The organism is Enterococcus sp. MSG3290 (assembly GCF_050555565.1).
In the GTDB taxonomy this organism is placed as follows: domain Bacteria; phylum Bacillota; class Bacilli; order Lactobacillales; family Enterococcaceae; genus Enterococcus_B; species Enterococcus_B faecium.
In genome coordinates this window covers 1,360,247-1,797,500 of sequence record NZ_CP187862.1, presented here as the reverse complement: position 1 = coordinate 1,797,500, position 437,254 = coordinate 1,360,247, and the positions used below count along the sequence as shown (strand labels likewise).

Annotated in this window: 405 protein-coding genes, 17 tRNA genes, 1 other RNA gene, 4 pseudogenes, 3 riboswitches and 1 other annotated feature (2 of these 431 cut by a window edge); of the genes and pseudogenes, 326 read left to right on the top strand and 101 right to left on the bottom strand. The window is 37.7% G+C overall.

Annotated elements, in window-relative coordinates; all coding sequences use genetic code 11:
* The 21 genes from IGL31_RS08635 to IGL31_RS08535 all read left to right on the top strand — a co-directional run.
* A tRNA-Ser gene (locus tag IGL31_RS08635) sits at window positions 1-31 on the top strand; it begins 58 nt to the left of the window's first position.
* Between the two features lie 14 nt (window positions 32-45).
* A tRNA-Glu gene (locus IGL31_RS08630) sits at window positions 46-117 on the top strand.
* Between the two features lie 15 nt (window positions 118-132).
* A tRNA-Val gene (locus tag IGL31_RS08625) sits at window positions 133-205 on the top strand.
* A gap of 9 nt (window positions 206-214) precedes the next feature.
* Window positions 215-287, top strand: a tRNA-Asp gene (locus tag IGL31_RS08620).
* Between the two features lie 35 nt (window positions 288-322).
* Window positions 323-398 (top strand) — tRNA-Phe (locus tag IGL31_RS08615).
* 1 nt (window position 399) lies between these two features.
* Window positions 400-480: transfer RNA gene (locus tag IGL31_RS08610), tRNA-Tyr, on the top strand.
* Window positions 481-486: 6 nt separating this feature from the next.
* Window positions 487-560: transfer RNA gene (locus tag IGL31_RS08605), tRNA-Trp, on the top strand.
* A 2-nt stretch (window positions 561-562) separates the two neighbouring features.
* Window positions 563-635: transfer RNA gene (locus IGL31_RS08600), tRNA-His, on the top strand.
* Between the two features lie 11 nt (window positions 636-646).
* Window positions 647-718, top strand: a tRNA-Gln gene (locus IGL31_RS08595).
* 45 nt (window positions 719-763) lie between these two features.
* Window positions 764-834 (top strand) — tRNA-Cys (locus tag IGL31_RS08590).
* A 20-nt stretch (window positions 835-854) separates the two neighbouring features.
* A tRNA-Leu gene (locus IGL31_RS08585) sits at window positions 855-939 on the top strand.
* Window positions 940-1,000: 61 nt separating this feature from the next.
* A tRNA-His gene (locus IGL31_RS08580) sits at window positions 1,001-1,073 on the top strand.
* A gap of 9 nt (window positions 1,074-1,082) precedes the next feature.
* Window positions 1,083-1,154 (top strand) — tRNA-Gln (locus tag IGL31_RS08575).
* A gap of 17 nt (window positions 1,155-1,171) precedes the next feature.
* A tRNA-Leu gene (locus tag IGL31_RS08570) sits at window positions 1,172-1,256 on the top strand.
* A gap of 254 nt (window positions 1,257-1,510) precedes the next feature.
* Window positions 1,511-2,386: a PRD domain-containing protein gene (locus tag IGL31_RS08565; RefSeq protein WP_002288809.1), complete on the top strand. Its 876-nt coding sequence runs from the start codon at window positions 1,511-1,513 to the stop codon at window positions 2,384-2,386.
* 103 nt (window positions 2,387-2,489) lie between these two features.
* The gene (locus tag IGL31_RS08560) at window positions 2,490-3,254 is read left to right on the top strand and encodes a carbohydrate deacetylase (RefSeq protein WP_010829712.1); all 765 of its coding nucleotides are present in this window, start codon (window positions 2,490-2,492) and stop codon (window positions 3,252-3,254) included.
* Window positions 3,241-4,683: a PTS transporter subunit EIIC gene (locus IGL31_RS08555; RefSeq protein WP_179189391.1), complete on the top strand. Its 1,443-nt coding sequence runs from the start codon at window positions 3,241-3,243 to the stop codon at window positions 4,681-4,683. Before IGL31_RS08560 ends, IGL31_RS08555 begins: the two co-directional genes overlap by 14 nt.
* A gap of 10 nt (window positions 4,684-4,693) precedes the next feature.
* On the top strand, window positions 4,694-6,025 hold the full coding sequence (locus IGL31_RS08550; RefSeq protein WP_016627925.1) for a putative maltose-6'-phosphate glucosidase: 1,332 nt from the start codon (window positions 4,694-4,696) through the stop codon (window positions 6,023-6,025).
* Between the two features lie 12 nt (window positions 6,026-6,037).
* On the top strand, window positions 6,038-6,496 hold the full coding sequence (locus tag IGL31_RS08545) for a PTS glucose transporter subunit IIA (RefSeq protein ID WP_010829710.1): 459 nt from the start codon (window positions 6,038-6,040) through the stop codon (window positions 6,494-6,496).
* A gap of 291 nt (window positions 6,497-6,787) precedes the next feature.
* Window positions 6,788-8,089 (top strand): PTS sugar transporter subunit IIC, encoded by a 1,302-nt coding sequence (locus tag IGL31_RS08540; RefSeq protein WP_002318967.1) that lies wholly within the window; start codon window positions 6,788-6,790, stop codon window positions 8,087-8,089.
* Between the two features lie 26 nt (window positions 8,090-8,115).
* Window positions 8,116-8,376 carry a diacylglycerol kinase gene (locus IGL31_RS08535; protein ID WP_002295336.1) on the top strand — a complete coding sequence of 87 codons (261 nt, stop codon included), beginning with the start codon at window positions 8,116-8,118 and terminating at the stop codon, window positions 8,374-8,376.
* Between the two features lie 998 nt (window positions 8,377-9,374).
* Here IGL31_RS08535 and IGL31_RS08530 read toward each other — a convergent pair.
* Window positions 9,375-10,610 (bottom strand): annotated as a pseudogene (locus tag IGL31_RS08530) (glycosyltransferase).
* 574 nt (window positions 10,611-11,184) lie between these two features.
* Between IGL31_RS08530 and IGL31_RS08525 the strand changes: the two are divergent.
* Window positions 11,185-12,012 (top strand): helix-turn-helix domain-containing protein, encoded by an 828-nt coding sequence (locus IGL31_RS08525; protein WP_002288821.1) that lies wholly within the window; start codon window positions 11,185-11,187, stop codon window positions 12,010-12,012.
* Window positions 12,013-12,284: 272 nt separating this feature from the next.
* On the opposite strand, the gene IGL31_RS08520 is transcribed toward IGL31_RS08525, so the two are convergent.
* Window positions 12,285-13,055: a DeoR/GlpR family DNA-binding transcription regulator gene (locus IGL31_RS08520; RefSeq protein WP_002299661.1), complete on the bottom strand. Its 771-nt coding sequence runs from the start codon at window positions 13,053-13,055 to the stop codon at window positions 12,285-12,287.
* 217 nt (window positions 13,056-13,272) lie between these two features.
* On the opposite strand from IGL31_RS08520, the gene ulaG reads away from it, so the two are divergent.
* From ulaG to IGL31_RS08480, 8 genes and pseudogenes are all read left to right on the top strand, one after another.
* Window positions 13,273-14,340, top strand: coding sequence for an L-ascorbate 6-phosphate lactonase (gene ulaG, locus IGL31_RS08515; RefSeq protein ID WP_002288825.1), 1,068 nt, complete (start codon window positions 13,273-13,275; stop codon window positions 14,338-14,340).
* A 17-nt stretch (window positions 14,341-14,357) separates the two neighbouring features.
* The gene (locus IGL31_RS08510) at window positions 14,358-14,819 is read left to right on the top strand and encodes a PTS sugar transporter subunit IIA (protein ID WP_002295331.1); all 462 of its coding nucleotides are present in this window, start codon (window positions 14,358-14,360) and stop codon (window positions 14,817-14,819) included.
* Between the two features lie 19 nt (window positions 14,820-14,838).
* The gene (locus IGL31_RS08505; protein WP_002288827.1) at window positions 14,839-16,323 is read left to right on the top strand and encodes a PTS ascorbate transporter subunit IIC; all 1,485 of its coding nucleotides are present in this window, start codon (window positions 14,839-14,841) and stop codon (window positions 16,321-16,323) included.
* A 42-nt stretch (window positions 16,324-16,365) separates the two neighbouring features.
* Window positions 16,366-16,665, top strand: a complete 300-nt coding sequence (locus IGL31_RS08500; RefSeq protein ID WP_002299656.1) for a PTS sugar transporter subunit IIB — start codon at window positions 16,366-16,368, stop codon at window positions 16,663-16,665.
* A gap of 14 nt (window positions 16,666-16,679) precedes the next feature.
* The gene (locus IGL31_RS08495) at window positions 16,680-17,318 is read left to right on the top strand and encodes a 3-keto-L-gulonate-6-phosphate decarboxylase UlaD (RefSeq protein WP_002288832.1); all 639 of its coding nucleotides are present in this window, start codon (window positions 16,680-16,682) and stop codon (window positions 17,316-17,318) included.
* 4 nt (window positions 17,319-17,322) lie between these two features.
* The gene (locus IGL31_RS08490; RefSeq protein ID WP_002289048.1) at window positions 17,323-18,183 is read left to right on the top strand and encodes an L-ribulose-5-phosphate 3-epimerase; all 861 of its coding nucleotides are present in this window, start codon (window positions 17,323-17,325) and stop codon (window positions 18,181-18,183) included.
* Window positions 18,173-18,883: an L-ribulose-5-phosphate 4-epimerase gene (locus IGL31_RS08485; protein WP_086300168.1), complete on the top strand. Its 711-nt coding sequence runs from the start codon at window positions 18,173-18,175 to the stop codon at window positions 18,881-18,883. Before IGL31_RS08490 ends, IGL31_RS08485 begins: the two co-directional genes overlap by 11 nt.
* Window positions 18,884-19,082: 199 nt before the next feature.
* A pseudogene (locus IGL31_RS08480) lies at window positions 19,083-19,190 on the top strand (GNAT family N-acetyltransferase); the annotation flags it as partial.
* A 96-nt stretch (window positions 19,191-19,286) separates the two neighbouring features.
* On the opposite strand, the gene IGL31_RS08475 reads toward IGL31_RS08480, so the two are convergent.
* From IGL31_RS08475 to IGL31_RS08460, 4 genes are all read right to left on the bottom strand, one after another.
* Window positions 19,287-19,586 carry a hypothetical protein gene (locus IGL31_RS08475; protein ID WP_086300160.1) on the bottom strand — a complete coding sequence of 100 codons (300 nt, stop codon included), beginning with the start codon at window positions 19,584-19,586 and terminating at the stop codon, window positions 19,287-19,289.
* Between the two features lie 55 nt (window positions 19,587-19,641).
* Complete coding sequence (locus IGL31_RS08470) at window positions 19,642-19,827, bottom strand: hypothetical protein (RefSeq protein WP_002318953.1); 186 nt, start codon at window positions 19,825-19,827, stop codon at window positions 19,642-19,644.
* A gap of 28 nt (window positions 19,828-19,855) precedes the next feature.
* Complete coding sequence (locus IGL31_RS08465; protein WP_002289063.1) at window positions 19,856-20,050, bottom strand: hypothetical protein; 195 nt, start codon at window positions 20,048-20,050, stop codon at window positions 19,856-19,858.
* 227 nt (window positions 20,051-20,277) lie between these two features.
* Window positions 20,278-21,039: a formate/nitrite transporter family protein gene (locus IGL31_RS08460; RefSeq protein WP_002295324.1), complete on the bottom strand. Its 762-nt coding sequence runs from the start codon at window positions 21,037-21,039 to the stop codon at window positions 20,278-20,280.
* Window positions 21,040-21,359: 320 nt separating this feature from the next.
* Here IGL31_RS08460 and IGL31_RS08455 point away from each other — a divergent pair, with 320 nt between their 5' ends.
* Window positions 21,360-21,605: a hypothetical protein gene (locus IGL31_RS08455; RefSeq protein ID WP_086300159.1), complete on the top strand. Its 246-nt coding sequence runs from the start codon at window positions 21,360-21,362 to the stop codon at window positions 21,603-21,605.
* Between the two features lie 183 nt (window positions 21,606-21,788).
* Here the strand turns inward: IGL31_RS08455 and IGL31_RS08450 are convergent, their stop codons facing one another.
* A complete protein-coding gene (locus tag IGL31_RS08450) occupies window positions 21,789-22,538 on the bottom strand; it encodes a DeoR/GlpR family DNA-binding transcription regulator (protein ID WP_002307017.1) in 750 nt (249 codons plus the stop codon).
* Between the two features lie 185 nt (window positions 22,539-22,723).
* Here IGL31_RS08450 and IGL31_RS08445 point away from each other — a divergent pair, with 185 nt between their 5' ends.
* The 15 genes from IGL31_RS08445 (at window position 22,724) to IGL31_RS08375 (ending at window position 40,395) form a co-directional block, all read left to right on the top strand.
* Complete coding sequence (locus IGL31_RS08445) at window positions 22,724-23,422, top strand: ribulose-phosphate 3-epimerase (protein WP_002330246.1); 699 nt, start codon at window positions 22,724-22,726, stop codon at window positions 23,420-23,422.
* A 39-nt stretch (window positions 23,423-23,461) separates the two neighbouring features.
* The gene (hxlB, locus tag IGL31_RS08440) at window positions 23,462-24,019 is read left to right on the top strand and encodes a 6-phospho-3-hexuloisomerase (protein ID WP_002307014.1); all 558 of its coding nucleotides are present in this window, start codon (window positions 23,462-23,464) and stop codon (window positions 24,017-24,019) included.
* 7 nt (window positions 24,020-24,026) lie between these two features.
* Complete coding sequence (locus IGL31_RS08435) at window positions 24,027-25,166, top strand: mannitol-1-phosphate 5-dehydrogenase (RefSeq protein ID WP_002330245.1); 1,140 nt, start codon at window positions 24,027-24,029, stop codon at window positions 25,164-25,166.
* Window positions 25,167-25,177: 11 nt separating this feature from the next.
* Window positions 25,178-25,609 (top strand): PTS sugar transporter subunit IIA, encoded by a 432-nt coding sequence (locus IGL31_RS08430; RefSeq protein WP_002307011.1) that lies wholly within the window; start codon window positions 25,178-25,180, stop codon window positions 25,607-25,609.
* A gap of 13 nt (window positions 25,610-25,622) precedes the next feature.
* A complete protein-coding gene (locus IGL31_RS08425; RefSeq protein ID WP_086300158.1) occupies window positions 25,623-27,068 on the top strand; it encodes a PTS mannitol transporter subunit IICB in 1,446 nt (481 codons plus the stop codon).
* A 285-nt stretch (window positions 27,069-27,353) separates the two neighbouring features.
* On the top strand, window positions 27,354-28,979 hold the full coding sequence (locus IGL31_RS08420; RefSeq protein ID WP_086300157.1) for an acyltransferase family protein: 1,626 nt from the start codon (window positions 27,354-27,356) through the stop codon (window positions 28,977-28,979).
* Between the two features lie 632 nt (window positions 28,980-29,611).
* Window positions 29,612-29,965, top strand: coding sequence for a DUF7006 family protein (locus IGL31_RS08415; protein ID WP_002307007.1), 354 nt, complete (start codon window positions 29,612-29,614; stop codon window positions 29,963-29,965).
* A gap of 780 nt (window positions 29,966-30,745) precedes the next feature.
* Window positions 30,746-32,242, top strand: a complete 1,497-nt coding sequence (locus IGL31_RS08410) for a helix-turn-helix domain-containing protein (protein WP_086300156.1) — start codon at window positions 30,746-30,748, stop codon at window positions 32,240-32,242.
* Window positions 32,243-32,745: 503 nt separating this feature from the next.
* Window positions 32,746-33,405 (top strand): WxL domain-containing protein, encoded by a 660-nt coding sequence (locus IGL31_RS08405; RefSeq protein ID WP_086300155.1) that lies wholly within the window; start codon window positions 32,746-32,748, stop codon window positions 33,403-33,405.
* Window positions 33,392-34,426, top strand: a complete 1,035-nt coding sequence (locus tag IGL31_RS08400) for a DUF916 and DUF3324 domain-containing protein (protein WP_086300154.1) — start codon at window positions 33,392-33,394, stop codon at window positions 34,424-34,426. The genes IGL31_RS08405 and IGL31_RS08400 overlap by 14 nt, the downstream gene beginning before the upstream one ends.
* Window positions 34,427-34,565: 139 nt before the next feature.
* Window positions 34,566-34,889, top strand: a complete 324-nt coding sequence (locus tag IGL31_RS08395; protein ID WP_086300153.1) for an LPXTG cell wall anchor domain-containing protein — start codon at window positions 34,566-34,568, stop codon at window positions 34,887-34,889.
* A complete protein-coding gene (locus IGL31_RS08390; protein WP_086300152.1) occupies window positions 34,879-36,972 on the top strand; it encodes a hypothetical protein in 2,094 nt (697 codons plus the stop codon). The genes IGL31_RS08395 and IGL31_RS08390 overlap by 11 nt, the downstream gene beginning before the upstream one ends.
* Window positions 36,973-37,011: 39 nt before the next feature.
* The gene (locus IGL31_RS08385; protein ID WP_086300151.1) at window positions 37,012-39,078 is read left to right on the top strand and encodes a pectate lyase-like adhesive domain-containing protein; all 2,067 of its coding nucleotides are present in this window, start codon (window positions 37,012-37,014) and stop codon (window positions 39,076-39,078) included.
* Window positions 39,079-39,220: 142 nt separating this feature from the next.
* Window positions 39,221-39,454 carry a hypothetical protein gene (locus IGL31_RS08380; RefSeq protein ID WP_081156300.1) on the top strand — a complete coding sequence of 78 codons (234 nt, stop codon included), beginning with the start codon at window positions 39,221-39,223 and terminating at the stop codon, window positions 39,452-39,454.
* Window positions 39,442-40,395, top strand: coding sequence for an SPFH domain-containing protein (locus IGL31_RS08375; RefSeq protein WP_002299849.1), 954 nt, complete (start codon window positions 39,442-39,444; stop codon window positions 40,393-40,395). The genes IGL31_RS08380 and IGL31_RS08375 overlap by 13 nt, the downstream gene beginning before the upstream one ends.
* Window positions 40,396-40,637: 242 nt before the next feature.
* Here IGL31_RS08375 and IGL31_RS08370 read toward each other — a convergent pair whose 3' ends face one another.
* The 5 genes from IGL31_RS08370 to IGL31_RS08350 form a co-directional block, all read right to left on the bottom strand.
* Window positions 40,638-41,366: a GntR family transcriptional regulator gene (locus tag IGL31_RS08370; RefSeq protein WP_002299848.1), complete on the bottom strand. Its 729-nt coding sequence runs from the start codon at window positions 41,364-41,366 to the stop codon at window positions 40,638-40,640.
* 55 nt (window positions 41,367-41,421) lie between these two features.
* A complete protein-coding gene (locus tag IGL31_RS08365) occupies window positions 41,422-41,892 on the bottom strand; it encodes a GNAT family N-acetyltransferase (protein ID WP_086300150.1) in 471 nt (156 codons plus the stop codon).
* A 4-nt stretch (window positions 41,893-41,896) separates the two neighbouring features.
* Window positions 41,897-43,303 carry a C4-dicarboxylate transporter DcuC gene (gene dcuC, locus IGL31_RS08360; protein ID WP_086300149.1) on the bottom strand — a complete coding sequence of 469 codons (1,407 nt, stop codon included), beginning with the start codon at window positions 43,301-43,303 and terminating at the stop codon, window positions 41,897-41,899.
* Window positions 43,304-43,325: 22 nt separating this feature from the next.
* Window positions 43,326-44,246 (bottom strand): nucleoside hydrolase, encoded by a 921-nt coding sequence (locus IGL31_RS08355; RefSeq protein ID WP_002299844.1) that lies wholly within the window; start codon window positions 44,244-44,246, stop codon window positions 43,326-43,328.
* Between the two features lie 295 nt (window positions 44,247-44,541).
* Window positions 44,542-45,381 (bottom strand): CPBP family intramembrane glutamic endopeptidase, encoded by an 840-nt coding sequence (locus IGL31_RS08350; protein WP_002337777.1) that lies wholly within the window; start codon window positions 45,379-45,381, stop codon window positions 44,542-44,544.
* A 1,138-nt stretch (window positions 45,382-46,519) separates the two neighbouring features.
* On the opposite strand from IGL31_RS08350, the gene IGL31_RS08345 reads away from it, so the two are divergent.
* The 17 genes from IGL31_RS08345 to IGL31_RS08265 all read left to right on the top strand — a co-directional run bounded on the left by IGL31_RS08345 (window position 46,520) and on the right by IGL31_RS08265 (window position 64,639).
* The gene (locus tag IGL31_RS08345; protein WP_002306992.1) at window positions 46,520-46,936 is read left to right on the top strand and encodes a PTS mannose transporter subunit IIA; all 417 of its coding nucleotides are present in this window, start codon (window positions 46,520-46,522) and stop codon (window positions 46,934-46,936) included.
* Window positions 46,937-46,996: 60 nt separating this feature from the next.
* Window positions 46,997-47,488, top strand: coding sequence for a PTS system mannose/fructose/N-acetylgalactosamine-transporter subunit IIB (locus IGL31_RS08340; protein WP_002306991.1), 492 nt, complete (start codon window positions 46,997-46,999; stop codon window positions 47,486-47,488).
* A 13-nt stretch (window positions 47,489-47,501) separates the two neighbouring features.
* Complete coding sequence (locus IGL31_RS08335) at window positions 47,502-48,311, top strand: PTS mannose/fructose/sorbose/N-acetylgalactosamine transporter subunit IIC (RefSeq protein WP_002331056.1); 810 nt, start codon at window positions 47,502-47,504, stop codon at window positions 48,309-48,311.
* The gene (locus tag IGL31_RS08330) at window positions 48,308-49,135 is read left to right on the top strand and encodes a PTS system mannose/fructose/sorbose family transporter subunit IID (RefSeq protein ID WP_002306989.1); all 828 of its coding nucleotides are present in this window, start codon (window positions 48,308-48,310) and stop codon (window positions 49,133-49,135) included. The genes IGL31_RS08335 and IGL31_RS08330 overlap by 4 nt, the downstream gene beginning before the upstream one ends.
* A complete protein-coding gene (locus tag IGL31_RS08325) occupies window positions 49,129-49,839 on the top strand; it encodes an HAD family hydrolase (RefSeq protein ID WP_002337773.1) in 711 nt (236 codons plus the stop codon). Before IGL31_RS08330 ends, IGL31_RS08325 begins: the two co-directional genes overlap by 7 nt.
* Window positions 49,840-50,009: 170 nt before the next feature.
* Window positions 50,010-52,523: a sigma 54-interacting transcriptional regulator gene (locus IGL31_RS08320; protein ID WP_086300148.1), complete on the top strand. Its 2,514-nt coding sequence runs from the start codon at window positions 50,010-50,012 to the stop codon at window positions 52,521-52,523.
* A gap of 487 nt (window positions 52,524-53,010) precedes the next feature.
* Complete coding sequence (locus IGL31_RS08315; RefSeq protein ID WP_086300147.1) at window positions 53,011-54,873, top strand: BglG family transcription antiterminator; 1,863 nt, start codon at window positions 53,011-53,013, stop codon at window positions 54,871-54,873.
* A complete protein-coding gene (locus IGL31_RS08310; protein ID WP_010728417.1) occupies window positions 54,873-55,205 on the top strand; it encodes a PRD domain-containing protein in 333 nt (110 codons plus the stop codon). The genes IGL31_RS08315 and IGL31_RS08310 overlap by 1 nt, the downstream gene beginning before the upstream one ends.
* Window positions 55,206-55,224: 19 nt before the next feature.
* The gene (locus IGL31_RS08305; RefSeq protein ID WP_002291791.1) at window positions 55,225-55,581 is read left to right on the top strand and encodes a glycine-rich SFCGS family protein; all 357 of its coding nucleotides are present in this window, start codon (window positions 55,225-55,227) and stop codon (window positions 55,579-55,581) included.
* Between the two features lie 15 nt (window positions 55,582-55,596).
* Window positions 55,597-55,947 (top strand): DUF4312 family protein, encoded by a 351-nt coding sequence (locus tag IGL31_RS08300; RefSeq protein WP_010728416.1) that lies wholly within the window; start codon window positions 55,597-55,599, stop codon window positions 55,945-55,947.
* Between the two features lie 28 nt (window positions 55,948-55,975).
* Window positions 55,976-56,755 carry a DUF4311 domain-containing protein gene (locus IGL31_RS08295; protein ID WP_002288309.1) on the top strand — a complete coding sequence of 260 codons (780 nt, stop codon included), beginning with the start codon at window positions 55,976-55,978 and terminating at the stop codon, window positions 56,753-56,755.
* A gap of 10 nt (window positions 56,756-56,765) precedes the next feature.
* Window positions 56,766-57,443 (top strand): DUF4310 family protein, encoded by a 678-nt coding sequence (locus IGL31_RS08290; protein WP_002296962.1) that lies wholly within the window; start codon window positions 56,766-56,768, stop codon window positions 57,441-57,443.
* Window positions 57,444-57,461: 18 nt separating this feature from the next.
* Entirely contained in the window at window positions 57,462-58,568 is a 1,107-nt protein-coding gene (locus IGL31_RS08285; protein WP_086300146.1) for an amidohydrolase/deacetylase family metallohydrolase, read from the top strand.
* Window positions 58,558-59,649, top strand: a complete 1,092-nt coding sequence (locus IGL31_RS08280) for a DgaE family pyridoxal phosphate-dependent ammonia lyase (protein WP_002288304.1) — start codon at window positions 58,558-58,560, stop codon at window positions 59,647-59,649. Before IGL31_RS08285 ends, IGL31_RS08280 begins: the two co-directional genes overlap by 11 nt.
* A gap of 12 nt (window positions 59,650-59,661) precedes the next feature.
* Window positions 59,662-60,402 (top strand): 2-dehydro-3-deoxy-phosphogluconate aldolase, encoded by a 741-nt coding sequence (dagF, locus tag IGL31_RS08275; protein ID WP_002288301.1) that lies wholly within the window; start codon window positions 59,662-59,664, stop codon window positions 60,400-60,402.
* A 287-nt stretch (window positions 60,403-60,689) separates the two neighbouring features.
* A complete protein-coding gene (locus IGL31_RS08270) occupies window positions 60,690-62,630 on the top strand; it encodes a PTS fructose transporter subunit IIABC (RefSeq protein ID WP_010727849.1) in 1,941 nt (646 codons plus the stop codon).
* Window positions 62,631-62,716: 86 nt separating this feature from the next.
* On the top strand, window positions 62,717-64,639 hold the full coding sequence (locus IGL31_RS08265; RefSeq protein WP_086300145.1) for a BglG family transcription antiterminator: 1,923 nt from the start codon (window positions 62,717-62,719) through the stop codon (window positions 64,637-64,639).
* Window positions 64,640-64,918: 279 nt separating this feature from the next.
* Here the strand turns inward: IGL31_RS08265 and arsC are convergent, their stop codons facing one another.
* Window positions 64,919-65,341 (bottom strand): arsenate reductase (thioredoxin), encoded by a 423-nt coding sequence (gene arsC, locus IGL31_RS08260; RefSeq protein ID WP_086300144.1) that lies wholly within the window; start codon window positions 65,339-65,341, stop codon window positions 64,919-64,921.
* 392 nt (window positions 65,342-65,733) lie between these two features.
* On the opposite strand from arsC, the gene IGL31_RS08255 reads away from it, so the two are divergent.
* Window positions 65,734-66,756: an LLM class flavin-dependent oxidoreductase gene (locus IGL31_RS08255; protein ID WP_002299744.1), complete on the top strand. Its 1,023-nt coding sequence runs from the start codon at window positions 65,734-65,736 to the stop codon at window positions 66,754-66,756.
* A gap of 124 nt (window positions 66,757-66,880) precedes the next feature.
* On the opposite strand, the gene IGL31_RS08250 is transcribed toward IGL31_RS08255, so the two are convergent.
* On the bottom strand, window positions 66,881-67,315 hold the full coding sequence (locus IGL31_RS08250) for a MerR family transcriptional regulator (protein WP_002337766.1): 435 nt from the start codon (window positions 67,313-67,315) through the stop codon (window positions 66,881-66,883).
* A gap of 114 nt (window positions 67,316-67,429) precedes the next feature.
* Between IGL31_RS08250 and IGL31_RS08245 the strand changes: the two genes are divergently transcribed.
* Entirely contained in the window at window positions 67,430-68,404 is a 975-nt protein-coding gene (locus tag IGL31_RS08245) for an alpha/beta hydrolase (RefSeq protein ID WP_086300143.1), read from the top strand.
* Between the two features lie 519 nt (window positions 68,405-68,923).
* Here IGL31_RS08245 and IGL31_RS08240 read toward each other — a convergent pair.
* Both IGL31_RS08240 and IGL31_RS08235 read right to left on the bottom strand, forming a co-directional pair.
* The gene (locus IGL31_RS08240; RefSeq protein ID WP_086300141.1) at window positions 68,924-69,877 is read right to left on the bottom strand and encodes a 1-phosphofructokinase family hexose kinase; all 954 of its coding nucleotides are present in this window, start codon (window positions 69,875-69,877) and stop codon (window positions 68,924-68,926) included.
* Complete coding sequence (locus IGL31_RS08235; protein ID WP_002306971.1) at window positions 69,843-70,634, bottom strand: DeoR/GlpR family DNA-binding transcription regulator; 792 nt, start codon at window positions 70,632-70,634, stop codon at window positions 69,843-69,845. Before IGL31_RS08235 ends, IGL31_RS08240 begins: the two co-directional genes overlap by 35 nt.
* Before the next feature lie 223 nt (window positions 70,635-70,857).
* Between IGL31_RS08235 and IGL31_RS08230 the strand changes: the two genes are divergently transcribed.
* The 5 genes from IGL31_RS08230 (at window position 70,858) to IGL31_RS08210 (ending at window position 74,110) form a co-directional block, all read left to right on the top strand.
* A complete protein-coding gene (locus tag IGL31_RS08230; protein WP_086300140.1) occupies window positions 70,858-71,316 on the top strand; it encodes a PTS sugar transporter subunit IIA in 459 nt (152 codons plus the stop codon).
* A gap of 12 nt (window positions 71,317-71,328) precedes the next feature.
* A complete protein-coding gene (locus IGL31_RS08225; protein WP_002288285.1) occupies window positions 71,329-71,628 on the top strand; it encodes a PTS sugar transporter subunit IIB in 300 nt (99 codons plus the stop codon).
* Window positions 71,629-71,700: 72 nt separating this feature from the next.
* Complete coding sequence (locus IGL31_RS08220) at window positions 71,701-73,062, top strand: PTS galactitol transporter subunit IIC (protein ID WP_002294360.1); 1,362 nt, start codon at window positions 71,701-71,703, stop codon at window positions 73,060-73,062.
* Between the two features lie 21 nt (window positions 73,063-73,083).
* Entirely contained in the window at window positions 73,084-73,344 is a 261-nt protein-coding gene (locus tag IGL31_RS08215) for a hypothetical protein (RefSeq protein WP_002291816.1), read from the top strand.
* A 13-nt stretch (window positions 73,345-73,357) separates the two neighbouring features.
* Window positions 73,358-74,110, top strand: coding sequence for a class II aldolase/adducin family protein (locus tag IGL31_RS08210; RefSeq protein ID WP_002288278.1), 753 nt, complete (start codon window positions 73,358-73,360; stop codon window positions 74,108-74,110).
* A gap of 93 nt (window positions 74,111-74,203) precedes the next feature.
* Here the strand turns inward: IGL31_RS08210 and IGL31_RS08205 are convergent, their stop codons facing one another.
* From IGL31_RS08205 to celB, 4 genes are all read right to left on the bottom strand, one after another.
* A complete protein-coding gene (locus tag IGL31_RS08205) occupies window positions 74,204-74,809 on the bottom strand; it encodes an alpha/beta hydrolase (RefSeq protein ID WP_002338196.1) in 606 nt (201 codons plus the stop codon).
* Between the two features lie 55 nt (window positions 74,810-74,864).
* Entirely contained in the window at window positions 74,865-75,839 is a 975-nt protein-coding gene (locus tag IGL31_RS08200; protein ID WP_002288275.1) for a ring-cleaving dioxygenase, read from the bottom strand.
* Window positions 75,840-76,216: 377 nt separating this feature from the next.
* Entirely contained in the window at window positions 76,217-76,936 is a 720-nt protein-coding gene (locus IGL31_RS08195; RefSeq protein ID WP_002294363.1) for a GntR family transcriptional regulator, read from the bottom strand.
* A gap of 126 nt (window positions 76,937-77,062) precedes the next feature.
* The gene (gene celB, locus IGL31_RS08190) at window positions 77,063-78,334 is read right to left on the bottom strand and encodes a PTS cellobiose transporter subunit IIC (RefSeq protein WP_002294365.1); all 1,272 of its coding nucleotides are present in this window, start codon (window positions 78,332-78,334) and stop codon (window positions 77,063-77,065) included.
* A 152-nt stretch (window positions 78,335-78,486) separates the two neighbouring features.
* Here celB and IGL31_RS08185 point away from each other — a divergent pair, with 152 nt between their 5' ends.
* The 4 genes from IGL31_RS08185 (at window position 78,487) to IGL31_RS08170 (ending at window position 81,629) form a co-directional block, all read left to right on the top strand.
* Window positions 78,487-79,884 (top strand): glycoside hydrolase family 1 protein, encoded by a 1,398-nt coding sequence (locus IGL31_RS08185; RefSeq protein WP_086300139.1) that lies wholly within the window; start codon window positions 78,487-78,489, stop codon window positions 79,882-79,884.
* An 80-nt stretch (window positions 79,885-79,964) separates the two neighbouring features.
* Window positions 79,965-80,405 (top strand): universal stress protein, encoded by a 441-nt coding sequence (locus IGL31_RS08180; protein WP_002289467.1) that lies wholly within the window; start codon window positions 79,965-79,967, stop codon window positions 80,403-80,405.
* A 147-nt stretch (window positions 80,406-80,552) separates the two neighbouring features.
* Window positions 80,553-80,879: a PadR family transcriptional regulator gene (locus IGL31_RS08175; RefSeq protein WP_002289468.1), complete on the top strand. Its 327-nt coding sequence runs from the start codon at window positions 80,553-80,555 to the stop codon at window positions 80,877-80,879.
* Entirely contained in the window at window positions 80,880-81,629 is a 750-nt protein-coding gene (locus IGL31_RS08170; RefSeq protein ID WP_086300138.1) for a permease prefix domain 1-containing protein, read from the top strand. It begins immediately after the preceding gene.
* Between the two features lie 79 nt (window positions 81,630-81,708).
* Here IGL31_RS08170 and IGL31_RS08165 read toward each other — a convergent pair whose 3' ends face one another.
* Window positions 81,709-82,164: a Spx/MgsR family RNA polymerase-binding regulatory protein gene (locus IGL31_RS08165; protein WP_002289471.1), complete on the bottom strand. Its 456-nt coding sequence runs from the start codon at window positions 82,162-82,164 to the stop codon at window positions 81,709-81,711.
* A gap of 426 nt (window positions 82,165-82,590) precedes the next feature.
* The gene (locus IGL31_RS08160; protein ID WP_002289474.1) at window positions 82,591-82,866 is read right to left on the bottom strand and encodes a hypothetical protein; all 276 of its coding nucleotides are present in this window, start codon (window positions 82,864-82,866) and stop codon (window positions 82,591-82,593) included.
* 293 nt (window positions 82,867-83,159) lie between these two features.
* On the opposite strand from IGL31_RS08160, the gene thiD reads away from it, so the two are divergent.
* Window positions 83,160-83,975: a bifunctional hydroxymethylpyrimidine kinase/phosphomethylpyrimidine kinase gene (gene thiD, locus IGL31_RS08155; RefSeq protein ID WP_002294369.1), complete on the top strand. Its 816-nt coding sequence runs from the start codon at window positions 83,160-83,162 to the stop codon at window positions 83,973-83,975.
* Window positions 83,976-84,300: 325 nt separating this feature from the next.
* Here thiD and cls read toward each other — a convergent pair whose 3' ends face one another.
* Window positions 84,301-85,752: a cardiolipin synthase gene (cls, locus tag IGL31_RS08150; RefSeq protein ID WP_002294371.1), complete on the bottom strand. Its 1,452-nt coding sequence runs from the start codon at window positions 85,750-85,752 to the stop codon at window positions 84,301-84,303.
* A 340-nt stretch (window positions 85,753-86,092) separates the two neighbouring features.
* On the opposite strand from cls, the gene IGL31_RS08145 reads away from it, so the two are divergent.
* Together IGL31_RS08145 and IGL31_RS08140 are read left to right on the top strand one after the other, a co-directional pair.
* Complete coding sequence (locus IGL31_RS08145; RefSeq protein WP_002294372.1) at window positions 86,093-88,759, top strand: cation-translocating P-type ATPase; 2,667 nt, start codon at window positions 86,093-86,095, stop codon at window positions 88,757-88,759.
* A 363-nt stretch (window positions 88,760-89,122) separates the two neighbouring features.
* The gene (locus IGL31_RS08140; RefSeq protein WP_002289269.1) at window positions 89,123-89,875 is read left to right on the top strand and encodes a class I SAM-dependent methyltransferase; all 753 of its coding nucleotides are present in this window, start codon (window positions 89,123-89,125) and stop codon (window positions 89,873-89,875) included.
* A 21-nt stretch (window positions 89,876-89,896) separates the two neighbouring features.
* Here the strand turns inward: IGL31_RS08140 and IGL31_RS08135 are convergent, their stop codons facing one another.
* On the bottom strand, window positions 89,897-91,051 hold the full coding sequence (locus IGL31_RS08135; RefSeq protein WP_002289270.1) for a hydroxymethylglutaryl-CoA synthase: 1,155 nt from the start codon (window positions 91,049-91,051) through the stop codon (window positions 89,897-89,899).
* A 184-nt stretch (window positions 91,052-91,235) separates the two neighbouring features.
* Here IGL31_RS08135 and IGL31_RS08130 point away from each other — a divergent pair, with 184 nt between their 5' ends.
* Window positions 91,236-93,677, top strand: a complete 2,442-nt coding sequence (locus IGL31_RS08130; protein WP_002289271.1) for a hydroxymethylglutaryl-CoA reductase, degradative — start codon at window positions 91,236-91,238, stop codon at window positions 93,675-93,677.
* 329 nt (window positions 93,678-94,006) lie between these two features.
* Here IGL31_RS08130 and IGL31_RS08125 read toward each other — a convergent pair whose 3' ends face one another.
* The 3 genes from IGL31_RS08125 to IGL31_RS08115 form a co-directional block, all read right to left on the bottom strand.
* The gene (locus IGL31_RS08125) at window positions 94,007-94,711 is read right to left on the bottom strand and encodes a hypothetical protein (RefSeq protein ID WP_002289272.1); all 705 of its coding nucleotides are present in this window, start codon (window positions 94,709-94,711) and stop codon (window positions 94,007-94,009) included.
* A gap of 186 nt (window positions 94,712-94,897) precedes the next feature.
* Window positions 94,898-95,143, bottom strand: coding sequence for a hypothetical protein (locus tag IGL31_RS08120; protein ID WP_002289275.1), 246 nt, complete (start codon window positions 95,141-95,143; stop codon window positions 94,898-94,900).
* Window positions 95,144-95,159: 16 nt separating this feature from the next.
* Window positions 95,160-96,011, bottom strand: coding sequence for an aldo/keto reductase (locus tag IGL31_RS08115; protein WP_002319269.1), 852 nt, complete (start codon window positions 96,009-96,011; stop codon window positions 95,160-95,162).
* Window positions 96,012-96,176: 165 nt separating this feature from the next.
* On the opposite strand from IGL31_RS08115, the gene IGL31_RS08110 reads away from it, so the two are divergent.
* Window positions 96,177-97,181 (top strand): nucleoid-associated protein, encoded by a 1,005-nt coding sequence (locus tag IGL31_RS08110; protein WP_002294378.1) that lies wholly within the window; start codon window positions 96,177-96,179, stop codon window positions 97,179-97,181.
* A gap of 240 nt (window positions 97,182-97,421) precedes the next feature.
* Here IGL31_RS08110 and IGL31_RS08105 read toward each other — a convergent pair whose 3' ends face one another.
* Complete coding sequence (locus tag IGL31_RS08105) at window positions 97,422-97,778, bottom strand: YxeA family protein (protein WP_002323408.1); 357 nt, start codon at window positions 97,776-97,778, stop codon at window positions 97,422-97,424.
* 367 nt (window positions 97,779-98,145) lie between these two features.
* Between IGL31_RS08105 and tuf the strand changes: the two genes are divergently transcribed.
* Window positions 98,146-99,333, top strand: coding sequence for an elongation factor Tu (gene tuf / locus IGL31_RS08100; RefSeq protein WP_002289463.1), 1,188 nt, complete (start codon window positions 98,146-98,148; stop codon window positions 99,331-99,333).
* A 187-nt stretch (window positions 99,334-99,520) separates the two neighbouring features.
* On the opposite strand, the gene mprF is transcribed toward tuf, so the two are convergent.
* Window positions 99,521-102,112 (bottom strand): bifunctional lysylphosphatidylglycerol flippase/synthetase MprF, encoded by a 2,592-nt coding sequence (gene mprF / locus IGL31_RS08095; RefSeq protein ID WP_086300137.1) that lies wholly within the window; start codon window positions 102,110-102,112, stop codon window positions 99,521-99,523.
* A 25-nt stretch (window positions 102,113-102,137) separates the two neighbouring features.
* Window positions 102,138-102,899 (bottom strand): alpha/beta fold hydrolase, encoded by a 762-nt coding sequence (locus tag IGL31_RS08090; protein ID WP_002289461.1) that lies wholly within the window; start codon window positions 102,897-102,899, stop codon window positions 102,138-102,140.
* Between the two features lie 166 nt (window positions 102,900-103,065).
* Between IGL31_RS08090 and IGL31_RS08085 the strand changes: the two genes are divergently transcribed.
* The 17 genes from IGL31_RS08085 to IGL31_RS08005 all read left to right on the top strand — a co-directional run bounded on the left by IGL31_RS08085 (window position 103,066) and on the right by IGL31_RS08005 (window position 122,959).
* Window positions 103,066-103,698 carry a lysozyme family protein gene (locus IGL31_RS08085; protein WP_002289460.1) on the top strand — a complete coding sequence of 211 codons (633 nt, stop codon included), beginning with the start codon at window positions 103,066-103,068 and terminating at the stop codon, window positions 103,696-103,698.
* Window positions 103,699-103,756: 58 nt separating this feature from the next.
* Complete coding sequence (locus IGL31_RS08080; protein ID WP_002298152.1) at window positions 103,757-104,617, top strand: DUF368 domain-containing protein; 861 nt, start codon at window positions 103,757-103,759, stop codon at window positions 104,615-104,617.
* A gap of 184 nt (window positions 104,618-104,801) precedes the next feature.
* A complete protein-coding gene (locus tag IGL31_RS08075; RefSeq protein WP_002303731.1) occupies window positions 104,802-107,117 on the top strand; it encodes a cation-translocating P-type ATPase in 2,316 nt (771 codons plus the stop codon).
* Window positions 107,118-107,298: 181 nt separating this feature from the next.
* Window positions 107,299-109,140 (top strand): DNA primase, encoded by a 1,842-nt coding sequence (gene dnaG, locus IGL31_RS08070; RefSeq protein ID WP_002289497.1) that lies wholly within the window; start codon window positions 107,299-107,301, stop codon window positions 109,138-109,140.
* A 23-nt stretch (window positions 109,141-109,163) separates the two neighbouring features.
* Complete coding sequence (rpoD, locus tag IGL31_RS08065) at window positions 109,164-110,273, top strand: RNA polymerase sigma factor RpoD (RefSeq protein ID WP_002289498.1); 1,110 nt, start codon at window positions 109,164-109,166, stop codon at window positions 110,271-110,273.
* A 219-nt stretch (window positions 110,274-110,492) separates the two neighbouring features.
* On the top strand, window positions 110,493-112,598 hold the full coding sequence (locus IGL31_RS08060) for a cell division site-positioning protein MapZ family protein (protein ID WP_086300167.1): 2,106 nt from the start codon (window positions 110,493-110,495) through the stop codon (window positions 112,596-112,598).
* 195 nt (window positions 112,599-112,793) lie between these two features.
* Window positions 112,794-113,657 carry a virulence factor B family protein gene (locus IGL31_RS08055; protein WP_002290060.1) on the top strand — a complete coding sequence of 288 codons (864 nt, stop codon included), beginning with the start codon at window positions 112,794-112,796 and terminating at the stop codon, window positions 113,655-113,657.
* A gap of 104 nt (window positions 113,658-113,761) precedes the next feature.
* Window positions 113,762-114,235 carry a Fur family transcriptional regulator gene (locus IGL31_RS08050; RefSeq protein ID WP_002294385.1) on the top strand — a complete coding sequence of 158 codons (474 nt, stop codon included), beginning with the start codon at window positions 113,762-113,764 and terminating at the stop codon, window positions 114,233-114,235.
* A gap of 95 nt (window positions 114,236-114,330) precedes the next feature.
* The gene (gene xerD / locus IGL31_RS08045) at window positions 114,331-115,218 is read left to right on the top strand and encodes a site-specific tyrosine recombinase XerD (RefSeq protein WP_002294386.1); all 888 of its coding nucleotides are present in this window, start codon (window positions 114,331-114,333) and stop codon (window positions 115,216-115,218) included.
* Between the two features lie 18 nt (window positions 115,219-115,236).
* Window positions 115,237-115,608, top strand: a complete 372-nt coding sequence (locus tag IGL31_RS08040; protein WP_002298147.1) for a GNAT family N-acetyltransferase — start codon at window positions 115,237-115,239, stop codon at window positions 115,606-115,608.
* A complete protein-coding gene (locus IGL31_RS08035) occupies window positions 115,605-116,375 on the top strand; it encodes a segregation/condensation protein A (protein ID WP_002298145.1) in 771 nt (256 codons plus the stop codon). Before IGL31_RS08040 ends, IGL31_RS08035 begins: the two co-directional genes overlap by 4 nt.
* Window positions 116,359-116,928 (top strand): SMC-Scp complex subunit ScpB, encoded by a 570-nt coding sequence (gene scpB / locus IGL31_RS08030; RefSeq protein WP_002296975.1) that lies wholly within the window; start codon window positions 116,359-116,361, stop codon window positions 116,926-116,928. Before IGL31_RS08035 ends, scpB begins: the two co-directional genes overlap by 17 nt.
* Before the next feature lie 5 nt (window positions 116,929-116,933).
* Window positions 116,934-117,650 carry a pseudouridine synthase gene (locus IGL31_RS08025; RefSeq protein WP_002294391.1) on the top strand — a complete coding sequence of 239 codons (717 nt, stop codon included), beginning with the start codon at window positions 116,934-116,936 and terminating at the stop codon, window positions 117,648-117,650.
* Window positions 117,651-117,731: 81 nt separating this feature from the next.
* Window positions 117,732-117,856, top strand: a riboswitch (FMN riboswitch).
* A 122-nt stretch (window positions 117,857-117,978) separates the two neighbouring features.
* Window positions 117,979-118,590, top strand: coding sequence for an ECF transporter S component (locus IGL31_RS08020; protein ID WP_002294393.1), 612 nt, complete (start codon window positions 117,979-117,981; stop codon window positions 118,588-118,590).
* Between the two features lie 377 nt (window positions 118,591-118,967).
* Window positions 118,968-120,491 (top strand): YfcC family protein, encoded by a 1,524-nt coding sequence (locus IGL31_RS08015; RefSeq protein ID WP_002290168.1) that lies wholly within the window; start codon window positions 118,968-118,970, stop codon window positions 120,489-120,491.
* Window positions 120,492-120,727: 236 nt separating this feature from the next.
* Window positions 120,728-122,068, top strand: a complete 1,341-nt coding sequence (locus IGL31_RS08010; RefSeq protein ID WP_002294399.1) for a M20 family metallopeptidase — start codon at window positions 120,728-120,730, stop codon at window positions 122,066-122,068.
* Between the two features lie 153 nt (window positions 122,069-122,221).
* A complete protein-coding gene (locus IGL31_RS08005; protein ID WP_002294400.1) occupies window positions 122,222-122,959 on the top strand; it encodes a thioesterase in 738 nt (245 codons plus the stop codon).
* Between the two features lie 164 nt (window positions 122,960-123,123).
* On the opposite strand, the gene IGL31_RS08000 is transcribed toward IGL31_RS08005, so the two are convergent.
* Window positions 123,124-123,345, bottom strand: coding sequence for a ferredoxin (locus IGL31_RS08000; protein ID WP_002294401.1), 222 nt, complete (start codon window positions 123,343-123,345; stop codon window positions 123,124-123,126).
* A 30-nt stretch (window positions 123,346-123,375) separates the two neighbouring features.
* Here IGL31_RS08000 and IGL31_RS07995 point away from each other — a divergent pair, with 30 nt between their 5' ends.
* The 10 genes from IGL31_RS07995 to IGL31_RS07950 all read left to right on the top strand — a co-directional run bounded on the left by IGL31_RS07995 (window position 123,376) and on the right by IGL31_RS07950 (window position 133,730).
* Complete coding sequence (locus IGL31_RS07995; protein WP_081156395.1) at window positions 123,376-124,407, top strand: helix-turn-helix domain-containing protein; 1,032 nt, start codon at window positions 123,376-123,378, stop codon at window positions 124,405-124,407.
* On the top strand, window positions 124,394-125,797 hold the full coding sequence (locus tag IGL31_RS07990; protein ID WP_002311164.1) for a RecQ family ATP-dependent DNA helicase: 1,404 nt from the start codon (window positions 124,394-124,396) through the stop codon (window positions 125,795-125,797). Before IGL31_RS07995 ends, IGL31_RS07990 begins: the two co-directional genes overlap by 14 nt.
* A gap of 65 nt (window positions 125,798-125,862) precedes the next feature.
* Entirely contained in the window at window positions 125,863-126,498 is a 636-nt protein-coding gene (locus IGL31_RS07985) for an SAG1386/EF1546 family surface-associated protein (protein WP_002294404.1), read from the top strand.
* Between the two features lie 48 nt (window positions 126,499-126,546).
* Window positions 126,547-127,227: a (d)CMP kinase gene (gene cmk / locus IGL31_RS07980; protein WP_002294405.1), complete on the top strand. Its 681-nt coding sequence runs from the start codon at window positions 126,547-126,549 to the stop codon at window positions 127,225-127,227.
* A gap of 134 nt (window positions 127,228-127,361) precedes the next feature.
* A complete protein-coding gene (gene rpsA / locus IGL31_RS07975) occupies window positions 127,362-128,591 on the top strand; it encodes a 30S ribosomal protein S1 (RefSeq protein ID WP_002294406.1) in 1,230 nt (409 codons plus the stop codon).
* Window positions 128,592-128,772: 181 nt separating this feature from the next.
* Window positions 128,773-130,083, top strand: coding sequence for a ribosome biogenesis GTPase Der (gene der / locus IGL31_RS07970; protein ID WP_002296982.1), 1,311 nt, complete (start codon window positions 128,773-128,775; stop codon window positions 130,081-130,083).
* Window positions 130,084-130,325: 242 nt separating this feature from the next.
* A complete protein-coding gene (locus tag IGL31_RS07965; protein ID WP_002290178.1) occupies window positions 130,326-130,601 on the top strand; it encodes an HU family DNA-binding protein in 276 nt (91 codons plus the stop codon).
* 234 nt (window positions 130,602-130,835) lie between these two features.
* Window positions 130,836-131,882, top strand: coding sequence for a hypothetical protein (locus IGL31_RS07960; RefSeq protein ID WP_086300135.1), 1,047 nt, complete (start codon window positions 130,836-130,838; stop codon window positions 131,880-131,882).
* 1 nt (window position 131,883) lies between these two features.
* The gene (locus tag IGL31_RS07955) at window positions 131,884-133,143 is read left to right on the top strand and encodes a tetratricopeptide repeat protein (protein ID WP_002298134.1); all 1,260 of its coding nucleotides are present in this window, start codon (window positions 131,884-131,886) and stop codon (window positions 133,141-133,143) included.
* 5 nt (window positions 133,144-133,148) lie between these two features.
* A complete protein-coding gene (locus IGL31_RS07950) occupies window positions 133,149-133,730 on the top strand; it encodes a ReoY family proteolytic degradation factor (protein WP_002289878.1) in 582 nt (193 codons plus the stop codon).
* An 81-nt stretch (window positions 133,731-133,811) separates the two neighbouring features.
* Here the strand turns inward: IGL31_RS07950 and IGL31_RS07945 are convergent, their stop codons facing one another.
* A complete protein-coding gene (locus tag IGL31_RS07945) occupies window positions 133,812-134,687 on the bottom strand; it encodes a YitT family protein (protein ID WP_002294412.1) in 876 nt (291 codons plus the stop codon).
* 147 nt (window positions 134,688-134,834) lie between these two features.
* Between IGL31_RS07945 and IGL31_RS07940 the strand changes: the two genes are divergently transcribed.
* The 8 genes from IGL31_RS07940 (at window position 134,835) to IGL31_RS07905 (ending at window position 143,374) form a co-directional block, all read left to right on the top strand.
* Window positions 134,835-135,167 carry a nucleotide pyrophosphohydrolase gene (locus IGL31_RS07940; RefSeq protein WP_002290045.1) on the top strand — a complete coding sequence of 111 codons (333 nt, stop codon included), beginning with the start codon at window positions 134,835-134,837 and terminating at the stop codon, window positions 135,165-135,167.
* 111 nt (window positions 135,168-135,278) lie between these two features.
* Window positions 135,279-136,487, top strand: coding sequence for a CCA tRNA nucleotidyltransferase (locus tag IGL31_RS07935; RefSeq protein ID WP_002324657.1), 1,209 nt, complete (start codon window positions 135,279-135,281; stop codon window positions 136,485-136,487).
* A 153-nt stretch (window positions 136,488-136,640) separates the two neighbouring features.
* A complete protein-coding gene (locus tag IGL31_RS07930; protein ID WP_002290187.1) occupies window positions 136,641-137,096 on the top strand; it encodes a hypothetical protein in 456 nt (151 codons plus the stop codon).
* 361 nt (window positions 137,097-137,457) lie between these two features.
* Window positions 137,458-137,733, top strand: a complete 276-nt coding sequence (locus IGL31_RS07925; protein ID WP_002290188.1) for a hypothetical protein — start codon at window positions 137,458-137,460, stop codon at window positions 137,731-137,733.
* Window positions 137,734-137,745: 12 nt separating this feature from the next.
* The gene (locus tag IGL31_RS07920) at window positions 137,746-139,818 is read left to right on the top strand and encodes a cation:proton antiporter (RefSeq protein WP_002331861.1); all 2,073 of its coding nucleotides are present in this window, start codon (window positions 137,746-137,748) and stop codon (window positions 139,816-139,818) included.
* 166 nt (window positions 139,819-139,984) lie between these two features.
* Window positions 139,985-141,868 (top strand): ABC-F family ATP-binding cassette domain-containing protein, encoded by a 1,884-nt coding sequence (locus IGL31_RS07915; RefSeq protein WP_033581979.1) that lies wholly within the window; start codon window positions 139,985-139,987, stop codon window positions 141,866-141,868.
* Between the two features lie 11 nt (window positions 141,869-141,879).
* A complete protein-coding gene (locus IGL31_RS07910; protein ID WP_002298126.1) occupies window positions 141,880-142,827 on the top strand; it encodes a thymidylate synthase in 948 nt (315 codons plus the stop codon).
* A gap of 19 nt (window positions 142,828-142,846) precedes the next feature.
* Window positions 142,847-143,374, top strand: a complete 528-nt coding sequence (locus IGL31_RS07905; protein WP_002288392.1) for a dihydrofolate reductase — start codon at window positions 142,847-142,849, stop codon at window positions 143,372-143,374.
* A 62-nt stretch (window positions 143,375-143,436) separates the two neighbouring features.
* On the opposite strand, the gene trhA is transcribed toward IGL31_RS07905, so the two are convergent.
* Complete coding sequence (gene trhA / locus IGL31_RS07900) at window positions 143,437-144,090, bottom strand: PAQR family membrane homeostasis protein TrhA (protein ID WP_002288393.1); 654 nt, start codon at window positions 144,088-144,090, stop codon at window positions 143,437-143,439.
* Window positions 144,091-144,221: 131 nt separating this feature from the next.
* Here trhA and IGL31_RS07895 point away from each other — a divergent pair, with 131 nt between their 5' ends.
* From IGL31_RS07895 to lepB, 6 genes are all read left to right on the top strand, one after another.
* The gene (locus IGL31_RS07895; RefSeq protein WP_002298122.1) at window positions 144,222-145,064 is read left to right on the top strand and encodes a DegV family protein; all 843 of its coding nucleotides are present in this window, start codon (window positions 144,222-144,224) and stop codon (window positions 145,062-145,064) included.
* 157 nt (window positions 145,065-145,221) lie between these two features.
* Window positions 145,222-146,118, top strand: coding sequence for an SGNH/GDSL hydrolase family protein (locus tag IGL31_RS07890; protein WP_081156315.1), 897 nt, complete (start codon window positions 145,222-145,224; stop codon window positions 146,116-146,118).
* 2 nt (window positions 146,119-146,120) lie between these two features.
* Window positions 146,121-146,834 carry a YpmS family protein gene (locus tag IGL31_RS07885; RefSeq protein ID WP_086300134.1) on the top strand — a complete coding sequence of 238 codons (714 nt, stop codon included), beginning with the start codon at window positions 146,121-146,123 and terminating at the stop codon, window positions 146,832-146,834.
* Between the two features lie 19 nt (window positions 146,835-146,853).
* The gene (gene msrA, locus IGL31_RS07880) at window positions 146,854-147,372 is read left to right on the top strand and encodes a peptide-methionine (S)-S-oxide reductase MsrA (RefSeq protein ID WP_002288397.1); all 519 of its coding nucleotides are present in this window, start codon (window positions 146,854-146,856) and stop codon (window positions 147,370-147,372) included.
* On the top strand, window positions 147,369-147,596 hold the full coding sequence (locus tag IGL31_RS07875) for a YozE family protein (RefSeq protein WP_002288398.1): 228 nt from the start codon (window positions 147,369-147,371) through the stop codon (window positions 147,594-147,596). The genes msrA and IGL31_RS07875 overlap by 4 nt, the downstream gene beginning before the upstream one ends.
* Before the next feature lie 151 nt (window positions 147,597-147,747).
* Window positions 147,748-148,299, top strand: coding sequence for a signal peptidase I (gene lepB / locus IGL31_RS07870; RefSeq protein ID WP_002294418.1), 552 nt, complete (start codon window positions 147,748-147,750; stop codon window positions 148,297-148,299).
* 83 nt (window positions 148,300-148,382) lie between these two features.
* Here lepB and IGL31_RS07865 read toward each other — a convergent pair whose 3' ends face one another.
* Window positions 148,383-148,925 (bottom strand): folate family ECF transporter S component, encoded by a 543-nt coding sequence (locus IGL31_RS07865; RefSeq protein WP_081156317.1) that lies wholly within the window; start codon window positions 148,923-148,925, stop codon window positions 148,383-148,385.
* A 236-nt stretch (window positions 148,926-149,161) separates the two neighbouring features.
* Entirely contained in the window at window positions 149,162-149,560 is a 399-nt protein-coding gene (locus IGL31_RS07860; RefSeq protein WP_002298119.1) for a VOC family protein, read from the bottom strand.
* 259 nt (window positions 149,561-149,819) lie between these two features.
* Between IGL31_RS07860 and ylqF the strand changes: the two genes are divergently transcribed.
* The 10 genes from ylqF (at window position 149,820) to IGL31_RS07810 (ending at window position 160,766) form a co-directional block, all read left to right on the top strand.
* Window positions 149,820-150,680: a ribosome biogenesis GTPase YlqF gene (gene ylqF, locus IGL31_RS07855; RefSeq protein ID WP_002296988.1), complete on the top strand. Its 861-nt coding sequence runs from the start codon at window positions 149,820-149,822 to the stop codon at window positions 150,678-150,680.
* Window positions 150,673-151,440 (top strand): ribonuclease HII, encoded by a 768-nt coding sequence (locus IGL31_RS07850; protein WP_086300133.1) that lies wholly within the window; start codon window positions 150,673-150,675, stop codon window positions 151,438-151,440. The genes ylqF and IGL31_RS07850 overlap by 8 nt, the downstream gene beginning before the upstream one ends.
* A 55-nt stretch (window positions 151,441-151,495) precedes the next feature.
* Window positions 151,496-152,353 (top strand): DNA-processing protein DprA, encoded by an 858-nt coding sequence (gene dprA / locus IGL31_RS07845; RefSeq protein WP_086300132.1) that lies wholly within the window; start codon window positions 151,496-151,498, stop codon window positions 152,351-152,353.
* 121 nt (window positions 152,354-152,474) lie between these two features.
* Window positions 152,475-154,553 (top strand): type I DNA topoisomerase, encoded by a 2,079-nt coding sequence (gene topA / locus IGL31_RS07840; protein WP_002288411.1) that lies wholly within the window; start codon window positions 152,475-152,477, stop codon window positions 154,551-154,553.
* Window positions 154,522-155,898, top strand: coding sequence for an FADH(2)-oxidizing methylenetetrahydrofolate--tRNA-(uracil(54)-C(5))-methyltransferase TrmFO (gene trmFO / locus IGL31_RS07835; RefSeq protein WP_002320953.1), 1,377 nt, complete (start codon window positions 154,522-154,524; stop codon window positions 155,896-155,898). The genes topA and trmFO overlap by 32 nt, the downstream gene beginning before the upstream one ends.
* A gap of 197 nt (window positions 155,899-156,095) precedes the next feature.
* Window positions 156,096-157,001 carry a tyrosine recombinase XerC gene (xerC, locus tag IGL31_RS07830; RefSeq protein WP_002288415.1) on the top strand — a complete coding sequence of 302 codons (906 nt, stop codon included), beginning with the start codon at window positions 156,096-156,098 and terminating at the stop codon, window positions 156,999-157,001.
* Window positions 157,002-157,037: 36 nt separating this feature from the next.
* Complete coding sequence (gene hslV / locus IGL31_RS07825; RefSeq protein WP_002288419.1) at window positions 157,038-157,586, top strand: HslVU peptidase proteolytic subunit; 549 nt, start codon at window positions 157,038-157,040, stop codon at window positions 157,584-157,586.
* 13 nt (window positions 157,587-157,599) lie between these two features.
* Window positions 157,600-159,000, top strand: a complete 1,401-nt coding sequence (hslU, locus tag IGL31_RS07820) for an ATP-dependent protease ATPase subunit HslU (protein ID WP_002298110.1) — start codon at window positions 157,600-157,602, stop codon at window positions 158,998-159,000.
* A gap of 17 nt (window positions 159,001-159,017) precedes the next feature.
* Window positions 159,018-159,809 (top strand): GTP-sensing pleiotropic transcriptional regulator CodY, encoded by a 792-nt coding sequence (codY, locus tag IGL31_RS07815; protein ID WP_002290223.1) that lies wholly within the window; start codon window positions 159,018-159,020, stop codon window positions 159,807-159,809.
* Window positions 159,810-159,890: 81 nt separating this feature from the next.
* Entirely contained in the window at window positions 159,891-160,766 is an 876-nt protein-coding gene (locus IGL31_RS07810; protein WP_086300131.1) for an aldose 1-epimerase family protein, read from the top strand.
* 131 nt (window positions 160,767-160,897) lie between these two features.
* Here the strand turns inward: IGL31_RS07810 and plsY are convergent, their stop codons facing one another.
* Window positions 160,898-161,536: a glycerol-3-phosphate 1-O-acyltransferase PlsY gene (gene plsY, locus IGL31_RS07805; protein ID WP_002296995.1), complete on the bottom strand. Its 639-nt coding sequence runs from the start codon at window positions 161,534-161,536 to the stop codon at window positions 160,898-160,900.
* A 126-nt stretch (window positions 161,537-161,662) separates the two neighbouring features.
* Here plsY and IGL31_RS07800 point away from each other — a divergent pair, with 126 nt between their 5' ends.
* The 8 genes from IGL31_RS07800 (at window position 161,663) to IGL31_RS07765 (ending at window position 172,631) form a co-directional block, all read left to right on the top strand.
* Entirely contained in the window at window positions 161,663-162,097 is a 435-nt protein-coding gene (locus IGL31_RS07800) for a CoA-binding protein (RefSeq protein ID WP_002298106.1), read from the top strand.
* 165 nt (window positions 162,098-162,262) lie between these two features.
* Window positions 162,263-164,308: a DNA topoisomerase IV subunit B gene (parE, locus tag IGL31_RS07795; protein ID WP_002324664.1), complete on the top strand. Its 2,046-nt coding sequence runs from the start codon at window positions 162,263-162,265 to the stop codon at window positions 164,306-164,308.
* Between the two features lie 11 nt (window positions 164,309-164,319).
* Window positions 164,320-166,770, top strand: a complete 2,451-nt coding sequence (parC, locus tag IGL31_RS07790) for a DNA topoisomerase IV subunit A (protein ID WP_002296998.1) — start codon at window positions 164,320-164,322, stop codon at window positions 166,768-166,770.
* Window positions 166,771-167,046: 276 nt separating this feature from the next.
* Window positions 167,047-169,278: a formate C-acetyltransferase gene (gene pflB, locus IGL31_RS07785; protein ID WP_002289265.1), complete on the top strand. Its 2,232-nt coding sequence runs from the start codon at window positions 167,047-167,049 to the stop codon at window positions 169,276-169,278.
* A 243-nt stretch (window positions 169,279-169,521) separates the two neighbouring features.
* Entirely contained in the window at window positions 169,522-170,283 is a 762-nt protein-coding gene (gene pflA / locus IGL31_RS07780) for a pyruvate formate-lyase-activating protein (protein ID WP_002289264.1), read from the top strand.
* An 84-nt stretch (window positions 170,284-170,367) separates the two neighbouring features.
* Window positions 170,368-171,294 (top strand): manganese-dependent inorganic pyrophosphatase, encoded by a 927-nt coding sequence (locus tag IGL31_RS07775; protein ID WP_002289263.1) that lies wholly within the window; start codon window positions 170,368-170,370, stop codon window positions 171,292-171,294.
* Between the two features lie 181 nt (window positions 171,295-171,475).
* A complete protein-coding gene (locus tag IGL31_RS07770) occupies window positions 171,476-172,372 on the top strand; it encodes a DUF1803 domain-containing protein (protein ID WP_010727823.1) in 897 nt (298 codons plus the stop codon).
* A gap of 133 nt (window positions 172,373-172,505) precedes the next feature.
* Window positions 172,506-172,631 (top strand): GNAT family protein, encoded by a 126-nt coding sequence (locus tag IGL31_RS07765; RefSeq protein WP_002296999.1) that lies wholly within the window; start codon window positions 172,506-172,508, stop codon window positions 172,629-172,631.
* 133 nt (window positions 172,632-172,764) lie between these two features.
* On the opposite strand, the gene IGL31_RS07760 is transcribed toward IGL31_RS07765, so the two are convergent.
* Window positions 172,765-173,397 (bottom strand): hypothetical protein, encoded by a 633-nt coding sequence (locus IGL31_RS07760; protein ID WP_002289266.1) that lies wholly within the window; start codon window positions 173,395-173,397, stop codon window positions 172,765-172,767.
* 147 nt (window positions 173,398-173,544) lie between these two features.
* Window positions 173,545-174,087 carry a DUF2179 domain-containing protein gene (locus tag IGL31_RS07755; RefSeq protein ID WP_002289260.1) on the bottom strand — a complete coding sequence of 181 codons (543 nt, stop codon included), beginning with the start codon at window positions 174,085-174,087 and terminating at the stop codon, window positions 173,545-173,547.
* 134 nt (window positions 174,088-174,221) lie between these two features.
* Here IGL31_RS07755 and IGL31_RS07750 point away from each other — a divergent pair, with 134 nt between their 5' ends.
* The 4 genes from IGL31_RS07750 to IGL31_RS07735 all read left to right on the top strand — a co-directional run bounded on the left by IGL31_RS07750 (window position 174,222) and on the right by IGL31_RS07735 (window position 177,325).
* Window positions 174,222-174,611 (top strand): hypothetical protein, encoded by a 390-nt coding sequence (locus IGL31_RS07750; protein ID WP_002297001.1) that lies wholly within the window; start codon window positions 174,222-174,224, stop codon window positions 174,609-174,611.
* Between the two features lie 3 nt (window positions 174,612-174,614).
* Window positions 174,615-175,379 carry an alpha/beta fold hydrolase gene (locus IGL31_RS07745; protein ID WP_002289259.1) on the top strand — a complete coding sequence of 255 codons (765 nt, stop codon included), beginning with the start codon at window positions 174,615-174,617 and terminating at the stop codon, window positions 175,377-175,379.
* A gap of 128 nt (window positions 175,380-175,507) precedes the next feature.
* Window positions 175,508-176,455 (top strand): LacI family DNA-binding transcriptional regulator, encoded by a 948-nt coding sequence (locus IGL31_RS07740; protein WP_002289258.1) that lies wholly within the window; start codon window positions 175,508-175,510, stop codon window positions 176,453-176,455.
* A gap of 129 nt (window positions 176,456-176,584) precedes the next feature.
* Window positions 176,585-177,325: a hypothetical protein gene (locus tag IGL31_RS07735; protein WP_086300130.1), complete on the top strand. Its 741-nt coding sequence runs from the start codon at window positions 176,585-176,587 to the stop codon at window positions 177,323-177,325.
* 297 nt (window positions 177,326-177,622) lie between these two features.
* Here IGL31_RS07735 and IGL31_RS07730 read toward each other — a convergent pair whose 3' ends face one another.
* The gene (locus IGL31_RS07730; RefSeq protein WP_086300129.1) at window positions 177,623-178,291 is read right to left on the bottom strand and encodes a YitT family protein; all 669 of its coding nucleotides are present in this window, start codon (window positions 178,289-178,291) and stop codon (window positions 177,623-177,625) included.
* Between the two features lie 133 nt (window positions 178,292-178,424).
* Between IGL31_RS07730 and IGL31_RS07725 the strand changes: the two genes are divergently transcribed.
* From IGL31_RS07725 to IGL31_RS07690, 8 genes and pseudogenes are all read left to right on the top strand, one after another.
* Window positions 178,425-178,712, top strand: a complete 288-nt coding sequence (locus IGL31_RS07725; RefSeq protein WP_002324669.1) for a hypothetical protein — start codon at window positions 178,425-178,427, stop codon at window positions 178,710-178,712.
* A 416-nt stretch (window positions 178,713-179,128) separates the two neighbouring features.
* Entirely contained in the window at window positions 179,129-180,667 is a 1,539-nt protein-coding gene (locus tag IGL31_RS07720) for an ABC transporter permease/substrate-binding protein (RefSeq protein ID WP_002289765.1), read from the top strand.
* The gene (locus IGL31_RS07715) at window positions 180,664-181,629 is read left to right on the top strand and encodes an ABC transporter ATP-binding protein (RefSeq protein WP_002338210.1); all 966 of its coding nucleotides are present in this window, start codon (window positions 180,664-180,666) and stop codon (window positions 181,627-181,629) included. Before IGL31_RS07720 ends, IGL31_RS07715 begins: the two co-directional genes overlap by 4 nt.
* Complete coding sequence (locus tag IGL31_RS07710) at window positions 181,616-182,938, top strand: dihydrolipoyl dehydrogenase family protein (protein WP_086300128.1); 1,323 nt, start codon at window positions 181,616-181,618, stop codon at window positions 182,936-182,938. The genes IGL31_RS07715 and IGL31_RS07710 overlap by 14 nt, the downstream gene beginning before the upstream one ends.
* Before the next feature lie 62 nt (window positions 182,939-183,000).
* Window positions 183,001-183,105: riboswitch (TPP riboswitch) on the top strand.
* Window positions 183,106-183,178: 73 nt separating this feature from the next.
* On the top strand, window positions 183,179-183,922 hold the full coding sequence (locus tag IGL31_RS07705) for an ABC transporter permease (protein WP_002297003.1): 744 nt from the start codon (window positions 183,179-183,181) through the stop codon (window positions 183,920-183,922).
* Between the two features lie 14 nt (window positions 183,923-183,936).
* A complete protein-coding gene (locus tag IGL31_RS07700; protein ID WP_002339393.1) occupies window positions 183,937-184,929 on the top strand; it encodes an ABC transporter substrate-binding protein in 993 nt (330 codons plus the stop codon).
* An 11-nt stretch (window positions 184,930-184,940) separates the two neighbouring features.
* A complete protein-coding gene (locus IGL31_RS07695) occupies window positions 184,941-185,678 on the top strand; it encodes an ABC transporter ATP-binding protein (protein ID WP_002297010.1) in 738 nt (245 codons plus the stop codon).
* Window positions 185,668-186,391: pseudogene (locus IGL31_RS07690) on the top strand (TatD family hydrolase). The gene IGL31_RS07695 and the pseudogene IGL31_RS07690 overlap by 11 nt, the downstream one beginning before the upstream one ends.
* A gap of 83 nt (window positions 186,392-186,474) precedes the next feature.
* Here the strand turns inward: IGL31_RS07690 and IGL31_RS07685 are convergent.
* Window positions 186,475-187,098 carry a LysM peptidoglycan-binding domain-containing protein gene (locus tag IGL31_RS07685; RefSeq protein ID WP_086300127.1) on the bottom strand — a complete coding sequence of 208 codons (624 nt, stop codon included), beginning with the start codon at window positions 187,096-187,098 and terminating at the stop codon, window positions 186,475-186,477.
* Window positions 187,099-187,492: 394 nt separating this feature from the next.
* Between IGL31_RS07685 and IGL31_RS07680 the strand changes: the two genes are divergently transcribed.
* Both IGL31_RS07680 and IGL31_RS07675 read left to right on the top strand, forming a co-directional pair.
* Complete coding sequence (locus tag IGL31_RS07680) at window positions 187,493-188,185, top strand: DNA-directed RNA polymerase subunit omega (RefSeq protein ID WP_086300126.1); 693 nt, start codon at window positions 187,493-187,495, stop codon at window positions 188,183-188,185.
* A gap of 207 nt (window positions 188,186-188,392) precedes the next feature.
* The gene (locus IGL31_RS07675) at window positions 188,393-188,683 is read left to right on the top strand and encodes a hypothetical protein (protein ID WP_002295437.1); all 291 of its coding nucleotides are present in this window, start codon (window positions 188,393-188,395) and stop codon (window positions 188,681-188,683) included.
* A gap of 271 nt (window positions 188,684-188,954) precedes the next feature.
* On the opposite strand, the pseudogene IGL31_RS07670 reads toward IGL31_RS07675, so the two are convergent.
* Window positions 188,955-189,143, bottom strand: a pseudogene (locus tag IGL31_RS07670) (FosX/FosE/FosI family fosfomycin resistance thiol transferase); the annotation flags it as partial.
* A 1,074-nt stretch (window positions 189,144-190,217) separates the two neighbouring features.
* Here IGL31_RS07670 and IGL31_RS07665 point away from each other — a divergent pair.
* Window positions 190,218-191,588: a DUF6056 family protein gene (locus IGL31_RS07665; RefSeq protein ID WP_086300124.1), complete on the top strand. Its 1,371-nt coding sequence runs from the start codon at window positions 190,218-190,220 to the stop codon at window positions 191,586-191,588.
* Window positions 191,589-191,827: 239 nt separating this feature from the next.
* Here the strand turns inward: IGL31_RS07665 and IGL31_RS07660 are convergent.
* Window positions 191,828-191,911, bottom strand: a tRNA-Leu gene (locus IGL31_RS07660).
* A 54-nt stretch (window positions 191,912-191,965) separates the two neighbouring features.
* Between IGL31_RS07660 and IGL31_RS07655 the strand changes: the two genes are divergently transcribed.
* The 6 genes from IGL31_RS07655 to IGL31_RS07630 all read left to right on the top strand — a co-directional run bounded on the left by IGL31_RS07655 (window position 191,966) and on the right by IGL31_RS07630 (window position 198,072).
* Window positions 191,966-192,145, top strand: a complete 180-nt coding sequence (locus tag IGL31_RS07655; RefSeq protein WP_002303756.1) for a hypothetical protein — start codon at window positions 191,966-191,968, stop codon at window positions 192,143-192,145.
* A 148-nt stretch (window positions 192,146-192,293) separates the two neighbouring features.
* Window positions 192,294-193,511 (top strand): pyridoxal phosphate-dependent aminotransferase, encoded by a 1,218-nt coding sequence (locus IGL31_RS07650; protein ID WP_002303757.1) that lies wholly within the window; start codon window positions 192,294-192,296, stop codon window positions 193,509-193,511.
* Between the two features lie 183 nt (window positions 193,512-193,694).
* On the top strand, window positions 193,695-194,531 hold the full coding sequence (locus IGL31_RS07645) for a helix-turn-helix domain-containing protein (RefSeq protein ID WP_086300123.1): 837 nt from the start codon (window positions 193,695-193,697) through the stop codon (window positions 194,529-194,531).
* 75 nt (window positions 194,532-194,606) lie between these two features.
* Window positions 194,607-195,755 (top strand): N-acetylglucosamine-6-phosphate deacetylase, encoded by a 1,149-nt coding sequence (gene nagA / locus IGL31_RS07640; protein ID WP_002289803.1) that lies wholly within the window; start codon window positions 194,607-194,609, stop codon window positions 195,753-195,755.
* 277 nt (window positions 195,756-196,032) lie between these two features.
* On the top strand, window positions 196,033-197,034 hold the full coding sequence (locus IGL31_RS07635) for an AEC family transporter (protein ID WP_079291926.1): 1,002 nt from the start codon (window positions 196,033-196,035) through the stop codon (window positions 197,032-197,034).
* Window positions 197,035-197,052: 18 nt separating this feature from the next.
* On the top strand, window positions 197,053-198,072 hold the full coding sequence (locus IGL31_RS07630) for a 2-hydroxyacid dehydrogenase (RefSeq protein ID WP_002289800.1): 1,020 nt from the start codon (window positions 197,053-197,055) through the stop codon (window positions 198,070-198,072).
* A 101-nt stretch (window positions 198,073-198,173) separates the two neighbouring features.
* Here IGL31_RS07630 and IGL31_RS07625 read toward each other — a convergent pair whose 3' ends face one another.
* Together IGL31_RS07625 and IGL31_RS07620 are read right to left on the bottom strand one after the other, a co-directional pair.
* Window positions 198,174-198,890 carry a response regulator gene (locus IGL31_RS07625; protein WP_002324679.1) on the bottom strand — a complete coding sequence of 239 codons (717 nt, stop codon included), beginning with the start codon at window positions 198,888-198,890 and terminating at the stop codon, window positions 198,174-198,176.
* Window positions 198,859-200,508 carry an ATP-binding protein gene (locus tag IGL31_RS07620; protein ID WP_010829694.1) on the bottom strand — a complete coding sequence of 550 codons (1,650 nt, stop codon included), beginning with the start codon at window positions 200,506-200,508 and terminating at the stop codon, window positions 198,859-198,861. Before IGL31_RS07620 ends, IGL31_RS07625 begins: the two co-directional genes overlap by 32 nt.
* 174 nt (window positions 200,509-200,682) lie before the next feature.
* Here IGL31_RS07620 and IGL31_RS07615 point away from each other — a divergent pair, with 174 nt between their 5' ends.
* Window positions 200,683-201,207 (top strand): NfeD family protein, encoded by a 525-nt coding sequence (locus IGL31_RS07615; RefSeq protein ID WP_002295447.1) that lies wholly within the window; start codon window positions 200,683-200,685, stop codon window positions 201,205-201,207.
* Window positions 201,208-201,222: 15 nt separating this feature from the next.
* Complete coding sequence (locus tag IGL31_RS07610; protein WP_081156325.1) at window positions 201,223-202,722, top strand: flotillin family protein; 1,500 nt, start codon at window positions 201,223-201,225, stop codon at window positions 202,720-202,722.
* Between the two features lie 87 nt (window positions 202,723-202,809).
* On the opposite strand, the gene IGL31_RS07605 is transcribed toward IGL31_RS07610, so the two are convergent.
* Window positions 202,810-203,412, bottom strand: coding sequence for an FUSC family protein (locus IGL31_RS07605; RefSeq protein ID WP_002295450.1), 603 nt, complete (start codon window positions 203,410-203,412; stop codon window positions 202,810-202,812).
* Window positions 203,413-203,516: 104 nt separating this feature from the next.
* Between IGL31_RS07605 and IGL31_RS07600 the strand changes: the two genes are divergently transcribed.
* Window positions 203,517-204,473 carry an aromatic acid exporter family protein gene (locus IGL31_RS07600; protein WP_002295453.1) on the top strand — a complete coding sequence of 319 codons (957 nt, stop codon included), beginning with the start codon at window positions 203,517-203,519 and terminating at the stop codon, window positions 204,471-204,473.
* 427 nt (window positions 204,474-204,900) lie between these two features.
* On the opposite strand, the gene IGL31_RS07595 is transcribed toward IGL31_RS07600, so the two are convergent.
* On the bottom strand, window positions 204,901-205,857 hold the full coding sequence (locus IGL31_RS07595; protein ID WP_002297120.1) for a Gfo/Idh/MocA family protein: 957 nt from the start codon (window positions 205,855-205,857) through the stop codon (window positions 204,901-204,903).
* Window positions 205,858-206,030: 173 nt separating this feature from the next.
* Between IGL31_RS07595 and IGL31_RS07590 the strand changes: the two genes are divergently transcribed.
* The 14 genes from IGL31_RS07590 (at window position 206,031) to purB (ending at window position 220,165) form a co-directional block, all read left to right on the top strand.
* Entirely contained in the window at window positions 206,031-206,591 is a 561-nt protein-coding gene (locus IGL31_RS07590) for a hypothetical protein (protein ID WP_002295457.1), read from the top strand.
* Window positions 206,584-207,408 carry a M15 family metallopeptidase gene (locus IGL31_RS07585; protein ID WP_086300122.1) on the top strand — a complete coding sequence of 275 codons (825 nt, stop codon included), beginning with the start codon at window positions 206,584-206,586 and terminating at the stop codon, window positions 207,406-207,408. Before IGL31_RS07590 ends, IGL31_RS07585 begins: the two co-directional genes overlap by 8 nt.
* A gap of 9 nt (window positions 207,409-207,417) precedes the next feature.
* Complete coding sequence (locus IGL31_RS07580; RefSeq protein WP_002295461.1) at window positions 207,418-208,035, top strand: glycoside hydrolase family 73 protein; 618 nt, start codon at window positions 207,418-207,420, stop codon at window positions 208,033-208,035.
* 17 nt (window positions 208,036-208,052) lie between these two features.
* Window positions 208,053-208,736 (top strand): hydrolase, encoded by a 684-nt coding sequence (locus IGL31_RS07575; protein ID WP_002331840.1) that lies wholly within the window; start codon window positions 208,053-208,055, stop codon window positions 208,734-208,736.
* A 682-nt stretch (window positions 208,737-209,418) separates the two neighbouring features.
* The gene (locus IGL31_RS07570; RefSeq protein WP_002331839.1) at window positions 209,419-210,702 is read left to right on the top strand and encodes an ABC transporter substrate-binding protein; all 1,284 of its coding nucleotides are present in this window, start codon (window positions 209,419-209,421) and stop codon (window positions 210,700-210,702) included.
* 15 nt (window positions 210,703-210,717) lie between these two features.
* Window positions 210,718-211,605: a carbohydrate ABC transporter permease gene (locus IGL31_RS07565; RefSeq protein WP_002295465.1), complete on the top strand. Its 888-nt coding sequence runs from the start codon at window positions 210,718-210,720 to the stop codon at window positions 211,603-211,605.
* 16 nt (window positions 211,606-211,621) lie between these two features.
* A complete protein-coding gene (locus tag IGL31_RS07560) occupies window positions 211,622-212,458 on the top strand; it encodes a carbohydrate ABC transporter permease (protein ID WP_002300540.1) in 837 nt (278 codons plus the stop codon).
* A 2-nt stretch (window positions 212,459-212,460) separates the two neighbouring features.
* Window positions 212,461-213,084 carry a hypothetical protein gene (locus IGL31_RS07555; protein ID WP_002324684.1) on the top strand — a complete coding sequence of 208 codons (624 nt, stop codon included), beginning with the start codon at window positions 212,461-212,463 and terminating at the stop codon, window positions 213,082-213,084.
* The gene (locus tag IGL31_RS07550) at window positions 213,081-214,373 is read left to right on the top strand and encodes a Gfo/Idh/MocA family protein (protein WP_086300121.1); all 1,293 of its coding nucleotides are present in this window, start codon (window positions 213,081-213,083) and stop codon (window positions 214,371-214,373) included. The genes IGL31_RS07555 and IGL31_RS07550 overlap by 4 nt, the downstream gene beginning before the upstream one ends.
* 358 nt (window positions 214,374-214,731) lie before the next feature.
* Window positions 214,732-214,829, top strand: a riboswitch (purine riboswitch).
* A gap of 115 nt (window positions 214,830-214,944) precedes the next feature.
* On the top strand, window positions 214,945-215,526 hold the full coding sequence (locus IGL31_RS07545; RefSeq protein ID WP_002306871.1) for a xanthine phosphoribosyltransferase: 582 nt from the start codon (window positions 214,945-214,947) through the stop codon (window positions 215,524-215,526).
* 2 nt (window positions 215,527-215,528) lie between these two features.
* Window positions 215,529-216,836, top strand: a complete 1,308-nt coding sequence (locus tag IGL31_RS07540) for a nucleobase:cation symporter-2 family protein (RefSeq protein WP_086300120.1) — start codon at window positions 215,529-215,531, stop codon at window positions 216,834-216,836.
* 415 nt (window positions 216,837-217,251) lie between these two features.
* The gene (purE, locus tag IGL31_RS07535) at window positions 217,252-217,740 is read left to right on the top strand and encodes a 5-(carboxyamino)imidazole ribonucleotide mutase (RefSeq protein WP_002303771.1); all 489 of its coding nucleotides are present in this window, start codon (window positions 217,252-217,254) and stop codon (window positions 217,738-217,740) included.
* Window positions 217,733-218,857, top strand: a complete 1,125-nt coding sequence (purK, locus tag IGL31_RS07530; protein WP_002306867.1) for a 5-(carboxyamino)imidazole ribonucleotide synthase — start codon at window positions 217,733-217,735, stop codon at window positions 218,855-218,857. The genes purE and purK overlap by 8 nt, the downstream gene beginning before the upstream one ends.
* Window positions 218,858-218,869: 12 nt before the next feature.
* Window positions 218,870-220,165, top strand: coding sequence for an adenylosuccinate lyase (gene purB / locus IGL31_RS07525; RefSeq protein WP_002306865.1), 1,296 nt, complete (start codon window positions 218,870-218,872; stop codon window positions 220,163-220,165).
* Window positions 220,166-220,344: 179 nt separating this feature from the next.
* On the opposite strand, the gene IGL31_RS07520 is transcribed toward purB, so the two are convergent.
* On the bottom strand, window positions 220,345-220,722 hold the full coding sequence (locus IGL31_RS07520; RefSeq protein ID WP_002297115.1) for a hypothetical protein: 378 nt from the start codon (window positions 220,720-220,722) through the stop codon (window positions 220,345-220,347).
* Between the two features lie 255 nt (window positions 220,723-220,977).
* On the opposite strand from IGL31_RS07520, the gene purC reads away from it, so the two are divergent.
* The 10 genes from purC (at window position 220,978) to IGL31_RS07470 (ending at window position 231,788) form a co-directional block, all read left to right on the top strand.
* Window positions 220,978-221,706 (top strand): phosphoribosylaminoimidazolesuccinocarboxamide synthase, encoded by a 729-nt coding sequence (gene purC, locus IGL31_RS07515; RefSeq protein WP_002288021.1) that lies wholly within the window; start codon window positions 220,978-220,980, stop codon window positions 221,704-221,706.
* The gene (purS, locus tag IGL31_RS07510; RefSeq protein ID WP_002295474.1) at window positions 221,706-221,960 is read left to right on the top strand and encodes a phosphoribosylformylglycinamidine synthase subunit PurS; all 255 of its coding nucleotides are present in this window, start codon (window positions 221,706-221,708) and stop codon (window positions 221,958-221,960) included. The genes purC and purS overlap by 1 nt, the downstream gene beginning before the upstream one ends.
* 1 nt (window position 221,961) lies before the next feature.
* The gene (gene purQ, locus IGL31_RS07505) at window positions 221,962-222,633 is read left to right on the top strand and encodes a phosphoribosylformylglycinamidine synthase subunit PurQ (RefSeq protein WP_002288017.1); all 672 of its coding nucleotides are present in this window, start codon (window positions 221,962-221,964) and stop codon (window positions 222,631-222,633) included.
* Entirely contained in the window at window positions 222,634-224,856 is a 2,223-nt protein-coding gene (gene purL, locus IGL31_RS07500) for a phosphoribosylformylglycinamidine synthase subunit PurL (RefSeq protein WP_086300119.1), read from the top strand.
* Window positions 224,841-226,280 (top strand): amidophosphoribosyltransferase, encoded by a 1,440-nt coding sequence (gene purF / locus IGL31_RS07495; RefSeq protein WP_086300118.1) that lies wholly within the window; start codon window positions 224,841-224,843, stop codon window positions 226,278-226,280. Before purL ends, purF begins: the two co-directional genes overlap by 16 nt.
* Window positions 226,281-226,302: 22 nt before the next feature.
* On the top strand, window positions 226,303-227,355 hold the full coding sequence (gene purM, locus IGL31_RS07490; RefSeq protein ID WP_002306859.1) for a phosphoribosylformylglycinamidine cyclo-ligase: 1,053 nt from the start codon (window positions 226,303-226,305) through the stop codon (window positions 227,353-227,355).
* On the top strand, window positions 227,352-227,930 hold the full coding sequence (gene purN, locus IGL31_RS07485) for a phosphoribosylglycinamide formyltransferase (protein ID WP_002288010.1): 579 nt from the start codon (window positions 227,352-227,354) through the stop codon (window positions 227,928-227,930). Before purM ends, purN begins: the two co-directional genes overlap by 4 nt.
* The gene (purH, locus tag IGL31_RS07480; protein ID WP_002324691.1) at window positions 227,927-229,462 is read left to right on the top strand and encodes a bifunctional phosphoribosylaminoimidazolecarboxamide formyltransferase/IMP cyclohydrolase; all 1,536 of its coding nucleotides are present in this window, start codon (window positions 227,927-227,929) and stop codon (window positions 229,460-229,462) included. The genes purN and purH overlap by 4 nt, the downstream gene beginning before the upstream one ends.
* A 15-nt stretch (window positions 229,463-229,477) precedes the next feature.
* Window positions 229,478-230,752, top strand: coding sequence for a phosphoribosylamine--glycine ligase (purD, locus tag IGL31_RS07475; RefSeq protein WP_002343270.1), 1,275 nt, complete (start codon window positions 229,478-229,480; stop codon window positions 230,750-230,752).
* Window positions 230,753-230,873: 121 nt separating this feature from the next.
* On the top strand, window positions 230,874-231,788 hold the full coding sequence (locus IGL31_RS07470; RefSeq protein WP_002288005.1) for an aldo/keto reductase: 915 nt from the start codon (window positions 230,874-230,876) through the stop codon (window positions 231,786-231,788).
* A 129-nt stretch (window positions 231,789-231,917) separates the two neighbouring features.
* Here the strand turns inward: IGL31_RS07470 and IGL31_RS07465 are convergent, their stop codons facing one another.
* Genes IGL31_RS07465 through IGL31_RS07455 form a run of 3 tightly spaced genes read right to left on the bottom strand, consistent with a single transcriptional unit; the run spans window position 231,918 to window position 235,960 of the window.
* The gene (locus IGL31_RS07465) at window positions 231,918-233,486 is read right to left on the bottom strand and encodes a response regulator transcription factor (protein ID WP_002299000.1); all 1,569 of its coding nucleotides are present in this window, start codon (window positions 233,484-233,486) and stop codon (window positions 231,918-231,920) included.
* Complete coding sequence (locus IGL31_RS07460) at window positions 233,479-234,930, bottom strand: sensor histidine kinase (protein WP_002343271.1); 1,452 nt, start codon at window positions 234,928-234,930, stop codon at window positions 233,479-233,481. The genes IGL31_RS07465 and IGL31_RS07460 overlap by 8 nt, the downstream gene beginning before the upstream one ends.
* Window positions 234,931-234,943: 13 nt before the next feature.
* Window positions 234,944-235,960, bottom strand: coding sequence for an ABC transporter substrate-binding protein (locus IGL31_RS07455; protein WP_002324778.1), 1,017 nt, complete (start codon window positions 235,958-235,960; stop codon window positions 234,944-234,946).
* A 219-nt stretch (window positions 235,961-236,179) separates the two neighbouring features.
* Here IGL31_RS07455 and chvE point away from each other — a divergent pair, with 219 nt between their 5' ends.
* The 5 genes from chvE to IGL31_RS07430 all read left to right on the top strand — a co-directional run bounded on the left by chvE (window position 236,180) and on the right by IGL31_RS07430 (window position 242,977).
* The gene (chvE, locus tag IGL31_RS07450; RefSeq protein ID WP_086300117.1) at window positions 236,180-237,268 is read left to right on the top strand and encodes a multiple monosaccharide ABC transporter substrate-binding protein; all 1,089 of its coding nucleotides are present in this window, start codon (window positions 236,180-236,182) and stop codon (window positions 237,266-237,268) included.
* Between the two features lie 53 nt (window positions 237,269-237,321).
* Entirely contained in the window at window positions 237,322-238,848 is a 1,527-nt protein-coding gene (gene mmsA / locus IGL31_RS07445; RefSeq protein ID WP_002287995.1) for a multiple monosaccharide ABC transporter ATP-binding protein, read from the top strand.
* Between the two features lies 1 nt (window position 238,849).
* The gene (mmsB, locus tag IGL31_RS07440) at window positions 238,850-240,055 is read left to right on the top strand and encodes a multiple monosaccharide ABC transporter permease (RefSeq protein ID WP_086300116.1); all 1,206 of its coding nucleotides are present in this window, start codon (window positions 238,850-238,852) and stop codon (window positions 240,053-240,055) included.
* Between the two features lie 256 nt (window positions 240,056-240,311).
* Complete coding sequence (guaC, locus tag IGL31_RS07435; RefSeq protein WP_002287992.1) at window positions 240,312-241,289, top strand: GMP reductase; 978 nt, start codon at window positions 240,312-240,314, stop codon at window positions 241,287-241,289.
* 263 nt (window positions 241,290-241,552) lie between these two features.
* Window positions 241,553-242,977: a PLP-dependent aminotransferase family protein gene (locus tag IGL31_RS07430; RefSeq protein WP_002297114.1), complete on the top strand. Its 1,425-nt coding sequence runs from the start codon at window positions 241,553-241,555 to the stop codon at window positions 242,975-242,977.
* A 41-nt stretch (window positions 242,978-243,018) separates the two neighbouring features.
* Here IGL31_RS07430 and IGL31_RS07425 read toward each other — a convergent pair whose 3' ends face one another.
* A complete protein-coding gene (locus IGL31_RS07425) occupies window positions 243,019-243,276 on the bottom strand; it encodes a hypothetical protein (protein WP_016628355.1) in 258 nt (85 codons plus the stop codon).
* A 161-nt stretch (window positions 243,277-243,437) separates the two neighbouring features.
* Here IGL31_RS07425 and pdhA point away from each other — a divergent pair, with 161 nt between their 5' ends.
* The 23 genes from pdhA to holA all read left to right on the top strand — a co-directional run bounded on the left by pdhA (window position 243,438) and on the right by holA (window position 268,489).
* Entirely contained in the window at window positions 243,438-244,547 is a 1,110-nt protein-coding gene (gene pdhA / locus IGL31_RS07420) for a pyruvate dehydrogenase (acetyl-transferring) E1 component subunit alpha (RefSeq protein ID WP_002289692.1), read from the top strand.
* Window positions 244,548-244,549: 2 nt separating this feature from the next.
* Window positions 244,550-245,527 carry an alpha-ketoacid dehydrogenase subunit beta gene (locus IGL31_RS07415; RefSeq protein WP_002289688.1) on the top strand — a complete coding sequence of 326 codons (978 nt, stop codon included), beginning with the start codon at window positions 244,550-244,552 and terminating at the stop codon, window positions 245,525-245,527.
* A gap of 24 nt (window positions 245,528-245,551) precedes the next feature.
* Entirely contained in the window at window positions 245,552-247,195 is a 1,644-nt protein-coding gene (locus IGL31_RS07410) for a dihydrolipoyllysine-residue acetyltransferase (RefSeq protein WP_086300115.1), read from the top strand.
* A 7-nt stretch (window positions 247,196-247,202) separates the two neighbouring features.
* Window positions 247,203-248,609: a dihydrolipoyl dehydrogenase gene (gene lpdA, locus IGL31_RS07405; RefSeq protein ID WP_002289686.1), complete on the top strand. Its 1,407-nt coding sequence runs from the start codon at window positions 247,203-247,205 to the stop codon at window positions 248,607-248,609.
* Window positions 248,610-248,770: 161 nt separating this feature from the next.
* Complete coding sequence (locus tag IGL31_RS07400) at window positions 248,771-249,046, top strand: UPF0223 family protein (RefSeq protein WP_002292206.1); 276 nt, start codon at window positions 248,771-248,773, stop codon at window positions 249,044-249,046.
* A 5-nt stretch (window positions 249,047-249,051) separates the two neighbouring features.
* A complete protein-coding gene (locus IGL31_RS07395; RefSeq protein ID WP_002295483.1) occupies window positions 249,052-249,819 on the top strand; it encodes an inositol monophosphatase family protein in 768 nt (255 codons plus the stop codon).
* Window positions 249,820-249,985: 166 nt separating this feature from the next.
* Window positions 249,986-251,815 carry a translational GTPase TypA gene (gene typA, locus IGL31_RS07390; protein WP_002288735.1) on the top strand — a complete coding sequence of 610 codons (1,830 nt, stop codon included), beginning with the start codon at window positions 249,986-249,988 and terminating at the stop codon, window positions 251,813-251,815.
* A gap of 261 nt (window positions 251,816-252,076) precedes the next feature.
* Window positions 252,077-253,849, top strand: a complete 1,773-nt coding sequence (gene recQ, locus IGL31_RS07385) for a DNA helicase RecQ (protein ID WP_002288736.1) — start codon at window positions 252,077-252,079, stop codon at window positions 253,847-253,849.
* 113 nt (window positions 253,850-253,962) lie between these two features.
* A complete protein-coding gene (locus tag IGL31_RS07380) occupies window positions 253,963-254,265 on the top strand; it encodes a YlaN family protein (RefSeq protein WP_002298990.1) in 303 nt (100 codons plus the stop codon).
* Between the two features lie 2 nt (window positions 254,266-254,267).
* Entirely contained in the window at window positions 254,268-255,431 is a 1,164-nt protein-coding gene (locus IGL31_RS07375; RefSeq protein ID WP_002288740.1) for an FtsW/RodA/SpoVE family cell cycle protein, read from the top strand.
* A 25-nt stretch (window positions 255,432-255,456) separates the two neighbouring features.
* Window positions 255,457-258,885, top strand: a complete 3,429-nt coding sequence (locus tag IGL31_RS07370; RefSeq protein ID WP_086300114.1) for a pyruvate carboxylase — start codon at window positions 255,457-255,459, stop codon at window positions 258,883-258,885.
* Between the two features lie 20 nt (window positions 258,886-258,905).
* Window positions 258,906-260,030 carry a CAP-associated domain-containing protein gene (locus IGL31_RS07365; RefSeq protein ID WP_002298986.1) on the top strand — a complete coding sequence of 375 codons (1,125 nt, stop codon included), beginning with the start codon at window positions 258,906-258,908 and terminating at the stop codon, window positions 260,028-260,030.
* Window positions 260,011-260,457, top strand: coding sequence for a YlbF family regulator (locus IGL31_RS07360; RefSeq protein WP_002295488.1), 447 nt, complete (start codon window positions 260,011-260,013; stop codon window positions 260,455-260,457). Before IGL31_RS07365 ends, IGL31_RS07360 begins: the two co-directional genes overlap by 20 nt.
* Window positions 260,441-260,779 carry a YlbG family protein gene (locus IGL31_RS07355; RefSeq protein WP_002295490.1) on the top strand — a complete coding sequence of 113 codons (339 nt, stop codon included), beginning with the start codon at window positions 260,441-260,443 and terminating at the stop codon, window positions 260,777-260,779. The genes IGL31_RS07360 and IGL31_RS07355 overlap by 17 nt, the downstream gene beginning before the upstream one ends.
* 129 nt (window positions 260,780-260,908) lie before the next feature.
* A complete protein-coding gene (rsmD, locus tag IGL31_RS07350) occupies window positions 260,909-261,469 on the top strand; it encodes a 16S rRNA (guanine(966)-N(2))-methyltransferase RsmD (protein WP_002295491.1) in 561 nt (186 codons plus the stop codon).
* Window positions 261,466-261,957: a pantetheine-phosphate adenylyltransferase gene (gene coaD, locus IGL31_RS07345; RefSeq protein ID WP_002295492.1), complete on the top strand. Its 492-nt coding sequence runs from the start codon at window positions 261,466-261,468 to the stop codon at window positions 261,955-261,957. The genes rsmD and coaD overlap by 4 nt, the downstream gene beginning before the upstream one ends.
* Complete coding sequence (locus IGL31_RS07340) at window positions 261,947-262,990, top strand: SepM family pheromone-processing serine protease (protein WP_002295493.1); 1,044 nt, start codon at window positions 261,947-261,949, stop codon at window positions 262,988-262,990. The genes coaD and IGL31_RS07340 overlap by 11 nt, the downstream gene beginning before the upstream one ends.
* 158 nt (window positions 262,991-263,148) lie before the next feature.
* Window positions 263,149-263,877: a helix-hairpin-helix domain-containing protein gene (locus IGL31_RS07335; RefSeq protein ID WP_016925838.1), complete on the top strand. Its 729-nt coding sequence runs from the start codon at window positions 263,149-263,151 to the stop codon at window positions 263,875-263,877.
* 126 nt (window positions 263,878-264,003) lie between these two features.
* Window positions 264,004-264,249, top strand: coding sequence for an SGNH/GDSL hydrolase family protein (locus IGL31_RS07330; RefSeq protein ID WP_025477609.1), 246 nt, complete (start codon window positions 264,004-264,006; stop codon window positions 264,247-264,249).
* Entirely contained in the window at window positions 264,246-264,464 is a 219-nt protein-coding gene (locus IGL31_RS07325) for an esterase (protein WP_002295502.1), read from the top strand. The genes IGL31_RS07330 and IGL31_RS07325 overlap by 4 nt, the downstream gene beginning before the upstream one ends.
* Before the next feature lie 135 nt (window positions 264,465-264,599).
* Window positions 264,600-265,139 carry a ComE operon protein 2 gene (locus tag IGL31_RS07320; RefSeq protein ID WP_002295503.1) on the top strand — a complete coding sequence of 180 codons (540 nt, stop codon included), beginning with the start codon at window positions 264,600-264,602 and terminating at the stop codon, window positions 265,137-265,139.
* The gene (locus IGL31_RS07315) at window positions 265,132-267,405 is read left to right on the top strand and encodes a DNA internalization-related competence protein ComEC/Rec2 (protein WP_002324787.1); all 2,274 of its coding nucleotides are present in this window, start codon (window positions 265,132-265,134) and stop codon (window positions 267,403-267,405) included. Before IGL31_RS07320 ends, IGL31_RS07315 begins: the two co-directional genes overlap by 8 nt.
* 37 nt (window positions 267,406-267,442) lie before the next feature.
* Window positions 267,443-268,489: a DNA polymerase III subunit delta gene (gene holA / locus IGL31_RS07310; RefSeq protein WP_002320835.1), complete on the top strand. Its 1,047-nt coding sequence runs from the start codon at window positions 267,443-267,445 to the stop codon at window positions 268,487-268,489.
* Between the two features lie 88 nt (window positions 268,490-268,577).
* Here the strand turns inward: holA and rpsT are convergent, their stop codons facing one another.
* From rpsT to IGL31_RS07270, 8 genes are all read right to left on the bottom strand, one after another.
* Window positions 268,578-268,832: a 30S ribosomal protein S20 gene (gene rpsT, locus IGL31_RS07305; protein ID WP_002292188.1), complete on the bottom strand. Its 255-nt coding sequence runs from the start codon at window positions 268,830-268,832 to the stop codon at window positions 268,578-268,580.
* A gap of 399 nt (window positions 268,833-269,231) precedes the next feature.
* Window positions 269,232-269,501: a hypothetical protein gene (locus IGL31_RS07300; RefSeq protein ID WP_002289125.1), complete on the bottom strand. Its 270-nt coding sequence runs from the start codon at window positions 269,499-269,501 to the stop codon at window positions 269,232-269,234.
* Between the two features lie 261 nt (window positions 269,502-269,762).
* Window positions 269,763-269,891, bottom strand: a complete 129-nt coding sequence (locus IGL31_RS07295; protein WP_002295511.1) for a hypothetical protein — start codon at window positions 269,889-269,891, stop codon at window positions 269,763-269,765.
* Window positions 269,892-269,970: 79 nt separating this feature from the next.
* The gene (locus IGL31_RS07290) at window positions 269,971-270,426 is read right to left on the bottom strand and encodes a DUF441 domain-containing protein (protein WP_002289123.1); all 456 of its coding nucleotides are present in this window, start codon (window positions 270,424-270,426) and stop codon (window positions 269,971-269,973) included.
* 137 nt (window positions 270,427-270,563) lie between these two features.
* Window positions 270,564-272,492 (bottom strand): heavy metal translocating P-type ATPase, encoded by a 1,929-nt coding sequence (locus tag IGL31_RS07285; RefSeq protein WP_002289122.1) that lies wholly within the window; start codon window positions 272,490-272,492, stop codon window positions 270,564-270,566.
* Window positions 272,493-272,688: 196 nt separating this feature from the next.
* Entirely contained in the window at window positions 272,689-273,522 is an 834-nt protein-coding gene (locus IGL31_RS07280) for an undecaprenyl-diphosphate phosphatase (protein ID WP_002298973.1), read from the bottom strand.
* A gap of 191 nt (window positions 273,523-273,713) precedes the next feature.
* Window positions 273,714-274,418, bottom strand: coding sequence for a histidine phosphatase family protein (locus IGL31_RS07275; protein WP_002289120.1), 705 nt, complete (start codon window positions 274,416-274,418; stop codon window positions 273,714-273,716).
* 22 nt (window positions 274,419-274,440) lie between these two features.
* Window positions 274,441-275,067 carry an MBL fold metallo-hydrolase gene (locus IGL31_RS07270; protein ID WP_002289118.1) on the bottom strand — a complete coding sequence of 209 codons (627 nt, stop codon included), beginning with the start codon at window positions 275,065-275,067 and terminating at the stop codon, window positions 274,441-274,443.
* Between the two features lie 323 nt (window positions 275,068-275,390).
* Between IGL31_RS07270 and IGL31_RS07265 the strand changes: the two genes are divergently transcribed.
* The gene (locus tag IGL31_RS07265) at window positions 275,391-277,766 is read left to right on the top strand and encodes an ATP-dependent DNA helicase (protein WP_002323574.1); all 2,376 of its coding nucleotides are present in this window, start codon (window positions 275,391-275,393) and stop codon (window positions 277,764-277,766) included.
* Between the two features lie 23 nt (window positions 277,767-277,789).
* Here IGL31_RS07265 and IGL31_RS07260 read toward each other — a convergent pair whose 3' ends face one another.
* Entirely contained in the window at window positions 277,790-278,281 is a 492-nt protein-coding gene (locus tag IGL31_RS07260) for a YajQ family cyclic di-GMP-binding protein (RefSeq protein ID WP_002289115.1), read from the bottom strand.
* Window positions 278,282-278,467: 186 nt separating this feature from the next.
* Between IGL31_RS07260 and IGL31_RS07255 the strand changes: the two genes are divergently transcribed.
* Complete coding sequence (locus tag IGL31_RS07255; RefSeq protein ID WP_002289114.1) at window positions 278,468-279,388, top strand: YitT family protein; 921 nt, start codon at window positions 278,468-278,470, stop codon at window positions 279,386-279,388.
* 153 nt (window positions 279,389-279,541) lie between these two features.
* Window positions 279,542-279,886, top strand: coding sequence for a metal-sulfur cluster assembly factor (locus IGL31_RS07250; RefSeq protein ID WP_002289113.1), 345 nt, complete (start codon window positions 279,542-279,544; stop codon window positions 279,884-279,886).
* A gap of 189 nt (window positions 279,887-280,075) precedes the next feature.
* On the opposite strand, the gene IGL31_RS07245 is transcribed toward IGL31_RS07250, so the two are convergent.
* Window positions 280,076-280,576, bottom strand: a complete 501-nt coding sequence (locus IGL31_RS07245; RefSeq protein WP_002297227.1) for a GNAT family N-acetyltransferase — start codon at window positions 280,574-280,576, stop codon at window positions 280,076-280,078.
* 527 nt (window positions 280,577-281,103) lie between these two features.
* On the opposite strand from IGL31_RS07245, the gene IGL31_RS07240 reads away from it, so the two are divergent.
* A tRNA-Leu gene (locus IGL31_RS07240) sits at window positions 281,104-281,187 on the top strand.
* Window positions 281,188-281,510: 323 nt separating this feature from the next.
* On the opposite strand, the gene IGL31_RS07235 is transcribed toward IGL31_RS07240, so the two are convergent.
* Complete coding sequence (locus IGL31_RS07235; RefSeq protein ID WP_086300113.1) at window positions 281,511-282,149, bottom strand: LysM peptidoglycan-binding domain-containing protein; 639 nt, start codon at window positions 282,147-282,149, stop codon at window positions 281,511-281,513.
* 334 nt (window positions 282,150-282,483) lie between these two features.
* On the opposite strand from IGL31_RS07235, the gene IGL31_RS07230 reads away from it, so the two are divergent.
* From IGL31_RS07230 to IGL31_RS07220, 3 genes are all read left to right on the top strand, one after another.
* Entirely contained in the window at window positions 282,484-282,918 is a 435-nt protein-coding gene (locus tag IGL31_RS07230) for a universal stress protein (protein ID WP_002292929.1), read from the top strand.
* 22 nt (window positions 282,919-282,940) lie between these two features.
* On the top strand, window positions 282,941-283,261 hold the full coding sequence (locus IGL31_RS07225; protein ID WP_002295768.1) for a hypothetical protein: 321 nt from the start codon (window positions 282,941-282,943) through the stop codon (window positions 283,259-283,261).
* 140 nt (window positions 283,262-283,401) lie between these two features.
* Window positions 283,402-283,593, top strand: a complete 192-nt coding sequence (locus tag IGL31_RS07220; protein WP_002296424.1) for a hypothetical protein — start codon at window positions 283,402-283,404, stop codon at window positions 283,591-283,593.
* A gap of 70 nt (window positions 283,594-283,663) precedes the next feature.
* Here IGL31_RS07220 and IGL31_RS07215 read toward each other — a convergent pair whose 3' ends face one another.
* Window positions 283,664-283,921 carry a glucose uptake protein gene (locus tag IGL31_RS07215; RefSeq protein ID WP_002321369.1) on the bottom strand — a complete coding sequence of 86 codons (258 nt, stop codon included), beginning with the start codon at window positions 283,919-283,921 and terminating at the stop codon, window positions 283,664-283,666.
* A gap of 157 nt (window positions 283,922-284,078) precedes the next feature.
* Here IGL31_RS07215 and IGL31_RS07210 point away from each other — a divergent pair, with 157 nt between their 5' ends.
* Together IGL31_RS07210 and IGL31_RS07205 are read left to right on the top strand one after the other, a co-directional pair.
* A complete protein-coding gene (locus tag IGL31_RS07210) occupies window positions 284,079-284,342 on the top strand; it encodes a hypothetical protein (RefSeq protein ID WP_002292935.1) in 264 nt (87 codons plus the stop codon).
* Window positions 284,343-284,372: 30 nt separating this feature from the next.
* A complete protein-coding gene (locus IGL31_RS07205; protein WP_086300112.1) occupies window positions 284,373-284,561 on the top strand; it encodes a hypothetical protein in 189 nt (62 codons plus the stop codon).
* Between the two features lie 83 nt (window positions 284,562-284,644).
* Here the strand turns inward: IGL31_RS07205 and IGL31_RS07200 are convergent, their stop codons facing one another.
* Window positions 284,645-284,830 (bottom strand): hypothetical protein, encoded by a 186-nt coding sequence (locus tag IGL31_RS07200; protein ID WP_002288064.1) that lies wholly within the window; start codon window positions 284,828-284,830, stop codon window positions 284,645-284,647.
* Window positions 284,831-285,044: 214 nt separating this feature from the next.
* Between IGL31_RS07200 and IGL31_RS07195 the strand changes: the two genes are divergently transcribed.
* On the top strand, window positions 285,045-285,416 hold the full coding sequence (locus IGL31_RS07195; RefSeq protein WP_002288062.1) for a YxeA family protein: 372 nt from the start codon (window positions 285,045-285,047) through the stop codon (window positions 285,414-285,416).
* A gap of 149 nt (window positions 285,417-285,565) precedes the next feature.
* Here IGL31_RS07195 and IGL31_RS07190 read toward each other — a convergent pair.
* The 3 genes from IGL31_RS07190 to IGL31_RS07180 form a co-directional block, all read right to left on the bottom strand.
* Window positions 285,566-285,638 (bottom strand) — tRNA-Gln (locus tag IGL31_RS07190).
* A 45-nt stretch (window positions 285,639-285,683) separates the two neighbouring features.
* On the bottom strand, window positions 285,684-286,112 hold the full coding sequence (locus IGL31_RS07185; protein WP_002295776.1) for a hypothetical protein: 429 nt from the start codon (window positions 286,110-286,112) through the stop codon (window positions 285,684-285,686).
* Window positions 286,113-286,171: 59 nt separating this feature from the next.
* Window positions 286,172-286,930, bottom strand: coding sequence for a C39 family peptidase (locus IGL31_RS07180; protein ID WP_002297431.1), 759 nt, complete (start codon window positions 286,928-286,930; stop codon window positions 286,172-286,174).
* A gap of 294 nt (window positions 286,931-287,224) precedes the next feature.
* Between IGL31_RS07180 and IGL31_RS07175 the strand changes: the two genes are divergently transcribed.
* Window positions 287,225-287,422, top strand: coding sequence for a hypothetical protein (locus tag IGL31_RS07175; protein WP_002288059.1), 198 nt, complete (start codon window positions 287,225-287,227; stop codon window positions 287,420-287,422).
* Between the two features lie 105 nt (window positions 287,423-287,527).
* The gene (locus IGL31_RS07170; RefSeq protein ID WP_002288056.1) at window positions 287,528-288,010 is read left to right on the top strand and encodes a hypothetical protein; all 483 of its coding nucleotides are present in this window, start codon (window positions 287,528-287,530) and stop codon (window positions 288,008-288,010) included.
* Window positions 288,011-288,067: 57 nt separating this feature from the next.
* Here IGL31_RS07170 and IGL31_RS07165 read toward each other — a convergent pair whose 3' ends face one another.
* Entirely contained in the window at window positions 288,068-288,664 is a 597-nt protein-coding gene (locus IGL31_RS07165; protein ID WP_002288054.1) for a nitroreductase family protein, read from the bottom strand.
* A gap of 386 nt (window positions 288,665-289,050) precedes the next feature.
* On the opposite strand from IGL31_RS07165, the gene IGL31_RS07160 reads away from it, so the two are divergent.
* From IGL31_RS07160 to pheT, 6 genes are all read left to right on the top strand, one after another.
* The gene (locus tag IGL31_RS07160; RefSeq protein WP_002288052.1) at window positions 289,051-290,517 is read left to right on the top strand and encodes a peptide MFS transporter; all 1,467 of its coding nucleotides are present in this window, start codon (window positions 289,051-289,053) and stop codon (window positions 290,515-290,517) included.
* Window positions 290,518-290,695: 178 nt separating this feature from the next.
* Window positions 290,696-294,223 (top strand): PD-(D/E)XK nuclease family protein, encoded by a 3,528-nt coding sequence (locus IGL31_RS07155; RefSeq protein WP_086300111.1) that lies wholly within the window; start codon window positions 290,696-290,698, stop codon window positions 294,221-294,223.
* Window positions 294,220-297,942: a helicase-exonuclease AddAB subunit AddA gene (gene addA, locus IGL31_RS07150; protein WP_010727796.1), complete on the top strand. Its 3,723-nt coding sequence runs from the start codon at window positions 294,220-294,222 to the stop codon at window positions 297,940-297,942. The genes IGL31_RS07155 and addA overlap by 4 nt, the downstream gene beginning before the upstream one ends.
* Window positions 297,943-298,010: 68 nt before the next feature.
* Window positions 298,011-298,352, top strand: a complete 342-nt coding sequence (locus IGL31_RS07145) for a winged helix-turn-helix transcriptional regulator (RefSeq protein WP_086300110.1) — start codon at window positions 298,011-298,013, stop codon at window positions 298,350-298,352.
* 43 nt (window positions 298,353-298,395) lie between these two features.
* Window positions 298,396-298,607: a binding site (T-box leader), on the top strand.
* Between the two features lie 53 nt (window positions 298,608-298,660).
* Window positions 298,661-299,704, top strand: coding sequence for a phenylalanine--tRNA ligase subunit alpha (gene pheS, locus IGL31_RS07140; protein WP_086300109.1), 1,044 nt, complete (start codon window positions 298,661-298,663; stop codon window positions 299,702-299,704).
* A gap of 4 nt (window positions 299,705-299,708) precedes the next feature.
* The gene (gene pheT / locus IGL31_RS07135) at window positions 299,709-302,129 is read left to right on the top strand and encodes a phenylalanine--tRNA ligase subunit beta (RefSeq protein ID WP_086300108.1); all 2,421 of its coding nucleotides are present in this window, start codon (window positions 299,709-299,711) and stop codon (window positions 302,127-302,129) included.
* Between the two features lie 169 nt (window positions 302,130-302,298).
* Here the strand turns inward: pheT and trpS are convergent, their stop codons facing one another.
* On the bottom strand, window positions 302,299-303,309 hold the full coding sequence (gene trpS, locus IGL31_RS07130; protein ID WP_002288045.1) for a tryptophan--tRNA ligase: 1,011 nt from the start codon (window positions 303,307-303,309) through the stop codon (window positions 302,299-302,301).
* A 253-nt stretch (window positions 303,310-303,562) separates the two neighbouring features.
* Between trpS and IGL31_RS07125 the strand changes: the two genes are divergently transcribed.
* From IGL31_RS07125 to cbpB, 8 genes are all read left to right on the top strand, one after another.
* The gene (locus tag IGL31_RS07125) at window positions 303,563-304,300 is read left to right on the top strand and encodes an amino acid ABC transporter ATP-binding protein (RefSeq protein WP_002288042.1); all 738 of its coding nucleotides are present in this window, start codon (window positions 303,563-303,565) and stop codon (window positions 304,298-304,300) included.
* 13 nt (window positions 304,301-304,313) lie between these two features.
* The gene (locus tag IGL31_RS07120; RefSeq protein WP_002288041.1) at window positions 304,314-305,129 is read left to right on the top strand and encodes a transporter substrate-binding domain-containing protein; all 816 of its coding nucleotides are present in this window, start codon (window positions 304,314-304,316) and stop codon (window positions 305,127-305,129) included.
* Between the two features lie 12 nt (window positions 305,130-305,141).
* A complete protein-coding gene (locus tag IGL31_RS07115; protein WP_002288038.1) occupies window positions 305,142-305,789 on the top strand; it encodes an amino acid ABC transporter permease in 648 nt (215 codons plus the stop codon).
* A gap of 15 nt (window positions 305,790-305,804) precedes the next feature.
* On the top strand, window positions 305,805-306,461 hold the full coding sequence (locus IGL31_RS07110) for an amino acid ABC transporter permease (RefSeq protein WP_002295785.1): 657 nt from the start codon (window positions 305,805-305,807) through the stop codon (window positions 306,459-306,461).
* Between the two features lie 161 nt (window positions 306,462-306,622).
* Entirely contained in the window at window positions 306,623-307,444 is an 822-nt protein-coding gene (racE, locus tag IGL31_RS07105; protein WP_086300166.1) for a glutamate racemase, read from the top strand.
* A gap of 2 nt (window positions 307,445-307,446) precedes the next feature.
* On the top strand, window positions 307,447-308,802 hold the full coding sequence (gene rph / locus IGL31_RS07100) for a ribonuclease PH (RefSeq protein WP_086300107.1): 1,356 nt from the start codon (window positions 307,447-307,449) through the stop codon (window positions 308,800-308,802).
* Complete coding sequence (locus IGL31_RS07095) at window positions 308,803-309,321, top strand: metallophosphoesterase (RefSeq protein WP_002288030.1); 519 nt, start codon at window positions 308,803-308,805, stop codon at window positions 309,319-309,321. It abuts the gene before it with no gap.
* A gap of 106 nt (window positions 309,322-309,427) precedes the next feature.
* Complete coding sequence (cbpB, locus tag IGL31_RS07090) at window positions 309,428-309,928, top strand: cyclic-di-AMP-binding protein CbpB (RefSeq protein WP_002295789.1); 501 nt, start codon at window positions 309,428-309,430, stop codon at window positions 309,926-309,928.
* Window positions 309,929-310,207: 279 nt separating this feature from the next.
* Here the strand turns inward: cbpB and IGL31_RS07085 are convergent, their stop codons facing one another.
* Window positions 310,208-311,128 (bottom strand): mechanosensitive ion channel family protein, encoded by a 921-nt coding sequence (locus IGL31_RS07085; RefSeq protein ID WP_010727792.1) that lies wholly within the window; start codon window positions 311,126-311,128, stop codon window positions 310,208-310,210.
* Window positions 311,129-311,253: 125 nt separating this feature from the next.
* Here IGL31_RS07085 and IGL31_RS07080 point away from each other — a divergent pair, with 125 nt between their 5' ends.
* On the top strand, window positions 311,254-312,306 hold the full coding sequence (locus tag IGL31_RS07080; RefSeq protein ID WP_002321517.1) for a branched-chain amino acid aminotransferase: 1,053 nt from the start codon (window positions 311,254-311,256) through the stop codon (window positions 312,304-312,306).
* Window positions 312,307-312,415: 109 nt separating this feature from the next.
* Here the strand turns inward: IGL31_RS07080 and fabI are convergent, their stop codons facing one another.
* Entirely contained in the window at window positions 312,416-313,171 is a 756-nt protein-coding gene (gene fabI, locus IGL31_RS07075) for an enoyl-ACP reductase FabI (RefSeq protein ID WP_002295795.1), read from the bottom strand.
* A 219-nt stretch (window positions 313,172-313,390) separates the two neighbouring features.
* Here fabI and fabZ point away from each other — a divergent pair, with 219 nt between their 5' ends.
* A complete protein-coding gene (fabZ, locus tag IGL31_RS07070; protein WP_002295797.1) occupies window positions 313,391-313,831 on the top strand; it encodes a 3-hydroxyacyl-ACP dehydratase FabZ in 441 nt (146 codons plus the stop codon).
* 114 nt (window positions 313,832-313,945) lie between these two features.
* Here the strand turns inward: fabZ and IGL31_RS07065 are convergent, their stop codons facing one another.
* Entirely contained in the window at window positions 313,946-314,707 is a 762-nt protein-coding gene (locus tag IGL31_RS07065; RefSeq protein WP_002295798.1) for a peptidylprolyl isomerase, read from the bottom strand.
* 188 nt (window positions 314,708-314,895) lie between these two features.
* Here IGL31_RS07065 and IGL31_RS07060 point away from each other — a divergent pair, with 188 nt between their 5' ends.
* Together IGL31_RS07060 and IGL31_RS07055 are read left to right on the top strand one after the other, a co-directional pair.
* Window positions 314,896-315,990, top strand: coding sequence for a DUF871 domain-containing protein (locus tag IGL31_RS07060; protein WP_002295800.1), 1,095 nt, complete (start codon window positions 314,896-314,898; stop codon window positions 315,988-315,990).
* A gap of 162 nt (window positions 315,991-316,152) precedes the next feature.
* Entirely contained in the window at window positions 316,153-317,088 is a 936-nt protein-coding gene (locus IGL31_RS07055; RefSeq protein WP_086300106.1) for an alpha/beta hydrolase, read from the top strand.
* Between the two features lie 84 nt (window positions 317,089-317,172).
* Here the strand turns inward: IGL31_RS07055 and gap are convergent, their stop codons facing one another.
* Window positions 317,173-318,183: a type I glyceraldehyde-3-phosphate dehydrogenase gene (gap, locus tag IGL31_RS07050; RefSeq protein ID WP_002295802.1), complete on the bottom strand. Its 1,011-nt coding sequence runs from the start codon at window positions 318,181-318,183 to the stop codon at window positions 317,173-317,175.
* 287 nt (window positions 318,184-318,470) lie between these two features.
* Here gap and obgE point away from each other — a divergent pair, with 287 nt between their 5' ends.
* The 7 genes from obgE (at window position 318,471) to IGL31_RS07015 (ending at window position 325,904) form a co-directional block, all read left to right on the top strand.
* The gene (obgE, locus tag IGL31_RS07045) at window positions 318,471-319,784 is read left to right on the top strand and encodes a GTPase ObgE (protein ID WP_002295805.1); all 1,314 of its coding nucleotides are present in this window, start codon (window positions 318,471-318,473) and stop codon (window positions 319,782-319,784) included.
* A 220-nt stretch (window positions 319,785-320,004) separates the two neighbouring features.
* Window positions 320,005-320,592 (top strand): DUF1269 domain-containing protein, encoded by a 588-nt coding sequence (locus IGL31_RS07040; protein ID WP_086300105.1) that lies wholly within the window; start codon window positions 320,005-320,007, stop codon window positions 320,590-320,592.
* A 176-nt stretch (window positions 320,593-320,768) separates the two neighbouring features.
* Window positions 320,769-321,710 carry a ribonuclease Z gene (gene rnz / locus IGL31_RS07035; protein ID WP_002295809.1) on the top strand — a complete coding sequence of 314 codons (942 nt, stop codon included), beginning with the start codon at window positions 320,769-320,771 and terminating at the stop codon, window positions 321,708-321,710.
* Window positions 321,707-322,495: an SDR family NAD(P)-dependent oxidoreductase gene (locus IGL31_RS07030; RefSeq protein WP_086300104.1), complete on the top strand. Its 789-nt coding sequence runs from the start codon at window positions 321,707-321,709 to the stop codon at window positions 322,493-322,495. Before rnz ends, IGL31_RS07030 begins: the two co-directional genes overlap by 4 nt.
* On the top strand, window positions 322,496-322,939 hold the full coding sequence (locus tag IGL31_RS07025) for a LapA family protein (RefSeq protein ID WP_002303793.1): 444 nt from the start codon (window positions 322,496-322,498) through the stop codon (window positions 322,937-322,939). It abuts the gene before it with no gap.
* 141 nt (window positions 322,940-323,080) lie between these two features.
* On the top strand, window positions 323,081-325,378 hold the full coding sequence (gene recJ, locus IGL31_RS07020; protein ID WP_002338264.1) for a single-stranded-DNA-specific exonuclease RecJ: 2,298 nt from the start codon (window positions 323,081-323,083) through the stop codon (window positions 325,376-325,378).
* A 13-nt stretch (window positions 325,379-325,391) separates the two neighbouring features.
* The gene (locus tag IGL31_RS07015; RefSeq protein ID WP_002295813.1) at window positions 325,392-325,904 is read left to right on the top strand and encodes an adenine phosphoribosyltransferase; all 513 of its coding nucleotides are present in this window, start codon (window positions 325,392-325,394) and stop codon (window positions 325,902-325,904) included.
* Between the two features lie 288 nt (window positions 325,905-326,192).
* On the opposite strand, the gene IGL31_RS07010 is transcribed toward IGL31_RS07015, so the two are convergent.
* Together IGL31_RS07010 and lexA are read right to left on the bottom strand one after the other, a co-directional pair.
* On the bottom strand, window positions 326,193-326,411 hold the full coding sequence (locus tag IGL31_RS07010) for a hypothetical protein (RefSeq protein ID WP_002297436.1): 219 nt from the start codon (window positions 326,409-326,411) through the stop codon (window positions 326,193-326,195).
* A 178-nt stretch (window positions 326,412-326,589) separates the two neighbouring features.
* Window positions 326,590-327,213 (bottom strand): transcriptional repressor LexA, encoded by a 624-nt coding sequence (lexA, locus tag IGL31_RS07005; RefSeq protein ID WP_002296572.1) that lies wholly within the window; start codon window positions 327,211-327,213, stop codon window positions 326,590-326,592.
* Window positions 327,214-327,359: 146 nt separating this feature from the next.
* Here lexA and IGL31_RS07000 point away from each other — a divergent pair, with 146 nt between their 5' ends.
* From IGL31_RS07000 to IGL31_RS06965, 8 genes are all read left to right on the top strand, one after another.
* A complete protein-coding gene (locus IGL31_RS07000) occupies window positions 327,360-327,611 on the top strand; it encodes a DUF896 family protein (RefSeq protein ID WP_002295816.1) in 252 nt (83 codons plus the stop codon).
* Between the two features lie 101 nt (window positions 327,612-327,712).
* The gene (gene tkt / locus IGL31_RS06995; RefSeq protein ID WP_086300103.1) at window positions 327,713-329,710 is read left to right on the top strand and encodes a transketolase; all 1,998 of its coding nucleotides are present in this window, start codon (window positions 327,713-327,715) and stop codon (window positions 329,708-329,710) included.
* A 245-nt stretch (window positions 329,711-329,955) separates the two neighbouring features.
* Window positions 329,956-330,843: a glucosaminidase domain-containing protein gene (locus tag IGL31_RS06990; RefSeq protein WP_081156349.1), complete on the top strand. Its 888-nt coding sequence runs from the start codon at window positions 329,956-329,958 to the stop codon at window positions 330,841-330,843.
* 139 nt (window positions 330,844-330,982) lie between these two features.
* Window positions 330,983-331,909, top strand: a complete 927-nt coding sequence (cysK, locus tag IGL31_RS06985) for a cysteine synthase A (protein WP_081156350.1) — start codon at window positions 330,983-330,985, stop codon at window positions 331,907-331,909.
* A gap of 235 nt (window positions 331,910-332,144) precedes the next feature.
* Entirely contained in the window at window positions 332,145-332,591 is a 447-nt protein-coding gene (locus IGL31_RS06980; RefSeq protein WP_002289542.1) for a Fur family transcriptional regulator, read from the top strand.
* Between the two features lie 272 nt (window positions 332,592-332,863).
* Complete coding sequence (locus IGL31_RS06975) at window positions 332,864-334,216, top strand: NADH oxidase (RefSeq protein WP_002330194.1); 1,353 nt, start codon at window positions 332,864-332,866, stop codon at window positions 334,214-334,216.
* A 168-nt stretch (window positions 334,217-334,384) separates the two neighbouring features.
* Window positions 334,385-334,672: a DUF5960 family protein gene (locus tag IGL31_RS06970; RefSeq protein ID WP_002289544.1), complete on the top strand. Its 288-nt coding sequence runs from the start codon at window positions 334,385-334,387 to the stop codon at window positions 334,670-334,672.
* 225 nt (window positions 334,673-334,897) lie between these two features.
* Complete coding sequence (locus tag IGL31_RS06965) at window positions 334,898-335,341, top strand: MarR family winged helix-turn-helix transcriptional regulator (RefSeq protein ID WP_002289545.1); 444 nt, start codon at window positions 334,898-334,900, stop codon at window positions 335,339-335,341.
* Between the two features lie 5 nt (window positions 335,342-335,346).
* On the opposite strand, the gene IGL31_RS06960 is transcribed toward IGL31_RS06965, so the two are convergent.
* Window positions 335,347-336,531 carry a tetracycline resistance MFS efflux pump gene (locus tag IGL31_RS06960; protein ID WP_002297435.1) on the bottom strand — a complete coding sequence of 395 codons (1,185 nt, stop codon included), beginning with the start codon at window positions 336,529-336,531 and terminating at the stop codon, window positions 335,347-335,349.
* Window positions 336,532-336,799: 268 nt separating this feature from the next.
* Between IGL31_RS06960 and IGL31_RS06955 the strand changes: the two genes are divergently transcribed.
* Window positions 336,800-337,498 (top strand): DnaD domain-containing protein, encoded by a 699-nt coding sequence (locus IGL31_RS06955; protein ID WP_002289610.1) that lies wholly within the window; start codon window positions 336,800-336,802, stop codon window positions 337,496-337,498.
* 6 nt (window positions 337,499-337,504) lie between these two features.
* Window positions 337,505-338,182 (top strand): endonuclease III, encoded by a 678-nt coding sequence (gene nth, locus IGL31_RS06950; RefSeq protein WP_002296097.1) that lies wholly within the window; start codon window positions 337,505-337,507, stop codon window positions 338,180-338,182.
* 125 nt (window positions 338,183-338,307) lie between these two features.
* On the opposite strand, the gene IGL31_RS06945 is transcribed toward nth, so the two are convergent.
* The 3 genes from IGL31_RS06945 to recU form a co-directional block, all read right to left on the bottom strand.
* Window positions 338,308-338,841: a hypothetical protein gene (locus IGL31_RS06945; RefSeq protein WP_016629411.1), complete on the bottom strand. Its 534-nt coding sequence runs from the start codon at window positions 338,839-338,841 to the stop codon at window positions 338,308-338,310.
* Between the two features lie 296 nt (window positions 338,842-339,137).
* Window positions 339,138-341,519 (bottom strand): PBP1A family penicillin-binding protein, encoded by a 2,382-nt coding sequence (locus IGL31_RS06940; protein ID WP_002289606.1) that lies wholly within the window; start codon window positions 341,517-341,519, stop codon window positions 339,138-339,140.
* Entirely contained in the window at window positions 341,509-342,156 is a 648-nt protein-coding gene (recU, locus tag IGL31_RS06935; RefSeq protein WP_002289604.1) for a Holliday junction resolvase RecU, read from the bottom strand. Before recU ends, IGL31_RS06940 begins: the two co-directional genes overlap by 11 nt.
* A 63-nt stretch (window positions 342,157-342,219) precedes the next feature.
* Here recU and IGL31_RS06930 point away from each other — a divergent pair, with 63 nt between their 5' ends.
* From IGL31_RS06930 to IGL31_RS06890, 9 genes are all read left to right on the top strand, one after another.
* Entirely contained in the window at window positions 342,220-342,759 is a 540-nt protein-coding gene (locus IGL31_RS06930) for a DUF1273 domain-containing protein (RefSeq protein WP_002318743.1), read from the top strand.
* Window positions 342,760-342,848: 89 nt separating this feature from the next.
* A complete protein-coding gene (gene gpsB, locus IGL31_RS06925) occupies window positions 342,849-343,268 on the top strand; it encodes a cell division regulator GpsB (RefSeq protein WP_002295835.1) in 420 nt (139 codons plus the stop codon).
* 21 nt (window positions 343,269-343,289) lie between these two features.
* Window positions 343,290-343,657: RNase P RNA component class B (rnpB, locus tag IGL31_RS06920), an RNA gene on the top strand.
* A gap of 208 nt (window positions 343,658-343,865) precedes the next feature.
* Window positions 343,866-345,032 carry a THUMP domain-containing class I SAM-dependent RNA methyltransferase gene (locus IGL31_RS06915; protein ID WP_002295837.1) on the top strand — a complete coding sequence of 389 codons (1,167 nt, stop codon included), beginning with the start codon at window positions 343,866-343,868 and terminating at the stop codon, window positions 345,030-345,032.
* 45 nt (window positions 345,033-345,077) lie between these two features.
* Window positions 345,078-346,574, top strand: a complete 1,497-nt coding sequence (locus tag IGL31_RS06910; RefSeq protein WP_086300102.1) for a carboxypeptidase M32 — start codon at window positions 345,078-345,080, stop codon at window positions 346,572-346,574.
* Window positions 346,575-346,654: 80 nt separating this feature from the next.
* The gene (locus tag IGL31_RS06905; RefSeq protein WP_002289185.1) at window positions 346,655-347,338 is read left to right on the top strand and encodes an HD domain-containing protein; all 684 of its coding nucleotides are present in this window, start codon (window positions 346,655-346,657) and stop codon (window positions 347,336-347,338) included.
* A gap of 644 nt (window positions 347,339-347,982) precedes the next feature.
* Window positions 347,983-349,173 carry a glycine C-acetyltransferase gene (locus IGL31_RS06900; RefSeq protein ID WP_086300101.1) on the top strand — a complete coding sequence of 397 codons (1,191 nt, stop codon included), beginning with the start codon at window positions 347,983-347,985 and terminating at the stop codon, window positions 349,171-349,173.
* Between the two features lie 101 nt (window positions 349,174-349,274).
* On the top strand, window positions 349,275-350,228 hold the full coding sequence (locus IGL31_RS06895; protein ID WP_002299699.1) for an L-threonine 3-dehydrogenase: 954 nt from the start codon (window positions 349,275-349,277) through the stop codon (window positions 350,226-350,228).
* Between the two features lie 68 nt (window positions 350,229-350,296).
* Complete coding sequence (locus tag IGL31_RS06890) at window positions 350,297-351,646, top strand: APC family permease (RefSeq protein ID WP_002296108.1); 1,350 nt, start codon at window positions 350,297-350,299, stop codon at window positions 351,644-351,646.
* A 182-nt stretch (window positions 351,647-351,828) separates the two neighbouring features.
* On the opposite strand, the gene IGL31_RS06885 is transcribed toward IGL31_RS06890, so the two are convergent.
* On the bottom strand, window positions 351,829-352,152 hold the full coding sequence (locus tag IGL31_RS06885) for a hypothetical protein (RefSeq protein WP_002289192.1): 324 nt from the start codon (window positions 352,150-352,152) through the stop codon (window positions 351,829-351,831).
* Between the two features lie 128 nt (window positions 352,153-352,280).
* On the opposite strand from IGL31_RS06885, the gene IGL31_RS06880 reads away from it, so the two are divergent.
* Together IGL31_RS06880 and IGL31_RS06875 are read left to right on the top strand one after the other, a co-directional pair.
* The gene (locus tag IGL31_RS06880; protein WP_002300710.1) at window positions 352,281-353,444 is read left to right on the top strand and encodes a VanZ family protein; all 1,164 of its coding nucleotides are present in this window, start codon (window positions 352,281-352,283) and stop codon (window positions 353,442-353,444) included.
* A gap of 69 nt (window positions 353,445-353,513) precedes the next feature.
* On the top strand, window positions 353,514-354,863 hold the full coding sequence (locus IGL31_RS06875) for a DEAD/DEAH box helicase (protein ID WP_002289190.1): 1,350 nt from the start codon (window positions 353,514-353,516) through the stop codon (window positions 354,861-354,863).
* 44 nt (window positions 354,864-354,907) lie between these two features.
* Here IGL31_RS06875 and IGL31_RS06870 read toward each other — a convergent pair whose 3' ends face one another.
* Window positions 354,908-355,339, bottom strand: a complete 432-nt coding sequence (locus IGL31_RS06870; protein WP_002295842.1) for a GNAT family N-acetyltransferase — start codon at window positions 355,337-355,339, stop codon at window positions 354,908-354,910.
* Between the two features lie 387 nt (window positions 355,340-355,726).
* Between IGL31_RS06870 and alaS the strand changes: the two genes are divergently transcribed.
* The 3 genes from alaS to IGL31_RS06855 all read left to right on the top strand — a co-directional run bounded on the left by alaS (window position 355,727) and on the right by IGL31_RS06855 (window position 360,435).
* Window positions 355,727-358,369 (top strand): alanine--tRNA ligase, encoded by a 2,643-nt coding sequence (gene alaS / locus IGL31_RS06865; RefSeq protein WP_002299704.1) that lies wholly within the window; start codon window positions 355,727-355,729, stop codon window positions 358,367-358,369.
* A 199-nt stretch (window positions 358,370-358,568) separates the two neighbouring features.
* Window positions 358,569-359,165, top strand: coding sequence for an ECF transporter S component (locus tag IGL31_RS06860; protein ID WP_002295844.1), 597 nt, complete (start codon window positions 358,569-358,571; stop codon window positions 359,163-359,165).
* A gap of 121 nt (window positions 359,166-359,286) precedes the next feature.
* Complete coding sequence (locus IGL31_RS06855; protein WP_086300100.1) at window positions 359,287-360,435, top strand: cation diffusion facilitator family transporter; 1,149 nt, start codon at window positions 359,287-359,289, stop codon at window positions 360,433-360,435.
* 37 nt (window positions 360,436-360,472) lie between these two features.
* On the opposite strand, the gene IGL31_RS06850 is transcribed toward IGL31_RS06855, so the two are convergent.
* Window positions 360,473-360,886 (bottom strand): ribonuclease HI family protein, encoded by a 414-nt coding sequence (locus IGL31_RS06850; protein WP_002306768.1) that lies wholly within the window; start codon window positions 360,884-360,886, stop codon window positions 360,473-360,475.
* A gap of 78 nt (window positions 360,887-360,964) precedes the next feature.
* Between IGL31_RS06850 and IGL31_RS06845 the strand changes: the two genes are divergently transcribed.
* Complete coding sequence (locus IGL31_RS06845; protein ID WP_002295850.1) at window positions 360,965-361,396, top strand: EbsA family protein; 432 nt, start codon at window positions 360,965-360,967, stop codon at window positions 361,394-361,396.
* Between the two features lie 98 nt (window positions 361,397-361,494).
* Here the strand turns inward: IGL31_RS06845 and IGL31_RS06840 are convergent, their stop codons facing one another.
* Entirely contained in the window at window positions 361,495-361,728 is a 234-nt protein-coding gene (locus tag IGL31_RS06840; protein WP_002303804.1) for a cold-shock protein, read from the bottom strand.
* Between the two features lie 182 nt (window positions 361,729-361,910).
* Here IGL31_RS06840 and IGL31_RS06835 point away from each other — a divergent pair, with 182 nt between their 5' ends.
* The 27 genes from IGL31_RS06835 (at window position 361,911) to IGL31_RS06705 (ending at window position 388,638) form a co-directional block, all read left to right on the top strand.
* A complete protein-coding gene (locus tag IGL31_RS06835) occupies window positions 361,911-363,581 on the top strand; it encodes a formate--tetrahydrofolate ligase (RefSeq protein ID WP_002295854.1) in 1,671 nt (556 codons plus the stop codon).
* 171 nt (window positions 363,582-363,752) lie between these two features.
* On the top strand, window positions 363,753-364,139 hold the full coding sequence (locus IGL31_RS06830; protein ID WP_002295856.1) for a hypothetical protein: 387 nt from the start codon (window positions 363,753-363,755) through the stop codon (window positions 364,137-364,139).
* Entirely contained in the window at window positions 364,126-364,824 is a 699-nt protein-coding gene (locus IGL31_RS06825) for a CBS domain-containing protein (protein WP_002295857.1), read from the top strand. Before IGL31_RS06830 ends, IGL31_RS06825 begins: the two co-directional genes overlap by 14 nt.
* A gap of 4 nt (window positions 364,825-364,828) precedes the next feature.
* Window positions 364,829-365,293: a signal peptidase II gene (gene lspA, locus IGL31_RS06820; protein WP_002306762.1), complete on the top strand. Its 465-nt coding sequence runs from the start codon at window positions 364,829-364,831 to the stop codon at window positions 365,291-365,293.
* Window positions 365,290-366,201, top strand: coding sequence for an RluA family pseudouridine synthase (locus tag IGL31_RS06815; RefSeq protein WP_002299711.1), 912 nt, complete (start codon window positions 365,290-365,292; stop codon window positions 366,199-366,201). The genes lspA and IGL31_RS06815 overlap by 4 nt, the downstream gene beginning before the upstream one ends.
* Window positions 366,202-366,435: 234 nt before the next feature.
* Entirely contained in the window at window positions 366,436-366,975 is a 540-nt protein-coding gene (gene pyrR, locus IGL31_RS06810) for a bifunctional pyr operon transcriptional regulator/uracil phosphoribosyltransferase PyrR (RefSeq protein WP_002295862.1), read from the top strand.
* Window positions 366,976-366,988: 13 nt separating this feature from the next.
* Window positions 366,989-368,272: a solute carrier family 23 protein gene (locus tag IGL31_RS06805; protein ID WP_002315063.1), complete on the top strand. Its 1,284-nt coding sequence runs from the start codon at window positions 366,989-366,991 to the stop codon at window positions 368,270-368,272.
* A gap of 12 nt (window positions 368,273-368,284) precedes the next feature.
* Entirely contained in the window at window positions 368,285-369,211 is a 927-nt protein-coding gene (locus tag IGL31_RS06800) for an aspartate carbamoyltransferase catalytic subunit (protein ID WP_002288872.1), read from the top strand.
* An 18-nt stretch (window positions 369,212-369,229) separates the two neighbouring features.
* Complete coding sequence (locus tag IGL31_RS06795) at window positions 369,230-370,510, top strand: dihydroorotase (RefSeq protein WP_002288875.1); 1,281 nt, start codon at window positions 369,230-369,232, stop codon at window positions 370,508-370,510.
* A gap of 4 nt (window positions 370,511-370,514) precedes the next feature.
* On the top strand, window positions 370,515-371,591 hold the full coding sequence (locus tag IGL31_RS06790; RefSeq protein WP_002288877.1) for a carbamoyl phosphate synthase small subunit: 1,077 nt from the start codon (window positions 370,515-370,517) through the stop codon (window positions 371,589-371,591).
* A gap of 4 nt (window positions 371,592-371,595) precedes the next feature.
* Entirely contained in the window at window positions 371,596-374,781 is a 3,186-nt protein-coding gene (carB, locus tag IGL31_RS06785; protein WP_002306757.1) for a carbamoyl-phosphate synthase large subunit, read from the top strand.
* Between the two features lie 53 nt (window positions 374,782-374,834).
* Window positions 374,835-375,611, top strand: a complete 777-nt coding sequence (locus IGL31_RS06780) for a dihydroorotate dehydrogenase electron transfer subunit (RefSeq protein WP_002288879.1) — start codon at window positions 374,835-374,837, stop codon at window positions 375,609-375,611.
* The gene (locus tag IGL31_RS06775; protein WP_086300099.1) at window positions 375,608-376,540 is read left to right on the top strand and encodes a dihydroorotate dehydrogenase; all 933 of its coding nucleotides are present in this window, start codon (window positions 375,608-375,610) and stop codon (window positions 376,538-376,540) included. Before IGL31_RS06780 ends, IGL31_RS06775 begins: the two co-directional genes overlap by 4 nt.
* Window positions 376,537-377,253 carry an orotidine-5'-phosphate decarboxylase gene (gene pyrF / locus IGL31_RS06770; RefSeq protein ID WP_086300098.1) on the top strand — a complete coding sequence of 239 codons (717 nt, stop codon included), beginning with the start codon at window positions 376,537-376,539 and terminating at the stop codon, window positions 377,251-377,253. The genes IGL31_RS06775 and pyrF overlap by 4 nt, the downstream gene beginning before the upstream one ends.
* A gap of 6 nt (window positions 377,254-377,259) precedes the next feature.
* Complete coding sequence (gene pyrE / locus IGL31_RS06765; protein ID WP_002324821.1) at window positions 377,260-377,889, top strand: orotate phosphoribosyltransferase; 630 nt, start codon at window positions 377,260-377,262, stop codon at window positions 377,887-377,889.
* 449 nt (window positions 377,890-378,338) lie between these two features.
* On the top strand, window positions 378,339-378,755 hold the full coding sequence (locus IGL31_RS06760) for a PTS sugar transporter subunit IIA (protein WP_002324822.1): 417 nt from the start codon (window positions 378,339-378,341) through the stop codon (window positions 378,753-378,755).
* Window positions 378,752-379,222, top strand: coding sequence for a PTS sugar transporter subunit IIB (locus tag IGL31_RS06755; RefSeq protein WP_002372438.1), 471 nt, complete (start codon window positions 378,752-378,754; stop codon window positions 379,220-379,222). The genes IGL31_RS06760 and IGL31_RS06755 overlap by 4 nt, the downstream gene beginning before the upstream one ends.
* A gap of 19 nt (window positions 379,223-379,241) precedes the next feature.
* Window positions 379,242-380,021, top strand: coding sequence for a PTS mannose/fructose/sorbose/N-acetylgalactosamine transporter subunit IIC (locus IGL31_RS06750; protein ID WP_086300097.1), 780 nt, complete (start codon window positions 379,242-379,244; stop codon window positions 380,019-380,021).
* Window positions 380,022-380,035: 14 nt separating this feature from the next.
* On the top strand, window positions 380,036-380,848 hold the full coding sequence (locus tag IGL31_RS06745) for a PTS system mannose/fructose/sorbose family transporter subunit IID (RefSeq protein WP_002335700.1): 813 nt from the start codon (window positions 380,036-380,038) through the stop codon (window positions 380,846-380,848).
* Between the two features lie 52 nt (window positions 380,849-380,900).
* The gene (locus IGL31_RS06740; RefSeq protein WP_010732643.1) at window positions 380,901-381,878 is read left to right on the top strand and encodes an SIS domain-containing protein; all 978 of its coding nucleotides are present in this window, start codon (window positions 380,901-380,903) and stop codon (window positions 381,876-381,878) included.
* A 105-nt stretch (window positions 381,879-381,983) separates the two neighbouring features.
* Window positions 381,984-384,713: a sigma 54-interacting transcriptional regulator gene (locus IGL31_RS06735; RefSeq protein WP_086300096.1), complete on the top strand. Its 2,730-nt coding sequence runs from the start codon at window positions 381,984-381,986 to the stop codon at window positions 384,711-384,713.
* Window positions 384,714-384,724: 11 nt separating this feature from the next.
* Entirely contained in the window at window positions 384,725-385,357 is a 633-nt protein-coding gene (locus IGL31_RS06730) for an HAD family hydrolase (protein ID WP_002324828.1), read from the top strand.
* 105 nt (window positions 385,358-385,462) lie between these two features.
* Complete coding sequence (locus IGL31_RS06725; RefSeq protein WP_002324829.1) at window positions 385,463-386,035, top strand: dTDP-4-dehydrorhamnose 3,5-epimerase family protein; 573 nt, start codon at window positions 385,463-385,465, stop codon at window positions 386,033-386,035.
* Between the two features lie 32 nt (window positions 386,036-386,067).
* Window positions 386,068-386,325, top strand: coding sequence for a hypothetical protein (locus tag IGL31_RS06720; RefSeq protein WP_086300095.1), 258 nt, complete (start codon window positions 386,068-386,070; stop codon window positions 386,323-386,325).
* Between the two features lie 37 nt (window positions 386,326-386,362).
* Window positions 386,363-387,004, top strand: a complete 642-nt coding sequence (locus IGL31_RS06715; protein WP_002288886.1) for a YfbR-like 5'-deoxynucleotidase — start codon at window positions 386,363-386,365, stop codon at window positions 387,002-387,004.
* 42 nt (window positions 387,005-387,046) lie between these two features.
* Window positions 387,047-387,739, top strand: a complete 693-nt coding sequence (locus tag IGL31_RS06710; protein ID WP_002321477.1) for a carbonic anhydrase family protein — start codon at window positions 387,047-387,049, stop codon at window positions 387,737-387,739.
* Entirely contained in the window at window positions 387,736-388,638 is a 903-nt protein-coding gene (locus IGL31_RS06705) for a LysR family transcriptional regulator (protein ID WP_086300094.1), read from the top strand. Before IGL31_RS06710 ends, IGL31_RS06705 begins: the two co-directional genes overlap by 4 nt.
* Window positions 388,639-388,795: 157 nt before the next feature.
* Here the strand turns inward: IGL31_RS06705 and efbA are convergent, their stop codons facing one another.
* Window positions 388,796-390,502, bottom strand: a complete 1,707-nt coding sequence (gene efbA / locus IGL31_RS06700) for a fibronectin-binding protein EfbA (protein ID WP_086300093.1) — start codon at window positions 390,500-390,502, stop codon at window positions 388,796-388,798.
* A gap of 189 nt (window positions 390,503-390,691) precedes the next feature.
* Here efbA and IGL31_RS06695 point away from each other — a divergent pair, with 189 nt between their 5' ends.
* The 11 genes from IGL31_RS06695 to IGL31_RS06645 all read left to right on the top strand — a co-directional run bounded on the left by IGL31_RS06695 (window position 390,692) and on the right by IGL31_RS06645 (window position 401,121).
* Complete coding sequence (locus IGL31_RS06695) at window positions 390,692-391,315, top strand: hypothetical protein (protein WP_002295864.1); 624 nt, start codon at window positions 390,692-390,694, stop codon at window positions 391,313-391,315.
* Window positions 391,316-391,764: 449 nt separating this feature from the next.
* Entirely contained in the window at window positions 391,765-392,814 is a 1,050-nt protein-coding gene (gene trpX, locus IGL31_RS06690) for a tryptophan ABC transporter substrate-binding protein (protein ID WP_086300092.1), read from the top strand.
* Complete coding sequence (locus tag IGL31_RS06685; RefSeq protein ID WP_002289631.1) at window positions 392,811-393,692, top strand: ABC transporter permease; 882 nt, start codon at window positions 392,811-392,813, stop codon at window positions 393,690-393,692. Before trpX ends, IGL31_RS06685 begins: the two co-directional genes overlap by 4 nt.
* Window positions 393,693-393,694: 2 nt before the next feature.
* A complete protein-coding gene (locus IGL31_RS06680; RefSeq protein ID WP_086300091.1) occupies window positions 393,695-394,465 on the top strand; it encodes an ABC transporter ATP-binding protein in 771 nt (256 codons plus the stop codon).
* A gap of 278 nt (window positions 394,466-394,743) precedes the next feature.
* Window positions 394,744-395,598 carry a shikimate dehydrogenase gene (gene aroE, locus IGL31_RS06675; protein ID WP_002289627.1) on the top strand — a complete coding sequence of 285 codons (855 nt, stop codon included), beginning with the start codon at window positions 394,744-394,746 and terminating at the stop codon, window positions 395,596-395,598.
* Window positions 395,599-395,775: 177 nt separating this feature from the next.
* Entirely contained in the window at window positions 395,776-396,939 is a 1,164-nt protein-coding gene (locus tag IGL31_RS06670) for an LCP family protein (RefSeq protein ID WP_086300090.1), read from the top strand.
* Window positions 396,940-397,056: 117 nt separating this feature from the next.
* The gene (locus IGL31_RS06665; protein ID WP_002295867.1) at window positions 397,057-397,467 is read left to right on the top strand and encodes a VOC family protein; all 411 of its coding nucleotides are present in this window, start codon (window positions 397,057-397,059) and stop codon (window positions 397,465-397,467) included.
* A 173-nt stretch (window positions 397,468-397,640) separates the two neighbouring features.
* Window positions 397,641-399,869, top strand: coding sequence for a type IA DNA topoisomerase (topB, locus tag IGL31_RS06660; RefSeq protein ID WP_086300089.1), 2,229 nt, complete (start codon window positions 397,641-397,643; stop codon window positions 399,867-399,869).
* Between the two features lie 170 nt (window positions 399,870-400,039).
* A complete protein-coding gene (locus tag IGL31_RS06655) occupies window positions 400,040-400,324 on the top strand; it encodes a hypothetical protein (protein ID WP_179189392.1) in 285 nt (94 codons plus the stop codon).
* A 165-nt stretch (window positions 400,325-400,489) separates the two neighbouring features.
* Complete coding sequence (locus tag IGL31_RS06650) at window positions 400,490-400,726, top strand: AbrB/MazE/SpoVT family DNA-binding domain-containing protein (protein WP_002289715.1); 237 nt, start codon at window positions 400,490-400,492, stop codon at window positions 400,724-400,726.
* Window positions 400,723-401,121: a type II toxin-antitoxin system death-on-curing family toxin gene (locus IGL31_RS06645; protein WP_002306744.1), complete on the top strand. Its 399-nt coding sequence runs from the start codon at window positions 400,723-400,725 to the stop codon at window positions 401,119-401,121. Before IGL31_RS06650 ends, IGL31_RS06645 begins: the two co-directional genes overlap by 4 nt.
* Window positions 401,122-401,780: 659 nt before the next feature.
* Here IGL31_RS06645 and IGL31_RS06640 read toward each other — a convergent pair.
* Together IGL31_RS06640 and IGL31_RS06635 are read right to left on the bottom strand one after the other, a co-directional pair.
* A complete protein-coding gene (locus IGL31_RS06640; RefSeq protein ID WP_086300087.1) occupies window positions 401,781-402,725 on the bottom strand; it encodes an L-lactate dehydrogenase in 945 nt (314 codons plus the stop codon).
* 296 nt (window positions 402,726-403,021) lie between these two features.
* The gene (locus IGL31_RS06635; protein WP_002296705.1) at window positions 403,022-403,966 is read right to left on the bottom strand and encodes an AraC family transcriptional regulator; all 945 of its coding nucleotides are present in this window, start codon (window positions 403,964-403,966) and stop codon (window positions 403,022-403,024) included.
* 219 nt (window positions 403,967-404,185) lie between these two features.
* Here IGL31_RS06635 and IGL31_RS06630 point away from each other — a divergent pair, with 219 nt between their 5' ends.
* A complete protein-coding gene (locus IGL31_RS06630; protein WP_113808908.1) occupies window positions 404,186-405,400 on the top strand; it encodes an MFS transporter in 1,215 nt (404 codons plus the stop codon).
* A gap of 21 nt (window positions 405,401-405,421) precedes the next feature.
* Complete coding sequence (locus IGL31_RS06625) at window positions 405,422-407,437, top strand: alpha-L-rhamnosidase (RefSeq protein WP_002286037.1); 2,016 nt, start codon at window positions 405,422-405,424, stop codon at window positions 407,435-407,437.
* Window positions 407,438-407,519: 82 nt separating this feature from the next.
* Here IGL31_RS06625 and IGL31_RS06620 read toward each other — a convergent pair whose 3' ends face one another.
* The 5 genes from IGL31_RS06620 to IGL31_RS06600 form a co-directional block, all read right to left on the bottom strand.
* The gene (locus IGL31_RS06620; RefSeq protein ID WP_002286041.1) at window positions 407,520-408,893 is read right to left on the bottom strand and encodes a PTS ascorbate transporter subunit IIC; all 1,374 of its coding nucleotides are present in this window, start codon (window positions 408,891-408,893) and stop codon (window positions 407,520-407,522) included.
* Between the two features lie 25 nt (window positions 408,894-408,918).
* On the bottom strand, window positions 408,919-409,203 hold the full coding sequence (locus IGL31_RS06615; RefSeq protein WP_002286047.1) for a PTS sugar transporter subunit IIB: 285 nt from the start codon (window positions 409,201-409,203) through the stop codon (window positions 408,919-408,921).
* A 1-nt stretch (window position 409,204) separates the two neighbouring features.
* Entirely contained in the window at window positions 409,205-411,220 is a 2,016-nt protein-coding gene (locus IGL31_RS06610) for a BglG family transcription antiterminator (RefSeq protein ID WP_086300086.1), read from the bottom strand.
* A gap of 178 nt (window positions 411,221-411,398) precedes the next feature.
* Window positions 411,399-411,704 carry a hypothetical protein gene (locus tag IGL31_RS06605; protein WP_002286049.1) on the bottom strand — a complete coding sequence of 102 codons (306 nt, stop codon included), beginning with the start codon at window positions 411,702-411,704 and terminating at the stop codon, window positions 411,399-411,401.
* Window positions 411,705-411,792: 88 nt separating this feature from the next.
* Window positions 411,793-412,824: a Gfo/Idh/MocA family oxidoreductase gene (locus tag IGL31_RS06600; RefSeq protein WP_002286050.1), complete on the bottom strand. Its 1,032-nt coding sequence runs from the start codon at window positions 412,822-412,824 to the stop codon at window positions 411,793-411,795.
* Window positions 412,825-413,030: 206 nt separating this feature from the next.
* Between IGL31_RS06600 and IGL31_RS06595 the strand changes: the two genes are divergently transcribed.
* Complete coding sequence (locus IGL31_RS06595; RefSeq protein ID WP_002295882.1) at window positions 413,031-413,906, top strand: MurR/RpiR family transcriptional regulator; 876 nt, start codon at window positions 413,031-413,033, stop codon at window positions 413,904-413,906.
* Window positions 413,907-414,057: 151 nt separating this feature from the next.
* Here the strand turns inward: IGL31_RS06595 and IGL31_RS06590 are convergent, their stop codons facing one another.
* The 4 genes from IGL31_RS06590 to IGL31_RS06575 all read right to left on the bottom strand — a co-directional run bounded on the left by IGL31_RS06590 (window position 414,058) and on the right by IGL31_RS06575 (window position 421,679).
* A complete protein-coding gene (locus IGL31_RS06590; RefSeq protein WP_086300085.1) occupies window positions 414,058-414,900 on the bottom strand; it encodes a class C sortase in 843 nt (280 codons plus the stop codon).
* A 91-nt stretch (window positions 414,901-414,991) separates the two neighbouring features.
* Complete coding sequence (locus IGL31_RS06585) at window positions 414,992-416,869, bottom strand: SpaH/EbpB family LPXTG-anchored major pilin (RefSeq protein WP_086300084.1); 1,878 nt, start codon at window positions 416,867-416,869, stop codon at window positions 414,992-414,994.
* On the bottom strand, window positions 416,866-418,287 hold the full coding sequence (locus IGL31_RS06580; RefSeq protein ID WP_086300083.1) for a SpaH/EbpB family LPXTG-anchored major pilin: 1,422 nt from the start codon (window positions 418,285-418,287) through the stop codon (window positions 416,866-416,868). The genes IGL31_RS06585 and IGL31_RS06580 overlap by 4 nt, the downstream gene beginning before the upstream one ends.
* A 2-nt stretch (window positions 418,288-418,289) precedes the next feature.
* On the bottom strand, window positions 418,290-421,679 hold the full coding sequence (locus IGL31_RS06575; RefSeq protein ID WP_086300082.1) for a SpaA isopeptide-forming pilin-related protein: 3,390 nt from the start codon (window positions 421,677-421,679) through the stop codon (window positions 418,290-418,292).
* A gap of 256 nt (window positions 421,680-421,935) precedes the next feature.
* Here IGL31_RS06575 and IGL31_RS06570 point away from each other — a divergent pair, with 256 nt between their 5' ends.
* Window positions 421,936-423,327 carry a helix-turn-helix domain-containing protein gene (locus IGL31_RS06570; RefSeq protein ID WP_081156401.1) on the top strand — a complete coding sequence of 464 codons (1,392 nt, stop codon included), beginning with the start codon at window positions 421,936-421,938 and terminating at the stop codon, window positions 423,325-423,327.
* Between the two features lie 72 nt (window positions 423,328-423,399).
* Here IGL31_RS06570 and IGL31_RS06565 read toward each other — a convergent pair whose 3' ends face one another.
* Genes IGL31_RS06565 through IGL31_RS06555 form a run of 3 tightly spaced genes read right to left on the bottom strand, consistent with a single transcriptional unit; the run spans window position 423,400 to window position 425,820 of the window.
* The gene (locus IGL31_RS06565; protein WP_002286057.1) at window positions 423,400-424,047 is read right to left on the bottom strand and encodes a TetR/AcrR family transcriptional regulator; all 648 of its coding nucleotides are present in this window, start codon (window positions 424,045-424,047) and stop codon (window positions 423,400-423,402) included.
* A 7-nt stretch (window positions 424,048-424,054) separates the two neighbouring features.
* Window positions 424,055-424,741, bottom strand: coding sequence for an ABC transporter ATP-binding protein (locus IGL31_RS06560; protein ID WP_002286060.1), 687 nt, complete (start codon window positions 424,739-424,741; stop codon window positions 424,055-424,057).
* A 5-nt stretch (window positions 424,742-424,746) separates the two neighbouring features.
* Window positions 424,747-425,820: an ABC transporter permease gene (locus tag IGL31_RS06555; protein ID WP_002286061.1), complete on the bottom strand. Its 1,074-nt coding sequence runs from the start codon at window positions 425,818-425,820 to the stop codon at window positions 424,747-424,749.
* Between the two features lie 221 nt (window positions 425,821-426,041).
* On the opposite strand from IGL31_RS06555, the gene IGL31_RS06550 reads away from it, so the two are divergent.
* A complete protein-coding gene (locus IGL31_RS06550) occupies window positions 426,042-426,716 on the top strand; it encodes a response regulator transcription factor (protein ID WP_002286063.1) in 675 nt (224 codons plus the stop codon).
* A 4-nt stretch (window positions 426,717-426,720) separates the two neighbouring features.
* A complete protein-coding gene (locus IGL31_RS06545) occupies window positions 426,721-428,061 on the top strand; it encodes a sensor histidine kinase (protein ID WP_086300081.1) in 1,341 nt (446 codons plus the stop codon).
* Between the two features lie 148 nt (window positions 428,062-428,209).
* On the opposite strand, the gene IGL31_RS06540 is transcribed toward IGL31_RS06545, so the two are convergent.
* On the bottom strand, window positions 428,210-429,196 hold the full coding sequence (locus tag IGL31_RS06540; RefSeq protein ID WP_002295887.1) for a DUF2382 domain-containing protein: 987 nt from the start codon (window positions 429,194-429,196) through the stop codon (window positions 428,210-428,212).
* Between the two features lie 732 nt (window positions 429,197-429,928).
* On the opposite strand from IGL31_RS06540, the gene IGL31_RS06535 reads away from it, so the two are divergent.
* From IGL31_RS06535 to IGL31_RS06515, 5 genes are all read left to right on the top strand, one after another.
* Complete coding sequence (locus IGL31_RS06535) at window positions 429,929-430,960, top strand: tyrosine-type recombinase/integrase (protein WP_086300080.1); 1,032 nt, start codon at window positions 429,929-429,931, stop codon at window positions 430,958-430,960.
* A 108-nt stretch (window positions 430,961-431,068) separates the two neighbouring features.
* Window positions 431,069-432,601, top strand: coding sequence for an AMP-binding protein (locus IGL31_RS06530; protein ID WP_010727760.1), 1,533 nt, complete (start codon window positions 431,069-431,071; stop codon window positions 432,599-432,601).
* Window positions 432,602-432,739: 138 nt separating this feature from the next.
* Window positions 432,740-433,552, top strand: coding sequence for a hydroxymethylpyrimidine/phosphomethylpyrimidine kinase (locus IGL31_RS06525; RefSeq protein ID WP_002286068.1), 813 nt, complete (start codon window positions 432,740-432,742; stop codon window positions 433,550-433,552).
* Window positions 433,542-434,027, top strand: a complete 486-nt coding sequence (locus IGL31_RS06520) for an ECF transporter S component (protein WP_002286069.1) — start codon at window positions 433,542-433,544, stop codon at window positions 434,025-434,027. Before IGL31_RS06525 ends, IGL31_RS06520 begins: the two co-directional genes overlap by 11 nt.
* A 22-nt stretch (window positions 434,028-434,049) precedes the next feature.
* Entirely contained in the window at window positions 434,050-434,595 is a 546-nt protein-coding gene (locus IGL31_RS06515; RefSeq protein ID WP_002286070.1) for a TIGR01440 family protein, read from the top strand.
* Window positions 434,596-434,667: 72 nt separating this feature from the next.
* Here the strand turns inward: IGL31_RS06515 and IGL31_RS06510 are convergent, their stop codons facing one another.
* Window positions 434,668-436,311 (bottom strand): glycoside hydrolase family 13 protein, encoded by a 1,644-nt coding sequence (locus IGL31_RS06510; protein WP_086300079.1) that lies wholly within the window; start codon window positions 436,309-436,311, stop codon window positions 434,668-434,670.
* Window positions 436,312-436,439: 128 nt separating this feature from the next.
* A protein-coding gene (locus IGL31_RS06505; RefSeq protein ID WP_010829672.1) for an AAA family ATPase crosses the window boundary here: on the bottom strand, window positions 436,440-437,254 show its final stretch. 1,414 nt of this gene lie beyond the right edge of the window; 815 of the gene's 2,229 nt are visible here — the last part of the coding sequence; its start codon lies beyond the right edge, outside the window; it ends in the stop codon at window positions 436,440-436,442.

The following is a 437,254-nucleotide window of genomic DNA, read 5'->3' as shown; positions in this document are numbered from 1 at the left end:
TGTCTCAAGGGTTCGAATCCCTTACTCTCCGTAGCAAATTTACCTGGCCCGTTGGTCAAGCGGTTAAGACACCGCCCTTTCACGGCGGTAACACGGGTTCGAATCCCGTACGGGTCATTTTAATTGAATGTTGGAGGTTTAGCTCAGCTGGGAGAGCATCTGCCTTACAAGCAGAGGGTCAGCGGTTCGATCCCGTTAACCTCCATAATGAACTGGTTCCGTGGTGTAGGGGTTAACATGCCTGCCTGTCACGCAGGAGATCGCGGGTTCGATTCCCGTCGGAACCGTCGTTCTTGTTATTCAATTAATAATTTTAAAATATGGCGCGGTAGCTCAGTTGGTAGAGCAACGGATTGAAGCTCCGTGTGTCGGCAGTTCGATTCTGTCCCGCGCCACCATGGAGGAGTAGCGAAGTGGCTAAACGCGACGGACTGTAAATCCGTTCCTTAGGGTTCAGTGGTTCGAATCCACTCTCCTCCATTTTATAGGGGCATAGTTTAAAGGTAGAACAGCGGTCTCCAAAACCGTTAGTGTGGGTTCAATTCCTGCTGCCCCTGCCATGGCGAATGTGGCGAAGTGGTTAACGCACCGGATTGTGGCTCCGGCATTCGTGGGTTCGATTCCCATCATTCGCCCTTTTTATTCTTGGGGTATAGCCAAGCGGTAAGGCAAGGGACTTTGACTCCCTCATGCGTTGGTTCGAATCCAGCTACCCCAGTTTCTATAATTTATTCTTTATTTTATAGATTGATAATAGTATAATGGCGGTATAGCCAAGTGGTAAGGCAGAGGTCTGCAAAACCTTCATCACCGGTTCAAATCCGGTTACCGCCTTAGTACTAATAAATCAACTTGCCGGCGTGGCGGAATTGGCAGACGCGCTGGACTCAAAATCCAGTGCCCGTTGAGGGCGTGCCGGTTCGACCCCGGCCGCCGGTATTGACTAAGATGTCTTCATCTTAGTTTTTTATTGAGAAATTAAATAACATCTTTTATGATGGCGAATGTGGCGAAGTGGTTAACGCACCGGATTGTGGCTCCGGCATTCGTGGGTTCGATTCCCATCATTCGCCCTTTATTCTTGGGGTATAGCCAAGCGGTAAGGCAAGGGACTTTGACTCCCTCATGCGTTGGTTCGAATCCAGCTACCCCAGTTATTATTTTTAAATTTGCCGGCGTGGCGGAATTGGCAGACGCGCTGGACTCAAAATCCAGTGTCCGTTGAGGACGTGCCGGTTCGACCCCGGCCGCCGGTATAATTATCAATATAGCAACTTTCTTATAGAGAGTTGCTATATTTTTTTTGTTTTTATGTAATTACCTCCAAATCAATTCGATACAAGTAGTATCATAAAACGAGTAAAAAAGATATTGATAACGCTTTTATTATGTGTTAAACTATTTTTGTAAATTATGTAGGGTGCTACTATTCAATTAGGCACGACCTAAGAAAGGGTTCTTTCTTAGGTCGTTTTTTGTCTTTAAAAATTGTTTGGAGACAAAAATATGTATGAAGGAGTCTGCAAGTTGTTTTGTTTTATCATATAGAGGAGGTGAATTAACGGTGTATGTGATGAAAAAGCTGAATCATAATGCTGTATTGATCGATGACGATGGAATAGAAAAAATTGCGATGGGGAAAGGGATTGGCTTTTCTGCTAAAGTGAGTAAGCCATTTGATGTTGAGGATGCTGACAAATTATTTGTATTAGATTCTAAAGAAAAGATCAAACGATTCAGTGAGATAGTCTCGCAGATTCCAATCGAATTTATGGATTTTGCGGAAGAAGTGATTGAACTGATAACAGCTAGGATCTCCTCTCCATTAGATTCAAATATCTATATTACATTGACAGATCATATTTATTTTGCTATTCAACGAAAAAGAGAAGATAGAGATGTCACAGCAATTATGTTGCCAGAAATGAGATTCCTTTATCCAAATGAATATGATATAGCAGTAGAAGTGGTCGAGCGAATCAATCATCGATATCAAACCGAGTTAGGGTCAAATGAAGTAGGATTCATCACTATGCATATCATTAATGCTGAGCTAGGAGAGCCTAATAGTTTAAAGAGCTTAAAAATAGTAGAAATGACGACCACGATTTTGTCCCATCTAGAAAAATCCTATTCAAACGTTTATGATAAAGAATCACTGACTTATCATCGCTTAATGGTTCATATCAAATTCCTGGTTAAACGCTTGATTTATCAGGAAGAAACGCCAGTAGAAAATATTGGTTTTTTTACTGAAACATTTAAACATAGCAAAGCGTATTGTACAGCACTAAAGATTAAAGATATCATCGAACAGCAATTTCAACTTGCCATTCAAGAAAATGAAATCATCTATTTGGCAATTCATCTAGCACGAATCTATTAAAATAAGGGCGTAACTATCTATAGGCGCAACCAAATGACACATAGTAAATGGACTATGATTATTTGGTTGCGCCTATTTTAGTAGAAAAAAGAAGGAGAATGAAATGGGAAAAGTGATTTTTAATTCGGATGATTTTGGCTATAGCCATGGTGTGAATTATGGGATTATGGATGCTTATCAGCGAGGAATTTTGACATCAACTACATTGATGGCAAATATGCCGGGTTTCGAGCACGCTGTGAAATTAAGAAAGGAAATGCCTAGGCTAGGTGTAGGAGTCCATTTAACATTGACGTGTGGCAAACCACTTCTCAAAACTGTCGATACTCTTATGGAAAGCGGAGAGTTCAGATCCTTATCTTATTATCAGCATCCATTTAACATTGACAAAGATCAACTGTATCAGGAATGGAATGCTCAGATTCAAAAAATTTATCATGCGGGGATCATACCAACTCATTTAGACAGTCATCATCATACTCATACTTTGGATGAAAATCAGGAGGTAGTTGTTACATTAGCAAAAAAATATGATTTGCCGGTTCGGAGCAACTTTGAACGAAAAGATGAAGTTCGTCATGTCGATTATTTTGAGCCTTGTTTCGATGTCGTAGGAGAAACTGATGAAAAAAAACGACAAATCAATACGAGTGTGGAAGAATATTTGGCAAGTTTACTCATGATACTGAGAGAAGATAAAACGATCGAAGTCATGTGTCACGCAGCGTATTTGGATCAGGAATTGTTAAATGGTTCAAGTTTTGTGTATCCTCGTACCCACCAAGTCGAATTTTTAATTCATTCAGCATTTGCTCAAAAAGTGAAAAATGATCCTTTGATTGAGTTAGTAACATATGAGGATATTTAATAGAGGAGGAATAAAAATGAATGTTAAATCAAATGTGCAGAAGCTTGGAAGAGCGATGCTACTTCCAGTTGCAGCGATGCCATTAGCGGGATTGATCATGCGTTTATCAGCTGATGATATGCTGAACATCCCAGTAATTGGTGCAGCTGGAAATGCCGTTTTTGGAAACTTGGATATCTTATTTGCTATAGGAGTTGCAATCGGTTTTGTCAAAAATAAGGACAAAGGAATACCTGCACTTACTGGTTTTTTAGCGATTGCTACCTTGAAAAAAGGCTTAGAAATTATGGACCCAGAAGTGAATATGGGGATTTTTGGTGGAATTATTTCCGGTTTAGTAGCGGCATGGACGTATAATCGCTTTAAAGAACAAAAATTACCAGTAGTTTTTTCTTATTTTGCGGGCGAAAAATTCCCATTGACTATGGTGATGATTCTACAAACAATCGCAGCTGTTTTTTTGGGCTTTATCTGGCCGCTCATCCAAATTGGGATTGATAATTTTGCAAAACTGCTCGTTGATATGGGAGCATTAGGTGTGGGGATATTTATGTTTTTGAATCGTTTGCTGATCCCCTTTGGACTGCACCATGTGTTGAATACGTATATTTATTACGATTTAGGAAGCTATACATCTCCTAGCAAGGAAGTTTTCAGAGGAGAGATGACACGCTTTATCAACGGAGATCCTCAGGCTGGACTGTTTTTATCAGGTTTTTTTGTAGTAATGATGTTTGGTATACCAGCTATATGTCTAGCTATCTATAAAGCAGCTTATAAAGAAAATAAAGAGATGGTCAAAGGAATCATGGGAAGCGGTGCAGGAACTTCATTTATTGCAAATATCACTGAGCCTGTTGAATTTAGTTTCATGTTTCTTTCTCCTATGTTGTACGTGATCCATGCACTTTTTGCCGGTTTAGCAGGGATTGTCTGTTACTTATTCAATATACGAATTGGTTTTACATTCGGAGCATGTATTGTTGATTATCTCATCAATTTTCGAATCGCTACCAATGCTATTTTGATTCTTCCAATCGGAATTTTCTTTTTTGCCTTGTATTACGTTACTTTTTATTATTTGATCAATAAGAGAAACATTCAGACATTAGGACGTGAAGCTAAGGCAGAGTTTGGCAATGAAGTAACCTTAGAAGAAAAAGAGTTAGGGTTAGCAAGTAAAAATTATGAATATATGGCAACAAAAATGCTACAAGCGTTTGGAGGAAAAGCCAATATCCTGGATGTCTATAGTTGTAATACACGCCTACGGGTAGAGGTAGTGGATCCCACCATGGTCGAGGAACAGCGAATCAAGCAATTAGGGATAAGCGGGATCATTAAACCAACTGAAAAAAATTATCAAATTATCATCGGCTTAGAAGTGACTTATGTTATGGCAGAATTCAATAAATTATTAGAAGAATAGAAAGGAAAAGATGATGATGAAAAAACAGATTATCACTATAGCTGGAGGCGGGAGTACGTATACACCAGGAATCGTTCAAGCCATTTTGAACAATGAAAAACGGTTGCCATTATCTGAAATACGTTTATATGATATTGATGAAGAAAGAAATATGGATATGTACTTGATTGTTAAATTTATGCTGAAAAGAAAAGGTTTTTCAAATATTCGCATTCGTGCAACGGATGATCCAAAGCTTGCTTTTACAGGATGCGATTTTGTTTTCTCCCAAATTCGTGTTGGAGGATTGGAGATGCGAGAAAAGGACGAAAAGATTCCACTTAAACATGGATTAGTAGGACAAGAAACGTGTGGACTCGGAGGATTTGCTTATGGGATGCGCTCAATCAAAGGTTTATTGGAAATTGTTGATCATATACAAGACTATGCCCCCAAAGCATGGATTTTGAATTATACAAATCCAGAGTCGATCGTTTCTGAAGCTGTTCGTCGTAAATATCCGAATGTAAAAATGATTAATGCCTGTGATATGACTATTTCAATTGAAGAAACGATTGCAGTGAATTACGGTTATGATCGTAAGAATTGGATCGTTACGTATTATGGTTTAAACCACTTTGGCTGGTATACATCGATTTATGATAAAGAATTGCAACGAGAAATTATGCCAGAGATTATTGAAAAACTAATAACAAAAGAAATGCAAGTCGCCGATTTTAATATAGGAGACAAAACTTGGCAAAAAACCTTTCAAATGATGTCAGTCATCACGAAAAATTTTCCAAGTAATATCCCGAATAATTACTTAGAGTATTACTTATATCCTGATATGGTCGTTGAGCATACTGACAAAGAGTATACACGTGCTAATATGGTCATGGATGGACGAGAGAAAAATACCAAAGAAATGGCTGATAAAATACGCCGCGGTATTGTGGAAGAAGTATTGAACTTTAATTTTGGGGAGCATGGACAATATATCGTCGATATAGCTATTTCCTTGTTGAATGATGATCGTCGTCGCTTTATGCTAATCGTTCCTAATCAAGGGGCGATTCCGAATCTACGGTCAGATGCAGTTGTTGAAATACCGGCATATGTTGGTGCAACTGGTGTGGAGCCAATTACACTAAGAAAACCAATCAGTGATTTTCATAAAGGATTGATGGAGGCACAAGTTGCAGCAGAGAAGTTACTAGTAGATGCTTACTTTGAAGGTTCTTATCAAAAAGCTTTACAAGCATTTACATTGAATCAAACCGTACCAAATGCCAGAGTCGCAAAAAAAATACTAGATGAAATGATCAAAGTAAACAAAAAATATTGGCCAGCATTAAAGTAGAGGTGATAAAAAGTGCATTTCTTTAAAACAAGAAACATTCTAAAAGCTGTAGCTAGTGGTCAAATTATTCCATTAACAGCAGTAAAAGACGAGGTCTTTTCTTCAAAAATGATAGGAGTTGGATACGCTATAACGAATCATGATGGATATATCCATGCGCCAGTTAAAGGAATAATCGATAATATATTTCCTACCCGACATGCCATAACGATCGAAAGTGAATCTGGCAGAAAAATACTGATCCATATGGGTTTAGATACAGTTGAACTCGAAGGAAGTCCGTTTCATATACGGGTTGAAAGTAACCAGGAGGTAAAAGAAGGGACACTGTTAGCTATTATAGATTTGAAGAAGTTGGAGCAAGCACAAAAAGATACGGTGATCATTGTAGTTTCTCCAGGCATTTTTGAAGGAAATTTATTAAAACAAAACCAAGAAGTAAAGATTAAAGATAGTTGTTTTGAATTTTAGTGTACGATGAAAAAAGTTAAATAGGGTGATATTTATGGGTGAATTTACAAAATTTTTTTAAAATGATATGTTTCAATCACTAGATTTAATCATTTTGATTTTTGTTAATTATCGAATTTTTTTGTTGCTCCTATGATTTAGAAAACTTATTTTCAGGATTCTTAAAAATAAATTTGATTATTTAAGAGAATATATTGAAATAAAATTTCTTAATTATATAATTAGTTATGAACATTCTTTGCGTTGTCATGCAATGAATGGTTCATATTTTATTGAAAAGGAGTGGTTTTAGTGGAAAAGCTGATGAAATGGGTCGAAGAGAAACTTGTCCCACCAATGGCAAAAATTGGTACACAGCGTCATTTATTAGCAATTCGTAATGGGGTTGTTTCAACATTGTCATTGATTTTGATTGGGACATTTTTTATGGTCTTTATCAATTTACCGTTTCCTGGATGGAATGAATTTATTGCCCCTTATTCGGCAACGATTGTTTTACCCTTTAGGATGACGATGGGATTGATGGCTATTTATGCAACTTTTGTTATGGGTTCGGATCTAGCTAAATCATATGGATTAGATAGTGTGACAGGTGGTATATTATCTTTAGGAACGTTCTTTATGTTACAAGTTCCTGTAAACGTTTTAACTCCTGAAGAGGCACCTCTTGGCTGGGTCTTACCTATGAGTTCTTTGGGAGCATCTGGGATGTTTGCGGGGATCTTATCTATGATTTTTGCAGTGGAAGTATATCGTTTCTTTAAAAATCGAAATATTACTATCAAAATGCCAGAACAAGTGCCACCTGCTGTTGCCCGTAGTTTTGAGGCATTGATTCCAGGTGCAGTCATTTTAACAATTACTTGGCTGATTCGAAGCGTCGCGGGCTTTGATGTAAACGCTGCCTTATTATCGTTATTCGAGCCTTTAACCAATATTTTAGGGAATAATTTGCTTGGTGTTTTACTACCAATGTTTTTGATCCATTTGTTGTGGTCATTTGGTATCCATGGCATGAGTATTGTAGGGGCTGTTGTTCGTCCAATGTGGCTGATCATGTTGGATGAGAATGCAAAGGCATTGGCAGATGGTACAGCTGCCACCCAATTACCCTATATCGCTCCTGAACAGTTTTATCAATGGACGGTAACAATTGGTGGTGCAGGAGCAACGATCGTGGTATCTGTTTTGTTTATATTCTTCTGTAAATCAAAATTCTTGAAAGAGGTTGGTCGTTTTTCTATTATTCCTGGTATCTTCAATATCAATGAGCCCATGATTTTTGGAGCTCCTATGATGTTGAATCCTTACATGTTCATCCCGTTCAACTTAGTTCCTTTAGTTTTGACTATTATCAGTTATTTTGCAGTCAAATTAGAAATGGTCAATAGATTTACTGTTTTGCCAACATGGACATTACCAGCTCCAATCGGCGGTTATCTTTCAGCAGGAAATGACTGGCGTGTTGTTATCTTGATCATGATCAACACATTGATAGCATTTATTATCTATTATCCATTTGTAAAAGCTTATGATAAAAAGATGCTGTCAGATGAACAAAGTCGTGGAGAAAACGAAGTCCAAACTGTCTAAGTTTGGTTTTTAGAAGGTGGGAAACAATGTATTGGCTGATTTTATTTTTTGTTTTTATCTTTTTATTAACGGCTAGTCACCTTATATTGAATATGCTAGCTACATATCATATTCAAATCAATCGATGGATTTGGGCACTGGCATCATTTTTGATCGTGATTCTTCCAAAGATCATTGTACCGCATATGAATGTTTTGTTTTCATGGGGGACATATGTACTTTGTGGAATTTTTGCTATCAATTTTATGATCGAGCAGCATAGATGGTTTGTCACATCGAAGCTTTAAATGTTCTAAAAGTGGTTGTGACAGAAGTGGTTAGCTTCAAGAAATAAGAAGAAATTTACGAAAATTGCTTCTTAAATTTTTGTGAAATGTTGGCTTATTTTTCGTTTGGTTGAACTTATTACCGCAGATGCAAGCTTTTGACCACCGTTTATTCGGAATATGGGACTGTGACAAGGCTTTTGTCACAGCCCTTTTTTACATAAAGATTATTATTGTTTTAACTGTTTTGGCAGAAAGAAGGAGGCAAAAATGAAAATTTTATCAGCAATGGATTTAGAATTAGTAGATCTACTACCAAAGTGATCAAGTCAAATATAGATTTGGGAGCTTACAACCATATAGTAGGGGCTGCAGTATGGTGTATGAATGGTAATATGTATGATGAGAGTGTTTATTCAAATCATGAAACGTGTATAGAAATAATTGCGCTGGGAATAGCAATCAGTCATGGTGAACGTGACTTTTAGTGTATCGTTGCTGACGACATAGAACATTCTGACATGATCTACTCAGCATGTGGGGATTGCTGGCAGTTTATATAGGAGTATGCATCGGATTGCGAGATCATTGTCTCAACAGAAGAGGGAGGTTGATTATCAAAGATAAAGTGGTAAATCCTACATTTGATTTAGTAATTGTTGAGGGGACTAGCAGCACAAATCTCTACAAAGCGATGCTTCTAGATCTATATGACACATTTTAAGAAAATGTATTTGCCTAATTATTATGGTCTTTCTTTTGAAGAAACGTTGAGATGATCCAACCAGAGAAAGGTGTCAAAGAATTTGACTAAGAATAAATGGCAGACGCTACCTATGCTCATTTGGATAGCGTCAGATCTTTTATTTTAAGGATGATTTTGTGTTTTTTAGACACCGTAATTTAAGTAACTCTAACTTTTCAATCCACTATTTACTTTTTTTGTATTTTCACTGTCTGGGTCTCGAATAGCGAAATTACTGTTGAGTCTCTATTAAAAAAGCTTTTTCTACTTGAAACTATATTGGGTGGTTGCTCAGGAAGGTTTCGATTTCTTGAATTGCTTGTTGTGGACCATTTATTGGAAAAACGGCTTGCAGCGTGCGTGCCTGCTGACGAATCTTGGGTGAAGAAACTTCGCGCAGAGCAATCTGCAGTTTTCTTTCAGTCACTGGTTTTGTGAGGGCGATTGAGTTTCTGTATTTTACACAATAGTCAATATTACAGCTTTGCTCAAATTGCATCCCCACACCGATAAACGGTTTGCCGGATTCACAGGCAGTTTGGACGGTCCCTTCCCCGCCGTGGATAAAAGAAAAATCAATGAATTCATGCAAAAGATGACTAGACAGATATTCTGTTATTAAAAGATCTTCTGAGTCAGATTGAATGTCATCAAGCAGATAGTCAATAGGTGCAATAACCGCTAGATCCGGTTGTTTTTGTAAGAAGAACAAAATTTTGCGTAACATACGCGGATTGCCTGAACTACCCATTGCGAAATAGATAATACGTTTTCTTTCTTGTTGCTTTCGCTGTATAAAAGTTAGCACTTCTTCAGGCAAGGAAGTACTGAGCTTAGCAAAAATTGGACCAACGATTCGATAATTTTCCGGCAGCTGTTCTTCTTCCAAAAATAGTTTAGGCGTTGTGATGAGATTTAGATCAGCATCCATCATTTGTAAACTTGTTTTTGGTAAAGGAAGCATTTCTCTTTGTGCAGCGTGTTTGAAGGCATTGGGGATCCATCGGGTATTTACTATACGCTTTTTTGTCCAGTGCCAAAGGGGATTGCTTAAAGGGCCGAAGAAACGTAACTCGTGGGGCATCAGCGCATGCTCTGATTAAAAAAAAGGTTCACTCAAAGCATAGGGCTTAACATATACTAAAGGAATCTTTTTACTGCGGGCCGATAAAAAAATTGTCACATTCGAACCTGTCACAATCAGTCGAGGCTCAAACTTAGCAATCAGACTCTGTTCACTAGTGATACGAGAGGAAACCATTTCTTTGGTAAAAGGGTTTTTAAGTGTACGCAACTGGTCAAATTTTATGATTTGTTCTTCTTGTTTTTTCGTAAGGATCGGCGCTAGTAAATGATACTCAAAGCCACTTTCTGTGATCAAAGGAGCAAAAGTTTTAGAAAAGCCAAAGAATACACAGTAATAACGGTCTTTCATAGCTTTGGCAACCTCAATCATTCGTGTTGTCTCAGCTAAATTGAATACTGCAGGAGCAAAAAGAATTGTCTTCATGAAATCCTCCTTATTGGAATGAGTCTATCCCTTCGTTTCTTACTAGTATACTAAAAAACACAGCGTTCGAGTAGCCTATGTATATTTTGAATATTAAACTGTCTCTCGCTGTTTTCACAACTTCTAAATTTAAATTTTGTAATCAAGTTGAAACTCCAATTTTCAAAAAAACACGCAACAATTTTTTGATCGATTTATATGTTGTGCCAGATAAATACGAGAAGTTGTGTCATAAAAAATAAACATGATGATTGAGAACATAAAAAAATAAAATAATTATATTAATTGATAGGTGTGCTGTCGTCATTATACACACATAAGAAAGAAATAATTATGTTTAAAAATATTCTTAGACTTTCTCGCCATGACAATTTTCACTATGTGTTATAACTGTAAACGATAATTATTCAGATAACACAAAAAGAAATCAAGGAGCAGATACGCCAGTTGTTTAATTTGAATATTATTTTAAAATTAAAATTTTTATTCTGTTCTAAACATTTTTGGTTGTTTAGAACTTTTTTTTGTGTATGATATAAAGGAGAAATAATTTTTTAAAGGGAAGGAAATTGTTTTGATTAAAGTAGATGGAGCATTACTAAAAGAATACCGAAAGAAAAAGGGGTTAACACAAGTACAATTAGCAGAAGGCATTTGTGAACAAGCAACTGTCAGCAATATCGAAAACAAGAATATGTCGCCAGGCATCAATATCTTAAGTGCGCTTTGCAAAAAGCTGAATGTCGAGATCTCCGATATATTAGTAGAAACAGAAGAAGACAAAATCAGGAAAAAAATAAATGAGATTCAATCATTGAATTCTGTATCAAAATACCAAGAATCTTATAAAATTTTACAAACGATCGATCAGGAAAAAGTAAGTAATTCTGATCTTTTAAATCAAATTTTATTTTATCAAGGACTGCTTGATCATCTTTATGCGAAAAAACCAGATGCAGCATTATTTTATTTTAATCAAGTGTTGGAACAAACGACCGAAACAGATATCCATCACTTACAAGCAGCTGCAAACGTGGCAATGATCTACTTGTCAAAAGGAGAATTAGATTTTGCGAAAGTTTATGTGGAGCGTACACTTAAAATATTGAGTGAGACTGATTTTGATAATCTGATGGTCTGCATTGTATATTATGATATCGCCACCTATTACCGTAAAATCGAGGATTATGATAAAGCAATCCAATTATGTGAGAAGGGTATTGAGTATAATAAGAAACATAAATCGACTTATGCATTGGAATACTTGCTTTATGAAATTGCTTCTTGCCATAAGCAATTAGGAGAAGATGATTATTTAGAAAGATATATGGACGCAAAAAAAATAGCGCGTTTCAACGGAAATGATTACGCGGTAAAGGTGATTGAAAACGACCTGAAATAAAGTGGTTGTGAAATCAGTGTTCTGATTTGAATACCGTTTATTCGAAAAAAGGAGGTGTGACAAAAGTCACACCTCCTTTTTTCGATATTGTTTGATTCCTATTTAGGCAACATATAACGGTTATAAAAGAAGCAATAGATTATGATGGTATCGATTGGATGGATACATCTTGGGATTCCTTTATCAATTTGAGCGTAGCGTGTTTTTCATTTATCGATAAATTTGTTATTCATTTTTTTGATAATCCTATTTACATATTTACGTCCTGGTTCTTAAAATGAATCTACTTGAATGGTTTTTATCCCCGTATTTCTGATCTCCTCTAATACTTTTTCAGAACAAAATTTATCAGTGATCAAATAATCAAAGACTGAAATATCAGCAATCTTGAACTTTGATGTCAGTCCGATTTTTCGATGATCAGCGACTAAAATCTTACATTTGATTGTCTTGTTGACCATCATTTCGTTGATCGTTGATTCATTTAATATCTTTGTTGTGACCCCATGTACTACATCGACTCCGCTACAGCCAATGATACAAATGTCTGCATTGACTGAAGAAATCGTATTTAATGCGATGTCGCCCACTAGTGCTTCTTTTGGAAAGCGCATCTCTCCACCAGTTAAAATATAACTACAATTATCTTTGTGCGGAGAGTAATTGATTTTCACGTTGTTTGTAATGACTGTCAAATGGTTAGATTGAAGAAAATCCAGTGTTTTCAACGCAGTCGAGCTAGAATTGATAAACAGCGTATCATAATCGTTAATGTATTTACTAGCTTCTCTGGCAATCGCTTGTTTAATCCTTTCAGGACCAGATTGATCAAAATCAGTCTGGTTTTTGTAATTATAAGAACAATAACCGTAATTGCGTATGATCTCGTTTTTTTCTTCTAATAAATTTAAATCTCTTCGTATCGTACTAACAGATACATCAAGGGATTCAGCTAATTCGAAAGTTGATAGTTGTTCAGTCTGCTGAAGCAGTTCCAAAATTTCTTTTTGACGTTTTTCAATATTGACAAGTGAGTTTTTCATGACTTTTGCCTCCTAAGGGACATCTTGATCCATGGATTTATTTGACTAGTTGTTCATTTAAACATTCATATCTGTCTTTATTATACTGAAACAATCATTGATTACTGAAAGAAAATCATATAAAAAACAAACGGTCATATAAAAGGGTTTTCATGGATGCTGATACACATTAATATTTACTTGTAAGTTGGAACAACGATATGGGGGGAGCAAGCAAATGAGTAAAACTGTCAATGAAGTAACAAAAGAAAAGTGGTTAGTAGAAACATTTCCTGAGTGGGGCACATACTTGAATGAAGAAATCGAAACAGAAGTAGTGGATCCTGGAACTTTTGCTATGTGGTGGCTAGGCTGTACGGGAATTTGGCTGAAAAGTCATGAAGGAACGAATATTTTATGTGATCTATGGTGTGGGACGGGAAAACGTAGTCATGGGAATGGCATGATGAAAAAAGGCCATCAGATGATGCGTATGAGTGGCGTTCAAAATATGCAGCCTAATTTACGTACTCAGCCTTTCGTAATCGATCCTTTTGCGATAAAAAATGTAGACGCTTTAATCGTTACACATATCCATTCCGATCATCTAGATATCCATACAGCCGCAGCAGTTCATCAAAATTGTCCTGAAGCAACATTCATTGGGCCAAAAGAAGTGGTTCGCACGTGGCAAAAATGGGGAATTCCTGAAGAAAAAACGATTACAGTAAAGCCAGGTGATGCAGTCAAAATCAAAGACATCAATGTAGTAGCTTTAGAAGCGTTTGATCGGACAGCGTTGGTCACTTGTGAAGATCCAGAAGAGGTATTAAAAGGAAAAATGCCTCAGGAGATGGATCAAATTGCAGTAAACTATTTATTCGAAACATCAGGAGGGAATCTTTATCATGCAGGAGATTCACATTACTCCAATTTATTTGCCAAACATGGTAATGAACACAAAATCGATGTCTGTTTAGGGGCCTATGGTGAAAATCCACGCGGTATAACAGACAAAGTTACTTCTGTTGATATGCTGCGCATGGCGGAGTCATTGAATGCAAAAGTAGTGATTCCTGTCCACTACGATATTTGGTCTAATTTTATGGCTGATCCAAAAGAGATCACTGAAATTTGGAAATTCAAAAAGGATCGCCTGAAGTATGGATTTAAACCTTATATCTGGCAAGTAGGCGGGAAATTCATCTATCCGACAAATAAAGATGATCTTGAGTTTAATTTTTATCGAGGATTTGAAGATGTCTTCTCGATTGAAAATGATACACCGTTTCCGTCGTTTTTATAAGAAAGAAGGGGAGTTTCTTGCTGAAATACTTTTTTGACCATCAATTGATTCATTACCCAGATAAAGAAATCACGGATTGGCGTGAAGCTATCGCCGAAAGCTGTCTTGTATTGATCGATAAGGAAATTATTGATGAAACGTATGTGGAGGAGATCATCCATTGTGTAGAAAAATACGGTCCTTATATTGTGATTGCACCTCAAGTAGCAATGCCACATTCTTCAGAAAAAAGTGATGGTGTTTTTGGAACGGCTATTTCATTTACCAAGTTGAAACAGCCAATCCGTTTTGAAAGTGAAGGGGAGAATGAGGAGAAAACGGCTAGTTTGTTTTTTACACTCGCAGCAAAAGATCCAGAAGAACATCTAGAAAATATCCAAAAATTATCCGAATTATTAATGACAGATGGATTGGTTGAGCGTCTCATCTCTACGAACTCCATCGATGATTACCAAGTTGTGATGGCAGAATATAATTAATTGATAGAGGAGAAAAAAGATGGGGGAATTTTTGTTAAGCATTTGGACGTATTTTGCAACAAATATCTTGACGCAGCCAGCATACCTGATTGGTTTTATAGTGTTATTAGGCTATATTTTGCTGAAACGCCCGCTTCATGAATGCATCGCTGGATTCTTAAAGGCAACGGTCGGTTACTTTATTTTGACTGTTGGCTCTGGTGGTTTGGTCAATAATTTTCGGCCAATCTTGGTTGGACTAAAGGAACGGTTCAATTTGGATGCCATGGTTACAGATCCTTATTTTGGACAAAATGCTGTGGATGCTGGATTAATGGAGACATTTGGCCGTACCTTTGGAGATGTGATGATTTTATTACTGATTGCATTTGTTTTAAATATCTTATTAGTCCGTTTTCAGAAATATACGAAACTGCGTTCCGTTTTCACTACCGGAAACGTTCAGGTTCAACAAGCAGCTACCGCTTTTTGGATTTTACTGTTTTGCTTTCCTGATCTAGGTAGGATACAAGTATTGATTTTTATGGGACTGATTTTAGGTTGTTATTGGGCAGTAGCTTCTAACTTAACAGTAGGAATCACGCAGGAATTGACAGAAGGTGCCGGATTTGCAGTGGCACATCAGCAAATGTTCGGAATCTTTATATTTGCAAAATTAGCTGAGTGGATGAAAAAGCGGGATGAAAAGAAAAATAGATCAATCAAGCAAGACAAAAAAATCGAAGATATCAAATTACCAGGATTCTTGTCGATTTTCAATGAGAATATGGTTGCTACTTCGTTACTCATGCTATTTTTCTTTGGGATCATTCTGATTGTACTAGGCAAAGATTATTTGATTCAAGCGCAATTCATGCAAGAAGGGCAGAGTTTCTTATTCTACATTATGACGACTTCTTTAAATTTTGCGGTATATCTGGCGATCTTGCAATTAGGTGTTCGGACATTCGTCGATGAACTAACTCAATCTTTCCAAGGAATCTCAAACACGATTTTACCAGGAGCTGTTCCAGGAATTGACGTAGCTGCTACTTTTGGCTTTGGTTCGCCAAATGCGGTAACGATTGGGTTCTTGTTTGGTGCTTTGGGACAGTTTTTGATGATTGGTTTACTGATTTTATTGAAATCACCAACGATCGTCATAGCCGGTTTCATTCCGTTGTTCTTTGATAATGCCGTTATAGCAGTTTATGCCAATAACCGAGGTGGATTCAAAGCCGCTTGCCTGTTCCCGTTTCTTTCAGGAATCATACAAGTAGGCGGTTCAGCATTATTCGCTACATGGATTGGGATGTCAACATACGGTGGTTATATCGGGATGTTCGACTGGGCAACAGCTTGGCCATTGTTTACAGTAATCATGAAAGTCCTAGGTTATGCTGGAATTGCCGTAGTTGTCATTGGTTTATTGGCTATTCCGCAGTTACAATATCGGAAAAATCCTGATGGTTATTTTTTGATTGTAGAAGACTATGACACATATGCAGAAAAGCAGAGAGTATAAAAGAAAATCTGATTAGACAACACTCATAATGGAGGGATTAAGATGAGAATTTTAGTATCGTGTGCAAATGGATCAGGAACAAGCTTGATGATGATGAGAAGTGTGGAAAAAGCAATGAAAGAACTAAACGTACCAATTACCAAAATCCATCATTGTGCCATTTCAGAGGGAAAAAGTTCAGCTGGCCAATACGATGTAGTTTTTACGCCAGTCAATTTTTTGAATATGTTTACTCAGGCAGAGAAAAAAGGAGTTACAGTTATCGGTATCAAAAATGTGATGTCAGCCAAAGAAATCAGTGAAAAATTTGCTGAAACAAAGTGGTACCAAAAAAACAAGTAAAGGAAGGAACTAAGATGAGCAGGCCGAATTTGCAAATTGCGTTAGATCACAATGACTTAGAACATGCATTAGGAGATGTTATGAAAGTTGGTGATGTAGTAGATATTATTGAAGTGGGCACAATTCTTTGCTTACAGGAAGGACAAAAAGCGATTCGCTGTATTCGCAGTATGTTCCCAGATAAAAAACTAGTCGCTGATACGAAATGTGCAGACGCTGGAGGAACAGTGGCGAGTAATGTTGCAAAAGCAGGAGCAGACTGGATGACAGTCATTTGTTGTGCAACGATTCCAACTATGGAGGCAGCACAAAAAGAAATAGGTGAATTGCAAGTAGAACTCTACGGCAATTGGACTTTTGAACAAGCCATGGATTGGCATAACATCGGTATCCGGCAGGTAATCTACCATCAAAGCCGTGATGCGCTGTTATCTGGTGAAACTTGGGGTGAAAAAGATTTATCGAAGATCAAAAAACTGATTGAACTAGGCTTTAATGTTTCTGTAACTGGTGGATTAAATCCACACACATTACACTTATTTGAAGGGATCGATGTGTATACCTTTATCACTGGTCGTGGTATTACAGCAGCAAATGATCCGATGAAGGCCGCACAAAACTTCAAAGATGAGATCATTCGTATCTGGGGGTAAGGAAATGGCTCAAATTGGGATTTATGAAAAAGCATTACCCAAAGATATTTCATGGAAAGAACGTTTTTCCCTTGTAAAAGAAATGGACTTCGATTTTATCGAGATGTCGATTGATGAGACGGATGAGCGGTTAGCACGATTAGATTGGTCTGAAGAAAAGATAGCTGAGCTGAGAGAAGAGATGTTCAGCTCCGGTGTACGTATCCATTCGATTTGTTTAAGTGCGCATCGGCGATTTCCGTTTGGTTCTGCTGATCCAGAAAAGAAAAAAGCAGCGAAACAACTAATGAAAAAAGCAATCCATTTGGCGCATAATCTAAGCGTCAAAGTAATCCAAATAGCTGGATACGATGTTTATTATGAAGAGAAATCAATGAATTCCAGAGAAGACTTTATCGAAGGAATAAAAGAAAGCGTAAAGGAAGCTTCTAAATATGGCATCATTCTTTCCGTGGAAATCATGGATGATCCATTTATGAACTCCATTTCAAAATTTTTAGAAATCAAAGAACAGATTCATTCCCCTTTTCTACAAGTATATCCAGACCTAGGCAATTTGTCCGCATGGCCGGAAAATAATCCGGCTCGAGAACTTGAGAAAGGGATCGATTATATCACTGCTATCCACTTAAAAGATACTTACCCTGTAACAAAAGAATATTCAGGCCAGTTTCGTGATGTTCCTTTTGGTAGCGGTTGTGTTGATTTTCTTGGATTATTAAGACATTTGAAACGTCTAGATTATGATGGAACATTTCTGATTGAAATGTGGAGTGAAAAAAGCCAAGACTTTCGAAGAGAAATCCAGCAGGCAAAAGACTACTTAAGTTCTAAATTGAAGGAGGCTGGCTATGATGTCTTGTGAAGAAAAAATTGCAGCAATGAAGCAACGTGTCCTTGAAGCAAATCTGGCTTTGCCGCGATACGGATTAGTCAAATTGACTTGGGGCAATGTGAGTGAAGTGGACCGTGAGCTAGGAGTCATCGTCATTAAGCCAAGCGGTGTCAGATATGAATGCATGCAAGCAGATCAAATGGTGGTAACAGATTTGTCGGGAAATATAATAGAAGAAGATAGCTTAAAACCATCTTCAGATCTCCCCACACATGTTGTTTTGTATCAAACTTTTGAAGATATAACTGCTATTACTCATACTCATTCCACGCACTCCGTCATATGGGCGCAAGCAGGACGCGATTTGCCAGCTTATGGCACGACTCATGCTGATGCTTTTTATGGTAAGGTTCCTTGTACACGCCAATTAACGAAAGAAGAAGTAAGAGAAGCTTACGAAGTTCATACAGGGAATGTGATTGTCGAGACGTTTAAGGAAAGAAAATTAGATCCAAACGAAGTCCCTGGAGTACTTGTCTATGGACATGGACCGTTCACATGGGGGGATTCACCTATGAAAGCAGTAGAAAACAGTTTGATCTTAGATGAAATTTGTCTGATGGCCAAAGAAAACGAGCTGATCAACCCCAATATATGTGAAATCCCGCAATATTTACTAGATAAACATTATTTTCGCAAACATGGAAAGTATGCATACTACGGGCAATAGAAATCCTGGATCAAGTGTAGAAACTCCAAAATTAATACTTGTTAAAATGAATTAGAGGTTGTGAAAAAATCTTATCACAACCTTTTTTGTATATCAAAAAGCTTATATCTTAAAAGAAAAGCTGAATTCTAAGGAATCGAGTGAATTTTTACAGGAGAATTGTAAGAGATAGACTAAATAATCAAAGACTTATATTATTAAAAAATTTTATGAATCAGTAGGATTTGTTCAAGTAAAGGAAATGGGTGGTATTTCTTATGTCATAGATACTAGAAGAAAAAAGGTGCTTTTTGGTAATGACAAATAACATATAATAACGTACAAAAGAAAAAATTCTAGCTTAGTTCTTTAGAAAAACAAGAGGATAGACTTAGTATCACTCAATCTATCCTCCAATGCTCAGCTATTTTATTTTTGTACTCACCTCTTTATCAAATACAATTTTTTGCAAATTCGAACTAATATAAAAAATGAACACATGATTTTTTTTTAAAGCAAATGCTATGCGATAATTTTTTTTATTAATTTTGACTTTCATCTCGTATATTCCTTTTGCCGAACGAGTACGCACTGGCTTTATACGAAAAAAATTATGCTCCAAATACTCTGTCACTTTGTGGGAAATTGCTTCTTTATACATGAAATGTTCTTCTTGTGGAAATTGCTTAAGTAGTTCACTGTCAAATTCAACAGTATAATCCATGTTTTATTTCCTTTCTATACTGATACATTATAAAAATAAACAATTTTATAAGTCTCTATATTTCATGATGAATGACAAGTATATTTGATTCATCTTGATATAGCTCTACGAGATCTCCAATTCCAGGATACATATTGAAATAATCATATGGTATACAAACATTTATTTTTTTTTCAATTGTCAACACTGCGTCTTCTTCTTCTAATTCTATAATCTTAGCAATTTGTACGTCGCTTTTCATGTGTGATCTTCCTTTCTATACATTGGATTTACTTTTCGATGATATCTACAACAGCTTTGCCACAAGTCAGTTCTTTTTCTAGCTCGTTCTTTATTTTTATGGCACATGGTTTGGAAAAAGGAGCAGCTTCTTTCCATGAACCAAGTAAAGGATATTCGTTACTGATACCTTTCACATATTGTTTGTTTTTGACGCCTTTTGTTTTTACTTCTACATAATACATTTGATCCTCTTCTTTCTTGCTGTTTTTAGTTAATATTCAAATATATGTAAGTGAAAATGATTATGTATCTATATCTTTATGATAAATAAAAAGAATCAATTTGAAAGTTTTTTTCACTCGATATAACTAATTTGAATAATATATATAATAAAAGGCTATTGTTCTTAAAATATAAATAGTATATAAAGAGATTGAAGGTAATGCTCGAATGAACATTACCTTCAATCTTAATGATGCTTATAACTAACGTAATAAAAACCTGAAACAAAAATAGCTCCGCCGATGATATTTCCAATATAAACGGGGATAAAATTCGAGAGAAATTCTAACCAAGTCGCTTGACCTTCAAATATGGCAGCAGGTATCACAAAACAGTTGGCCACACTATGCTGGAAACCGATTGCCACAAAAATCATGACTGGAAACCAAATCGTTAGTACTTTGCCGGCCGCATCTTTTGCTCCATATGATAACCATAACGCTAAACCGACAAACCAATTACAACCTATTCCGGAGCCTAATGCTTGCCACCAAGAAACAGCGATTTTATGATCAGCAATATGAATCACTTGGTCGAGATAGACACCTGAATGAGTTAAACCAACAAAGTGTCCAAAGAAATAGGCAACGAAAATTGCACCAATAATATTTGCAAAAGTAATCACTGACCAATTCTTAACCAGCTGTGAGAATGTGACTTTTTTATCCATAAAGGCAATCGCCACAGCCATCATATTTCCGGTGATCAATTCACCACCGCCAAGAAGGATGACCAGCAGGCCGATAGGAAAAACCGAGGCACCAACTAAACTAGTCAAGCTAGCCATAGATTCTGGGATAGAAGCAGAGACTCGTACGTATGCCAAATAACCTAGAGAAATCATGGCTCCTCCGATAAAACCTAAAATCAGTTTAGCTAAGATAGGTTTATGTATTTTTTTTGTTCCAAGATGAATACTGAGTTCCATAATTTCTTCTGGTGTGTGCATAATACTTCGATTCCTACTTTCTTAATGAATTTTCATGTGATAAAATATAGTGAAAAAATTCACATTTTCTTTGTTGATTATATCATCTTATTATTTATATGTGCATATTATTGTAAAATTTTCTATTTAATCACATTTGATTCTAAAAAAGAAACAAAAATAAAAGTCATGTATATGGTGGTCAAAAAGTAAATAATATCAGTTATCAAATTTCCTGTAAATTTTCTTGAAACTACAGCATATTATTACTTCAAAACAATCTACATTTTTTATAAAAAAGGAAATGAATAACTGAAAAAAATTATTATAGGAGAGAAAAAATGTCAAAATCTAAAAAAAATATCACCATAATTGGTTTAGGCTTAACCGTATATTTATTTACAGAATTTGTTTATAGACATGTGAATTTATTTGCAGAACCTTTATTTGTATTATACGAATCAAATTCCTCAATCGTCAGTGAACTTGCTAATTTAATGATAGCATTGCTGTTTACTCCCGTGTTGAGAGTCATAACTATTTTGGTCTGTTTAGTGCTATTGTTTTTTGTTAATAAAAAGAAATAACGTAGTATTTCAAAAGACAAAGAAGTGGGATGATGATTGCTATAGTATGTTATACGTGGTGCTAGTCAAGTGATAATAAACAAAAAAAGAAACACGCAATAAAGTTTATTTCAAAACTTTATTGCGTGTTTCTTTTTTAGATTTTTTATATCTGTTGCTTTAGTAGTTACCAATAGTTTTCGCTTAATCAATCAAAACGATTTTTTGTTTATTGTATTCTTTACGAACCTTTTCAGGAATTTCTTCTGAAATAAGATAGGTAAGGTCTTCAATTGGACCGACGATATGATTACTGATGGTGCCGAATTTATCATTAGTTATCATCCCAAGTACTTCAGTAGAAATACGTATCATCTCACGTTTAATGTCGGATTCTTGCATAGTTGGCACGCTCGTTCCAACATCTAGATCTATGTTATAAATACCCATAATATAAAGGTCGGCTCGAATGTTTTGTAGTTGCTTATAAGCTTGTACCCCAATATTGATCATAGATTGTTTATAAAAAGTACCGCCAATATTGATAATTTCCAAATTAGGATGCTGTGCTAATGCTATGGCAATCGGCGGGCTATTGGTAATGATTGTTGCACGAAAATCTTGTGGGATTTCTTTTGCTAAAGCCAAGTTAGTTGTACTTCCATCAATGATGATGACAGATTCTTCTTTTAAAAAAGGGAGGGCTTTATGAGCTAATGCAGTTTTTTGTTCGCTAGCTACAGTTTCTCGGTAGTTAAAATTGGTAATTGGCGGACCAACACGTAAAGCGCCGCTGTGTACTCTTTTTAAGAGACCTTGGCTATCCAAATCTTTCAAATCTCGTCGAATCGTGTCTTCGGATACATTGAAACGTTGACTTAAATCACTAGCGATAACTTTTTGTTCTGCGTTTAATAAATCTAGAATTTTTTGATGACGTTCTAATTTCAACATGTTGCGTGCTCCTTCTTATTTATTCTTGTTTATCATGTCATTTATGCGTTTTTATGTCAATAATTTCCGTTTTTAATACACTAAAACGGCATAAACAAGCAAAAACAAAATATTTTTATGCAGTTTTATGTTGGCTAGTATTTGTTAAGCGGTTACAATGAGGGAGTAATTAAAGGAGGGAATGTATGGAGAAAAAAATTATTTTGTCGCCTTCACTTATGTGTGGGGATCTAGCAAATTTGGAAGGAAGCATCCAAGAACTAGAAAGTATTGGGATGGATTCCTTGCATATTGACGTGATTGACGGTTCTTTTAGTCCCAGTATGCCTTTAGGGATCGAAACAATCAAAAGAATTAGAGAAATCACTTCAATGAATTTTGATGTACACATCATGGCTAAGGATAACGAATTTTTTATTGGAGAAATGTTGAAAATTGGCGTAGAGAGCATTACTTTTCATTATGAAACAAGCCTCCATATTGATCGATATATCCAGCTCATCAAGAATTCTGGAACAAAAGTAGGGATAGCTTTGAATCCAGCAACTCCGTTAAATGTATTACAATATATTTTACCCGAGATTGATAGGATTTGTTTGATGCTGATTAATCCAGGTTTTGCAACAAACAAGTCAGAAAAACAAATTTCTTACGCGCTAAAAAAAATTACAGATCTTTGCCAGTTAGTAAATGAGAAAGAGTTAGCAGTAGATATCCAAGTGGATGGACGGGTATCGTTAGAAACGATCCCGGGATTATTAGATGCAGGCGCAACAAATCTGGTATTAGGAAGTACAAGTTTGTTTCTTAAAGGAAATACATTAGCAGAAAATCAAAAACTACTTTATCAAGCGATGAAGCAATCAGTTAGGAAAAATCAATAGATGTAGTGGTCCTGAATAATAGAAATGGAGGGGAAATAGTTGAGTTATAAGGCGGCGAAACAAAATATTGTAAGAGAAATTACTGAAACATTAGACCGTATTTCTTCAAAAGATGTGGAACAATTGATAAAGAAAATTGAAAAAGCGGAACGAGTTTTTTTCGTGGGGGTTGGCAGAGTACTGTTAGCGCTAGAAGGAATGGCAAAACGCTTAGGGCATCTAGGAATTCAGACAGTAGTCGTAGGACAAATCACTGAACCGGCAATTACAGATAAAGATTTATTGATTGTTGGTTCTGGTAGTGGGGAAAGTGCTTTCCCACTAACTATTGCAAAAAAAGCAAAGGAATTTGGGTCCCAAGTTGCCCATATAGGATCAAACCCAGACAGCACAATGAAAGAATATTCAGATCTTTTTATTCGTATACCCGTACAAACAAAATTAGCGTTACCAGAGGAAATTTCTTCTATACAGCCAATGACTAGCCTGTTTGAACAAAGTGTTCTTTTGTTAGGAGATAGTATTGCTTTAGTGATGATAGAAGAAAAAGCAATTGATATGTCAAAGTTGTGGCAATACCATGCTAACTTAGAGTAGGTGAAAAATGAAAGCGGTACATTTTGGAGCAGGGAACATCGGCAGAGGGCTTATTGGACAAATTCTACATCAGAATGGATTCGATCTATGTTTTATTGATACGAATCCTGAATTGATCCATCAATTAAATCAAGATAAGGGTTATACTATCGAAATTATTGATGAAATGAACAGGAGTGATTTCATTGATCATGTTGTGGCACTGAATAGTTTATCCGAGCTAGAAGAGGTGATTACAGCAACAAAAAATGCAGATATCTTAACAACATCTGTTGGCGCAATAAATTTAGTAAAAATTGCACCGATCATTGCGCAAGCCTTAAGTAAGCGATTTGAACAAAAGCATAGCATCAATATCGTAGCTAATGAAAATGTGATAAATGCAAGTGATGTGTTGAAAAAAGAAATTTATTCTTTGCTGTCAGAAAAAGAACAAGAGAATTTTGATGAATATGCATATTTTGTGAATACGGCAATCGATCGACAATCTTTAGGAAAAGTTCTTGGAGGAAAAATGATCTCTGTTGTCGAACCTTATTATGAATGGATAATGGATCGACAGCAGTTAGATCCAACTACATCTTTTGATATGAAAAATGTAAATTTGGTTGATGATATGGAGCCTTACATTGAGCGAAAGCTTTATATCGTTAATGCTGCTCATGCGGCAGTAGCTTATTTAGGCGCACTGAAAGGATATAAGACGATTCAAGAAGCAATCCAAAATATGGAGATTTTCAATCTAGTCAAGCAATTTTTAATGGAGAATATAGAGTACTTTGTACAAAAATATCATTTTTCTAGAGAAGAATTAACATCTTTTGTGGAAAAAACATTAAACCGTCATGGGAATCAGAAACTCTCCGATGAAATTACTCGTGTAGGAAGTTCCCCTATTCGAAAATTAGGCCCTAATGATCGTTTAATTGCTCCCATAGTAAAACTAGATTCATATCATTTACCTTACGATGCAGGAATAAAAGTAATTGCTGCGGGATATCATTATCGGAATCTTGCTGATCCAGAAGCTGAACAACTACGTCGAATGATTGTAAATGATGGGTTGAAAGCAACGATTAAAAAGATTTCTCGTTTGGAAGGTAAGCTGCTGAATGAAGTTGTCGCTGCTTATGAGTCCCAGATTTAGAGGAGGAGAATATGCTAAAAGAACAATTGTCAGGAAATACAATGTTTATGGATGCGATCGATTCATGGCAAGAGGCAATCCGAGTAAGTGCGCGTCCTTTGATAGGAAAGGGAATAATAGAGGAAAGCTATGTACAAGCGATGATACAAAATGTGTTGGATAACGGAAATTATATTATATTACTGCCACTAGTAGCAATGCCTCATGCGCGTCCAGAATTTGGGAGCAAAGGGGTCGGGATGAGCTTTTTATGTTTAGATAAGCCAGTCATGTTCCCAAGTGAAGAACCAGTAAAATTCTTCTTTACCTTTTCTTCTGATTCGCCAAAGGGACATTTAGACTTAATGGCCAATCTTGGAGAATTGCTGAGTGATGAAAAAATGTATCAAAAATTATTCGATGTGAAGACAGAAAAAGCATTGTTAGATTTGATAAAGAAGTAAAGGAGAGAAGAAAATGGAGGTAGCAAACAAAAAAAAACGAGTCTCCATGCGAGCTAAAGTTCAAGCGATTGGCGGTTTCTTAACAAATATGGTATTGCCAAATATAGGCGCATTTATTGCATGGGGAATTGTTACTGCATTATTCATTCCAACTGGGTGGTTCCCAAATGAATCTCTGAATGAACTCGTAAGTCCGACAGTCAGCTATCTATTGCCGTTACTACTTGCCTATACTGGTGGTCGGATGGTTGGTGGTACACGTGGAGCTGTTTTAGGTACAATCGGAACAATAGGTTTGATTATTGGTGCTGACATACCAATGTTCATGGGAGCAATGATTATGGGGCCACTTGGTGGGTGGATGATGAAAAAAACAGATAATTTTTTAGATGGGAAAGTTCCTGCTGGTTTTGAAATGGTCGTCAATAATTTTTCTATAGGAATTATTGGTTTCATACTGATGTGCCTTTCTTATCTGGTAGTTGGACCAATAATCCAATCAGCTAATCAATTTGTAACGAGTGCAATTGAAGCATTAGTTTCAACTGGTTTTTTACCGATACTGTCCTTAATCAACGAACCGGCAAAAGTCTTATTTTTAAATAATGTTATTGACCAAGGTGTTTATTATCCATTAGGTATGCAACAAACATTAGAGGCAGGCAGATCAATTTATTTCATGGTAGCATCAAATCCTGGCCCTGGCTTAGGACTATTGTTAGCTTATTCTTTATTTGGTAAAAAGGCAGCAAAACAGACAGCACCAGGTGCAATCATCATCCATTTTTTCGGCGGAATACATGAGATTTATTTTCCATATGTATTAATGAAACCACTCACTATATTATCTATGATTGCTGGTGGAATGACAGGAATCATCACTTTTGAATTATTTGATGCGGGCCTGGTAGCAGGTCCAAGTCCAGGTTCTATTTTTTCTTATTTAGCTCTAACGCCTCGGGGAAATTTTTTGGGTGTCATGGCGGGAGTGGTCACAGCAACACTGGTTTCCTTTTTTGTAACATCAGTAATTTTAAAAGCAGATAAATCAACAGATGAAGACAGAAATTTTGAACTATCAGTTCAAAAATCGAAAACGATGAAATCAGAAGGAAGAAAATTATTAAAAGAAGAAAATGCTAGAGAAATATGTACCGAGAAAAAAGAGATGAATAAAATTTCCTTTGCTTGTGATGCAGGAATGGGAAGCAGCGCAATGGGCGCAACAATATTCAAGAAAAAATTGCAAAAAGCAGGTATTACTGATGTTGAGATAAAAAATTATCGAATTGAAGAGGTACCAGAAGATAGTGATTTGGTGATCGTACATCAAGATTTGGAGGAACGGACTAGAAAAGCACATCCTAACATGAAAATTGTGACATTAAAGAATTATTTGCAAGATCCAGTAATCAATGGATTAGCAGAAGAAATCATTGGATTAAAAACAGAAGACTAATTTATGGGAATTTTTGATTAACCTTTATTAAAATTATTTTGCCTAATATAAAAAGGTTGTGACATGGCTTGTGTCGCAACCTTTTTTTGTCGCACAAATAATTAATCGGATATTTTATGTTCATATTTTTTGTGATCAACGAGAACTGATGGGGCAAAGATACATTTTAGATACTTTTAACTGTTAATTTACAAAACAAGGTGAAACGAATAGAAAAATGAAAAAATCGATACGGAAGAATATGTTTGATTAAAACATGCATGAAGAGAAGGAGGTTGATGATACATGAAAAAAATATATTCAAAGGAAATTGATTGTTTTAGAGGCATTGCTGTTTTAGCAGTGATATTTTATCATTTGCCAAATAGTTTGCTGCCAGGCGGATTGCAAGGAGTAACGATCTTTTTTGTGGTTTCTGGTTTTTTAATGGCTAAAAATACGATAAGAGATGAAAAAAACAGACAATTCAGTTTTTTACATTTTTACTATAAGCGTATCAAACGTATTTATCCATTTTTACTGTTTTCTTTGGTCGTATTCATTTTCATACTAGGGATTAGCAACATTCGATTGATTGGAAATATTCGTAGTGAGCTACCCAGTTTGATTTTTGGCTATAACAATTGGTGGCAGCTGAATCAAGGAGTATCTTATTTTGACTCTTACTTTAATGCTTCTTTATTTAAACATTATTGGTCGCTTTCAGTTGAACTACAATTCTATTTGATATGGCCATTTTTGTTTATTGTCATTAAGCGTATGAGAAGAAAACAAGTGTTTTACTTAATCTATACATTGATTTTTGTTTCTATTCTTTTTAGTTTGTTTTTACCTTCAACTAAGGCATATTATCATACGATAGCTAAACTTTTTCCATTTTTATTAGGAGTTTGGGGGTATTTTAATCGAATAACTATTGGCCGTTTCTTTGAACAAAACACTTTTAGTAAAATCTGGCTTTTATTACTAGCTAGTCTTTGTCTGATTCTGTTCCCGATTTTTCCTTATACACTAAATGAACTACTGATCAGTATTTGTTTTGCTCTATTGTTAGCCAGTGTCGATGATATGAACATTGCAAAAAAGACCAAAATCGCTAGTACAAAACTTTCTTTTGTAGGAAAAATCAGTTATGAACTTTATTTGGTGCATTTCCCAGTATTGATTGCTCTGACAAATCTATTCAAACATCATCATTGGAAATATTTGGATATCGCAGGTCTATTCACTGTGTTTTTATGTACATTACTCATGATTACTTGCTTTAGAAAAGGAGTGCAGAAGATGAGATCACCCAAAATTTGGACAGCTATGGCACTAATGATAATCGGAGTTTCTGTACTGGTATTACGTGCTCCTGCAAATCGACTGACCGCTGACCAAAATCAGTTGCAAAGTTTATTAAAAGAAAACTCTAGTAAAGCAAATGCAGGAGAAAATCTGTTGTCACAAGAGAAGAAAATATTATTTATCGGTGATTCTGTTATGCTGGGGGCGTATCAGGAACTGAAAGAGACATTTAAAAAAGAAGCATTGGTAGATGCAAAAGAATCAAGACAAATCACTGCGTTACCAGAAATCTTAAAGGAGCATAAAGATTTAGTTTCTTACCAACAAATAGTGATCGGGTTAGGAACCAATGGTGTGATAACAGATGAAGCTATAGAACAAACAATGTCTTTGCTGAAAGATAAAAAAGTATACTGGGTAAATATAAAAGCTCCAACTGGCTGGCAAGATACGATAAATGCCACATTAGCTACATTGCCAAATCAGTATTCTAATATAACGATGATCGATTGGTATAGTGAGAGCAAAAACCATCCTGAATTTTTTTATGATGATGAAACCCATTTGAATGAAAGTGGACGTACAGCTTATGCAAAGTATATTGCTTCAGTTATTCAATAAGGTAGTGATTACGTGTGTTAACCTTACTTTTTCCTAATAGGTGAATCAATTTAAATAAAAAATACTTCATATGATAAACGGTGTTTAAGAGGAGGAGCTTTTTAATATTCGTGGTAAAAAAGAGATGGGCGAGGTCGTTAACTGAGAGCTTCTTGGAAAGAAATCGCTTTGGATTTATCCTCTTTGTTATACAGAACATGAGCGAGACGACAATACTAGGATGTATGTTCTGATCGAAGTTTTATGGTTACAAGCAGCAATCAGCTTAGATAAAATTAAGGATCGTAGGAACCAAGTAAAGAAGGCTGTTAGTAAAGAAACAAACGATCAAGTATGTTTTATTCTTAAGAAGATGCAGTGAATAAATAATAGTAATATAATGCTAGAAGGGACTATGACAAAAGACGTGTCACAGCCTTTTTTGTTATTTTAATTATCGTCTAGACTTTTTTTATAAATGATAGCTTAAGCATTAAATATTAAAAAATATAGAGTTCAAAATTACTGCACAAATTAGATGAAAAATTTGAACAACAAAAAGTGTATTTTTATACTATAATAGCTTTTGAATTTAGTTACTCTATTCAAAAGTTATGCTATGGACAAGAAAAAGAATAAATAGAGGTGAGAAAATGAATAGTTTCAAGAAAAAATTTGTGAGTAGATTTTTAAATATGAAAAATTTTTTTGAAAAAAAGGGAGATTATGATGCATATAATTATGTATTAAATCTAGAAAAGCAAACATATTATACACTACGTAAAAACGATGATAATGACTTTTGGACTATGTTACCTAAAATGCTTTCGATTGACTCTAAGCTTTCCCTTTTAGAGGAATTTATTAATTTAGACATTGAAGAATTTTGCGGGGGAAAAGAGTTAATTAATATGGTAGAGAGTGATTATCATACCTATTATAAAGAAAGTTGTGGATACAAAGTGGATGAGCAATGTCCACAATCAATTATTTTTTACATTGAGTAATATGAACTATTAAGCAGGAAAGCAACTAGAAGCTACTGATTTAGTATTTACAAATATAAACTATATTGCTAACAATTATTTTCTAGAAGGAATAAAAGAACTAAGAATCAAGACGTTATCTTGATTCTTAGTTCTTTTAACATGGAAAAGATGGATAATGCACTGTTAATTCATGATGCATCATCAGAAAAGTTGGAAGGAGAAGATAGAAATCATTAAATGATTTCTACAGATGGTAAATAAAAAAACAAAATATTAGCAAAAATTTGCCTAAATAGATAGTAACACTTTCTAAATTAAATACAAGCGCATTCATAAAATGTTTATACAAATATCTATGTGATAAAAATTGGATATGTTCACAATAAATAGGAATTAAAATAACGAATTTACGTTTGTTTTTATTTACCAATCAAATTATTTTAATGCAGGAATAAAAAATTAAATTACATATTGTTAATCATTTACATCTCCATTAATAACTCAAAATGAAAAGATGTTTTTATTTTTATTCTATATTTCAGAAAAAAATTAAACTAGATTATAATAATTCTTCATGTAAAAATAAAAACAATTACAGCTATGATGTTTAAGATAAAACAATTATGAAATCGATATCCGTTTATATACTTATCATAAGCTAGAAGCAAATAACTAGCCTATGTATGTAAGTGAGATTATATTTATTAAAAGGCTTCTTTTGTTCGATCAGTTATAGTCGAACGAGAGAAGTTTATTCTTTGATTAAAATAAACAAAAGTAACTTATTGAGGTGAAATGATGCAAACTTTTTTAACTAAAACATCTTTCAAAAAAGTAGTTTTATTAGATTATTTGTTAGAAAAAGACAATTGGTGTGCAATGGAAGAACTTAGAAATTTACTTAATGTTACGGAGAAGTCAGTCTTACACTATATAGAAGAACTAGAGGATTTATTTAAGCAATATAATGGTAATATCCTTCTGAAAAATGAAGATAATAAACGCTTTTTCATAAAAAAAGAGAAAGATTTTCCTATTTATAATATTTATCTTCATTTTTATAAAGCTTCTTATAATTATCATTTGATTGATTTTATGTATAAATATCCTAGAAGTGTTCTAAAAGATTTTGCTAAAGAGCAATTTACTAGTGTATCTACTGTTTTCAGATATGCGAAGCTCTTAATTCCATATTTTAGGCGTTATCATATAACATTTCATCCATTTCAGTTAGAATTGAATGCATCAGAGGCAAACATTCGTAGCTTTTTTTATTATTTCTATTGGAATTCTACACGTGAAAGTAGTGATAAGTGGCCATTTCATATCGAACAAAAGGAAATAGAGAAGTATATAGTTGCTTTTGAGGGGATTTATGATATTACGTTAACTATTTTTCAAAAACGTGTATTTTCTTTTTGGTTAGCCATTAATATAGAAAGAAGTTCATTTAGAAAAGTACGAGTAGATAATGAATATAAATCAGTTATCTCAGATGATCCGCATTTTAATCTTTTGAAGAAGTGGTCAAAACAAATCAATCTTTCTTTTAACAGCGATGAACTGTGTTTCCTTTATCGAATAATTTATTCTTTTGGAGTAATTGATGGAAATGCAATATATGAAAATAGTCATGCATATGCACATCAGCGACAAAATACTTGTTCTTATCGAGCAGTTGAGAATTTGGAGAAAGTTTTACAAAGCATGTTCCGTTTTTCTTTAGATATAAAGGATCCAGAACTCATATTCAATTTTATTGCATTTCATGAAAGAAGTTATCTATTTTATGGTAATCCAGATCTTTTTTTTAATCGTTCGTATATCGAAGAAATGAAAGAAGAAGAACCTCGAACTTATCACATAATGGAAAAACTCAAAAAAGAATTACAAGCAAATGCGGATTTGGACGTATCAAAGAAATTAGAAAACTGGGCACAATTATTTTTGGATTATTATTATGTGTTAGATTATTATGATTTATTTTTAACAAATGTTAAACCGATTAAGATTTTAATACAAGATGATTTACACCATACGCATCGGTTATGGTTAATGAATAAAATTAATCTGTATTTTGGGCATTCTTATGTTTTTGCTTTTTATGATTACAGGACAAATATAACTGAAGTAGATTTGGTTATTTCTAATTACTACATCGACACTGGAAAAACGCCATTACTGTTAATGAAAAATATACCTACCGAAAGAAACTGGCGTTTGTTCGAGAAAACGATTTATCAATTGAAAAAAGAAAAAGAGGTTGTGAAATCAGCGTTTTGTCCTGAGTATTAGAGAAACAAACGGAAAAATAGTTTTTCATATTTTGCCGTTTTTGAGCTAACACCGAGGGACAGCTGATTGAACACCGTTTATTGAGAGATTGTGAAAAAACTGTCCTGCATCAAGTAATAAGAACAGCCAAGTAAAAATAGCTTCTTATGTTTTTAACTTGGCTGGACTTATTACCGCAGATGCAAGCTTTTGAACACCGTTTTCCAAGAGGTCGTGAGCCTCCCGTTCATCTTCGAGTCACAAGGAACAATTTCAAAAAACAGCTTCTCATGTTTGTTGAATATTGTGACTTGTGACCGAGGAGTTGGCAAGAGAACACCGTTTATTCGGAAAAAGGGACTGTGACACTACATGTCACAGTCCCTTTTTGATTGAATTATCTCATTTGTTTTCTAATTTTTTTCTTTATTTGGGAAAATAGTTGAACTGGATAAAAAGTACTGGACGTGTCAAAATTATTTTGGATCAAATTAGATCTATTATTATTTAGGAGGAATTATAAAATGAAGAAAACAATGATCACAACTGCTGCGTTAGGTTTGTTAGCAGTAACTGCTTCGGGAAGTATGGTTTCTGCAGATATGATATCAGGGACAACTAATAAGACAGACGTTACTTTGACGGAAGGATCTGGAACAGATGTCACACCAGTTGTGCCAGATGACACACACGATGATGATCCAAGTACAGGAGACGTTGGTTCTTTATCGATTCCCTTTGCATCTAATATCACATTTGGTAAACAAGAAATCCAACAGGGAGATACGGATTACTATGCATTGAATAAAAAACCGCATGTACAAGTAAACGATACTCGTGGAGGAGCAAAAGGCTGGACATTGGGAGTTACCATTTCTCCATTTATTGGAGAAAATGGAAAAAAATTAACTGGAGCGAAGATGTCTTTGACAAATGGCCGGGTAGTAACTAAAGACAATACTTCTGAAGCTCCTAAATTAGCCAATCAAACATTTGATTTAAATGAAGCTTATCAAGATGTGATGCTTGCTAAAGAAGGACAGGGAGCTGGAGCTTTTGCTGCAGTTTTTGAAGGAGAAGATGGACATAATGAAAGCGTGAAGCTTCATGTACCACGAGCTGGAGTAGAAGCACAAAGCTATACAGCTGATTTGACTTGGGTGTTGTCTGATGCTCCAGCATAATGTTCAAAAAGGGTGGGGAAGAAGCTTTCCCCTCTTTTTTGTTGGTATAGTATTCTTTGCTTTATTCTATTTGTCTACAAACATATTCGCAGATTCAAACAAGGTATCTTTTGATGCACAAGCCATTTTACCAGATAACCAGCAGTCAGAAGCAAGTTATTATGATCTAAAGGTGACACCTGGCGCCACACAAGATTTATCACTAAAATTGAAAAACACTACTGCCAAACAAATAAAAGTAGTGGTAGAGGCCAATAATGCTTGTACTAATAAAAATGGAGCAATCGATTATTCTAACCATGAGGCTAAGTTATTGGGAAAACCTGTATTCCAAGATTTAATTTCTAAATCACAGACGATCACATTGAAACCTTCTGAGGAATGTGATGTGACCTTTCAATTGAAAATCCCAGAGAAAGGTTTTGAAGGAACCATTTTAGGAGGATTTTATTGCTATGAAGATACAAAAGGAAAAGAAGAAAAAAATGAAGGTTTTAGTCTAAAGAATAAGTTTGCATATACAATCGGTGTAAAGCTGGTTTGTTCAGATAAAAAAGTGGAACCAGGATTTGCTTTAACGAAGGTTAAACCCGGATTAGAGAATGGCTATTTGACTCTTTTTGCCAATTTAGAAAATTCAGAGCCTGTGCTTAAAAGCAAAATGGATCTACATGCAGTTATCAAGAAAAAAGGGGAAAAAGAAGCGTTACATGAATTCAACCAAAAAGTGTCTTTTGCACCACGCACACAATTTCAGATTCCTTTTAATTTGAATAATGAGCCACTGAAAAAAGGAACCTATGAATTAAGTATTCAGTTAAAAGATGATTCAGGTAAAAAATGGACACTCTATAAAGAATTCGTAATCAAAGGAGAGGACGAAACGCTCAACAAAGATGCAGTGGAAGTAAATAAAGAAAATAATGATCATTCTTTATTCTATATTCTTTTAGTTCTTTGTTTGATCATTATCATCAGTTTAATTGGGTATATTACTAAGTTACGACGAAAAAATCCATAAAAGTATTCGAATAATTTTTTAAGATTATGAAGTGGGGAAACGATCTTAAAAAATGTGTGAATAATTCATATATATAATAGATGATTTGGATAACTTTCTATAAAAATGATTGTATAAAAGATGTAGAAAGGAGACAAAAATGAAAAAAATTTTAACAATTATTTGTCTGGGATTGCTGATTGGGGCAGCAATCCCAGTGTCTGCATCAGCTAATGATCAAACAACTAGTAGAGTAGGAATTACTTTTTACCAGTCTACTAATAAGGTAGTACCTATGAAAAAAATAGTTGTACCTGATAAGCTAGATCAGATTGCGCCAAAAGAATATAACCAATTGTTACCTAAAACAAATGATAAACAAAACTTTTTTAGCAGTCTAATAGGTATAAGTTTAGTATTAAGTGTTGCATTATTTTACTATTTAAAAAAACAAATGGTGATGAGGAGAAAAAATGAAAAATAGTAAAAGTTTAACATTGTTGTTACTTATTTTTAGTGGACTACTATTTTTAACATCTAAAAAGGTAGAAGCTGCGCCACGTCCTTTAACTCAGTTAGGATACTTTCACTGGGCAAATCAGGCTAAAACGCCAGCTAATAATACGTTTATCATGCATCATGGGCAACAAACTGAGGTGATACCACTCTCTGGGAACGTCCGTGGTGAAATTCTAACAGTGGATAGAAATACTAACGTAAGTAGTTGCCTAGTTAAAAATGTAGGATATTATCATGGTGAACAGATTAATTTAAAAGTTACTATAGAAAGAAATAAGGGGAATTTAGCTGGGGGGTCTATCTACTTCTCGAAAGGTTATTTTCTAGGTATTGATATTGATGGTGAAATGATGGTAACCTATGAATTTTTAAATCAGAACAATACGCCAGTAACAGTAGAAACAGCTTTTAATTATTACGGATTAAATCCTAATAAGTATATCGGTTTTCTATCTCCAAGTACTTTGATCAAGGGATTGTATGCTAATAATCCTACTCATATTTTGTACGACGTTTGGGATGGTGGAACAGACGATTATTGGGTATATTTTAAAAATATAACGAGAGGGATTCCGTGGCGTGATCCTAGACAAAATCTAGAACTAACTACCAATCCTATTAATAAAGTGAAATTTATTGTCCACAATAATGATGCCACCACTTCATCGTTAGGTTATGTCACTGACTTCTTAGCTGAACCAGAGTTTCCTGTAGCTTACGGAGTAGATTCTTCATTTGAGAAAGCAAATCAGGACATTTATTTAAGAGCACAGCAAACGATTCCTAATATAGAAAAATGGGGAAAAAATAAATCGATGGAGTTATGTTTTAATTTACAAAAAATTTATTCTACTCATCAATATTCTTTTAAGGAAGCAAAAGTAACTAATCTCAATGGTGATGATTTAACAGACTTGTTTAAAATAAGCAATGAACCAAACGGCAATGTCGCTTTAGTGATAAACAATTTAAATGACAAACGTTTATATGACACGGTACTGCTATATGATATTAAACTAAACTGGAAAGGAATGGATTATCCTGTAGACATCGGTCTGCTTAAAGATGAAAAGTTACCATTATCATTCGACATAAAGACATTGCTCAATGATCAACCACTAGGAGAACAATCAGGGAAAAGTTCTGTAAATTACAAAGGTAAAATAATCATTCCTTTTCTTGATGAGAAAGATAATATCTTACAATCGCCTTCAGTCAAAGAGGGAATTATCACAACTCCATATGATGTTTCAAAAGATTATCCTGAAATAAAAGATTATTATCCTATAAAAAATGAGAAGGAAGATGTAGGGGTTTATTTACCAGATGAACAGACGATTGTTCATAGGTATAAGAAAGGCGAGCCAATACAATTTGAATTACTAGATAAAGAAGATCCCTTATACGTATCTCGCTTCACTAAAGATAGAGAAATTACGTTTAATTTTTCACATAAAGCTAACGAAAAGATTTATTTGATGGCTAAATGTGGGAAAGAAGAAATAACTTTGGAAAAATACTCTGAAGCGGCTGAAACAGTAAAGAATCGTACTTTCCATTTTAAAGCACCAGAAAAATGGTTGGGTCAACAAGTCTCATTTTATTTAAAAGATGAAGAAGGCCGTGTTTCTCAAGAGGAAGTAAGAACGATTCAAACAGAACCAAGTCCCCAACTCACACTTCCTGAAGATATTAATTTTGGGGTGAAAGAAATACCATCCATGAATACTGTTTCTTCGCTAGAAGAAGGAAATATTTTTAAAGTAGAAGACAATAGCAAATTAGATAAGAGCTTATGGACCATTAAACTGTCTGAAGAAACCCCATTAATGAATAGCCAAGGTAACAAACTTAATGACCGATTGTCTTTTACTACGTATGAAGGAAAAGAAGTTCATCTAAATTCTACGGAACAAATTATTTGGCAAGATAGCGGGAATGCAAAAGTCGATCTATCTGATAAACTGCATTTGAAACTACAGCCTTCGGATAACGTAGGCATCTACAGTGGTATATTAAAATGGAATTTTGAAGATGCGCCAAATTAAAATAAGGGTGGGCTGGATGAGGAAAAACGGAGGGAAAACATGTGGCATTTACTAAAAAAAGAATTTTTATTAGGTATATCTATTGTTTTTATGCTGACACTTATCTGTGTTATGGAACCAATAATAGTATGTTCTGAAGATATCCAGCCCGACTCTTCTATTTCAGATTCCTCCTTTCCAACTAAGAAAGGTAAAGAACAAGTAGTAAATTCTGATAATAACCAGAATGAAATATCAGATTCCAATAATAACAAAACAATAAGCGGCTCTAAAGAGGAGACTGATCCAACTTCAGAGTCTATTAATAAAGTAGAAGGAAAACAAAACTCTGAAAAATCGGATAGTCGTGAATCTATGCCTTCAGACGATAGCGAGAGTATTAAAGATTCAAAAGAAAATTCTAGTGTGAAAGTAAGTAATTATAAAGAATTCAAAGATGCTTTGTTGAATAAAAGTATTCGTACGATTTATTTGGATAAAGATATTAAGATACTTGAGTCGTTTAACTTTTCTAGTAATAAGGACATTTGCGGAAATGGTCATATTATTGACATGAATTTTCAAAGCATTGGCATAGCTTTAAAAAATGCTAATTGTAAAATCAGCGATATTAAATTAACCAATCAACCTATTTATCCTTTATTTTGGTCAGAATATCCTGGTGTCACAGTAGATTATACTAATGTTTCTTCAACAGGTTATCAGTTTATTTATCTAAGTGCTGGAACAGCTAATTTAGAGGGAAAAATAGAGGCTAGGGCAACTGCGGAAGAAGTATTTCAGGGAAAGCACATAAACATAAACAAGCAAGCAAACGTTTATTTTAATGACACTTCTGGCGCTAATGCTATCTATACAGGAGACGGAATCAATATAGAAGAAGGTTCAAATTTAATCATGAATGCTACGGGACTAGGTTTGTACATGTATAAGCCTAATGGAGCCATCAACATTGCTGGCAATGTGCAAATAAGTTCCCAAACTAATTCTGCTATTAGAAGTGATGCTACTGGTGGAGAAATGAATTTACAAGAAGGAGCTACGCTAAAGGCATATTCAAAAGGTACAGATGAAGAAGCTATTCTGCTATGTAATGGTAGCATCGTGGTAAAAAAACAAGCTAATTTGGAAGTTACTTCTGAAGGGTATCAATCAACGGTACAAACAGGAAATAAGCTAGAGTTATTAAAGGGTTCTAATTTCTTGATTTCTAACAGGAAAGGAAACGCTTTAGGCGCTTGGACGCAAAAAACTTCAGTAAGTCTCTCTTCTTCTAAAGGAATAGATACTTGGAAGGTAGGTAGTTCTTTATCGGAAGATCCTGATAAAACCTATAAAGGCCCTTTGACGGCTTCATTTATTTTAGATACGTACGTGCCTGCTCAGCATACTACAAACATGATATCTAACAACATAGATTTTCAAAAAAGTTTTGATTCGGGGGATGTCGGGACAATAGCTGGAGGAGACTATGTAAAAAGAAAAGAGATAGCTCCAACTACTATAGAAGAACTGACAAATGAAAGTACTGAGGTTAAGGGTACGGCAGAACCGAATGCACATATAGAAGCAAAGATTAATAATCGCTTAATAACTAGTGGAAAAGTTGACGGTAATGGGATTTACCAATTATCTATCCCTAGACAAAAAGCAGGTACAGTAATAAATGTAGTGGCTAGTATAGATGGGTTCTATTCCGAAAATAGTACAGTTGTAAAATATGTGGGACCCTCTATTTCAATTCCTAATGCTATTAATTTCGGGAAACAAGAGATTCCTCCTGTCGACAAGTTGATTACTGCCAGTGACTCACAAAGTATAGATATAACAGATAACAGTTTACTTAAAGATAGTACATGGAAACTATCAGTGAAAGAGGATCAGCGATTAATAAATGAAAAAAAAGAGCAGCTTTTTAATCGTATACTCTTTAATAAGGGAAATAAAAAAATAACTATTAATGCTCAAGACCAAATAGTTGCTGAAGGAAAAGGTAATAAGGAATTTAGTTTAGATAAACACATGTATCTATCTTTACATCCTTCAGATAAAATTGGCATGTATGAAGGGGAACTAACGTGGACATTTATTGTCGCACCAAGTTAAAAAATATAAAGTAACATCTTTTTTACTTTCTTATTCATTTTAATCCTAAGCCTAATAATATAGATTTTTAAATAAAATATTTATATAAGAAAAATAAGTTTTGGGAGGTATTTGATATATAATAAAGGAAAAGGAGGAGAGTATGACATATTATTTAGAAAACAAGGTTATTGGAAAGTACTTTCGATCAGCTACTAATCAATTTTTAGGAATTGTTCGTATCTATGGTACTTATACAGAATACCGTGTAATAGAAGGGCTCCCTGAAAAAGATGCTATGCTAGAAATCATAGATGTTCAGTCCGGTGTGCTTCTTACAAGAGTGAATAATAGTTTATTTGAAAATGGAAGAGGGTATATAGAATGTTGGTTGTGAAAATAATCGTTGGAGTAATTGTTGCAGCTTTTCTTATATGGTTATTGACTAGTACGGCAGTCGTTGTACGTCAAGGGGAAGTAAAAGTAGTAGAAAGTTTTGGGAAATATGTGAAAATTCTGGAACCAGGATTACATTTTCTTATTCCAGTACTATATACTGTTCGAGAAAGAGTATCGCTAAAACAGATTCCTTTAGAAATAGAACCTCAAAGTGCTATTACAAAAGATAATGTAATGGTTGAGATTGACGAAGCTATCAAATATCATGTTACAGATGTACGAGCATTTGTTTATGATAATGAAAATTCCGTAGTATCAATGATCCAAGATGCGCAATCGAATTTGCGTGGAATTATCGGGAAAATGGAGCTAAATGAAGTATTGAATGGTACTGAAGAAATTAACGCCTCTTTGTTTGCTTCAATTAAAGATATTACTTCTGGCTATGGTTTGGCAATCGATCGAATTAATATTGGGGAAATAAAAGTATCTAAAGAAATTGTTGAATCAATGAACAAATTGATAACAGCTTCAAGAGACAAAGAATCAATGATTACTCGTGCAGAAGGTGAGAAATCATCTGCGGTACTTAATGCTGAAGCTAATGCATCTAAAATGACCATTGATGCACAAGCAAGGGCACAACAAACCCAAATTGACGCAGAAGCAAGAGCAAAGCGTATTCGTATTGACGCAGAGGCAGAAGCTGATCGTATTGAAAAAATTACTGAAGCAGAGAAAAAAAGAATAATAATCTTAAATGAAGCAATCAAAAATAGTCAACTCGATGAGATATCCTTATCTTATTTAGGAATAGAAGCATTTAAAGAGGTAGTTTCTAGTCAAACAAATACAATTATATTACCTTCTAACATGACGGAATTAGGCAATATCCCTGTAGCAAAACAGTTATGGGAGAAACAAATAAAAGAAAATTAATTATGAATTGCATTTATATTTTAAAATAGTATAAACCTTTATCTTACTTACATTGTTACTGAAAAGGTTAGTGATACGTAACCTTTGATTTCATAGTTAGAGAAAATTCACTATCCTGTTTTATATTGTCAAAAAGTAATAGATACAATTCTCCCTCTCAAAAGTTAGTTTAACTATTAACTTAGGAGGGAGAATTTTTAATTAGATATAGATTTCAATAGATGCAGATTCAAGCCTTATGTTCAATGAATGTCACGATATCTGACTAGAGATGTTCTGAAAAAACTTTCTGCAATATAATATTTATTCTGGGCCAATACCTTTCCGGTGTTTGAATACAAGTCTTCAGTCATCAAAACCAGTTTTTCGCCTTCAGCAAACCCTCTTCTAAAACTATCGGGATTTCTTGAAGAAATAGTAATAGTTAACTTTGAATTACTCACATCTTCATAAATGTCTTTTTCTAGAAATTGAATAATTTGATTTTTATCTTCTAGATTTAGGTTGAATTTTTCAATTGTCTCTGGTAATAAAATAGAAAAAATATTTGCTATATTTGAATTGCCCAGTACATACCATACATTTAAAGTGAAATAGGAAATATCTTTCACTTCAAATAATTTATCTGTAAAAATACTACTAGGATTCTTAAAATAGTAAGCATCTTTTTTTGAAATTTGTTCTATAGGAACTGTCAAACTCTCTAAAAGAGGACAACTTAATGAGCGAAGACCTTGTTTGCTTTTTTGGGCGTGTGTAAAATTAACAAAATGGCCTTGACCATGAATACTAGTAATGATTCCATCCTCTTTTAATAAAGATAATGCAGTCCTTAATGTCACTCTACTAACATTAAAATCACTAGTCAATTTTTCTTCCGATGGCAATTTTGAACCAGGAAGAAACTGAGAACGTTTGATCATTAATAAAATTTGGTTATAAACTTGGACATATTTTGGCGTACGATGCATATTTCACCATTCCTCGCATAAGTATATAATTAATTTTAACATATTACTTGTTTACTTAGTAAAGAGGATAGATAAATTCAATGAAATCACCAAAATGTTCACGTCCAGGAATTATATAAGCTCTTTTAGAATGGAATCCTAGATCCTTAACTAAATTTTGCATAGGAAAATTAGAATGATTCGTAATTAATTTAATATTATGAACAGTGGGCCTGATTTTTTCCTTTGTGATAATGTCTTTTAAAATCATACGAGCTATGCCTTTTCGTTGGTAACAGGAATGAACAACTAGACGTTGGATCAATAACGAACAATCGCTTGTTGTAAGAGTTACGCAGCCATAAATAGGATGACCGTAAATCCATAATTGTTGCTCTGTAATATCCTTCAAGACTGTCCCAGAACTAGGATAAGCATTAGTCCATTGATTGATACCATTTGTTATCATTTGTCGCTTTCCATCAGCAATAAGAGCTTTAATCTGTAAATAGTCTTTTACTGTGGCTAATCTTTTATCTAAAGTCATTGGTCTATTGAAAAAATAAGATAGATAGTATTAGTGATAAAATTACTCCGAATACCATTGGGACAGAAGTTCTGCGTACAATTTGCATGGGAGACAATTTTGTTGTTCCAGCAACAATCAAAACCACAGCAGCCACTGGAGAAACCGCTCTCAGTAAGTTGCCGGATAATTGCATTGGAATAGATAAAGCGACAGGGTCTATTCCAGCTGCTTTAGATAAAGGGATCATTAAAGGGATCATTGCAAATAGTAAAGCTGTTCCACTACCGCTAAGTAAAACAATAATAGCTGTAAAAGCAACCATTACAATCGGTAAAAGTATACCTGCACTATTAATATTTTCCATTGTTTTTTGTATAATCTCAATAATTCCAATCGAAGTAAGGCCTTGAACGAATACTTGAGCAGAAACTAATAATGCGACGATATTCATCACATTTCCCATACCCTCAAAAAAGTAACTAGTTTCTTTTAATACGGTATTTATTGAACGACGATTGAAGAACTCTATGATAACAGCAATCATAAAGCTAATTAAACTGACTACCTGGACACTTATATTTAACGTGGTATTTAAAACAATATTTCCTATAAACACAATTAGAAGCAAGATAATCGGTAGTAAAGGCAAAATACCATAGACAATTGCTTTGATACCTGAGTAAGAAACTTGGATCTCCTCATCAGAATTGCTGGAGCTATATAAGTTTAGCTCTTCTTCATAAGATAAAGTTTCTTTGCTCTTCTTATCTTCATGCTTTTGCCACCAGTAATGTACAAGAGCAATTGCTAGTAACGTCGGCACTGAAACGATAGCATGATTTTTAAACACATAGTCTGTAACATTGATATTTAGCAAAGATGCTATCGCTACATTATCTGATCCCAATGGTGTTGGTACAATTGTTGCTGAGGTACCAATAATTGCAGCTGCGCTTAATCTGGACATTCCAGCAGATCGCAAAACAGGATATAAAGTTGCTAACAGAATAATTGCTAAATTTGAAGCACTTGGAATAACTAATGACAATAGATTTCCGATTAAAAAAACGATGGGAATAAGGAAATAAATGGATCGAATCCTTGAAATAGGCTTTGTTAAAGCTTGTACAGTAACTTTATTTGCCCCAATATGATTCATATAAGCGCTGTAGCCTCCTAAAATCAATATAACGAAGCCTGGTCCTACTAACGTACTCGTGAATTGGTCAACAACAACTTGAAAAGGATCTAACAAAGAAGTGCCAGTACTTTCACTTATTTCTAAATGTCCACCTATTAAAATTGCAATATATAGCAGTAGTATACCTAATATTAGTAGAGTCATCTTTATATCATTTTTTTTAAGTAACATATAAACGAGGATTCCTACGGCCAATAATCCAATGAAGCAAGTCAATAAAACATTCATTTACAGCCCAACCTTTCTTTTATTAAAAAGTTTTAGCAATCGAAGCAACGAACCATTTTTCAAATTTATTTGGATCCACATGGGTAGCGACCTCTGCATTAGCAGGGAGATTGAGATACCCATTTAAATCAATTAACGATGCACCAGTAGTTAATTTACCAACTGTTTCAATTTCAACTCTTGTTTTAACAGTCTCAAACATATCTGGATTTAATATTAAACCTACAGCTAAACTATCATACATGTTGAGTCCTGTTTCGAAACTGCCACTGCGATATTTTGAAAATAGTTGATAAAACATATTACCTATTATTCCAAAATCCTTTATTTTTTTTGAAACCTCCGGCATGATTTTTGCCTGACGACCTACTTCCATGGGGGCAACTCTAATGGGAAGACCACTATCAAAAACAATTTTTGCAGCTTCCGGATCAGCAGCAAAATTAAACTCAGATAATACCCCATAATTTCCTCTTCCTAGGCTGCCACCCATGACAACGATTTCTTCTATTTTATCTAAATCATGAGGATATAGATGGATGTATAAAGCAATATCAGTTAGCGGCCCTATGCCTACTATTGTCGTTTTATTTTCTTCCTGAGTAATAGTTTCATGCATCGCTGATACAGCTGTTAATGATTGTTCGCAGTGAATAGTTGGTTCTGGGAATAGATAACCATCCATTCCAGTTTTTCCATGAACATTACTGGCATTGATCACATTTTTTAGGAGGGGATGTGCACTCCCTAAAACAACACGAGGATTTTTTTTGTATAGTGTTAGTAACTTTTCCACATTGAGTTTAGTGTATTCTAAGCCGACATTTCCAAAAATGGGACAAATTAACTTCACGTCTAGATTCTCACTGAATAATGCGAGTGCAAGGGCAACAGCATCATCTATGCCTGGATCGGTACTAATAATTACTGATTTTTTATTCATAATCTCTCTTCTTTCTTGATTTTTTTAGAAGCGCTTCCAAAAAAGATAATACAACATTGTATTATATAAGTCAAATTTAGATACAACGTTTTATTCTATATTGTTTCTAATATTTCCAAGACATGTGACTAGTATTTTATATTTAGAAAAAATATTAATTTGTAATAATCGTTAACTCTAAGTATAGTACTAGCTAAAAAGTTCTTAATAGGATATAACTATTTTGAAATAAAACAGCAAAACTACAAAGTTAGCTGAACAGTCTAACTTTGTAGTTTTGCTGTTTTTAAACATTTCACTCAAATTCTAGTGGCTTATTAAGAATATTTCTTTTTCGCCATACTAATATAATAAGTATTACCAACACAATAGATGAAACAATTATACTCATATAATCAACTGAGCTATGGTAGATAGTTTGAAAAAGTATGCCTTCGCTATCTTTTGGAGAGTTTGCTAAACCAAAAAAGTCCGACATAAAAAAGTTATAGGCTCCATGAGAGGCTGCGGCTACCCAGGTGTTAGAAAATAGAATTCTTAGTAAAGCCCAAACCATACCGATCAAAAAATAATCTAATAACTCTAGAGTGAATCCTCCAGTATTGCTAAGATGCATTAACATAAAAAATAAACTACTTACTATAACTCCCCATAAAAGATTAGTTTTTTTAGCAATTCCACCTAATACGAAACCTCGGCTAATTACTTCTTCTTGTGATCCTTGTGCTAGATAAAACACTATGCTTATTAGTAATTTAGACCAAGAAGATTTCGAAAAAACCTCTTGAAAATCAGCACCACCGACTAGGACATAGCCAGCTACAATAAAAGTAATTATAAAAGCTCCAGTAAGGTACCCAAAGAAAAAGTTTTTAAAAAAATTCTTTTTGGAGAAACCTAGTATACGTATATCTTTATAAATTATTTTAGTTAGAAGGATAAAAAGGAAACTAATCATCAAAAAAAAGAATACATCCATTATTAGGCTAACAAATAGATTTCCTTGTAAATTTGGAAATAACTGTTCATAAAAAATGGACTCTAAATAGCTTGAAATAAACAAACCAAAAAAAGCAATAAAAAAACTTAAAATGGGAGGTATTAAGATTACAACGGTTTTTTTTATTATTTTCATAAATCCAACTCCTTTTATTATTAAATTTTAATTAACTATACTTATTTAGTAAAGAGTAAAGTGAGTTCTCTAAAATATGATTTTTATTCTATCAGCACATCTATAGATAGAAATGCCGGATACTTCATGGTATTTAAATAGGATCATTATACTTTTTCAAAAATATATGTGTTTTCATAATATCTTTTGATTGTTAAATAAAATTTCTGGTCTACCATTGAAATTAGGCATATTGCTAATTGACAATACTGTTTTTTCTTCCTTAGTAACCTGCTGAAAGCAGTACATCCTTAAAAATTAAGTGAAAGCTGATTACTTTCAAAGCAGGAGACCAAGGCAGATAAATAAAGGCCGTTTATAAAGTAAATAAAGAAGAAAAATGATAGTACGAAATCATTATGAAAAGCTGTCTCAATAAAATATTGAGAGAGAATTTTAGCTCTTTGAAGTGTAAGTTTAGCGCTTGCTTAAGAGAGGTATTTGCCAAAAACATGTTCCATAATAACCGTTAAGAGAATATTTTTTATTTATAGATTTAAAAAAATTCTAAAAACAGTAAAATTTTCAAACTATTTTTATTTCTATTACTGTGACATAATTAAGTCACTATCACAGACCGTTGACAACTATCTTCCTTTTGAAAACTATTCTAAGAAGTATTTGTGATAGTACTCTTGTCATTATCATTATTCTGCTAGCACTAAACCATCTCCTATAAGTATGATGATAATGAGCTTCCGTTCAAAAGCCACTTAAAAAAGTGGTTTTTTTGTAATTGAAAAATTCATCTTTCGGGAGTGATAAAAAATTATTTTTTACATTTTGGGTTATTAGTAGTCTTACCTTAAAATTTTTGTGAAAAGAGGATTTTCTCTCATATATTGAATGAAAGTTAACCTTAGCGAAAACGCATATGTATAGTTAATTAGGTTCGAAGTTCGTTATAACTTAAAAGGAAAAGTACTACTGGTTTAGGCAGATTTACTAACAAGCTTTCTGTCACCTATTACCATCTGTTTAGAAGTAAATCAAACTGTTTAAACAGTTTGAAAAGTATAAGAAAGCTCAAGAAATGGGACTTTCTTATACTTTTCTTTTTTGGCATAGTATTTGCTTAATATAAAGTGAGGTGAAAAATATGAAAAAAAAATTTTTAGTTGCAACACATGGGCGACTGGCAAGCGGTTTTCAAAATTCAATGGCGATTTTAGCTGATAAAGGAGCAGAACTTGAAGTCATTAATGCATATTTAACAAATGAAGACTATACGCCCATCATTTCGAACTTTATAGATTCTATCGAAGAAGGAGAACAAGGAATTATCTTTACCGATCTGTTTGGCGGAAGTGTAAATCAAACAGTGGTAGCAGAACTGATAAAACAAAAAAAAGATCAATTGTTTGTCATTTCTAATAGTAATTTAGCAATTATATTATCTTTAGTCCTCACACCGGAAAATGAAGTCTTTACAAAAGAAAGTATAAACGAAGCAATTGAGATAAGCCAGGTTCGTTTAGTATCAACAGATTTGCCTACAGAAGAGACATTTTTTTAAATCAAAAGTGTAAGAAGAAACTATTATAGTAATTTGATACAAAATAAGGAGGAAAAAAGGATGATAACTCAAATACGTGTGGACGATCGACTAATCCATGGTCAAGTAGCTGTAGTTTGGACGAAAGAATTAAATGCGCCATTATTAGTGGTTGCTAATGATGAAGCAGCAAAAAATGAGGTCATGCAAATGACATTGAAGATGGCTGTACCAAACGGAATGAAACTATTAATTCGTTCGGTGGATGATGCTATCAATATATTCAATGATCCAAGAGGAGCCGACAAACGAATTTTTGTCATTGTAAATAGCGTATCCGATGCAAATAAAATAGCTCAAAATGTGGAAAACATAGAAACAGTCAATGTTGCTAACGCAGGTAGATTTGATAAATCTGATCCATCAACGAAAAAAATGATATTTCCTAGTGTGCAGTTGAATCCTAATGAATTAGCTGCAGCAAAGGAATTAGCTAAGTTAGATCGAGTAAATAGTTACAACCAGGTGTTGCCGTCAAATCCGCAATTAAGTTTAAAAGATGCATTAGAATAGGGAGGAATAAAATATGTTAATGCACGCAACTATGGCAGCTTTAGCAGTATTTATCTGTTTTGCGGGTAACTATTTGACTGGACAAAGTATGATGGAACGTCCATTAGTAGTAGGTCTCGTTACAGGTATTTTAATGGGGGACATGAAAACGGGTATTTTGATGGGAGCCTCTTTGGAAGCCGTATTTTTAGGAAATGTAAATATTGGCGGAGTGATAGCAGCAGAGCCAGTAACGGCCACAACTTTAGCTACAACTTTCGCCATCATTTCTAATGTAGAACAAAAAGCAGCAATGACTCTCGCTGTGCCAATTGGTATGTTAGCTGCATTTGTCGTTATGTTTTTGAAAAATGTTTTCATGAATATCTTTGCTCCAGCTTTAGATAAAGCTGCACGTGAAAATAACCAAAAAATGATCCTTACGCTGCATTTTGGTACATGGGTGATCTATTATTTAATCATTGCATCTATTTCTTTCATTGGAATTTTAGCGGGGAGTGGTCCGGTAAATTCCTTTGTTGAACATATCCCTCAGAGTCTAATGAATGGTCTTAGTGCAGCTGGAGGGTTGTTGCCTGCTGTTGGATTTGCCATGTTGATGAAGCTCTTATGGGACAATAAGTTAGCTGTTTTTTATATCCTTGGATTTGTTCTAACCGCTTACTTACAACTTCCGGCAGTGGCTGTTGCTGTGATTGGGGGTGTTATCTGTGTTGTCAGCGCTCAGCGGGATATTGAAATTAGAGAGGCTGGTAAAAATGGTAATAGGCACGATAAAGGGCTAATGACAAAAGCAGAAGAAGAGGAGGACTTTTTCGCATGAAATTCCAAGAAAACTTGACAAAAGAAGAAAAGAAAATGATGCGTTCTGTCTTTTGGCGTTCATGGACGATGAATGCCAGTCGTACTGGAGCAACGCAATACCACGCAGTAGGCGTCATCTATACGCTGCTGCCAGTTATCAATCGTTTTTATCAAACAAAAGAAGAACGTGCAGAGGCAATTGTTCGCCATACAACTTGGTTCAATGCAACGATGCATATTAATAATTTCATCATGGGATTAGTTGCTTCAATGGAAAAGCAAAATAGTGAAGATGAACATTTTGACGCCAGTTCAATCACTGCTGTTAAAGCATCATTAATGGGACCAATATCAGGTATTGGTGATTCATTTTTCTGGGGTATTTTACGGGTAATCGCAGCGGGTATCGGTATCTCTTTAGCAGCAACTGGTTCTCCGCTAGGTGCAATCATATTTTTATTGATTTATAATATTCCGGCTTTTCTCATTCACTATTATGCACTGTATAGCGGTTATTCTGTGGGTGCCAGTTTTATTCAACGAATGTATGAATCAGGTGGAATGAAAATTTTGACAAAAGCTTCAAGTATGTTGGGCTTAATGATGATGGGATCAATGACAGCATCGAATGTCAAATTCAAGACCATCTTAGAGGTGAGCGTAGAAGGCAGCAAAGAAGTGATGAAAATTCAAGATTACCTTGATCAATTATTTATAGGTATCGTACCATTAGCGGTGACGTTATTTGCATTTTGGTTATTACGGAAAAAAGTCAACGTAAATGTAGTAATGTTTGGTATTATGTTTTTAGGTATTATATTAGGTCTGTTAGGGATATGCTAGAAAACATTGCTGTTTTTTTCGATGTTGATGATACATTATTAGACAATTATAGTGCCTTCAAATGTACCATCCGAAAGTACTATCCTGACTATTTCCTCGAAGAACCTTTTTTAAAGCGTCTTTATCATGAATTTCGCTGTCATAGCGAAAAGATTTATAAGTTTTATCAAGAAGGAAAACTAGATACAAAAAAGAAAGACGAACGATGGTTACTAGTGATGGAAACATTAAATTTAAAGAAGAATACCAATTTATCGGAATTAGATGCTTACTATCATTTATGTCAAAGCAAACAGACTTTGTCAGTCGAAATGTCTTTGCTTTTAAATGTTTTGAAAAAAAGTGGAATTCTATGTGGAATTATAACAAATGGATTCACTCAGCAACAGCAAAGAAAATTAGAACAATTAGATCTTGATCGTTTTATCGAACCGAGATGGCAATTTATTTCGGAAAAGTTAGGTGATGCAAAACCAAGTGTAAGCTGTTTTCGAAAAGTTTCTAAACAATTGCCAGAAAAGATAACAAAAATTTACTATTTAGGGGATAGTTATCAAAATGATGTTATTCCATCTAGATTAGCCGGCTGGTGTCCGATCTGGTTGAATCATTTTGTTGACGATGAAGCAGCAGAGATTCTACAAGCTAAAACCGATAATGAAGCAGCCACCTTGATATTATCTGAATTACTACATTCGAAATAAATAGAGCCGTGTCCCATAGGAAAAACTACTGTAGCTAAGAGTATGATTTGATGCACTCTGACTGCAGTAGTTTTGGTTTTTTAATATTTCATCTGTTGTGAGGCTTTTTGGAAAATATGACATTTCCATTTCTTATCATATACTGTATTTTTTATGAGGGAGGTTTAAGTATGCGACAAGAAACGAGAGAACAGTTACTAAATTTATTATCTGAAGCAACTACTTTGACGACACAGGAGATTGCTGATTCTATCTCATTAAGTCGCTCAGCAACAAGCTTATATTTGAATGAGTTATTAGATCAAAATGAAATACAAAAAAGCGGAACAAAACCAGTGTATTGGTCAATTGCCGAATCAGAAAACAAAGGTGTGAAAGATGCGTTTGCTCAGTATATTGGAAGTAATGGCAGTGCTAGACGAGCAATTGAGACGTGTAAGGCAGCGGTATTGTATCCACCATTAGGATTACCACTTCTTTTGCATGGAGCAAGTGGAGTTGGAAAAAGTTTTTTAGCACACTTAATTTTTAAATATCTTAAAGAAAACAAGTGTAAAGGAACAAAAAATTTCTTTGTTTTCAATTGTGCAGATTACGCTAATAACCCTGAGTTATTATCTTCTATTCTATTCGGACACACAAAAGGTGCTTTTACAGGAGCAGAAAAAGAAAAGGTTGGTCTTTTAGCGCAAGCTGATGATAGTGTTTTATTTTTAGACGAAGTACATCGATTATCTCACGAGAATCAGGAAAAACTATTTCAATTTATGGATACAGGGAATTTTCGGCCTATCGGCGAAGAAGCAGAAATGATTTCTTCGAATGTTCGATTATTATTTGCAACGACTGAAACGCCTGAAGAAGCACTATTACCGACATTTTATCGACGTATTTCCGTTATTGTTGAATTACCAGCTTTTCATGAACGACCAATATTTGAGCGTATAGAGCTAGTCAAATATTTGTTTGAAAGAGAAGCAAAGCGAATAAAAAAGAATATAGTTATTTCAAACGAGAATTTTTTTGCCTTAACAACACAAGAACTTTCAGGTAATATTGGAAGCTTATCAAATCAGGTAAGGATGAGTTGTGCTGATGCATTAAGGCTGACACCTCATAGTCAAACATTATTTATAGGTCAAGATAAGAAAACAACAGTTAAAATAACTTACCCTTCTACATCTAGTCCATCTATTGAGGAATACCAGATTTTTGCAGAGAGACTGATGCCTATATTAGATATAAATGAATTTGCTGAATTAAAAGAAAAATTACAAAAATTTGATAGTCAATACTTAGAAAATGTAGTGACTTTGTCAAATGATAGTTTGTCTTTAAGTATGAAAACAAGCATCCAAAAGCAAAATCGTAGAATCATTGACAATGAAGCGATGACGCTAGAACCCCTTGAAATTGTTTGCAGGTTACTACAAATCTTAAAAGGAAAACTACCAGAAAAAAATTTAAAAGAAAAAATACATCTACTATCAAAACAGTATCCTAGAACTATACTTTTAACTACTAATCTCACAAGAGAGCTTCCTCTAGAAATTCGCCCCTTTGTTACTTTCTTCTTAGGTGTAATGCTGATCGGCAAGGTCTCAGAAGACATCCGTTACCAAGCATTACTAGTAGCTCATGGAAACGCGACTGCTAGTAGTATTCAAGCTGTGGCAAATAAAATGTGTGGAGATTACGTTTTTGATGCTATCAATATGCCTTTATCATCTTCTGCTAGAGATATTATCACAAAAGTTAATGATTGGCTTTCAGAAAGAGATACATCTGAAGGAGTGATCATGCTTGTGGATATGGGCTCATTAACTCATTTATATAAGAGCTTGAAGCCTCAAATTTTAGGAGAATTATTAGTTATTAATAATTTAACTACCTCTTATGCACTAGAGATTGGACAGCAACTAATCAATGGAAATCTTTTTTATGAGATTGCAAAAACGGCAGAAAGTGATTTTGTAACGAATATCCAGTATTTTGAAGGTTTTGCCGTAGAAAAAAATGTCATTATTTCCAGTATATCTGGTCGTGATATTGCTAAGAAAATAAAAATGATCTGTGAAAAATACTTTAATCCTGATATTAAGCTAATCGTATTAAATTACGGAGAATTAGTGAGCGCATTAGAACGCGCTTCTTCGGAAGAAGGATATTTGAAAGAGACGGCGTTGATCTTGACAACTTCCTATCTGGATAACACAACCCCGGTTCCCAGTATTAATCTAATTGATGTTTTGGATGAAGATGCAGAGAATAAATTGAATAGACAATTGAAAAACCTAATTCATCCTAGTAGTGTTCCATTATTAACGAACGAATTCATCCATTTCTTTTCAAAAGAAGGCTTATCTGAAAAACTCGAATTTTTAAACCCTGATGTAATTATCCGGCAAGTAGAAGATGTAGTAGAAAAGTGCGAGAAAAGATTCAGTCTTCAGTTGAATGCTAAAATGAAGTTCAATTTAATGATGCATCTAGCTTTGATGGTCGAACGAACGATACTTGGTGCAAAAGACTATCCAGTCCCAGAAGATATCAACCAGCTGAAAATCAACAACAAATTGTTTTATCAAAATACACAAACGATTTTCTATACCTTGGAACAGTTTTATAAAATCAAAATATCGACATGGGAATTATATATACTTTATGAAATTTTAGCGGGATAGAAAGTATGAATCCGTCTGTTTGAATATTTTTTATTTGAGTATGATCAATACCACTAAACGTGTATCATTGATTAGTTTTCTTTTATTCATTACTTTTAAATATTTATAGTCATAGATAAGCTTCATGTAGGAATTCGTCAGCCGCGTATTATTCTACATGGAGTTTAATTTTTGTATGGTGATCCAGTCAAACTTTATTTAGGATAGAACGTGTAAGCCATGATATTTTTAGAGAATATACGGTTTAAGATATTGAAAGCTGTTCTCAATTTTTTAATTTAAAAAATTTGAAAAAGCGTTTGATTATTTATATTACGACTTAGTGCAATAAAAAACGCTTTTTAACAGTACATGTAGTCGTCTTTATAATAGATAAACTCTGTAATATTAGTTAAAAAGCTATAAGTTGCACTTAGTTAAGTGCAAACATTTCATATTGTCGTTAGTTTAGAAAACGCTTATATTAGCAATGTAAGGAGAGATGATAATGCAGCAGCTAACAAAAAGAGAAAGGCAGCTTTTGATTTACTTGGTGGAAATGTCTGAACCGGTAACAATCAAAAAGTTGGCTGAAAAAGAAAATGTTAGTGTTCGGACGATAAAATACGATCTAGATGATATAAGAGAGTGGCTGAATGAGCGGAAGCAAGTCCTATATAGCAAACGTAGTCAGGGAATTTGGATGAATATTAGTAGCTCTGATCGAATCAAATTAAAAAGCGAATTGATGGATGTTAATCGTTTTGAAATATTTGCAGATCAAAGTCTCCGAATAAAACGTTTACTAATTATGCTTTTAGTAACAAAAGAAGCTATTACTGGAATGAAAATGGCCAACGCATTAGATGTCAGCAAAGATACGATCATGAATGATTTAGATGTGCTGGAAAATAATTTTCTTAAGGAAGGATTGACCTTGAATCGTCAGGCGCGAAAGGGTTTTTGGATCACAGGAGAAGAACGTCTAGTTCGATTAACGATTGAAGAGATTCTTCAAAAAGAGTTCACGGATTATGACATTTATAAATTAATGTCATTGTTATTGAATGGCGGTGAGACTGAATACTTTGAAATGTATTCTGCTACTGCTACACCTATCCAAGAGGTATTTAATCAAGTAATCATTCGAATGCGGCACTTACTGGAATTTGAAAATCTAGAGAAACTGAATTACGCGGAATTACTAAATATTCTGATTCGAGTGACAATTGCTACCGTTCGCTTACGCAAAGAGGCTACGATTGGTCGTTATCAATTGGTTGCTGAACAAGAATTAGACAAAAACGATCTTTCTTATCGCGTCATGCAGCAGGTCTTTGATTATTATCAGTTGCCACTGTTCGAGGATGAATATCATTATATCTATAGTGATACATTCGACACGATTCACCAGCAAGACGTCATGAAACTAGTTGAGAATGTGATTTATAAAGTAAGTAAAGCAATCAACCATTCTTTTTATCAAGATCCACAATTGTTGACGAATCTGTATGCTCATTTATCCATGCGATTATCGAGAAAGAAAAAATTTGTCAATGAATATAATCCTTTTAAAGAAGATATCAAGCAGAAATACCCGGAATTATTTGATGCGATCAAGCAAGCAGTTCGACAAGAAATAAGTGAACAAAATATTCTGATCAATGATTCTTTCGTGGCATATATTGCCTTACACTTTTTGGTTTCCTACGAAAGAGAAGAAGATCTACGAAGCGTTAGAGCCGTCTACATTTGTTCAACAGGGTTGGGTGTGACTAGTCTGATCAAGCAAAAGATCAATGAAGAATTAAATAATATCACTATCGTGGCATTTGCTTCAGTATTGAATGCGCAAGAAATGATTGCCACCAAAGATCCTGATTTGGTGATTAGTATTTTTCCAATCAATGGCATCGATCGTCCTTTCATCAAAGTCCATCCATTACCCACTGAACAGGACTTGAAAAAAATTCAACAAATAATAAAAAAAATACTTGCTTCTTCCAATCAGCAGGAAAGGCATAACTTGAATCTTAGAGAAACGTCCATCAATAAAGATACTTTAGAAGACTTTAGCAAGGAATTGATTTTGAAAGCTTATACGATTTATGAACGTTTACTTGTCATTTTAGAAGCAGAATTGATCCAAGAATATCGAGAAGCTTTTTTGCTTCATGTATTCTTAATGGTTCATCGTATCACATTTGATCAACAATATATGGCAGAAGGTCGTCAAATAGACCAGATTATTTTAGACAAAGGAACACTGGTAGGAAAAATCGAAGCAGTTTTTGCAGAAAATAATTTAGGAATCAATCAGTCAGAAATCAGTGCATTATTCTCATATATAAAAGAAGGAGCGTCAAGTTAGTGAAAATGTCAGACGAGGCTTTAAAAATTATCGAGGAAAGTCAAAATCGGGAAAAGTTAAAACAAGTGATTGATCTAATTGAAGAGCGATTAGCAGAACATGCTATTGTACCAACCGAGTTGCAGTGGACCATTCTAATTAATCACTTGAATGAGATGCTGAAACGTTCTCAAAGAAAGGAAACGATTCCCGTAGTCGATCGGGATTTGTTCAAAGAAGTATCCAAAGAAGCCATAACTATTTCTGATGAAATAGTTAGAAGTATCGGTAATTTAACCGATGATGAAATATATGTTTTGTCGATTCATTTTGAAACAGCAAAAAATAATTAATATTTAGGAGGAAACAATCATGATTACAGTAGTTATTGCAGACCGTATGGGTAAAGGACAAAATGTGGCCAAAGGGGTAGAAGCAGCTGGCGGAAAAGCAGTTGTCGTACCAGGAATGGGGGCAGATATGCGTTTGGGCGATGTGATGCAACAAGAGCATGCAGATATGGGTATCTCTTTTTGTGGTAGTGGTGGTGCAGGTGCATTAACAGCAGCAACAAAATATGGCTATCCAGAACGACATGGTATGCGTTCGATTGAAGAAGGGATCACAGCTATCAAGGATGGCAAAACTGTTCTAGGTTTCGGCTTTATGGATCAAGAGGAATTAGGGAAACGTCTGACAGAAGAATTTATCAAAAAGCATGGAAAATAGAAAGAGGGACATGAAATGAGCGTTCAAAAGACAATTCAGCAAAAAGTTATCGTCTCCGGTAAAGGGGAAACAAAGCAACATGCTTTTGCATCAGCGTTAGCAGAAATTCAAAACAAAATAATGGAACAATCAAACGTATTATTGCGAATCGAACCAGTCAATGTGGATATTTTAAAGGCGGTCGAAAACAAATACACAGAACGCTTTCTATTTTTCTTCTTCCCACGGCAATGTATTAGCTATGAAGTCGAACTCTCTGTTACTGTGGCTGTAACAGAAATAAAATTGGCAGACATATCGTTCAGCCAGCAAATGACTGAAGATCCAAATGGGATTGCCATTCCATTTGTAACTAAAAAAATCTAATTTTGAATCATAAGGGGGAAAGAATAACGTGGATTTCGTAATCATTCTAGTCAAATCGGTCATTATCGGGGGATTACTTGGTTTTGCAGCATCTGTCGGGGCAGCTCGAATGTTTCATGCACCTAATACACAAGGTTTAGGAGCTTTTAGAACATTAGGCGAAATGAATGCCTGCATGGGTGATCCAGCTTCTCATTTTTCATTTGGTTTAGGCTTTTTCTTTAATGCATGGGCTTCTTCAGTTGGTGCTGGTGCATTCACACAAGATGTGACGCATCGAATCATTCCCAATTGGGCAGCGGCAGCACTTCTAGCAAAAAACAAAGATGTCACCCAGACCATGCATGATCCGAAAAAAATGGGGATCATTGGAGCGGTTATCGGGGCAGTGGTGGTAGCCTTCTTAAACACAACAGCTGCAGCAATTCCAGAGGCGTTACAAGTGACGGCGGTTTCCGTTTTGGTACCAGCAGCGACGATTCTGATCAATACAGTAATGCCAGTTATTTTTTGGTTGGCAGCTTTAGACGCAGGGAAACGAACTGGTTTTTGGGGCACTCTTTTTGGTGGTATCGCGCAATTGATTATGGGAAATGCGGTACCTGGTGTTGTTCTAGGAATCTTGATTGGTAAAGGCGTCGATGAGAGCGGTTGGAATCGCGTCACGAAGAGCATGATGATCGCTATTGTTTTATTATTTATTTTCAGTGGATTTTTCCGTGGATTTGATATGGAAATGATCAAGAGCTTCCAGCTTCAAGTGCCTAATTGGCTTGATAACTTGCACAACATCTTTAGTGTGAAATAGGAGGAGAATCATGGAGACAACAGAAGAACAAGCAAAAGTATTAGAAGCAAAGCGGCAAAAGAGCTTTTGGTTTGCAGACTGGTCTTTTCCGCTAATCGTAGGAATTATGTCCGCTGCTGTATTTGCAGGAACACACATGTATGTGATGTATGGTGTGGGTGCATTCAATGAAGTTTCGATCGTGGCGATGTTAAAAGCCGGGCTGGATGGCGGATCCTATGGCGCAGCGGCAGCGTTTGGTGCTAGTTTCTTATTTGCCAGAATTTTAGAAGGCTCTTTAGTTGGGATCTTGGACTTAGGCGGTTCGATCCTAACTGGGATCGGAATTGGGGTACCAGCAATTCTCTTAAGTATGAAAATAGCGGCACCAATCGATAATTTTGCACTCTCTTTATTGACTGGTTTGGTTCTAGGTTTGATTGTTGGTGGCATCATTGTCTTGATTCGTAAATTTACGATCAATCAATCAAATTCCACTTTTGGTGCTGACGTCATGATGGGGGCAGGAAATTCATCTGGACGTTTTTTGGGTCCATTAATTATATTAAGCGCGTGTGCAGCATCTATTCCAATCGGCATTGGCGCTACATTAGGAGCACTAGGATTCTATGCTTGGAAAAAACCAATTGCTGGAGGTGCTATTTTAGGAGCAATGATTTTAGGAGCAATCTTCCCGGCAGTAAATTAATAGAAAGAGGGTCATTAAATGTTTGATACTTTGATTAAAAATGGAAGGTTGGTTGATGGATCTAAAGTAGAGGTCGCTATAGAAAAAGGCATGATTAAAGCAGTTGCAGCAGAAATAAATCAGCCGGCGCAAGAAGTAGTTGACTTGGAGGGAAAGTATTATTTATCCGCTGGGTGGATCGATGATCATGTCCACTGCTATGAAAAGATGAATCTTTATTATGACTATCCTGATCAGATAGGGGTCGAAAAAGGTGTGACGACGGTCATTGATGCTGGAACTACGGGAGCAGAAAACATCCGTGAATTTTATCAATTGACGAAATCGGTCAAGACAAATGTGTATGCGCTAATGAATATCTCTAAATGGGGCATTGTCAAACAAGATGAACTTGCTGATCTAACAAAGATTCAAGAAGATCTAGTAAGTACTGCGTTAGCAGAACTGCCGGAATTTATTGTCGGGATCAAAGCGAGAATGAGTAAGACAGTTGTTGGTGAAAATGGCATTAAGCCATTAGAATTAGCTAAAAAAATCCAGACAGAAAACAATGATCTGCCATTGATGGTTCATATCGGTTCTGCACCTCCTGAGTTAGAAGAAGTATTGTCAAGAATGGAAAGAGGCGATGTATTGACCCATTGTTTTAATGGAAAACCAAACGGTATTTTAGATCCAAAGACAGATCAAATTAAAAACTTTGTCTGGGATGCTTACAATAATGGTGTCGTCTTTGATATTGGACATGGGACGGATAGCTTTAATTTCCATGTGGCAGAAACCGCACTAAAAGCAGGAATGAAAGCTACCTCTATTAGTACGGATATCTACATCCGCAATCGTACAAATGGCCCAGTTTTTGATCTAGCAACTACTTTAGAAAAATTGAGGGTAGTCGGCTATTCTTGGGAAGAAATCATTGAAAAAGTTACAGCAGTTCCTGCACGGAATTTTCATTTGAAGAATAAGGGCCAGTTAGCTGTCAATTATGATGCAGATTTGACGATATTTGAGATTGTTGAAAATGAAAAGGAATTGAAAGATTCCAACGGATTTACACGTATAGCTAAAGAACAAATTTTACCGATTAAAACAATTATTGGAGGCGTCATATATGACAATTAGCTATGGAAAGTTTGATTTAAAAGAAGTCATTAATGCATCGGGAAAAATGACGATCCTAGGGGTTTCTAAGGTATCTGAAAGTGTCCTAGCAGCACAACGATTTGGAGGCGAGCATTTTTTTGAGATGAGTGATCTTGCCATCAAAACCGGCGCTTATCTTTCTCAATTACTGAAAGTGGAAGATGCGCAAATCGTTTCTTCTGCTTCAGCAGGGATTGCTCAATCTGTTGCTGCTTTAATCGGACAGGGCGACATGTACCATGTCTATCATCCCTATACAGAAAAAATCGCTAGACGGGAAATCATCATACCTAAGGGACATAATGTAGATTATGGGACACCGGTTGAAGTAATGGTTGCTCAAGGTGGAGGAAAAGTCATAGAAGCTGGCTATGCAAATATGTGTACACCGGAACATGTTTCCATGATGATTACGGAAAAAACTGCTGCGCTTCTATATATTAAAAGTCATCATGCAGTTCAGAAAAGTATGCTGACGGTGGCAGAAATGGTAGAAGTTGCCAAAGCTCATCGTTTGCCATTGATCGTTGATGCAGCTGCGGAAGAAGATTTATTCAAATATAGCGAAATGGGCGTTGACTTAGTGATTTACTCTGGTGCAAAAGCAATCGAAGGTCCGAGTGCCGGACTGGTCATAGGAAAAAAGAAGTATATTCAATGGATTCGGCTACAGTCTAAAGGTATTGGCCGAGCAATGAAAATCGGTAAAGATAATATTTTAGGCTTTACCCAGGCACTAGAAGATTATTTAAAAAATGGGAGCGAATCCGGTGACTCCATGAAGCAACGATTAGCGCCTTTTGTTAACGCAATCAATCAACTTCCTGACCTTTCAGCGAAAATAGTTCAAGATGGTGCCGGCAGAGATATTTATCGAGCAAGTGTAACGATTAATGGCGATAAAAGTGCGAAAGAAGTCATTCAGGAATTAAAAGCACGAAATCCAGCAGTCTACACCCGAGAATATCAAGCAAATAACGGAATCATTGAGTTCGACATTCGTTCCGTCAGCCAAAACGAAATGGAAAAAATTATAAAAAGATTGAGAGAAATCATGTAGGAGGCTTTTAAATTGTCAGTTATCCCAAATTATTATAAAAATCGTGTATGTTTAAATGTATTAGCTCATTCAGTTGAAAATGCAAAAGCATGCTATGAAGCAGCGGAAGGGCATGTCGTACTAGGTGTGCTATCGAAAAATTATGCTAGCGATGAAGCAGCAATCGAAGATATGAAAAGGTACCAAGACGCAACCAATAATGCGTTGTCAGTTGGATTAGGCGCTGGAGATCCAAACCAAAGTCAGATGGTTTCGCGTTTATCTGGGGTTTTACAACCACAACATGTCAATCAAGTATTTACTGGCGTGGGGACTTCTCGTGCTTTATTGGGCCAAAATGATACAGTCATCAATGGATTGGTTTCACCAACAGGTAAGATCGGCTATGTCAATATTGCTACAGGTCCGTTAAGTTCACAAGCGCCAGCAGCTGAAGTGCCTATTGAAACTGCCATTCAAATGCTGCAAGACATGGGAGGTACTTCAATCAAGTATTTCCCGATGAAAGGCTTAGCACATAGGGAAGAATTTAAAGCAGTTGCGGAAGCTTGCGCAAAATATGAATTCTATTTAGAGCCAACAGGAGGAATTGATCTTTCAAACTTTGAAGAAATTCTGAAAATTGCAATCGATGCAGGTGTAAAAAAAGTGATTCCTCATGTTTATAGTTCAATTATAGATAAAGAAACAGGAGATACGCGTATAGGAGACGTAAAGATACTATTAAGCATGGTAAAAAAAATTATTCACTAACTCATTAGAAAATAAGAAGCTTATTCCAGAATGAAATTAAATGGAATAAGCTTTTTATAATTAATTACGGAAATTGTTAATGTAGATAATAATTTAGATGTACGTAAGCAAAAGTACAGAAATGTAAGATTTTCCAATATTATTTTATTCAACATAATAAATTGTATATCAATTTTTTTAGCGAAATTTCTATTTATTCCAAGAATTTCAGTTATTACGGAATCATTTTGTGCTTAATAAAAAGAAACCGTTTTTATATACTATAAATGTAGAAAGGCGGTAGGAAAATGAAAAAAATTATTGCAATCACATCCTGTCCAGTTGGTATTGCCCATACATACATGGCAGCAGAAAACTTAGAGAAAGCGGGGAAAGCAGTTGGCGCCGAGGTAAAAGTCGAAACACATGGTTCCATCGGTATTGAAAATGAATTGACTGCAAGAGATATCGAAGAAGCAGCTGGTGTAATCATCGCAGCAGATACTAAAATAGATAAATCACGATTCGGCGGTAAACCTTTGATAACCGTAGGTGTGCAAGAAGGAATCCACCATGCAGATGAGTTGGTGAGAGATATTTTAGCAGGAAAAGCGCCAGTCTATAAAAGTACGGAGGCAATTATTTCTTCCGAAAATAAAAGTGAATCAGAAAATTTAGGTAAAAAAATCTATAAGAGTTTGATGAATGGCGTTTCGTACATGGTACCTTTCGTAGTTACAGGAGGGTTATTGATCGCGATTTCTTTAACATTAGGAGGAACAGCTACACCTGAAGGGATCAAGATACCAGAAGGAACGATTTGGGCAACGATGAATAGTATCGGAAGTATCGCTATGGGGTTGATGGTTCCAATTCTATCTGCATTTATTGCGCAAAGTATTGCAGATCGTCCAGGACTTGTTCCTGGATTTGTTGGTGGGATGTTAGCGGCAAACGGAGCATTATATGGTAGTGATGCGAATGCGGGATTCTTAGGCGGGATCATCACTGGATTTTTAGCAGGATTCATTGCTTTAGGAATCAAGAAAGTGCGAGTACCGAAAGCTTTACAATCGATCATGCCAATTATTGTTATCCCAATTTTAGGATCATTGGCAGTTGGTTTTGTGTTTATCTATGTTATTGGAGAACCAGTAGCTCTTCTATTTAGTTCATTGACTCACTTTTTAGCAGGGATGCAAGGAGGAAGTGAAATTGTTCTAGCTATGATCTTAGGAGCGATGATTGCTTTTGATATGGGGGGGCCGTTCAATAAAGTAGCCTTTTTGTTCGGATCTGGCTTGATTGCAGAAGGCAATTATTCCATTATGGGGCCAATTGCTGTAGCTATCTGTATCCCTCCATTAGCATTGGGGCTGGCATCATTGATTTTAAAAACCAAATTTACGAAAACAGAACGAGAAGCTGGTAAGGCGTCCTTAGCAATGGGACTGTTTGGGATTACAGAAGGCGCTATTCCGTTTGCTTCAACAGATCCACTACGGGTGATTCCAAGCATTGTAATCGGGGCAATGACAGGAAGTGTGATCGCGATGCTTTCAGGAGTGACAGATCATGTAGCTCATGGCGGTCCGATCGTAGCGGTTTTAGGAGCAGTGGATCACGTAGCCATGTTTTTTGTAGCAGTGATTGCTGGTATTGCTGTAACCGTGCTAATGTTAAGAATCCTTAAACCGACATTACAACAAACTGCGGTTGCTGCAGCAAATGGTGTGACAGTAGCAGATCTATCAGAGACTGAAACAAGTGATGTTTATACGAAAACTGAAACTTTTGATTCTATCACGGATATTATGTCAGATGAAGCAATCGTTTTAGGTGAAACAGCAACAACAAAAGACGGAGTAATCGAAGATTTAGTCCAACGTTTAGAAAAAACAGCGGCGATCACAGATAAAAACGGGTTTAAAGAAGTCATCTATGATAGAGAAAAGGAAAGTACGACGGGAATCGGCATGGGAATCGCTATTCCACACGGAAAATCAGCTTATGTTCTTAAACCAACAGTGGCATTTGCCAGAAGTCAATCTGGGGTAGATTGGCATTCTTTAGATGGAAAACCTGCACATATGATCTTTATGATTGCTGTACCTGAAAACAGCCAAGGTGATATGCACTTGAAAATACTGCAACGTCTATCACGTAAATTGATGGATGATGACTTCCGTCAAGCACTGATGGAAGCGCCAGATAAAACAGCAGTTCACCAATTATTAAGCGAAATGTAACATAAGATGAAAAATCGACCGTGATGAGACATAATAGATGTGTTATCATGATCGATTTTTTATTTAGAAGGGAGTTTCTGCACATTATGAATCAGCGTCAGCAATCTTTGATCTATCAATTAAGTGAGAACAATAATTATATAACAACAAAAAAGCTAGCAGAGCATTTCCATGTGTCAGAAAGAACGATTCATAGCGATTTGAATACCATTGAAACTTGGTTGAGAGACAAACATCTGCCTTTAATGTTTGAAAGAAAAAAAGGTACAGGTATCTTGTTGAATGGTCTGCCTCACGAAAGGGAACAACTGAAACGAGCGCTTAATGAAGAGACTCAAACAGAAATGGATAAAAAACAGCTTCGTCAGTTATTGATTTTCCATCTGCTAGTAGCAAAAGACGGATTTAGCCTTGAAGAACTTTCAGAAAAACTATATGTTGGAAAACGTACGATTCGTAAAGAATTGACAGAGTTGCAAAGCTTTTTTGAGTATCACCATTTACAGCTAGTATCCAAAACAAAACTAGGAACTTTTCTTAAAGGCGATGAACAAGAAAAAAGACAGTTGCTTGTTAAGACATTACGAAATATGCAGAAAGAAGATCCACAAAGTCCTTCGTTGAAAGAATTTTTTGCCAAAGATACGTTAAAAGTCATCCAACATACATTAAAAGAAGTTTTCTATGAAAATCATCTAGAACAACCAGGAGGACTGGCTAGTGTGGAGATTCATATCTATTTTATGCTTGAGCGAATGAAACAGTACCAGAAAGTGAAATTAAGTAAAGACGAAAATGAAGTCGTTGAGCACACCCAAGCACAGCAGTTAAGTAGTCAGATCTTAGCAAAATTAGCCACTATTTACCCAATTGAATTTTCTCCTGATGAAATCAATTATCTGGCTTTGCGTATCGCCAATCTTTTTACAAACTCACAAGCAGCCACACGATTTCAAAAGGAATCTAGTACACTTGCTGATCATTTGATTGTACAAGTGGAGCAGTTTTTAGGTTATTCATTGAAAGAAGATCAGTTACTGAAACAAAACTTAAGGTCTCATTTATCTTCGACCTATTTTCGACTCCATTATGGATTGCAGATTTCTAATCCATTGACGAAAAATGTGTTTAGTACGTACACACAACTTTTCTTAGTTTTACAGTTAATTTTAGAAGATTATTTTGAAAAGGAAAATTTTTATGTTCCACAAGAGGAGACAGCTTATTTAACGATCCATTTCCAAGCAGCGATCGAGCGACACAAACATCAGAAAAGTAGAAGATACCAAGCCGTTTTAGTTAGTGAATATTCAAAAGCTATGGCTACTTTTCTTGAAGCGCGGCTGAACAGAGAACTTCCGGAATTAACGATTATAGATTTAATTGAATATAAGCCAGAATTAAAGAGACAAGATTTTCCCTCTGTTGATTTTATCTTGGCTACGTTACCATTTAAACATATAAGCATTCCAGTAATCGAGATCTCACCAATGATCACAGAAACTGATCTAGCCTATTTGACAAAATATATGCTGGAGCATGTGCCTATCAAGAAGAAAAAAACATTTGATCTAGCAAGCTTTACTCATCCATTTCTGATCTTTCCTCAACTTGAACGGACAGACCCAGCCGATATTTTAAACTTTATGGGAAACGTCTTAGTGGAACATCATTATGTGGAGCCGGAATTCATCGATTCTGTCTTGGAAAGAGACAGTCACTCCAGTACTAGAGTAGCACCATTTGTAACAATCCCTCACGGTAATCCGCTGTATGTGAAGCATTCGATGATTTCTATTGCTACAATGAAAGAACCAGTCCTATGGCACGGGGAACAGATACGTATCGTACTGCTATTAGCAATAAAGAAAAATGATTTGAAACATGCAGAGTTCAAAAAAATATTTTCTGTTATTCACTATTTAGAAAAGCAGCCAGAACAAATGGCTCAGTTGATGCAATCCAATCATCCGCTAGAAATCTTAACGTTGTTATCTAGTTATGAATAAGTAGCGATTAAAAAACTGCCTTTATATTTATAATAATTCTATCTATTTATTTGGAAGTAGAAAACTAAATACAAAAAAAGAGGATGTGGCCAAAGTTGTGGCACATCCTTTTATTTTGAGTTTCTTATAATTTTTTATAGTTGCTTACGATGTCTTGACTACTGGTAAACGGTGTTCAAGAGACAATTTGTCGGCAATAAGGCACAATTTTGTAAAATATGGAAAGCTATTTTTTTAACATTGTTTCTTAGTGCTTGAAAAATCATTTTGAATATTTCTTTATACGATCGATGTACGTTGATTTAAGTCTAAAACTTTTCTTTTGATTCCTTCTCTGACTTTTCTGAATTCCGCTAATATTTCTTCTTCGCTCCCGACAGCTTGTGCAGGATCTTTTAGGTCCCAGTGAAGGTGTTCGTGATTGTTTGGAATGGCAGGGCACTTGTCTTTGGCATCACCACATAGTGTAATGATCAAGTCTGCCTGAGTAAAGTAATCTCTATCAATCAAATCAGACGTCTGTTTGGAAATATCGATGCCGTCTTCTGCCATGATTTTTACAGCTCTTGGATTCAAGCCATGTGTCTCGATCCCCGCACTTCTGATCTCAAACATTGAAGGAGACAAGTATTTACGCGCGTAGCCTTCTGCTATTTGACTGCGACATGAATTGCCCGTACATAAGAAATAGATTTTTTTCATTTGATTTCCTCCGTTATGGATTAGTAAATGTCACTGTTTATCTAAAGTAAACTCTATGTGATGGAGCGAAAAAAACAATGGGTTTCTTAGTTTATATATTTCTTTTTGTTCAGCGTATAAATCGATGTGTACAAAGAACTCATCTTGTCTTTTTTACCATAAATACATGTTAGAAACAATCATTTTGAGTCAAAAATCAACGATGTAACAGACTGTTAAAAGAGATTAAGACACGGCAGATGATGAAGAAAGTAGGGGTGTAGTAAGCCGATACATTTCTTGATTGTGAGGCGAGAACAATTATTCGTCTTTTAAGAAAAAAAGTAGTAGAATCAGTTCATATTAAAAATAAAAAACCTTCCATTTTTGTAGGTTTAAAGGAGGTCATTACCTTGAAAAAAATCGGCTTTTTAAGCTTTGGACATTGGATGGAGCAAGGATCGCTTGTGAAATCAGCTCAAGATGCTTATTTGCAATCGATTGATTTAGCGGTGGAAGCAGAAAAAATCGGAGTGGACGGAGCGTTTTTCCGCGTACATCATTTTGCCCCTCAGATTGGGTCGCCGTTTCCTTTGCTAGCGGCAATCGGCGCAAAGACAAGTAAGATTGAAATCGGTACAGGACTTATTGATATGCGATATGAAAACCCTTATTATATGGCAGAAAATGCCGGATTGACAGATATCATCACGCAAGGAAGAGTGCAACTAGGAGTGGGGCGTGGTTCACCTGAACAAGTTCTAGATGGCTGGAAATACTTTGGTTATGATTACAGTGAAGAAGAAATCAAAGAGGTAACACGGGAACGCACCCTTGAATTCTTGGAATTACTTGAAGGAAAACCATTTGCAGAACCAAATCCTCAACCAATGTTCCCGCAAGGATCAGGAAAATTACGGATAGAACCTTATTCAGAAGGATTACGACAAAGAATCTGGTGGGGAGCTGGTTCGCAGCAAACGGCAATCTGGGCAGCACAACATGGAATGAATCTGCAATCATCTACATTAGTCAATTACGAATCCCATGAGCCATTCCATATCCAACAAGCAAACCAATTACGTGCGTATAAAGAAGCGTGGAAGCAAGCAGGTCATGATTTTGAACCAAGAACATTAGTTACTCGCTCGATTCAGCCAATCACCACTGATTTGGATCGACGCTTATTTGGACAAGACGGTAGTCCGCAACAAGATGCTGTCGGCTATCTTGCTTATCACCGAAACCCAACGATTTTTGGAAAAACTTTTGCTGGTGAACCTGATCAATTAATCAAGGAGCTAGCTGAAGATGAAGCAATCAAAGAAGCAGACACAGTACTTGTCACGATTCCTAATACTTTAGGTGTTGAATACAACATGCATTTGCTTGAAACAATCGTAAAAGATATCGCTCCAGAATTAGGATGGCGATAAAAAGGATATTTCTGTAAGTGCAGGATACTTGAGTGAAAAAATAAACACTTCTAACAATCAGTTAGAGGTGTTTATTCATGTTTTCATGAAGTTCATAGAGAAGGAAAGTGAGTTATCCGTTTGTTCAGTGAGAATGTTCATAAGCTTCTTTTACATGTTGGGGTAAATCATCAGGAATCAGTTTCAATACGGCTTCTTCATTGCCGGTTTTTATTGCTTCTTCATAGTACCAGCTTTTGTAATTTAGCATAGCGAGTACTCTTTCTAATTTTGTTATTTCTTCTTCTACAACTTCTTTTTGCTTTTCGAATAGTTCTTTACGAACCGCAAACGTCTTACTGCCTTCTTTGCTCCATTCCATGAATTGCTTGATGTCTTTTATTTCTAAACCAGATTTTTTCAAACAATCAATGACTCTCAAAGCCTCTAATTCACTCTCTGAAAATTTTCTAATACCGGAAACACGCTGGATATCAGGAAATAATCCCTCTTTGTCGTAATAACGTAAAGTAGAAACAGGAAGTCCAAACATTTCAGATACTTGTCCAATGGAATACATAAAAAAATCCTCCTAAATTAAAATTTTACCCTTGACCTAAAGTCAGGTTTAAGTTTTATCATGATAATACATTCAAAAACAAATGTCAATTTTGATCAAAGGAGCGTTTAGAATATGAGTAAAGAATTAAATATCACCCAAGAATGGGACAAAGTATTTCCAAAAAGCGAGCAAGTCAATCATCGAAAGGTGAGCTTCCCGAATCGTTTTGGTATCACATTAGTCGCTGATTTATATGAACCAAAAGAAGTAAGTGAAGAGAAATTGCCAGCAATCGCTGTGAGCGGACCATTTGGCGCAGTAAAGGAACAATCGTCTGGTCTATATGCGCAGACGATGGCTGAAAGAGGCTTTCTAACGATTGCATTTGACCCATCGTTTACAGGAGAAAGCGGAGGAATACCACGATATGTTGCTTCACCTGATATCAATACGGAAGACTTTCAAGCGGCAGTAGACTTTTTATCTGTACAAAAAAATGTAAACCCTGAGAAGATCGGAATCATCGGTATTTGTGGATGGGGAGGTATGGCATTGAATGCGGCAGCAATCGATACACGGGTCAAAGCAACAGTCGTCTCAACAATGTACGATATGACTCGAGTAACAGCCAATGGCTACTTCGATGCTATGGATGAAGATGCCCGATATAAAATGCGTGAAGAATTAAATGCACAACGTATCATTGATTTCAAACAAGGGGACTACGCACGTGCTGGAGGTGTGGTTGATCCGTTGCCTGAAGATGCTCCTCAATTTGTCAAAGACTATCATGCGTATTATAAAACAGACCGCGGATATCATGTCCGTTCTTTAAACTCCAATGATGGTTGGAATAGGACATCAGGGTTGTCACTTATGAATGCAAAACTATTGCATTATATTCCAGAAATCCGTCATGCAGTCTTAGTCATTCACGGGGAAAAAGCTCATTCACGTTACTTTGGGGAGGACGCTTTCAAAGAACTAAAAGGTGACAACAAGGAACTCATGATCATTCCAGGAGCATCCCATACAGATCTATACGACCAGACAGACATCATTCCATTTGAAAAAATGGCAACATTCTTTGAAGAGAACCTTGTGTAACCAAAAGGATTTAATCTAAAAGAGATTATGAAAAAACTGCCCTGCATCAAGTAATAAGGACAGCCAAAAAAGCTCCTCATTTTTGACTTGGTTGGACTCATTAGCGCAGATGCAAGCTTTTGAGCACCGTTTAAAGAAGAGGTTGTGAAAAAGCCGCTTAGTTTCGAGTATTAAGAAAAATTTTGTGAAAATGGCTTTCCACATTTTTGCATAAATTTGGCTTAATACCGAGAAACTGGCTTTTGAACACCGTTTATACCAAGAGGTCGTGAGCCTGCCGTTTAACTCTGAGTCACAAGGAGCAATTTCAAAAAATAGCTTCTCATGTTTGTTGAATATTGTGACTTGTGACCGAGGAGTTGGCATGAGAACACCGTTTATTCGAAAAAGGACTGTGACACTGTACTGACCCCCAAAAGTTAGACCAAAAAATCTAACTTTTGGGGGTCGGTACACACGTTTTTTGTCACAGTCTCTTTGTATCTCATTTCATATAAACAATTATTTACTTTGTACTATTTATTTCATTTCTGTGATTTTAATGCTTTTTGCTAAATTTTTTACATCAGCTGGAATAACTTTCCCGACTTCTGATTGCTGTGCATTCGACATGCCGCAAGCCATTGCGTACCTTACACATTCTTTTAAAGGATAATTCTGTTCTAATGAATGAGCAAAACCTCCAACAGTGGCATCCCCAGAGCCTGTTGTATTAATGATAGGAATCTTAGGGATCTCAACATTCCAAAATTCTTCTTTTACTTTGACTACTGCACCATACGAGCCGCAAGAAATCATGATAACATCGATATCTTTAAATAGTTGATTTGTTTTTAGATGGTGTTTTATGTCGCTTTTTTGAGTAATTTTTTGATGGATGATATCTGAAAACTCATGGATATTAGGTTTGATGAACATCGGTTTATACTTACTTGCTAAGACTTCACGGAGATGTTGTCCAGATATATCCATTAATATATAGGTGGAAGGATCTATTTGTTCTTTGATATATTGTAATAATTTAGCATACAAAAAGGGATCTGGATTGTTAACAGAACCATTTATTGTAATGACTGAAAGGTAATTATTTTTACTGATTAGTTTGATATCATTCATTAATTTTTTGATAGTAGTATCTGCTATTTCAGGACCAGCTTCCACTAGCTCTGTCTGCGTTTCATCATCATGCATGATCGTGACGGCACCTCTTGATTCTTCTGCAATAGGTAAAAAATGCAAATCAAACAAATTTTCATTTTTCAGCATATCTTGAATCATACTGCCAAAATAACCGCCCAAAAACCCCGTTAAAATAACTGATGAACCTAGTAGAGCAGAAGCTCGTCCGCAATTGATTCCCTTGCCGCCTACATAGCGTACCGGAGAATCAAAGCGTGTCATCGTACCTAATTCAAAGTGTTTTGTAAAATAAATGGAATCAATGGATGGGTTCATCGTGATTGTCAGTATCATTTTTGGGCTCCTTTAATATTGTTAAGTATTTTGAATAATGATTGAAATCCTGTTCTGATAAATGATTATCGGTTATTAGATAATCAAAATCGGTTAATTTTCTAAAAGTATAGACGTCTGATTTATTTAATTTTGAATAATCTGCAACAATGCATTTGATTTTTGCTGCATTGAGCGCTGCGTTCTGAATATTTCCCTCAATAAATTGAGCGGTTGTCACATTGTTATCAAATATGCCGTTTGTTGCAGCGAAAGAGATATCGACATTCAAACTTTCAAAAGATCTTTCTGCAACTTCCCCAATGAACTCTTCTGTAATAGGAGAAAATTCGCCACCAGTAAGTAAAATCCGATAACTTGTATGATTCTTTAAATAGTTGAAAGCAATCAAACTGTTTGTAATTACAAATAGATTTTTCTTTTGAATGAAAGGAAGTGCATATAGGATCGTTGTTCCAGCACCGACATAAATAGTAGAATTATCGGGAATCATACTGTTCATGACTTGACCAATATATTTTTTTTCGGCTACATTCGTATCAATCTTTTCTTGAGTCGATAGTTCTCGATTATAAGGTTCCTTTCGTTCAACGCCACCATATAGCTTTTTTACTTTATTTTTTTTTGCTAATTCAGTGACATCTCGGCGTATGGTCATTTCTGATACGCCTAATTTGTTAGCGATTTCTGAATTAGTTAAATAAAAATCTTTCTCTAATAACGTAATGATTCGTTCTTGTCTTTCTTTTTTCAGCATATGAATTACTCCTTTAACATAAAAGTCAATTTTTGTTCGACTTTGTTCTTCTTAATTATATAGATAAACGATTTTATTTTCAAGTAGATCAAATTTAACAAAATAAATTTCTTTTGAAAGCGTTGACAAAACGAACTAACAGAAATATAATGTTCTTGTAAAACAAAGATGAACTTAGTAGAACAATAAATTAACAAACTTAATCAAAAAGGAGGAGGTTGGAATGAAATATAAAAAGATGTTCGTTCCTAGTTTGATTCAATTAGCGGTAGAAGTAAAAAATAAAGAAGAAGCTTTTTTAATCGCTGCACAACGATTAGAAAAAATGGGGTACGTCAATGAGAATTATTTGAATGGACTGATTGCAAGAGAAAGAGAATTTCCTACTGGATTGATTACTAAGTATTTAAATATCGCGCTGCCACATTCGGAATGTGAATATGTCGAAAAGCCATTTGTTTTTGTTATGCAGCTGAAGAACCCAATTTATTTTTATCAAATGGGGGATAATCAGGAAATGACTGTAGAAAATCTATTTTTTTTAGGAATCAAAGAACCAAAAGAACAAGTAGGATTACTTCAAGCGTTTATGAATTTATTCATGGATGAAACATTCGTGGAAAATTATAAGAAACAAGAAACACCGCAAAACATATACGAACTTATTACAAATTATATTTAGGAGGAAGAAAAAATGAAAAATCGGTTAATTGTCGCATGTGGAAGTGGAGTAGCAACGAGTCAGACAATCGCTAGTAAGATCCAAAGTATGTTAGAAGATGACGGCATCGCATTTCCTGTAGAAGCAGTTGATTACAAATCGATTCAAAATGAGCTTCTAACTGCTGGAATCTATGTGTATGTCGCACAACCTGATGAGGAAGTACTTGAACAAGCAAAAGATTTGGGTATTGAAGTATTTCCAGGAATTCCATTTTTAACTGGAATGGGTGTAGAACCTATTTATGACAGTATCAAAGAGTTAGTACAGTAAAGGAGGATTGTTGGATAAAAAAGTTGGTTCATAGTTTTATTTACTATATTTCGAAAGAAAGAAGGTTTATTTATGGAAGTTTTCCAAACCATTATCAATTATGTTTTGAACTTAGGATCAGCCATTTTTGTTCCCCTGATTATTTTGATACTTGGATTGTTGGCAGGGATGAAATTAAAAAAAGCATTCATGTCTGCTTTGACTTTAGGGATTGCTTTTAGCGGAATGTCTATGGTCATTGGCTATATGTCTAACGCAGTAAGTCCAGCATCAGAAGCATTGGCTAAAAATACGGGAATCAGTTTGCCTGCACTTGATCTTGGGTGGACAGGTGCAGCAAGCATCACATGGTCGTGGAGTTATGCTTTTATATTTTTTGCAGTAACGATTGGGGTCAATTTTGTACTGTTACTTTTTAATTGGACGAAGACGTTAAATGTTGATATGTGGAATGTTTGGGGGAAAGCTTTAACTGCTTATTTAGTTTATTATGTTTCCGGTAGTTTGGCTGCAGGCTTTCTTACTGCAATGGTCCAAGTTATATTGGAATTAAAGCTTGGTGATATGTTTCAAAAACATATACAAGATCTCACAGGGATTCCATTAGTAACAGTGACTCATTTTATGACATCTGCCGCTGTCTTGTTGCTGCCTTTCAATATGATCATGGATAAAATTCCTGCTTTAAATAAACGAGCGGATACGAATGCATTGAAGAAGAAAATTGGGATCTTCTCTGAAAACTCTGTAATGGGATTCATTATTGGATTGGGGCTTGGCTTTGCTGCTGCGTATGGCGTTTCAGGTTCTCTTAATCTAGCGATCCAAACAGCTACAGCATTAAGTTTGTTTCCTATGATCTCTAAAATGTTCATGCAATCTTTGTCTCCTCTAGCAGACGCTATGTCAGAATTTATGAAAAAGCGGTTTAAGGATCGTGAAGTATATATCGGATTGGACTGGCCGATATTAGCTGGTCGTTCAGAAATTTGGGTTACTGCTATTTTACTTGTTCCTGTGTTTATTGGTTATGCCATTATTTTGCCAGGAAACCAAGTATTACCATTAGCAGGGATTATCAACTATTCGATTGCGGTCGGCGGATTACTTTTAACAGGAGGAAACTTGGCTCGTATGCTGATCTTGGGAATCCTCACGATGCCTATTTATTTGTACGGGGCCACTTACCTTGCGCCAATACTCAGTGATTTAGCAGAAAAAAGCGGAGCAGTCGAGGGAATCAAGAAAGGACAGTTGATCACATGGTCATCCATAGAAGGGCCGGAGTTCAGGGTTTTATTTGCGGAGGCATTTAATAGGAATATTCTCGCTATTGTAGGATGCGTGATTTTTCTAGGACTGTTTGTTCTACTTTATAAATATATGATAAAAGCGAAAGTACCGAGTGAACGTTATGCTGAACTACAAAAATAGCATTGAAATGGTGGGAAAGTTATGAAAAGAGAAGAGACAGATAAAATAAAATGGACAGTCGCTCTTTGTGGTACACTTCTGCTATTTCTATATGGACTCTTTACTCAGAATATCATCATCAATCTATTGGTCATTTTTTTCGCACTAGTGATCTATAAATATGGAAATCACGTTTTATTCAGAGAGTACGATGAAAAAAGAAAACGGAAAATAGAAGAATCAATAAAAATAAAAGAAGCTACCAAAGAAATATTGAGAGAAAAAAGTTTTATAAAAAGATAATGGAGGGGTCATTATGTCAGATGGACGTATGTTATTTGAGAGAGAACGACAGGACATGGCACGTATCGTAAGAGTGATTTTCGAAAGGAAAAACACAAATGTCGCAGGAGGGAATTTTTCCTTTAAAACCACTGATGATCAAGGGAAAGACTACATCATCATGACGCCGACCATGATGTCAGAAGCCTATCTAGGAGAGATTTCTCCTGCACAGGTTCTAGTAGTAGAACCAAGAACGCGTAGAATCGTTGACGGAGTCGGTCATTTAACTCGGGAGATCAATATGCATGAAGCGATGTACGAGACTAATCCAGCTATCAAAGCTGTCCTCCATGCTCATGCGCCTAATGCAATGTTCTGGGCGACTACTGGGTTGCCTATGCCTAATTTGACAGAAGCCACAGCTAAAGTAAAAGAGATTCCTGTCATGGACTTTGAGCCTAATTGCTCTGAAGAACTTGCTGAATTGACAAGCGACTATGTAAAAAAACAGCATCTTGAATTACCGCATATGTTGCTGCTCAACTCTCATGGCGTATTGATCAACACAGGTGGAGAATCAGGAATCGAAGCTATCCATAAAGCACTGCAAATCCTTGATACAGTTGAATGGAATGCAGAAATTGCCTACAAGCAGACGATTTTTCAAGCATTAGGGATTACTGACGGTTTTTATTCAAAAGGTGAGAAAATCGGGGGATTGGAAGAGTTGAAACATAAAACGGCTATTTATAATAAATCTGTTATTGCAGCTGGTGGAGACTAACCTATCTGACACAAAAAACTACGACTTTCACAAAATCTGATCCAGATCGATATCTGCTTCAGGTTGTATTATGTAAGTCGTAGTTCTTTTCTTTTATTTAGTTAAGAGGTGGTCTGTCCATTCCCTCGCTTGCTCGATTTCGTCCATCGTCAACTGATGACCTGTTACAGTTAGCTGAATAGTCACATTTGCTTGGCGTATTTCGAATTGATCGGCCAATTCTTTAAAGGAAGCAGGGGAAACGATTGGATCGTTATCACCATAAGAAAGCCAGACGGTTTTATCCTCTAACGTGGAACGGCTTTGATGAACACCTAGAGACATCGGATGGAAAAACAACCCTTTATTTAGCTCGGTCTCACGCTCCAATAATAAATGAGCAGCGATGTTTGCGCCATTTGAATAGCCGACAAGCAGCCAATCACTTAACGGTATCAGTTCTTTTTCGCTGATTTCTTTGATTTTTTCATGGAGTTTATCTGTTTCTTTTTCCAAACTGTCCAGGTCGAATTGATTCAGTCCATTACGCTTGAAAAAACGATTCATCCCATCTTCTTGGACCGTGCCACGAAAAGAAAGCAATGTACTGTTTGGTGCAAGAAAGTGAGCGATATCCAGTAAAGAATGTTCATCGCCACCTGTGCCATGAAGTAAGATCAAATGCTTGCCACTTGTTCCTTTTTCAAAAATGTAGGTCATTTTGTTCCCTCTTTTCTGTTTCTATAGATGCAAAAAATGAAGTAGCATGAAGAGATTATTCACGTTTTTTATTTGCATCACTTGTATCGAAAGGACGGACATAGGCTTCAATGGCTTCACGACGTTCTTCTAAGAATGGAGGAAGAGATAGTTTTTCTCCTGCTGATTCTGCTGGTTCATCTTCAAGGAATCCAGGACCATCAGTTGCTAATTCAAACAGTACGTGATGAGCGGCTAGGAAGTACTCAGATTGGAAATAGAAACGATCGACGAAACCAGAATTTGGCAATTCAATCTTATTGATTACTTGAATCCAGTATTCCAATGCTTCTTTGTCTGCTACACGCAATGCTAAGTGATGGATATTTCCAAATCCTTCGATTGCTTTTGGCAAGTCTGTCCGATGTTCAATAATGATGCTTGCACCATTTCCCCCTTCACCGATTTCAAATAAGTAGAAATCTCCTGAATGGTCTGTTTCTTTGAATCCTAAGATTTTTTCAAGAATCAAGCGGATATGCTCTAATTGACTGACACGGACAAAGACAGGTCCAAGTCCTGTGATCGCAAACTCTGTCGGTACATTGCTGTTTTTCCAAGGAATGCCAGCTGCTACACCTTGATTGTTTTCGTCAGAGATCAATTGATAATACTGATTATCGAAATCTTCAAATTCGATATATTTTTTGCCGAAACGTTCATTGATTGCTGAATGAGTAACGTCATATTTTTCAAAACGTTCCAACCAAAAGTCTAATGCTGCGTCACTTGGCACACGGAAAGAAGCACGAGAGATCGTATCTGTTCCTTTTTTTCCTTTTGGCTGATTTGGAAAATCAAAGAAAGTCATATCTGTTCCTGGCGCACCAGTATCGTCTGTAAAGTAAAGATGGTAAGTTTCGATGTCATCTTGGTTAACTGTTTTTTTGATTAAGCGCATTCCTAAAATATCTGTAAAAAAGCGGTAGATTTTTGTAGCGCTAGATGTCATTGCTGTGACGTGGTGAATTCCTCTGATTTGTGTATCCATGATAAATTTCCTCCTGTTAACTTACAAAAAGTAAGTAGTTGATTTAGACATAGTATAGAGGGTGCATCTCTATTTTGCAATTAATTTGTCTTCTAAAGTATCAGGAAGGAATCAAGAATGGAAAAGAGGAGGGACGGATCAATAAAATAAAAAGACTTACGACTAGCTGTATCGATTTCAAAAAAACTAGCTTTAAAAAGCTAACTTTAGAATCATTACGGGTGGTCATAAGTCTTTTTATGCTGAGTTATTTTTTCATTTTTGAGCTAATGCTTAGGATAGGATAGAATGTTGATTTCACGATCTCTTCTTGTTACTTGAAACTGCTTACCACTGTCACGATCTCTTGGTAAACGGCTTTTTCACAACCTCTTTGGTTAAGTTGAACGCACATCCAGCACAGAATAGTTCCGAACATCAAATCGGTTTCGGCTGGAAGAATATTCAATCGGCTGTCCATCTTTGAGATAGACGACTTGCTGAACTTCCAGTACAGGATCGTTTTCTGCACAGTTCAAATATTGCTGATCATATTCATCACTTTTATCTGCAGAAATAGCACGATAAGCCCCTGCAAAATGGACATTCAATTCTTGATGAAGATGATCATAGATAGAGGCTAACAAATGTTCTTTTTTTAAACCCGGCACAAGATGGACTGGCATAAAGGTATGCTCTAAAACATATGGCTCGCCATCTAAGATCCTTAACCGGTGAATATTGTAGACAGGTTGCTCGGCATCGATCATCAATCGTTCTTGGATATATTGATTAGGGAATTCAACATCAAAATGAATGATTTGACTCTTCAAAGAACGATGTCTGCGTTTCATTTGGAGACTCAAACCTTCATACTCGTTAGCGGGCGATGTGTCTTTTTGCATAAATGGATGATTCAAGATTTTCGTTCCTGATCCTCGCTGCGAATAGACAAGTCCTTCCATTGCTAAGATATTGATGGCTTTTTTGATTGTCATCCGGCTCGCACCAAATTCTTTTACCAAGTCGACTTGATTAGGCAAAAAACTATCGGGAGGATACTCTTTTGAACGGATACGTTCTCTTAAAATATTTGCGATTTCTTCGTATTTTGGCACGTTATTCACCTCTTCTAGAGTATAACGAAAGATTATGCTTCCGACAACTCGAAGTAGCATCTGGAACATTGTTTATTCGAAAAAAGAGGTCATGACAAGTTTTTGTCACAACCCCTTAATGATCTATTAAGCAATATCTAAATCTGGTTGTTTATCTAGTACTTTCAGGAATGGGTACCAGATAAAGGCAACGATGACAAAGTCGATGACTTGCAGCATACCACCAAGCCATGAATTTGTTGCTAAGACACCGCTTGCAATGATTGGCACAGTCCATGGAACAGAGACGCCAGTTGGTGCAGGGACAAGTCCAGCAGCCATTACCAAATAATTGAACGTCGTTACGATTAGAGGTGCCACAACCCAAGGAATAAGGATTGTTGCATTCAATACGATCGGTAGACCGAAGATCGCTGGTTCATTTACATTGAAAATACCAGGTGCTAAAGCTAATCGTCCAACATCACGATACTGTTTCTTTTTAAGAACAAAGGCCATCAATAAAACGACAGCTAAAGTCATTCCAGAGCCACCAATACCAACAGTGAAGGTTTCCATGAATGGTTTTGTGATGATGTGTGGTAATTCTTTTCCATGTTGATAAGCTTCTAAGTTATCAAGCATCAGTGTATTCCAAATCGGGTCCATTACAGAGTTGACGATGATTTGTCCGTGAAGTCCGAAGAACCATAAGAATTGGACAAAGAACAAAGCAATCAATGTTGCAGGTAAACTACTTCCCAAACCAGTTAATGGTTTTTGGATCACTTCATAAACGACGTCATGTAAGTTAGCATTGAAAATACCAGTCATCACAGCATTGATTACTAAGAAAATAGTTAGTGTCACTACAGCAGGGATCAAAGCGGCAAATGATTTTGTTACTGCAGGCGGAACTCCATCAGGCATTTTGATCTGCCAGCCGCGTTTCGTGATTCTGCAGTAGATTTCTCCAGCCAAGAAAGCAGCAATCATTCCAATGAACATTCCTTTTGCGCCAAGACGATCAAGTGAAAGCACACCAGTCACATCTTCACCGCCAGCGGTTTTCATTGCAAAAGGCGTAAGAATCAAGAAGCTGGCAAAAGACACGGCACCACCGAAAATACCTTCAACGTCATAAGATTTTGATAAATAATAGCCGATACCAAAAGTAACAAAAACCGACATGATGCTCATTGTTGCATTTTGCCCATTACCGAATAAGTTCGATAAAGTTCCCTTTGTTGCGTCACTGAAAAAAGGCAAGTTATTGATAACGACAACGATCGAACCGAACATCGTTAAAGGGAAGGAAAGCATGAAAGCATCCCGCAGCACTGTAAGGTAACGATTTTGCCCTAATAAATTAGCTAAGGGCATGATTTTCTCAGAAAGCTTGTCCATAAAACCGTTCATTTTTATTCACCTCAAATTTATTTGCAATCGATTACATACAAAGTATAACGCCAAAAATTTTAAATGTCTAGTCATTTTTATAAAAAGTATTGATTTATTTTTTAGGGTTCGTTATGATTACGGTATCAAGAAAAAAGAGAGGAAGTAAAAAAATGAAAACCTACACATTCCCAGAAAATTTTTGGTGGGGTTCTGCTGCTAGCGGACCGCAAACAGAAGGAAGAGTAAGTGATGATGGTAAAGGAGAAAATATTTGGGATCATTGGTATGAATTAGAGCCTGAAAAATTCTTCGATCAAGTAGGACCTGAAAAAACTTCGCAAGTTTACACAAAATACAAAGAAGATGTTCAGTTAATGAAAGAAACTGGCCATAACACATTTCGTACATCTATCCAATGGAGTCGTTTGATTCCAGAAGGGACAGGTGAAATCAATCAAAAAGCTGTTTCTTTTTATCGAGATTATTTTACTGAATTGCTGGATAATGGTATTGAACCTTTTGTGAACCTTTACCATTTCGATATGCCACTACCACTGCAAGAAAAAGGCGGATGGTTATCAAGAGAAACGGTCGACGCTTATGTTTCTTATGCAGCAGCGTGCTTTGAACTGTTTGGAGATCTGGTCAAAAAATGGTTTACTCATAATGAACCAATCGTACCTGTAGAAGGAGGCTACTTGTATCAATTCCACTATCCAAATCATATCAATATGAAAGAAGCGGTCCAAGTAGGCTATCATGAGAATCTAGCAAGCGCAAAGGTAATCAAAGCCTACCATGAAGGCGGACATGATGGTGAGATCGGAATCATCTTGAATCTGACACCAAGCTATCCGAGAGATGAAACGAACCCAGAAGATGTAAAAGCGGCGAAGATCGCTGACGCATTCTTCAACCGATCATTCCTTGACCCTGCAGTGAAAGGAGAGTTTCCACAAGAGTTGATCGAAATTGTCAAAGAATTGGCTATAATGCCAGAGATCCATGAAGGAGACCTAGAACTCATCCGTGAAAACACGATTGACCTGCTAGGAATCAATTACTATCAGCCTCGTCGAATCAAAGCAAAAGAAACTCCAATCAATCACGAACATAGCCCCATGCCAGATGATTATTTTGATAATTACGACATGCCCAATAAAAAAATGAATCCATATCGTGGATGGGAAATTTACGAAAAAGGAATCTATGATATTTTAACGAATACAAGAGAAAACTATGGTAATATCAAATGCTATATTTCTGAAAATGGGATGGGGGTCGAAGGAGAAGAACGATTTGTTAACAGCGAAGGAACTATTGAAGATGATTACCGGATTGAGTTCGTTACGGATCATTTGAAATACGTCCATCAAGCAATCCAAGAAGGAACCAATTGTGTGGGTTACCACATGTGGACATGTATGGACAACTGGTCTTGGACAAATGCTTATAAGAATCGCTATGGCTTTATCGCTGTTGATTTGGCACAAGACGGTAAACGGACGATCAAAAAATCAGGTCGCTGGTTTAAAACGGTCTCTGAAAAAAACGGATTTGATGCCTGATATTTTTTGATAAAACGTTCACAAAATGTTTGTTCTAACACTGTAATCGTGCTACACTAACAGTGAAGGAGGCGTTTACAATGGTAGATACTTATCGTAATATTTTAGTAGCAATTGATGGTTCTGAAAAGGCAGAAAAAGCATTTCTTGAGGCAATCACGATTGCCAAACGAAATCAGGCAACGTTGCACATCCTGTATGTCAATGAAGTAACAGGCAATTACTTTGGTGATTTTGCATTTGTTACAACAAGCCTTCAGGAAGAATTGGATGAGGTTGCGGAAAACCAGATGAAAGAACATCGAAACTTGGCAATTGAAAAAGGCCTGACAGATATCGAGACATATGTTCTTTACGGTTATCCAAAGACACTGATTGCTAATTTCCATGAATCGAAAGAACCAATCGATCTGATTGTTATGGGGGCGACAGGTCTGAATGCGGTAGAACGTGCACTAGTAGGTTCCACTACTTCCTATGTAGTCAACCACGCATCATGTAACGTCATGGTTGTAAAATAAATAAATTAAGGGAACAGAAAGCAAAAAAGCATAACGCTTCTTTTGCTTTCTGTTCCTTTTATTTTTTTGTAAAAAATTACTTTACCTGATGAAGTAATCATGCTATTCTAATTACAACGACAGATGGAGTAATATGGAGGAAAGAAAATGATTTCAAGTGATGGAATACGCGGATACAATGATGCGATTATTTTATCGATCCTTAACAAAAACGATTCTTATGGATATGAAATTTCTAAAACGATTCGTGAGAGGACAAATGATTCCTATGTGATCAAAGAGACAACACTTTACTCCGTTTTTGCCCGTTTAGAAAAGAATCAACTGATTGTTTCGTATCCTGGAGAAGTGACTCATGGAAAAAAGCGGACATATTATAAAATCACTGAAATAGGGCGTAATCTTTTAGAAGAAAAAAAGCAAGAGTGGCTGACGACGAAAGACGTAGTCGATCAATTTTTGGAGGGAAATTAAATGGATACAATCCGTAATTATTTAGACAGTCTTTTTATCGGAGTACCTCAAAGTACCGAGATAGATAAGCTGAAAACTGATTTGTTGGCAAATATGGAAGACCATTATCATGAATTGATGGGAGAAGGAAAAAATGAACAGGAGGCCATCGGTACAGTAATTTCGACATTTGGTTCAATCGATGAATTATTAGAAGAACTAGATGTCGAAAAAAAACATCAAGCTGACGAGACGGAAACAAACACAGCTTCTATTTATTTAAGCGAAGCAGAAAACTACTGGAAAGAATACAGAGCGGCAAGTCTCCAAGTGGCATCAGGTGTTCTATTCATTAGCTTATCTTTTGCAAGTTTTCTTTTCTTTTGTTCAGCAGGATATGTGTTCATGGGTATTTCTTGTCTGATTTTCGGTATAGCATTAGCTGTCGGTTTTTTTATTGCTTCTGGTATGAAAATCACACGTTTAAATCACTTTTTGCACCATCGGAAAATACCTGAAAAAGTATTAGCAGAAGCAAAAGAAAAAGAAGAAGAGTATCAGCGAAGTTTTGGCTTCTCACTGATTGCAGGAATCGGATTATGTATTTTTTCACTTTTCCCACTTTTGGCTTCTTTAATGTGGTATATGAATGGTAGTATCGGTGCCTCTATATTTTTTGTTACGGTAGGAACGGGTGTCTTCTTGATCATTTATGGCAGTCTAGTCCGTCATTCTTATCGTCAATTCACTCAAAGCGCTTATTACTGGTGAATGTATTCAGATTTGTAAAAATATTCTATTTATCCGGCGTAGAAAAAAAGACTGTGACACGCTTTTGTCACAGTCTTTTTTATATATAATAATTTAAAAATTCATCATCTAAATCCGTAGAATTTTCTAGATTACTTACCCATGTAAAATCGTTATAGACAGATTTCAGTTGACTTCTGCGCCATTGTACAGGGATAAAAAGACGCATGCTATCTTCATTGAATCCGACTAATAATTTCTTTCCGTCAGTAATGATGGGACGTTGTAACAAAGTAAAATGCGAGACGATCAGATCGACAAGCTCTGAGGTCGTACATTGGTCGATTTGGTCTTTCAAATTTTTATAATCAATCGAGCGTTTAGCTAATAGATCGTCAAATCCGTTTTCTGTTAATGACAATAAATAAAATATCTCTTTCCTTGTTAAAGGCTGTTTAGGTGTGAAAATTCGTTCTCTGTAAGGCATTTGATGGTCTTTCAGCCAGTTTGCCATCAGATGGTAACTATGTGTGCGAGAAGAATAGATCGTAAGCATAAAAAAACTCCTTAAATAGTCCATTAATTTGTTAGATCTGTTGAGATAAATAATAGGTAAGGAGCTGTGCATAAGCATTGATCAAAACAACCCAAACATCATTAGAAATAACTTTCTAAAGTCTTAAACTTGCGACGAGAAACAACTAGACTAATAGAAAAAATGTCTTAGCCATTTGGCTTCCTGTTTGTTTTTTTGCTTATGCTGCAGCTCCTCGGGAAAGGGTTCTAACAATTTGAAGAAGGTTGATGATTGATCTAGTTTAAATTGTGTGAAATTTGAAATCTGGTGTTTTTACTAGATGAATCACCTAACAACTATGATTATAACTTATAGAACTTCTGTTTTGTATTCGGTTTTGTTATAGTTGTTATAAAGTTTTATTTTATTACAGAACATTTTTAATTAATAAAGAACAGTTAGAAGTTAAAATTGCTGATTCACATAGAGTTTATGACTTCTTGGAAATTCTTTTTCAATCAGTTTTTTCATCTGTTTATGAAATTCTTTTTTTTCAGTAAACATAAAGGTTTGGGTATCGTAACCTTCTTCATGTAGGAAATAGATTATTCCTTTTTCTGTGTTTTGCGTATAAGCTTTTATACTCCTGTCTTTTTTGAAAGAACAGATCGTATAGCCATCTATTTGGTCTGGTAGTCGTTTGATTTTCTTCAAAATGACTTTTTTATCCTCAAGTTTCATTTTTTTCACCTGACTTTATTTTTTTCATATGGAAATCATAGCGCCTTTGGTTATATGAAAACAAGAAGGATACTGAAATATATATAAATCAAATAGTGGTTATTTATTATTAGAATAGCGAATACAAATAAACGACCACTATTTTCTGATTTATTGCAAATGTTTTTTCAAATAAATTTGATTACCAAGAAAAGGTAGTGGTATATTTACTGAGGGATACTTTGAAAAACATATGATAGAAACAGTAACAGCATTATGAAAAATCTTTTTATAAAAATGGAGGAATCGACTTGATGGAAGATCAGTATGTACAAGCAATGACGATCGCAGGATCAGATAGCGATGGAAGCGCAGGGATGCAAGCAGATATGCATACATTCTTTACAAGAAATGTTTACGGTGTTTCTGTCATGACCGCATGTGTTGCAGGTAATTCTTACGGAATCGGAGCAAGTGTGACATTGCCAACAGATTTTATCGACAAAGAATTTGAACTGATTGCGAAGGACTTTCAAATACGTGCAGCTAAAACAGGTATGCTAGCAGATTCAAAGTTGATTGAGACAGTTGTAAAAAATTACCAAAAATATGATTTTGGACCATTAGTCGTGGATCCCGTAATCGTAACGAAACATGGAAATCTTTTACTAGAAGAATCTGCTTTGCAAAGCTTGAAAGAAAAGCTTGTCCCTTTGGCCGAAGTACTGACACCTAATTTTTATGAAGCAGAAAAGCTGACTGGACGGACATTAGCAGCTGAAGAAGATTTTGTGCAAGCAGCAAAAGAACTGCAAGATATGGGTGCAAAAAACGTTATGATCAAAGGACATCATGCTAAAGATGCGCAGCAAGAAACAGTCAATGACTACGTATTGCTCGAATCAGGAAAATCATTTTGGTTAAATGCACCATTTTATCCTACCGACCGGATCAACGGAACTGGCGATTCGCTATCTGCATGTATTGCAGCTGAGTTAGCGAAAGGAAAAACAGTTGAACAAGCGATCCGATTGGCAAAAGACTATGTAAACCGTGCAATTCGTGAAGAAATAAATGTAGGGCACAAATATGGACCCATCAATCATTGGGCAGCTGGTGAATTAGAGTAAAAGAAAGAAGTTGTGAGATCAGCGTCCTGTTCTGAGTATTAGAGAAACAAACGGAAAAATAGTTCTCATGTTTTGCCGTTTGTTTCTCTAATACCGAAGGTCAGCTGATTGAACACCGTTTAGTGAAGAGGTTGTGAAAAAGTTGCCCTGCATCAAGTAATAAGAACAGCCAAGTAAAAACAGCTTCTCATGTTTGTTGAATATTGTGACTTGTGACCGAGGAGTTGGCAGGAGAACACCGTTTGTTCGGAAGAAGGGACTGTGACAAGATTTTTGTCACAGTCCCTTTAATCTTAGTATATTTTTCTCTACTTGAATAAAAAAATTATAGGATTGGAGAAAATAATCGAGAAATTTGTTGCTTGAATAATAGCCAGTTAGACATTTCTTTGACTGTTTCAGTTGTCATGGATGAACAATGTGTCTCATCTTCTTTGAACTGAGTAGCAAGTTCTTCTAAAAACTCAGGATCGTAAATGACAGCACTTGTTTCAAAATTCAATCGGTAGCTACGAATATCTTGATTTGCTGAACCTACCATGCAGATTTCATCATCCATTATCAATGTTTTTGCATGGAGGAAGCCGTTCTCATAGACAAGGATTTGTACATTTTCCTTGATCAGCTGCCGAGCATAATATTGTGTTGCTCGATAAATAAAAGGATGATCCGGTTTGTTGGGAATCATGATTTTCACATCTACACCAGAGGCAGTTGCGATTTTTAAAGCAGCAATGACACTTTCATCAGGAACAAGGTAAGGTGTCTGTATCCAAACACGTTTTTTAGCAGAAGTAATCAATTTGATAAATGAAAGCTTGATTTGTTCCCTTTCGTTATTCGGTCCGCTTGAAACAAGCTGGATGGATGTATCAGCAAGCTTAGATTCATCTCGATCTGCTTTTTTAAAGAAATAATTCAAATGATAGCCGACCTTTTTTTCTTCAGGTACCGAGACGTTCCAGTCTGTTAAGAAGCGAAGCTGGAGCAAAGAAGAAGCGGCACCGAAAATCCGTATATGCGTATCGCGCCAATAGCCGAATTTTTTTGTTGTATTTACATATTGATTGGCAATATTGAAACCACCGGTATAACTAATCTTTCCATCGATCACAACGATTTTTCGGTGATCATGGTAATTCAATCGGAAACGAAGTAATGCCTTTTGTGAGGTAACAAATGTATGGACATGTCCACCATTTTTGATTAGACGATTGAAATCTTTTGCTTTTGTGCCATGAGAGCCAAATGCATCATATAATATTCGAACTTCCACGCCTTCTGCGGCTTTTTCTTCTAAAACATGTAAGACTTGCTGGCCGATATTATCTGTCACAAATGCGTAATATTCGATATGGATCGAATGTTTGGCTTTTTTTAGATCTTGAAGCAGTGAATCCAATTTCTCTTGTCCGTCTGTGAGAAGAGTGACAGAATTCATTCTTGTCAGCGGCATACGATTTAATGAAGAGAAGAAGTCGACAAATTGCTGTTTGTCTTTATCGCCCATGTCAGGATCGTAATGTTCAATGGTATCTCCTCTAAAAGACTGAAAGTTTTCTAATTCTTTCAAGTCACTTTGTCGGAGATAGAATTTTTTCTTATCCGTTAATCCACGTCCGAAAAATAAATATAATACAAAACCCACCCCAGGAAGGGCAAACAATACTAAGAGCCATGCCCAAATGGCTGCTACATCTCGGGGTTTGATCAAAATAGCCACCAAAGCAATAAGTGCATTTAATAGATAAAGGGCGGTTATAATACTAGATACCACAAAAATGTTCCTCCTTACATACAATAACATTAGTATAGCATGATAGAAGAAAGAAGCCTACCAAGGTGAATATACTTTTCACTCCTTTCATGAAAATGTAGGTAAATCGGGCTAAAGTAGTTGCTTTTTGTAGGTTAATAAGGTAGGATATTAGTACAGTTGAATATCTCCTTAGGGGAGTAACCGGCAACGTTTGTTGCGATAATATCAACAGTAAGTTAACCAAATGGTTTTCTGGTATTGTATGAAATGGTGAGACCTAAGACAAATGCGTATTTGTCTTAGGTCTCTTTTTTTTCAGACAGGACTAGGGCCAAGATCAAAAAATGGGGGATGAAATTTGGAAAACAAGGAACAAGCACAACAAGCGGTCTATAAAGAAACGATCGACTCGTTGATGCAGCAAACGCAGAGCTCAACCGATGGATTGAGCACCACGCAAGCGAAGGAAAAATTAGAAAGAGATGGCTTGAACCAGCTAAAAGAAAAGCCGAAGAAGCCAACTTGGAAATTGTTCTTAGAAACTTTCAAAGATGCAATGGTTATCGTATTGCTGATTGTCGCACTGATTCAGATGGTCATGGGTGACTACATCGAATTCTTAGTTATTTTTGCAGTATTGATGTTGAATTCTATAATCAGTGTTGTCCAAACAAAAAAAGCAGAAGGTTCTTTAGAAGCGTTGAAAAACCTTTCAGCGCCCGATGCTCGAGTGATTCGTGATGGTAAGGAAAAAACGATTCCGGCAAACGAACTTGTGGTAGGAGATATCGTGTTGTTAGACGCAGGCGATTATGTACCTGCTGATGGACGTTTACTAGATGCGGGATCATTAAAAGTAGATGAAGGTATGCTGACAGGAGAGTCGACTTCTGCAGAAAAAGAAGTAACGGATATCACAAGTACGGTACCAATCGGAGATCGTACAAATATGGTATTCAGTGGAACGATCGTAACTTACGGACGCGGTAAATTCTTAGTGACTTCAACTGGGAATAATACGGAGATCGGACAAGTTGCTGGCCTTTTGGAATCAACAACTGAGCAAGTCACTCCGTTACAACGAGGTCTGGATAAATTCAGTAAAAAACTAAGTTTGGCTATTTTGGCATTGTCTTTATTGATTTTAGGTATCCAACTGTTTCGTATTTATCTTGGAGAAGGTACAGGAGATATGACTGCAGATATCGTCAGCGCAGTGATGTTTGCCGTAGCCGTAGCCGTAGCTGCTATTCCAGAAGCATTACAGTCTATCGTAACAATCGTGTTATCTTTGGGAACGAATAAAATGGCAAAACGTCATGCCATTATCCGAAAACTTCCAGCAGTTGAAACACTTGGTTCGACAAGTATCATCTGTACAGATAAGACTGGTACATTGACACAAAACAAAATGACAGTTGTTGACTACTTTTTAGGTAATGGCGATACTGGGGATTTCACAAATGACCCTTCAAAATGGACAGCTGACGAACGTCGCTTGATCGAAATCAGTGTTTTAGCGAATGATGCATCGATCAGTGAAGACGGTACTAAATTGGGCGACCCTACGGAAGTAGCGTTTATCGACTTTAGTGAAAAATTAAACCAGCCTTATCAGGAAATCCGAAACAACTACCCAAGACAAGCAGAACTTCCTTTTGACTCAGATCGAAAATTAATGTCTACTGGACACACAATTGATAACAAAAATTACTTGTTTGTTAAAGGCGGACCAGATATCGTCTTCCAACGCAGTAAAAAAGTATTGCTAAATGGTGAAGTCGTTCCGATGACGGATGAATTGATGAAAAAATTCCAAGAGCAAAATGAAGCTTTTTCAACACGCGCATTACGTGTACTAGCTTTTGCTTACCGTCCACTTGATAATTTTGATTTATCATTTGAAGATGAAGACGATTTGATCCTTGTTGGTTTGCTTGCTATGATCGATCCTCCACGTGCTGAAGTGACTCAGGCGGTAACAGAAGCAAGAAGTGCAGGAATCAAAACAATCATGATTACTGGTGACCACAAAACAACAGCTGTTGCTATCGCAAAACAAATCGGGATTTTTGAAGAAGGAAACCTGGCTTTGACCGGGACGGAACTAGATGAATTGACAGAAGATCAACTAAACGAAGTTTTAGAAAAAGTCACTGTTTATGCACGTGTTTCACCTGAGAATAAAATTCGTATCGTTCGTGCTTGGCAAAATAAAGGTCATATCTCAGCTATGACAGGTGATGGTGTAAATGACGCACCAGCATTGAAACAAGCAGACATCGGAATTGCTATGGGAACGGGTACAGATGTGGCAAAAGATGCAGCAGCGATGGTATTGACGGATGATAACTTTGCTTCTATTGTCAGCGCAGTAGAAGTAGGACGTAATGTGTTTGATAATATCAAGAAAGCTATTTCTTATCTATTTGCAGGAAATTTAGGTGCGATCATTGCGATCATCTTTGCCTTAGTTGCTGACTGGTCCAATCCATTTACAGCATTACAACTGTTGTTCATCAATTTAGTCAATGATTCACTGCCAGCAATTGCATTAGGTACAGAAAAAGCTGAACCTGCTACGATGAACCGCCCGCCAAGAGATCCAAATTCAGGAATCTTTACGGACAAAACATTGATTTCTGTAACGTATCGTGGTGTGCTGATTGGGATTGCTGTTATCTTTGCTCAATGGCTTGGCATGCAGCATTCACCTGAATTCGGTGTAGCCATGTCATTTTCAACATTGATTTGGTGTCGGACATTGCAAACATTCCCAGCACGTTCAAACACACAAACAGCTATCCAAGCAGGGTTCTTCTCTAACAGAAGTGTCTTACTAGCTGTAGTTGTATGTAGCGCGCTTTACTGCTTAACAATGATCCCAGGACTGAAAGAAGTCTTCTCTATCCCATCAGCATTTGGATTGACAGAAGTCTTTACATGTATGGGAATCGCACTTGTGACAATTGTTTTGATGGAAATCACTAAATTGATCATTGTACGAGTACAAGGAAATAAATAAAACGAATCAACGAGGTTGTGAGCCTGCCGTTTAATTCTGAGTCACAAGGTGCAATTTCAACAAACAGCTTCTCATGTTTGTTGAATATTGTGACTTGTGACCGAAGAGTTGGCAGGAGAACACCGTTTAAGGAAGAAGTTGTAAAATCAGCATTTTGAGCTAATACTGAGGGTCATCTGATTGGACACTGTTTATTCGGAAAGAGGGACTTTGACACGACTTTGGTCACAGTCCCTTTTTTTATTTATGATAGACGGAAAGCCAATCATTTTATTATTCATCAAAAGAGATAGAATAGATAAAAGAGGAGAATGATTTATTCCGAAAAGTGAAAACATATAACAAAAAATTAGAGGAAATCAAATGAATGAAAAAGAATGGGATGAATTTGCTGAAGAATATTATGAAATCCAGCAAGAATCGCAAGTAACTATTGCTGAAGATGTAAAAAATTATCTGAAAACGGAGAAAGTCCTGCCTGCTGAAACAGCAGCAGACGTTGCTGGAGGATCTGGCAGATTTCTTTCCTTAGCAAAAGAAATTAATCGCTATGATTTGATCGATTTTTCTTCAGGAATGCTAGAAAATGCAAAAAAAGAAGCAGAAAAAAATGAGTTGCCAAATGTTTCCTTTATCAAACAGTCGTTAGAAGAATTTATCCAATCAAATGAGACATATGAAATGGTTTTTACAGCAGCAAATCCAGCATTGGTACATCTTATTCAATTAGAAAAATTGATGAAAAAGTCAAGCAAATGGTGCGTGATAATCAGAGTAGTGGAATCAATCGATGATGTTTTTTATCCTATCGAAAAGCAACTAGGAATGATAGAAGAAGATCCTAATACATCGCCAGTTGTAATGGATCAATTTGAAACATACTTAATTGATGAAGGATTCAAAGTGAAGAAAAAAGATTTTACTTATTTTACACAGGAATCAATTACTGAAGAATTGATGAAGCTATACTATGACGCGTACGCAAAAGATCCTGTTGTGACCAGGTACATTCGCAAACTATTCAGTGAAAAACGAGAAATCCTTAGTACGACTAAGCTGACCTATAGACTGCTCCTTTGGTCCGCAGATAAAAAAAGAACCTTTCACGACTCGTGAAGGGTTCTTTTTATGATTTTATTATATTTTGTAGTAACGAATATCATTTTCGATCTTTGTAATCGAAAAAGGTACATCTGAAGTATATTCTGCACATTCTCCGTGTTCAGGAAGCGTCTCACTGAAAATCGTTTCATATTCGTCAACAGTGATCCGTGTTCGAGAATCTAGCATCTCTTGATGAGATTGTGCGAAGAGATATTCTTGATAGTTTTCTTCCAGATAACCTGTAAAAAATTCACTTACTGCACCAGAACCGTAGCTGAATAGACCGATGCGATCTCCTGGCTGTAGTGATTTCGAATTTTCCAGTAGAGAAGTTAGCCCCAGGTATAATGAACCAGTGTAAAGATTACCGATTCGTCGGCTGTAACGGATGCTTTCTTCATAGCGAGCCATAAGACGTTCCTGATTTTCTTCGTCTGTTTGGTCTAATACGCTTTGCAATGCCTTTTTTCCCATCTTAGTATACGGAATATGGAAAGCAATCGCCTGATAATCTTCGAGTCCTCGACCCGACAATTCTTTATGTCGATTCCAAACTTTTTGGAATGATTCGATATACGTAGAATTAGATAAAGGACCATCAACAACAGGAAATTCGCTATAATCTGGACGCCAGAAATCATAGATATCTTCTGTCAGAAATACGCTGTCGTCTTCAATCGATAAAATACGCGGGTTTTGAGTGATCATCATCGCAACAGCACCGACACCTTGCGTCACTTCACCACCGCTTGCCAAGCCGTAACGAGCAATATCACTTGCTATGACTAGTACTTTTCGTTCTGGATGATTTTTGACATATTCTTTCGCCATGTGCAAAGCTGCGGTGCCACCGTAGCAAGCCTCTTTTACTTCAAAAGAACGAGCAAAAGATTGGATTTTCAGTAAATGGTGGATAATTACCGCACTCGCTTTTGAATGATCAATCCCGGATTCTGTTCCGACGATGACCATGTCGATTAGCTCACGGTCTTTTTCTGTTACGATTTTGCTGGCAGCATTTGCTCCTAGTGTAATGATGTCTTCATTTGCACGATTGACTGCCATTTGGTCTTGACCAATCCCTATATGGTATTTTGCAGGATCATCCCCACGGCTTTCTGCCAACTCTGTCATATCTAAATATAAATTAGGAATAAAAAAGGAAAGACGATCAATCCCTATTTTCATTTCAACACCTCTTTACTTATGATAAAAAACTTACTTTACTAAGGTATCATAAAAAGATTAAAAGAAATATAAAAAAGAGAATATTTAAGGATTGTTAAAATTTAATCTTAGAAAAAAACAACTGGAACAAGAGCTATTTGTTTTTACAGCAAAGAATGGTATATTTTTGTAGGAGGTGGCTTACTTGAAAGAAGTCGTTATGATAGATGCTGCAAGAACGCCGATAGGAAAGTATCGCGGAAGTTTAAGTCCATTTACTGCAGTTGAATTAGGCACACTTGTGACTAAAGGATTATTAGATAAAACAAAACTGAAAAAAGATAAAATCGATCAAGTAATATTTGGAAATGTCCTGCAAGCTGGTAATGGTCAAAATGTTGCCAGACAGATTGCTTTGAACAGCGGTCTCCCTGTAGATGTCCCAGCAATGACGATCAATGAAGTTTGCGGATCTGGTATGAAAGCAGTGATCTTAGCACGCCAGCTGATCCAATTAGGTGAAGCAGAACTTGTGATAGCCGGCGGAACAGAGAGTATGTCTCAAGCACCTATGCTGAAACAGTATCAGTCAGAAACAAATGAATATGGTGAACCAATTTCCAGTATGGTCAACGACGGATTGACTGACGCATTTTCAAATGCACATATGGGATTAACCGCAGAGAATGTTGCAACACAATTTTCTGTGAGCAGAGAAGAGCAGGATCGCTATGCCTTGTCGTCCCAGTTGAAAGCAGCACATGCTGTCGAAGCCGGTGTATTTTCTGAGGAGATCATCCCAGTCAAGATTTCTGATGAAGACGTGTTATCTGAGGATGAAGCAGTTCGTGGAAATAGTACATTGGAAAAACTGGGCACGTTACGTACAGTATTCTCAGAAGAAGGAACTGTAACAGCAGGAAATGCTTCCCCGTTGAATGACGGTGCCTCTGTGGTGATCCTTGCATCCAAAGAATACGCAGAAAATAATAATCTGCCTTATTTAGCAACCATCAAAGAAGTAGCGGAGGTCGGTATTGACCCAAGTATCATGGGAATCGCTCCAATCAAAGCCATTCAAAAATTGACAGATAGATCAGGAATGAATTTATCAACAATCGATCTTTTTGAGATCAATGAAGCATTTGCAGCTTCTTCTATCGTAGTTAGCCAAGAACTGCAGTTAGATGAAGAAAAGGTCAATATATATGGAGGAGCAATCGCATTAGGCCATCCAATTGGTGCAAGCGGTGCACGTATCTTGACTACATTAGCTTACGGATTGCTTCGTGAACAGAAGAGATACGGTATTGCTTCATTATGTATTGGTGGAGGTTTAGGCTTGGCAGTCTTGTTAGAAGCGAATATGGAGCAAACACATAAGGATGTGCAAAAAAAAAAGTTTTATCAGCTTACGCCATCTGAACGGCGCAGTCAATTAATAGAAAAAAATGTATTGACACAAGAAACTGCGTTGATTTTTCAGGAACAAACACTTTCTGAAGAGCTCTCCGATCACATGATCGAAAACCAAGTGAGTGAAGTGGAAATCCCAATGGGCATCGCGCAGAATTTTCAAATCAATGGCAAGAAAAAATGGATTCCGATGGCAACAGAGGAACCATCTGTCATTGCAGCTGCAAGTAATGGTGCAAAAATCTGTGGAAATATCTGCGCAGAAACACCTCAGCGGCTGATGCGAGGGCAAATCGTTCTATCAGGAAAATCGGAGTATCAAGCAGTGATCAATGCAGTTAATCATCGAAAAGAAGAGCTGATTCTTTGTGCAAATGAAAGTTATCCTTCAATCGTGAAACGCGGGGGCGGTGTTCAAGATATCTCTACTCGGGAATTCATGGGGAGTTTCCATGCATACTTATCTATTGATTTTTTAGTGGATGTAAAAGATGCAATGGGCGCTAACATGATCAACTCGATTCTTGAGAGTGTGGCAAACAAGTTACGGGAGTGGTTCCCTGAAGAAGAGATTCTATTCAGTATTTTAAGTAATTTTGCTACAGAATCATTGGCTTCTGCCTGTTGTGAAATCCCATTCGAACGCTTAGGGAGAAACAAAGAAATCGGTGAACAAATTGCCAAAAAAATCCAACAGGCAGGGGAATATGCGAAGCTTGACCCTTACCGTGCAGCAACGCACAACAAAGGGATCATGAATGGTATAGAAGCTGTAGTGGCAGCTACAGGAAATGATACACGTGCGGTTAGCGCTTCGATCCACGCCTACGCGGCAAGAAATGGATTATACCAAGGATTAACAGACTGGCAGATCAAAGGGGATAAACTAGTTGGAAAACTAACGGTGCCTTTGGCTGTTGCCACAGTAGGCGGAGCTTCCAATATCCTGCCAAAAGCAAAAGCATCTTTAGCTATGTTAGATATTGATTCAGCCAAGGAACTAGCACAAGTAATTGCTGCAGTAGGGTTAGCTCAAAACCTGGCTGCTTTGCGTGCATTAGTTACAGAAGGAATCCAAAAAGGCCACATGGGACTTCAAGCTCGTTCATTAGCGATCTCAATTGGGGCTATTGGTGAGGAAATCGAGCAAGTTGCGAAAAAATTACGTGAAGCAGAAAAGATGAACCAGCAGACAGCTATACAAATATTGGAAAAAATCCGGGAAAAATAAAAAAGCAATATCTTTAGAAGAATAAAGCAAGATTTACAGTTATTTTATTTACTGCAGATCTTGCTTTTTTCTCTATCAGAAAATATGTTTATTATTAGAATTTTTTATAGTTAAGGTTAGGCATCTTAAGAAATCAGGCAACTCCAAGATATCTTCAGGTAGAAGAGAAGTCGCCTAACATTGTAGGATCATAGGTGATTTGTTGGACAGGTCAAGCTGATATTTGAGCCTGATGTTAGAAGGAATTTCTTTTTACTTGCTGTAGAAATTATTATATGACTAAAAAGGCTGGGATTTTAAATCCCAGCCTTTTATGACAAATAGAATTTTTATCGATCAGTAATCGCTGTCGCTGCAAATTGTTCGATCAAAGGAATCAAAGTCAATTTGACTTTGTATTTCCGTTCGAGTGCTTTTTCGATAACGAACTCATTTTCAGTAGTCATAGAAATAGTTGCTAATTTACGAGGTTCATCAGCATTTTTTTCATTAATAACTACTTCATGTTCATTTTGTTCTGTGTAAAATTTAGGATACTCAGCAACGGCTTTTGAAAAATCAGCAAAACTTAAAGCGGCATTCGTATCAGTTGAGCGTGTATTTTCAGTTGTGTCCGCTTTTGGTTTTTCCGTTTTTTCTTCTGGCACACTGACTGTTTCTTCTGTAACTGGTGTCGCAACAGCTTGCGCAGTTGGTTCATCGTTTTTCAATCGTTGATCATTCCAGTAAGACACGATTTCAATAAGAAGATTGTCACGGAATCGTTCGAAAATCCCGTTTTCTCCTGAACGAATTCTCTTTAATACAGTATTGAAGTTGTCATCGATTGGCACGTTGATCCGTGTATCTTCATTTGTTTTCCCAGCTAATCCGATCGTTAAGATTTGACGGTTTTTGGGATCAAGCATGACTTGTAACGGCAAACCATAACGTCGCAAGCTCTCTTCTTCTAGAGAACGGAATAATTGTCCTCTTACACCATCCAATGAAGGACGGAATTGATTTAATAATTTTTGTTTCTGTTTTTTCTTCATATGTTCTCTCCTTCGCTCATACCCTTTCGATTATAAGAAAAAAACAGCCAAATGAAAAGGAGTAATGCAAAAAAACTTGCGTATACGCAAATTACAACAGAAAAATTTGCGTATTTTCCCGTTTTTTGAAAGAAAAATAAAAAATGGAACGGATTATGTATATATACATAATCCGTTCCATTCTTTCTATTTTTTCGGTATCAAGGCAAAAACAGGTAGTTCAGGTGAATAAATGACTTCATGTTCGTGCCAGGGTTTGACCATTAGCGAATGATCGAACCGTTTTTTCAGTTCTTCGATGATTTGATCATGTGTCCAGTTTCTTGCAGGAAAATGTTGGATTTTCTCTGCATCGATCAAAAAGACAAAATCGGAATGAAAAGTCTGGGTAACTTCTTCCGAGAGAGAATTCAAGCGTTCGATTGGATCCATAAAATCACCTTTCGACTTAAAATTGGGTAGTATCTGGGTCTTTTGCTTTGCCGACTACACCATCTAACTGATCGATTTGTTTCATTTCTTCTTCTGTTAATTCAAAATCAAATAATTCAGTATTTTCTTTGATTCTGCTTGGTGTCACTGACTTAGGAAGAGGAAGGAATTCGTGTTGCAGCGACCAACGCAAAGCAACTTGTGCAATCGTCTTGTCATGTGCTTCAGCGATTTGTTTCATTTCAGGCACATCGAAGATTTTACCAGTGCCTAATGGACTATATGCTTCGAGGATCATATCATGTTTTTTTGCATACTCAACTACAGTTGGCTGTAATTCGCCTGGTGCAAGGAAAACTTGATTGACCATCGGCATAATTTTTGCTGTTTTTGCTAGTGTATCTAGATGGTGGGGTAAGAAATTGCTCACACCGATTGCTTTGATTTTACCTGCTTCATACAGTTCTTCAAATGCTCGCCATGTATCTGCATTTGCTTGTTCCCAATTATCACGAAAAGCAACAGGGTTTGGCCAGTGGATCAAAAACAGATCTAAATAATCTGTTTGGAGCTTCTTCAATGATTCTTCAAAAGAAGACATCACAAGTTCATAGCTGTGGTTTGCATTCCATAATTTTGTTGTCAAGAATATCTCTTCTCTAGGAATTCCACTTTCCTTAATCGCTTGGCCGACACTTTCTTCATTCTTGTATCCTTGGGCAGTATCGATATGGCGATAACCTGCAGCCAGCGCTTCTTTAACAGAGGAAACAGCGACATCCCCATCAGGTGTTTGCCATGTGCCGAATCCTACTACCGGGATTTCGTAACCATTTGATAGACGATAAGTGCTTGTTAATGAATTCATACTTTCAGCTCCTTTTTTATTCGTTCAACTATAAGTGTAGCGCATTTTTCGAAAAAAAGAATCCATTTTGTTTCTACTCTTGAAATTTTTGTTTAAAAGAAAATGATTTTGATTCTGGTATTTTTGATTTTTTTTCCGTAAACTAAGACAGAAGGGAATGAGAAAATGGATATCTATTTAAAAAAAGCAATTCTGCATATTATTGACAGAGAAACTGGTTCTCCAGTCTTTTCACAAAAAGAGCTGGATCTGACAAAAGAATATATTCGTGATTTTCTTCAAAAGAAGATCCAAAAAATCTCTTCTGCTCAAACAAAAACTGGACAACTAGCAGAAGAAAGCATGATCGTTGAATCACTTAAAATCGCTCAAGAAAATTTTGTGGAAGCAAGTGAAGCAATCGTTCAGCGGTGGTTCGATATCTACCAAGAAAGTGAAGAAGCACCTAGTGCAGATGTATTTGTTGTTTTGTATGAATTAGATACAGTGATGTACTTATCTTTATTGAAAGTCAATTATCGTGAGGCTTACACTCACTTTGTTGAAGCAGACGAAGCAGGGATCGACAACCGCTTGATTTTGAATCGAGCAATTCTAGGGGCGAAAACACAAAAAGCAGATGAAGCATTCGCTGTGAATTTGACTGATTGGACCTACGAATTAATTGAAAAAAAATATGAGTTTTCTGGCAAAAAAGAGCTTTATTTTTCTGGAAGAGTGATCGAAAGTGTTCCTGCACCTTCTTTAGAAGAAAATGTAAAAGTGATCCAAAAAGTAGCCAAGCATCTTGGAAAAAAATTTGAGACAGAAGAATTTGATATCATGGCTGATTTGAAAGAAGCTGTCTATGATACGATAGAAGAAAAAGGTCGGTTGGATCATGAGATGATTGCGGAAAAAGTCTTCAAGGAAAACATCACGGCAAAAATGGCTTTTAAAGAAGAAGTACAAGAGCAAGGATTTGTCCCAGAAGCACCTCCTGTAAAAGAAGTACAAGAAATTTCTGAGAAAAAATTTGGAAAACAAAAATTCAAGCTATCAAACGGGATCGAACTGATCGTACCAGTAGATGTATATCGCAACCCAGATTTGATTGAATTTGTGAATAATCCGGATGGTACGATATCCGTGATGATCAAAAATGTGGATGAAGTATTGAATCGTTTATAAAAATGACTAGAACATTAGGTGTTCAAGTACCAGTGATCAGTTAAATGAATTGTGTCAAGAGAAGGATCGGAAAAGACGAATATAACAAAAAAAGAGCGTGAGACAAAAGTAAAGAACACTTTTGTCTCACGCTCTAAACACGTATAAACGGCGGAAGCAGAAGCAACTCCTTCTTATTTCTTGGAGTTAAACGCTTCTGTCCCAGCCTCTTTTTATCTAATAAAATTTTAAGACCATTTACTAATTATCGATTTTTTCTGCCGCATTTTTAGGCACTTCAGAAGCCTTTATTTCTTCCCAGCTTAATACACCTTTACGAGGATTGACTTTGAGTTTAAGATACGCATTCATCTTTAATGGATGTTCTCTTTCTTCGCGAAGCGTCACCTGTTTTTTTTCACCATCTTTATTATAAGCCGCTTGCTTGTAGGTATAAGTCGTGAATTTCTCTCCGCTATCTGCTTGGGTAGCTGACATTTCGCCATTCGTCGTGATTTTTGTATAATAAGCTTCGCCGCCGTAAAAATAATGATAAGCTGCAAAACTTCCACCGAGAAATATGCCTAAAACGACAAGTACGCCAATTAATTTTTTCATGTACTTCACCTCTTTCCTTATTATTAACGAAATAGAAGATTTCGTCTATTGAAAGTTGTTGGCAACAGCTGAATTTTAAACTTTTCCTCATTTTGTTCTTATTGCTTCAAAAGAAAGTTAAGGACTATCTTGAAGTTTTTCTCAAAAAACACATTTTTTTATTTATAAAAGGTACTTTTTTCGCGTATAAGACAAGCGAGTGCTCTTAGTTGACTTTGACCAATATTGACGTATAATAAGCTTAGTTCGAATCTTACAAAAAGTAAGTCGGACGTATTCTTTTTGATTTAGTCAAAAAAAGACTATAATAAAAAGGTGAGAGCTGAAATTTTTCAGTGATCTATATTATTTAGGAGGTTTGTAAATTATGGCAAAAGAACATTATGACAGAAGTAAACCACACGTTAACATTGGTACGATTGGACACGTTGACCATGGGAAAACTACTTTAACTGCTGCGATCACTACAGTATTAGGCAAAAAAGGCCTAGCAAATCCTCAAGACTATGCTAGTATTGATGCAGCTCCAGAAGAACGTGAACGTGGGATTACGATCAATACCGCACACGTAGAATATGAAACAGAAAAACGCCACTACGCGCATATTGATGCACCAGGACACGCGGACTATGTGAAAAACATGATTACAGGGGCAGCACAAATGGATGGTGCAATCTTAGTTGTTTCTGCAACTGACGGTCCGATGCCTCAAACACGTGAACACATTTTATTGTCACGCCAAGTTGGTGTAAAATACCTGATTGTTTTCTTGAACAAAGTTGATTTAGTCGATGATGAAGAATTGATCGATTTGGTAGAAATGGAAGTTCGCGAGTTATTGAGCGAATATGGTTTCCCAGGCGATGACACTCCTGTGATCAAAGGTTCCGCATTAAAAGCATTGCAAGGCGATCCAGATGCTGAAGCTGCTATTATGGAATTGATGGATACAGTAGATGAATATATCCCAACACCAGAACGTGATACAGATAAACCATTACTATTGCCAGTGGAAGACGTCTTCTCAATTACAGGTCGAGGAACTGTTGCCTCAGGTCGTATTGATCGTGGTGCTGTTCGTGTCGGTGATGAGGTAGAGATCGTAGGGATCAAACCTGAAACACAAAAAGCAGTTGTAACAGGTGTAGAAATGTTCCGTAAAACGTTAGATTACGGGGAAGCTGGGGATAACGTAGGCGTGTTGTTACGGGGGATCCAACGTGACGATATCGAACGTGGACAAGTACTTGCTAAACCAGGTTCCATTACTCCACATACAAAATTCAAAGCAGAAGTGTACGTGTTGACAAAAGAAGAAGGTGGACGTCATACTCCATTCTTCAACAACTATCGTCCACAGTTCTACTTCCGCACAACTGATGTTACAGGAACAATCACATTGCCAGAAGATACAGAAATGGTCATGCCTGGTGACAACGTGACGATTGATGTTGACTTGATCCATCCAATCGCTGTTGAAAACGGAACGACATTCTCAATTCGTGAAGGCGGACGGACAGTAGGTTCAGGTATCGTTACAGAGATCGAAGCATAAGAAACGCGACTCGAATATTTTGGTAATGAAAAATGTTTAAAATAAAAGAGCGGTCCAAACAGGATTTCTGTTTGGACCGCTCTTTGTTCTTCAATTGTATAAGAAGAGATTGTAGAAGCATGAACTTTCGTTTTACTTCAGTCTCTTTTATTCATCATGAGAGTGTTCATCTATCGGTATGCAGTTTTTAATACTTTCTTCGTATCCATTTTTTCAAACCACTTATTCTACCTTGTGTCTGCTCAACTGGCGCATTATCAATAATCAGCAAAGCAATCATAACATATGCAATCCAACTATCTCTAGAATATAGAGTATAACGTGAGACCCAGTTTGTAGCGTACTTGCTTTTATATTCTCTTAATCCATTGAAAGAATAAAAATGAGAACCAAACTCGTAAACCAAGTATGCAATCCTTTCCTGTAAAAAACTCTTTCTGGAAGTTCCGACATTTGAAAGAGGGGCCATCCCTAAATTGAACCATTGGATATGTTCTTCTTTCATATAGGCAAACAAATGCAAGAACAAGAAATCCATACTGCCAGAAGGTGCTTTTTTAGGATCATATCGCATCAGATCAATCGTTCCTACTTTATTGTTCGTGTAAGTAGGCATGATCGTTGCAAAAGCGACAATTTCTTCTTGGGTATTTTTGACAACTGCAATAGGCGCTCTTTGTAGATAATCTTCAGAGAAAAAGCCTAAAGAAAACCCTTTTTCCTTTCGTGAACCCAACCAATTATCAGAGATATTTTTGAAAGTACTCATTTGCTCAGTAGAAAATGGTGGTTGTAAGACATCAAATGTAAATCCTTCTCGTTCGATCCGATTCAAGACAGCACGAGTGCCCTTCATTTTTTTCCCTGAAGTTGTAAAACTATTCAGGTCTACATAAGCTTCTTCCCCCATCTTAATGAAATCGTAGCCGAATTCATGCAAAATCATAACAATCTCTTCGCTTGTTTCGTAGAAAACTGGTAAATAGCATAGTCGATCTGTTTCTTCGATAAAAGCTTCGATTGCTTCTGGAAAATCTTCTTTCTTACCAGAAGGATCACCCATTACAATACATTTATTATTGAAGCAAGCGAATTGGAGAAGAACAGTTGGTTCACCGTCTTTTTCATAGGCAAACATCCGCTTATCTTTTAAGAAGATCAATTGACTATCGGAGTTTCCTCCATAAGTTGTAAGGATCTTCAGGGCCTTTTCTTCATTAAAGGCTTCGCCAATCTGTTTCTTTTCTCCTTGAAGGAAATGAACAAATAGAACGATCATGAAACTAACAGCGATGATGGCCAACAATCCCGAAAACCAAATCTTTTCAGAAGGAAATAAGAAAAAGGAAATAAAATGGTGACGCCGATGAGGGAAATCCGGCAGATTGTATACCCCAATAACGATGTAAAGCAAGGACAGTGCACCAATAATGATTCCATCGATCGTACGCCACTCCCATGAATAGATCAATTGTTCCCGAAATAATTCGTTTTTAGAAGCAAGAATGATCAGAAGCAGAATAGACAAGAAAACCACCGGTGTGAAACTAAAATCACTTAATAAAACATAAAGTAAAGCTAGAACAATCAAGAAAATTGTAGGCAAATATGCTCGTTTCACACGTGCTGCGATCCCTCTGCCCATAATGATTAAAAGAAATCCCAATAGTATACTAGGAAATTGGATAATAAAATGAAATTTCAATGGGTTCAAACTATGAAGCCAGCGAAACTCTGTAAAAGCTTGCGGGATAGTGGCAGAAAGTACTAGCATGATTCCAGAAAAGTATAATAAGACAACCACGATTTTATGCGCAATTTCTGTTGCTAATTGTTTAGGGATACCAGAATAACGCTGATCAAAAGTGGAACCGATATTTTTGAAGAAAAAGACGATTCCAATCAAAAACGGAATGATGTAGTAGAACAGGCGATAGAGCAAGATCCACACAACGACTATTTCTCTTGGCACACCAATAGCGGACAACCCGATAATCATCATTACATCGAAACTCCCAATTTCTCCTGGAATCATAGACACGATTCCTATCACTGAAGCAGCAATGAATAACGGAATTGTTTGCCACAGATCAATCCGGATTTCCATTAAATAACCAACAGAAAGGAAACTAAACAGGACACCGGTCCATTCCAACAATGAAACTAGCAATAGCTGTCCTTGAGTTTTAAGTGAGGTACCACCAAGGAATCCTTTCTTTTTGAAAGTAGTAAATAAAAAGACGACAGGAAAATATAGACCGCCGCCGATCAACCATATCCAATATTGCTTCAAAAAAGGAGCAACTGGCGTGAAGACTACAAGTAAAAAAGAAAGCAGACTGTAAATAGAAAGTCCAGCCATCAAAAACAAGAAAACTTTCGATAATGCTTGGATCACGTTTCTGCTCTCTTTCTTTTGTCCATATAGTTCAGAGCGAAGCCCCACACTAACAAACCCGCCGAAACCGGCAATATTGTTGATTGTATTGATCAGCCAGCTTGTCTCAAACAAGTAACGAGGATTCTGCTTTTGTTCAAGCATCCGATTCAAAATAATATCATAACCAATCATAGGTAACACAGAGACAAGACCAATCAACAGCATAAGTCCGCTTTTCCATACAGGTATAGTGGCAAACGTTTCTCCTAATTGCTGGATAGATAGAGTTTTACCGATGGACATCAATTCACCGACAATAATGACAATGACAGAAATCAAAAAGATTGTTTTGAACAGTCCTAGGTGGTTTTTCAGCCATTGTATGGTATTTTTTAACAAATAAATCACCTTCTATTCCTAATAGTTATGTTTCAGAAAGAAATTGAAGAACTTCTCGATTGAAGCGTTCAGGATCTTTTCTAGCTAATTCATGTCCTTGTTCTTTCACAAGCACAAAGGAAGCTTTTGGTATAGTTTTAGCTATATACAAAGAATGTTTTAGCTTGATTACATCTTTTTTTCCCACGATGATCAAAGTGGGGGAGTTGATTTTTTTTAAATCATTTTCTGTAAGCCCGATGTCATGCAGCAAAAGTTTGATAACTAAAAGATTTTTGCGAAGACTTGGGCGAAATAAAGAGAGTAACCATACCCATGCATAATGAATATTACTGATGACTCTGGCAGAAAAACGAACGCCTTTAACAAGCGTGTTTCCAGAATTTAAAATCAATCGATGAACTTTTTTAGGGAAGCTGCTGGCAAATACCAGTGCTAGATTTGCTCCATCACTAAATCCAAGAAAATCTGCCTGATCGATTTTTTCCAGCAACATGATCGTATTCAGATCCTCGGCCATTAACTGAAAATTCAACATAGATGCTTCGTTTGTCGAACGACCATGTCCTCGGCTATCTACTAGATACACGGTATAGTAGCGTTCGAGTACAGGGACCTGTTCTGAAAAAAAGCGGCCGCTGCCGTCATTGCCATGCAGTAAAAAGAGAGGGAAGCCTTGACCGCTCTTTTCATAGTAAATTTCGCTCCCATCTGGCATTTTTGCATATTTCTTTTCTTTTTTCACATAATCACCTACTGTGTAAAGTATAACGATTATATCAGTCATTGGGCAATTGTTTTTACTGAAAAACAACGATCATTTTCGTAAGATGACAAAAAATACAGGAAAATTCATTTTTTCTTAAGGCGTACACAGAAATCAAGGAAGAAATAGCCAAGAAGATAAAGAAATAGTAAGATAAAAAAAGATGTCAAAATAACTAGGTGATGAAATGAAGCGAAAACGATTATCTATTATCCGTATTCTTTTTTACATGATCATTCTGACGGTTATTGGTGCGGTGTTGTTTTTAGGAGGAAGAACTTATCGTTCGGTAAAACGAGTGGAAAGCTATCAAATAGAAATAACAACAGCTGCAAAAAATTATCATATGGAAAACTACGAGAATTTGATCAAGGCGATAATATTGACCGAATCAAAAGGAAAAGGGACAGATCTCATGCAGAGCTCGGAAAGTCTGCATGGAGAAGCTGAGATCATTGATAATCCAGCTGACAGTATTGATCAAGGTGTCAAATATTTGGCGGAAATGATAGTAGAAGCAAAGAAACAAGGATGCGATTTATGGACAGCTGTCCAAGCATATAATTTTGGGAAAGATTATATTGCCTATGTAAAAAATCATGGCGGAGAAAACACAGTAGAATTAGCAGAAGCGTATTCTAAAGATGTGCTGAGCCCACTTTTAGGAAATGAGGAAGGGAAACAATACCGATATTGGCGGATCCAGTCCTTGCTTTACAATGGCGGCTATCTCTATCATAATGGAGGTAACATGTTTTATCCTGATATTGTCAAAATGAATGAAAAAATAATAGAGACCTATGAAAAAGTCTTTAAGTAAAATAGCAGGAAATGTTCAATCATGAATAAAATTAAATGAAAGAAGGAGTGCGCAAATAGTGGAAAAAAGGCAAAAAATGGAAAATCAAAAAGTGGGATACACAACCAAAGACTGGATGTTACGGTTTGTGAAGGGAATGTTTATCGGTTCAGGATTTATCTTGCCAGGAGTCAGCGGTGGTGCATTAGCAGCTGTCTTTGGCATGTATGAGCGGCTGATTTCTTTTTTAGCCCACCTTACAAAAAATTTCAAAGAAAATGTTTTGTTTTTTCTGCCTGTTGGTCTAGGCGGAGTGACAGGCATCTTTCTACTTTCTTTTTTAGTCAGTTTTTTATTAGGTGCGTATGAAACAACGATATTATGGTTTTTTGTCGGATGTATCGCTGGAACTGTTCCTGCGTTATGGAAAGAAGCAGGGAAAAAAGGAAGAGATACTTCTGATGTGATCATCATGGTTGTTACTTTTGTTCTGGCTTATTTGTTTTTATTATACGGCGCTCAATTATTTGACGGGCAAGTCGATCAGAATTTTGGAACATGGCTGATTGCCGGCGGATTGATTGGTTTGGGTATGATCGTCCCAGGATTGAGCCCTTCTAATTTTTTGGTGTATATGGGATTGTATAAAGCGATGGCTGACGGATTTAAAGAAGTACGACTTGAAGTGATTGTGCCGATCGGAATTGGTGGGATTCTTTGTGTTCTTGGATTGTCAAAAATCATGGATTACATTTTCTCAAAGGCATATAGCAAGCTATTCCATTTCATTTTAGGTGTAGTTTTTGCTTCAACGATTATGATCATTCCTACCGATTACGCGGGATTGGGAGTTGCTGGGGTACTAGCTTGTCCTGTTCTTTTTATAGCCGGTACAGCACTAGGTTGGTGGATGAGCCGTTTGGAGGAACAATATAAGTAAAGATAGATTGATAATAAAAACAGCACACGGGTGATTCAAACAAAAAGGTTGGCATCTTTTTTGTAAAATCATTCGTGTGTTTTTCTATAAATTTTATAAAAACAAGTTGTTTTTAATCTTGGAACACGCTAGACTTAAACACGTGATTATTTTTGAAAGTTGGCGGAAAATGGAGAAAAAGAAAATGAATGGACTTACACAGCAAGAGGTAGTTCAGAAAATGGCTTCTGGCCAGCAAAATGACTACCAGGAAGATGCATCAAAAAGTACAAAACAAATATTCAGCGATAATATATTGACGTTATTCAATTTTCTGAACTTTGGTATTGGGATTTGTCTGTTATTTGTAGGTGCGTATTCCAACATGGCGTATTTAGCAATTATTGTCGTCAATATCGTTATTGGAATTTATCAAGAAATACATGCAAGAAATCTTGTACGGAAATTGTCGATTGTTTCCCAATCAGAAGTACTAGTGATCCGGGACGGTAAAGAACAATCGATTTCTACTAAAGAGCTGGTATTAGGAGATTTGGTAAAAATCGGAGCAGGAGAACAGATACCAGCCGATTTACAGGTTATATCTGGACGGGCAGAAGCAAATGAAGCTCTTTTGACAGGCGAATCTGATTTGATTGTCAAAGAAACTGGAGCTGAATTGCTTTCTGGAAGCTTTTTGACAAGCGGTTCTGTCATGGCTGAAGTTATCCGAGTAGGTGCAGATAATTATGCTGTCCGCTTGACTAGCGAGGCAAAGACTCACAAAGCTATTCGTTCTGAACTTGTAGATTCGATTCGCAAAGTATCCAAATTCACTAGTTTCGTGATTATTCCTTTGGGGATCATACTATTTTTGGAAGCACTGTTCATCCGCGATGCTTCTATCAAAATTTCTGTTATTGCATCTGCAGCAGCTTTGTTAGGCATGCTTCCAAAGGGTTTGGTATTGCTAATAAGTATTGCATTAACGACAGGGGTAACCAAACTGGCAAAAAAACGAATCCTTGTTCAAGACATGTATTCAATTGAAACGCTGGCCCATGTCGATACATTATGCTTGGATAAAACAGGGACCATTACTGAAGGAAAAATGAGTATCCAGCGGGTAGAAGCACTACATCCGCTGTACGAGAAAGCCATCCCAGAAATTATGGGGACGTATCTGGCAGAAAGCAGTGATAACAACATCACTATGCGGGCTATGAGAGATTATTTTGAGCTTTCTAATCGGTATGATGTGACAAACAAAGTCGCATTTTCTTCTGATCGCAAATGGGGCGCGATGGAATTTCCAGAACTGGGAGTCGTGTACGTAGGAGCGCCTGAACGTTTGGTGGAAGAAGATCGGCTTCCGGACAGTCTAAAAACAGCCCAAGCGAATGGCTATCGCGTACTTATGTTGGGGATCGCTCCAAATCAGCAATTGAACGAAGAAAAACCAGCATTTGTTGAGCCGGTTGCTCTGTTTGAAATCGATGATCCAATCCGAAAAAACGCTCAAGAAACACTAGCTTATCTTCATGAGGAAGGTGTGGATCTGAAAGTGATTTCTGGAGACAATCCTTTTACTGTCTCCAATATCGCTAGACGTGCAGGATTACCGAATTATGATGCGTATGTCGATCTTTCTCAAATTACTGAAGAAATGGAAGTGCGAGAAGCTGCTCATCGCTATACGGTTTTTGGACGAGTGAGTCCTCAGCAAAAGAAATTGCTGGTAAATGAATTGAAAGAAAGCGGCAGAACGGTTGCAATGACAGGCGACGGTGTGAATGATGTTTTGGCGTTAAGAGAAGCAGATTGCAGCATTGCTATGGCAGAAGGTGATGGAGCAACACGTCAGATTGCGAATCTGGTATTGTTGGACTCTGATTTTACTACATTGCCAGAAGTCCTGTTTGAAGGACGCCGAGTGGTCAACAATGTGACGAAAGTCTCAGGCATCTTTTTTATCAAAACGATTTATTCATTTATTTTATCGATTATATGTGCCGTTACAGCAATTGGATTTCCGTTTATCCCTATCCAAATCACGCTGATTGATTTAGCGATTGAAGGGTATCCTTCCTTCTTTTTATCTTTTGAACAAGATAAAAGAAAAATCACTTACCGTTATTTGCCTACAGCACTTATTAATGCTTTACCAAATGCCTTGCTTGTAGTAGTGAATATCATTGCGGTGTATCTACTTGGAAAAACATTCGCATGGGGAAATGCTGAAACTACTACTTTGATGTATTACTTGCTGATTGGGATCAGTTGCATGGCAGTTGTAAAAGCTTGTTATCCCTTCAACCCATTGCGCATCTTCCTAGCAGTAACGACGATCGTAGGGATATATGTAGCTGCAATGCTGTTCCATGGAATTTTGGAAGTAAACTTAGGGTTGGGAGAGAGCGTAGGATACTTCTTTGTATTCATGCTCGTAAATATTGTTCTTCGAGTTTTGTACTGGAAGGCTGATATTCAAAATCAGTTACTGAAAAGAGTAGCAAATTGATGCTTAATGAGATAGAAATGTGTTATACTTGAAAAAGCAATGAAATATGATACAATCAAACATGTATAATTGTGTCCTTTAAAATCGCACTGATTTCAGTTAGTGCGATTTTTTACCGGTTATTCTCCTGAAATATCTTCTGTTAAACCCAAAAGATATCAATAGAGCAGGGGGTGAAAAAATGGCTCAACGGATTCCTCAAGAGGTTATCGAAACAGTACGCAGTCAAACGAATATCGTTGAGGTGATTGGACAATATGTCCAGTTGAAAAAGTCTGGTAAAAATTACTTGGGGCTGTGCCCTTTTCATGAAGAACGTACACCGTCTTTTTCTGTTGCAGAAGACAAGCAGATTTTTCATTGCTTTGGTTGTGGTAAGGGCGGAAACGTGTTTACTTTTCTTCAAGAACTAGAAGGTCTAAGTTTTCCAGAAGCAGTGGTAAAAGTGGCAGACTTCGAACAGATACCGTTAGAAGATCAATGGCGTCAGCGTACTATAGCTGTCCAAAATCCTGAATCTGCTACGGGGAAACTGATTGCTGCTCATGAAAAAGCAGCGGAAATCTATCATCACATGCTATTGCATACAAAAGCTGGACAGCCAGCTTTAGAATATTTGCAAAGTCGTGGGTTGTCTTTAGAATTAATTGAAGAATTCAACATAGGTTTTGCACCTAATGAGCGTTCTTTTCTTCAGCAAGTATTCAAGAATGAATCAATTTCAAATGAATTGTTAGAACGCTCTGGATTGTTTGTCACGCATGATGATGGCCGTATGTCTGATCGTTTTTATCAAAGAGTGATGTTTCCACTTCGTAATTCTCAAGGCCAGACGATCGGTTTTTCAGGACGCTGGCTTGCACCTGAAAAAGGGCAGGAAAAAGATCAGCCCAAATACTTGAATAGTCCAGAAACAGAACTGTTCAATAAAAGACAAGTTTTATTTAATCTTGATAAAGCAAGAAGCGATATCCGGAAAAACGGAGAAATTTTGTTGTTCGAAGGGTTTATGGATGTGATTGCTGCATGGCAGGCTGGTATCAAAACTGGATTAGCTTCTATGGGGACAAGTCTAACAGCTCAACAGATCCAACAAATGGAAAAGCTGACGAAAGAATTGGTCTTTTGCTATGACGGAGACAACGCAGGTTTTGAAGCAACCAATCGAGGGATTGAATTGCTTCGGCAAAACAGTCGCTTAGCACTTTCTGTCGTAGTCGTTCCAGAAAAGCTTGATCCTGATGAATATCTCCGTAAGTATGGAGAAGCATCTTTCCAAGAATTAGTGGCTCATGGGCGCGAAACAGTCTTTACTTTTAAATCACGTTATTTAAAACAAGGGAAAAATTTAGATAATGAAAAAGACAAGATCGAATACCTCGAAGAATTACTAGTTGAACTTAGCCGAGTTGTTTCACCAATCGAACAAGATATGTATCTATCTCAACTGTCAACAGAGTTTCAGATCGGCAGAGAGACGATACAAAAACAACTGCGCGATCTTCGAAGGACAAATCAGCAAAATCGTCAAGAACCTCAGGAAAGTCAACACACTCAGGTTACGAGACAAGAAACTGCACGGAAAAAGAGACCTTTGACGCAAGTAGAAAAGGCAGAGCAGATTCTATTATATCGTGCATTTAAAGAAGTTTCTGTCCGTAATATTTTAAAAGAACGAGAATTTCAGTTTATTCATGATGCATATGCAGAAGTTTATTTTTTATTCGATGCATATGTCTCACAACATTATGAATTCAACCTTGCAGAGTTTTTAGACTTTTTGCAAGATGAAAATTTAAGGCGGTTGGTGGTGGAAATCGAATATTTACCGGTGGCAGAAGAAAGTTCGCCACGAGAAATCCAAGACTTGCTAGATGTGATCAGCAAATCTGGCTTAGCTGATGAAATAACATTAAAAAAACAAATGCAGCAAGAAGCCAGACGAACTGGAAACAAACAGCTTGAGCTTGAATTGACGATTGAAATCATCAATTTAACGAAACAGTTAAAACAAGCCAAATAGCTACTCAAGGGGGGCCTTCTTTTATGGCAAATGGAACAGATAAAAAAACGTATGAAGCAGCAGTAGCAGCTTTCATCAAAGAAAACAAACCCAAACGACAAGTTGTATATGATGATTTATCCAATCAGCTTGCTACACCATTCACTTTGAATGCAGATGAAATGGACAAATTGATCCAAAAGATTGAAGACGCAGGTATCAGTGTGGTGGATGAAAATGGTGATCCATCAATTCACAGCTTGAAGAGTGCTGAGAAAAAAGCTGAACAAGCAAAAACAGAAGATCTATCTGCGCCAACCGGTGTAAAAATCAATGACCCGGTTCGTATGTATCTGAAAGAAATTGGCCGTGTCTCCCTTTTAACTGCGGAAGAAGAAGTAGCGTTAGCATTGAAAATCGAAGAAGGCGACCAAGAAGCGAAACAGCGTCTGGCAGAAGCAAACCTTCGTTTAGTAGTAAGTATCGCTAAACGTTATGTAGGACGAGGCATGCAGTTCCTTGACTTGATCCAAGAAGGAAACATGGGACTGATGAAGGCAGTTGAAAAATTTGACTACCGCAAAGGATTTAAGTTTTCAACCTATGCTACATGGTGGATTCGTCAAGCCATCACTCGAGCAATCGCTGACCAAGCACGTACGATCCGTATTCCAGTTCATATGGTTGAAACAATTAATAAATTGATACGTATCCAACGTCAATTGCTGCAAGACCTTGGAAGAGAACCTACGCCAGAAGAAATCGGTGCGGAAATGGATCTTCCAACAGAAAAAGTCCGAGAAATCTTGAAAATCGCGCAAGAACCTGTTTCACTTGAAACGCCAATCGGTGAAGAAGATGACTCTCACTTAGGTGATTTCATAGAAGACCAGGAAGCAACAAGTCCAGCAGAACACGCAGCTTATGAGTTACTAAAAGAACAATTGGAAGATGTACTAGATACATTGACTGACCGGGAGGAAAATGTCCTTCGTTTACGTTTTGGTTTAGATGATGGCCGGACGAGAACATTGGAAGAAGTGGGGAAAGTATTTGGTGTTACTCGGGAACGTATTCGTCAGATCGAGGCTAAAGCATTAAGAAAATTGCGCCATCCTTCTCGTTCAAAACAATTAAAAGACTTCTTAGAATAAGCATGAACTATTGACCAGAAGAGAAATCAGTAAAACTGTTTGGTTTATTTTAAAAGAAAAAAAGCTTGAGACTACGCAGTCTCAAGCTTTTTTTTCTATAGGAAGGAAATTCATTCATTATTTTTAAGTAAATCCTAAAAATAAGCTATTGGCGTGACGTATAGAATATGATAGATTAAATGGTAGCGTAAACCTAGTAAAGGAGCCGATCGCTAAGTGATGAAAAAATGTCCAAATTGCGGATCGAAAAAAATGGAGCAGAATACTATCTGTCCAGACTGCGGTCATCAACTAACTGCAGAAGATCAGCAAATAAAAGAAACAATCGAAGAAATAAATGCAGATGAAACTATGCAGGATAAATCAACTGAAGATGCAGTCTTTCCTGATACAGAATTAAACGATCCAATCGAATGGTCGGAATTGAAAGATTTACCTCTAGAATCTGTAATGGAATTATTCGAAAAAGCAGAACCAGAAGACGAAGAACCACCTGCTCACGATCAAGTAACTAATATAGAGAAAAATGAACAGAAGAAAGCAACTGTTCATGAGACTTCGGAAGAATCAGGAAAGAATCAAGAAGAAACCCTTGAATCAAAACAAAAAAGAAGAGTAGCTGAACTGAAAGAAATCGTCGATAATGAGGAAGAAAATTCGATACTATCCGCCTATATCAAAGCACATCGTGAAGATACAAAGGAAGAGCATGCGGAAGAGCTGCTCAAAATGATCAGTGAAAAAATTGCACAGGAAAACAAAGTAGAACCAGAACATGAAGCTGAAAAAGACACTGAAAAAGACATTAGTGGAGTAAACGCTGCAGGTAAAGAATCATTGAAAACGAATGATCTAAAAACGGATATCCCGGAAAAAACTGAAACATTGTCTGAAAAACAATCAGAAGACGAGAAATCGAATGGGTTGCCGGAAGCAGAGAAAAAAGAAATACTCGAAAACACAGACAAAAAGTCAACAGAGCCCGATGAAATAAATAGTGAATCCGATGCTGAAACTCAATCTGCAAGTGAAGATAGCACTGCTCTTGAAGCTAAAATAGAAAAAGAAGAGAACCAGCCTGAGCTGATTGAAGCAGAAACAGAACCAATAACAATCGTGCCAAATACTGAAAAAACGCCTCAAGAATCAAACCCAGAAAAAAAAGATTTAGATAAGACACAAAAGAAAAAATCAAAAAAAGTGCCGTATCTCGCTTTAGCAGCAGTTCTTCTACTAGGTGGGGGAGGCTGGGCTTATTATGACCATCATCAAAAAGTAGAAGCCGAAGTAGCAGCAGAAGCAAAAAGACAGCAACAAATGGAAGAACTTCATGAGAAACTTGCTGCCTTTTATACAGATGATCACCATCAATTTATTCGTGCAGATATGATTCATCAAGATTTATCAAAACTAAAAAATGATTTATCCAGTCTTAAGAATGAAAAAGGATATTCAGAGTTAGAAACAACTTACCAAGATATCCAATCTAAGATCCGAGATATCCAAAAAGTGAATGAGTGGTTCATAGCACCTGCCATCGTCGATGATCATCTAGCAGATGACATCAAGTTGAAAGCAGATAAAGAGATCCAAGCAATCGAAACGGATAACACAGATTTTGGAAAATTGATTCAACAAGCACAAACAGAAGCTAAAAATCAATATGCTGAATTGCAAACAGCTAAAGAAAAAACAGCTATAGTCTTTAAAGACGGAAAAGTAGTGGATTCAGCAACACGCGACCAATACAAGACGGCAAAAGAAGCAGTAGAAAAAGTGAAAAATACAGATCTATCTGCTCAGTTGAATGAACAATTGAAACAAGTAGATAAGATGCTCACTGATAAAGAGAAAAAAGAAGAAGAGGAAAAGAAAAAAGCAGAAGAAGCGAAAAAAGCAGCTGAAGAACAAGCAAAACAAGCCGCTCAAGCAGCAGCTGCAGCTCAAGCCGCTCAACAAGCTGCGGTCGCACAAGCAGCACAGCAAGAAGCGGCATCCTCGACCCCTTCCTCTTCAAACTCAGCGAATCAGCCAATCAAATCTGCCAGAGCAAGTGATATTGCCGATGCATCTAATCCAGCATGGACGTGGGCACCAGGTGTCCAAAGCAAAGTGATTGCTACATGTATCCAACGTGGATATATCGTTGAAGGAGGATACAGATTAGAAAAAGCCAGAATCGAAAATGGGGAAGGCTATTACAATCTATATGCCACTTCAACAAAATCTGCATTGATGAAAGGCATTGGAGAAAGTGCTTTGCCATTTTACATCGTAACCATCAACTGTAAAACTGGATGGTTCGGAGGAAATGGGAGCAATTAATTTTAGGCAAATGAAAGAGGCTGTGAGCCTGCCGTTTAACACCGTTTATTCGAAAAAGGGGAGTATGACACAACTGTTGTCATACTCCTTTTTTCACCTTTCCAAACAAAGGCTCAGCTATTCAAGTAGATAACATTATGTTATGATAGCAAAGAAATGTATTAAGAAAACCTTTCACTATAGAGGGAGAAAAAAATGAACGATTTATTAGCAACTATATTTACAGGTATTATTATTGATGAAAATGAAAAAAACTACTTTGTCCAAAAAAACGGACAAACCTTTGGCTTAAGCAAATCAGAAGGTGAACACAAAATCGGTGAAGCAGTTGAAGGATTCGGTTACCAAAATCAAAAACATGAAAATCGGATCACTACACAAATTCCTAAAAGCCGTATCGGTCATTACGCTTTTGGAATCGTTACTGCTACACGAAAAGATTTAGGTGCGTTTGTCGATATCGGTCTTCCAGATAAAGACTTTGTCGTATCTCTTGATGAATTGCCGACAATGACAGAGCTATGGCCTAAAAAAGGGGATCGCTTGATGATTTCCCTTAGAGTTGATGCAAAAGACCGTATTTGGGGCAGTTTAGCAGATGAAAAAATATTCAAATCTTTAAGCAAATATGGAACAGAAGAAATGAAAAACAAAGATGTGATAGGAACAGCATACCGCTTGAAATTAACAGGTACGTACGTTTTAACGGAAGATTTCTATCTTGGGTTTATCCATCCTTCTGAACGATATAATGAACCTCGTCTAGGCGAGCAGATAAAAGGTCGAGTGATTGGTGTCCGACCAGACGGTGTACTGAATCTTTCATTGAAGCCAAGAGCATATGAAGCTATATCAGATGATGCACAAATGATTTTAACCATTTTAGAACGTTCTGCAGATCAGCAAATCAACTTTACAGATAAATCGGATCCAGAAGAAATCATGAAAGCTTTTGGTATCAGCAAAGGAGCATTTAAGCGCGCATTAGGTAATCTTTTGAAACAAGGATTGATTACACAAGAAAACGGTGTGACAAAACTAGTCAAAAAATCTAATTGAGAATCCCTTGCATGTTTTTCTTAACTAGCTTATAATAATTTTAATTAACATAGTGTTATATCTTTTTTTATTTGTAATTATTATAAATTGTTGGGGTTGAGTAAATGGTCATGAATGCTATTTCGGCGATGAAAAAAACAAAACAGCAGCTACATGAAGCGGGGTTTAAGCTGACACCGCAAAGAGAAGCTACTCTGCTTGTGCTTTTGGAAAATGAGAAAGAGCATTTATCTGCAGAAGAAATCTTCTTTTTAGTGAAAAAAAAGAGTCCGGAAATTGGACTTGCTACTGTTTATCGAACCCTTGAAATCTTGACAGAATTGAAAATTGTCGATAAAGTAAGTTTTAATGATGGATTAGCCCGTTATGATTTGAGAAAAGAAGGCGCCAAACATTTCCATCATCATTTACTATGCTTGAACTGCGGCACGATCGAGGAAGTAGAAGAGGATCTTTTACTTGAAGTGGAGCAAGTAGTTGAAGAACGTTATCATTTTTTAGTAAAAGATCATCGGCTGACGTTCCATGGAATCTGTCAGGAATGCTATGAAAAAGAAAAAAGAAACCAGTCCGTCTGAGTGTCTAGACGGCTTTTTCTTTGCTCAGATTATGGAAAAAGACTATCAGAATGAAGCGGTATCTGATATGATAGAGAGGCATGAGGGGGATTATTATGAAAGAGCAAATCAACGATTATCTCCACTACTTGAATATTGAACGGGGATTGTCCGCCAATACACGACAAAGCTATGAACGTGATTTGGAACAGTACTTGCATTTTCTACAGGAGCAGAAAATTGCTTCATGGCAGGATGTCGATCGCTTTTTAGTCATCCGTTTTCTGGAGAAGTTGCATGAAGAAAAAAAAGCGACAGCAACTGTTACTCGGATGATCTCAAGTCTCAGAAGATTCCATCAGTTTTTACGGCAAGAGCGTATCACTGATCATGATCCGATGCAACATATCGATACGCCGAAGAAAGCACAGAAATTACCAAGTACATTGACTCTGACAGAAGTAGAAAAGCTGATTGAAGCACCTGATACGACAAAAACGTTAGGGATAAGAGATCGTGCAATCTTGGAAGTCATGTATGCTACAGGGATGCGCGTCAGTGAATTGATTGGATTGAAATTGGGAGATCTTCATCTTTCTCTTGGACTGGTACAGACAGTTGGAAAAGGAGATAAAGAGCGGATCATTCCTTTAGGTGATTATGCGATCCAATGGCTGGAACGCTACTTAGACGAAGCACGTCCATTACTTGTAAAGGACGCATCTGAAATGCATGTATTTGTCAATAATCATGGGAAAGGTCTTTCTCGGCAAGGAATCTGGAAAAATCTGAAGCAGCTAGTACGAGAGGCTGGGATTTACAAAGAAGTAACACCACATACGCTGCGGCATAGCTTTGCCACACATCTGCTAGAAAATGGAGCTGATTTGCGGACAGTACAGGAATTGTTAGGTCACGCGGATATCTCTACGACTCAGATTTATACACATATCACGAAGAAAAGAATGACGGATGTTTATAAGCAGCATTTTCCAAGGGCTTAGTCATAGGAAGGTGAGAAGATGTTAACACATTACCGGAAAGAAAACCGTAAAATTGCTATGGGACTATTGAGTTTCCATAAGAAACTGACAGGTAAAACTTCTTTGTTGAAGGAGATTGATACGTACGAATCTGAAGACGATTATGAACTTTTTTTCTTTACGCCAGAAGGTTCAACCAACATTCAAGGGATTATTGGTGTTTACTGGGCAACGAACGATCAGCTGATCATCCATGACATTTCTTTGAATCCGTCTTATCGCGGTGAGAATATGGGCTTTCAAATGTTAGATGAATTACAGGAAAAGTACCCGGATGTCTCCATCCGTGCAACTGAAATCACAGAGCCTTACATTGGAAAATGGCTAGCAAAGAAAAAGAAGAAAGAGTGAATGAGTTGACGGAGATCAATATTAAATTAGATGTATTCGAAGGTCCTCTCGATCTGCTGCTTCATCTGATTCAGCAAATGGAAATCGATATATATGATATACCGATCGCTACGATCACGGAGCAATATATGAATTATATCCATACAATGAAAACACTAGAGCTAGCTGTTGCAGGAGAATACTTAGTGATGGCTGCTACATTGATGGCAATCAAAAGCAAGACATTGCTTCCTGTCCAAGAATTCGTCACAGATGATGAAGAATTATGGGAAGAAGATCCTCGAGAAGAATTGGTCACTCAGCTTTTAGAATACCGTAAATATAAATATGCAGCTGAAAGACTGACAGAAAAAGCAGAGGAACGAAGTCTTTATTACACAAAAGAACCTATGAACATCGATGGGTTAGCGGATGCTGAAAAGCCGTTGAAGCGAGGACAAGTCAAAAAAATCGATTTGATCCGTGCCATGCAGAAAATCTTAGAACGTAAGAAATTTTCTCAAAAAGTGGAAAAAACGATCACGCCCGATGACACAACGATCGAAGAACGAATGGTATTTATCGAAGAGCGTATAAAAAGAAATGCGCATGGCTGTACTTTCGATTCTTTTTTTGAGTCACCTTCTAAAAGTGAAGTTGTCACTACTTTTATGGCTTTGCTAGAATTGATGAAAAAAGGGCAGATCATTGCGCAACAAAAAGAAAACTATGAATCAATTATGCTTTATCCAGCAGTAGGAGATACCGAACATGACGAAATTAAGTGAACTTGAAGCCCTTCTTTTTATTGTTGGCGAGGAAGGGATCAGTAATGAAGAATTAAGCGGACTGTTAAATCTCAGCGAAGCAGAAGTCACAAGTTTAGTGAAAGAATTAAAAGAATCTTACACTCAAAACTCGCACTCAGCTTTGCATATTTTTGAAACGGAAAGCCATTATGTATTAACGACTAAAAAAGAGCTGGCTCCCTTACTTAAGCGATATGCGCAAGGGACATCAAACACATTATCTCAAGCCGCTGTCGAAACCTTAGCAATCATCGCTTATAAACAGCCAATCACAAGAGCTGAAATCGAGCAGATTCGAGGAGTTCAGGTTTCAGGAGCGGTACAGCGTCTAGCTGCCCATAAACTGATTGAAGAAAAAGGTAGAGTAGAAGGGCCAGGTCGGCCGATATTATATGGAACAACTGGCTACTTCTTAGATTATTTTGGTTTGAAATCATTAGAAGAACTGCCTGATACACAAGAAATGGAAATTTCACTTGAAGAAGACGTGTCACCAGATCTATTCTTTGATGGAATGAATAAAGGAGAATAATTGTAATGGAAAGATTGCAGAAAGTAATTGCCCACGCTGGCATCACTTCTCGTCGAAAAGCAGAAGAATTCATCCTTGCAGGACGTGTAAAAGTAAACGGACAAGTTGTAAGGGAATTAGGGATAAAAGTTGGGAAACATGACACTGTGGAAGTGGATGAAGTCCCAATTTATCAAGAAGAATACGGTTATTATTTATTGTACAAACCTAAAGGAGTTATTTCTGCTGTTGCAGATGACAAAGGAAGAAAAGTTGTTACGGATCTTTTGCCGATGGTAAAAGAACGTATCTATCCTGTAGGTCGACTGGATTACGATACTTCGGGGATCTTGCTACTGACAAATGATGGAGATTTTGCTCAGCGCCTGACACATCCAAAACATGAAGTGGATAAAGTTTACGTTGCAAAGGTAAAAGGGATCGCTACAAAATCGATGCTTGCACCTTTGACAAAAGGAATAAAGATCGAAGGACGAAAAACATCTCCAGCTAAATTCCAAATTTTATCAGTGGATCCTAAGACAAACCACAGTATCGTGGAATTGACGATCCACGAAGGACGTAATCATCAAGTGAAAAATATGCTTCAAGCAGTTGGTCTTCCTGTGCAAAAACTAAAACGTGAAAAATACGGAGATCTGACTTTACAAGGCCTACGTCCTGGGGATTACCGTGAACTGAACAAAAAAGAAGTCAGCAGTTTGCTGAACCACTCAAAATGAACACTTACTTTTTATAAGTGTTAGATGTTGCGTTTTTTGAATAGATATGTATAATGAATATGTAAACAAAAATTATATAAGGTTCGTCTTCAGGGGCAGGGTGAAATTCCCGACCGGTGGTTATAGTCCACGACCTATTTTGCAAAAAATAGCTGAATCGGTGAAATTCCGATACCGACAGTATAGTCTGGATAAAGAAGATAGAGCTTATTTGACGACGCTTGATCAAATAACTCTAACTCTATTTTCCCTGGAAAATAGAGTTTTTTCATTTGGAGAGAAACGTCAAAAAGTTCGCTGAAGAGGAGTCCTAACAGGAGGATTTCAAATGAAGAACACCCGTGTACAGAAAATGGTTGCAGTAGCGATGTTTGCTGCGATCGCGTTAGTTTTACAGTATTTTGCTTTTCCGATCATGCCGGCTTTTAGTTTTTTGAAGATCGATTTTAGTGATATCCCGGTATTGATCAGCATGTTCTTATTCGGTCCAGCGGCCGGAGTTGCAACAGCGTTCTTGCGTTCAGTATTACATCTGCTGACTACAGGTTTTTCTCCGGATAATTTGGTAGGAGACACTGCTAGTTTCTTATCAACAACGATCTTTACATTCCCGATTTATTATTTCTTTAGTGTAAAGAAACAGCATAAAGGAAGAAACAAATTTTTAGGTGTCATTACAGGAACCATCGCTCTAACTATTTTTATGAGTATCGCAAATTATTTCGTTATTACGCCTCTTTACTTAATGTTTTTAGGGCTGAACGCAACACAGATGCTGGGCATGTCTTTAGCAAACTATGTACTGATTGGGATCGTTCCTTTCAACTTGATCAAAGGATTCATCGTGAGCGCTGTCTTTTTAGTGCTGCATGCGCAACTTCTTCCATGGTTAAGTCGAAAACAACATCAGTTCGAACAACGTCATACAGCAGTCAAATAAATATCAAAAAGATCAAGAAATTTCTTGGTCTTTTTTTTTGGAAAAAAATACAAGACATGCAATAATGTAAACGTTTTATTTGTTTGTTTTGAGTATTTTTTTGATTTATGCATAAAAATCAATCAATTCTTTACAAATGTGAAATTCTTCTCCTTTTAAAAGACGAAAATGTTTGTTTATAAAAAAAAGGAAACGCTACAATGAAAAAGAAGAAAGCTTTAAAAACCTGAAAAAAGAGGAGGGAATAGGGAAAAACGAACTTTTTGAACAAAAGTTTTACAAAATGCGTGTTATTATTTTTGTTCTGATACTCTTTTTGATAAAATAACATTAGAGCCAAAATTGTTGTCTCTAACGGAAAAGAAAGGAAGAAGAAGATGGAACAAACAAAAAAGAAAAAATTTCAAATGCCTTCAGCGTATACGGTCTTATTTATTATTATTGCAGTAATCGCTGTACTTACTTGGTTTATACCAGCTGGGCACTATAGTGTAGACGATGCAGGCAACATCGTCGCTGGATCATATGAACGAGTACAACAAAATCCTCAAGGGCTGTGGGATATTTTCATGGCGCCAATCAATGGGATGTTAGGTGTACCAGCGGGGGAGCTAACTAAAGAAACACCTGCTGCAATCCCAATCTCTTTCTTCATTTTGGTTGTTGGTGGATTTTTAGGTATTATCAACAAAACAGGGGCACTAGATGCCGGGATTGCTTCAGTTGTGAAGAAATTCAAAGGAAAAGAAAAAATGCTTATTCCAGTATTGATGCTGTTATTTGCATTAGGCGGCTCTACTTACGGAATGGCAGAAGAAACGATTCCATTCTATGCTTTACTGATCCCAGTTATGATGGCTGTAGGCTTTGATACAGTAGTAGCAGTAGCAATCGTATTAGTAGGGTCTCAAGTAGGCTGTCTAGCTTCAACGGTAAATCCTTTTGCAACAGGCGTAGCTTCACAAGCTGTTGGGATTTCGATGGGTGAAGGTATTGGTCTTCGATTCTTGATGTTCGTTATTTTGTTAGCTATTTCTATTGTATATGTGTATCGTTATGCATCAAAGATCGAAAAAGATCCAACAAAATCATTAGTATACAACCAACGTAAAGAAGATATGAAGCATTTCGATATTGAAGCAATCGGTCGTCAAGAAGTAATCACGAAAAAACAAAAACATGTTAATGTATTGTTCTTTATTACTTTTGGTATCATGATCATCAGTTTGATTCCTTGGACAACCTTGAATGCGAATTTCACGATTTTTGAATCATTGACAAACTGGTTAACAAACCTTCCGGTACTAGGTACGGTTCTAGGTAAAAGCATGCTTCCATTAGGTGACTGGTACTTCCCAGAAATTACTATGTTATTCTTAGTAATGTCCATCGTAGTAGCAATCACTTATGGCATGAAAGAGTCTGAATTTGTCTCTGAATTTTTAGCTGGTGCTTCTGATTTGATCGGTGTAGCAATCGTAGTAGCTGTTGCTCGTGGTATCCAAGTGGTTATGAACAATGGATTAATCACAGACACCATCTTACATTGGGGCGAACAAGGATTAAGTTCATTATCTTCAAGTGTATTCATCATTATTACATTTATTTTCTATATCCCTATGTCATTCTTGATTCCTTCAACTTCCGGCTTAGCTGCTGCAACAATGGGAATCATGGGACCTATGGGTGAATTTGCCGGCGTCGGTAAGGATTTAGTAATCACTGCTTATCAATCTGCATCTGGTTTAGTAAACTTAATTACACCAACATCTGCTATCGTAATGGGTGCTGTAGCAATTGCTCGTTTCGATGTTTCAGTGTGGTGGAAATTTACCGGTAAATTAATTGCGATATTATTTGTAGCCATCTGTGTGATCCTAGGTGTAGCAGCAATGTTCTAAACCTAGACAAATACAGGTACAAGGTCTATCATAAGAATGAAGAAACCGATAAACGGCTATCGATAAGCACGTGGACAAGTCAATAGCTCCATTCAGTGAGTGTTTTTTCTTTCATCATTTGTTAAGAACATTCTGCTTGCTGATGGAGCAGGCTTAAAACGTCATTATTTGAGAAGAAGAGGTTGTGTCGGAGGAATTTGACATGACCCTTTTTAACATATTAGGAGGATAATATCATGAAAAAATTTGTGACAGAACAACATCATGAACAAGCATTAGAATCATTGAGCGAATTGATCCGAATTCCTTCCGTACTAGATGAAGCAGATTCAGGACAAGGACATCCCTTCGGTAAAAAAGTGATTGAAGCTTTGGATAAAGTATTGGAAATCAGTGAAAAGCTAGGATTTAGAACATTTAAAGATCCAGAAGGCTATTACGGTTATTCAGAGATTGGCTCTGGAGATGAATTATTCGGTATCTTGTGTCATATGGACGTTGTTCCAGCAGGGGACGAAAATAATTGGGAAACAAAACCATTCGATCCAACTATAAAAGACGGCTGGTTAGTTGGTCGCGGATCCCAAGATGACAAAGGTCCTTCTATTGCGGCAATGTATGCCGTCAAAGCTTTGATTGATGCTGGCGTGGAATTCAAGACACGTATTCGTTTTATCTTTGGTACAGATGAAGAAAATTTATGGCGTTGTTTAGAAAAATATAACGAAAAAGAAGAAGGAATTACGCAAGGATTTGCGCCAGATGCTGAATTTCCTTTAATTTATGCAGAAAAAGGCTTATTGCAAGCTTACTTGACAGGACCAGGAACGAACGAGTTTTCTGTAAAAGCTGGAGGAGCGTTGAATGTTGTTCCTGATGCAGCTCCTTACTCTGGAGAAAAGCTTTCTGAAGTAAAAGAAGCATTGAAAAAACACGAATTCGATTTCGAAGAACAAGGTGAAGGCATCGTCGTTCTTGGTAAAAGTATCCACGCGAAAGATGCAGCGCAAGGAGTGAATGCTATTTCTCGTCTGGCAATTGCTCTTTCAGAAGTATTCGATTTTGGCCCAATCAATTTCTTAGGAAAATTAGTTCAAGAAAATGCAACTGGTGAAGCTGTCGTGGGCAAAACAGAAGATGAACAATCCGGCGAGCTAACGATGAACTTTGCAAGTTTGGAAATCACACCAGAACAAACAAAAATCGGTGTAGATATGAGAATCCCTGTTACATTCAAGAAAGATGATTTAGTAGCTAAATTAACTAAAACAGCAGAAAAATATGGGTTGACTTATGAAGAATTTGACTTCCTTGATTCATTATACGTGCCACTAGACAGTGAGTTAGTGAAAAATCTATTGGGGACATATCGCGATATTACTGGAGACATGACTGAACCGTTTGTATCAGGCGGCGCTACTTTTGCTCGTACGATGAACCAGTGTGTGGCATTCGGTGCGATGTTCCCTGATACTCCTGACTTTATGCACCAGGCGAATGAACGATGGGAATTAAGTAGTATGTATAAAGCAATGGAAATTTATGCAGAAGCTGTGTATCGTTTATGTGCTAAATAAAAATAAACATACAAAAAGGGCGGATATTCAAATGGATATTCCGTCTTTTTTTATTTGATGCTGGAAAGTTTGCATTTCTCTCTTATTTTTTTTAAGGTATAATCATACTTGATTAAGAAAAAGGGGTCACTCAGATAGAAAAGGTGGGAGAAAGTGAAAATATTTAGACGAATACTAATTGGCTTAGTCATCATTTTAGGATTACTCGGTGGAGCCGGTTATTACTATATACAGCAAAATACGTACGAACCATCGTCAGAAGCGCAAGTGTTGGTAAAAGAAGGAAAAAACAAAGAAGATTACTTATTTTTTGAAGGAGAGAAAAAGAATCATGGAAAGTCTCCATTACTTATTTTTTATCCTGGTGCTCTCGTAGAGCCAGAAAGTTATAGTATTTGGGCGCAAGATTTAGCAAAAAACGGCTTTTCAGTCGCTATTGTCAAAATGCCACTTGATCTAGCAGTGATGGGCGGAAACAAAGCGGATAAGGTCAAAGAAGATTTTCCAAATTCCGATTATGTGATCGGTGGCCATTCATTAGGTGGCGTAATGGCAAGTCGTTATGTCAATAAGAATCATTCAGACAAACATTTAAAAGGGGTATTCTTCATGGCAAGTTATCCCGACAAAAAAGGAACATTGACAGAATCAGCTGTCCCTGTTTTATCGATCACGGCGACAAAAGATAAAGTATTGAATCAGGAAGCTTATCAAGAAGCTAAGCAGTATTTACCGGAAAGAACAGAGTATGTATCAATCAATGGCGGAAATCATGGAGGTTTTGGCAGCTATGGTGAGCAAAAAGGAGATGGAGAGGCAGAAATTTCTAACGCAGACCAGCAAACTGTGATCGTCAATACATTGGAAAACTGGCTGAAAAAGTTGAAATAATATAAATGGGTCCTATAGGGTCCGTGAAAAAACTAGTCAATTAACTATAGATAGCAAATGAATCTTTCAAAATAAGTCGGGATTTCACGGAACAAGAGAAACAGATCCCGGCTTATTTTCAAGTTTAGAGAACTTAGTGTACGTTTTTAAAGTTTCGTTTATATTTATATTTTATTTTCTAATAAAATCGCTCGAACTGGACATTTTTGATACGCTTTTTTTACATATGTTTCTTCTTCCGGCATCACGAACTGTTGATGAGCCTCTGGTTCTTGGGCAAATAAAACGATTCCTTCTTCATCATAATCGAAAATATCTGGCGCTTCGATTTGACAAAGACCGCATGCAATACAGCGTTCAGGTACAAGTTTACATAGTAGTGACATTTCTAACCATCCTAACTTAAGGAGAATAATATGATTGTTTTTATTTTATCGCTATTTTCATCAGGACACAAGCTGCGGATTAGTTCTCTTTACCAACTCCTTGTGGGAAAACGAACGACTTCAGTACTTATTTATGGATTTACTCACGAACTTTTGTTTATCCATAACAGTTTTCCAGAATTGAAGCAGGATAAGTTTTATCAAATTTTGCAAAAAATTGCGCAGCAAGGTTGGATCGAAATAAATGAAAATGAAGCAAAGCTAACGCCTGCAGGGGCTGATATGTTGTCCGAACATCAAATAGAACATACTGGTTTGCGTTTTGACCGCTATGGCAGAACAGGGGAAACTAGTTGGCGGCTCATTAAATTTGCTGTTCAAGTAATTTCTAATCTGGCAACGGGTATTCAAGACTATCTTCCAGCAGAGACAAGTCCTTTTTATACTTTCCAACTAAAAAAATGGCTTAGTGAAAGCCAATTGCCACGTGAAATTTTGATTGATGCTGCGTATGAGAGTTTGGTGCAGCTGTTTTCGGAGATACCAGAAGAAGAAGCAGATTTTTTAGCTAACCAATTATCTGGAAATGAGCGAACAGGGCTGCTTCCTTATCAGCTGGCAAAAAACAATGATGAGTCAGCGGTTTATCTGCAACAAAGCAGATGTATCCACCTTTTGTTAGCACAAATCGAAAAACGGCCAGATTCGCTTTGGCACGCTTTGATCGATTCATTATTACAGCAAAATTTCAATCAAAGCATGATGATCACCAAGCAGATGTTTATGAATGGTCAGACAATTGACCAGATCATGGCAATCCGTCATTTAAAAAGAGGAACAGTAACAGATCATCTTATTGAGTGGGCCTTGTTTTTTGATGATTTTCCATACGAGCGGATTCTCTCTGCAGAAACAATCGAACGTTTGGAACCAAATAAGGATTCCGTGCGAGAGTGGCGCTTTAGCGAATGGAATGTAGATGGACAATTAGATTATGGAGAATTTCGTTTGTATCAAATCTATCTATTGAGAAAGGAAGCGATACAGAATGTTAATAAATGAATTAAAAAAATATTTTGGATTTGATTCATTTCGTCCCGGCCAAGAAGAAATCATTCAGGCGTTGCTTGATGGAGAAGATACTCTCGCTATTTTGCCTACAGGAACGGGAAAAAGCCTTTGCTATCAATTGACGGGGTATTTAATGGAAGGTCTGGTCATCATCGTGTCACCGCTGCTTTCTCTAATGGAAGATCAAGTGACGCAATTACAAAAACGAGGGGAGAAACGAGTAGCTGCTTTCAATAGTTTACTTTCGCAATCTGAAAGAAGATACGTCCTCCGTCATCTATCGCAATATAAATTTTTGTTTTTGAGTCCCGAAATGTTGACTAATCCTTCTCTTTTAGAGCATCTGAAAAAACAAAATATTGCGTTATATGTAGTAGATGAGGCTCATTGCGTGTCTCAATGGGGAGTTGATTTCCGTCCAGAATATCAACAGTTAGGAAAAATCCGAAAGCTTTTAGGAAACCCGGTCACACTGGCACTAACGGCGACAGCAACAGATTTAGTAGCAAGAGATATACGTCATGTACTATTTGATCGACCACCAAAAGAGATCAGACAATCAGTCAATCGGCAAAATATCTCGCTTTTTGTTCGGAAAACGCAGCAAAAAGAACAAGAACTTGAACACTTCATGGAAAGAGCACAAGGAGCGGCAATCATTTATTGTGCAACAAAAAAAGAAGTCGAACGATTGTATCATTTATTCAGGGAACGTTTTACAGTTGGATACTATCACGGTGGTCTTGATGCAGCTCAAAGAAGACAACTTCAACAGCAGTTTGTAAAAAATCAGCTGCAGTTTCTCATTGCTACGAATGCATTTGGTATGGGGATCGATAAATCTGATATCCGTTATGTGGTCCATTATGATTTGCCAGACAGTCTAGAAAACTATGTACAAGAAATCGGTCGAGCAGGCAGAGATCAGGAAGAAAGTGCAGCAATTCTTTTTTATCAAAGTGGGGATGAACGTATCCATTATTTCTTTAATCAACTTTCTAGAGAACAGCGACAAAGTTTTGAGCTTTATTTGGAATATGCCACAGAGCAAGCTCCCTTTGATGAGCTGCAAAAAAAATGGATGGAGCTGATCCAGCAGTCTGAAAAACCAGAAAATTGGGTGGAACGGCTCAAACGTCAGGAAAAAGAAAAAGAATTCCGCCTGCAGCAGATGCTTCGCTATATTAATGAAGAAAACTGCCGCAGAAAATTCATCTTAGCTTATTTTGGCGAAAAACTCTCCGAAAAGCCGCAGAATTGTTGTGATATTGATGGAGCAAAAGCAGAACTTCTGCCAAAGAGGAAGCTTTTTTCTAAGACTGAACAACTTCATTGGGAAACGATTTTACTAAATTTATTTAAAAAAAACATGGAACATTGATTTTTTAGGACAAGACACTTTTTCCTATGGTATAATACACACGATAGAGTTTAGGAGGTAAAACAGTGAGCAGAAAAGATAGACATCAATCTACAGAAAATAACGAAACACAAGAACCATGGGAACAACCAATCTACGATACAGATGATGAAGTTTCATCAAGAAGTTCTCAGAGACAACAAAAGAAAGGAAATACATTATTTCTTTCGCTATTTTTGATTTTACTGGTCTTATGTATCGCTATTCCAGCAGGTGCTTATTTCTGGATCAGAAATGGATCAAGCAACAATGCAACAGCAGCAACTTCTTCTGAAACTTCGACATCAGTAGTAGAAAGTTCTACAAGTACAACAAAAGAGGAGTCAACTGAGACTTCAACAGTAGAATCTAGTACAATCGCGGAAGAATCTACTGTGTCTCAAGATACAGGTGTAACGTCAGAAAGCAGTATTGCAGCAGAGACAACACCGACTTCCTCAAGTGAGGCAACTTATCAAGCAGGGGATTCAAGCAGCAATGCAGCAGAAACAACACCTTCTTCATCAGCTGCAGCCGGTTCAACAACGACTGTTCAAGCAGGCGAAGGTCCAAAACAAGTGGCTGAGCGTGCAGGGATCACCACTGATCAATTGTTTGAATTGAATGGCTTAGATCCAAACAACTTTATGCTTTACCCTGGTCAAGAATTAAGAATTAAATAATAATAGCCGCGCTTTGCGGCTTTTTTTTTGAGAAAAAGGAGTTATATCATGACACAAATCAGTATTGCAATCGACGGGCCTGCTTCATCTGGGAAAAGTACCGTTGCCAAGATATTAGCAAAAGAATTGAATTATATTTATACAGATACCGGTGCCATGTATCGCGCAGTAACTTATTTAGCTATTACGAACAATGTATCTTTTTCAGATGAAGAAGGGCTAGTTTCGCTGATCAAAAAGTATCCTATCTCTTTTTCGCAACAAGAAGATGGACAGCATGTATTCATAGCATCAAAAGATGTGACTTTAGAAATCCGTCAACCAGATGTCACAAAAGCTGTTTCTGAAGTCTCTGCACATGGAAAAGTCAGAGAAGAATTAGTTGCTATCCAACGAAAAATAGGGGAACGCGGTGGCGTTGTCATGGACGGAAGAGACATCGGGACAGCTGTATTACCGAATGCAGAAGTGAAAATCTTTTTAGTAGCAAGCGTAAGTGAGCGTGCAGAAAGACGTTTCAAAGAGAACCAAGAAAAAGGAATTCCGACTGATCTTGAAACACTGACGAAAGAGATACAGGAAAGAGACCATTATGATTCAACAAGGGACGTCTCTCCGCTGAAGCAAGCAGAGGATGCTGTTCGTATCGATACGACTGGCAAATCGATTCCAGAAGTCGTTGCAGCAATAAAAGCTGTTGTTTTGAAAAAAGGTTATCTTCTTTTTTAAATTAAGAAAAAAAATGAAAAACAATTGTTTTTTCAAGGAAAACGAACGAAATCGCTTTATTTTTTTTGAATAATCAATTAAACTAAAAACAGTACCGTACTTACGGCAGAATGTTGGTTAGGAGGACAAGTGTTATGACAGAATTTGATCAAAATCAAGAGAACAACCAGTCAATGGAAGACGCAATGAAAAGCGTACAAGAAGTAAAAGTTGGCGATGTTGTTAAGGGCGAAGTTTTAGTCATTGAAGACAAACAAGTGATTGTCGGAATCGAAGGGGCTGGAGTTGAAGGAGTCGTTCCGGCAAAAGAATTATCAACTTTGCCGGTAGAAGATATCAGCGAAGTAGTAAAAGTCGGTGATGTATTAGACTTAGTCGTTATCAGTACGATCGGCAAAGATAAAGAAAACGGCAGCTACCTACTTTCAAAACGCCGTTTAGATGCTAAAAAAGTTTGGGAAGATATCGAAAGAGATTTCCAAGAGGGCAAGGTGATCGAAGCACCTGTTACAAATGTTGTCAAAGGCGGTTTAGTCGTTGACGTCGGTGTACGTGGTTTTGTCCCTGCATCCATGGTGGAAGATCATTTTGTTGCAGACTTTTCAGACTATAAAGGCAAAACATTGAGCTTTAAAATCATCGAAATCGAACCATCAGAAAATCGTTTGATCTTATCGCATAAAGCGGTAGTGGAAAACGAAAGAGAAGAAAAGAAAAAAGAAATTCTTTCAACGATTCATGAGGGAGATGTTCTCAGTGGACGTGTTGCACGTCTTACTGATTTTGGCGCATTTGTCGACCTAGGCGGAATTGACGGTCTAGTCCATGTCTCAGAGATTTCACATAGTCATGTAGCAAAACCAAGTGATGTATTGGCTGTCAATGATGATGTAAATGTCAAAGTGTTGTCTATCAATCCTGAACAAGAACGTGTTTCCTTGTCAATCAAAGACACACAGCCTGGACCTTGGTCAGAAATCGATACAAAAGCTCCAGTTGGCACAGTATTAGACGGAACAGTTAAACGTTTGACAAGCTTCGGTGCCTTTGTTGAAGTGTTCCCTGGAGTAGAAGGGCTAGTCCATATCTCTCAAATTTCACATAAACATATTGCGACACCACATGAAGTGCTTCATGAAGGTGACGAAGTGAAAGTGAAAGTATTAGAGATCCATCCAGAAGAACATCGTATTGCATTGAGTATCAAAGCTTTAGAAGAAAAACCAGCTTCAGAAGAAGAACCAAAAAATGTTGAGTCTTATGAATTACCAGAAGAAAATACTGGATTTACTATGGGAGACATTTTAGGTGATGCGTTGAAAGAAGAAGTAGAAGAAAAAGCAACCGATGATTCTGAAAAATAATTGATTTTGTATCTGTGACTGAGATGAAAGCAGCTGCTTTTGTCTCAGTTTTTCTTTTGAAAAGCGATTAGTATTTCAATAAGGAATAAAAATACTTCGTTTAATTGACAATCTATGCTTGAAAGTTGGCAATGCATTCGTTAAACTAAGTGAGATTGGAAACTTGTGAGGAGGAAATAATATGGCAAATCCAACAATTGCAATCGTTGGCCGCCCGAACGTCGGTAAGTCTACGATTTTTAACCGCATCGCTGGTGAGCGTATCTCGATTGTCGAAGATACTCCTGGAGTAACTCGTGATCGTATTTATGCAAAAGGTGAATGGTTAGGTCGAGAATTCAGCGTGATCGACACAGGCGGAATTGATCTTGGCGATGAACCCTTTATGGATCAGATCAAGCATCAAGCAGAAATCGCGATTGAAGAAGCAGATGTAATCATTTGTGTAGTCAGCGGACGCGAAGGCGTGACAGACGCAGATGAGATGGTTGCGAAAATTTTATACAGAAGTAATAAACCAGTGATTTTAGCAGTCAATAAAGTAGATAATCCAGAAATGAGAAACGATATCTATGAATTTTATTCCTTAGGGCTAGGCGATCCTTATCCTGTTTCAGGAAGCCATGGACTAGGGATTGGTGATATTTTAGATGAAGCAGTGAAGTATTTCTCTGAAGAGACTGAAGAAGAGGACGACGACACGATTAAGTTTAGTTTGATTGGTCGCCCAAATGTTGGTAAATCCTCTTTGATCAATGCGATTTTAGGAGAAGAACGTGTAATTGTTTCGGATATTGAAGGAACGACCCGAGACGCAATCGACACCCACTTCGTTTCTGAAAGTGGTCAGAAATTCTTAATGATCGATACAGCTGGTATGCGTAAACGCGGAAAAGTATACGAAAATACTGAAAAATACAGCGTGATGCGTGCAATGCGTGCCATTGACCGTTCTGATATCGTTTTGATGGTACTGAATGCTGAAGAAGGGATTCGGGAACAAGACAAGCGAGTAGCGGGTTACGCCCATGAAGCTGGTCGTGGAATTATTATCGTCGTGAATAAATGGGATCTTGTAAAGAAAGAAACCAATACAATGCGTGATTTCGAACAAGAGATTCGTGATGAATTCCGGTATCTTGATTACGCTCCAATCGTTTTTGTTTCTGCAGTGACTAAACAACGGTTGGAACGTCTGCCTGAAATGATCGAACAAGTAAGTATGAACCAGAATCTTCGTATCTCTTCGGCTGTGTTGAATGATATCATTATGGATGCTGTAGCAATCAATCCAACACCAACAGATAAAGGAAAACGCCTGAAGATTTTTTATGCTACACAAGTCGCTGTCAAACCACCTACATTTGTCGTTTTTGTCAATGAAGAGGAATTGATGCATTTTTCTTATGAACGTTTCTTAGAAAATCAAATCAGAAAAGCATTTACTTTTGAAGGGACGTCCATCCGAATTATCCCTCGTAGGAGAAAATAGGCATTTTACCATATCGACGTTTTTTTTTCAAAAGAAAAAGACAGTTTCGTTTGTTACGTTTCTATGACTAAAAAAAGCATGTGAAAATTGGTAAAAACCTTGCTATTAAGCGGTTCATATGATATCGTGATAACAGAATATTGAAGTTAATCAATATTTCTTTTTAAACTTCTGGACCACTCAGAAAGTTTTAACTAAATGATATTTCTATCATATCTCTTGTGGAGGAGGTGAATCTATCCATGGCAAACAAAGCAGAATTAATCGAAAAAGTTGCTTCAGCTACTGATTTAACTAAAAAAGATGCAACTGCAGCAGTAGATGCTGTATTTTCAACTATTCAAGATGCTTTAGCTAACGGCGAAAAAGTTCAATTAATCGGTTTTGGTAACTTTGAAGTTCGCGAACGCGCAGCTCGCAAAGGTCGCAACCCACAAACTGGTGAAGAAATCGAAATTCCAGCTAGCAAAGTACCTGCATTCAAACCAGGTAAAGCATTAAAAGACGCTGTTAAATAAGACAGTTGAAAAAGCGCTTGTGGCTCTAGGGCTACAAGTGCTTTTCTTTTTATTTCCTAGCAGTAAAGGAATAAATAAGAGACAGAGATTCCGAATCCGTATGTCATACATAGAAAACACATGTATTTTATTTAATTTTTATTTATTTCCAAGTTATGAGGTGAGCTTTGCTCTTATCTTTTCTAGAATTTGCTTACTAATGGTAAAATAAAAATAAGAAGAGGAGGGATGCGTATGGAACTTGATTATCAAGTAGAAGATGCGTTGACGAAAGTGTTTTACGGAGAAACGCTAGTCAGCCAGCTAAGAGAACTTTCCATTGATCAGCCAATCTTATTTTTAACGAATCAGCGCTATTATGATTTGTTTGCAGATAAGATCAACCCGTTATTTGCAAATCAAGCAAACAATGACTGGTATATTTGTGCCAACACTCAATGCAATCATTTAACAGAATTAAAGAACCTGCTTGATTTCGTCAAACGCTATCCCGAAAATCAATCCATGTTTATCATCGGATTTGGAAATGAAGGGATCATGGATCTGGCAGGTTTTTTTCAAAAACATACAACCCTTGATTCATCACTATGGATGATCCCTGTATCGATCCGTTCTCTAAGCCGAGCATTAACACCGCAGCGGACGATTTTGCAGCTACCAAATCGTGTAGTGCTGCAAACCATCAATCTGCCAGAACGCATCGTTTATGATCAAACGATCAGCGAGCGGCAAGTGGACGGAAAGCAGATTGACTTTTTGACTTTTATCTGTTGCGGAATGATTTGTGATCATCGTTTTTTGCAAAATCTGTATAAAAACTATCCAAATAAAAAGCAATTAACGACTCGGCCGTTTGCCGGGATGATCGAAGAAATGATCTATTTTTATCAATTAGAGGCAGAAAACCTGTCAAATTATGGTAAACTGTTTGAACAAGCTTTTTATCTGACCGAAAATGGCCATCTACTTTCTGCTAGTATGAAAAAACTTTTAGGAATGATGTTTCATTTCGTGTGGAATCTCCAAGCATATCCTTTTGATTTCCAACTAAAAAACTTTTTTGTGTGGCTGGACTTGCTTGGCTATCCAATCCACTGGCTGGAACAGATTTCAAAGATGGAGTATTTGGAAAAAGTTCTTTTTTTGGCAGAAAAAAGCAAAAAAATACTTGTTTTAGAAAAAATAGGTATAATAGACGGATACCAACGTCCAAACGAAAAAGAATTATTGAGAACAATGACGGTATTTCAACAAATCGTCAGTGAGATAAGAGGGAATTGAAATGAATACAAATAGCGAAAAAATGTTGCAAGCTTTATCAGATGAAGACTTGTCACAAGCACAAATCTTTTTAGAAAAAGCATTAAAAGAAGACCCAGCAGATATATTAGCTGAACTAGGCGAAGAATTGCTGGCTATTGGCTTTTTGATCGAAGCAAAACAGATTTTTGAACAACTGATCAACCAATACCCAGAAAATGACGGACTGAACATCCCGTTAGCAGAAATTGCAATCGAAGATAATGAGATCGACTTAGCTTTTGAATACCTGGAAAAAGTGGATAAGCAAAGTGATTACTATCCGCAAAGCTTATTGGCGATAGCTGATTTGTACCAAGTTATCGGAATCCCTGAAGTGAGTGAAGCAAAATTGAAAGAAGCAGCTGGGTTGCTTCCTGATGAACCATTGATCCAGTTTGCGCTAGCTGAATTGTATTTTTCAGTTGATCGTTTCAAAGAGGCAGCAGTGGTTTATGAAACATTGTTGGCAAGCGGGATAAATGAAATTTCAGGAATCTCGATGCAGGAACGTTTAGGACAATCCTTAAGTATGCAAGGAGAATTCGAAGCAGCTATCGCACCTTTAGAAGAAGCACTGAAAGAAGAAAGGACAGATGATCGACTGTTCCAGCTAGCTTTTACGAATCTTCAATTGAAAGAAAATCAGCAGGCAATCAACTATCTGGAAGAACTTCGAGAAGTTAATCCGCATTATCAATCGTTATATCTATATCTAGGACAAGCTCTTCAAGAAGAAGAAATGATTGAAGAAGCACAAACAGTGTTAGAAGAAGGAATCAAAGAAAATCCTTACCAAGTCGAACTTTATCACCTGGCCTCGGAAAATGCTTTCCGTCTGCATGATAGACAGCGAGCAGAAGAACTTTTACTGAAAGCTTTAGAAGTAGGAGACAAACAAGATGAAACATTACTTACTTTAAGCAATCTTTACTTGGATGATGAAAGATATGAAGATGTGATACAAGTGATCAATCAGATGGAAGAAACTGCTAATCCTTATGCAGAATGGAACCTAGCCCATGCTTATAATGAATTAGAAGACTTTACCGTTGCAGCTGTACACTATGAACAGGCTTATCATGAACTATCACATGAACCAGATTTCTTGAAAGAGTATGCCTTTTTCTTAAGAGAAGAAGGGCAGCTGAAAAGAGCGCAAGAATTATTGACTTATTATTTAACACTTGAACCAGGAGATATGGAGGCACTGTCATTATTAGATGACCTAACAGAGAGGTGAGAAAAATGCTAATTGATGTACGGGAAAAGAAGAATTTTTTAACGTGGATGGTCAATCATGTATCTTTTAGCCGAAGAGAAGTTTTTTGGATCTTGAATTATCTTGCCAATCATGAAGCGATTTTAAGCAATGTCCACTTTGTTGAAGGGGCGAATTTTGCGGATCGAGGACTGCAGATCAGTGATCTATCTGTTGAAGGGGAACCCATGAAATTGTTTTTGCAGGGAAAAGAATTTACGGACACAGACCAGATTTTTCATGAAATCCGTTTGAATTGGAAAAAGCCTTTATATGTGGAATGTATATTCGAAAATGCTTGGCAGACAAGAGAATATCTATCTATCTTAGAAGACAATCCATTTTCTTCTTGGGATTCTTCAGTCAGTGAAGAAGATACTGAATTAATTGAACGATATTTTCAAGAAAAAGAAGAAGAGGCAAAACTAAAAATGCTTTATGCTCAAATCGATCAAGCACTAGAAGATGGAGATAGGGATGCTTTTTTGAAATTATCTGATGAAGTTAACCGAAAGATCCTTTTGCAGACACAAAAGAAAAGTAACCGGGTAAGTGAACATAACAATTAGTTAAAAATAGTATAGTACTAAAAAAGACAAAGATCAGCTGGATGTGGAATCTTTCCTCATAGCCTATCTTTGTCTTTTTTCTTATAGTTTTTTCAGTAATCTTGTCTGTGGCTTCAAATAAGTAAAGCCTTGCCCTTCCACTTCATGCACATTGATGATTGAAAGGAAAGCTTTTTCGTCAATCTCGTGGACGATCCTCTTAGCTTCAGTTAATTCACTAGAGCTAACGACCATATAGATGATTTTTTTTGAATTACCAGAGAATGCGCCTTCTCCAGAAAGAAAAGTCACACCTCTTTGCAGACCGGTCATCAGTAGTGGTGCAATCTCTTCGCTTTTGTTGGAGACGACAAGTAGACCTTTTGCAGAATATCCGCCATCTAAGATCGAATCAATCACACGACTGAAAACATACGAAACAATCAACGTATACATCATACGTTTCAAGTCGATATAGGTTAATGAAGCAAGTAAGACGATGATATCAAATGCCAATAGGGAACGCCCCATAGTGATGCCGTAATTTTGTTCTAAAATCCGAGCAATAATATCGCTGCCACCTGTTGTTCCACCCATGCGGTAGACGATCCCGCTTCCTACACCTGCAACTAAACCCGCAAGTAGAGAAACGATCAGTAGATCATGCTGTAAATTGATTTCTAGTGGAACCCTTTGCCAGATCCATAAAAAGAATGACAAAGAAAGTGTACCTAGAACTGTATAGGCCAAGGAACGTTTACCGAGGATCTTTCCTCCTAGTAAAATCAATGGGATGTTGATTAATAAAGTCGTATAAGCTGGATCAATTCCGAATAAAGCTCTTAAGATCAAGGTGATCCCTGAGACGCCCCCTTCTGCTAAATGATTAGCGATGTTCAAGTAAACAAGACCAAATGCATAAATACTTGTTCCTATAATGATAAAAAGAACTTCTTTTACTGTTTTTCGTTTGACCATATGAATTCCAGCTTTCAATTATGTATTTTCACAGAATTTCCATTTAGAAATTCCTTTCTAAATGTAGCATGGAAATTCGATTTTCTCAATTGCTCTTATCTAGGATTTGCGTTAAAGTTTTGGTAAGATAGTTTTGGAGGGAAAAAGATGGATAAAAAGCGTTCTTTATACAGTATGCAGCAGGAAGTGGATGAATATATCCAGCAATTCAAGGTGGGGTATTTCTCTCCATTAGCTCAGATGGCTCGATTAACTGAAGAAGTAGGTGAATTGGCAAGAGAAGTCAACCACACTTATGGAGAAAAAAGCAAAAAGGCTTCTGAACCAGTTAACTCGGTAGCAGAAGAACTTGGTGATGTTTTATTCGTTACGATGATCATGGCTAATTCATTGAATATCGACTTAACTGAAGTTTTTGAAAAAAACATGGAAAAATTCAATCAAAGAGACCATAATCGCTTTGAGCGTAAGGACGAGTAAACAAGATGAAGTGGTCCTGGCCTTGAAGACTCTGAAACGGACTTGTCAAACAGTCACCATGCAACTGAGTCTTTATCTCAGTACAAGAAACACGCAGGAAAGGTTGGAAAAATGAAATTAAAACAATTACCTCTGGAATACCAAAAGGCAATTCCAGTTCTGAAAAAATTAGAGAATGCAGGATATGAAGCTTATTTTGTAGGTGGAAGTGTACGTGATATCTTGCTGAACCAGCCAATCCATGATGTGGATATCGCAACAAGCGCATTTCCAGAAGAAATCAAACAGCTTTTTCCAAAAACGATAGATATTGGGATCGAACATGGAACTGTGTTGGTATTAGAAAATGATGAACAATATGAGATCACCACATTTCGGACGGAATCAACTTATCAGGACTACCGCAGACCAGATCATGTCGAATTCGTTCGTTCGTTGGCAGAAGATTTGAAAAGAAGAGATTTTACGATCAATGCGTTTGCTTTGAAAGAAGATGGAGAAATCATCGATTTGTTCGATGGTCTGCAAGATTTAGAAGAACAGATCTTGCGAGCTGTAGGCAATCCTCATGAGCGGTTCCATGAAGATGCCTTACGAATGATGCGCGGGTTGCGTTTTGTCAGTCAACTAGGGTTCAAATTAGAGGAAGAAACCTTCTACGCCATCAAAGAAAACCACGAGCTATTAGGTAAAATATCTGTAGAACGTATAAATGTGGAATTCATCAAGATGCTCTTGGGAAATGAACGGGCCGCGGGAATCCATGCATTTATTGAAACAGAGTGCTACATTTGCTGTCCCGGTTTGAAAGAAGAAGGCGAAGCACTTTTACGTTTTGCTGAATTACCATCCGTCCCATTGAAAGAAGAGAGCCAAGTATGGACATTATTGATCAGCCAACTGGGTCTAAAAGAAAATGAGATTCGTTCCTTTTTGAAATCGTGGAAGTGTTCTAACCAAATGATTAAAGACGTTCAAGCACTTGTCCAAGGACTACGACAACGAGAAACTGGAGCTTTGGAACCATTCGAATTGTACTTCTTAGGCAAAAAACATGCACTGCAAGTAGAAGAATTGATGATCTATTTTGACGAAACACCTCAGATGGATGCCGTAGGAGAATCCTATGATCGTTTACCTATCAAGTCATTAAGCGAATTAGCAGTAGATGGTAAAATCTTGCTAGAAGAAACTGGAAAAAAACCTGGTAAGTGGGTTAGTGAAGCTTTGCAATTAGCTGAAAAAGCCGTCGTAGAACAAAGAATAAAAAATGATAAAAAACAGGTTTTGGATTTTTTATCGAAAGAAAAATTGATTTAAAAAACACTAGACTGTATCTGCTCAGCTTTGTTGGCTACTTAAAGTGGGCAGATACGTCATTAGAAGAAAAAACATAAGATGTGACCACTTACATAAATTTGTGCTAAACTGAGGTAGTACAAGAATAAATTACATCATAAAGGAGTCTTTTTAATGAGTAAAGAAATGACAGCGCTAAAATTTTATTTTAGAAATGGAGAAACCTGGACGATCAACCGCCGTCATATCGGCGATCTTTGGATCAAACAAATCACAACAAGTTTTGGACGAATCAATGGCAGTGAATTTGTTGAAATCCATCCGTGTGCTGGATTTAAAATCGAAATCTTCCATGAAGGGGACGCAGTTGCGACACATGATATCAACCTAGGCGGACTGGAAATGGGCATGTTTAATCGCGCATTGAAATACGAAGATATCGAGCGAATGGAAATCCTTTACCGAAATGGCACACCTGATCTTGTATACTTCCCATATCTAGATAAAGGAACAGAAGGATTAGACAATCAATATCAATCAACAAAAATCAGCGAAAAAACAGGTAACTTGTATATCGTGATCAATCCAGATCAACGTGTAGAAGATGTATACGGGGAATTTTTCGAATAAATCGATTTTTACGCAAAAATGAGGCTGTGAAAGAGATGTGTCTTATTACTACTGATAGGCTGTCTCTTCCACACCGTTTATTCAGAATAAGGGACTGTGACAAGATTTTTGTCGCAGCCCCATTTTTTTGTTGTGATAAAAGAACAAGAAAGGCAGGAATGGGAAAGTAAACATCCTTTTGTCAGAAACTTTTATCTTTCTTAAGTTTTACTTGATATCTGATACTATTTGGAATAGAATGAGGCGTTGAAAAATTTATGGAAATTTCTAACTAGCAATAAACGATGAAACAATGAAATATTTTTCATCCAAAAAGAACTTTGCTATAATGATGGAAGTTTGTGTATAGGAGATCTGGAAAATGAGAGAGAGTTTTGAACAACAAAAAAAACTGTTGCATGATCGCTATGGCGCCCTTTCGATGGATGACCGCCGTCAAATACTTTGTAAGTTGCGTAAAAGAAATATATTGATGTATCGTCAGTTGGAACGTCTGAAACATGATCTGCTTCGTTTGGAGTCAAAACGTGTACAGTGTGAATTAGAGGGGAACCAAACACAGGTTGAAGTAGTCGAAACCAAAATTTTAAAGAAAAAAGAACAATTTTTAAAAATGCTTACACAAAATAAAAAATAAAGGGGATGGACGATGGAATTTGCTGAGTTAGTTATTGTATTTGCAGTAACGATCACCTTATCGAACATAGCTAGCCGCATTTTGCCAATGATTCCAGCTCCACTGATCCAAATTTTCCTTGGAGTGGTATTAGGTCTGACAAAGTGGGGACAATCAATCGATTTTGAACCTGAATTGTTCTTAGTTATGATTATTGCACCATTGTTATTTAGAGAAGGAGAAAAAGCAGATATTTCTTCGATTCTCAAAAATTTCGGGACAATTTTGTTCTTGGCATTTGGAGGAGTCATTTTGACCCTTGTCGGGGTAGGTGCGACGTTATCATTCCTGTTGCCAAGTGTCCCACTTGCTGCCTGCTTTGCTTTTGGAGCAGCGTTAGGTCCGACAGATGCGGTAGCAGTCAGTTCTCTTTCTGGACGAGTGAATATCCCTAAAAAGGCGATGCATATTTTGGAAGGAGAAGGTCTTTTGAATGATGCATCTGGTGTTACTGCCTTCCAGTTTGCTCTTGGTGCGCTGATCACCGGATCTTTTTCAGCAGTAAACGCGGGGATGAGTCTAGTAGTTTCTAGTATTGGGGGAGCTTTGATCGGCTTTTTGCTTGTCTGGTTCAAACAAAAAATAATTCATTTGATCGAAAAAGCATCAGCACAAGATGTCACAGGGTATCTGCTGATCGAACTTTTGCTTCCTTTTCTAGCCTATGTATTGGCAGAGGCATTTGATGTATCTGGAATCATTGCTGCAGTGGCAGCAGGTATTCTCCAAGCTTCTGGTTTTAGGAAAATCTCTGTGTTTGATGCAGAATTGTCGAGCTTGTCCCACAGTACATGGACAACTATTGCTTTTACACTGAATGCATTAGTATTTATATTTTTAGGAATCGAATTGACGCAAGTGTTCTCGCCAGTATGGGGAGACGGTTTATATCCAAACGGTCTTTTATTAGCGATTATCGTATTAATCTCTGTCATGCTTTTTGTGATCAGATTCATTTCTATCAGTCTTTTTTATGTATTCAAAGATGGCAGTAAAAAGTTCAAAAAACAGTTGAACGAGATCTTGATCTTAACATTTGGCGGTGTAAAGGGAACAGTCAGTTTGGCTACAATTTTTATTTTGCCATTTTCAATCAATAATATGATGTTTTACCAGCGGTCTTTGCTTTTGTTTCTGACGGCGGGTGTCATCTTAGTGACTTTGGTCATAGGGATCATTGTCTTGCCTATGCTGACGGAAACAGAGGAAGCGAAAAGCACGGATTTGAATGCTTTGATGATTTTAGAAGAGGTCGTTGAAGTTTTGCGAAAAGAAATAAAGGAAATTGATCGTAATACAAAAGAATTTTTAGCCACTGAAGCAGTGATAGAAAATTATCAAGAACGGATACGTGATCTTTACTTGGAAGATTTAACCGATGATGAAAAGCAAGAAGTACAAGAAATACAAGCACTGATTTTGTCGATCGAACGGGATGGATTGGATGAAAGTTATCGTTCGGGCAAGCTTTCTTCTAATGGTTATCGTTTTTACTCCCGTTTTCTTTCTCGATTCGAACATTCTATCACAAGCCAGATTTTGTCTTTTATCGGCTTTTGGTTCATTGTTGTCCGTAGGTTAATGCGAATCGTTCTCCATCCGAAAATGTTTTGGCAAAGAAGATATGCTGATCGTCAGACATTTATTAGTGATGAAGATATCCAAGAAATCAGAGAGACATATCAAAAAAATACTCAGTTGATTATTGAAAGTTTAGATAACTTGACTGATATTTATGATGAAACGATGGTTCAATTTTTTATCCAGCAACGCAAACTTGAAGGAATAAAAATGAACTCGGGGAATTTGATTTCTTCGTGGATGATCCAGCAAGATAGTCTGTTTACGAAAAAAATGCTAAGAGGTTATTATCTTGAAAGAAAAATCATTGATGAATACGAAGTTGCTGAGAAAATCACGACGTTTTCTGCGAACAGCTATCGCAGGAATATCAATTTGTTAGAATCTTATACGATGAACAAACCATCTGATAACTTTTCTTTCCGATTTGCGTTTCGAGCAAAGTCAAAAAAACGAGTCCAATAAAATAAAAAGGTAAAAATTTTCAAGTTTTATAAAAAACAAAACATATCAGAACAGGATCGAATCGGTCCTGTTCTTTTTTGAGAACACAAAAAGAACAAATACCAAAAAAATTTTTCTGAAGTTCACTATTTTTATGATACAATATCCAAGATAAGGAGGGAACATGTTGAAAGAATTAAAAGTAACTGACCTCAAAAAAACTTATGGTGAAAAAGATTTGTTTGACCAGATTTCTTTTTTGGTCCACGAAAAAGACCGTATCGGGTTGATTGGGACGAACGGGACGGGTAAAACAAGTCTCTTAAATATTATTGCCGGTATCGATAGCGGCGACGGTGATCGGCAAACAGTGTTTTATCCAACTGATTACCGTATTGGTTATCTTTCTCAAGCAGCTGAATTTTCCGATGAATTAACTGTTCTCCAAGCAGTCTTTCAAGGAAACAGCCCCTTGATCCAAACTGTTCGAGCATATGAGGAAGCATTGATCGAACTAGGGGAAAACGGAGAAGACCCGGATGTGCAAAAACGTTATGCTAAAGCAGAAGAACAAATGAATAAAGAAGATGCTTGGACTACAGATACCAACGCAAAGATTATTTTGCAAAAATTAGGAATCAGTGAATTAGATAAAAAAATCAGTACTTTATCAGGTGGTCAGAAAAAACGAGTTAGTCTGGCGCAAGTGTTGATTGATGAACCCGATTTACTATTACTAGACGAACCAACAAACCATTTAGATTATGAAGCGATCGAGTGGTTGGAAAACTATTTGAAACAATACCGTGGCGCACTATTGATGGTTACCCACGATCGTTATTTTCTAGATAGAGTAGCAAACCGAATCTTCGAACTTTCATTTGGAAAATTATACGAGTATAAAGGAAATTATGAAGCTTACGTCTTAGAAAAAGCAGAACGTGATCGTGTAGAAGTAGAACAAGAAGAAAAGCGCAAGCGGCTTTATAAACAAGAATTAGCTTGGATGAGGGCTGGCGTACAGGCACGTGGCACCAAGCAGCAAGCACGGATCAACCGTTTCGAAGATCTAAAGGAGAACTTGTACCAAGTAAACCAAGAAGATGATTTAGAGCTGAACCTAGCGACGCAACGTTTAGGGAAAAAAGTACTGGAAATCAAAGATGGCAGTTACCGTATAAATGACCAAACACTGCTAGAACATTTAGATTTACTGATTCAATCTCGGGAAAGACTAGGTATTACTGGTAAAAATGGTGCGGGAAAATCGACATTGCTTAATATTCTAGCTGGCAGAATTCCCCTGGATAGCGGTACAATGTCTATCGGTGAAACGGTTCATCTTGCGTATTATACACAAGAAAATGAAGAAATGGCACCAGATAAACGGATGATTGCTTACTTACAAGAAGCTGCTGAAGAAGCAAAAACAGCAGATGGCAGTCAAATCGGAGTAGCAGAATTACTTGAACGATTTTTATTTCCAAGATTTATGCATGGGACACTGATAGGCAAACTTTCAGGCGGAGAAAAACGCCGGTTATTTTTGTTGAAACTGCTGATCCAGCAACCTAATGTTTTATTATTGGATGAACCGACCAATGATTTGGACATAGCAACATTGACGATTTTGGAAGATTATTTTAGAAGTTTTCCAGGTGCTGTGATCACTGTTTCCCATGACCGTTATTTCTTGGACAAGGTAGCAGATAAGTTATTAGTATTCCAAGGAAACGGAAAACAAGAACTTTATTACGGAAACATGTCCAGTTATTTACTGAAGCAAAAAGAGACCCAGCAGCCTGCTGAAAAAGCGAAACCAAAAATACAGAGCAAGGAACCTGCTGAAAAGAAGAAATTATCTTACATGGAACAAAAAGAATGGGAAACGATTGAAGATGAGATTGCAGAACTTGAAGAAAAAATCTCATTGCTCCAAGAAGAGATGAATCATCAAGGAGATAATTTCACTCGATTACAAGAATTGCAAAACGACGTATCTGAAACAGAAGCACAACTTGAAGAAAAAATGGCACGGTGGGAATACTTGAGTGAATGGGTAGAAGATTAGGAGGAAAAAGGATGGAACAAGCGTATCTTGACTTAGGAAGAAAATTGTTGGAAGAAGGGCATCGTAAAGAAGACAGAACAGGCACAGGCACATTAAGCTTATTCGGATACCAAATGCGGTTTGATCTGCAAAAAGGGTTTCCTTTGTTAACAACGAAACGAGTACCTTTTGGATTGATCAAAAGCGAATTGCTTTGGTTTTTAAAAGGAGATACGAATATCCGCTATCTATTACAAAATAAAAACCATATTTGGGATGAATGGGCATTTGAACGCTACATCAAAAGTCCAGACTATAATGGACCAGATATGACTGATTTTGGCCATAGATGTTTGACAGATCCTGAATTCAATGAAGAATATAAAAAGCAGAGCAAGCTTTTTTGCGAGAAGATCCTAACCGATGATTCCTTTGCTGAAACATACGGCGATCTTGGACACATCTACGGCTATCAATGGCGTCACTGGGAAACAAAAGACGGTGGCTTTATCGATCAAATCAAAGAAGTAATCGAAGCAATCAAAAAGACTCCTGATTCTAGAAGATTGATCGTTTCTGCATGGAATCCGGAAGATGTTCCTAGCATGGCTTTGCCTCCTTGTCATACGATGTTTCAATTTTATGTTCAAGAGGGACGGCTAAGCTGCCAATTGTATCAACGCAGTGGGGATGTGTTTCTAGGCGTTCCGTTCAACATTGCAAGTTATGCGTTGCTGACTCACCTAATTGCACATGAAACAGGTTTAGCGGTTGGCGAATTTGTTCACACATTAGGAGATGCTCATCTTTATATCAATCATATCGAACAAATGAAAGAACAATTGAGCCGAGAAATACGCGCATTTCCGACTTTAGTTTTGAATCAGGAAAAGCAGTCAGTATTTGATTTTGAGATGGAAGATATCCAATTAGAAGGATATGACCCACATCCGGCGATCAAAGCTCCTATCGCTGTTTAGAATCAGAAAGGATGAGAAAATGTTAGCTGCAATTTGGGCACAGGATGAAAACGGATTGATTGGAAAAGAAGACCGTCTTCCTTGGCGTTTGCCAAATGATCTGAAATTCTTCAAACAAATGACAGAAGCAAATACACTAGTGATGGGACGAAAAACATTCGAAGGGATGGGTAGCCGTCCGTTGCCGAATCGTCAGACGATTGTTTTGACGAGAGATTCTTCCTATAAAGCAGAAGGCGTGCATGTCATGCATAGTGTGGAAGACGTGCTTGCTCTGGAAAAAGAAACAGACGGTATCTTTTTCATCGCTGGAGGGTCAGCTGTTTATCAAGAATTTCTGCCATTTTGTACGATATTATACCGTACAGTCATCCATCATGTATTCGATGGAGATGCTTATTTTCCACCTGTTGACTGGTCTGATTGGTCACTGATCAATACTAGTCAAGGAGAAATGGATGAAAAAAATCGTTATCCGCATCAATTTGAAACGTATCAGCGTAATGAGAATCCTGTAAAAAGCGGGACAGGCGAATTGACGATATAAAAAAGCTATGGATAGACTAGCTGTTATTTAGAGCTGTCCCATCCATAGCTTTATTTTTTTTATTAAGTAAAGAATAAAACAGAGAAGTACATAAAACCTGCACCTAACATAACAAACAAATGCCAAACAACATGCATATAGCGGATAGAATTCAAGCTATAAAAGAATGCGCCTATCGTGTAAGAAAGCCCGCCTGCTACCATCAAAATAACACCAGTCATTCCAAGAGAGTGATAAAGAGGAACAGCAGCCACGACACAGAGCCACCCCATAAAAATATAGATGATCGTAGATACTTTTGATACTCTCTCCCGTTTATGCAACGTCAACGCTTTATATATAATGCCAAGAATCGCAAACAACCAGATTAATACAAATAAAGTCCAACCTAGCCATCCTCGGATACTCAGCAAACAAAAAGGAGTATAACTTCCTGCAATCAAAAGAAAAATCGAACTATGATCGAATACTTGGAACACCTTTTTTGCTTTTGTAAAAATCAATGAATGAAACAAAGTAGACGTTAAAAATAAAAGAATCATCATCGATCCATAGATAGCATAAGAGACAATATGGAGGGAGGAATGCAAGTGGGCACCTTTTACTAAAAGAACCACTAGTCCCGCGATACTCAATCCAGTCCCAATTCCATGGGTGACTGCATTAAACACTTCATTTAATATTTCATACGTTCGATTAAATTTCGTTTTTTCCATGAAAACGGCTCCTTTACTAGGTGTAATTAATGAAAAATCATTATTTGTCTGTTATACTAAAAATAGAAATTGTCTTACATGTAGTTTAACATGAATAAGGCATCTTGTTAAAGAAAGAGAGAGAGAAAATAATGACAAATGTAAAAATCGTAACAGATTCTTCATGTACGATGGAAAAAAATGTACGCGATGCTTTAGGCATTCGTGTCATGCCGCTATCCATCATGATCGACGGAACAGTATATCCCGATGATGACCAACTAGACGGCGAAAGATTTATGGAAATGATGGCGAAAGCAAAAAATCTGCCCAAAACAAGCCAACCACCGATTGGAGAATTCATCTCGATGTATGATGAGCTAGGAGAAGACGGCAGTGAAGTGATTTCGATCCATATGACAAAAGGCTTGAGTGGAACAGTAGAAGCAGCAAGACAAGCCAGTAATCTAACAAAAACGAAAGTAACGGTTATCGACAGTGATACCACTGACCAAGGATTATCTTTTCAGGTAATTCGAGCAGCTGAATTAGCAAAAGAAGGTAAAACAGTAGAGGAAATCCTTGAAGAAGTCAAAAAAGTACAAGACAATACAAAATTATACATCGGAATATCCACACTAGATAACTTGGTAAAAGGTGGAAGAATCAGCCGAACAACTGGTTTGCTGTCTAGTGTTTTGAACATACGCGTGGTGATGAATTTCGCCCATTCTGAATTAATCCCTGTAACTAAGGGGCGAGGAAAGAAAACGTTCGATAAATGGTTTAATAATTTGAAAAATGAACTGAAAGAATTGCCAAATGTGCGACAAATCGGTATTTCACATGCGGATGCAAAAGAATTGGCGCAAGAATTCAAAGAGGGTTTGCAAGAATTATTCCCGGACATGCATATCCCTGTACTGCATACGAATCCGGTTATCGCTACGCATACTGGTAAAGACGCGTTTGCAATCATGTATTATGTAGATTAGTCGAAAAGAGGATAAGCCCTCAGCCTGAAAGGCTTGCAGCTTATTCTCTTTTTCTTTATAAAATTAGGAAAATAATTGTTTTCTTTTTTCATAAAGACTACCTTTTTGATAAAATTTTTGATAACATTAGAACCAATCGAATACAAGAGGTGAAAAAATGAAATTAACGAAACGACATTTGATCCTCGTTTTGTTCCCATTATTAATTGCGATCATCATCTATGCAGGTTTAGCTGCTTCTATACCGAAAGCTGGCCCACTAATGAAACCAGTAACTACTGTGAGAGAAGATCCAAATAAAAAAGAAAAACTTCACTACATAGCTATCGGAGATTCGCTGACTGAAGGAGTAGGAGATCAAACCAAGCAAGGAGGATTCGTTCCCCTTGTCGCAAATGATCTAAAAGACCGTTATAATTTGACCGCGGTTGAAACAGAAAACTATGGTGTAAATGGTGAACGAAGTGACCAGATCTTAAAGCGAGTAAAAACAAAAGAAGAAATTCGAAACAATATCAAAACAGCTGATTTTATCACACTGACTGTTGGCGGTAATGATTTGATGAAAGTTATCCAAAATAATTTATTCGGGTTAACGGTCAATTCCTTTAAAAAGCCACTGAAAAACTATCAGAAAAATGTCACAGAACTATTGGAAGAATTTCGATCCCTCAATAAAACCGCACCTATTTACATTTTAGGCATCTACAATCCATTTTATTTGAACTTTCCTGAGATCACTGACATGCAGACAATTGTTAACAATTGGAACAAAGGAACAGAAACGGTGACGAAAAAAATGCCGAACTGCTACTTTATCCCAATCAATGATTTGCTTTATCAAGGATTGAATCAGGAAGTAGGTGTCACAGAAGAAGGAACAGGTCAAACAACTAGCACGACAGAAAATCTAAATGGCATCAAAAATAATGTGCTCTATGAAGAAGATCATTTCCATCCAAATAATTTAGGTTATCAATTGATGGCAAATGCAGTGAGAGATCAGCTGATCGAGACACAAAACCAATGGCTAGAGAAGGAGGATGATCAATAAACATGAAAACAAGAACTGACGTATCTTCAAACAAAACAAAGAAAACAAATTACTGGAAATTCGCCTTCCTTATCCTTCTTGGGGTAGTACTTGGTTCGACCGTATTTTTAGGCAGCCGTATTTTTGCTAATCGGGAACCAGAACTCCCAGAAATACCAGCTCTTACGGAAAGACAAGGAGATCCTATCTTAACGATCAATTCAAATAAAGAAAAAGTCAATCAAATCATCAGCTTTTTCCTTAGTGAGTATCAAAAAGATAGTGATATTGAATATAAATTTTATTTGGAAAATGAAGCACTACTCAATGGTACTTTCGAAGTACTAGGTTTTCCTATCGATTTCTATTTATATTTTGATCCGTATGTGATGGAAAACGGAAATGTCCAACTAAAAGCTAGAAGTCTTTCTATCGGAACATTGAGTTTGCCAATCAAAGATGTGATGAATATGATCAAGAGAAACTATAAATTACCAGATTGGATCGAAGTCAATACAGATGATCTGACTATCATGCTTAGGTTGGATCAATTCCGAATGCAAAACGGGATGTATATTAAAGCAGATAAAATCGACTTAGTAAATGATGACATTCGGTTTAGTCTATATTTGCCAAAAGATACCTCTGATGCTTCAAACAACTCAAATACCAACAAAACTAGCACCAGCAGTACTGAAAGCAAGACAAAAGAAAATAAAAAATCATCGGATGAGTAGTATTAGAGGGGGAATCATAATGGAACGAGCAATATTTGCAGGAGGCTGCTTCTGGTGTATGATCCAGCCTTTCGACACGCTTCCTGGTATCCATACAGTGATGTCAGGATATACTGGAGGGCATGTACCAGATCCGACTTATGAACAAGTAAAAAGCCAAACGACTGGACATACAGAAGCAGTGGAGATTATCTATGATCCAACATTGATTTCATATGAACAATTAGTAGAACTTTACTGGCAGCAAACTGATCCAACTGACGCTTTCGGACAATTCGAGGATCGCGGTGACAATTATCGCCCGGTGATCTTTTATTTGACAGAAGAACAGCGGATCATTGCTGAAAAAAGTAAGAAACAGTTAGCTGAAAGTGGACGTTTCGAACAGCCAATCGTTACAAAAATCGAACCAGCCCAACCATTTTATCTAGCAGAAGAAGACCATCAAGAGTATTATAAAAAGCATCCTGAAAATTTTAAAAGAAACCATGCACGCCGGGCTGCCTTTATCGAAGAAAATTGGAGGAACGAAGGGTGAATCGAAGCTTTTTTCATTATTTAATGACACTGCGAGGCGGTGGCACACATGATGCTTTATCTGTTTTCGCTACAGAAGCCGGTAAAGACATCCAATTTCCTAAGCACAGCTCTAGCTACGAAGAAATTTCTAATTATCTGGAACTGAATGTCGACTATTTGCCGTCCATGGATATCTTTGACGAAGCATGGGAAAAATATTTAGAAAATAATCATGACATATAAGAGATAGTTTTGTACTTTATGATCAAAAAAGTTTTTTGTCCAATAGCCTAATTGAAAGAATTATTTTTATTTCAGCTATCTAGTCGCATTTTTTTGATATTTTTCTTATAATAAAGAAAGAATGAAAAAACGAGGGATGGATTGATAGAGATTGACAAAAAAACAACGCTATATTAATCGCTTCTGGCTTGTATTCAAATACTTACTTGTTTCTGTATTCCTTGCGTTCATGTTGCGGGGATTTTTATTCATCCCGGTACCAGTGGAAGGCAATTCAATGGAAAACGTGTTGAAGCAAGGTGATATGGTTGTGATGGAAAAATTTTCGGAGATCAGACGATTTGATATTGTTGTTTTTCAATTAGCAGATGGCACGATTTATATCAAACGAGTAATCGGTCTTCCAGGAGAAAATGTCAGCTACCAAAATGATCAATTGAAGATCAATGGGAAAGTAGTTAAGGAACCTTATCTAACTAAAAACCTGAAATCAGATCATGCAAATGCATCCTATACGACGGACTTTACACTACAAGAGCTAACGGGACAATCCAAGCTTCCGGAAGATAATTATTTTGTACTTGGAGATAATCGAAGAGTTTCAAAAGATAGTCGTTCGTTTGGCACGATCAATAAAACTGATATTCTAGGTAAAGCAAGATTTGTCTATTATCCACTTGATGAAATAAAATGGATCCAGTGAGAAACAATAAAGCGTGCAGTCTGTTGAGACTGCACGCTTTATTGTTTAATCCAAAATCAGTTTTACTACCTTAGTACGTAAAATCAAACAGCTCGTTTAAACACTTTTCTAGCCTCTAAAGTTTTGATAAATGAATAAACAACCATTATTTGAATAGGGATTTGGATCATATTCCTGATGACTCTACCTAGAAAAATCACTTTGAAATCTGCACCAAACAAAACAGACATCAGCCAAGAATTGATAAAAAGGCTGACTGGGATCATAATCAATAATTGGGCAGCGATGACGGAAGGCAGGTTTATCTTTTTATGATATAAAAATAAGCCATTAATAAATCCACCAAGGAAAGCCGTGATAAGAAAAGCAGCTTGAAACGTTCCTGAACCAAATATCGTGAAATTTAAAGTGTTCGACAACATTTCAAGCAAACCAGCCCAGATCGGTCCATATAGATAACCCATAAGCGCCATACTTAAAAATCCGAATGTGATTTGAAAATAAGTAGGACCAATCGCTATCTTGTATAAGATGACATCAAGGGCTAATAAAAGAGCAGAGGTCGACAACAATCTTGCATTCATTTCGGGCAATCTAAAAACGTCTTTTGCAATCAAAGTGTTCAAAATATTCTCTCCTTTGTCAGTTAATAATAAAAGGATACCATAAAATCACCAATGTGTCATGACACATTGGTGATTTACATACACTGGCATCTAACAATTAAAAAAAGGGTGAGAAGACTGCTTTTATAAACTGTAAAAAAGAGATTGTACGAATGAAAAAAATAGAGGCGGAGAATACTTATCGTATCATCCGCCTTTGTTTTTTTGTTATAAAAAACGTCAGATTAGTTATCTGCTTACATCTTCATCCATACGGGTTCTAATGTATTTCCGTCTAGATCTTGGACTTCTAATGAAAACATTTCTTCTTCAGGCATTCCCATATCAACTTCGTGGAAAGTACCACCATTTTCTTTTGCAATTTGAGCAAATTTTTTTACTTCATCCGCGTTTTCAACACTAAACGAAATCAAAGCACCACTTGTTTTTTTATTATCAGCTATTTCTTTATCTTTTATAAATTTTTTATAAAAATCATGAGAGAGAAGCATTACCCAAAAAGTGTCATCCCATACCATTGAACCAGCTTCTTCAGTAGAAAATTCTTCATTTTTTTTAAAACCCAGCTTTTCATAAAAAGCAACGGAACGATTGACATCAGCAACAGGAAAATTAACAAAAACCATACTATTCATTTGTTTCGTCTCCTTTCTGTTTTGTTCGTCTATCATCTCTTATTTAGGAAACGCTGTCAAAAATTTAGATTCATATATAGAAACCAAAATAAAAATTTACATCATCAAAAAAGTGAAGATGTGATAGAATGAGGACTGGTTCACTTTCACTTAACTAATAGATGGAATTTCTTTATAATAAAAAAGTGAATTTATATTGAAAAAGAAAAAAACAAGTAAAGCCGGGGAATATTCCGGTATGAAAGGAATGGAGAGAACAATGACCATCCAATGGTTTCCGGGACATATGGCAAAAGCCCGACGAGAAGTTTCTGAAAAAATGAAATATGTGGACATCGTATTTGAATTGGTAGACGCACGATTACCTCTATCTTCTCGTAATCCAATGCTAGATCAGATCATTCAGCAAAAACCTCGCCTTGTTTTATTGAATAAAGCGGATCTGGCAGATCCACAACAGACAAAGCTGTGGCAAGAATATTTTCGTAAACAAGGCCATCTTGCATTAGCTATCACGGCACAAGAAAGTAAAGGAATTAAAGGTCTAGTACCTGCGGCTAAAGAAGCATTGAAAGAAAAACGGGCAAGAGATGCTGCTCGGGGGATCAAGCCTCGCGCTATTCGGGCAATGGTCTTAGGTATTCCAAATGTTGGGAAATCTACGTTGATGAATCGACTAGTAGGCAAGAAAATTGCACAGACAGGAAATAAGCCTGGCGTAACAAAAGGTCAGCAGTGGCTTCGTTTAGGTAATGAGTTGGAATTGTTAGACACACCAGGGATTTTATGGCCCAAATTTGAAGATGAAGAAATCGGCAAAAAACTAGCGCTGACAGGCGCGATCAAAGACCAGCTTGTCCATTTAGATGATTTAGCGATTTACGGATTAGACTTTTTTGCCCGATATTATTCAGGAAGAATCAGCGATCGTTATGGTTTATCAATCGAGCAAGAAGAAAAATTGGCACCGGAATTACTGATGGATATTACAGCAAAACGTGGGTATAAAGAAGACTATGATCGCGGCAGCGAATTAGTCGTGCATGATATTCGCCAAGGAAAACTTGGACGATACACACTGGATCGTTGCGAAGAAATGGAGCAAAAAAGTGATGACTGAATCCATCCAAAGTATCAAAGAACGATTGAAAAGCATACAGAGAATAGATGATCCTACACTAGAATCATTAAGAAATGATCCACGCAAAGGCGTGCTGCAAGCACTGGCTTCTTTTGAACGACGATTGAAAAAGGAAGCATTAATTAAGGAAAAATATGAAGAAATGTTTTGCTTTGAAAAGCAAGGGTACGCACAAGGTCACCAATGGATTGCCGGCATTGATGAAGTAGGAAGAGGACCATTAGCTGGACCTGTCGTGGCAGCTGCAGTTATCTTGCCGAAAAATGAGATCATATTAGGGCTGAATGACTCCAAACAATTATCAGAGAAAAAGCGAGAACTTCTTTATCAACAAGTTCAAGAAAAAGCCCTGGCAATCGGGATCGGGATCGTTGATCAGCAGACAATCGATGATGTGAATATTTATGAAGCAAGTAAATTAGCGATGATCCAAGCAGTAGAAAAATTGTCCATTGTACCAAGCTATTTGTTGATCGATGCGATGACCTTGGATTTGCCTATCCAGCAGGAAAAAATAATCAAAGGGGATGCACGATCTGTGTCGATTGCTGCTGCAAGTATCATTGCTAAAGTATATCGAGACCAATTGATGAAAGAATATGACGTGCTTTATCCTGGATATGGTTTCTCGCATAATGCAGGTTATGGAACAAAGGAACACTTAGAAGGACTTGAACGACAAGGAATTACGCCAATCCATCGTAAAAGTTTTGCACCTGTAAAAAAATATTTACAATAAAAAACAGCCGCTTTTACGTATCTTATTAGAAAGAGAGACGAAAGGCGGTTTTATGATGTATCAAATAGAAGAGAATTTATTGAAACTTGCTTATACAAAAGGAATCAGTAGTCAAGGAAAATGGGCACTTGCTAACTGGATGATGCAGTATCCTTATAAAGAAATCGGATTTGAAGACATCATTAAGATAGGTAAAATAACCACACATCGGGAGCTGTTTCGCAAAAGTTGGCAGGAAATTCACGCTAACTGGGGCAAAATCCAATCGAAACAGTCGTTTATTACTTGCTTTGATCCCCAATATCCCCCTCAGCTACTTCACTTGACCTATCCGCCAATTGTACTGTTTTATAATGGTGATCTATCTTTACTTTCTTGTAACATGTTAAGCGTTGTTGGTGGAAGACACACTTCTGCTTTAGCCAAAAAAACAGTTTATTATTTACTAAAACCAGTGGTAGAAGCTGGATATGTGATCGTCAGTGGCTGCGCGAAAGGGATAGATACATACGGTCACCAAGCAGCAATCTCTCATGGTGGACGGACAATCGCAGTCATTGGAACAGGGATAGAGCAAGTCTATCCTGCTGAAAATCGTGACTTGCAAGAGGTGATTGCAAATGATCATCTTCTTTTGAGTGAATATCCTCCTCAATCCGACCCGAAAAAGCATCGTTTTCCAATGAGAAATCGGATTATCGCAGCTTTGTCTAAAGGAACATGTGTCTTTGAAGCCAAGAAAAAAAGCGGCTCTCTGATAACAGCACAGCAAGCATTGGATCTTGGAAGAACAGTTTTTTCTGTTCCAGGAAATATTTTAACAGAACATTCTACCGGATGTCATCATTTGATCCAAGACGGTGCAGTTTGCACGGTTTCGGGTGAAGATATCTTGGCAGAATTTAAAGAATAACACCATACTTTTCATTTGCTTTTCTTGACAAACGTTTTCTGAATGGATATGATTAGCTACGATTTGTATGAATCCTCTTTTAATAGTAGGAACACGACAATGGAAAGGAGTCCATTCAGTAATGGCGTATAAATATTTAGTGATTGTAGAATCACCTGCAAAAGCCAAGACAATTGAGAAATATCTTGGACGAAACTATAAAGTAATGGCCAGTGTTGGCCATATAAGAGATTTACCGAAAAGTAAAATGGGTATCGATTTTGAAAACAATTATGAACCCCATTATATTTCTATACGCGGAAAAGGCGATGTCATCAAAAGCCTTAAAGCCGCAGCAAAAAAAGCTCAAAAAGTTTACTTGGCAAGTGACCCGGATAGAGAAGGAGAAGCGATTGCTTGGCATTTAGCGTACCTACTTGGGTTGGATCTGAAAGAAAAAAATCGGGTGGTCTTCAATGAAATCACAAAAGACGCAGTCAAAGCAGCTTTTAAGGAACCAAGAACGATCGATGTAGATTTAGTAGATGCACAGCAAGCTCGTCGTACCTTAGACAGAATCGTTGGTTATTCGATCAGTCCTATTCTCTGGCGTAAGGTCAAGAAAGGGTTAAGTGCAGGACGTGTCCAATCTGTCGCTTTAAAAATTATTATTGACCGTGAAAAAGAGATCCGAGAATTTGTTCCAGAAGAATATTGGAGCATCGACGGTAATTTTAAAAAAGCTCGCAAGAAATTCAAAGCAAATTTCTGGGGAATCGACGGTAAGAAAAAGAAATTACCAGATGCACAAAGTGTAAAAGAAGTCACTGCTAGAATTGATGGAACAGACTTCGAAGTTAAAAAAGTAGAAAAGAAAGAGCGCAAAAGAAACCCTGCGAATCCTTTCACTACAAGTAGCTTGCAACAAGAAGCTGCCCGTAAATTAAACTTTCGAACAAGAAAAACCATGATGGTAGCACAGCAATTATATGAAGGAATCACTTTGGGTAAACAAGGAACAGTCGGCTTGATTACATACATGCGTACTGATTCTACCCGGATTGCCGATACAGCAAAAGCAGAGGCCGCAGCATTTATTGAAGATACGTATGGAAAAGAATTTTCTAGACATGATCACCGAAAGATCAAAAATGCTCAAGGCGCACAAGATGCCCATGAAGCTGTGCGTCCAACGAGTGTGCTTCGTACACCAGATGAACTCAAACAATATTTAGATAAAGATCAATTGAAACTTTATACATTGATCTGGTCACGTTTTGTGGCTAGTCAGATGACACCAGCCATTTTAGATACAATGAAAGTGACATTAGAACAAAATGGTGTCATCTTCATTGCGAACGGTTCAAAAATCAAATTCAAAGGATTCATGCAAGTGTATGTGGAAGGTAGAGATGACGGCAAAGAAGAGAAAGAAAATATTCTTCCAGAACTTGAAGAAGGCGATGTAGTCCAATCTGTTGATATTGAACCAAAACAACATTTTACTCAACCACCAGCACGTTTTAGTGAGGCTACGTTGATTCGTGCACTAGAAGAAAACGGGGTAGGGCGACCTTCCACTTATGCACCAACACTTGATACGATCCAAAGACGCTACTATGTAAAATTGACACAAAAAAGATTTGAGCCGACTGAACTAGGAGAAATTGTCAATTCACTGATCTGTGAATTCTTCCCTCAAATCGTCGATATCCATTTCACAGCAGAAATGGAAGGAGATTTGGATAAAATTGAAGAAGGCACGGAAGCGTGGGTCAAAGTGGTTGATCGTTTCTATAAACCGTTTGAAAAAGAACTGACGAATGCGGAAGAAAAAATCGAAAAAATTCAAATCAAAGATGAACCAGCAGGATTCGATTGTGATGTCTGTGGACATCCGATGGTGATAAAATTAGGGAAATATGGGAAGTTTTATGCTTGCAGTAATTTTCCTGATTGTCGGAATACGAAACCAATCGTAAAAGAAATCGGTGTGACTTGCCCAGTATGTCATGAAGGACAAGTCATTGAACGAAAATCTAAGAAAAACAGACTATTCTATGGTTGTTCCCGTTTCCCAGAATGTGAATTCACTTCTTGGGATAAACCAGTGGGCAGAAATTGTCCAAAATGTGACGGATATCTGGTCGAGAAGAAAGTCAAAGGCGGTAAACAAGTAGTCTGTGTAAATGGAGATTACGAAGAAGACATCCAAAAATAATAGAAAAGAGGTTCTTTCATTGAAAATGGTAAATGTTGTTGGAGCAGGGCTTGCCGGAAGTGAAGCTGCTTGGCAGATCGCACAAGCAGGAGTCCCTGTCCGTTTATATGAAATGCGTCCAGTCAAATCGACTGAGGCGCATCACACAAGTAATTTTGCTGAACTAGTATGTTCCAATTCATTAAGAGGAAACAGTTTGGCTAATGCAGTAGGGTTATTGAAAGAAGAAATGCGCCGATTGAATTCGGTAGTAATCACTTCGGCAGATGAAACAGCAGTGCCAGCTGGTGGTGCCTTAGCTGTTGACCGCGATTCTTTTTCTGAAACAATTACCCGAAAAGTCAAAGAGCATCCATTAGTAACAGTGATAAACGAAGAAATCACTGAAATACCGGAAGGAATCACCGTAGTAGCAACAGGACCTTTGACTTCTCATCCATTAGCAGAAAGCATCAAAGCATTCAATGGTTCAGATGGTTTTTATTTCTATGATGCAGCTGCACCAATCGTAGACAAAGCTACGATCGATATGGATAAAGTATATTTGAAGTCCCGCTATGACAAAGGAGAAGCAGCTTACTTGAACTGTCCGATGACAGAAGAGGAATTCAAAGCTTTCCATGAGGCACTAATCAATGCCGAAGTGGCAGAACTTAAATCTTTTGAGAAAGAAAAATATTTTGAAGGATGTATGCCAATTGAAGTAATGGCACAGCGAGGATTCAAAACGATGCTTTTCGGACCTATGAAACCAGTTGGATTGGAAGATCCTAAAACTGGCAAACGTCCTTATGCTGTTATCCAGCTGCGTCAAGACAATGCTGCAGCTTCTTTATACAACATCGTGGGCTTTCAGACTCACTTGAAATGGGGCGAGCAAAAACGTGTTTTCCGGATGATTCCTGGGTTAGAAAATGCTGAATTCGTTCGCTATGGTGTGATGCACCGAAACAGCTTTATGAATTCGCCAGAATTGCTGAAACCGACTTACCAATCAACGAAACGCGAAGATCTGTTCTTTGCAGGTCAGATGACTGGTGTAGAAGGCTATGTTGAAAGTGCAGCGAGCGGACTACTTGCTGGAATCAACGCCGCACGCTTAGCAAAAGAAATGGAACCAGTCGAGTTTCCACAAGAAACAGCTATTGGAAGTATGGCATACTACATTACTCATGCGGAAGGAAAACATTTCCAACCGATGAATGCCAACTATGGTCTGTTTCCTGAACTGCCAGAGCGCATTCGAGACAAAAAAGCAAGATATGAAGCAATTGCACAACGAGCTTTAAAAGCTAATGAGGCAATAAAAACAGAATTAGAAAAAACTGCAATCCCAAATGAGTAAGGAAACTCCATGAAGAGGGTGAGACGGATAGTCTCGCTCTTTTTCTTGCGTTTTTCTTAAGAATTTCTCAAACAAAATGTGAGGAATTGCGCCAATTGTGAACAAACTTAGAAATATTGGTTAAATTCTGACAATTTATTTGTCTTTTTATAAACGCTGTGCTAAATTATTCTCTGGGACAAAAGGAAGGTGAGAAAATGACAGAAGCCACGTGGGAACAAAAATTTTTGCGTTATTTGATTGTCGAAAGAGGATATTCAGAAAAAACGAAAGAAGCATATGAAGAAGACATTCTCCATTTCAAACATTTTTTGGAGGAATCTGGAGACGCTGATCTGCTGAAGGCGGAATATTTTACGGTTCGTGTCTATTTGAGTGCATTAGCTGATCATCGTCCTAGCTATAGCAGAAATTCTATCAGTCGCAAGATAGCCAGCCTACGTTCGTTTTATCAGTATCTTCTCAAAGAAGAAGTGATAAAAGAAAATCCATTTTCTTACGTTCATCTCAAAAAGAAAAATTTGAGACTGCCACGTTTTTTTTATGAAAATGAAATGCAAGCACTTTTTGACAGCGTAGCAGGAGATAGTCCTTTGGATTTGAGGAACCGCGCTTTACTGGAAGTCCTTTACGGGTCAGGCATCCGTTTAAGTGAGTGTAGCAGTTTGTCGGTATCAGACATTGATTTTGATTCAGAGGTCATGTTGATCCATGGTAAAGGGAACAAAGAGAGATATGCTCCTCTAGGTTCTTTTGCTCAAGATGCTCTGCAAGAATATTTCAGGGAAGGCCGCCAGGTATTGATGACAAAATATCACGAAGAGCATGATATCGTTTTTGTGAATCATCATGGAAAACCAATCACGCCTACTGGAATTGAATATGTCTTGAATCAAATGATCAAAAAAAGCAGTTTGGATAGTGATATCCATCCTCACATGCTGCGCCATACATTTGCTACTCATTTATTAAATAATGGGGCAGATTTGCGGACAGTCCAAGAATTGCTAGGACATGCCAATTTATCGACTACCCAGATCTATGCCCATGTAACAAAAGAAAGTTTACAAAAAAACTATCGTTCTTTCCATCCAAGAGCGTAAAAATAAGGAAAAGAACAAATTTAGGAGGAAACAAACATGGTCGAATCACCATTTCATTCAACCACTATCTGTGCCGTCGAAAAAGACGGGAAATTTGCTATGGCTGGAGATGGCCAAGTAACAATGGGTGAATCTGTTGTCATGAAAGGCACTGCAAAGAAAGTACGACGTATCTACAATGGAGAAGTTGTTGTAGGTTTCGCCGGAAGTGTTGCAGATGCGTTTACTTTAGAAGAAAAATTTGAAGGCAAACTAAACGAATATAACGGGAATCTACAACGCGCAGCTGTCGAATTAGCTCAAGAATGGCGGACACAGCAATCTATGCAAAAACTTGAAGCGATGCTGATCGTAATGAATGATAAAGAAATGCTTCTTGTTTCAGGTACAGGAGAAGTTATCACACCAGATGATGGTATCTTAGCTATCGGATCAGGAGGGAATTTTGCGTTGGCTGCAGCCCGAGCAATGAAAAACTATGCTCAAAACGACATGAGTGCGAAAGAAATTGCAGAAAATGCGTTAAATATTGCCGCAGATATCTGTATCTTTACTAATCATAATATTATCGTAGAAGAACTGTAAGAGGTGAGTAGATATGTATGAATTAAAACAAACACCAAGACAAATCGTAAGTGAATTAGATGAATATATCGTAGGACAGCACGCAGCAAAAAAATCTGTTGCCGTTGCTTTGCGTAACCGCTATCGCCGTTTGCAGTTAGATGAAAAAATGCAACAAGATATTACACCAAAAAATATGCTGATGATCGGACCTACAGGGGTCGGTAAAACAGAAATCGCACGACGTTTGGCAAAAATCGTCAATGCACCATTTGTCAAAGTCGAAGCAACAAAATTTACTGAAGTCGGTTATGTCGGAAGAGATGTAGAATCAATGGTTCGGGATTTAGTAGAAAATGCGATCCAAATCGTAGAAAAAGAGCAGTACAGCCGTGTATACACAAGTGCTAAAAAAAATGCAGAAAAACGTTTGGTAAAAATCTTGGTACCTGGTATAAAAAAAGAACAGAAACAATCCACTAATCAATTTGAACAAATGATGAATCTTTTTAATGCTAGTCAGCAAAATACCGCTGAACCGCAAGAAGAAGTGACAGAAGATATTCGAATCAATCGCCGTACAGTCTTGGAACAACTACAAAAGGGTTTACTGGATAGTCGTGAAGTAACCATTGAAGTTGAAGACCAAAAGAAACCTGCACCAATGATGAACAATGGATTGGAGCAAATGGGGATCGACCTAAATGAAACTCTAGGTGCTTTGACACCGAAGAAAAAAGTGGAACGGACGGTAACAGTCAAAGAAGCTTTAGAGTTATTGATCAAGGAAGAATCAGCAAAATTAGTCAAGGATGCTGATATCCATAGTGAGGCAATCAAATTAGCGGAAGAAAGTGGAATTATTTTTATCGATGAAATCGATAAGATCACTTCTAAATCACAGCAATCTGGAGAAGTATCCAGAGAAGGCGTTCAAAGAGACATATTGCCAATTGTCGAAGGTTCACAAGTAAATACAAAATACGGGATCATCCAAACAGATCATGTCTTATTCATTGCTTCAGGAGCGTTCCATTTATCTAAACCGAGTGATTTGATTCCAGAACTCCAAGGGCGTTTCCCAATACGGGTAGAATTAGATGATTTGACAGCTGAAGATTTTGTGAAAATTCTGACTGAACCGAATAATGCTTTAATAAAACAATATGTAGCATTGATTGGTACAGAAAATGTGTCAGTTACGTTTACAAAAGAAGCAATTGAACGGATCGCTCAAATCGCTTTCGATGTCAACCGTGACACAGATAATATCGGCGCACGCAGACTGCATACCATTTTGGAAAAACTACTAGAAGATCTATTATTTGAAGCACCAGATATGCAAATGGGAGAAATAACGATCACAGAAGCATATGTGGATGACAAACTTGGCTCAATTGCGGCAAATGAAGATTTAAGTCGCTATATTTTATAAAAAATCGGAGGACGACAATGACAGACTTGCTAACGAAAACCCGCAAGATAAACACACTTTTGCAGCAAAAGAATACTTTTGACATGCAAGCAGATTTGCCTTACGATAAAATGGCTGTCACACTAGGTGGTATTCTTGACAGCAACACCTATATCATAGGAAGTGACGGAGTATTACTAGGTTATAATGAACGTCACGATGTGAACAATGAACGAATCAAAACAATGTTTGTTGAGAAACAATTTCCTGAATCTTATACTGATACAGTGGCACAGTTGATGAAAACTGAAGCTAATATCCCAATTACTAGTGATATTACTGCATTTCCGGTAGAGTCAAGAGAGAAATATCCATTTGGTCTGACGACTGTCGTTCCGATCTTTGGAGCTGGCGAACGTTTGGGTACGATTATCTTATCTCGTATGGAACAATCGTTTGCAGATGACGATCTAGTCTTAGCAGAATATGGAGCTACGGTTGTCGGTATGCAGATCCTTTATCAGAAGTCTCGAAGCATCGAAGCAGATGTACGGAGTGCAACGGCTGTCCAAATGGCAATCAACACATTATCTTATAGCGAATTGAAGGCTGTACAAGCTATCTTTGAAGCATTGGATGGAGATGAAGGTCGTCTGACTGCTTCTAATATTGCCGATAGTATCGGCATCACTCGTTCTGTGATCGTCAATGCTTTACGAAAATTGGAATCAGCTGGAATCATTGAATCTCGTTCGTTAGGCATGAAGGGAACTTATTTAAAAGTATTGAATTCCCGTTTTAAAGACGAGTTAGCAAAACACAGTTATTAGAAGTAAGGGGACTGGGGCAGATAGAAATGTTTGTTCCAGCCTTCCCATTTTAAAAAGTAAGTCGAAGTTGGAGGAATGGCAATGACTGTTATTATTCAAAATGACCAGCTGATCGCCGAAATCGCTGAACACGGTGCGGAATTGATCAGTCTGAAATCAAAAGAACATGGTTTAGAGTATATCTGGCAAGGTGATCCAGCGTATTGGGGCAGACATGCACCGGTTTTATTCCCTTTTGTTGGACGTTTAAAAGATGATCAGTATGTTTATCAAGGGAAAACATATCAAATGGGGCAACACGGATTTGCTCGGGATATGGATTTTGAAGTCATTGAACATGGACAAGAAATGGCTAGTTTCATCTTAAGGAGTACGTCGGAGACATTAGAAAAGTATCCATTTGATTTTGAATTAGTGATCAGCTATGAATTAGGAGGAGACGGCATCACGGTTCATTATCAAGTGGCAAATACCGGTGAAAAAGAAATGTTCTTTTCTATCGGTGGACATCCTGCTTTCAATGTACCTCTTGAAGAAGGATTGTCATTTGAAGATTTCTATCTGGCATTTTCTCCATTGAAATCAAGATTACGCCTACCATTGAAAGGCCCATTCATCGATATGGATCAAAAGACGTTAGGTCAGACAAATACGAATCTGGCTTTGAATCGTGAACTTTTTGAGCAAGATGCCTTGGTTTTTGAAACAAGGGGTCTAAATGCGTACGCCATTCGAAGTGAAAAATCTTCCCATAGCGTAACTTTAAGCTATAAAGATATGCCTTATGTAGGGATCTGGTCTCCTTATCCAAAAGAAGCGCCTTTCGTTTGTATCGAACCGTGGTGCGGAATCGCTGACACGGTGAACAGTAGTGGAAACTTGATGGAAAAAGTAGGGATCAATCAACTAGGTGCCCATGAAATCTTCAAGACAAAATATTCCATCACAGTGAAGTAAGAGGTTGTGACCGAGAAGTTAGCAGGGAACACCGTTTACCAAGGTGTGTAAAAAAGCTATCCTGTAAGTAATAAGGGAGTGTGACATCGATTTGTCACACTCCCGTTTTATCTCTTTGGAATGAAAAAGTATCAGGATTTTTTCTTGCTGCTATTCAAACCAAACGGGATTCGACTTTCAGTATGGTTTCTGATACGCTTGATATTGTCTTTATGCCGATAAAAGATAAAGGAAGAAACTAAAAAGGCAATGATCGTCAGTAACCAATTGGGCTTAGCCAAAATCACAGGAGCTACATAAGGAAGGACGATCGTAGATAAAGTGATCAATACTGCACTGATCATACTGCTCAAACTCACCATACTTGTACAAAATAAACTAACGATAAAGATGATACAAGAATAAACAAAAAATACAGGATTAAATCCTAAAAGCATTCCTGCACTTGTCGCAACAGCTTTTCCTCCTTTGAACCCAGCAAAAATCGGAAATGTATGGCCAAGAATGGCGCATACCCCAAACCAAAGAGGGTTAATCCCAGAAAGATGGAAGATCATCGGCAAACAAGTAGCCAATGTACCTTTTAAAATATCCATAAGCAGGACAACAATCCCGGCTGTTTTGCCTAATACACGAAATGTATTGGTCGTTCCAGTATTACCGCTCCCGTGTTGTCGGATATCTTTTTTGAAAAACAATTTGCCAATCCAGACACCGGAAGGAATAGAACCTAAAAGATATGCTAAAATAAGTAATAAGATCAATTTCATTTTTTACCCTCTTTCAAGTTGAAAACTATCCTTTATTTTAGCATGAATAGGTAACAGGAACAATTGAAAAAATGAAAGATACAAGTATAATAGATGGAATAAAAAGAAAAGCAAGGGGTGGCAGAAATGTCTGTAAAAAATCCAACACAAGAAACGATTTTCAACTATTTGGAAGAAGCAAAAAATATTGCCGTCGTAGGCTTGAGCAATAAACCAGAACGAACAAGTTACATGGTTGCACAGGTATTGCAAGACAATGGATATAAAATCATACCAGTAAATCCATTATTGGCTGGTGAAGAAATTCTAGGCGAGAAAGTCTATGCGAATTTGACAGAAATCGATGATCCAATCGATATCGTAGATGTATTTAGACGGAGTGAATTTTTACCTGAAGTAGCAGATGATTTTTTGAAAACTGATGCTAAAGTGTTCTGGGCACAATTAGGGATTGAAAACAAAGAAGCAGCTGAGATGCTAAGAAAAGCAGGACGTACAGATATCGTGATGGATCGTTGTATTAAGATTGAACTTGGTAAGTTGAAAGAAAACCAAAAATAAAAATGACCACAAAGAAGAGATGATCGATAGAGGGGAATGTCGAAAAAGCGGTTAGGAGATAATTAAAATTGATTTCTCGTCTACCCTCTTTTTTTTCACGACCTTTTCTAGTATGATAATCGTGGTGCGGTTTTGCCGCAAAGTATTATTGAAGGAGCGTTTGCCTTGGCAAAAAAAGTAAACAACGAATACAATGACTCGTCCATCCAAGTATTGGAAGGATTAGAGGCAGTTAGAAAAAGACCAGGGATGTACATTGGATCCACTGACAGCCGAGGCTTGCATCATTTAGTCTATGAAATCGTCGATAATGCAGTTGACGAAGCATTATCAGGTTATGGCAGTGAGATTGATGTGACCATCCATGAAGACAATAGTATAACTGTTGCAGATAGCGGACGTGGGATGCCTGTAGGAATGCATGCTTCCGGAATACCAACAGTTGAAGTGATTTTTACTGTGCTGCATGCTGGCGGAAAGTTTGGTCAAGGAGGGTACAAAACTTCTGGTGGACTGCACGGTGTAGGAGCCAGTGTGGTAAATGCCTTATCGAAATGGCTAACTGTAACGATCGTTAGAGATGGCGTAGAGTATCAGCAGAAATTTAAAAACGGCGGTAAACCTGACGGTACGTTGAAAAAGATAGGAAAAACAAAAAAAGCAAACGGGACGACTGTCCATTTTTTACCAGACGATACAATATTCAGTACAACGAAATTTTCATATGAAATTTTAGCCGAACGGTTAAGAGAATCTGCCTTTCTTCTAAAAGGCGTTAAAATCTCTCTTTCTGATCTTCGTGGAGAAGAACCAGTCAAGGAAATTTTTCATTACGAAGAAGGAATCAAAGAATTTGTTGATTATCTGAATGAAGAAAAAGATACATTGACACCAGTTGTTTATTTTTCAGGAGAAAAAGAAGGTATCGAAGTAGAGGTCGCTTATCAATACAATGACGGGTATTCAGAAAATGTCTTATCTTTTGTCAATAACGTTCGGACAAAAGATGGGGGAACCCATGAAGCTGGTATGAAAGCGGCGATGACGAAATCTTATAACGAATATGCGAGAAAAGTTGGTTTGCTGAAAGAACGGGACAAGAATCTGGAAGGTAGTGATTTCAGAGAAGGGTTAGCTGCTGTACTTTCTATCCGTGTACCTGAAAATCTTCTGCAATTTGAAGGGCAAACAAAAGAAAAACTTGGTACGCCAGTTGCTCGTACCGTAGTAGATAACGTCATCAGTGAACAAATGGGCTTTTATTTGCAGGAAAATAGCGAAATGAGCCAGATGTTGGTCCGTAAAGCAATCAAAGCCAGAGAAGCGAGAGAAGCAGCACGTAAAGCCAGAGAAGAAAGCCGAAATGGGAAGAAGCGTAAAAAAGGCGAATCTCTTCTTTCAGGAAAATTGACACCCGCACAATCCCGAAACCCTAAGAAAAATGAATTGTATTTAGTCGAAGGGGATTCTGCTGGCGGATCTGCTAAACAAGGAAGAGACAGAAAGTTCCAAGCAATTCTACCTTTACGAGGAAAAGTCATCAATACCGAAAAAGCTAAAATGCAAGATATCTTGAAAAATGAAGAAATCAATACGATGATCTATACGATTGGTGCAGGAGTCGGTCCTGAGTTTTCTATCGAAGACTGTAATTACGACAAAGTAATCATCATGACCGATGCGGATACAGACGGCGCCCATATTCAAGTATTGCTGCTTACTTTCTTTTATCGCTATATGAAACCGCTGATTGAAGCTGGGAAAGTATATATCGCGTTACCGCCTTTATATAAAGTATCCAAAGGACAAGGTAAGAAACAAGTCATTGAATATGCGTGGACAGATGACGAATTGGCAGCAATGATTAAAAAAGTCGGCAAAGGATATATGCTGCAGCGGTATAAAGGACTTGGAGAAATGAATGCGGAACAATTGTGGGAAACAACGATGGATCCAACTTCCCGTACGTTGATCCGCGTCCGTATCGACGATGCTGCGCAAGCTGAGCGTCGAGTAACCACACTAATGGGTGACAAAGTAGAACCTCGAAGAAAATGGATCGAAAATCACGTACAATTTACGCTCGAAGAAGATGGCAGTATCTTAGATAAAAAAGAGGATACTGAAATCTCTCCTTCAGTTTCTAATGATTTATTAGATGAAGAACGAGCAGATAAAAATGAAAAAAATCAGTTATTTGAAGTAGAATAGGAGGTCACCTGATGGAAAATCGACAAGAAGTACAAGAATTAACTTTAGAAGAAGTGATGGGTGACCGCTTCGGACGTTATTCCAAATATATTATCCAAGAACGTGCACTGCCTGATATCCGTGATGGATTGAAGCCAGTGCAACGCCGGATATTATTTGCCATGAACAAAGATGGCAATACGTATGACAAAGGATTCCGTAAATCAGCAAAATCTGTCGGAAATATCATGGGGAATTATCATCCTCATGGTGACAGCAGTATTTATGAAGCGATGGTCCGCATGAGCCAAGACTGGAAGTTGCGGGAAGTACTGATCGAAATGCACGGGAATAACGGGAGTATGGACGGTGATCCACCTGCTGCGATGCGTTATACTGAAGCCAGATTATCCAAGTTAAGTGGAGAGATGCTAGCAGATATCGAAAAAGAAACAGTCGATCTCGTGTGGAATTTTGATGATACAGAAAAAGAACCAACAGTCCTTCCAGCTCGATACCCAAACCTTCTCGTCAATGGATCGACAGGTATATCTGCTGGATATGCAACAGAAATCCCGACTCATAACTTAGCTGAAGTGATCGATGGCACAATCTATATGATCGATCATCCACAAGCGAGCCTTGAAAAATTGATGGAATATATTCCTGGACCTGACTTTCCAACAGGAGGGATCTTGCAAGGAAAAGATGAAATCAAAAAAGCTTATGAAACAGGGCGAGGAAAAGTTATTCTTCGTTCGAAAACAAAGATAGAAGCAATGAAGGGTAATAAACAGCAAATCGTGATCACAGAAATCCCATATGAAGTAAATAAAGCGACCTTGGTGAAAAAAATGGATGAGATCCGTTTGAATAAGAAAATCGATGGAATAGCTGAAGTACGAGATGAAAGTGATAGAACAGGTCTGCAAATTGTCGTCGAATTGAAAAAAGACGCCAATGCTCAAGGAATTTTGAATTATTTGTTCAAAAACACTGAGCTACAGATCAATTACAATTTCAATATGGTCGCTATCGACCATATGACTCCGCATCAAGTTGGACTGAAAGACATTTTAAGAAGTTATATCGAGCATCGAAAGCAAGTCATAACAAAACGTAGTCAATTCGATTTAGCCAAAGCTCAAAAAAGACAGCATATCGTAGAAGGATTGATGAAAGCTTTATCGATTCTGGATGAAGTAATCGCAACGATTCGTGAAAGTAAAGACAAAAAAGACGCCAAAAAGAATTTAGTCGACGTCTTTCAATTTACAGAAGAACAAGCAGAAGCAATTGTCACATTGCAATTATACCGTTTGACGAACACGGATATCACAGAGCTTCAAAAGGAATCCGAAAGCTTGATTGCGCAAATCACAGAGTTGAATAAAATCCTTTCAAATGACAAAGAGCTTTTCTCTGTTATGAAAAAAGAATTGCGAGAAGTGAAAAAAAATTATTCTTCCGCTCGTCTAACGACAATCGAAGACGAAATCGAAGAAATCAAAATTGATACGCAAGTCTTAGTGGCACAAGAAGACGTAATTGTCAGTGTGACGCGAGAAGGCTATGTGAAGCGAACAAGCCTTCGTTCTTATAGTGCTTCCAAACCAGAAGAAATCGGGATGCGAGAAGGCGACTACTTGCTATACTCAGGTGAATTGAGTACATTGGACCATGTTCTTCTGATCACAAATAAAGCAAATGTGATCTACCGCCCTGTCCATGAACTACCCGATTTGAAATGGAAAGATGCTGGTGAGCACATTTCTCAAACAATCTCCAATCTGTCTGTAGACGAATCGATTTTAGCTGTTTTCCCATATCAAAAAATTCAAGCAGAGAAAACATTTGTATTCATCAGCAAGAATGGATTGATCAAGCAAACACGAATGACAGAGTTCGAACCATGGCGCACCTATAAGAGCCGTCCGCTCAGCTGTATGAAGCTAAAGGCGGAAGAAGATGAACTGATTGCTGTGTATCTGAAAGAAGATCAGCCAGGCTTAGATGTTTTCTTAGTAACGCATCAAGGAATGGGTTTGCGCTATCCTTTAACAGATGTTCCCGTTGTTGGAGCAAAGGCAGCTGGAGTGAAGTCTATGAATTTGAAAGATGGAGATAGGATTATCAACGGGCTGCTTGTGTTAGCAGAAGGTGATACGCCGATCGTAATCGTTACTCAGCGAGGAGCTGTTAAACGCATGCTTGCTCAAGAAATCAGCCAAACTTCACGTGCGAAGCGGGGAGTGACGGTCATGCGTGAGCTGAAAAAAAATCCGCACCGTATTATCTATATGTCGGAAGGAAGATCAAAAGAAATAACCTTGATGAATCAAAAAGGGCAGCAGTTAACGATTGACCCAACTGATTTCCCTATAGGTGATCGAACATCGAATGGATCATTTGCGATGGATGAGAAAAAAGGTGGAGAAGTCATCGAAGTTATCGATGCTCCTGAGATTTTCATCGAGTCGTAACTGTTGTAGTATTTTAATGAAGAGACGCCATCTGTATTAATACAGATGGCGTCTCTTTTTCATTCATTTTTAATAAATCCTTATACGTTTGCAAAAAAAGATGAAAGTGTTCACAATGCTTAAATGTTGGTATGTCAACGTTGATTTAAATATATGTAAATAAAATATAAAAATTGTTAAATAAAAAACAAGAAAACCCTTGCAAAGATAGGGTGCTGTGTTATACTAATCACGTAAAAACTGTTACATAAAACAGAAATTTAGGAGGTCCATACAATGGAGCAATGGAATGGATTTAAAGGTACCAAATGGAAAGAAGGCGTAGACACTAGAGACTTTATTCAAAATAACTACACTGAATATCGCGGTGATGACAGCTTTTTGGAAGGCCCAACAGAAGCAACAGAAAAATTATGGGATGAATTGCAAAAGTTAAATGATATCCAATTCGAGCGTAACGGTGTCTATGATATGGACACAGAAATCGTATCAACTATTACTTCACACGATGCAGGCTATTTGGATAAAGATTTGGAAAAAATCGTCGGTCTACAGACAGACAAACCTTTGAAACAAGCATTCATGCCGTTCGGCGGAATCAATATGGCTAACAATGCGCTAAAAAGCAATGGCTATACACCAAACGATGAATTGACACATATTTTCACTGACTGGCGCAAAACACATAATCAAGGTGTATTTGACGCTTATACTGCTGAAATGCGTGCTGCTCGTAAAAACAAAATCATTACAGGGCTTCCAGACGCTTACGGTCGCGGACGTATCATCGGTGACTATCGTCGTGTGGCATTGTATGGAATCGACTATTTGATGGAACAAAAGAAAAAAGATCATGATATGACTGGTTATCATACAATGAGTGAAGAAGTGATTCGTTTACGTGAAGAAATCACTGAACAATATCGTGCATTAGCGCAAATGAAAGAAATGGCTGCGAAATATGGCTATGATATTTCTAAACCAGCTGCAAATGCAAAAGAAGCTGTCCAATGGCTATACTTCGGATATTTAGCAGCAATCAAATCACAAAATGGTGCTGCGATGTCAATCGGACGTATCTCAGCATTCCTTGATATCTATATCCAACGTGATTTGGATAATGGAGTAATCACAGAAAAAGAAGCACAAGAATTGATCGACCACTTAGTAATGAAATTACGTATGGTCAAATTCGCGCGTACACCTGAATATAACCAATTATTCTCAGGATTCCCTATCTGGGCTACTTTATCCATTGCAGGTATGGGGTTAGATGGTCGTTCATTAGTTACAAAGAATGATTTCCGTCTGCTTCATACATTAACAAATATGGGACCTTCACCAGAACCAAACTTGACTGTTTTGTATTCTGAACACCTTCCAGAAGGATTCAGAACATATGCTAGCAGAATCGCTATCGAAAGTTCTTCGATTCAATTCGAAAATGATAATCAGCTTCGTGAACAATGGGGTTCTGATGATTGTGCGATTGCTTGCTGTGTATCAGGAACAGTTGTCGGAAAAGACATGCAATTCTTTGGTGCTCGTGCTAACTTGGCTAAAACACTATTATATGCCATCAATGGCGGAGTCGATGAAGTGACTGGCGCCCAAGTTGGACCAGAATATCGTCCAATCACATCAGAAATACTAGACTTTGAAGAAGTGAAACATAACTTCATGAATATGATGGATTGGTTAGCAGAACTATATGTCAATACGTTGAACATCATTCATTATATGCATGATAAATATTCTTATGAAGCAGCTCAGCTGGCTTTGATGGATTCTGACTTGCAACGCACATTTGCTACAGGTATTGCTGGGATCTCTCATGCGGCAGACAGCTTGTCAGCGATCAAATATGCAAAAGTAAAAGCAATCCGTAATGAAAAAGGAATAGCAGTTGATTTTGAAGTGGATGGCGACTTCCCTAAATACGGAAATGATGATGACCGTGCAGATGAATTAGTTTCATGGATCTTGGAATACTTCATGGGACAAATCAAACGTCATAAAACTTACCGCAACTCAAAACCAACAACTTCATTATTGACGATTACTTCAAATGTTGTTTACGGTAAAAATACAGGAAATACTCCTGATGGCCGTGAAGCTGGAAAACCACTTGCGCCAGGAGCAAATCCAAGTTACAATGCGGAACAAAGTGGGTTATTAGCTAGCCTGAACTCAACAGCTAAAATGAATTACGGCTGTGCATTGGATGGAATTTCAAATACCCAAACAATCAATCCTTCAGGTCTTGGAAAAGAACAAGATACAAGAATCGAAAACTTGCGTAATGTCTTAGATGGATACTTCTCAAAAGGAGCTTATCATTTGAATGTCAATGTATTCAGTAATGATTTATTGCGTGATGCAATGGAAAATCCAATGAAATATCCGAACTTGACGATCCGGGTATCTGGTTATGCAGTTAAATTCCGTGACTTGACAAGAGAACAACAATTAGATGTCTTGATGAGAACTTCACACGACAGAATGTAAAAAGTTCGTGAAAAAAGTTTTTCGACTTAGCGTCGAAAGGACGTTGAATAGCCATCGCATCAAAATCGAATAATCAGTATGCTTATTTGAAAGAAACGATTTACAGGGGCAGGACTTGTATGTTCCGTCCCTGTAAATTTTACACATAACGAAGCGGCAATTGCGAAAAATTTTGTTCAGAAAGCTTCGCTTCGACAGCTAACTTGTACTTAAAATGAAATCAAAGAAAAGATGTGAACTTAAATGGAAGAAAAAACAATCGGCTATGTTCATTCTATCGAAACTTTCGGTTCAGTAGACGGACCTGGACTGCGCTTTGTCGTGTTTATGCAAGGATGCCGCATGCGTTGCCAATTTTGTCACAATCCAGATACTTGGAATATTGGCGGAGGGAAAGAATACACAGCAGATGAACTTTTAGATAAAGCAGAACGCTTCAGACCTTACTGGGGAGATAAAGGTGGTATTACTGTTAGTGGTGGAGAACCTCTATTGCAGATCGATTTTTTGATCGAACTATTTAAAAAAGCAAAAGAGCGGAAGATGCATACTACATTGGATACATGCGGAAAACCTTTTACGTATGAAGAACCTTTCTTTTCACGTTTTCAAGAATTGATGAAGTATACAGATTTACTGTTATTTGACATCAAACACATCGATAATGAAGAGCATAAAAAACTAACGCATTGGGACAATGAAAATATTTTAGAAATGGCTCAATATTTGTCAAAAATCAACAAACCGGTTTGGATTCGCCATGTACTAGTTCCTGAGCGAAGTGATTATGATGAATATTTGATCCGACTAGACAACTTTATTCAAACCTTGTCAAATGTAGACAGAGTAGAGATTCTTCCTTATCATACGATGGGAAAATACAAGTGGGAAACACTTGGTTTGAAATATCCATTAGAAGGGATCGAACCACCTACAAAAGAACGTGTCGAAAATGCTAAACGATTGCTTCATACAGAAGAGTATACAAAATATTTAACGCGATAGGTCGCATCGGAAAGAAGATAAGTATTGCTTCTTTCCGTTTTTTTGCTATTATTAAATAGGAGAAATCACAAAGGAGCGAATGACATGTCAAAAATTTTAGTTTTTGGTCACCAAAATCCAGATACAGATGCAATCGGGGCAGCCATTGCGTTTTCACACTTGCAAAATGAATTAGGTAAAGAAACAGAAGCAGTTGCTCTAGGTACACCTAATGAAGAAACACAATACGCATTAGACCACTTTCAGCTATCTGCACCACGAGTAGTAGAGTCAGCTAAAGCAGAAAATGCAGATGTCATGCTTGTGGATCATAATGAATTCCAACAAAGTATTTCAGATATCAGCGAAGTAAATATTTTAGCTGTAGTAGACCACCATCGTATTGCAAACTTTGAAACAGCTAATCCATTGTACTATCGTGCAGAACCAGTTGGATGTACAAGTACGATTATTTTAAAACTATATAAAGAAAACCAAGTAACAATTCCTAAAGAAATCGCAGGAATCATGCTCTCAGCTATCATTTCAGATACATTGTTGTTCAAATCACCAACATGTACGCCTGAAGATGAAGCAGCTGCAAAAGAACTTGCAGCAATCGCTGAAGTCGATCTAAACACTTATGGACTTGAAATGTTGAAAGCAGGAACAAATCTAAGTGATAAATCAGCTGCGGTTCTTCTTGATTTGGATGCAAAAAGTTTCCCAATGGGCAGTTCCAACGTTCGTATCGCTCAAGTCAATACAGTGGACCTTAATGAAGTGATGGATCGACAAGCAGAGCTAGAAGCAGCAATGGAAGATGAAATGAAAGCAAATGGCTACGATCTGTTCGTATTAGTTGTCACAAACATCTTAGACAGTGATTCAGAATTACTTGTTGCTGGTAAAGGAAAAGAAAAAGTAGAAGAAGCTTTCCAAACAACTTTGACCAACAACCGTGCTTTGCTTAAAGGTGTCGTTTCACGTAAAAAACAAGTCGTACCTCAATTGACGGCTGTATTTAGCTAATCAAATGGTAGTATGAAGCATTCAAAATGAATGGATAAGCGATTGATATAAAAAGAAACATAGAACATACTAAAGGCCGAAGAAATGGAGGAGAATAACAGTCAATTATGACTCTTGTTCTTCCTCCTTTTTACGTAAAAGCCTTTTAAGTAAAATAAAACGGATAGAAAAGAGAACATATATGAACTATTATTATTCAAAAAATAAGGAAAACTTTTATCAAAAACTGACCGATGATCCGCTTTTTTCTTCATTGACCGATTATCTATATGAACATCGAGAACAAGAAACGATTCTAAGAGAATTGAAAAAAGAATTTTCGCAAAATAAATTTTCCCATTTTCTTGATCTATTGATCGATGCAGGATTAATCAAGAGGGAAGAACGAAGATATCATTTGAACTTTCCAATATTTGATCCTAAAGATTACTTGCAACAAGCCACTTCGGCTGCTGAAACCATAGCTGAACAATTGAAGAGACTCTCTGTTGATGAACAAAAATTAGCGATGGGAGAAGTTATTTGGGCGTATTGTTTCGAAGATGAACGGAAAGAAGCGTATTTTTATGGAGTAAGAAACAGCCGAGAGACAGAATTGCTGAGGACAACTGCAGGAAATGAGAAGTACCGTTTTATCACACTTTCCTCTATAGAACACTTCCCGCTTACTTTGGCTAATTACTTTTTTGTACAGAAGAATCAGCTTCCTGTAACGAAGGCATTCAAAGAATTAGCCGAACTTATTGGAGACGTAAATGAATCGTACTTTTTTGATCAAATAGAAGTTATCGTTGACAGGATACGTAAGAATAAATATAAAAATCGCCGGCCTAGTATTTTCCATCAGTCTCTACTTGTGACGAATACTATAAAGGAAGAAGAATCATTCACATTAGAATTACCTATTGTCGAAAAAAACAATTTTGAGATTGAATTACCAACATTGGATCCTTCATTGACAATGGAGGAAATGGCCTTTCTTAAACGACAAATCTTTTCTGAGCTGAGCAAGAAATTTATACCGCATGCATTTTCTTATATCAAAGAATATGGAACAGTTTTAGTGAGTAAAACCTAAGAGAGCAGTAAGCAAAAATTATACTGACTCTTGCAGGAGGAGCCTTTCTCTTCCTTTATGGTTAAAAGAATTATTTGAGTATTTTGCCTATCTACCACTTATTAGATTCACTACATGGTCTGGAAACAAAGGAATGCAAAAAAATGGTGAGAAATGTGGAATGACAAAGGAAGTAGTGATAAGAAAAGTTAGATTTTTAAATAATCAATATTATGATTCAGTCAAGTATGGCATTTTATGGGAAGAACTAGCTGATTAGATTAGGAAGTCCATTTGATGATCCAGAATCACTAAGAAACGAATGGCGAGTCATTAATAATTTATCCAATCTTGGGTTATTCTTTTAGATTGAAGTGTTTAAAACTAAAAAAGCATTTATGAAGTCGTAATAGTCAGGCTTCAAAATGCTTTTTATTTTGTTTGTTTTTTCTTTGCCACATAAATACACCTAGACTGACGATGAAGAGCATATCCAACAGATTTCCTGCGACTTGAATCGTCGAAGGGTTGGTCAGTGGCATTAAAGCAAGGACAAAAAAGGAAAACAAGCTGTAAATAAAACAGGTGACAGGAACTAATCGAAAGAAGAGCGGACATTTCAATTGGCTAAAAATGAGTGAAAAAATAAAATAAGTAAAAATGGATAAAATCACGACTAAACCATTCATGATAAAGAAGAAAAGCGTATTGTGATTAAACGAATAAAAAAGAATTGCTAAAAAAGAAAACGTTTTAAATGCAATCAATACGCTTGAAGCTTCGTTTAACGTACCAGGATGTCGATGAAAAAAATAGGCACCGAAATAAACAGAAAACAGTAAGCCGCAAAGAGAAGACAAAATCAAAAAAAACGGATTTTCTTCGGCTTCTGTGATATCAGAATGATCCAAAAGCAACCAGCCTAATGCACTAGAAGGCGCATGTGAGGTCTTAAGGTATGAATAACATAGAAAAAATAAGATCGTCAAAGTTGCAAAAAAAGAGCCTAAATGTAAAAAATTAGTGGTTCTACGTTGAATTTCCATAATATCTCCAAATTAAATTGATAAGTATATAAAGTATAATAACAAATTGATGAGTATATGTCGATGTTTTTTAATCAAAATAATAAATAAAAACTGTCTAACATTTAAAATTTAATTTAGATATTAGACAGTTTTTAAGTTTGTGAGTTATTTTCCTTGTCGTTTTCTCACTTTTTTAGTCCAGAAACCACCTGAAATATATTTTGGCTCATAAGAAATGATAAAAGCACGCTCTTCGATTTCTTTGATCAGGCGATACAGTTCACGTTCGCTTTTTCTAGGAGAAAGTATTTCGAGAACTAGCCGCTCACCTTCCAGCCCCATTGCAGAAGTCTGTGTCACACCATAACCGTGTTCTCTCAGTATACCCGGCAAACTTTTATCTTCTGCGCTATTTGCTGGCAAAATCGTTGTGACCATGATGTATCCTAATGCCAATTTGTCTTCAATCAAAATTCCGACACTGATACCTACTGCGTAACCTAACGCATAGACAAATAAATTCAGTGGATTATCTAAACGATCTAAAACAAGGGATAAGCCGACGATATAAATCGTGATCTCGACCATACTGACAAGTGGAGCAATCAGTCGATAGCCTTTCATTGTCAACATGAAACGTAACGTGTTCAGAGTGATATAAGCAAAATTAATGAGGAAGATCATCCCCAACATTTTTGGATCAATCATTTGTAAAACTCCTTTCATTTATATAACAACAATATCAAAAAAAATCGTAAGTGAAGAAAAATTGAAACTTTATACATACAAAAAAATGATAAAATGATTATAATAGAATTATAAAGATAGGTTAGGTGATTAAAATGAAAACGGTCAATCGTGTGTTTTGTGCCAGCCACGTGCTAAGTCTCCTTCTCAGTATATACTTAGGTGTCTATTCGATTCAACAGCCAATTGAGGTAGAGAACATTGTTTTTCAGATGTCGCTGACAGATGGTTTAATTTTAAGCGTTTTTTTCTTTTTGATACTGTTTATTGGTAATATTTTCGGTAGCGTTGCCAGTTTTTTGAATTTTTCTATTTATCCACTCCTTTCGCTAGCATTAGGAGTGGTGGGACTTTGTTCTCTGTGCTTATTTCCCGAGCCATTCAGTCCTGCATTTATATTATTTGGTACACTGAACCTGTTCCAGACAACTGTTGGAGCATGGTTGCTATGGCGATCAGGAAATTTAATGAAAATAGGTGAGTAACAATTGAATCCAATTATATTGAAACGTTCTGTCCATCATATTCCAGTGTTAGAAGTTGTTCTGAAAGAATTAAGAGAGGAACGTATTCCCGTTGTCATCTATTATCACGGATGGCAGACAAGTAAGGAGTTAGTTTTGACGCAAGGAAGAAAAATTGCGCAGCAGGGCATTCGTGTGATCCTGCCAGATGCGATGAATCATGGGGAGCGCAAACAGCCGGTTTCTTCTATTCCATCCTATACATTTTGGGATAGCATCTACGGAAATCTGTTTGAATTTGACACACTTATCAAGCATTTAGAAAAAAGAGGTCTTCTACATGATCAGCTTGCAGTTGGCGGGGTTTCGATGGGGGGAATGACAACATGCGCCTTGTTGGCTAAACATCCTCATATAGTAGCGGGCGTGTGTTTGATGGGTTCCCCTGCACCTTTGGAATATGGAAAAGAAATCGTAAGGCGCGCATCGGAATATAATTATGTCGTACCAAAAGACTATTTTGATTTGATTTCATGGGTTAAGAGCTATGATTTGTCATTGCAGCCGGAAAAGTTAGCTGGACGTCCTCTGTTCTTTTGGCATGGACAAGCTGACGAAAAAATTCCTTATATACAAACGGAACGATTTGTAGAAAAAAATCGGCATAAGTCTTACGGAAAAGAAATTGTTTTTCGTTCCTCAAAAACACAGCGACATATGGTACAAATACCACTAATGGAAGAAGCTTCCACTTTTTTAGCAAAAAATTTGATAAAAAAGTATAAATAATTGAAACGGAAAATCACTCATGACGATAGAGGATTTTCCGTTTTTTATTTTGGGCTATAATAAACTCTGTTAGGAAAATTTGGTATAATTGATAGTAAGAATGACAACATGTTAGAAAGGAAGAGAGCATGCCCACTTTAGCAGATGTTGCAAAACGTGCCAATGTTTCAAAAATGACGGTCTCTCGAGTCATCAATCATCCGGAACAGGTGACTGACGAATTGAAAGAGTTAGTTTTCTCAGCAATGGCTGAACTGGATTACCGTCCAAATATTGCTGCAAAAGCACTTGTCACGAATCGGTCGCAGATCATCAAATTATTTATACTGGAAGAAATCGACACAACTGAGCCCTATTACATGAATTTGCTGATGGGAATCGCTAAACGGATCGGTAAAGCGCATTATTCTCTCCAATTAGTTACAAATGATGCCTTCGACGTCGGTTCTTGTGATGGATACATCATCACAGGTGTCAGAAAAAAAGACTTCGATTGGATCGACCGTTTGGAAAAACCAGTTGTCTTGTTTGGGGAAAATTCTGAAGGATATGATTATGTAGACAGCGATAATGAATATGGTACAGCAAAAGCAACGCAATATGCCTTAGAAAGAGATTATCAAACGATTATTTATATCGGTATCGAAGTGGACGAGCCTTTTGAAATTTCAAGGGAAACTGGTTATTTATCTGTGATGAAGGAAGTTGATCTTCCTAGTAAAATCTTGCGGTTTCCAAATCATTCGACAGAAGTAGAAAGATATATGACAGAAAACTGGGCAGATTTTACAGATAAAACTTGTTTTGTATGTAGTTCAGATCGGCTAGCACTAGGAGCAGTAAGAGGGATTATAAATGCTGGAGGACACTTGCCCGAAGAATTTGGTGTGATTGGATTTGATGGGGTATTTTTAGACCAAATCAGTTCACCTAAATTGACAACGATCAAGCAAGATATTATACGTATGGGTGAAGTATGTGGAGAAATGTTGTTAAAAAAAATAGAAGAAAAAGGGGCGAGTCAAGGTTATCGTCGTTTTTTTCCTGAACTAGTTATCAGAGAGACAACGAATTAAGTCTTATTACTATATATATATTTATGAAATTCATCGCTATTTTCTTAAAATAATCAGCGCATTGCTACTGAAAACAATGAATCTGTGCTATTATTGAGAAAAGTTCCATTTTTGAGAAGGATGGTTTGAATGAAAGAAATCAGACGAAAACATTTCCGTTTTCCTGCGTACGATGATGAGTTAGGCGTAAAATTAACCAACGACAAGAAGCGAGTATTATTTGACGGACAAGAAGATCTTTTGACTGAACAGAATCAGTCCCCGTTTGAGCAGATGAAAGAATTTCATTTCACGAACACGAACACCGAGAAAATCCGTCGCAAGCGTCGTGCAACAAATGGATTGAAGTCAGCTCCGCGTAAGGAAAATTTGGAAAAGCATAAAGGAAAATTACCGGATTATACCGGCCATTACCAATCAGAAATCACATCGACAGGACGAAAAAAACTTTTTGGTGATTCCTCTCGTTCTGTCAGACAAAGTGAAACAAGGACAGAGTCCAAGCATACTACACGAAACGCATCTGTTGACACGAAGGTGCGGGAACGTTCTTATTTTGTTCCTAAATATGTACCAGCATCGATTATCCCAGACCCTAGAGAAAGCAAAATTTCTGAGGATCATTTAATCGAATCGATGAAAAAAACGGATGACTCTTATCTGTTGTTCGATACTGAACCGACGCCGTATCAAGAAAAAAGAAATGGTGAGCCGTCTGTACGAACATTCAATCGAACAAAAATGTTAGAGGAAACAAAGCAGTCAGAAGAAAAAAAATCGAAAAAAAGCCATGGTATCTTAGAACGCTCATTACAAGGATTGATCGATGATCAAGGAAACTCTTTGGGAGAAAATAGCTATTTTAAATAAGTGATATACAAATTTATATTCGGCTACAGTTGGAAAGGAAACGCTGCGGCGTTTCCTTATTTTATACTCTATCCGAAAGTTTATATCGTATCCTCAGATTTTTTTGAGTTTAAGCGAATTTTTTCTCCCAATAAGTAAGAAAATAATGGCAAAATAAAAAAACAAACTATTTTCGCAGATCGTTTGCAAAAATAGTTTATTTTTTATTTTTTTATAAAGAAGATTTTACTGAATAATATCATTTTAGTTTACATAATGATATTTCTGTAAATTAAATAAAGTAGTGAAAAATAAGAATCAGTGCTCTAACTGTTCAAGAGGATCAAGTGGTTCAAATGTTTCTGTAGTCTGTTTTGCTTCCAATTGGGGCAAAACAGATCCAATTTCCAGATACTTCACTTTATTCAATGTATAAGATAGAATAGAACAGCTAAGTATTGTATACAGAAAATGTGTGAGATCCAAATAAAGCAAGGAGACAACTAAAATACCAAAAGTAATCAAGAAAAGACTTTTGCCAATCTTAATATGAAAATATTTTTCAATGGCTTGATAAATGATATCTGTTCCGCCTGTACTTCCGCCGAATCGAAAGACGAGACCGCAACCAATGCCAGAAAGAATACCTGTCATCAAACTATTGATCAGTAGACTATCTACAGCAAAATGTATATGAAGGCTCTCCCATAAATGTAAAAAGAAAACTAGCGCAAATGTTCCGACGATCGTCCGGAGAAAAGCGTGTTTTCCAAAAAGAAACAATGAGATAAGCAATAAAGGTAAATTAAAAAGCAGTGAAGTGACAGAAGGAGCGAATCCAAAAAGATTATGCAAAAGCAAAGCAATACCAGTAACCCCACCATCTGCCAGCTTAGATGGAATATTGATTCCTGTCACAGCTAATCCGTAGATTCCTGCGCCTAAAATGATTCCGCACAATTCTGTAAATAAATTTAATTTTTTCATTTCTAGCCTCTTTTCTTTTGAAAATTTTCAGCAACTTCTTTATTATACTGACTTATACTCTTACTTCAAGAGGAAAATGAAAAAAAATTATTTTTGGCTGTTTCTTTTTATTTATCAAATAAGGAGTGGAAAAATGCGAGCAGCAGACTTATTGACAATTCTTACAAAATCACCCAAAAAAACAGAGTATAAAGGAGTTTTTTTGGCTCAAGAACAAAAACTGGTGCCTGTGACAATGGTCCAGATAAATAAAGCAAATCAATTTATCTTTTTATTTGAACACGGCAAAGCACCACTTGCTATGAAAGACATCTTTCTTTTTTTGATGAAGAACCGTGAGAAAGCTGTTTATTATCAGTCAAAAGAAGAACTCATTCCGCTTTATGGAGTGAAAGAGATAGAAAATAAAGTGGTGATATAAGTAAAAATAAGAAAACAAGACGTTTATGATGTCAAAACAACCGTTTTTTACATTTTTGGCAAAAAAGTGTCATGATACAGTATAATATTCGTTGAACAGGCCAATAAAGGTGTTCTCCCCCACGAGATTTCTACTTTATTGGCTGTTTCTTTTTATTAAAATAAAAGTTGTGTGTGTAAAAAAGATATAGCTGATTCCAAGTGACAATTTCGTATAGATTTTTATGGTATTCGTAGTGAAAAAACGAGAACCAAAAAGTTGATCCGACTTTGTTGCTTGGATTCTTTTTTTGTCAGCATATTTAGAGGTATTTTTTTCTTTTTTTTTGTTCGTGCTGTAAGGTTAAGGCAAGACAAGTTAGTTGGGAAAAAGGAAAGAAATGTTTATACTTAAAGAATAACAGAAAGGAAGGTCGCATGAATAATTTTATACAAACATTAAGTGAAAGAAAAGGCGAGTTGCTGGAAGCTGCATTTCAACATCTGTCCATTTCTCTCATTTCTTTGCTGATTGCAGCACTGATTGCTATTCCTTTAGCGATTTGGGCAGCCAATCATAAAAAAATGGCAGAAGTCTTATTGCAGATCACGGGTGTGCTCCAAACGATTCCTTCACTTGCCTTATTAGGTTTACTTATCCCATTTGTAGGGATCGGAACTGTTCCAGCATTGATTGCACTTGTTATTTACGCTTTGCTTCCGATTTTCCAAAACACGTATATTGGTCTAGCTGAAATTGACCCGTCTATTGAAGAAGCAGCGGTAGCATTTGGTATGTCCAGAATGAGACGCTTGCTGAAAGTAGAGCTTCCCATCGCATTACCTGTCATTATCTCAGGTATCCGAACTGCCTTAGTTTTAATCATCGGTACGGCTACTTTGGCAGCATTGATCGGAGCAGGTGGATTAGGGACATTTATTTTGTTAGGTATTGACCGAAATACACCTGTTTTGACATTGATTGGTGCGATCAGTTCTGCCTTGCTTGCAATTATATTCAGCGGACTGATTCGCTGGTTGCAGCATAAGAAACCTCGATATTCCATCATTACTTTAGCAGCAGTGGTGTGTTTATTTGGCGGCGTTTCTTTATATCAGTCTGCCTTGTTTAAAAATGAAACCATCACGATTGCTGGAAAATTAGGAGCGGAACCTGAAATCCTGATCCAAATGTATAAAGAATTGATTGAAGACAACACAAAAACAGAAGTTGAATTAAAACCGAATTTTGGCAAGACGAGTTTTTTGTTCAATGCACTGGATCAAGGTCAAATCGATATCTATCCTGAGTTCACAGGTACTGTCCTAGAAAGCTTGGTGAAGGTACCTGAAGCAATGAAAAGTGCTGATTTGACAAAAGAAAAAACATATGACGAAGCAGAAGAATTATTGAATAAGCAATTCGATATGACATTATTAAAACCAATGGCTTACCAAAATACGTATGCCTTGGCAGTCAAGAGATCTTTTGCGAACGAACATCAACTTAAAAAGATTTCCGATTTGGCAGCTATCTCTGATCAGATCAAAGCGGGATTCACACTGGAATTTATTGATCGTTCAGATGGATATAAAGGAATCCAAGAAGCATATGGCTTGAATTTTTCAAGTGTACAAAGCATGGAGCCAAGTTTGCGTTACCAAGCAATCAATAATGGAGATGTCAATATTGTGGATGCCTATTCCACAGATAGCCAGCTCAAGGAGTACGATCTAGTGACTCTAGAAGATGATCGAGGGTTATTCCCAGCTTATCAAGGCGCACCGCTGATGAAAAAAGATTTTGCTAAAGAACATCCTGAAATCGTTAAAGCACTGAATAAATTAAGCGGAAAAATAACAGAGGATCAAATGATTGATATGAATTACCAAGTCAATGTCGAAAAGAAAAAGCCGACAGAAGTAGCACGAATCTTCCTGAAAAATGAAGGATTAGTAAAGGAGGAAGATCAGTGACTAAATTAATCGAGTTCAAACATGTGCAAAAAAAGTATGATAGAAAGTATGTCATCGATGACCTAAATCTGGCAATCAAAAAAGGAGAAATCTTTGTTTTGGTTGGTCCTTCCGGTAGTGGAAAAACAACTACTTTGAAAATGATCAATGGATTATCTAAACCATCAGCAGGAGACATCTACTTCAAAGGAAAATCGTTAAATGAATATAATCTGCAGAAAATGCGGTGGAATATGGGATATGTGCTGCAGCAAATCGCTTTGTTCCCGACCATGACAGTCAAGCAAAATATTGAAGTCATCCCTGAAATGTTAGGTTGGGAAAAGCAGAAAAGAGCAGACCGTGTAGATGAACTTCTTCAAAAAGTTGGCTTATCTCCTGATATTTATCGAGATCGTATGCCTAGAGAGTTGTCTGGAGGAGAACAGCAACGGATCGGGATCATCCGAGCTATTGCTGCAAGCCCAGATGTGATTTTGATGGACGAGCCATTTAGCGCATTAGATCCGATTTCAAGAAACTCATTACAAGAATTGGTTTTGTCCTTACACGAAGAATTGGGCACGACCATCGTTTTCGTTACGCACAATATGGAAGAAGCAATCAAGCTAGGTGATCGTATTGCATTTATGAAGGATGGAGAAATTATCCAATGTGACACACCAGAGCAGTTATTGATGAATCCTAAAAACGACTACGTTCGGCATTTCTTTGATGAACCGAAACAGACGAAAGAGTGGCGAGTAGAAGATTTAGTCGTCAATGGATATTTCTTAAATGAAATACCAGAAAATGCTCGTCAACAAGTTTGCTTTGATACGCCTATGAAAGAAGTATATTCGCTTCTTTCGGTGTATCCAAGCATTGTGATAGTAGAAAAGCAAAGAAGTATTGGGTCGCTGACAAGTAAAGAAATCTTTGCTTTTTTAAGTCGAGAGGAGGAAGGAAATGAAAACATATGATGCAATCGTCATCGGTTCAGGTGTGAGTGGCTTAAGTGCTGCTTATGGATTGAAAGAAGCAGGTAAAACAGTACTAGTGGTCGAAGAAGATCTATGGGGCGGGACTTGTCCTAACCGTGGATGTGATCCTAAAAAAGTCTTGTTAAGTGCAGTAGAGGCACGTAATCGGGTAAAACAATTGAGTGGAAAAGGTTTTAACGAGATCCCAACTGCCAACTGGGAAGAACTTCAAAAATTCAAACGAACATTTACGGATCCAGTCCCAGAAAGCCGAAAAAAACAATTAGCAGAAGCTGAAATCGATCATCTTTCAGGAACCGCTCGTTTTTTGGATGATTCATCTATTGAAGTCAACGAAGAAGTCTTCCATGCGGATTACTTTGTTTTGGCAACCGGGCAAAGACCTGCGATCTTACCAGTGGAGGGAAAGGAATACTTGAAAACTAGTGCAGACTTTTTATCATTGCCTGTACTGCCTAAAGAAATCATTTTTATCGGTGGTGGTTATATTGCTTTTGAGCTAGCTACGATTGCCAATGCTGCAGGGAGCAAAGTAACCATTGTCCATCATAATCAACGGCCATTAAAAGAATTTGAGGCGTCTTTGGTAGAGGAAGCCGTCCATCAAATGGAAGCATCTGGCATTCAGTTTGCTTTTGATGTTGAAACCCAAAAGATCATTTCAGAAGGTACTCGCTATCGTTTAGTCGGAAAAGAGACGGAATTAGTAGCAGATATGATTTTTTGTGCGACTGGGAGACAGCCGAATACAGAATCTTTAGCACTTGAACAAGCGAATGTCGTCTTTGATAAACACGGAATTGCAGTCAATGATTATCTGCAAACGAGCAATCCAAAAATTTTTGCGTGTGGAGATATTGTTTCAAGGAAAACCCCCAAATTGACACCAGTCGCCACTTTTGAAGGAAATTATGTAGCTAAGCGGATAACAGATGCAACAAGCGAACCTATCAAATATCCGATTATACCTACGATCGTCTACGCCAGTCCTAAACTTGCTGAAGTAGGAGTTACAAAAAGTCACGCTTCTTCGTCAGATCAAGTGGTAGAGATGGATCTTACCAGTTGGTTCACCTATCATCGTGTCAATGAACCAGTTGCTAAGGCTGAATTGACCTTTGACCAGCAAAATTATTTGATTGGTGCTGCAGTGATTAGCGAGCAAGCAGACGAATTGATCGATGATTTGACACTAGTCATCAATCAAAAATTGACTAAAAAAGAGTTGGATAGCTATATCATGGGGTATCCGACATTGGCAAGTGATCTCTCCTATTTATTGAAATAATCAGCATGATAACTAAAGCGCTTGTTGCTTTTTCCTTCTTGTGCTACACTTTAAAAAATGAATACCTGTTTCTGGGGATGTCGTAGACGACATGAGAGTAAGTTGTGAACTTAGACCCATTGAACCTGTCAGTTAATACTGGTGAAGGGAGAAACATAGCAGACGCTTGAAGCGGGTTACTATGTCGTGCCCATTTCAAGCGTTTTTTGTTATTCATATTAGAAGAAAGGAGGTAACAAAATGAAGAAAAATCTTTATCCAGCAGTCAGTATGGCATTCATTTTAATTATTTGGCAGATTGTTGTCATAGTTTGGAAAATACCTGCCTTTATTTTACCCGGACCTGCTGCTGTATTTTCTGCATTAGCGGCAGATGCACAAGTATTACTTTCCCATTCTGTCACGACATTAAATGAAGCAGTGCTTGGTTTGGTAATAGCTAGCGTTCTTTCTTTTATTACTGCCTTGGCAATGGATTATTGGAAGTTTTTAGAAATGTCTTTTTATCCGTTACTAGTGATTTCACAAATGTTGCCAATCATGGTGTTAGGGCCATTACTTACCCTATGGTTTGGTTTCGGTATGCTTCCAAAAGTGATCCTTGTTGTCTTGATAAGCTATTTTCCGATCGTAGTTTCTTTTTCGGATACATTGAGGAAAGTATCAAAAGAGCAAATCATCTTTTTGAAAACGATGGGGGCAGATACAGGGAAGATTTATCGAATATATAAAATACCAGCGGGTTTATCCGGCTTCTTTTCCGGTTTAAAAGTGGCTGCTACTTATTGTGTCAGCGGAGCAGTCGTTGGAGAATGGCTAAGCGCTCAAGCAGGCTTAGGGTATTACATGATACGCGTAAAAAACAGCTACCAGATCGATAAAGTTTTTGCTGCGATCATTTGTGTCATTCTATTGAGTTTATTGCTGAATGGCGCTTGTTCATTATTGAAAAAAGGGTATTATCGTATGCTTTATATTTTTTAAGAGAAGGGGATCAAATGAAAAAATTATGGCTTTTATTACCGCTACTGTTGCTTTTATCCGCTTGTGGCACTGCAAAAGAAACAAGTAGCAAACAAGAAACAAAGGATTTGAAAAAAGTGACACTTGTTTTGGATTATGTACCGAATACTAATCATACTGGCATCTACCTAGCAAAAGAAAAAGGCTATTATAAAGAGGCTGGTTTAAATGTCCAAATCATCGAACCAGGAGATAATTCGACAAGTATTGGTCTAGTAGGTGCGGACAAAGCACAATTTGGTGTAAGTTATCAAGAAGATGTCACTTATGCTCACGCAGATGGACAGAATATACCAGTCAAAGCAATTGCTACAGTGATCAAACATAATACTTCTGGATTCGCCACCCTATCAGACAGTAACATCCATTCACCAAAAGATTTTGAAGGAAAAACATATGCAGGTTGGCAAAGTCCAAGTGAAGAAGCTGTCTTAAAAGCTGTGATGGAAAAAGACGGCGGGGACTTTTCAAAACTGACAATGGTAGGAAGCAATGGAGAAGGGCCAGAAAGCTTAGGAAAATCCTCAGATATCCAATGGTACTTTGAAGGTTGGGATATGATCAAAGCAAAAGAAGCGGGTATTGAACTAAACTATATCCCATTGAAAGAATTAGATGAACGGTTAGATTACTATACTCCGGTAATTATTACGAATGATCAACTGATCAAAAGTGATCCAGAATTGGTACAGTCTTTTATGGATGCCACGAAAAAAGGCTATCAGGAAGCTATTAAGGATCCAAATGACAGTGCTAAACTGTTGCAAAAATATGCAAAAGAAAATGATCGGACGTTTTTAGAAGAATCACAAGCATTCTTGTCAAAAAATTATACGGATGATCCTGAGAATTGGGGATTGATGGAAGAAAAAGTTTGGCGCAATTATACAGCTTTTATGCAGGAAAACGGATTGATCAAGCAAGATGTACCTTCGCAAGAACTATTCACTAATCAGTTTATAAAATAGGAGTGATAGATATGTCAATCCAAATCAGCCACTTGAATGTAGTCATTGAAAACCTGAAAATATTAGAAGACATCCATTTCACTATCCCTAAAGATACCTTTACATCGATTGTCGCGCCAAGCGGAGCCGGTAAGTCAACATTGCTGAAAACTTTAACAGGAGTCCAGCCTATGACTTCTGGAACGATCAAAGTAGACGATCAAAAAGTAACTGGTCTCCATACAGCATTTAGTTATATGCCGCAAGAAGATATGTTACTTCCTTGGCTGAGCGTCTATCAAAACGTTACGTTATATCAAAAAATCAATCATCTAACAATCAATGAAGAACAAGTAAGGGATTATCTGGATATCTTTGGGTTAAACGGCTATGAACATTTTTTGCCGGAACAATTATCTGGCGGGATGAAGCAGCGAACGGCCTTGTTACGAACAATCATGAATCCTTCTTCTTACTTGCTTCTTGATGAACCATTTGGAGCGTTAGATGCTATGACCAGAGGGCAGATGCAAGACTGGATGTTGAAGCTGCCTAAAAAAGCAAAGCGGACTACTTTACTTGTGACGCATGATATCGAAGAAGCAATTTATTTATCAGACAGGATTCTTGTGCTTTCCGCCCGTCCGGCACATGTGATTGCTGAGATTCAAGTGCCTGAAAAACGACGGTCACGTGAATGGCTACTGCAGCAATCAGAGTTGAAGCAAACGATTTATCAGTTATTGGCAGGTGAATTAGATGTTAAGTGATGCTCATTGTCATTTAGATGGGAGTCAGAGTTTAGCACTCCTTCAGCAGGAACACACGATTTTGACGATCATCAATTGTGATTCGCCAGAAGAATGGAAGGAAAACAGACAGCTTGCAGCAAGTAAGACTCAAGCCTTAAGTTACGGTATCCATCCTTGGAAAGCAGATAGCTATACGTTTGAACAAGTTGAGCCTTTTTTGAAAAAAGCAAGGATCATCGGTGAAATAGGGTTAGATAATATTTGGACGAATGTACCGATGACTACACAAAAAAAAAGTATTTGAGCGACAGCTTGCTTTTGCAGCCATAAATGAGAAACCTGTTGTACTGCATACAAAAGGATGCGAAAAAGAGATCTTAAATTATATCCAATCTTACCCTAATCACTATTTGATTCATTGGTATTCTTCTTTGGACTATCAACAAGACTATATTGATTTAGGCTGTTATTTCAGCATTGGTCTTGATTTGAAAAAGAACCCAGCAGTCTGGCAACTAGCTAAAACAGTCCCAATCGACCACTTACTTATTGAAACGGATGGACTACATGCAGCAGAGTGGGCTTTAGGGGGGATTTTTTCAGAAAAAGATTATGTCTCACTGCTTGAAGAACAGTTAAAGACAATCGCTGAGATCAAAGAGCTATCAGTTGAAGAAGTTAAGAAAAATACTTATCAAAACTTGGAACGTTTCATTAGATTAGGTAAATAAAAAGGAGGTGTGACACTAGTTGTGTCACACCTCTTTTTGGCTTTCTTTGTATAAAAGTAAACCGTTCGATTAATAAATGAATCTTAGTACCAACCGTTTGCTTCCCAGAATGCTTTCGCCGCTTCCCAAGAACCATAACGTGAAGTAACATATTGTTCTGCCACTTTTTCTTGGTTCGCAGCAGAGTAGTCACCATTTAAGTAAGAAGAATCTAGTTGGTAACGCCCGATGTAACGTCCGTTCGTTGCTGTGTAAGAACCGCTTGATTCTTTTTGTGCGATCCATTCTTTTGCAGAGCTTGTACTTGCTGGAGTAGCAGCAGTTTCTGTTACAGCAGGAGCAGGTTGTGTTTCAGCAACAGGCGCTGCTTGTGTTTCCGTTTGAACCGTTTCTTGTACAACAGGTTGTTCAGCTTGGACTGGTGCTTCTTGAACGGCTGCTTGAGGTTCAGCAACTGCTTGTGCAGAGCCTTCTGTTGGGATTGTTAATTGTTGTCCTGAGTAGATCAGGTTAATATCAGAAATTGAATTTGATTCTGCAATGGCATTGATCAAGGAGTTATCACCAACGTATTTTTGAGAAATCGTTGATAGAGTATCACCTGATTGAACGGTATAAGCTTCGTCCGCATGAGCAGTCGTTCCCATGAAGAATGCAGCGCCGGCAGCCAAAGTTGTTCCAAAAAGTAAAGTTTTAAGTGATGTCATGAAAAATCTCCTTTATTCGTTAAAAAGTTTTATTTGTTGTGTTCAACGAGGAATACTTTAACACGTGAAAATATTTCATAGGTAAAAGAAGCATGACAATTTATGACAAATCCACGTTTTTTGTAATAAATACAGTAATCTATGAAATGAAAAGGGTTACGTTTAATAAAACTTGCTTTTTTGTTTTTGTTCACCATAAATATTTATTTAAGAAAGTATTAACCTGCATTTTTCTCTATAAAAAAGATTTTTTAAATAGATAAAAAAGGAGGATTAAATGAGTATTTGATAGTATTTATATTAAAATTACATATGTAATTTAAAAACGCTTGACATTGTGTTTGAGATCACTTACTTTTAGTATGTAAAAGTATTGGATTAAGGAGCTATGCAAATGAAAAAGAAATTTATTAGTGGTGGGATTGTCGTTGCATTTCTATGTCTAATTGGCTACACAGGCACGCGGTACGCAAATGAAATTATTTTGTGGGGTGGAGAGACAGATATTGATACAATCAATGAGAATCTGACACAGCTTGATCATACATTGACGGATAAAGAGCAAGCGATTACAGATCTTACCGCTCGACTAGCACAAAAAGAACAGACATTGCAAGATTCAAAGGCAGATGTCCAAGAATACCAAACAAAAGTAAATGAATTAGAAAACCAAAAAAATCAATCGGCAACAGAAAAACAAAACTTAGAAAGTCAATTAGTCAGCAAGGATGCACAACTACAAAGCAAACAAAATGAAATCAATGTCAAACTAGATGAGATCAACCAAAAAAATGATGAAATCAATCATCTGAATGCAGATTGGACAGCAAGACTACAAGAAGCACAAGCAAAACTTTCAGAATTACAAAATACTGTAAATGGTTTGAACCAACAAATCGCAACACTTACACAAGAAAAAACAAATGTAGAAACTCAGTTAACAGATACACAAAAGAAATTAGACGAAGCAACTGCTGAAAACTCAAGCTTGAAACAATATATTCAAAAGTTAGAAAAAGCAAAAGATGAAGTGGAAGATACAGCTGATAAATCTCAGCAAATTGTTGAAGAACATTTGCGTAAATAATCTTTCTTAACAAGTAAACCTAAATTAGTAAAGAAGCAACAGTAATCTATACTGCTGCCTCTTTTTTTTAGTACATGTCCTTCATCTTCGCAGGAAGTGCCAATATGATTTTAAGAAAGGTAATAGACAAAAAGTCAAAAAGATAAAACAGAGTTTCTTCTTTACAAAGGGAATGTATGTTCGTATAATGGTATTGAGGTGAAGGTTATGGAGAAAAAATATGGAACAGTAGATAAGATCCGTACTTTGCAAGTCAGTGCCAGACCGTTGATCCGTTTCAGTTTAAATGGGGTCAATTGTTTGATTGCTTCCCATAGTTTGAACTTCCTAGCTGAAGTAGACGAAGGGATGAAGTTAGTCGTTACAGGTTATTATAATAATAGAAAGCAATTTGTTGTGAGATCCTATCATGTGTTAGGGAAACCCAAAATTGTGGTAGAATATGAGAAAAGTCTATACCCAAGAAAAAAGGTCCGACAAGATGAAAGAATAAACTAGAAAACAAGCGGCTGAGACAAAAATGTCCTAGCCGCTTGTTTTGGAAAGATGGATGCAGACGATGGGATTTGAACCCACACGAGCATACGCTCACAAGAACCTCAATCTATATATAACTACATGTATTTAAGTATTTGTGATGAATCACTAAACTTTACAAACTCATTTGAGGGATATTGCTTAAAGATTGAACAGATCAATTCGAAGTCCTATTAGTATTCGCTCAATGGGGGGATCAGAGGCCATAAAAAGAGACTAGTCATTACTAGTCTCAGGTAGTGGAATTGTAGGATTTTAAACGTTCCTGGAGAGTACCGGTATGTAACTCGAAGAGGTGATTATCATAGTCGTAAAAGTAAATTGAAGAAGCCTCGCCTTTCACACGAGAACGTCCTGGTTCGACAGTTAAACCTAACATTTGGATTTTTGAGACAAACGAATCTATATCTTGTTCGTCAATTTCTTTTGCATCAAATAAGGTATTTAACAATACAGAAGTTTTATTTAAGTCTTTAACAATTAACGTAATATGAGAAATTTCCATACCAAACCTCCTCTTTTTATCGATTCTAACATAGGGTCAATTTGATAGAAAGCTTTTAATTTTATTGTTTTAAAAGTTATTTCAAAAGAAAAATATGGAAGCAGAATGAGCGTTCAAGACAGTATTTCATCTATATGATCTAAGAGATAAATCGCTTAAAAAGTGTATTTCAAGAAGTGAAAAGAAGCCATTTCTTAATTCATAAGTGAGAAAAATATAGCATTATATCTATCCGCAACAGGCGTCAATCTTGAAATTAAACGATTAAAAAAGCAAAATAACCGACTGCAAAAAATAGAGCGTTGTGGCGAAAGGAGTGTACGTAAACTACCTGTATATAAGTTGCAGTTATATATTAGATCACTCGTTGAATGGTTTTTTATGTCGTATAAATGGCTTAATAACGTGCCTACTGACAGGGCATTATGGCTGTAATCTTACTTTGCAGTTCCTGCAGCAATCACTGCTCAAATGCAAGACTACTTTATTCACAGTTTAAAAAATACTACGATAATCCCGCATTGAAACCTGATAGCAGTACTGAAGATCAGAGCCTTGATGATAAAGTATCAGCAAGCACGCTAACGCATCAAGGGAACGTTTATGGCAAACTAGATATTTCAAAAAAGTAATAGACAAAACAGTTCGTGTGGCTGGCTGGTTCTCGACAAACCACAAGGTGTAGTTGGAACTTATGTTTACGTACTTGTGATAGAACACGGAACACCTAAAGAATTAACGTGTATTTAATCTCAAGCGACTGCTCGGCAAGACATCAAAAAGGCATACGGAATCAATGTGGCGATGCAATCAGTCAAACGATGAAGGTGTAGTGAAGGATGTGCGATTTCTGATATTCATTTGACGATATATTCAGCCCACACATGAGGGGATACATATAAGTATTTAAAAGATAACTTTTAAGTTATCTTTAAGTAATGCTTAAAGCTATGTTATACTCTATTAGGAAATATAAGAAGGAGTATAAAAATGAACAAACATAATAGAAAAATAACGAATAACAAAGAACTGATCTTGTTACTAATAGGGATTTGGGGTATCTTTTTACTCTTTAATATGTATATGCCGACTATGAGAGCGGATGACGTAGTTTATGCAAGTAGATTAGATGAACTTGGCTATTTGGGTGCTTCGATAGAACATTATAAGACATGGAGTTCAAGAATTATTATAGAACTATTCTTAATGTTCTTTTCTAAACACTTTATGCTATGGAAATTATTAAATTCTACGATTATGTTAGGAATTGTAGTATTACTTTGCAAGTATGTTTTTGAGAAAATAAATGTTAAAAATTTATTATTGGTTTGCTCTATATACTGTTTAATACCATTGACAGTAATGGGGGAAACCGGTTGGAGAGCAACCACCTTGAACTATCAGTGGCCAGTAGCATTTAGTTTACTAACTTTTTATCCGTTTTTTCAACTCTTAAGAGGAGAAGAAATAAATAGAAAAATATATTGGGTAAGTATTCCTTTATTGATATTTTTAACTAATCAAGAACAAGTCAACGCCTGTTTTTTTGTTCTAACAAGTATAGTTAGTTTATATTTGATTGTCAATGGACGATATAATTATAAGTTATCAGTATTTTCAATAATAAGCTTAGCAGAATTAATTTTCTCTTTGACAACTCCAGGGAATGCATTACGTGCTACACATGAAATTAATAAATGGTTTCCTGAATATAAAAATTTCAACTTTCTTAATAAGTTAGATTTAGGTATTTCATCATTTGGAAAGCCGTTTTTTTTAGACATGAATATCTTATTTTTATTGCTATTTTTCTTAATTTTCCTTCTAACATATAGGAAATGTCAAAACTATTATGTGCGTATATTGACTGCATTACCGTTTTTCTTAAACCTGATTATTTATTTTGGTAATACAATGGGTCAAAGCTTTACTTACGTCAATGGAAATAAAAGGGCAATGATTTGGAGTAGTAGTAACCTGAATAATCTCTTTACAGAGTTAGGAACGAAACTGTCACTTTTTTATCCAGGTACTTGGATAGCTACTTTAGTAGTCTTGGCATTATTACTATGTTTAATTGTTGGAATTTATTTAAGTTTTGACAATAAGAAAACTTCTATTTTTTTAGTTATTTTGATGATAATGGGATTTTGTTCAAGGTTAATTATGGGATTTTCTCCCACAGTATGGGCTTCAGGAATGCGGACGTACTATATACTTTATGTTGTTATCGCCATCTTAGTACTAATGGCAGTTAAAGAGCTAATGAAAAGCATGAGTGTACAAAAAAATGAATTTATGCAATTTGGATTAACCGTGCTTGGTATTTGTACCTTTATAATAACGGTGATAAACAGATAATATACAAAAAATCCCTCGCTTTAGTATTAGGTGAGGGATTTTACTCGTTTTTCGATTAATTGTTTTAACACTTGCAAGTTTCTACGAGTAGCTTGTTTCCGACCTTCATATACTCACCTCAGGCTGTTTACATGATTGTACGTTCTTTTTGTAAAGGATACAGTGATATGTATATAATGGCATAAAGAAACGTTCAAACAAAAAAACTCGTGAAGCAAAATTAACTTCACGAGTTGTAGTGCAGATGATGGGACTCGAACCCACACGAGCTAACGCTCACATGACCCTCAATCATGCTTGTCTGCCAATTCCAACACATCTGCGTAATAATAACACACTAATGATAGCGAGGTTTTACATAGTTGTCAAGCTCAAAAATGGGAGGACTTATTAAGATGGAGAAATATGACGGAGAATTTTCAGGACTGGGAATGATCTTAGGTGTATTGATTGGACTTGCATTCGGACGTTTTTTGCTTGGTTTTATGCTAGGAATCATTTGTGGAATTGCAATGGATTGGGCAGCGAATCTATGGAATGACTATCATGACAATTAAGTTCTCAACGCTTGTTTGTGTTTTTTTAATACTTACGTTTTTCCTAAATAAGTGGCAAAATTTTCTAGGATGGAGTATGATATTGAAATAGTAAATAACAAAAAATTTGGAAAGTTCTAACTTTTTGAAATGAGGGATTGGCTAAGTGATGAGAGAATTTGAAAAATCCAACAAATTAGAAGGTGTCAGTTACGATGTTCGCGGTCCCGTTCTAGAAGAAGCGGAGCGGATGCAAGAAGAGGGCATTAGTATTTTAAAATTGAACACGGGAAATCCCGCACCTTTTGGATTTGAAGCACCAAACGAAGTCATTCGTGATTTGATCATGAATGCCCGTGACTCAGAAGGCTACTCAGATTCCAAGGGGATCTTTTCTGCTAGAAAAGCAATTGAGCAATATTGCCAACTGAAACATTTTCCGAATGTGACGATCAATGATATCTACACCGGCAACGGAGTGAGCGAATTGATCACGATGTGTATGCAGGGGTTGCTGGACAATGGAGATGAAGTACTGGTTCCAATGCCGGACTATCCGTTGTGGACGGCTTCTATTGCATTAGCTGGAGGCACACCTGTTCATTATATTTGCGATGAAGAGGCAGAATGGTATCCTGATATTGATGATATCAAATCAAAAATAACGAGTCGGACAAAAGCTATTGTTATCATTAATCCTAATAATCCTACTGGGGCACTTTATCCAAAAGAATTATTAGAAGAAATCGTTGAAGTAGCTCGACAAAATAACCTGATTATTTATTCCGACGAAATCTATGATCGCTTAGTGATGGATGGTCTAGAACATATTCCGATTGCTACATTAGCGCCTGATTTGTTCGTTGTTACGCTGAACGGTCTATCCAAATCTCATCGTGTAGCAGGATTTCGAGTAGGCTGGATGGTCCTAAGTGGAGATAAGTCACACGTCAAAGGCTATATAGAAGGGCTGAATATGTTGTCCTCCATGCGTTTGTGTTCCAATGTATTGTCTCAGCAAATTATCCAAACCGCGCTAGGCGGTTATCAAAGTGTCGATGAGCTGCTCCTGCCAGGCGGAAGGATCTATGAACAAAGAGAATATATCTATAATGCAATCAATGATATTCCTGGTCTTTCAGCCGTAAAACCAAAAGCTGCTTTTTATATATTCCCAAAAATTGATACAAAGCGATTCAATATTTTGGATGATGAAAAATTCGTTTTGGACTTTTTACATGAACATCATATTCTACTTGTACATGGTGGTGGATTTAATTGGAACCAGCCAGATCATTTTCGAATCGTTTATCTTCCTAAAATGGATGATTTGAAACAAACAGCTAAGAAAATGAGAGAATTCCTAGCAACCTATCGCCAAAAATGATTTTAAAAACCAAATTTTTCAGTAGGAGGGCCACAGACAAACACACTGAGGCTCTCTTTCTAGTGGAGTTTTCTTAAATAACTAAAGTATATTATTTAGTTGCAAGTCTTTTCTTGAAGTTTGCGACTTCCTAAAGTAAAATACGAATAGAATGCGAATACGCATATTTTGGGGAGGATACTTATGGAAACGTTAATCGAGTCCTTTGGAACGATCATTAAAGAGATTCGAAAAGAACAAAAAATGACGCAAAAAATGCTTTCGCAAGATATTTGTTCACAAAGTGTATTAAGTCGGATCGAAAATAATGAGGAACTGCCGAATGTATTGGTGATGATGCAGATTTGTCAACGGCTAGGGGTAACGATTGATCATGTGATGAATCTCTCTCGAAAAACTACTCGGACAAACGATAAATTATTTGAACTGTTGGATAGTTGTTTCCAAAAACGTGATTATCGGAAGTTAGAACAAGTACTAAAATCTTCTGATATTTCTGAAAATCTGTATCAAGCAACTGACTTTCAACGCTATTATTATTATCTCGGTGTTTGCGAATTCACGTTGCGTCAAAATATCTCTCAGTCCCTTTATTATTTGAAAGAAGCATTAAGCTACTCTAGCCAAAAAGAAAGAAACCATGTTTCTGACACAGAAATACAACTGATTAGTTGTATCGGAAAAATATATGGTGTGGCAGGAAAAACGGCTGAAGCACGCTACTATTTGAGTCGAAGCATCCAACTGCTGCATCAATCAGCTGATGAACGATCAAAAAGTGAATTTTCGCAAATTTTTTATAATTATGGAAATTTCTTATTCCATCAAAATGAAATCGACGAAGCGTTAGAACAGGTGAATCAAGGAATCTATTGGGCTCAAGAGAAGAATAGCTACTATTACCTCAATGATTTATTTGTGCTTAAAAGCTTAATATACAAGCGTAAAGAAGAACCAGAAAGAGCAGCATTCTATGAAGGCTTAGCACAAGCTGTGAAACAAATTTCAAAAAATTTGTAAATGGTGTAGACCATTCTTGACTTCTTCTCTAAATAAGAGTACTTTAGAGGTAGAAAAACAAAGGGAGAGAATAGAATGAGAACTTTTATCTATGCTGACAAATTCTTTTTAGCGTCAGGTGTCAAACATGCAGGCTATCTTGAAATTACCGATGGACTTTTTGGTGAATACACCAAAGAACTACCTGAGGGAGAAGTCAACATCATTGACCAAAGCGGCAAATGGATTGCTCCTGGTTTGGTAGATACACATATTCACGGCTATATGAATCATGATGTAATGGATAATGATGCAGAAGGCATCAAAGTGATGTCTGAAGGTCTGTTATCTTGTGGAGTGACTTCATTTTTACCAACAACATTGACGTCAAGCAAAGAACGTTTAAAAGATGTAGCTGAGACAATCGGCAAAATGTATCAGGAAGCACCAGGAGCTAAAATCAAAGGAATCTATTTTGAAGGTCCTTTCTTCACGGAAGAACACAAAGGCGCACAAAACCCAAGTTACTTTGGTGATCCTGATTTGGATACTTTCCATGAATGGCAAGAAGCTTCAGGCGGTTTGATCAAAAAGATTGCTTTAGCACCAGAACGTCAAGGTGTGGAAGAGTTTGTCAAACAAGTGACTGAAGAAGGAGTAGTTGTTTCTCTAGGACACAGTAATGCTACACTAGAAGAAGCGCAAAAAGCTGTTGAAGCAGGCGCAAGTGTATTTGTCCATGCTTTCAATGGTATGCGTGGATTGAATCATCGCGAACCAGGTATGGTGGGTGCGTTATTATCTTTAGAACATGTCTTTTCTGAATTGATTTGTGATGGCCATCATGTACATCCAAATGCTGCGGGAATCCTAATGGAAAAAGCAGGACATGATCATGTCGCATTAATTACAGACTGTATGATGGCCGGTGGGATGCCTGATGGAAATTACAATTTAGGTGAATTTCCGGTAGTAGTAAAAGAAGGAACAGCACGTCTAGAATCTGGCAACTTAGCTGGAAGTATCTTGAAATTGAAAGAAGCAATTAAAAATGTTGTAGACTGGGGATTAGCAACACCAGAACAAGCAGTCATGATGGCTAGTCTGATTCCAGCAATCAGCTGTAAAATCGATGATACATGTGGAAAAATCGCTCAAGGACGCGATGCAGACTTTATCGTATTGAACCCTGATATGACATTGGAAGCAACTTATCTAGATGGCGTGGAACGTTTCCACGCATAATATAATTTAAGTTAACCTTAAAACTAAACTTCTTAAGTTTGGTTTTAAGGTTTTTTTTGTGTTCTAGTAAAAATCACTTTACATAAGTTTCAAAAGTTTCTTTAATTTCCTATTGTTCAATAAGTAACAATGTAAAGATAAAATTAAAAATGTTAATACGTATTAGCAAAATAAAAGCGTTTTTTATTGTGAATAAATGAACATAATTAGGAGGAGAAAGATGAACTTATTTGACATTTTTCGATCGACTTTGACAGATATGTCGATTGTCAGTGCAATCACTTCAACAGTTTTTATTATATTATTAGGGTTTGTTTGTAGAAAAAAGGGGATTTTTTCTGAATCTGTTGGAAAAATTCTATCGAAAGTCGTCTTAACAGTGGCTTTGCCAGCACTGGCATTTCGAGCTTTCATGCAAGATATCAATACAGAATTACTGATGCAAGGAATCAATGTCTTGATTTGGGGATTAGTTATTTATATTATTCTTATTCTAGTTTCAAAACCTTTTTTCTTAAGCTATAAAGGGGATAAGCAAACAACGTTGCGTGTCCTGACGATCTTTGGTTCTACGACCTTTTTCGGAACGCCTATCGTCAGTGCGATTTATGGTCCTGTCGGCGTGATGTATTCCTCAATTTTCAATATTGGCTACCGAATCTTTTTGTATTCTTATGGATACATAAAAATGAGTGGCTTGAAGATGGAAGCTAAAAATATCAAAGCGATGTTCGTCAATCCAATCATTATCGCTACTTTTGCCGGCCTTTTCATTTGGCTGTTCCAAGGGTATCTGCCACAAGTGTCAGTTACAGGTGCAGAAGGAGAGATAAGCCAAGTAGCGTTTTTGCGAATTGACCAGACTGCACCGTGGCTATTTCAGCCGATGGATTATTTAGCTGGTTTAAGTTCACCATTGGCGTGGCTAGCAATCGGCGCAACATTAGGTGAAGTAAGCTTCAAAAAAGCTGCATCTGAAAAAACTTCATGGTATTACAGTCTAGTCAAAGTGGTATTTGTACCTGCATTGAATATCGTGATTCTAGCAGTTTTGACGGCAACGAATATTCTACCAGTCAATTTTGAAGCACTGGCAACAATCGTTATCATGATGGCTACACCAGCTGCAACAGTGGCAGCAGCCTATGCTATCAGTTTTGATAGGGAGGCACTTTTAGCCTCCAATGCATCCTTACTGTCAACTATTTTTGCTGTGGTACTGACACCTGTATGGATCGTTGTATTACAAATGATTCATGGCATAGGTTTATTTTCATAAGAAATGGAGGAAGAAAGTATGAGAATCGCATGTTACGGTGTTCGTCCGAACGAGATAGATTTTTTTGAAAAATTGAATATTTACCATTATGATCTCAGTCTTTATGAAGAACTGTTGACACATGACAATATCGTGTCAGCAAAGGACCATGATGCTGTATTGTTGAGGGGAAATTGTATAGCAGATGAGACCAATCTTGCAAAAATGCAGGAATATGGGATTCGTTATGTTTTTACACGGACTGTGGGAGTCAATCATATCGATCTACAAGCGGCAGCTGATTTTGGTATGACAGTAGCCCGTGTACCATCGTATTCGCCAAATGCGATAGCAGAGTTATCTTTGACTTTTGCCATGATGCTTTTGAGAAATACTGCGTATACGACGATCCGAACATCTTTCAAAGATTTTCGAGTGGATGAGCAAATGTTTAGTCGTGAAATCAGAAATTGCACAGTAGGGATCATAGGAACAGGCAGGATAGGGTTGACGGAAGCTGTTTTGTTTAAGGGACTAGGAGCCAAAGTGATCGGCTACGATATTCATCAGACAGAAGCTGCTAAAAAAGTATTGACGTTCCACTCGCTTGAAGAGTTATTAGCCAAAAGCGATATTGTCAGTATTCATGTACCTCATATCCCAGGTGAAAACGATCAAATGATCAATGAAGGATTTTTAGCTCAAATGAAAAAAGGCAGCATCTTGATTAATACAGCCCGTGGAGAGCTTCAAGATAATGAAGCTATTTTAAGAGCTTTGAAAAGCAATCATTTAGCTGGTTTTGCAACCGATGTTTTTGCAAATGAAACAGAGGTTTTTTTCCGATCCTTCAAGCCATGGGAGACGATTCCAGACCCTGCTATCCAGCAATTAGTAGAAATGTACCCTAGAGTTCTTGTAACCCCGCATGTAGGTTCAAATACAGATGAGGCATTATCAAATATGATTTCGACAAGTTTCGAGAACTTTCGTGAAATAATAGAAACTGGAAAAACGAAAAATGAGGTATCTCTTCCTAAAGCCCGTCAATTAAGATAAGAAAACATGGATATTCGTCAATAAAATGTTTAAAAATAGTCCAAGTAAACAGTTGTTACTTCTGTATACTTGGACTATTTTGTATGGGATAATTCGATGACTCAACAGTAATCTGTGAGCTTTTTCCGTCCATTATTTGTCAATTCATAACAGGTTAGCGGCCGGCCGATTTCCAAATATTTGATTCTTTCGTTCAATATATCTTGTTCTACTAAAAAATTCAAATATTTCTTGACGGATATACGTGACAGTGAGCTTTTTTGAGCCAGTTCTTTTGTTGAAAAAATAGTATCTTCTTTTAGAATAAATGCACTTATTTTTTTTAAAGTCAGTTTTGACAGACCTTTAGGCAAATCGATGAATGATGGTATTTCGTGAATGGGAGTGGTGTGGTTGAATACTTGATCGATCAATTTCTGATCGGCTTTTTCAGTCGTTTGGATTGTCTGAGAGAAAGCAAGATACTTTTCGATCGCCAGCTGAAAACGTTGCAAAGTGAACGGTTTGATCAAATAATCTAAGGCACCGTAGCGGATCACATTCTTTATGGTTTCGATATCATCTGCAGCAGTGATCAAAATCACTGGGATATCATTTCCTTGCTGTCTAAGCCAAGATAAAAAATGGATACCACTTTCGCCAGGCATGTATACATCAAGCAGCAGCAGATCTGCGTTTTTTTGTCTGAAATATTTTTTTCCTTCTTCTACATTTCTGAAACTTTCGATTACGTTCATATTAGGGATACTTTCCACAAAAGTACGATTCAATTCTGCAACCATTGGATCATCTTCGATTATCAGGACATTTGTCATCATTTTGATCTTCCTTTTTTGGTAATTCTAGATAGACGATTGTACCACCATTTGTTTGTTTGGAAAATTCTAAAAATCCACCGTGGCGTTTGACGATTGAATGGATGAGATTCAATCCAAACCCACGATTGATTCCCTTCGTCGAAAAACCTAGCGTAAATATTTTTTCTGAGATTTCTTCTGATATTCCGACACCGTCATCGCAGACGGTCACGATGAATACTTCAGCTTCTGTGTCATAGTTTAAATGAATCCGGACCTGTCCGTTTCTTTCATGTTTTTGTAGCACGGCTTCTTTTGCATTATCAAGTAAGTTCCCTAACACTTGCAAAAGTGAATGGATGGAGTCATCCATCTCCATTTTAGGGATAAAAGAATCGCTTTCTAACAGCATTTCAACAGATTGTTCTTTGGCTTCGTTTATTTTGCCTAATAAAAAACCGGCAATTGCAGGTACTTTGATCAGACTTGAGACTTGGCCAATCTCTTTTTTATAATTTTGATTTAGCTGCTGGATAAAATGGGTGACTTCTTCATACTTCTTCAAATCAATCAAACCAGAAATGACATGAAGTTTATTCATGAATTCATGGGTTTGAGCTCTCATGGAGTTTATATATTGTTTCGTCCCCCCAAGCTCCTCCATTAATTTCATTACTTCCGATCGGTTCCGCAAAGTTGCGACTGCTCCTAAAAACCGGTCATTGCTAAAAAGAGGTGTAACGCTAGAAATAGTTTCTATCCCATTTAAATACATGGATTGAGTGCGAACGGTCGTTTGATGCTCAATCGTCTCTTTAAACAAAACGTCATATAGATTATCACTGATTTTTTTTCCTACTTCGAAATCCAGTAGCTGCTCTGTTTGGTAGAAAATGTTTTTTGCAGGTGTATTGATCAAGAGGATAGTTTTATCAGAAGAGATGGCTAAGATTCCTTCATCTACTTCATTTTCGATAATCGTTTTTTCACTTAACTGTTCTGCTATTTCTTGTGGTTCAAGTCCAAGCAGTACTTTTTTCATTTTTTGGGCAAGAAAAACGGCGCCTATGATGCCTACGCTAAGTCCAATAATCAATGAAAAAACAATCATTTTTTGTCCATCTTTGACTTGATTGTCAATCGTGTTGTTTGTTAAGCCAACACAAACTGCACCAATAATCTCTTGATCATAATAAATAGGGACGAAATAGCGGAAGCCGAACCCTAACATTCCTTCTTTTTCAGAGAAAAATTCTTGTCCTCCAATCACTTTTTTCACATCTTCATGACTTGAGAAAGGAAGACCGATGTAACTTGGGTCTGCGTGAGAATATCGAATGCCTTCAGGGTCCATGACAACGATAAAATCTAAATTCGATGCAATCATGATTTCATTTGTTATTCCTTGAATCGCATGTGTCGGGTCACCAGTCTGCAGCTTTTTTTGGATGAGTTTATCATTGGCAACGATTTTAGCAATGCTAGAGATTCTATCTGACACACTAGATCGGTTCATCGAAAGAATAAAATTCCTGATCAATATGGCAGAAACAATCAAAGAAACGAATGTGGAGAAACAAACGACAAGGATGATCGTGTTCTGGAGCTTTAATGGTTTTTTCTTAAAAAAAGGAAACATAGGCTACCTCGAAAGAATTTATTGTGAAAATTTTAACATGAAAACAAAAATTTAACAAATTGTCAACGATAAACACAACCTTCCTATAAAAAACACCACTGAGTCGGTAAAAGAAGCTATACAGAATTTTCAAACATTGGTATGATAGACGTAGAAATGGAAGGAGGCGTGTATATGATAGGGGGAATCGCACTTGAGACGATTTATTGGTATACATTGCTGATTTGTGCAGGATTGGCAGTCCTATTGATTATTTTTGGAGATGTATTCGATTTTGATGGCCCGCTTGATCCGATGCTTATTATCCCTTGGTTAACTTTCACAAGCTTATTTGGTTTTCTAGGTGAGCGTTTAACAGATCAATCATCTTTATTTTTATTTATTGCTAGTGGAGGCATATCGATAGTGTTGGTATTTTTGCTTAATTTCTATATATTGATGCCGATGAAACATGCCGAATCAACGATGTCGTCTTCTGAAAAAACTCTGGAAGGACAAGTAGCTGTTGTGATCACACCGATCCCTGTACGAGGTATGGGAGAAATTCAGTTGAAAAGTGTTACCGGTTCCATTAGTCGTCCAGCTTGTTTTTACAGCCCCCAAGAACAGACAGCTGAGCGGGGAACGAAAGTATTGATCATTGAGATCAAGGAAAGAATCTGTTATGTCATGCCTTATGAAAGCATGATAAAAGCTTAAAGGAGCGTGTGTTAAATGGAAATACCAGTTGTTTTTATCGCGATCGCAATTGCAGCTTTGATTTTACTGATGTTGCTGATCGTCTTTGTAGCGAAGTACCAGACAGCAAAACCGGATGAAGCGTTGATCATCAGTGGAAGTTATTTAGGAAGCAAAAATGTGCACATTGATGAAAGCAATAACAAAATCAAAATTGTGCGTGGAGGTGGCGCATTCGTCTTGCCGGTTTTTCAACGTTCGAATCGGATCAGTCTATTATCGAGTAAATTGGACGTCTCCACCCCTGAAGTGTATACGGAGCAAGGCGTACCGGTGATGTGTGATGGTACTTCGATCATCAAAATCGGTTCATCTGTAGAAGAGATTGCTACAGCAGCAGAACAGTTTTTAGGCAAGACAAGAGAAGAACTGGAAAATGAAGCAAGAGAAGTATTAGAAGGACACTTGCGCTCGATTCTTGGTTCTATGACTGTAGAAGAAATCTATCAAAATCGCGATAAGTTCAGTCAAAGCGTACAAGAAGTCGCTTCTGTAGACCTTGCAAAAATGGGGTTGATCATCGTTTCTTTCACTATCAAAGAGGTCAGAGACAAAAACGGTTATCTTGACTCTTTAGGGAAACCAAGAATCGCCCAAGTCAAAAGAGATGCAGATATAGCAGAAGCGGAAGCTCTAAAAGAAACGCGTATCAAAAAAGCTCAAGCAGAAAAAGAATCACAAGCAGCTGAATTACAGCGACAAACAGAGATCGCAGAATCATTAAAAGAAAAAGAACTGAAATTAGCAACCTACAAACAAGAACAAGATGTTGCTAAAGCAAAAGCAGACCAAGCCTACAATTTAGAAAGTGCCCGAGCACAACAACAAGTAATCGAACAGGAAATGCAGATTAAAATCGTAGAACGTCAAAAACAAATCGAACTGGAAGAAAAAGAAATCACACGTCGTGAAAAGCAATATGATTCGGAAGTGAAGAAAAAAGCAGATGCCGATCGGTACGCTAAAGAACAAGAAGCACAAGCTCAAAAAGTCAAAGAAGTGACTGAAGCCGAAGCAGAACGATTCCGTGTGGAAGCACTGGCAGAAGCGGAAGCCAATAAGACACGTTTAGCTGGACAAGCAGAAGCCGAAGCAGCACTAGCAAAAGGAAAAGCCGAAGCCGAAGCAAAACAAAAGATCGCCAATGCCTTCAAGGAATATGGCGAAGCAGCTGTCTTGAGTATGGTTATCGATATGCTACCGCGATTGATGCGCGAAGCAGCACAGCCGCTAGGAAATATCGAAAAAATCTCTGTTGTCGATACAGGAAGCAGTTCAGGAGAAACCAGTGGAGCGAACCGAGTGACAAATTATGCCACAAATTTGCTTTCTTCTACTCAAGAAACACTAAAAGCGACAACAGGACTTGACTTGAAGGAAATCGTAGAGAATTTGTCGACACGTGGGACTACTAGCCAAGTAAATATGTATGAAGCGCCAAAAGAGGCAGAACAAAACTCGATGAATGAAGAATAAAGTAGTACACTTCACCGTTCAATCAAAAATGGAGGAAGACTTTTTAAAGTTCTTCTCTCCATTTTTTTATTTTATTGCAAAAGAAAATTAGTCCTCGCTATTTTTCTTTTGTTTTTGGATCTTAGCTTCTATCTCTTGTAAATTTGTTCTTAGCAATCGTTCTTTCTTTTGGAGTTCGACCAAATCTTCTGATAGTTCTTCCTTCTTTTCTGTTTCAGGAGGACGAAGAAAGAAATTGATACCGATTGCAATGAATGTCCCTATAAAAGTATCTAGTACACGTTGGATAGCATACAAAGCGGATTCGCCTTGAGGGATGCTCAACGCAATCAGCAACAACGTAGCGATTGCGGAAATGATACCGGAATTATTGTTAATACCATCTGACACGACGATCACAATAATAACTAGAATAGGAAGCAAGATCAATTCTACCAAAAAATCATTGTGAAAATAGCTTTTGACAAAAAAATAAATGATAGCTAATGTACCACCTAATGTATTGCCGATGATCCTAGACTTTCCAAAAGAAACGGTTGTAGTCAAGTCCTGACGCAAAGAAAAAACAGCAGATAATGCAGCAATCATCGGGATTCCTCGTTGAGTCAAATGAAAAAACAAGATACATAAAAAAACAGCTAAGGCACTTTTGATCGTACGCATACCTAGTCGAAAACGGCCAAATTGCATAGAGATTCTCCTTTTTGGTCTTTTTACTATCATACCTAAACTTTTGTCTGATAGCTAGTTTTTCATTATTCAAGTATAATTAAAATAAAAAAAGGGGGAAGTAAATGCGTATAGGAATGCGAACAGTCAAAACAGTGATCAGTGTCTTCTTTTCGATGGTCACAGCGGGTAGCTTATCGCTGTTGTATTGGCCAGCTGCAGGGATCATTGCATTATTAAGTGTAGGAAATACCAAGCGCTCTACATTGCGTACGGGCATGAATCGAATCGCAGCCTTTATATTAGCTACGGCAACAGCACTGTTCAGTTTTTTTGCTGTTGGGTATACTATTTTTGGCTTCAGTCTTTTTTTATTCCTGTTCATCCCGCTTGCCTCTCGCTTCAAATTAACCGAAGGGATCGTAGTAAATTCGGTTTTGGTCACTCATTATTTAGTGGAGGAAAACATGTCTTGGCAGCTGATCGGCAATGAAGCGGGATTAATGGCGATTGGATTAGTATTTGCTTTGCTTGCAAATGTTTACATGCCTGATCGTACGAAGCAGCTGAAGGAAAACCAAATACAGATCGAAAAAGAATTTCGAAATATTTTGAGACAAATGGCAGAATTTCTTTTATCAGAAAATAAAGAAGATGTGCAGATCAAATGCGAACATTTACTGACATTCATTCGCGAAAGCCAAGAAGATGCCAGAGAACATCAAGAAAACTACTGGCTCAGACAGCCGCTATACTACGAAACTTACTTCTCTATGAGAAGAGCACAGGCCAATGTGATTAAAGACATGCTGGAAAATCTAGAGAGAATCCAGCAACCAGCTTATTATGGAAAACATATCTATGGTTTATTGATTTATACTGCAGAAACATTTTCAGAGTCAAATGATGGCAGACAAATTTTAGCACGTATTGAAGAAGTTTATGTATTGTATCGGCAAATGCCTCTGCCGACTAGTCGCCCTGAATTCGAGGATCGAGCAGAATTGTTCCAGTTTTTGCAGTCTTTTAAAAGTTTTATTGAAATCAAGGCAGAATTCTCCCAACAAAAAATCCAAAAATAGAGGTTGTGAATTCAGCTAATATTCAGGTCAAAAAGCTGATTTCACAACCTCTTCCTTAAACGGTGTTCTCCTGCCAACTCCTCGGTCACAAGTTACAATATTCAACAAACATGAGAAGCTGTTTTTTGAAATTGCTCCTTGTGACTCGGAGCTGAACGGCAGGCTCACGACCTCTTCCTTAAACGGTGTTCTCCTGCCAACTCCTCGGTCACAAGTTACAATATTCAACAAACATGAGAAGCTGTTTTTTGAAATTGCTCCTTGTGACTCGGAGCTGAACGGCAGGCTCACGACCTCTTTCTTAAACGGTGTTCAAAAGCTTGCCTCTGCGGTAATAAGTCCAGCCAAACGAAAAATAGGAGGAGCTATTTTTGTTTGGCTGTTCTTATTACTTGATGCAGAACAGCTTTTTCACAACCTTTTAAAATTACATATTTTTCCATAGAACTTGCATTTGATCCAAGATTTCGATGACATCTTTTGTCAAGAAGAGAGAGCGATTGGGCAAGTCACCTTCAATCATGTGTACCATATTCTTTATTTCGTAATTCATTGCTTCAGATGTATTCCCGCTTTCGATGAATTCCTTTGTACCATCTGTAAATAAGATCTCCGCACGATCAGCACGCGGGTAATCTGCAATCGTCACATAACCGTTCTCAAAGGCAACGATACCGACTTTTGGCATTTTTGCCTGAAAAGTCAAGCTGACAGCAGCAAGTTCATTTTCTTTGTTACGCAAGATAGTGACGGATTGTTCGTCCACGCCTGTTTCAAAAGGAACCATTGTAGAGGCAACTACTTCAGGTTGAGAGCTCAAAAAGAAACGAGCGAAAGATACAGCATACGTACCGATATCCAACAGAGCTCCTCCAGCTAATTCTGGATTGAAGAACCGGTTTTTAGGGTCTGGTTCTTTGTAACTGCCGAAAGGTGCTTGGATCATTTTTAAAGCCCCCAGTTTTCCTGTATCCATTATTGAGCGTAACTGCTGATAAAGTGGCATGTTGAAGATTGTCATCGCTTCTGCTAAGATCAAATTCTTTTCTTCTGCTAAGCGCATAGCGTCAGCCAGTTCTTTTTTATTCATCGTGATGGCTTTTTCACATAGAACGTGTTTGCCTGCTTCCAATGCTGCCAAGATATGGTCGATATGCTGTCTATTTGGTACAGCAATGTACACGATGTCGATTTCAGCATCGTCTAACATTTCTTGATAGCTTCCGTAAGCTTTTGGAATGTTGTAACGGTGAGCGAAGTTTTCCGCTTTTTCTGAAGTTCTGGAAGCAACTGCTGTTAGTTCGCTCGTCTCTTGATTGAAGCTTTCGGCAAACTCATGTGCGATGGTACCGAGACCCACGATTCCCCATTGATATTTTTTCATCTGAAAACGCTCCTTCATAGTTGGATTGAGTTTCTTGTCTGTCTATTATTATAACAAAAATCACGAAGAATAAAGGGGAGAGGACTTGAAACATTAAAAAAAATGAAAGCAGCGATTTAAGAGGTGCTTTTTGATCAAAACTTAAGTAGAATAGTTAAAAGGAGGGGATAAACGTGCATCAAGTATATATTGATCTTATTATGAGTGTATTATTAGAACAGTTTGAAACTGAAAAAAATTTTTTAGATGAATACTTGCTGATCAGTCCAGAACAATGGCAAAAATGGAAAGATGGCGAGAAAAACCTGCCATCTGAAGCGATGCAGAAAGTAAAAAATCTTTTCACTGATTATGAATGGATGCTAACGCAAAAGATTTTGCGTCAAACGATTATTTTTCCCGAAAAACGAAACGTTGCCGTTGCAGAGTACAAGCAAATCAAAACACGCATCGCGCAAAAATGGCTTAGCAGCAAAGCAGCAAAAGTCGAGCTGATCCCTTTGAAAAATAATCAGCAGGCTGGTAGATACCTTGACTTGAAAGTAAGTATTCAATATGATGAATGGGGCTATGATGATATTTTGAATTTTCGTCTGCCAGCAGATGTTCAAAAACAGATCGAAGGAGAAAAAATCGAACTTCTCGATTGGGTGAATGAAAATCTGGAAGAAACTTACGTTCATGAGGCGAATGGGGAACGTGAAGAACAACGAAAGGATTTTTCAAGTGAATAAATTTTTAGGATTTGGAGCAGTTGTGATTATGATCGCAGCAATGGGCTATGTTATTTTTAGCGATGATGATTCGCATGTTCAAGCCGGCAATCAAGCAGTCGAACGAACAAGCACCAAAACAACTGCTAGTAAAGAAAAGAACAGTCAAATAACCAGCAGCAAGGTAAAGGACAAAGAAACAAAAGATAGTACGTCCAAACAATTGCCAGATGTTAAAACAGACGATTGGAAGCTAGTTTTGGTTGGTCCAGATCACAAATTAGAAAAAGAAATCGATGAGTCTACTCAATTGGCATCATTAAGTAACGGATACTTGATCGACAAACGCATTGCTCCAGAATATGAAGCATTTGCCAAGGCTGCTGAAGCAGCTGGATTTCCATTAGTGATGGTCTCAGCTTACCGGTCTGTATCATCCCAACAACAAGTTTTCGAACAAAATGTCCAAGATGTGATGAGTCGTCAAGGTGTATCAGAAGAGGAGGCGACAAAGATTACTAAAGAAACGATTACGGAGCCAGGATACAGCGAACACCACACAGGTCTGGCAGTCGATGTCGTCGATCAAAACTGGTACAACAGTTATCCTTCTACTGTATTGGATGCAAGTTACGGAGATCAGCCTGGAGCTAAATGGATCGCAGATAATGCTGCGCAGTATGGATTTATCGTTCGTTATCCAAAAGGACACGAAGATATAACTAAGATCACATATGAACCTTGGCACTTACGTTATGTCGGTAAAGAAAATGCTGAGTATATCACCAAACACCAATTGACGCTAGAAGAATATCTGAATGAATTAAATGAAAAGTAGGAATTGATCATGGCGAAAAAAAAGTGGAAAAAGCAAAAGCGCAAGAATATCCGTTGGCCAGCAGTGGTTGCCGGTGTAGCAGTGATACTCTTAGCCTTTGTTTTTTCCTTGAAGAATCTGTCTTCTCCTTTTACTGATAATCAGCAAGAAAATGAAGCGCAATCCCATCAGCAATTTATTGAACGGCTTGTTCCGCATGCCCAAGAACTACAAGATGGTTATGGAGTGCTTCCTAGTATCATTTTAGGACAAGCTATATTAGAATCAAATTGGGGAAAAAGTACCTTGGCTAGCAAATACAATAATCTTTTCGGGATCAAGGCTTATGGGGATCAGAAGAAAGTAAGCCTGGAAACAAAGGAATTTGTTAACGAAGAATGGATAACTATCCAAGGAGACTTCAAAGTGTATGATTCATGGGAACAGTCCATGGATGACCATACACAACTGTTCGTCCAAGGAGTAGATTGGAATCCTGCGCTGTATGAAAAAGTGATTACGGCCACCAACTATCAGGAAGCCGCACAAGCATTGCAAGATGCAGGTTATGCGACAGACCCCGGTTATGCGCAAAAAATCATCCAGGTCATCGAGACGTATCAATTGAATCAGTATGACCGGAGATAGCAAAGGAGAAGTGGCTGATGGCAGAACAATTTACGCCAGAAATCATGACGGAATTGAGAAAAGATATCGTAAGAGTACCGGAAATCATTTTAGAAGCAAGCGGGATCAAGATATTTGGAAAATTGATCCGTTCGATCATCTTTACTACGGATATTGCGATCATACGTAATACAAATGCGAATGCAGTAATTGCTGTGTATCCTTTTACACCTCATCCAGCGATTACTAAAAGCATTATTGAGGCAGCTGACATTCCAGTTTTCTCCGGTGTAGGTGGTGGTTTGACACAAGGTGCTCGTTCTTCCTACATGAGCATGTTCGCAGAAGCGCAAGGTTCGTTAGGGGTCGTTTTGAACGGTCCTACGCCTTTAGAGACAGTAAAAGAAGTTTGTCGAGTAGTTGATATTCCAGTTATCAGTACGGTAACGTCGAAATATACAGAAATAGATGAAAAGTTAGCAGCTGGTATTTCGATTATCAATATCAGTGCAGGTAAAGAAACTGCAGACGCAGTACGCCATTTTCGTAAAAAATATCCTGAACTTCCTATCATTGCGACAGGTGGTCCAACGGAAGAAAGTATTGCTGAGACCATTCAAGCAGGAGCAAATGCCATCACATATACGCCACCAAGTAGCGGAGAGCTTTTTAGTCGTAAAATGGAAAAATATCGGGAAACTGAGAAAAAGAATCATGAATAACAGGTGAGAATCAAAAGACGAGGAAGAGCAGATAGTGGCTCTTCCTCGTCTTTTGTACTCCAGTACTATTTGTTCAGAATTCAAAAAAAAGAGAAATTTTTTTGTTTTTTTATCTGTAATGTACATAAGAAGAGTTAAAACCTTTTGTTATTATTAGCATTCTAACAAAAAAATGTCTTGATTTATTGAAGCGCTTTCTATAGAATGAAAAACGAATAAAAACTAAAAAAGGCACCCGACAATTTAGTAGCAGCTAAATTGTCGGGGCTTGAAAAGTCAGCGGGAACTGACCAATCAAGTTGCCATAGTCAATGCTTGTGCATCGACGTGTATATTGTACCTAATTTCATACAGAATTACTAGTTATTTTTCTGTTTTTTAGGGAAGAGCGTACACGAAGAAGCATGCTTATTTAGCTATGTCAAGGATATTGGGCAGTTGTCTGATATCCTTTTTTCTTTGCGTAATTATCCTCCCATCATTGAAGCAAGAAGTGTTTTTAGCGATGAAAGAAGAATCAGCACTATCTAATTTTCCTTGAAAGTATTGAGTTGTTCATCCTAGGCAGAACGATAAGGCAAGTCTTGGTTTTTATTCCCCTTGAAAAAGATCGTTTAATAAATATGTTCTGTATAAAAATACAGTATATTGAAAAATAACAATGGAAGTAGAGGTGCAGAGAATGAAGAAAAGAATGAGAATCATCTTAGCTTTAAGTGTTATGTTATTCTTCTTGACGGCTTGTGGGCAAGAAGATGACAAAAAAATCACGCTGAACATGGCTTGGTGGGGTTCGCAAGTCCGACACGATGCAACAGTAAAAGTAATCGAGCTTTATGAAGAAAAAAATCCCCATGTGACGATCGATTATGAATTTTATGATTATGAAGGATATTACACAAAATTAAGTACACTAGCAGCATCAGATGATATCTGGGACATTTTCCAACTGAACAATCAATTTCCTCAATACATCAATCAGATTGAACCATTAGATGAATATGTGGAGCAAGGGATAATTGATATTTCTAATGCAGATGAATCCTATTTAGCAACGACGACTTACGATGGGCAATTAGTTGGACTGTCTAACGGGGTGAATTCGTTTGCGATTGCTTACAATAAAAATATATTTGAACAATTAAATATCCCTGAACCTGCTTCAAATTGGACATGGGATGAATTTGAACAAATCAGCTATCAAATCACTGAAGAATTAGGAATCTATGCTATTTCAAGATTCGAAGATTTTATAGCTGGCTGTATTATTCAAATACCACAAGTTGAGAAAGGATTGAATTTTTATAATCGGGAAGATCTATCTAACAGCTTGGGATTTGAAAATCCAGACTATCTAACAGATTTTTTCCAGCTGCGTAAAAATCTGGTAGACAAAGGTGCCCATCCGGAACCAGGTGGTGGAGCTGCAAGTACGACGGATCTGTCTTTTCAGGCGGTTAGGGATAGAGAAGCGGCAATGGTGTTTCTATCAAGTAACCAGTTGACAGAAATATTGTCAGGAGCGCCTGAAGATATGGAGATTCAGTTGATTAATCCACCTCGCAGAAAAGCAGATGGAGAATCTGGTATCCCTTTACGTTCTTCGCAAATGCTGAGTATGGCAAAAAGCTCAGCCCATAAAGAAGAAGCTGCTAAGTTTATTGATTTCTTTCAAAACAGTGAAGAAGCCAATGAAATTTTAAAAGGAGAACGTGGTGTGCCAATCATGTCGAATATTCGAGAACAGCTCGCTCGTGCAGATGATGCAACTTTGCAAGCGACATTTGACTATTTAGAAATGATTTCCGATATGGACAACGGCGAAGTGAATGTCTTTGATAGTGCTTTGAATCCGGAAATTCAAGACCAATACAATCTTTTAGTTGAAAAAGTCATTTATGAAGAAGTAACAGCAGAAGAAGCAGCAGAGAGTCTTTATGAGTTTGCGTCAAACATTCTAGGATAGCAGCAGGAGGAAGGCATGAAAAAAGAAAAACTAAAACGGTTCTTGGATCAAGACAATGTGGTCGGTTACGTATTTGCTTCTCCATTCATCCTAGGATTTCTATTGATAACAGTGATACCGATGATCTTGTCACTTTATTATTCATTCACCGATTATCGTTTGGGAAATCCAGTCTCATGGATCGGCTTGGATAATTATATAAAGATGCTGAGTGATGCCCGTTTTTTGAACTCCATCCGAGTCACTTTTCTCTATGTATTTGCATCTGTACCTGTGAAACTGATCTTTGGTCTATTGATTGCTTATCTTTTAACGAGGAATATCAAAGGAACGACTTTCTTTCGTTCTTTGTATTATGTGCCTAGTTTGATCGGTGGCAGTATTTCTATCGCTCTAGTTTGGCGGGAGTTGTTTTCTAAAAACGGGTTAGTGAATATTTTTCTGGAACGATTAGGCGCACCTGCGCTTTCCTGGTTTAGCGATCAAAAACTGGTCATGATCCCTCTTGTTTTGATGTCTGCTTGGCAATTCGGTTCGGCAATGATCATCTTTGCTGCAGGTATCAAAGAGATCCCAGGCTCGTATTATGAAGCGGCAGAGATCGATGGAGCGAACAAATGGCAGACGTTTTACAAGATCACGTTACCTCTTCTTTCGCCGATCATTTTGTATAACTTGGTTATGCAGACAATCGCGGCGTTTATGACTTTTACGCAGGCATTTATCATTACCCAAGGTGGTCCGAATGATGCCACGAACTTTTATGCTCTTTATGTGTATAACCAAGCTTTTTCTTTTAATTCTATGGGGTATGCTAGTGCTATTTCGTGGATCATGCTGTTGATTATGGGAGCTGTCACCTTTCTGATTTTCAAATCATCAAAAAAATGGGTCGTTGTGTGAATGAGAGGAGGAAGAAATGAATAATACAGTAACGAAATGGTTTCAATACGGTTTTATTTTGCTATTAGGTCTAGTCATGATTTATCCGGTCTTATGGATGATCGCAGGTTCTTTTAAAACGGATCAAGAGATTCTGAGTGGTTCGCTGAATTTGATTCCAGAGACTTTTCAATGGGAAAATTACGCAAAAGGATGGGCGGGGTTTGCTGGAATTTCATTTTTTACTTTCTTTAGGAATTCGTTTGTCATCTCTGCAGTTTCGACGATAGGGACAGTTCTGAGCTCGACTTGTATTGCTTACGCATTATCGAGAATCGATTTCAAAGGAAAAAGATTCTGGTTCGTCGTCATGTTAGTAACGATGATGATTCCTGCACAAGTGATTTTGATTCCGCAGTTTATTATTTACAATCGGCTGAATTTGGTTGGGACGTATGTGCCGCTGATTTTACCACATTTTTTTGGACAAGCATTTTTCATTTACCAGATCATGCAATTCATGGTCAGCATCCCCAAAGAGTTAGATGAATCAGCGATTATTGACGGATGCAGCAAGTATAGTGTCTTTACCAAAATTATTTTTCCTTTGCTGAAACCTTCGATCATCACGACGATCATCATCCAGTTTTATTGGAAATGGGACGACTTCATGGGACCATTGATTTATTTAAACAAGCCGAGATCTTACACGGTATCGATTGCCATCAAATTATTTGCAGACGCTGGATCTAGTACGACTTACGCGAGTATGTTTGCGATGTCTACGTTGTCGCTGCTACCGGTTTTTCTGATTTTCTTATTCTTCAATAAATATCTTGTCCAGGGGATCAGTACAAGCGGTCTGAAGGGCTGAATATGAAAAAGCCAATAGAAGAGATGTTTCTTTACAAGCTCAACTACTATTTCTGTCGGATTTTTTTAACCAGTCTTATCAGTAATGCTCTTTTCGCTTTAGTTCTAGGGTGTTTGTTCACTTTAGGATTAGTGCTGTCTGCTCGTGTTGTCTATCTGATTTATTTTTTGATGATGTATCCTTCTTATTATCTATCTGTCCATTACTTGGCAGAAAAAAAGGTATGTTGGAGGAAAGAAAAAATCAAACGGATGTGTTTCATCATTACGTTGTTTCAGCTGTTTGTCATTATTTTTGCAGTTGATTGGTATTTATTAGTGGGAAAGATTGGAGCTTGGTATCTGATTCCTTTTCTATTGTGTCTGTTGCTTTTTGTATCCCATAGTTTTTTTAGTACGCTAATTGATATCTGCAAAGAAGATAAAGCAGATAGTCTTGTTTATTTGATCAAAAGGAATATCTGGCTGTTGTCAAAAAACGTCAAAGGGTTTCTGTGGTATTTATGCCTTTTGTATGGACTGTTCTGGTGTATACAGCATGATTTTTTACTCACTGCATTACTGTATCCAGGGCTGCCATTTGTCACAGTATTTTGCTTAAAAGAAAAGGAGAATGACTTTAAATGAAGAAAAAATATGTACAAGTCGGACTTGGTGGGAGAGCGCGTTTTTTTTATGAGGCAATTGCCTCTACGTATCATCAAACTTGTGAACTAGTCGGTTTTTGTGATGTATCTCAAACAAGGATGGATTATGCAAATCGGATACTTGTGAACAAGTATGGACAGAAAAAAGTAAAGACATGTATGCCATCACAATTTGAGCAACTACTGGATGACGTACGGCCGGCTGAAGTCATTATTACGTCAGTAGATCGAACGCATCATGATTATATCATTCGTGCAATGAAAAAAGGATATGATGTTATTTGCGAAAAACCTCTGACTATCGATGAGGAAAAAGCTCAAGAAATAATAACGGTCCAAAAACAGACGGGAAGAAGCCTGCGAGTCACTTTCAATTATCGTTATGCACCGTATCACACGAAGATAAAGGAACTGATAGAAAGTGATGTGATTGGTGATGTGTTTTCTATCCACTTCGAATGGCTGTTAAATACGCAACACGGGGCAGATTATTTCAGAAGATGGCATCGAAATAAGCACAATAGCGGCGGGCTTCTTGTTCATAAATCTACCCATCATTTTGATCTAGTGAATTTTTGGTTGAACAGCCGTCCCAAAAAGGTATTTGCATTCGGTGGATTAAACTTTTATGGGATGCATAATGCGGAGAAACGCGGAGTAGAAACATTTTACAGTCGATGCTATGGAAGCGAACTAGCTAAAACTGATCCATTTGCTATAGACCTGTCAGCCAATGAGGAATTGCGAGAAATGTATTTAGAAGCAGAAAAAGACAGTGGATATATTCGTGACCGCAGTGTATTTTCCGATGATATCTCTATTGAAGATACACTAGGCGTAACGGTCAAATATGAAACTGGTGCGATTTTGACGTATTCGCTAAACGCGTATATGCCGTGGGAAGGATTCAATGTTTCTTTCAATGGCAGCAAAGGACGGATCGAAATGAAAGTGATCGAAAAGTCTTACATCAATGCAGGTGGAGATAAAAAGGATGAAGGAGCAGCCGTTCTTCAGTCCATCCATGTCTATCCGATGTTCGGTGAGCTATATGAGGTAATCGTCGAACAAGAAGCGGGCGGACATGGCGGAGGAGATCCGCGTTTATTAGATGATCTATTTGGTGAAGAAAAAGAAGAAGATCCGTGGAATCGGGCAGCAACTCACGTAGATGGTATTTTGTCGATTTTGACAGGAATCGCAGCAAATCATTCTATTGCTTCAGGAAAAGCAGTAGTGATTGACGAGCTTGTCAGCTTAAAAGAATAAGAATAGATTTACAGAAATTACTTCCCGTAGTTTATAAAATCTTGCCTTATTGCCGATAGGCTGTCTTTTGAACACTATTTATTCGGAAAAAGGGGCTATGACATGCTTTTTGTCATGCCTTCTTTTTATGTGGGCTGCTTTTTTAGATAGGAGAAAATAAAAATAACTATTTAAACCCGAACAAAAAGGAATAATGCATTAAAAATCATTAGATTTTACAAAAAAATAAGTAAACCACGTTGTCAGTTTCAGAAAGTAGTGTTAGACTGTTTTCAATATTTGAAACAACATTTTTTATTCAAATATGGCAAACTGCCTTCACGTGCAAAACAGTTGCAAGAAAATGAATTTACACTATTATTAGTTTTACATACCTACTTATATATCGTCATAATATGGATGACAGTTTCTAGCCAGTACCGTAAATGCTGGACTATAAGTAAAAGATTGGCTATTTCACCCTTCTTTTCTTATGATAAAGTGGAGGGTGTTTTTCTTTAACAGAAACATAGTAGGTTTTTGCACAAAAGCGGTTATTTCGGTATTAATAAATGATAAAGGAGCAAATAAAGTGAAAGAATTAGTTGAACGTATTCAAAAAGACGGACGTATATTAGGCGAGGGCGTATTAAAAGTCGACAGCTTCGTCACTCACCAAGTAGACCCTGTATTGATGGAACAAATGGGAAAACGGTTTGCAGAAGTATTTAAAGAACAAGGAATCACGAAAGTTGTGACCATTGAAGCTTCTGGGATCGCACCAGCTTTATTTGCTGCAAAAGAATTAGATGTTCCAATGATCTTCGCTAGAAAAGCAAAAAGTTTGACGATGGATGAAGAATTATTGACAGCTTCTGTTTATTCTTTTACGAAACAAGTGACAAGTACGATTTCTATTTCTCGTAAATTCTTATCTTCAGAAGACAAAGTATTGATTATCGACGATTTCTTGGCAAACGGACAAGCGGCAAAAGGATTGATCGAATTATGCCAGCAAGCTGGAGCTCAAGTAGAAGGAATCGGGATCGTCATCGAAAAGTCTTTCCAAGATGGACGTCAGTTACTTGAAGAAATGGGATTGAGAGTCGTTTCTCTTGCGCGTATTGCTTCCTTGACGAATGGACAAGTTGAGTTTCTTGAGGAGGACGCATAATCGTGGAAAAAGAAACACAAAATGGAAAAGCTGCGGTTTTAGGGCTGCAGCATCTGCTAGCGATGTATGCAGGAGCAGTAGCGGTGCCTCTTTTGATCGGTACAGGACTAGGCTTTAATCAAGAACAGATGACTTATTTGATTTCAATTGATATCTTTATGTGTGGATTAGCGACATTATTGCAATTGACAGTTAACCGATTTTTCGGAATTGGCTTGCCTGTCGTTTTAGGATGTGCGATCCAAGCAGTAGCTCCACTGATCTTGATCGGAACCAATGAAGGAGTAGGAGCTATCTACGGATCTATTATCGCTTCTGGGATCTTTGTTGTGTTAGTTTCTGGTGTCTTTTCTAAAATTAAAAAACTATTCCCTCCTATAGTAACAGGAACGGTTATCACCGTTATTGGTTTGACTTTGATTCCTGTAGCAATCGAGAAAATGGGTGGAGGTAATGCAACAGCAGCTGATTTTGGTGACAAAACAAATCTGCTACTTGCATTTGTGACGATTCTCCTAATTGTAGGCGTGCAAATGCTGGCAAAAGGGTTCATTCGTTCAATCGCGGTATTGATTGGTTTAGTCGGAGGAAGCATCTTAGCTGCTTTCATGGGAATGATTGATCTGAGCGCGATTGGAGATGCGCCGTTGTTCCATGTTCCACAACCCTTTTATTTTGGTAAACCAACTTTCGACGTATGGTCGATTTTACTAATGATCATCATTTCCATGGTCAGCATGGTAGAATCAACAGGTGTATATTTTGCACTTGGTGACATTACTGGGAAAAATGTTGGAGAAGAAGAATTGAAAAAGGGATATCGTGCAGAAGGACTTGCCGTTATCTTAGGCGGTATTTTCAATACATTCCCTTATACTGGCTTTTCTCAAAATGTCGGATTGGTTCAACTTTCGGGAATCAAAACAAGAAAACCCATCTATTTCTCTGCATTCTTCTTGATTGTTTTAGGATTATTCCCTAAAATCGGTGCGTTAGCACAAATCATCCCTGAGCCGGTACTTGGTGGAGGAATGTTAGTCATGTTCGGGATGGTGGCAGTCCAAGGAATCCGTATGCTGTTGGAAGTTGATTTCAGCAATGATAAAAATCTATTGATCGTTGCTGTTTCTGTTGGATTTGGGCTGGGTTTCAATGTTACGCCGACATTATTCAGTCAAATGCCGCAAACAATGCAAATGTTCACTGGAAATGGCATCGTAATGAGTAGCATTACGGCTATCATATTGAATTTGATCTTTAATGGATTGAAAAAAGATGAAGAAATATTGGAAGAAGCCTTCAAGAAGTAATAGAGCAAAAGAAAGGTTGTGAAATCAGTATTTTGACCTGATTATTAGAGAAACAAACGGAAAAATAGTTCCTCGTATTTTGCCGTTTGTTTGAGCTAATACCGAGGGTCAGCTGATTGAACACCGTTGAAGGAAGAGGTCGTGAGCCTGCCGTTCATCTCCGAGTCACAAGGAACAATTTCAAAAAACAGCTTCTCATGTTTGTTGAATATTGTTCCTTGTGACCGAGGAGTTGGCAGGAGAACACCGTTTATCCATAAAAAGGAATGTGACCTAACTTTTGTCACATTCCTTTTTTTCATCTTTAATAAACACGAACAATAAAATGTTTTTCTTTGTTAACATTCGAAATTTCTTTGACATCAAAAAAAGTGATTGTTAAAATATGAATGTAGAAAAACTGGGAGGAAAAACAATGACAGCAAAAATCTCTGTGATTATGGGGAGTACTTCAGATTGGGAAACAATGAAAGAAGCATGTCAAATATTGGATGAATTCGGTGTGTCTTATGAAAAAAAGGTCGTTTCTGCTCATCGAACCCCAGATTTGATGTTTGAATATGCACAAAACGCTCGAAAAAAAGGAATCAAAATCATTATTGCAGGAGCAGGGGGAGCCGCGCATCTGCCGGGTATGGTCGCATCAAAAACAACTTTGCCGGTTATCGGTGTACCGGTCCAATCACGAACATTAAATGGTTTGGATTCGCTTCTTTCGATTGTCCAAATGCCTGGAGGAGTACCTGTAGCTACTACAGCAATCGGAAAAGCGGGAGCAATTAATGCTGGACTACTTGCGATACAGATGCTTTCCATGTATGATTTAGAATTGGAGGCTAAATTGGCTGAAAGACGTTCAATGTTGGCTAAAACTGTTATAGAAAGTAGTGATCAACTTGGTTAAACCTTTGTTGCCTGGTTCAACGATCGGGATCGTCGGTGGCGGTCAATTAGGTCGTATGATGGCGATTAGTGCAAAAGAAATGGGCTTTAAAGTAGGTGTGCTGGATCCTGTGAGCGATTGTCCAGCCGCACAAGTTGCAGATTGGCACATTGAAAGTGTCTATGATGACACCTTTGCGCTGAAAGAGCTTGCCAGAAGAACAGATGTCATTACCTATGAATTCGAAAATGTCAGTGTAGAGGCGTTAAATGCGATTTTACCCATGTCATTTATTCCTCAAGGGACAGACTTGCTTGCGATTACGCAAGACCGCCTGTTAGAAAAATCTTTTTTGGAAACGAACAACATCGTGATTGCTCCTTATGCAACGATCGTCAGTCCGACGGATATCCAAGATGCGATTGACGGGATCGGCTATCCTTGTGTTTTGAAAACCACTCGAGGCGGCTATGATGGCAAGGGGCAGTATGTTTTGAAAAGTCGGGCGGATCTAGCTCCTGCCATGGACCTTTTAAGAGAAGGAACCTGTGTTTTAGAAGCATGGATCCCGTTTGAAAAAGAGATTTCGATCATGGTGGCAGGAAATGGTCAAGGAGATTTCACGACTTTTCCGGTCGTGGAAAACATCCACCACAACAATATTCTTCATGAAACGATTGCTCCAGCCGCGATTGATCAGGATGTGATCGAGGAGGCTGAGCGTATTGCCCGTGTGATTGCAGAAGCAGTGAGCCTTTCAGGTGTTTTAGGGGTAGAAATGTTTTTAACAAAAACAGGCGGGCTATATGTGAATGAATTAGCTCCTCGTCCTCACAATTCTGGACATTATTCTATTGAAGCTTGTTCTATGAGTCAGTTCGATGCCCATATTCGAGGTATTTGCGGATGGCCATTAGGAGAAAAAGTGCGTCTGACAAGCAATGCAGTGATGGTCAATGTTTTGGGAGAACAACTGCTGGAAAGCTATCGTTTGATCGAGAATAAGCCAGACTGGCAATTTCATTTCTATGGAAAAAAACAAGCAAAAAAAGGTCGCAAGATGGGACATATCACTATCTTGACAGAAGATATCCAGCAAACGCTGGAAGAAATCAAACAAACGAATATTTGGGATTAGAGGAGAAAAAACATGTTAGAACGTTATACACGCCCTGAAATGGGGAATATCTGGACGGAAGAGAACAAATACCGTGCGTGGCTTGAAGTCGAGATTTTAGCAGATGAAGCTTGGGCAGAACTTGGTGAAATCCCGCAAGAAGATGTGAAAAAAATCCGTGAGCATGCATCATTTGATATCGATCGGATCTTGGAAATCGAAAAATCAACACGCCATGATGTCGTTGCGTTTACACGAGCGGTTTCTGAAACATTGGGAGAAGAAAGAAAATGGGTCCATTATGGTCTAACAAGTACGGATGTCGTAGATACTGCTTATGGCTATCTCATCAAGCAAGCAAATGATATTTTACGGGAAGACTTGAAACGTTTTACGGAAATCATTGGCGAAAAAGCAAAAGAACACAAATATACAGTGATGATGGGTCGGACACACGGTGTCCATGCTGAACCAACTACTTTTGGATTGAAACTTGCCACATGGTATTCAGAAATGAAACGGAACATCGAACGATTTGAACATGCGGCAAAAGGAGTAGAAGCAGGAAAAATCTCAGGAGCAGTGGGGACGTTCGCAAATATCCCGCCATTTATTGAAGAGTATGTATGTAAACAATTGGGGATCCGTCCACAAGAAATCTCTACTCAAGTTCTCCCTCGGGATCTACATGCTGAATATTTCTCAGCGATGGCGCTTATTGCTACAAGTATTGAACGTTTTGCAACAGAGATACGCGGATTGCAAAAATCCGAAACACGTGAAGTAGAAGAATTTTTTGCGAAAGGTCAAAAAGGTTCTTCTGCTATGCCGCACAAAAGGAATCCGATCGGTTCAGAAAATATGGCTGGTCTAGCCAGAGTGGTGCGCGGACACATGGTCACTGCCTATGAAAATGTCACATTATGGCATGAAAGAGATATTTCTCATTCTTCAGCAGAACGAATCATCTTGCCTGATACCACGATTTTATTGAATTACATGTTAAATCGTTTTGGCAATATCGTTAAAAATCTAACGGTCTTTCCTGAAAACATGAAGCGGAATATGTCTGCAACATTTGGTTTGATTTATAGCCAGCGCGTTATGCTGAAATTGATCGATAAGGGAATGACAAGAGAAGAAGCTTATGATCTTGTTCAGCCAAAAACTGCGTACGCTTGGGACAACCAAGTGCAGTTCCGCCCGCTGTTAGAAGAAGATCCAACCATCACATCGGTATTATCTAAAGAAGAAATAGACGATGCCTTTGATTATCATCATCATTTGAAAAACGTTGACGTGATATTCAAACGAGTAGGTTTGGAATAAAGAAGAGTGAGTTGCAAAATTCAATTAAAATAGAATAGCAAAAATAACCAAAAAAGAAGCAGATCCGTTAGCGGTTCTGCTTCTTTTAGTTTATTATATTTTCTTATCAATAATAGGAACCTGATTTTAAAAGCGGCTACCTCTTTACCGTGCCTCTTTACATACAAAAAATAGAGGAATTAAGCGTAAATGGCTTGGCTATTATAACTAAAATGCTGGTTATGGAGATGTTGCAGCAAGTTTTCGAGAAAAGCGTATTCCATCTCTTGTCCATTGAATAAGATCTGGATACGATAATGATTTTTGAAACGCTTCTGTTCATGAATCTGACTGATTGAAAGTTCGCCTTTGTGTTCTGTCTGATAAAGAAAAGTCCTTTTACGGCATTCAGCACAGCGCTTGGTTGCTCGGCGGATTTTTCGGAATGTATAAAAACTAGTATCTTTATTGCATAAATAAACGTCTTTGATCGACAGCAAATCATTATATAGACAGGAACGTTCTTCAGCTGTTAATTCTGATAAAAAAAGCTGACCTTGTTTTATTGCATCTTCCATCGGCAAGTGCCTCCTCGAACCCATTATCCAAATTTTTAGTTAATTCTAATATACCATCATTAAGTATAAATGTAAACGCTTGTTGATGGTATAAGATTTTCGTTTCTGATAAAACACGAACATTAAAAGAATCTAATGCCTTTAATGTACATATTTATATTGATTTCTAAAAAGATGATTGTTAAAATTCAAAGTGAAAACACGAACAAAAAACGATGTATTTGCTTTTAATGTAAACGAAAAGGAGAGACGTACATGGAGAAGAAAGAACTTCTGTATGAAGGGAAAGCCAAAAAAATATATCTTACTTCTGATGAGAACTTGATTTGGATAGAATATTTAGATCAAGCAACTGCGTTGAATGGCGCGAGGAAAGACCAGATAAGTGGAAAAGGAGAATTGAATAATCAAATCACAAGTGCAATTTTCCGTTATCTGACTCAAAGAGGAATAAAAAATCATTTTATTGAACAATTGTCTAAAACCGAACAATTAGCAAAAAAAGTACAAATTATCCCTCTGGAAGTGGTTATCCGAAATATTGCAGCAGGAAGTTTCTCAAAACGTCTAGGTGTTCCCGAAGGTAAAGAATTCATCAAACCAATCATTGAATTCTACTATAAGGATGACCAGTTGGATGATCCATTTATCAATGAAGAGCATATCTATTTCTTACAACTTGCAAAACCGGAAGAAATCAGTGAGCTGAAAGCCCAAGCGTTGGCTATTAATGAAATTTTGACCGAATTATTTGCTAAGGTCGGTTTGGTTTTAGTAGATTTCAAGCTAGAGTTTGGCCGGTCGAATGGACAAATTTTGCTTGCGGATGAAGTAACACCGGATACTTGCCGATTATGGGATGAACGTACGAATGAACATATGGACAAAGACGTTTACCGCAGAGATCTAGGTGATTTGATCCCAGTCTATCAAGAAGTATATAACCGTCTATCGGAACTAACTGAAGAAAAGGAGCGAGTTTGATGTATTTCGTAAAAGTATATGTAACCTATAAAGATTCAGTGTTAGATCCTCAAGGGGAGGCAGTAAAAAAAGCAGTCCATCGTATGGGATATGAAACAATCGAAGATATCCGTATAGGAAAATACTTTGAGATACAACTTGCTGATGCAGAAGAACCAATCGATACAGTGATTGAAACGATTTGTGACAAGCTGCTTGCAAATGTAAATATGGAAACATATCGATATGAAATCAAAAAAATGGAGGAAGTATAACATGAAATTTGCGGTCATCGTTTTTCCAGGTTCAAATTGTGACGCAGATATGTTATGGGCAGTTCGCGAGATCATGGGTGCTGATGCCGAATTCGTTCGGCATGATGAGTCCTCTTTAGAAGGATTTGATGGGGTTTTACTGCCAGGAGGATTCTCATATGGTGACTATTTGAGATGCGGTGCGATTGCCCGGTTTTCTACAATCATGGAAGAAGTGATTCGTTTTGCTGAAGAAGGGAAACCAGTATTCGGTACATGCAATGGATTCCAGATATTGACAGAAGCAGGACTTTTGCCAGGTGTACTGAGACGAAATGAGTCTTTGCATTTTATTTGCAAAACTGTACCATTGAAAGTCAACCCCAAGACGGCCTTTACTTCAGAGTATGAAGCCGACGAAATAATCTATCTTCCAGTTGCTCACGGGGAAGGAAATTATTTCTGTGACGAAGAAACACTTCAAGAACTAAAAAAAAATAATCAGATTGCCTTTACTTATAATGACAACATCAACGGCAGCGTGGAAAACATTGCAGGGATTACGAACAAAGCAGGGAATGTGTTAGGAATGATGCCTCATCCAGAACGTGCAGTAGAAGACTTGCTAGGATCAGAAGATGGGAAACGGTTCTTTGCTTCCATTTTAAAAAACTTCGGAAAGGTGACCGTATAGATGAAAACATTGAAAGAACCGACAGCTGAAGAGATCAAGAAAAAAAGAATCTATGCCGAATGGGGATTGACTGATGAAGAATATCGAATGATCGAAGAAGATATCTTAGGAAGAATGCCTAATTATACGGAAACTGGACTGTTCTCTGTTATGTGGAGCGAACATTGTTCCTATAAAAATTCTAAACCGGTTCTACGCAAATTTCCTACTAGTGGACCTCATGTGTTGCAAGGCCCTGGAGAAGGCGCAGGCATCGTCGACATCGGTGATGGACTAGCAGTTGTCTTCAAAGCAGAAAGTCACAATCATCCTTCAGCCGTGGAGCCTTATGAAGGAGCTGCGACAGGAGTTGGCGGAATCATCAGAGATATTTTCAGCATGGGGGCTCGTCCAATTGCGTTGCTAGATTCATTGAGGTTCGGCGAATTAGATAATCCAAGAACGAAATATTTACTAGAAGAAGTAGTTGCAGGCATCGGCGGATACGGCAATTGTATCGGCATACCGACTGTAGGCGGCGAAATTGCATTTGATCCTTGTTATGAAGGAAACCCATTAGTCAATGCAATGTGCGTAGGTTTGATTGAACACAAACATATCCAGAAAGGGCAAGCCACTGGCGTCGGTAATTCGATCATGTATGTAGGTGCAAAAACAGGTCGCGACGGTATCCACGGAGCAACTTTTGCCTCAGAAGAATTTAATCAAGAAGAAGAACAGCAACGTTCTGCTGTACAAGTAGGCGATCCTTTTATGGAAAAGCTGCTGCTTGAAGCGTGTTTGGAATTAATCTTGCATCATTCGGATTCTCTAATAGGTATACAGGATATGGGAGCAGCAGGACTTGTTTCATCTAGTGCGGAAATGGCTTCAAAAGCTGGCTCAGGACTTATATTGACATTAGATGAAGTCCCACAAAGAGAAACTGGGATGACACCTTATGAAATGATGTTATCGGAATCACAAGAACGGATGTTGATTTGTGTTAAATCAGGAGAGGAAGAAAAAATCCAAGAACTATTTCAGAAGTATGATCTAGATGCAGTCACTATCGGGAAAGTAACAGACGACGGGCAATATCGGCTATATCATCAAGGAGAAGAAGTAGCAAATCTGCCAGTCGATGCATTAGCTGAAGATGCACCAGTTTATCATAAAGAAATGAAAGAACCAGCTCGAATCGTAGAATTTCAGCAGTTAGCTCCTTATCAGCCAGTTATCGAAGAACCTGGACAAGTATTGCTTGATCTGCTGCAGCAACCGACGATTGCTTCAAAACGTTCAATCTATGAAACTTATGATTCACAAGTACAAACAAATACAGTTGTCCGTCCAGGAAGCGATGCTGCTGTGATGAGGGTTAGAGGGACGAATAAAGCGTTAGCTATGACCACAGACTGCAACGCGCGCTATCTGTATTTGGATCCAAAAATCGGAGGACAAATAGCAGTGGCAGAAGCTGCTAGAAATATTATTGCTAGCGGTGGTAAGCCCTTGGCGATCACCGACTGCCTGAACTATGGTTCTCCTGATAAACCAGAAGTTTTTTGGGAATTATCGACTTCAGCTGACGGAATTGCTGCTGCGTGTGAAACGTTAGGAACTCCTGTTATTTCAGGAAATGTCTCTTTATATAATGAAACGGATGGTCAAGCAATCTATCCAACACCAATGATTGGTATGGTCGGATTGATTGAGGATCATAAACATATCACTACTCAGGAATTCAAAAAATCAGGGGATCTAATCTATATATTAGGTAAGACGTTTGCAGATTTTGATGGCAGTGAATTACAAAAGATGCAGCTTGGAAGAATCGAAGGTGTGATCCGAAACTTTGATCTATCCATTGAAAAGAGAAACCAAGAGTTAGTATTGACAGCCATCCAAAACGGATTGATTGAAAGTGCTCATGACTGTTCAGAAGGTGGCTTGGCAATTGCACTGGCAGAATCAGCTTTCAAACATCAGCTAGGGATATCTGTACAGTTTGAATTGTCCTCTGCTCAATTATTTGCAGAAACTCAATCAAGATTTGTGTTGACAGTCGCACCGGAAAATAAGACACGATTCGAAGAAATGATGGGAGATGCTGCTGTTTTAGCAGGTAAGGTGACGGATGAAGCGATAATCGAAATTTCAGCAACTGACGGTCAGATCAAAATAGAAACTGCAGTAGCAAGAAAGTGCTGGGAGGATGCAATCGTATGTCTTATGAAGTGAAGAGTTTAAATGAAGAATGCGGGATCTTCGGTGTTTGGGGTCATCCAGACGCCGCTAGTGTGGCATACTTCGGGCTCCATAGTCTTCAGCATCGAGGACAAGAAGGTGCGGGTATCGTGTCCAATGATCGAGGAAAGCTTAAGGGGCATCGAGATTTGGGGCTGCTTTCTGAGGTATTCAAAGATCAAAGAAAATTGCAGCAGTTAACAGGAGAAGCTGCAATCGGACATGTACGTTATGCAACAGCAGGCAATGGAAGTGTGGACAATATTCAGCCTTTTCTATTCAAATTTCATGATCAGTCGATCGGCTTAGCGCATAATGGTAACTTGATCAATGCTCGTTCCCTTAGAAAAGAGTTAGAGGAAAATGGGGCGATCTTCCATTCTAACTCCGATACGGAGATATTGATGCATTTGATCCGACGAAGTGAAGAAACAGATTTTTTAAATAAATTAAAAAGTGCTTTGAATGAAGTCAAAGGTGGCTTTGCCTATTTATTAATGACAGAAACGGCAATGATTGCCGCTTTGGACCCAAATGGTTTTCGTCCATTAGCAATCGGACAAATGAAAAACGGAGCATACGTGATTGCCTCGGAAACTTGTGCATTAGAAGTTATTGGGGCACGTTTTATAAGAGATGTCCAGCCTGGAGAGATAGTGATTATCAATGACGAAGGAATCCAGATTGATTGCTTTACGAAGAATACGCAGCTTTCCATTTGTTCGATGGAATATATCTATTTTGCCAGACCAGATTCAAACATCGCAGGGATCAATGTGCATACTGCACGGAAAAATATGGGACGGAATTTAGCGAAAGAATCGCCAGTAAAAGCAGATATGGTCGTTGGTGTACCTAATTCTTCTTTGTCAGCCGCAAGCGGTTATGCAGAAGCTAGCGGTATCCCTTACGAAATTGGATTAGTAAAAAATCAATACATTGCCCGAACATTTATCCAGCCGACGCCAGAGCTAAGAGAGCAAGGTGTTCGAATGAAATTATCTGCTGTACGAGGAGTGGTGGAAGGTAAAAAGGTGATTATGGTCGATGATTCAATTGTTCGGGGTACGACAAGCAGACGGATCGTCCATCTTTTGAAAGAAGCAGGAGCAAAAGAAGTCCATGTGAGGATTGCTTCTCCTCCTTTGAAATATCCATGTTTTTACGGGATTGATATTCAAACGCGTAAAGAACTCATTGCGGCAAATCACACGATTGATGAAATCAAAGAATGTATCGGTGCAGATTCTTTAGGATTTTTAAGTGAAGAGGGTCTGATCGAATCGATTGGACTGAAAAAGGATGGCCCGTATTCAGGATTGTGTATGGCTTATTTCAACGGAGATTATCCAACGCCGTTATATGACTATGAAGAAAAGTATCAGGAATCGCTAAAAGAAAAAGTATCGTTCTTTTAAAAGCAGACCAAGAAGGGAGTATATGAATTCAATGGCAAATGCATACGCAAAAGCTGGCGTAGATGTCGAAGCTGGATATGAAGTAGTAGAACGGATCAAGAAGCATGTCAAAAAAACGGAACGTTTAGGTATGATGGGCGCTATAGGAGGATTCGGCGGTTGTTTTGATTTATCGGTCTTTCAATTAAAAGAGCCAGTCCTTGTCTCGGGGACCGATGGTGTGGGGACGAAATTAGCAGTGGCAATCGAAGCAGACAAACACGATACAATCGGGATCGACTGCGTAGCGATGTGTGTCAATGATATCTTAGCACAAGGCGCAGAGCCGTTATATTTCTTAGACTACTTAGCAACGGGGAAAAATGATCCGTTACGTTTGGAAAATGTAGTAAAAGGTGTAGCAGATGGATGTGTTCAAGGAAATATGGCGCTGATTGGCGGAGAAACAGCTGAAATGCCTGGTATGTACTCAGGTAATGATTATGATCTAGCCGGATTTGCTGTAGGGATAGCTGAAAAATCTCAATTATTGACAGGAGAAACGATCAACCCAGGAGATGTGTTGCTTGGAATAGCATCTAGCGGGATCCATTCAAATGGGTACTCTCTTGTTCGCAAAATTTTCTTTGAGCAGCAGCAGTTTTCTTTATCATCAAAACTGCCAGAATTGAAAAAAACACTTGGCGAAGAATTGCTTGAGCCAACGAAAATCTATGTTTCTTCCTTGCTTCCGCTGATCAAAGAAAAGAAAATAAAAGGAGCTGCACATATCACTGGTGGAGGGTTTGTAGAAAATATCCCGCGAATGTTACCAGAATCTATGGCTGCACAAATCAAACTTGGCTCATGGCCGATTCTTCCAATATTCGGCTGTTTACAAAAATATGGTGAAATTCCTGAGATGGAGATGTATGAAATCTTCAATATGGGCATCGGTATGGTCCTGGCAGTCGAAGAATCGAAAGTAAAAGAAATAGTACACGAAATTGAGCAAGCTGGCGAAAAAGTTTATGAAATCGGGAAAGTGATCGCCAAAGAAAAACATCGTGTGGTGTTTACAGGAGAAGAACGATGAGAATCGCTGTTTTTGCTTCTGGAAACGGAAGCAACTTTCAAGCGCTAGCCGATTATCTATCGAAAAAAGGATTGGAATCTTCGATTGACTGGTTGTTTTGTGATCAGCCTGAAGCATATGTTTTGAAACGTGCAACTGCGTTGAGTGTACCGGCAGATTGTTTTTCACCTAAAGAATTTGATTCAAAAAAAGAGTATGAAGAAGCAATTTTGCATAAATTGAAAGAAAAAAAGATCGATTTGATCGTATTAGCTGGATATATGCGAATCATTGGACCGGTATTGCTGAAAAATTATGATAAAAGAATCATCAATATCCATCCGTCTCTTTTACCTGCATTCCCTGGTTTGCATGGCATACGTGATGCCTTTGAAGCTGGAGTAAAAGAAACGGGTGTCACAATTCATTATATCGACCAAGGTGTAGATACTGGACCAATCATCCGGCAGGAAAAAGTGAGAATTGAACAGGAGGACACGTTCGATTCTTTAGAAGAAAAAATCCATAGAGTAGAGCATCGAATCTATCCAGAAGTGATTAGTGAAATTATTGAAAATGGAGGCTATCTGAAATGACAAGAGCATTGATCAGTGTATCAGATAAAACTGGGATTGTAGCATTTGCCCAAGGTTTGATTGAACAAGGAGTAGAAATCATTTCAACAGGAGGAACAAAGCATGCGTTGGATAAAGCTGGGATCAAAACGCTTTCGATCGAAGAAGTGACAGGGTTTCCTGAAATGATGGATGGCCGTGTCAAAACACTTCATCCTAAAATCCATGGTGGTCTTTTAGGAAGACGCGATCTCCCTAGCCATATGGAGGCAATGGAAACGGAAAATATCCAACCAATCGACTTTGTTTGTGTCAATTTATATCCTTTCAAAGAAACGATTATGAAACCAGATGTCGAAATAGCAGAAGCTATTGAAAACATTGATATCGGTGGTCCTAGTATGCTCCGTAGTGCAGCAAAAAACCATGAATTTGTCACCGCTGTTGTTGATCCATCTGACTATGAAGAAGTACTTTCAGAATTACGTCAGTATGGGCATACTTCACTTTCTTTCAGACAAAAACTAGCGGCAAAAGTCTTTCGTCATACTGCGGCATATGATGCACTGATCGCTCAATACTTAACGGATTGGGTGGAAGAAAAAGAACCGGAAAAATTGACACTTACGTATGAACGAAAACAAACGCTTCGTTACGGTGAAAACAGCCATCAAGCCGCTGCCTTTTATCAGTCCGCTCTTCTGGAAAAATATTCGATCGCAGCAGCAAAACAACTCCATGGGAAAGAACTTTCTTATAATAATATCCGAGATGCAGATGCTGCGCTACGGATCATGAAGGAATATGACGAGCCAACGGTAGTCGCCTTGAAACACATGAATCCTTGTGGTATTGGGACAGCATCTACGATTTTAGAAGCGTGGGAAGCAGCGTATGAAGCAGATCCTGTTTCAATCTTTGGTGGGATCATCGTTTTGAATCGAGAAGTAGATCTGCCAACAGCAGAACAGATGCATAAGCTGTTTCTAGAAATCATCATTGCCCCTTCTTATACACAAGAAGCTTTGGAATTACTGCAAAAAAAGAAAAACATCCGATTACTGACAGTAGACTTTGCGCAGGAAGAAAATCAAAATCGAGAAGAAATGGTCTCAGTCTTAGGTGGACTTCTTGTACAAGATCAAGATCTGGCAATAGAAAATGAAGAAGAGTGGAAAGTCGTGACAAAACGTAAGCCGACTCCAGCAGAAGCAAAAGCATTGGCGTTTGCTTGGAAAGCTGTCAAACATGTGAAATCTAATGCGATCGTGCTGGCAAATGAACATCAGACAGTAGGAATTGGAGCCGGACAGATGAATCGAGTCGGTTCAGTAAAAATTGCGATTGAACAAGCGCAAGAGAAAATGGAAGGTGCAGTTTTAGCTAGCGATGCTTATTTTCCAATGGATGATTCGGTTGAATATGCAGCCAAACATGGTATAAAATCAATCATTCAGCCAGGAGGAAGCATCAAAGACCAAGATTCTATTGATATGGCGAATAAATACGATCTAGCAATGGTCTTTACTGATGTTCGGCATTTTAGACATTAGAGAGGAGTCGGATAAATGAACATTTTGGTGATCGGTGCAGGTGGTCGTGAACATGCAATAAGTAAAAAACTTTTAGCCAGTCCGAAGGTGGATACGGTGTATTGTGCGCCAGGAAATCCGGGGATGACAAAAGATGGTATCAATTGTGTCGCTATCAGTGAGCGAGATCATTCAGCGTTAATCCATTTTGTTAAGAAAGAGGCTATTGATTGGAGTATCGTTGGTCCTGAAGTTCCTTTGTTAAATGGGATCGTCGATGATTTTATGGCGGAAGGATTGAAAATCTTCGGTCCGACAAAAGCAGCAGCTCTGATCGAAGGTTCGAAAAGTTTTGCTAAACAATTAATGGATACTTATCAAATCCCGACAGCTAAATCCAGAAGTTTTGAATGTTACGATAAAGCAGCGGCGTATATCAAAGAAAACGGTGCGCCAATCGTAGTGAAAGCAGATGGCTTAGCAGCTGGGAAAGGTGTAGTCGTGGCTACCACAGTGAAGGAAGCGCTGGATGCGGCAGAACAAATGTTGAACCAGCATCGATTTGGGGATAGCAGCAAAAAAATCGTCGTAGAAGAGTTTTTGGCAGGAGAAGAATTCTCCCTTTTGGCGTTTGTCCGTGATACCAAGGTGTATCCGATGGTCATTTCGCAAGATCATAAGCGGGCATTTGATAACGATAAAGGGCCAAATACAGGCGGAATGGGTGCTTATTCACCAGTACCGCAAATTTCAAAAAAGATGATTGAAAAAGCTGTGGAAGAAGTTTTAAAACCAGCGGCTTTGGGAATGAAAGAACTAGGACGCTCTTTCACGGGTGTTTTATATGCGGGTTTGATTGCTACGAAGGAAGGACCAAAAGTGATCGAATTCAATGCGCGTTTCGGTGATCCTGAAACGCAAGTCGTTCTTTCTCGGTTGAAGAGTGACTTTGCGCAAGTAATCGATGATTTATTAGAGAATCGTACAGTAGAGTTAAAGTGGCAGCAAGAAGGATACAATGTAGGCGTTGTGGTTGCAGCTGCCGGTTACCCCGAAGAATATGAGACAGGAATGGTTCTACCAGATTTTCCGGAAGAAGAGCTTTCTGTTTACTATGCTGGAGTTTCCTCAAATAACGGCAAACTAGTTGGAGCAGGAGGACGTCTTTATTTAGTAGAAGCATACGGTGAGACGATCAAAGAAGCACAGGAAAAAATCTACACCGCGTTAATGGATAAAACGACAGATGGAACATTTTATCGTACAGATATTGGAGAAAAAGCTGCCAATAGCGAACTGGTCGTGAAGTAAATCAGCTGCTTCCATTTATAAAAAATACAACAAACATAATCGGAAGCGCCGATTTTAGTGAAGCCTTTTCATAAAGAGTGTGGTACACTTTTGTTGTGTATATAAATAAGGAGGAGTTCAGATGAAAAAAATTCAATTAGGTACTTCTGATCAGAAAGCAGCTGCAGTGATCTTAGGCTGTATGCGTATCAACAATGCGGAAGATCCAGTAAAAGTGATTGAGACAGCTTATGAAAACGGCATTGATTTTTTTGACCATGCAGATATTTATGGAAACGGTGAATGTGAAGAAATCTTTGCAGATGCTCTAGCAAAAACATCAATCAAACGAGAAGATCTTTTTATTCAAACAAAATGTGGAATCGTTCCAGGTGTGATGTTTGATTTTTCTAAAAAACATATCATTGAATCTGTAGAAAAAAGTTTGACCCGTCTGAAAATGGATTATGTGGATGCTTTACTTCTTCATCGTCCAGATACATTGGTAGAACCAGAGGAAGTAGCTGAAGCGTTTGATGAATTGGAACGGTCAGGAAAAGTTCGTTATTTTGGCGTCAGCAATCAAAAACCAATGCAAATCGAATTGCTGAAAAAATATGTTCGTCAACCATTAGTAGCTAATCAGCTGCAATTTGGCTTGAAACATACTGGAATGATCGATCAAGGGATTCATGTCAATATGACAGATGAAGCAAGTATCGATCATGACGGTAGTGTACTTGATTATTCCCGATTGCATGATATGACGATCCAAGCATGGTCACCATACCAGTATGGATTTTTTGAAGGTGTATTTATCGGGAACGAAAAATTCCCTGAATTAAACCAAACATTAGAAGAACTAGCAGCTAAATATCAAACGACACCAACTGGCTTGGCTTCTGCTTGGATTTTGCGCCATCCAGCCAATATGCAAGTGATCGCCGGTACGATGAACGTAGGGCGAATCAAGGAAATCGCTCAAGCTTCAGAAATTAATATGTCTCGGGAAGATTGGTACGAATTGTACCGTGCTGCTGGAAACATTTTACCTTAAAGATTGTCATAAGCAGGTCAAAAGGGCTATAAATTAAAAAGACAGAATAACTTGAAAGCTGTTTTCAGCTTCGAGATATTCTGTCTTTTTTAATTGCAAATGGAAAGAGTATCATTGTACGGATTTCGTTTATTGGTTATTTTTGTTTTTAAGGAAAAGCTGTGTCCGATATTCTTTTGGAGAAATCCCTTGTTTTTTCTTAAATAAATAACTGAAATAGTTAGGGTCATTATAACCAATTTCAAAAGCAATATCTGAAATACGATAGTCTGATTGCTGCAATAATTTTTTTGCTAATTCGATTCTTTGTTCTGTCAGATAATCGATGAATGTTTGGTTAAACGATTGAGAAAAAATCGTACTGAAATGAGAGGGACTTAATGCAACTTGTTGAGCGACCCAAGTTAAGGACATATCTGGATCGGTAAAATTTTCTTTGATAAAATCCAATGCATGGTTCAAAATTGGCTGATATTTGTTCCTTGAAGGCTGTGAGGGCAGAGCAGTTAAGAAAGAAATGAACATATAAACAGTCGAACGGTAAAGCGAATCGTCGGCGCTGATTGCTAAGCGTTGACTGGTGGATGTGCAATGAACCATTTCTTGCGGGATTTTCTTTTCTTTCAGGCAGACATGCTGGAGTAGCTTAGTCAAGACAAATAAACGATATAATCGTGTTCGAGTTGGTGTGCCTTGTGGTTTCGTCAAGTGTTCGATGTACTTAGATACTTCGTTTTTCGATAATGAAGACAAATCAAGTGAGAGGTCAAAGTAAAAGACAGAATCAACTGGAAGTTTCGCTTCTTGAATCAAATCCTCATAGCTGATAATTTGTTCTTTAAGGGAACTGGCGGTTTCAAGTATCATCTGCGTGATCTCAAAAGATGCAGGTAATTCGCTGATTCTTTCTGCGACAGGACCAATGGCGACAGAAAAATTATTTTTTTGTCCCTTTTCTAATTCATGGACCAACGTTTGGGCTACCTGATAACTGGTCTCGATCACATTTTCTTCAAGAGAATCAACTATTAAAAATTTGATGAATCGAGAGGAAACAGCAGAGAAGATCACTTGTTGATTCTCCCTAAATAAAAACTTCAAATAATCACTGAGATGAGCGTAATCTTCAAAGTCTGTACTGACTTGGTTTGCTGCTAATAATACGGTCATTTTTTTCCCTGCTAAAGAGCGATTGAAAGATTCAGCAAGTTTCAATGTTTCACTGATCGTAAGTGAGCCTTTGAACAAACCGTTCAAGAAATGATTTTTTTTCAATTCGAAAACAAGATCAGAAGAAGTGTGCGTTTCTTTTTGCTGCAAATCTAAAGCAGTTACTGCTTTTTCTATTGCTTGTTTCAATTCGTTACTTTTAATCGGTTTAAGCAGATAATCATCTGCCTGTACCTGGATTGCTCCTTTCATATAATCGAAATCGTCGAATCCACTAATAAATATGAGACGAGTCCAAGGAAGTAGTTTCCTTGCTTCTTTTGAAAAAGTCAACCCGTCCATGAAAGGCATTTGGATATCAGTCAGAATGATGTCGGGCTGTAAGTCGATAATTGAAGACAGTGCCATCTCACCATCTCCAGCTTCCCCGACATAAGTGATTGGATAATAAGAACCAAGGACAGTTATTTGTTCCCGCAAGTTATTGCGAATGAGGTATTCGTCTTCGATGATAAAAACTTTATACATGTTTGTTTCCTCCAATTGTTTTGGGAGATAGAGGGATCATCAGTGTGACAGTTGTTCCTTCTCGGTATTTGCTGTCAATCGTGATAGGTTTTTGATCATTTCCGTAATAAAGAAGGAGACGCTTGTTTACGTTGTAAAGTCCGTAGCCGATACTGAAATCTGAATCGATACCTTTGGCTAACTCTTTACGTATTTCTGCCAGTTTTTCTGCAGGGATGCCAATCCCGTTGTCTGTGACTTTGAATTGGATCATCTCATCGATTTTGCATGCGGTAATACGAATAAATCCTTTGTGACGGACGTACTTCGTTCCATGGTATACAGCATTTTCAATCAATGGCTGCAAGATCATTTTTAAAATAGAAACAGGAAAAAGTGTTTCTGGTATATCGATCTTATAGTCAAGCATACGGCCGTATCTTATTTTTAAGATGACTAGATAATCATTGATATGGCTAATTTCTTTTTCAAGAGGAATCCAGTCTTGTCCTTTGCTTAAAGACGTACGAAAAAAGCCGGAAAGTGCATGGGTCATAGTCAGAGCTTCTTCAAAGCAGTCTTGTTCGATCAAAGAAATAATGGCATCCAAACTGTTATAAATAAAATGGGGAGTAATCTGAGCTTGCAATACACGAACTTCACTTTGTGCTAAATGGTATTGTTTCAAAGCGTTCTCCCGTAAAGACTGGTTTAGATCTTCCGCCATTTTATTCATGCTAGCGGTAAGTGTTTGTAATTCCAGTGTTTCCGGCAGGGTTAAACGAAAGCCAAGGTTCCCTGAAGAAAGTTGTTCTGACATCTCGATCAGCTGATTGATCGGTTCTTGGACCTTTCTCTCTAAAAAGCGACGATTCTTTTTCGCATAGAAAAAAATGGTACTAAGAACTCCAAGTTCCACTATTGTTAATAGAATGAGCGAGCGGACAAGTGTCGTATTTTTTTTGCTTGCTAAGTCGATCTCCACACGAACAAAATCTTGTAAGATATCTGACAGCAGTTGAGTGACAGAATCTACCTGATTGATGATCTCTTCATTGGTATCCATAAAATCTTTTGCCAAGATATTATTGATCAGCTCGTTTTGATAATCTTCCAGTGTATCGATCGTACGCAAAGACACATCTAACGTACTGATTTCTTTAAGCGTATTCGTATTACTTTTGATCTGTCGAATATCATTTCTAAGTTCTTCTAGGATATTTTCTTTTTTAAACTCATCCACGCTTACTTGGCCAGAAATCAAGTCCCACATACTTTCCAAAACTCTCTGGTCAACCTTTAAAGCAATTGCATCCGCTTTTTGAATATTTGCGATCGTCTGTTGATAAATCAAAAGCTGTTGTGAGTATAACAGTATGCTAAGTAATAAAGGGATAACAGCAAATAGAAGCATGGCTTTGTTTGCTTGGGCAAAAATCTGTTTAATGCTTAAACTTTTCGTCATGATACTTCTCCAGTCAATAATTTCTGGTTGGAATATTAGTCATATTCTGTTGGGAAAAGACAGTCTCGGAAATAAAAATATCTTTAGGTAATGTTTTTCCTGTTTGAAGATTTCCAAAATAACGAGTAACGGTATTGGCTACATACCAGCCGACATCAGGTTTACACTCGACTACGCAATTGACGATTCCTGACCGCAGCTTCTCGATCATATCTTCTTGTCCATCAATCGTTACAATAATCAAATCTTTTCCAGGTTTAACCGATGTTTCTTTTATCGCAGCTAAAGCACCGTGGGTCATTTCATCACTATGGCTGTATAATACATCGATTTCGGATAAATCATTTGTTTCTAAATATCGTTTCATCTGGTCTTTTCCTTTCATCCGAATAAAATCACCGACAATTCGGTGAACAATAGTCATCGGAGGTTTATGGTCGATGGTTCCATCTTTTTTTAGGGTTGGTTTACGATTGATTGATTCCAAAAATCCTTCGGAGCGTAGCTTGGTCGGTGTGGAGTTCTCTGAACCAGCAAGTTCTAGGATTCTGATTTCCTGTTTCTTTGAATTTGTGAAGTGATTGCTGACAAATAAACCCGCCCGATTTCCTTCTGCTTTGAAACTGGGGCCGATGTGGGTGACGAAAAGCTCGGGATCATTCGTTTGAATATGTCTGTCGACAAGTATGACAGGGATCCCTGCTCGCTTTGCTTCTTTTAATACAGAGTCCCACCCGGATTCTTGCAACGGAGTAAAAATGATCATATCCACTTTATAGGCAATGAACGTCCGTATATCTTGGATTTGCCGTTCCTGATTCATGTAGCCATTTCGGTAGAGAACTTGGTAATCTTCTTTTTCAAGCGCAGTGATAATTGATTCAGTATGCTTTTTCCGCCAGCTACTCTCCGTTCCTGATTGCGAAAAACCAACGACTAGTGGGTCAGGTGCTTCCTTTGTATTAGGTGTACACCCCATCATTTGGTAAGCGATTACAACAAGGGCTAAAAAAAATAAAACACGTTTCACTTTAAATCACTCCATCTGGATTTGTTAGTACTATCTTATCAGATAAAAGGGAAAATCAAAGTCAAAAGGAATCAATCGAAAAAAATCCAAGAAACTTAAAAAAATCCAAGACAAAAAAAGTACACCTAAAAAATTTAAAGTAAATCCCATAAAAAAATCAATGTTAACGCTTTCTTTATTAGCTATACTCGGTGTATCAATTGAAATGGGGGATAAAAAATGAAAAACAAATTTAGAAAGATTGTTGGGAGTATCGCTATTTTGACCGCAAGCATTCTATTAAGTGCGTGTGGCAATTCAGGATCTGCAGATGATAGTACGGGGTATGTAGGAATCGCTATGCCGACCAAATCAGCAGAAAGATGGATCGCTGATGGGAACAACATGGTCTCGGAATTAGAAAAACTAGGTTATAAAACAGATCTTCAATATGGAGAAGATAAAGTAGAAAATCAAGTAGCACAAATCGAAAATATGATTACAAAAGGGGTAGATACACTTGTGATTGCTTCTATCGATGGTTCGGCTTTAACTGATGTGTTAGCTAAAGCAAAAGAAGCAGATATCAAGGTGATCGCCTATGATCGTTTACTGATGAATTCAGAAAATGTCGATTATTACGCGACTTTTGATAATTTTGGAGTAGGTGTATCGCAAGCAGCTTATATTGAAGAGCACTTAGGATTGAAAGAAGGAAAAGGACCATTCACGATTGAATTATTTGGTGGCTCGCCTGACGACAACAATGCACTAATTAATTACAACGGAGTGATGTCTGTTTTACAACCATATATGGACAACGGTCAGTTGGTTGTGCCATCTGGACAGACGAGTTTCAGTCAAATCGCTACGCTTCGCTGGGATGGTTCTACGGCGCAAGCAAGGATGGATAATCTGTTAAGCGCAAATTATACTGACCAAACATTGGATGCTGTTTTGTCGCCATATGATCCAATAAGTTTAGGGATCATTTCGTCATTAAAAGGCGTGGGGTATGGGAGTGAAAGTAAACCTTTACCTGTGATTACTGGACAAGATGCGACAGTTGCTGGCGTTAAATCGATCATTGCCGGGGAACAAACACAAACGATCTTTAAAGACACACGTATCTTAGCAAAAAATACGATTGAAATGATCAAAGCAATCAGTGATGGAGAAGAGGTCTCGGTCAACGATACTGAAACTTATGATAATGGGGTGAAAACTGTCCCTACGTATTTAGCAAATACAGTATCTGTCGATAAAGATAATTATCAAGCAGAGCTGATCGACACAGATTATTATAAAGAATCCGATCTGAAAAATTAAGAGGAACCAAACAAGGAACTAAAGAGATCTAAGTCAGAGAGAGGATAAGAATTATGGCGGATTGTATTTTAAAAATGGCAGATATCACCAAAAAATTTTCTGGAATCCGAGCGTTAGATTGCGTGAATCTGATGATTGAACGTGGGGAAATCCATGCATTGTGCGGAGAAAACGGAGCGGGAAAATCAACATTGATGAATGTCTTGAGCGGCTTGTATCCATATGGCTCCTATGACGGGGAAATCTTTTATGATGGAAAGCTGTGTCAATTCAAAGATTTGAAAGATAGTGAAGAAAAAGGCATCGTCATCATTCATCAAGAATTAGCACTAAGTCCTTATCTTTCAATAAAAGAGAATATTTTTCTCGGAAATGAACAAGCAGAAAGAGGCGTGATTGATTGGGAACTGACAGAAAAGAAAACGTATGAACTGCTGAATAAAGTCGGTTTGTCTATCGACCCGAATCTTCTAGTATCCCAGATTGGCGTAGGGCAACAGCAATTAGTTGAAATAGCTAAAGCATTATCAAAATCCGTCCGTCTGTTGATTTTGGATGAGCCTACCGCTGCATTGAATGAAGAAGAAAGCGCGAATTTGCTGAGATTGATCCGAGAGTTGAAAGAGCAAGGTGTAACCTCCATCATTATTTCACATAAGCTGAATGAAATCGTGGATATCGCAGATCGAATCACCATTTTACGGGATGGACAGACGATTGAGACACTAGAAAATGAAATGATCAGCGAAGAGCATATTATTCGCGGGATGGTGGGCAGAGATTTAGTTGATCGTTATCCTGAAAGAAAACCGGATATTGGAGAAGTTTATTTTAAAGTAGAAGACTGGACGGTCTATCACCCTCTTGATCATGAGCGAATCATAAATGACCACATCAACTTGCATTTGAAAAAAGGAGAGATTGTAGGAATAGCTGGACTGATGGGAGCGGGCAGAACTGAATTCGCTATGAGTCTATTTGGACATTCTTATGGAAGCAAGATATCCGGACGTATATTAAAGGAAGGGGCAGAGATATCAGTTAAGACCGTTCCTTCAGCCATTGCAAACGGACTCGCTTATGTCTCGGAGGACCGAAAATCTTTAGGACTGAATCTGCTGATGGATATTCGGGAAAACGTGACGCTGAGCAGTTTGGATAAAATAAGTCAAAAAGGAGTATTAGATAAAGAAAAAGAAGTAACTGAGGCAGAAAATTTCCGGAAAAAGATGCGTATAAAAACAAACTCCATCCATCAAATTGTCAGTAGTCTTAGTGGTGGGAATCAGCAAAAAGTCGTTTTATCCAAGTGGCTGATGACACAACCCGATATTCTTTTTTTGGATGAGCCAACCCGTGGGATAGATGTTGGGGCAAAATATGAGATCTACACGATTATCGAAGAAATGGCAGCAAATGGCAAAGCTGTCTGTCTTATCTCTTCTGAACTTCCTGAAATATTAGGGATGTGTGATCGAATCTATACGATGAACGAAGGACGTATTACAGGAGAAGTCTCGCGAGAAGATGCAGATCAGGAAGTCTTGATGAAATTAATGACGAAAGAAGAGGTGGGTTAAGTTGGAACAGGCAAAAAATCTTACGGATAAAAAAGAGAAAAAACTAAATTTGAAAAGTAGAGCAGCTGATCTTTTTGGTCGCTACAGCATGGTGATCATTTTAGCGGGACTACTTATTGCGTTTCAATTGATGACGGATGGTATTTTCTGGCGTCCATTGAATATAACTAACCTTGTTCTGCAAAATAGCCATATATTAGTACTAGCTGCAGGGATGTTATTAGTTGTGCTCTTAGGTCATGTGGATTTGTCGGTAGGGTCAGTGATGGCGTTTGTTGGTGCAATTGCGGGCATGATGATGGTCAATCGCCAAATGAACCCGTGGATGACAGTTATCGCATGTCTTGCAGTAGGCGGGCTGATCGGCGCATGGCAAGGTTTTTGGGTAGCTTATGCAGGGATACCGGCGTTTATCGTGACTTTAGCAGGATTGCTGATGTTTCGTGGACTGACACAAGTTGTTCTAGGAGGCCAATCTCTAGCACCTTTTCCAGCTGTTTTCCAAAAAATGTCTACGGGTTATTTACCAGACTTAAGCGAAGGAAGCAGCCTTCACTTCTTGACATTGATTTTAGGAATGATCATCACGATCGTGTTAGTTGTTGGTCAATGGCGAACAAGAAATCGTCGGAAAAATCATTTATTTGAAGTGGAATCTCCAGCAGCTTTCTTGGTAAAGGCGGTATTTACAGCAGTCGTTGTACTAGGAATAACTTATATCTTTGCCTCTTATCAAGGGTATCCGATTATTTTGATCATTCTTGGTTTGATCGTTGCAGCATATGGGTTTTTGACAAATAAAACAGTAGCAGGTCGAGAGATTTATGCGACGGGCGGAAATCGAAAAGCGGCTGAACTATCAGGGATCAAAACAAAGCGAATCACGTTCTGGGTATTCGTCAACATGGGAGTCATGGCAGCTTTAGCTGGATTAGTTTTAGCTGCTCGATTGAATGCGGCAACACCTCAAGCAGGTACATCGATGGAACTGGATGCAATGGCGGCAGTATATTTTGGTGGTGCTTCGACTTCCGGCGGCATTGGAACAATCATGGGTGCGATTGTCGGTGGCTTGGTCATGGGTGTATTGAACAATGGCATGTCGATTTTAGGCGTCGGGGTAGACTGGCAGCAGGCAATCAAAGGATTGATCTTGCTTTTAGCCGTTGTGCTAGACTTGTATAATAAGAAAAAACGAACAACGTAGGTGAACGCCGGTTATTCAGAAAAAAGACTGTGACAAGACATTTGTCACAGTCTTTTTTTCGCTAAAAGCGAACATTCATTGTTTCGTTTGTATAGACTAAAAATAATATATGTTTTTTTACCATTCGTATAAATTCTCTTTTTGCTCTTGATTTTTTTGCTTAATTGAGTTAAATTACATAGGGCGCTAAAAAAAGCCTTGATTAAATTAATAATGTTCGTGTTTTGCTGGATGTGAACATCAGGAGGATAATGTAATGAAAGTATTTGATTACGAAGATATTCAATTAATTCCTAATAAATGTATCGTAAATAGCCGTTCTGAATGTGATACAACGGTCACATTAGGTAAACATACATTCAAAATGCCAGTAGTGCCTGCCAACATGCAGACGATTATTGATGAAACAATCGCAGAATTCTTAGCGGAAAATGGTTATTTCTATATCATGCATCGGTTTGATGAAGCAGCTCGAATTCCGTTTATCAAAAAAATGAAAAAGCGTGGATTGATTACCTCAATCAGTGTTGGCGTCAAGAAAGAGGAATATTCCTTTATAGAGAAGTTGGCAGAAGAATCGCTAAATCCTGATTATATCACTATCGACATCGCACATGGACATGCTAACTCAGTTATTGATATGATTCAGCATATTAAAAAATATTTGCCTGAAACTTTTGTGATTGCCGGTAATGTTGGTACACCGGAAGCCGTCCGTGAATTGGAAAATGCGGGCGCAGATGCAACAAAAGTAGGGATTGGTCCAGGAAAAGTATGTATTACAAAAATCAAGACAGGCTTTGGGACTGGAGGCTGGCAACTGGCAGCTCTTAGATGGTGTGCGAAAGCAGCTCGCAAGCCGATCATCGCTGACGGTGGGATCAGAACACATGGCGATATTGCAAAATCTGTCCGTTTTGGTGCGACAATGGTCATGATTGGTTCATTGTTTGCCGGTCACGAGGAATCTCCTGGCGAAACAAAAGTCGAAAATGGAATCGTGTATAAAGAATACTTTGGTTCTGCTTCAGAATTCCAAAAAGGCGAAAAACGAAATGTTGAAGGAAAGAAAATCTGGATCCAGCATAAAGGATCTTTGAAAGATACACTAGTGGAAATGCAACAAGACCTTCAATCATCTATTTCTTATGCTGGAGGAAGAGATCTGGAAGCCATTCGAAAAGTTGACTATGTCATCGTGAAAAATTCGATTTTTAATGGAGACACAATCTAAAAAATAAATAAAATATTAGGATGTTGTGAAAAAGTTGTCCTGCATTAAGTAATAAGAACAGCCAAACAAAAATAGTTCTTTATATGTTTTGTTTGGCTGGAATTATTATCGCAGATACAAGCTTTTGAACATCATTATTCAGAATAAGGGACTGTGATAAGATTTTTGTCACAGTCCCTTATGTTTTGCAAAAAAAGTTTTTCTTTTTTCTCGTAAATTCGGTAAAATCAAAAGAAAAAATAGACAATAGAAAAGAGAAGCTTATGTGGGAAAAAGTAGAGAAAAAACAAGGACCGATTTATCGTCAAATTATGGAACAGATTATGAGAGAAATCGAAAACGGAAGGATCAATCCTGGAAGTCAACTTGAATCAGAACGAAAACTAGGGCAACTTTTTGGTGTGAATCGTTCCACCGTTGTCCATGCATTGGAAGAGCTTAGGGAGCTTGGGGTACTAACGAGCAAACGTGGCAGCGGATGGTTTGTTAATCAGACTGAATGGGGGAAATTCGCTGTTCCAAGAATCGATTGGCGGCAAATGATCTCTCCTCGTTATGAGCAGACGGACTGGTATGAGCAAAAAATAAGAGAAGCAAAGCAGATCCAAAAAACATCGTTTCTTGATTTATACGCTAGCGAGATGCCAGATGAGCTTTTGCCGAATTTTGAGTTTCCTTCTTATTCTCTTGAAGAAATCTTAGCGGAAGAAAAAGAAATGGATCTTTTAGGCTATACTCCGTTACGTAACAAAATCAAACGGTATTTGGAAAGTAAATTTGAATTGGCATTTTCCCCCAACCAGCTTCTTGTGACTGGTGGCGGTCAGCAAGCAATCTTTTTGATTTTACAAACGATTCTTTCAGCTGGAGAGGGGATAGCTGTAGAGTCACCTTCTTTTTTTTACCGATTACCTCTTTTCAAAGCTTCAGGAACGCGTTTATTTGGGATACCGATGGATGAAGAAGGGATCGACTTAGAAAAACTGAAAGAATCGATCCATAAAAATAAATTGAAAGCAGTGCTTATCAACCCGAATTTTCAAAACCCTACAGGAAAAGTGATGAGTCAAAAACGACGAGAAAAGCTAGTAGAATTGTGTCGACAGTATCGGCTTCCAATTATTGAAGACGATGTATTTACGGATCTTTCATTTCTAAACCAAGAAGAAGTCCTTCCTATACGAACGATTGATCCGGATAATGTGTTATACGTCGGTTCGTTATCTAGGGTTTTAGGAAAAACAACGAAAATCGGTTGGGTGATAGGACCTGAGACTTTTATCTCGCAACTAGCTCAAGCGCAAGAAATGATGGAGTTTTCGATGAATATCCTTACACAAATCACAGTGGCTAATGTATTTAATGAAGCAATTGATTTGAAAATGCAAGATGTAAGAAAAAAGTTGAAAGAAAAAAGCCGACTGATAAGCGCTTGGGGAGATTCACAATCGTTTTTCAAGCTTCATTCAATTTTAGGTGGCTACTATGCCTGGATTACTTGGGATGGGAAAAAACTAGACCCCGAACTAGCAGAAAAAGTAGTAGATATGGGTCTTGGAATTGCACCAAGTCTACTTTTTGGGCAAGATATAAATGGAATCAGAATCAATTACAGTAGGCTGGATGAAAACCAAATACCGTTGTTTTATTCAAAGATGAAAATTCTAGAAAAGTGGTTAACAGAATAATTTCACAAAGTAAATAGATTAAAGAATATAACAGCTTGGATTTAAATTTCAAGCTGTTTCTTTTTTTTCGGAAAAAGAATACGATATAAAGAAACTAAGAAAAAACCATTATTTGTACGTCCGTTCACGATGTGTAAATAAAATAAATATTTGCAACAAAACTGTATAACACCAACGTTTCTAAATAGAAACAGATGGTTGTAAGTTTGATTAGAAAATAGAAAAAATGCAGATGAAATATAAAACGCTTTCCTTATTGTGATTTTATTCACTAATGCTGTTAATATGCGGATTGGCATAATTTCCTTTCATCGTGAAAATTTGTGCTTTTAGCTTGTATTTCTCATAAATCCATGATAATTTATTAATGAAGACGGTTAAATAGTGATACAGTTTTATTCACTGTTTCAATCGCAGAATGAAGAGATTTTCTTATAGATGAGAGAGGAATGTGTGACAAATGGCAAACAAAAAAGCACCGATCGACTTCCAAGCACTGCTAGATGAAGTCAATGCAGATTTCCCAGTATATCAAGCACTTGATCAAGATGGAAACGTAGTTAACAAAGATTTAGTACCTGATTTATCCGATGATGAACTCGTTGAATTAATGACTCATATGGTATGGTCTCGTGTATTAGACCAACGTTCAACAGCGCTGAACCGCCAAGGACGCCTAGGCTTTTTTGCACCAACTGCTGGACAAGAGGCAAGTCAGCTGGCTAGTGCTTACGCATTTGATAAAGAAGATGTTCTTCTTCCAGGTTATCGGGATGTACCTCAACTAGTAAAACATGGTTTACCTTTATCTCAAGCTTTTTTATGGTCTAGAGGACATGCTGCAGGTAATTCTTATCCGGAAGAATTGAAAGCTCTACCACCACAAATCATCATCGGTGCACAATATGTACAAGCAGCCGGTGTTGCATTAGGTTTGAAGAAACGAAACAAGAAAAATGTCGTCTTCACTTATACTGGTGATGGCGGTTCATCACAAGGTGATTTTTACGAAGCAATCAATTTCGCTGGCGCTTACCATGCAAATGCCGTATTTTATATCCAAAACAACGGGTATGCGATCTCTACACCTCGTGAAAAACAAACTGCAGCAAAAACACTTGCACAAAAAGCTGTCGCAGCTGGGATTCCTGGTATTCAAGTCGATGGAATGGATCCGCTTGCAGTATATACTGTATCTAAAATGGCACGGGAATGGGCGATCAGTGGAAATGGACCAGTCCTAATCGAAACACTGACTTATCGTTATGGACCACATACACTATCTGGTGACGATCCAACCCGCTACCGTACAAAAGACACAGATGACGATTGGCAGAAAAAAGATCCATTGATCCGCTTCCGTAAATATTTGACGGAAAAAGGACTTTGGTCTGAAGAAAAAGAAGAACAAGTCATCGAAGCAACTAAAGAAGAAATCAAAGCAGCTATTGCTGAAGCCGACAAAGTACCAAAACAAAAGGTTTCAGATTTCTTGAAAAACATGTTCGAAGTATCTCCACAATCAATCAAAGAACAAATTGCAATTTATGAAGCGAAGGAGTCGAAATAATCATGGCACAAAAAACAATGATCCAAGCAATCACAGATGCCTTAGCACTTGAACTAGAAAATGACGAGAATGTCGTTGTTTTTGGTGAAGATGTTGGGAAAAACGGAGGAGTTTTCCGGGCAACTGAAGGATTGCAGGAAAAGTTCGGAGAAGACCGAGTATTCGATACTCCTTTAGCTGAATCTGGAATCGCAGGATTGAGTTTCGGTCTTGCGTTAGAAGGATTTCGTCCAGTTCCTGAAATCCAATTCTTTGGTTTTATTTTCGAAGCAATGGACGAAGTAGTAGCTCAAATGGCTCGTACAAGATATCGAATGAGCGGCACTAGAAATCTACCCATCACAATTCGTTCGCCATTTGGTGGCGGTGTTCATACACCAGAATTGCATTCGGATAACTTAGAAGGTTTGATCGCTCAGTCTCCTGGTATTCGAGTAGTGATTCCTTCCAACCCTTATGATGCAAAAGGACTATTGATTTCTTCTATTAGAAGTAACGATCCGGTTGTTTTCCTAGAACACATGAAACTATATCGCTCATTCCGAGAAGAAGTGCCGGATGAAGCTTACGAAGTTCCTTTGGATAAAGCAGCAGTTACTCGTGAGGGAACAGATGTATCTATTATCACATACGGAGCAATGGTGCGTGAAGCAATCAAAGCAGCAGACAATCTTGCAAAAGAAAATATCTCTGTTGAAATCATTGATCTTCGTACTGTTGCGCCATTAGATGTAGAAACGATCATTCAATCCGTGGAAAAAACTGGTCGCGTAGTTGTTGTCCAAGAAGCACAACGACAAGCGGGCGTTGCCGCGCAAGTAGTTTCTGAGATCTCAGAACGCGCTATCCTTTCATTAGAAGCCCCAATCGGACGAGTTTCTGCACCTGATACAGTCTTCCCATTTGGACAAGCAGAAAATGTCTGGTTGCCAAATGCAAAAGATATCGAAGACAAAGTAAAAGAAATCGCGGAATTTTAAGAAAAGAAGGGACGAAACAAAGTCATGGCTTATCAATTTAAATTGCCGGATATCGGTGAAGGAATCGCAGAAGGTGAAATCGTCAAATGGTTCGTCAAACCAGGAGATACGATCAATGAAGATGATACATTACTAGAAGTTCAAAATGACAAATCAGTAGAAGAAATCCCGTCACCTGTTACAGGAACGGTTAAAAATGTGATTGTTCCAGAAGGTACCGTAGCAAATGTTGGGGATGTATTAGTAGAAATCGATGCACCAGGACACGAAGACAATGAAGGGGACAGTGGTGTAGCCGCAGAATCCCAAACTCCAGCTAAACCGGCTGCTGAACCCACTGCTGATACAGAATCAGCTGGATCGTCAAGCGAAGGAGTCTTCCAATTTAAGTTACCGGATATCGGTGAAGGAATCGCAGAAGGTGAAATCGTCAAATGGTTCGTCAAACCAGGAGATACGATCAATGAAGATGATACATTACTAGAAGTTCAAAATGACAAATCAGTAGAAGAAATTCCGTCACCTGTCACAGGGACAGTTAAAAACGTGATTGTTCCAGAAGGCACTGTAGCAAATGTTGGGGATGTATTAGTAGAAATCGATGCTCCTGGACACAATAGTGCACCGTCAACTAGTGCGCCATCAGCTGAAGCACCAAAAGAAAAAGTGGAAACATCAGGTTCAGCAAGTGTCGTTGAAGCTGCCGATCCAAATAAACGTGTATTGGCTATGCCATCTGTTCGTCAATTTGCCCGCGAAAAAGATGTAGATATCTCACAAGTAACTGCAACTGGAAAGGGTGGCAGAGTAACAAAAGAGGACATCGAAAACTTCTTGGCAGGAGCTCCAAGCAGCGCACCAGCGAAATCAGAAGCGCCAGAAGCGGCAACTCCGAAAGAAGCAGCTCCTGCAGCAGAAAGCAAACCCGCTGAACCAGCAAAACCATTCAAGTCCAACTTAGGAGATTTGGAAGAGCGTGTGGCAATGACACCAACACGTAAAGCTATTGCTAAAGCAATGGTCAATAGTAAGCATACAGCTCCACACGTGACATTGCATGATGAAGTAGAAGTGTCTAAACTATGGGATAATCGGAAACGATTCAAAGAAGTAGCTGCTGCAAATGGTACGAAACTTACTTTCTTGCCATATGTCGTGAAAGCTTTAACAGCGACTGTTAAGAAATACCCAGTATTAAATGCATCTATTGACGATGCAAACCAAGAAATCGTTTATAAACATTACTACAATATCGGTATTGCAACAGATACGGATCACGGGTTATATGTACCAAATGTAAAAGATGCAGACCGCAAAGGAATGTTTGCTATTGCAGACGAAATCAATGAGAAAGCAAAATTAGCTCATGACGGCAAACTATCTGCAGAAGATATGCGCAATGGAACAATTACGATCAGCAATATCGGATCTGTAGGTGGCGGTTGGTTTACACCAGTCATCAACTATCCAGAAGTAGCTATTTTAGGTGTAGGAACGATTGCGCAACAACCAATCGTAAACGCTGAAGGCGAAATCGTTGTCGGTCGTGTGATGAAACTATCACTAAGTTTTGATCACCGTATCGTAGATGGAGCAACTGCGCAACAAGCAATGAACAATATCAAACGTCTTTTAGCTGATCCAGAGCTATTAATGATGGAAGGATGATAAACAAATGGTAGTTGGAGATTTTGCTGTAGAATTAGATACAGTTGTAATCGGTGCGGGACCTGGCGGCTATGTAGCTGCCATCCGTGCTGCTGAAATGGGACAAAAAGTAGCAATCATTGAAAGAGAGTATATTGGCGGTGTTTGTTTGAACGTCGGCTGTATTCCTTCAAAAGCATTGATAGCTGCGGGACACCATTATCAAGAGTCACTAGATTCCGAAATGTTTGGAGTAACTAGCGAAAATGTCAAACTAGATTTTGCGAAAACACAAGAATGGAAAGAAAACAAAGTTGTCCATACGTTGACTTCTGGTGTTGGTTTTCTATTAAAAAAACATAAGGTTGAAACAATCGAAGGCGAAGCGTTCTTCGTAGATGATCACACACTACGCGTCATTCATCCAGATTCAGCTCAAACTTATTCGTTCAATAACGCAATCATCGCAACAGGTTCCCGTCCAATCGAGATTCCAGGATTTAAATTCGGCGGACGTGTGTTAGATTCTACTGGCGGATTAGCATTGAAAGAAGTACCTAAGAAATTTGTGATCATCGGTGGCGGTGTGATTGGTGCCGAATTGGGCGGAGCGTACGCAAACTTAGGAGCAGAAGTGACGATTCTTGAAGGCTCACCACAAATTTTACCAACTTACGAAAAAGATCTCGTAAAATTAGTAGAAGATGATTTCAAGAAAAAAGGTGTAACAGTCGTAACGAATGCGATGGCAAAAGAAGCAGTCGATAACGGTGACAGTGTGACAGTGAAATATGCAGTGGACGGGAAAGAAGAATCTGTTACTGCTGACTATGTGATGGTCACTGTAGGACGTCGTCCAAATACGGATGATATGGGCTTAGAACAAGCGGGTGTCGAAGTAGGAGAACGTGGATTGATCACAGTAGATAAACAAGGACGTACGAACGTACCTAATATCTATGCCATTGGTGATATCGTTCCAGGGGCGGCATTAGCGCATAAAGCTAGTTACGAAGCAAAAATCGCTGCTGAAGCAATCTCTGGCAAAAAAGTAGCTGTAGATTATAAAGCAATGCCAGCAGTTGCCTTTACTGATCCGGAATTGGCTTCTGTAGGTATGACAATCAAAGAAGCAAAAGACGCAGGTATCGAAGCGAAAGCATATAAATTTCCATTCTCAGGGAACGGTCGAGCATTATCGCTAGGTAAAACGGAAGGATTCATCCGTTTAGTCACGACGATCGAAGATAACGTGCTTATTGGCGCGCAAATCGGTGGAGTCGGCGCAAGTGATATGGTCTCTGAATTAGCTTTAGCAATCGAATCAGGAATGAATGCTGAAGATATCGCCTTGACGATTCATCCTCATCCATCTCTTGGCGAAATCGTCATGGATGCTTCGGAATTAGCATTAGGTTTACCAATCCATATTTGATTTGAATAATACAGGCGAAACGCAACTGAAAAATCAGTTGCGTTTTGTTTTTTAGAATTATCAATAATATTATTATGTAAACTTAAAAATATGACAACTTCTTGGTTTATTACCACTTCCTATGCTACACTGAAGAGGAATATGAAATAGGAGAGTTGAAGATGCAAGAATATCAGTATCCACTTGATTTAGATTGGACAACAGACGAAATGGTCATTGTAATGAAGATGTGGGAAGATCTGGAACGTGCGAATGAAAAAGGGATAAACAATGAAGCTTTTTTGAAGACTTATCAGCAGTTTAAAACTGTTGTCAAATCCATTGGTGAGGAAAAACGATTGGGACGGGAATTTGAAAAAGCTTCCGGTTATTCTTTATATCGTACAGTGCAGCAAGCAAAAAAAAATCCAAACAAAACTTTGAGAATGAACGGGTGAGATAAATGGAACAGATGATTGATCATATCAAGTCCTGGCTTGAAGAAGCTGGTGAGAAAATCAAATCTTCTCAACAAACATTAACAATCTCGCAAAAATCAAATCGAACGGATCTAGTAACAAATGTCGATCGAAACATCCAGAATTTTCTAATCGAAAAAATCCATTCCTTTGATCCAGAGGCGAAAATATTGGCAGAAGAAGAAGGGTGTAATCAATTATCGGATCTCGATGGAAGAGTCTTTATCATCGATCCTATTGATGGCACCTTGAATTTTGTGATTGAAGGGGAAAATTTTTGTATTATGCTCGCTGTTTATGAATCCGGCGTTGGAAAGCTTGGTTTCATTTATGACGTGATGAGAAATGAACTTTTTTGGGGTGGAAAAGGAATAGGCGTGTATAAAAATGATGAGCCATTGCCTAGACCAGCAAATAAATCCTTATCGGAAGGCTTACTTGGTGTGAATAGTTATCTTTTCGGTCATAATAAATATGGAATCCGAGAAATTGCGGAAAGCAGCATGGGGACACGTATGTACGGATGCGCTGGTCTTGAACTAGTGGCAATCTTGAAAGGAAACCACATTGCTTATATTTCAAACCTTAGCCCTTGGGATTATGCAGCGGGAAATGTCTTATTGGAAGAGTTTGGTATGGTAACAAGCGGTCTTTTTGGTACTCCTTTGACATTTGAAAAAAGGGAATACTATTTAGCAGGGACTTCTTGTGCATATGCAGAAATCGCAGACCTTTTGAAAAAAGAAGGCTGAAAAAAGGTAGAAATCATTCACAAAAATGATAAAAACGGGCAAAAGATTAATTTTCTCGAAAAAATGAAAACATTTTACTATATTTCATGAAAAAAGTCTGCTATAATTAGCAGTCGAGTAAAATTTGCCCTGTCATAAAGAACCAATAAAAAAGGAGTTAGTTACATTGAATTATAGAAACGATATCCGTAACGTCGCAATTATTGCCCACGTTGACCACGGAAAAACAACATTAGTTGATGAACTATTAAAACAATCAGATACATTAGACGCACATACGCAATTGCAAGAACGTGCGATGGACTCAAATGCGCTAGAAAAAGAACGTGGTATCACGATTTTAGCCAAAAACACAGCTGTAGACTATAAAGGAATTCGCGTAAACATCATGGATACTCCAGGACACGCGGACTTCGGTGGCGAAGTAGAACGGATCATGAAAATGGTTGACGGCGTTGTGTTGGTCGTAGATGCGTATGAAGGAACAATGCCTCAAACACGTTTTGTATTGAAAAAAGCACTGGAACAACATATCACACCAATCGTTGTCGTAAACAAGATTGACAAACCTTCTGCTCGTCCTGAGCATGTCGTAGATGAAGTTCTTGAACTATTCATCGAATTAGGAGCAGATGATGATCAGTTAGACTTTCCTGTGATTTATGCATCTGCACTAAATGGTACGTCAAGCTTGTCAGATGATCCAGCAGATCAAGAACCAACCATGGCACCTATTTTTGATACAATTATTGAAAAAATCCCTGCTCCTGTCGATAACAGCGACGAACCATTACAATTCCAAGTTTCATTACTTGACTACAACGATTATGTAGGTCGTATCGGAATCGGACGTGTATTTAGAGGAACAATCAAAGTAGGAGACCAAGTAGCATTAATTAAATTAGACGGAACAGTTAAGAAATTCCGTGTAACGAAATTATTTGGTTTCTTTGGACTAAAACGTCTAGAGATTCAAGAAGCAAAAGCTGGAGACTTGATTGCTGTCTCAGGTATGGAAGATATCTTTGTCGGTGAAACAGTTACTCCTGTGGATCATCAAGATGCGTTACCTATCCTTCACATTGACGAACCAACATTGCAAATGACTTTCTTAGTTAATAATTCACCATTTGCCGGTCGAGAAGGTAAATTCGTAACCGCTCGTAAGATTGAAGAACGTTTGATGGCAGAACTTCAAACAGATGTATCTTTACGAGTTGAACCAACAAACTCTCCAGATGCATGGACAGTTTCTGGTCGTGGAGAATTGCATTTGTCTATCTTGATTGAAAACATGCGCCGTGAGGGATACGAATTGCAAGTATCTCGTCCAGAAGTTATTGAAAAAGAAATCGACGGTGTAAAATGCGAACCGTTTGAACGCGTGCAAATCGATACACCAGAAGAATATATGGGTAGTGTTATCGAGTCCTTGAGCTTACGTAAAGGTGAAATGCAAGATATGGTCCATACAGGAAACGGACAAATCCGTTTGACATTCTTAACACCTGCCCGCGGTTTGATTGGTTATTCAACTGAATTCCTTTCAATGACACGTGGTTACGGAATCATGAACCATACTTTTGACCAATATCTGCCAATGCTTCCTGGTCAAATTGGCGGACGTCACCAAGGGGCGCTTGTTTCGATCGATACAGGAAAAGCAACGACTTATTCTATCATGAGTATCGAAGAACGCGGTACAGTCTTCGTAGAACCAGGTACAGAAGTATATGAAGGAATGATTATCGGGGAAAACAGCCGTGATAATGATTTGACTGTCAACATCACGAAAGCAAAACAAATGACAAACGTACGGTCTGCTACTAAAGACCAAACATCTGTCATCAAAAAACCAAAACAATTGACGTTGGAAGAATCTTTGGAATTCTTGAATGATGATGAATATTGCGAAGTAACACCAGAAAGCATTCGCTTGAGAAAACAAATTTTAGAGAAAAATGCTCGTGAAAAAGCATCTAAAAAGAAAAAATAATCTGTAAAAGGATGAAGAGAGAAACCAGCTTGTTATAAAAAAATAGCTGGTTTCTTTTTTTGTCCAACTCTTTTCTGTGGAGAAGTCATCTTTGTCAATGGACATAAATTCAGAAAATACGCCAAAAGACGTTTAAAAGACTTTTAAAAAACTTGTTTCTAGAGAGTTTTTGTTTCATAATAAGATAATGTTTCACGAAAGGAGATCAACTTGTCCTTCGAAGAAAATCGAAGTAAAATGGCAAGAGAAAGGAGCGGGAAGATGAACGACTTATTAAAACAATACTTTGGCTATGATGAGTTTAGACCTGGTCAAAAAGAAATTATCCAGAAAGTCATTGATCAGGAAAATGTATTAGGAATCATGCCTACCGGAAGTGGGAAATCAATCTGTTACCAGCTTCCAGCTTTACTATTAGATGGGCTTACTGTGGTTGTGTCCCCTTTAATCTCTTTGATGAAGGATCAGGTGGACGCGGCGAATCAATTAGGTATACCCGCCACTTTTATCAATAGCTCGTTAGATGGTTACGAAACAGCTAGACGCTTCCAAGAAATCGATAGACAGCAGTACCGTTTACTTTATATCGCTCCTGAACGTTTTATCATGCCAGATTTTATCCAAGCAATGAAGCGATGGAACGTCCGTATGATCGCTATTGACGAGGCACATTGTATCTCTCAGTGGGGGCATGATTTCCGCCCAAGTTATTTACAGATGGCGAACCAGCTAGATCAACTGCCAAATCGTCCTGTAATTGTTGCTTTGACAGCTACAGCGACTGTGCAAGTAGCTGCTGACATAAAAAGACTTTTAAAAATTCCAGAAAACAACCATATTCAGACTGGTTTTGAACGAGAAAATCTACGATTTCAAGTAATTAAAGATCAAAAAAAAGAACAATATCTAATCGAATATTTAAAGATCAACAAAAATCAATCTGGTATCATTTATGCAGCAACGAGAAAAGAAGTAGACCGTCTCTATCATTTGCTTAAAAAATTCGATTTTTCCGTGGGTAGATATCATGGTGGTCTAAATGAGAATGAGCGAACAGAAATGCAAGAAGCCTTTTTATACGATCGCTTGCAGCTGATTGTAGCGACAAATGCATTTGGTATGGGTATAAATAAAAGCAATGTCCGTTTTGTTATCCATTATCAAATTCCTGGCTCTCTAGAAGCATACTATCAGGAAGCTGGTCGGGCGGGAAGAGATGGTCTTTCCAGTGAAGCCATCCTGCTTTTCTCTCCTCAAGATATCCAAGTCCAAAAGTTTTTTATCCAGCAGTCCCAAAGAGAAGAAGGGCAAAAGCAAAAAGAATATGAAAAATTAAAAGCGATGACAGAATACGTGTATATTGAGTCCTGTCTTCAGCAATACATCCTAAACTATTTTGGCGAGACAAGCAGTCCGTGCAACCGTTGTGGTAACTGTTTAGATGACAGAGAAATAGTAGAAGTAACGACAGAAGCACAGATGGTTCTTTCTTGCTTAAAACGTATGGGTGAGAACTATGGTAAACAAATGCTGATGAAAGTCTTAGCAGGATCGAAAGAACAAAAGCTGCAAGCTTTAGGTTTTGGACATTTATCTACCTATGGACTGATGAAAAACCAATCGCAAAAAGAAACGATGCAGTTAATTGAATATTTGATATCGAATGGCTATCTTCTGACCATCAATGGTGAGTATCCTGTTTTGAAAGTAACAGAAAGAGGGATACAAGTATTGAAAGGACAAGAATCTGTTTATCGAAAGGAACCCAAGAAAGTCCAGCAGCTATCGGATGAAGAAACCGATACACTATTTGAAGTGCTGCGGGAACTGCGAACGGATCTAGCATCAGAAGCAGGCGTTCCCCCGTATGTCGTATTTTCAGATTCCACATTGAAAGAAATGAGCCGAATACGTCCATCAAGCAGATTGGAGATGCTTCAGATAAAAGGAGTTGGCCAAAGCAAGCTTGATAAATATGGCGAAGCCTTTTTATCTCGGATAAAAAATGCGGACTCTAACGTTCTGGATAAGTAGAAAGAACGAATACGTAAAAATGAATAAAAACAACTGGTTAAATCTGTTTTTTTTGCTCCTTATGAAAATCAAATATGTTATAATTAAGGAATTAGAATGGGAGGTAAGCACAGATGGATTCTTTGTCGAAAAAACTTGCGATCCAAGTATTAAATGATGAAGCAGAACGGATCAAACGATTAATCCGAAATCAAAACAACAGTCTCTGTATCTCACAATGCAAAGCCTTCGAAGAAGTGGTAGATACACAGATGTACGGCTTTTCCCGGCAAGTCGGTTTTGCTGTCCGTATAGGAGTAATCGGAAAGAACGAGGGCCAGCTGATGTTAAGTGAGCTAGAACGAGAATTGAATCAGTTATATAGTGAGGTTTACCAAGAAAATTATGATAAAAAAGAAGTTGGCAAGGAGGAATAGACTTGCCTAAGAAAGTGAAAAAAAGGCATCTATTAGACTATAGCATCTTGATTCCCTATTTAATTTTATGTGTATTGGGATTGATCATGGTATATAGTTCTACGTCGTATCTATTATTAGAAAACGGACAAAATCCGTCCGCATCAGTCATTAACCAGAGTATTTTTTGGGTGCTTAGCTTGATTGCTATCGCACTACTTTATAAAATGAAAACAGATGTTTTGAAAAACCAGCGTTTGATCATGGCAGCCATCGCAGTTTTGACGATTTTGCTGCTGATTGTTGTGTTTTTTGGTAAGGAGATCAATGGGGCGAAAGGTTGGCTGCAAATTGCAGGATTCTCGATCCAACCTGCCGAATACCTAAAAATCATTTCTATCTGGTACCTGTCTCTGACTTTATCTAAAAGACAAAACAGTGTACAAAAAGATTTTCTTGGGACTGTGAAACGTCCACTTGCAATGGTTATCGGACTTACTGCATTAGTCGCTATTCTTCCCGATTTTGGTAATGCGGCAGTTATCTTTTTGATTATTTTGGTTCTGCTTTTAGCCAGCGGAGTCAATTATGTGTATACTTTGATTGTAGGAGTAGGAGGCTTTTGTCTAAGTACTTTTACGATCTGGCTGATCAATATCACAAACGGAAAGATCTTACCTGGACGTTTACAGTATATCTATAATCGATTTGCTATTTACCAAAATCCTTTCTCAGACGAATTAAATAAAGGGCATCAACTAGTCAACGGCTACTATGCCATGTTCAACGGAGGACTATTTGGCAGGGGATTAGGTAACAGTATCCAGAAAAAAGGATTTTTACAAGAAGCACAAACCGATTTTATTTATGCAATCGTAGTGGAAGAACTGGGAGTGATTATGGGGATTTTGATATTAGCGTTGCTATTCTTTATGATTGTGCGCATTGTCCTTGTAGGTATCCGTTCAAAAGATCCGTTCAATTCGCTTTTGTGCATTGGGATCGGCGCAATGTTTTTGATCCAAGTATTTGTCAATCTTGGAGGAATTACTGGTGTTATTCCTTTGACAGGGATCACGTTCCCATTTTTAAGTCAAGGAGGCTCCAGTTTGCTGATGCTTTCGATTTGTGTCGGCTTTGTCCTCAACATCAGTGCGGATGAAAAACGCAAGAGCTTAGGTTTATAATAAAAAAAGATGTAGGAGTGGTTCGATGAAAAAAGTTTTAGTTGCTAACAGGGGTGAAATCGCTGTACGTGTATTTCGTGCTTGTACAGAATTAGGAATTAAAACTGTTGGAATCTATGCAGAAGAAGATGAATATTCCGTACACCGTTTCAAAGCGGATGAAGCATATTTAGTAGGACAAGGAAAAAAACCGATTGATGCGTATCTAGATATTGAAGGGATCATTTCTATCGCAAAAGAATGCGGAGCTGACGCCATTCATCCGGGTTACGGTCTTTTGTCGGAAAACTTGAATTTTGCGCAACGGTGCGAAGAAGAAGGCATCACTTTTGTTGGACCCAAACTGCATCATTTAGATATTTTTGGAGATAAAATCAAAGCAAAAGCTGCAGCTATCGAAGCAGGGATTGCTTCGATTCCAGGCACAGATGGACCAATCGCTTCTATAGACGATGCCTTGGAGTTTGCGAAACAATACGGTTATCCGATTATGATCAAGGCAGCTCTAGGCGGCGGCGGACGCGGCATGCGTGTAGCTCACGATGAAAAGAGTGCAAGAGAGGGCTACGAACGTGCGAAAAGCGAAGCAAAAGCAGCCTTTGGTAGTGATGAAGTGTATGTTGAAAAATACATCGCTAATCCTAAGCATATCGAAGTACAGATTCTCGGGGATACGCATGGAAACGTCATCCATCTTTTTGAAAGAGATTGTTCTGTTCAGCGCCGCCACCAAAAAGTAGTAGAAGTAGCGCCTTGTGTCTCTATGAATGAACAGCAACGTCAAAAAATCTGCCAGGCAGCTGTCCAATTGATGAAATATGTCGGGTATGTCAACGCAGGTACAGTAGAATTTCTTGTTGAAGGAGACGATTTTTACTTTATCGAAGTCAACCCTCGCGTCCAAGTGGAACATACGATCACAGAAATGATTACAGATATTGATATCGTAACAACGCAACTGTTGATTGCTCAAGGATTGGATCTGCATAAAGAAATCGGATTGCCTCAGCAAGAAGGAATCAAATTAAATGGTTCAGCCATTCAATGCCGAATCACTACAGAAGACCCGTTGAATAACTTTTTACCAGACACAGGGAAAATCGATACGTATCGTTCACCTGGTGGTTTTGGCGTACGTCTGGATGTCGGAAATGCTTACGCGGGCTATGTAGTGACACCGTATTTTGATTCATTGCTAGTAAAAGTATGTACGCATGGTGCTACTTTTGAAACAGCTATTCAGAAAATGGAACGTTGCTTGAAAGAATTTAGAATCCGTGGAGTGAAAACAAACATTCCATTTATGCTCAATGTCATCACACATCCTGAATTCCAATCAGGAAATGCAAAAACAACCTTCATTGATAGTACAGCAACATTATTTGAATTTCCTCGACTACGAGACCGCGGAAACAAAACGATGAAATATATCGGTGAAATTACTGTGAATGGTTTTCCAGGTATCGAAAGTGGCGAAAAACCATTTTATGAAGAACCACGTATGCCTAAAGATCTAATCACAAGAACTGATTACGTAACGGCTAAGAATGTATTAGATGCGAAGGGTGCCGATGCTTTGGTCGAATGGATCAAAGGACAGGAAAATTTGTTGTTGACGGATACGACATTTAGAGACGCCCATCAAAGTCTGCTAGCAACTCGTGTTCGGACAAAGGATTTCAAGCAGATTGCACGTTTGACTGGAGAAGGTCTTCCTGAACTCTTTTCAAGTGAGATGTGGGGGGGAGCAACATTTGATGTGGCTTACCGCTTTTTGAATGAAGATCCTTGGCAACGGTTGAGAAAAATTCGTTCTTTAATGCCTAATACGTTGCTGCAAATGCTTTTCAGAGGTTCAAATGCCGTTGGGTATTCTAATTATCCTGACAATGTATTGGTGGAATTTGTCAAAGAAGCAGCAGCGCAAGGAATCGATGTATTTCGAATCTTTGATAGTTTGAACTGGACTCCACAAATGGAAAAAAGTATCCAAGCTGTACGGGATACTGGTAAAATCGCAGAGGCAGCTATTTGCTATACTGGCGATATCAACGATCCAAGTCGGGCAAAATACAATGTTCAGTATTATAAAGACATGGCAAAGGAACTAGAACAACTGGGTGCGCATATCATTGCAATCAAAGATATGGCTGGGCTGCTTAAACCGCAGGCAGCTTATCGTTTGATTAGTGAATTGAAAGAAACGACAGATCTGCCAATCCATCTGCATACTCATGACACCAGCGGGAATGGAATCATCACTTATTCTGCTGCTTCAAAAGCAGGAGTAGACATCGTTGACGTGGCAATGAGTGCAATGAGTGGGAATACTAGTCAGCCTAGCATGAGCAGCTTGTATTATGCACTGGTCAATGGTCCACGGCTGCCAGAAATCACGATTGAAAATGCACAGAAATTAAACCATTATTGGGAAGATGTGCGCATGTATTACAAACCGTTTGAAAACGGCTTGAATGCTCCTGAAACAGAAGTATATATGCATGAAATGCCAGGAGGACAGTATTCGAATCTACAGCAACAGGCAAAAGCTGTCGGATTAGGTCATCGCTGGGATGAAATCAAACAAATGTATCATACTGTCAACTTGATGTTTGGCGATATCGTTAAAGTAACTCCATCATCTAAAGTAGTTGGAGATATGGCACTATTTATGGTCCAAAATGATCTTACAGAAGAAGATATTTATGAAAAAGGCGAAACACTAAGTTTCCCTGAATCTGTTGTGACTTTCTTCCAAGGAGAACTAGGGCAACCCGTTGGCGGATTTCCTAAAAAATTGCAAAAGATTATTCTTAAAGGCAGACCTGCATTGAATGAACGTCCAGGTCTTTTGGCTGAATCAGTCGACTTCAACGAAGTAAAAAAAGAATTGGCAGAAAAAATCGGCTATGAACCAAAACAAGACGAAGTATTAAGCTATTTGATGTATCCGCAAGTCTTTTTGGACTATCAAAAAGCATATAATCAATTTGGCGATGTTACATTACTGGACACACCAACATTTTTCCAAGGTATACGTTTGGGTGAAACAATCAATGTACAAATCGAACGCGGAAAAACGCTTATCATTCGTTTAGATGAAATCGGAGAACCCGATATCGAAGGGAATCGCGTACTGTTCTTCAATTTGAATGGACAAAGACGTGAAATCACTATCAAAGATAATTCGATCATCAGTACGGTCCAAACCCGATTGAAAGCTGAACCGACAAACCGAGAACAAATTGGAGCAACGATGTCTGGTTCTGTTTTGGATGTATTAGTGAAAAAAGGCGATAACGTTAAAAAAGGTGATACGTTGATGATTACTGAAGCGATGAAAATGGAAACGGCCATCGAAGCACGTTTTGACGGAGAAGTCGCACATGTATATGTGTCTTCAGGAGACACTATTTCGTCTGGTGACCTTTTGATTGAAGTGACTGAGAAATAATAAGCGAAAGGTGGGGAAACATGAAAAGACTGGGTTTGTTTTGGCTGATTCTGCTATTAGTTATTGTGGCATTCTACATGGAACCAGTCTTGTTTCCGCCAAAACTTGAAGTGAAGGAAAACTCTGATCAACAAATAGCAAACCAAATGACAACGTGGAAATACCAGGAGCTTAAAGCAACTGGTTTTTCTACTTATATCGGAAAACCGATCGATCAGCTGGAAAAGGATTTTGGCCAAGCCTATGATCGATTAACTAGCGGATTTGGTTTTGAAACAAGATATTATGAAAATAAAGCTAGTCATCTCACATTTGAAGCGAACATCCAAGACAGCAGAGTCACAACTGTTAAAGTACTGCAAACAGGGCCTGCTGATATCGCGCCGTTTTATTTAGGGATGACGATGCAAGATCTTACGAAAATCACTACTATCTATACTAATTTCACTTTTGAGTACCATGATACAGAAGTTGGAATCGAACTAATGGAAGAGGATATGAATTACCGTCCGCTAATTGCTTTTGATAACGACACTTTTGCTATTTTATTTTTTGATCAAACAACAAACGGCCTATTTTCAGTTGTGTATTTAGATAAAGATAGTCTTTTGAAACTATTGCCATATCAAGTGTTTGGTGAAGGCCTTCCACATTATCAAGCAGATAAATCGGCTGATTGGGAATCAATCAATCGCGTTAAAGAACGAAAAAGTACGACTTTATTAAATATGCTTAGAAGAGAAGACGAACTTCCCATATACAATCAAACACTTGCCTTTCAAAACCACAGTCAGCTGCTACTACATGATTTTTTGACAAGGCCTGAGGAAATATTGTCAGAGGAACGTATGGCTGATTGGCAAAAATCGCTAGGCAGTGCTCAAACGACAGTGAAATTCTCACTGACGAATGATGAATTGGAGAAGTTAATCAGTAAACAAAAATTAGAAAATACTAGTGGGCTCTTTATTCATCCGGCGATCGACGCTACTTTTTCGTTTTTATATTGGTACAGCGATCCTTACAACCATGACCGTTTCATGGACCCGGGAACGGATTCTGTAGGCATTGCTTTTTCTAAAGAAAATATGTTAGTCTTATTGCAAGAAGAAAACGGAGAAAGTAGTGATAGCAGTGATCGTTAACGAAGAGCTGTTTCAACTGGAGGATCAATGCCTCCAAGTCGCTGAAATGATAAAAAAGAGTAAAACGATGGCTTCTTATCTTGAACATAAACAGTCAATGGAAGAATCTGCAAAAGTTTGCCAGTTGAAAGAAGCGTTCTTGTCTAAGAAAGAAGCATTTGAAAATGTAGCGGCATATGGTGAGTATGCACCTGATTATCGTGAAAAAAAACGAGCTGTTCGAAAAGCAAAAAGACAGCTTGATATGGATGAGCATGTTGCAGCTTTCCGATATAGTGAAACACAGCTGCAAAGTCTGTTGGATCAAATTGTCCAAGTACTTGCCGAAGAAGTTTCTAATGAAATCAAAGTAGATGCAGGTAGCCCGTTTTTTGAAACGAAAAAACACTTTGGATGCGGAGGTAATTGTCATGCAATTAGACAATAGTGAATTTGAAATAACAAAACGACGCGGGCTGATCGTATGGGTCTACAGCTTAAAACAATTAAAGAATCTGAAAAAGTTCGGCTTGTTGCATTATGTCTCAAGAAGAATGAAATATGTCGTGCTTTACTTAAATGAAGAGACATTTGAAGAAACAGAAGAACGAATCCGTAAATTACATTTTGTTCGAAACGTAGAACGTTCTTACCGACCGGATATCGAAATGAATTTTGCCGAAAAAATAGGAAACAAAACAGTATTAAAAGACGAAGGTTTCGAAATCGAAGAGCTAAATACAGAAATCCGATTAGCTGAACATCTTTAAAAATCTCTTATGAGCAGTTTTTAAATAAAAAATAACTTGGATAACGATCGATTTTTGATCATTGTCCAAGTATTTTTTTGTCTTTTTTTTGGTATACTAGTACCAGTACCATTTCTAAGGAGTGAGTAGATGCGGATAATATCAGGAAATTATGGCGGGCGCCGTTTAAAAAGTTTAGCAGGGGCGAACACCAGACCAACTACAGATAAAGTAAAAGAATCCATATTCAATATGATTGGACCATATTTTGATGGAGAGACAGTATTGGATCTGTTTGCAGGAAGCGGTGGTTTAGCTATCGAAGCAGTATCTAGAGGCTGCAGTCATGCGGTATGCGTAGACAAAAATTACCAAGCGCTAAAAATCATCAAAGAAAACATCGAAATTACGAAAGAACCAGAGAAATTTACCACAATAAAACTTGATGCGGACAAAGCAATCGAACGGCTAGCAGCGGAGAAACAACAATTCGACTACTTGTTTCTTGATCCGCCATATGCAAAACAAAAAATAATCGATCAAATCCATAAAATGGAAGAACTGGGACTTTTTTCTAAAACCGCAGTTATCGTATGCGAAACGGATAAAACAGTCGAATTGCCAGAAACTGTGGCTGGATTCCATCAAATAAGAAAACAGATTTATGGCATAACGGCCGTAACTATCTATAGAAAAGAGGGAAATCAATGAAACGTGCATTATTCCCAGGAAGTTTTGATCCTTTTACAAAAGGTCACTTAGATACGGTGGAACGTGCGGCTAAATTATTCGATGAGGTAGTAATTGGTGTTTTTATCAATACTTCAAAGAAAAGTTTGTTTCCCCCAGAAGAAAGAATGACATTGATCACAAAAGCTGTTTCTCATCTTCCTAATGTAAAAGTCATGCATCAAGAAAATCAATTGACGGTAGAAACAGCAAAAGAGATTGGTGCAGATGCGTTGATCAGAGGCATACGAAGTATCAAAGACTTTGAATATGAACGAGAGATTGCTCAGATGAATCATCATCTATATGATGAATTGGAAACTGTCTTCTTATTAGCAAAACCAGAATATAGTCACGTGAGTTCCAGTATTTTAAAAGAAGTACTGCACTTTGGCGGAGATGTGAGCAGCTACTTACCGCCAGTGATCAACGAAGCTTTAGCTGGAAAGCGTGAATCAAATGAAAGCTAAACAATGGTTGAAAACAGTACTGATTATCATATTTGGAATGTTGATCATTGGATTTGTAGTAGTTCCCTTGCCGTATTATGTAGAATCACCGGGAGCCACGATCGATCTGAAAGAACTAATTACGGTCAATGATAAGGAAGATAAAGGTTCTGGTTCTTTCTCTCTTACCTCTGTTGGTATCAGGCAAGCTACAGGTTTCTTAGCTTTAAAAGCTAAAATGACCCCTTTTGAAGAATTGATCAGTGAAGAAGAATTGACTGGTGGGGCGACAAATGAAGAATATAATCAAATGCAGCAGTATTATATGGATTCTTCCCAAAATGCAGCAATCGAACAAGCGTTAAAACTTGCAGACAAGCCTTATAAAATGGAATTCAAAGGCGTATATGTCATGAGTGTAGAGAAAACATCGAATTTCTTTGGCAAGCTTTCAGTTGGAGATACAGTAACAAAAGTAGACGGGAAAAGCTTTCAAAGTACAGAAGCATTTATGGATTATGTAAAAAGCCAAAAAGTTGGACAAACAATCGAAATCAGTTATTTGCATAATGGTGAAGAAAAAACAGCTTCTGGTGATCTGATCGAGTTACCAACAGATAAAAAGGCAGGAATAGGTATCACGCTTACTGACCATACCGAGATCGAATCAGATACAGATGTTCGTATTAATTCTGGCTCTATCGGTGGGCCATCAGCGGGATTGATGTTCACTTTAGAAATCTATGAACAAGTCACTGGTAAAAACTTGCGACATGGTAAGCAAATTGCAGGAACTGGAACGATCAACAGTGAAGGAGAAGTTGGCCGAATCGGAGGAATCGATAAAAAAGTGGCAAGTGCGGATAAAGCTGGCGTAGAGATTTTCTTTGCACCAGATGATACGATTTCAGACGATGTTAAGAAAGAATATCCTGAAATAAAAACCAACTACGAAGAAGCAAAAGCTGCCGCCAAAAAATTGAATTCCTCAATGAAAATCGTACCAGTAAAAACAGTACAAGAAGCGCTTGACTATCTAGAGAAAATGAAATGAAACTAAATAATTAAAGAGGGGTTGTGACACGAGTTCTGTCACACCCCCTCTTTTTCGTCAAAAATCTTCACGATAAAAATAAAAACAAAAGAAAAAATTGACGTAATTAGATGTTGAAGGGACGATTTTGCCAGAGCTCACTGTTTCTTCAATTTTAAATGAAAGGAGTAATGAATGATTTTTACTGGTCATTCTTTGGAAAAAGAACAATGATAGAAAAAATCAGCAAGAAAATACTAGCTTCACCCAAATTGATCATTTGGATGTCTATGATAGTTCTTATCTTTTGTATCGCAAGTGGTTTTTTATTATCAAATTTGCTATTTTATAGAGAACCAGAAGAGACTGCTGCAAAAGAAATACTTTCTTCGTTTAGTTCCAGTGGAGAAGATCCATCAGCCGAAGGAAACGATGTAGAAGAGGATGCTCGTCCAAAGGTCATGTACACCGATATCAAAGGAAGTGTGAAGGAGCCTGGTATCTATTCCTTTTCTTCAGAAGAACGGGTCTATGATGTACTAAAGCGTGCAGGTGGATTATTAGAAGAAGCGGATAGCGATCGAATCAACTTTTCTGCGAAGATAGAAGATCAGCAAGTCCTATATATCCCTGCTGTAGGTGAAGAGCTGCCAGAACATCTTGATCAGTTGGCATCCTCGGAAGGAAAACAGCCTACAGCAGATTCCGAGCCTCCCAAAATAAATATCAATACAGCCACTCCATCAGAACTTCAGCAGATTCCTGGGATCGGATCAGTCAAAGCGCAAGAAATCATTCGATTTAGAGAAGAAAACGGATCCTTCCAGAAAGTGGAAGACCTGCAGGAGATTTCTGGTATCGGTGAAAAGACAGTTGAAAAACTAAAAAACTTCGTTACAATTAAATAGAATGATTCAAAATCGACTGGCACGAGCAATAAATGGACGCTAATGGATACTAAGAATAATCCAATTCTAAGAGCTTGGCAGGACGAGGAGGTAGTATTTTTGAATATCCTTCTAACAGGAAATAGCTTGATTGTTCGCAAAGAAACATTAAAAGAACCAATGCTGAATGTCTATCTCCAAAATAAAATATCTGGGATTCATATTATGAATACGGCTGTCAGCGGCAATAACAGTCAAGCTCTACGAGAACGCTTTGCCAAAGATGTACTTAGCTATACAGCAGATAAAGTATTTATTCTCATTGGGACGAATGATCTAGCAGAGCATAAACAACTTTCTAAAGAAACGTACCAAAAAATCTGCAGTGGATGATAGTTCAGCTGAAAAAAGACTATAGTTCTGATCATGCTTTCTTTATCACGCCACCAGCAGTCGATGAGACAAAACAAAAATATCGGAATAACAAGTTGATCAAAGAATATATCTCTGTTCTCACAGAAGTAGCAAAACGCCATGATTGTGAAGTATCGATTTTTATACGGAATTTCTTGAACAAATGGATTCGAAGAATTTTTATAATGGGCTAATGGATGACGGACTTCATTTCGGCAGTGAAGGGTAGGATCTTTTGTCAGACAGGATGATTCGTTATATTTAAAGAATATTTTGTTTAAGCAATGAGTACTTTTTAATCAACTTGAAAAAACGGAGGAATATAAAACATGTTAGAAAAATCTTCAAAAGCATGCGATACGAATAAAGAAAAAGTTACTGATAAGTCACATAATGAACGCATTCCTTGGGACCAGTACTTTATGGCTCAGGCAGTACTGTTATCTTTACGTAGTACGTGTACACGTTTAGAAGTAGGAGCGACACTCGTTCGAGAAAAAAGGATCATTGCTGGCGGCTATAATGGAGCAGTCAGTGGAGATGTCCACTGCATAGATGAAGGGTGTTACGTCGTGGATGGACACTGCTTGCGAACGATCCATGCAGAGATGAATGCACTCCTACAGTGTGCAAAACTTGGTATCCCGACGGAAGGTTCAGAAATCTATGTCACACATTTTCCATGTTTGGCCTGTACAAAGGCTTTGTTGCAAGCTGGTGTGAAAGGGATCAATTATCTCCATGACTATCGAAATGATCCTTATGCCCAAGCGTTGATCGAACAATTAGGTGTATCTGTACACCAAGTTGCTTTAGACTCACAGCATTTTTCAAAACTTCAAAATGAATTAACAGGAAAACATGTCTAGCGTTTTAGAAAGGCATGTTCGAAATCGGTTGATTTTTCCGGCAATTACGTCGATGATTATCTGTTTGTTGTATTACACTGACAATTGGGGTTATCGTTTGCTTCTTGCCGGAATTTTTTTATGGTTTTCGCTAAAAGAAGGACGTTTTATCGCGTACTTGTGTATTTTGTGTAGCATAACGGTATCCATTTCTTATAGGCTACAAGAGTATTCATTTTTAGAGGAAAAAACAACATCTGCGCAAATTACTGTATTTACAGATACGATTCGTGCAAATGGTAATTTTTTGACAATGGAAGGAAGGTTATCAGAGAATAAACAAAAGCTCCAGCTTTCTTATCAAGTAAACACAGAAGCAGAATTGAAAACATGGCTTAACTTCCGAGGAAAGGGAATAGAATTGACTGCTGAAGGCGAGTTCATCTCTCCAGCAAAAAAGCGGAATCTTTATAATTTTGACCAAGAAGCTTACTTCAGGAACCATAGAATTTCTGGACGGTTCCAAATTCAAAAGATTGAACAGATCACCATGCAAAATCACTGGCGAAACTGGCTTCAGAGAAAAAGAGGATCTTTTATCTCCTTTGTCCAATCTGAATTTCCGCAAAAAACAAGTGTATATATTAATTCTTTATTATGGGGCTATAAAGATGCAGGATTCAGAGAATCAGAAGAAATTTTTAGGGAGAGTGGTTTGCTGCATCTGTTCAGTCTATCGGGTCTACACATCCAATTTTATTTAGGGTGGCTGTATTATTTATTTCGACGTATCGGATGGCCACTACACGTCAGTATTATTCCGTTGAGTCTACTAACTATCTGTTATGTTTCTATTGCAGGAAGTTCTATTTCTGTTTTGCGTGCTAGTTTGCTGTTTTTATTGCGATTGCTAGTCAAATTGCTGAATAAGCATTATTCCACCATGGACTTATTTGCAGTTGTCTTTTGGCTTCTTTTACTATTTGATCCTCGATTTCTTTTTCATGCGGGTGGACAGCTTAGTTTTTTCATGAGTTTTTTGTTTATCCTGATTTCTTTTGATGGAGATTGGTTGAAAAAAACGGCCTCTCACGTCCTGTTTACTATGATCACGATGCCGTTGATTGTATGGCATTTTTATGAGTGGCCTATTTTAGGTAGTCTTTTTACATTACTGATTGCACCGGTATTCAAGTTTCTTTTTCTTCCTGGTGTGTTATTTCTCACACTCTTCAATCGCTGGCTGCCGGAAACTTTACTTTTGCTGATAGAAGAGGGATTAATCTTATTTGAGCGAATAATCGATTTTTCTTCAGGGTCGTCTCTCATTATAGGACGTTTGCCCCTTGTGCTATCTGGGATGTATATTTTCGGATTACTGATTTGTATGGATAGGTTGAAAGAACAACCTGTGAAACACTTGTTTTATGTTGGTCTTTTTTCTTTTATTTTTTTGACTTTGCCATTTTTACGCTTTTCTTCAACGATCGCTTTTATCGATGTCGGTCAAGGAGACAGTATCTTTTTGCAAAGTCCTTTTCGAAAAGAAACGATTTTGATCGATACTGGAGGTCAGTTACACTTTGAAAGAGAAAAGTGGGCGCAAGGTATGATACGTCCTCCTGCTGAAAGAAATATCGTTCCATATCTAAAAGGTCAGGGGATAAGTGTAATCGATAAACTCATCTTGACACACGACGATACGGATCATGTGGGAGAATTACCCACGTTATCTCAGCATTTTACTATCAAAAAAATTTATATCGGTTGGGGCGCTGGACGAAATGAGCCATTACAAAGGCATTTATCTGAAGCTCAAAAAAATGGTACTGAGATCATTGAAATCAAACATGGGGACAGGATCAGCGGTTATTATGATCTTTATGTATTGACTCCTTTTGAAAAGGGAGAGGGAAGAAATGAAGATTCGATTGGTCTATGGATGGAATATAACAATAGGCGCTTTTTATTTTTAGGAGATTTGAATCAAGCAATGGAAAAACAATTGCTTTTGATTTATCCTAATCTGAAAGCCGATGTAGTCAAATTAGGTCATCACGGTAGCCGTACGTCAAGTAACACAGATTTTCTTTCCCATATTGAAGCAAAACATGGGATTATATCCTGCGGCGTAAATAATCGTTATGGTCACCCGCACAGCGAAGTATTGGAGACACTAGAAGAAAATCAGATAAAAACATGGCGAACGGATCAACAAGGAATGATCACCTATCGCTGGCATCCAGTTTTTCATCCTCATGGGCTAGTGGAAACAATGATAGACTAGTAATTCTCATCTGCTCATGGTAGGATAATTTTTGAAAGTGGTGAGTAATTTGAGTATACAAGCAGAGTTACAAAAAATACGTAAAGAAAAACTTGCATCTTGTTACTTGATTTTAGGAACAGAAAAGTTTCTCCAAGATCAAGTTCGGACAGAAATTGTCAAAAAAATCCAATTAGAGGGCGAAGATGACTTAAATTTTTTAAGTTTTGACATGGAAAATGCAAGTTTAGATGAGGTAGTAGCTGAAGCAGAGACGTTGCCGTTTTTCGGAGATCAACGGTTAGTATTCGTAGAGAATCCTTATTTTTTAACAGGTGAAAAAGTAAACAATGGAATCGAACAAAATACTGATTTATTGACGGCTTATTTGAAAGAACCATTAGAATCGACTGTATTAGTATTCTTTGCGCCATATGAAAAGTTGGATGAACGGAAAAAAGTAACGAAACAATTGAAAAAAACAGCAATTATCATCAATGTCCAACAGTTGAATGAAAAAGAAGTACGTCAATATCTGATGAATACCTTAGAGAATTCCTCAATCAAAATGGAACGAAGTGCAATTGATTTATTCTTGAGGTTGACCGACTTAGATTTATCCAAAATGATGAGAGAGTTACAGAAATTGGTCCTTTATGGACAAAATCAACAGCAAATCACGGTAAGAGAAGTAGAAGAATTAGTTCCTAAAACGTTAGAACATAATATTTTTGACATGACCCAATATATTTTAAAAGGGAAGACGGAACAAGCTTTGCGTTTATACGAAGATTTAGTTATGCAAGGGGAAGAAACAATCAAAATTAATGCGATTTTGCTTTCTCAATTACGTTTATTTTTACAGACAAAATTTCTTGTAAAGATTGGTTATCAGCAGGCAAATATTGCTGAAACATTGAAAATCCATCCATATCGTGTAAAACTTGCCATGCAGGAAGTAAAAAAATTCGATGAACATTTGCTGGTACAGTTGTTTGATCAATTAGTTGAGATGGATTATCAAATCAAAACGGGACAAATCGAAAAAGAATTAAGTTTTCAACTATTCGTTTTGCGCACAGGGCAGTTGTTAAGAAATCGATAAGAAGAAAGACGAGGGCAAAGCATGCGGGAAGGTCGTTTGTTTTTGTCCTTTTTTTGACAAATAAAAAAATCGGCCGAAGCCGATTCTTTTATTTAGCGATTTTTTTGCTTAAACGAGATTTGTCGCGGTTAGCTTTGTTTTTGTGGATTAGACCTTTTGATTCAGCCATATCAATAGCTTTAACAGCTTCTTTATATAACGCATCTACGTTGTCAGCACCTGAAGCTACAGCATCTTCAAATTTTTTGATTGCAGTACGCATAGCGCTTGTTTGAGATGAATTTTTCACATTAGCGTTTTCGCTTGTACGAACACGTTTGATTGCAGATTCAATGTTTGGCATTAGTTTCACCTCCGATAACTTAAGTTCTTACGCGTGTTACCGCATAATTCAACATTCATTATTATACCTAAAGGCAGCGTGCTTTGCAATATGAACATGACAAGTTTTTTTCCTTAACAGTCTTTTATTAGGATTTTTTTTCAGTAAAAACGGATAGTACAAGCTGAAAAAAATCAAAAAGACGCTATTGTGGGAGGCAATAGCGTCAAACCAAACTAGATTTTTATTTATCTATTTAAACAAAGTTTGAATGGGAATGTTTGGTACTAAGTTATTATATAACAAAGAGAACCGTTTGCAAAGTTTTTTTTGAAAAGGGATACGATTCCCTGTTGTTCTTTGTTTTTCTATTAAGAAACTGCAGTTATTTTATAACCAGTATCCTTTGATCAGTAAAGGCTATTCTGGTGTACCGATTATTTTAATGTATTCATCGATATTTTTTATCAACATTTTTTTTATGACCAACTGGTTCCGACGGTTCCATTTGCCACTTACTTCCAGCACATATTTATTTAGGGGCAAACGTAAGATATATTTTGCCAAATAGCGATCTTTAAGCAGGCCATTGATCACACGGTCCTCAAGCTGCAAGTTGATCCCAGTCAGCATCATTGGCTGTTCTTGTAAAACGTACGTATCAATTAAAAGACCTTCAAAAGTTTCCACAAGCGTCTTCCTTTCTTTTCAAAGTAACCTGAAAACAGGCACTAATTCTTCCATTTTGATATTCGTTGAAGTGGATGCGATCATTCTTTCTTTTGTCCACTGTAATCTAGTATAACAAAAAAGAGCAGAAGAGCCAAAAAGAAAAAAGAGCATCGAATTCTATAGGAAGTCTCATTGGCACGGCCTAAATTATTACAAAACATTGATTAAAAAAAGCCCCTGCATCGCAGGAGCATCCCCTATATCGTTTTAATAGGTCAATCAAAAAGCAGTATCAAACACATTTTGTATCAAATCAGGAAATAATAGATAAGCTAAGCCCAGAATCAAAAGTACCGCTAGAAGAAACCAGCCGATTGTTCCTATGAAATACTTTAATTTTTCGAACATTGTATCACCTCGTTGTCAGTATATCACGGATCAGTAAATTGGGGGTGTTAAGAATCTCCTAAAATAGACAAAATTTGTTCTATTTTCCTAAAGCAAATACTTGTAAGATACAGTAAGTGATACCAGAAGCAATGACCGGTCCGGCGGCGATTCCTCTTAAGAAGACAACACCTAAAATCGTGCCGAAAACAAGTGCAACAGTGATTTGTGGATCAGAAGCAATCAATCCTACACCCTTGGAAGATAAGACAGCCACTAGCCCACCGCAAAAAACAGCTACCCAGCCAATAGGGGATTTAAAGGCTTCTAATAGATCACGTAGACCGATTTCTCCTGTTGCGATAGGGATTAGAATAGCCGCTGTGATGATCGTCACCCCAATATTGATTCCTTTGCCTTGAAGCCAAGGGAAAAAGGAACGGGAGGCTGGTATGAGCTTCATAATCAAAACAAAAGCTGCCGCTATCATCAGACTTTGATTTTTAGCTAAAATTGCTACAAGTAAAATAATTCCTAAAAAAAGCCAACTTTCCATGAAATATATTCCTCACTTTCTTCGAAACAATCATAACATGTTTTTAGAAAGTTGCAAAAGTAGGAATTCATCCTTCAAGACCTATTCATAAGCTGTTTTTTTCATAAAATAAACAAAATCATAAAAAAACACTTTGCTTATTTGACAGAAGACAGCCGCGCTTTGTATAGTGGACAAGACTTACATTTTTTTGAAGAATCAGAAAGATCAGGTAAAGGTCTTAGTAAACGCAAGCCATTCAGAATAACCAATATTGTGCTTCCTTCGTGTCCTACAACTCCAAGAGGTAGATTTAAAAATTGCAGGAAGTTAGAAGCAATCAACAAGAGAATAACAAGAATCGAAAAAATAATATTTTGTTTGATGATCCGCCGCATTTTTAAAGATAGCCGATGACTGTAGACAAATTTATTTAAGTCGCTTTTCATTAAGACGATGTCTGCGATATCCATAGCGGCATCTGTCCCTTGCCCCATAGCGACACCTAAAGAAGCGGCTGCTAAAGCAGGCGCATCATTGACTCCATCACCAACCATCGCATTTACTTGGTAAAGTTCATTCTCTTTTTTGACTAGTTGTGTTTTTTCTTCCGGAGTACAGCTTGCATAGTAATGTTCAATCCCTACTTGTTCAGCAATGGCCTTTGCTGTGCCAGAATGGTCGCCGGTTATCATACTTGTATGGATGTTTTGGGATTTAAAGTAGGAAATTACTTGTTGGGTATTTGCTTTTGGAATATCTAGCAGACCTAAAACAGCAATTAACTGCTGATCTTTAGAAAGATAAATCACGGTTTTGCCTTGATTTTCCAAACGTTCGATCATTTCCGCAATCTCTTTGCTGATTATCATCGTCTCAGGATCATATGCGTGCTTGCCAACTTTCCATTGCGCACCTAAATAGGTAGTTTGTAATCCAAAACCAGTAATTTCTTCTATTGGTAAGTATTGGATTTCTTCAGGTATTGTGCAATCGAAATATTGCAAAATCGCATGAGCAAGTGGATGCGTCGTTTTTTGTTCCATAGCAACAAGAAGTTGTTGTGCCAAATCCTTTTCATCAAAGAAAAAGCTGTCAGTTACAACTGGTTTTCCTTTAGTGAGCGTTCCTGTTTTATCAAAGGCAATCGCTTTTAATTCAGAAAGCTTTTCTAAATGGATACCGCCTTTGATTAAAATCCCATTTTTTGCAGAATTTGAAAGAGCAGCTAGAGAAGCTGGTGTAGCAGATGCGACAAGCGCACAAGGAGAAGCCACAACTAATAATACCATTCCTCGATAAAAGCTTTCATCCCAACTCCAACCTAGGAAAAAGTGGGGGAGAAGGATCATTAGAGGAACAGCAAGCAAAATCAATTTTACATAATTATTTTCGATTCGTTCGATAAATGAAGCTGTTTGAGTTGGCGTATTCTGCGCTTCTTCTACTAATTGGATAATCTTAGCAAAGACAGTTTCGGAACTCGTTTTTGTTACTCGAATCGTGATGGGATTTCCTTGATTCAGCGTTCCTGCATACATCTCATCGCCTAAATATTTTTCTACAGGCACAGATTCACCGCTTAATGCAGACTCATCGATCGTTGCCTGTGTGCTTTCTAAAAAGCCATCTATCGGAACAGCTGCTCCTTTAGCGACAAATACCAAGTTATCCACCTTTAGTTGAGAAACATCTACTTCTTGCATTTGTCCATTTTCTTTTAATAATTGGGCTTTTTGTGGTTGAAGATTCATCAAAGCAGTAATTTCTTTTTGACTTTTATTAGTTGTGTATTCCTCTAATGCACCGCTTAAACAAAAGATGAATGTCAACATTGCTCCTTCAAAGTAATTACCGATCAAACAGGCACCAATAGCAGCTAAAGCCATCAATAAATCCACATTCAGTGTCCGATCATTCCACAATTCTTTCAAGCCTTCCGATGTTTGTTTATATCCACCGATGATAATGGCACTGATATAAAAAAGTGGGGTGATGGTAAGAGAGAATCGGTCGAAGATAAAACCGAAGATCATAAATAAAAGGCAGCCGATTGTTGCTGCAAAAGCTTTTTTCTGATTAGTCATCGTTATTAGACCTCCTTGTCAAAACAAGGATAGCATAATAAAAATGTAATTGATAATAATAACAGCTAAATGAGAACGATAATGGTTATCATTTGGTGATTAAGCTTGATGTTGTTTTTATTATTTATAATGATTATTATTAAAGAAAATAAAAAACCAGAACATTTCTCAAATAAGAGAAGTGTTCTGGTTTTTTCTACATTGCAATAAACCAATAACCAATCAAAATGATACCAAGGATAATACGATACCAGCCAAAAGCGGTAAAGTCGTTTTTCTTCAAATAGCTTAGTAAGAATTTGATAGCTAAGACGGAAACCACAAAAGATACGAATGTTCCTACAAGAAGAACAACAGTTTCTTCCATTTTGAATGAATTCCCTTCAGCTAAATATTTGACGATCTTCAAGCCACTTGCGCCAAACATGACAGGAATCCCTAAGAAAAATGAAAACTCTGTAGCGACAAAACGCGAAGCACCAATCAAGATAGCTCCTAGGATCGTTGCGCCAGAACGGGATGTTCCGGGAACAAGTGCCAAGACTTGGAATAACCCAACAAGAAGAGCTGCTTGGTACGTAAAGTCATTCAGAGAAGTCCAACGAGGTGTTTTGTTTTTGTTGCGTTTTTCGACAATAATAAAGGCAATACCGTAAACGATCAAAACAATGGCAACTGGTAAGAACTTGTGGAAATTTGCTTCTAACCAATCATCCAAAGGCAAACCAATGATGATGGCTGGTATGCAAGCAACGATCACTTTAAACCAAAGTGTCCACGTATCTTTTTTTTCTACCGTTGATTTACTTGGAGAAAATGGGTTTAACTTGTGAAAATAAAGAACGACGACAGCCAAGATCGCCCCTAATTGGATAACGACATTGAACATCGACATAAATTGTGAACTGGCATCCAGTTTGATGAATTCATCTGCTAGGATCAAATGACCAGTACTACTGATGGGCAGCCATTCCGTTATTCCTTCAATAATACCGAGAATCACTGCTTTGATAATATTTGCAAAAAACATAAATTCCTTCCTTCCCAATTAAGATACATCTTATAGTATACCGTTATTTTTTGAGAAACCCAATCTGTTTTTTAATATTAAGAAAAACTTGAGAAATAAAGCAGATAAGTACACGAAGAGAAAAAAGAAGACAAAGCCCTCGTTCAGACTTTGCCTTTTATGATTCTCTGGTAAAAATTAAAATATCCCCATTATAGAAACGAGTCGCGACTATGTGTTTTCCCGTTATCGATATAAGACGTATCATTGATGCCGTGGATAGAAAATCGACCGTTTGCATAAGTGACCTTTGTTACGCTGCCATTTAAAAGCCCAGCACGAACAGGCTGTTTAGGATCGATCAGATTAAGCAAAAAGGCGATCGTCAAACCATGAGATACGACTAAAACATTTCCACCACCATTTTTTTCGCAGTGATGGGCGATATCTTCAAATCCTGTCCATACACGGTCTCGCAATGTTTCATAAGTTTCCGCCCACCCAGCGGTATCTAAGTTGTATACAGCATTAGCAATTTGTTCAAAAGAAACTTCTGTGGTAAACATTTCATCATATGTTTTAAAATTCAATACACGAGGGATCACACCCCACATTTCCATGTCATATCCACCTTCAAGAGACCCGAAACACCATTCTCTAATCCTTTTTTCAATAAAATAAGGAATTTCTTTTCCCTTAGAATGTTCTCCTAGAATAATACGGGCAGTTTCGATCGCACGACCACTGTCACTAGAATAAGCAAATGAAAAGTCGACATTTTTTAACCCGCGACCTAAATAATGAATGCCTTCTTGTCCTTGCTTTGTGAGGGGTGTATCACACCAGCCTTGCACTCGTTCAATTGTATTGAACATCGTTTTTCCATGTCGTACGATATAAAGTGTAGTTTCTGTCATTTTATTCTCCTCCTAAGTCGTTTTAACGATTGAAAAAAGGATTTGTCCTTTTTTCCTGTTCAATCGTCGTTGCATCGCCATGTCCTGGATAGACTGCAAATTCATCAGGTAAAACAAACAGCTGGGTCCGAATACTATGAAGTAATTGTTCTAAATTCCCTGTATACAGATCGGTTCTACCGATACTTCCTCTAAACAGGGCGTCGCCAGAAACGACAAAATCATCAAAAATAAAGCTGACGCTTCCTATTGAGTGCCCGGGGGTAGGGACGACGCGAAAAGACATGTTTCCTAAAGTATAAGTTTTCATTTCAAATTCATATTCTGCAGGCGAGACAATAACATCAGCAATATCATCATGTCTACCGAGTCCAGAAAGATTCAAAATCGGATCACCTAGCCATTTTTGCTCTAGTGGGCTGACATAAACTGGGATTTGATAATACGCGCGTAAAGGTTCCACTGCACCGATATGATCGTAGTGGGTGTGGGTAAGCAAAATCGCTACCGGCTGTTGGTTTGTTTTTTTGATTTCTTGTTTGATTCGTTCCGCATCTTCTCCAGGGTCAATGATCAAAAGTGCTTCTTCGTTGTAGACCAAATAACAGTTTTCTTCAATCATTCCTGTTTTTAATCTTTCGATATGCATGTGCATTCCTCCTTGATAGCCAAAACTTCTTTCATCCATTAGTATAACGCATTCATTGCTAGTAAACAAAAACAGGTACTTATTTCTCTTTACTTATCTGAATTATCAGACTATATGAAAAGTATTTGGATATTCTAAAGAGAAGGAAAGTAAGTTTTCATAGCATTTTAATATGTCCTTGTTACATTAGATTCATCCAAAAATCCAAATTCTATATCCTATATCCCTGCCTAATCAGCAGGGTGTTTTTTTGTTTGGAAAGAGAGCTCTTTTTGCTAAACTAGGTTTTTTCAGGTAATCTTAGAGAGAAAGAGGTGGTGGAAATGATCAAACAGTCAAAAATATCTGTGCGGCACTTAGTAGAATTTATTTTGCGACGTGGAAGTATCGACAATCGTAAAAAAAGTAACCATACTGCATTAGAAGGAGCGAGAATCCACCGCAAGCTCCAAAAAGATGCGGGAGAAAACTATGAAAAAGAAGTCTTTTTAAAAACAACAGTTCAATTAGATGAATATCACCTGATCGTTGAAGGACGTGCAGACGGTATTTTCAAAAGAGACGGTATTTATTATATAGATGAAATCAAAACCTCCGAACCACGATTTGAAGATTTAGAACCAGAACAAGTGGAACTTTTCTTTCATCAAGCAAGGGTGTATGCCTATATCTATAGTCAAGAACATGATTTACAAGAAATAAATCTGCAATTGACTTACTTCCAGACGGCAGAAGAAGTGATCACGAGAAAGGTTGAACATCAGACAAGAGAGCAGTTAGAAACTTTTTTTAAAAAGCTGACTGAAGATTATAAAGAATGGCTTGTTTTTCAAGAAAACTGGCGCACTGTACGCAATGCCTCTTTGATGGCTTTGAAATTCCCCCATGATGAGTATAGGAAAGGTCAGCGTGAACTAGCGGTAGCTGCTTATAAAACGATCCGTACGAAACAGAAATTGTTTGTAGAAGCACCTACCGGAACAGGAAAAACAATCTCTACGTTATTCCCCGCTTTGAAAGCTGTAGGGGAAGAAGAGGGAGAAAAGATCTTTTATCTAACGGCTAAAACAATAACTAGACAAGTAGCTGAAGATGCTATGACAGCATTAAAAGATACAGGAGCTGAAGTAAAAAGTGTCACTTTGACGGCGAAAGACAAGATCTGCTTTTTAGATGAGACGACCTGTAATCCAGATCAGTGCCCATATGCCAATGGTTATTACAATCGGATTAATGAAGGTTTATGGGATCTTTTGAATCATGAGAATCAGATCACTCGTGAAGTCATCGAAACTTATGCAAGAAAGCATACACTTTGTCCTTTCGAACTATCATTAGATGTCAGTATCTGGTGTGACGTAATCATTGGGGATTACAATTATTTATTTGATCCAACTGTTTATTTAAGACGTTTTTTTGAAGATGAAAAAAACGAGGACTATCTGTTTTTGATTGACGAAGCACATAATTTGGTGAATCGTTCCCGAGAGATGTATTCGGCAGAACTATCTTATGAAAAAACGAAACGAAGTAAGGAAGCTATACCAAAGGAATTCAAAAAACTTCATCGCCGTTTCAACAAACTATTAAAAGAATTTGATTCGATCCGAGAAATAGCAAAAGAAGATCATTGGGATTATCATCATCAAAAAGCACCGGCTGAATCTTTAGTAAAGGCAGGTTATCAATTAAGCGAAAAAATTAAAGAATGGCTGGCAGAATTTCCTGAGCACCCATCACAAGAACAATTGCTTCCTTATTATTTTGATTTGCTTCATTTTTTGAAGGTCAGTGAATTTTATGATGATCACTACGAAACAACAGTCGAAAAAACGTATCGCGATCTGATAGTAAAAGAGTTTTGTATTGATCCAAGCTTGTTTCTTGAGCAGTCGTTGGATAAAGGAAAAAGCAGTATTCTTTTTTCTGCTAGTTTTTCACCACTCTCTTATTATCAGGAAACACTGGGGGGACAAAAAAGTCTGGCTTACAAACTGCCGAGTCCTTTCCCAGAAGGAAACCAGCAAGTTTTCATCGCAAATTACCTAGAGACGACTTATCGAAAAAGGGAACACAGTCTGGCAAAATTAGTAGAGACGATTCATGCTTTTGCTGATGGAAAGGTCGGGAATTATTTCGTTTTCTTTCCTTCTTATCAATATTTAGATCTTGCGGTGGAAGCATTCAGACAGCAATATCCCGACAGCAATGTGCTAATCCAAGAAACGGACATGAATGAGGAAGAACGCGAACGATTTTTAACAAAATTTCAAACAAATCCCGCTGAAACATTGATTGGATTTTGCGTACTTGGCGGGATTTTTTCAGAAGGAATCGATTTGAGAGGGGACCGATTGATCGGCAGTATGATCGTAGGTGTAGGTTTGCCGCAGATGAATCATGAGCAGGAACTGATCAAATCATATTATGATGAGAAGGAACACCTTGGATTTGCTTACGCTTATCAGCTTCCTGGAATGAACAAAGTCTTGCAAGCTGGTGGTCGAGTGATTCGTGGCATGGCGGATCAAGGAATCGTTGTATTGGCAGATCAACGATTTTCTAGTTTTTCTTATCGACGTTTATTCCCACAACATTGGCAAACAGCAAGAGAAGTACGAAGTGTTGGGGAATTGGAAGAAGGAATACAGCGTTTTTGGTTATCAAAAGAAGCAGTAAATCAAAAAAACGAGGAATGACAGACGTCAGCCTCGTTTTTTGATTAACGATAGTTAGTGAATTGCAACTCGATTGGTAAGTCAAGTTTACGTAATAAAGCAATCACAGCTTGTAGATCATCACGGTTCTTACCTGTCACTCTAATCTGATCTTCTTGGATTTGTGCTTTTACTTTCAGTTTTTCATTTTTGATAGCTGTAGTGATTTTCTTCGCGTTTTCACGATCGATTCCGTTGACCAAATCGGCAGTTTGTCGAGCTTTGCCACCTAGAGCGTGTTCTGATTCGGAAAAATGGATATTTTTGATTGGCACATTTCTTTTGATCAGCTTACCAAATAATACATCTTTGATCTGTTCGATTTTGAAATCATCATCGCTCAATACAACTAGATTGCTGTTCTCTAATTTGATTTCTACTGTAGAATCCTTGAAGTCAAAGCGATTGGACAATTCTTTTGTTGTTTGCTGAATCGCATTTTTTACTTCTTCTGTATTGACTTCTGATACAATGTCGAAGCTAGCATCTTTTGCCATAGGAACCCTCCTGATATACATATAAATATTTACCATACATCTATCTTATCATAGGATTAGGGCAGATTCTTACCTGTTTGCTAAAATTCTTCTCATTTGAGTTCGAAGTATTTTATTTTAATAGATAAACTGTTATTCTTACATTTGGAATACCAAAGTAGGGGAGAGGTGCTTGTGAGTAAAATTATGACTGCGTATCATAAAAATGAAAGATTAAAGAAAATAGTGGTTATTTTGATAACCGGATTGACCGCTGCGGTCGCTTTAAATTATTTTTTGATTCCAGCCAATGTCTTTTCTGCAGGGATGAATGGGATCGCTCAAATCATTTCCTCGCTTTTATATGAATGGTTTCATATCAAGATAGACACAGGAACATTTATTTTTCTTTTGAATATCCCTGTGTTTGTATTAGGGTTTCTCAAAGTAGGAAAACGAGCAACGATCCTTAGTTTTGTGAATGTTGTATGTGTATCGGTGATGACGATGCTGCTTCCAGTCGGACAGATCACTGATAATATTTTGATGAATGCCCTAGTAGGCGGTGTTTTATTAGGTCTTGGCGTAGGATTATCTTTAAAAATGGGCTTTACAACTGGTGGGATGGATATCATCTCTCTTGTACTTTCACAAACAACTGGAAAAACAGTCGGAAACTACATGCTGATTCTAAATGGTATCATTGTAGTCATCGCAGGCTTCTTCTTTAACTGGGAAAGTGCCTTGTATACGATTATTTCCATTTATGCAATGACTCAAGTAATTGATGCCATCCACACGAGTCATCAAAAAGTAACAGCAATGATCGTTACCGTCAAGCCAGAAGAGGTAACAGAAGAACTAGCAAAACGGATGGTACGTGGAATGACATTACTGCCGTCTGTCGGTGGCTATTCAAAAAAACAAGGGAACATGATCATGATGGTCATCACCCGCTACGAAATGTATGATCTTGATCAGATCGTTCATGAAATCGACGACGATGCATTTATCAATATTTTACCAACTCATTCAGTATTTGGCCGGTTTGCAAATGAAAACGAACAAAAAATGTATCGAACAACTGGCGTATTACCAGAAATAAAAAATCGTTCACAAAAAAAATGAGGAATCAGGTTTATTTTAGAATAAATTTAATCTATTACATCTAATAAGAACATTTTTATAAATTTAAACGAGAATCTTCCTTCTAAATTCTCATTTACAAGCAGCTAAAAAAAGAGTATGATAAATAAAAATCGTGTTAAGGAGTGTCGTACGATGAGCGAAGCAAACCAAGAACGGTCTGGACAAGAAATAGAACTAATCAAAGAACGTATTCTTGCTGCCTTGGAAATGGTGATTGATCCTGAATTAGGAATCGACATCGTCAATTTAGGCTTGATTTATGATATAGAATTCAATCCTGAAAATGGAGAAACAGTCATTAAGATGACTTTAACAACTATGGGCTGTCCATTAGCAGATATTTTAACAGAATCTATCCATGACGCATTAAAAGAAGTGCCAGAAGTAACGAAAGCAGAAGTCAAACTAGTCTGGTATCCAGCATGGACGACAGATAAGATGAGCCGTTATGCACGGATTGCGTTGGGGATACGATAGAAATCTTGGCTGACTAGCTATGAGAAGCAAATAGGAAAAACAAAAAAGCCTTTTATCCTTTCTAGAAGAAAAGAGATAAAAGGTTTCTTTGTTTATAAAATTTTGTCTGCTATATTATAAGTTAATTAAATAAATGTGTTCTATTGATAAAGGACATTCAAATCCCTTTCCTTTTGGAATCCTTCTTTTTTACATCAGTTTGATTTTCGTATAGTATTCTTTCTCATCTTCACGATAAATCGCAGCCCCATTTTTTTGTTGTGCTTTAAGACTGCCAAGATTTTTTTTATTTACAGACAAAAGTGCCTCATCAATGCCGATTTTTTTTGCCTCTTGTAGTACTAATGCTAATCCTTGTGTGGCATATCCTTTTTTACGATAATTAGGGGAGATGCCGTAACCAATATGGCCAGCGCCGTTTCTTAATGTTTCGTTCAGTTTATGGCGCAAATTAAAAATTCCTACATACTCATGTTCATCACTTTCTAAAATAAAGACGGTTGCGGGAACGTAACTCTCAGGAAGATCGATTCCTAAAGACGTTTTTTCGCATTTTTTTACATAATCTAAAAATTCAGCAAATGTATAGCCATAAGCATTGTTGATAAATCCACTCTCATTTGGTCCAAAGCTAGTTTGTAGCTGATAAGCTTTCTTTAAATCTGCTTCCCATAGTTTGATCAGTTTCATCGTATTCACCTCTTTAAGTAACCTTATTCATTTGTTTTCTACTATAGCACTGTTGTTGTAAATAGCCATGCCTATTTTTATTTATTGTGTCATATCGTATTAAGAATCATCGAACAATACAAATATGAATTACAATAAAAAAATTATTTGAAGTTCGTTCATTCGTTACTTATGATCTCTAGAAGAAAGAAAACGTGAATTACTTCAGCGTCTAGAATTCCAGAAGGATAGTAACCAACAGAAGAAATAATCAATATCTAAATGAAAGAAGATAGCTGAATCGAGAAAAAGAGGAAAAAAGAAATGAAGAAAAAAATAAAATAGTTACTAATCCCAGAGCCGTTCGTTTAACATTGAAATCGATCATATGGATAAAACAGATTTTTTCACCAACCCTCAATAGATGATGGAGTTGCTCGGATGAATTATTTGTGTAGATGGCATAAGGGAGGGCGTACAGAAATGAAAAAGAACAAAAATATGTTCTTGACAAAAAACACATGTAATCCTAAACTAAAAGATGTGATGCGGCTATGGCGGAATTGGCAGACGCGCTAGCTTCAGGCGCTAGTGAGGGTGACCTCGTGGAAGTTCGAGTCTTCTTAGCCGCATAATTTGTTTTTTTATAAAGAGAAGGTACACCTGGAGCGATGAGAAAGAAAATAACATATTATTTAAAAGAATATAGGAAAAATTTTAAACAACGGAACCAGATTCAAATAAATCAAAAAAAATTTGTGTGAAGGTGGGACAGTTTAAAACCTAATAGATTGATTCAAATAGTAGATTTATAGATTCTGATACAAGAAATACTGGCAAACGTTAGTTAAGGAATCAAGACTAAACTTAAACTCAAAAAGAGGTCATGCGAAAGAATAAATCGCATGACCTCTTACTATATTTTGAATGTGTTTAAACGTTCAAATAATGAATCTTAGTACCAACCGTTTGCTTCCCAGAATGCTTTCGCCGCTTCCCAAGAACCATAACGTGAAGTAACATATTGTTCTGCTACTCTTTCTTGGTTTGCAGCAGAGTAGTCACCATTTAAGTAAGAAGAATCTAGTTGGTAACGCCCGATGTAACGTCCGTTCGTTGCTGTGTAAGAACCGCTTGATTCTTTTTGTGCGATCCATTCTTTTGCAGAGCTTGTACTTGCTGGAGTAGCAGCAGTTTCTGTTACAGCAGGAGCAGGTTGTGTTTCAGCAACAGGCGCTGCTTGTGTTTCCGTTTGAACCGTTTCTTGTACAACAGGTTGTTCAGCTTGAACAGGTTCAGTTTGGACTGGTGCTTCTTGAACGGCTGCTTGAGGTTCAGCAGCTACTTGTGCAGAGCCTTCTGTTGGGATTGTTAATTGTTGTCCTGAGTAGATCAGGTTAATATCAGAAATTGAATTTGATTCTGCAATGGCATTGATCAAGGAGTTATCACCAACGTATTTTTGAGAAATCGCTGATAGAGTATCACCTGATTGAACGGTATAAGCTTCGTCCGCATGAGCAGTCGTTCCCATGAAGAATGCAGCGCCGGCAGCCAAAGTTGTTCCAAAAAGTAAAGTTTTAAGTGATGTCATGAAAAATCTCCTTTATTCGTTAAAAAGTTTTATTTGTTGTGTTCAACGAGGAATACTTTAACACGTGAAAATATTTCATAGGTAAAAGAAGTATGACAATTTATGACAAATCCACGTTTTTTGTAACAGAATGATGTTCGCTCGATGTGAAAAATGATGAGGAATTTCACATAATGCAGAAATAATGGGATTAGAACAGGTGTTCTGATGAGAAAAGAAATGTATAAATAACTTGAAAGAAATTGCTTTTGTTCATCATTTTATTTACATATTGCGTATATTTTTTGTATTTTTGCTTGAGATGTTACAATAAAAGAAAAAGGAGGCGGTTCCAATGAGTAAAAGATACCAGAACATCATGGTAGCAGTTGACGGATCAAGACAATCGATCAAAGCGTTCGCTGAAGCCCTTGACTTAGCAAAGGACAATGAAGCCCACTTATTTATCGTGTCAATCATCAACAAAGTTGAGCTGACCCATAGTGCCTATGCCTTTTCAAAAATCTATGCAGATGAAAAACAAAGAACAGAAGTAGCCATGCTGAAAAAAATCAATGATGCCAAAGAGTTCGGTATTGCTGAGATCCACGCAATAGTTGAAACTGGAGATCCAAGAAATTTGATTGCCAATGTCATCCCTGGACAAGAAAATATTGATTTGATCGTTATGGGAGCGACAGGAAAAGGTGCTATACAACAAGCATTAGTTGGATCGACCGCTTCTTATGTCGTATCACATGCCCCTTGCAGTGTGTTGGTCGTGAAGTAATGAGATAAGGGAGGAATAGAAAATGGTTCGTCCTCAAGAAGTCCGTGCGCCAAAAGAAAAAATAGAAATTTTAGCAATTATTGAAGACGGCACACAAACAAAAAAGGGATACTCGATCGCTTTAGTAAAGTGGAAAGGAAAAAAAGGTGTCGCTCTGAGATGGGATGGAGATAATCAACAAGATAAAGGATTCCCTGTCACAGCTAACGGTTATCATCCAGCGTGGTTTGTTCTGCCTGATAAATTTATGGAATTATACAGCTATGATTATGCAAGAGCCGCAGCATCAATCAAAGCATTAGATAAATTAACAGAAGAGCAGAATGAAATGGAGGAAAAATAAAAAAGACGAACCAATCAGCCTTTAGAAAACTGATTAGTTCGAGGAGTAAAAATGAAAAAAGGTTATTTGGGATGAAACTAGAATAATGCGTATAACTTAAATAAAACTTAAAGCAATAAAATGGCAAGAGGGTGAGGCAAATGGAAGCAGGAAAAGTATTACAGGAAGTAAAAGCACTATGTGCAGATAAAAAATATGAAGAAGCGAAAAGCCTGATCGAAAAGAACAAAGAAAATTTGGAAGAAAAGTACCCGATCGCACAAGAATTTATAGAATTAAAACAAGGAACGATCCTTCACCGATTCAAACATTTTTTTGGTATAACAGAATAGAAAAAACGATTAAAGATCGGCAGAAATTTGCTGCATCTTTAATCGTTTTCTTTTTAAACATGCGAGGGATTCAATTCTGATTCTTATATAAAAAATAGATCCAAATAATAAGAAAAATTACTGAAAGCGTCAATTCGATGATGTGTGTTATTAATACAGACGTTGTTTCCCAATGCCTAAAAGAAAAAATTTGATAAGTAAAATATACAGCAGGTAAAGAGGCCAGTAAAACTGAAAACTTCTTTTTTGTCCATTTTATGTAATAGAAAAGAATGCTTATCATAATAAAAAAAGGAATATAAAAAACAAATTGACCGATCGCGATCATACTATTGCCTCCAATAAATAAAGTCCATGATACAAAATAACACTTTGTGCGAAATGGCGCAAGCAGTTTTGTGGATTTATCCGGTAAAATCTGTATCGATTTTGAAATTAGAGGAGAAACTTGCTATAATCAAAGTGAAAGAAGGAGTGGGATTTTCATGGATCATGTAGTGTTAGAAATCGATTTGCATTTAATCAATAATATTCGGGTGATTTACTATGTTGTAAGTAACAGTGTCGAACAACGTGTACTGACGAATAAAATAAATGGTATTTTAGCAAAGAAAGACGTTCACCGATTCAATAATGGTGAAGGAAGTTATTATAGTATCCCAGTAGAAAAAATTATTTATACGACAGTCAAAGTCAGAGAAGATCTAGATACCAAAAAAGCATATGAACCTATTTTTACAACTTATTGATTGACAGCAGATAGCAGATGGAGGAAAAAAATGAATCCATATGAACAACTTATTCAAGATTTGATCGATGGAAAAATCGAAAAGATTGATGTAAAAAGAGAAGAATTAATGGCTTTTCGAGAAGCGTGGCTGAAGTTGGAGAAACGTAAATATGTGGTGGGAAAAGCCTCACTGAACGGCAATGTGACTTATCATTACGATCCGACACGTTTATTTTAGTATGAAGTATTCAGAAAAGAACCAAAGGAGGACGATGCAGCAGCATTGTCCTCCTTTGATTTTACAAAAGTGAAAAGTTTTACTTATTTGAATAGATTTTTAAATTTGTTTTTGACACTGTCGATATTTACATCTTTTAAAAGATTTTGGGCTTTCTCTTTATAAGGTCCTAATTGTTCTTTATGTTCTTCGATAAATCGTTTTGCGCCATCGAAATTGCCGTTCTTAATCATTTCCTTGACTTTTTGAAATAATTCTTCTTGATTCATTTTGAACACATCCTTTGCTATCAACATGATTTTTTACATGGACAAAACGAGAAAAACTGATTTATCCACACGTCAATAATATCAAATAACGATCATTTTTACTAAAAAAACACTCGATTCTCGCTTCTAAAGTAGGAGAAAAATCTCCAACTTGGGACGGATGGAATTTCTTTAACTGACCCATATACTGAATATATAACAAGGAGGTAGAAAGATGAAAGTGATTAAATATTTGATTGGACTGGCGGCGATTAGTGGTATTTTGCTATTTGGACTGAAATATTATACTGAAGGAAGTTATGGAGAAATCCCTGGTATACTTGATCAGCTAAATCCATTAGTTGAAAAAGGAGAGGTCTATGTAAAGACACAAAAACCAGAGGAAGTAAATGAATATGGTACAGCAAGGTATGTGCAGAAAGCTGCTGATGCCAATGGGAAAGAACGAACGGTTGAATTTAATGGTCTTTCTGTGTTAAAAGAAAATCATTATTTGAAAATCAGCAATAAAGGAGCACACATAGAAACGTATGAGGAAGTTCCTAGAGAAAAAGTTCCGGAGAAAGCATTAGCAATTATTGGGTAAATCAGTTTTTGTATTAAGAATACGCCCGATTTTATTATTCATAATTTAATTATGTAAACTAAATAGAAGTAGTAAAAATAATACAATAATCCCCCTGCAAAAAGATTGTTCTTTTACAGGGGGTTCATTTTTTCAGCAAGCACATCAAATTGGGATGGCAGGGTTCGAACCTACAATTGCTTGATTCAGAGTCAAGTGCCTTACCAGTTTGGCTACATCCCATTTATTCAACAAAATAATCATAGCACTTTCCTAAAAAAACGCAAGTTATTTTTCTTGATCGGATAGTTGTTGCTTTACTCGTAAAAGGCGGCGTACTAGTTTCTTTTCTAATCCAGCAGGAAGGGCAATCAGTTCTGCTACTGACAAGACGGTGTCCAATAACTGATATTCTTTGACAGGTTCATTCATAATATGATAGATGTTTGCTAAACGTTCAATATATTCAAAGCGAGTATACTCTGTTCGAGCAATTAGAAATTTCAATAAATCGGTGGCTTTCTCGTACTCTTGATCTGCGTAATAAACAAGAGATTGACGATACAATTTGATTTCCAGTTCATTGAGGGTAGCAGGTCTGCGACGCTCGTTCCACTCATTAATAGAGACTTTACCTTGAACATTTCCCTTGCAGTCACGGACAAAAATAATCGGAATTTCATTTGGATCCATTTTTTTATGTGTGAATTTTTCCATTATCTACGCTCCCTTCAAAGGTTTGGTATCTTGAGTATAAGGGATTTTTGTTTGAATTACTAGCTTTTCTCCAAAGTTAGCATCTGTCCACCCATTGCAGTGAAAATCGCCGAAAAATCGTTGATCGGTACTGCTCGATTTTTTACACCATAGGGATCGTTGACATAAATATTTTCTTTGTCATATCCAGTGACTACACAAGCATGAACAAGAGGAGTGACTCTTACTTCTCCATTATTTGTGGTCCAAGTCATAAAATCAGTTTCATCTGGGACTTCAAAATTGATAGTCACAGAAGTCCAGACAGGATTTCCTTTAGATAGTGCTTTTTTGATATCATCGAGTTGAGCATCGGTTTTTGGAAAAGTGTGATAATCCGTTTGGACGATTTGCTGAGCAAGGGAGGCAACTGGGGGAACATAGACGCCCATAGCCCAGTCTCCGCCACTGATATCCCCAACAAATCCTTCATTAGGATCGCCATGAGTCCCATCTGCATTGAAAACAGGGACGTAATCCAATTGCTCAGCTAACTGGTTTTTAGTTGTTTCATAACCATAAAAAGATAAAAGCATAGAAAGCGAAGTGACTTCACAGCCATTTTCTAAAGAAGGAGAATCAAACTGGCTCTCTAATGGAACATCTAGTAAAACTTCTGCTTTCTCTTTTGTCTTTTTTGTTTTTTGTGTTGAACTTTTTTGTGCAGTGTTCATTGTATGTTCTGGAGAATGGATATGTAGGTAATAACTTGTACCGCTTAATAAAAGAGCAGCTGTGCCCCCTAGAAACAATAGTTTTTTGAACGTTTTTTTCTTCATTTGAAATCTCCCTTTTCAGCTGTTTATCTTTCCTATTATAAATGTATTTTTATTGGAAATGGAAGTATTATATTTTAATATGTAGGAAATAATTAGTTTTTAAGGAATATGTTTTAATTTTTTGAAAAAAATTCTTCTAAATACAACAGCTGTTTTAATTGTGAAAACGAAAACAGTACGCTATAATGCCTGTAAGGTTGATTTTTAACTGTAAATAAAAATCAATGAGTTAAATCTCCAAAGAAATAGCAGTGGTAATGTGGAGAAAAGTTCCAGCAGTTTAGGAGGATTTTGATGACGGAAGAAATGATTAATTTAGGAGAACAATATGCATGCAAACCAATTGGTTTTACAAAAACGGTCATTGGTGAAGTTGTATCAAAAATGACAAACTGCGCCGTGGTCAAAGTTGCCCAATGTGCTGCAGAGGACCAAGAATTATTAGATGAAAAAGCAAGCATGGTTGTTGCAAAATATGATACATTTGAATAAAGAAAACAATTGGACGTGCGGCGTGCTGCAAGTCCAATTTCTTTGAGAAGGTAAATCAGTATTCTTTTCCTATTTTCTGGAGAAGAAAAAGCGAGGCGAGTTGTCATGGTAACATTCTTTACGGTTCTATTGTTTTTATTCGTTGTTGTGATGTTTTTATTTCTTTGGCTGGTTCGAAAAGAAATTATTTATCGGACTGTGCGAAATCGATGGGTCTACTTGGTGATACCCTTCTTAGTGTCACTAGTCATTTGGTATACACTCATCAGTCATCCTACAGCAGATGAATTGGCAAAAGGGATCTTGTCAGCAATGATTTTTATTAGTTTTTTGTTGGACAGTAGAGGAATCACAGAAGAAGGACTTGTTTTGAATAGCTTTGACAAAAAAGGTGTTCCTTTTTCTGAGATCAATAAAATTGTATTATATCAGCCAAAAGGTTCTAAAATCGTAAAAATGAATTTTTTCCGAAACGGATGGCGAGGACCGATGCTGAAATTTTCTGCATCATTAGAAGAATTAGTTCCATTTTTGTCCCAACGCTTAAACGATGAGGCAGAGATTGATATTATGATTGATCCAGAATAAAAACAGAGGTTGCGACAAGATGTTTGTCACAACCTCTGTTTTTTATTTCAAATAAAATTATCCAAATACGCGGAAGCGATCGGCATCGTTCATGTATTCTTTTTCCCCAGCCGGTGTTTCTGGTGAACCGAATACTAATTGCGAACGTAGTTTCCAGTTTGAAGGGATATTCCATTCTTTTGCAACTGCTTCGTCAATAACTGGGTTGTAATGTTGCAAGTTTGCGCCCAATCCTTTATCAACTAATGCTACCCAAGTATTAGCTGTTGCGATTCCGTTTGATTGTTCTGACCAATCTGGGAAGTTGTCTGCATATAATTCAAATTGTTCTTGTAGACCTTTTACCACGTCAGTATCTTTGAAGAATAATACTGTACCATAACCATTTTTGAAACCAGCTAATTTGTTTTGTGTATTTGGGAAAGCTTCTGCTGGAGTCAATGGGCGAAGTGCTTCTTCAGTGATTTCCCAAAGTTTTTCATGTGCATCTCCGAAAAGGATAACTGCGCGTGTTGATTGAGCATTGAAAGCAGTTGGGCTTTCTTTAATTGCTTCTTTGATCAAAGTTGTTAATTCTTCATTAGAAAGTGAAACATTACGTCCTAGATGATAGATTGAACGGCGGTTTTTCAAAGTGTCAGTAAAAGTTGTCATAATAAAATTTCTCCTTTGATTTGCGTTTTGCATTTTTTTAATTGATTACGAAATGAAGTATAGCACCTTACAAAAAGTAAGTAAACAGATATGCTCACAAAAAATAAGCGAAGTTCAAAAAACAATTTTAATAAGAAAAATCGTTATGTAAGGATTTTCTTGGTTATCGCTTTCATTGTTGTGTTTTAGGAATTTTTGCTTATTTGAAAAAAACAGCTGATATATAATTATTAAATCTCTATCTTCTTTTTTTTATGATATTGCCATTAAAAATTACTTGTTTTTATAGAAAATTAGTTTATATTTCTTAAATAAGTTTTTTAGTTAAATTTTTCGGTAAAGATGTATAATATTTTCTGAAAATTTAAAGAATTGGGGTATAGATTATGGAAAAACAGCAAGACAAGGGCTTCTTCGGGCAGCCGAAGGGATTGTCAACTTTGTTCTTCACTGAGATGTGGGAACGATTTAGTTATTACGGTATGCGTGCATTACTTATCTATTATATGTACGATACAGTTGCCAACGGGGGACTTGGATTACCACGAGCAACAGCATTAGCTATCATGTCGATCTACGGATCTTTGATCTACATGTCTAGTATCGTCGGCGGATGGGTATCTGACCGAGTGTTAGGAGCAAAACGCACTGTATTCTTCGGTGGAGTTTTCATTATGCTTGGCCACATCGTCTTGGCTTTACCATTTGGTGTAAGTACATTGTTTGTTTCGATGGCATTGATTATTATCGGAACCGCCTTTTTGAAACCAAATGTTTCTGGCATGGTCGGACATCTTTATTCAAAGACTGACTTGCGAAGAGATGCAGGATTTTCGATTTTTTACATGGGTGTCAACTTAGGGGCATTATTAGCACCACTAATCGTTGGTACAATCGGTCAAGAATATAACTATCATTTAGGGTTCTCTTTAGCTGCTATTGGGATGTTCTTTGGATTATTACAATACATCATCCAAGGACGCAAGACATTAGACGGAGTGGGTACAACACCGCCGAATCCTTTGACAACTGAAGAACGTAAAGGATTCATCCGTAACTTGATCATCGCACTTGTTGTTATCGCTGCAGTATTCGGCGGGGCACAACTAACTGGTCATCTGACAATTGACTTTTTTGTCAATACAATCAGTGTATTGGGGATTATCTTACCGTTGTATTACTTTATCAAAATGCTGACTTCAAAAGATGTAACTGCTGAAGAAAAACCAAGAGTATGGGCTTATATCCCATTATTCCTTGCAGCAATCATTTTCTGGTCATTACAAGAACAAGGTTCATCTATCTTAGCTTTATTTGCTAGTGAACGTACACAATCTACGCTATTTGGTGTAACGATCCAAGCAAGCTGGTATCAATCATTGAATCCAATTTTCATCTTTATTCTGACACCAGTATTCGTAACGATGTGGACGAAACTTGGTGAACGTCAACCCTCTACAGTAGTGAAATTCTCTCTTGGACTTTTATTTGCAGGATTATCGTACTTGCTATTGATGTTGCCGGGTATGCTTTATGGTACAAGTGGAAAAGTAAGTCCATTGTGGTTGTTGGGAAGTTTCTTCATCGTGGTTATTGCTGAATTGTGTCTTTCACCAGTTGGTTTGTCTGTGACAACAAAATTAGCACCACGAGCATTTGAATCACAAACAATCGCTATTTGGTTCTTAGCTGATGCTTCTTCACAAGCAATCAATGCACAAATTGCACGCTTCTACACACCGGGAACAGAATCTGCCTACTTCGGTATTATCGGTGCAGTAGCAATCGTCGGTGGTATCTTGCTATTTACTGTGAAAGAACCAATCAAAAAACTAATGGGCTCTATTCATTAATCAATGAACATAAAGACAGGAATTGCTTATTTGCAGCAGTTCCTGTTTTTTGCGTATACTTAAAAAAGTAGAAATATCAGAACCTTAAAAGGATATAATTTGAAGAATATAGAACAAATGTTCAGTATTTTTTGATATAATAAAGGAGCACCGTATCATGTGTTGAAGGAGGAAAAGCATGTCTTTACAATTTATTCTTGGAAACGGGAAAAAAGATCACCGTCAAGTCTTGATCGACGAAGCATCCGCTTGGCTCGACCAGGATGCAAGTAACCAAGTATTTTTCCTTGTTCCCAACTACAGCAAATTCGAACAGGAACAAGAAATTTTAGCGGAGATGCGAAGAAGAAGCGGAAAAAAAGCTTTCAGCACAACAAACGTTCAAGTATTTAGTTTTTATCGTCTGGCTTGGTATTTGCTGCAACAGACAACTCTTCTTACAGGAAATGAATTATCAGAATCAGGATCTGCAATGATCTTGCGACAGATTTTAGAAAAAAATGAGGAAGAATTAACAATCTTTCGCGGAGAAATCAATAAAAGAGGGTTTATTCGTCAATTACAAGAACTCTACAGTGAATTGCGTACAGGAAATATTCAACCAGAAGACCTGATGCTTTTATTTGGTGATTCACCTAATGCAGAAGACCAGCAACTTAAAATGAAAGACTTGAAGCTGATTTTTTCAGCTTATGACAGCGAATTGACTCAACGTGCACTAACAAATGAAGATGCACTATCTATACTAGCAAATTATATGCAGACACAAGATTTCAACAACGTCAAATTTATTGTCAGTGGTTTTTCTCGAATCAATGGTCAAGAGTATCAATTACTGCAGGCAATGATGGAAAAGGGGCAATTGGTTGTCGATTTATTGCTGGATCGTCCTTATACAGCGGATCTTCCAGAAGTACTTACGCTCTTTCATGAGACTGGAAAGCTTTATTTCCGTCTTTTTCAAAGTGCAAGAGAACGGAAAGTCCCTATATTAGTGGACCGATTTGCACCAGAGCAGACTCGTCCGACAGAGCTTCAACTGCTGCAAACAATGTGGGAAGAGACATCTAGCCAAAAGAAAGCGGCAGTACACAAATTAGGGAGACAAGAGCATCTCCATTTGTGGGAAGCTGAAAATCCAACTGAAGAAGTCCGACAATTAGCTGTTGAAATCAGACGACTAGTCAGTGAAGAAAACTACCGTTATCGTGATATCCAAGTGCTGACAAAAAATATGTCTTTATATGGAAATATCCTTCGGCCGATCTTTCAAGAAATGGCAATTCCTTTTTATATCGATGAAGAACAAATGATGGAAAATCATCCGCTGATCGAATGGATCAACAGTCTGTTCGCTCTTGACCGCTATTCTTATCGGCTAAGTGATATTATGCGTTTTTTCAAAACTGAATTATTTCTGTCGACGGAAGCAGAAACCGAACTTGATGAATGGAAACAAGAGCGAGATGAATTCAGGAAAAAACTGGACATCACTGAAAATGTAGCACTTGCTTACAATTATCAAGGAACTTATTGGACTCGTGAAAAAGACTGGCAGTTTGTGGCGTATGATTTTGAAGCAGAACAGATTGAAGACGTACAGTATTTGGAAGAACAGTCAAATACGATTAGACGATTATTTCAGAAAGCTGTACCAGTATTTTTGAAAAAAATAAAGAAAAGCAAAACAGGACAAGAGGCCGCAAATGTTTTTTATCAATTTTTGATCCAAAGTGGCGTACAGCAACAATTATTGTTTTGGCGTAATCAGGAAGTAGACAGAGGAAACTTAGAAGCGGCAAGAAACCATGAGCAGACATGGGGAGCGCTGATTGATCTGTTGGATGAATATGTAGTAATTTATGGTGAATCGGCTTTTGACTGGTCACTGTTCCAAGAAATCATTACGAGTGGTCTAGAAAATCTAAGTTATGGTAAAATCCCTACCGCAATCGACCAAGTGCGAATCAATCGTTTGGAATTAGTTCGACCAAATCAAGCTGCCGTCACTTTTGCATTAGGGTTGAATGATCAAGTGTTTCCAGACCGCAAAGAGACAAAAGGATTGTTGTCCAGTGAAGAACGAGAAGTATTAAATCAGGCCTTGCCAGATGGACAGTTTTTATTCGACCCATCAAAGGAAAGTATCTCTTTTGAGCCTTTCCAAGCCTATCTTGTTTTTCTTTCCGGAACAGATCGATTATATCTTAGTTATGCACAAAGCTATGACACAGATGGTTCGCTGAAGATGTCTCCTTATTTGCGTAGAATCACAGAATATTTATCTGTTCCCGTCGAGAGAAAAGAGCATTTGACGATCGAAAGCGACCCTAATTGTTATGTAGGGACTTACAGAAGCGGAATCAATACAGTCAATAGGATTTATCGATTAGCTTTAGATGAAAAAAAACCTGTACCAAAGCACTGGCAAAAGCTCAAAGAATTAGTACTGAATTCGTCATGGCGAAATTTTGCTTTACAGATTTTTGAAAGTCAGGAACATTTAAATGTTCCTGTTTCGATGCCAGAAAAAATGGCGGAAGAGCTTTATGGAAAAGAAATTTATACTTCAATTTCACGTATGGAGAATTTTTATAATTGTGAATACAAATACTTCATGCAATTTGGTTTGAAATTGAAAGAACGAACTGTTTATGGTCTAACTCCAGCAGCAACTGGTGATTTTTATCATGAATCATTGGATCGTTTCTTCAAGCTACTGTTTTCAAACCAATTATCCTTAGTGAATATGTCCGATACGCAGCGTAGAGACTTTACTGAAAAAGTGCTGCAGGAAGTATTCGGAGAACTTCGGTTTGAGATATTGGATAGTTCTGCAAGAATGAACTATATCCGCTACCAGTTAGGACAGACGATTCAAAAAGTGGCATGGGCTTTGCAAAAACAGAGCAAAAATACAGGCATGCATCCTCTTCAGACAGAGATTCTATTTGGTCAGATTGCTGGAGCAAAAGGTATCACAGGTCTGGAATTACCGTTGAGTAATGGTGGAAAACTCCATGTTCGAGGGAAAATCGATCGAATCGATGTAGCTTCTGAACAAGAAGATACTTGGCTAAGCGTCGTTGATTACAAATCTAGCGGACGTTCATTCGATGTCACAGAAGCTTATTATGGCATGGCTATGCAATTATTGACGTATCTGGACGTAGCATTGATGGATGCGGTACGTTTGACTGGAAAGGCGGCTGTTAAACCAGCAGGATCATATTATTTACATGTTCATAATCCTGTATTGACGGAGACAGATGATGTAGAGAAGAATACATTGAAAAAATTTAGTTATGATGGCGTTTTTGTCGATGATCCCGCTCTTTTAGAAGTACTAGATCATTCACTGGAAGCAAAAGAACAATCACTGATCTATCCAGTGAAAAAAAATGCGAAAGATGAATACCAAAAAGGTAGTTTCAGTAAAGACAAATTTTTCACGGAAGAAGAACTGCAACTATTCATGGCGCATAATCGGGAAAATATGCGGTTAGCTGGAGATGCGATTACTTCCGGAGAAATCAAACTAAATCCAGCTTATAAAGATAAACAGCGGATTGCCTGCGAATTTTGTCCATTCAGAAGCATCTGTACGTTTGATGTGATGCTGAAAGAAAATAATTACCACCGTCTGGAGAAAATAGATAAGGAAGAAGCACTGCGTAGAATATTGAAAAGGAGTGAAGAAGAGTGAATCAAATTCCTTTAAAACCGCAAAATGAACGATTCACAGATGATCAGTGGCAAGCGATTTTTGATCAAGGAGATAATCTATTAGTCTCTGCGTCTGCCGGATCAGGTAAAACTACAGTGCTTGTTCGAAGAGTGATTGAAAAACTAAAAATGGGTTTTGATATCGATGAATTATTGATTGTGACATTTACTGAAGCTGCCGCAAGAGAAATGAAAGAAAGAATTCAAGAGGCATTACAAGAATCCGTCAATAGCGAAAGTGACCCTGTACGTAGACAGCATTTTACTAAGCAGTTAGTTTTATTGCCCACAGCGAATATCTCAACCTTACATGCTTTTTGCCTGACAGTTATTCGACGTTATTATTACTTAATTGATATTGATCCAGTCTTTCGCATGTTAACAGATGAAACAGAAACGATCTTGATGAAGGAGGATGTGTGGGACGAGCTGAGAGAAGCACTTTATGCAGAAAATGATGAACGATTTTTCCAATTAACAATGAATTTTTCTAATGATCGTTCAGATGACGGCTTGACGAATCTGGTGTTTTCTCTTTATGAGTTTGCCCGTGCCAACCCTGACCCCCAAAAATGGCTAGAACAGTTAAGCGATAATTATCGTTTGCCTGAGGGGCTAGCGAAATCTCGATTATATCAAGAACAAATCCGTCCTTTAGTTTTGGCAGATATATACCAATGTGTACAATTATATGAACAGATGACTCAGTTAGCACAAGGTGAAGGATTAGAAAAAATGCATGAGCAAGTAGCTGGAGAACAACAGCAGATCAAGAATATCTATGAAGCGTTCTCGCAAGATCGGTTAGAAGAAGCTTATGCTGGTTTGGAACAACTAACTTTTTCAACTTTTAAGAGCAGTCGGAAAGCAGAATTGAAAGAAATTTCCAATGAAGTCAAGGGCATGAGGGATAAAGCAAAAAAACTGATTCAGCAGATAAGTAAAAGTTATTTTCCTGTTTCCCCAAGCCAAATGGAAGAATTAACGGACAAAGCACTACCGTTAGTCGAAGAAATGACAAAAGTCACGCAAAGCTTCATGGACGGTTTCAGTATGCGTAAACGGGAAAAAGGTGTGCTGGATTTCAATGATCTGGAACATTTAGCGTTGCAGATTCTCACAGAAAAAACGAAAGATGTATGGCTGCCAAGTGAAGCTTCAAAACATTATCGAAAAAAATTCAAAGAAGTAATGGTAGATGAATATCAAGACGTGAACCAATTACAAGAAGCCATTTTATACTGGCTAAGAGAACCTGATGATACAAAAGGAAATATGTTCATGGTTGGGGATGTCAAACAATCCATCTATTCTTTCCGTTTAGCAGATCCTAGTTTATTTATCGGGAAATACGAGAATTTCTCAAAGAAAGAAGGCGGACGTCGAATCGTTTTGGCTGAGAACTTCCGCTCTAGAAAAGAAGTCCTTTCTTTTACGAATCTTATTTTTGAACAACTAATGGATCCAGCAGTGGGTCAAATCAATTATGACGAAGCAGCCAAACTGATCCAAGGATTTTCAGACTTTCCAGAGAATGAACAGTTTGAGCCGGAAATCATGATCTATGAAAAAGAACAGGAAGAATCAGAGATTGAGATTCCGACGGATGATATACTGGAAGACAAAACAGAAGGCGAACTTTTTATGACAGGACTAAAAATTCGTCAATTAATTGATTCCTCCTTTATGATTTATGATAAAAAATCAAAAAAAAGTCGTCCGATAGAGTACAAAGACATTGTTCTCTTGACACCTACAAAGAAGAACAACTTAACGATTTTAGAGATTTTCAAAACATTGGATATTCCATTAGAGATGAATGATGCTCAAAACTATTTTCAAGCGACAGAAATTCGCACGATGATCTCGCTGCTACAATTAATCGATAATCCCTATCAAGATATTCCGCTTGCGGCTGTATTGCGCTCACCGATCGTGGGTCTGATTGAACCAGAATTAGCCAGCATTCGATTAGCTGACCGTGCACATACTTACTATGATGCTGTGCTTGCTTATCAAGCATCAAACGAAGATGAATTAGCAGCTAAGCTGGAACATTTTGGCAAGCAACTAGAGCATTGGCGAGAACTTGCTCGCCGTTCTTCGATCACTGACTTGTTATGGGATATCTATTATGAGACGGGATATCTAGAGTATGTGGTCGGTCTGCCAGCAGGGGCACAGAGACAAGCCAATCTTTATGCATTGGTTGATCGTGCCAAAGCTTACGAGCAAAGTTCTTTCAGAGGATTATACCAGTTCGTGCGTTTCATTGAAAAAATGCAAGAAAAAGATAAAGACTTAGCAGAACCAGTCATTTCAATAGAAGATAATGCTGTTCGCGTTATGACGATCCATGCAAGTAAAGGCTTGGAATTCCCAGTTGTATTTTTGTTAGATATGACAAAGGAGTTCAACTTACAAGACTTGCGCAATCGGTATGCTTTTGAAGAAAAACTTGGAGCAGGAATTCGCTATATGGATCCTGAAACACGAGTGTTATATGATACGTTACCGTTTCAAGCCATCAAATTGGCAAAGCAAAACAAATTGTTGTCGGAAGAAATGCGTAAATTGTATGTAGGATTGACTCGGGCAGAACAAAAGCTTTTCATTGTCGGTTCCTATAAAAATAAAGAGCAAATGATCCAAACGTGGTCTGAAGCAGCTGATCATGAGGAGTTGGTTTTTGATCCTGCGCTACGTTTGAAGGGCAGAAGCAGCTTGATGAATTGGATTGGTTACGGATTGATCCGTCATCCTGAAATGCAGAAATACTTAGAGGAAGAAATTTCGACTTCTCTTCTTCAACATTCAAATGCACAGTTTTCTATTTCATGGATGAATCAGCAATCGATCATTGAACAAAGACAGTTGCTTGCTGAAAAAGAACTGGTTAACTTAGATCAGCAGATGAAAGAAGATGAAACTTTATTAGCAGATTCGTTACAAAAACGTCTGGCATATGAATATCCTTATCAAGCTTCTTCACAAACCACAAGTTATCAATCTGTATCTGAAATCAAACGATTATTCGAAGATCCAGATGATACACAAGAATCACGTTTGACTCTGGAAAGCAGTCAGAACAAAGCAGCATCCCGTCAATTTCGTTATACGCAAGAACAACTAGCAGAACCAAAATTTTTGCAAAAAGATCGGCAAGTGTCAGCAGCTGCTGTTGGAACTGCTACGCATGCTTTGTTACAATTACTGCCATTAGAGATGCCAACTACAGAGAGTATCCATCAAAAATTACAGGAATTGGTAAGGAAACGGTTAGTAGACGAAAAAGTCGCGAAAAAAGTAGATGTTTCTTCTATTATATGGTTCTTTCAAACAGAACTTGGTCAACAGCTGATTGCCAACAAAGAAAACGTAAAACGAGAACAACCTTTTTCCATGCTGCTTCCTGCTGACGAAGTATTTCAAGACTATCCAAATCAAGAAGATGAACTATTAATCCACGGAATCGTCGATGGATACCTAGAAGAAAAAGATCATCTCAATATCTATGATTTTAAAACAGATTTTATTTTACATCCGGATGATCCAGCAGAAATAGATGCAATCGTCCAAAAATATCAAGGACAGCTAAGACTTTACCAACAAGCAATGTCAGAAGCTTTGAATAAGCCAGTAGAAAATGTTTTCCTAATTTTGCTTCGAGTGAAACAAATTATAAACATTAACAAATAATTATAATTGAGCAAACTTGACTTATGTTTTGTAAGGATTATGCTATACTCTGGGAAGAGGTGAGTATGATGAAGCTAACACAGACAGAATTCGTTTTATGCCCTAAATTTGAAAAAACATTCTCTATTTTAGGAAAAAAATGGAACGGATTGATTATCGATGTACTACTCGAAAACGGTCCGCAACGCTTTGTTGAGCTTGCGGCAAAAATCCCGATGGTCAGTGATCGAGTATTAGTCGAACGCTTGAAGGAATTAGAAAAAGAAGGAATAGTCACTCGAAACTTTGCCTGTAGCGAAAAGAGCCGTTCAGAATATCTCTTGACTGAAAAAGGAGCAGACTTGCAAAAAGCGATGCGTCAAATACAAGTTTGGAGCGAAAAATGGGTCACAGAGGAAGAATGCGGTTGATTTTGTAAAAAAAATCTTGTAAACTATAGTCCATACGAATAAGTAAAGAACGATGACGAAAAAGAGTAGTTTGGCTAAACCAGTTCAGGGAGATCTGTCGCAGACTGAAAGCAGATCCTGTGTTTGAAAAATGAAGTTCACTTTCCGAGTTCGTCTGATAAAATCAGACCGGCAATTGTCGTTAACGAAGTAAGAGTGCGGTGTAAGTCATTTATCCGCAAATTAGGATGGTAACGCGAAGACCTCGTTCCTTAACAGGAATGAGGTCTTTTTGTTTTGTATTTGGAATTTAAAGGAGGAACAAGCACATGTCTCTACAAGCACAATTAGAGAGCTTGAAAGAAGCAACGCTCATCAAAATCACAGCGGCACAAGATTTAAATGAATTAAATCAAATACGTGTTGAAACGTTAGGAAAAAAAGGACCGATCACAGAAGTATTACGTGGGATGAAAGATCTAAGTCCAGAAGAGCGACCAAAAGTCGGAAGTTTCGCAAATGAGATCCGAGATCTTTTGACAGAAGAGATCGAGCGAAAAAAACAAGTATTAGAAGAAGAAGCGTTAAATGCAGCTTTGGCAAAAGAAACAATAGACGTGACACTACCTGGTAGAAAAGTAAAACATGGTACACGTCATATCGTGACACAAATCATGGAAGAAATTGAAGATATTTTTGTGGGTATGGGCTATCAGATCGTAGAAGGATATGAAGTAGAATCTGATCATTACAATTTCGAACGGATGAATCTGCCAAAAGATCATCCAGCAAGGGACATGCAAGATACTTTCTATATTTCAGACGAGATATTGATTCGGACACATACTTCACCAGTCCAAGCACGGACAATGGAAAAACATGATTTCTCTAAGGGTGCTCTACGAATGATCTCGCCAGGGAAAGTCTTCCGCAGAGATACAGATGATGCGACCCACAGTCATCAGTTCCATCAAATTGAAGGGCTAGTTGTTGATAAAAACATCACAATGGGCGACCTTAAAGGAACATTAGAAGTCGTAATGAAAAAAATGTTTGGGGAAGATCGTGAAATTCGTTTGCGTCCAAGTTATTTCCCATTTACGGAACCATCAGTAGAAGTAGATGTCAGCTGTTTCAAATGTGGTGGTGCCGGTTGTAACGTATGTAAATACACTGGATGGATCGAAATTTTAGGAGCTGGCATGGTACACCCGAATGTGTTGAAGATGTCAGGAATCGATCCAGAAGAATATTCAGGCTTTGCTTTCGGCCTTGGACCAGACCGCGTAGCTATGTTGCGGTATGGAGTGAATGATATCCGTAATTTCTATCAAAATGACTTACGTTTCTTAAGTCAGTTCAAGGGGGAGTAAGAAGATGTTAGTTTCATATAAATGGCTCAATCGTTATGTAGATTTATCGAATGTAACACCAAAAGAATTAGCGGATAAGATGTCTGTGACAGGAATCGAAGTAGAGGGAGTAACGGTTCCAGAAGAAGGCTTGAAAAAAATCGTTGTCGGTGAAGTCAAGGAATGCGTACCACATCCAGATTCTGATCACCTTTCTATTTGTCAAGTCGATATTGGCGAAGACGAACTGTCTCAAATCGTTTGTGGAGCGCCTAATGTGAAGGTTGGAATCAAAGTGATTGTTGCACTTCCTAACTCACGTATCGCTGGTAATGTAAAAATCAAAAAAGGAAAAATGCGTGGCCAAGTATCAAATGGCATGATTTGCTCATTACAAGAAATTGGCTATTCAGATAGTGTTATACCGAAAGAATACGCTGAAGGTATCTATTATATGCCACAAGAAGCTGTAAATGGCGATCCAGTTTTTCCTTATTTGGATATGGATGATTCGATTATTGAATTATCTATCACACCGAATCGTGCGGATGCATTGTCAATGCGTGGCGTAGCTTATGAAGTTGGGGCAATTTATCGTCAGACTCCTACATTCGATGACGAAAAGCTGGTAGAATCCTTACGACCTGCTAGCGATAAAATTCAAGTGGAAGTTGAAGATAAAGAAGCAGTTCCTGCTTATCAAATCAGAATCATTGAAGGAGTAAGAATCCAGCCAAGTCCTCAATGGCTGCAAAATCTTTTGATGAACGAAGGCATTCGTCCAATCAACAATGTAGTAGATGTGACGAACTATATTTTGCTTTTATTCGGACAACCACTACATGCATTTGACTACGACAAATTGAAATCAAAAGAGATCTTTGTCCGCCGTGCAAAAGAAAATGAAACATTAGTAACACTAGATGGAGAATCTCGGGAATTGACAACTGACAATCTCGTCATTACTAACGGCAAAGAACCAGTTGCTTTAGCTGGTGTCATGGGAGGGTTAGACTCAGAGATCACGAATGAAACAACAACAGTTGCACTAGAATCTGCTTTATTTGATCCAATTTCGATTCGTCGTACAGCAAAACAATTTAATTTGCGTAGTGAATCCTCTGCACGTTTTGAAAAAGGAATCAACCATGCGACTGTTGGAGAAGCCAGTGAGGTTGCTGCAGCAATGATCGTTTCTCTTGCGGGTGGGGAAGTTCTACAAGGCGCGGTCAAAGGTTCAGAGATCAAAGCAGAAGACGTATCAGTGAAGATTTCACTTGAACGCATCAATCAATATTTAGGAACATCTCTTGTCGTTAAAGAAGTAAATGAGATTTTTGAAGCACTTGGATTTAGCTATGAAGAAAAGGATCATGTTTATTCCGTAGTAGTACCACCAAGACGCTGGGATATCCAAATCGAAGCAGATATTATCGAAGAAGTTGCTCGTATTTATGGATACGACCAGTTGCCATCTACACTTCCAAGTGGAGAAACGGTTGCTGGAAGCTTGTCAAAAGAACAAGAAACTACTCGTAAAATTCGTACGATCTTTGAAGGAAGCGGATTGAGCGAAGCAATCAGTTATGCATTGACAACAGAAGAAAAATCAAGACAGTTTGTTATAAAAGAAAGCAATATTACACGTTTGGACTGGCCAATGAGTGAAGAGCGTTCTGTATTGCGAATGAATTTGATCAGCGGATTATTAGATGATATCAGTTATAACACTGCCCGAAAAAATACAGAGATTGCTTTATATGAAATTGGTCGGGTGTTCTTCCAAGAAAATGATCCACGTACACATCTGCCGCAAGAAGTAAAACATGCAGCAATCGCTATTTCTGGTATTTGGGAAGAAAAAGATTGGCAGACGAAAGCTCAAAATGTAGACTTTTTCACCATCAAGGGTCTTTTAGAAAACTTATTTGAACAACTAGGCATCACTGAAGATATCCATTATCAAACAGTGACAGAAATGAAGGAAATGCATCCTGGAAGAACTGCTGCGATTTACCTTGGCGAAAAATTTATTGGTTTTGTCGGTCAAGTGCATCCAACGATTGCAAAAATTTATGATATTCCAGAAACATATGTTGCTGAGTTTGATTTATCTGCTGTAGTGGAAGCTGCTCAAAAAGGGATCGTTTTCGAAGCAGTGACAAAATTCCCAGCAGTCAGCCGGGACATCGCTTTGCTTGTAAAAGAAACTGTGACAAATCAGGAATTAACAGAAGTTATCCGTTCTGCTGCCGGAAGATTTTTAACAGATATTCAATTATTTGATGTCTATCAAGGAGAAAACATTGAAAAAGGACATAAATCCATGGCGTATAGCCTGACATTCGTCAACCCAGAAGCAACATTGACAGATGAAGAAATCAATAAAGGAATGGAAAAAGTCGAAAAAGCGTTGGTAGAAAACCTAGAGGCAAGTATTCGCTAAGAGGGAAAATATAGTAAGTAACGATCAAGTAGCTTTTGAAGACCATACATTTGAAAAAGAGATGTGACACAACTTCGTCACATCTCTTTTTTTGATTTTAAAAAAGGAATAGCACAGAGACGAGATAAAAAAACAGGCCTTTACAGCCTGCTTTTTTAGAGTAAATGAATTAATGGAAGTAATTGATTCCCATTGCTGATTTTACTTCAGAAAGTGTTTGTGCAGCTACTTTAGCAGCTTCTTCACTACCTTTACGTAAGATTTCCATAACAGCTGAAGGATCTTTTTCCAATTCTTCTCGGCGCGCACGGATCGGTGCAAATTCAGCTTCCAATACATCAATGAGGTATCGTTTGATCTTTACATCACCAAGTCCGCCGCGGCGGTAATGAGCTTTCATTTCTTCAATTGCTTCTTTATCTGTTCCGAATACATCCAAGTAGGTGAAGACCATATTCCCTTCTACTTGTCCAGGATCTTGTACATGGATGTGGTTTGGATCAGTATACATACTCATGACTTTTTTCTGTAAGACATCGGCAGGATCGGAGATATAAATACCGTTTCCTAACGATTTACTCATTTTGCCATTTCCATCGATTCCAGGTAATCTACCCATTCCTTTTGGTGGGAATACGCCTTTTGGTTCCACCAAGACTTCACCATATGTATGATTGAAGCTTTGTACGATTTCCTGTGTCTGCTCTAGCATTGGTTTTTGATCCTCACCAACAGGTACAAGATTCGCTTTGAATGCAGTGATATCTGCTGCTTGAGAAACAGGATAGATAAAGAATCCTGTAGGCACGCTTTCACCGAATTTTTTTTGTTCGATTTCTGTTTTGACAGTCGGATTGCGCCGAACGCGTCCTACGCTGACTAAGTTCAAATAATACATGGTTAATTCAGCTAATTCCGGAATTTGTGATTGGATAAATAAAGTAGATTTTGCAGGATCTAATCCCACGGCTAAATAGTCTAAAGCAACTTGCAAGACATTTGATGAAACCTTCTCAGGATTTTTAGCATTATCTGTCAGTGCTTGCATGTCAGCAATCATGACAAACAGTTGGTTGTCTTCATCTGCCTGCATAGCCACTCGGGTTTTTAGAGAACCGACGTAATGCCCTAAATGCAGCTTCCCAGTTGGTCGATCTCCCGTTAAAATAATATTTTTCAAAAAAGACACCTCTTTACGATTTGTAAGTCTGAGCACTTAATATCTTACCGTTTTTCCTGAAAAGAAACAACAGTTCCTAATGAAAAAACAAGGAAAGAGGATAAAATAACTAATAGATTAGAAATGGAAGAAATATTTATGGGAGAATAAACGTTCTAAGAAACTTTACAAATTACTAAACTATCAGATATAATGTATTTTATTATACATCTTTAAAAGAAATCTTACTAAATAATAATGGGAGTGTAATTCTATGGCAATGATTAAATTTGATCACGTGGATAAATATTATGGCAAGTTCCACGCATTAAAAAATATCAATCTCGAATTCGAGAAAGGAGAAGTTGTCGTTGTCATTGGTCCTTCTGGTTCAGGAAAGAGCACGATGCTTCGCTGTATCAATGGATTAGAGACGATTTCTTCAGGCAAGCTACTAATTAATGATACTGACTTGCATGATAAAAAGACAAAGTTGACAGAAGTCCGAAAGAATATCGGCATGGTTTTCCAGCATTTCAATTTGTATCCTAATAAAACCGTTCTGGAAAATATTACATTAGCACCAATCAAAGTGTTAAAGCAAGACCAGGCAACTGCAGTCAAAAACGCTGAGAAATTTCTGAAAACTGTCAATATGTTAGATAAGAAAGATTCTTATCCTTCCATGTTATCCGGGGGACAACAGCAACGGGTGGCAATCGCCAGAGGTTTAGCGATGAATCCTGAGATGCTGCTGTTTGATGAACCTACTTCTGCTTTGGATCCGGAAATGATTGGTGATGTATTAGACGTTATGAAAAAATTGGCTCATGACGGTATGTCAATGATTGTCGTGACACATGAAATGGGCTTTGCCAAAGAAGTGGCGGATCGTGTTATCTTCATGGCTGATGGAGAAGTATTGGAAGACAGCAGAAATGTGAGAGACTTTTTCGAAAATCCAAATGAAGTCCGAGCTCAGCAATTTATCAGTAAAGTTATCAATCATTGATAGGAGGAAAAAGATGCGCAGGTTAAAAAAAATACGCCTGATTTTCCTTTTAGGCATTGCTTTTCTTGCACTAGCCGGATGTAAAGGAAATGGGTTGGCAAATGAAGATATTTTAGAGCGAAGCAAATCTACCAATGAAATCATCTGGGGTGTCAAGTATGATACTCGATTATTTGGAATGATGGATATTGAGAGCAGAACTGTACAAGGATTTGATGTAGATATTGCAAAAGCAATCACTAAAAAGATCCTTGGTGACAATGGAAAAACAGAATTTGTTGAAGTCACTTCTAAAACTCGGATTCCATTATTGAAAAACGGAAATATCGATGCAATTATTGCAACGATGACGATCACAGATGAACGAAAAAAACAGGTCGACTTTTCAGATGTCTATTTCGATGCTGGCCAAGCTTTGTTGGTAAAGAAAGGAAGCCAAATCAAAAGTGTAGATGATTTGAATGCTTCTACAACGGTTCTAGCAGTCAAAGGTTCTACATCGGCTGCGAATATCCGACAGCATGCACCAGATGCAAAAATTTTAGAATTAGAAAACTATGCAGAAGCATTCACTGCTTTACAATCTGGTCAGGGAGACGCGATGACCACAGATAATGCGATTTTGTTAGGGATTGCAGATGAAAATCCAGAGTATGAGTTAGTTGGTGGAACATTTACTAATGAGCCTTACGGAATTGCGATCAACAAAGGGCAAGAAAACTTCTTGAAAGCTGTTAATCAAGCGCTAGAGGAAATGCATGCAGATGGCACATACGATAAAATCTATCAAAAATGGTTTCCAAATGAAACTGAAGGAAAAGTAGAGTAAGGAGGAGAGGCAATGAGCGAATTGATACAGACTTATGGACCAATCTTTGTTGACGGGTTCAAGATCACATTGTTTTCGAGTGTCTTAGCACTTGTGTTTAGTTTGATTATCGGAACGTTAATGGCAATCTTCCAATTATCAAAGAATAAAGTAGTGAGCGCCTTAGCAAAGGCATATGTAGAATTTTTTAGAAACATTCCATTATTAATCATCGTGATGTTTTTTTATGTTGTCGTACCGATTTATTGGTTTAATCTAGATGGATTCCAAGCAGGTACGATTGGATTAACGATCTATACATCTGCTTTTATTGCTGAAACAGTACGTTCAGGGATTCAAACCGTACCAAAAGGTCAAACAGAAGCAGGACTATCTTCTGGTTTTACCTATTCAGAAATCATGCGTTATATTGTTTTACCGCAAGCATTCAAAATCGTTATTCCGCCATTAGGCAACCAATTTATCAACCTCGTAAAAAACTCATCTATTTTAGCAATCGTAGCTGGTTTAGATTTGATGTATCAAGGAGACTTGATCGCCAGTGAAACATTCAATACCTTCGATACGTATATCATCGTTGGGTTATTTTACTTAGTTATCACGCTACCGTTATCTTACTTAATGGTTTATCTTGAGAAAAAATGGGCGGTTCGTTCATAGAAGGAGGGGAAATACATGGATTTTAGCGGCGCTTTTTCATGGATGAATATCCGTTTTTTATTGGAAGGATTAAAGGTTACTGTTGAAGTTTCATTGTTTTCGATCATTTTTAGTTTCTTGATCGGTGGTCTGACAGGTGTGATTCGTTTTGCGAATATCCCTTTCTTTTCCAAAATCCTTGGTGTAGTGATTGATATTATACGGAATCTTCCATTATTATTGATCATTTTCTTCACTTACTTTGCCTTACCTCAAATCGGCATTCAGATGAACATCTTCTGGTCCGCTGTCGCAGCATTAACGATTTTTGAGTCAGCTATGTTGTCGGAAATTTTCCGAGCTGGACTCAATGCTGTTCCAAAAGGACAGATGGAAGCAGGATTATCAACGGGACTGACTTATGTAGAAACGATGCGAACGATCGTGTTACCGCAAGCATTTAAATCAATGATCCCGGCAATTGTGAGCCAATTGATTTCACTGATCAAAGATACTTCATTAGCAGTAATCATTTCTTTACCTGAACTTTCTCATCAGGCACGTATTATTTATGGACAGAACACCAATTATGTGCTTCCGATGTTCATCATCATGACACTTATGTACTTCGTGGTATGTTACGCGCTTTCTCTGCTTTCCGGTTACTTGGAAAAGAGACGGTACAGTTATTAATAGATGATTCTTTTAGCGGTTGTGGCAAACTAAAGTCACAACCGCTTTTCCTCTTTCCATTCGAAAAAAAGAGATTTCGATTGTTTTAAGCAAGTAAGAGCACTTGAAAATTCACGCTAAAAAGTACACAATAGGGAGGATAGAATTTATTGAAAAAAAGGATGATACGATTGACAGATAATCGCCCTATCGGATTTATTGATTCAGGTGTCGGCGGCTTGACTGTAGTAAAAGAAGCCCTGAAACAATTACCGAATGAAAATATTTTATTTGTAGGAGACACAGCACGCTGCCCATATGGCCCTAGACCCGCGGAACAGGTAATCCAGTATACTTGGGAAATGACGGATTATCTAGTGGATCAAGGAATCAAGATGCTGGTGATCGCCTGCAATACCGCAACTGCGGTGGCTTTAGAAGAAATCAAAGCTGCTCTTTCTATTCCAGTCATCGGTGTGATCCTTCCCGGTACTAGAGCGGCAGTAAAAAAAACACAAAATAAACAAGTTGGCATTATCGGTACGATTGGTACAGTAAAAAGTCGAGCTTATGAAAAAGCCCTGAAAGAGAAAGTACCAGAATTGACTGTGACAAGTCTTGCTTGTCCAAAATTTGTTTCAGTTGTCGAAAGTAATGAATACCATTCATCGGTGGCGAAAAAAATTGTGGCAGAAACATTAGCTCCTTTAACCACTAAAAAAATCGATACATTGATTTTGGGATGCACCCATTATCCATTATTACGCCCCATCATTCAAAATGTAGTGGGAGAAAATGTTCAACTGATCGATTCTGGAGCAGAAACAGTAGGTGAAGTATCTATGCTGTTAGATTATTTCAATCTGAGCAATTCACCGCAAAATGGTCGGACATTATGCCAGTTTTATACAACTGGCTCTGCCAAACTTTTCGAGGAAATAGCTGAAGACTGGCTTGGAATCGGACACTTAAATGTAGAACATATCGAATTGGGAGGAAAATAAGGATGCGTCATGACGGGAGAAAAGCCCAAGAGCTTCGCAAACTGGAGCTTCAAACAAATGTTTTCAAATATCCAGAAGGATCGGTAGTGATCCGTTTTGGTGATACAACAGTTATTTGTTCTGCAACAATAGAAGATTCTGTACCTCCCTTTTTGAGAGAAACAGGAACAGGGTGGGTGACAGCAGAATATAGTATGCTGCCTCGAGCAACGAGTACGAGAAATCGTAGAGAAAGCAGCAAAGGGAAACTTTCTGGTAGAACAATGGAAATCCAGCGTCTTATTGGTCGTTCCTTGCGTGCAGTAGTAGACTTGGAAAAATTAGGAGAACGTAGTATCATCATAGACTGCGATGTGATCCAAGCGGATGGCGGTACTAGAACAGCAAGTATCACTGGGGCATTCGTGGCATTGAAATTAGCCATTGAAAAACTTTTAAGAGAAAAAGAATTGTCAGAAGATCCAATCAAAGAACATCTTGCTGCAGTTAGCGTAGGAATCTTACCAGATGGGACTTGCGTCACAGATTTGGATTACCAAGAAGATTCCGCAGCACTTGTAGACATGAACCTTGTAATGACAGAATCTGGAAAATTCGTGGAGATTCAAGGAACTGGAGAAGAAGCAACGTTTGATGGTGAACAGTTGAATGAAATGCTCTTTTTTGGAAAAAACGCGATTGAAGATTTGATCAAAGAGCAAAAACATGCTTTGCTAACAGAGTTTGCTCAAAATGATGAGCGGATAGAAGAAACAAAAACAATCATCATTGCGACAAGAAATCCAGGAAAAGCAGAAGAGTTTCGAAATATGTTCAAAGAAGCGGGATATCATGTAAAAACATTACTTGACTATCCTGAATTGCCAGATGTGGAAGAAACTGGCAGCACATTTGAAGAAAATGCCCGATTAAAAGCAGAAACGATTGCACAATTGCTTGATCAGCCAGTCTTAGCAGATGATTCAGGTTTGAAAGTCGATGCTTTAGGCGGTATGCCAGGAATCTATTCTGCACGTTTTGCAGGGGAACAAAAAAGTGATGCGGGGAATAACGCCAAATTATTATATGAATTGACAGATGTGCCGGATGAAAAAAGAACAGCACAATTCCATTGTACATTAGTATTCGCGGCACCCAAAAAAGACAGCCTTGTAGTAGAAGCGGAATGGCCCGGTCGAGTAGCCCGTATACCATCTGGCGAAAATGGCTTTGGGTATGATCCTTTATTTATCCCAGAAGGTAAGAAACAAACAGCAGCAGAATTATCGAGCGAAGAAAAAAACAAGATCAGTCATCGGGCTCAAGCAATGAAAAAATTGAGTGCCGAGTGGAAACAATGGCTGGAAGGAGAGAGATAGATGCGGTATTTAGTAGTAAGTGATAATCATGGAGACAGAGATATCCTCGTTGACTTAGTAGATCGTTATCGTTCTGAAGTGGATATCTTTTTCCATTGTGGTGATTCGGAATTAGAAGCTTCTGACCCATTATGGGATACATTCCAAGTGGTTCAAGGTAATTGTGATTATGGACCAGGATTCGAACAGAAAAAAGTGATCCAAACTGGTCAGGATACAGTATTCATGACTCACGGTCATTTATCGAATGTCCGATTTGGTTTGACACAGTTAGCAATCGAAGCTCGAGCTGCAACTGCCGATATGGTGTTTTTTGGTCATACCCATCAAATAGGCTGTGAGATGGATCAGAAAATCCTGTTTTTGAATCCTGGTAGCATTTCTCAGCCTAGAGGCCCGATCCAAATCCCATCATATGCTCTTATCGAAAGTTTAGATGACCAAATTTCTGTTCAATACTATAACCGTGCCCATCAGGCAGTTGAAGAGTTGGCCTTTTCTTTTTCGAGAGAGCGCTGAATAAAAAAACTCTAATTTTTAATAAAAATAAGCTTTATTTTATGAATTTTGCATCCGGTTTCGGTAAAATAGTAGTGTTGAATGAAATAGAAATGGAGGCCATCAGATGATTGGACCTATAGTAAGAGAAATGCTGCTGGAAAATCAGGAAACGTTTTTGATTCCTGCAGAAAATGTGGCAAATGTTATGTATCATCATCCATTATCCCATGGTTTACTTGTGTTATCGAAGGTCGGTTATTCCAAAATTCCTGTATTAGGAAAAGATGATCACTTTGTAGGACTAGTAAGTTTATCAGATGTGGTCAATAAAATGATTGACTTGCAAACAATCAGCATGGACCCGTTAGAAGGACTAACGGTTGCTGATGTGACAGAAACAGATGTTCCGACAATTGATGAAAATTGGGAACTAGAAGAAGTACTCCATTTGTTAGTCGATTCGCCTTTTTTACCGGTTGTCACAGAAGATCGGATTTTCAAAGGAATCATTACAAGAAAAGAGCTGCTTAAAGCCGTAAACTTCATGGTGCATGAATTAGAACGTCGTAATATATTGTCTCCGAAAATCGAAGAATTAAAAGAACAAATCGATATCGTGAGCTAAAGAACGAGAAACTAAAAGATAATCAAAAAATAAGTAGAAAAAACAGCGTACCAGTTTTGACTTTATCTTGAAAAAGAGGCTGGGACAAAAGCGTTTAACTCCAAGAAATAAGAAGGAATTCACGAAAATTGCTTTTCAAATTTTTGTGAATTTCAGCTTATTTCCGAAGGAGTTGCTTCTGCTTCCGCCGTTTATACGTGTTTAGAGCGTGGGACAAAAGTGTTCTTTACTTTTGTCCCACGCTCTTTTTAGTGAGATTCGTTGCATCGTTTGTCCAAATTATTTTCCGACAGCAATTGGACTGTTCGGAATCGTGAAACCAGAAGCTGTCAATTCTTTGACATAGGAGCTCAAGAACTCTTCTTTTAAGGCATATTGTTTTCCGTTCAATGCGTAGCAGACCGTACGAATCGCAAAATTGCTGTTTCCAAGATCCACTAATCCAAAGATAGAAGGTTCAGTTTGGAGCTCTTCTTGGTATTTTTCAGCTAATGTACGATTTACTCGATCAATGATCTCATAGATTTTGTCATATCCTTCTTCAGGAACAATCCGAATATCTAAAAGTACTTGCATATTTGCACGAGAGAGATTGCTGATCGTGGTGATGTTTCGATTCGGGATGAAATGGACAGTACCATCCGTTGCTTTCAGCTGAAGGGTACGGATACCAACAGATACGACGGTTCCTTCAATCGTTAAGTTTGCTAGCTTGATGTAGTCCCCAACATCCATCTGTTGTTCCATGATAATAAAAAATCCGGTAATAACATCACTCATGAACCCTTGGGCACCAAGACCGATTGCCACACCTGCAATTCCGGCACCAGCCAAAAGTGATCCGATCGGCACACCAATAGCAGATAAGATTGCATAGATAAAAAAGAAACCAAGGGTATAATGAAAAATAGTATTTAAAAGACTATGTAAAGTCTTTAAGCGGCTCTCGTTTAGAATGGCTTTTTTAGAATACTGATTAAAAGACTTATCAATCAGATATTTTCCCACACGGTGAAGAATCCAAAAAAGGATGATCAAAAAAACCAGATATAAACTTTTTTGGATAAAGGCAGCCAAAATGGCGTCCCAATCAATCCCGTCCCAAAACCGCTGAAACGCATTTACTTTGCTGACAGCTTGATCTGTCAATGTCTCGCCAGAAGAGTCTGTCGTACCGGCAGTTGCTAATAATGAAAACATAAAATCCTCTTTTCTAAAATTTGATTCTTTCTGTATTGTACCAAGAAGTTTTCAAAAAAGGAAATAGCAAAAATAACTATAATGAAGGAAAAAAGCTGAAAATAAAATGACAAATAATATGGATAATGATAAAATGTGGAGAAAATAACGAAGGTGGTAAGTATATGCAAATCGATTGGAACAATCTAGGTTTTTCTTATATCAAAACTCCTTGGCGTTTTATTGCCAAATGGAAAGACGGACAATGGGAAGAAGGAGAATTGACAGAAGATAATTACCTGACGATTCATGAAGGCTCTCCAGCGCTTCATTATGGTCAGCAATGTTTTGAAGGTCTAAAAGCTTATCGTCGAAAAGACGGCAAGGTCAATCTCTTTCGACCTGAACAAAATAGTCGACGGATGAATCAAAGTGCTAGACGATTGCTGATGCCAATGGTCCCTGAAAAGATGTTCGTTGATGCTGTCAAGCAAGTGGTAAAAGCAAATGAAGATTTTGTGCCGCCCTATGGAACAGGCGCTACATTATACTTGCGCCCTTTACTGATTGGGGTCGGTGAAAACATTGGTGTCCATCCAGCTCCAGAATATTTATTTGTCGTCTTCTGTACGCCAGTAGGAGCGTATTTCAAAGGTGGACTAAAACCAACGAATTTTATTGTATCTGATTACGATCGTGCTGCTCCTAAGGGGACTGGTGCAGCAAAAGTCGGCGGAAATTACGCAGCGAGTTTACTTCCAGGAACAGAAGCAAAAGAACTGGATTACTCAGATTGTGTTTATCTTGATCCAGCCACACATACGAAAATCGAAGAAGTAGGTGCAGCAAATTTCTTTGGAATTACAAAAGACGGAAAATTCATCACTCCGCAATCGCCCTCTATCTTACCAAGTATCACGAAATATTCCTTGTTGCAGTTAGCTGAAGAACGACTAGGACTGCAAGCAATTGAAGGAGATATTTTCATTGATGATCTAGATCAATTTGCAGAAGCTGGTGCATGTGGTACAGCGGCTGTTATTTCTCCAATCGGTGGGATTTATCACAATAACAATCTTCATGTATTTTATAGTGAAACGGAAGTAGGACCAGTAACAAAACGGTTGTATGATGAATTGACAGGTATTCAATTTGGAGACATAGAAGCACCAGAAGGCTGGATTGAAGTCGTGGAATAATTTCAAAGTAATGAGTTGAAAAAAACGTAAAAAGAAAAAATCAGGAAGAGACTTTAAAAAGTTTTTTCCTGATTTTTATATGTTTTACTTTAAAGAATGCAACAAAAGTTTATGAAAGATGGACACCTTTGTCAACGTAGATAATATCACCGATGATTCCGCTGGAAAGTGGGCTGATTAAGAAAGCACAAGCATTACCGACTTCTTCGATCGTCACACCTTGCTGATCAGGCGTACGAGATTCAGATAACTGGATCAGTTTTTGATAGTCTTTAACACCTGTGACAGCTAATGTTTTGATTGCCCCAGCTGAGATTCCATTGACCCGAATTCCTTTAGGCGAGAACTCAGCTGCCAAATAACGGATAGCAGCTTCAAGAGAAGCTTTCGCAATACCCATCATGTTATAATTCGGGATTGCGCGTTCTGAACCTAGATAAGTCATGCTAACGATCCCGCTGTTTGGTGCAAGAAACGGTTGTGCGTATTTTGATACAGCAATTAAAGAGTAGCTGCTGATATCTTGAGCTAATTGATAGCCGTCTCTGGAAATATCAGACACATTTCCGGACAATTCTTCTTTGTTGGCGTAAGCAACTGCATGGACAAGGCCGTGGATCTCCCCAGCATATTCACCGATGGCATTCATTGCTTTTTCGATGCTTTCGTCGCTAGAAACATCACATTCTACAGTGAATGCTTCTTCGCCGACCAATTTGACTAATGATTTTTTCATTCGTTCATTTTGGTAAGTATAGATAATTTCTGCCCCTTGTTTCAACATTGCTTCAGCACAACCCCAAGCAATGCTTTTTTTGTTAGCGACGCCCATAATGACGATTTTTTTTCCTTCTAGAAATGACATAATGACTCTCCTTTGTTTCTGATAAAAATTTGATAGTCGTAAAAAAATAGAGAATAATAGCTAAAATAACTTCTTGATTTCTTAATTATTAGTCAAAATGTTTTGATTGTCAAACTATTTTTTCTTAAATTAAAAAAAGATTGCTAAATATTTAGGAATATGATACTTTGATAGTCAAAGTAATGAAAATGGCAATTGCCTGAAAGAAGGAGTTTAATTATGTCTTACGTATTATCTGCTACTGAAGTAATGGAATTGATTCCTAATCGTTATCCTATTTGTTATATTGATTATGTAGATACTTTAGAACCAGGAAAAAAGATCGTTGCGACAAAAAATGTAACAATCAATGAAGATTTTTTCCAAGGTCACTTTCCTGACAATCCAGTGATGCCGGGTGCGTTGATTCTAGAAACACTGGCACAAGCAGGTTCGATACTTATCCTAAAATCAGAAGAGTTTCTAGGAAAAAGAGCTTATATCGGTGGGATCAATAAGGCCAAATTCCGTCAAAAAGTTGTTCCAGGAGATGTGCTGAAATGTCATTTTGAAATCACCAAAATGAAGGGATCAGTCGGTACAGCGTTATCTGCAGCATATGTAGATGATAAAAAAGTCTGTGAGTGCGAGTTCACGTTCATCGTCAACCAAAATGCTTGACTATAAAACCTGATATAGCAAAACAAAAGGAAGCTTACTTGCTTTTTATGTAAAAAGAAGACGCCTGAATCCTAGCATACGTTGTCATCTATGCGGGATTCAGACGTTATTTTTTTATTTTTGTTTTGCTTCTTGCAGTATATTGATTTTATCGATTTTTACTTCTTCTTTTGGTTTGTCTGAACTATCTGTTTCGATATTTGCAATAGCATCCACGACATCCATTCCTTCAATCACTTGGCCGAAGACAGTATAATGGCCATCTAGTGAAGGATAACCGCCGTTTTTATAAGCGTCGATGATTGCTTGAGGATAGTCGTCTTTTAAAAGACCATCATGCATATCATCTGTATTTTGAACGATAAAGAACTGGCTGCCGTTACTGTTAGGATCTTGTGAGCGAGCCATAGATAACGCACCTCTTATATTATAAAGGTGGTTGTTGATCTCTGTTTCAAATCCTTCTCCCCAAATGCTTTCCCCTCCAGTGCCATCGCCTTTAGGATCGCCACCTTGGATCATGAAATCTTTGATGACGCGATGGAAAGTCAGTCCGTTGTAGTAACCGTCTTTTGCATGTGTCATAAAGTTTTCAACCGCTTTTGGTGCGTATTCGGGAAATAATTTGATTTTGATTGTGCCTTTATTCGTCACCATTTCGACCAGATCTTCATTTTCGGCGACATCTTTCGTCAATTGTGGTAATTCCAATGCGTTCAAATCGACGCTACTGGCAGTCGTGCTTTCCGCAGTAGATGTACTTTTTGAACTTTCTGTAGACGAACTAGAAGAAGTCGTGTTGTTTGCAGAACAACCAGCAGCAAACAGCAATGCTGCTGCTAAACTAATACTTAAAATAACTTTATTTTTCTTCATAACTGTTCCTTTCCAATTTACTATTTTGTTATCTTTAATGATAACAAAATAGAGGGAAAATACCTACTTAAATTATTGGAATTTATCATTTATTTTAAAAGAAAAAGAAAAGGTGTAGACCATTTACTTTGTGTTTGCTATAATGTAAGTGGATACAAAAACGAAAAGATGCAGGAGGAAATGGTAATATGGGAAAATTAGGAATCTCGATTTATCCAGAACGGTCAACATTTGAAAAGGACAAAGCGTACTTGGATTTAGCTCATAAGTATGGGTATAAACGGGTTTTTACCAGTTTGCTGCAGATCAATGATGATAAAGAAAAAGTTCTTTCAGAATTTAAAGAAGTAGTTGATTACGCGAATAGCCTAGGCATGGAAGTAATGGTTGATATCAATCCAGCGTTATTTGAACAGTTGGAGATTTCTTACGATGACTTATCTTTTTTCCATAAGATGGGTGCCTACGGGGTCCGCTTAGATATCGGATTCACAGGAGCAGAAGAAGCAAAAATGACGCGCAATCCTTTTGGTATCAAAATCGAGATCAATATGAGTTCGGGCACGAATTACGTTGACAACATCATGAGTTATTCGCCAAACACGGATAATTTATTAGGTTCTCATAATTTTTATCCTCATCGATACTCTGGTTTAGGATACGAACACTTTGTTTTTTGTTCAGAAAAATTCAGAAAATATAATTTGAATACGATGGCATTCGTCAATTCGCAATCTGCTGAGTTTGGCCCTTGGCCTACGCAAGATGGCTTGTGCACGCTGGAAGACCACCGAGATCTTGAAATTGCGACACAAGTGAAGCATTTAATCCTTACAGGATTGATTGATGATATTTCTATTGGAAATGCGTACGCAAGTGAAGAAGAATTGAAAGAAATGGCAGAAGCATTTAACGCGGATTATCCAACATTGAAAGTAGATACGGAAGAAGGTATTACAGAAAACGAACGAATCTGCTTGTTTGATAACCTTCATAGTTATCGAGGGGATCGCTCAGAATATATCCTTCGTTCAACGATGACTCGTGTATACTACAAAGATAAAGATTTCCCGCCTCATAATACGCGAGATATGCATCATGGGGATGTACTGATTGACAATGAAGGGTACGGTCAATACAAAGGAGAAACACAAATCGCCTTGAAGGATATGAAAAACGACGGACGTGTCAATGTTGTAGGAAGAATCTCCGATGACGAATTATTCCTCCTTGACTTTTTGAAACCATGGTCAAGCTTTAAATTAATTGAAAATAAAAAATAGATAATTAGTTATTGCAGAAATAATCCGCTAGAAATAGCCAGTTATTTCTGCTTTTTTATTTTGTTTTTTTATAGGTTATAAAAATGAACATTGCATAGTAGAGATTCTTTGATTATACTAATTCAAGGTTATATGAAAAAAGAGAAATGAGATGGATGATTTATGAAACTTTGGATGAAAATCCTTTTAGGCGTCGCTTTAGCTCTGATTGTTGCGTTAGTGTTTGCAGGGAATTATTTTTATAATTATGCTGTTGTGCCTTCTGAGAAAGACTTTTTAGACGAAGATACACCTGGTACAACACAGACATCCAAAGAAACGGATGCACATAAATGGTTTAGTTCAAAAGAAAACCGAAGCGATTGGACCATCACTTCAAAAGACGGTCTGAAATTATCAGCGATTTATCTTCCTGCTGAAACGAAAAGTGAAAAAACAGCTCTTGTGGCTCATGGCTATATGGGAAACGCTGAAACGATGACCAATTACGCAAAGATGTTTCATGATATGGGTTACAATGTCCTTGTTCCTGATGCAAGAGGACATGGAAAAAGCGAAGGGGATTACATTGGATTTGGATGGCCAGAGCGTAAAGACTATGTACAGTGGATAAACAAAGTGCTAGAAAACAATGGAAAATCGCAAGAAATCGTTCTATACGGTGTCAGCATGGGAGCAGCAACAGTTATGATGACTAGCGGAGAAAAACTACCAGATAATGTGAAAGCAATCATTGAAGATTGCGGTTATTCTTCCGTCCATGATGAGCTTGCCTATCAGCTAGACGATATGTTTAGTCTTCCAGCATTTCCGCTTATGCAAGTAACAAGTCTAGTGACAAAAGTCCGTGCTGGCTACTTTTTCGGTGAAGCAAATGCAGTGGAACAATTGAAGAAAAACCAGCGCCCAATGCTCTTTATACATGGAGACGAAGATACATTTGTACCATTTGAAATGTTAGATAAGGTCTATCGTGCAACGAAGGGACCAAAAGAAAAGTATGTTGTAAAAGGAGCCGAGCATGCGGAAGCATACAAGACAGATCCTGTAAAATATCAGCAAGTAGTCCAACAATTTTTAAGCCAATATGTTCATTGAACGAGTTTAAAAGTAGGGGATGAAAAGAAAGAAGCCTTTGACTGGATCCAGTCAAAGGCTTCTTTTATCGATTGATCTATCAAATTACAAATTAGCGAATTTTTCTAGTAAGCGAATCATTTGGCAAGTAAATCCATATTCATTGTCATACCATGCAACAGTTTTAACAAGTTGGAAATCACCAGCAGTTGTTACTTCTGTTTGCGTTGGGTCAAAGATCGAACCTTGAGTTGTTCCAATGACATCGCTAGAAACGATTTGACGGTCATCATACCCGAATGAAGGATTGTCAACTGTGTGTTTTTTGATTGCTTCGTTTACTTGATCAGCAGTTACTTTTGTTTTCAACACTGAAACCAATTCAGTTAATGAACCATCAACGACTGGAACACGTTGTGCGTGTCCTTGTAATTTTCCTTGTAGCTCAGGGATAACTAAGCCGATTGCTTTCGCAGCACCAGTAGAATGTGGGATAGTATTGTCAGCAGCTGAACGAGCAGCACGCAAATTACCGCCTTTTACAGGTCCATCTAAGAGCATTTGTGTGGAAGTGTAGGCATGAACTGTTGTCATTGTACCAACTTCGATCCCAAATTCATTATTTAAGAAATAAGCCATAGGTGCTAAACAGTTTGTTGTACATGAACCTGCTGAGATGATTTTGTCGTTTTCATCTAATGTATCATCATTGACGTTATAGACGATGGTTTTCATAGCACCAGCTGGGGCAGAAATAACTACTCGTTTGACACCAGCATCTAAATGCGCTTTTGCTTTTTCTTCAGATGTATAAAAACCAGTACATTCTAGTACGATATCTACACCGTTTTCTTTTACCCAAGGGATTTTGCTTGCGTCGGGTTCTGCATAAACACGAGTTGCTTCGCCATCCACTACGATTGAGTCTTCTGTTGCAGTAACTGTGCCAGGATAAGTACCATGAGTAGAGTCAAATTGCAATAATTGTGCTAACATAGTTGGACTTGTTAAGTCGTTGATTGCTACTACTTCAATATCATCTGAGACTTCTTTGATGCGGCGGAAAGCCAGACGGCCAATACGCCCAAATCCGTTAATACCTACTTTTACTGTCATATCAAAAGTTCCTCCTTTATTAGGGGTGCTGTGAAACGGCATCCTCAATTAATACAATTAATACACTGTTATTCTGCTACGCAAAGAATATTTTGTCAAAAAATTATACTTGGTAGCAGAAAAAAGGTTGGAAACCTTACCAAATGATAAAAAAAGAAGAAGGTAAACAATCTTTTTGCTGAAATGATAGACAAAATCAGATTTCACCGATAAAATAAGTAAGACTTTTGTTTATTGTGGAAATTCAGGCAGTCAAATAAATAAATGAATAATAGGAGGACTTAATTATGTCCATGTTTTTAGATCAAGTAACGATCGATGTGAAAGCTGGCAAGGGCGGAGACGGAATGGTTGCATTTCGTCGCGAAAAATACGTTCCTGACGGCGGACCGGCTGGCGGAGACGGTGGTCGTGGCGGCGATGTCATCTTGATCGTCGATGAAGGGTTACGTACATTGATGGATTTTCGGTTCAATCGCCATTTCAAAGCGCAGCCAGGTGAAAATGGGATGAGTAAAGGGATGCACGGTCGTGGTTCAGAAGATACCTATGTTAAAGTACCACAAGGAACCACTGTCCGAGATGCGGAGACTGGTGCTCTTTTAGGAGATTTAATTGAAAATGGTCAAACACTAGTTGTGGCAAAAGGTGGACGCGGTGGACGAGGGAATATCCGTTTTGCCTCTCCTCGGAATCCTGCACCGGAAATTGCTGAAAACGGTGAACCAGGACAAGAGCGAAAAATCGAACTAGAATTGAAAGTATTGGCAGACGTTGGACTTGTAGGTTTTCCATCTGTCGGGAAATCGACTTTACTATCCGTTATTTCATCTGCTCGTCCAAAAATCGGCGCTTATCATTTCACGACGCTCGTCCCTAATCTAGGAATGGTTACTACAAGTGATGGCAGAAGTTTTGCCGCAGCAGACTTGCCAGGCTTGATTGAAGGAGCTTCGCAAGGTGTTGGGCTGGGTACACAATTCCTTCGTCATATCGAAAGAACACGAGTAATTTTACATGTGATCGATATGAGTGGGATGGAAGGACGAGATCCTTATGAAGACTATCTTGCCATCAACAAAGAATTATCTACTTATAACTTACGCTTGCTAGAGCGTCCGCAAATCATCGTGGCAAACAAAATGGATATGCCGGATGCACAGGAAAATCTAGTGAAATTCAAAGAACAGCTGAACAAGGAAAAAGAAGATGAATTTGCTGATGACATCCCAGTATTTCCAATTTCTGGAGTGACTCGACAAGGATTGGACGCGTTATTGAATGCTACAGCAGATTTGTTAGAAGTAACGCCAGAATTCCCATTGTACGAAGAAGAACTGGAAGAAGAAACTGTACACTATGGATTCAATCCAGAAGGTCCTGAGTTCCAAATCGATCGTGATTCAGATGCAACGTGGATCTTATCTGGTGAGAAGATCGAAAAATTATTCCAAATGACAAATTTCGATCATGATGAAACAGTGATGCGTTTTGCTCGTCAATTACGTGGTATGGGTGTGGATGAAGCTCTTCGGGCACGCGGTGCGAAAGATGGCGACCTTGTACGTATCGGTGAGTTTGAATTTGAATTTGTCGAATAGGCAAGCAAATAAAAACAAATACCAAAAAATATAGATTCAGATTTAAGGGAGGTTGTGACAGAAGTGGTCAGCTTCAAGAACGCCGTTTATTCGGAAAAAGGAGCTGTGATACGACTTTTGTCACAGCCCTATTTTATTGGAAAAAAAGAGTGCTTTTCTTTTCTTATTTTACAATTAAAGGTAAAATAAATAACAAGAAGGTATGAAAGGGGCGTTTTTAATGAGCAAACGAGTAATCATTTTAAATTTTCAAGTAGAAAGCCAGGCATATCAGGCATTTTCAGAAATCAAAAAGTTACATGCTGTTCGTTCGATTAAAGGAGAACAGATGGCAGTTGTCAGCCATGATCCTAATGGGACACATCAATTCAAAATAGAAGATTTTATCGACTTTACCGGTAATAACAAATCTTCTACGGGTGGATTAATCGGAATGTTGGTTGGTGTATTAGGTGGTCCGCTAGGGATTTTATTAGGATGGTTTGCCGGAGGAATGATCGGTGCGACACAAGATGCCAAAGAAATAAAAGATGCCCAGACCGTGTTCGACTTTGTAGGAAATAAAATCGGTGAAGGAGCTACAGGACTGATCTTGATTGCTGATGAAGAGGACAATCGCCCACTGAATCAATTGGTAATGATGGAATTAGGCGGAGAAATTACCCGCTTGGATTATGAAGATGTCGAAAAAGATGTGCATGATGCGAAAGAAGCTGAAAATCAAGCGAAAGAAGCTGCACAAAAGACTTGGAAGGAAAAACATCCGCAAACTTCCAACGACAATGAAAGTTCTGGATCTTCAAATTAATAAAAAACAGCAGAGGATCTCAAACGGGTTCGCTGCTGTTTTTATAGTAATTTTCAAAGAAAACGCTATCGCTTTAGAACGTTATTTTTAATTTGAACCCATTCTCGACTTACGGTTGATTATCCCTTCTTTTTACCCTAAAATTAAAGAGGAACTTAAAGAAAGTCAGGTAGATTATGGAATTACAATTTTTAGGAACAGGTGCAGGTGTTCCTGCAAAACATAGAAATGTGACAAGTATAGCATTGAAACTTTTAGACGAGCGCAATGAAGTTTGGTTGTTCGACTGTGGCGAAGGCACGCAAATGCAGATTTTGCGAACGACTATTCGTCCGAGAAAAATCGGTAAAATTTTCATCACACATTTACACGGCGATCATATTTTTGGACTTCCCGGGCTCATCAGCAGCCGGTCATTTCAAGGTGGGGATACGCCATTAGAGATTTACGGGCCAAAAGGGATAGAGGAATACATAAAAGTCTCTTTAGGTATTTCGCAAACGCGTTTAAGTTATCCGCTAAAATTCATTGAGCTAAATGAAACAGCCCCGATTTTTACTGATCAGCAATTTTCTGTTTATACAAAAAAACTAAATCATGGGATCGACAGTTTTGGTTATCGTGTGGTTGAACATGATCATAAAGGAGAATTGCAGGTGGATCGTCTAAAAGAATTAGGTATTCCAGCTGGACCACTGTACGGCAAACTGAAGCAAGGTGAAACGATCCAACTAGAAGATGGGCGGACGATCAATGGAAAAGATTTCGTAGGTCCAGATAAAAAAGGACGAATCGTGACTATTTTAGGCGATACGAGAAAAACACATAATTCCGTTGTGCTTGCGGAAAATAGCGATATTCTGGTACATGAAAGCACATTTAATAAAGATGAAGCAAGAATGGCGCACAACTATTTCCATTCCACGACTCATCAAGCTGCTGAAGTTGCAAAAGAAGCGCAGGCAAAACGGCTGCTACTTACTCATATCAGTGCGAGATATTTAGGAAAAGCAGCTTTAGAGCTTGAAAAAGAAGCACAAGAAGTGTTTGAAAACACGACGATTATGAAAGATTTTGATAGCATTGAGATTCCATTTCGCGAGGAGGAAGAGGCATGAATTTAGAAGATAAAGTTGTTTTAGTAACAGGTAGTTCAGGCGGTCTGGGCGCACAAATCTGTTATGAAGCAGCAAAGCAAGGAGCAATCGTTATAAGTTGCGCACGAAGAATGGCATTTGTAGAAGGTGTCAGAGACGAGTGCAGACGCTTGAGCGGCAAAGAGGCTTATGCTTTCAAGGTAGACGTCAGCAATCCTGAAAGCGTGGACGAATTATATGAAAAGGTGATGGAAGAAGTCGGGCGCGTCGATATTCTGGTAAACAATGCGGGTTTTGGGATTTTCGAAGACTTCCTTACATTCGACCTTGGAAAAGCATACGATATGTTTGAAGTCAACATCTTAGGAATGATGGTTTTGACACAAAAATTTGTGATCGATATGGCAGAAAGAAGACAAGGTCATATCATTAATATCGCCTCTATGGCTGGAAAAATGGCAACTGCAAAATCAACGGTTTATTCTGCCACGAAATTTGCAGTCCTTGGCTTCTCCAATGCTTTGCGATTAGAATTGAAACCACTTGGCGTAGCTGTTACGACAGTGAATCCAGGTCCAATCGAGACAGATTTCTTCGATAAGGCTGATCCAAGCGGAAGCTATTTGGAAAAAGTCGGACAAATCGTTTTAGAACCTGCCAAGTTGGCAAAAATGATCGTCCGCAATATGAGACATCCAAAACGGGAAATCAATCAACCGTTTATTTTAGAAGTTGCATCAAAATTTTATACGCTGTTTCCAACGATTGGTGATTATTTAGCCAGCGGAATTTTTAACAAAAAGTAGGTGAAGGAATTGAAAAAGCAAAGCAATGTGATTCTTGGATTTGTTTTAGTTTTGATTATTGTTCTTTTTGCTGTATTGAACAATAAAAATGTTCCTGTAAGTTTTGGCTTCACTTCCTTTTCTGCGCCATTGATCTTAGTGATCATCGGTTCTGCGCTGATTGGTGCACTGATTGTATTTTTGACTGCTTCGGCAACACTATGGCAGCAAAAAAAGCAAATCAAACAGCTGACTCAGGAAATGTCAGAATATCAAACAGAACTTCAAAAGAAAATTGAAGAAGCAAAAGAAGAACAGCAACGCGAGTTTAGAAACGAACGTGCGGAGTTGGAAGCTGCTTATCAGGCGGAGTTACAAGCGAAAACCGCACAAATCAGTCAATTGAAAGCGCCGGAAGAACAAAAAACTCAATCGCCCAAACAAAGCTTCAATTATTTTGACTAATAGGGATATTTCATAAATGGTCGTACAAAAGATCAGGTCCTGCTGAACATCTGTCTAGCGGATCTGATCTGTTTTTATTCTTTCTTTCTGCTTTTTTTTGCTGATTTCCTTTGCTATAATAACTAAGTTAGGAGTGAGAAAGTGAGACAAGCAAATTTTGATTGGAAGTTAAGCGAGACAGAGCCTTCTGAATCCTTTCTCCAAATGATCCGTGAACTGAAATTATCTCCATTTGTCGGTAAGTTACTGTGGCAAAGAGGTTACCATGAGGAAAAGGATATCAACCGATTTTTACATCCAAAGGAACAAGAATTACATGATCCGTATCTGATGCACGATATGGATAAAGCAATCAGCCGAATCCAAGAAGCTGTAATCAGTGGAGAAAAAATCCTCGTTTACGGTGATTATGACGCAGATGGGATCACCAGTGCAACGGTAATGAAAGAAACACTGGAATTACTTGGTGCAGAAGTAGAAGTATTCCTGCCAAATCGATTTGAGCATGGGTATGGACCAAACCAATCGGTATACCAAGAAAAGATCGAAGAAGGAATCCAGTTGATCATCACTGTTGATAACGGGGTAGCAGGAAATGATGCGGTAGCATACGCTCAGCAAGCTGGTGTAGACGTGATCATTACAGATCATCACGAACTACCTGAGAATTTACCAGACGCTTATGCGATTGTTCACCCTCGTCATCCAGCGGGGCACTATCCATTTCCAGATTTGGCAGGAGTCGGAGTAGCATTCAAAGTAGCTTCTGCATTATTGGAAGAACCGCCTGTAGAATTTTTGGATTTAGTAGCGATAGGAACGATCGCCGATTTAGTTTCATTGACTGATGAGAATCGAATCCTTGTTTCATTAGGAATCGATGCCATTCATCATTCAGAACGGATAGGACTTCAAGCGCTATTTGAAGAAAGCGGCGTAAAAATGAGGGACGCAGACGAAACAACGATCGGTTTTTCGATTGCTCCCAGACTAAATGCAATCGGTCGGATGGGCGATCCACGTCCTGCCGTCTCGTTACTTGCGACGTTTGATGAAGAGGAAGCATCCGTTCAAGCAAAAAAATTGAATGAGATCAATGAAGAAAGAAAAGCAATCGTAGAGCAGATAACACAAGAAGCATTAGCGATGGTCAATAAGGAGAATCATATTCATCTATTGGTAAACCGAGGATGGCATGAGGGCGTTTTGGGCATTGTTGCTGGGAAAATAATGAATGAAACGGGTAAACCAACGCTTGTCCTTACTTTAAAAGAAGATGGATCAGCTAAAGGATCTGGACGTAGTATTGAAGCCTTGAATCTTTTTGAAATGCTTGACCAGATGCGAGATTTATTTACTTACTTCGGAGGACATCATGCAGCAGTCGGTTTAACGATGCCAAGTGAAAATGTCACTATACTACAGGAGAAGATGAACCAATATATAGTCGATCATCAAATTGACTTGATGAGAGGGCCTGAGTTGAGAATTGATGAAGTATTGCTGCCAAATGAAGTAACAGTAGAGCGAATTGATGAGCTGAAACTATTGGCGCCATTTGGTACGGATAATCCTTTGCCTCAGTTTTTATTTCGACAAGTCCAAGCAGAAAATATCAAAAGAATCGGAGCAAACCAACAGCATCTGAAATTTGTCCTTTCCGATGCATCGAGTCAGCTTGATGCGGTCGCTTTTGGTTTTGGTACTCAAGAAGAAGAACTGCTGAATAATCAGGTAGATGTGGTAGGAAAGCTTTCGATCAATGAATGGAACGGGCGTAAGAAACCGCAGCTGATGGTATCTGATTTTTCTGTGGGTGGTCTGCAAGTATTTGATTGGCGGGCAAAACGTTTCCGTGAACAGAGCCGAACGTCGGAAGGTAGCCTTTATTTAGCATTTGATTCTTCGACGTTGAAATTCGTGCCTGAGATTATCCAGGAAGCTGCGATTGTTTTCGAAGGACTAGATTCTGTAAAGGCAATAATTGAAAAAAGAAAACCGAACTCTCTAGTTATTATGGATTGTCCAGATGATTTAGCGGATCTGAAAGAAGTTTTTCGGTCTTATTCATTCAATCGTGTTTATCTGATGGGGATTTCGCCTGATGAGGCCTATTTGAATGGGGTAGGCACAAGAGAACAGTACGCAAAATTGTTTAAACTGATCCATTCTCAAGAACGAATTGATATACGTCATAAAATAAAAGCAATAGCTCAATATTTGCGTATCCCTGAAAAATTATTAATTTTTATGATACAGGTGTTTTTTGAATTGAAATTTGTTACAATAGAGAACGGTGTTTTACAAAAAGTCGCTAGCCCAGAAAGTCATCCTTTGACTGAGAGCAGATTATACCAGCGGCGGCTCAATAAAATCAAAGTTGAGGAATTTTTGCTTTTGAGCGATATTCCTACCATAAAGAAATGGTTAACAACCTAGGAGGAAACAAAGAGTGGATTTAAAAGATTATATTGCCAGTATTCCCGACTATCCGTCAAAAGGAATTGTGTTTCGAGATATTTCCCCACTGATGGCAGATGGTGACGCTTATCGGGAAGCTACGAAGCAAATCGTAAATTATGCAAAAGAAAAACGAATTGATATGGTAGTTGGGCCAGAAGCCCGTGGATTCATCGTAGGATGTCCTGTTGCTTATGAGTTAGGAGTCGGTTTTGCCCCAGTCCGCAAAAAAGGGAAGTTACCTCGAGAAACCATCGAAGTGACTTATGGATTAGAATATGGAACAGATACATTGACATTGCATAAGGATGCCATTAAACCAGGTCAACGTGTGCTGATTTGTGACGATTTGCTAGCTACTGGAGGAACAATCAAAGCGACGATCGAACTGATCGAACAATTAGGCGGTGTAGTCGTAGGCTGCGCATTTTTGATCGAATTGATGGATCTCCATGGACGCGACAAAATCAAAGGATATGACATCATTACATTAATGGAATATTAAGCAGAAAAAAGAAGCTATTCTTGATGTTATTCTTAAAGAAGCGATTTTAAAGCGACCCTCAAAAGTCAGATTCTCTATCTGACTTTTGAGGGTCGCTATTTTTTTATAAATGGAAACAAGCAAAGACCAGTAGAAGTTTAAAAAATCACTTTTTCCGCAATTTGACTTAATACCGAAAAAATGGCTTTAGAACACCGTTTATTCGAAAAAAGGATGTGACCGATTTTTTGTCACACCCCCGTAAAAGTTTAACTTCTTGTCTTTTGAATAATTAGCAGTCAATCCTTATTATGATTGCCTGGATCTGTAGTAGGGCTCATGATAGAAATGATCTTCATGAATTCTGCGCCGCTCAGATTGACGGTACTTCTTTTCATCCCACAACATGAACCACAAAGTAAATAACGGAACAAACACAAGTAAAGCTGGACGTATGCCGAAATTACCAATAATAATACCTAAAAACAAAACAGTTAATACTAAGCCAAGACGTCTCATTGATTTCATGAATTCTCACCTCGTTAATTTATGCGAACAATTGTTCGTATATTTAGTATACGAATATTTGTTCGGTTTGTAAAGAGGGAAGTGATAAAAATTTGAAAGAAGAAGAACCCGGGCGAAAAAAGAGTTTGAGACCATCGTCTCAAACTCTTTTTAAAAAGTTTTCTTTTATTAGTAGCAATTAATAGATATGACTACGATAAAGTCCTACTACTCGTCCTAATATAGATACTTGATCTAAGATGATTGGTTCGAGCAAGTCGTTTTCAGGCTGCAGACGGAAAAAGTTTTTTTCTTTATAGAATCGTTTGCAAGTCGCTTCGTCCTCGGCAGTCATTGCAATGACAATATCGCCATTTTGAGCAGTTTCTTGCTTCCGAACGATCACGTTGTCACCATCCAAGATCCCAGCATTGATCATACTATCTCCACGAATTGTCAGCATAAAGAGACTGCCTTCTTCGGAAGAAAGATTAGGAGGGATTGGAAAGAAGTCTGAAGCATCCTCTACTGCTAAAATGGGTTCTCCAGCTGTTACGACGCCAAGTACTGGAATAGTTGTTGGACGAATCCCAATCTTTTCTAAACCTTGTTTTGTCAACTCGATTGCACGAGGTTTCGTCGGATCTCTTTGGATAAACCCTTTTTTTTCAAGCCGTGCAAGATGACCGTGAACAGTAGAAGTAGAAGAAAGCTGAACAGCTTCCCCGATTTCACGGACAGTCGGCGGGTATCCTTTTTGGGTTACTTGTTCATGGATATATCGTAAGACTTCGATTTGTCTTGATTCAGTTTGTCGGGCCACAAGGTACACCTTCTTTCACTTGATAAATAAATAGTACCATATAAAAAGCGCTAAATCAAACGAATGTTCGTATTTTATTTAGTTTATCTAGTTGTTTTTTTTTCAGTTTTTATATAATATGAAGGAGAGTAAAAGGAGGGCTGAGCATGCTGTCACCTGAAAAAATAGAGCGGATCAATGAACTTGCACGTAAAAAGAAGGAAAATGGTCTCTCAAAAGCCGAAGAACAAGAACAAATCAACTTACGCAAAGAGTATTTGGAAGCTTTTCGTTCCGGTATGCGTCATCATATCGAAGGAATGAAAGTCGTCGATCCTGAGGGGAATGACGTGACCCCGGAAAAATTAAAAGAAATCCAAAAGAAAAAAGGCTTACACAACCGAAATGACAACTTTTAGTAAAAAATACTGAAAAAGATTGCTTTTTCGTGTGACATCTTATAGAATGAAAGTGTAAGAAATAAAGGTAAAAAAAACCTAAATTAATAGGAGGGGTTATTTTGTTTGACAAAATTGACCAACTTGGCGTTAACACAATTCGTACATTAAGTATTGAAGCAGTCCAAAAAGCAAACTCAGGACATCCTGGATTGCCGATGGGCGCAGCACCTATGGCATATGCGTTATGGACAAAACACCTGAAAGTAAATCCAACGACATCAAAAAACTGGGCTGACCGCGACCGTTTCGTTCTTTCGGCAGGACATGGGTCAGCAATGTTGTATAGCTTGCTTCATTTAGCTGGCTATCAAGTGACAATCGATGATTTGAAACAATTCCGTCAATGGGATTCTAAAACACCAGGACATCCTGAAGTACATCATACAGATGGTGTAGAAGCCACTACAGGGCCATTAGGACAAGGGATTGCAATGGCTGTCGGTATGGCAATGGCAGAAGCGCACCTTGCAGCAACGTATAACAAAGAAAACTTTAATGTGATGGATCACTATACGTATGCAATATGCGGTGACGGAGACTTGATGGAAGGGGTATCTCAAGAAGCAAGTTCGATGGCAGGTCATATGAAACTAGGGAAATTGATCGTTTTATACGATTCAAACGATATTTCACTAGACGGTCCAACTTCAAAAGCTTTCACAGAAAACGTTGGTGCTCGCTATGAAGCATATGGCTGGCAACATATCTTAGTGAAAGACGGAAATGACCTAGAAGCAATCTCTAAAGCGATTGAAGAAGCAAAAGCTGAAACAGACAAACCAACATTGATCGAAGTAAAAACAGTCATCGGCTATGGTGCTCCTAAAGAAGGAACATCTGCTGTTCATGGTGCTCCTCTTGGTGAAGATGGCATCAAGATGGCTAAAGAAGTTTATAGTTGGGAGTATCCAGATTTCACTGTTCCAGAAGAAGTAGCTGCCCGCTTCCATCAAACGATGATAGAAGAAGGACAAAAAGCTGAAGATGCATGGAATGAAATGTTTGCCAATTATAAAAAAGCTTATCCTGAATTAGCACAACAATTTGAAGATGCTTTTGATGGCAAACTACCAGAAAACTGGGATGCAGAATTGCCAACTTATGAAGTTGGAAGCAGTCAAGCAAGCCGTGTTTCAAGTAAAGAAGTCATCCAAGAATTATCGAAAGCTATACCAAGCTTCTGGGGTGGTTCAGCGGACTTGTCAGGTTCCAATAATACAATGGTGGCTGCAGATAAAGATTTCACTCCTGAACATTATGAAGGACGCAACATCTGGTTCGGTGTCCGCGAATTTGCAATGGCTTCGGCTATGAATGGTATCCAACTTCATGGCGGAACTCGTATCTACGGTGGAACATTCTTTGTCTTTGTCGATTATCTAAGACCAGCAGTTCGTTTAGCAGCAATCCAACATACTCCTGTTGTTTACGTCTTAACACATGACTCGGTTGCTGTCGGAGAAGACGGACCAACGCACGAACCGATTGAACAACTAGCATCTGTTCGCTGCATGCCTGGTGTTCAAGTGATTCGTCCGGCAGACGGAAATGAAACACGTGCTGCTTGGAAAGTAGCGATGGAGACAACAGATGCGCCTACTATCCTTGTATTGAGTCGTCAAAACCTTCCAGTATTGCCTTCTACAAAAGAAGTAGCAGATGAAATGGTGAAAAAAGGCGCGTATGTTCTTTCTCCATCACAAGGAGAAACACCAGAAGGTATTTTGATTGCAACAGGTTCTGAAGTTGATTTGGCTGTGAAAGCTCAAAAAGAATTGGCTGAAAAAGGCAAAGATGTTTCTGTTGTTTCTATGCCAAGCTTTGACCTCTTTGAAAAACAATCTTCTGAATATAAAGAAAGTGTACTTCCTAAATCAGTGAAGAAACGTGTGGCTATCGAAGCTGCTGCATCATTTGGATGGGAACGCTACGTAGGAACAGAGGGCGCAACGATTACAATCGATCATTTCGGTGCATCTGCCCCTGGCACTAAAATTTTAGAAGAATTTGGATTTACAGTAGAAAATGTCGTGAATACGTACAATCAACTATCATAGATCCAAGCAATTGTTTGACTGATAAGAACAGCTGTCTGCAAGATGGAGACAGCTGTTCTTTATGTGTTAGAAGAATAAATCAATATTACTTTTCGTTTTCGGCTATGTTACATTTAAATGACAAAACAAAGAATTCTTCGGATTAGTTTGTGTTTCTTGAGAATTAAAAGTATAATTTAATTAATTAAGTTTGTTTTAAGAAGAGAACTTTTTATTAAGTTTTTTTATTTTGAGGAGGAATTTGAATGCAAGAGCTGAAGACCCGCAGTGCCCGACACCATAGACCTAAAAGAAAAATGGTGATCAATAAAAAAGCGATTGCTCCTTTAATTGGAACGAGTCTTTTAGTTGGGCCGATGATGGTTACAGCGTTACCGCAACATGTTCATGCAGATGAACAAGGATCTCAAACAGTCGCTGATCCTCAAGCGTTTATCGATCAAATCGGCTGGTCTGCGTCAGAAGTTGCTGCAAGTAATGACTTGTATGCTTCAGTCATGATCGCTCAAGCGTTGTTGGAAAGTGCATATGGCACTTCCGGATTAGCTAGTGCGCCAAATTATAATCTATTCGGTGTGAAAGGAAGCTATAACGGACAGGTCGTTTATATGGCAACCAAAGAATATGTAAACGGACAATGGGTAACGATGAATGAACCATTCCGAAAATATTCTTCTTATTGGGAATCCTTCCAAGACCATGCGAATGTTCTTCGTTCAACCAGTTTTTCCACGGGCGATTATCATTATGCTGGCGTGTGGAAAAGCAATACAACAAGTTTTTATGATGCAACAGCGTACTTGACAGGTCGTTATGCTACCGATCCAAATTATGGGGCCAAATTGAACTCATTGATTAATACTTATAATTTAACCCGTTTTGATACGCCATCAACAGGTTCGGCTACAACAACCACAAGTACAACAACAACGACTACTACGACGACTTCAACGTCATCATCTTCAACAACAGATGTAAATACAAATAATGGTCAGACATATACAGTCGTGTCAGGTGATACGCTATGGGATATTGCACAAAAATTTGGCATGTCTGTTGATGATCTAATGGCGAAAAATGGCATGTCTATGTCCAGTTATTCTTTATTAGTTGGTCAAGAACTAAACGTTTGATTTAGATAAAAAGGCAAAGAAACTACCATATATGGTATATCTTTGTCTTTTTTTTGCTAGTCAAAGACGAATCACTCGCCATAAATGAACAGATTGTATTATGATAAGTAAGAAGAGCAAAGACAAGGAGGAATTGAAGATGACAGCTATCTATAACTCAGTCACCGAATTGATTGGCAAAACGCCAATCGTCAAATTAAATAAAATCGTACCAGAAGATTCAGCAGATATTTTTGTAAAGCTTGAGTTTTTTAATCCAGGAGGAAGTGTAAAAGATCGTATTGCTTTAAGTATGATAGAAAAAGCAGAACACGATGGTCTACTGAAACCAGGTGATACTATCATTGAACCTACTTCTGGAAATACAGGAATCGGATTGTCGATGGTAGGAGTTGCAAAAGGATATAAAGTAATCATCGTGATGCCTGAGACGATGAGTATCGAAAGACGTTTATTGATGAAAGGGTACGGCGCAGAGTTGATTTTGACTCCTGGTGCGGATGGTATTTCTGGATCAATCAGAGAAGCAGAACGTTTGGCAAAAGAAAACGGCTACTTTTTACCATTACAATTTGAAAATGAAGCAAATCCTCTTGTGCATGAGAAGACGACTGGTCCTGAGATACATCAAGCATTTGGAGTAAATGGCTTGGATGCGTTTGTTGCAGGTATCGGTACAGGAGGAACGATCACTGGCGCTGGCCGAGAATTAAAACGTGTGTATCCGAAAATCGAATTAATCGGGGTAGAACCAGCAGAATCTGCTATTTTAGAAGGGAAAGAAGCGGGACCTCACAAAATCCAAGGAATCGGTACAGGTTTTGTTCCTAAAACACTGGATACTTCTGTGTATGATAAAGTCCTTTCTATTAGTGGAGACGAAGCGATGGAAACAGCTAGAGAAGTTGGGCGAAAAGAAGGGATTTTAGTAGGCATCTCATCTGGCGCTGCAATTGCTGCCGCGCTAAAAGTCGCAAAAGAATTAGGAAAAGGCAAGAAGGTATTAGCTGTGGTTCCAGACAATGGTGAACGTTATTTATCTACAGCCCTTTACCAAGAGATATAAGGCACTTGGTTTTTCTCCAGATAGGTTTATGTAAAAAACTTTTAAAGATGAAAAGAACACACAAAAATTTATGATGAGAAAAATTATTTGAATAGAGACGTAGAATAGTGAACGCGACTGTTTTACGTCTTTTTTCATTAAAATACAATAAAATTGAATTTTCTTTTCATGTTAAGTGGATTTTAAAATGTAAAAATAGTATGATAAGACGAGAATAACAACGTGGGGTGTTTACATGGAAAATAAGTTAGTCGAAGAGGTTATCGAAAAGTTAAAAAAAGAGAACATTCGAATCACACCTCAACGGTACGCGGTTTTAGAATATTTGATTGAACATCATTCCCATCCAACGGCTGATGAGATTTATAAAGCACTTGAACATCGGTTTCCAAATATGAGTGTTGCGACTGTTTACAATAACCTTCGCTTATTTACTTCGATTGGATTTGTTCAAGAAATGAAGTACGGCGATGCTTCTAGCCGATTTGATTTCAGTTCAAAGCGTCATTATCATGTAATTTGTGAAAACTGCGGTAAGATTGTTGATTTTCATTACCCAGGGCTTGAAGATATAGAAATGGCTGCGAGCAGACTGACTGATTTTGAGATTAATGAACATCGGTTGGAATTGTATGGACTCTGTCCGGATTGTAAAGAGTCAGCAAAAAAGGCGCAAATGTAAAAACAGTTTCTACAAGTGTTATACCTAAAAAAAGCTAGCTGTGTAAAAAAAACGCTAGCTTTTTTATTTTTTTGTCTTTTATTCACAATCTTAGATATCAAAGTGAATATTATCACAATAGGAATCTTGTAGATATTGGGTTCTTATGCTTGAAAAGGAATGAAACTACAAACAAACCTTTGTGAATTCACAAGCATTAAACTGTTGTATCCGTTTTATTTCTGTTATAGTAGTTTTGTCGAAGGACAAAATGTTAATCGGAGGGACCATAAATGAAAGTAGTAGTAATTGGCTGTACTCATGCAGGTACTGCAGCTGTAAAAAGTATTTTAAAAAATCATCCAGAAGCAGAAGTGACAGTATATGAAAGAAATGACAATATTTCTTTCTTATCTTGCGGTATCGCACTTTATGTCGGCGGAGTAGTAAAGGACCCAGCAGGCTTGTTCTACTCAAATCCTGAAGAATTATCTTCATTAGGAGCAACAGTTAAAATGGAACACGATGTAACAGACGTCGATACAGAAAATAAAACAGTAACGGCAAAAGATCTGAAAACAGGAGAAACAGAAACGGTTTCTTATGATAAATTAGTGATGACAACTGGTTCATGGCCTATTATCCCACCGATTAGTGGAATCGATGCGAAAAATGTACTCCTATGCAAAAACTACAATCAAGCAAATGAAATTATTGCACAAGCGAAAGAAGCAAAACGTGTAGTAATTGTTGGTGGTGGATATATCGGTATTGAATTAGTAGAAGCTTTTGTCGAATCTGGAAAACAAGTGACATTGATTGATGGATTAGATCGCATCTTGAATAAATATCTAGATAAACCATTCACAGATATCTTAGAAAAAGAATTGACAGACCGCGGTGTTACTCTTGCGCTAGGCGAAAATGTTACTGAATTTATCACAGATGAAGAAGGAAAAGTGAAACAAGTAGCTACACCAACAGATACATTTGATACAGATATGGTCATTTTATGTGTGGGCTTCCGTCCAAATACAAAACTGATCGAAGGAAAAGTAGATACACTGCCAAACGGGGCAATCAAAGTGAATGAATACATGCAGACAAGTGATCCAGACATTTTTGCAGCTGGAGACTCTGCAGTAGTCAACTACAATCCAAGTGGCACGCAAAACTATATTCCTTTGGCAACAAATGCCGTGCGTCAAGGTTTGCTTGTGGGAAATAACTTGACAGATCATAAAATGGCGTATCGTGGTACTCAAGGAACTTCAGGACTTTACCTATTTGGCTGGACGATCGGTTCGACAGGTGTGACCAAAGAAAGCGCAACTTTGAACGATTTAGAAGTCCAAGCGACTGTATTTGAAGATAATTATCGTCCAGAGTTCATGCCAACTACTGAAAAAGTAATGATGGAGCTAGTCTATGAAAAAGGAACGAATCGTATCGTAGGTGCTCAGTTCATGTCCAAATACGACATTACACAATCAGCAAATACCATGTCTTTAGCTGTTCAAAATAAAATGACTGTAGAAGATCTCGCACTTTCAGATTTCTTCTTCCAACCACATTTTGACCGCCCTTGGAATTACTTGAACCTACTTGCACAAGCAGCGCTAGGCGAAATCGAAACTGCACAATAAAGAAAAGGGTTGTGACACAATTTTGTCACGACCCTCTGTCTTTTTTGTGAAAAGTACAATTAGTTGTCTTTCTTCGAATTTTTTGTCACAATAAGCAGCAAAGATAAAGCTGTTACATAAAAGAACAAGCAGCTTTATTTGATTTTGAAAAGAAAGGTGAGAAAGAAGATGAATAAAGAATATTTTGTCCAACAAGATGCATTTTTAGAAGATTATAAAAGTGCTTCGAAGAAATCAACGATCAATATTGATGAGTTGGCAGATCAAGTACTCTCTCAGTTGAATGAAACGCAAGAGGAATATTACACGATGCCAGCAAAAGACGCCAAAGATAATGTTTCTCATCGTTTTCCTTTCAGTAGACGCATCTACTCAGATGAAAATGACGGCACATTGAATACAGAGTACACATATGAAGGTCAGCCGTATGTGCTAGAAACTGATGATGATCTTTAAAGACAGTTTTTGAAAAGGCCGCTCATCCTTAAGTGATGACAAAAAATCATCACAATTACCGATGACTGTCTCTTTACTATCTTTTAATCAGAAAAAGGGGTTATGACAAGCTTTGTCAACCCCTTTTTTTCTTGGTTTCAGATTGGGTTTTCCTACAAAATATTTTTATCTTTGTTGAATAGGAAACAAAAAAACAATATAATGAAAGAAAAAGAAGGTGTAGAAATGGATAAAAGACAACTGCTAATAGAAGAATATCTGGATTTAGCTAATGAGATTATTCATCGTAATAAACCAGAAATGGAAAAAGAATTTGCAGGATTTACTCTAAATGAACTAGAAGTGATTGAACATATCGGGAAAATCCCTGATCCTAACGTGACAAAATTAGCGAATGCTAGTTACATGACTAGAGGAGCCATCAGTAAGCTAACAAAAAAACTGATAGCTAGAGGGATCATAAACACTTATCAAAGCGAAGAGAATAAAAAAGAAATCTATTTTCAATTGACGCCAATCGGACAAAAAATAAGGAATAGACACGAGCAACTCCATCAAAAATGGGTACAGCGAGATGCTACTGTATTTGAAAATATGTCAAAAGAAGAATTTGACACAGTATTTCGTTTTATCGGTCGATACAGAGAATTTATACGAAGTAGCAAATGAAGCTACTATTTTTTATTGTAGTGATAATAGGCAAAAATCATAAGCAAAAATCCGAATACCGTCGGAAGAAATGGTGCTGCAGCATAAAGCTGTCCTGCGATTAGCGGGCCGATGACGCGCGATAGAGATTGTATACTTTGGGTACCGCCCATTACAAGACCTTGCTGGTTATCTGAGACAGAATTGGATAGTTGGCCATTGAATACAGGAGTAAAAATAGAATCACCGAAACCATAACAGATAATCCCAAATAAAAACAAAATCGGCAGTAGAAGAATTCCAGATAATGTGATGAATAGATAGGCGAGGATTTCACTGAACATCCCTATTCTTGTGATCTGCTGTTCTGAAAATTTTTTGAGCAATCGAGGCATAATGAACAATTGCGAGACAGTATCCAAGATTCCAATCAAAGAGAAGCTTAAACCAACCAACCCAGCCTTCCACTGAAAGGCGTCAATCGAAAATTGAGAAAAGATAGATTGAAGAGAGCCAGCTGCCAACCAAACAGCAAAACCTGCTGTCAATAAAGGAATAACGGATGAAATCTTGAATAATTGTTGTAATTGGTGAAAAGGTCTTACATGGGAGAAACTTAAATCTACTGAACGTTTTTTTATTGGAAGGCTTTCTAGCATAAATGTGTAGCCATAAACGGCATTTAAGAAAGTAAAGAGTGCTCCAATAAATATAGGAACAGAATTCCCCAACTCAGCTAATAGACCCCCTATAATAGGACCCAGCGTTGTTCCTATACCGACTAAAGCACCCATCCATCCAAAAACTTTGGTTCTTTCATTAGGTTCCGTGATGTCGGCAAAGTAAGCATATAAGGTGGAGATTTCTCCTGCCGTCAATCCTTCAATGATACGACCAAGGAACAACATCCATATCGAATTTCCTAAACCAAAAAGCAAATATCCGATACTTGATCCTAATAAACTGATAATAAGGATCGGACGACGCCCAAAATGATCACTTAAGCTACCGAGAATGGGGGCAGATAAGAAGGCAGCTAGAGCATAAACAGACATGAGCAAAGTGATATAGAAAGCTTGCTGATGTATGGAGTGAGAATAAGGCAGCGTTAAAAACGGAAGTACAGGACTGACGATAGTAAATCCTAATCCAGTGAATAAGACAGAGACGTATCCAAAAACTTTAGAATGTTTATTTGTGAAACTGTACATGTAAAAACTCCTTTATGCAATAATGTTAACTTGGAAACAAAAATAGTGTATAGTAATTTTGTTTCCTTGTCAACATTCTAAGAAACAGCGAAATCTACTTAATTTATTTATTCCGAAAAGTGAAGATGCGCATCAAAAACATGAACAAACAAAAATCAAGTAGACTGACATTGTAAATCTGACCGATCAGTGAAGTAAATAGAAAAGAAACCTGTTCTTGCTTCCCATGTTTTTTTTACGTATACTGTGATTGAGCGGAGGAGAAATCATGTTGAATTTAGAAAATTACTTAAGCGCTGGACAAACAGTTATATCTAATCTTTTACTTAAAAATTACCATAGGATCGGTCTACAATCTGAAGAATTTTTATTTGTTCTACAGTTGCATATGGCACAGCTTGAAGGAGATACTTTCCCTGATTTGCAGATGATTGCTATGGATATGGGAATCAAGCAAGATCAGATTTTTCAAATACTGGATCGTCTCGTAACAAATGGATTTATCAAGATAGAAACGACGATTGTCAACGGTAAAAAAGCAGATCGATATAATCTTTACCCCATCTATGATCTATTAGGTGAGTATTTAAAAACACAAGAAAAAAAATACGAAGAAAAAACACAAGAAAAAGAAATCCAGTCAGTGTATCAATTATTTGAACAAGAATTTGGACGCCCGCTTTCTTCGATCGAGTTCCAGCGAATCGGTCAATGGCTAGAAGAAGACCATTATCAGCCGGAAATTTTGAAACTAGCACTGCGGGAAGCCGTATTAAATCAGGCTTATAGTTTTAATTACGTTGACCGCATTTTGCTATCGTGGGAAAGAAAAAATCTACGTACAAAACAACAAGTGGAAGAAGACCAAAAACGAAGAAAACAGCAGCTTCTTCAAAGAGAAGTAGAACAGTCAGCTCAACAAGAAGAATTGCCGAAAGTCTCACTGAAAAATTGGTTGGAGGAGTAGCGGAATATGTTAAGCAAACAAAAAACAATGGAAGCTCTAGAAACGATGTATGGAATGTTTCCCGAAGCACATGGAGAACTCAAGCACAATAATCCATTTGAGTTATTGATTGCAGTGATCTTAAGTGCCCAGGCGACAGATGTATCAGTGAATAAAGCAACGCCAGATTTGTTTGCCTCTTTTCCGACACCCGATGCGTTAGCAGAAGCTTCAATCGATGAAATCATTCTTAAAATAAAAACGATTGGTTTGTATCGAAATAAAGCAAAAAACATCAAAGCGTGTGCACAGCAGCTGATTGAACGTTTCGATGGGCAAGTACCAACGTCAAGAGAAGAATTGATGTCTCTTCCTGGTGTAGGCAGAAAGACAGCAAATGTCGTATTGGGGGATGCATTCGGGATACCAGCAATCGCAGTAGATACCCACGTGGAACGTGTCTCAAAACGCCTGAGGATCTGCAAACTAGATGCTACGGTCATGGAAGTAGAAGAAACACTGATGCGGAAAGTACCACAAGAATTATGGGTAAAGACACATCATACACTGATTTTTTTTGGTAGATATCATTGCACGGCAAGAAATCCCAAGTGCGAGGTATGTCCTTTGCTATCAATATGTCAAGATGGGAAAAATCGGATGCGTCTAAAAGAAAAGGCACTAAAAAAGAAACCACGCCTGTAGACGTGGTTTCTTTAATTGCAAATAAATGTATGAATTATCTTGTTATTATGGAGAAAAGCTGTTTCGTTTATCTTTTTTGCATGAAAAAGTAAATGTACATACTCAGTAGCTAGGATGGTAACTTATTACAATTTATTGCGATAAAAATAAATGTTGTTATTTTTCTTGGGAAAATACCCGATGTAGAAAATAATGCCTTCCAATATACCTATAAAATAAGTCCAGTATTCCAAAGGATTATATAAATAAGTGACGTATCTATCTAAAGGTGTAATAAAAATGATAAGTGATAATAAAAAAATACCATTTATAACTAAACATAAACTAATGGATTTGGGCGGTTTCAGGCTCATCAGAAAAATATAGATTCTGGTGAACAACAACCATAAAAAAGTGAGAATCATTGCATGAGAGCTTCTTTCCATAAATTTTCCTTTAAGAGTAGTGCTTAAAAGTACAGAAAAAATAATAAATGCAAGGATAGGAGCAATTAAAGTAAATTTATTTAATAATAAACTAAATTTTTCAGCTTTTTTATTCTTGGAATAACGAGGTATTGTTTTCGATAAAAAAAGATGGTGCAGACAAATTATGATAATTAAGCATACTATCAGATAACTCAAAATGAAGCCTTCTTTCAAAAAATTATTCAAAACCATATATTGTATTTTTTATTTGATAATAACAATGGGATTATTAAGAAGTGGCGCTAAATAAAAGACTAGTGTGTATTTAGCCGATTTAATTATAAACAAGTAAATGGATAAAGTATATGTAATGATAAAAGAAAAATGGATTTTCTAATTTTTAAGCTAAATGTTAGATCACACATGTATATGCTGGATAGTCTTATAAAAAATCATGTAATACAGCTTGGTACATGATTTTTATTTGTAGCTGTTTTTTACATAGACACAAAAAAGAAACCACGCTTGTAGACGTGGTTTCTTTTTTACTATCTGTTTCCAGAAGCTGAGGTGCTGCTGGATGGTGTATGGTCATTTGCAGCATCCGCTCCGCTAGTTGCTGGCTCACTGGAAGAAGCAGGAGGAGCAGATGAAGACGGTGTCGAGCTTTCTTCGGATGAAGAAGAAGGAACCGTTGTTGAAGACGCTGGCTCGCTTGTTTCTGCTGTCGTGCTTTCTTTTGAGGACTCAGCAGTTGATTCGCTTTGACTAGTAGAGCTAGAGCTTTGAGTCGTTGTCTCTGTTGTTGAGCTTCCAGGAGTCTGGACATAGCTGGAAGATGGAATAGTTGTTGATGGTGTAATTGCATTCGATCTAGCTGTATATTGATCTTTGTAGTACAGTTCACCGCCCACACGAATTAATCCGCTTGGCATCTCCCAGTCTGTATTTGTCACGTTAGCTGAAACATACTGCATAAGCTCGCGATAAACATCAGAGGCTACGTGTGACGATTCTGAAGTGACAGGTGTCATTTTTTTATTGTAACCTGTCCACACGGAAATCGAATAATTTGGCGTATAGCCCGCAAATAAGATATCTGGATACACCCCAGAAGAAATACCAAGTTTTGCATACTCGTCATCTGTGTAATTGGATGTTCCGGTCTTGCCGGCTTGATATAACCCAGCGATTTGCGCATTCGTACCAGTTCCTTCAGTGATCGTATCTTTTAAAATGTCTGTGATCATATAAGCTGTTTCTGGAGACATGGCTGTTTTTCCATCTGGCTCATAAGTTTCTTCTGTTCCGTCTTGGAAGACGATTTTATTAACATATTGAGGTTTGTAATAAGTCCCTCCATTGGCGAAAGCCGCATAGGCTGCTGCCATTTTTAAGGAAGAAGCTCCGTATTTTGTCCCATCTTGTTCTTCCGTATTACTAGAGATCGCATTCGATTGATGGATCGTACTGTATTCGATCCCAAGATTTTTTAAGAAAGAAGCCACTTTATCTGAACCGACTTCATTGAATAATTTGACTGCTGGAACATTACGGGATAAGTAAAGTGCTTGGCGTAAAGTAATGGTGCCCATATATTGATTATCCCAGTTTCCTACAGGAGTCGAAGTCCCTTCATAGTTATACGGTGCGTCAGTAATAGTTTTTCCAGTAGAATATTTCAAATATTCAAAAGCTGGTCCGTAATCTGTGACAGGTTTCATCGTAGAACCAAAATCACGGGAAGTATTCACTGCTAAGTTGTTTCCTAAAGTTACGTCTTCTGCGATGTGACGTCCGCCAATCTGGGCTTTTACTTTCCCGGTATTGGTGTCGATAAGGGTGGAGGCAACTTGCATCTCGTCGTCTGGGTAAGAGACATACTGATCCGTGTTGACGATATCATATAGTTTCTTTTGGGCGTCCAGATCCAAATTCGTATAAATCTCTAAACCGTCTGTGTAGACATTCTTATCTGTTTTTTCTTGTACTTCATTGATGACTTCTTTGACATAATTATCGACGATCTTAGTATTGTCATCGGATTGAGTTAGTTCTTGCAGACCATCCGTTACCGGTACATTAACAGCTTGATCATATTCTGTTTGAGAGATTTTTTCGTTTTGAAGCATCGTATACAAAACAGTATCTCGTCTTTTCTTCGCCTGATCTGGATAAACATAAGGATCATAGGCAGAAGGGGCTTGAGGCATCCCAGCAAGCAATGCTGTTTGCGGTAAAGAAAGTTCTGATAATTTCTTGCCAAAGTACATCTCAGAAGCTGTCTCCATCCCGTACAAGCCGTTTGACATATACACTTTATTTACGTAGTAGGTCAAGATCTCTTGTTTCGATTTTTTTTGTTCCAATCTTACAGCCATCCACGCTTCTTGGGCCTTGCGTTTCAGGGTCTGATCCTCGGCACTGGTGGAGAAAAAGGAAAGTTTGATCAATTGCTGTGTCAAAGTACTTCCGCCTTGCAGTCCGCCAGAGGTAAAGTTAGAGAGGGCAGAACCGATGATCCGAATAGGGTCAACCCCGATGTGTTTATAAAAACGGCGATCTTCTACCGACACGATCGCATCTTCTAATGTTTTCGGTAATTCATTCGCAGAAATTTTTTCACGCTTTTCTGCGCCTAAATCTTCGAATAGTTCGCCATCTTGTGTATATAGTTTGGAAGATACGGTAGCGTCTAATTTTTTATCCGTCAATTCGGGCGCATCTTTTGCGTAATACCAGAAAAGTCCTACACCTGCTAAAAAGAGGATACAGAAAAATGAGAGTATTCCTAAAAGGATCTTGATAAATAATCCTTTTTTATGTGTTCCAGAGGACTTTCCAGAACCTTTGCCAGAATTCTTCTTCACACTCTTTTTAGGAGTAGGCTGTTTCTGTCGTCTAGAGCTTCTAGTTTGTTCATTTGCCATTCTTGCTTTCTCCTTCAATAGATAATGTTGATAAATAGAAGTCAACCGCGTCCAAATAAGGAATCCGCGGAGAAATACCAGTTTTGATCTCTATTCCTAGTTCTTCGATCAAAGATAAAGGTAGTGATTTGCGTCCTTTTTCCTTTTGGGCGTCCCAGTAAGCAATCAAATGAACACTATTCAAATAAAAACAGCGCTTCAAAGACGAAAACCATAACAAGACAAAGCAGACCCCATTTTGTTCGAGGCATGCTTTCATATGTTCGATTTGATGGGCATGGAAGTTTTTAAAGGGAAAAGATGTTTTGTTCTTGGTTTCTTTTGCTTCAAAGTCCAAATAAAAGCCTCGATAGACGCCATTATAGTCTGTAGTTGAGGCTTGGGTAAAGTAGGCTTCCTTGATCACAGCAGCACTTCTCTTAGGATAGTCTACTTTCACGATTTGGATAGGGGTAGGCTTTTTATGAATAACCGCCAACCCGCGGGAAAGATAATATTTATTACTTTCATTGATTGCTTCTTCAAAGCGCATCCCCCGATTGCCGAATTCAGTTATCTGATTTCTTTTTTCTTGAATTTTTTCGACGGGAGAGGCATTCTTATAATAAGGTTGGCCATTTGGATAGCGCAATACCATCTTTAATCACACTCCTAGGCCACATTATAGCAAAAAAGCGGATAGAAAGAAAAGGAATCTGAGATGGATAAGTCAAAAGTAATCTATGTGTCTGGGTATCGAAGTTTCGAGCTCGGTGTTTTTAAAGAAAATGATCCTAAAATCCAAGTTGTTAAAAATGTTTTAAAAAAAGAACTCCATCAGTTAGCAGAAGAAGGGCTGGAATGGGTACTTGTCAGTGGGAATTTGGGCGTTGAACTATGGGCTGTGCAAATAGTAGCGGAATTGAAAGAAGAATATCCGGAACTATCCCTTGGTATTTTGTATCCTTTTGCTGATTTTGGTAATAACTGGAATGAAGGGAACCAAGAAAAAAAACAATTAGCAGAACAATTAGCAGATTATGTCGAAGCTGTTAGCCATCAACCCTATCAATCACCTAGTCAGTTAAAGAATCACACTCGTTTTATACTTGAACATACAGTGGGCTGTTTGCTGATCTATGATGAAGAATTCCCTGGAAAAACGAAGTATTTTTTTGAAGATGCACAGAATTACCAAGCAGATCATCCCTACGAAATTCGGCTGATCAGTATGGACGATCTTCAAAATTTTAGTGAATAATCGATATTGTGTTTGATTTATCAACTTTTTTCCTATACAATGAAAAAGGTAGAAATGTTATTACGTAAATGAAAACTAGAGGTGTAAATATGGCGAATTTGGTTTATAGTCCTAAAGACATTTTACAACAAGAATTCAAAACAAAAATGCGCGGCTATGATCCCGTTGAAGTTGATGAATTCTTAGACAATATCATCAAAGATTATGAAACTTACAGCAAAGAACTCCTTGCTTTACAAGAAGAAAACGATCGATTGAGTGCAAAAGTAGCTCAATTATCTAAAACTCAAGGAGCAGCTCAAACACGCGTGCAACAAACAGAGGCACCAAAGAGCGCAGCAGTGACCAATTTTGATATCTTAAAACGCTTGTCAAATCTTGAACGTGAAGTATTTGGTAAAAAGCTTGATCAACAAGCAAGTGCAGTCAAACCAGCACAACCTAATCCAAATAACTACACAAATGCAGACACAAGCTTAGATGATAATGAAAAAACACGTCAATTTTAATTTTTGATTAATGAATTTGCGGTTTTCGGGTAATCGCGGTCTGACTTGATCAGGCTGAGGAAAGTCCATGCTCGCACAGGCTGTGATGCCTGTAGTGTTCGTGCTTAGCGAAACCATAAGCTAAGGTACTCTTTGGAGTAACGGCAGGAAAACAAGCTAAGGCTTCGGCTATGCTTAAGTATCCTTGAAAGTGCCACAGTGACGAAGCGGCTGGGGAAACCCATCCGGTGGAACGCGGTAAACCCCTCGAGCGAGCAACCCAAACAATGGTAGGGGCGCTTTTTGTCTGGAAGAAGAACAGGACAAAAAGGCAGTATAACTGCAGATAGATGGTTACCGCTTTGTTTTTTCTCCCTGGAAAAGCAAAGTACAGAACATGGCTTATAGAAAACCGCAAACATCAGGGAATTAGGTCGTGACAAAAGTAATGCGTTATAAGAAACAAGAAAAACATTTGAAAGCTATTTTTCAATACTTCAGATGAGTCGTTCTTATTACAAAACAAACTTTTGTATCACCGGTTATTCGGAATTTGAGTAAAAGTGTGGGGTAGGACTGATGTCCCACCTCCTTTTTTTATAAATAAGGAGATTGTGTATGGAAAAAAACAGGAAGTTCAACCTCGTCGCAACTGCGGCAAGCGGGCTAGAAGCACTGGTTGGTAAAGAATTAAGAGATCTTGGAATCGAATGCCAAGTTGAGAACGGACGTGCACGTTTTGAAGGAACAATGGAAACGATCGCTACAGCTAATTTATGGTTACGTACAGCAGATCGAGTAAAAATCGTGGTTGGGGAATTCGATGCGTATACGTTTGATGAATTGTTTGAAAACGTAAAAGCATTGCCTTGGGAAGATTTTCTTCCACTAGATGCAGCTTTTCCTGTAGCTGGAAAATCGATCAAGTCGAAACTATATAGCACACCTGATTGCCAAGCGATCACAAAAAAAGCAATCGTTGAACGTCTCCGTACCTATTATCACCGTCCAGCTTCTGTACCACTGACGGAAACTGGCGCACATTTTCAGTTGGAAGTAGCTTTGCTGAAAGACCATGTGATGGTAACTCTGGATACGACAGGACCAAGTTTATTCAAACGTGGTTATCGCTTAGAAAAAGGTGGAGCACCATTGAAAGAAAACATGGCAGCAGCACTTGTTATGTTGACAAATTGGCGAAAAGACCGTCCATTTTATGATCCTGTATGTGGTTCAGGTACGCTTTGTATTGAAGCAGCCTTAATAGGCCATAATATCGCACCAGGATTCAATCGTGAGTTTGCTTGCGAATCTTGGGATTGGTTCAGTCAAGAAATCATGGAAAATGTTCGATCAGCAGCCGAAGAAAAAGCAGATTATGATATTGAATTAGATATTACTGGTTCAGATATCAATGGACGGATGATTGAAATTGCCAAAGCCAATGCAGAAGAAATCGGATTAGGCTCTTCGATTACCTTTAAGCAACAAGCAGTCAAAGACTTCAAAACGGATAAAGAATACGGGGTCATCGTGGCTAACCCGCCTTACGGGGAACGTCTAGGAGAAGAAGAAACCGTTCGAAAATTATATAAAGAAATGGGCGATGTATTCCGTCCATTAAAAACATGGAGTAAATATATCTTGACTAGCGACTTAGCGTTTGAGGAATTTTACGGACAAAAAGCAACCAAAAAAAGAAAATTGTATAATGGTGCTTTGCGTACGGATCTGTTCCAGTATTGGGGAACTCGTCCGCCCAGAAAAAAAGAGAAAGACGAATAATCTTACTAATTGATTCATTCAATTGGATGTTTGGAGGAATAGGGAATGAAAGAAAAAGAGTTTTTACAAGAAGTAAAAGAAATCAATCTTCTACAACAAGCTTTAGGAATCCTCGATTGGGATACACAAACAGGTATGCCAGAAAAAGCTAGTGCATACCGGAGTGAAGTAGATAGCTATCTTTACAGTATTTATTTTTCAAAAAAGATCGGTCCAAAAATTAAAGAAGCCATTCGCTATTTTTCTGAACATCCGGAAGAATTATCGGAAGTCGGAACATCCGTTTTTGACAAAGTAAAAGAAGAGTATGATTTAGAATATCGCGTACCGGAAGATCTCATGAGAAAATATACAGCTGCTGTTTCTTCCGCTCATGGTCAATGGCAAAAAGCTAGAGAAACACAACAGTTTTCTGATTTTCAAGAAGCATTGAACCAAAATATCGAATTGACAAAACAATTGATACCTTATTGGAAAAAAGAAGAAAAGACAGATTATGATGTTTTGCTGAATCAATACGAACCCGGGATGACTGTCGAAATCCTTGATAAGGTATTTGATCAGCTTAAAGAAGGAATTCTTTCGATCCGCCGTACGCTCCAAGAAAAAGGGACTGAACCTGAAACAGACTTTTTAAATCGGAGAATGACGAAAAAGCAACAGAAGAGATTTGTAGTGAAAGTAATCGAACAACTTGGTTATGATTTTAGCCGTGGTCGTTTAGATGACACTGTCCACCCATTTATGACTGGAATTAATCCGAATGATGCACGAATCACGACACGCTGGAACGAAACAGATTTCAAAATGGCTGTTTTTGGAGTGATCCACGAGGCTGGTCATGGTATGTATGAACAAGACATCGATGATAAATATGCGTATACACCGGTTTATGAAGGTACATCAATGGGTATCCATGAATCACAATCGTTGTTTAACGAGATCATTATTGGAAGTAGTCGCAGCTTCTGGAAAAAGCAATATCCTTTCTTTCAAGAATGTGCAGAAGGAACATTCGATGATATTCCTTTTGACAAATTTTATCGTTCATTGAACCATACAAAATCAAGTTTGGTTCGTATCGAGGCAGACAGTTTGACTTACCCTCTCCATATCATCATTCGTTATGAAATCGAAAAAATGATTTTCAATGAAGGGGTAGATGTTGCTGAACTACCTGAAATATGGAATCAAAAATATGAAGAGTATCTGGGAATACGACCAACAAATGATGTGGAAGGCATCCTACAAGACGTTCATTGGTCAGGTGCAAGCTTTGGTTATTTTCCCTCTTATGCATTAGGGTACATGTATGCGGCACAATTACTTCATTCTTTGCAGCAAGAAATAGATGTGGAAAATGTTCTAGCGTCAGACGATTATTCTCCAATCAAAAACTGGATGTCAGAGCATATCCATCAATATGGTGCATCTAGAAAACCAAATCAATTAATCATGGATGCAACACATGAACCGCTTAATCCGCAATACCTGATCGACTATATGAAAGATCTGTATTTTAATGTATATCAGGTAAAATAAAATACAATTTACAAAGATAGCTGAAATTCATCTAATCTATAGATGTTTTCAGCTATTTACTTAAGAAAGAAGTGGAACGAATGGATAAATTACAAGTGATCGCTGATTATAGTATGGACCAATTAGCGCATGATCAAACAGGACATGGGAGCGATCATACCAAAAGAGTTGTCAAGTTAGCTGAAAAAATTTTGGAGACGGAACCGCAGGCAGACCGCTTTGTGACGCTTGCAGCAGCTTACCTACATGATACGATTGATGATAAAGTCGTTAAAAATGAGAACGAGGCAAAGCAACAGCTTCGTGTATTCCTTCGCTCTTTGCCAATAGTAGAGGAACAGATCTCGATGATTTTTTCCATTATCGAAAATATGTCCTTTTCTAAAAATCTCTCTGAAGCGGCCGAACTATCTCTGGAAGGTAAGATCGTTCAAGACGCTGATCGTATCGAAGCATTAGGAGCAATCGGCATTTTGCGTACTGCTTATTTCGGCGGTGGACATGGGCACCCGATTTTTGATCCTGAACTGTATCCGCAAACATTCAAGGACAAAGAAAATTACCGAAAAGGCACGACAGTGATCAATCATTTTTATGAAAAACTGTTCTTGCTGTCTGATAAAATGAATACTGATTACGGATATGAAGAAGCCAAACGAAGAGAAACCTTCATGCGTGAATTCTTAGAAGAATTTTTTCTGGAATGGTCTATTGACGATGAAAATTTTACTCCAGACAATTGGATCAAAAATAACAAAAAATGATGGAGGTTGTGACAGAAGTGGTCAGCTCCAAGATATTTCGGATCATTTTCCGTAAAAGTTACTTCTGGAACACTGTTTACCAAGAGGTCGTGAGCCTGCCGTTCAGCTCCGAGTCACAAGGAACAATTTCAAAAAATAGCTTCTCATGTTTGATGAATATTGTAACTTGTGATTCGGAATTGGCAGGAGAACACCGTTTATTCGGAAGAATAGGACTGTGACAAGACTTTTGTCACAGTCCTTTTTTCGAATTCAACAAGTAAAACTTTTAAGAAATATTCAGAGAGTAAAATTAAAAATTGCTGATAAATGAAGATGGAAGTTTTATGTATTTTTATTGGTCTATGCAATAAATAAATTAAATATTCAGAATACAATTGATTTTAACGAAAGGGCTTCTATCAATGGTTGTGTTGTATTTATCTGCCCAGGTAGAGTAAAATAGATCATTATCTAAAAGGTAATTGTTCATACTATATAAGTCATTTGAAAGTAAAAAGATACTGTAAATAAAAAATGTGGTTAAATAATTCTCATAATCAGTGTAAGCGTTATCAAAAATATGGCATACTTGCTTTGTAGATGAATGACACGATATATGTTTGGTATGTTCTGCAAGACAGATGAATATGGAGGTGGAGACAATGTCTTCCAAAGAACTAACAATGTATTTAGAGAAAGAATTGGATCAACTGAAAGAAAAGGGGTTATACAATACGATCGACATACTAGAAAGTGAAAATGGTGCTTGTATCATCGTAGACGGAAAAAGGATGATCAATCTAGCATCCAACAATTATCTTGGATTTGCCAATCGCGAAGAATTGAAAAAAGCATGTATTGAAGCAACCGAAACTTATGGTGTAGGAGCAGGAGCAGTCCGAACGATCAATGGTTCGCTGAAAATCCATCAGCAATTAGAAGAAAAAATCGCAGAATTCAAAGGGACAGAAGCAGCAATCGCCTTTCAATCTGGATTCAACTGCAATATGGGCGCTATCTCTGCAGTAATGACAAAAGAAGATGCTATCTTATCGGATGAATTAAACCATGCATCTATTATTGACGGTTGCCGCTTATCCGGAGCAAAAATCATCCGAATTAAACATCAAGATATGAAAGACCTTGAGAAAAAAGCAAAGGAAGCGATAGAAAGTAAGAAATATAAAAAAATCATGTATATCACAGATGGTGTTTTCTCCATGGATGGAGACATTGCACGATTGCCGGAAATTATTCCGATTGTTGAAAAATATGGACTGATCACCTACGTTGATGATGCGCACGGCTCAGGCGTAACTGGAAAAGGTGCAGGAACCGTCAAGCATTTTGGATTAAGCGACAAAATCGATATGCAAATGGGCACGTTATCGAAAGCTATAGGTGTTGTTGGGGGTTATGTAGCTGGATCGAAAACACTAATCGACTGGTTGAAAGCTAGAAGTCGGCCATTCCTATTTTCTACTTCGCTAACTCCAGGTGCAGCTGCAGCTGCATTGGCTTCGATTACTTTGATGCAAGAACATCCGGAACTTGTCGAAAAAGTTTGGGAAAATGCTAATTATTTTAAAGAAGAATTGAAAAAAGTAGGCTATAACATCGGTATGTCTGAAACACCTATTACTCCAGTCATTTTGGGAGACGAAAAAGTGACTCAGACTTTCTCTATGAAGCTGATCGAACATGGGATTTATGCTAAACCAATCGTTTATCCAACTGTGCCTCTTGGGACAGGCAGGATCAGAAATATGCCGACTGCGGAACATACGAGGGAAATGCTTGATGAAGCAGTAGCAGTTTATCAAAAAATAGGAAAAGAAATGGAAATTATTTAACTAAATTTAGTTTTTTCGTCTATTTAAAATTAGAGAACATGTTCACGCATATATTGTTAATCATCTGAAGATAGTAGTAAAAAAGATCAGGGAGGATCATCATGAAAAAAGTATTGGTGACAGGATGTTTAGGACAAATTGGTTCAGAGTTGATCACACGGCTACGTCAAGAACTAGGCAGTGAAAATGTCATTGCGACAGATATACGCATGCCTGAAGTCATTGAGAAAAACGATATCTTTGAGATCCTAGATGTAATGGATTACGAAAAAATGCGCAGCATAGCAGAACAATATCAAGTGGACACATTGATTCATTTGGCTGCTCTTTTGTCAGCTGTTGCAGAAGCAAAACCACAATTAGCCTGGGATTTGAACGTGACTGGGCTGGTCAATGCATTGGAAGTCGCTAGAGAATTCCAGCTGAAATTTTTTACGCCAAGTTCAATCGGCGCGTTTGGTCCAAATACTCCAAAAGATCATACCCCACAAGATACTCTTCAGCGTCCTACAACCATGTATGGGGTAACGAAGGTAGCTGGAGAACTACTATGTGATTATTATTATGTGAAATATGGCGTAGATACTCGTGGTGTCCGTTTCCCTGGATTGATTTCTTATGCAACCTTGCCAGGAGGCGGTACGACAGACTACGCAGTCGATATTTATTATTCAGCAATCAAAGAAGGAAAGTACACTAGTTTCATTGATCAAGGTACATCAATGGATATGATGTATATGCCAGATGCGATCGATGCCATTATAAAACTCATGAATGCAGATCCTGATCGATTGGTTCATCGAAATGCCTTCAATATATCGGCGATGTCTTTTGACCCGGAAGAGATCAAAGCATCTATTCAAAAAATCATACCAGATTTTGAAATGGATTATGATGTGGATCCTGTACGTCAGTCAATAGCAGAATCTTGGCCAAATTCACTAGATGTTTCTTGTGCGCAAGAGGAATGGGGCTTTTCGCCGAAATACGACTTAGATGCGATGACAAAGGATATGTTGGAAAAACTGAAAGAAAAATTGGTAGAGACGGTATAAAACAAGAACCACATCCAAAAAGTTTTTTATACTTTTGGGATTGGCTATGGTATGAAAGGGGACAAGGGATGGAAGAATATCAAGCCACGCCAGTAAAAGAAGTAAAAATAGAAAATGAATTAAAACGTACGATGGGATTTTTTACTGCTTTATCGACTGTTATGGGCACAGTGATCGGTGCAGGGGTATTTTTTAAAGCCGCAAGCGTAGCAGAAGTTACAGGATCCGCCAGTTTGCATATGTTTTCTTGGTTTCTCGGTGGTATGATTTCTGTCTGTGCAGGACTAACAGGAGCTGAACTGGCAGCTGCTATTCCAGAAACAGGAGGGATGATTAAATATATCGAACGGATTTACGGAAATACAGCAGCTTTTTTATTGGGCTGGGCGCAAGTCGTGATTTATTTTCCAGCAAATGTAGCAGCCTTGTCGATCATTTTCGGTACACAGTTCGTCAATCTATTTGGTCTTTCCCAGTCAATGATTGTTCCCGTAGCTGTTACAGCTGCTGTATCGATCCTGCTGATCAATTTTTTAGGTTCTAAAGCTGGAGGGGCTTTTCAGTCGATTACGCTTGTCTGCAAGCTTATCCCTTTGTTTGTGATCGTCATTTTCGGTTTGTTCCGACAAGAAGGAGTAGACTTCCAACTGTTTCCGATCCAAGCAGGAGAAAATCTTTCATTTTTCTCAGCCTTGGGAGCGGGCTTGCTAGCAACGATGTTCGCATACGACGGTTGGATACACGTAGGAAATATTTCGGGAGAATTGAAAAAGCCGGCGAAAGATTTGCCAAAAGCAATTTCTTTAGGAATCATCGGAATCATGATCGTTTATTTATTAGTAAATGCGGTATTCTTAAGAACCGCATCTATCGACGGAGTCGCAGGAAACAGCAATGCGGCAAGTGACGTTGCAAAAATGATTTTTGGCGGCTTCGGTGGAAGACTGGTCACAGTTGGTATCTTGATTTCTGTTTATGGAACCATCAATGGCTATACCCTTACTGGAATGCGTCTCCCTTATGTTATGGCAAAAGAAAACAACCTGCCTTTTAGCAAGCTCTTTGCTAAACTTCATGATAAAACTAAAGTTCCTGTAGCCGCAGGTATCTTAGAGCTAGTCATCGCTATTGGCATGATGATGATCGGTGGTTTTGATACACTAACGGATATGCTGATCTTTGTCATTTGGATTTTTTATACGATGGTCTTTGTTGGTGTCATTCTTCTTCGTAAAAAAGAACCTGATTTGTTTCGACCATACAAAGTTCCAATGTATCCGTTTATTCCACTAGTAGCAATCATTGGAGGGACTTTTATCGTATCAAGCACGCTTATCACTCAGACCTTTTTAGCTTCGATGGGGATAGTATTGACACTTGCTGGTATCCCGATTTATCTCTATTTAAAACGTAGATAGCTAAAACATTCGAATTTTATTAGAACTGCACTTCTCTGCCAAACAAAATATTTTATTTAAATGAGGAGTACGTGGAAGAAATGTCAAAAGTACTCGTTAATTTTGATCACGTAAATGTCGTTTTGTCTACGATAAAATAGCAAAGTAAAAGACAGAAATCGGGCTCAACCGATTTCTGCCTTTTACTTTGATTTGCGTAACTGAACTATTCGGCGTACGCCGCGATAAATATTTAATAAAACCAAGCAACCAGAAATGAAAATGGGAAGCCAAATCAGATAGACAGGGTAGCCAAGCACTTTAGACAAAGCATGTGGAGTCATTTTATCCATTTCAAGAAGTGCTTGCTGCCAAGTCTGAAGATTGAAGACTAGCATGAAACCCGAAATAATCAGGAGAATAAATCCTAAATAATGAATTGTAGTTCTTTTTCTTACATAAGCGATCGTAGCATAAAGGAACAGTAAAAAAATAGGTACGCCAAAAACAAAGTACATATTCAGCATCTCGACACCCCCTTTGTGTTTATCTTACTTTACTTTGAAAGAAATGAGAAATAATAGCCTCGTTACTTGCTTGAAACAGCAAAGGACTGCTAAGATAAGAGAGATACAAAGAATCAAGGAGGAGTCATATGGCAAGTTATATCGAACCGATTCGTTTTGCGCTGATTGTTTTTCCATTTTTAGCCTTAGCGATCTCATCTGTTTTTTTTATTTATGAATATCGAAAGTATGGAACATTTCTAGTAACAAGGGCAGTTATTTTGTATTCTTTCGTTTTTTATTTATTGTGTGCGTATTTTTTGGTGATCTTACCACTTCCGGCAAAGGAGACGGTTGCCCAAATGACAGGGCCAAAGATGGAGCTGCATTTATTTGCTTCATGGCAACATTTCAGAGACAACACGGTATTGGTCTTGTCTGAACCTAGTACCTACCTGCCGGCAATGAAGCAGAGTGTATTTTTGGAACCAGCTTTTAATGTTTTATTACTCATACCATTTGGCATTTATTTAAGATATTATTTCCGGCTTTCTTTTATGAAAACGATGATTGCTAGTTTCTGCCTTTCTCTATTTTTTGAATTGACGCAGCTAAGTGGACTTTATTTTATCTACCCAAGACCATACCGCTTATTTGATGTGAATGATTTAGTGACAAATACATTGGGTGGAATCATTGGTTTTGTCGTTACGCCGTTATTTACATTTATGCTTCCTACAAGAAGACGAATGGATGAACTTTCTTATGAAAAAGGAAAGACTGTCTCATTGACTCGACGCTTGGTCGCTTATTTGATCGACTGGACATTTTTATCTCTTATTAATTTGGTAGCGGCGATTTTCTTTAAACTTGCGTTCGATTCAGGGACAGTTACTTCTCATATCTGGTGGCTTTTATTAGAAGTAGGGGTATACTTTATGATTGTACCGTTTATAACCAATGGATGGACACTTGGCAAAAAAATTGTGCGTATCCGTTTGGTGGAAGAAGACCGCGAACGAATTTCTTTAAAAGCATTGATGATCCGCTACGGGTATCTGTACTTTCTTTTTTATGGTTTAAGCTGGTTGGGGCAGTTGCTTCAGCAAATCATGAATTCGACAACGAATACGGTGTTGCAGATGAGTGCAGTATTCATTTCTCTCGGTGTCTTGTTACTGCAAGGTATTTTTATTTTAAATATCTTGCTATCATTTTTGAGAAAAAAACGGATTCTGTTTTATGAAAAAGCTAGTCACACATATACTGTTAGCACGATTGGCCAAACAAAGGATGATGATTCTCGAAATTAGCTGAGCAAAAACGCTTTGTCTGTGTTATAATGCCAAAGTCGTGATAATTTAAAGAGAAGAGGTGCACGAATGAATAATTTTGATATATTCCGCTTCAAACCGTTTATCAATGAAGCGTTAACCGCAAAGGGCTTCAAACAGCCCACAGAGGTCCAGGAACGTTTGATTCCTTTAATTGCAAAAGGAAAAAATATCATTGGGCAATCTCAAACTGGTACAGGAAAAACACATACGTTTTTGTTGCCTTTGTTTGAAAAAATCAATGCAGAAAAAGAGGAAGTACAAGTTGTTATTACAGCTCCAAGTAGGGAACTAGCTGCACAGATCTATGAAGCAGCTACACAAATCGCTAAATTTTCTACACCGGAGATCCGTGTCTCGAATTTTGTCGGCGGTACAGACAAACAGCGTCAATTAAATCGTCTGCATCACCAACAGCCACAGGTTGTAGTAGGCACGCCTGGTAGAATATTAGACATGATGAATGAACAAGCGCTGAAGATTCACACCGCATTTGCATTTGTTGTCGATGAAGCGGATATGACATTGGATATGGGTTTTTTAAATGAAGTAGACCAAATTGCAAGTCGATTACCAGAAAAGCTGCAGTTTTTAGTTTTTTCTGCTACTATTCCAGAAAAACTTCGTCCATTCTTACGAAAATACATGGAAAATCCAATCATTGAAGAAATCAAACCAAAAGCAGTTATTTCTGAAGACATTGAAAATTGGCTGATTTCAACAAAAGGTAAAGATGAGAATCAAATGATTTATCAACTGCTGACAATTGGTCATCCTTATTTAGCAATCGTATTTGCCAATACAAAACAGCATGTGGATGAAATTGCCGATTACTTGAAAAACCAAGGCTTGAAAGTAGCAAAGATTCATGGAGACATCACCCCAAGAGAGAGAAAACGAGTGATGCGACAAGTACAGAATCTGGAGTATCAATATGTTGTAGCGACTGATTTAGCTGCTAGAGGGATCGATATCGAAGGTGTCTCTCATGTTATCAATGCAGAAATTCCAGAAGATCTAGACTTCTTTATCCATCGTGTCGGACGTACTGGACGTAATGGCTTAAAAGGAACGGCCATTACGTTATATTCGCCAAATGATGAGCAAGCCATTGATGCGATAGAAAAATTGGGCGTCTCATTTGAACCAAAAGAAATCAAAAACGGGGAAATCGTCAAAACATACGATCGTAATAGACGTGCCAAACGAGAAAAATCAAAAGATGTATTAGATCCCACGCTGATTGGTCTTGTGAAGAAGAAAAAGAAAAAGATCAAGCCTGGTTATAAGAAAAAAATCGATTGGGCAATTGCAGAAAAAAATAAAAAAGAACGCAAAATCGAACGCAGACAGCAAAGCCGTACTGCTCGTAAAAATAAGAAAAATTCACATAAATAAAAAACAAGAGGTTGTGACAAAAGGCGTGTCACAATCTCTTGTTTTTAAGCTAGACTTTTTTCCATTCCGATACAAAGTACTTCATCTTCAATAAAAGGTTCTGTGCAAGTATGATACCCTTGTTTTTCATAAAAATCTACAGCCGTCATTTCAGCTACTACATAACTAGTCTGACAACCTTCTGAAACCGCCCGTTTTTCAGCAGCTTCAAGCAACTGACCGCCTAACCCTTTTCCTCGGTATTCTTTTGCTACGCAAAATCGTTCCGGCTTGAAGCAAGTAGGTGTTTTCTTTTCATAACGCAAAGTAGCTACTGGTCTTTTTTGATCAAGAAATAGATAATAGGTTTGTTGCGGGATATCTTTTCCGTCGAATTCTAGTTCTGCAGGAATCCCTTGTTCTAATACAAAAACTTGATATCTCAAAAAGCAGCTAGCTGCGCGTATCCATTCATCCGCTCCAACTATTTTTTTCATCATATTCCTCCTTGTCATGAATAGCAGAGATGTATTGATTCCTTTATTCTTATCGTACCAAAAATCGTGGAGTATGACCAAAAGGAAATGAAAATAAAAATTGAGATATTGACAGTGATCAATAGAATGCGTATACTAATTAAGTACGAAAAGGATATGATTTGTTTTTTAAGACTCACAGAAAATTCTTTCTTGGCTGAAAAAAGAATAGTCACTAATCAAATTGCTCCCTTTTTCTATTTTGGTAGAAATACCGACGCAGCTCAGCGTTATCGAGTTTAAGAGGTAATGATTACACATCATTGCAATCAAGGTGGTACCGCGAGTTTTCGTCCTTGGCTGTGATGGTGTTTTTTTGTATTTAATTTATAGAAAGCAGGTAATGACATGAAACAATTAAGTAGTGCACAAGTTCGACAAATGTTTCTTGATTTCTTCCAATCTAAAGGACATACGATTGAACCTAGTGCGTCTTTGATCCCCGTGAACGATCCAACCTTATTGTGGATCAACTCTGGTGTTGCAACATTGAAAAAATATTTTGATGGTTCAGTTGTGCCAGAAAATCCAAGAATCACAAATGCCCAAAAATCTATTCGAACAAATGATATCGAAAATGTCGGTAAAACAGCACGTCACCATACGATGTTTGAGATGCTGGGTAATTTTTCGATTGGTGACTATTTCAAAAATGAAGCCATCCACTGGGCATGGGAATTTTTGACTGATCCAAAATGGATGGCATTCGATCCAGAAAAACTTTATGTAACAGTTTATCCAAAAGATACAGAAGCAAAACGCATCTGGCATGAAGAAGTTGGCCTGCCACTAGATCACATTATTGATGTAGAAGACAACTTCTGGGATATCGGTGCAGGCCCATGTGGTCCGGATACGGAAATTTTCTATGACCGTGGAGAAGCTTATAACGATTTAGCAGAAGACGATCCTGAAAACTATCCAGGAGGAGAAAATGAACGTTATTTAGAAATCTGGAACTTAGTATTTTCAGAATTCAACCATAAGCCTGATAACACATTTGAACCACTTCCTCATAAAAACATTGATACGGGGATGGGATTGGAACGCATGGTCTCAATCGTTCAAGATGCGCCAACGAACTTTGAGACAGACTTGTTTATGCCTATTATCCACGCCGTAGAAAAGCTAAGCAAACAAGTAAAATATGGTGAAAACCCAGTAACAGATATTTCTTACAAAGTAATCGCAGATCATATTCGCGCCCTTTCATTTGCTATTGGCGACGGTGCATTGCCATCGAATGAAGGGAGAGGGTATGTCTTACGCCGTTTGCTTCGTCGTGCTGTCATGCATGGGAAAAAATTAGGTATTGAACAAGCATTCTTATATCGTTTAGTCCCTGTTGTTGGGGAAATCATGGTAAGTTATTATCCTGAAGTACTTCAACAAAAAGAATTTATTGAAAAAGTTATCCGTACAGAAGAAGAACGTTTCAATGAAACAATCAATGAAGGTTTGGAAATCTTAAATCAAGTGATCCAAGAAGTAAAAAACGAAAACGGGACGACTCTAGCAGGAAAAGACATCTTCAAACTATACGACACATATGGCTTCCCAGTAGAATTAACGGAAGAGGTGGCAGAAGATGAAGGACTGAAAGTTGATCATGCTGGTTTTGAAAAAGAAATGGATGCACAACGCGAACGTGCTCGCTCTGCCCGCAGTACTGAAAAATCAATGGGGGTACAATCTGCTTTATTGACAGATATCAAAGTAGAAAGTAAATTCATTGGATACACAGAACAAGAATCAGATAGTCAATTATTGGTCATCGTTAAAGGTGAGTCTCTTTTGAATGAAGTCGCAGAAGGTGAAGCTCAAATGATCTTTGATCAAACACCTTTCTATGCAGAAATGGGTGGGCAAGTAGCGGATCAAGGATGGATCATGAATGAAGTAGGCGAAATCGTAGCAGTTGTTACAGATGTTCAAAAAGCGCCTAATGGTCAATTTATGCATACCGTAGAAGTAAAAGCACCAATGAGCGAAGGACAAACCTATCATCTATTGATTGATCAATCGATGCGCAATCGGATCATCAAAAACCATACAGCAACCCATCTACTGCACAAGGCATTGAAAGAAGTACTTGGCGAGCATGCAAATCAAGCTGGTTCTTTAGTCGCTCCTGGACATTTACGATTCGACTTTACCCACTTTGGTCAAATCACTTCAGATGAATTAGCTGAAATGGAAAGAATCGTCAATGAAAAAATCTGGGAAGCTATCCCAGTTGAAACAATTGAAACAGATATCGATACAGCCAAAAACATGGGTGCAATGGCTTTGTTTGGTGAAAAATACGGACATGACGTTCGAGTAGTAAATATTGGCGGCTGGTCAATCGAACTGTGCGGAGGCACACATGTAGCAAATACAGAAAACATCGGAATCTTCAAAATCGTTTCTGAATCAGGAATTGGTGCAGGCGTGCGACGAATCGAGGCTGTAACAAGTAAAGAAGCGTACGAACTACTTGAAGAAGAAGAAAAACAACTAAAACAAGTAGCAACAATTGTTAAATCACCTCAATTGAAGGAAGTTGTTTCAAAAGCGGAACAATTGCAACAGCAAGTAAGAGAGCTACAAAAGGAAAATGAACAATTAGCTAGCAAGTTAGCGAATCAACAAGCTGGTGATGTATTCAAAGATCCAGAAACGATCAATGGAAAAACAATCATTGCAGCACAAGTAAAAGTGAAAGATATGAATCAGCTGCGTCAATTAGCTGACCAATGGAAACAAAAAAATATTTCAGATATTCTTGTTTTAGCAAACGAACAAGAAGGAAAAGTCAGTCTGCTAGCGGCAATGACGAAAGAATCAAATGAAGCTGGACTAAAAGCTGGCGACTTGATTAAAGCAATCGCACCGAAAGTAGGCGGTGGCGGTGGTGGACGTCCAGACATGGCACAAGCTGGCGGGAAAAATCCTGCTGGTATTCCAGATGCACTTAAAGCTGCGAAAGAATGGGTTGCGCAACAATAGGGCGTTTACGTTTGACAGAAAAACAAAAGTTCAAACATTGAACGAAACATGATTATGGGGGCGAAGACAAACAAGTCTTGCCCTCATACTTTTTTCAATTGGCTGGCGCATCTAATCAAATGGTCGGATTCGGATGGTCTTTAGTTGACGAAAGTGACAGAAATTTTTACGATTAGTATAAATAAAAAGGGGTGAAAAAATGAATAGTAGAAATAAGACCTTTCGACTAGTCTTACGTGCGATCTTGTTAGCAATCATCATCGTACAAGCGATGGTTCCTTGGCTGGGGTTTATTCCATTAGGATTCATTAGTTTAACAATTATCCATATCACAGTAATTATTGCTGCAGTAGTATTAGGCCCAAAAGATGGCATGGTGATTGGCTTGTTTTGGGGAATCGCTACAATTGTTCGTGCCTATGCCATGCCAACAACGCCATTTGATACATTAGTGTTCACGAATCCGATTATCTCGGTAGTTCCCAGAGTACTTGTTGGCTTAGTAGCAGGCTTGGTTTTCCACTGGATTTATCAAAAAAATAAATCAATAACGATCAGCTCAGCCTTTGCAGGGGTACTGGGTTCATTGGTCAATACAGTCTTAGTGTTAGGATTCATGGGATTATTTTATACAGGTGCAACGGCAGATGCCTATGGTGTAGATTCTGCTCTTTTATTTAAAACCTTAGCAGGGGTTGCAGCAATCAATGGGATACCAGAAGCAATAGGTGCGGGAATCATAACACCATTACTAGCAAAAGCGTTATTTGCAGCAACACCGTTGAAACCAGAATAATGACCATCTTTTAATAGTAATAGGACGCACGATAGATAGAAAAAGGAAGAGAGGAGAGGAAAACAATCGTCCTCTCCATCTTTTTACCTGAGCAACAAGCAAACTAGAAGGGGTAAAAAACTTGGCTAAGAAACAAGAAGAAAAAAAGAAACAAATACCGCAACAGCGGACAAAAAAAGGAGTACTAGCGGGTATCTTAGGATTGGTTACGAATCTGATCTTGTTTGTCTCTAAGCTAATGATCGGGCTTTTTTCAGGAAGTGTCTCCATTATGGCTGATGCAGTGAACAGTCTATCAGATACTGCTTCATCCATATTGACTTTGATCGGATTTAAAATTGCTGCAAAGCCAGCAGATCAGGAACATCCTTATGGACACGAACGCTTCGAATATATCAGTGGGTTATTTGTTTCGATCATCATTACTTATGTAGGATTTCAATTTTTAGAGTCTTCTGCTGAAAAAATCATCCATCCAGAAAATGTCTCTTTAACACCCATCGTCTTTTTTGTCCTAATCATTTCCATCTTTTTGAAATTTGCACAAGGCAAAATGTATCAGGTTATTGCGCAATCCATTGATTCTGAAACATTGAGAGCTACAGCAACAGATAGTTATAATGATGTCTTTACTACACTGGCTGTATTGCTTTCAGCAGCAATCGAATGGGTAACTGGATGGCGTATCGATGGATATATAGGTTTTGCTTTAGCATTATATATCCTTTATAGTGGATTGACGATGCTTCGAAATTTTGTATACGAACTATTAGGAAGTCGCCCAACGCCAGCAGAGATTGAAGAAATGGAAGAGCATTTAAATGCTTGCGATGATATACTTGGCTATCATGATTTATTGGTGCATAACTATGGACCCAATAAACGCTTTGCATCAGTCCACATCGAAGTAGATGAATCAATGAATTTGAATGTGGCTCATAAGATTATTGATCTGATAGAAAAAGACTTTAAAAAGTCTTTGGATGTGGAACTTGTCTGTCACTTGGATCCAATGCCTGTTGATAACGAAAAATACTATAATATCTTGCGGCAGTTAAAGCAAATTCTTTTTGAAACAGGTACAGGGCTTAATATTCATGATTTTAGAGTAATTCATCAAGGAAAAACGCTGCAATTTGATGTAGTGGTCCCTGAGAAATTCCAGTTTGATGATACAGAACTAGAAAGAATCTTACGTAGTCAAATAGAAGAAAAAATTGGAGATTACCAATTGGAAATTACGTTTGATCACAATTATCTTTTATATTAAATGAGAAACTATAAAAAGACTCCTTAAAGTTTTTAATTTAAAGAGTCTTTTTTTCTTTTAATTGTTTATAGAGAGCCTGACGTGCAAGATTATCTGCTCCTTTATTTTTGTTTTCGGGCAACCATTGCAGGATCAATAAAGAAAATTCGGATAGAAGTTCTTGGATTCTTTGAAGGTAGGGAAGGAAGAGCTCGTTCTTCGTTGCGTTTTTGTCGACCGTAGAAACTAGTGTTTTGCTGTCTGAAAAACAGAAAATCGTTTCATTCTGTAAGTCGTTTTTCTTTAGAAATTCTAAAGTTTTTAAAAAGACTTCGAACTCTGCTTGATGGTTTGTCCCTATAGAAAGCGGGATAGATAGCTGTTCTTGTTTACCTTGATAGACAATCAAGATTCCGCCTCCACTAGGACCAGGGTTGCCTTTTGTAGAGGCATCAATGTATACTTTTAACATAAAAAGAGATTCTCCTTTTTGTTCAAACTAATGTTATGGTAAGATTATATCATTACTGAATCGGTGAGAGGTTAGAGAATGAAAAAAAATATTCGATGGCAGCCTGAACTGGCACATACGATCATCTATTGGTCATTGACCTTGATCATTCTGTTTTTTAGTCTGATTCTTTCTTTAGAAAACACAGGTCCTTATTGGAAAAGCAATTTTGTTTTAGGTATTTTTCTTGTTTTTCTATTTCTAGGTTTGCGGCGTTCTTTTATTTTAAAATCAAACTCTGTGATCATACGTTATGCTGCTTTTTGGAAAGACCGAGAAATATCTGTCGGACAGATTCGATCTTTGACGCCAACTAATACTGGGGTGCAAATGATGTTGCAAGATGAGAAAGCCCCATCTGTTTTCATGATGCGAAAAAAAGATCAAGTAGTCCTTTTTGATCATTTTGAAAAAAACGGACCCAAATCAGAATCAATTCCTTATCCTTATACGAAAAAAAGAAAAAGCTAATTTTAAAAATCAGAACCTAAAAAAACGAATTTTTACAGGAAAAGAAAAGAGTGAGACGTACGGTTCATCCCGTTTAGCGTCTCACTCTATTTGTTTATCTATTCATGCATACTAGTATCGGTAGTCTGAACGTTGCCTTTCTTGACATGGGCAGCTTGTGTTCCTCGATTCCCTTCGATGATCTCAAATTCGACCACTTGATTTTCTTCCAAAGTTTTGAATCCCTCTTCTTCAATCGCAGTAAAATGTACAAAAATTTCTTCTGTGTCATCATAACTGATAAAGCCGTATCCTTTTTTGTTGTCAAACCATTTTACAATTCCTGTGGTCAAAGCACTCACGACCTTTCTAAAGTCTGATCATAGCCTTCATTATAAAGAGTATTTATAAGTACGTCAAATAAATTAAAAACCTGTAATTTTATGTTTTTTTTCTGAATAAAAAAAGGTATAATTGGCATATCTTAACAAAGAAGATATTTTGTTGAATAAAGTTCGTGAAAAGGGGTAATCAAATGAAGAATGATCTGCAAATTTCACAAGAAACAGAGCTAGAACCGATTGTTGAAGTGGCTAGTAAATTAGATCTTAAGGAAGACGATTTGGAACTGTATGGGAAATATAAGGCGAAAATCAATTTTTCTGGAATCAATCGATCAAAGGATAACGCTGAGGGGCATTTGATCTTAGTTACTTCCATCAATCCAACACCAGCTGGCGAAGGAAAGTCAACGATCACTGTAGGGTTAGGAGACGCGCTCAATAAAATCAATAAAAAATCTGTTATTGCATTGCGAGAACCCTCACTTGGTCCTGTGATGGGAATCAAAGGCGGTGCTGCAGGCGGAGGATATGCACAGGTATTGCCTATGGAAGATATCAACTTGCATTTTACTGGTGACATGCATGCTATCACAACAGCTAATAATGCATTATCTGCTCTTTTAGATAATCATATTCATCAAGGAAATGAATTGAACATCGATGCCCGCCGAGTGATTTGGAAACGGGTAGTCGATCTCAATGATCGTGAACTGCGTAAAGTAATTGTTGGCTTGGGTGGGCCAATCCAAGGTGTCCCAAGAGAAGATGGATTTGATATCACAGTTGCCAGCGAAATCATGGCTATCTTGTGTCTTGCGGCAGACCTTGAAGATTTAAAGGCTCGTCTTGCAAGGATCGTTGTCGGCTATACATTTGACCGTCAGCCTGTGACTGCTGGAGACTTGAAAGCAGAAGGCGCTCTGGCATTACTGCTGAAAGATGCAATCAAGCCGAATCTTGTACAAACAATTTACGGAACACCAGCTTTTGTCCACGGGGGACCGTTTGCCAATATCGCTCATGGCTGCAATAGTATTTTAGCTACCAAGACAGCATTGAGATTAGCAGATTACGTTGTCACAGAGGCAGGATTTGGTGCAGATCTTGGCGGAGAGAAATTTTTAGATATCAAAGTACCTAACTTGAAAAAAGCGCCGGATGCTGTGGTGATTGTCGCCACTGTCCGTGCATTGAAAATGCATGGCGGAATGAAAAAAGATGAACTTAAAAATGAGAATCTTGATGCTTTGAAAGTAGGTTTTGCAAATTTAAAGCGCCATATACGTAATATGGAACAATATCAGCTACCTGTGATCGTCGCAATCAATGAATTCGTAACAGATACAGACAATGAACTCACACTGTTGGAGCACTTGTGTGAAAATCAGGGGATTCTTGCCAAGAGAGCGAGTGTATGGGCAGATGGAGCAGAAGGCGGCGTTGATTTAGCAAAAGCTGTAGTACGATTGATTGATAGAAAAGAAGCTAATTACAAGCCATTATACCGCCTAGAAGAAACGATACAAGAAAAGACAGAAACAATCGTCAAGAAAATTTACGGAGGAAATGGTGTTGTTTTCAGCAAAAAAGCGCAAAAACAAATAGAAGAGTTTACGAAGAATGGATGGGACAAACTGCCGATTTGTATGGCAAAAACACAGTATTCATTTTCTGATGATCCTTCACTGCTAGGTGCACCGGAAGATTTCACCATCACGATCCGCGAAATCATCCCAAAATTAGGGGCAGGATTTTTAGTAGCCTTGACTGGAGATGTTATGACGATGCCTGGTTTGCCTAAAAAACCTGCTGCATTGAATATGGACGTGACAAATGACGGAGAAGTGTTGGGATTGTTTTAAGCTTGATTATAATCTACCGTATACTAAATAACTTTCATTAAACATCGAAGGAGCTGTATTTTGACTACAGCTTCTTTTTTTAGACGATAGGGAATTAATTTTGTTTACACTAGGATCATTCTTTTTCTTTATTGTATTTTGAGCTATACTAAAGCATAATAGGAGGGTATGATGAAAACGACATTTATAAGAAAAACCGGTTTTTACGGTATGGGTAGCTCGATTCAATTAAGAATCAACAATGAAAAACGCAGTGTTCTCAGTCATGAACAAAAGATAACGCTTGATCTGGAAGTGCCCTTTACGATGCAGGTCACCTTTTATTGGCTAAAAAGCCCCGTTTATACAGTGAAAGAAGCAAAGCCTGCTTATGTGATCACAATGAATTACTTGATTCTTCAAATCTATCCGTTTTTATTTCTAGCAACTGGGTTGGGGGCCGTTTTCCTACAAAATTTATTTTTCAGTTTTTTTGCAGTTATTGTGTTGATTGCGTTCTTTTTCTATATAAAAAACCGGGCATATTTGATCAAGGAGGAAAATTATGGCAAACTCTGATCTTTTTTTAATCAGTTTCAATCGAATCGAAAAATGGATGAGAGACGAGATGGGAAATGCACGAAATATGGGATTTACCGAACTTGTCAGACGCCTAGCTCAAAGAAAACAATTAATGATCAGAAAATACGAAGATGATCTTTTACAGCTTGCTCAGTTAAGGAATGCGATCGTCCATGATCGGATCGCAGTCGATTTTGTCATTGCAGAGCCAAATGATTGGACAGTCAAGCGAATCCAGCTGATCGAACAAGAACTGATTCAGCCTGAAACCGTGCTGCCTCGATTTGCAAAACGTGTAACAGGTTTTGAACAAGATCTTCCGTTACTTGAACTGTTAAAGATAGTAGCAGAAAAAAGGTATTCACAATTTCCGTTATACAATAAAGGAAAATTTGTAGCATTGATTACTTTACGTAATATCGGGTTTTGGCTAGCAAAAGAAAGCCAAAAAGGTCCGGTTGATTTAACAAATAAACGAGCGTTGGATTTGATTATCCAAAATGGAAAGTACACAAATTATCATTTTGTTCCAGCTAAAACACATATTTACGAGGTTGAAGCGATGTTTCGTGAGCAAGGGACTTTGGAAGCCGTACTTATCACTAAAGATGGGAATCCCGATGGTAATCTGCTCGGGATCGTACGACCTCGTGATATTTATAAACAAATAGAAAAGGATTGATTTTTTGTTAATTATTTATTGGATATTCAGCGCTTTGCTAGTAGGAGTGGATCAGTTGGTCAAATGGTGGATCACTGATAATCTAGCGCTTGGAGAGACGAAAAATCTTATACCAGGTATTTTGTCACTGAATCATATTCGAAACACTGGAGCCGCATGGAGTATGCTAGAAGGGAAGATGTGGTTCTTTACTATAGTGACACTCATTGCAGTCGTTGTGATTCTCACATTGATGATTAAAAATCGTGAAAAAGGTAATCGCTGGTTCATGATTGGATTGAGTTTGATTCTAGCTGGTGCGATTGGCAATTTTATCGACCGTATTCGTCTTGGCTATGTAGTAGATATGTTCCAGACAGATTTTATGAGCTTTCCGATTTTTAACGTAGCAGATGTGACACTTGTATGTGGAGTGATTTGTATATTAATTTATATTATTTTAGATGAAAAGGATCAAAGAAAAAAATGACAGAACTTAAAACGACGATTCACCATGAATCTGGTAGGATCGATAAAGTATTGACTAATTTATTCACCGATTACAGTCGTTCGCAAATTCAGCTGTGGCTGAAAAATGGAGCGGTTTCTGTCAATGGACAGCCAGTCAAAGCAAATTACAAAGTAAAACAAGGAGACGAGATTACTGTCTTGATCCCCGAACCAGAAACATTAGATGTGGTCCCAGAAAATATCCCGTTGACGATCGTTTACGAAGATGAAGATGTAGCGGTGATAAACAAACCTCAAGGAATGGTCGTTCATCCTTCAGCAGGTCATACGCATGGCACAATGGTCAATGCGCTGATGTACCATATCAAGGATCTTTCTACGATCAACGGCGTTATTCGTCCAGGTATTGTTCACCGAATCGACAAAGATACTTCCGGACTGCTAATGGTTGCCAAAAATGACCAGGCACACGAATCATTAGCTCAGCAATTAAAAGATAAGACCTCTTTGCGCAAATATGTTGCTTTAGTCCATGGAGAGATTCCTCACGAAAAAGGAACCATCAATGCGCCAATCGGCCGTTCGAAGGAAAACCGGAAAATGCAGGCGATAAGAGAAGATGGGAAGCCGGCTGTCACACATTTTACTGTATTGGAACGTTTCGAAGGATTTACTCTGGTTGAATTAAAACTAGAAACCGGAAGAACACACCAGATCCGTGTGCATATGAAGTATATCGGTTATCCGTTAGCTGGAGATCCAGTATACGGACCGAAGAAAACTTTGAAAGGCAATGGTCAGTTTCTCCATGCGCAAATGTTAGGTTTTACGCACCCGACTACAAACGAAAAGATGATCTTTGAAGCACCTCTTCCAGAAGTTTTTGAAAAAACTTTAGAAAAATTAAGAAAAAACATTGCATTTTAATTTAGATAACGGTATAGTAATTAACAACGAAAGCATAAAACTTAATAGAATTCCTTTAAGTTTAGTCCCGTGAGGCTAAGAAGGGTGGGAGCAAGGATGCGTATGGTGCGCCATAAGTAGATTGCTCATTGACATAGTATAGCTATCAGTGTATCAGTATACGCTCAGTCTAAACATTCCTCCTGTCCTCTTAGGGCAGGAGTTTTTTTATGCAAAAAAGTAGGGGGAATGAAAATGCAAGCAAAAGAAGTAGTAGATCAGGTAACCATGAAGCGAGCATTGACTCGAATTACTTATGAGATTATCGAGAGAAACCATAGTATCCAAGATATCGTATTGGTAGGTATCAAAACACGAGGAATCTACATTGCATCAAGAATTGCCGAACGCCTGAAGCAGCTAGAAGATATCGATATTCCTGTAGGAGAACTGGATATCACTTTATACCGAGATGACAAAAAAGAAAATCCAGAAGAACCGGAACTTCATTCTTCTGACATCCCAGTTTCCTTAGAAGGAAAAGAAGTTATTTTGATTGATGATGTTTTGTATACAGGACGAACGATTCGAGCAGCAATGGACGCAGTAATGGATTTTGGCAGACCAAGAAAAATTTCATTAGCAGTCCTGGTGGATCGTGGGCATCGAGAATTGCCAATCCGTGCAGATTATGTTGGGAAGAACATTCCAACATCTCGGGCGGAAGAGATTTTAGTAGAGATGCAAGAACTTGATGGACAAGATCGCATCATGATTTTGAAAGAGGAAGATTAGAGGAGAGAGAAACATGTCGGAGAAAAAAGGATTTCATAATGATGACGTGGTGTTAGATATCCACGATCGCCCAACCCCAGGACATTGGGTAGGATTAAGTTTACAACACTTGTTCACGATGTTCGGAGCAACCGTGTTAGTCCCCATCTTAGTAGGTATCGATCCAGGTATCGCGCTAGTCAGTTCAGGACTAGGTACATTGGTGTACTTATTTACTACTAAAGGAAAGATACCGGCGTACTTAGGAAGCAGTTTCGCTTTCATTGCGGCGATGCAGCTTTTGATGAAAACAGATGGTTATCCAGCGATTGCACAAGGAGCAGTCACAACTGGATTAGTCTATTTGATTGTTGCGCTGATTATCAAAAAGATCGGTTCAGCATGGCTGGATAAAATCTTGCCTCCAATCGTCGTCGGTCCAGTCATCATGGTTATCGGGTTGGGACTTGCGGCAAATGCAGCAACAAATGCTATGTATAATCAAGGCACATATGATTTCAAGTATATTGCCGTAGCACTGATCACATTAGGATTGACCATTTTCTTCAACATGTGGCTAAGAGGTTTTCTCGGATTGATTCCGATTTTACTAGGTATTATTAGCGGGTACATCGTAGCCTTGCTGTTTGGAATCGTGGATACTAAGCCAATCGTAGACGCTGCCTGGTTTGCTGTTCCTAACTTTGAGATTCCCTTTGTACAATATGAACCAAAGCTATATCTTGGAGCAATCACAACAATGGCACCCATCGCTTTTGTGACGATGACAGAGCATATCGGCCATCTTATGGTATTGAATAAACTAACTAAACGTAATTTCTTTGAAGAACCGGGTCTTCATAAGACGTTGACAGGTGATGGGTTAGCACAAATCGTGGCAGCCTTTGTCGGAGGTCCTCCTGTAACAAGTTACGGTGAAAACATTGGTGTTCTGGCTATCACACGTGTCCATAGCGTGTTTGTGATCGGTGGAGCTGCAGTCTTTGCAGTCGTTTTGGGATTCGTAGGAAAATTAAGCGCTTTGATTTTAAGTATCCCTGGACCAGTCATCTCAGGAATCAGTTTTATCTTGTTTGGTGTCATTGCAGCAAGTGGAATGAAGATTTTAATCGAGAACAAAATCGATTTTGATAAAAAGAAAAATCTGTTGATTGCTTCAGTTATCTTAGTAGTAGGAATTGGCGGACTCGTCTTTGAAGTAGGCACATTTACATTGTCGGCAATGGCATTAGCAACTGTACTTGGCATCATTTTAAATCTTATCTTACCAGAAACTTCACGAAGCGAAGAAAACTAAGGAGGAAACATTATGATCATCAAATCAGAACGTATCAGCTTAAAGCATTTATTGACCGTTGAGGCACTTACTGATCAAGAAGTTATGGGCTTGATCCGCAGAGGGCAGGAATTCAAGCAAGGTGCTAATTGGACTCCGCAAAAGCGCCAGTACTTTGCTACAAACCTCTTTTTCGAAAATAGTACTCGCACACATAAAAGCTTCGATGTAGCGGAGAAAAAACTAGGGCTAGAAGTGATTGAATTTGAAGCAAGCACAAGCTCTGTCCAAAAAGGGGAAACACTATACGATACAGTACTGACGATGTCAGCATTAGGCGTAGACGTAGCGGTTATCCGTCATGGTGATGAGAACTATTATGACGAACTGATACAAAGTAAAACAATCCAGTGTTCGATTATCAATGGAGGAGACGGAAGCGGACAGCATCCAACCCAATGCTTGCTTGATTTGATGACCATTTATGAAGAATTTGGTCATTTTGAAGGTCTGAAAGTTGCCATCGTAGGTGATATCACTCACTCTCGCGTAGCTAAATCCAATATGCAGATGTTAAAACGTCTAGGCGCACAAGTATTCTTCTCAGGTCCTAGAGAATGGTACGACGATGAATTCGAAGTGTACGGACATTATATGCCATTGGATGAACTACTAGATCAAGTTGATGTCATGATGATGCTTCGGGTGCAACACGAACGCCATGATGGAAAAGAAAGTTTCTCAAAAGAAGGCTACCATCAGGAACATGGGTTAACAGTTGAGCGTGCGAAGAAGTTGCAAAAACATGCAATCATTATGCACCCAGCACCAGTTAACCGCGATGTAGAATTAGCTGATTCATTAGTGGAAGGATTACAGTCGCGGATCGTTCAGCAAATGAGCAATGGAGTATTCGTCAGAATGGCAATCTTAGAAGCAGTGCTAAATGGAAAAGCGTAATTATAGGAGGATGAAAAAATGAAAACACTCATTAAAAACGGTCAGATCAATACACGAAAAAATATGACGACACCAGCAGAAATTTGGATAGAAGATGGGCGAATCAAAGCAATCGGTACAGGATTCTCAGAAGCCGAATTTGATGAAGTGTTTGATGCAAAGGGACAATTGATCACACCTGGTTTAGTGGACGTCCATGTTCATTTGAGAGAGCCAGGATTTACATACAAGGAGACGATCGAAGCAGGGACTCGCTCAGCTGCTCGTGGCGGTTTCACTACTGTATGCGCGATGCCGAATTTAAATCCTGTACCTGATACGGCAGAAAAGCTGAGACAAGTATATGACATCATTAGAAAAGATGCAGTTGTGAAGGTATTGCAGTATGCGCCAATCACAGAAAATCTGCGAAGTGAGAAATTAGTTGATCAAGAAGCACTGATTGAAGAAGGTGCTTTTGCTTTCACAAATGACGGTGTAGGTGTCCAAACAGCTGGGACGATGTATCTGGCTATGAAAGAAGCTGCAAAAAACAATAAAGCCCTAGTAGCCCATACAGAAGATGAATCTTTATTATTTGGCGGCGTTATGCACGCTGGCAAGAAGGCAGAAGAACTTGGTCTTCCCGGGATCTTAAGCGTAACCGAGTCTTCTCAAATTGCTAGAGATCTGTTGCTAGCTGAAGCAACTGGTGTTCATTACCATGTTTGCCATGTTTCTACTAAAGAAAGTGTCCGTGTAATCAGAGACGCAAAAAAAGCAGGAATCCACGTAACAGCAGAAGTTTCACCCCATCATCTTATTTTGATCGACGAAGATATTCCCGAAGATTTCGGCTTTTGGAAAATGAACCCGCCGCTAAGAGGACGGGAGGACAGAGAAGCTTTGATCGAAGGCTTGCTTGACGGTACGATCGATTGCATCGCTACAGACCATGCCCCCCATGGATTAGAAGAAAAAAGCCAAAGTTTCATGAAATCACCATTTGGTATCGTAGGAAGCGAAACAGCGTTTCAACTGATCTATACTCATTTTGTAGAAACTGGTCGATTCACGTTGGAACAAGTGATCAATTGGTTGGCAGTTAAACCGGCTGAGATTTTTGGTTTGAATGCAGGAACGCTAACGGTTGGTGCCCCCGCTGATGTGGCAGTTTTTGATATTACACAAACTTGCACGATCGATAAAGAAGACTTTTTATCAAAAGGGGAGAATACACCTTTTATCGGCTGGAAAGTAAAAGGCGAAACACAAATGACTTTTGTCAACGGAAAACTTGTGTGGCAGAAGGGAGAATAAAAGTATGGAACGTTTGCTTATATTAGAAGATGGAACAGTTTTCGAAGGAAAGGCTTTTGGTGCAGATGCTAGTGTCTTCGGAGAAATCGTTTTTACAACAAGTATGACTGGTTATCAAGAAACTATCACTGATCAAAGTTTTAACGGTCAAATCATTACATTTACCTATCCTATGGTGGGTAATTATGGGGTAAATAGAGATGATTATGAATCGATTTCTCCAACATGCAAAGGAGTAGTAGTAAAAGAACATGCACGTGTAGCTTCAAACTGGCGAAACCAAATGACGCTAGATTCATTTTTGAAACAAAAAGGAATTCCTGGAATATCAGGTATCGATACGCGCGCCCTTACTCGCAAAATCCGTGAAGTCGGAACGATGAAAGCTAGTATCGTTGATGCTGGAGATTCCTTCGAACATGCATTTGATCAGCTGAAAGCAACCGTTCTAGCAACCAATCAAGTGCAGCAAGTCTCAACTAACAAACCTTATCCAAGTCCAGGAACAGGTCGGAAAGTCATTGTCATTGACTTCGGTTTAAAACATAGTATTTTACGAGAATTGAGTAAAAGAAACTGTAACCTCACAGTACTTCCCTATAACACAGATGCCGAGACGATTTTAGCGCTATCACCAGACGGAGTCATGCTGACGAATGGACCTGGTGATCCAAAAGATGTGCCAGAAGCAATCGAAATGATCAAAAAAATCCAAGGAAAAGTACCGATTTTTGGTATTTGTCTCGGTCACCAGTTATTTGCTTTAGCCAACGGTGCAGATACCTATAAAATGAAATTCGGACATCGAGGATTAAATCACCCGGTACGAGAAGTAGCGACCGGAAGAATTGATTTTACTTCTCAAAATCATGGCTATGCAGTCGATGAAGCCACGATTGATCCAGAAAAACTCATCGTAACTCATGTAGAAGTAAATGACGGAACAGTAGAAGGAGTCAAACACAGAGATTATCCCGCTTTCAGTGTGCAGTTTCATCCAGATGCTGCCCCTGGTCCGCATGATGCACTACATTTATTTGATGAATTTATGGAAATGATGGACGCAGGAAAGGAGCAGTAAACAGATGCCGAAACGTACAGATATCAAGAAAATTATGGTGATTGGATCTGGTCCGATCATCATTGGTCAAGCCGCAGAATTTGACTACGCAGGAACACAAGCCTGCCTTGCCTTAAAAGAAGAAGGATATGAAGTGGTTTTAGTAAATTCTAATCCTGCGACGATCATGACGGATAAAGAAGTGGCAGATCAAGTATATATCGAACCGATCACACTTGAATTTGTATCAAGGATTCTTCGAAAAGAGCGTCCAGATGCTCTCCTTCCAACTTTAGGCGGACAGACAGGCCTCAATATGGCAATGGAGCTGGCAGCATCAGGTATTTTAGAAGAATTGAACATAGAACTTCTAGGAACAAAGCTTTCTGCGATCGATCAAGCAGAAGATCGTGATCTATTCAAACAGTTGATGAAAGAATTGAATCAGCCAATCCCCGAGTCTGAAATCGTCAATACAGTAGAAGAAGCTGTAGATTTTGCAAATAAAATCGGCTATCCTGTCATCGTTCGTCCAGCCTTTACTTTAGGCGGAACTGGTGGAGGTATGTGTGAAAATGAAGAAGAATTACGTATCGTATCAGAAAATGGATTAAGTCTTTCCCCCGCTACCCAATGTTTGATTGAACGAAGTATTGCAGGTTTTAAAGAAATTGAATATGAAGTGATGAGAGATTCGGCTGATAATGCAATCGTTGTCTGCAATATGGAAAATTTTGACCCGGTGGGTATCCATACAGGTGATTCTATCGTATTTGCCCCTAGTCAAACATTGTCTGACCATGAATATCAAATGCTTCGTGATGCTTCTCTTTCGATTATTCGAGCACTTAAGATCGAGGGAGGCTGTAACGTCCAACTCGCTCTTGATCCACATAGTTTTAATTATTATGTGATTGAAGTCAATCCGCGTGTTTCTCGTTCATCTGCGTTAGCAAGTAAGGCGACTGGCTATCCGATCGCTAAGCTAGCTGCTAAAATAGCGCTTGGATTAACATTAGACGAAATGAAAAATCCTGTTACAGGAACGACTTTTGCAGAATTTGAACCTGCATTAGATTATGTTGTAGCTAAAATTCCTCGCTGGCCGTTTGATAAGTTTGAAAACGGAGAACGGCTTTTAGGCACGCAGATGAAAGCAACTGGTGAAGTGATGGCTATCGGTCGGAATATCGAAGAGTCTTTATTGAAAGCTGTGCGTTCTTTAGAAATCGGTACACACCATATCGAACTTCCTGAGTTGGCAGACATCACGGACGATGACCTAATCCAAAAAGTGGTTCGAGCACAAGATGATCGCCTGTTTTATGTAGCTGAAGCTATTAGAAGAGGGTACACCATAGAAGAATTAGCGGATTTGACAAAAATCGATTTATTCTTTTTAGATAAACTGTTGCATATCGTAGAAATCGAACAGCAGTTGAAACAGCAGCCGTTGGATGACAAGATATTGAAAACAGCGAAACAAAACGGTTTTACAGACAAAAAAGTGGCGGAGCTGTGGGAAATAAACGAAGAAGCCGTTCGCCAGATGAGAAAAGAAAATGATTTGATTCCTGTATATAAGATGGTTGACACTTGTGCAGCGGAATTCGAATCAAAAACACCTTATTTTTATAGTTCCTATGAATATGAAAATGAAAGTTCACGATCAGAAAAGCCCTCAGTTCTAGTACTGGGATCTGGTCCTATCCGTATCGGACAAGGGGTTGAATTTGACTATGCGACTGTGCATTCTGTCAAAGCAATCCAGCAGGCAGGATACGAAGCAATCATCATGAACAGCAATCCTGAAACAGTTTCGACTGACTTTTCTATTTCGGATAAATTATATTTTGAGCCATTGACCTTCGAAGATGTGATGAATGTGATCGAGCTAGAACAGCCGATAGGAGTAATCGTTCAATTTGGTGGTCAGACAGCAATCAACTTAGCCGAACCTTTGACTGCTGCTGGTGTAAAAATCTTAGGGACAACGATCGAAGACTTGGATCGTGCGGAAAATCGTGATTTATTCGAGCAAGCGCTGAAAGAGTTGGATATTCCTCAACCTTTAGGGGATACTGCTACAAGTAAAGAAGAAGCCGTGGTTATCGCTTCGAGAATTGGTTATCCAGTTCTTGTTCGTCCAAGCTATGTATTAGGCGGACGTGCGATGGAAATCGTTGAAAACCAGCGAGATTTAGAAGATTACATGGAACATGCTGTGAAAGCATCTCCAGAACATCCAGTACTAGTGGACCGTTACTTGCTTGGTGGTGAATGCGAAGTGGATGCGATTTGTGACGGTGAAACAGTACTCATCCCAGGGATCATGGAGCATATTGAGCGTGCTGGTGTCCATTCAGGGGATTCAATGGCTGTGTATCCACCTCAAACATTATCTGAATCGATCAAGAAAACGATCGAAGATTACACGATCCGCTTAGCATTAGGTTTGAATTGTGTCGGGATGATGAATATCCAGTTTGTCATCCATGAAAATGAGGTTTATGTGATCGAAGTCAATCCTCGAGCAAGTCGGACTGTTCCATTCTTAAGTAAGGTGACAGGAATTCCAATGGCACAAATTGCGACGAAAGCTATTTTGGGAGAGAAACTAAAGACACTTGGTTATGAAAACGGACTTTATCCAGAAACAAAAGAAGTTCATGTTAAAGCACCTGTCTTTTCTTTTACGAAATTGCAGAAAGTTGATACTTACTTAGGGCCTGAAATGAAATCGACTGGAGAAGTAATGGGATCTGACAGACAATTAGACAAAGCTTTGTACAAGGCATTCGAAGCTTCTGGATTACACTTGCCTGAATATGGAGCCGTATTATTTACGATTGCGGACGAAACAAAAGAAGAAGCACTAGAATTAGCTAAACGTTTTACAGAAATTGGCTATAGTCTGATAGGAACGAAACATACAGCTGCTTATTTCGAAAAAAATGGTCTGGTCGTTGAAACAGTAGCGAAAATTTCTGAGGAAGCAGCAGAAAAAAATGTAGTCGACTTAATAAGAGATGGTAAAACACAAGTGGTTGTCAATACGATTGATAAAGATCGGGGAAATGCTTCTAAAGACGGTTTCATCATCCGAAGAGAAGCAGTTGAACATGGTATTCCATTGTTTACTTCTTTAGACACAGCAGATGCGATCGTTCGAGTGATGGAATCCCGTGCTTTTTCAACTAACCCTATTTAACGGCGAGCACATGTTAAGACAAAAAGACGAAAAACCGTTGCAGGAGGGGACAGATGAAACAAGAAATGATGGAAATCGTTCAGCAAAAACAGCTGGCACCAAAGATTTTTGAAATGACATTGAAAGGTGATCTAGTAAAAGAAATGCAGCAACCAGGACAGTTCTTGCATATTCTCGTGCCGCGTGCAGACTTGCTATTACGCCGACCGATTAGCTTGAATCATATCGACCACGAAACAAATACTTGCCGTATCATTTATCGGGTGGAAGGTGAGGGGACTAGAGTCTTCTCTACTCTTTCTGCCGGAGACCATTTAGATGTCATGGGTCCTTTAGGCAATGGTTTTGATTTGTCCAATCTTCATACAGGAGACGAAGTATTTATAATCGGTGGAGGAATCGGTGTCCCTCCTCTATATGAGTTATCAAAACAGTTAGTCGAAAAAGGAATTAAGCCAACGCATTTTTTAGGTTTTGCCACACATGAAGTCGTTTATTATGAAAAAGAATTTAATCGTCTAGGAGAAACAAGAATCGCTACTGACGATGGAACATACGGTATGCACGGAAATGTCGGTAATTTATTGTTAGGAACGAAGACGGAACCTACAGCTGTTTTTGCATGTGGTTCAAACGGGTTATTGAAGACAGTGGAACAGCTGTTTTCTTCGCATCAAAATGTCCAGTTATCATTAGAATCCCGCATGGCATGTGGGATAGGGGCTTGCTATGCTTGCGTTTGTCATACGCCGGAAGATGAAACAGGAACAAAAAGTGTGAAAGTTTGTGACGAAGGACCGATTTTTAAAATAGGAGAGGTAATTATATGAATGAGAATCCTTTAGCAGTCAAGCTCCCCGGTCTAGAATTAAAAAATCCTATCATGCCGGCAAGCGGCTGTTTCGGTTTTGGCAAAGAATACGGAAAATACTATGATTTGAATCAGCTTGGATCGATCATGGTCAAGGCAACGACTCCAAATGCCCGCTTTGGCAATCCCACACCAAGAGTGGCGGAAACACCATCTGGCATGTTGAATGCAATTGGTTTGCAAAATCCTGGTATAGACGTTGTTATGCATAAACTTCTTCCAGAATTAGAGGAGTACAATGAGTTACCCATCATCGCAAATGTTGCTGGTGCTTGTGAAGAAGACTATGTAGAAGTTTGTAGCAAAATTGGCGAAGCGCCAAATGTGAAAGCAATCGAGCTGAATATTTCTTGCCCAAATGTCAAACATGGCGGAATTGCTTTTGGAACAGATCCTGATGTTGCTTTTCAATTAACACAAGCAGTAAAGAAAGTTTCTTCTGTTCCTGTCTATGTCAAATTGTCCCCAAATGTAACAGACATCGTTCCAATCGCTCAGGCAATCGAAGCTGGAGGGGCAGATGGGTTTACGATGATCAATACTCTTCTTGGTATGCGGATTGACCTTAAGACAAGAAAACCGATTTTAGCCAATCAAACAGGTGGACTCTCCGGACCAGCAATCAAGCCTGTCGCTATTCGTTTGATTCACCAAGTAGCAAGTATATCCAGCCTTCCAATCATTGGGATGGGCGGCGTGCAGACAGTGGATGATGTTCTTGAGATGTTTATGGCTGGAGCAAGTGCTGTAGCTATAGGGACCGCGAATTTCACCGATCCGTATATCTGTCCTAAACTAATTAAAGAGCTCCCTGTGCGAATGAGCGAACTAGGTATTGAGTCACTGGAAAGATTAATCAAAGAAGTGAGAGAGGAACGTGAACGATGAATCAACTAGACCAACGACCAATTATTGCATTAGATTTTTCAACTAGGCAAGAGGTAGAAGACTTTCTTCGATTTTTCCCAGAAGAAGAAAAATTGTTTGTGAAAATCGGAATGGAATTGTTCTACCAAGAAGGACCTGAAATCGTACGTTATCTAAAAGAGGCTGGTCATAATGTATTTTTAGATCTGAAACTTCACGATATTCCGAATACGGTCGAAAAAGCAATGCGGGGATTGGCAAAGCTTGGTGTTGATCTCACCTGTGTTCATGCCGCTGGCGGTATTCGTATGATGGAGGCGGCAATGCGAGGATTAGAAGAGGGGACTCCAGAAGGTGGAAAACGTCCGCTACTTCTAGCTATCACTCAGCTTACTTCTACAAGTGAAGAAGAAATGCATGCCGATCAACTAATCGAAGTTTCTTTAGAAAAAAGTGTGATCCATTATGCTAGCTGTGCCAAAAAAGCAGGATTAGATGGTGTGGTTTCTTCTGCTTGGGAAGTAGAAGCGATCAAAGAAATGGCAGGAGACGAATTTGTTTGCTTAACTCCGGGTATAAGACCAGAAGGAACAGTCGCAGGAGATCAGACAAGAGTAGTCACACCTTCTCAGGCAAAAGAGATCGGCTCAACTTTTATCGTTATAGGTCGACCAATCACTCAGTCAACTAATCCTTATAAAGCATATCAAACGATTCAAACAGAATGGAGCTAACCTAAAATGAATGTTGAACAAAGTATCGCAAAAGACTTATTAGAAATTGAAGCAGTATTTTTAAATCCAAGTAATCCTTTTACATGGGCAAGTGGAATCAAAAGCCCAATTTACTGTGATAACCGAATCACGATGAGCTATCCAAAAGTCCGAAAAGAGATCGCAAAAGGATTAGCAAGCAAAATCAAAGAAGCTTACCCTGAAGTACAAGTGATTGCTGGAACTGCAACAGCAGGAATCCCTCATGCCGCATGGGTAGCGGAAATACTGGATTTGCCAATGGTCTATATTCGAAGTAAGGCGAAAGATCATGGGAAAGGTAACCAAATCGAAGGACGTATATTTGAAGGTCAGAAGATGGTTGTGATCGAGGATTTGATTTCTACAGGCGGAAGTGTCTTGGAAGCAGCTGAAGCAGCAAAAAGAGAAGGTGCGGATATCCTTGGTGTTGCGGCTATCTTTACGTATGAGTTGCCAAAAGGAAAAGCAAATTTCGAAAAAGCCGAAATCCCTCTTATGACGTTGACCAATTATTCTGTATTGATTGAAGCAGCTTTAGAAGATCGTTATATCGATGAGCAAGAATTAACTCTGCTAAAAGAATGGAAAAAAGATCCTGAAAATTGGCAGTCTTAAGTACAAAAAACATAGATAATTAAAGAAATAAAGCTATGTTATTTTGAATATTTCTAAATTACCATTTCTCTACACCGTTATATTTTTTAAGGATACAGTTACATAAACTGTATCCTTATTTTTTCATAATCCTGCATGGATGATTTTGATGAGGAAATATATCCATAAGATACATATGCATGATCTTCAATAGCGTTGATTACACAAAGTATGAACGACTTCAACGAGTCAAAATAGCCCCTCAACTGTGTTCCTATCCCACAGTCGAGGGGCTATCTTTGTTTTATATATGTAGAAAAGCAGTCCAACACTTTTACAAAATCGATTGAACACTTATCAGTAAATGATAAAAGTGTTGGGAAATAGTTGTAACTATAGCTTTTACAGGCTGAACAGAAGTTGGCACGGTATTTGCTTTATATAAAATTGTCAGCGAGGAGGAAATGAAAATGAATACGATTATTCTAGCTAGTCATGGCGCATTATCTCAAGGGCTAAAACAAACAGCTGAAATGATCTTGGGACCTGCCACTAATATTTATGCATTATCAGCTTATCGCGATGAAGATGAGCCGATAGAACAACAAATACAAAGTATAGTTACAAAATTAGGAAAAGAAAATCTATTTATTCTCACAGATATCTTAGGAGGAAGTGTCAATAATGAAATGATAGGACTGTTAAAGAAAGAGCCAGCAATACGATTGATCACTGGAATGAATCTACCCTTGGTGATTTCAATTGCCACGCAAGTTAACCCAATTGCTGCTGCAGATTTAGAATTGATTATTGAAGAAAGTCGGCAGTCATTGATTGATTGCAATCGATTACTAAAAAAATCAAATGAAGGAGGAGATGATCTATGATCAAGTTCATTCGTATCGATCACCGATTGTTACATGGACAAGTGGTGTTTTCTTGGAGTAAATCTTTGCAAATCAACCGACTTATAGTGGTGAATGATGAAGCAGCCAACGATGAATTTAAAAAAATGTCTTTAGAACTATCAAAACCTCAAGGAATCAAACTCAATATACTTACCGTTGAAAATACATTGACAAAAATATCTAAAATAGAAGCATTGAGCGAAAACATCATGATGATCTTTGGCAATACCAAAGATGTTCGTCAGTTTTGCGAAAATTACTCAAACGTTAAGGAAATCAATTACGGAGGCATCATAAAAAAAGAAGGATCAAAACAATTCAGTAATGCTATCTTCTTGACTGAAAATGAGATAGAAGATGCGAAAGCACTAAAATCAATGGGCATCAAACAGTTCATGCAACAGGTTCCAACCTCCAAAAAAGAGGATTTGAATACAATGATTTAAAAAGAAAGGAGTTTACGTTATGTTGTTTCAATCGATTGCCTTAGGTCTGGTCGGAATCATGTGCATCTTGGACTCTAGACTACTAGGGAGGATGAATTTTGAACGGCCTTTAATCGTGAGTACGCTAGTTGGGTTAGTATTAGGTGACTTGGAAAAAGGTTTGTTGGTTGGTGCTTCTCTGGAATTGATGTCGCTTGGTCTGGTAAATATTGGAGCAGCAGCTCCACCGGATATGAATATGGCGTCCATTATTGCTACAGCTTTTGCTATTCTATCTGGCTCCAATGCTGAAACTGCTCTGACTATTGCCATTCCAATCTCTGTGTTAGGACAAATGCTTGGAATATTGATGCGGACGGTACTCTCAAATCTGACACATTGGGCAGATAATTTAATCAATGAAGGAAAGTTCAGCAGAGCACGACGGATCCACATAATCTATGGTACGGTCTTATATTCACTGATGTATTTTATCCCTATCTTTTTAGCTGTTTACTTTGGAACAGATTTAGTGAAAAATATCGTGAGCAGTATCCCAGTATGGTTGACAAATGGTCTGACTTTAGCAAGCAAAATTTTACCAGCATATGGTTTTGCTTTGTTGTTACAAACGATGTTGACGAAAAAAATGATCCCGTTTTTATTACTTGGTTTTCTAATCACAGCTTACTCCGAATTAAGCATCACAGGTATCGCAGCTTTTGCTTGCATTGTGGCCTTTGTGATGGCACAAGTCAAATTCAATGGTAAAGATAATAGGACAGCTGTAAGCGAACCTGATCCTTTAGATGATTTATAGAAAGGAGTTTTTTTATGACTAAGAAAGATCAAAATAGTTGGAAGTATTGGCAATTTTTCTGGCGTTCGTGGGCAATACAAGCTTCGTGGAATTACGAACGACAAATGAATATGGGGTTTATGTATGGTATCGCACCAATCATCGATAAAATCTATGACAAGCCAGAAGACAAACAAAAGAAAATCGATGCTTATGAGCGGCACATGGCTTACTACAATTGTACGCCGCAAACAAGTTCATTCGTTTTAGGACTAGCAGCATCTATGGAAGAACAATATGCCGAAGATCAAGAGAATTTCAATCCGGAAACCATCAGTGCTTTGAAGACTTCGCTTATGGGACCTTTGTCAGGAATCGGAGACTCTTTCTTCCAAGGAACCATACGTGTTTTGGCCTTTGGCTTTGGAATCAATCTCGCTCAGCAAGGTAGTATCTTAGGCCCTATCTTGGCCATCATCATCTCCTTCATTCCGTCCTTTTTCGTTACATATTATGGCGGAAAAATTGGTTATAATACTGGGAATAAATATTTAGCGAAACTGTATCAAGAAGGTCTGATGGATAAAGTGATGTATGTTTGTACGATTATCGGTTTGATGGTCATTGGAGCTATGATTGCTAGCATGATTGGGATCACCACACCGCTAAGATTCGGCAAGGCGTTTGTTTTACAGGATGTTTTAGATAATATCATGCCCCAGTTGATTCCTTTAGGGCTGACATTTTTTATGTATTGGTTGTTGCAAAAGAAAGTTCGGACCGGTTTGATGCTCACTATTTGTATCGCTGGTGGTGTTTTACTAAGTTTATGCGGGATTTTTAATTAAGGGACCAACCTAATTTAGGTTAAAAATAAATAGTATGAGGAGGAATTCAAACATGAATTCAACATTAAGTCCAAAAGATATCGTCAAAGAAATCATCGCGAACAAAGAGGTGGAGTCCATCGTATTTGTCGGCTGTGGTGCATCGAAAGCAGATCTATATCCAGCAAAATATTTTTTAGAACAAAACGCAAACAAATTACGTATCAGCCACTTTACGGCAAATGAATTCAATTATGCGACACCTCGCTCGATCAACGATCATACTGTAGTTATTTCAGCTTCATTGGGAGGTACGACTCCTGAAACTGTTCAAGCTAACGCAGTAGCGAAAGAACAAGGTGCCACAGTTATTAGTTTAACACATAGCGTAGATTCTCCGTTAACGAAAGATGCAGACTATGTGATTTATCATCGTTTCACAGAAGATTACGCGGCAAAACTAGAAAAAACAGGTTACTGCTTAGAACTTGCAGTTGAACTACTAAATCAGATCGAAGGGTATAAAGACTACGACAAGATGATGGATGGTTTCGACAAAATTTATGATTTGTCGCAAGAAAGCGCAAAGGGAGCACGTCTTCAAGCAAAAAAATTCGCCGAACGTTTCAAAAATGAAAAGGTGATATATGTTATGAGTTCAGGAGCCACTCATGAAGTTGCGTATTCCACTTCTATTTGTTTAATGATGGAGATGCAATGGATTCACTCTGGTACTTTCCATTCTGGTGAATTTTTCCATGGTCCATTTGAAATCACGGACAAAGACGTACCATTTATCTTATTGATGAATGATGGTCGTACGCGTCAAATGGATGCTCGAGCACTGACCTTTTTGAATCGTTTCGATGCAAAAATAGAAATCGTAGATGCTCTAGATTGGGGACTGTCAGCCCACATTGCGAAAGAGGTTCTTGATTACTTCAATCCATTCGTCATCACAGCAGTATTCCGTGTCTATGCAGAAGAATTAGCTGAAGTACGCCAGCATCCGCTGACAAAGCGTCGTTATATGTGGAAACTAAAGTATTAAATTAGAGCTGAGGCCAAGTGCCTCGGCTTTTCTTCCCTTGCATTGAAAAGGGTTTCTTATTCTCGTACAATTGATTGAGCAAGAGTAAATTGGGTGGTGTTGATCATGAATAAAAAAGTAGAAAAATATTTAAAAGAGCTGACAAAAAATTATAGTGAGCATCATGCAGAAGATTTTTCAGCTTTATCAATTAGCGAAAATGTCGGTTTGAATCGCAGTACAACAAGTTTCTACTTAAATCAAGGAATGAAAGAAGGAGTATTGGTCAAGGTCAAGAGTTACCCCGTCTCTTTTTTACATGTTGAAACTTTAGTTGAACTTGGCATTTTCCACAGAGAATCTGAATATGAAACTTGGGAAGACTTATTTGCAGCAGAAAAAGCCAATGCATTAGAAACGGTGATTGGAGCAAATGGCAGCTTAAGAGAAGTAGTTGATCAAATAAAGACAGCAGTACTTTATCCTGGGAATGGGTTACCTATTCTTTTATCAGGCAATAGCGGTTCAGGAAAAACATTTTTAGCAGAAAAAATCTATGAATATGCTGTAGCAGAAAAGGTCATCCCAAAAGATGCTCCGTTTATCTCTTATAATTGTGCCCAATATTTCAACAATCCTGAACTCTTGTCTTCTGCTTTGTTTGGCCATGTCAAAGGAGCATTTACTGGAGCGGAAAAAGAACATATTGGATTGATAGAAAAAGCTGATAATGGCGTATTATTTTTGGATGAGGTACACCGCTTAAGTGATGAAGGGCAAGAAAAGCTTTTTACATTTATGGATACAGGAGAAATTTCACCGATGGGGGACAATGCAATCAGACATAAAGCAAACGTCCGTATGATATTTGCAACAACTGAGAATGTCTATCAAACATTTTTGCCGACCTTTATTCGCCGTTTGCCAGTGATTGTCATGTTGCCGAATTATGAACGTCGCCCGCAATCAGAGCGTATGCAACTGATAGACACATTTTTTATCAATGAAGCGAATATTTTGTCAAAACGCATCGATGTAAGTTATCAACTAGTGGACTTTTTGCTTAATAGTGACCTAGAAGGCAATGTAGGGAAGATAAAAAACATCGTGAAATATGTCTGCGGTAGTGCGTACGCCAAAAATCAAAATAGTCTGTCTATTCGAGTTCGTTTGAAGGATCTTCCAACTGAAAATACAATGCAGCTAAAAGAGCAGCTGAAAAAAACAATCAAAGCTTTACCAGACCGCCAATATTTGCCACATACAGCTAATCAAGTCTTTTTAGAATCTTCAGAAGTCAGGCAGATCAGGCAGTTATTTGAAAAAATAGTGCAAATGTATCAAAAAGTTGAAAAGCAAGAATTAATGATCAAAGATTTTATTGATCATACGGTAAATCGAATCAATCATTTGATGGACGAGTTTATTTTTAAAGATAGTTATTCGAAAGAAGAATCATTTTATTCTGTACTAACCTATCAGATACGAGAAACTTTTGAATGGATGCATGAAAACTACGGATTGGAACAAGATGGTAATCGTGTGATTGCCCTAGCGCAGTATCTCTACCATAAAAACAACACAGATATGATTGCAGAAAACCATGAATGGCAAAGTGTCAAAGACAAGTTGTTAGAATTGGTTTCGAGTTCCATAGATACTTCTTATTGGTATGCTAAAAAAGTACTAGGACATATTTCTCGACAATTAGATCAAGATTTTAAAGAGGAAGATTTGATTTTTATTTCCTTTTATTTTCATGGGCTGCAGATCACGCTAGGAGAAAAGAAAATCAAGAGTGTCATTTTAGCTCATGGTTATTCTACTGCTAGCAGTATGGCGAACGTAGGCAATCGGATGCTGAAGCAGAATATCTTTCAAGCTTATGATATGCCAATCAATATCACGTTAGCTAAAGTAGAAGAACAAGTTATTCGCTTTATCAATGATCATCAAACGGACGCCGGGTTGATTTTATTAGTAGATATGGGGTCGTTGAACGAAATCGGAAAAAAGCTAGCAGATAAAATACGTGGACCACTGCTGATTATCGATTATGTCTCTACGCCTCTTGTATTGGAGATTGGGCAGTTGATTCAAAGACAAATGTCTATCGCAGAAATCAGCCAAAAAATCGATATAGAAAACAAAGTTAAAAAACAGCTAATTCTACCAAAAAAAGAAAAAACACAGGCAATCTTAACTTGCTGTTACACTGGAATAGGTTCAGCTACTCAAATACAAGAGATTTTGGAATCTTGTTTAGAAAATCATTGCAAAGAATTGACGATTATTCCGTATGATTACAAAAAATTGCAAAAAAATAAAATGTATGAGGATCCTTTCCAGATATATGAAGTATTGATGATTGTAGGAACAGAAGATCCCAAAATCGAACAGGTTCCTTATATTGGTCTTGATCATTTAATTAACGGTGAAGATGTTGAGAAGTTTATTTCAATTCTACAAGATTATTTTGACATACGTGATAAAGATTTAAAAGAACAGCTGATGTTCAGCTTTTCAATTAATAAAATCATCGAGAATTTAACGATTTTGGACGCAACTAAACTATTGCGTTTAGTGCAAAGTGCTGTATCCATAGCTGAGGAAACCTTAGAGATTACTCTATCTAATAGTAAGTTGTTTTTACTATACCTACATTGTTGCTGTATGATTGAACGAATTTTAAGGAAAGAAAGTGTGGATGAACAAGAAGATATAGAGGAATATACGACTCAAGCAGGTGCAGAAATGGAACAGATTCATCGTGCCTTTTTCGAAATAGAGAGTGAGTATACTATCAAGATTTCCACATTGGAATTACGATTGATTCATGAAATTATTTATGGATAGGAGGAAGGTTTGTGAATTTAGGCATGATTTTTGATATGGATGGTGTCTTAATTGACTCAGAAAACTTTTATTTTGATCGACGTATGCAATTTTTCAAAGAAAAAAACATCCTACCAGGTTCGACGAATAAGTTGGATTTCGTTGGACTGACAGAAAATGGGATTTGGGAAGTATTGGTCTCAGAAAAAGACCAACGAGCTGATCTTAGAAAAGAATACCTTGCGTACCGGGAAAAACATCCTATTGACTTTAAAATAGCACTGCGAAAGGGTGCGGAAGACATCTTGGATTATTTAAAAAAGAAAAGTATCAAAATTGCTCTTGCTTCTTCTTCTCCGCAAAGAGAAATCGACAAAATGCTGACACAGAATGCTTTAGCACCATACTTCGATTTTGTCATTTCAGGGGAAAAGCTATCTAAAAGCAAACCACATCCAGAAATTTATCAAATCGCAGTAAATGCATTGGATGTTAGACATTGCATCGCAGTAGAAGATTCTCCTGTTGGTATTGCATCAGCAAAAGCAGCTAATTTATATACGATTGCATTAAAGCAAGATCTGCCCCTTGATCAGGCACAAGCAGATATCGTGATTGATGAGTTGAATGATATCATCCAAATAATCGAAACTTACGATATATAGTACTTCAAAAAATACTAAATTCTTGTAGCTATACGTTCTAGAATGGGTTGACGATTGTATGATATGGTGGAATAATAGTCAAAAATGACTGTTAGGAGCATCAATATGACAACAAAAAGCAATTCTTTATCCACCTCTGAATCTAGTATCGAAGGCTTGAAAATCATCCATACAAAAATGGTGACGGATGATCGTGGAACAGTACGTGAGCTTTATCGACAAAGTAGTTATTCTGAAATCATTCCTTATGCTGTTTCTTCATGGAAACAGGTGAATCTAACTAGAACGAAACAAGGAGCAGTTCGTGGTCTTCACGGAGAAGCGATGTCGAAGCTGGTTACTGTTGCTCACGGCTCTGCTTTTGGTGTGTACGTAGATACAAGACCCCATAGCAAGACCATCGGCAAGGTTGTCACAGTTCTTCTAAAACCAGGGATCCAAGTTTTTGTTCCTCAAGGAGTATGCAATGGATTCCAAGCTCTTGACGATGATACAGAATATCTTTACTTTTTTGATAATGAATGGGTGCCCGGGATGCCGGGAGTCGCATTATGCCCGCTAGACTCTGAATTAGGCATTACATGGCCCATTCCTATCGATACCAATAATCCTGCACAAATATCTGAAAAAGATTTAAATGCTCCGAAATTTCGTGAAATTTTTGAACAAGAATCTTAGGCATATAATTAATTGATTGAGAGAAAAAATGATTGTCAATCAATATAAAAACAATCCAAAAACTGATTGCGAGAAGCATCTTTTCATCAGGTATGAAAAGAAACTTCTATCGTGATCAGTTTTTGATTTTTTTAAAATTCATTTTTCTAAGACTGGTTAGCAGAAAGAAGAGAATAATCTCTTCTCTTTTTTCTATTATATATAGATTTTCTCTATTTTTTGGTAAGGGAGCTGTTTCAAAAATGGTAAAGAGCGGAAATGTTGCGAATATCAGTTATTTAATGATATGATATTCGGAAAAAGAAATCTCAAAGGGAGGTAACTTTTATGGGATTGAATGAATTTATTTTAGGATTGAACAATTTAGAGACGATCACAAGGGCACCTGGATTTTTTAAATATACAGAGCATACAGTTGCAGCACATTCGTATCGTGTAGCATCTATTGCGCAAGTTCTAGGAGACATTGAAGAAGCGAATGGACAACCGATCGATTGGAAACTGCTCTATGAAAAATCATTGAATCATGACTACACAGAGCGTTTTATTGGTGATATCAAAACGCCGGTGAAATACGCAAGCAAAGAGTTAAGAGGGATGCTGCAAACAGTTGAAGAAAAGATGACGGACGAATTCATCAACCAAGAGATTCCAGCTGAGTTCCAAGAAGTTTATCGCCGTCGGTTGTTCGAAGGAAAAGATGAAACCGTAGAAGGAGAACTATTAGCCATTTCAGATAAGGTTGACCTTCTTTATGAATCTTTTGATGAAATCATCAAAAATAACCCGGAAAAAGTTTATAAGGAGATGTTCATTGAGGCAGTGACTACGATTAAAAGCTTTGAACATCGGCCTTCTGTTCAGTATTTCTTTAAAGAGATATTTCCGGAACTATTGAACCAGGAATTTTATGGAAAAGAGGCGTTTTTAGAAACCGTCTCAACGATTGTAAAGAAAGAAGAAAAATAAAAATGATATGAGATGCAGGGGGAAGTATAGTTGAAAAAGAATATGGATGTCGAATGGGGCTATTCTGGAGACAAAGGTCCGGAAAATTGGGCGAGTTTATGTGATTGGTTTGCGAGAGGTGCGGAATTTCCATTGCAGTCGCCTATTCATTTGACCAAGGGGGAAGAAACCAAAATAGAAGGAGACACGCTTTCCTTTCATTATCAAAAGCAACGGTTTACTGACAAGGAATTCAAAAACACGATTCATTTAGTACCTTTTGACCAACTCAGTTATGTAGAGTTCAAGAAAGAACGCTATTATTTGACAGATATTCATTTCCACTTGCCTTCTGAACATATCATCAACGGAAAACAGGAAGATATTGAATTTCATTTTGTTCATATGAACAGCAAAAAAGAGAATCTAGTTGTGGGTGTCATGTACCAGCTAATGGTACAGGAAGGTTGGCTGTATAATCAAGAAAATGGGGAAAGTTGGAACTTAGAAAAACATGAGCATTGGGTAAATCCGGATGTGTTCTTTCCGGAGCAAAAAAGCCATTTCCATTATATTGGCTCATTGACAACTCCGCCTACCAGCGGGCCAATCCAATGGTTTGTAATGGATCATGTAGGAAAACTGAACCAAGAGTTTCTTCTCCCCTTCGATGGTCAGTATGCTCGACCGAACAACCGACCAATCCAGCCCTTGAATGGAAGAGAAATTTATTATTTCGAGGAGTTTGAGCAATGAATATTCAGCAGATGAAATACGTGGTCGCTGTAGCAAACAATGGTAGTTTCAGAGAAGCGGCAAAGAAAATGTTTGTCTCCCAGCCAAGTCTTTCAGCTGGTATCAAAGAATTAGAAACCGAGTTAGGGATCACGCTGTTTACTCGAACGAATCGAGGGGCATATTTAACAGAAGAAGGGCAAGACTTCTTAAATCGTGCCGAGAAAATATTGGTCCAGCTTGATACATTAGAAACTCACTATCTAACGAGTGAAAAGAGAGACAATTTTTCGATCGCTGCCCAGCATTATGATTTCTTAGGTCCTTTGACCGCACAGCTACTCGAGGAATTCAAAGACGAGATCAAACAATTCCGGATCATGGAGACGACAACAGCGAGAGTGATCGAAGAAGTCAAAGAGCAGCACAGTGAGATCGGCATTATTTATATGAATGAGCATAATCAAGCTGGTATCAGAAGATATTTACAACAAGGAGAGCTAAGTGGCCGCAGCATTGGAAAATTCAAAACGCATATTTTTTTAAGGCAAGGACATCCATTAGCTGAACACGCAGAGATCACCAAAGAAGAATTGTTATCTTATCCTCAAGTTCGTTTTACACAGGATGGAAATAATTTCCCGTATTTTTATGAAGACCTTATCGAGATCCCTGATCAAGAAACAGTGATTTATACGAGTGATCGAGGTACTTTGATGAATATCGTTCTTGAAACTGATGCTTACGCTTCAGGATCTGGTATTGTGATTGGAGGGATTCGCGAGCATTTGCGGTTAATCCCTTTGGCAGAAGGCGAACTAAATGAATTTTATATCATTTATTCGGCGAAACGTCCGCTCAGTGAAATCGCTCAAAGATTTATCAAAGAGCTTACTCAGTTACTGGACCAGCAGAGCTAAGAAAAGCAGATGAGAACGCTGTTTATTGAACACCGTTAATCAAAAAAGAGGGGTTGTGACAGAATTTTGTCACAACTCCTCTTTTTGTAGCAAACAATTTATAACTAATTGCTGTTGTGGGAAAGTACGCAAATATGATTCTAGAAACATTCATTGATTACCTGTTTTGTTTCATAGCTGTAATTTTTTCTTCTTCTGGTGTCACGATAATCGTCTTTTGGTTTTCATAAATAACATAACCAGGCTTGGCGCCATTTGGTTTTCGGATATGCTTTACCTGTACAAGATCAACCGGCACTTGGGCAGAGTATCGGTATTTTGAAAAATAGGCAGCTAACTCGGCAGCTTCTGTAATTGTTTCATCTGAGGGCTTGACACTTTTAATGATGACGTGCGAACCGGGTATATTTTTTGCATGAAGCCAATAGTCGGTTTTTTTAGCTGTCTTCATTGTCAGCTGGTCATTTTGAAGATTGTTTTTACCAACAAGAATGAGCGTTCCGTCAGAAGAAAAGTATTGATCAGGCTGAGATGGTTTCTTACGTTTTTGTTTTTTTAAGTTCTTCTTTTTCAGGTATCCTTCTGAAGTCAATTCTTCTTTAATTGCTTCGATATCCATTGGGCCGGCAATTTCCAGTTGAGATAAGACAGATTCAAGATATTGGATTTCATCTTTGGCTTCTTGGATTTGTTCGCCAATCAGCTTAACAGCGTTCTTCAGCTTTTGGTAACGATGGAAATATTTCTGTGCATTTTGATTTGGTGTCAGCGCCGGATCTAGTGCTATTTTGATTGGCCGATCTTCTTCATAATAATTAGGTAAAACAACTTCTTTTGCGCCGCGTGGTACTTGTGTCAGAAAAGTAGTAAGTAGTTCGCCATCTCTACGGTAATTCTCAGCGTTTTCGGATTCTTTGAGTGTTTGTTCACGTTTTTTCAATTTATTTTTATTTCGTTTTAGTTCATTTTCGATTTTTCGAATCAGCTCTCCGCCTTGTTGTTTTGCCCGATCTTTCTCTGCTTTTTCGTGATAATAGCTATCTAATAATTGACTGAGTGTTGGATAAGCTGTTACAGCAGATGCCTGTTCGGACAATACCTGATAAGAAATCGGTGTGAAAAAATCTTTATTTTCCGTTTCGTAAAAAGTAGGAATAGGCTGATGGCTGATGGCTGAGAAAAATTCGTCCCATACAACCATCTTTTCATTAGGACGTTCCAGTAATCTTTTGGTCAGCTCTTGAGCGGTATCGAAACCGATTCCCTGAAACTGACGTTGGATTGCTTTTGGCTCTAGTTCAGTTTGGGAAAGCCGCTGAAAGATTTTTTCTTTCTCGGAGCTAAATGGGTTCAAGACCTCTTGTTTTGGCGGAGCAACATATTCTACACCAGGAAGCAAAGAACGATAAGTGTTTTGAGAGCTTCCAATGTGTTTGATCGCATCCAGTATTTTTCCAGTTTCTCGATTAACTAAGACGATCGTACTATGACGTCCCATTAATTCAACGATCAATATGATATTTTGTAGATCACCCAACTCGTTTCGTTTAGCAAAGTGGAAATGGATCACTCGATCATTTTCGATTTGTTCGATGTCTTCTAAAATAGCGCCATCCAAATATTTTCGAAGCATCATCACGAAGTTAGGCGGATTATCAGGATTCTGATAATCGATTTGGGTAATCTGTACACGAGCATAACTTGGGTGCGCAGATAATAATAATCGATGGTTTTTGCCGCGTGAACGAATCACCAGCACGATTTCATTTTCATAAGGCTGATGGATTTTCGAGATTCGGCCAGATAGTAACGTTTCACGCAATTCGTTGACCATCGCGTGGGTAAATACACCATCAAAGGACATGGTTCATTCCTCATTTCTTTTCATAAGTATATTCATTATAACGAAAAAAAGAAGAAAAACCAATTTGGCCGAATAGTAAAGCAAAAGTCTAGAAAAATCTTGGACTAATTACATAAAAAACAGTGTTTCTATCGTTGAAATCCAAATTTTTAGGTATAATAAAAAATAGGAGAAAAAGTAGAAAAGAAGGTGTTTGTTATTTGGGAAGTAGTTAAATCGAGAGTACAAGAAATGAATGAACATTTCTCAGTGTCATTCGCAGAAAATCCAAGTAAGTATTTTCGACGTCTTGTTTTTCTGCTCATCTTATCATTGCTGTTAACAGTTGCAATGTTTTTATTGCCGGAAAAAATCCGAGAAGAGCAAGTAAATAGTCTCGTTTATTCGTCCATACCAACCAGCAAATTGAAACCTTTTGATTACAGCAAAGCTGATCAGAAAATCAAACAAAGCCGGGCGATATCGGTGATGTTCAGCAAACCGAACGGGAAAACCTATCAGGACATGCTTGATGTTTTTAATGATCCTGAGCTTATGGAAGAATTGAATCGACCGATCTTTTATTATCCGATCGTTTATGATGTACATGAACTGGAACAAAAATATAACATACGAACGGATGAAGTGACATTTATTTTCTTTGATGGAGGAAAAGAAGCAAATCGGATAACTGCGGGTAAGGGAGGAATAACTGATTTTGATAAGGAGTTGATCCCTGAACTGAATCGACTTCCGTTAGCCAATATCAAACAATTAGAAGAAGAATTGGATAGAACGGGAGTAACTTCCCAAAATTCCGAGATTGCTAATTGAGACATTGGCGCGATGAAACGGTGGGTCTATATAGCGCTATTTTTAATTATCAGAACAAGTGATGTTTGATCTTCAAAATAACAAATAAAAAATAAAAAAATATAGTTGACGAAATTCAAAAATTCGATTAGACTTAAATCAATTCTTAAGGAAAGGGTGACCTGTAATGAACTTATCAAAACGTATTTCAGCAGAAAACAAAAAAAATTGGCGCAGCTGGCGTAGATAAGTTGTATTAATGGTGAGACTTTCCCATAGATACAACTTTTTAGAGTGCATTTCTAAAGCTTGTATCTATGCTAGACATGAACATTGACTGCCGCATAGATTAGAATCTATGCGGTTTTTTGTGTAAAGACAATGACCGCTTTGGCCATTGTCTTTTTTTGTAGACTGGATACTTGCCTAATTATAATAAATAAAAAGATTGACTTTGCAGGAGGAAAAAAATGAAAAACAAACGATTAATAACAGTTGTAGTAATTATTTTAGTTTATTTAGCAGGCGCATTTATTTATGGAAAAGCCTCAGGCGAAAAAGAAAGTACTTCGACGAACCAGACAAAAAAAACAACAGTTGTTGGGGTACTGCAATACGTGAGCCATCCGGCATTAGATGAGATTTATCGAGGAATCAAAGATGGTCTGAAAGAAGAAGGATTAAAAGAAGGAGAAAATCTTGAGATCAAATTTCAAAATGGACAAGCCGATCAGAGCAAGCTAGCCACAATGAGTCAACAGCTAGTACAATCTGATCCAGATGTCTTGATTGGAATCGCAACACCTGCTGCTCAATCATTAGCAAACACGACTTCATCGATCCCAGTTGTGTTAGGTGCTGTAACGGATCCTGTGGGGGCTGGATTAGTCGCTTCTTTAGAGAAACCTGGTGGTAATGTAACAGGTGTTTCTGATCAGCCGCCTGTTGCTTCACAAATCAAGCTTGCTTCTGATTTGTTGCCAAATGCAAAAAAAGTCGGAATCTTGTATGCTTCTTCAGAGGATAATTCAAAATACCAAGTAGTACAAGCAGAAGAAGCTGCAAAAAAAGAAGGGTTAGAATCAGTAAAATATGCGGTGCCTTCCACTAATGAGATTGCACAAACCGTTCAAGTGATGAGCCGACAAGTCGATTTTATCTATGTTCCATTAGATAATACCATTGCCAATGCGATGCAAACAGTGGTAAAAGAAGCAAACAAAGCAAATATCCCCGTCATTCCATCTGTGGATACAATGGTGGAACAAGGTGGACTAGCAACAATCGGGATCAATCAATATCAATTAGGGCTTCAAAGCGGTAAGATGGCAGCAGAACTTGCGAGTGGAAAAGAAAAACCGGAAACGACGCCTGTTTATACATTTGATCAAGGGGATACAGTGATCAATCAATCTCAAGCTGATCGCTTAGGAATCATTGTTCCCCAATCGATGAAGGAAAAAGCCAAAATCATTACAGATGACTCGCAGCAAGAAACATCTAAGGAGGATGACAAATGATCGTATCAGCTATTTCACAAGGCATGCTTTGGGCAATATTAGGATTAGGGATTTTCATGACTTATCGGATCTTAGACTTTCCTGATATGACGACAGAAGGGTCCTTCCCATTAGGTGCTGCTGTCTGTGTGACAGCTATTACTCATGGGGTAGCGCCGATTGTAGCTACATTATTAGGCGTAGGTGCTGGCATGATAGCAGGACTCGTTACGGGGTTACTTTATACAAAAGGAAAGATACCGGTTATTTTAGCAGGGATTTTAGTGATGTCAGGATTGAACTCAGTTATTTTGTTTGTGATGCGAACACCAAATCTTTCTTTATTGAATCATCCGATTCTACAAGACAGCTTCCATCGCTTTGGGTTACCTGATTACTTTGACACAGTCCTTCTTGGCTTCATCTCTTTGGGCATCTTGATTGCTGTACTGCTATTCTTCTTCAATACAGATTTGGGTCAAGGCTATATTGCGACAGGAGACAACGAAACGATGGCTCGGTCGTTAGGGATAAAAACCGATCGTATGAAAATTTTAGGTTTAACTTTGTCGAACGGTGTCATTGCATTATCCGGTGCGCTGATTGCCCAGAACGACGGATATGCAGATGTAAATAAAGGGATTGGCGTAATCGTCATCGGTCTTGCTTCCATCATCATCGGTGAAGTGATCTTCCAAGAATTGACGCTAGCAGAAAGATTGATTGCTATTGTTGTCGGCAGTATCATTTATCAGCTATTGATTTTAGTAGTAATCAAACTAGGGTTTGACACGACTTATCTGAAGTTGTTCTCCGCTATCATCTTAGCTATTTGTCTGATGATCCCGCAATTGAAGAAAGCACTGAACTTAAAAACGGGTTTTGAGAAGGAGGCATAGTAATGACTGATATATTGACAATCAAAAATGGCAGAAAAGTCGTAAACAATGGAATGAATGAAGAGAAAGTACTATTGGATGAAATTAACCTTACAATCAGAGAAGGGGACTTCATCACTGTCCTTGGCGGGAATGGTGCTGGAAAAAGCACACTGTTCAATACGATCGCTGGTACGCTTCAACTCAGTCAAGGATTAATCTCTTTTAAAGATCAGCTGATCACAAAAGATTCAGAAGAAAAAAGAGCACGATTCCTTTCTCGAGTTTTCCAAGACCCCAAGATGGGAACGGCTCCTCGGATGACAGTAGCAGAAAATTTGCTACTTGCACAAAAAAGAGGTCAAAAACGGAAATTCCGTTTACGTAACTTGAAAAATCAAAAAGAAGATTTTTTCAGACTATGTCAAGAAGTCGGTAATGGCCTAGAGCAACACTTGGATACTCCAGCGGGTGAATTATCTGGTGGTCAACGCCAAGCATTAAGCTTGCTGATGGCGACGATCACAGCTCCTGAGTTACTATTATTAGATGAACATACTGCAGCTTTAGATCCTAAAACAGCTAAAGCATTAATGCGATTAACAAATCAGCGGATCAATGAACAAAAATTGACTTGTCTCATGATCACGCATCGAATGGAAGACGCCTTGAAATACGGAAATCGTCTGATCGTACTCCAAAAAGGGAAAATCGTTCAAGATATTTCTGAAAAAGAAAAGCAACATTTGACAATGGGCGACCTTTTGCAGTTCTTTGAAGAAGTAGTGGATTGATTTCGACAGAAAAATTCCTTTCAGTAGAAGGACTTGAAAACTCATTGACATCTTCCTTTGATTCATCCTATACTTAAAACAATAAACAATTAAACATATTTGGGTGTTTTGTAGGATCACGTAGTCAATGATTTTAACAATTAAATAGAATATTCTTTGCTCTGACAAGTAAACGATGAGAAAAGAATTTGCTACTTTGCCACCTAGACGTTTCGTACTTTTTCGTATCAAACGCTAAGTGGCTTTTTTTATTGAAGTAAGAACAAAGGAGGAATAAGATGATTTCTGGACAAACCAAATTAGCTGGGCTCTTTGCTGATCCTGCTTCTCACAGTTTATCCCCATTGATGCACAATACTGCTTTTGAAGCAAACAACATCGATGCGGTGTATTTAGCTTTCCAAGTAAATCCAATGAATTTGAAGCAAGCAGTCGAAAGTATTCGAACTTTTGATATGTTAGGTGTAAATCTTTCGATGCCGAATAAAACAGCGGTTATTCCTTATCTGGATGAGGTAAGCCAGGAAGCGCAATTGATCGGAGCGGTGAATACGATCGTGCACGAAAAGGGTCGTTTGATTGGCTATAATACCGATGGTGCGGGCTTCATGCAATCCGTGCAAGAAGCTGGGATTTCGATCAAAAAGAAAAAAATGACTCTACTGGGAGCTGGAGGTGCAGCAAAGGCAGTCACTGTTCAAGCAGCGTTAGACGGCGCTGAGGAAATCGTAGTTTATAAACGAAACAACCAAACATTCGCTCAAGTAAAAGAAACATTCGAACAACTCAGCTATCGAACTTCTTGTAAGATAAAAGTTCGTGACTTTGCCGATACGCATCAATTAAGAAAAGACTTGAAAGAAAGCTGTCTTCTAGTCAATGCAACAGATATCGGGATGGGAAAGAAAATCAATCAGTCACCGCTCTTAGATATAAGCATGATGCATGAGAATCTAGCGGTTTTTGATTTGATTTATGCACCTAGAGAAACACGTTTATTAAAAGAAGCAAAAAAAGTAGGAGCAAAAGGATACAATGGACTTGGCATGTTGATCTACCAAGGAGCAATCGCGTTTGAATTATGGACAAAGGAAAAGATGCCGATCCATGTGATTGAAAAGCTGTTTGATTAAAAAAGGATAATAGATAAAGATCTTTTATTCTCGCATAAACGGTCTCAAGAAAAGTAATCCTTTATGTATCGAAGCATTTATTTCGTTATTTTTTATTAAATTATCAAAAAATGATAGGCTTTTGTCGATTGGTTATCGTATCCTTTATTTATCAGTAAGAAACGAGGAGGAACCACAATGAGTCGGATGGATCGCTATAAGGACATCCATAAGAAGGCGAAACCTCTGAAGCGGGATACGGGGAGTATTTTTGCTAGAAGAGAACGAAAACGAACGCGTATGGAAAATGAGGAAGATGCTACCCGTATTTATGAAAGAGAGCAGCATTCATTTGAACATTTGAACCAATACGAGCAACAGATATACAGAGATGCACCAAGAGCAGAAGAACAACAAAAAAATAAAAAATTTTTCAATCGGCAAAAGAAGAACAAACCGTTAAAACCTCGAAGAAAGCGATCGTGGAAAAAAATCATTCTATCGATTTTGCTTGTTTTGATCCTTTATTCAGGTATCTCATTTTTTATTGGTAAATATGTAGCTGAACATGACACAAGCTTAGAGGCAGCGACTTCAGAAACCTTTCATGGGCAAAAAGCGACGAATGGTGCGCATAATATTTTGATCCTTGGAAGTGATACACGCGGAGAAGATGCCGGGCGAGCCGATACGATCATGGTCTTACAGTTGGATGGTCCTTCCCATAAGCCGAAACTGATTTCTTTTATGCGTGACAGCTTCGTTACGATCCCAGGGGTAGGACAAAATAAGATCAATTCAGCTTATGCATACGGAGGAGCCGATCTAGTGCGTCAAACTTTAGTAGAAAATTTTGGAATCGATTGTCAATACTATGCGAAAGTCGATTTCAAATCGTTTGAAAAAGTGATCGATGCCTTATTCATGAACGGAGTGAAGATCGATGCAGAAAAAGATCTGAATCTGGATGGTGTAGATATTAAAAAAGGGGTCCAGAAGATGGATGGACATGTTCTTTTGCAGTACGCACGTTTCCGAATGGATGAAGAAGGAGACTTTGGCCGTGTCAGACGCCAACAGCAAGTAATGAATGCTATCTTCAGCCAATTGAAGAATCCATTGAATCTGATCCGTGCGCCTTATGCAGCTGGTAAAGCTTTAGGGTATACATCCACAGATGTCACTGCTTGGTTCTTAACGAAAAACCTCTTTTCGATTGCACGAGGAGCTGGTGGCATTGATCGAATAAGTGTGCCAGTAGACGGTTCGTGGAATTATGGGCAAAGTGATTATGCTGGCAGTATTCTTGAAATTGATAATCAAATGAATCAATCTGCTATTACAGATTTTTTGAATAAATGATCATAAAAAAGATTAAGAAGAAGCTGCGCAAGGCTTTTGTCATGAATCAATCAAACGATTCACTCGTAAAAAACGCTTTCTTATGGTAGATTATAACCAAGAAAGGAGCTGTTTTCATTGGATATCTATCTGAACTTCAAAAATGAGTCTCGTGAAGCCATCGCTTTTTATGAAAAAGTTTTTCAGACTGAAGCATCAGGTATCACCACATACGGTGAAATGCCTGGAATAGAACAAATGAACTTGCCAGAAGAAGCAAAAAATCTAATCACGAATGCACGGCTGAACATTTATGATACATTAGTTATGTTTGCAGATACGCCAGAAGGAATTGGTCCTGAATTAGTTGTGGGAAATAATGTTTCTTTAGTCATCCAGACAAGAAATGAAGAAGAAACGAAGCGCCTATTTGAAAGCTTAGCTGAGGGTGGTAAGATTGAGATGCCACTGGATGCTGTTCCGTGGGCTCAATTATATGGGATGGTAACTGATCGATTTGGCATCAACTGGCAGATCAACCAAGAGTGACAGCTAAAGATGAATATTTTTTGGAAACATCATGCAGCAAACGGAACATCGTTTGTTTGCTTGATGTTTTTTGTGCCTATTTCGACTATACGGTATCTTTTTTTTATTGCCAGATGCGAAAATATGTTCCATAATAGAGAAGTCCGCAAAAATCAAGTAACGGAGGTCAGAAGATGAAGACGGTGATACTAGCTGAAAAACCTTCACAAGCAAAAGCCTATGCCGAAACCTTCCAACAGCGAAAGCGACATGAAGGGTATTATGAAATCAGCGATCCATTGTTTGCTGGTGAAGTAACCATCACTTATGGTTTTGGACATTTGGTAGATATGGTTGCTCCAGGAGCTTATGAAGAGCGTTGGGCAAAATGGTCGTTAGAAAATTTGCCTATTTTCCCAGAAACCTTCCGTTACGAAGTTCCAAGGGACAAACGTACACAATTTTCGATCGTAAAACGAGAGTTACAGTCAGCTGATACCATCATTATTGCAACAGATGGTGATCGAGAAGGTGAAGCCATCGCGTGGTCGATTATTCGACAAGCAAACGCATTTTCTAAGGAAAAGAACTATTTACGTTTATGGATCAATTCTCTTGAAAAAGAAGCAATCTATGATGGTTTTAAGAATCTTCAACCTGGGAAGAACTATTTTCCAAAATATAAAGAAGCGCAAGCAAGGCAGAACGCTGATTGGCTGATTGGAATGAATGGAAGTCCATTATATAGCTTGCTACTTCAACGAAAAGGGATTGATGGCAGTTTTTCTCTTGGTCGTGTACAAACACCGACACTCTATATGATTTATCAGCTGCAAGAAGAAATCAAACACTTCAAAAAAGAAACGTACTTTGAAGGAGAAGGTTTAATTACCACAAACAAAGGGCAGTTTTCTGGAAAAATCGTACCAAAAAAAGCATTTAAAACCCAAGAAGAGTTAACGAAGGAAATAGAAAAACTTGGAGCGCATTTAGGTAAGCAAAACGGACGGATTCTTGAAGTTACGAAAAAGGAAAAGAGGTTGCATAGTCCACGTTTATTTTCGCTATCTAGTTTGCAGACAAAGATGAATCAGCTAATGAAAGCAAGTGCCAAAGCTACACTTGATGCTGCTCAAGGATTGTACGAAAGCAAGTTTCTAAGCTATCCAAGAACGGATTCCTTTTACATTACAGAAAATGAGCATCAGTATCTGGTTAAACATCTGCAAAATTATAAAAAATTTTTAGGAATAGAAGAAGTACAGACAACTGAGATCAAAGCAAAGAAACGATATGTCGATGCGAAAAAAGTTCAAGAACATCATGCAATTATTCCGACAAAGACGATCCCGACTTCTGCACGCTTTGCGAAGCTTTCCAAATTACAGCAAGCAATCTATTTGCAAGTTTTGCGCACTACTGTGGCTATGTTTGCTGCAGATTATATCTACGAAGAGACGACCGTAACGACGGGCGTACAGCAATTAAAGCTAAAAAGCATCGGAAAGATCCCATTACAGCAAGGTTGGCAGGAAATCTTACGCATCAAGTCAAAAAAGAAAGAAGCTCAGACTCTTCCTCCTATCGTAGAAAATGAAGAAGCAGAAGTAGAACTGAAAAGTATGGAGAAAGAAACACAACCTCCAAAACCCTATACCGAAGGAACGTTGATCACAGCAATGAAAACTGCGGGAAAAACGCTGGATAATGATGAAGCGCAAGAAATTCTCAAAGAAGTAGAAGGAATAGGGACAGAAGCTACACGAGCCAATATCATTGAAAATCTTAAGCAGAAGCATTACATCGAAGTCAATAAAAACGAAATAACTGTTACGCCAAAAGGAATCACTCTTTGTAAGGCAGTAGCCAATGAACCATTACTGACGAGCGCAGAAATGACTGCGCGCTGGGAAGGGTACTTGAGAAAAATTGGTAAACAAGAGGGGACACCATCTGTTTTTTTAGAGAATATCAAAAAATTCATCCTACATTTATTAGCAGAAGTTCCTAATCAAATCGACAAGGTAGACTTTTCAGATGAGATTAGCGGGACACGTCAGATAAAAGCGATGGAGAAGAAAAACGATCAATTAGGAAGATGTCCAAAATGTAAAAAGGGAATAGTCATGCTTTATCCTAAAATCGCTACATGCTTGAATCCGGAATGCGACTTCAAATTGTGGCCAACAGTAGCTAAAAAGAAGCTGACTAAAACGAATCTCAGAGATTTGCTTTCAAAAGGAAAGACAAGTAAAGTTGTCAAAGGTTTTACTGGTAAAAAAGGGAAATTCGATGCAGTTTTAGTATTAAAAGAAGATATGACAATCGGTTTTTCTTTTCCATGGATCGAAAACAGTGGAACAAAAGCAGTTGATGGAAACAAAGAAACATCAAGAAAAAATAATGAAAACGAAGTAGAGTAAATGAAAACAATGAAATAGCGGAATATTTATTCCGAAAAGTGAGAATATAAATACCAATAAAACTAAAAAATATCAGTGAATCAAGCAAAAATGTTGGGGTAGGCTGATTTTATATAGATAGCAAGGAGTTTTTTTATTTGAAAAAAGTGCATTCATTTTTAAATTATCTTATGGGAGCAATCACGATTGTGGCTGTGTACCAAGCATTTCTAAAGTATCCTGATTACGGGACGAAGTTGTTGTCATTGACGCACAATCAAACAGCATATTCACCAACGTTGATTTTATCGACTTTGACTGCAGGAGCTAAAAGCGCTACTTATTTTTTTCATAAAACGACAAGCATGCTAAAGCGAAAGAAACAGCGAAAACAATTGTTGATGGTGGTAGCGGCTATGATCATTATTTATTTTCTACCAGTTATTACACAAGTATTTTATCAATATTTTGGTTAAGAATACGAGAGTTTGTGACAAAAGTCATGTCACAAACTTTTTTCTTTGTCATTTTTTCGTAAGAAAAAGAAAAAGAAAAATAAAAGTATATACATTGATTAAATGTATATACTTGGATATAATGTACTTACTATAGAATGAGAATGGTATAGAGGGTGGCGAAATATGAAAAAAATGAAAAAGTATAAAATTAGAAAATCTGGCAATAGCGATGTGACAACTATCCCACCAGAAGTAAAAGAATTTATGGGTGTGCAGACAGGTGACGCAATCAGTTATGTTTTTCAATCTGATGGTTCTGTACGAATGATCAAAGCACAAGAAGAACCTGATATTGATTCATTAGTTGATTCGATCATGAATCAATATGAAGACGCGTTAAAAGATTTGGTTGATTTATGAGGTATCTTTCGACTAAAGAAATTATCAAAATCAACGCGAAAGTTATTTTACGTCACTCGCCAGGCGAAATGATCGGTGTAAAAGATGCAAATGCATTAGATATGGCCGTCAAACAGCCTTCACAAGCAGTATTTAATCAAGAACTCTATCCCGAAGTCTATGAAAAAGCGGCGATTTTAGCAATTAATTTAGCTAAAAAACATCCTTTTCATAATGGCAATAAACGAACTGCTCTTGTTGCCATGTTGTTGTTTCTTCAATTGAATAATTGTCCAGTTGCTTTTTCTCGTCAAGAAGCTGTTGATTTTATCATAATGATTACCACTAGTTCATTGGATTTCGATTCACTAAAGTCCAAGATAACCAATTATTTACGACAAACCGCAATAAAATGAACGAATTAAAAACTTTATTTCTCAATTAGATCAGCATGTCATTAAGGAATATGCTGATTTTTTTGTATGGTTAATCATACAAAATAGTTTTTTCATAAAAATATGGATTAATTTTGAAATAATTGATTTAAAAGGAATACAACAGAGTGGATAGTAGGAAATAGTGGTTTAGAACTAGTGGACTGGTTTTTTATATATTTTAGTTTACATAATATATATTATACAAAGTAGATTCAAAAAATGATAAACCTCTCTCGAACGGTTTTTTATCAAAAATCGTCATTTTTCCATCAAAATCTGCTTATGCAAAATTATAAAAAAATTTTGCAGTTTTTCTTACTTTTTTTGTCGTTTAATTGAATGATAAAAACCAGTTTCTTTATTCAGTTAATCAAATATGAACGAATTAGATATGAATCATTGTATTTGCCGTTGCGGAAGGATTTTTTAATTAACCACAGATAAACATTGATAACGATTCGCTTATTGTAATCAACAGATTAAATTTCATATGTTCATATGTACGGATACATTTTTGGACCGATTAATTTTAACCATTCTGTTTATTTGCTTACCTATTAGATATCAATAAAAAACTGCTTAACAGCTATTTCAGCTGTTAAGCAGTTTTAGGATTTTTAGTTCATATTCATTGTTTCTTATAATACAGTGTTCAATACTTCTCTTAAAGCACTTGTTGATTTGCTGAACATTGCTTTTTCTTCTTCGTTGATTGATAATTCAACAACTTCACGAACACCATTTTCGTCAACGATTGATGGCACACCTGTAAAGATATCTTTTTCGTCGTATTCACCAGTTAAATAAGCAGATACAGGCAATACAGCTTGTTCGTTATTCAAGATAGCTTTTACGATACGTGCAGTACTCATACCAATACCATAGTAAGTTGCTTTTTTACGATCAATGATCTCATAAGCAGCATTACGGACTTTATCAGCAATCACATTTAATTCATCTTGGGCAATACGATGGTCTTTTTCTACAATTTCAAACACTGGTTTACCACCGACAGTTGTATGTGACCATGCAGCAACTTCTGAATCACCATGTTCACCTAAGATATAGCCGTGGACGCTGCGTGGGTCAACTTTTAATTTCAATGCGATTTCTTTACGGAAACGAGTTGTATCCAATGTTGTTCCAGTACCGATAACACGTGATGTTGGCAGACCAGATTCGTTCCAAGCGATATATGTCAAAATATCTACTGGGTTTGAAGCAACAACGATAATACCGTCGAATCCTGATCCCATGATTTCTTTTACGATTTGGCGCATGATTGACGCATTTGTTTTAACTAAATCTAAACGAGATTGACCAGGTTTTTGGTTGATACCAGCTGTGATAACAACGATATCAGCATCTTTACATTCTTCATAGCCACCTGACCATACAGCCACATTTTCATCGCCCCAAGCCATACCATCTAAAAGGTCCAATGCTTCCCCTTCTGCTTTTTCTTGATTCACATCGATCAATACTAATTCATTAGAGATTCCTTGGTTGATCATTGCATAAGCGATACTTGTTCCAACAAAACCTGTACCGACGATTACTACTTTACGACTTGTTTTTTTCATGAATAAACAGCTCCTTTTCATAACTATTTGTTACTTTCATGAAAAGTATAGTCTTGTTTATTCATTTTATCAACATGTTAATTATAATAGTTGTTATTATAATTTTTAATGGAAACGAATTCCTGAATACGCATAACAGATAAATGACAAATGTTTACACCTATATCCCCTGATAATACAACCAAAAGTTTAGAACTGAAAATAAATCCAAAAAAAATTCGCTGCAACGATATAATAAGACAGCAACCGCACCTAAAACAATTTTCCTTCATATGCTTTAGTGAAAGATTTTCTTCTTAATGTTTGTTTCTCCATTCATTGGGAGTACATGTTGAATACTTTTTGAATAATTTGAATAAAGAAGTCGTTTGTTTATATCCGATACGATTAGCGATTTCTTCCAACGAAAAACTCGTTTCTTGAATCAATTCCAACGCAAAGTCGAATTTTTTCTTTAGAACCAGTTCTTGAAAGGAAGCATCAAAATACATTTTCAATTTATTACTAAGATAGACCGGATTGTAGCCAAAATGAGCTGCTGTTTCTTTTAACGTACAAGAAGTAAAATGCTTATCGATATAATCTAATACTCTAAGCATCTCATTTTCTGCGCATCCATCTGCTGATGAAAAGCTTTGTTGTTCTAATAAATGAGTCAATTCGATCAGTAATAGTGATGTATAGAGATTTAACGATCGGATCTTATGACTGTATGTATCAAAATAAATCAACAGCATATTTTCAATCAAATGCGTCAAACGACTTGTTTTTCCGCCGCGAAAATGAATGAATTGTGTATGTTCCCCTTTTTCTTTTGATGCATTGATCAAAAAAGAAGAAAGTAGATTATTTGTGCTTGCCAAATGATTCAATATCTCTGTAGATAAGGTTTCTTCTTTTAATAAGATGTTGATTAAAATATCCTCTTGCCCTGTGTATTCGATTCTTTGAGTAGCTTCTTTATCAATGATCACCACGTCACTTTCTTCCATCTCTATCCTTTCTCCATTGATAATTTGTAAACATGTACCGCTATACATATAATTGATTTCAACAAAATCATGTGTATGCTCGGGAACTTCCGCATATCGACGGTGTTTACTGATATGAATATTTCCCTGTTGAAATAGATCTCCTCGGTGGATTTTTGGCGGTGTCTGAAGATGGTAAGCTAAGTTTAAATCATTGATATTCATTCCTTGTTCACGCTGCAGAGTTTCGATTGATTCTTCGTTACGCAAAAAAGTGTCTAATTCAGCTAGTTCCAATTGACTCCCTCCTTTTTGTAAGTGGTTTCTTTCGCTTATTAGTTTACGCTGTACTGCTATTATATGCAAAGCCATTTTTGGTTTCATAAAGACTTTCTATGGTTGGGACATGAACTTCCTGTGATTCCGCTATTGAGAGAATAACCACTTCATACTATATTTTTGATAAGCGCTTACAAAAATGAAAGGAACATGCTTATGAATAAAAAGATGATGAAATTTTCTCTGCTGTCAGTATCTCTTATTCTGACTTCTGCTGGTGCAGTCACGTCTGCAATTCCCAGTATGTCAGCTACTTATGCCACGCGTTCTTTATCTGCTGTTGAATTATTAACGACTGCTCCCTCCTTTATGGTCACTATTTTTGTTTTGATTAGTAGTTTTATTGCTAGGAAAATCGGACAAAAACAAACTGTGATCATCGGATTAGTGATTGCATCGATTTGTGGTATCCTCCCCCTCTTCTCACAAAGTTACAGTATTGTCTTAGCTTCAAGAGCTGGACTAGGTATTGGCTTTGGATTGATCAATTCTTTGGCAGTCAGCATGATTGCTGCCTTTTATCACGGAGATGAACGAGCCTCTATGATTGGTTTTCAAAGTGCATTTCAAGGATTTGGTGCAGCTTTAATGACATTTGTTGCAGGACAGCTAGTACAGTTCGGTTGGCAATATACCTTTTTAGTCTACGCCATCAGCTTACCTATTCTTGTCTTGTTTGTTTTGTTTGTTCCTACACCTGAAACAACTGAACTTCAATCACATGGCACAGCCCCAACAAGACAAGTAATCAAAACGAATCCTAAAATGATTAGTTATGGTATTTTTCTCTTGCTGGTCATCGTGGTATATAATGCTGTATCGATTAAATTAGCCACAGTCCTGACGACTTATTCTCTAGGAAACGAAACTAATGCAGCGAATATCTTAACAATCATGCAATTGGCAAGTATGGCTGCCGGAGTTTGTTTTGGCTGGCTTCAGACAAAAGCACATCGCTATATGCTTACACTTTCTTTACTACTGATGGGAATCGGCTTTGTATTGATTGCCACTGTGATAAACCTGTATGTGATTGGGTTTGGTGCGATCCTAACAGGAATTTCTTTTTCGTTATTCATTCCTTACTTATTCAACCAAGTAAGTATCCAAGCGCCCAAGCACGCGGAGAGTTTCAATACTTCAATCTTATTGGTTGGCGCTAATTTAGGTACTTTCATTGCACCATATGGTTTGCTCTTTCTCTCTTTTGCTTCTCTTGGGAGTAAAACACTTGCTGTTTTCGTCAATGGCAGTATCTTGCTGTTGATTAGCGCGCTTATTAGCCTTCTAGTAGTACACAGGACGAATAGAAAGACAGTGATAAGAGTAGATGAAGAAATAAAAGAACAATTGACAACAAAATAAATTTGATGGAGGCCGTGTAAAATGACAAATGAAAAACATAAAGATAGATGGCTTTGGTATCCTGGAGACTTTGAGATCCGACATGGACTGCTACAAAATTTCCAACGGGAAGAACGAGGTTTTGACTGGCCAGCGTACTGGTACATGGATGATTGCCATCGGAACGTCAAGTTTAAGAGATATTACTTTCTTGATCAACCTTCCATGTTTAAAGTGACGATCCAAGGAGTTGGGTATGTAGAAATTAATGGACAAAAACATCCATGTGGAAAATGGCTGACTTGTCCAGCTGGTAAAGCAAAAATTCGTATCTTTGTAGGACATACATCAGGGCTACCAGCGATGTTTATCGAGGGAGACGAAGTAAAATCAGATATTGGCTGGACAGCAAGTAATTTTATTGAAGAATATCCAGCTGGCTGGAGTCCGCTTTATGTCGATATCGCAAAAGACCCAAATCAAATCTATTATCAAAAAGAATGCGTCCATCCAGTCACTGAAACGGAGATTGGCGGAGGAATCTTATTCGATTTTGGGCGAGCAGTGAATGGCTGTGTAGAACTAATATCTCTGGATGACCACATCGAATCTATCACTCTATGTTATGGAGAGTCCGATGTAGAAGCTATGGATATCGATTATTGCTACTATAAGCAAATAGGAATGACAAGAAAAATGAAAGCTCGTAAACGCGCTTTTCGTTATTTGTTTATACCAGAGGTTTCTACTGGAATGGTTCAACTTCAAGTTTTTCATGAATTTTTATCTCTTTCGAAACAAGCTGCTTTTTCAAGCGATTCTTCTTTACTGAATCAGATCTGGTCAGTATCAGAAGAAACCTTCAAGTTATGTAGTGATTTGTTTTTTATCGACGGTATCAAACGAGATCGCTGGATTTGGTCTGGAGATGCGTATCAATCATTCATGATCAATCAATATCTTTTTTTTGACGAGGAAATCAATAAACGAACGATATTAGCATTAAGAGGACAAAATGAAATCAAGCAGCATATGAATACTATCGTTGACTATTCGATCTTGTGGTTGATTGGTATCGAAAACCACTATATGATGACGAAAGACTATGAATTTTTACGCATCGTCTACCCTAAGATGCAATCATTAATGAGATACTTGATGGAGCAAACGAATGAATTAGGGTTTATTTATGGGAGAGCAAAAGATTGGATATTTATTGATTGGTCTGAAATGGATAAAGAAGGAACGCTTGCTGCAGAACAAGTCTTATTACTGAAAGCCTATCATTCCATGATCACTTGCGGAGATATCTTAGCTGAAACATATGGAGAGAACGAAAATTATCATACTCATCTCTATCAAGAAAAATATCAACTATTGAAACAAAACCTATTTGACTACTTTTGGGATGAAGAACTTGGCGCTTTTATCGATTGCTATGAATCTGGGAGAAGAAATGTGACGCGTCATGCGAATATTTTCGCTGTTTTATTCGATTTTGCTAACAAAGACCAACAGCAATCGATCTTAAAGAATGTCTTATTGAATGACACTATCACACAGATTACTACTCCATATTTCAAATTCTATGAACAAGATGCTTTATGCAAACTCGGACAGACGAATATCGTCTACCAAACGATTCTTGATTATTGGGGAGGGATGTTATCTCATGATGCGGTAACTTTCTGGGAAGAATACGACCCTACTCAAACAGGAAATGAAAAGTACAGTATGTATGGAGATCCTTATGGAAAAAGCTTATGCCATGCATGGGGAGCAAGCCCAATCTATCTTTTAGGACGCTATTTTATCGGTTTGTATCCAACAAAGCCAGGTTATGAAGAATTTATGATACAACCTAATCTAGATTCATTTGAAACACTGAATTGTACGCTACCTATCAAAGATGGAAAGATTTCGCTTGAAAAAACAAAAGATAAGATCGTGATTACTTCTGATAGAACAGGCGGAACAGTGAAAATGAATGGTAAAAGTTATCCTCTTCTAGCAAAGCAGCCACTTGTCTTAACAAGCTATTCAAAAATAAATGCATAAAACAAAAAACTGCTTGCGACATATCAGAAGACTTTAAATCTTCTTCTGATATTGTCCAAGCAATTTTTATTTTGAAGTTTGCTTAATTCTGTTCTTTAGAAACAATGTTTGTTCTTTTTCCGGCAAAAAGAAAGCTAGATAATACGACAAGTAAAAAGAAAGCGATGATTCCAACTGTCAAGGCTATTTGACCGTATTCTCCTAGTTTCCCAAGTACAAGTCCTGGTACTAGATAATCAGTATCGGCAAATGTAGAAGAAGCGATTTTAAGATCTCCTAATACTGGAAGGATAAATAATGGCAGCCAACTAATCAATAAGCTATTGAAAGCAGAACCTAATACCGCCCCTCTTCTACCGCCAGTCGAGTTGCCGAAGACACCAGAAGCAGCTCCGCAGAAGAAATGTCCTACTACCCCAGGAATGATAACTGTAGTTTGCAAGCCTATCATAGCAAACATGGATAGTGTTCCTACAAAGAAGCTAACAAAAAAGCCAATTAATACAGCATTAGGTGCATATGGAAAAACGATAGGAACATCTAATGCTGGTTTAGAATCGGGTACGAGTTTTTTAGCAATCCCTTGGAATGCTGGAACGATTTCTGCCAACACCATTCGAACCCCTTGAAGGACGATAACAAACCCAGCTGTGAATGTTCCAGCTTGGATCAGTGCAAAGATTACAGCGTTGTCTCCATTGCTTAGTTCTCTTTCAACAAATCCAGGACCAGCTAACAAAGCAAGTGCGACATATACGATCGACATCAAGAGCATGATCGATACAGTAGAATCTCGCAAAAAGCTGAAGCTTTTAGGAATCTTTATGTCCTCTGTAGAACGGTCTTTGTTTCCAAAAAACTTTCCGATCCATCCACTAGAAGCATAACCGATATTTCCGGTATGCCCTAACGCAACTTGATTGTTTCCAGTGATGTTCTTCATAAACGGTTGACAAAGAGCAGGCGTAATAGTTAATAGTGTTCCTTCGAAGACCCCGCCTAATAAGATCATCCACAAATTTGCGGTAAACCCCGCGCTTACTAAAATGACTGCTGTTAGACAAGAAACATAAAGCATTGCTTGACCTGTAAGAAAAATGAATTTATATCTTGTGAACCGAGCAAGTAAAATATTTACGATCATCCCTACTAGCATGATCAAAGCAGTAGGTGTACCGTATTGTTGCAAAGCAATCGCCACTACTGCTTCATTGCTAGGAACTACTCCTTGAGTATGCAGAGCTGTTTGGAACATCGAAGCAAAAGGGGTTAGTGAATTACTGATTAGACCAGCACCGCCGATCAGTACTAGGAATCCGACAAATGTTTTGATAGTTCCTTGGATCACTTCTGAAAATTTCTTCTTCTGAAGAACGAGACCAAGCAGTGCAATCAAAGAAACGAGGATGGAGGGCTGACTGACGATTGACACAAACAAATTCAACAATTTATCCATTGATAGTTCCTCCCTTGAATCATTTTTATTCTTTTGACAAGATCTTCGTTACTTTTTCTTTTACTTCTTCGCTGTCAATGATCGATTGCAAAGGTACGAGCTTTTCATCAGGTATAGAAGTTAGCGTATCTTTCAAAGAATGCTCAATGAAGAAATAATCAGCCATATCGCTAGATACACTTCCAACATCCGTATGACTTACTTCAAACTCGTCCACATCTGCTCCAAGATCTGCAAGTGCTTGTTTGATGTTCATCTCTACCATAAAACTTGTTCCTAATCCACTTTGACATACTGCAAAAATTTTCATATCATTCGTCTCCTTTTCTTATGATCGCTAATATTTCTTCTTTTGTTGATGCGTGTAATAAATCTTGAAGATTTTGTTTATTAGAAAGTAGCTTTGTTAAATTTGCCAACGCCCGAAGATGCGCCTCATTATCGATAGCAGCTAAACAGATAAACAAACTAATGGGATGGGCAGGATCATCAAGCAGATCCACAGGTTGTTGAAGTTTCAGCAAAGACATCCCTACTTCATTTACGCCATCTTCTGGACGAGCATGAGGTAATGCGATGTGGTCGCCAATATGGATAAACGCACCATACTGCTCCACGCGCTCGATCATAGCTTTGATATAACTTTCTTCTATTTTATTTTCTGATAATAGCGGCTGTGCGGCAAATGTGATTGCTTCTTGCCAGTTTTTTGGTTGATCCGATAATTGGATCATTTCTTCTGTTAATAATTCAGATAGCATAGGACGTTGATCCTCCTTCTTTTCTAAAAGTTTGTTCATTTTACGATTTAATACTTGATAGAGCTTTTCTTCGTCTACGCCTTCTTTTAATTCGATATAAGGCAGTAGCGCCGACAACAATTCTTGGGCAGAAGGCATTGAAAATCCTGGTATCAGCCAATCTCTTTGTACTTGATTGATCAGCTGATTTTTTTCCAAGTCAGTCATGATTGGATGCAGAACATAGAGAGACTTTTTCTTATCAGTAAGTGTGAGAGGTACAGTAGAAAAAATAATATCGTAAGAAGTTTCTTCAACCTCGTGTAAGCGGTCAGCTGAATTAGTCTCTGTAAAAAAGATCATCGGGAATAATTGCTGAAGTTCACTTTTTAAGATCAATGAAGAGCTAATGCCACTTGGACAGACGATCACGGCTCTTATTTTTCTATTTCTTTCTTCTGCGTCCGCTTTTCTGATCTCTCCGCCAAATAGTATAGTGAAAAAACCAATCTCTTCTTCAGGGATGCTCTTCCCTATTCGTCTTTCTAACGGAAGTAATGCTTTTCTTGTCATTTCGTAGATGGAAGCATATTGATGCTTAATTTGATCGATCATCACATTAGGTAAATAAAAAGAATAGGAAATACGAAAATAGGCAGGGACCAAGTGATAAAAGACATTCATCAATAATTCACGAAACGAAGCAAATTCTACGGCCATCAGGAATTCCATGCGATGAATGACTTCTGAAGAACATTCCAGCAAAAAATCAAGTGCAGGCTCCTGGACATCTCCTTCAACGATCGATGCTAAGCAAAGAGAGAAAAATATAATCTCCGAATTTTGATGTTCGGAATAGCCAAGGCCAGTCAATACTTGTCGACTAATGTCAGTGACTGCAAGAGAAGCCAACAGTTCAGCATCTTTTACCAGTTCCATGGATGTTTTTCCAATTCGAATGGTTGTCAAACTCAAATAATAAGCTAATTCATCCATTCGATTTGGTGCGAATCGAAGATCTGATAGTGAAATCGTTTTATCTAGCAAATCTCTAACTTTGGCGTAATAATCAATGGAAAGGGTTGCGGTTAAATACGTGAGCCCAAATCTTCCAGCAAGTGACTGCATCAAACGAGCAGTGCGATTTTTTGCTTCTCTTCTTAATATTGCTTCTGACCCTAGCAGCCTAAAACCAGTTTTCCTAGTATACGACAGCTGACAATCTTCCACTTCTAATTCATTTCTTATCTTTTTGATATCTGACAGGACTGTCCCTTTAGAAACCTGAAGAAAATCTTGAAAATGAAAAACAGAAACAGACGTTGCAGTCGAATAAACCATCAAATAAAGAAGATCTCTTCGCTCTTGTTCGGTATACACAGCTTCAAATCGAGTAATATCCAAAAATTTTTCTGCCCAGTCGATTGCTCGGAATTTCTTTATACGGATATGGGTATCATCCACATATTCGGCAAAAGGAGTTAATTGTTTGATCGCCTCGCTTGTATTTACTTCGATGATCTCTGCTGCTTTTTCTAGACTGATTTCTCTTGGTGTTTTCAGGAGATAACTAATTTTGTAGTTCACAGCGCTGTTCACCTCCTACTTATATTCTAGTATGGTAGCGCTTTTAAATCGAGGGGTGTTTGGTACAACTTACAGTTGGATTTTTTTTACGACTGTACCGAACGATTTCTATCGAATGGATACAGAAAAAAAGCAGGTGAACAAATGTCTCCTGCTTTTATGAATTGATTTCGTCCGATCAATGATGATCATGTTTATTTTTTGAGGTCAGTTCTTCAAATTTTTCTTTGACATCTTCAACCGCTTTTTCGATATCTTTTTCAAAGTGATTGGGCTCATTAGGCTTTGTTTCCTCTTCTACAGAATTTGAACCAGATAAAGCTGTTTCTTTATTTTCTGTTTCACCAGAGTTTGTGCCAGCTAATGATTCTTCTTTGTCTTCTGTTTCACCAGAATTAGTTCCTGCTAAAGCCACTTCTTCTTCTGTTTTAGGGGCCATTGAACCTCTTAATCGTTTGTGTTTTTCACCGTCATAATTTGTCATGTTGGTTCCTCCTAGTAGTTCTATACTTTTTCATCGTACAATAAGACAGTTTATGCGTCAAAAAACAAACCCGATTCTTACAAATATGTCATATTTTTCCTTCTGATTCTTGAATGCTTTTGATTCCTTCTTCCAAAATTTTCATTTGTAAGATTGTTTCTTCATCTTTGATGACTTTTTCTGCGCCATTAACTAATGTCTCGTAAATCCCTTCGTAGACACGGCTGTAATCACCAACCTCGGAAATTACTTTTTCTTCATGATAACTCCCTTGTTCATCTATATAGGTCAATACACCATAATGTTCGGGCAAATCGATACCAAAGTCTTCATGATCAGGCATGTAAAACATTTTCAGATGTTCTTCTTGTCGATCTTTTGTTTGTTTCACGAACATCCCTTTTTTTCCGTAAACGACGAAACTTGGACGTTCTTTGATGCGGAAATAACTGGATTTTATCGAAATTTTCATATTTCCATAGAAAAAATCCAGATCGAAGTAATCATTCATTCGTCCTTTCCCTAAAAGTTGACGTACATCATAGCTGATATCATCTGGTTCGCCGAAATAAGAAAGAACTTGATCTACTGTATGACAAGCATGTCCATATAAATAGCTGTTCGCAGTAGAAAATTCATGCGTATTTTCTGGTACTTCCGGTCTGAAATAATCATAATGCATTTCTACTTCTAAAATATCCCCTAATTTTCCGCTTTCGATTACTTTTTGGACTGTCAAGAAGTCAGAATCGAACCGTCTGTTTTGGTAACATTGGATAAATAGCCCTTTTTCTTTTGCTAATGCAAATAACTCTTCTGCTTCCTTTGACGTTTCTGCAAAAGGTTTCTCTACTAGTACATTCTTACCATGTTCGAGTGCCATTTTTCCATATTCATAATGAAATTGACTAGGTGTAGTGATGACAACTAATTGGATCTCAGGATCATCCCAAAGATCAGACAGCTGATCAGTATATTCGATGTCTTCGAATGTTTTCCACACTGGTTCAGATGGGGAAAAAATTTTTTTGATATTGATTTTGTTCGTAAGTTTTCTTGAAAAAGGCAAATGATAGCGATTTGTACTCTTTCCATTGCCAAGATAAGCGATTGTAAGCATGAGTGGTGCCTCCTTTTATTGATGTTTTCAGTATATCCTAGAAAAGCGCAGAAAGTATTTATAATAGCTATTCTGGTAAAAAAGTTCAGAAAAACACTTGTTATTATTCGGTTTGATGAAATTAATGTTCAAAGTAAGGATAAAAATCAAAAAGATAGTAGCGGAACCAAGTATTTATCAGTAAGATAGAATTTGGAGGTCAGATCATGCTTATTGAAGAAAAACTAACAAAACAAGAGTTGTTTACCACGACAGAGAAACGGATTGCCGATTACATCCGTAGGAATATCGAAGCTGCAGTCTACATGACGATTGAAGAATTAGCAAAAGCTACGTATACTTCCCATTCAGCTATCATTCGTTTATGCAAAAAAATGGGATTCAGCGGATTTAAAGAATTCCGTTTCGAGTTAGGGCGGGAAGTTCATCAATTGATTGCTCAGTTCAATCAAACGATTGATCCTAATTTTCCTTTTTCAAGTGAAGATAGCACTCAGCAAATTGCAAAGAAAATGGCGGATTTATCGATCCAGTCAATAAAAAAAGCACAATTGCAGATTGAACATGAAGATTTAGATCAAATCGGTAAAGTATTGAACAAGGCACAGCGAATCTTTCTTTTTGCAAAAGGTGATTCTCAAATCACGGCAAGGAAATTCCAGAATAAAATGGTCAAGTTGAATAAGTTTTTGATCATGGCCGAAGAATACAGTGATTCTTCTTGGAATGCAGCCAATTTGACTAGCGAGGATTGCGCCATTTTTATTAGCTACAGCGGTCGCATCCATCATTATGAACGAATAATGACCTATTTGAAGCATGTAGAGGCCCCTACCTTGCTGATTACCGGAAATCAGCATTCAGAAATGGCCAAACAGGCTGATATGTGTCTTGTTATATCGCAGGAGGAATATGATTTTGCTAAAGTAGCGACTTTCTCCTCTCAAATTGCCTTCGATTACGTATTAAATACGTTATTCTCAGTGATATATTCTCAAAATTTTGAAGAGAATATCCGCAACTTGAAAAACAAACAAGAATTGATGCAAAAAGGCCTTCTTAAAGAATATCGGAAAACTTAAGAAAAGATCCTCATTTAGTAATAAGAAAGATAGTGTTTGATAGGCTCTCTTTGATATCATCATAAAAACAGGCTGAAGTTTTCTTTTTCAAACTTCAGCCTGTTTGTTTACGGAACGATTCGAATAGATATATTATAGAAATGAGGAATAGCTAACTTCTGTTTCTTATTTTGAACGATTGACGAAAAAGATATATAAGAAGGAGGAAAATCAGTATACATGCAGCTAACAATCCATACAGGAAAAATCGTTTGTTCTCGGATACTTTCTGTACTTCTTTTTGAACTTCTTTTGCATGATAAGGAACCCGGTGCCCTCTGACAAGTAAGCGATGACTGTTGACCATATAAGGTGTACAAGTTAGGAGTGTCACGAAATCCTGCCCTTTTTCGATTCTCAGATCTTTTGTATCAGTCGGTTCTATCGTCTTGATCTGATCGACTTGATAAGCGAGTGTCCGTCCATTGATTTCGATATAGAAAGAATCACCTAAAGTCAGTTTCGGTAAGTCTGTGAACAACTTTGCTTGAGGTAGTCCTCGATGGCTGGAAATAACGGCATGTGTATTTTCTCCCCCCGTAGGATAAGACGTTCCTTCCAATAATGAGGCACCTTTTTCTAGCAGCACAGTATTCGTTTCATCAAAAATTGGCAAATGGACATTGATCTCAGGGATCGTCAAAATACCGATCGTATGTTTCTCAAAATAGGTTCTATCCTTTTTCGCAGGTTCTTTTTTCTTAGTAAAGGGATCTGCACCTGGATTTCCACCTTCTTTTGCTAATTGCTGGTTTTTCTTTGTCATGTTTTCTTGGATTTTAGCCATGACTTCTTCATTTTCTTTGACCGCTTGTTGCTGATAATGAGAGATGATCTGCTGATCCAGATAATTATTCAGCGCGTCGCTAACAAATGGATAAGCTAGTATCCCTATTCCTGAGAGAAGCAAGAAAAGCATCAGCAGATCTAGAAGTTTCCTTTTCTTTGGTTTCATTTGTGTTCTCCTTGTGATGACTGTTTGATAATAAAAGAAAAAGGAGCATTTGCGTAATCCGCTGCTCCTTTTTCCAATTCTTGCAAAAAGACTAAATCTGACTGTGCTTGCGTCTAGCAAAGTACAGTCCAGCAATCAATAGAAGGACTACTCCTGCACCGATATACACATAGATTCCCTTACCGCCTGTTGAAGGAAGTGTACCTTTGTGTTTATTTGGTATTTTTTCAGGAGAAATCAACTGTCCTGCTGTTACATAAGATTGTTCATCGATAGTAAATGCTACACGGTTTGTTAATGGAACATATTTTTCTGGCGCTTTCGTTTCTTCCAGATAGTACGTGCCATATTTTAGACCTGTCACATCGATTAAACCGTTACTTGTGGTTGTAAAAACCGTTGCTGATTCTTTCGCCGATACCCAGCTGACGGCTTTTGTGGATGGGTCGATCGATAAATATTTCGCTGTGTCACTATCTTGATCACGAACGACGAATTCTGCTCCAGCAAGTGTTTGATCTGATGTAACGTCACCATCTACTTTAACAAATCGTTTGCCCCCAGTAACGACATCGACTGACGGTGGTGTTTGATCATTTGTATGCCCGTTATCGACATTTGCTTGGTTAGAAAATCCTTTGGTTGGATCTGCTTTTTCGTTCAAATGCATATAGTAAACGAATTTCAATGTACCGCCAGGAGTTAATGAAGGAATATAATTCGGATCAACTGAAACCGTGAATCCGTTTGTTTGCTCAGTGACAGAATAATTTACTGGGTTGATTTCTTTATTTCCATCATATAAGGCATAAACATACGTTCCTGAAGAATCATTATCAAATGTCAAAGCAGCGTCATGAGTATCGATAAGTTTGAATGTTGTGTACTTGTTTTGCGTTCCTTCTTTATCAGCGATACCTAATGGGATATTGACAGAAATCTCATATTGAATTTTTTCACCGATTGCGACATCTTTTCCATTCAATTGAGGTGTTGTTTTATCAACTTTAGACGTATCATTTTTGATGGTCTTTTCTACTGGTGTTTGGCTATTTGCCAGGATCTCAAAAGGCGTGATTGTTTGCTTTTCAATCATTTCCGCATTATCAGGAGCTTTTACTTCTTCTAAATTATATTTTCCAACTTCTAAATGATTAACGATCAACTGGCCTTTTTCAATAGATGCCTCGGCAAAGTCATTGTTGCCGATGTCATAAGAATGACCAGTAATGAAATGTTTGGCTTTGGTTTGATCAGTTGTCCAAGTGTACAATCCATCTGTGACACTTTGGATGTATTTTTTGACGCTTGGTGTTCCTTCTTCTTTAGAAATAATAAATTCTGCTCCATTTAGTGCTTCGTTTTCGGCAGTACCGATTTTTGTAACTTTCAACGTTCCATCATTACCGACTGTATTTTTAGGGTAGAGATGGATAGTATCTAGTTCTTCTGTCCCGTATTTATAAGAGCCATCTGCTTGTTTGATCATCTCATATACAGGGAAAGCTAAAACCATGTTTGCGGCAGCTGACACTCCGTCTTTTGGTTCTTCTTTGATCGTGTAGACTGCATCTTTCCCATTTTGTTTTTTAGGTAAAGATAAAGTGACATTTCCATCAGCATCTGTCGTTCCTGAAGCAACTGGTGTACCAGGAGTCAAAGACTGGACTGCTTGTTTTGCTGCATCCACGGACGCTCCTTTATCTCGTTGCGCATAAAATTCTTGAGTGACGTTATAAACTGAAAATGAAATATCGGCTAATCCTTGGTATTGATCGAATTCGCTCATTTCTTTCCCGCTGTTTTGGATTAAAGGATCGGGTAAATCAGTCATTTTCTTTTTATGAAGGATGACTTGAGCTGCTGTCTCCTCTGCAAACACTTTTTTTGCGCCGAAGCTGTTTGTGAGTAATGGTAAAATAAGGAAAAGTACTCCTAACATAACGTTTATTTTTTTATGATTTTTCATTTTTTCACTCCTGTTCTTTTTTTGATAAACAACCAGATTGCAAAGCTTGCGAATACCATACCAACAACGCCTAAAAGTGTATTTTTCGTTTCGTTTGTTTTTGGAAGAAATGGACGGCTATTTTCTTTTTTATTGACTACTTTCAATATACTGTCCGCCTCTTTATCCTCAGAAAGAAAAGTTGAAATGGTAAACGGAATTTCTGTTTCACTTAAAATATAACCAGAAGGTGCTTCGATCTCTTTTAATCGATAACTTCCTGTTTTCAACCCGGAAATTGAAAAAGCGCCATTTTTATCGGAAATCAGGTGAAGCGCATCTGATTCGTTCTTTGTCCACTTGTATCCGTTGGCTGTTTGCTGGAGGTAATTTCCTGCTTTGTTTTTAATAAGGAATACTGCGCCAGCTAATCGTTTATCTGGTTTATTTGTCTCGATTTTGACAAATTGCTTACTCCCTGTATATACAGAAACTTTCTTTGTACTGATACCAAAACCAAAATCCAGTGTTCCGTTGTTGTTGATTTCCTTGTTCGCCTGTGCTGTACTGCTTAGTTGCATCTGATAAGAAATGGTCAGTTTTTTTCCAGCATATTTTTCCAACGAAGGGATCGAAAATAAAACATCAAATCCGTGAGGTTTCTTGTGTATGACAAAGCCTTCTGTCAGCTTTTCTCCATTCGATGAAATCGTTAAACTATTAGGTAAAAACGTTAATGCTTCATCCGCACTATCTGACAATTCGAACTTTTGATAGTCAAGGATATTTACAGGAATTGTCGTATGCAAGGAATAAGTGATTTTTTCACCAATCGTAAAATCATTTCTAGGCTCTTCTAATACCTTCTCAAAAGGTGGATCAGGGTAGTCGTTTTCTTCATTTTTAGGATACAAATGGATAGTTGAAAGTTTTTGATTGTTTTGTCCATGTACAGGAAGAACAATTACCATATTCTCTGCCTTTTCTTTGACGACTTCTGGTGCTTTGGATTCAATGAAAAGATACGCTTTATCTCTTTTTTCTTGATCTTTAGCGGCCAGAGAAAAAGAAGCGATACCATCTTCGTTGTTAAGAGTTGTAGTTGTTGCTTCTGCGGTAAACGTACCGGAAGACGCACCGTTTTTTGCGATCTCTGCTTGTGCTTCTTCTACCGTTTTGCCCTTTTCCCGTAGATGGTAAAAAGAATCTGTGACATCATAAACTTGGAATGTGACACCATTTAATCCTCGATACGTTTGTAATAAAGCTTTTTCTTGTCCGTCATTTGGATGATTTTTCGGCAGTTGCCCGTTTGGGAAAAGCAATTTGTGTAAAGTAATCTGAACCATTTCTGTTTCTGTTTCTGTTGCTGCCTGAGTAAAAGCTGGTTTAAATAGTAACAAGAAGAGACACACACTAAGCCAACCAAGTTTTTTCATATTTAGCTGCCCCCTCTTTCTTTTTTCAAAAAAAGATACCAAATAGAAAACGCACAACCAATCATCCCTACTAGATAGATTCCTAAACGGCCAATTCCTCCCGTTTCAGGTAATGGTACTTTTGCCTGATTCGTGATGTCTAAAGAAATCTGGTTGTTTTTGGCTCCTGGTGACAGAACAGATTCATGATCTTGTCCATCCACTTGAATTGACCCATCTTCGTGTATAACTATAGTAACTGGCTCTTTTAGACCTTGGTATCCTTCTGGTGTAAAAGTTTCGGTCAGCGTATAAGTTCCAGGTTTTAAATTTTCGAATAGAAAGGTATCTGTTTCTTGTCCATCTTTTGGCAATTCTAAGTCCATTTCAGGTCCTTGCAGTCTGAATTTTGCTCCTTTTAATGTCTGTCCGTTGTCTTCTTTTTTGTGTACCGTTAGATCAAACGCTTTTAGTCGATTTTGATGAGTGAGCGTCCATACATTATTTGTCATCTCGGTATTTTTTCCCGTGTAAATGATTTTTCCATATTTATCGATTTGGAATTCATAATTTCCCGGCGAAGTATCATATCCGGCAGGACCAGCTGTTTCAACGACTCGGTATTTACCAGGTGTGAGTGAATCAAAACTGGCAAGACCTTTTTCATTCGTTGTTTGGCTGTCAATTGGCCGATAAGTACCATTTGCTTCTTTTTTCTGTAGGGAAAATGCTGCTCCTTTAAGATTTATCTCTTTGTCCGTCCCTTGCATCGCATACTTACGTACTGCTACAGGAACTTCAACAAAAGGATTTTCAATGGTCAACTGGATCGTATCATCGGAAGTAGTGACTGTTTTTCCATCAATGGTTACCGTACCATCAGAAGCGATCTTGATTTCCCAAGTAGTCTTTTTGCTTAATTCATGCCCTTCTGGAGCTTTTGTTTCTGTCAGCGTATAGGTCATTTCTTTTTGCAATTTGACATTTTCTGGAAGAGAATAGGTTCCGTCGCCATGATCTGTTAGTAAAGTATCAATAGAATCTCCTGTTAATTTGAAGACAGCACCGATGAGATTCTTTTCACCTGTAGAGGAATTTTTCGTTATTTTCAAGTTTAACGGTGTGAATTGTTTAGTATTTTTCCATGTCATTGCATCTATTTGTTGAGAATCGTATCCTGGTACAGGTAATTCTTTGATTGTTTGGTAACTGAATGCTTGACCTTGATTATTGTATTGAGGTAGTGATAATATCTCTTGATAACTTTCTCCGCTATTTGCAGATAATTTGTCAATGTCTGCACGTTCCCACGTATTTGTTGTATCTTTAGCTGGTTTAATGATTCGAATATATCCGTTTTTCCAAGCTGCAGCATTTGTCGTATGTTCCCGTTGAATCTCAAAAGTAACTTGATCTGGACGATCAGCTAGATTGTTGTCAAATTCTTCCCATAACTTTTTGATGTGAAGACTGACTCCGGGAGCTTTAGCAGATGGTATACCGAATTCAGCTAATTCATTGGTATCAATGTTTGGCTGGAAAGTTGTCCTGCCGTTCATTTGATACCAGAAATTTGGATGGAAGTCCTCATTTTCTGTTTGGATTCTCACTTGGTAATGGATTTGGATTTCTTGGTCTTTTCCTAAATAGATCTGATTGCTCTTGATGGTATTTCCTTCTATGGAAATAGATGGAGTGACCGTTGTAGGACTTGTCCCCACACTCTTGACTGAAAGTGTACCAGGCTGATAAATGAATGGTTCTGCGATTGGATCATTTATTTGTCCATTGCTTACAGTTGCTGAGATCTGTACAGCTTTTTTGGCTAGGTATTCAGAGATATCTGTTGCATGATCAGCTGATTCATAGTAAAGATCGCCTTTTTCATCTGATGAAACCATTTGTCGCATACGAGACTCTACTTCTGCTTTTGAGAGACCAGCTGCCGGATCGCTTTGAAGTTGGATGCCAAGACCATGTATTTCGATTCCTCGTTCTTTGAGTGCCATCGCTTCTCCGATGGTTGCGATAAACGTACTGTCGATTCTTCTGGATAGATTGTTTTGGTCAGGTGCATAATAGCTTCTTGAGATTCGAGAAGTATTTCCCGGCTGATCTTGCGTATTAGAAAACTGAGTTCCGTAATAATTGCTGCTTGATTGTGCGTGTACCCGCTGTACTTTATAGGAAAATGTTGGTACACCATCCGTCAGCAAAACGATCACTTTTTTATGTCCATTTGGAACGGATAGCATGTTTCCTGCATCTCTTAGTGCTTTTTGTGTAAAAGTACCACCATTTGTCCGTGAAGGTGTAATGGATTTTACTTGATTTTTCACTGAATCAAATGAACCCATCTGTACTGCACCGTTACTGTAGCTATATCCTTCGCTTGAGTAGCCGACATATCCCATATTGATTTTGTCTGTGATACCGCTATCTGCTAAAGTATCGACAAAACGATCGACACCAATCTTTACTTCACCGATCCGATTATTGTCGTTCATACTTCCTGACCAGTCTACGACCAATACGAGATCAAGAGGCGTGATATCTTTTTGTACATTTCCACGAGCATTCAAATAAACATCAAACAATCCGGGTGTACTTGTTTCCTTTGCATACTTTCGTATCGCATAGTCTGCTTGATTACCCGTTCCTCCATATTCGATATACGAATGGGTCCGATCATTAGGATCTCCATTCCAAGAATTTATACCATCCCATTGATTTGTTCCGTTTTTATTGCCTTGATGATCAAGAACATTTGTATTTCCTGTAGGTTGCCAACTGGCTTTAGGATAAGTGCCCCGATCATCTGTCGTATATTCTGTAGGAATCGTTTGATTAGATGGCACACTCACAGCTGGCAAGGATAATGTAGGCAATGTAAATGGGCTGACAGAATTTTCGTTTTCTTTTGATGATTCTTCTTCTATTTCGTCTGCCTTTGGTACTGACACATCTGTTTCTTTCTTATTTTCTGTCTCATCAATAATGTCATACTCTTTATTATCGACGATCAGCTTGTTTGCCTGGCTGTGGTAAAGTGCTGGATCGATTGGAAAACTCAGATCGATAGTTTGTTTAGTGTTTGATGAGATTTCCAACGTAATTTTCCCGCTATTTACCTGATAAGCATAGCCATCTCCTTCTTTTCTTTCCACATCACTTAAGTAATTTTCGACTAGACCAATTTCTTTTTCTATCTTTTCAGCACTGGTGTTATTCGCATTTAGCTTGATGTTCAGTGCTTTTTTTCCAGATTGATCCGAAATGACTTCAGCTGAAATTGTTTCTAAAACTGTTGGATCATCTGTAGTGTCTGCTATTGCAGATAATGGCACAAAGTTTGATAAACTCAATATTATCAGCATGAAAATAACTTTCAGTTTCTTCCCTGTAGTCGTCATTTTTCCCCTCCTTTTTATTTTTTTCTGTTTTGACGTGAATAGTGAAAATTATTAAAATAAACAGGCGTTACATAATTTTATTTATTTTAATATGATAATTATTATACGAAGGGCGCTAAAGGGAATCACACCAATTTTCATACCAATTGGTTTCATTTATGAAGTTGATTCCTTCGATTAATGAGCGTTTCATTGAAAGAAAAGGGTTGAGGGAGAAAAACATATGATCAGGTTGTTGGAAGGAAACTATAGAAAGATGGAAAAAATCATTCGAATTCTGTCCATTTCTGACAAGTGGATGACTAAAAAAGAACTTGCCAAACGAATTGGTAGTTCAGAATCTACATTTGTAAGGTATATCGAAGAGATCAAAATCCGCTGGGGAACGGATGTAACGATTCAATCTTCACAAAAATTGGGGTATCGTCTTGAACATTTGAATGTACCAGCTTATTTAAATGTTCTGATGGAAATGTCGCAAAGTTCTACAAACAGTCGTTTATTAAATGAGATTATTGTCAATCCGGGTAAAACGATTGAGTATTATTGTGAAAAAATTTCCATCAGCCGGTCTTCTTTTACACGTAAGTTGAAACAATGCAATCAAATTTTAGAAAGCTATTTATTAAAAGTGATCGTTGACCAAGGTTTTCAGTTAACTAGCCTTAAAAGTGAGCTCCAGTTGCGTATCTTTGTCACCTTTTTCTTTTTAAGTTACTACGGAAGACGCACGTTGCCATTTCCAATCGAAAAAAAGAAGATCAAAGAAATTATGGTCAAGAATAATTGTCAGTTGAATTTGTTTCAGGAAGAAAGCCCATATGAGCAATCTTTCTTTATTATGTATTTTGTTGTGCATCTCATGAGAGAATCCCAAGGAACTCCATTTGAATGGAAAGCTGGAGACTCTTATGTACAGTTGATAAATATCGATAAAAAAGACTTCTTAATCTTGAAAAATCTCTTAGGAAAATTGAAGTACAGCAGCTATATAAAAGTAGTGAACTATTTTGTCAATACGATTTTTTCAGAATTTTCGGAGAAAGAAAAAAATGAAATCAGTGAGCAGATACGAAAAAATATGTCCTACTGTTCGTTTTCATCCTCTGATTGCAAAGAAAAAAACGAAGAATATGTTGTTCAATTATTAACGCAAATTTATTTTTTCTCCCGTATTTTCCCATACGATACGACTCATTTGACGATCCGTGCAACTTACTTTGCACAGCAGATGCAACACCGCCAGATACGTCTGTATGCTGGATTTCGTGCAGAACTTCAATTTTATTCCACTCTACTGAATCAGAATCTGATTTATTATTTATCTAGCTATATCTTTTGGATGCTTATCGGTAATCCTGAAATTCACCATTATACTTCTGATAAAAAAATACTGATCATCAGTGACTTAAGTCTTCGACATAGTCAATATATTGAAGAATATATCAGTGATATTCTTGCTGTGCATAAAATTCACTCTGAGACAACTGCTATTACTGAAGATCAGCTGTCGAAATACAATCTTCTCGAGTATGATTTGATCGTTACGAATCAACCCATTTTGAATGCCCATGTTCCTCATATATTGATTGATGATAGTGTGTCATTCGCAAATGAAGAAGAACTCATCCGCTTATTCGAGTTATGAATAATCAAAAAACAGCTATGTATAAACCACCCTGATAAAAATTTCAGGACAAATTCACATAGCTGTTTCTTTTTATTGTATTCCTTCAGCAATCCAACGAGATTTATAGCGAAAGTCTTTTAACAGCTCTTCTTTTGTCCAATTATTTGCAATGAGATCCGTCAATGTGTTCATTACGAGGGTCATGGAAAAGTATAGGAAACTAACTGCTTCTTCCGACGATTGAATGGAGAAATGATTGATTCTTAATAATTCCAGCCATTTTTCGTTCATTGGAGAATCAGCCGATAGTTCTCTACGTTTGGTTGTCTGCTGATCATTTCGCTGGGTTAACAAGTATAACCTTTGCCAATAGATACTTTCGTGATCTAAGTCGCAGCACCACTCTAAATATTTTTCGATCCCCAAAAAGAAATGTTGTTTGTTTTCGCTAATGAATTTTAAGATATCTTGATGGACTATGTGAGAACTGCTTTTGATCGTATACAAATAAGCATCTTCCAAATCTTGAAAATATTTATAAAAAGCACCGCGCGACATCCCCATCTTGTCAACGATCTCTGAGACTTTGACTTGGCTGATGTGCTGTGAGCAAAATATCTCCAGTAATAGGTCATCGATTCTCTGTTTCTTTGCGTTCGATAAATTGAAAAAAGTTTCTTTTGGCATCCACATCTCTCCTTTATCTCTGATTATACGTGGATAGCCCTTCATTGTCATGAAGGATTCATTCCTTCTTTTTCTCTTCTTCTGTCAAGTACCCATCTTCCATTCGATAAACGCGATCACTCCATTGAATCATACGGACATCATGAGTAACCATAATAGTCGCTTTTTGTTTCTCATGAGCTTCTTTAACTAGTAATTTGACGACTTCATATGCATGATCGGTATCCAAACTAGCTGTTGGTTCGTCTGCTAAGATCAAGCTTGGCTCATTATATAAAGCGCGAGCAATTGCCACTCTCTGTCTTTCTCCACCAGAAAGGTCTTTAGGATAACTATTTTTAAGTGACTGGATATCTAAAGATTGCAGCAAGGAATCGATTTTTGTTGAATCTTCTTTTTTTGAAGTAACTTGGTCAACTAGTTCAAATTGTTCCTTTACCGTTAAAAAAGGAATCAAATTAGAGCTTTGGAGAATAAATCCAATTTCTTTAAAGCGTAAATCTGCTCGTTTTTTTTCTGGAAGCTCAGTTAGTGAGTGACCGTTGATCACTATTTCTCCGGAAGTCGGTGTTTGCAATCCTCCTGAAATGGTAAGGAAAGTACTTTTACCTGAACCAGAAGGACCAATGATGCTGACGAATTCTCCTTCCTTTACATAAAAATCAATTGCTTTCAAAGCTGAGACCTTTGTATGTCCAGAACCAAATGTTTTGGTAACTTTTTTCATCGTTAATATTTTTTTCATTTTTATTAACCTCCTATTGCTGTAATTGGGTCTACTTTGGTTATCGTACGTATCGAAAACAATCCGCCTAGCATTGCGACAATGATCAAAATCCCACTATATAGCAACCATTGTGACCAAAAAACAGCAAAAGGCATCGCGCTTGGTAAAATCAGACTAGTCAAATAAGCAAACAAAAGAGCAAGCAGAACGCCTACCACCCCAACAATAAAGGACTGTGCTACTAAAGATTTAGCGATGAAGAAATTTTTGATCCCTTGTGCTTTCATTACTCCAAAAATAGCAGTCTTCTGAAGTGTCATCACGTACATGAAAATACCGACCACGGCAGCAACCACTAAGAACAAAAAGTATATCATCGCATTTAAGGTCATATTTTGGGCAGAATAGCCAGGAATACTTTCAATGAATGTCCCAATAGTTAATAACTGTAGACCCTTCGATGCTTTTTCTTTCGAAATTTTAGCTGAATCCTTTATTACGATCCCATTGATCGGCTGTTCTTCTTCAGAAGCAAACGGCTGCTGTCCATACTTCAAAGCAGTCCACGTATCTAGGGACGCATAGATGACGGGAGAAACTGTGTAATAAGTTTCAGGAAAGATACCGACAATCGTCAAAGGATCGTCGTAACTGCCAATTTTGATCGTATCTCCAATTTTATAGCCTGAATCAGCCAGATTTTGAGAGATGATGATTTCATTCTTTGTTTTAAATTCATGCCCTTTCGTGAGTTTTGGTAATAAAAATGCTTCTTTCGTTGTGCCGAAAACTGTAACATTTTCTTTGTTTTTTCCTTTGATTGCTCCGCTGTACAATCCGATTGGTGCTTTCTCTCCTCCTTCAATGTATTTCAGATCTCCTCTTGTTAATTGTGAAGCTGCAAATACTTGATTTGCATCCTCCGACAAAACAATCTCTTGTGCGTCCCAATCATCGATTGCTTTTTTAAACTCTTCTGAAAGTCCATTCGCTAGTCCTGACAACATGAATACGACATACGCAATCAAGAACATAATACCGACAATCAAGCCATATCGTAATTTAGAATAGCGAATTTCTTTGATAGCTAGAAACATTTGTTTTTCCTCCCTATGATAGATTGATAGTGACAAATTGTCACTTGTTGAATAGTGTAACTCTAAAGTGACATTTTGTCACTTGTGTTGTTTTTTTCTTATCAATAAATTGTCTAAGACATCTTTCGATAAAACCTTAACATGAGTCATAAAAAATTTATTTAAGCCTTATTTATGCTTTCCATGATAAACTAAAGTGACCAAATCAATGAGGTGGGAAAATGATTAAACTATTAGTAGTAGAAGACGATAAAGTATTATCCAATAATATAAAAGAAATACTCGCTGCAATCGGCGAGATAACACAAGTTTATGATGGTAGTGAAGGACTGTTCGAGTTGGAAAGTGGAGTTTATGATCTTGCAATCTTGGATTTGATGATGCCGGAAATGAATGGATATGAAGTGTTAGCAAAAATACGGAAAGAAAAAATACAGACTCCAGTATTGATTTTGACTGCAAAAGATAGTTTGGAAGATAAGATTGAAGGATTTGAACGAGGTGCAGATGATTATCTAACAAAACCTTTCTATCGAGAAGAACTGATCATGCGCGTGAAAGCATTATTGAAACGCTCGCTAGGTCTGTTTGATGAAAATGTTCTGAAGTATAAGGATATCAGTTGTGATTTAAAAAGCAATGAAGTCTTGTATAAAGAACAAGTTTTGCCCATACAAGGAAAAGAGTTTGAATTGCTCGTTTATTTTTTACAAAATAAGGGAATCATTTTGACAAAAGAGCAGATATTTGACCGGATCTGGGGATTTGATTCTGATACGACGATTACAGTTATTGAAGTTTATATGAGCAACTTACGAAAACATCTGCGAAGTACTGGATTGGATAAAGAAATCAAAACCTTACGTAATGTCGGTTATATACTGCAAAGGGTGTGATGCAATGAATGGAGATATTACACGAAAGCAACGTAGTCGCTTTTTTGCGACAAATGTAGCAGCATTTGCTTTTATCTTTTTTCTTTTGGGATTCATTACTTTACAGATATTAAACCAATCTGCATACAGAGAAACAGATCTGTCATTAGAGAAAATAAATTTTGATTCTCGAACAGTACAATTAGAGATACAAAGATATCAGCAAGGCGATCCCTTTTTAAACCCGACTCAAACGGAACAAAACAGAACAAACATGGAACAGCCATTAATGGAACCATCAAATGACCGTTTTAACACTCAAGTGATCTTGTGGTCTAAAAATGGTGAGATATTGAATAAAGCAGCTATTGGTGGGCGTTTCAACCAAATCAAAGAATTAAAAATGGATACGAAAAATCTGAATACCATCCAAAATATTGAATTAAATGAAGACAGTGGCTCATCTGCCCTCTCTTTCCGTTCGATTACGAAAAAAGCGGAGACGAATCAAGATGGCGTTGCCTACATCCAAATTTTAGAAAATACAAATCAAATCAAGAATTCATTAGCGACTTTTCGCACGATTATGATTTTGTGTATGATTGTTTTTTGGATTCTCTCTATTGGTATCAGTTATTACTTGTCTAGTCTAAGCATGCGCCCTATTATTCTTTCTTGGAGAAGACAAAAAGAATTTGTTGAGAATGCTTCTCATGAATTGCGCACACCGTTAACGATTATTCAAAATAGTTTGGAACATCTTTTTACCAAGCCTAATCATACTATTATTGAAGAATCCGAAAGCATCGCTCAAGCATTGTCAGAGACGAGGCGCCTCACTGGATTGACTTCGGATTTGCTGACAATCGCTCGGAATGATTCTGATCAGCAGCTGCTTTCAAAGCAAATAATCAATACACAAGAATATATCGAACAACTTGTTAAACCATTTCAAGAGATGGCCACCATAGATGGAAAAGAGTTTATTCTCCATAACGATGCAACATTAGAAGTACCAATTGATGAAAAAAAAATCCATCAAGTTTTGGTTATTTTGCTGGATAATGCATTAAAATATACGAATCCAGAAGATAAGATCATTTTGGATTCATCTGTTAACCATAAAGAATGGCTGATTCACGTAAAGAATACTGGCCCTTCTATCAGTGAAGAAGATCAAGCAAGGATTTTTGATCGATTTTATCGGGAAGATCAATCTCGGGCGAAAGAGACTGGCGGATACGGGCTTGGCTTGGCAATTGCAAAACAGGTAATCGAACAGCATCATGGACAGATTTCTGTATCCAATTATCTTCCACAAGGAGTCGATTTTAAAGTCCAATTGCCGTTGAAGCCTAAAAAATAATGCTTATCCCTAAAAAAGGGCTGTGACAAAAATCTTGTCACAGCCCTTTTTTGTTGCGAATAAACGGTGTTCCAGAAGTAGCTTCTTCGGAAATAAGCCGAAATTTCTTTAAGCTGACCACTTCTGTCACAACCTCTTTAGCTTACGCTTACGATTTTTTATTGCGGTCTTCAATGTGTACATCACCGCTTGTGTCAATATCCAATTCTTCTCGGCTAACATCTTCTGTCACTTTTTCAACATCTTCATGTTCTTCTTTATGAATCCCAACTTCTTCACGAATAACTGTATGTTTGCTTACATCTACTTGCTCTTCTTTGATTGGGATAGTAATCGTGTCATCTTCCAAGTTTTCGTCTGTTCCCTGTGAAGATTGATCTGTTACTGGTTTGCGTTCGATGACGATTTCTTCACGTTTGACCGGTACTTCTACCGTTTCAGTATCGTTGACCACATGTTTGTGGATGTCGACTTCTCCAGTTGTCACATCATGTGTATTTACATCTAATTTTTCTTCTTTTAGTTGAATTGTATCATCATCTAGATTTGGTTTGCGATCGATGTCTTCAGTCTTGCTTGTACCCATTGTATCAGTCTCGCCAGGTACGTCCATCGGATCAGTTCCTGGTGTCATATTCAATGGATCCGTTGTATTTTGAAAGCCTGTCGTGCCACCTACGTCCATTGGATCTGTTCCAGTGCCAGTTTCTAATCCAGTCCCCATTGTGCTTGCTGGGCTAACAGTATCTTGTGTATCCATTGTATCTTCTGTTGTTTCTGGCTGACGATAGCCTTTTACTGTGATGACAAATTTTCCATCAGAAATATCTCCTCTATATTGATATAAAGGATCATTTTCTGGTGTAGCCGTCTCAGAATCATAGGTATCAAAAGAAAAAGTATCTTTTATTTTTTCCCATAAAGAACGGTCTTCTTCACCATCCATCCGATTTTCATCTGTTTCAACATCTATACCAGACAATCCGTCAAATCCTAGTCTAGATGCTGCTTCATCAGTAGTATAAATAACGATATCATCTCGTTCATACCCTTCGTTACGCAACCGTTCAATTACTGATAATGCTTCTTCCCTCGTACTATAGCTTCCGATGACCGTTAAATTTTTCTCTTCCATGTAAATTCCTCCTAGCAAATAGATTTATGATTGGTATATTGTTACTTATAAATTTATTCTATAGGAGACGATTGTTTTCTACAAATATTTAGATTGGAATTTGATTAAAACAATTTAATTGAAATTTGAAAACATTTATGTTAATGAAAGTCATATTCTAATAAAATGTCATTTGTTTCTATATGAATTTTTATGAAAAGTTTCATATAATTTCCACTCGTTGTGATGGTTTAATTTATCCAATCCATCAATAAGCAAACAACTTATATAAAAAAGGATTAATTCTCAATATAATTGCTCCTACCATAGAATAAATCTTCATGTAAAGTAATGAAGTACCAACTATTTCTAATACTTCTTTAAGAATTATCCCAACAATATCGTTAGACAAACCATTATTGAATAAATGGAGAGCCAATCGATTCTGAAAAAATGTTTTCTAATTTTTCGGAAATAAAAGAAAGAGCCTTATGCCATTAGAACGAACCAAATCCATTTCATTGCTCATGAAGTAACCACATAGCTAAAAAGAGGATAAATCAATTAAAAGATCAAAAGAATGACTGCACTAATAAAATAACTAAAAATGTATCTTCTTACTTCAAATCTTTTAGCTAGTACTTTTAAAAGACAGTTAAAAATTTGCTTCCTAAGATCAAGACAAACTGTCTATCTTCATTTGATGAAATGCGGTAAAATATAGAAAATGAACACTATTGGAGGGAATATGTAATGGACAGCAAAACTAGAAAACAACTGCAAGAAAAGTTAAAGCAACGTACACACTTGCTCCCTTCCGTCTTTCAACAGTTTTTAGAAGAAAATCGTTCTTCCCTTTCATTAGGCAGTCGCTATGAATACGCAAAAGATTTTCATCTGTTTACTGATTATTTGAGAAAAGTATTTTCTGAAGAAGTGGATGATCAGCTGATTATCCATTTAGAAAAACAAGATTATCAGAATTTCTTAGCTAAAATCTATCGACATACTCGTTCGTTCCAAACTACAGCGAACCAAGAAACGGAGCAATTGTTTGAAAATAGCTATTACGGGATTTCAAGGAAGCAATATTCATTAAATCATTTTTTACGATTTTTGTATCAAAAAGGACTGATTGAAGAAGAGATTTCTCTTTTGGGTACAAGTTTACCGGAAACAACCAAAGCAGCTCCGCGATATATCGATGCAGAACTTTTCAAAGATTTTGAGCATTTGTTTATCCCGATTGAAGGCTTTCGAACAAGCAGAGAAGCTAGCTTTGAAGAAAAGAATCGACCGAGGAACCTTGCAATTACTGCCATTCTTCTGTATTGCGGATTAAAGATCCATGAAGTAGTAGAACTTAAACGTAAAGATGTATCTTTGACCAAGCAGATTCTTAATCTGAATAGAAAAGAAAACAGACTGAATAAAGTACCAATACCAAAAGAAGCGATGCCGTTTCTGGAGAACTATTTTGAGTTAACAGCACAAAATACGGACGAAAATTCTTTTGTTTTTCATTCCTCACATGATCAGCAAATTTCTCCTCGGACTATTCGCCAAATTTTGAGCAAAATTACAGTATATAAAAACGTATCGCCAGAACTATGCAGAAAAACATATCGTTATTATGCAGAACTATATTTAGATGATGCTGACGCGGTAAATTATTTATGTGGTAATCGATACCTCTCATCCCATTCTTTTCAAGATATCTGGGAAAAGATGGTTGATTTTTCTTATCACGAATTAGCGGCATTCGTTCAGGTTTCTTCCATATAAAACAAATATATGATCTTTTTTTCACAATAAACTATGTTATTATATAAAGGATTATGTTACGATTATCTTGAATTTGTATATTACTTAACAAAAGATAATGGAGTGTGAATGATGGAGACCATAACGTATTCCCCTTTGAACTTATTTACGAATTTTCAAGAAGCTGCAGCTAACTTTTCCGAGACCCCGATTATCTTTGATGAGCCACTTTCAGCTTTCCCAGAATTAGGACTTGAAACAACTTACAAAAAATGCTGCGAAAGTGTGTTGAAACGGGCTTATCAATTGGCTCATCTTGGAGTGAAATCCGGAGACAAAGTTATTATTTATAAGAGTTCCGCTTTTGACACATATCTTCTAGCTGTTTCTGTGTCTTACCTTGGTGCAGTGCCTGTCATGACTTCTTATCATCTACCAACAACAACAATGGAAGTATTTATCGATCGTTTAGAAGACCCTTTCATTTTATTTGATGATGAGACAAAAAAGCGAGTGAGAGAAATTTCAAATGGAACAAAATCAAAACAGATTCCTATTCTTTATTTAATGGAACAACCTGCTTTTTCTGTTTCTCAATCATTTTTAGACAAAAATGAAATTTCTTATATGACCCATACTTCTGGTACAACTGGTATCCCTAAACTTATTTGTCATTCTGCTCATTCTATGGGATGGCGGACGAAATGGCAAAAAACAGTTTTCACAAAAATTTCGGAAAAGAAATTAATCGCTTTTCACATCTCTCCAGTGCATTCCAGATTCAATATTGGTATCTCTTCTTTGATGTCCATGGGATTTCCTATGATGCCTTTAGCAAACGCACAAAGTTCAAAAGTTGTTCATATGTTGGAAGCTCACCGGCCAATTGCACTAGAGACCCATCCGAATAACTTTGTTCAGTGGCGTTTTACTGCTAAGGAGCATCCAGAAGCTTTTTCGGGTATCCGATACTATCACTCCACTTTTGATGCTATAAACAACCAGACAATGAAGACATTTTTGCGAACGTCGATGGCACAGGATGCGGTATTTCTTCAAGTATATGGCCAAAGTGAATGCGGACCAATGATTCTTAAGGCTCATACACTAGAGAGTTTGAAAACAAGTGATGCAAGAGATATGGGCGTTGGACTGGAAGACATGACAAGCGCTCGGATTACAGATTCAGTTGGGAATGTCCTACCTGAAAACACAGATGGTCATATACAATTACTGTCTAAAGGACGGGCTTTGACTTATTACAAGGAAGATGCACGGTTCCAGGAAAATGTTTATGGCGATTGGTGGGATAGCGGAGATTACGGTTTTATGGATAAGCATGGCCACCTATTTTTGAAAGATCGGCAAGTGGATTTGATCGAAACGATCAATAGTACATTAGCTATTGAAGACTTTTTATTAGATTCGTTAGATTTTTTGGCAGAAGTAGTGATTGTAAGGGATAAAAATCATTCTCCACAACCGATTATTGCTTTAGCTCCTGATAAAGAAATGGATTGGAATCGATGGTGGGAGCAAGTCCATGAACTTCCTCGCTTGAACGTCCCTATCATCCGTGATTTTGATGCAATCCCGCGAACAGCTACAATGAAAGTGCAACGGCTTCAAATCGAGAAAGAATTAAAATCACAAAAGTCCTAACTATTTAAGGAAAGAAAGATCCATTTTGGTCTTTCTTTTCTTTTTGTTTTTTTAAATTGGATGAGATAAAAATATGCCAATTGGCTGTTTTTCTTTTTTGAAAATTTCGTTATACTCTTATTCATGGAGGAAAATGTTATGAAAAGAATCTTGACAATTGGCGGTTCTGATCCATTTGCTGGTGGAGGAATCCAAACAGATTTAAAAACTTTTGAGAATTTTGGTCTATTCGGACTAAGCGCCTTGACTTCTATAGGGGCACTAGATATTAATGAGCGATTTATGCTGGAATCTATATCTTTGGAATTGCTTAAACGACAGTTAGTTTCGATTGATAAAATGACTTCATTAGATGGTATCAAAATTGGGTTATTGAACTCAAGTGAAGCAATCATGGTTGTTCGAGACTTCATAAAAACAAAACAAAATATCCCAATCATTTTAGACCCTGTTTTGGCATTCAAAGAAACTGAAGCTGTGATCAATCAATTGTATATTTCGCAGCTCATCGAAGAACTTTTTCCACTTGTTACGATGATTACGCCTAATTTGGCAGAAGCTGCTTTACTTTCTGGTCAAGCTCTTCCCTCTTCGTTAACAGAAATGATCCATCTCGCTAAAGAACTCACTGCTTCAGGAACAAAAAACATTGTGATCAAAGGCGGCACAAGGATGGCTGGAGATGAAGCTGTGGATCTTCTCTATTCAATTGATCATTATGAGGTATTTTCTCATAAAAAAATCGACACTACAACAGTAAACGGGGCCGGTTGTGCCTTTTCTTCTGCAATAACAGCGAATCTTGTGTTAGGGGCAGATTTTACCAAAGCAGTAGCAGAAAGTAAAAAATTTGTTGCCCATTGTATTTCTAATGGCGTGCTGATGAACGATCATACCGGAAGTGTCTGGTCTGGCGGTATTCAAAAAGGAGGAATGAGAAATGAAAACTAAGCAATTAACGATCTATGCTATGCTGATTGCGTTGACAGTTGCCCTTTCATTAACAATTTTGATCCCTGTACCGGCTACGAATGGATTTGTGACATTATGCGAGGCCGGGATCTATACCGCTGCTTTTCTTTATGGTCCAACGGGTGGATTAGTTGTTGGTGCTTCCAGTGGTCTATTGATCGATTTGATTTCAGGATATCCGCAGTGGGCAGTTTTTTCATTAGTGATCCACGGGTTACAAGGATATGTTGCTGGTTCTTTCAGCAAATCTTCTACTCGTATGTGGGGATTAGGGCTTTTATTAGGAAGCTTAGTTATGATCATCGGCTATGGTATCGCCGGTTGGATTTTATATGATTGGCCGGCTGGAGTGGCTTCTATACCAGGAAACATCTTCCAAAATCTGATTGGAATGGGACTTGCCTTTCCTATAACTGCAAGTCTTCAACGTATTCAAGCACGGAAGCAATATTAATTGAAAAAGAAGGTTTTAGAAAATGAAGTTGTCAGAAAAAGAATTAAAAGACCAATTGACTGAAATAGTTAATGACATATTGGCTGAGGCACACTTGAAAAAAGGTGATCTTTTTGTTTTAGGATGCAGCACAAGCGAAGTCGTTGGAGGACATATTGGAAAAAATTCCAGTGCGGAAGTTGGTCAATGGATCATCCGTACGTTAAAAGAGTTGTTGGATCCTAAAGAAATTGCGCTAGCTGTCCAAGGTTGTGAACATTTGAACCGAGCATTAGTAGTAGAACGAACAGTGGCAGAAGCAAAAAATTTCGAAATTGTCTCTGTTGTTCCTGCACTACATGCTGGAGGTGCTTGTTCTGTTGCTGCTTTTGACCAGTTCAATGATCCTGTCGAAGTGGAACACGTAGTTGGACAAGCCGGTATCGATATCGGTGACACATCAATCGGTATGCATATCAAACATGTCCAAGTACCAGTCAGACCTCGTTTGAAAACCCTTGGACAAGCTCACGTGACAGCCCTTCGCTCTCGTCCTAAATATATCGGTGGTCCTAGAGCGAATTATTGAAATGAGTAATTGACAGAGCAATCTGAAAAACTTCCTCGCAAAGTCCAACTAATGAACTTTAACGAGGAAGTTTTACTTGTTTGTTTTATATAACCGAGCTTCATAAGGTGCTAGTATGCCTTTAGCTTCAAATTCTCCGCTAGAGGAATTTGACAAGAGTAATGTCCAGGACTGATCTGCTTCTTTTGGAAGTTCATATTCAGCAAGTGATTCTGTTAAGTTTACCATAATAAGATATTGTTCATCTTCTAAATATCTTTCATAGACATAAAGTTGTGGATGTTCATGAAGATATTCTTTATAAGAACCGTATATCAGACCTTTATTGGTTTGTCTAATGCGGATCATGTTCTTATAGAATTGCAGGACCGACTCTGGTTCATATTCTTGTTGTTCTACATTGATCGTTTTGGTATTTGGATTAGTGATCAGCCAAGGTTCATGTGTAGAAAAACCAGCATATTGTTCCGAAGTCCATTGCATGGGTGTCCTGCTGTTGTCTCTCGTTGTTTCACGAATGATATCCAATGCTTCTTCTCTTGTCTTACCTTCCGCAAGCAGCCTTTTATAAAGTCTTTTCGAATCTACTGCATCAACTTGATCGATCGATTCAAAGGGCATATTCGTCATTCCGATTTCCTGTCCTTGATAAATAAATGGCGTACCTTGCAAAAAGAAATACATCATAGCGATTGCTTTTGCAGACATAGCCCAAAACTCGGGACGAGTATCTCCAAACACTGAAACGGCACGAGGAACATCATGGTTTTCCATATATAAAGCGTTCCATCCGATACCATCCAATGAAGTTTGCCAAGCGCTTAATGCATGTTTCAATTTAAGGACATCTAATTGCCCTTCTTTTTCTTGCTGCCAGATATGGATATGATCAAATTCGAATATCATATCGAAATAACCGTCTTTCCCTACCCATTGTGGTCCTTCTTCTGCAGTGACACCACTTGCTTCTCCGACAGTCATGATATCGTACTCTTCAAAAACATGTTTCAAATCGGTCAAATGTTCTTCGATTCCTGAGACATTTTGAAAGGGTGAGAAAGGGTTCTCTGTGGCTTTTACTGAATATTCATCTTTTTTTACATGAGAAATCGCATCTAAACGAAATCCATCTATCCCTTTATCCAACCACCATCGGATCATATTGAATAGTTCTTCTTTCAATTTCTCGCTTTCCCAATTTAAGTCTGGTTGTTCTTTTGCAAAAACATGCAGATAATACTGTCCAGTTTCATGAGAATACTCCCAAGCAGAACCGCCGAAAATCGATGTCCAATTATTCGGTTCTTTGCCATCTACCCCGTCGACCCAAATGTAATAATCGCGATACGGGCTTTCTTTAGATTTTTTCGATTCTTCAAACCATTGATGCTGATCCGAACTATGGTTGATGACAAGATCCATAATCACTTTGATCCCTAATTCATGTGCTTCTTTTAGCAATAAATCAAAATCTTCCATCGTTCCGAATCTCTCTTCTATATCTTGATAGTCACTTACGTCATAACCATTATCGACAAATGGAGATTGATAGATCGGATTGATCCAGATAAAGCCGATACCAAGATCTTTCAAATAATTAAGTTTTTCACGGATCCCATTGATGTCTCCTTGACCATCGCCGTTGCTATCTTTGAAACTAGCAGGATAGATTTGATAGCCTACTGCTTCTTTCCACCATTTTTGTTCTTGTATCATATCGTTTCACTCCTTTAACGGTCCCTCTTGATTATAACCGATTCTATTTTAGAAGTATCCTTGTTACCGGTAACTAGAAACGAAAAGCTCAACGAATCTGCTAAGTGCGTTCGTTGAGCTTTATTTTATCATAGATAGCGGGCAATCAGTTGAATCATTTGCTTGGGAAATTCATTCAAGTCAGTAATATCTACAAAACGACTTTCACCGTAGATTGACTTGATTTCTTCTTTGTCTTGGCCAATAGCTGCGGAGACAAATAAGATTCCTTGACGCTCATATTCTTTCAAAACAGACTGGATATCTTCTTTTGCTTTTTTGCCTGTATAATCCGGCAACGCTTTTGGCTGACCGTCACTAATATTAAGCAACAGTTTGGTTGTTGCGGATTGTCTGTTTAATTTTTCTGCTGCTAAACGAAGTGCCGCACCATCACGATTGTTTTGCCTTGGTTTCATAGTGACTAATTTTTCATTTAACCATTGAAATCCGTCTTCAAATTCTTTATAAGAAAACAAAGAAGTCTTTTCTCTTGACGAACGGTCTGCTGTATCTCCGTAAATCAACAATGGGATATCGACTTTCTTAGAAAATTCGGCAATGGCAATCGCTGCTTTTTTTGCCGCTTCGATCCGATCATCCCGTATCATTGACCCAGATTCATCGATCCGTACAGCTACCGCTAAAGAAGGTTGCTCATGTGGCGGGTTCTTTTTGTCAAAATTTCTCAAATCACCATATGCTACTTTGCTTGCATTGAACCGCTGACCTTCGTATTTTCCTTTTTGGTACGTCTCTGTTTGTTCATTATCCAGTAACTCTAAAATTTGCCGGCTAAGTGATTCTACTATTGGCATTACTTGCATGTGTAGCTCACGTGCTTCCGGCGTTTTTCCTTGGAAAGCTGGTCGGTGAACGATGAGACCTTCTTTTTCATGAATCG

Excerpts from the sequence above, each read along its gene's own strand:
- IGL31_RS08565 (WP_002288809.1), top strand. The coding sequence starts at position 1,511 with ATGAAGGAGTCTGCAAGTTGTTTTGTTTTATCATATAGAGGAGGTGAA.
- IGL31_RS08560 (WP_010829712.1), top strand. The coding sequence starts at position 2,490 with ATGGGAAAAGTGATTTTTAATTCGGATGATTTTGGCTATAGCCATGGT.
- IGL31_RS08555 (WP_179189391.1), top strand. The coding sequence starts at position 3,241 with ATGAGGATATTTAATAGAGGAGGAATAAAAATGAATGTTAAATCAAAT.
- IGL31_RS08550 (WP_016627925.1), top strand. The coding sequence starts at position 4,694 with ATGATGATGAAAAAACAGATTATCACTATAGCTGGAGGCGGGAGTACG.
- IGL31_RS08535 (WP_002295336.1), top strand. The coding sequence starts at position 8,116 with ATGTATTGGCTGATTTTATTTTTTGTTTTTATCTTTTTATTAACGGCT.
- IGL31_RS08520 (WP_002299661.1), bottom strand. The coding sequence starts at position 13,055 with ATGAAAAACTCACTTGTCAATATTGAAAAACGTCAAAAAGAAATTTTG.
- ulaG (WP_002288825.1), top strand. The coding sequence starts at position 13,273 with ATGAGTAAAACTGTCAATGAAGTAACAAAAGAAAAGTGGTTAGTAGAA.
- IGL31_RS08505 (WP_002288827.1), top strand. The coding sequence starts at position 14,839 with ATGGGGGAATTTTTGTTAAGCATTTGGACGTATTTTGCAACAAATATC.
- IGL31_RS08500 (WP_002299656.1), top strand. The coding sequence starts at position 16,366 with ATGAGAATTTTAGTATCGTGTGCAAATGGATCAGGAACAAGCTTGATG.
- IGL31_RS08495 (WP_002288832.1), top strand. The coding sequence starts at position 16,680 with ATGAGCAGGCCGAATTTGCAAATTGCGTTAGATCACAATGACTTAGAA.
- IGL31_RS08490 (WP_002289048.1), top strand. The coding sequence starts at position 17,323 with ATGGCTCAAATTGGGATTTATGAAAAAGCATTACCCAAAGATATTTCA.
- IGL31_RS08485 (WP_086300168.1), top strand. The coding sequence starts at position 18,173 with ATGTCTTGTGAAGAAAAAATTGCAGCAATGAAGCAACGTGTCCTTGAA.
- IGL31_RS08475 (WP_086300160.1), bottom strand. The coding sequence starts at position 19,586 with ATGGATTATACTGTTGAATTTGACAGTGAACTACTTAAGCAATTTCCA.
- IGL31_RS08470 (WP_002318953.1), bottom strand. The coding sequence starts at position 19,827 with ATGAAAAGCGACGTACAAATTGCTAAGATTATAGAATTAGAAGAAGAA.
- IGL31_RS08465 (WP_002289063.1), bottom strand. The coding sequence starts at position 20,050 with ATGTATTATGTAGAAGTAAAAACAAAAGGCGTCAAAAACAAACAATAT.
- IGL31_RS08460 (WP_002295324.1), bottom strand. The coding sequence starts at position 21,039 with ATGCACACACCAGAAGAAATTATGGAACTCAGTATTCATCTTGGAACA.
- IGL31_RS08455 (WP_086300159.1), top strand. The coding sequence starts at position 21,360 with ATGTCAAAATCTAAAAAAAATATCACCATAATTGGTTTAGGCTTAACC.
- IGL31_RS08450 (WP_002307017.1), bottom strand. The coding sequence starts at position 22,538 with ATGTTGAAATTAGAACGTCATCAAAAAATTCTAGATTTATTAAACGCA.
- IGL31_RS08445 (WP_002330246.1), top strand. The coding sequence starts at position 22,724 with ATGGAGAAAAAAATTATTTTGTCGCCTTCACTTATGTGTGGGGATCTA.
- IGL31_RS08435 (WP_002330245.1), top strand. The coding sequence starts at position 24,027 with ATGAAAGCGGTACATTTTGGAGCAGGGAACATCGGCAGAGGGCTTATT.
- IGL31_RS08430 (WP_002307011.1), top strand. The coding sequence starts at position 25,178 with ATGCTAAAAGAACAATTGTCAGGAAATACAATGTTTATGGATGCGATC.
- IGL31_RS08425 (WP_086300158.1), top strand. The coding sequence starts at position 25,623 with ATGGAGGTAGCAAACAAAAAAAAACGAGTCTCCATGCGAGCTAAAGTT.
- IGL31_RS08420 (WP_086300157.1), top strand. The coding sequence starts at position 27,354 with ATGAAAAAAATATATTCAAAGGAAATTGATTGTTTTAGAGGCATTGCT.
- IGL31_RS08415 (WP_002307007.1), top strand. The coding sequence starts at position 29,612 with ATGAATAGTTTCAAGAAAAAATTTGTGAGTAGATTTTTAAATATGAAA.
- IGL31_RS08410 (WP_086300156.1), top strand. The coding sequence starts at position 30,746 with ATGCAAACTTTTTTAACTAAAACATCTTTCAAAAAAGTAGTTTTATTA.
- IGL31_RS08405 (WP_086300155.1), top strand. The coding sequence starts at position 32,746 with ATGAAGAAAACAATGATCACAACTGCTGCGTTAGGTTTGTTAGCAGTA.
- IGL31_RS08400 (WP_086300154.1), top strand. The coding sequence starts at position 33,392 with ATGCTCCAGCATAATGTTCAAAAAGGGTGGGGAAGAAGCTTTCCCCTC.
- IGL31_RS08395 (WP_086300153.1), top strand. The coding sequence starts at position 34,566 with ATGAAAAAAATTTTAACAATTATTTGTCTGGGATTGCTGATTGGGGCA.
- IGL31_RS08390 (WP_086300152.1), top strand. The coding sequence starts at position 34,879 with ATGAAAAATAGTAAAAGTTTAACATTGTTGTTACTTATTTTTAGTGGA.
- IGL31_RS08385 (WP_086300151.1), top strand. The coding sequence starts at position 37,012 with ATGTGGCATTTACTAAAAAAAGAATTTTTATTAGGTATATCTATTGTT.
- IGL31_RS08380 (WP_081156300.1), top strand. The coding sequence starts at position 39,221 with ATGACATATTATTTAGAAAACAAGGTTATTGGAAAGTACTTTCGATCA.
- IGL31_RS08375 (WP_002299849.1), top strand. The coding sequence starts at position 39,442 with ATGTTGGTTGTGAAAATAATCGTTGGAGTAATTGTTGCAGCTTTTCTT.
- IGL31_RS08370 (WP_002299848.1), bottom strand. The coding sequence starts at position 41,366 with ATGCATCGTACGCCAAAATATGTCCAAGTTTATAACCAAATTTTATTA.
- IGL31_RS08365 (WP_086300150.1), bottom strand. The coding sequence starts at position 41,892 with ATGACTTTAGATAAAAGATTAGCCACAGTAAAAGACTATTTACAGATT.
- dcuC (WP_086300149.1), bottom strand. The coding sequence starts at position 43,303 with ATGAATGTTTTATTGACTTGCTTCATTGGATTATTGGCCGTAGGAATC.
- IGL31_RS08355 (WP_002299844.1), bottom strand. The coding sequence starts at position 44,246 with ATGAATAAAAAATCAGTAATTATTAGTACCGATCCAGGCATAGATGAT.
- IGL31_RS08350 (WP_002337777.1), bottom strand. The coding sequence starts at position 45,381 with ATGAAAATAATAAAAAAAACCGTTGTAATCTTAATACCTCCCATTTTA.
- IGL31_RS08345 (WP_002306992.1), top strand. The coding sequence starts at position 46,520 with ATGAAAAAAAAATTTTTAGTTGCAACACATGGGCGACTGGCAAGCGGT.
- IGL31_RS08340 (WP_002306991.1), top strand. The coding sequence starts at position 46,997 with ATGATAACTCAAATACGTGTGGACGATCGACTAATCCATGGTCAAGTA.
- IGL31_RS08335 (WP_002331056.1), top strand. The coding sequence starts at position 47,502 with ATGTTAATGCACGCAACTATGGCAGCTTTAGCAGTATTTATCTGTTTT.
- IGL31_RS08330 (WP_002306989.1), top strand. The coding sequence starts at position 48,308 with ATGAAATTCCAAGAAAACTTGACAAAAGAAGAAAAGAAAATGATGCGT.
- IGL31_RS08325 (WP_002337773.1), top strand. The coding sequence starts at position 49,129 with ATGCTAGAAAACATTGCTGTTTTTTTCGATGTTGATGATACATTATTA.
- IGL31_RS08320 (WP_086300148.1), top strand. The coding sequence starts at position 50,010 with ATGCGACAAGAAACGAGAGAACAGTTACTAAATTTATTATCTGAAGCA.
- IGL31_RS08315 (WP_086300147.1), top strand. The coding sequence starts at position 53,011 with ATGCAGCAGCTAACAAAAAGAGAAAGGCAGCTTTTGATTTACTTGGTG.
- IGL31_RS08305 (WP_002291791.1), top strand. The coding sequence starts at position 55,225 with ATGATTACAGTAGTTATTGCAGACCGTATGGGTAAAGGACAAAATGTG.
- IGL31_RS08300 (WP_010728416.1), top strand. The coding sequence starts at position 55,597 with ATGAGCGTTCAAAAGACAATTCAGCAAAAAGTTATCGTCTCCGGTAAA.
- IGL31_RS08290 (WP_002296962.1), top strand. The coding sequence starts at position 56,766 with ATGGAGACAACAGAAGAACAAGCAAAAGTATTAGAAGCAAAGCGGCAA.
- IGL31_RS08285 (WP_086300146.1), top strand. The coding sequence starts at position 57,462 with ATGTTTGATACTTTGATTAAAAATGGAAGGTTGGTTGATGGATCTAAA.
- IGL31_RS08280 (WP_002288304.1), top strand. The coding sequence starts at position 58,558 with ATGACAATTAGCTATGGAAAGTTTGATTTAAAAGAAGTCATTAATGCA.
- IGL31_RS08270 (WP_010727849.1), top strand. The coding sequence starts at position 60,690 with ATGAAAAAAATTATTGCAATCACATCCTGTCCAGTTGGTATTGCCCAT.
- IGL31_RS08265 (WP_086300145.1), top strand. The coding sequence starts at position 62,717 with ATGAATCAGCGTCAGCAATCTTTGATCTATCAATTAAGTGAGAACAAT.
- arsC (WP_086300144.1), bottom strand. The coding sequence starts at position 65,341 with ATGAAAAAAATCTATTTCTTATGTACGGGCAATTCATGTCGCAGTCAA.
- IGL31_RS08250 (WP_002337766.1), bottom strand. The coding sequence starts at position 67,315 with ATGTATTCCATTGGACAAGTATCTGAAATGTTTGGACTTCCTGTTTCT.
- IGL31_RS08245 (WP_086300143.1), top strand. The coding sequence starts at position 67,430 with ATGAGTAAAGAATTAAATATCACCCAAGAATGGGACAAAGTATTTCCA.
- IGL31_RS08240 (WP_086300141.1), bottom strand. The coding sequence starts at position 69,877 with ATGATACTGACAATCACGATGAACCCATCCATTGATTCCATTTATTTT.
- IGL31_RS08235 (WP_002306971.1), bottom strand. The coding sequence starts at position 70,634 with ATGCTGAAAAAAGAAAGACAAGAACGAATCATTACGTTATTAGAGAAA.
- IGL31_RS08230 (WP_086300140.1), top strand. The coding sequence starts at position 70,858 with ATGAAATATAAAAAGATGTTCGTTCCTAGTTTGATTCAATTAGCGGTA.
- IGL31_RS08225 (WP_002288285.1), top strand. The coding sequence starts at position 71,329 with ATGAAAAATCGGTTAATTGTCGCATGTGGAAGTGGAGTAGCAACGAGT.
- IGL31_RS08220 (WP_002294360.1), top strand. The coding sequence starts at position 71,701 with ATGGAAGTTTTCCAAACCATTATCAATTATGTTTTGAACTTAGGATCA.
- IGL31_RS08215 (WP_002291816.1), top strand. The coding sequence starts at position 73,084 with ATGAAAAGAGAAGAGACAGATAAAATAAAATGGACAGTCGCTCTTTGT.
- IGL31_RS08210 (WP_002288278.1), top strand. The coding sequence starts at position 73,358 with ATGTCAGATGGACGTATGTTATTTGAGAGAGAACGACAGGACATGGCA.
- IGL31_RS08205 (WP_002338196.1), bottom strand. The coding sequence starts at position 74,809 with ATGACCTACATTTTTGAAAAAGGAACAAGTGGCAAGCATTTGATCTTA.
- IGL31_RS08200 (WP_002288275.1), bottom strand. The coding sequence starts at position 75,839 with ATGGATACACAAATCAGAGGAATTCACCACGTCACAGCAATGACATCT.
- celB (WP_002294365.1), bottom strand. The coding sequence starts at position 78,334 with ATGAACGGTTTTATGGACAAGCTTTCTGAGAAAATCATGCCCTTAGCT.
- IGL31_RS08185 (WP_086300139.1), top strand. The coding sequence starts at position 78,487 with ATGAAAACCTACACATTCCCAGAAAATTTTTGGTGGGGTTCTGCTGCT.
- IGL31_RS08180 (WP_002289467.1), top strand. The coding sequence starts at position 79,965 with ATGGTAGATACTTATCGTAATATTTTAGTAGCAATTGATGGTTCTGAA.
- IGL31_RS08175 (WP_002289468.1), top strand. The coding sequence starts at position 80,553 with ATGATTTCAAGTGATGGAATACGCGGATACAATGATGCGATTATTTTA.
- IGL31_RS08170 (WP_086300138.1), top strand. The coding sequence starts at position 80,880 with ATGGATACAATCCGTAATTATTTAGACAGTCTTTTTATCGGAGTACCT.
- IGL31_RS08165 (WP_002289471.1), bottom strand. The coding sequence starts at position 82,164 with ATGCTTACGATCTATTCTTCTCGCACACATAGTTACCATCTGATGGCA.
- IGL31_RS08160 (WP_002289474.1), bottom strand. The coding sequence starts at position 82,866 with ATGAAACTTGAGGATAAAAAAGTCATTTTGAAGAAAATCAAACGACTA.
- thiD (WP_002294369.1), top strand. The coding sequence starts at position 83,160 with ATGGAAGATCAGTATGTACAAGCAATGACGATCGCAGGATCAGATAGC.
- IGL31_RS08140 (WP_002289269.1), top strand. The coding sequence starts at position 89,123 with ATGAATGAAAAAGAATGGGATGAATTTGCTGAAGAATATTATGAAATC.
- IGL31_RS08135 (WP_002289270.1), bottom strand. The coding sequence starts at position 91,051 with ATGAAAATAGGGATTGATCGTCTTTCCTTTTTTATTCCTAATTTATAT.
- IGL31_RS08125 (WP_002289272.1), bottom strand. The coding sequence starts at position 94,711 with ATGAAGAAAAAACAGAAACAAAAATTATTAAATCAATTCCGTCCTTCA.
- IGL31_RS08120 (WP_002289275.1), bottom strand. The coding sequence starts at position 95,143 with ATGGATCCAATCGAACGCTTGAATTCTCTCTCGGAAGAAGTTACCCAG.
- IGL31_RS08115 (WP_002319269.1), bottom strand. The coding sequence starts at position 96,011 with ATGAATTCATTAACAAGCACTTATCGTCTATCAAATGGTTACGAAATC.
- IGL31_RS08110 (WP_002294378.1), top strand. The coding sequence starts at position 96,177 with ATGGATATCTATTTAAAAAAAGCAATTCTGCATATTATTGACAGAGAA.
- IGL31_RS08105 (WP_002323408.1), bottom strand. The coding sequence starts at position 97,778 with ATGAAAAAATTAATTGGCGTACTTGTCGTTTTAGGCATATTTCTCGGT.
- tuf (WP_002289463.1), top strand. The coding sequence starts at position 98,146 with ATGGCAAAAGAACATTATGACAGAAGTAAACCACACGTTAACATTGGT.
- IGL31_RS08090 (WP_002289461.1), bottom strand. The coding sequence starts at position 102,899 with ATGACTGATATAATCGTTATACTTTACACAGTAGGTGATTATGTGAAA.
- IGL31_RS08085 (WP_002289460.1), top strand. The coding sequence starts at position 103,066 with ATGAAGCGAAAACGATTATCTATTATCCGTATTCTTTTTTACATGATC.
- IGL31_RS08075 (WP_002303731.1), top strand. The coding sequence starts at position 104,802 with ATGAATGGACTTACACAGCAAGAGGTAGTTCAGAAAATGGCTTCTGGC.
- dnaG (WP_002289497.1), top strand. The coding sequence starts at position 107,299 with ATGGCTCAACGGATTCCTCAAGAGGTTATCGAAACAGTACGCAGTCAA.
- rpoD (WP_002289498.1), top strand. The coding sequence starts at position 109,164 with ATGGCAAATGGAACAGATAAAAAAACGTATGAAGCAGCAGTAGCAGCT.
- IGL31_RS08060 (WP_086300167.1), top strand. The coding sequence starts at position 110,493 with ATGAAAAAATGTCCAAATTGCGGATCGAAAAAAATGGAGCAGAATACT.
- IGL31_RS08055 (WP_002290060.1), top strand. The coding sequence starts at position 112,794 with ATGAACGATTTATTAGCAACTATATTTACAGGTATTATTATTGATGAA.
- IGL31_RS08050 (WP_002294385.1), top strand. The coding sequence starts at position 113,762 with ATGGTCATGAATGCTATTTCGGCGATGAAAAAAACAAAACAGCAGCTA.
- xerD (WP_002294386.1), top strand. The coding sequence starts at position 114,331 with ATGAAAGAGCAAATCAACGATTATCTCCACTACTTGAATATTGAACGG.
- IGL31_RS08040 (WP_002298147.1), top strand. The coding sequence starts at position 115,237 with ATGTTAACACATTACCGGAAAGAAAACCGTAAAATTGCTATGGGACTA.
- scpB (WP_002296975.1), top strand. The coding sequence starts at position 116,359 with ATGACGAAATTAAGTGAACTTGAAGCCCTTCTTTTTATTGTTGGCGAG.
- IGL31_RS08025 (WP_002294391.1), top strand. The coding sequence starts at position 116,934 with ATGGAAAGATTGCAGAAAGTAATTGCCCACGCTGGCATCACTTCTCGT.
- IGL31_RS08020 (WP_002294393.1), top strand. The coding sequence starts at position 117,979 with ATGAAGAACACCCGTGTACAGAAAATGGTTGCAGTAGCGATGTTTGCT.
- IGL31_RS08015 (WP_002290168.1), top strand. The coding sequence starts at position 118,968 with ATGGAACAAACAAAAAAGAAAAAATTTCAAATGCCTTCAGCGTATACG.
- IGL31_RS08010 (WP_002294399.1), top strand. The coding sequence starts at position 120,728 with ATGAAAAAATTTGTGACAGAACAACATCATGAACAAGCATTAGAATCA.
- IGL31_RS08000 (WP_002294401.1), bottom strand. The coding sequence starts at position 123,345 with ATGTCACTACTATGTAAACTTGTACCTGAACGCTGTATTGCATGCGGT.
- IGL31_RS07995 (WP_081156395.1), top strand. The coding sequence starts at position 123,376 with ATGATTGTTTTTATTTTATCGCTATTTTCATCAGGACACAAGCTGCGG.
- IGL31_RS07990 (WP_002311164.1), top strand. The coding sequence starts at position 124,394 with ATGTTAATAAATGAATTAAAAAAATATTTTGGATTTGATTCATTTCGT.
- cmk (WP_002294405.1), top strand. The coding sequence starts at position 126,547 with ATGACACAAATCAGTATTGCAATCGACGGGCCTGCTTCATCTGGGAAA.
- rpsA (WP_002294406.1), top strand. The coding sequence starts at position 127,362 with ATGACAGAATTTGATCAAAATCAAGAGAACAACCAGTCAATGGAAGAC.
- der (WP_002296982.1), top strand. The coding sequence starts at position 128,773 with ATGGCAAATCCAACAATTGCAATCGTTGGCCGCCCGAACGTCGGTAAG.
- IGL31_RS07965 (WP_002290178.1), top strand. The coding sequence starts at position 130,326 with ATGGCAAACAAAGCAGAATTAATCGAAAAAGTTGCTTCAGCTACTGAT.
- IGL31_RS07960 (WP_086300135.1), top strand. The coding sequence starts at position 130,836 with ATGGAACTTGATTATCAAGTAGAAGATGCGTTGACGAAAGTGTTTTAC.
- IGL31_RS07955 (WP_002298134.1), top strand. The coding sequence starts at position 131,884 with ATGAATACAAATAGCGAAAAAATGTTGCAAGCTTTATCAGATGAAGAC.
- IGL31_RS07950 (WP_002289878.1), top strand. The coding sequence starts at position 133,149 with ATGCTAATTGATGTACGGGAAAAGAAGAATTTTTTAACGTGGATGGTC.
- IGL31_RS07945 (WP_002294412.1), bottom strand. The coding sequence starts at position 134,687 with ATGGTCAAACGAAAAACAGTAAAAGAAGTTCTTTTTATCATTATAGGA.
- IGL31_RS07940 (WP_002290045.1), top strand. The coding sequence starts at position 134,835 with ATGGATAAAAAGCGTTCTTTATACAGTATGCAGCAGGAAGTGGATGAA.
- IGL31_RS07935 (WP_002324657.1), top strand. The coding sequence starts at position 135,279 with ATGAAATTAAAACAATTACCTCTGGAATACCAAAAGGCAATTCCAGTT.
- IGL31_RS07930 (WP_002290187.1), top strand. The coding sequence starts at position 136,641 with ATGAGTAAAGAAATGACAGCGCTAAAATTTTATTTTAGAAATGGAGAA.
- IGL31_RS07925 (WP_002290188.1), top strand. The coding sequence starts at position 137,458 with ATGAGAGAGAGTTTTGAACAACAAAAAAAACTGTTGCATGATCGCTAT.
- IGL31_RS07920 (WP_002331861.1), top strand. The coding sequence starts at position 137,746 with ATGGAATTTGCTGAGTTAGTTATTGTATTTGCAGTAACGATCACCTTA.
- IGL31_RS07910 (WP_002298126.1), top strand. The coding sequence starts at position 141,880 with ATGGAACAAGCGTATCTTGACTTAGGAAGAAAATTGTTGGAAGAAGGG.
- IGL31_RS07905 (WP_002288392.1), top strand. The coding sequence starts at position 142,847 with ATGTTAGCTGCAATTTGGGCACAGGATGAAAACGGATTGATTGGAAAA.
- trhA (WP_002288393.1), bottom strand. The coding sequence starts at position 144,090 with ATGGAAAAAACGAAATTTAATCGAACGTATGAAATATTAAATGAAGTG.
- IGL31_RS07895 (WP_002298122.1), top strand. The coding sequence starts at position 144,222 with ATGACAAATGTAAAAATCGTAACAGATTCTTCATGTACGATGGAAAAA.
- IGL31_RS07890 (WP_081156315.1), top strand. The coding sequence starts at position 145,222 with ATGAAATTAACGAAACGACATTTGATCCTCGTTTTGTTCCCATTATTA.
- IGL31_RS07885 (WP_086300134.1), top strand. The coding sequence starts at position 146,121 with ATGAAAACAAGAACTGACGTATCTTCAAACAAAACAAAGAAAACAAAT.
- msrA (WP_002288397.1), top strand. The coding sequence starts at position 146,854 with ATGGAACGAGCAATATTTGCAGGAGGCTGCTTCTGGTGTATGATCCAG.
- IGL31_RS07860 (WP_002298119.1), bottom strand. The coding sequence starts at position 149,560 with ATGAATAGTATGGTTTTTGTTAATTTTCCTGTTGCTGATGTCAATCGT.
- ylqF (WP_002296988.1), top strand. The coding sequence starts at position 149,820 with ATGACCATCCAATGGTTTCCGGGACATATGGCAAAAGCCCGACGAGAA.
- IGL31_RS07850 (WP_086300133.1), top strand. The coding sequence starts at position 150,673 with ATGACTGAATCCATCCAAAGTATCAAAGAACGATTGAAAAGCATACAG.
- dprA (WP_086300132.1), top strand. The coding sequence starts at position 151,496 with ATGTATCAAATAGAAGAGAATTTATTGAAACTTGCTTATACAAAAGGA.
- topA (WP_002288411.1), top strand. The coding sequence starts at position 152,475 with ATGGCGTATAAATATTTAGTGATTGTAGAATCACCTGCAAAAGCCAAG.
- trmFO (WP_002320953.1), top strand. The coding sequence starts at position 154,522 with ATGGAGATTACGAAGAAGACATCCAAAAATAATAGAAAAGAGGTTCTT.
- xerC (WP_002288415.1), top strand. The coding sequence starts at position 156,096 with ATGACAGAAGCCACGTGGGAACAAAAATTTTTGCGTTATTTGATTGTC.
- hslV (WP_002288419.1), top strand. The coding sequence starts at position 157,038 with ATGGTCGAATCACCATTTCATTCAACCACTATCTGTGCCGTCGAAAAA.
- hslU (WP_002298110.1), top strand. The coding sequence starts at position 157,600 with ATGTATGAATTAAAACAAACACCAAGACAAATCGTAAGTGAATTAGAT.
- codY (WP_002290223.1), top strand. The coding sequence starts at position 159,018 with ATGACAGACTTGCTAACGAAAACCCGCAAGATAAACACACTTTTGCAG.
- IGL31_RS07810 (WP_086300131.1), top strand. The coding sequence starts at position 159,891 with ATGACTGTTATTATTCAAAATGACCAGCTGATCGCCGAAATCGCTGAA.
- plsY (WP_002296995.1), bottom strand. The coding sequence starts at position 161,536 with ATGAAATTGATCTTATTACTTATTTTAGCATATCTTTTAGGTTCTATT.
- IGL31_RS07800 (WP_002298106.1), top strand. The coding sequence starts at position 161,663 with ATGTCTGTAAAAAATCCAACACAAGAAACGATTTTCAACTATTTGGAA.
- parC (WP_002296998.1), top strand. The coding sequence starts at position 164,320 with ATGGAAAATCGACAAGAAGTACAAGAATTAACTTTAGAAGAAGTGATG.
- pflB (WP_002289265.1), top strand. The coding sequence starts at position 167,047 with ATGGAGCAATGGAATGGATTTAAAGGTACCAAATGGAAAGAAGGCGTA.
- pflA (WP_002289264.1), top strand. The coding sequence starts at position 169,522 with ATGGAAGAAAAAACAATCGGCTATGTTCATTCTATCGAAACTTTCGGT.
- IGL31_RS07775 (WP_002289263.1), top strand. The coding sequence starts at position 170,368 with ATGTCAAAAATTTTAGTTTTTGGTCACCAAAATCCAGATACAGATGCA.
- IGL31_RS07770 (WP_010727823.1), top strand. The coding sequence starts at position 171,476 with ATGAACTATTATTATTCAAAAAATAAGGAAAACTTTTATCAAAAACTG.
- IGL31_RS07765 (WP_002296999.1), top strand. The coding sequence starts at position 172,506 with ATGCAAAAAAATGGTGAGAAATGTGGAATGACAAAGGAAGTAGTGATA.
- IGL31_RS07760 (WP_002289266.1), bottom strand. The coding sequence starts at position 173,397 with ATGGAAATTCAACGTAGAACCACTAATTTTTTACATTTAGGCTCTTTT.
- IGL31_RS07755 (WP_002289260.1), bottom strand. The coding sequence starts at position 174,087 with ATGATTGATCCAAAAATGTTGGGGATGATCTTCCTCATTAATTTTGCT.
- IGL31_RS07750 (WP_002297001.1), top strand. The coding sequence starts at position 174,222 with ATGAAAACGGTCAATCGTGTGTTTTGTGCCAGCCACGTGCTAAGTCTC.
- IGL31_RS07740 (WP_002289258.1), top strand. The coding sequence starts at position 175,508 with ATGCCCACTTTAGCAGATGTTGCAAAACGTGCCAATGTTTCAAAAATG.
- IGL31_RS07735 (WP_086300130.1), top strand. The coding sequence starts at position 176,585 with ATGAAAGAAATCAGACGAAAACATTTCCGTTTTCCTGCGTACGATGAT.
- IGL31_RS07730 (WP_086300129.1), bottom strand. The coding sequence starts at position 178,291 with ATGAAAAAATTAAATTTATTTACAGAATTGTGCGGAATCATTTTAGGC.
- IGL31_RS07725 (WP_002324669.1), top strand. The coding sequence starts at position 178,425 with ATGCGAGCAGCAGACTTATTGACAATTCTTACAAAATCACCCAAAAAA.
- IGL31_RS07720 (WP_002289765.1), top strand. The coding sequence starts at position 179,129 with ATGAATAATTTTATACAAACATTAAGTGAAAGAAAAGGCGAGTTGCTG.
- IGL31_RS07710 (WP_086300128.1), top strand. The coding sequence starts at position 181,616 with ATGAAAACATATGATGCAATCGTCATCGGTTCAGGTGTGAGTGGCTTA.
- IGL31_RS07705 (WP_002297003.1), top strand. The coding sequence starts at position 183,179 with ATGAAGAAAAATCTTTATCCAGCAGTCAGTATGGCATTCATTTTAATT.
- IGL31_RS07700 (WP_002339393.1), top strand. The coding sequence starts at position 183,937 with ATGAAAAAATTATGGCTTTTATTACCGCTACTGTTGCTTTTATCCGCT.
- IGL31_RS07695 (WP_002297010.1), top strand. The coding sequence starts at position 184,941 with ATGTCAATCCAAATCAGCCACTTGAATGTAGTCATTGAAAACCTGAAA.
- IGL31_RS07685 (WP_086300127.1), bottom strand. The coding sequence starts at position 187,098 with ATGACATCACTTAAAACTTTACTTTTTGGAACAACTTTGGCTGCCGGC.
- IGL31_RS07680 (WP_086300126.1), top strand. The coding sequence starts at position 187,493 with ATGAAAAAGAAATTTATTAGTGGTGGGATTGTCGTTGCATTTCTATGT.
- IGL31_RS07675 (WP_002295437.1), top strand. The coding sequence starts at position 188,393 with ATGGAGAAAAAATATGGAACAGTAGATAAGATCCGTACTTTGCAAGTC.
- IGL31_RS07665 (WP_086300124.1), top strand. The coding sequence starts at position 190,218 with ATGAACAAACATAATAGAAAAATAACGAATAACAAAGAACTGATCTTG.
- IGL31_RS07655 (WP_002303756.1), top strand. The coding sequence starts at position 191,966 with ATGGGAGGACTTATTAAGATGGAGAAATATGACGGAGAATTTTCAGGA.
- IGL31_RS07650 (WP_002303757.1), top strand. The coding sequence starts at position 192,294 with ATGAGAGAATTTGAAAAATCCAACAAATTAGAAGGTGTCAGTTACGAT.
- IGL31_RS07645 (WP_086300123.1), top strand. The coding sequence starts at position 193,695 with ATGGAAACGTTAATCGAGTCCTTTGGAACGATCATTAAAGAGATTCGA.
- nagA (WP_002289803.1), top strand. The coding sequence starts at position 194,607 with ATGAGAACTTTTATCTATGCTGACAAATTCTTTTTAGCGTCAGGTGTC.
- IGL31_RS07630 (WP_002289800.1), top strand. The coding sequence starts at position 197,053 with ATGAGAATCGCATGTTACGGTGTTCGTCCGAACGAGATAGATTTTTTT.
- IGL31_RS07625 (WP_002324679.1), bottom strand. The coding sequence starts at position 198,890 with ATGATGACAAATGTCCTGATAATCGAAGATGATCCAATGGTTGCAGAA.
- IGL31_RS07620 (WP_010829694.1), bottom strand. The coding sequence starts at position 200,508 with ATGTTTCCTTTTTTTAAGAAAAAACCATTAAAGCTCCAGAACACGATC.
- IGL31_RS07615 (WP_002295447.1), top strand. The coding sequence starts at position 200,683 with ATGATAGGGGGAATCGCACTTGAGACGATTTATTGGTATACATTGCTG.
- IGL31_RS07610 (WP_081156325.1), top strand. The coding sequence starts at position 201,223 with ATGGAAATACCAGTTGTTTTTATCGCGATCGCAATTGCAGCTTTGATT.
- IGL31_RS07605 (WP_002295450.1), bottom strand. The coding sequence starts at position 203,412 with ATGCAATTTGGCCGTTTTCGACTAGGTATGCGTACGATCAAAAGTGCC.
- IGL31_RS07600 (WP_002295453.1), top strand. The coding sequence starts at position 203,517 with ATGCGTATAGGAATGCGAACAGTCAAAACAGTGATCAGTGTCTTCTTT.
- IGL31_RS07595 (WP_002297120.1), bottom strand. The coding sequence starts at position 205,857 with ATGAAAAAATATCAATGGGGAATCGTGGGTCTCGGTACCATCGCACAT.
- IGL31_RS07580 (WP_002295461.1), top strand. The coding sequence starts at position 207,418 with ATGGCGAAAAAAAAGTGGAAAAAGCAAAAGCGCAAGAATATCCGTTGG.
- IGL31_RS07575 (WP_002331840.1), top strand. The coding sequence starts at position 208,053 with ATGGCAGAACAATTTACGCCAGAAATCATGACGGAATTGAGAAAAGAT.
- IGL31_RS07570 (WP_002331839.1), top strand. The coding sequence starts at position 209,419 with ATGAAGAAAAGAATGAGAATCATCTTAGCTTTAAGTGTTATGTTATTC.
- IGL31_RS07565 (WP_002295465.1), top strand. The coding sequence starts at position 210,718 with ATGAAAAAAGAAAAACTAAAACGGTTCTTGGATCAAGACAATGTGGTC.
- IGL31_RS07560 (WP_002300540.1), top strand. The coding sequence starts at position 211,622 with ATGAATAATACAGTAACGAAATGGTTTCAATACGGTTTTATTTTGCTA.
- IGL31_RS07555 (WP_002324684.1), top strand. The coding sequence starts at position 212,461 with ATGAAAAAGCCAATAGAAGAGATGTTTCTTTACAAGCTCAACTACTAT.
- IGL31_RS07550 (WP_086300121.1), top strand. The coding sequence starts at position 213,081 with ATGAAGAAAAAATATGTACAAGTCGGACTTGGTGGGAGAGCGCGTTTT.
- purE (WP_002303771.1), top strand. The coding sequence starts at position 217,252 with ATGACAGCAAAAATCTCTGTGATTATGGGGAGTACTTCAGATTGGGAA.
- purB (WP_002306865.1), top strand. The coding sequence starts at position 218,870 with ATGTTAGAACGTTATACACGCCCTGAAATGGGGAATATCTGGACGGAA.
- IGL31_RS07520 (WP_002297115.1), bottom strand. The coding sequence starts at position 220,722 with ATGGAAGATGCAATAAAACAAGGTCAGCTTTTTTTATCAGAATTAACA.
- purC (WP_002288021.1), top strand. The coding sequence starts at position 220,978 with ATGGAGAAGAAAGAACTTCTGTATGAAGGGAAAGCCAAAAAAATATAT.
- purS (WP_002295474.1), top strand. The coding sequence starts at position 221,706 with ATGTATTTCGTAAAAGTATATGTAACCTATAAAGATTCAGTGTTAGAT.
- purQ (WP_002288017.1), top strand. The coding sequence starts at position 221,962 with ATGAAATTTGCGGTCATCGTTTTTCCAGGTTCAAATTGTGACGCAGAT.
- purL (WP_086300119.1), top strand. The coding sequence starts at position 222,634 with ATGAAAACATTGAAAGAACCGACAGCTGAAGAGATCAAGAAAAAAAGA.
- purF (WP_086300118.1), top strand. The coding sequence starts at position 224,841 with ATGTCTTATGAAGTGAAGAGTTTAAATGAAGAATGCGGGATCTTCGGT.
- purM (WP_002306859.1), top strand. The coding sequence starts at position 226,303 with ATGAATTCAATGGCAAATGCATACGCAAAAGCTGGCGTAGATGTCGAA.
- purN (WP_002288010.1), top strand. The coding sequence starts at position 227,352 with ATGAGAATCGCTGTTTTTGCTTCTGGAAACGGAAGCAACTTTCAAGCG.
- purH (WP_002324691.1), top strand. The coding sequence starts at position 227,927 with ATGACAAGAGCATTGATCAGTGTATCAGATAAAACTGGGATTGTAGCA.
- purD (WP_002343270.1), top strand. The coding sequence starts at position 229,478 with ATGAACATTTTGGTGATCGGTGCAGGTGGTCGTGAACATGCAATAAGT.
- IGL31_RS07470 (WP_002288005.1), top strand. The coding sequence starts at position 230,874 with ATGAAAAAAATTCAATTAGGTACTTCTGATCAGAAAGCAGCTGCAGTG.
- IGL31_RS07465 (WP_002299000.1), bottom strand. The coding sequence starts at position 233,486 with ATGTATAAAGTTTTTATCATCGAAGACGAATACCTCATTCGCAATAAC.
- IGL31_RS07460 (WP_002343271.1), bottom strand. The coding sequence starts at position 234,930 with ATGACGAAAAGTTTAAGCATTAAACAGATTTTTGCCCAAGCAAACAAA.
- chvE (WP_086300117.1), top strand. The coding sequence starts at position 236,180 with ATGAAAAACAAATTTAGAAAGATTGTTGGGAGTATCGCTATTTTGACC.
- mmsA (WP_002287995.1), top strand. The coding sequence starts at position 237,322 with ATGGCGGATTGTATTTTAAAAATGGCAGATATCACCAAAAAATTTTCT.
- guaC (WP_002287992.1), top strand. The coding sequence starts at position 240,312 with ATGAAAGTATTTGATTACGAAGATATTCAATTAATTCCTAATAAATGT.
- IGL31_RS07430 (WP_002297114.1), top strand. The coding sequence starts at position 241,553 with ATGTGGGAAAAAGTAGAGAAAAAACAAGGACCGATTTATCGTCAAATT.
- IGL31_RS07425 (WP_016628355.1), bottom strand. The coding sequence starts at position 243,276 with ATGCCAATCCGCATATTAACAGCATTAGTGAATAAAATCACAATAAGG.
- pdhA (WP_002289692.1), top strand. The coding sequence starts at position 243,438 with ATGGCAAACAAAAAAGCACCGATCGACTTCCAAGCACTGCTAGATGAA.
- IGL31_RS07415 (WP_002289688.1), top strand. The coding sequence starts at position 244,550 with ATGGCACAAAAAACAATGATCCAAGCAATCACAGATGCCTTAGCACTT.
- IGL31_RS07410 (WP_086300115.1), top strand. The coding sequence starts at position 245,552 with ATGGCTTATCAATTTAAATTGCCGGATATCGGTGAAGGAATCGCAGAA.
- lpdA (WP_002289686.1), top strand. The coding sequence starts at position 247,203 with ATGGTAGTTGGAGATTTTGCTGTAGAATTAGATACAGTTGTAATCGGT.
- IGL31_RS07400 (WP_002292206.1), top strand. The coding sequence starts at position 248,771 with ATGCAAGAATATCAGTATCCACTTGATTTAGATTGGACAACAGACGAA.
- IGL31_RS07395 (WP_002295483.1), top strand. The coding sequence starts at position 249,052 with ATGGAACAGATGATTGATCATATCAAGTCCTGGCTTGAAGAAGCTGGT.
- recQ (WP_002288736.1), top strand. The coding sequence starts at position 252,077 with ATGAACGACTTATTAAAACAATACTTTGGCTATGATGAGTTTAGACCT.
- IGL31_RS07380 (WP_002298990.1), top strand. The coding sequence starts at position 253,963 with ATGGATTCTTTGTCGAAAAAACTTGCGATCCAAGTATTAAATGATGAA.
- IGL31_RS07370 (WP_086300114.1), top strand. The coding sequence starts at position 255,457 with ATGAAAAAAGTTTTAGTTGCTAACAGGGGTGAAATCGCTGTACGTGTA.
- IGL31_RS07365 (WP_002298986.1), top strand. The coding sequence starts at position 258,906 with ATGAAAAGACTGGGTTTGTTTTGGCTGATTCTGCTATTAGTTATTGTG.
- IGL31_RS07355 (WP_002295490.1), top strand. The coding sequence starts at position 260,441 with ATGCAATTAGACAATAGTGAATTTGAAATAACAAAACGACGCGGGCTG.
- rsmD (WP_002295491.1), top strand. The coding sequence starts at position 260,909 with ATGCGGATAATATCAGGAAATTATGGCGGGCGCCGTTTAAAAAGTTTA.
- coaD (WP_002295492.1), top strand. The coding sequence starts at position 261,466 with ATGAAACGTGCATTATTCCCAGGAAGTTTTGATCCTTTTACAAAAGGT.
- IGL31_RS07340 (WP_002295493.1), top strand. The coding sequence starts at position 261,947 with ATGAAAGCTAAACAATGGTTGAAAACAGTACTGATTATCATATTTGGA.
- IGL31_RS07335 (WP_016925838.1), top strand. The coding sequence starts at position 263,149 with ATGAAAGGAGTAATGAATGATTTTTACTGGTCATTCTTTGGAAAAAGA.
- IGL31_RS07325 (WP_002295502.1), top strand. The coding sequence starts at position 264,246 with ATGATAGTTCAGCTGAAAAAAGACTATAGTTCTGATCATGCTTTCTTT.
- IGL31_RS07320 (WP_002295503.1), top strand. The coding sequence starts at position 264,600 with ATGTTAGAAAAATCTTCAAAAGCATGCGATACGAATAAAGAAAAAGTT.
- IGL31_RS07315 (WP_002324787.1), top strand. The coding sequence starts at position 265,132 with ATGTCTAGCGTTTTAGAAAGGCATGTTCGAAATCGGTTGATTTTTCCG.
- rpsT (WP_002292188.1), bottom strand. The coding sequence starts at position 268,832 with ATGCCAAACATTGAATCTGCAATCAAACGTGTTCGTACAAGCGAAAAC.
- IGL31_RS07295 (WP_002295511.1), bottom strand. The coding sequence starts at position 269,891 with ATGTTCGAAAAATTAAAGTATTTCATAGGAACAATCGGCTGGTTTCTT.
- IGL31_RS07290 (WP_002289123.1), bottom strand. The coding sequence starts at position 270,426 with ATGGAAAGTTGGCTTTTTTTAGGAATTATTTTACTTGTAGCAATTTTA.
- IGL31_RS07285 (WP_002289122.1), bottom strand. The coding sequence starts at position 272,492 with ATGACTAATCAGAAAAAAGCTTTTGCAGCAACAATCGGCTGCCTTTTA.
- IGL31_RS07280 (WP_002298973.1), bottom strand. The coding sequence starts at position 273,522 with ATGTTTTTTGCAAATATTATCAAAGCAGTGATTCTCGGTATTATTGAA.
- IGL31_RS07275 (WP_002289120.1), bottom strand. The coding sequence starts at position 274,418 with ATGACAGAAACTACACTTTATATCGTACGACATGGAAAAACGATGTTC.
- IGL31_RS07270 (WP_002289118.1), bottom strand. The coding sequence starts at position 275,067 with ATGCATATCGAAAGATTAAAAACAGGAATGATTGAAGAAAACTGTTAT.
- IGL31_RS07265 (WP_002323574.1), top strand. The coding sequence starts at position 275,391 with ATGATCAAACAGTCAAAAATATCTGTGCGGCACTTAGTAGAATTTATT.
- IGL31_RS07260 (WP_002289115.1), bottom strand. The coding sequence starts at position 278,281 with ATGGCAAAAGATGCTAGCTTCGACATTGTATCAGAAGTCAATACAGAA.
- IGL31_RS07255 (WP_002289114.1), top strand. The coding sequence starts at position 278,468 with ATGACTGCGTATCATAAAAATGAAAGATTAAAGAAAATAGTGGTTATT.
- IGL31_RS07250 (WP_002289113.1), top strand. The coding sequence starts at position 279,542 with ATGAGCGAAGCAAACCAAGAACGGTCTGGACAAGAAATAGAACTAATC.
- IGL31_RS07245 (WP_002297227.1), bottom strand. The coding sequence starts at position 280,576 with ATGAAACTGATCAAACTATGGGAAGCAGATTTAAAGAAAGCTTATCAG.
- IGL31_RS07235 (WP_086300113.1), bottom strand. The coding sequence starts at position 282,149 with ATGACATCACTTAAAACTTTACTTTTTGGAACAACTTTGGCTGCCGGC.
- IGL31_RS07230 (WP_002292929.1), top strand. The coding sequence starts at position 282,484 with ATGAGTAAAAGATACCAGAACATCATGGTAGCAGTTGACGGATCAAGA.
- IGL31_RS07225 (WP_002295768.1), top strand. The coding sequence starts at position 282,941 with ATGGTTCGTCCTCAAGAAGTCCGTGCGCCAAAAGAAAAAATAGAAATT.
- IGL31_RS07220 (WP_002296424.1), top strand. The coding sequence starts at position 283,402 with ATGGAAGCAGGAAAAGTATTACAGGAAGTAAAAGCACTATGTGCAGAT.
- IGL31_RS07215 (WP_002321369.1), bottom strand. The coding sequence starts at position 283,921 with ATGATCGCGATCGGTCAATTTGTTTTTTATATTCCTTTTTTTATTATG.
- IGL31_RS07210 (WP_002292935.1), top strand. The coding sequence starts at position 284,079 with ATGGATCATGTAGTGTTAGAAATCGATTTGCATTTAATCAATAATATT.
- IGL31_RS07205 (WP_086300112.1), top strand. The coding sequence starts at position 284,373 with ATGAATCCATATGAACAACTTATTCAAGATTTGATCGATGGAAAAATC.
- IGL31_RS07200 (WP_002288064.1), bottom strand. The coding sequence starts at position 284,830 with ATGAATCAAGAAGAATTATTTCAAAAAGTCAAGGAAATGATTAAGAAC.
- IGL31_RS07195 (WP_002288062.1), top strand. The coding sequence starts at position 285,045 with ATGAAAGTGATTAAATATTTGATTGGACTGGCGGCGATTAGTGGTATT.
- IGL31_RS07185 (WP_002295776.1), bottom strand. The coding sequence starts at position 286,112 with ATGGAAAAATTCACACATAAAAAAATGGATCCAAATGAAATTCCGATT.
- IGL31_RS07180 (WP_002297431.1), bottom strand. The coding sequence starts at position 286,930 with ATGAAGAAAAAAACGTTCAAAAAACTATTGTTTCTAGGGGGCACAGCT.
- IGL31_RS07175 (WP_002288059.1), top strand. The coding sequence starts at position 287,225 with ATGACGGAAGAAATGATTAATTTAGGAGAACAATATGCATGCAAACCA.
- IGL31_RS07170 (WP_002288056.1), top strand. The coding sequence starts at position 287,528 with ATGGTAACATTCTTTACGGTTCTATTGTTTTTATTCGTTGTTGTGATG.
- IGL31_RS07165 (WP_002288054.1), bottom strand. The coding sequence starts at position 288,664 with ATGACAACTTTTACTGACACTTTGAAAAACCGCCGTTCAATCTATCAT.
- IGL31_RS07160 (WP_002288052.1), top strand. The coding sequence starts at position 289,051 with ATGGAAAAACAGCAAGACAAGGGCTTCTTCGGGCAGCCGAAGGGATTG.
- IGL31_RS07155 (WP_086300111.1), top strand. The coding sequence starts at position 290,696 with ATGTCTTTACAATTTATTCTTGGAAACGGGAAAAAAGATCACCGTCAA.
- IGL31_RS07145 (WP_086300110.1), top strand. The coding sequence starts at position 298,011 with ATGAAGCTAACACAGACAGAATTCGTTTTATGCCCTAAATTTGAAAAA.
- pheS (WP_086300109.1), top strand. The coding sequence starts at position 298,661 with ATGTCTCTACAAGCACAATTAGAGAGCTTGAAAGAAGCAACGCTCATC.
- pheT (WP_086300108.1), top strand. The coding sequence starts at position 299,709 with ATGTTAGTTTCATATAAATGGCTCAATCGTTATGTAGATTTATCGAAT.
- IGL31_RS07125 (WP_002288042.1), top strand. The coding sequence starts at position 303,563 with ATGGCAATGATTAAATTTGATCACGTGGATAAATATTATGGCAAGTTC.
- IGL31_RS07120 (WP_002288041.1), top strand. The coding sequence starts at position 304,314 with ATGCGCAGGTTAAAAAAAATACGCCTGATTTTCCTTTTAGGCATTGCT.
- IGL31_RS07115 (WP_002288038.1), top strand. The coding sequence starts at position 305,142 with ATGAGCGAATTGATACAGACTTATGGACCAATCTTTGTTGACGGGTTC.
- IGL31_RS07110 (WP_002295785.1), top strand. The coding sequence starts at position 305,805 with ATGGATTTTAGCGGCGCTTTTTCATGGATGAATATCCGTTTTTTATTG.
- racE (WP_086300166.1), top strand. The coding sequence starts at position 306,623 with ATGATACGATTGACAGATAATCGCCCTATCGGATTTATTGATTCAGGT.
- rph (WP_086300107.1), top strand. The coding sequence starts at position 307,447 with ATGCGTCATGACGGGAGAAAAGCCCAAGAGCTTCGCAAACTGGAGCTT.
- IGL31_RS07095 (WP_002288030.1), top strand. The coding sequence starts at position 308,803 with ATGCGGTATTTAGTAGTAAGTGATAATCATGGAGACAGAGATATCCTC.
- cbpB (WP_002295789.1), top strand. The coding sequence starts at position 309,428 with ATGATTGGACCTATAGTAAGAGAAATGCTGCTGGAAAATCAGGAAACG.
- IGL31_RS07085 (WP_010727792.1), bottom strand. The coding sequence starts at position 311,128 with ATGTTTTCATTATTAGCAACTGCCGGTACGACAGACTCTTCTGGCGAG.
- IGL31_RS07080 (WP_002321517.1), top strand. The coding sequence starts at position 311,254 with ATGATAAAATGTGGAGAAAATAACGAAGGTGGTAAGTATATGCAAATC.
- fabI (WP_002295795.1), bottom strand. The coding sequence starts at position 313,171 with ATGTCATTTCTAGAAGGAAAAAAAATCGTCATTATGGGCGTCGCTAAC.
- fabZ (WP_002295797.1), top strand. The coding sequence starts at position 313,391 with ATGTCTTACGTATTATCTGCTACTGAAGTAATGGAATTGATTCCTAAT.
- IGL31_RS07065 (WP_002295798.1), bottom strand. The coding sequence starts at position 314,707 with ATGAAGAAAAATAAAGTTATTTTAAGTATTAGTTTAGCAGCAGCATTG.
- IGL31_RS07060 (WP_002295800.1), top strand. The coding sequence starts at position 314,896 with ATGGGAAAATTAGGAATCTCGATTTATCCAGAACGGTCAACATTTGAA.
- IGL31_RS07055 (WP_086300106.1), top strand. The coding sequence starts at position 316,153 with ATGAAACTTTGGATGAAAATCCTTTTAGGCGTCGCTTTAGCTCTGATT.
- gap (WP_002295802.1), bottom strand. The coding sequence starts at position 318,183 with ATGACAGTAAAAGTAGGTATTAACGGATTTGGGCGTATTGGCCGTCTG.
- obgE (WP_002295805.1), top strand. The coding sequence starts at position 318,471 with ATGTCCATGTTTTTAGATCAAGTAACGATCGATGTGAAAGCTGGCAAG.
- IGL31_RS07040 (WP_086300105.1), top strand. The coding sequence starts at position 320,005 with ATGAGCAAACGAGTAATCATTTTAAATTTTCAAGTAGAAAGCCAGGCA.
- rnz (WP_002295809.1), top strand. The coding sequence starts at position 320,769 with ATGGAATTACAATTTTTAGGAACAGGTGCAGGTGTTCCTGCAAAACAT.
- IGL31_RS07030 (WP_086300104.1), top strand. The coding sequence starts at position 321,707 with ATGAATTTAGAAGATAAAGTTGTTTTAGTAACAGGTAGTTCAGGCGGT.
- IGL31_RS07010 (WP_002297436.1), bottom strand. The coding sequence starts at position 326,411 with ATGAAATCAATGAGACGTCTTGGCTTAGTATTAACTGTTTTGTTTTTA.
- IGL31_RS07000 (WP_002295816.1), top strand. The coding sequence starts at position 327,360 with ATGCTGTCACCTGAAAAAATAGAGCGGATCAATGAACTTGCACGTAAA.
- IGL31_RS06990 (WP_081156349.1), top strand. The coding sequence starts at position 329,956 with ATGCAAGAGCTGAAGACCCGCAGTGCCCGACACCATAGACCTAAAAGA.
- cysK (WP_081156350.1), top strand. The coding sequence starts at position 330,983 with ATGACAGCTATCTATAACTCAGTCACCGAATTGATTGGCAAAACGCCA.
- IGL31_RS06980 (WP_002289542.1), top strand. The coding sequence starts at position 332,145 with ATGGAAAATAAGTTAGTCGAAGAGGTTATCGAAAAGTTAAAAAAAGAG.
- IGL31_RS06975 (WP_002330194.1), top strand. The coding sequence starts at position 332,864 with ATGAAAGTAGTAGTAATTGGCTGTACTCATGCAGGTACTGCAGCTGTA.
- IGL31_RS06970 (WP_002289544.1), top strand. The coding sequence starts at position 334,385 with ATGAATAAAGAATATTTTGTCCAACAAGATGCATTTTTAGAAGATTAT.
- IGL31_RS06965 (WP_002289545.1), top strand. The coding sequence starts at position 334,898 with ATGGATAAAAGACAACTGCTAATAGAAGAATATCTGGATTTAGCTAAT.
- IGL31_RS06960 (WP_002297435.1), bottom strand. The coding sequence starts at position 336,531 with ATGTACAGTTTCACAAATAAACATTCTAAAGTTTTTGGATACGTCTCT.
- IGL31_RS06955 (WP_002289610.1), top strand. The coding sequence starts at position 336,800 with ATGTTGAATTTAGAAAATTACTTAAGCGCTGGACAAACAGTTATATCT.
- nth (WP_002296097.1), top strand. The coding sequence starts at position 337,505 with ATGTTAAGCAAACAAAAAACAATGGAAGCTCTAGAAACGATGTATGGA.
- IGL31_RS06945 (WP_016629411.1), bottom strand. The coding sequence starts at position 338,841 with ATGGTTTTGAATAATTTTTTGAAAGAAGGCTTCATTTTGAGTTATCTG.
- IGL31_RS06940 (WP_002289606.1), bottom strand. The coding sequence starts at position 341,519 with ATGGCAAATGAACAAACTAGAAGCTCTAGACGACAGAAACAGCCTACT.
- recU (WP_002289604.1), bottom strand. The coding sequence starts at position 342,156 with ATGGTATTGCGCTATCCAAATGGCCAACCTTATTATAAGAATGCCTCT.
- IGL31_RS06930 (WP_002318743.1), top strand. The coding sequence starts at position 342,220 with ATGGATAAGTCAAAAGTAATCTATGTGTCTGGGTATCGAAGTTTCGAG.
- gpsB (WP_002295835.1), top strand. The coding sequence starts at position 342,849 with ATGGCGAATTTGGTTTATAGTCCTAAAGACATTTTACAACAAGAATTC.
- IGL31_RS06915 (WP_002295837.1), top strand. The coding sequence starts at position 343,866 with ATGGAAAAAAACAGGAAGTTCAACCTCGTCGCAACTGCGGCAAGCGGG.
- IGL31_RS06910 (WP_086300102.1), top strand. The coding sequence starts at position 345,078 with ATGAAAGAAAAAGAGTTTTTACAAGAAGTAAAAGAAATCAATCTTCTA.
- IGL31_RS06905 (WP_002289185.1), top strand. The coding sequence starts at position 346,655 with ATGGATAAATTACAAGTGATCGCTGATTATAGTATGGACCAATTAGCG.
- IGL31_RS06900 (WP_086300101.1), top strand. The coding sequence starts at position 347,983 with ATGTCTTCCAAAGAACTAACAATGTATTTAGAGAAAGAATTGGATCAA.
- IGL31_RS06895 (WP_002299699.1), top strand. The coding sequence starts at position 349,275 with ATGAAAAAAGTATTGGTGACAGGATGTTTAGGACAAATTGGTTCAGAG.
- IGL31_RS06890 (WP_002296108.1), top strand. The coding sequence starts at position 350,297 with ATGGAAGAATATCAAGCCACGCCAGTAAAAGAAGTAAAAATAGAAAAT.
- IGL31_RS06885 (WP_002289192.1), bottom strand. The coding sequence starts at position 352,152 with ATGCTGAATATGTACTTTGTTTTTGGCGTACCTATTTTTTTACTGTTC.
- IGL31_RS06880 (WP_002300710.1), top strand. The coding sequence starts at position 352,281 with ATGGCAAGTTATATCGAACCGATTCGTTTTGCGCTGATTGTTTTTCCA.
- IGL31_RS06875 (WP_002289190.1), top strand. The coding sequence starts at position 353,514 with ATGAATAATTTTGATATATTCCGCTTCAAACCGTTTATCAATGAAGCG.
- IGL31_RS06870 (WP_002295842.1), bottom strand. The coding sequence starts at position 355,339 with ATGAAAAAAATAGTTGGAGCGGATGAATGGATACGCGCAGCTAGCTGC.
- alaS (WP_002299704.1), top strand. The coding sequence starts at position 355,727 with ATGAAACAATTAAGTAGTGCACAAGTTCGACAAATGTTTCTTGATTTC.
- IGL31_RS06860 (WP_002295844.1), top strand. The coding sequence starts at position 358,569 with ATGAATAGTAGAAATAAGACCTTTCGACTAGTCTTACGTGCGATCTTG.
- IGL31_RS06850 (WP_002306768.1), bottom strand. The coding sequence starts at position 360,886 with ATGTTAAAAGTATACATTGATGCCTCTACAAAAGGCAACCCTGGTCCT.
- IGL31_RS06845 (WP_002295850.1), top strand. The coding sequence starts at position 360,965 with ATGAAAAAAAATATTCGATGGCAGCCTGAACTGGCACATACGATCATC.
- IGL31_RS06835 (WP_002295854.1), top strand. The coding sequence starts at position 361,911 with ATGAAGAATGATCTGCAAATTTCACAAGAAACAGAGCTAGAACCGATT.
- IGL31_RS06830 (WP_002295856.1), top strand. The coding sequence starts at position 363,753 with ATGAAAACGACATTTATAAGAAAAACCGGTTTTTACGGTATGGGTAGC.
- IGL31_RS06825 (WP_002295857.1), top strand. The coding sequence starts at position 364,126 with ATGGCAAACTCTGATCTTTTTTTAATCAGTTTCAATCGAATCGAAAAA.
- IGL31_RS06815 (WP_002299711.1), top strand. The coding sequence starts at position 365,290 with ATGACAGAACTTAAAACGACGATTCACCATGAATCTGGTAGGATCGAT.
- pyrR (WP_002295862.1), top strand. The coding sequence starts at position 366,436 with ATGCAAGCAAAAGAAGTAGTAGATCAGGTAACCATGAAGCGAGCATTG.
- IGL31_RS06805 (WP_002315063.1), top strand. The coding sequence starts at position 366,989 with ATGTCGGAGAAAAAAGGATTTCATAATGATGACGTGGTGTTAGATATC.
- IGL31_RS06800 (WP_002288872.1), top strand. The coding sequence starts at position 368,285 with ATGATCATCAAATCAGAACGTATCAGCTTAAAGCATTTATTGACCGTT.
- IGL31_RS06795 (WP_002288875.1), top strand. The coding sequence starts at position 369,230 with ATGAAAACACTCATTAAAAACGGTCAGATCAATACACGAAAAAATATG.
- IGL31_RS06790 (WP_002288877.1), top strand. The coding sequence starts at position 370,515 with ATGGAACGTTTGCTTATATTAGAAGATGGAACAGTTTTCGAAGGAAAG.
- carB (WP_002306757.1), top strand. The coding sequence starts at position 371,596 with ATGCCGAAACGTACAGATATCAAGAAAATTATGGTGATTGGATCTGGT.
- IGL31_RS06780 (WP_002288879.1), top strand. The coding sequence starts at position 374,835 with ATGAAACAAGAAATGATGGAAATCGTTCAGCAAAAACAGCTGGCACCA.
- IGL31_RS06775 (WP_086300099.1), top strand. The coding sequence starts at position 375,608 with ATGAATGAGAATCCTTTAGCAGTCAAGCTCCCCGGTCTAGAATTAAAA.
- pyrF (WP_086300098.1), top strand. The coding sequence starts at position 376,537 with ATGAATCAACTAGACCAACGACCAATTATTGCATTAGATTTTTCAACT.
- pyrE (WP_002324821.1), top strand. The coding sequence starts at position 377,260 with ATGAATGTTGAACAAAGTATCGCAAAAGACTTATTAGAAATTGAAGCA.
- IGL31_RS06760 (WP_002324822.1), top strand. The coding sequence starts at position 378,339 with ATGAATACGATTATTCTAGCTAGTCATGGCGCATTATCTCAAGGGCTA.
- IGL31_RS06755 (WP_002372438.1), top strand. The coding sequence starts at position 378,752 with ATGATCAAGTTCATTCGTATCGATCACCGATTGTTACATGGACAAGTG.
- IGL31_RS06750 (WP_086300097.1), top strand. The coding sequence starts at position 379,242 with ATGTTGTTTCAATCGATTGCCTTAGGTCTGGTCGGAATCATGTGCATC.
- IGL31_RS06745 (WP_002335700.1), top strand. The coding sequence starts at position 380,036 with ATGACTAAGAAAGATCAAAATAGTTGGAAGTATTGGCAATTTTTCTGG.
- IGL31_RS06740 (WP_010732643.1), top strand. The coding sequence starts at position 380,901 with ATGAATTCAACATTAAGTCCAAAAGATATCGTCAAAGAAATCATCGCG.
- IGL31_RS06735 (WP_086300096.1), top strand. The coding sequence starts at position 381,984 with ATGAATAAAAAAGTAGAAAAATATTTAAAAGAGCTGACAAAAAATTAT.
- IGL31_RS06725 (WP_002324829.1), top strand. The coding sequence starts at position 385,463 with ATGACAACAAAAAGCAATTCTTTATCCACCTCTGAATCTAGTATCGAA.
- IGL31_RS06715 (WP_002288886.1), top strand. The coding sequence starts at position 386,363 with ATGGGATTGAATGAATTTATTTTAGGATTGAACAATTTAGAGACGATC.
- IGL31_RS06710 (WP_002321477.1), top strand. The coding sequence starts at position 387,047 with ATGGATGTCGAATGGGGCTATTCTGGAGACAAAGGTCCGGAAAATTGG.
- IGL31_RS06705 (WP_086300094.1), top strand. The coding sequence starts at position 387,736 with ATGAATATTCAGCAGATGAAATACGTGGTCGCTGTAGCAAACAATGGT.
- efbA (WP_086300093.1), bottom strand. The coding sequence starts at position 390,502 with ATGTCCTTTGATGGTGTATTTACCCACGCGATGGTCAACGAATTGCGT.
- trpX (WP_086300092.1), top strand. The coding sequence starts at position 391,765 with ATGAAAAACAAACGATTAATAACAGTTGTAGTAATTATTTTAGTTTAT.
- IGL31_RS06685 (WP_002289631.1), top strand. The coding sequence starts at position 392,811 with ATGATCGTATCAGCTATTTCACAAGGCATGCTTTGGGCAATATTAGGA.
- IGL31_RS06680 (WP_086300091.1), top strand. The coding sequence starts at position 393,695 with ATGACTGATATATTGACAATCAAAAATGGCAGAAAAGTCGTAAACAAT.
- aroE (WP_002289627.1), top strand. The coding sequence starts at position 394,744 with ATGATTTCTGGACAAACCAAATTAGCTGGGCTCTTTGCTGATCCTGCT.
- IGL31_RS06670 (WP_086300090.1), top strand. The coding sequence starts at position 395,776 with ATGAGTCGGATGGATCGCTATAAGGACATCCATAAGAAGGCGAAACCT.
- topB (WP_086300089.1), top strand. The coding sequence starts at position 397,641 with ATGAAGACGGTGATACTAGCTGAAAAACCTTCACAAGCAAAAGCCTAT.
- IGL31_RS06655 (WP_179189392.1), top strand. The coding sequence starts at position 400,040 with ATGGGAGCAATCACGATTGTGGCTGTGTACCAAGCATTTCTAAAGTAT.
- IGL31_RS06650 (WP_002289715.1), top strand. The coding sequence starts at position 400,490 with ATGAAAAAAATGAAAAAGTATAAAATTAGAAAATCTGGCAATAGCGAT.
- IGL31_RS06645 (WP_002306744.1), top strand. The coding sequence starts at position 400,723 with ATGAGGTATCTTTCGACTAAAGAAATTATCAAAATCAACGCGAAAGTT.
- IGL31_RS06640 (WP_086300087.1), bottom strand. The coding sequence starts at position 402,725 with ATGAAAAAAACAAGTCGTAAAGTAGTAATCGTCGGTACAGGTTTTGTT.
- IGL31_RS06630 (WP_113808908.1), top strand. The coding sequence starts at position 404,186 with ATGCTTATGAATAAAAAGATGATGAAATTTTCTCTGCTGTCAGTATCT.
- IGL31_RS06625 (WP_002286037.1), top strand. The coding sequence starts at position 405,422 with ATGACAAATGAAAAACATAAAGATAGATGGCTTTGGTATCCTGGAGAC.
- IGL31_RS06620 (WP_002286041.1), bottom strand. The coding sequence starts at position 408,893 with ATGGATAAATTGTTGAATTTGTTTGTGTCAATCGTCAGTCAGCCCTCC.
- IGL31_RS06615 (WP_002286047.1), bottom strand. The coding sequence starts at position 409,203 with ATGAAAATTTTTGCAGTATGTCAAAGTGGATTAGGAACAAGTTTTATG.
- IGL31_RS06605 (WP_002286049.1), bottom strand. The coding sequence starts at position 411,704 with ATGACAAATTATGACGGTGAAAAACACAAACGATTAAGAGGTTCAATG.
- IGL31_RS06600 (WP_002286050.1), bottom strand. The coding sequence starts at position 412,824 with ATGCTTACAATCGCTTATCTTGGCAATGGAAAGAGTACAAATCGCTAT.
- IGL31_RS06595 (WP_002295882.1), top strand. The coding sequence starts at position 413,031 with ATGCTTATTGAAGAAAAACTAACAAAACAAGAGTTGTTTACCACGACA.
- IGL31_RS06590 (WP_086300085.1), bottom strand. The coding sequence starts at position 414,900 with ATGAAACCAAAGAAAAGGAAACTTCTAGATCTGCTGATGCTTTTCTTG.
- IGL31_RS06585 (WP_086300084.1), bottom strand. The coding sequence starts at position 416,869 with ATGAAAAATCATAAAAAAATAAACGTTATGTTAGGAGTACTTTTCCTT.
- IGL31_RS06580 (WP_086300083.1), bottom strand. The coding sequence starts at position 418,287 with ATGAAAAAACTTGGTTGGCTTAGTGTGTGTCTCTTCTTGTTACTATTT.
- IGL31_RS06575 (WP_086300082.1), bottom strand. The coding sequence starts at position 421,679 with ATGACGACTACAGGGAAGAAACTGAAAGTTATTTTCATGCTGATAATA.
- IGL31_RS06570 (WP_081156401.1), top strand. The coding sequence starts at position 421,936 with ATGGAAAAAATCATTCGAATTCTGTCCATTTCTGACAAGTGGATGACT.
- IGL31_RS06565 (WP_002286057.1), bottom strand. The coding sequence starts at position 424,047 with ATGACAATGAAGGGCTATCCACGTATAATCAGAGATAAAGGAGAGATG.
- IGL31_RS06560 (WP_002286060.1), bottom strand. The coding sequence starts at position 424,741 with ATGAAAAAAATATTAACGATGAAAAAAGTTACCAAAACATTTGGTTCT.
- IGL31_RS06555 (WP_002286061.1), bottom strand. The coding sequence starts at position 425,820 with ATGTTTCTAGCTATCAAAGAAATTCGCTATTCTAAATTACGATATGGC.
- IGL31_RS06550 (WP_002286063.1), top strand. The coding sequence starts at position 426,042 with ATGATTAAACTATTAGTAGTAGAAGACGATAAAGTATTATCCAATAAT.
- IGL31_RS06545 (WP_086300081.1), top strand. The coding sequence starts at position 426,721 with ATGAATGGAGATATTACACGAAAGCAACGTAGTCGCTTTTTTGCGACA.
- IGL31_RS06540 (WP_002295887.1), bottom strand. The coding sequence starts at position 429,196 with ATGGAAGAGAAAAATTTAACGGTCATCGGAAGCTATAGTACGAGGGAA.
- IGL31_RS06535 (WP_086300080.1), top strand. The coding sequence starts at position 429,929 with ATGGACAGCAAAACTAGAAAACAACTGCAAGAAAAGTTAAAGCAACGT.
- IGL31_RS06530 (WP_010727760.1), top strand. The coding sequence starts at position 431,069 with ATGATGGAGACCATAACGTATTCCCCTTTGAACTTATTTACGAATTTT.
- IGL31_RS06525 (WP_002286068.1), top strand. The coding sequence starts at position 432,740 with ATGAAAAGAATCTTGACAATTGGCGGTTCTGATCCATTTGCTGGTGGA.
- IGL31_RS06520 (WP_002286069.1), top strand. The coding sequence starts at position 433,542 with ATGAAAACTAAGCAATTAACGATCTATGCTATGCTGATTGCGTTGACA.
- IGL31_RS06515 (WP_002286070.1), top strand. The coding sequence starts at position 434,050 with ATGAAGTTGTCAGAAAAAGAATTAAAAGACCAATTGACTGAAATAGTT.
- IGL31_RS06510 (WP_086300079.1), bottom strand. The coding sequence starts at position 436,311 with ATGATACAAGAACAAAAATGGTGGAAAGAAGCAGTAGGCTATCAAATC.